This window comes from Bifidobacterium sp. M0404 (assembly GCF_016101415.1).
GTDB classification, from domain to species: Bacteria; Actinomycetota; Actinomycetes; order Actinomycetales; family Bifidobacteriaceae; genus Bombiscardovia; species Bombiscardovia polysaccharolytica.
This window is the reverse complement of record NZ_JACFQP010000002.1, coordinates 115,343-576,715: the sequence shown is the minus strand read 5'-3', so window position 1 is coordinate 576,715 and position 461,373 is coordinate 115,343. Positions and strand designations below refer to the sequence as shown.

Here is a 461,373-nt window from a genome sequence, read left to right as displayed (position 1 = left end):
AAGCGCCACCGAAACGGCTGCCGCCACCTTGGTGGGTCTGCTGGCCTGGACGGCTATGGCCCCACTGCCCTGGACGGGCACCCTGTCCGGTACGACCGCCACGACCGTTGCGGAATCCGCCCCGGCCTCTGCGTGAGTCGTTGACGGTAGGCCTGGCCATGGGGTGCGGCCTGGGAATGTCTGAAGGCATGGGGGCCTTCATCCCCTGCTTGCGGCTGAAAGGATTGTTGCCTGGACGAGGCGTGGATGCTCCCGGACGTGCGCCATGACGTGCTGGCGAAGCCCCGGAACCGCCGGAACGACCGTTGCTGTGCGAGCCCTGAGGGCCGGGCTTGCCCATGGCTGAGGGCTTGGGCCCACGGGACTGGTTGCGCTGCTCATGCTCGTTGCGGTTACCGTGGGGGGCACCAGGCTTGGGGAAGTGGCCACTGGGACGCTGCTGACTCCGTGGCGTGTCGACACCAGCCGAGGGCCGACGGTTCTGTCCGGGCTTGGGCCCAGGTGTGGATTGCTGCTTGGTGCCGCCGGACTGCGAGCGGCCATGCTGACCCTGGCCGCTTCCATGATTAGGGCTGCCGGGGCGGGCATTTCGTGCAGCGGCCTGGCCAGCGTCGCCCTGACCCTTCTGAGGGAAAGCATTCTTGAGTCGACGAACCACAGGGGCCTCGACAGTGGAAGATGCGGACTTGACGAACTCGCCCATGTCCTTCAATTTCGCCAGAACAGTCTTGCTGTCTACGCCAAATTCCTTGGCCAGCTCATACACGCGTGCTTTGGGCACTTACTTTCTCCTTACCGGACCGCGCATATGACCGGCGCGATCACTCTTTCATGACGGCGAACATATCCTGTCTCATCGTGCGACCATGATCGTGTTACCTCGTCTCTGTGCCGGGGCCGACGGCATGAACCACCGGACTCGGGATACCGGGTCCAGCATACTCGCGTCCTCGGATGTTTGCTCTCATGCGTCTTCACCAGCAGCCGAAGGGGATTGCGCCTGCAGCTCACGCAATTTTTGCTGGTGGGTCTCCTCGGACTCGATGCCGATCTTCCAGCCCGTCAGCTTGGCAGCCAGACGGGCGTTCTGCCCTTCTTTGCCAATGGCCAGAGAGAGCTGGGCATCCTTGATGAAGGCAATGGCCGTACGGTTGGACTCGCTGACGATCTGCACTTGGCGGACCACAGCTGGAGACAGGGCCGCAGCCACGAATTCAGCAGGATCCTTGGACCAGTCCACAATGTCGATCTTCTCGGGGCCCAGATTCTCCATGACGGCACGAACGCGAGCGCCGCCAGGGCCGATCAGCGCACCCTTGGGATTGACTCCCTTGCTGTTGGCCCGGACTGCAATCTTGGTCCTGGCCCCGGCCTCACGGGCGATGGCCATGATGGAGACTGCACCGGAAACCAGCTCAGGCACCTCCCGCTCAAAGAGACGGCGAACCAGCTCCGGATGGGAACGCGACACGATGATTTCCGGCCCCTTGAGCCCACGGGAGACATTGACCACGTAGACGCGGATCCGCTGGCCATGCCGGTAATGCTCTCCAGGCACCTGCTCGCGGCGGGGCAGAATGGCCTCGACATTATCCACGGCCACATGCACATTGCCGGGGTCACTGGCATCCTGCTGCACGATTCCAGTGATCAGGTGACCCTTCTGACCCGAGAAAGCTCCGAAGACTCGTTCGTCATCGGCCTCACGGAAGAGCTGGCGGATGACCTGGCGGGCGGTGGAGGCCGCCAGCCGATCGAAGTCCTTTGGTGTGTCGTCGTATTCCTCACCCAGATCGTATCCCGGTTCGGGCTCTTCGGGCGTGGGTTCTCGAGCGATCTCGTCCTGTGCCCAGATAGTGAAAGTCCCCGCACGTTCGTCAAGCTCCACCCGTGCATGTTTTGCTGCGTGAGGTGACTTCTGATAAGCCAGAAGAAGAGCCTCGCTCAGTGCTTGATCCAAGGTCTCGGCATCAATCCCTTGTTCGTGTGCCAGCTGATGAATTTCAGCCAGGTCCAGTTCCATGTCAAGACCTCCTATGAAGTTATTCAGACTGCGCTTCTTTTAGTCTGCAATGCCTACTATTCTAGCCTTTCATGCAGACACTGCCGGTTCTTGAATACCACGGGTGGGCGAGTCATCGGCCGTCGATTCTAGCACGACGGATGAGGACCGGCATCGCAGTACTTCTGCTGGCTGTCACCCTATCAGGATGCGCACCTTCAGCGGTGCATGTCAGTCAGCACGATCCCGATAATCTCCGCCCCACTGCCTGCGAACAGGCATGGACGCGAGCCCGGCAGTCGGAACAGCTTCACAAGCATCAGGCAGACAACCGAGCCCAGGCCTGGACCCAAGCGGCCCGCGAATGCCCTGCCAGGCTGGATGAAGCCACAGTGCGCGCAGCCCAGGCTTTGACGGCCTCCCAGGGCGGGCAGACCAATCGTCAAACGGCTACACTCAGACTGGTCCAGGCTGCACAGCGGTTGGATCCGCTGGCCAAGGCGCTGCCCGTCGAATTGGCCGATCAGGCCATCACAGGCGAAGACCGTTCCGGATTCGAACTCTCGGTCCTCGCGGCCCGCAAGACCGATGCCGCATGGATGCTGACCCTAGCCGATGCGCACACTGCAGCCGCCCAGATTCTGGTCGGTCACTCCAAGCACGATCCCAGGCAGGGAGTCTATCCCATCACTGATCTGCTGGCGCACCCCGACGAGTCCACCGACCCTGCCAACGGAATACAGACTCCTACTCCTGCCCTGATTGAAATGGATACGGCCCGGTCCCTTCTGGCCGTGGGGAGAAAGCTGAACGGCTCCGCAGGCACCATACGAACTGATGTCGGCCAGAACGCAAAAAGCCAGCAAGAGGCCACATCTGCCCTGATCGACATGGTTGTAGCCCACTTGTCCATGGCCATGAACCTCGGCTACCCTGCCACATCGTCAGCCCTGTTGCAAACACCAAAGCATTGACGGCAAAGGCGGACCATCGACCTGCCGGTTCCGCCAATCGCTCACTCATAAGTTTCCACATTCGTATATGCAAGCAATCCCTGCCCATGCATGACCAAAACCTGACCAATCGTGAGCAAAGATCATCAAGCAAACAAATCAATTAGTACTTATCCACAGATTTCACGAAACTTTGCGGTGGCGACATCGGTTCAGACAGTGATATTATAGAACGTGTTCCATAGGAGCATTCCATAGGAACGCGGGGGGTATGAACCCGTGCAATGTAGGAGGCGACCCGGTGTTGACCATCGCATCGCCTTCTGCATTGGACGGTCTTTTATTTGCCTAAGATCAAGGATCAGGGCCATGTCAGCCCGGATAACCAAAGCGGGCACAAGGAAGACCAATTCCGGCTGAAACTCAGCCAATCCACCTGTTGCCATGCTCAGTTATCATGCAAAACCAATCTTCCATGGACTGCATATCAGCAACAATAACGAAACTCGACTCCACGGGTTAACCACTGCAACTTGGCAATGCGGCGACAGTATTTACATACAAAAAGGCCCCGACCGTCGGGTCAGGGCCAATGGGGGCGGTTGAGGCGAGATTCGAACTCGCGGAGGGAGTTGCCCTCACACGCTTTCGAGGCGTGCTCCTTAGACCGCTCGGACACTCAACCATGGTCGTTGCCCGACACTGCCGAACAACAACTTTTCTATTATGCCACAGAGTCCCTACCTAGCAAACGGCGTGGCGCAGTCAACGGTCGCTACAAAACAGCCCGGTGCGTCACAGTGTACGGCGGGCACGGATGGCCTGCGCTCGTTCAGCAAGCTGGTCATCAGGCGGGTAGGCTACTTGCTCCAGGGTCAGGCCCCGAGCAGCTATGGGACCAGTGGAACCTTCACGCAAGGGGTGGGCAATCTTGTCGGCAAACCATTGCACGGACCGGCGCCCCAGGCCCACCTGAATGCAGGCCGCGACCAACGAGCGGACCATGTTATGGGCAAATGCATCGGCTACGATCCGGAAGACGGTCAGCCCGGACTCCATGAAGGGCGGAAGGTATCCGACGGCACTCTGCTCCGGTTCAACACCGAACAGATTCACGGTCGGAACCAGGTCCCAGTGTGCTGCCTTGACCTTGCGGATGGTCGTGCCCCCAGGGTTTGGCCTGGCGAAGGATCCGAAGTCATGCAAGCCGATGCACTCCCCTGCAGCCTCGTTCATAGCTTCCAGATCCAGGCTCCCCTCCAGGTCCAGCACATAGCCACGCATGCGTGGATCCCCCGGCCGACCCCCCTGGCTGACCCGATACAGGTAAGTGCGTTCCAAGGCAGAGAAGCGGGCATCGAAACCCATGGGAGCAGCTCGGAGCCCTAGCAGCACGATGTCAGCAGGCAACAGGTGGCGGAGACGGCGTTCCAGGGCCAAAACACCATCAACCCCCATATGTCCCCTGCAGGCCTCGAGCACAACTTCAGGAATATCCAGGTGCGCCACCTGATGAGATGCGTGGACCCCAGTGTCGGTTCTGCCAGCCACGACCAGCCTTGGTTCCCAGACGACTTGACTATGGGAAACCTCGCCATCTGATTTGCGGGCTCCAGTTATCAGAGACAGGGCATGCTCGATGCAGCCTTGGACCGTGCGAAGCCCAGGCTGCCGGGCCCAACCGTGGAAGCCGCCGCCGTCGTAAGCCAGATCCATGCGCAGCCTGACAAGGGACATGTTCTTTTCCTGATGCTCCATCGAGACCTCCCTGGCACCAATGACAAACGGGGCCGGAGAGCCATGCTCCCCGACCCCGTCATCAGAACAAAGACCGATTACTCAGCGGCCTTCTCCGCATCCTCAGCCACGTCGGCGTCTTCCTCAGCCTGGGCTGCTGCCTGATCCGCCTTGTCAGCGTTCTGCTCCAGATCCTCTGCAGCCTGGTCGGCCTGTGCCACGTCCTGATCGGACTCATTGGCCTCGACGGCCTGGTCGACAGCATCCTTGGCTGCGCCTTCGGCGACTGCAGCATCGGTGGCGGCAGCCACCTCCGCGTTGTCGTCCTTGGCGGCCACCTTGGCTGCGGACTCAGCCTCCTTGACCACGGCCTTCTTGGCGGACAGAGGCTCGGTGACCAGCTCGATCACGGCCTGCGGGGAGTTGTCTCCACGGCGGGGCGCTATCTTGGTGATTCGTGTGTAGCCACCCTCACGCTGCTGCATTTGCTCAGCGATCTGCGTGAACAAGATATGGACCACAGACTTGTCGCGGATGACGCGCATGACGCGGCGGCGGGCAGGCAGATCCCCGCGCTTGGCGAAGGTGATCAGCCGCTCAGCCAGCGGACGCAGGCGCTTGGCCTTGGGTAGGGTGGTCGTGATGCGGCCGTTGGCGAAGAGGCTGGTGGCCATGTTGGCCAGCATCAACCGCTCATGCGCCGGGCTGGAGGCCAGACGTGGGCCCTTGCTAGGTTTTGGCATTGGATTATCTCCTTACGGCCCGGGAGGACAGGTGGGCATACGCCCGAACATCCGACTTCCCGGAATTTCTGTCAGCAGGCGACGGAACCCTTCCCCCTCGCCCGCTCATACGAAGGCTGCAATCCCTCACTCGTCGTCAGGCGAGAAGAAGGTGCCTCCCTCGAGATTATTAGTGTCGAAGCCCAGCGGTGAGGCCTTCAGCGACAGCCCCATGCCCTCAAGCTTCTCCTTGACCTCGTCGATGGACTTCATGCCGAAGTTGCGGATGTCCAGCAGATCCTGCTCGGTATGCGAGACCAGCTCGCCGATGGTGTGGATTCCTTCGCGCTTGAGGCAGTTGTAGGAACGCTGCGTCAGGTTCAGGTCCTCAATCGGCACGGACATTTGCGGATCAGCTTCTTCCACCTCAGGCTCGGGCCCAACCTCTACGCCCTCGGCCTGGGTGTTGAGCTCGCGGCAGAGGCCGAAGAGCTCGACCAGGGTCGACCCAGCGGACGCCACTGCATCACGCGGCGAAATAGCCGGCTTGGTCTCCACATCCAGGATCAGCTTGTCGAAATCCGTGCGCTGCTCGACACGGGTGGCCTCGACCTTGTAGCTGACCTTGAGCACAGGAGAATAAATGGAATCAACCGGGATGCGGCCGATCTCATCGTTGTCCTGCTTGTTGAGCTGGGCCTGGACGTATCCACGCCCACGCTCCACCGTAAACTCGATCTCCAACTCGCCATCCTCGGCCAAGGTCGCGATATGCAGATCAGGATTGGCCACGGTGACGCCTGCCGGCGGGGTGATATCCCCGGCTGTGGCCTCGCCCTTGCCGCTCTTGCGCAAATACATGACCACAGGCTCGTCGTATTCGCTGGTCAGCACGATGCCTTTGATGTTGAGCAGGATCTCAGTGACGTCCTCCTCCACACCGGGCAGCGTGGTGAACTCGTGCAGGGCACCCGAGATGCGGACCGAGGTCACAGCCGCACCGGGTATGGAACTCAGCAGGGTACGACGCAGGGAATTGCCCAGAGTGTACCCGAATCCCGGCTCCAAGGGCTCGATGGTGAAACGGGAGCGCTGGGCATTGACGACTTCTTCAGTAAGAGTCGGACGCTGTGCAATAAGCACTGTTGCTATCCTTTCAGCTCCGACCGGCGGTGCACTCACCGGTCTTCGCGGGTGGATTCATGGGTTTTCTAGTGCTCAGACGCGACGGCGCTTGGGAGGACGAACGCCATTGTGTGCCTGTGGGGTCACATCCGAGATGGAACCGACCTCCAGGCCTGCGGACTGCAGGGAGCGGATGGCGGTCTCACGGCCCGAACCCGGGCCCTTGACGAAGACATCCACCTTCTTGACCCCATGCTCCATGGCCTTGCGGGCTGCGGATTCAGCGGCCATGCCCGCTGCGTAAGGAGTGGACTTGCGGGAGCCCTTGAAGCCTACGTCGCCGCCCGAAGCCCAGGCCACTACAGCACCGGAAGGATCGGTGATGGAGATGATGGTGTTGTTGAATGTTGACTTGATATGCGCCTGCCCGACCGGAACCGACTTGCGATCCCGACGACGAGGCTTGCGCGCGGCCTGCTTTGCTGCTGCCATTGATCCTCGTTTCCTTGTCACGAATAACGAATAACTAATTGCTAGTGCGAACCATCGGGGACCCTCATCCCCGCTTCGCATTCAGCCTTACTTGGTCGCCTTCTTCTTTCCGGCGACAGTGCGCTTGGGTCCCTTGCGGGTGCGGGCGTTGGTCTTGGTCCGCTGGCCGCGCACGGGCAGACCCCGGCGGTGGCGCTGGCCCTGATAGCAATTGATTTGGATCTTACGGCGAATATCAGCGTCGATCTCACGACGCAGATCACCCTCGATCTTGTAGTTTCCCTCGAGGTAATCACGCAGCGTAATGAGCTGCTCGTCCGTGAGATCCTTGACGCGGGTGTCCGGATTCACTCCGGTCGCGGCAAGTGTTTCCTTGGCGCGAGTACGCCCCACACCGAAGATGTAGGTGAGGGCTATCTCTATGCGCTTCTCGTTGGGGATGTCGACTCCGGCAAGACGTGCCATTGCGATTCCTTTTTGCTCTACGCAGGTCGTGCACCGAGTCTTCCGGTCTCCCGGCCCGGGCCTGCGCACCCGGGGTTCAGCCTATCGGCTGTGACTCAGCGCCTTTGGTGTTCGTTGCCGCTGGGAATCCGCTCAGCCCTGGCGCTGCTTGTGGCGTGGGTTTTTGCAGATCACCATGACGCGGCCGTGACGACGAATCACGCGGCAGTTCTCGCAGATTCTCTTCACACTAGGGCTGACCTTCATGGTTTTCCTTTGCTTGTGTACCTTGTTACTTGTACCGGTACGTAATCCGTCCGCGGTTCAGATCATAGGGACTCATTTCGAGCACCACCCGATCCTGAGGCAGAATGCGGATGTAATTCTTGCGCATCTTGCCGGAAATGGTGGCCAGCACCAGGTGCTTGTTCTCGAGCTCGACGCGGAACATCGCATTCGGGAGGGCCTCGACCACACGCCCTTCCACCTCGATCACACCATCTTTTGCCATAAGCCTTCTATCCGATCCTCGGCCGGTTACACGGCGCGCCGAAAGACACGCCAAATGGTAAGTATAGCATTGATGGACCCAAAATTGGGCAATAGCGTGTTGACACGACAAAAGGGCCGTCCGAACGGCTGTCGCTCAATCAGTATAGCAGTCGTTCAGACGGTCCGATAAGGGCCCGAATCCCTCAGTCCTCAATGGCGATGTTCTGCGTGTTGTCAGCCGGCTCGATGCTGGTCTTGGGCAGGGTCACCTCGAGGGTGCCATTGGCGTAGTGAGCATGGATGTCCTCCTGGCGTACCTTGTCGCCCACATAGAAGCTACGGGAGCAGGACCCTGTGTAACGCTCGCGCCGAATCCAACGGCCCTGCTCGTCCTTGTCGCCCTGGTCGCTGTTCTTCTGCGCGGATACAATCAGGTAGCCGTCCTCAAGACGCAGGCCGATGTCCTTCTTGTCAAAGCCAGGCATGTCGATGGAGAGCTGGTACTGCCCGTCTTTCTCACGCACATCCGTGTTCATCAAGGGGCTGTTCAGCGCGTTCTTGGCGCTCTGACCCTGCCGACGCCCGTCACGCCAGTTGTTGAAGAAGGGATCGTCGAAGAAGTCGCCGAAGATCGAATTGTTCATCAATGCGGGAAACATAGCCATAATCACATCTCCTGATTCTCTAAGTCATCGTTTCTGCGGACCGGAACCCCAGACGGACATCCTGACCTGTCCTCCCGGGCTCCCCGCCCTTCACTTTGTCCAAACCACGGGCCCCGGGTTCCATGCCCGATGTTCACCCAAGGAATAAAAGTTGAGTCGCGGAGACTCAACTTTTGCTAGCGGACTTGATTACTCTTCTTTGTTCTCTCATTCTTCGGGCCTTGAATGACCACATGTTAGACATTACGGGCCAAAATTCTTGTGGCGTAACTTTGAGGCATTTACCATGGGATAAGATTCCGCCAGCCCCCGTAGGCTCTTGAGGGCGGACCCAATCGTATGTGGACCGGACGGACCGGCCATTCCTAGTCAAAGGAGCTCAGATGCTCACCAACGAATACATCAAGCGCGTCTACCAGCAGGTTGAGAAGCGCGACGGCGACCAGCCGGAATTCCTGCAGGCTGTGCGTGAAGTCTTCTCCAGCCTGGAGCCCGTGGTGGAGCGGCATCCCGAGTATGAGGCCAACGGCGTGCTGGAGCGCCTGGTCGAGCCTGAGCGTGCAGTCAAGTTCCGTGTGGCCTGGACCGACGATCAGGGCCATGTTCAGGTCAACCGCGGTTACCGGATCCAATTCAATTCGGCAATCGGCCCCTACAAGGGCGGCCTGCGCTTCCACCCGACCGTGACCGAGTCGGTCATCAAGTTCCTGGGCTTCGAGCAGATCCTGAAGAATTCGCTGACCGGACTGCCCATGGGCGGTGCCAAGGGCGGATCCGACTTCGACCCCAAGGGCCGCTCGGATGCCGAAGTCATGCGCTTCTGCCAGGCCTTCATGACTGAGTTGCAGCGCCACATCGGGCAGTTCACCGACGTGCCCGCCGGCGACATCAACGTGGGATCCCGCGAGATCGGCTACCTGTTCGGTCAGTACAAGAGAATGCGCGACGAGTACTCGGGCGTGCTGACCGGCAAGGACCTGACCTTCGGTGGCTCCCTAGCCAGGACCGAGGCTACGGGCTATGGCCTGTGCTACTACACCCAGGAGGCCCTGCAGACGCTGCGCAAGGATTCCTTCCAGGGTAAGACCGTCGTCATCTCCGGCTCGGGCAATGTGGCCATCTTCGCCACCGAAAAAGCCCAACAACTGGGCGCCAAGGTGGTGACGGCATCCGACTCCAACGGATACGTCTACGATCCCAACGGAATTGACCTCGACGTCGTCAAGGACATCAAACTGGGTCACCGCGGCCGAATTCGCGAGTATGCAGACCGCGTAAACTCCGCTGAGTACCACGAGGGCTGCAAGGGTGTTTGGACCGTGCCCTGCGACATCGCCCTGCCCTGCGCCACACAGAACGAAATCGACGAGGAATCCGCGAAGACCCTGGTCGCCAACGGATGCACCGTAGTCTGCGAGGGCTCCAACATGCCATCCACCCCCGAAGCCATCCAGGTCTATCAGGACAACAAGGTGCTCTACGGACCTGCCAAGGCCGCCAATGCCGGCGGCGTCGCAGTCTCCGGTCTGGAGATGAGCCAGAACTCGCTGCGCCTGCAGTGGACCTTCGACGAGGTGGACCAGCGGCTCAAGGACATCATGACTGGAATCTTCCAAAAGTCCTACCAGGCCTCCAAGGAATATGGTCATGAGGGCGACCTGATGCTGGGCGCCAATGTGGCCGGCTTCACCAAGGTGGCCGATGCCATGGTGGCCCAAGGCATCCTCTGAGGATAGGACTTAGACCATTTGAACATAAGGGGTCCGACCCGCTGAAATTGCAGGTCGGACCCCTTATTGTGCTTTAGCGGACAGCAGGACTCAGGCAACCAGCTGGTCGATGACCTCGGGATCAATCCTCTGACGCGGGTTGAAGTCCTTGGAGCCCAGATACCGATAGATGCTGGTCTGAAGGGCCTGAGCCTCCGGATATTCGGTCAGATTCTGCAGGCCCATGGAGGAGAGCAGAAGCCGGCCCTTACCGCAACGGCATTCCAGCAGCTGTGTCATGGGTCGCAGGTAGGCGTAGCTGTCCATCTCAGTGATGATGGATTGGTAGCGCTCAGGCAGGATGATGGCCCGCTGGGTGGCCATGGGCCACCACTGCCAGTCAGTATGCGAGTCGGTCGGGAAATCGGCAAAAATAGGGTGGTCGGCTTGAATGAACTGCCCCATGGTGCCGCTCTGGTCCTTGAATGTCCCCACTGACCAGAAGTCCGTGGAGAAATGGGCCTGAACGGATCTGGGCAGGGACTGGGCCGTAGAGTCAGGACTCAGATAGACCGTGCCCCCCTGGTCCAGGACCCGACGCGCCTGTTGGTCAAACCTCCTGGCCTCGTACAGACCGCCTGGCCGTTCAGGCTTGCTGTCCCGGTAGACCCAGACCGGATAGACATTGGTCACGCCGTCGATCTCCAAACTCAGACGGCAGCGTTGGTTGCCTTCAACGCCATCCAGAGGCAGTTCGAAGGCTCCAAGATCGGTCAGCTTGCCCACCGGACAGGTAATCTGAGGGAAGACACGCTCCAGATCAACCCCCTGGCCCTGCAACCGCAGCCGAAGATCACCCTGCAACATGCGTCGGCCGTAGTTGGCCACTTTGACCGTCCCTGAGAGCTTCTCCTGGCTGGTATAGGCATAGCGATCCATGACTGCCAGCGTCAACTGGTCGGTGAAGAAGGACCGGAAGCGTTCAGGACGAGCGAAGGGAAATCGCTTGGGATGCAGATGGGCATCCATCATGCCCACCAGAGCCGTGCCCTGTCCGGGAAAGTCCTGCAGACCCAGCAGCGAAAGTCCCGACATGGAAGGGGTTCGCAGGACGGACTCCACCTCCTCCCGGTAGCAAATCCGCGACAGTTCGCCTGTAGCGGCCACCCATTCCAGCCAGGTGCGCTGGTCCAGGCCAGATTCACGGACCCTGTCACGGATCATTGCGTAATTGTCAGGACGGGTGACCCCGGTGAACTCCTCGATTTCTCGGAAGTCCGGCAACACTTCATACTGGCCGACCTCGAATCCATAGACCGGCACCTTGCACTCTTTGCGGACTGCCTGCATGGAGTCCTGGAAATTGTGGGCAGTGCCCGGATGGGCAGCGTTGGTGGACCCGCGCATATTGGCGAAGCAGCAGCGCAGGTCGTGGCCCTTGTAGGACTCTGATGTGTAGACCTCGTTGCAGTCATCACTGCCCAGCTGTCCATAGTGCGGGTTGGAGGAATTGGCATAGAGCCGGGTGTCGTCAATGCTCCGGGCATCCTCGACCAGCTGAGCCATGCGCTGGTGGCCGGTCGCATCCGCAGACAGCTCGTTGCCCAAGGTGAGCATGACAAAGGAGGGATGGTTGGCCAGGAAGAGCAGCGTCTGCTCCAGTTCGGTGCGATAGTAGCGGTAACTCACATCCTCCTGGAAGGCATGATGGTAGTCCCAGTGGGAGAGCTCGGGCTGCATCATCATCCCCATCCGGTCCGCGGCGATGAAGGCTGCCTCGGGCGGGCAGTGCGAGTGGAAGCGGACTACATTCACTCCGTATGATCGGTAGGCCTTCAAAATACGAATCCAGGAGCCCACGTCCATGGGCGGGAAGCCGGTCTGCGGAAACTCAGCGCAATTGGCCTCGCCTCGCAAGAAGAAGGCCCTGCCGTTCAGAGCCAGTCTCCCCTGCTCATCGGCTGCGAAATCACGGATACCGAAGTCCGTACTTACCCGCGAGAGCACCCTGGATCCGTCTGGCGGCAGGAGCTCGATTGCCATGCCATGCAGACAGCCCTGGTATTCGTCCCAGCGATCCGCATGGGCATCAAGCGGAAGATCGGGCCAGGTCAGTGTTCGCCGCCCAGGTTCCAGGTTTGCAGCGACCTCCAGAGGCTGGGCCAGTGCATCGGAAGAGATCCTCAAGCGACCATGGAATCCTTGGCGCGAATCCACATCAGCCTCTACGGTCAGCGCATCGCCATGGGGGTAGGCACGAACGCTATCTACAAAAGTGTCCTCCTCCACACGCAGGCCAATGTTTCCCAGAAGCCCGTTCCAGTTGGTCTGGGTGTGGTCAGTTGCGGTCGAAGAATCCACGATGGCATCGTGAGGCATGCCCTGGTAGGCGTTGTCCGAATCCACCTGCAGCAGGTCATCGCCCGTCAGCAGTCCGGTCAGCTCGAAGACATGCGGCGTATTCAAGGTCTGAGGACGATAGGGCTCGACCAGATGTTCTCCCACCCTGACCTCCAGGCGGCGAGCGCGCTCCACCTCGAAGAAGACCCTTCGCCCCGGCTGTGGAGACCATCTAATCTGTCGGGACAGCCTGACCGTCCCCTCAAAGGTGTGCCGCCTGGTCAGCCGAGAGCCGATGGGGCCGGGCTTGCCGCTGCCATAGTCATCAGACAGCTCCTGATCATCGTGTCCGAGTCCGTTGGTGTCCAGCGTACCCGGCAACAGGACGGTTCCCTGCAGCTCAGATGGGGACTGAACCCGCCAGGCTCCAGTCAATGCAACCTTGATCATGCTTTCCTCCCGGTAAGAATTGCCCTGTGGTCCAATTCATCAGTGAACAACCCGGCCTGAATATGGCCGGCATCCAGTTCCAGCACCTGCTTCAGGCACTCCCGAGCCTGGTCGATCTGCCCTATGCCGATGCGTGCCAGTGCCATCAGGTAGAGGCAATGAACCCGGTTCATACGGGTATAGTCCGCATCAAAGGTCAGGAAGTCGGGAAGGGAGACTGCGAAGTAGTCCTTCTCCACATGATCGTCCAAATGCTGCTCGCCAAAGTCCAGCAGCCGGTAGTAGCAGGCGTTGGCCGGACCCTGCTCGCCAAGAGCCTGGTGGGCCAGCCCCTGGAAAAGGACCATCTCAGCAGGCTGGTCGTTGTAGTAGAGCGACTCCCCCACCTGCCCGGAGCCCAGGCAGGCCAGACGGAACTCCTGATCCGCAGCATCCTTGTCTCCTGCTGCTCGTCTGGCCAGCCCCAGATAGTAGTGAAGATCGTTGTCCTTCTGACCTTCCAGTTTGCCTTCGCCCAGGTTCTCCGGATAGGTCATGGCTCGTTCCAGCAGGTCCGCAGCACGGTCCCAGTCCTGGGCCGCCATGGCATCCTTGGCCATTAGCTTCAGCGAGATTCGGTATTGGGCGGTGATTTTGCCCTCACCGCCCTCCCAGGGATGGAAGCGCCGGCTGCTCATGAGCTGATAGGCCCGTTCGTAGCCGCCGGTCTGGTTGAGCAGGCTCAGGTATTCAATATAGAGATCGTCCCTGTGGGCCACAACCTCTGGATGCTTTGCAAATTCCGTCAGCCGACGGGCAAAGCTCCAGCCCATCAGCCTATGAAGCTGATCCCGCTCCAGAAAGACCCGGGCGTCTTCGGGATCCAACCGGTAGGCGGTTTCGATTTCCCGGTCGGCGGCCTGCCAATCGTGTCGCTTGTTGCCGTAGGCGATGGCCAGGTTGCGGTGGACCGTGGCGAAGTCGGGATCCAGTTGCCGCGAATGCTCCCAAAGCTCGATGGCCCGGTCCGTCAGAGACTTGTCGTAGTAGAGACAGCCCAGATAATAGGCTGCTTTGGGACCATCGACCATGTCCATGGCCATCCGTAGCGGCGCGATATCATCCAGGGAATTGGGGAAGCAGTAGTCCGAAGGCGCCGCCTCGGCAGCCTGGAAGGCCTCAAGGGCCTGATCCTTCCGGCCCAGCAAGTGCAGATACCAGCCTTGATAATAACGGACCATGGGCTGATGCTGATCGGCCTGGCCCAGCAGCTGCAGCGCCTCCTCATAGGCGCCGAATGCCGCGTAGCCACGGGCCGCTCGCAGGAGGTTGAGGTAATCCCCGCGCATCAGTTTGAACAGCTCGTCCGGATCGCTGCCTGCCAAGACCCGCTCGTATCCGGATACGAAGTCGAACCGATCCAGGGCCAGGTTCTCGCGCACCACTTGGTCCGCCTGATCCTGCCTGCCCAGCCGACGCAGCAGATAGGCCTTGAGCCCGCGAGCCCGAATATTGTCGGTGTTGCGGGTCAAAGAGCGCTGGACGAAGTCCAATGCCTGCTCCAACTGGCCGCGACATGCAGCGATGCAGGACAGGCAGAAGAAGGCCCCTTCCTTTTGGGCATCGTCCCAGGTGGCCTTGTAAAAGGCATCATAGGCCTCATCCGTTCGTCCTTGATAGCTCAAGGCGAGACCCAGATTGTAGTGGGCCTCGGAGTCATAAGGCTGATTATTGCGCCAAGTCAGCCGCTTGATGGCTGTGCGGAAGTGCTGCTCGGCTCCGGCGAAGTCGCCGCGTCGAAGCAGAAGTCGACCGTAGGCGTTGTTGATGCGCGCATCGCCGGGGTCACGCTTGAGCCCCTCCAGGTAGTAAGGATCAGGCCTGTAGGTGGCATGGCGGTACTGTTCCAGGTGCAGTCCGGTCAGCAGCAGCTCCTCGTTGGTGGCGATACGTTCCGGCTGATCGGCGGCCTGCGCCGGCTCGGGAATCTTGCCTCCGGCGGGTGGCTGCGGACGATAGCTGACCAGGAGCCGTCCTTGAGCGTCCTCCACTCGCGCTGTCAATGAAGTAGCCGGACGATTGCCTGTCTCGAATTCGGCCCTGACTTGATTGTCGGGTCCAAGGGTGCCCTGCCACTGGTAAAGGATGGATCCGTCATCGGAAGCGACCTGGACGCACGCATTCTTTTGAACCCGTGTGGTGTAGACGGCGACACGCCCTTGCCCGGCCCTCAGCCCCTGGGCCTCGATACCCTCATGCTCGCCGGCAGCTCCGAAGGTCTGCTCGGGGCCGACTTCCAGGTTCAGGGCCGCATCCACGCTGGCGTTCTTGACCAGCCCAACCTGTTTGTAGGGCATGAAGTACTGGGTGAAGGTCTTGCCCTCGTATGGCTTGAGCCAGGTGAAGTCGGGCTGGTTGTCGGTGAAGACCCCGGTCATCAGCTCCACGTAGGGGCCGTCGGCATCGGTCAGATTCCGATCCCAGGCGTGGCCGAAGTCCCCACAGCCCCAGGTCCACTGCTTTTTGCCTGGGGAGATGTGATGGTCAGCCACATGCAGAATGCCCGCCTGCCGGGAGAAATCGTAGCCGCCAACGAAGTCATAGTCCGAATGTGCCGCCATATATGAGGTCGGTACCGGCACATTCTTGTAACGGCTGATGTCCACTCCTTGGGAGTAGTCGTGCTTGTAGTAGGTTCCCGTGGCGATCGGATAGCGGGAGACGTCGCGTTTGCCGTGGTCCATGACTGCAGTCACATCGGGTGGCATGACGGTCCTGGTGTGCTCGTTGACCGCCACGGCCGGGTTGGCCCACCAGAGGAAGGATTGGGGCAGGGGCGTGCCGTTGTAGAGCCGGGCCGAGATTTCAATGACGCTGACCCCGGGGTGCAGGGCGATGGTGGTGGTGACCTGGGTGCTGTAGATGCGGTCGGTATCGTGGCAGACCACCGCCTTGCCCCCGTCCGGCAGATCCTTCAGCGCACAGTCCACCGGAAGGAAGGTACTGGGCCGGTGGTGCTGCGGCCAGTTGAACTCGATGCCCCCGGAGATCCAAGGGCCGGTCAGGCCTACCAGAGCAGGCTTGATGACCCGATTGCGGTAGACGAAGTCATAGTCGTTGGTCTTGTCCCGAGCATACTGAATGCGTCCGCCTAGCTCAGGCAGGACGGTCACCTCCAGGTATTCATTCTCCAGGATGACCGCCTTGTAGTCCTGATCCTTGCATTCATCCGAGATGGTCTCGATCACCGGGTAAGGATAGACCCGTCCCGAAGAGCCCTGATAGACTCGATTTTCGATAAATTGCGGATTCTTGTCCGGTTTTCCAATCCCGTAAGTGGGAATCGTAAGCTTTTCGACCTTTACTGTGACGCCCATGGTCATCAGCCCCTTGTCTGATCAGCAAAACTGTATATATTTGCTCTCAGTCTATAGTCGGAATTGGCCCTCAGAACTGTGAAAAATGGTTTAAAAATATTAAAAAATTGCTACTAGGCCAGCACTTGTCGAACTCGGGACGACTGCAGAAAATGGTCGAATGCATATACAGGAAAGGGGTCGGCCCATCGCGGACCGACCCCCTACACTAACGTCGCTTAATGCTGGATCATGCCTTTGGCAATCCTGGAGAGCCCTACTCCAGTTCCAAGGCTCCGGTGTAGAGCTGGTAGTACTCGCCATGCTTGGCTATCAGCTCATCGTGATTGCCGCGCTCGATGATTCGCCCATGGTCCAGGACCATGATCACATCAGAGTTGCGAACCGTGGAGAGCCTATGGGCAATGACGAAGACCGTCCGGCCGCGCATCAACGCGTCCATACCCTGCTGGACCACCTCCTCGGTCCTGGTGTCGATCGAGGAAGTGGCTTCGTCCAGGATCATGGCCGGAGGATCCGCCACGGCCGCCCTGGCAATGGAGATCAGCTGGCGTTGACCCTGGGACAGTCCGCTTCCATCCCCCTCAAGAACGGTCTGGTAGCCCTGTGGAAGCATGCGGATGAAGCCGTCAGCGTTGGTCATCCTGGCGGCTTCGATGCACTCCTGGTCAGTGGCATCCAAACGTCCATAGCGGATGTTGTCCAGGACTGTCCCGGTGAAGAGGTTGACATCCTGAAGGACGATGCCCAGGGAACGGCGGAGGTCAGGCTTGCGGATGTTCCTCACATCGATCCCGTCATAGAGGATCTGCCCCTGCTGGATGTCGTAGAAGCGGTTGATCAGGTTGGTGATTGTGGTCTTGCCAGCACCAGTTGCGCCGACCAGCGCCACCTTCTGCCCGGGCTTGGCGAACCAGGTGATGTCGTGCAGGACAGGCTGGCTCGGGTCATATCCGAAGCTGACGTCGGTGAATCGCACATCCCCTTGGAGGAGGGTGTATCGTCCGTCAGGCGAGGTGATTGCCTGATCCTTGGCCTTCAGGGCCACATCTCGGGCATCGCCGGGAAGCTTCATGGCGGCCTCCAGCGAGCGCCTGCCATCGTCGTCGGCCTCGCGCTTCCAGGCCCAGTGCCCTGTTTCGTGGTCGACTGGGGTCATGGTCCGGCCGTCCGAGGCCAGTTCGACGCTGACCAATCTGACCGTACCCTGGTCGGACTCGACGGGCTGGTCCATCAGGTCGAAAATCCGGGAGGCGCCTGCCAGGGCCATCATGACCATGTTGAATTGCATGGAGACCTGGCCGATGGGGTTGATGAAAGAGCGGGAAAGGGTCAGGAGGGAGACGATGGTTCCCAGGGTCAGCGGCCCTGCCCCGGTCAGTCCTACGTTGCCTATGCCCGCGATGCCGGCCAGCCCGCCCACGATGGCCAGGATGACATAGAGCAGGTAGCCCATGTTGCCCACAACCGGCATAGTGACGTTGCCGTAGGTATTGGCCTGGGCCGAGGCCTGGAAGAGCTCTTCATTCCGTGCCTCGAAGACCTTGGCGGTGGCATCTTCGTGGTTGAAGACCTTGATGACCTTCTGGCCGTTGACGGCCTCTTCCACGAAGGCGTTCACCTGGCCCAGATAGCGCTGCTGGTGAACGAAGTACCGGCCGCTTCGGGTAACCAGAACCCGGACCACCACAATCAGGACCGCTGCGAAGACCAGGGTCAGGACGGTGAAGGGAATGGAGAGCCAGAGCATGGAGATCAGGGCTGCCATGGCGGACAGGGCTGAAGAGACCATCTGCGGGAAGGACTGGGAGATGGCCTGGCGGAGGGTATCCGTGTCGTTGGTGTAGCGGCTCATGGTGTCGCCGTGCTCATGGGTGTCGAAGAAGCCGATTGGCAGCTCCTGCTGGTGGGCGAACATCTGGTCGCGGATGGTCTTCAGGGTGCCCTGCTCCACCTTGACAATCAGCCAGTTCCAGAACCAGGAGCAGAAGGTCCCCACTGCATAGAGGCAGCCCATCAGGATCAGGGTCCTCATCAGCGGTCCCCAGTCAGGGTTGGCGGCCCCGACCAGCGGCAGGATGTAGTGGTCGATCAGTGGCTGAAGGAAGAAGGCCGATGCGGCTTGGGCCCCGGCGCTGATGATGATGCAGACCACAATCACCGCCAGCTGCCAGCGATAGGCCAGCAAGTAGCTGAAGATACGACGGGTCGTCCCCGGCGCGGCCTTGTCCAAGCGGGGCTTGCGGTCCTTGAATGATCCGTCACTCATGGTCCTTTTCCTCCTCGCTCTGGTTCCTGGTCTGTGATTCATAGATGGATCGGTACTCCTGACATGTTCGCAGGAGCTCCTGGTGGGTGCCCTTGTCGAGGATTTTGCCCTCCTCCAGGACCACGATCATGTCGGCGTCCTCCACAGAGGCCAGACGCTGGGAGATGATGATCTTGGTGGTGTCGGGAATCTCCTGGCTGAAGGCCCGGCGGATCAGCTGGTCGGTCTTGGTGTCCACGGCGCTGGTTGAGTCATCCAGAATCAGGATGTCAGGTTTCTTCAGAAGGGCACGTGCTATGCACAGACGCTGTCGCTGGCCGCCAGAGAGGTTGGTGCCGCCCTCATCCAGGTAGGTCTGATACCCATCGGGAAACTCCCGCACGAAACCGTCAGCTTGGGCCAGAGTGCAGGCACGCACCAGATCTTCGTCCGAAGCATCAGGATTGCCCCAGCGCAGGTTCTCGGCGATGGTCCCGGTGAAGAGGACATTCTTCTGAAGCACCATGGCCACCTGGTCGCGCAGGACGGTCAGGTCGTACTGGCGCACATCCACCCCGCCCACCTGGAGGGACCCCTCGGTCACGTCGTAGAGACGGGGTATGAGCTGGACCAGGCTGGATTTGGAGGAGCCGGTCCCGCCCACGATGCCCAGGGTCGATCCCGAGGGAACGTCCAGATTGATATGGCTCAGAACGGGACGTTCGGACCGATCCGAGTAGCGGAAGGTCACATCCTGGAAGCTTATGGAGCCGTCGGCCACCTTCATAACCGGTTTGGCGGGATCATGCACGGTGCTGACCTCGTCCAACACCTGGCAAATGCGCTCCGCCGAGGCCTGGGAGATGACGACCATGACCACGATCATGGAGACCATGTTCATGGCCATCATGATCTGGATGGCATAGGTGACCAAGGCAGTCAGATCGCCCGTGGTCAGTCCCAGGGCCGCATTGTTCCCGGATGCCACGATCTGGGAGGCACCCATCCAGGATATGACCAGCAGAGAGGCGTAGATGCAGAAGTTCAACAGCGCCGGGTTCAGGCTCATGATTCTCTCGGCCTTGCAGAAGGCCCGGTAGATGGCCAGAGAAATACCGTTGAATTTGCGCTCCTCGTAGTCCTCCCGGTTGTAGGACTTGACCACTCTGATGCCCTGAAGATTCTCGTCCACCACATTGTTGAGGTGGTCGTAGGTGTGGAAGACCCGTTCGAAGATGGGGTGCACCAGCAGGGACAGACCGATCAGCCCGAAGCCCAGGATGGGGATGGCGATCAGGAAAACCAGGGATATGGGCCTGGAGATCTTATAAGAAAAGAGCCAGGCGATGATGACCATGATCGGCGCCCTGACCCCGACCCTGATGACCATCTGATAGGCGTTCTGCAAATTGGTCACATCGGTGGTCAATCTGGTGATGATGGAACCGGTGGAGAAGCGGTCGATGTTGGTGAAGCTGAAGGACTGCACCTTGGCGAAGAGGTCGCTGCGGACATTCTTGGCCAGGCCGGAAGAGGCGATGGCCGCATACCGCCCGGACATGAACCCGGAGAACAGGGAGACGGCCGAGCAGGCCAGCAATATCAACCCGAATTTGAAGATGGCCGGCATGGACCTCCCCGAGACTCCTTGGTCGATCAGGGAGGCCATGATGGTCGGAATCACAATCTCAAGGACGCTCTCCAGAAAGACGAAGGCTGGAGCTAGAAAACTGGCCTTTCGGTATTCGCGCAGTGAGCGCAGAATGGTTCGGATGGTGTGCTTCGGACGCGCTGGTTCCTGTTTATCCGATCTGACCACGGATGCCGTAGACCCCTTCAAGTGGACCTCTTCTGTTTCTATTGATTTCTCTATCTTTTACGGCCAATCACCGACATGCAATACCCCCGGAAGAGGGTCTGAATGCAACTAGGCTATCATCCTCTCCGCCACAGTTGGGCGGACGCGCGGGGATTTCCGCCCTCCACAAAAAGAAGCTGTCAAGCCCCCTGGGGTCATGCAGCTTCTATGTTTGGGTTAGTCTTAGCAGCGAGCTGTGCCAGTGTGTTCTGAACAAGGCCTTCTTACGGTTGATTCAGCTGGCGACAACCCTTTCGCCTGACGGCTATGAATTAGCGCTTGTCCAGCTGCGCGATAATCTCCTTGGATATCTGCTCGACCGCTCCCTGACCGTCCACTGCGACCAGAAGGCCACGAGACTTATAAGTGTTCAGCAGGGGTGCGGTCTCCTTGGCATAGATATCCAGACGCTTGGCGATGGCCTCGGGGGTATCGTCTGCTCGCCCCTCTTCCTTGGCCCGCTTGGCGATGCGCTGCATGAGCACGTCATGGTCGGCGTCCAAGGCCACCACAGCCGTCAGCGGAGTATCAAGCTCTTTGAGCATCTTGTCCAGTGCCTCGACCTGGGAAGCTGAACGGGGGTAGCCGTCCAGAATCCAGCCCTGGGCGGCGTCGTCCATGCCAAGACGGTCCTTGACGATTGTATTGGTCAGCTCGTCTGGAACCAGCTCACCCTTGTCGGTGTAGACCTTGGCCTGCTTGCCCAGCTCAGTTCCGTTCTTTAGGTTGTATCGGAAAATGTCGCCGGTGGAGATGGCCGGAATCCCGTAATGCTTGCTGAGCAAGGCCGCTTGCGTGCCCTTGCCAACACCTTGAGGTCCCATGATCAACAGTCGCTGTGCCATTCCCTATCCTTTGCTCGATGTTCTATGTTCTTGACTCTTTGGTCCCGGACGGTCTTAGCCGTCTTTGCCGGGTAGAACCCTCATTTACGTATGCTAGCGGCTACCCGACCCAATACAGGTTCCACTCACTGAACCCATGCAAACTGTCTTCCCGCGACATAAAAAGAATCCGGCCCCTTGCCACCAAGGGCCAGGGCCGGACCTTCATTTGTTTTAATCTGACACCACTTGCTGGTGCTTAAGTTAGAGTCAGCCTTCCTTGTGCTCGCCCTCCAGCAGGAAACCAGTGTACTGGAACTGCTCGGTCTGAGCCCTGGCCTGACGCAGGGTGTCCAGGCCGACGCCGGCGATAATCAGGATGGTAGTGCCGCCGAAGGGCAACTTGGAGTTGATCTTCAGCAACATGATTAGCACCGTGGGTATCAGCGCCACGAACAGCAGATAGATGGCGCCGACTGTATTCAGCCGATTCATCACGTATGACAGGTACCGGCTGGTGGCCCGTCCGGCCCTGATGCCGGGGATGAAACCGCCGTACTCCTTCATGTTGTCGGCCGTCTCATCGGGGTTGAAGGTGATGGAAGTGTAGAAGAAGCAGAAGAAGACGATCATGACCGAGTAGAGCACGATGTACCACACCGAGGTGGTGTTGGCCATGTTGGCATCGATCCACTTGACCCAGCTCTGTTCAGGCTTGCCAAACTGGGCGATGAGGGTGGGAATAGCCAGAATGGATGAGGCGAAGATGGGAGGAATCACGCCTGACATATTGATCTTGAGTGGCAGATAGGTTGAGGATCCGCCATACATCTTGCGGCCGATCATCCGGCGGGTGTACTGGACGGGTATGCGGCGCTGAGCCAGCTCAACATAGTCCACCAGTATCAGAATGACCACCAAGACAGTCACAACGATGCCGAACTTGACCCAGTCGCCGTTCTTTCCGTTGGTGCCCCAGCCGATGTTCCAGAGCTGAGGCAGGAAGCCAGAGCAGATGGAGATGAAGATCAGGACGGACATGCCGTTGCCAATGCCCTTGTCAGTAATCAGCTCGGCCATCCACATGATCAGGCCTGTGCCGCCGGTCATGATCAGGACCATAACCACCAGGTTCCAGACTGAACTGTCAGGGATAACCTGCTGCTGGCATGCCCCGTTGAAGAGCGCGCCGTTGCGGGCAGTGACCAGAATAGTGGTGGACTGCAGCACCGCCAGGCCGATGGTCAGATACCTGGTGTACTCAGTCAGCTTGGCCTCGCCGGACTGACCTTCCTTGTGCAGAGCTTCAAAGCGTGGAATGACCACACGCAGCAACTGCACCACGATGGATGCGGTGATGTAGGGCATGATGCCTAGTGCGAAGATGGACAGCTGCAGCAGAGCCCCGCCCGAGAACAGGTTGACCAGGCCGATGAAGTCCTCATTGCCGGCTGTGGTGATGCACTTTTGCACGGCAGGATAATCCACACCTGGGGTAGGTATGAACGACCCGATGCGATAGATGATGATGATGCCAAGAACAAAGAGGATTTTCTTCCTCAACTCCTTGGTCTTGAAGGCCTGGATTAACGTCCTCACCTAAGTTCCCTCCCTACGCGCCCACGCGTTGGTCCCGGTGCATCGCACCTTATTGCTCCGACCAGCTTAACCGATGGCTCCGTCAAATCCCGACGGCAACCTGGCCGGAAACGAATTCCGGCCCTCGCCCGCTTGGAGCGGGGAGGGCCGGAATCATCTGCCTTGCGGTCTGTCCCCTATGAGTGTCAGTCCTCAGAGACGGTCCCGCCTGCGGCTTCTATCTTGCTTTTGGCCGAGGTCGAGGCCTTTACACCCTTGAGGGTGAAAGCAGCCTTGACATCGCCATCACCCAAGACCTTGACGGGGTGGCCCTTGCGGACCGCTCCCTTGTTGACCAGATCCTCGACAGTGACCTCGCCGCCATTGGGGAAGAGTCCTTCCAGAGCACCCAGGTTGACCACCTGGTACTCCTTCTTGAAGGGACTCCTGAACCCACGCAGCTTGGGCAACCGCATGTACAGGGGCAGCTGGCCGCCTTCAAAGCCCGGACGGACTTGGTAGCGTGCCTTGGTGCCCTTGGTGCCACGACCGGAGGTCTTGCCCTTGGACCCCTCGCCACGACCCACACGGATGCGGTCACGCTTGGCACCCGGAGCAGGACGCAGGTCATGCATCTGCAGGATGGTGGGCTCTTGCTTCTCGCTGGCCATAATCAGTCTGCCTCCTCTACGTTCACCAGGTGGCGGACCTTGTCGGCCATCCCCCGGTAGACGGGGGTGTCCTCACGCAGGACTGTCTGGCCGATCTTGTGAAGGCCCAGAGACCTGACGTTCTCCTTCTGGCGGTCGGTGGCATGAGCCACGCCCTTGACCAGGGTGATCTTGATCTGCTTGGTCATCACTCACCTGCCTTCGACTGTTCGTCAGCCTTGGCCTTGGCCTCTTCGCGCTCCTTGCGCTCGTCGGCGATGCCGGCGGCACGTGCGCGCAGGAGGGAGTCAGGGGCGACCTCCTCCAGGGGCAGACCGCGGCGTGCCGCGATCTCCTCAGGCTCCTCCAGCTGCTTCAGGGCAGCTACAGTGGCCCGCACCATGTTGACGGCCGTGGCCGAGCCCATGGACTTGCTCAGAATGTCGGTGATGCCTGCGCACTCCAGAACGGCGCGGACCGGACCACCGGCGATGACGCCGGTTCCTGGGGCTGCAGGCCGCAGGAGAACGGTTCCGGCTGCATCGTGGCCAATCACCGGATGGGTTACGGTGCCGCGGATGCGGGGAACGGTAAACATGTGCTTCTTGGCGTCCAGCTGACCCTTGGAGATAGCTGCGGGGACCTCACGGGACTTGCCGTAGCCAACACCCACAGTGCCCTTGCCGTCGCCCACGACCACCAGAGCCGCGAAGCTGAAGGTTCGGCCGCCCTTGTGGACCTTGGAGACACGGTTGATGGTCACGACCCTGTCGAGCATGTCGTCACGCTCGTCGCGGTCGCGGCGGCCACGACGGCCATCCCTACGGCCGTCACGGGAGCCGCCCCGACGACCGCCGCGGCGATCATCGTTCCGGTCGTTCCGGTCCCTTCTGCCACCCTGGCTGGACTGAGTGTTTGTGGAATCTTCAGTCACCTGGGTTGTTTCCTTTGTCGTTTCGTTGTCGCTCACAGTGCCAAACCTCCCTCACGGGCGCCTTCCGCAACCGCTGCGACCCTTCCGTGGTACTTGTTGCCACCACGGTCGAAGACCACGGTGGTGATGCCAGCCTTCTTGGCCTTGGCCGCGATCTGCTCGCCTACCTTGCGGGCGGCCTCGGTCTTGGTACCCTTGAAGGAGCCGTAGTCCGAAGCCATGGTCGACTCGCTGACCAGGGTGACGCCCCTGGTGTCGTCGACGATCTGGGCGATCATGTTGCGGTTGGTCCGTGTGACCACCAGACGGGGACGCTCTGCCGTGCCGGATACATGCTTGCGCAGACGGGCATGGCGGCGCAGACGGGCGATCTTCTTGCCTTTGCCTAGTATCGAGACCGTCATATCACTTACCAGCCTTTCCAGCCTTGCGCAGGATGTGCTCATCGGCGTACTTGATGCCCTTGCCCTTGTAAGGCTCGGGAGCACGCAGGGCGCGGATATTGGCCGCAGCCTGGCCGACAGCCTGCTTATCGATGCCGGAGACGACCACTTCGTTGGCGTTCGGTGTCTCGAAGGTGATGCCCTCCGGGGGGTCGACAGTGATGGTATGCGAGTAGCCCAGCGAGAACTCCAGGGACTTGCCCTTGGCAACCACGCGGTAGCCGGTGCCGACGATCTGCAGGTGCTTGCTGTAGCCCTTGGAGACGCCCTCGACCATGGATGCCACAATGGAGCGGCTCAGGCCATGCTTGGCCTTGGTGGTGCGGTCCTCGTCGGCGGGGGTCATGATGATCTCATTGCCCTCGACTTTGCCGGTGATGCCCTCGGGCAACGTGCACCCGTCGGAGCCCTTGGGACCCTTCGCGGTGAATTCCTGGCCCTTGAAGGCCACCTCCACACCTGCCGGAACGGCGATGGGGAGCTTACCAATATGCGATGCCATGTTCAGCTCTCCTTTCTCACCATACGTAGGCGACGATTTCGCCGCCGATGCCCCTGTCGAGGCATTCCTTCTGGGTCATCAGTCCCGAGCTGGTCGAGATGATGGCGATTCCCAGCCCGCCCAGCGGCATGGGCAGGGAATCCGATTTGGCATAACGGCGCAGACCGGGCTTGGAGACACGCTTGATTCCCTGAATGGACTGGCGTCCATCGGGACCGTACTTGAGCGTGATCTCCAGATCCTGCCCGACGCGCGCCTCCTTGGCGCGGTAATCGGCGATAAAGCCTTCGCGCTTGAGAATCTGCGCGATGTTCGCCTTGAACTTGGAGTACGGCATGTCGACTGTTTCATGCTTGGCCGCACTCGCATTACGCAGACGTGTCAGCATGTCTGCGATGGGATCTGTCATTGTCATGTGGGCTTATGCCCTTCCTCGCCGTGGTTTCCGCCGCCGGGCAGCAATCTGCCTCGACCGCGGACCTTCAGCGTCGATCTTTACCAACTGGACTTCGTCACACCCGGCAGCTCGCCGCGATGAGCCTTCTCACGAAGGCAGATGCGGCACAGGCCGAACTTGCGATAGACGGAATGAGGACGACCGCAGACCTGGCAGCGCGTGTAGCCACGCACCTTGAACTTCGGCTTGCGTGCCGCCTTGTTTCTCAGAGCGGTTTTTGCCATATCAGTTCTCCTTGAAGGGGAAGCCCAGCTGCTTGAGCAGCGCCCGGGCCTCCTGATCGTTCTTGGTGGAGGTCACCACTGTGATATCCATACCACGCTGGTGATCGATCTGATCAGGATCGATCTCGTGGAACATGGACTGCTCCGTGAGACCGAAGTTGTAATTGCCCTGGCCGTCAAACTGACGGTCGCTGATGCCGCGGAAATCGCGGATGCGAGGCAGAGCCAGGGTCAGCAGTCGATCCAGGAACTCCCACATGCGCACGCCACGCAGGGTGGCGAAAGCGCCGATGGCCTGTCCCTCACGCAGGTGGAACTGCGCCACGGACTTCTTGGCCTTGGTGATCTTGGGCTTCTGGCCGGTGATGGCCGTCAGGTCCTTCACCGCACCCTCGATCAGTTTGGAGTCGCGTGCCGCGGCACCCACGCCCATGGAGACCACGACCTTCTCGATCCTGGGCACCTGCATGGGGTTGGAGAACTTGAACTCCTTCTCCATCTCGGGCACGATGTTCTCACGGTACTGCTGCAGCAAACGAGGGACTGCCGGTGCTTCAACGGTGTTATCGCTCATGACAGCTCCTTGCCTGACTTCTTGGCGAAGCGGGTGCGCACGACCTTGACCTTGCCGTCACGCGCCTCCTCCTTGATGTTCACGCCGATGCGAGTCGGCTTTTTGGTCTCCGGGTCGATGACCATCACGTTGGAGCGATGGATGGGCGCCTCGGTCGGGACAATGCCCGACTCCTGACCCTGCTGGGTGGCCCGCACATGCTTCTTGACGATCTGAATACCCTCGACGATCAGGCGGTCATTGGGCAGAATCCGCAGAACTTTGCCCTCCTTGCCGCGATCCTTGCCGCGGATGACCTTGACCTGGTCGCCTGTCTTGATTTTGGCTACCACCTCAGATCACCTCCGGTGCCAGGGACACGATCTTCATGAAGCGCTTGTCGCGCAGCTCACGGCCGACCGGTCCGAAAATACGAGTGCCGCGGGGCTCACGACCGGTGCCGAGGATGACCGCCGCGTTCTCGTCGAACTTGATGTAGGAGCCGTCATGGCGACGGTGCTCCTTTACTGTACGGACGACAACCGCCTTGACGACCTCGCCCTTCTTGACCGACCCGCCGGGAATGGCATCCTTGACGGTGGCGACGATCACATCGCCAATGCCGGCATAGCGTCGCTTCGACCCGCCGAGCACGCGGATGGCCAGGATCTCCTTGGCACCCGTGTTGTCGGCGACCTGAAGCCGCGATTCCTGCTGAATCATTGATTCTCCTTAGCCGCGCTGGTTCTCCGCAGACACCCCGCGCCAGGGCGGGATGAAATGCGGAGCCTGGCCGAACTTGTTACTTGGCGCGCTCGACGATGGAGTCGAGACGCCAGCGCTTGGTCTTGCTCAGAGGACGGGTCTCCATGATACTCACGAAGTCACCCACATGGGCCTCGTTCTTCTCATCATGGGCCTTGACCTTGCGGTTGCTGCGGACGACCTTGCCGTACAGCGGGTGGGTCGAACGCTGCTCCAGCTCTACGGTGATGGTCTTGTCCATCTTGTCGGACACGACGTAGCCGCTGCGAACCTTGCGGAAGTTGCGCTCCTGCTTGTCAGCCATGCTTACTTCTCCTCAGCTTTGCTCTCGGCCTTTGCTTCGGCGGGCTCCTGGCTGATGCCCAGCTCGCGCTCACGCAGGACGGTGTACATCCTGGCGATGTCGTGCTTGACGGCCTTGAGGCGGGAGGTGTTCTCCAGCTGACCGGTGGCCGACTGGAAGCGCAGGTTGAACAGCTCTTCCTTGGACTTCTTCAGGAAATCCTCGATCTCCGCATTGGTCTTTTCATTCAGATTCTTGATGGAATACTCGGCTGTTCCGACTGACATCAGATGTCACCGCCTTCACGTGCAATAATCCGGCACTTCATGGGAAGCTTGTCAGTAGCGCGGCGAAGGGCCTCGCGGGCCACATCCTCGCTCACGCCGCCAATCTCGAAGAGCACCCGGCCGGGACGGACGTTGGCCACCCAGAACTCAGGCGCACCCTTGCCGGAACCCATTCGGGATCCCAGGGCGTGCTTGGTCAGGGGACGATCCGGGAAGACCGTGATCCAGACGCGGCCGCCACGCTTGATGTACCGGGTCATGGCGATACGGGCCGCCTCGATCTGCCGGTTGGTCAGGTAGGCCGGAGCCAGAGCCTGGATGCCGTAATCGCCGAAAGCGATCTCGTTGCCGCCCTTGGACATGCCGGAACGACCCGGACGATGTTGCTTGCGGTATTTAGTCCTCTTTGGGATAAGCACGGCTCACTCCTTTGCTTCGGTTGCGACGGGGGCCGAGGCGGTCTGCTCCTGAGCCGCCGCCGGCGGCGCGGCCACACCGCTGTTCTGCTTGGCTGCATCCTGCTCACGGCGGGTGCGTCCCTCGGAGGGACGGACGCCACGGCGAGGACGGCGATCGCCACGCCGACCGGGGCGGTTGTTCTGCTGAGCCTGCTGCTCCTCGAACTGACGCTCCGTCATGTCGCCCTTGTAGATCCAGACCTTGACGCCGATACGGCCGTAGGTGGTCCTGGCCTCGAAGAAGCCGTAGTCGATCAGGGCGCGCAGAGTCTGCAGGGGCACACGGCCCTCACGGTAGAACTCCGAACGGCTCATCTCGGCTCCGCCCAGGCGGCCGGAAAGCTTGATCCTGATACCCTTGGCGCCGGCCCGCATGGCATCCTGCTGAGCCTTTCGCATGGCCCGGCGGAAGGTGACGCGGTTGGTCAGCTGCTCGGCGATGCCCTGAGCCACCAGCTGGGCATCAATGGAGGCATTCTTGACCTCAAAAATGTTCAGCTGGACCTGCTTGCCGGTGATCTTCTCCAGCTTGGCACGCACGCGCTCGGCCTCGGCTCCGCGACGACCGATGACGATGCCTGGCCTGGCGGTGTGGATGTCGACGCGCACACGGTCCCGGGTCCGCTCAATGACGATCTTGGAGACGCCTGCGCGCTCCAGGTCCTTGTTCATCTCCTTGCGGATCTTGTCGTCCTCAAGGACGAAGTCGCTGTAACGCTCCCCCGCCTTGTTGGAGTCGGAGTACCACTTGCTGCGGTGCTCCTCGGTGATGCCGAGTCGGTACCCAAACGGGTTGATCTTCTGCCCCATTATCGGGCTCCTTCCTTGTCGGCCACCACGACGGTGATGTGGCTGGTCCGCTTGTTGATGCGGGCCGCACGACCCTGGGCTCGGGCGCGGAACCGCTTCAAGGTGGTGCCCTCGTCCACGTAGGTCTCCCGAACCACCAGCTCGTTCTCGCGGAAGGGCTGGTTGGCCTTGTCCGCCTTGACACGCGCGTTGGCGATGGCGCTCTCCAGGCACTTGCGGACCGGAACGGCCGCGTCCTGTGGGGCGAACTTCAGAATGGTCACGGCCTCGGTCGCCTGCTTGCCTCGGATGAGGTCGACGACGCGGCGAGCCTTGCGAGGCGTCACGCGAACGTGACGTGCAATTGCCTTAGCTTCCATGTGTCTCTACTCTCCCTCGCCTCAGCGGCGTGCTTTCTTGTCGTCCTTCACGTGACCCCTGAAGGTCCGGGTGGGGGCGAACTCGCCGAGCTTATGGCCGACCATGGCCTCGGTGACGAAGACCGGGACATGCTTGCGGCCATCGTGCACAGCGAAAGTGTGCCCGATGAAGTCCGGGGTGATCATGGAACGACGGGACCAGGTCTTGATGACGTTCTTGGTGCCCTTCTCGTTCTGCTCGTCGACTTTCTTCTGCAAGTGGGCGTCGACGAATGGGCCCTTCTTGATGCTACGAGTCATCTTTCCGACACTCCCTTACTTGCGGTTCTTACCATTTGGACGACGACGCACGATCAACTTGTTGGAGGCCTTCTTGGGCCTGCGGGTGCGAACCTCGCCCTTGCCCCAGGGAGACACTGGCGGCTTGCCGCCACGAGTGCGTCCGCCATGCGGGTGGTCGACCGGGTTCATGGATTCACCACGGGTGATGGGTCTGCGGCCCATCCAGCGGGCACGTCCAGCCTTGCCGAGCTGGACATTGGCGTGGTCGTTGTTGCCGACCTCGCCCACTGTTGCACGGCAACGGGAATCGACGTTGCGAATCTCGCCGGAGGGCATACGCAGCTGGGCGTAAGCCCCGTCCTTGGCCACCAGCTGGACGGCAGCACCGGCCGAGCGGGCGATCTTGGCGCCGCCCAGAGGCCGCAGCTCGATGGCGTGGACGATGGTGCCGGTGGGGATGTTGCGCAGAGGCAGGTTGTTGCCGGGCTTGATGTCGGCCTGGGGACCGGTCTCGATGACGTCACCCTGCTTGATGCCCTGCGGGGCGATGATGTAGCGCTTCTCGCCGTCTGCGAAGTGCAGAAGAGCGATGCGGGCCGAGCGGTTGGGATCGTACTCAATCTCAGCAACCTTGGCGGGCACGCCATCCTTGTCCCAACGACGGAAGTCGATGAGGCGGTACTGGCGCTTGTGTCCACCGCCGCGGTGACGGCTGGTGACGCGGCCGTAGGAGTTGCGTCCGCCGGTCTTGCTCAGCTTGCGAACCAGCGACTTCTCGGGCTTGGAGCGCGTGATTTCGGCGAAGTCCGAAACCGAGGCGTTGCGACGGCCCGCGGTCGTCGGCTTGTATGTACGGATAGCCATAATCTAGTTCTTCCTTAACTTTTCTCGGCTAGCCTTCAGTTGTTGGTACCGAAGACATCGATCGACTGGCCCTCGGCCACCTTGACGATGGCACGCTTCTCGGCGGTGCGACGACCCCAGCCCGTACGGGTCCGGGTCCGCTTGCCCTGCCGATTGAGGGTGTTGACCGATGTGACCTTCACGTTGAAGATCTGCTCGATGGCCTGCTTGATGGCGACCTTGTTGGCGTCAGGGTCCACCACGAATGTGTACTGGCCGCGGTCCGAGTTGGCGTAGCTCTTCTCGGAGACGACCGGGCGCAGAATGATGTCGTGCGCTGGCTTGTGAATAGCTGCCATGAAAATCAGGCCTCCTTGACGGTCTCGGACTTGGCGCCGTCCTTGACGGCCAGGAAGGCGTCGAAGCCATCCTTGCTGAAGACGACATCCTCGGCCGTGACCACATCGTAGGTGTTGAGCTGATCGGCGAAGAGGACATGAACGGTGGGCAGGTTCCTGACGGAAAGCCACTCGTTGATGTTCTCGCGGGACAGCACGACGGTGGTGAATCTGTTGTCGACCAGGGGCAGCAGGGCTGCCTTGGCTGCCTTGGTGGACGGGGTCTCGCCGATGCCGAAGTCGACCACGTGCACACGTTCGGCGTTGACCCGATCGGACAGGACGTAGCGCAGGGCTGCGGCCTTCATCTTCTTGGGGGTGCGCTGGGAATAGTCACGCGGCTGCGGGCCGTGGACAATGGCGCCACCGGCCCACTGGGGAGCGCGGATGGAGCCCTGACGAGCACGACCGGTGCCCTTCTGCTTCCAAGGCTTGCGACCGCCGCCGGAGATTGTGGACCGGGTCTTGACCGAATGTGTGCCCTGGCGGGCTGCAGCCAGCTGGGCGACGACCACCTGGTGGATCAGCGGCACGTGTGAGCGGACATCCTCCTCGGCAATGCCGAAGATCTGCTCGGGTGCATCCACGGTCCCGGTGTTCTTGCCCTGGGCGTCGGTGATGTTCAGAGTCAACTTAGCCATGGTTTCAGGCTCCCTTCACTGCCGAACGAACCAGGACGATGGCGCCGCGGGGCCCGGGCAGGGCACCCTTGATGGCGATGACGCCCTTCTCGGCATCTGCGGAGACGATGGTCAGATTCTGGACGGTCGAGGTGTCGTGACCCATGCGGCCGGCCATCCGCTTGCCCTTGAGGATGCGGCTGGGCGTGGCGCAGGCTCCCACTGAACCGGGACGGCGCTCGTTCTTGTGCGAGCCGTGGGTGCGGCGGTAGGACTTGAAGCCCCAGCGCTTGATGGTGCCGGCGAAGCCCTTGCCCTTGGTGGTGCCGGTCACGTCGACCTCACTGCCCTCGGGCAGCAGGTCCAGGCCCAACTCCTGGCCGGGCTGATAGCTGTCAGCATCGGCGGTGCGAACCTCGACCAGATGACGACGCGGGGTCACTCCAGCCTTGGCGAAGTGGCCTGCCAGCGGCTTGGTCACCTTGGTGGGGTCAATCTGCCCGTAGCCGATTTGGATGGCCTGGTAGCCGTCCTTCTCCTGATTCTTGACCGCGGTCACCACGTTGGTGGACACATCCACCAAGGTCACCGGGACGAAGAAGCCGTTCTCGTCCCAGACCTGGGACATGCCCAGCTTGCGGCCCAGGAGAGCCTTGCGGTTCCTCTGCTCTTCAGCCATGCGGTTTCCTCCTCCCCTACAGCTTGATCTCGATGTTGACGTCCGCCGGCAGATCGATGTGCATCAGCGAATCCACAGCCTTGGGCGTGGGATCCACGATGTCGATCAGGCGCTTATGGGTGCGCATCTCGAAGTGCTCGCGGGAGTCCTTGTACTTATGAGGAGAACGGATGACGACATACACGTTCTTCTCAGTCGGCAGCGGAACGGGGCCAACCACAGTTGCGCCCGCGTTCGTCACCGTCTCGACGATCTTCTTCGCCGATTGGTCGATGACCTCATGGTCATAGGACTTTAGCCTGATGCGGATTTTCTGTCCCGCCATTGCCGTCCGCCCTTTCTAGCGATCTATGAACTGATTACCCAGTCTGTTTCGAGGGCACGGAACGACGGCCACAAGGAGACATTCCTCCCGACAGGCCTCAGCCGGATCCATGCGCAGCCATGGAGAATCCCGTGGGGATGGGACTCCTCGCTGCACCCGCTATTGTGATTGACAAAATGCGAGCCCAAAACAGGCAACTTTCTTATTAAAGCACGAGGGTTCCCCTAGAAGAATCCGGGCGTGTCGCGCTTCTTCCAGGGGAACCCACGACTCAATTACGACCCTGTCAGACCCGCTGGGAAGCCTCCTGGGCCGCTCCATCACCTTGACGGGCGACCCTCATCCGGTGGCCCTCCTCCTGGCTGACCCCATAGTATGCGGCCACGGCGATGTCCTTCATGTCCTCAATCAACGGAACGCGGGGGTTGGCGGGCGTGCACTGGTCCTCATAGGCGCGCATGCCGATCTGATCCAGGGACTGCCAGTAGAGGTCCTCATCCACTCCGGCTGCCTGGAAGGAGGCATCCATGCCCAGGCGCTCGTCCCTGTAGGATTCAATGGCACGGGCCAAGAGCTCCACACCCTCCTCGGGGGTGGATGATTCGATACCTAGCACATGGGCCATCTGCCTGTAGCGCTCCGGGGCCACATACTCGCTGTATTTGGGCCAGCTGGTCGGCTCGTCCGGGACCCGTCCGTTGTAGCGGATCACATAGGGCAGGAGGATGGAGTTGGCGCGTCCATGGGCCACATGGCAGAGGGCTCCGATGGTATGCGCCAAGCCGTGGCACATGCCCAGGAAGGCCGAACCGAAGGCCATGCCTGCCATGGTCGCCGCATTGTGCATCTTCTCCTGGGCGCGCATCTTGGCCTCACCGCCGGCAGCGCCCACGGCAGGCTCCAGGTTGTCCCAGATCAGCTTGGCGGCATGCAGGGCCATGGCGTCGGTGTAGTCATTGGCATAGACCGAGACGAAAGCCTCCATGCAGTGGGTCAGAGCATCGAAGCCCGAGTCACAGGCCAGCCTCTTGGGCTGGGTACGGGCCAGAACCGGATCCACGATGGCCACGCTGGGGGTCAGGGCATAGTCGGTGATGGGGTACTTATAGCCGGTCTTATGGTCGGTGATGACCGCAAATGGGGTGACCTCCGAACCTGTCCCCGAAGAGGTGGGGATGCAGACCAGCCTGGCCTTGGTGCCCAAGGGCGGAATCTTGAAGGCCCGTTTGCGGATGTCGAAGAACTTCTCCCGAACATCGGCAAAGGAGATCTCCGGGTGCTCATAGAGCAGCCACATGATCTTGGCGGCGTCCATGGGGCTGCCGCCGCCCACGGCGATGATGGTGTCGGGGCCGAACTCGTCACGCATCATGGTTGCGCCGCGCTCCACCGTCTCAACGCTGGGCTCCGGCTCTACATAGTCAATGATGCGGAAGGTGACCGGCTCGGACCGGGCGCGCAGCTGATCGATGATCTTGTCGACGATCCCCAGCTGCTCCATAACCTTGTCGCATACGATGACGGCCCGGCGGATGCCGAACATGTCGCGCAGGTAGCGGACTGAGTTGGGCTCGAAGTAGGTCTTGGCCGGCACCTTGAACCACTGCATGTTGTTGTTCCTCCGCGCGATCCGCTTGACGTTGATCAGATTGACCGCCTGAACGTTGCCCGACACCGAGTTGCCGCCGTAGGAGCCGCAGCCCAGTGTCAGGGAGGGGGCGATGGCATTGTAAATGTCGCCGATGCCGCCAAGGGAACTGGGCTGGTTCCAGACGATCCGGCAGGCGTGCATGCGCTGGCCATACTCGCGCACCAGCCTCTCATCGTCAGTGTGGATGGCTGCCGTGTGCCCGGCACCGTAACGCAGCATCTGCTCGCAGAGGGTGAAACCCTCTTCCTTGTTGCTCGCCTTGAGCACGGCCTGAACCGGAGCCAGCTTCTCCAGGGTCAGAGGTTCCATGGGCCCTACCTGGTCGCATTGGGCAGCCAGGATGGTCGCATCCTCGGGTATTTCGAAGCCGGCCTGATGGGCGATGAACTGAGGAGACTTGCCCGGAACCTCGGAGTTGAGCCTGGGAGCAGGGGCATCGGCACCGGCATGAGCCCGCACACCGAACATGTATTCCTCCAGCTTGGCCTTCTGCTCAGGATTGACGAAGTAAGCCTTGCGCCGCTTCATTTCCTCGATCACACGGTCATGCACATCCTGATGGGCGATGATGGCCTGCTCTGTGGCGCAGATCATGCCGTAGTCGAAATGCTTGGACAGGATAAGGTCGTTGACGGCCCTGGGGACGTTGACCCTGCGGTCCACATAGGCCGGGGCATTGCCGGCTCCTACACCCAATGCTGGCTTGCCCGAGGAGTAGGCGGCCTTGACCATGCCAGTGCCGCCGGTGGCCAGAATGGTAGCCACACCGGGGTGCTGCATCAAGGCGCCGGTGGCCTCGACTGAGGGATGATCGATCCACTGGATGCAATCCTGCGGAGCGCCTGCCTCGATGGCGGCATCTCGAACGATCCGGGCCGCCTCCACCGAGCAGCGCTGGGCGTAGGGGTGGAAACCGAAAACGATGGGACAACGTGTCTTCAAGGCCAGCAGCGACTTGAAGATGGCAGTCGAGGTGGGGTTGGTCACCGGAGTCACCCCGGCCACGACTCCCACCGGCTCGGCCACCTCGATGATGCCGTCCACGTCGTCTTCGCTGATGATACCCACGGTGCGCTGTCTGGCCAGGTAGTTGGTCACATGCTCGCAGGCGAAGATGTTCTTGGTGGCCTTGTCCTCCACCAGGCCGCGTCCGGTCTCGTCCACGGCCATCTGCGCCAAATGCAGGTGCTTGTTCAGGGCCGCAATGGATGCCTTGGCCACGATCCGATCCACCTGTTCCTGGTCGAGCTTCTCAAAGGCGCGTAGAGCCGCCTGTGCGCGGACAACTAACGCATCTACCTCCAAGCGGGCCAGCTTACTGCTGTCGGCCGGGCTGCCTTCCCTGCCGACTGGCGGCTCCTTCACTTGATGCTCATGCTTCTGCTTCTGCGTTTCAGCCAAGATATTGGCCCTCCTCATGTTCCACGGATTCCGATCAGGACCAGCAGACAGTCTCCAGACCGTGTAGATCCATAAAAGGCTTCCGTCATAACGTGACGAAAGTCACAATATAGACCCGAGGGGGCACCATTGAGCCCCAGGATGAGCGAACGTTCGCTTGAAGCGTGTCGTGTGGGAATTCGTGGTTTTTCTGGTCATTTTCCGCACCCGAACGTGCGCTTTGCCGTTCGCTTCAGACTGGACCTGCCAGGCATGAATCCAGACATGAAAAAATCCCCAAGGTCCATGAGAACCTCGGGGATAAAAGAAACTGCGAACGTCAGCGCTTGGAGAACTGCGGGGCGCGACGGGCCTTATGCAGACCAGCCTTCTTGCGCTCCACCACGCGGGCGTCACGGGTCAGGAACCCGGCCTTCTTCAAGGCAGGACGGTTGGCGTCCCTATCGATGGCGTTCAAGGCGCGTGCAACGCCCAGCCGGACTGCGCCGGCCTGGCCGGTCACGCCGCCGCCATCGACGCGAACAACCACGTCGAACTTGTTCTCGAGCTTGAGCAGCACGATAGGCGAGTTGACCTCGCGCTGGTGCAGCTTGCTGGGGAAGTACTCCTCCAGGGTGTGCCCGTTGATGCTCCACTTGCCGGAGCCCGGGATCAGACGAACGCGGGCGACTGCCTCCTTGCGACGGCCAGTGCCGTAGCCCGGCTCGATGGCGGAGGTGCCGGTGCCTGCACCAGCGTTGGTCTCGGAAGTGTAGGAAGCACTGGTCTCCTCGGCCTCAAGAACCGCGGAGCTGTTGTTGTTTTCAGCCATGGTGATTATCTCCTCTGGTCCTACTTGGCCTGCTGGGCAACCTGATGGATCTTGTACTCAATGGGCTGCTGTGAAGTGTGAGGATGCTCCTCGCCTGCGAAGACCCGCAGCCTGGTCAGCTGGACCTTGGCCAGCTTATTCTTGGGCAGCATGCCTTTGACCGCCGTCATGATGATGCGCTCAGGGTTGTGCTCCATCAGCTGCCCGTAAGAGTCGCGACGCAGGCCGCCGGGACGACCGGAGTGGGTATAGAGCACCTTGTCGTTCTTGTTACCCGTCAGCACCATCTTGGATGCGTTGATGACGATGACGTTGTTGCCGGAGTCGGCGTAGGGCGCATAGGTGGGCTTGTTCTTGCCGCGCAGCAGATCGGCCACCTGAGCTGCCAGACGCCCCAGCACCACACCGGAGGCGTCGACGATATACCAGTCATGTGTCAGATCGGCTGGTTTCGGGGTGAAAGTCTTCACGATTCAACCTTTTCCTTGCATTGTGTTTCAGGCTCTCCGCGCCACATGCTGCCATGCCGGCCGAAAGCCATGTATTCCGTGGGCTCCCTTAAAGTCCTAGACGGCGAGTGGGAAAAGCGCTTTGAGGACCCCTTAGGGAAACACAACAATCCATTATTGTAACGCCTGTATGCCGTTCGTCAAAATTCGCGTCCGCTCCTGTTTCAACGGGAGGCAGCCGCCCGTGCCACCTGACCGTCCGGGTCCTTGCTCAGGGCCTCAAGGGTCGCCTGTCCCGTGTTGGGATTCAGGGCCACGGCCCGGCGCACCATGGCGGCCAGCACATGGGGGGCATCCTGCTCCGCGCGGGTGCCCAAAGCTCCCAGGAAGTCTAGTGTCTCGGCATCGGTTCGTTCATCCTGGGCGCCTTCCAGACGCATCTTCCAAGAGGTCATAGGGTTGGTCAGCGCGGCAGCCCTGACTCCGGCGTCGTCATCCTTGGTGAGCAGACCTGCCAGCCAGTTCTTGTCGTCCTTGTTGGCGGCCACCGCCCGGCGGACCTCGGAGCTGGAATCCTGGGAGAGCTTGACCAGAATGTTGGGAAAGGGCATGGTCTGCGCCAGGTAGACCCTGTCCTCCACCGGCGTGTGTTCATTGCCAGCCACCGCCTCCAGCAATGCCGTGAAGCGGGAGAAAGCAGCCTGATCTGACCTGTCGGGCAGTGGACTGCGGGCGAATTCGTGCAGCTCGGCCGTATCCGTGGAGTGCCTGAGCCTTTCATAGAAAACGGTCAGGGCCTCATGGGGCTTGCCGGCTGATGGAGGTTCGGTTTCCGGTTGGTCCTGAGGATTGGTCATGCGGCCAGCTTAGGTCGCCTCCTTGATATCAGACTCGGCCCGGAATCCCCTCTAACATGGAGATAGCGCAGGAACCGAGAGACGGTAGGCATAGGAGGCAAGCCGATTTGCTCACCATATTGGATACGCCGCAGAAACCGGCCACAGGCTCTCTGACCGAGCGGAAGTCCGAGTTCATCGGCCAGGCCTGCCATGTGGAGGACCAAGATGCGGCCATGGCCTTCGTCCAAAAGGTCCGCTTACAGCACCCCAAAGCCCGGCACGTCTGCCACTGCGCGATCTGGGGACCCGAGGGCCGCACCAGCGAGCGCATGAGCGATGACGGAGAACCCTCAGGAACGGCCGGCAAGCCCATACTTGAGGTCATGCGTCGACAGGGACTGACCGATTGCGTCCTGACCGTGACCCGATACTTCGGGGGAATCCTTTTGGGATCAGGGGGGTTGATCCGAGCCTATTCCTCAGCAGCCTCCCTGGCACTCAAGGCAGCAAGATCGGCACGCGTGCTCCCGACGGAGCGCTTCACGATCACCGTGGACTACCCGGAGTATGACTCCATTCGCCGTCTGATCCGCACCTCTGGGGGACACATGGAAAACGAGGACTTCACTGACCGGGTGCGACTGACCTACGACCTGGAGCCCGCGGCAGTGCCAGCCTTCAATGGTCGGCTGGACGACCTTCTGCAGGGCCGTGTCCAGCCCACTGCACTGGGCGAAGGCCACATGCTGATTCCCCTGTCTGGAAGCCAAGCTCCATCCACCACATGATCGGAGGGAGGTGGCATGCGGCCATTGCCCAGCGGTGATCTGCACTGCCAGACAGACTTATGCCATGCACCATCGGTCCGCCACCTCACAGACTTGAATCCTCCCAGACTGCAGCCCTGCAAGAGACAGGGAAACAGATACCAATGGCAATAAATAAGACCGGTGATCGTGCAAAATCAACAATCACCGGCCATCAGGCGGAGACGAGGAGATTCGAACTCCTGGACCGCTTGCGCAGTCAACACCTTAGCAGGGTGCCCCTTTCGGCCACTCAGGCACGTCTCCATGCTGGCTCCCGATCCGGGACCTTAGTCCCTCAATTTTCGAGAACAAAACAATAGAATACCATGATTGACTGACCTGACTCGCCGGAGCAGCAGAATCGGATGAGGCAGGTACATGTCCATCCATTTTTCATGGATAAAAACCAGAATATTGAATCTTTTCTAAGAATTTACATTCGAGAATAATTTATCGCATGTTCCTCTGGGGGCCCCTTATATCATGGAGTCATGAGTACCGCACCAAGGCTTGCAGCCGCCAAGAAGGACTGGGGACATGACGAAACCGGCTGCACGGTGTTGCACATTGACATGGATGCTTTCTACGCCTCTTGTGAGGTTGCACGACACCCGCAATTGCAGGGAAGGCCGGTCATTATCGGCACCGGGCAGCGTTCGGTGGTGTCGGCGGCCAGCTATGAGGCCAGAGCCTTTGGCATCAACTCGGCCATGCCCCTGGCACGCGCCAAGCGACTGTGCCCTCAAGGGGTCTTCCTCCCGGTCGACATGACCTATTACCGGGGCATTTCACGACGGATATTTGATACGATTTTCTCACAAATCACCGATCAGATCGAGCAGGTCTCCGTAGACGAATGCTATATGGACGTGTCCGGGGCGCTCATGCGCTGGGGCATGCCCACAGCCATAGCCCGGTGGATTCGAGCCAGCGTGGCGCGCCAATTCCACGTGACCTGCTCGGTGGGCATCGCCACCAACAAGCTGGTAGCCAAGATGGCCTCCACCAATGCCAAGCCTGACGGCATGCTGCTGATTCCCAAGGCCCGGCAGGCCGAGTTCGTCCAGCTGATGCCCCTGCGCGGGATCCCCGGCATCGGACCGGCCCTGGAAAAGCGGCTCAACGCCTGGGCCATCAAAGATGTGGCCGACTTGGCCACCATGAGCGAGCGGGATCTGGCTCGGGCCACAGGTTCGACCGTCACAGCACGGATGCTGGCACAGGCCTCCCACGGCCTGGACGACGATCCGGTCAAGCCACGAGCACCTGAGAAATCCCTGGGCGCGGAACGCACCTTCCTGCACGACACCACCAGCATGAAGCAGGTCTGCGACCTCCTGCGCACCTGCAGCGACGAGGTGGCCACCGGACTGCGAGCGCATGACCTAATCGCTCGGACCATCACCGTCAAACTGCGCTTTGATGACCTGCGCTATATGACCAAGGCCCATACCCTGGAGACACCGGTCAACTCAGCCAATCGCATCTATCCGCAGGCGGTCGGACTGCTTAAGGCCATGCTGGGGCTGCCTGAGGGTGTTCCCATGGACACCTCCCTGCCCAGGTTGATCCGCCTAGCCGGTGTCAGCGCATCCGGTCTGAGCCGGGTGGAAGATACCCCTATCCAGCCATCCTTGGACGACATCATGCGCGAGAGCAAACGTCACACCGGCAGCGAGTCCCAGCGCCTGGATCAGGCAGAGGCCACCATGGACTCCATCAGGAACCGCTACGGCAAGGGTTCAGTCAGCATGGGTCTCTAAGCGCCTGTATGCAAACGCTCCAGGGCCAGCTCCAACTGGTCGTCGGATATGGTGGATGAGAATCGCAAACGGTGACTATCCCCGTAGAACTCCCCAGGACTGGCCAGAATCCCCATACGGGCCAGGTCGGCCATATCTGCCCAGCAATCGCCCGAACGGGCTTGCGCCCAGATATAAAGTCCACCCTGTGGCATGACGGCATCGTATCCGTAAGCCGTCAGAGCTTGAGCCAAGGCCCGAAGACGACGGGCGTAGATCTCTCGCTGGGCCATCACAGCTTCTCCGTCCTCCAGAGCGGCTCGCATGGCCCGCTGTACCGGACCTGGCACAATCAGTCCCACCTGCTTGCGGTAGGCGGTCATGGCCTTCACCAAACGAGCATCGCCGGCCACGAGGGCCGCCCTGTACCCGGCCATGTTGGACTGCTTGCTCATCGAATACAGACAGAGTATGCCGCTGGCATCGCCGCCACAGACTTCAGGTTCCAGGATGCAGGGTGAGGCCGGGATCGGCGCATTCTGCCCGACTTGGGTAGTTCCTGACCAATCCAGCATGGCATAGCACTCGTCGCTCAGGACCGTGGCACCAATCGAGCGAGCCGCCCTTACAATCTTGGACAACCCGGCTCGGTCTATGACCTGCCCACTGGGGTTGCCTGGCGAATTGATCCATACTGCTCGCACGCCAGGCAAATCCACCCATGAATCCGTATTAGCCGGATCATCCACGGTTGTCACCTGGGCTCCAGCCAGCTGGGTTCCGATGGCATAGGTGGGATAGGATACCTTCGGCTGCACCACCCGGTCCCCCGGTCCCAGATGCAAGAGTGAGGCCATGAGTGCCACCGCTTCCTTGGACCCGACCGTGGGCACCAGGTCCGCGCCCACGGCATCAAGATCGACCCCACGGCGACGACGGAACCAGTCGGCCACGGCCTGCCGCAGGGAATCATCACCGGCGGTTTTGGGATATCCTCGCGCCTGGCCATCATCTGCAGCCTCAGCCAAGGCCTCCTTGACCGACCTGGGCACTGGATCCACCGGCGAACCCACCGAGAGGTCGACCAGACCGCCAGGGCATTGCTCAGCACGCCGCCGGTAAGTGTCAATCCTTGACCAGTCGTAGGGGGATTCGAACGAGTGAAAACCCATGGTCTGCCTTTCTCCTATAAATAAGCCGCGGTGGGATGGCTCCCTTCCGCGGCTCGTCAGCCTTAATCGACTATTTGTTGGGTGGCAGGGCTGCAACACCCTCCGGATCGTGATCATAGGGGCCGACCGCGGCAGCACCACCGGCATCTCCCACCTGGGCGAAGAAATCAGTCGCTGCGTCCTTATACCAAGTCCACTCATCGGGCAGGTCGTCCTCGTAGAAAATGGCCTCCACCGGGCAGACCGGCTCGCAGGCGCCGCAGTCCACGCACTCGTTGGGGTTGATGTAGAGCGAACGAACGCCCTCGTAGATGCAGTCCACCGGGCACTCGTCCACGCAGGCCTTGTCCTTGACGTCCACGCAGGGCTGAGCGATGACGTAGGTCATGGGTTACCTCCTGAGTATGCGAGTACTCACTCTACACTCCAGCGCCGACGCTCCAGGTCAGTCCAGACCGGCCTGGGTGGCCTCGGATATCTTCCCGCTGAGCTGATGACGGCCAAGCAGGGAGTGCCGGTAGGAATAGCCGAAGTAGATAGCCAGACCCGCAGCCAACCAGACCACGAACCGGATCCAGGTCAGTACGGTCAGGTTGAGCATGAGCCAGAGACAGGCCAGAGCAATCAGAATGGGGACCCAGGGGTTGCCGGGCATCTTGAAGGATCGGGGCAGGTCGGGCCGGCGCTTGCGCATGATGGGCAGGGAAATGGCCACCAGCAGGAAGGCCGAGAGTGTGCCGATGTTGACCATGTCGGACAAGACATCTATGGGGAAACAGGAGGCCACGACGGCCACCACGATACCGCCCAGGATCTGGATGCGGGCAGGTGTGCCATGACGACCGGTGCGCGACAGAGCACGGGGAAGAAGCCCGTCACGGCTCATGGCGAAGACGATTCGGGTCAGCCCTAGCAGGAGCACCATAACCACAGTGGTCAGCCCCACCACGATGCCGAAGGAGATGATCTTGGCGGCCCAAGGAGCGCCTACCATCTCAAAGCCGGTTGCCAGGGAGGGGTTCTTGGCCTTGGCCAGATCCTTGTAGGAGACCATGCCGGTGGTGACGATGGCTACCAGGATGTACAGGGTGATGACGATCAACATGCCCAGACCGATTCCGCGGGGAATGGTCTTGTGGGGCTCCTTGGCCTCCTCGGAGGTTGTGGCGACGATATCGAAGCCCACGAAGGCGAAGAAGACCAGGGCTGCGCCTGAGAGGATGCCGGGGACACCGTAGATGGTGGGCTGCATGCCGGAAACCCACTGCCAGAGCGGCTGGCCCATGATTCCTGGCACGCTGGCCCCCGGAACGGCCGAAGCGGGCTCGGAAGGCGGGATGAAAGGTCGATAGTTGTCCAACTTGACGTAGAAGAAGCCCACCACAATGACGAAGACCACGATACCAATCTTGAGGACAGTCAAGGCGCCGTCGAACCGGGCCGAGAGCTTGGTACCCAGAACCAGAAGAACCGTGAAGAGGGTGACGACCGCCAGCGGGGCCAGGTCCACATCCAGGCCGCCCAGATGGAAGCTGGAGCTGAATGAGGTGCCGCCCATCAGATGGATGAAGTCATTCAGGTAGACGCCCCAGTACTTGGAGATGACTGAGGCGGCCATGAGCATCTCCAGAATCAGGTCCCAGCCGATGATCCAAGCCACCAGTTCGCCTATGGTGTTGTAGGTGAAGGTGTAGGCCGAGCCTGAAACCGGGATCATGGAGGCGAACTCCGCGTAGCACATGACGGCTGCTGCGCAGACTATGCCTGCGATGACGAAGGAGATGATGACGGCCGGCCCCGCATGGAAGGCCGCCGCCTGGGCCCCCACCGAGAAGATGCCAGCGCCCACGGCCACTGCGACTGCCATAATGGCCAGGTCCCAGGTGGTCAGCGTTCGCTTGAGCGACCTGCCCTCCTCCCCGGTCTCCGCCAGGGTCTGTTCAACGGATTTCTTTCTGAATAATTCCATCCTGCTCCCAATCGTGACTTATTGTGACGCAAACTCCTCAGGTCCATCACTATAGGAGATAGGGGCACACAACTCCGGACTTTGCTCATTTCGGGATATTACCCGCTGGCAAGCCTTCCGGAATCGGCAACTCGATCAAGGCGCAGCAATCCGCCAATAGACAACTAGACAACAAAGCGCCCCAGCCGTTCCGACCAGGATGCCCACTGGGTGCAGCCCGTACTTTATTCAGTCGGGCCATCCTTGAATATGGCAATGTCCTGCATGCCGTTGCGCTCATTGCAGGTCTGCTCACCGTTGACCACTGCAAGGACTTTCCTACGAAAATCGTTGAAAACCTGATCTCCGGGCTCATCCAGAAGACGACCGGCGTCGAAATCAATCCAACGATGCTTCTTGGTGGCCAGAGGCGTGTTGGTAGCTACTTTCACAGTAGGCACGAAAGTTCCGAAGGGAGTGCCCCGGCCAGTAGTGAAGAGGACCACTTGCGCTCCGGCTGCGGCCATTCCCGTGCTGGAGACAAGGTCGTTGCCTGGCGTCTGCAGCAGAGAGAGCCCGGGCCTGGAAATATGGTCACCATAGTTGAGCACGTCCTCGACCTCGCAACGACCGCCTTTGCGGATGCAACCCAAGGATTTGTCCTCCAAAGTCGTGATTCCGCCCTTCTTGTTGCCTGGAGAGGGGTTGTCGGATATGACTTCGCCGTACTTGCGGAAGAACCCCTTGAAATTGTTGATAAGATCGACGACATCTTGGAAGACCTGCTCGTCGCGTGCCTGGCTCATCAGGACCTGCTCGGCCCCGAACATTTCAGGGACCTCGGCCAGGACCACGGAACCACCCTGAGTAACCACCCATTCAGCGAACCGACCGACCAGCGGGTTGGCCGTGATGCCTGACATTCCATCGGACCCGCCGCACTTGACGCTGACCTTGAGTTCGGACAGGGGCACCTCTTCGCGGTGATCGCCTTTGGCCGCCTCGTTAATCTGGTCCAGGAGGGCATCGGCCTCGTCCAGCTCGTCCTCCACCTCCTGGCATATGATCCAACGAACCCGGTTCGTGTCGTACTCGTCCAGGGTGCTCAGCATGTCCTCCATCTGATTGTTTTCACACCCAAGACCAACGAGGAGCACACCCCCAGCGTTGGGATGGGTGGCAATGTCCTGAAGACAACGCCTGGTGTAGACCAGATCGCCGCCGAGTTGGGAGCATCCATAAGGATGACGCGCCACGATCACCGAGTCAAAAGATCCGTTACCGGGATGGCGGGCTGAAAAAGACCGTGCCATGGCGTTACACAGACTGTTGATGCAGCCTACGGTTGGGACGATATAAAGGTCGTTGCGGATGCCTACCTTGCCTGTCGCGCGCCTATATCCTTGGAAAGTCCCGGTCGGACTGCCCGGCTTGACCGTGTCGGTAACCGGCTGATAACGGTAGCTCAGGTCGGCGCCCAGGTTGGTGGCCAGATTGTGCGTGTGGACCCATTGTCCTGTAGTGATAGCCTCCCTGGCATGGCCGATGGCATAGCCATACTTGATGACGTCCTCACCCTTGGAAATGTCCTGAAGCGCAAGTTTGTGTCCACGGGGAATTTGGTCAAGCACCGTCACCTCGCCACGACCCTCTACCACGACACTTTCGCCGGGCTCCAGATTCCTGGCAGCGACAGCCACCATATCTGTAGGATTAAGCAGAATCGTATCCTGGCCGGTCCGCGCCGGTATATCGTTGATATAGTCATGCTTCAAACCAGCGGCTTTACCGTTGCCACAGGTGGAGACGAATCCTGTGGAGCCGCCTTCTGGAATCATGCAATGCCGCTTTGCGTCACTCATACTTTTAAGCTAACGAGCCCTCTAGGATACCAATCACTTTGTTGCCAACCTTTGCGCAGAAAAAGACCCCGGGTCCCCTCCTTTGAGGCGAGGCCGGGGCCATATTTGACTAGCGTTCCGATTTGGGATGCTGGTTTATCCCAATGAAGAACGCCAGCCCCATGAGGATTCCTGCAACAGAAGCCAGAAGGCGCCGTCCTCACGAATGGTAAGCAGACCATGCTGAGGCTGATCCTTGACCTTGAAGGAGAACTTGGCCCCATCCGCGCTCTACACATAAAGCACCAGAGTCTCGTCCAGCGTAACGCCTTGCTCAGTGGAACCCTGAACATCCACAGTGATCGGCGTGGCCGGTGATGGCGTAGGCAAGACAGAGTCAGGCCAAACCGTGGATCCGAGAGCCATCTTGCCCGACACCCTTGTTGTCTGCGGATCGACCTGTCCGCTGCACAATCGTATAGCGCAAGTCAACCCTGCCGACTACTTGGGCCTTAGCTCTCAAAAAGGGCCAGGGCGTTCTCATAGGAGACCGCACGGACCAGAGGAGCCAGATACTCCTTGTCATCAGGTATGACGCCCTGGGCGGCCCAGTCGCCCAAGAGCCCGCAAAGCACTCTGCGGAAGAGCTCATGCCTGGGGAAGGACAGGAAGCTGCGGGAGTCCGTGGTCATTCCTACCGCATTGCCCAGGAGCGAGGTTTCAGCCAAAACTTCGAGTTGCCGACGCATCCCGGTAACGGTGTCGTTGAACCACCAGGCATTGCCCAACTGAAGCTGGCCCCGATCATCGCCTCCGAAGCAGCCTAAATCAGTGGCTATGGCCATATAGTCGTTGGGATTGAGGGAATAGACGATGGTTCTGGGCAAAATGTTCGAACTCTGCGCCTGGTCAAGGAGTGCGGCAAGGGGGGCGGCAACCGAATTGTCGGCCATCGAATCGTAACCCGTGTCGGCTCCAAGCTTCTGGAAAGCCGTCGAGTTGTTGTTGCGGCTGGCCTGAAGGTGCAGCTGCATGGTCCAGCCCTTATCCTTGTAGATTCGCATCAACTCAAGAAGGAGAGCCGCACGATATTGGGCCTGTTCCTGCCTGTCCAGGTCTAGCCCGGCCCTGGCCTTGCTGAAAATGGCATCCAGATTCTCAGCAGTCGCCGGAGCGAACTCCACCACATCGACAGCGTGGTCGGAGAGTCTGGAACCATGCTGGTGGAAGTACTCCACCCGATCACGCAGAGCGTCGACCAGTCCGCTGAAGTCATTGATCGGCTTGCCACAGACCGACTCCATTGTGCCGATCCAATCGCCATACCCTTCGGCGGTCGGATTCAGGGCCGCATCCGGACGGAAGGCGGGAACCATCCTAAAGGACTCCCCCTCCTTGGCGAATTGATCGTGATACTCCAGATTGTCCTCAGGGGAATCCGTGGTGCAGACGATCTTGACGTTCATGCGACGCAGAAGTGCTCTTCGCGAGAAGTCCGGGGTGGCCAGCTGTTCATTCGTCTGATCAAAGATGGACTTGGCGGTCTTGGTGGTCAGGGGTTCGCGGATGCCGAAGTACCTCTGCAGCTCCATGTGCGTCCACAGATAGACTGGGCTACCCACAGCCTGTTCCATGGTCCGGGCATAAGCCATAAATTTGTCCCAAGGGTCCCCGTCTCCGGTGATCAACCGTTCCGGAATGCCATTGGCCCTCTCCAGCCGCCACTTATAATGGTCTCCATAATTGTGACCATCCGTCAGCCAAGCATCGACAATATTATCGAAGTTGGGATCCTCATAGATCTCCTTGGCGTGCAAATGGCAGTGATAATCCACCAGAGGAAGATTCTCGGCCACCTCATGGAACAACTCCCGAGACAATTGCGTCCCGAGAAGAAAATCATCATCCAGGAAAGCCACTACAAACTCCTTAGTCGAAAACAGCAAGTCCGGCATTCGAATTTCCGCCATGCCCAAAATTCCCCTGTACAGACCAACGGACAGGCGAAACAGTCACACGATCGGAACTCACATATACCATGAGTCAGCCTATGCGCGCCTGAAAAGAGACGGTCTCGATGTTGCCATGATTTGTCGAAACCTTCCCTGATCAGGAACCTGACGTAGCATCACCCGTGCTTTCCCGGACGATCAGGCGAGAGGGAATCATGATGCTCTGCGCCAGATTGGTTCGGCCATTCAGCCGATCCAGAAGAATGCCGGCCGCTGTCTTACCCAGTTTCGGCGGGGTGTTACCCACGCTGGACAATGGCGGATCACTGACCTGCGCCATAGTGTCATTGTCGAATCCGATGATCACATAGTCTTCCGGACAGCGAATCCCCTGACGACGCATAGCTGCCATGAAAACCAAGGCCATCAGGTCATTGTGGGCAATGACGGCGCCTGTAGGATCATTCAGGTACTGCTTGGCCAGGGCATACCCGCCGACGAAGGTGGGAAGACCCGGCCAAATTCGTCGAACAGTCACCCCACGCTTGCGAAACTCTTCGCAGGTGTGATTCCACCTGACTCCCACCGACCATGACGAAGAAGGACCATCCAGATAGGTCACTCGAGAAAAGCCCATGGAAACCAGTAGCTCTGCGGCCTGACGGATACCAGTGCCAATATCGATGGCCACACTGGGCACCCCACGCACGGTCCGGTTAACCACGACGATGGGCCTGGTCTGGGCGCACTTGCGGATCATGGCATCAGGCATTCTCGAGGAAGTCAGAATCACCCCGTCCACATAGGCGGCGACCTTGTTGAAGGCCTCACGCTCTCTGCTGGCGCTTTCCTCGGATTCAGCGACGATAAGGGCAAATCCTGCCAGGTTGAACTCGTGCTGTACAGAACGGATGATGTCAGAGAAGAACTGGTTGGCGATGTCCGGAACGATGATGGCGATCATGCCCCGGAGCGTTCTGGACGGAACCGTATCGACCGGCTCCGTATAGTACCCCAGTGCGTCGGCTGCAGCGACTATCCGCTTGGTTGTGGCCGCACTGACCCTATCAGGCCGAGCGAATGCCCTTGATACCGTGGAGGGCGAGACGCCGGCCTTGTCAGCCACCTCTCTGATCGTCACACGCCTGGAACGGTTATGACCGCTCATGACCGAGATTCCTTCGCTGCCCTGTTTCGATCCACAGGCTTGCTCGACCTTGCACCCGTGCTCTGCCTGATGACCAGACGGGCCGGAACCGTCGGGGCTACAGACAGGTTGGCTCCGGAAAGACGCTGCATAAGAAGGTCGGCAGCCCCCCGCCCGAGGACTGAAAGGGACATATGAATGGTGGTCAGAGGCGGACTGCTCACCATGGACATGGTGTCGTTGTCGAACCCGATGACAGAGATATCACGAGGGCACTCGCAACCAAGCCGTCTGAGGGCCGCGATCAGGCCGATTGCCATCAGATCATTATGGGCGATGACCGCTCCTGTAGGGTCGTCCATATACTTCTCTGCGAAGGAATAGCCTCCGTAAAAGGTAGGAGCGCAAGGCAGCGAACGCTTGACGCTCATCCCCTTGGCGTCGCATTCATTGAAGATATGCCGCCACCGGATGCCTCCTGACCATGAGGCCGCCGGACCATCCAAATAAGTGAGACTCCGATAACCCAATGAGTATAGGTAATCGACCGCTTGACAGGCCCCCTTGGCCACGTCGATGCTGATGCTGGATACACCACGAACGTCACGGTTGACGCTGACCAAAGGACGCAGCTGGGCGCACTTGCGGATCATGGCATCGGGCATCCTCGGGGAGACCAGGATGATTCCCGAGACCACGGGAGCGACCGTATCGACGATCCTGCGCTCCCTGGTGATAGACTCCCGGGTATCAAGAATCAGGGTTTCAAAGCGCAAGCGTTCGCACTCGTCCTGGATGTTGCGAATAACACCGGTGAAAAACTGATTGCCCAGGTCGGGCACAATGACCGCAACCAGCCCCCTGCCCTGCGAGCCTGACCGGCTGTCGACGATATCGCTGTGATAGCCCAGTTCATCAGCGACCTTCTGAACCATTCGAGCCGTAGAAATACTGACCCGATCCGGGCGCGAGAAGGTACGCGAGACCGTTGAGGGGGACACCCCGGCCTGACGAGCCACATCATATATGGTGATATGGCGGTTGTCCGTGGAGGCATCGCCACCCGAATCTGCTCCGGTCTTCATCTATTCGTATCAGCCTTCCTTCGTCTGCCCCATATCGCATGAAATACACGTCGACGGCGCCGAGCACTTCTGGCTTCCAAGTATAAGTGACTTCCCAGTCCTGTAGCAGCCGACAGCAGTCTGATGAGAAACAAACTGCAACTACGAAAGCAGACAGGCACCAACTTGATAGGTTCGGAAGCAGGATGGGCAAGCGTTTACGCCTGGTCTCCGCGATATGTTTTTTTGATAAAGGAAGGCACTGATGCTTCACCTTAGTGACGATATACATAATGAGTCCACAGCCTGGCAGAAGGCCGGCGTGACCCTGCCAACCTACGACATCGAAGCCATGCGCCAGGCCACCAAGCGCTCGCCTGCCTGGATCCACTTTGGGGCCGGCAATCTCTTCAGGGCAGTCCACGCCCCCATTGCCCAACAACTTCTGGAGTCAGGCGCCACCGACCGAGGCATATTGGTGGCCGAATCCTTCGACCCCGCCATCGTCGATCAGGCCTACACCCCCTTCGACGACCGCTATCTTCAGGTCATCCTGAGAGCGGACGGATCCATGAAAACATCGTTGATCGCCTCCGTTGCGGGCGCCTACCCGCTGGGCGAGCATCCGAAGCCCTTGCATGATCTGAGGCTGGTCTTCCGCAATCCCAGCCTGCAGATGGTCACCACGACCATCACCGAAAAAGGCTATGCCCTGGTCGACTCCCAAGGCCAGCCGCTGCCATGGATCGCTCCGGAATTCGAGGGTGGACCTGATAAAGCCAAGAGCGCCATCGCAGTCATCACGGCCCTCCTGCTGGAGCGCTTCCAGGCCGGTGCTCTTCCCCTGGCCCTGGTCAGCACCGACAACTTCTCACGAAACGGGGAGCGGTTCGGCCAAGCCGTCAGGCAGATGGCTGACGAGTGGATAGGGAGGGGTCTGATCGAAAAAGGCTTCGGCGACTACCTCAGAGACAGGAACAAGATCACCTTCCCGCTGACCATGATCGACAGAATCACTCCCAACCCTGACAAGGAGGTGGGGCGCCGCCTCAAGGCCCTGGGCATCGCCGATGCGGAACCTTTCCGGACCAGGGGCGGAACCGCTATGGCCCCATATGCCAACACTGAGGAAACCTGGTATTGGGTGGTTGAGGACGACTTCCCTGCAGGCCGCCCGCCTCTGGAGAAAGCAGGGGTCTACATGGCTGACAAGGACACGGTCAACGCCGCCGACCAGATGAAGGTCACCACCTGCCTGAACCCCTTGCACACGGCCCTGGCCGTCTTCGGGATGCTCCTGGGATATCCGACCATGTCAAAGACCATCGCAGACCCGGACCTCAAGGCCTTGGTCACCCGTCTGGGGTATGTGGAAGGACTGCCTGTGGTCGAGGACCCGGGTATCTTCTCCCCCAAGGAGTTCCTCCGCCAAGTCATTGAGATCAGGGTTCCCAATCCTGGCCTGCCCGATACGCCGGCGCGCATCTGCGCCGACACCTCCCAGAAGATTCCGGTCAGATACGGAATCACCATCAGCAAGTACATCCGAGCCAAGGACCTTGACACAGCCGATCTGGAAGCCATCCCGCTGATCATCGCCGCCTGGCTGCGGCTGCTGATCGGTTCGGATGGCAATGGAATCGACGATGCCGGACGGCCGGTCAAGCTGAGCCCAGACCCGCGCCTGGAGGAGCTTCAAAGAATTCTGGTCGACATCCCACTCAACGGGTCAGCCAAGAAGGAGACTCTGGCGACCACGATCAAGTCCATCCTGGCCGACACATCCATCTTCGGAACCGATCTGAACGCCACCCCGCTGGCCGACAAAATCGAGACCTTCCTGACCGCCATGTGCCGGGGCAACGGTGCTGTAGCGAGCACCCTTCACAAGGCTGCAAGCGCCTGGTGACATCGGCAGCCTACTGACTGAACAAGGCACACAATACCGGGTCCGCCCGATCCGGATGTAAGGAGAAAACATCATGCACATGGGATTCCGCTGGTATGGCCAGGGCAACGACACCATCAGCCTGGACGATATTCGTCAGATTCCGGGGGTGGAGACCATTGTCTGGTCCCTGCACCATAAACAGGCCGGCGAGGTCTGGCAGCCGGACGAAATCGAAGAGGCCATGGCCACAATCACCGAGTTGTCTGCCAGGGATCGGGCGGCAGGCATAACCAAGACCTTCAACGCTGACGTGGTTGAGTCCGTCAACGTTCACGAGTCCATCAAGACCGGTTCGACGGTCCTCGGAATCAGCCGGGACCAGGCCATTGACGCCTACATCGAGACCGTAGCCAACCTGGGCAAGGCCGGGGTCAAAGTCGTCACGTACAACTTCATGCCGGTCTTCGACTGGCTGCGCACGGAGATGTTCCACCCTTGCCCAGACGGGTCCACCGCCCTCTACTACAACCAGCACCAGGTGGACCAGCTCAGCCCACAGGGCATCATCGACGAAACCCTGAAGGGGGCCGGATCACTGACTGTGCCCGGCTGGGAACCAGAAAGGCTTGCCCACCTGCCTGAACTGATGGAGGCCTATCAGGGAATGGACCACGAGCAGATGTACGCCAACTACAAGTACTTCCTGGATGCCGTGATCCCCACCTGCGAGCGCTACGGGGTCAAGCTGGCCGTCCACCCCGACGACCCTGCATTCGACCTGTTCGGCTGGCCGCGCGTGGTCTCCAGCAAGGAGGGGATCCAACGAGTGCTGGACCTGAACCCCAGCCCCTGCAACGGACTGTGCCTGTGTCTGGGATCCTTCTCATCCAGAAGAGGCAACGACGCCGTGGATGCAGTCAAGACCTTCATGGACAGGATCTACTTCAGCCACGTGCGCAACATCCGATTCACCGACGAGCAGGGCTCGTTCTATGAGGTGGGTCACCGTGCAAGCGAGGGGAACGTGGACACCGTCGGCATCATGAAGGCCTACGCCGAGGCCGACTACCAGGGCTACATCCGCCCCGACCACGGACGGCATCTATGGAGCGAGAACACGGAAGCCGGCAGACCGCGGCCAGGCTACGGCCTTTATGACCGCGCCATGGGCATCCAGTATCTGCTTGGAGTCTGGGACGCTTACCGCTACAACCGTTGATAAAGCAGAAAAAACCCTGAACAATAAGAAAGCGTCTGATGCCGGTCTGGGTCAATCGCAAACCCGATCTGACATCAGACACTTATTCAGTGTTCCCGTCAGGACCACGCCCTGTGGGAAGTCTCCTTCAACCTGGGAAAGCCGACATACTTGCAAATGCGAGAGTCAAATTGCCCCGAAGCAACTGACCCCTCGTTTGCACTGTTGGCTCACGCCAATCGGTCAATCAGGGGCTGGACACCCTGGTCGGCCAAATCGTCCAAGTCCTTCTGGACAGCTTCCACTAGTCCAGCAATCCTGGTCAGGTCATGGCCCCAAATGGAAGCATCGGAAAGAATCCGATTGACAAAGTCATCCTGACCAGCAGCCTTGTGGAAGGCATCGATGACCTTTTGATCATCCTGAATCTTCACTGCATCACCGGCCTTGCCGCCGTAAATCCACAAGAGGCAGGACAGCGCCAGGATGATGCGTTCCGGAAGCCCGCGTCCCTGCTCTACGTTTGCCGTGACCAGCGGGAGAAGGCGTGAGACGAATTTGGAGACCGAGTTCAACCCTATGGAGTCCAAAGAATGCTGGACAAAGGGGTTGTCGAACCGCTCGCGAACCGCAGCAGCAAAGTTCTCCAGCTCCTCCTTGGGCAGGGTCTGGACGGGAATGATCTCCTCCTCCATCTCGCGGGTGATGAAAGAGCGCATGGTCTTATCGCCCATGACCTGTCCTACGGTCTTGAATCCGGCCAGCCGAGCCACCTGGGCCATGGTGGTATGAGGACCGTTGAGCAGATAAACCTTGCGCTCACGGTAGGGCTGTACAGCATCGCAGGTCACCAGGTCGATTCCGGCCTTCCGCGCGGGAAGCAGCTCATCAACCCTGCTTTGGGCGGTCTGGTCACCGGCTACGACCCAAAGCAGGAAGGGTTCGGCCTTGACCATGTTCTGATCCTCGTAGCCCAGCATCTCCCAAAGCTCCTGGGCATCTTCACGCGGGTAGCCGGGGACTATCCGATCCACGAGAGTGGATACGAAAGTGTTCTCTCGATCAAGCCAGTCGGTGAAATCCTTGCCCCATCCAAACCGTTCGGCGACATTTATCAGAGCACGATGCAGGGCCGGACCGTTGTCGGCGATAAGCTCGCAGGGCATAATCAGGAAGCCTGGCAGGGACCTGTCGAACCTACGCTTGAGCAGATGAGCCAACTTTGCCGGATATCCCGCTGGCGGCTGGTCTGTAACCTTATCCCCATCGTTGACGGCAATGCCTGCCTCGGTGGTATTGGAGATGATGATCTGCGTATCAGGATCATCGGCCAGAGCCAGAAACCCATCCCAGTCCCGGTAGGGGTCGACTGTCTTGCCGATGGAATCAATCAGCTCATGGCTACGGACGGGCTTTCCATCCTTGAGGCCTTCCAGAATGACTGTATAGAGCCGCTCCTGGTCCTCCAAGACATGGACTCTGCCGTTTTCAAGGGGCTGGACAACTGCAACGTTCCCCCCGAACAAGCCCTTGTTGTTGAGCTGCTGGACTATCCAATCGACGAATGCTCTGAGGAAATTTCCCTCACCGAACTGGATGATCCTGATGGGTCGTTGAGCTGCCTGTGCACTGGTCAGCCCCAGATGCACAGCCACTGATTCCTGTAGTCTTTCCACGATGCTTCCTTTCCGTCCGCTTGCATCATCCCGCCCATACGGGAGGTCCGGCCAGATCACCGAACTTGGCGACCGATGACCAGCCCGGGACTCACACTCAGCCTTGCACCACCTGCCTGGCTTGCGCACAGGCATCAGCAACGGCTTTCCAATCGCCTTGGCGCTGGGCCTTGGACGGTACAGGGAAGCTCCCGCCCACAGCAAAGACGTTGGGCAGGTCGATGTATTCACGGGCGTTCCCGAACCCGACTCCTCCGGTGGGCAGGAAGCTCATCTCGGCAAAGGGGCCGGAGAGTGCCTTCAAGGTCTTGACGCCACCGTAAGCCTCGGCTGGGAAGAACTTGGTAAAACGCAGACCAAGATCATAGGCTTTCTCAATGTCGCTGGGAGTCGCCGTTCCAGGCAAGACCGGTATCCGGGAGCCCATGCACCAGTCGACCACAGCATCGCTGAATGCTGGGGAGACGACACCCTTGCAACCTGCCTCCACTGCCTGGCGTGCCTGGTCGACCGTGTGCACAGTTCCTGCCACCAGGGTCACCTCAGGCACCTGGTCGTGAATAGCCCGCATCCCGTCCAGGGCGGCAGCCGATCGGAAGGTGACCTCTGCGATGGGCACTCCACCGGAAGCCAGGGCCCTGGCCAGAGGAACCGCTTCCTCGGGTGAATGCAGGGTCACCAGCGGGACCACTTTGATTGTTCTGATCAAATCGATCAATCCGATCCGGTCCTCCGGTACGTCCGTCTTGTCAAACTCGCTCATGCCTGCTTCCTTCTCTTGTGGAATTGAACTTGTTGAATCGAATCCATCGCCTGTCCATGGAGGGCTTCTGATCGCCGCCCAGATAAATCGGCTCAGCCAACCTGTCTGACCACCGCCCGCTGGTGTCCGGCAATAAAGTCATTTAACTGGGCCTTGTCGGGCAAGCCTTCGTTGTCGGATACCACCTGGGTCTGCATGGCGCCAACGGCACACCCGCGCTCCAAGGCTTCGGACATGCGTCGGCCTTCAAGCAGGGCCGACAAGACACCGGCTGCGAAACCGTCGCCGGCACCGACTGTGTCCACCACCGCATCAACCTTGAAACCCGGAACGTAGACACCATCGTGACCGTCCGTCGCGTAGGCTCCATCAGGCCCGTCCTTGACCACCGCATAACGGGCGCCATTGTCAATGAAGGCCTGACCGATATCGCGGACATTGTCCAGCCCGAATAGATGCCTGCCCTCGGAAATGCCTGGAAGGACCAGATCAGCCTTGGCGCTCAAGGACAGGAGCGTCTGCTTCATTTGCCTGTCGCTCTTCCAAAGAGCCGGACGTTCGTTGGGATCAAAGGAAACGAAAATCTGATTGGCCCGAGACAGCTCAACCAGCGCTTTGCTGGCTTCCAGTGTGCTTTCCGAAAGCGCTGGGAGGATTCCGGTCATATGCATCAGCGAGATTCCGCTGCAGTCGATGGCCTTGACATCGGCCGGGCCCAAGGCCGAAGCCGCCGATCCCTTGCGAAAGTAGTAAGTCTTGGGGTCTCCCTGCTCTACCTTGGACTTCATCATAAAGCCAGTGGAACGAGTGGCATCCTTGCCGACCAAGGAAGTGTCCAGGTTGTTCTGCCGCATGAAGTACAGAATCCGTTCGCCTATCGGATCCTGGCCTATGCGAGTCATATAGACCGGATGCTGACCCAACCGCTCCAGACCGATTGCCACATTGAGCTCAGCACCGGCCACCGAGGCGCTGAAAGATCCGACTTCGCTGCAGGGTCCCTCCTCGCCTGCCGCGAAGAGCCCCATACCCTCGCCGACCAGGAGGACCTTGCCGGGACGGACGCCGCTGACCGCTATGTCGTGGGAAACCGCCATACCATTCCTTCCATGACCTGGACAGATGAACCCGACGGGCCTGTCTCAACCCGCATCAACGCGGGTGACTGTCCGATTCGTCCATTGCTGTTTTCAAGCTATGTGATAGACGGATGGCGGAGGAATATGTTGCCAGCTGTTGCTGGTCCCGGCATTATTAAAAAACGGACCCTCAGATCTTTGCATTGATCTGAGGGTCTGAAAAACGAAGCTTGAAGCAGGGGCTACCAGGCCAAATTGATACCCGGGGTGACCGGTTCGGGAATCAGTCGGATGCCGAAGGTGGAATCCACGCCTTTCTGGATGGCACGGGCCAGGGCCACCATGTCGTCTGATCCGGCACCCCCGCGGTTGGTCAAGGCCAGTGTGTGCACGTCAGACAGGGCAGCAGCCGACCCCTGCTCCAAAGCGAATCCCTTGTGGAAACCTGAATGATCAATCAGCCAAGCTGCTGAGGTCTTGACCAAGGCTGAGTCTTCGACAGGGTAGCGAGGGGCATCCGCCGGCAGGGCATCCGCGGCCTCACGACTGATGATCGGATTGGTGAAGAAACTCCCGCAGCTATGACGGTCAAGCAGCGCCCGCTCGCCCCTAGGGCCGTGAAGGTCACCCTGGACTGCCTCCAGTGCCTCTTCCAGGTCGGAGGTTCGGCGGCAGGACCCCATCCAATCAGTCAGGTACCGGTAGGGATCCTCCAGCATCCCCTTGCCTGCTCTGACGGTCAGGACCGCCTGTCGAATCCGCTCCAGAGGCAGGGTTGCTCCGGGCTCCACGCCCAGAGCCTTGGCCAGCTGGGCCGAACCCACCCGAGCTTCTGATCCGTGCCGCAGGACCAGGGTGACCGAAAGAACAACGTAACGCGGCGTAGGGAAGAACCGCGTGTCGGGCACAGCCGGCGCCTGGTACATGGTCTGCTTGAGCAGGGAGGTCCTGTATCCGAAAACCAGATCCGAGGCCCGCAGATAGGCAGTTATTTTGTCCTGGCGGTCCCAGACCTCGACCGAGTCGACAAGACGCCCGACCTCCTGGCCGTAGGCGCCGATGTTCTGGACCACCGAGGCCCCGACAGTACCGGGGATGCCGGATAGGCCCTCCACCCCGATCAGGTGCATGCGCACGCAGTATGAGACCAAATCATCCCAGTTGGTTCCGGCCGTGGCGTTGATGTGAACGACGGGAACGCCGCCCTCAGGCGGAGCCACCTCGTCGGGAACGCTGATGTCCTGACGGGTGTCACGCACAACCACGCCGGGAAAGTCCTGGTCAGAGGCAAGCAGATTGGATCCTCCGCCAATCAGGCAGAGGGGCAGCCCCTTGGAATCCGCGCCCTCCACAGCCTCGATCAAGCCCACACGGCTTCGGGGCTGAACAAAGGCGGCCATGCTCCCGCCTATGCCCACAGTGGTGATATCAGCAAAGGTCGGAATGGTGTCTCTGGAGGATACGTCAGACATGCAATTCACTGTATCATCGTCCCCTTATGAGGGCTTCTCCCGGGCAGACGCAATGCCGGGACTGCCTACCGCCCTTGGCAACAACCAATCAGCCATGATCAGAGAGTGAAGCAAGACCGCATCCAGACGGCTGCAAAGTCCAGTCTGACCCACCGCTATCAGATTTTCCTATAGCTTTCGCAAGACCCGTGCAGGGCCAAGGGACGATTAGCGGCGATAGATATTACCTATATGCCGGGTCGTTGACCGGCCTGCTACCTGGGGGTTTTATGTGACAAGAGCTTTGGAAAGGGGAATCTCCAAAGCCCGGTTTCCGGACGAAGAGCACCGGGAATACGTGGACACCTGATCGGGCGTCCACAGGACACGCACCAGGAAATGAGAATGCAATGACAGAAGACAGCCGAACCCAGTTCCACCAGATAGCCCATGGCCAGGGGAACCAAGCCTGGCTGACCTCGGCCTGGCAGCACCACATCGGACACGAATACGGTGCCGAGAATTTTGCCGCAGCCACCTTGGACTTCGTCCGCAAGTGGGATTGGGACTGGGTCAAGATCAATCCGAGGGCCATATATTATGCCGAGGTCTGGGACGCAGTCTACGACAAGGACCACTATGATTGGCTGGTCCCGCACACCGTCCGTGCAGCCATCCAGGATGCAGGGGACATCGCCCGCATCGACTACCGCGACCCCGAAACCAATAAGATCCTCCAAGAGCAGATCCAGGCCGCCAGGACCATCCGAGACGGCCTGGAGGACCGAGCAGTTATCGACACTGTCTTCTCCCCGCTCTCGGTCCTCCTTCTGCTGGCTGATCTTCCCCTCTATCCCGATGAGCAGGGCTCTGTGCAAGAGAACGACAGGGATCTGAACAGACAGACGCTGATCTTCGACCAGCCCGAGGCGGCCAAGTCAGCGCTGGACGACATCGCCCGAACCCTTGCCGATTACGCAACACTGCTGGTCAACCCTAAAGAGCAGGGCGGGGCCGGCCTGGACGGCATCTTCTTCGCCGAGACCGGTCTGGCCAGCCATGGCTACTTCGACCAGCCGCAACTGGAGGAATGGGCCAAGCCCTACGATCGGATCGTGATCCAGGCGGTCAGACAAGCCAATCCGGATGCCCTGGTCCTGGTGCATACCTGCCGGGAGGATGCACACCCTGAAGAATTCACCGACCTGAATCCTGATTTTCTCCACTGGGATCAGTTCCGCCCTGGCAATCCTGAAATCAGCACCGACTTTCCTGCCGTCCCCGTAGGCGGAGCCGACTTCGAACTCTTCAACCCAGGCGGCGACGTGAACCAGATCCGCGAGGAACTGGACCAGACCATCCGTGCCCGCCAAGGCCGTCCCTTCCTCCTGGCACCTTCATGCACCATCCCGACGCCCGCCGACGAGGAGGCCCTGCGCGTTCTGAGCGGAACCCGGGCCTCCAAGGAACTCTGAAACCACAAACAATCCCACCGACATCCACCGCCAAACCCCAAGGGAGACATCATGGCCATTACCTCAAAGCAGCACCATCAGCATCACGGCACCATCAGGGCAATGGTTGCCCTCATGATCACCATGGCCATGGCCGGGGCGCTGTCGGCCTGCGGATTGGGGGGCGACAAGGGCTCCTCCGCAGGATCGTCGGACCATGTGACCATCGCTGCCATTTACCCTAAGACCGGTCTCTACGCCGAGTACGGAAAGATGTTCCAGCAGGGCTTCGACCTGGCCAAGGACCAGATCAACAAGAAGGGCGGAATACAGGGCAAACGCCTGGACATCGATTACTACGACACTCAATCAGATGCCAAGCAGGATGCCGCTGTCGCCCCCAAGATCGCTGCCGACAAGTCGGTCATCGCCGTTGTGGGCGACTACTCTTCGCCAGCATCATCGGCTGCATCGCCCATCTTCCAGCAGGCCGGACTGGTCCATTACGGCTTCAATAACTCCTCCCCGGTGTTCACGAAATCCGGCGATCATGTCTGGACGCCCCAGATATCAGATAAGACCTACCAGGAAGTCAACGCCGAGGCGATATCCAAACGAGCGAAGAAGGTCTCCGTCGTCTATCTGGAAAACGACTGGGGGAAGGAATCATTCCAACACTTCAAAGACGCCGCTGACAAACAAGGGGTGCAGATCATTTACCAGTCCTCCTACCTGCCTGATTCCACTGATCTGACACCAATACTGATTCCGGCCAAGAACGCTGGCCCTGATGCTGTGGTGGACATCGGCTATGGACCAGACGGGGCATTGGTTCTCAATACCCTCCGCGACAAGCTGGACTACAAGGGACCCTTCTTCGGAGGCCAGGAGACCAAGGAGTTCCTCTCCTTGACGGGGGCAAACTCCCAAGGAACCATCATCACCGGGACTTTCTCGGCAACCGGCACCAAGGATCCCAAGGCCAAGGCCTTCGTCAAGAGCTTCGAGGACCGGTACCACATCGTCCCCGGCAACTTCGAAGTCACGGCCTACCAGGCCATCATGGACCTGGCCCACGCGGGTGAAAAGACCAGCCCCACCAGGCAGGGCATTCAGGAGGCCCTGACCAAGGTCAAAGACTTCCCGCTCTATCAAGGCCAGGGCGGCACCTTCAAGTTCAATGCCAAAAACCGGCGGGCGGATGTGATCCAGCCCATCCTCCTTCAGGTGGATCAGGGCAAATTCAAACAGATCGAGAAGTAAGCAACGATCATGGTCGAGACGCTTTTTTCCGGATTCATCCACGGCGGCGTATACGCCCTGGCCGCCGTGGGCATGTCCCTGGTCTTCGGAGTGACCAATGTGGCCAACTTCGCACAAGGGTCACTGGTGGCGGTTGGCATGATGACGGCCTGGTGGGTGGGCTCCTCCCTGGGTTGGGGACTCATCCCCACCATTCTGGCCGTCGTTCTGGTCACAGGCCTTGTCGGCCTGGTTACCAACCTCCTGGTCATCACTCCGCTGGAAGGTCGACAACCGATCGCCGCGCTCTTGGGAACTGTGGGCGTAGGGCAGGTGCTGGACAACGGGATGCAGCTGATCTTCGGCTCCCAGACCAGGGCCTTCCCCCAGTTGCTGCCCACCCATAACCTTCATGCGCTGGGCATCAGCTTCGGCACCTCCGACTTGGTCATGGGTCTTGTCGCCCTGGCCAGCATGGTTGCGCTCTGGGCCTTCTTGACCTATGGCAGGACCGGCCAGGCCATCAGGGCCACATCCCAGGATTCCCAGGCTGCATTGCAAATGGGAGTGCCGGTCACCTCCATTCGCACCATAGCTTTCGTCATCGGGTCGATTCTGGCGGGCATCGCAGGAATTTTCATCGGCCTGTTCAAGACGAACATCAACCCCATGGATGGCAGCGCCATCGGCATGACAGCATTCGTGGCCGCTGCCATCGGCGGACTGGGCTCTATCCCCGGAGCCATCATCGGGGGCCTGGTGCTGGGTTTGGCTGAAGCCATCGGAGTAGGACTCTTGGGCGATGGTGTGCACGACCTGATAACCTTCGGCACCCTTCTGCTGGTTCTGATCCTCAAGCCCTCAGGATTCCTGGGGCGCAAGGCGGACATGGGCAAGGAGCCCATGACCGGAACCCTCCCGGAAGCCGCCAGACCCATCCGACTGCCGTTTTGGGCCAACCTCGGCCTTGCAGCAGCCGCTCTGGCCACTCCCTTCATTTTCTCCGACCACCTGGCCGGCATCGGGACCCAGGTGACCATTTATGCCATTGCTGCAGTGGGTCTGACGCTGATCTCGGGCTCGGCCGGTCAGACCATCCTAGGACTGGCAGGACCTGTGGCCGTGGGAGCTTATGCCTCGGCCCTGCTGACCATGCGCATGCACTGGCCCTTCACCCTTTCCCTGCTGGGAGCTGCCATCATTGCCGCCCTGGCTGCATCCCTGCTGACATTCCCAGTATGGAAGCTCAGTGGCCACTATGTGGCTATCGCCACCATAGGAGTGGGAGCAGTCATGGTCGCCATCATCCGCATCTGGGAGCCTCTGACAAGAGGTTCCCTGGGTCTGCAGGGCATTCCTTTGCCGACCTTCCTGGGCAAGCCGCTCTATACCCAGCAGATGCAGTATTTGCTGGATCTGGTCATCCTTCTTCTGGTTCTTGCAGTGACCTCCCGGATCAGGTCCTCACATCTGGGCCACGTCTTCGAAGCCATCGGCGAGGACGGACAAGCGGCCTGGTCCCTGGGGATCAGGACAGGGGCCTACAAGGCGCTGGCCTACGCCCTGGCATGCGGGTCGGCAGGTATCGCAGGAGCCCTGCTGGCACACCAGTACACCTATATCGACCCGACCCTCTTCAATCCGACCATGTCGACCCTGATTCTGACCATCATCGTCCTGGGTGGGATGAAGTCCCCGACCGGAGCCGTGATCGGCTCCCTGATCCTGGTAGGCGCCCCTGAACTGCTGCGCATCCTGCCCGAGGTGAGAATCATGGCCTACGGACTCGTCCTGATCATCTTCATCATCTGCAGACCACAAGGCCTGTTCTCAACCAAAAGGAGGGCATGGTGACAGGCAGTCAGCATAGTCCCGAACCCGCACGCGACAATCCCGATCAACCCCTGCTCAGCGTGCGGAATCTAGGCAAGAGCTTCCAGGGACTGCAGGCGGTGGCCGATGTGAACATGGATCTGGCATCCGGCCAGGTAATAGGCATTATCGGCCCCAACGGATCAGGAAAGTCCACGACCATCAACCTGATCTGCGGCTTTCTCAAGCCCGACTCGGGCCAGATCAGCCTGAGGGGACGCACCGTGACCGGCCTGTCCGCTACGGACATGGCCGAGCAGGGGGTGTCCCGCACCTTCCAGAACGGCAGGGTCTTCCCGACCATGAGCGTTGAGGAGAACGTGGCCGTAGGATTCCATAGGCGCCTGGAAGCACGCAGGCCCTTTCGCCGTCTGGAGAGGTGGCCCATCCTGCGATGGATCCCCCTGCTGACGCAGACCTGGCTGACGCTGGTGCCCGGTCCTGCCTGTCGCAGAGAAGCGGTCGTCGAACGCAAGGCCGTCCAGTCCGAGATCGACAGATTCAGCGAGCGCCTGGAGGAGCATCGCACCCAGGCCGCCTACACCCTGTCCTACGCCAACAGGCGCCGCACCGAAATCGCCAGAGCCCACGTCAGTTCCCCCGACATCCTGGTCTTGGACGAACCCACCGCAGGGATGAACCAGTCGGAAACGGCCGAGGTGCTGCAACAGCTCCTGGAGCTCAAGGCCCAAGGTCAGACCATGCTTCTGGTCGAGCACAAGATCGACCTGATCGAAGCGCTTTGCGACCAGGTCATCGCCATGGACGGCGGCCGGATCATCGCCTCCGGACTTCCCAGGCAGGTCAGTGCCGACCCCCGGGTCATCACCGCATACCTGGGCGACCGCAGACCCCGCAACGATGCCCCCATGAGTGGACAAGCGAATGTCCTGGCTCGGCAGAACGCCCTGGCTCCGGCCACCGTTGCAGAACAGATCAATAGCCAGGATCACGGCGGCGCAGAAACCGGCCTGAGAGCCAAAGCTGAGGCGCACGATGATATCGAGGGGAAGCCAGCCGTCGAAGGGGACCGAACCCTGCTCTCTCTGGATACCATCGATGTGAGCTATGGCCCGGTCAAGGCCTTGGACCATGTCAGTCTTCGCATTCCCCAAGGCGGCATCGTCTCGCTTCTGGGTGGAAACGCTTCTGGCAAGTCCACAACCATGAAGACCATCCTGGGCCTGCTGGCTCCAAAGGAGGGGACCATCCGTTTGGATGGACGGGAAATCACCCACACCCGCACCAAGGATCGGGTCCGTTCCGGAATCGCCTCAGTTCCGGAGGCAAGAAGGGTCTTCGCGGCCATGAGCGTGGAGGAGAACCTGCGCATGGGCGCCTACACTCAAGGGAAACGCAATCAGATCGAGCAGGATCTGGATGCTATATATGAACGGTTCCCGCGCCTGGCCGAACGCCGTGGGCAACAGGCCGGCACCCTTTCAGGAGGCGAGCAGCAGATGCTGGCCTTCGGCAGGGCCCTGATGAGCCATCCTCGGCTGATATGCATGGACGAACCGACTATGGGCCTCTCACCAAAGCTGGTTGATCAAGTACTGGAGCAGATTGCCTCTCTTCGGGACCAACTGGGCATCTCCATCCTTTTGGTCGAACAGCAGGCCGAGCTGGCCCTGTCCATAGCCGACTATGGATACGTGCTGCAGAACGGCCTGATCCGACTGGAGGGACCAGCTCAGCAGCTCTTGACTGACGAACGTGTCCGCCAGGCATACCTAGGCAAGGCAACCTCACGATAGCGGGCAATAAGGAACACCTATGGGCGGAGCCTTGCCCGAGACCCTAAAAGACGGTTCGATAGTGGGCCAGGGAAGGATTTCCAACCGGATACAAGCAGAGGAACACACCCGCATGAGCAAAGGATTCGCAACAAAAGCCGTCCATGACGGCTATGACTGTCAAAGCCAAGGCGGAGGCGCGGCCAGCGTCCCCATCTACCAGTCGGCCGCTTTTGACATGGTCACCGCCGACCGGGGAGATGCTCTGGCCGCCGGTGAAATTCAAGGGTTCTCCTACTCACGCCTGGCCAACCCCACAGTCAAGGTCCTGGAGGATCGCCTGGCCAGCCTGGAGGGGGGCAAGGGGGCTGTGGCCATGGCCTCAGGGATGGCCGCCGTGTCGTCAGCCCTTATGTGCGCAGCCGAAGGCGGCGGGAGACTAATTTCCCCGGTCGATCTTTATGGAACCTCGGTGGATGCCATGAAGACCTTCTTTCCCAACTTCGGCATTGAAACGGATTTTGTGGATGACATCAACGACCTTGACACAGTGGAATCCCTGATCCAGGACAACACCAGGGCCATCTTCGCCGAGTCCGTGGCCAATCCGTCCACAGCCATAGCCGACATCCCCGGCCTGGCCGACCTGGCCCATCGGCATGGGCTGGCCCTGATCATCGACAATACGGTGCCCACCCCCTACCTGCTCAACCCAATCGACTTCGGCGCCGACATCGTCGTCCACTCGACCACCAAGGGGATCAGCGGCCACGGCAACGCACTGGGCGGGGTCATCGTGGATGCGGGACGGTTCGACTGGGGCAATGGCCGCTTCCCGCAGATGAGCCAGCCCGAGCTGATCATCAGCGATGAGCGGCACGGGTCCATGGTCAGCTTTCTGGATGCCTTCGGCAAGATGGCCTTCCTCCACAGGGTCCATACCAAATACCTGCACACCTTCGGGGCGGTCATGAGTCCCTTCACCGCCTACCTGCAACTGACCGGCCTTGAGACCCTGGCCCAGCGGGTCGCCACCGAGGTAAAGACGGCAGCAATCCTGGCCCGCCATCTGCTGACCATTCCCCAGGTGGAACAGGTCAACTACTCGGGCATTCCCGAGGGTCGGCACCAGGGCGATGCAGACCAGCAGGACCGCCTGGCATCGACCCTGCTGCCCAAGGGCGTCGGCACGATCCTCTCCTTCAAGGTCCAGGGAGGCTACGAGCAGGTCAAGCGCATCGTGGACTCGGTGCGTCTCATGAGCTACATGCCCAACATCGGCGATTGTCGCACCCTGATTGTGGACCCGGCCAGGATCACCCACAGGGAGGTTCCGGGCCCCTACCGTCTCAGTGCTGGTGTGGGCGACGACCTGATTCGGATCTCCGTAGGTCTGGAGAACCCGGATGACCTGATCGCCGACCTGGATCAGGCCTTTGCAGCCGCCTATCCGAACACGCTCTAAAAGCTGCGTCCTCTACATCACAAAACCCATTCTGCCCCCAACACATCCCGGATGGTACGGAGCAGGCATATGTGCAGAGTTGCATAAAGAAGAACCCTTTGTATAAAAAAGGACCCGACCAAATGGTCGGGTCCTGATGAAGCCAAAAGATGGGAAGAACTCAGCGAGTCTCCCGGTGCAGGGTATGCTTGCCGCAACGGGGGCAGAACTTCTTGAGCTCCAGACGGTCAGGAGTGTTACGACGGTTCTTGGTCGTAATGTAATTACGCTCCTTGCACACGGTGCACGCCAGCGTAATGCCAGGACGGATATCTGCGGCTTTTGCCATGGTTCACCTCTATAGTCGTTGCACGACCGACGTATGTCGGCCACAGTAGCGAGGAAGAGACTCGAACTCTTGACCTTACGATTATGAGTCGTACGCTCTAGCCAGCTGAGCTACCCCGCCAGAGAGCCTCGGGTGAGAATCGGACTCACGACCTCTTCCTTACCAAGGAAGTGCTCTGCCACTGAGCTACCGAGGCGTGGCGGATAGAGGATTCGAACCTCTGAAGCATTACGCGGCTGATTTACAGTCAGCTCCCTTTGACCGCTTGGGAAATCCGCCATGTCGCACTAGAACCGGAGCTCCGTACGGCAACTTGCCTATAATGACATGTTTTTCCATTTTCCGCAAGTCCCGCTCCGACGTCGTGTCTTCCGCGTCAGAGCGGGACAGACTGGTCAGAAATCCCAGTCGTCGTCGTCGGTCTCCACAGCCTTGCCCATGACATAGGAGGAGCCCGAGCCGGAGAAGAAGTCGTGGTTCTCGTCGGCGTTGGGACTCAGCGAGGCGATGATGGCCGGATTCACGTCGGTGCTGTCAGAGGGGAAGAGTGCCGGATAGCCCAGGTTCATCAGCGCCTTGTTGCCGTTGTAGCGCAGGAACTTGGTGACGTCCTCCACCAGACCCACTCCGGAATACAGGCTCTCGGTGTATTCCACCTCGTTGTCGTACAGGTCGCCCAGGAGCTCATAGGTGTAGTCGCTCATGGCCTGACGCTCGGAGTCGGAGACCTTGGCCAGCCCCTTCTGGTACTTGTAGCCGATGTAGTAGCCGTGCACGGCCTCATCACGGATGATCAGGCGAATCAGATCAGCCGTGTTGGTCAGCTTGGCATGGCTGGAGAAGTACATGGGCAGGTAGAAGCCCGAGTAGAAGAGGAAGGACTCAAGCAGGGTAGAGGCCACCTTGCGCTTCAGGGGATTGTCGCCCTCGTAGTAGTCCAGGACGATCTGGGCCTTGCGCTGGAGGAACTCGTTGTGCTCGCTCCACTCGAAGGCCGCGTCGATCTGTGGCGTGGAGGCCAGGGTAGAGAAGATGGAGGAGTAGGACTTGGCATGGACCGACTCCATGAAGGCGATGTTGGTGTAGACCGCCTCCTCATGGGGGGTCAGCGCGTCCGGGATCAGGCTGACGGCGCCCACGGTCCCCTGGATGGTGTCCAGAAGGGTTAGACCGGTGAAGACCCGCATGGTCAGGGTGTGCTCCTCCTCGCTCATGGCCTGCCAGGAGGGCAGATCATTGCTGACGGGAACCTTCTCGGGCAGCCAGAAGTTGCCGGTCAGACGGTCCCAGACCTCCAGGTCCTTCTCGTCCTCCAGACGGTTCCAGTTGATGGCGGAGACCCGATCGATCAGCTTCAGCGGCTGCCGGGGAATGGAAATGGGTGGAACCATGGTTGATTGCTCCTTATTGGATAGGTGTTCGACAGTGCGAAGCGGATCATGACTGGACCGTCAGTCTACCGCATGCACGGACCCGACCTGTGGACGTGGATGCCAAAGGGTCGGCGCCGCCCTCACAGACGGCACCGACCTTGGATTGCATATGCCTTAGGACACGTGCCTTAAAGCATGCAGCTGACGCAGCCTTCGACCTCGGTGCCTTCCAGCGCCTGCTGGCGAATCCTGATGTAGTAGAGGGTCTTGATCCCCTTGCGCCAGGCGTAGATCTGAGCCTTGTTCAGATCGCGGGTGGTGGCTGTGTCGGGGAAGAAGAGGGTCAGCGAGAGCCCCTGGTCCACATGCTGAGTGGCCTCGGCATAGGTGTCCACGATCTTCTTCCAGCCAATCTCGTAGGCGTCCTCGAAGTAGTCCAGGTTCTCGTTGGTCATGTAGGGGGCCGGGTAGTAGACGCGCCCGATCTTGCCCTCCTTGCGGATCTCGATTTTGGAGGCAATCGGGTGGATGGAGCTGGTGGAGTGGTTGATGTAGGAGATGGACCCGGTCGGCGGGACGGCCTGGAGGTTCTGGTTGTAGATGCCGTCCTTGAGGATGGCCGCCTGGAGTTCCTTCCAGTCCTCCACCGTGGGAATGTGGACCTTGTACTGGTCGAAGAGGTCCTTGATCCGCTGGGTCCTGGGCTCCAGGGAGCGGCTGCCCTCAGTGTACTTGTCGAAGTAGTTCCCCTGGCCGGCAGGCTTGGCATAGTCGGACTTGGCGAAGGAGGCGAAGGCCTTCCCCCGCTCCACGGCCAGGGCATGGGAGGCTCTGTAGGCATGGTAGGCCACGGTCATGAAGTACATGTCGGTGAAGTCCAGCCCCTCCTCGGACCCGTAGTGGATGCCCTCACGGGCCAGGAAACCATGGAGGTTCATCTGACCCAGACCGATGGCATGACCCTCGTCGTTGCCCCGCTTGATGGAGGGAACAGCCTCGATGTTGGTGTGGTCAGAGACGGATGTCAGGGCCCGCACCGAGGTTTCTACCGTGTCGGCCAGACCGCCGTCCATGGCCTTGGCGATGTTGAGGGATCCCAGGTTGCATGAGATGTCGCGGCCGATATGCTCATAGTTCAGATTCTCGGAGTAGGTGCTGGGCTCCTGGACCTGCAGAATCTCCGAGCAGAGGTTGGACATGGTGATCCGGCCGTCGATGGGGTTGGCCTTGTTGACCGTGTCCTCGAAGAGGATGTAGGGGTAGCCGGACTCGAACTGGATCTCGGCCAGGGTCATGAAGAAGTCACGGGCATCGATGTACTTCTTGTGGATCCGCTTGTCCTTGACCATCTCCTCGTAGTGCTCGGTGATGGGGATGTCAGCGAAGGGCTTGCCATAGACCCGCTCCACGTCGTACGGCGAGAAGAGAGCCATGGGCTCCTTGCGCTTGGCCAGCTCGAAGGTGATGTCGGGGATGACCACGCCCAGGGCCAGGGATTTGATGCGGATCTTCTCGTCCGCGTTCTCCCGCTTGGTGTCTAGGAAACGCATGATGTCAGGATGGTGGGCCGACAGGTAGACCGCGCCGGCACCCTGGCGGGCACCCAGCTGATTGGCATAGGAGAAGGAGTCCTCCAGGAGCTTCATGACCGGGACCACGCCGCTGGACTGGTTCTCGATGTGTTTGATGGGCGCACCCATCTCGCGCAGATTGCTGAGCAGCAGAGCCACGCCGCCGCCCCTCTTGGACAGCTGCAGGGCGGCGTTGACTCCACGGGAGATGGACTCCATGTTGTCCTCGATGCGCACCAGGAAGCAGGAGACCGGCTCGCCGCGCTGGGCCTTGCCCAGGTTCAGGAAGGTTGGGGTGGCGGGCTGGAAGCGTCCGGAGATGATCTCATCCGTGTACTTCATGGCGGCCTGCTCATCCCCATCGGCCAGCTCCAGGGCCACGGCCACACAGCGCTGGGGGAAGTCCTCCAGGTAGCGCTTGCCATCGAAGGTCTTCAACGCATAGGAGGTATAGAACTTGAAGGCGCCCAGGAAGGTCTCGAACTCAAAGCCGCTCTCGGCCGCATGCTGGTAGATCCTGTCCAGGAACTCAGGGGTATAGCTCTCGAAGACCTTCCGATCGTAGTACTCGTGATCCAGGAGGTAGGCAATCCTCTCGGCCGTGGAGGGGAAAGTCATGGTGTTGGGCCGTACGTGCCGGTCCATGTACTGGCGTTCGGCCTCGCGGTCCTTGTCGAACTGAATCCTGCCGTCCTTATCGTACAGGTTCAGCATGGCGTTCAGGGCATGGTAGTCGTGAGCCGGATCGAAGGTCTCCTCATCCTCGGATGCGGTCCTATCCAGGGCCAGGGACGTGTCCTCGTTTGCTCCCATCGGGTGTCCTTTCATGAGTATTGCAGTGATAGTGCGTGTAATGAAATAGGCTCAGGACTCGGGGTGGTTGCGGAAGAAATCCACAACCCCGCGGCGGACCTTCTCCTGGTCCTCCTTGGTGCCCATGAGCTCGAAATAATAGAGGAAAGGCACATTGCACTTGCGGGAGATGATGTCCCCCGCCATGCAGAAGGCCTCCCCGAAGTTGGTGTTGCCCGAGGCGATGACCCCGCGGATGCCGGCCCGGTTGGCCGGGTCGTTCAGGAAGCGCTTTATCTGCGGCATGACCGCCTTCTTGGCTGATCCGCCCCCATAGGTGGGGACAATCAGGATGTAGGGCTGCCGAATGTTGAGCGGTGGATCCTTGGGCCTCAGAGGGATGCGGAAGACGTCAATCCCCTCGTCATCCAAATGGCAGTTGGCGATGAACCGGGCGGTGTTGCGCGAGGCCGACGAGAAGTAGACCACGGCCCCCAGGCGCTGACCCTGGGCGGCGAACTCGGGAGCGCTGAGCTCCGAATCAGTTCCGGCGGTCTGCTGTTGCTCCATGCTTCCTCCTGATCAGGCCATCCAGAGCCTGTCTTGACGGTGATGCCCGCCCTGAAGACGGACCGATCAGAACCCGCCCAGCGCGAGCCTGAACTACTATATGTGCTATTGATATCAAAAACGGTGAGCATATATAGGGTTTTCTGTGCCCAATATCACAGCAGATCCAACTCGCCTAGAAGTCCCAGTCGTCGTCGTCAGTGGACTCGGAGTGCCCCATGACGTAGGAGGAGCCCGAACCTGAGAAGAAATCATGGTTCTCGTTGGCCGATGGCGACAGGGCCGCCAGGATCTCCGAACTGACATCAGTCTGGTCGGCCGCGAACCGGGCCGGGTAGCCCAGGTTCATCAGCGCCTTGTTGGCATTGTAGCGAACGAAGGCGAAGACGTCCTCGACGAAGGGGAAGCCCTCATAGATCTGCCCCGAGTAGACCATCTCCAGGTCGTAGAGCTTGTCCAGCAAATCGTTGGTGAACTTCTCCAGCATGGCCTGGTCGGCCTGGGTCCTCTCCTCAAGACCCCGCTGATACTTGTAGCCCGAGTAATAGCCATGGATGGCCTTGTCACGCAGGATCAGACGGATCATGTCGGCCGTATTCATCAGCTTGGCATGGCTGGAGAAGTAAAGGGGCAGGTAGAAGCCCGCATAGAGCATGAGCGAGGAGAGCATGGTGGAGGCCACCTTGCGCTTCAGGGGATCCTCGCTGACATACTCGTGCAGGACCGTGTGGACGCGCTCCTGGAGGACGTCGTTGGCCACAGCCCAGCGGTAGGCCTTGTCGATCTCCTCGCTGGAGCAGAGCGTGGAGAAGACCGAGGAGTAGGAGCGGGCATGGACCGACTGCATGAAAGCGATGTTGGTATAGATGGCCTGCTCCTGCTCGGTGCGGGCGTGATCGATCTGCACCAGCTCACCGATGGTGGCCTGCGTGGTGTCCAGCATGGTCAGTCCGGTGAAGACACGAACCGTGGTCTGGCGCTCATGATCGGTCAGGGTGTTCCAGGATGGGATGTCGTTGGACAGCGGCACCTTCTCGGGCAACCAGAAGTTGGAGACCAGACGGTTCCAGACCTCCAGATCCTTCTCATCGGTGATGTTGTTCCAGTTGACCGGGCGAATCCTGGCCTCGGGGGTGACCCGGTACTGGGGCGGAGTGATGGATTGGCGCATCATCTCGTCGTCGGCATAGACGCCGGCCTCTGACTTTGCGCTCTCTTTGGTGCTTTCCTGCTGGCTCATGACAAAACCGCCTTTCGTGAATCAGTCGACTGCTGCTGGAGCTGCACTCCCATTCCGACCAGAATGGCCCTGACCGCCTGTACATCCTCCGCGGTGCCCAGCAGCTCGAATCGATAGAGCTCAGGGACGCCGCACCGGCGGGCTATCAGCGGGCCGGCCGCGCAATAGGCGCTGCCGAAGTTCCGGTTGCCCGAGGTGACGACTCCGCGGATCAGTCCGCGGTTGACCGGATTGTTCAGGAAGTGGATGACCTGCTTGGGCACGGCCCCCTTGGCTGACCCGCCGCCATAGGTGGGCACCAGCAGAAGGTAAGGCGCATCCATAATGGGCATGGGCTGGCGCCGCTCATACAGGGGGATGCGGATGGGCCCCTCCACGCCCAGCCGCTGCACAAAGCGGTGGGTGTTGTTGGAGACGCTGGAGAAGTACACCAGCTTGGAGGCACCATCGGGAGGATCGTGCCGATCCACATCTGCTGAGGACATAGTGACTGTTGCTCCTTGGTAAACACTATATATTGGATAGGCTTGGCCAGCCAACCACAATATATAGGTTTATCCAAGACGACACAAGCTCACAGGAGCAAAACAGCCTTTGCTGTGACATTCCAGACAAGGACGGAGACGGCAATTATTTGCATTTACACTCGCGGCAGTATGCGGCCTTCAGTCAGCAATCGGATCCTGCGGTAAACCCTGCCGACGCAGATCAGCGCAAACTTCCAGGACCCGGTCGTTGGCTTCCCGCTCCCCCACAGTGATGCGGATGCCCTCGCCGGGGAAGGTCCTGACCGACAAGCCTGCGTCGCGGAAGAGCTGATCAGCCTGTGCGGCGGCCTGGCCCAGAGGCAGCCAGTAGTAGTTGGCCCGAGGCTCAGGAATTTTCCACCCCTGCTCCTGCAAACCAGCCAGGATCCTGGCCCGTTCCTGCTTGAGTGCCTGGACCCGTTCGGCAAGGCGATCCTGTGCGTCCAGGCTGGCCATTGCCGCTGTTTGGGCCACATCGGTGACACCGAAGGGCAGGGCCACCTTGTTCATGCCGGCAATGATCGGCTCCGCTGCCACGGCGTATCCGATCCGCAGACCAGCCAGTCCATAGGCCTTGGAGAAGGTCCGGGCCACTATCACATTGGGATGCTCGCGCATAAGTGTCAATCCATCGGCTCGATCAGGGTCGTCGTTGAACTGTATATACGCCTCGTCGAAGAGCACCGGCAGGTCTGCTGGCAGGGCTTGCAGGAGCCGTTCGGCCTGATTGCGATCGACGTTGGTCGCAGTCGGATTGTTGGGATTGTTGACAATGACCAGTCTGGTGTGGTCATTGACCGCGGCGATCATGGCCTCGATGTCATGGCGCCCCTGCTTATCCAGAGGCACAGGCACCCCGGTGGCACCGGCCATGGTGATGATGATGGGATAGGCCTCGAAACTGCGCCAGGGATAGACCACCTGATCGCCGTGACCGGCCACCAGGTCAACCAGCTGGGTGATGACCTCAGTGGATCCGCATCCCAGCTGAATGCATGCTGGATCGACCCCGTGCAACTTGGCCAGCCGCTCTACCAGACGGGTGCCATGCATGTCCGGATAGCGGTTCAAATGACCCAGGGCTTGCTCGGAGACGGTCTGAAGCACGCCGGGCAGGGGCGGATAGGGGTTCTCATTGCTTGAGATCTTGTAACTGGTCAACCCGGGAACGGCTGGTGCCGGGCTGCCCTGCCGGTATCCGGGAAGGGAATCAATGCTGGCGCGATGACGATAGTACATGGGCACCATGTTAGTGGCCGCCACATGTCTCTGCGGCATCTGGTCCGCTGCACGGTCCTGACAAGACGCAAGTGGCCCCTGGTCCTTTCACAGGACCAGGGGCCACTAATCACCGCCTCTTTACTTGAGGATGGCCAGAACGTCGCGCGCGGACACGATCAGGTAGTCCTCGCCGCCGTAGTTGACCTCGGTGCCGCCGTACTTGGAGTACAGAACCTTGTCGCCAACCTTGACATCCATGGGGATGCGCTCGCCCTTGTCGTCACGACGGCCGGGGCCTGCCGCCAGCACCTCGCCCTGCTGGGGCTTCTCCTTGGCGGTATCAGGAATGACCAGCCCGGAAGCGGTCTTGGTCTCCGCCTCAGCCTGCTTGATGACGATCTTGTCTTCCAACGGTGTGAGTGAAATCGACACTGTGGACCTCCTACATCTTGTGAGAACAGCCAATGAACCCACGCCGGAACGTCGATGAGAGGCTGACGAACACTCACCACGCATTCCTTTGCGCTACAAGTCATATTAGCGCGAAATTAGCACTCTGCCAACTTGAGTGCTAACGCTGGTGGTGAAAGGTGGATTGTCGATTGGCCCCTCAGGACTTGGCTGACGGACGACGCCGGGCCAATATGGCCTCCACGCCGATGGATAGGGAGTTCTCGCTACGGTCAGGCGCTTCGACCTGGGCCTGCATCTCCCTCTCATGGAAGTCGTCGGGCCGCCCATCGGCCTTCTTCTTTTCGGGGGGGCGGGCCACGGAGACCTGTCGGGTTGACTTGATCTCCAGGCTGTGGGGACCCTCATCTTCGTTGTTCTTGCCGTCCTTGTCCGCTTCCTCGCCGCGGGCCGATCCCAGGGAGAAGGAAATCAGATCTTGGCCTGCCGCCATGTCGAAAGCATCCAAGGCCGGAGAGGGATTGATGCGTTCGAGTTCGTTGGTGGCATCCTCCTGGGCCTTTGCCGAGGACGACGATGCCGCGGATTTGGAGGCCTGATCCGACGAGGCCTGGTGCTCTTTGCCGATAGACGCAGAAACCGATCCGGACTTGCCTGAATGGGCAGCGGCGGATTGGGCAGGCATCGAGTGTGAAGAAGTCGGCCGGACTGCAGACTTCGAGGCAGCGGATTTGTCCATTGGCGACTTGGGCGCAGCAGATTTGGAGGCAGCCTTTTGGGCCTTTGAAGATTTGGCAGCTGCTGGTTTGGAAGCCGCCGGTTGAGAAGCCGCTTGTTTGGCTGGGGTCTGTTCAGAGGTCTTCTTGGTGACGGGCTGCCTGTTCGAGGTATGTCCGGTCTGAGCAACAGTCTTCTCGTTCGGCTTTACGGACCCGGCCGAACCCTTAGCCTTGCTGGTGCCGGCTGACGGCTTTGCTGGCTTGGTGGAATTGTGCTGCCTGGCCTTGAGTGCTGCCTGCTGATCAGCCTTGGCCTGAGCCAGCGTTTGACGAATCTCACCCTGGTCAAGCACATCCGTGGCAGTTTCCGTGCGGCCCTCATTCTTGGCCTGCACAGGCCTGCCGGAGGTCTTGCTCTTAGTCAGACTGGTCGCCTGCTGACGACGCTGCCTAGCACGCCGCTGGGCCAAATTGCGCTCCCAAGTCCTAGCCTGGGCCGAAGCATGTGCGCCGGCGGCCAACACCACTATCACCAAGGCCAGAGGAATCAAAGTGAACCATGGGCTGTAGTCTATAAGGAAAGAGAGCCCAGCCACCAGCAGAGTGATGACCAACAGGGTAAGGACCAAGATGCGACGACGGCGTATGGCCGCGCGGCGCAACTGTCTGATCTGCTTGATGCGCTGGGCCTGACTCAGCCGGTTGCCATCCTGCTGCCCTTGCTGCATGACCAACCCTTTCACCGTCCTCGACTGCCTGTCGCAGAACCTCATACCGTCTTCCCGACCCACCATGTGCAGGGAGGTGGAAAGCCTGTCCTGGCGATGCTCCGAGGCCCGCTTCATGCCCTTGACGGTGCGAAACGGCAGCCAACCCAGCACCAGAATCACTGCAATCACCAAAACCATGATGCTGCTGAGTGATTCATAAACCATAGGTACTACGTTAGTTGACGGTATGCCCCAAGCGGCAAGTCAAACCCAGCGTGTCGACCATGTCTGCCCCGGGGATTCATAAACGGGCCAGCAGATCTGGATCGAATTGGTCGCTGATCCAGGCAAAGGTCAGGTGGTCCCGCCACTGTCCGTTTACATACATGTAGCTGCGACGCAGCCCCTCCGGCTCCATGCCCAGCTTTTGTACCACACGCAGGGACCGCTGGTTTTCAGGCAGAATCGCCACCTCCAGACGGTGCAGATGAGGCCCGCTCCTATCCTTGAAGACCCAATTCGCCACCATGGCCAAGGCCAGGGGCGCGAATCCGTGACCGATCCAATCCTGGTCAACCCAGTAGCCCGCTACCGCCGTGCACATGGACCCATAGCGGATGGCGCCTAGGGAAATCTGCCCTACGATGCTCTGATGAAACTCCATCAGGAAGACCGCCGAAGTACCCTCCTGCCTGGCACGCTCCAGCTCCTGCATCCACTGGGCATAGGTCATGCCAGGTCCGTGGCGGGGATCCCCCGATTCCCATGGAGCCAGCCAATCACGATTCCTCCATCGAACCGCATTCCATGCTGATTGATCACCATCGCGGATGGGTCTCAGCAGGAAGTCCCCATGGCCCGGAGGCGGGGTCAGACGATCGGGCAGATTCAGGGCATGGCCCGAGCGGGCCCGGGAACCCTGCCAGACCTGACGGAAGGTATGCAGAACCGACATGATTCCATGTTCTCACCGAACGGCAGCTGAAGCAGACAGGCGTCCATCCGAGAGAGCCCCTACTGGTAGAACTGAGGACATGAACGAGCAGGAACGCATCGATATGGACAAGCAAGATCGGCGTGGCCGGCTGCTTGAAGACCGAAGGCACATCGATCAAGCCCAATGCCTGGATGCGGGCCGCAAGCTGGCCTATCTGCTGGCCGACCATGTGCTCCCGAGAGTCGAACGCTCCCGAAGCGACCAGAGCCTGACCGTGGCCGCCTTTGCCTCCATTCGGGGGGAGATAGCCATGGACCCCAGTCTTGACCTTCTGCTGGGCCGGGGATACCAGGTGCTCATTCCCATGCTGGGCACGGGCACCCAAGTAGGCTGGGGATGCCTGCAATCAGAGCATGATCTGGATGGCATGAAGCGGATTCCCGGCTGGCGGCCGGACGAACCCGATATGCCGGCACTGCCAGCTCAGGCTTTGAATCAGGCTGATCTGATCCTGGTGCCGGCACTGGCCATCGACCATACCGGCATTCGTCTGGGTCGGGGCGGCGGCTGGTATGACCGGGCTTTGGCCTTGTGCGCTGAACAGACACCAGTGGTGGGCATCTGCTGGCCCGGCGAATTCGTCGAAGCTCCTCTGCCCCATCTGGACCATGATCTTCCTGTGGATGCCGTCCTGACGCCCGAAGGTTTCACGCCCACAGCCGCAGGTCTGTCACGGAGGCCCGGAGCGGACCATAATGGTGATGAACAAGACTGACGAGAGGCCCGGTGCCGATTCTTCTGGTCGAAGCCACCACTAGGATATTGGGTGTTGAACCAATCGTCGCGCGAACCGACCATCAGCGGAGGGAAAGAACGGTGCCCACCTATCATTATCGTTGCAAGAACTGCGGATACGACTTTACCAAGGAGCAGTCTTTCAACGACGAACCCATCACCATCTGCCCCAAGTGCGGGCAGCAGCAGGTCCGCAAGGTCTTCTCCGCAGTGCCTATCGAGTTCAAGGGCCATGGCTTCTACCGGACCGACGGAGCCTCATCTTCCTCCTCTTCGAGCTCCACAAGCAGCAAGTAGACCAAGAGGCACATTCGACCACATCGACCATGCGGACCCATACGCCAGACAACATTCTGGCAGGCTGGGGGCATGGTCGATTTTCCCATCTTCACCAAGAAGAACAAGCCTTCAACGGTCACCAGCACCCTGACTCGCCGACGGCGGCTTTTTCGGCTACGGCGCGTAGGGGCCGCCCTGGCATTGGGGCTGGCAGTCTTCTGTGCCCTGCAGATCCTGGTCCAGGCGCAGGGCCGCCTGTCTGTATTGGTCGCCGCTCGGCCTATTGCACGCGGCTCAGCCATCGAGCCTGCCATGGTTCGGACGCGGATCCTGCATGGCAGGGAACAGCTGCCCGGCCTGATTGCTTCATTTGGGCAAGTACGCGGACGGAGGCTGATGGTCAGCGTCCGCACAGGGCAACCGCTGACCACGGCCATGATCAGCAACAGACCGGCACAGCCGGCCGGGACCACCGCAGTGACCGTCCACCTGGCCGACGATCCGGGAGACCTGCAGGCCGGCGATCAGGTGAGTTTGCTAGCCGCGGGGAACTGCCCGGCCGACAACGGTCCGCATCCCACCCAATCCAGTTCCCTGCCGCCATCCTCCAAGCGAGACCAACCCGGTTCCGATAGGGTGCCGGGGCTTGCCCACAGTCGACAAGTCAACGACGTACAGACACCGGCTCCCAGGCAGGCCTCAGGTGGCGGACGCTGCATGATAGCCGAGCAGGCACTGGTTTTACAACCAGCACAGACCGTTCCCAGGAATCAATCCAATCCAGACGGGCGGGAAGGCGACCAAGTCCGGCAAGGATCCCAGTCCGTCTTCGCTCTGGATGCCAATCAGGCCCTGCTCTTGTTGTCGCTGGATCCATCCACCCCTGTCATTGCCATCCGCCCCGAAAGAACCTCTGCACCGACACCCTCCAATCATGTCGGAAAACCGAAACCATCCTGCGCCCGCGATAATGGAGGAAGAAGGAGGCATGGGCGCTCCATGCCTTACATCAGCTACGGAAGGATGCAGGATGGCCTCGATCAATCAGGTGGCGGCCAAGGATACCGCCGAAGCAGTGCACAAGATCTCGCAGATCAGCAACAAGGGTGTGCTGGGCGAATTCAAGCAGTTCATCTCGCGCGGATCCATGGTGGATATGGCCGTGGGCGTAGTCATGGGTTCAGCGGTGACCAGCGTGGTAAACGCCATCGTCAACAATCTGATCAGCCCCCTGATCGCCATGATCTTCGGCAAACCGGACCTGTCGGGGCTCCTTACCATCAGCTACCGGAACGCCACCATCTCTTTCGGTGCCATTCTGACGGCCCTACTCAACTTCCTCTTGATCGCCATCGCTGTTTACTTCTGCATCATTATGCCCATCAACAAGCTGCGGCAACTGAGCAGGGCCGCCTCGGGCATCAAGGACCAGCCCAACGCACCCAGCCCCCAGGACCAGAGCCTGCAGCTGTTGCGCCAGATCGCCGCCGACATCCACCAGTCAACAGGTGCAGACAGTCAAGATGCCGGAACCGGTCTGCCGACGGAACAGAATTAGGACCAGCAGTCAGTCGCCACGCTCATTGGGGAAGAGTCCCCAATGTGGCGGCAGCTCACCCAGGATCCGTCGGTCATCCCCGTCAAGACGATCCTGGGTACAGACCTGGTCCTGAGGATCCTCCTCGATGCCGTCAACATCGAACCGTTCCGTGCCTGGGCGAACCACCCGGCGATGCCGACGTCGGCGTGAAGCTGCAGGATTACCGGCCTGATTTCCTCGGTCTAGCTGATCATCCGCCATCAACGCGCCTGATGGTAGATATCGGCAAGGCGAGCGACGATCCTATCGGCTTCCTTATCGGGGTTGACAAAGGCCGAAACGCTCCAGACCGTCATGACCGACCAGCCAAGATACTGCAGGTCCTCGGTGGTGAACCGGTGACGCTCCCTGGTGGACTGGGTGTGCATGAACTCGGCGTCGTCGGTCAGCACAGCCAAAGCATAGGGCTTGTTCTTGAGCCCCACCACCAATGGAATTCGGGGCGCCTGGTCATACCCATAATCCAGGGCTACATCCAGCCCCCGGGTCCGGAGCCTCTGGGCCAGATCCCTGAAGAGCACATTGGTGGATTGCTCGGCTTGCTCGGGCCGCGCGGGTTCAGCGTCGGGATGCTCAACCCAGGTCAACAGGTCCTTGAGCAGACGCGGCCCTGGCTGGTGAATGCGGTCGTCCTCCAGATCGTCAGCCGAGAATGCCGCGACGATGTCCAGATTCCGATCCGGCAGGACCAGTGCATCCAGCAGCATGCCCTTGCCTCCTTCGCCTTCCAGATCGCCAAACTGCTGCAGGAGACGACCGTGGGTGGTCTTGGCAAAGCCCAAAGTGAGGATCACATCCGTGGCCCGGGCACCGCAGACCTCGTCGATGCCGACAATGCGTACATGCCGCAGGAACTTGGCGAAAACCCTGTCCTTGGCGGCTGCCGACTTGAGTTCAGCGCCCAGCCGGGAGCGATGAGTAGCTGACAGGGTGACCACAGTCAGCAGGTAACTGTTCGGTACCAGGGAAAAAGATCCGGCCTTGCGCTTGAGCATGTCGACGACAGCAGCGACCTCCTGCTGGCTGGACTCGACCAGACCGGTGGCCATGACCGGGACGCCAACACCCTCCACCCTGGTCAGGGTCACCCTGCCAGGCTCCCGGCAATCAGGCACAGGCGCCGACAAATCCCCATAACCATGATCCTTCAGGAAGGCGTCCAGACGAATCGAGCGGCGCGAGGGCCGGGCTTTGACAGTGACCGGAACCAGACGGTCGATCAGCTGCAACAGGCCATCCGAGGTTACGGTCGGCCGGTGGGCGATGACTGCCACCTGCCGGGCCCGAGCCAGCACGGTCAGGACCTGGATGGAAGGCATATGGGCCCCGGCGTCGATGATGACCGTATCGGCCAGCTGTGTCGGATTGGTTCTGGTCGCCAGCGTGGCAGGAGTCGCGATGATGATGGGCTTGGCCGCCGACAGTATGCTGGGATGGGCCTGTTGGAAGACCGGAAGGGAGGCGCCAGGGTTGCCTGCCAGCATGGTGTGCAGCTGATTGGCCTCCTGTGTGCGCGAGAAGAGCAGCTCGGACAGACGCTTTTCGCTCTCCTGGGCAACCATGGGCCCTATGCTGGCCACGTGCTGTGCATCCACCTGACTAAAGCGGTCGGCTGCGCTGGATAAGGCGGAACCGTCCTGGTTGGAGATGATCTGCGAGGAACGCATGATGTCGTCAAAGACCGTGGTCCACCACGCCAGCTGCAGTTCGGCCCGTACCGCCTTACCTTCAACCTGCCGGTTGCGCAGATCCTGGACCAGGCCATCCAGACCCGCCTTGTTGAATTCACCCTCCAAAGCGCAGCGTTCAGGCAAGGTATCCAGGGCTGTATGGTCGTCAAAGAGGGCCTTGAGCCGCTCCTCCACCTTGTTGAAGTCCATGGTCTCCAGATCGCCGCCAGCCGGAGTCGAGTCCAGGACGGTGTCCAGAGCCGTCATGTCACGAATCAGAGATTCCTGAGTGTCAATGATGACGTCCAGCTTGGGCGGCAGGACCGGCCAGCCGCCGTGGGGGACGAATGTCCGCCACTGCTCGGCCTGCTTGGAGACCACCACCAGTGACTCGTGCAGATCCTCGACCTGCGCACCAGGTCTGAGCAGGCTCTTAGCCTCCTTGACAAGACGTCGACGCTCCCAGAACCCCAGATTGGTGCCATCAGCCTTGCGATCGGCCTTGGACTTGGTGGCCTCGATCATGGCGGGAATGTCGCGCTCGAAGATGGAGGGCTGGAAGACATCCAGAACACGGCGCAGGTTCTTGAGGACCACCACCTGCCGTCCCCAATCCTTGACGGTGGCCGGCACGGGGAATCCACAGGTCTCTACAGTAGATTTGACCTGCTCACGGGTGTCCGGCAGAAGCCGCTGCAGAAGACGAACCACACGGGAGTAAGCATCCACGGCCTCGTTATCGTTGATCAGTGTGGCACCGAACCAGGGAGTGTCTTGGGGGCCGATGACGAATTCGCCCAGCTCGGCAGCCCTCTCCAGCTTGTCCGCCCAGGCATCCAACTCGGGCTGCAGGTTGTGGGCCGTGGCCGCACCCAAACGGACACGGGTGGCAGGATGCGTAGGCATGTTGGCAATGTTGGCCAGATTCTGAATCGTCTGGTAGGCCGAAACTCCCCAGCCCGAATCCACTCCATGAAGATCGCCCAGGTAACGGGTCAGCCGGGAACGGACACCCACAAGCTCGTCAGCCACCTGATCAAAATGCTCACTGGCCTTGCCGGGTTTGAAGCCTACCGCATCGATCAAACGCTGATCCAGGACGCGGCCCAGTTGGTCGTCGGTCAGGTCAAGGGCCATGCCAGCCATCCCGGCAGCTTCCAGACGGTGTTGGAAGCGCCGCTTCTCCTCCACCACACAGGGCACATAGAGCACTGTCCTGCCTGCGGTGACGCAACGCGAGGCAATGGCCAAAGCATCGTCAGCGCTGTGGCGGCCGGTCTGTTCATCCACAAGCACGCTATGCCCGGTCGCCACCAGCTGGGCTGCATAACGGACCCGGTTGGCCACATCTCCGGACTCGAATTCGCTGTGAGGATCCGCATCGAAGGGACTGTAGTCGGGCACGGATCCGCCCTTGAGCCGCTCGGAGGCCGCCTGGTCGCCTGCCAAAGCATCCAACAGATCGTTACCGGTGGACCCGACAGTCATCCGGTCCAGAATCCGGAGGCTTTCACCAAGCAGCTGGGCCGATGGCTCGATGAAACACCCTAGGACAATTTTCCGTTCGATGGTGAAGTCGCTGATATGCGGCGTGATCAGGGCCGTCATGTCCTTGAACAGCGATGAAGTTTCCGGCGTGCCGCCCTGATAATGGGAGGCGGAAAACAGGCGGTCAGGATCCAGGGTGATGCCTCGCTCGCGCATGGCCGAGATCAAGGCAGGATTAAGATCCACCTTGCCTGTGAATCTGATGGAGGCTCTGGAGGTTCCCTGTGTGCTCTCATCAATACGCACGGGGTAGAGCAGAACAGGCATGTCGCGCCCCTGCCAGGCAGCCACTCCTACCACCATGGAGAGCTGGGCAAAGCCGCTGGCACGCTCCTTGGCGGCCTGATCGTCCAGAACCCGCTCCATGCGCCGGTGGGCCGCGCGCAGCATGCCCCGGTCTCGGAAGAGCGCATCCAGATGGACCTGGCCGCTGGCGAAAAGCTGTGCAATGCCTGAAGGATGCGCATGTGACAGGTCCATCTGCGCAGCCAGCTGCGATACACTCTCCAGAGGAGTCAATCCCACCTGGTTCTGGTATTCCTGGCGCCATCCTCGAATTCGATCCAGAGGAGTCAGCGGAGCTTTGACCTCTTCTGCCGCACGGTCAGGGGAGGATTCGGCCGCTGATGCCTGTGCATCCTCGGTACGTTTGCCCTGTTCCGATCCCCCGGTGCTCATTACCGTCTCGCTCATCCGTCTACTCACTTCCGCACGGCGTTCAGATATTCGTGATACCCCTCATTGTTTTGCAGGGCCGCATCGATGTCCCGGTCGCCCTGGGCCTCCAACCAGGCGTAAAGATCGTCGTAAAGGGCCGGGTTCATGGCCAGGAAAGGCAGCAGTTGCCGATGCTTGGCCATGGCGAACTGCAGGGCGAAGTCCCCGGTTCGCTTGGCATCATCAGAACTCATCCCGTCCACCTCTATGGCTTCCTGGCCACGGTCATAGTCACCCTTCGAAACCCGTTCGAAGACGGATCCGGGCTCAAAGGCCGGCTGGTATTGATGGTCATCATCCTGCTTTTCCGCTGGATCAGGAAGCCGGGACTGATCCGGTTCCTCCTTGGACAGGCGTGCCAGCTCTACAGCTCCCAGCGGGGTGAACCCCTGGGCTGAGCCTGATTCGCCCGCCGAGCCTTGTCTGGACTGGCCGTCCACATGGCCTTTGTAGCCGGAAGAGACGCTCTCATCCTGTTGACCACGGTCATCACGAGCATTCTGGTCATAGCGTTCCTGATCAGGATCGGATTCAGCGGAACGCGAGCGACGAGCATCAGCGAAAAGGTCACGGCCGACCGGCTGCCTGTCCTCCTCCTGGGTGCCGACCAGCGGCAGACCCTGCTCGGATTCGTCCTCCTGCCACGGCAGGGGTCGGCGGTCTTCGTCACGAGAGTCCTGAGCCTGGAAGTCCCCTTCACGCCGGCCACCCTCGCGGTCTTCGATTTCTTTGTCATCCGGCTGGTCGGCATAGGCCCTGCGACGGTCCGCTACCTGACCATCTGCCGAGCCAGTACCTGCCGATCCCTTGTCAGTCTGGCCACGCTCTGCTGAATCAGGATCGTCATAATACCGCGCTTGCGAGTCACGCGTATTCGCAGACGCTGATCTTCCGGAGAAAGGCGGCGACGCGCTATCCTCCGAGTCGTGAGCAACTGAGGCAGACCTGGGACGATCTTGTGAAATTCCGTCCGCCTCTTGGGAAGAATCGGCTGTCTTGGCGGCACCCAGGGCCATATCATGAAGGGCAGTGACCCGGTTGCGAACCCCGTCGGCCTTGAAGATGCCGGTGGGCTCGCCGGCACGCATATCCAGAATGTCGTCAACGGACATGTCGGCTGCATCAGGCTCCACCGTGCCGCGGGGCTGTGTGGAGTATGAAAAGAGGTCAGGTACCCGGAGCGAGGGATCGGTTTGGTCTTCTTCGGGATTGCTGATGCGCACGAAATCGACAGGAACATCACCGAACTGGAAACGAGCCGAGGTGCTGGACAGGGGGTAAGCGGCATCCACAGGCAGCCTGACCAGTGATCCGTCAGACTGAATCAGATAGGACCCGTTGGTGGAACCCATGTCGCGCAGGGTGGCCAAACCGTCCTGATCGACGGTGAAAATGGCATGTCGTTTTGACATGGATTTAGTCTGATCGGTCACCTCCAGACGACGCCGGCCGTCATCGGGCAGCGGACGCAGAGGCTTGCGGCCGATCTCGACGGTCTCGCCAGGCTTGAGCCGGGTCTCTTCCACCCCATTGAACTTGATTATCCACACCTGCCCCGGTCGCCGATCGTCACTCACGTTTTCGACCTCCCAAATCTGCAGCCGCCTTCACTCGGTACTATCGCCTATTCTGTCATGAAACCCAGAGATAGGATTGATTGCGTGCCGAATTAACTGATAAAGGACACATGAAGGACTGGCAGACATGCCAGAGCAGTGAGCCTTCCCTGCAGGCAAGGCTTGGGCATCGAAGTGAACCGCATAAAATGGCGGCCGCCCTGGCTCCGGATAAAACCATCAGAGTCAATCAGCGGCCGCCATCATCGAATCAGCCCTGGTCGTCCTCTCCCTCATCGTGGTCATCAGCTGGGTGCGGAGTCATATGGACAACGAATTGGTCATCCTCCGGCACCCTACTGCGGTTTACGTGGTCGGAGTCTGACACATGACAGGAGACCGTCCCGAAAGCCGGTACACTCACCGGTCGCCAGCTGGCGCCCCAGCCATTGACGGTCAGGGCCGCCCGGATAGGCTCTCCGGTCGGGTTGTAGAGGATGACGCTGAGCTCGCCGTCGTCGCGAACGAAGGCAACCGAGCCCAGACCGCCTGTCCTGCCGTCGCGGGTATAGCTGGTGGAGGCCACCCTGCGAGCGCCGATCGGCACATCCTGCCCGAAATTACGGAGCATGAAGTATTCCAGATTGCGCTTGACACCGCCAGTTTGGGAATCGATGGTGATGACCCCGCGCCGGCCCATAGTCCGCGCCCAACTGGGCAGACCCTGCTCATCCAGAGCCAGATTCCACAGGTCAATCATGCCCACGCCCTGGCGGACCAGTCCGATGCCGATCTCTCCGAACATGACATGGCTGGCCTCGTCCACCTGCTCGTCCAGCATGCAGCGCCGCTCACTCATGACCGAGCGCCATCCGGGGAACTGCCTGGTGGCATTCACGACCCACTTGGGCAGGCCGGAATATGTATGCATAGCCGTACCGGCAAAGCTCTGAGCTTCGACAGGGGTCATATAGTCGCTGACCGGACGGCTGAAGAACCTCAGACCGTCATCACCGAAGAAGATCTCCACCTCGGGGAAGCTGCGATCCAGAGCCGGACGCAGGTAGTCCACACCCCAGCGCACCAGCTCCTCAGGGGTCCAAATCGTCATAGGCCAGGGTGGATTGTTTGAGGGCTCGTTCTGCATGGTCACTGCTGCAATGGGAATCCCGAGCTTCTGGTAAGCCTCGATAAAGCGGACAAAATAGCGGGCATAGGCCGCATCGACCGTGTCCTGTCGACGATAGCCGTTGCCGCAGTATTGCCCCAGCCGCAGACGACCAGCCCCGTCCAGCCGACCGCTGTCCTTCATCCAGGCGGGTGCGCTCCAGGGAGAGGCCAGAATCCGCACGCCCGGGTTGATGGCCATGATCTCCTGAAGGACGGGGACCACGTACTTCATGTCCCTGGTGGCTTCGGGCGAGCCTGGCTTCCCCTGCCCAATGGAGAAGTAGGACATACCCGCATCCGACAGTACTCCCTCGGGCAGGTCATCATAGGAGTAGTAGCGCTGGCTGGAGAAGTCGCAGGACCCCATGGAGATCCTCAAGGTGGACAGGCCCGCCTGAGCCGGGTCGAAGAGCTCGGTCAGAATCCGATGCCGTTGGTCGGCATCCATGGCCGTCATGAACAGGTAGGCGCTGGAGTCCGTCAGAGCAGCACCGGCCCCCTCCCAGTACTGGTAGCGTCTGGTTGGATCAATGACGATGGGTACGGCTGCGCCTGGTCCATTCGTCGTCTCAGGGATCGTTATCGGTTCTCGTCGTTGGGACAGATCCCCTGCCGTCGCGGTCCAGATCTCCTTCATAATCGTATTTCTCCTTCCGCCGGGATCTTTCCCGGTTTGCAGAATCCGAGCCTTAGTCCTGTCCGGGAGCCTTGTCATCCACGGTGTACTCAGGCAATTGCAGAGCGAAATCCTCATCTTCGGGCACTGCCGAATCGTTGATCCGCTCGCTTGTCGTCGCGTGCATGGTAACGGTCCCCCAGGCTGGCACGGTCACGCCCTGCCAGCGGTTCCCCCAGCCGTTAATGGTGACAGCCGCCTTGATAGGCTTGCCCGTGGGGTTGTAGATATGGGCGGCGATGGACCCGTCCGGTGCCAGGAAGGCCACGGAGCCCAGAGAGCCGCTCCAGCCGTCCGGTGTGTAGTTGCTGGAGTCGATCACCACCGAGCCCGGCTCTACGTCCTGGCCGAAGCTGCGGAGCATGAAATACTCCAGGTTCCTGCGGACCTTGCCGCTGCCATGATCGATGGTGACTACCCCGCGTCTGCCGTCGGCACCGATCTGGTTGGGCAGCCCCCGCTCGTCCAGGGCCATGTTCCACAGGGTGATGAAGGAAGAGCCATGGCGGACCAGCCAGTTGCCGATGACCCCGGACATGATGTGTGCGGCATCCTCCGGGGTCTGGTCCAGCATGCAGCGACGCTCGGTCATGCCGTAGAGCCACTGCGGATAGACCCGGTTGGCATAATCCAGATGCGGATAGTCGTTGTCATAGGTATGCAAGGTAAGACCGTCGATGGACCGGGCCTGCTCTGCGGTGACATCCTTGTCGACCGGTCCGGTCAGGCAGTGTCCAGAGTCATCGTTGATGAAAATGCGCACCTGGGCGTGCCGTCGATCCAGCGCAGGCCGCAGGAAGCGGTGGGCAAAGTCGGCCTGCTGGGCCAGCGTCCAGAGCATGGCCGGCCATGGAGCTGCATTGGAGGGCTCGTTCTGTACAGTGACCGCCCAGATGGGGATGCCTATGGCCTCCATCTCGTCGATGTAGCGGGCGAAGTAACGAGCATAGGCCCCTTCGACAGAGTCCTCCAACGGATTATAGCCGTTGCCTGTCCACTCATTGAAACGAAGATGGCCACCCATGCACAGGTGGCCGGTATTCTTCATCCAGGCTGGTGCAGTCCAAGGGGATGCGATGATCTTCACGGCAGGATTGATGGACAGTATCTCTTGCACGACGGGGATGATGTACTTGTAGTCCTTGGTGGCGTCCGGGGCACCGGGCTCACCCTCGCCCAGAGAGAACCTGACCAGATCCCTGTCCTGCTCGCCGAAGGGGATGTCGTCATAGGTGTAGTAGGGCTGGGAGGACGGCTCGCAGGAGCCCAGCGGAATGCGGATGACCGAAAAGCCGCCCTTGTCAGGGTTGAACATATCGTCCAGAAGAGCATGTCTCTGCTGCGCGGATTGACTGCCCCAAATCAGCGATGCCGCGGCATCAGTGATGGCGGCTCCGGCCCCGATCCAGGGCTGATGCCGCTGGCAGGGATCGATGACGATGGGCCTGGCGTCCTTGGGCTTCTCTCCCATTGGAGGGGCTTGCAGAGGCCGGCGGCGATCGGTCAGGTCACCAGAGGTCACGGTCCAGAACTGGTTGGTGAAGGTGATAGTCATGATTGCTCTCTCGTTGTCATATCTGGGCATCGGCGTCGTGGTCGATAGGACAGGGCTTAGCTTAGCAGCGAATCCAATCATGAACAAACTGTTTCGATCAACTTCGATCATTGCGATTGGATGATCATCCCTATGCCCCGAAGTGGCCGAAGCCGCGATCACAGCGGGGGGCGCAACCCGTCCATATACACCTATGCAGATCGGCTCAGGCAAGCATAGTCACCCCTGCGCGCACGGTCGGACAGGGTATAGGAAAAGCCCCGCACCGTCATTAACGGTTTGGGGCTTTTTAACATGCAAGGGCTCAGAAGAGCCGATGACTACTTGAGCTCGACGGTGGCGCCGGCCTCTTCCAGCTGAGCCTTGGCCTTGTCGGCGTCTTCCTTCTTGGCGCCTTCCAGGACGGCCTTGGGAGCACCGTCAACCAGAGCCTTGGCGTCGGCCAGACCCAGGTTGGTGATGGCCTTGACGGCCTTGATGACCTGAATCTTCTTGTCGCCGATGGCGGAGAGGACGACATCGAACTCGGTCTTCTCCTCCTCAGCAGGAGCAGCGGCACCGGGGGCGGCAGCGGCCACGGCCACAGGGGCAGAGGCCTCGACGTCGAACTCGTCCTCGAACTTCTTGACGAAGTCGGACAGCTCGACCAGAGTCATTTCCTTGAACGCGTCGATGAGCTCGTCAGCGGAGAGCTTGGCCATAATGGCTTCCTTTCATTTGTGGCGACCGGCATTGACTGGTAGGCCGATCACCGAACATCTTTTTTTGCGTTTACCGTATGAATCCGGGCCAATGGCCGTGAACTCAGGCGGCCTTTTCCTGCTTCTCGCGCAGGGCGTCGAACGTGCGCACGGCCTTGGTAGGCACAGCGACGAACAGGTTGGCGGCCTTGGACATGGTGCCCTTGAGCGCGCCGGCCATCCGGGAGAGCAGAACATCGCGGGATTCCAGATCCGCGATTTTCTCCATGGCATCCGCGTCAGCAACAGCTCCATCAATGAAGCCGCCCTTGACGATCAGTGCCGGGTTGTCCTTGGCGAAATCACGCAGCGTCTTGGCGGCATTGACGTAATCACCCTTGACGAAGGTGATGGCGCAGGGGCCGGCAAGCATCTCATCGAGACCCTCGATTCCAGCCTCTTTGGCCGCAATCCGGGCTAGCGTGTTCTTCGCCACGTTGTAGGAAGTATCGCGGCCTAGCTTGTTTCGCAGATCGGCGACCTGCGGAACACTGAGCCCGCGGTACTCGGTGAGGATGATGGCATCGGCGTCACGGAACTTGTCCGTCAGCCTGGCGACAGCCTCTTCCTTTTCGGGCCTTTTCATGGCGTTCCTTCCTAGACAGACCTCTGGAGGGAGCCGGACGACTGAGCATGGCGGGCAAAAAGAAAGCCCTGCCGACAGGCAGAGCGGAAAACAGGTCGCAAGGACCGATTTGAAACTCAACCTGTGCTGGCTCGATCAACCGAACTTAGGAGACCCAAGGGTCCCGACCAACGGTCTTTGGTATGCAAGGGCTAACAATACACAGATCAGAAAAGACTGTCAAGCCTGCGCGTGCGGCAGCACCAGATGGTGATGGCCGCAGGGCAGCGCATCCGCAAGCAACGATCCCGCTCTGCAACGAATGCCGGCCACCCGATTGTCGGCATCCAAGGCCTTCAGCATGATTGGCGACCCGTCCAGCAAGGCCTCGACCTGACCCCCTGGCCTGACACCACATATAGGCGGGAGGACCAAATGACCCCGACAGCCCTGCGGCACCACCAGGTCCAGATCGATATCCGGCAGGGGGACAAACCCTGGCCTGCTATCCGCTTTTCCTGTAATCCTATAGGAGATATGGATGTCCCCAGTGGGCACGGGCATGGTCAGCTCGGCCCTGCCCAGACCTCCAGGTTGGAGCGCGACAACGAATTCTCGGTACCCGGGTTTCAAAGGCCGCAGCCCCATCAGCCCGCTGGAAATCAGCCAGACAGGTGAGGCCCCCCATGGGTGCGAATAGGTGGTGTTGGATTTGATCGATGGGTCCCAGGCCTCCATGGTGCCTCCAGCACCCTGGTCCAGCATATGCTTCCAGGTGCGGATACCGTCACCTGCCGAAAGCAGAGCCAAGGCATCAGCCCCTAGACCCGATCGATAAAGTCCATCCAAAAGCACGGCGGCCGCATAGGCGCTGCAGGCCATCCCTCTACGACGCAGATAGGCACCGACCGCCTCCAGACGAGCGGGATCAGAGGGAGGCGCAAAAGCCAGAACAAAGGCCGAAGCATGCATTGCGCAGTGATCGATGGCCGGACCCTCGGGACCGTCTAGCAGACCATCCCGGTAGGCGCCGACCGCTGGATCGTAGAGCCGCTCATCCAGGGCCTCCTGCATTTTTCGGGACACCTCTGCCAGACGGCCGGCTCTGCTGCGACGGCCCAAGGCCCGCGACAGACGAGCCATGGCTTTATAGGCAGCACTGGCCAGTGCGTTGATGACCGTATTGACACGGCCGAAGACATATCCATCGCGTTCAACGGGCGGCCAGTCGACCAGGTCGCCATCCATCTGGCTGGAAGTGCCGGGGTCCTTGACGATCAATCCGCTGTCTTGGTCCAGATATTTGTCTGGCAGCAGTCCCATCAGCCGTTCGTACTGGGCTGCCGCCTGGGTCAGATCTCCGGTGTGCATCCAGGCATCGTGCACAGCCAAAATGCTGTAGAGGGGCCACTCGGTGGGCCAGGTCCTGTTGGCGATGAGATAGTCCAGGCTGTAACGGCCCAGGGCGGGCGCATCATCCAGCACCATATGAGCCCGCTGCTGGATCCAGGCATCAGCCTCATAGGGAGCCCGTTCCCGAGTCCAGGAATCTACGTAGATGTCAGCGTTGAGTCCCCTGATGGTGTTCCGCCCCAGCTGCCAGACCCCATCCAACAGAGGCCTGTCGCAATGAAAACTGGCGTGGTCGTCATATACGGGAGCCTCAAGGCACTCCGCCCACAGACCCCCGTCAGGCAGGCTCGCCAGCAGCCCTTCAGGGTCAGATTCCGCAGGCCAGATCAGCTCCAGATATCGAAAGACCCGGATTCCCCAAGTCTGTGCCCGGTTGCTGCCAGGTTGCAGCCGCCAGCGATCCTGATAGACGTTGGAGGTGGCCAGACGGTAACGAACGCCTCCCTGGCCGTCCAGAACCTCCCCGTAGCGGACGGTCAGATCCAAATGTTGCGACAGATCCACCCGAAGCCCGATGCCGCCCAGCCGCACGGAGCCGAAGTCCAGCAGAAGATGGCCAGGAGCAGCCGCTAAAACTCGATGAGCTTTCACCCGAGTCAGTCTGGTGCCATCTGCAGGAGCGGCAAGGCACTTGGAGAATGAGGGCCGAATCCGAACCTTCCGCCAGGCAGAGTCGTCAAAGCCCGGCCGAGAAAAACCCCAAGGATATCGGGACAGGTCGATGTCCTCAGCCGGAGCCTGATAGTAGGTTGTGCCGATGGACGCGCTGTCAGGAAAGGCCTTGGCACCGCTAATAGCCTTCCATTCGGCGTCTGTGCCATAGTGCTCCACACTGCCGTCAGGCCGGCCCACATCCAACTGGGCCTGAAAGCGTCGGCCTTCCATGGCATAGGCCACAACACCCAGAACATTCTCCGCTCCCGGACGCAAGAGGCCGGTGACCTCGTAGCCCCTGTAACGATCCTCTCCATCCAAGGGGAATACCGGTCCACAGCCCAGAAAGCGCCCATTGAGCCATAGTCGGTAGACAAACTGACGCGCAGGTACGGTGCTGTCAGCGGTCGCGTACAGACTGGCCCAGAGGATTGGCCCCGGGGGCAGCCGGACCACACCACGCATCAGGGCCCAACCTTCGGCATTGCCCTGAGGACCCGAGGAGTTCTTTTCGTCATCTTCGGACCAAATGGCTCGAGCGTGCCAGACCAGGCCAGGCCCCGTGCCAAAGGTGATGGGTTCAGACCCTATCAGCCGACGGCCCTGTGCATCCAGTAGAAGAACGGTCAGCCAATACCGTCGCGAAGGATCCATATCAGGTCCAGGCAGACGGCTTCCATTGAGCTCGTCCGCAGGTTGGATGCCGGTGTCTGCAAGCATCCTTCCCTTAGGGTGTTCGAAGACTCGTACCCTAGCGAAACGGACCTTATCCGCCCAGGACGGCAAAGGATCCAGCCTCCACCTGACCGTGGGCTTGGTACCAGGTTCGATATCTACGGGACAGTCCCGATCCTCGATCAACACCTGCAAAGGCCCGCAGTCCATTCCAGCGAATCCTCCTCGAACCTGCTCACAAATACAATTTTTCTTCGCGAACCACTATTGCCGGTAGTCCTGCAGCGCGGTGAAGGAGGAGCCCTTGGCTCCAGCTTCAGGCAGTCCATACATGGCCTGGATATCTGGGTCCTTGCTCTCGCGGGCCATCTGCCGGAAGAAGGGATCGGCCTGCCAACGCACAGCAGCCCAGACCAGATACCAGATTAGACCTGTGGCCAGAAGAGCCACCAGGATAGGCGAGCGCATCAGCCCCCAGGCATACCCTGCCAGGACCGCCAGTGACAGAACCAGCATGTACCAACGACGCACCGACAGGAGGAGGCCATTGATCAACACCTTGCGGATGCGCGCCCGAGGATATTCCACCAGCAGTACCAGAGAGACCAGGCCGGCCTGCAACAGGAGCAGCAGGCATACCAGGATGGGGAGGAACAGGAGCTGTCCCCATGAGAGCTGTAATGCAATCTGCAGATCATAAATCAGCGCGAAAGCGATAAGTCCCAGAGGCAGCCAAGTCGCCCATGACTTCAGGGCCAGAACCTTGTAGGCCCGCCAGTAGGCGCAGAAGAATCCATAGACCGTCCCCGAATCCACATAGGGCTTTGCTATCCAATCCGGCAGAGCATGCCCTCGCTCTGTCATGGAATCCAGAGCCTGCCGCCTGGCCCTGGCAGAGGACGAGGACAGGCCTGGATGATCACGGTAGATGGCAAAGAGGGCAGCCAGACCAGGCGCGGACAGCACGGCAGCCACCAGGTAGGTCGGGAAATACTGCGGGTCCCGCAGAAAGATCAATACAGCAGCCAAAGGCAGCATCCCCAGCAGGGAGCAGCATCCAGCGCCCAACACCACAGCAACGGAGTTGGTTATCCCGAGGAGCGCCCGCATGGCATAGCCCTTGGCGGGACGCCCCTGGTCGCCATCGTTCCCAGCCAAGGACTCAGCCTTTCATGCCGGATGTCGCAATGCCGGCAATGAACTGCTTCTGACCGATGAGGAAGACGATCAGAATGGGCAGGACCGAAAGAACCGAGCCGGTCATGATCATGGCATAGTCGGCATTGTACTGGGAGATGAACAGTTTGAGGCCCAGCTGGATGGTGTACAGATTCTGCGAGCGCAGGTAGATCAACGGCCCCATGTAGTCATTCCAAGTATTTGTGAAGGTGATAATAGCCAAGGCCGCCAAAGATGGTCCAGACAGAGGCAGTACGATACGCCAGTAGATGCCGAATTCGCTCAAACCGTCCAGCCTGGCCGCCTCGGACAGATCCTCGGGAATGGTGTCGTAGAACTGCTTCATCATGAAGACGCCAAAGGCGCCGAAGGCCTGCAGAAGGATGATGGACCAACGCGTGTCAGACAACCCTACTGCAGAGATCATCTTGAACTGGGGAATCATGTAAGCCTGCCAGGGCACGGCCATAGTGGCGATGTAAATCAAGAAGAGAGTGGTTCTTCCCCGAAAAGGAATTTTGGAGAAGCCATAAGCAGCGAAAGAGCCGGTGAAAACCTGAAGAAAAGTCACCACGATGGCAAAGAAAACGGTGTTGACCAGCCAGGTCATCATGTCGGACTTGGTCCAGATGTCCAGGTAATTGCCCCACTGCCAGACAGAGGGGAACCACTTGATGGGGATGGCGTAGACCTCGTTGTTCGGCTTGAGCGAGGAAAGGACCATCCAGACGAAGGGCAGCAGCACGAAAGCGCTGACCGCCAGCATTGCGGCATATCCGATGACGGAGCCGATCACTTTAGTCGGAGAAGCCTTGTGGACGTTCCAGGGTATGTCCTCTCCGGAATTGCGCTGGTCGATAGTAGTTGCGATGGGACTTGTCATGCGTCAGTCCTCCTTGGAGTTGTTGTACCAGAACTGTGCCAGGGTGACCACCATGCAGATGGCCAGGAGAACCAGGGACACGGTTGATGCATACCCGAAGTCTCCGCGTTCGAAGGCCACCCGGTAGATGTACTGGGCCAGGACCAGGGTGCTCGTGCCAGGTCCGCCGTTGGTCATGACCAGGGTCAGATCCAGGATCTTGAAGGAACCAATGGTTAGGGTGACCATCACGAAGAAGAGGGTGGGGCGCATCATTGGCACGGTCACATGCCAGAACCTTTGCCAGCCGTTGGCTCCATCCAGTTCCGCCGCCTCGAACATCTCCGAGGGGATGGTCTGCAGGCCGGCCAGAAGCAGGATCATGTAATAGCCGACCTCTCTCCAGGTGCCGACGATGATGACCGCCGGCATGGCCCAGGCCGTGGAGCCCAGCCACCCTGGAGGATTGGAGACAAACAGTTTGAGCAGCATGTTGATGGGTCCGGATTTGGGGTCGAAAAGCATGCCCCAGACTTGAGCGGCAGCAACTATGGAAGTTATATAAGGGAAGAAAGCTACTGTGCGGAAGAAGGCTCGACCGCGCAGTTTGGAATTGAGCAGCACAGCCAGCCCGAAGGCCAGGATCAACGTCAGCGGAATGTGCACCAGGGAGTAGTAGATGGTGTTCCAGACCGATTGCATGAAAATCCGGTCACGGGTCAGCCGCGACCAGTTCTTCAATCCGTTGAAAATAGGGCTGCCAAAGGCCGACCAGCGGGTGAAGGCTATGTAGAAGAGGGTTAGCGTTGGGAACAGGGTCAGCGCTATGAACCCGATAAAATTGGGCGAGACGAAAAGCAAGCCATTGCGCAAATTCCGATGGGAGATGGCTTTAGCGTCGACACTGTTGCGTCCGCCGGATCTCTTGTTTCGCCCACCGCCAGAACCCCCTATTGTCGATGGGATGGTTGCCTCCGCTGTGCCATTCACAATCGGTTCCTGTATTTCTGACATACTCATCTCCTTCACACCCGTGCCTTACGGTCCCCCTGGAAATCAGGCACGGTGCAGGGGATCCGAATCAAAATCCGATAGTGGGATTGACTCGGATCCCCAAAATTAATGCCTACTCGTCCAGAATGCCTTGATCCTGAACGTTTTGCGTTGTCTCCTTAAGAGCGGCATCGACCGACTTGGTCTCGGTCATAATGGCTGAATGGGTGTCGGACAGAATGGAGTTAATGGTGTCTGTTGCCTGGTCGACTGGGGCCTCAAGCTTCATATCGTGAGTGCTCCAAGCCTTCTTTGAAGCCTCGTCATTGGCCATCCCTTCCGGAGAAAAGAAGGTCTGAGTGATTTTGTCGTTGATGTATGCAGGGGTAGTGGAGAGCTTGGCCAATTCGTTGGCCCCTCCCTCGCCCACGGCCCACTTGACGAACTCCTTGGCGGCCGCAAGCTTCTGACCGCTGGTCTTGGAGGAGATGGCCAGGCTGGTCGGACTGCCAAAAGTGATGGGAGTCTTAGGCACTTTGCGATCGGGGTTCTGTGGCACTGGCGCCATACCCCAACTGAACTTCTGGGCTTCCCCGGAATTCTGCTGAGTAAGCAGGGTGGCGGCGTACCACGTTCCCATGGGCATCATCGCTGCTTTCTGCGTGCCGAACTGCGGCTGGTACTGAACCTTGTTGGTAAACGCAGTGTTCCAATCGATGGTCAGCTTGTCATCCTGCCATGCCAAGGCTCGCTTGTAATAGGGCTTCATGTAGGAGAAATCAGCCTTGAGGAAGGTTTGGCTCGCAGGTTTGCCACACTGGGCTATGGCAAAGGACTGAACTACGGCCTGCCAACTGTGCATGTACATGGGGTAGACGCTGTTGGCGTCATAGCCGGCCTCGGGCAGCTTCTGTTTGAGCTGTTTGGCTGCCTTGGTGTAGTCATCCCAAGTCCACTTGGCATTGGGCTCCTCCAGGCCAGTCTTCTTGAACATGTCCTTGTTGTAAAAAAGCACCCAGGTGTCTGTACGATAGGGCAAGGCATAGTACTTGCCATCACGTTCATAGCCGCTGAGACTGATGTGCTTGTCATTCTTGAAGTTGGATGCAATATCAGAAATATCAGCCAATCCTTGCGACTCTGAATAGGTCACATACTTGATCAGGTTCTTCAGCGGGAAAACATCAGGCTGGGCACCAGAAGAGATATCCGCCGTCAGCTGCTTATCGTAATCGTCAGCCGAGTACTGCTTGATGTTGACCGTCACATTGGGGTGGGCCTTATGGAAACCATCGGCCAGAGCCTTGAACTCAGGAGTCATGTCCAAAGACCATCCCGCAAAGGTGATTGCCGTTTGGGCCTTGCTGTCGAATCCATCCCCAACTGCCGAGGCCTGTTTACTGCTTGCTCCTCCACTACTTCCGCAGCCAGACAGCAGCATAATAGCCGCGGAAGCCACCGCTAAAGTCTTGGTTACAGTTTTCACGTTCATGGTCATCCCTTTCCTTCGGCGACAATGCCGCGGAACAGGCCGGGTTAGCCGACCCTTATCTCGCCTCTGATGAATCACAGCCATCAGAAAAGCCGTTGCTGGCTTACCTGCCTCGTGAATGTTCTCGGGCGATCACAACTAGACTAAGTGGTAAGAAAATGACTTCAAGAGTTTGTTGCAGTCTGTTTCCATCTAGTTTTGCCCCAAACAGTAGGTATACACTGATAAGGCAGGCTGGGGGCATCGGCCGTCATTACTGCTTTCATCATTGATAAGGCAAAGCATCGAGGCCAAACATGAATCAGGCAGAATCAGCGACTGAGAACGGCGGGCAGGACCAGGCAGGAGGGTTCCCCGAACCGCCGGTTTCAGGATGGCTACCTGCACAGCGACGAGAGCTGATTCTGAACATGCTGCTCAGAGAAAACGTGGTTAGGGTGTCCGACCTGGCTCGAATGATGAGGACAACCGATATTACTATCCGAAGGGACTTGAATATACTGTCCAAAGCCGGTCTGGTCAGAAGGGTGCGGGGTGGCGCTTTGGCCGTCAAATCGTTGGATTCCCAGGACCAATCTGCCTGCTCTTTCGCAACATCTTCTTCTTACAACGCTGATGTAGCCTTGACCGGATTATCCGGCTCCTCGAATAAAGCCGAAGCAGCCTCGATCAACGTGGTCACCGGAAGAGACGCTTCGAATCGAACTGGCCAACGTAACGGTGATGGAAGATTGAGCCGCAAGAAAATCAGCAAAGACGAAGCCAGCGGCAGCACATCGAACCCCACTATGGGCGAGGCTGCAGGTCAGGATAGAGCAACTGTCGTTCAAGCAGGCCGAATCGGAGTGGCTCTGCCCGAGCCCAGCTTCATTTGGCCCTCGGTTACGGAAACCATCAGGCGCATGGCGGCGGAACCTTATGGATTGCAAGTCATATCCGGGGAAACTTCCTACGAGACCTACCCAGAAGTAGACATCCTGGATGATCTGGCCGCCGATCCGCAGATACGTGGAATGATCGTGGCTCCTAGCGTCGATCCGGCCATCGGACCGGCAACCTGGCAGTGGCTGACCAAATGTCGACTGCCTATCACTCTTTTGGAGCGGCATCCCCCGCGTTGGTTGCCCGTTTTCTTTGACTCCGTCCATACCGACCATCCGGCCGGAGTCCGCCGAGGACTGCTGCACTTCCGTCAGCACGGCCATCATCGGGTGGGGTTAGCCCTGGGCCACACCCCGACTGCAGCCGATATCGAGCTAGGCTGGCGGCTGATGATGGCAGAGGGGGACGGCCTGGAACAGACCTTCCTGCTGAAAGACAAACAGCCTTATGCGGCCGAGGATGTGGAGCAAATCGTCACGACTATTCTGGAAACGCACACCACAGCCGTCCTGGTCCATCCCGACTACCTGTCTATCGCCCTGGTACAAGCCCTGGAACGGCGGGGCCTTCACATTCCCTGTGACCTGTCCATGATCACCATTGACGGTTACACCAAGCGCCTAACGGTTCTGCGATCCTCGGCCCAGGACCTGGCAGCCGCTGCACTGCGCTTGCAGGTGCGACGGATGCGGAACCCGGACCAGCGCATCGAGCACGTCCGCATAGAACCGACGCTCATCGACCGAGGATCAGTGGCTGATTTAGACGAAGAACACGAAAGGTCCTTTTAAGAACTGTGCAAAGCTGTTCATCCTACTTGCTTCATATGATTGGCTTCAGCGCAGCGGTCAGCACTCAGAGCTCACGCACGATGCCCAGCACCAGCCTGGCGGCCGTGTCCGCATATTCGGAGATGTCAAACTCCCGGAAAACCTCGTAGTCGGTGTCGGCGTTGTCGCTCAGAGCGCGGATGACCAGTGCCGGCACCTTGTTACGGGCCGCCACATGGCAGACAGCCGCCCCTTCCATCTCGACCGCATCGGCCCCGGTCTGCTCCTTGACCTGGGCAATCTTCTCCTGGCTGTCCACAAAGTAGTTGCCGGTCGCAATGGTGCCGACGATATGCTTGATCCCCATGGCATCCAAGGTCCGATCAGCCAGATTCAGCAGGTGAGGGTCTGAGTGGAACTCCTCCGTGCCGGGGGCCGACTGGGCCACCAATCGCATGTCGGTATCCAGATAGCGCAGGGTGCCTCCAAGAACCACGTCATTGATGTGCAGGTCCTTGTTCAGGTTGCCGGCGATGCCGGAGAAGATGACGGCCTTGGGATGGAAAGCATCAATCAGATACTGTGTGGTGGCGGCAATGTTGACGGTGCCCATGCCGCCCACGGTGGCAGCCAGCCGAACCAGGCCGTGTGATCCATCAAGGGTACCACTTATGACCTTTAACCCAGCATCGCCAGCACGGGAATCCTGATCCGCCTGTTTCAGGCCTTGGCCGATCAGGGCCACCTCCTCATCCATGGCTCCTATGACGGCAACCGGCCGCTGATCTTCACCCTCCAGGGAATCGCCTGCTTCACTCATGTCTGACTCCTTACCCATGATTTCACCCGCAACTGCGTCCCGATCAGCCTACTGCAGACCGCAAGTCAACGAGCCGTGCCACGACGACGTTCCACTGCCTCCGCCAGCTCCTCCAGCAGATCCTGAGTATCAGGCCATGAGATACAGCGGTCGGTGATCGAACACCCGTAAACCAGTTGGTCCAGCGGAGCCGGCTTCTGATTGCCACCACGTATGAAACTCTCCATCATCAGCCCGGTAAAGCCCTCCTCGCCATCGCCTATTCGCTGGGCCAACTCATGGACAACCTGGATCTGGCGCCGCTCATCCTTGCCAGAATTGCCGTGGGAAGCATCGATGAGCAGTCCGTGGGCAGCTGCGCTGTCCTTGGGCATGCGCTGGCGCAGCACGGCAAGCGCCGCCCGCACCGAGTCCTGATCGTAATTGGGGCCGGACTTGGAGCCGCGAAGAACCAGATGGCAGTCGGGGTTGCCCATGGTCGCGACGGCTGCGGCCTGGCCCTCGTGGTCTATTCCGAAGAAGGTGTGACGTTGAGAGGCCGCATAGCAGGAGTCGATGGCCACATCCACGCTGCCGTCCGTAGCGTTCTTGAAGCCGATGGGCATGGACATGCCGCTGGCCAGTTGGCGATGGACCTGGCTCTCCGTGTTCCGAGCACCGATGGCTCCCCAGCTGACCGCATCAGAGATGTACTGGGGCGATGTTGGTTCCAGGAATTCCGTGGCCGCTGGGAGCCCGGTCTCCAGCACACCCAGAAGAATCCGCCGTGCCAGGACCAGGCCCTTTTGGATATTGTGGCTGCCATCCAGGTCGGGGTCATTGATCAAGCCCTTCCAACCGACCGTGGTACGCGGCTTCTCGAAGTAGACCCGCATGACGATCAGCAGCCGATCCTTTAACCGTTCATTGACGGCCGACAGACGACGAGCATAGTCCAGAGCGGCATCAGGGTCGTGGATGGAGCAGGGACCCACAATGACCAGCAACCGGTCGTCCCGTCCATGCAAACAGTCCACGATCTCCTGCCGGGAGCGGATGACCAGGTCCTTGGCCGGTCCATCCAAAGGGTACCGGGTCAGCATCTGCGCGGGTGAAGGCAGGCGGTCAAGCTCAAAGACCCGCCTGTTGACGATTCGGCCTATGCCTACCTCGTCCTCCCACCTGGGCAAGTTCCCGGACTGCAATGGATTGACGCCGGCCGCCAGCGCCTTGTGCACCAGTTCAACCTCGTAAGCCTTGCTGGGTCGGGGCAGGGGCTCCTGTGGCTCATCCTTCATCCGACTCATGCCTTCTTCCTTTCCCGACGGGCTTGCACGGCATCAGCCAGGATCTGCAACAGTTCCTCGGTCCTGTCCCAGGAGATGCAGGAATCGGTGACGGACCTGCCGAAGACCAGCTGATCCAGTGGGGCCGGTTTCTGGTGACCGCCCTCTAGGAAACTCTCCATCATGATGCCCGACAGGCCTTGCTCGCCCTTGGCGAGACGGTCTGCCAGCTCCTCGACCACCTGGGCCTCACGTACGGGGTCCTTGCCGCAGTTACCGTGGGCTGCATCCACGATCAGGCCTCGGCAGGCGCCGGGGCCCAATGGTGCCTGATGTATGGCCTCCAGGGCGGATCGGACGGATTCCGGATCGTAATTGGGACCATGACCAGAACCGCGCAGAATGATGTGGCAGTCAGGGTTGCCCCTGGTCTCGGCAGCGATGACATGGCCGTCCAGGTTGATGGACAGGAAGTGATGCTCGGATGCCGCAGCCAGGCAGGAATCGACCGCAGCCTCTATGCTGCCATTGGTCGAGTTCTTGAAGCCCATGGGCATGGACATGCCGCTGGCCAACTCCCTGTGGACCTGGCTCTCCGTGTTCCGAGCCCCGATGGCCCCCCAGCTGACCGCGTCGGAAAGATATTGTGGGGTGATGGGGTCCAGCCACTCCGTGGCCGCCGGAATCCCCTGGCCCAAGACCTGCCAAAGCACCTGGCGGGCCAGACGAATCCCCTTGCGGATGTTGAATGTTCCATCCAGGTCAGGGTCGTTGATCAGCCCCTTCCAGCCGACCGTAGTCCGGGGCTTCTCGAAGTAGACCCTCATGACGATCAGCAGCCGATCCTTCAACCGCTCATTGACGGCCGACAGACGACGGGCGTACTCCAGAGCAGCCTCCGGGTCGTGGATGGAACAAGGGCCGGTGATGACCAGCAGCCTGTCATCCCGTCCATGCAGAACTTCGCGAATGGCCTGGCGGGAGTCCCTTACCAGACTCATCCGCTCCGGATCCAAGGGTCGCGAGCGCAGAAAAACCCTAGGGGCCGGGATTGGGTCCAGCTGACGAATGTTGACATCCACTGTTTCGGGAAAGACGGCCGTATCGGCAAAATACTGCCGCTCCTCTTCCGGGATGATATCCGGTTCCTTGACGAATGCCACGGTCGCTCTCCTCTCTGTCGTACTGCGACGATTACGCCCGAATTCCTTATGACCGCCCACATCCGGGCCAATGTGGACAGTCCGTTCCCGCGATCCTTATAGACCACGGGGACGAACAGTTTGATGGATAAAAGTGGATGAATTAGTGCAGTAGCTCAGGCCAAGGCACCCATGGGGTCCCAGGCGGGCAGCATGATGGCATCCTGGTCGAAGGCCTGGCGATACTCCTCAGACAGCATGGACTTGGGTACGGCCACCTCGTAGACATACTGGCTGAACCAGTCGTCGCTCATGGTGAAGTAGCCCTTGTTGGCGATCTCTTCGCCCCAGGAGTTCTCCACCCGCCAGCGGTTGGTGGTCCGGCCGTCATCGGCCACGTCCACACCCACGAATGCCATGGCGTGGTTCTGGGCCGAGTCGCCGAAGCGCACCCGCTGCTCCTTATCCATGTCGAAGTCCACTCCGTAGACCCGACCATACTCGAACAGGTCTGTGGCCCACTGACCGGCCTTGCGGTCCATCATGGGGTGGCAGTCGGCGCCGAACCATACCGGCAGGCCCTGCTCGCTCATCAGACGACGTGCGCAGTCCTTCATGACCTCCACCGGAACGTTCAGATACTCGGTGGGATCGCCGCCAGCCACGTTGCCCAGGTGCTCGATGCCGATCTTGCGGCCCTTGGGGTGCTCGGGGCGCGGATCGTCGACCAGGCAGACATAGTCCTCAAGTCCGGCATTCACGTAGCGCTTCCAGAACTCCTGCGGGGTAATCCGCCCATCCCGGTGGAAGATGCCATCCTTGTCGGTCCACTCCCAGTCGAAGCTGGTGGGCGGAGTGCCCAGATGAATGGTCAGCATACGATGACCGGCCTCCAGGGTCCTATCGATGATCTCGTCGATGCCGTCTGGGTTGGCCACCATGTGAGCCGTGGCCTGGTGGAGCAGACGACGCAGCTGATCGTTCATCTGGCCGGTGTCCTGGGAGGAGGCGGTCTCGGGGTAGAACTGCTTGGGCACTGCGCCGTACTTCTTATAGATGTTCATGGCCATGATCCACTGGCCGCCATCGCCCATGACATCGCCCATCAGGAAGCGCATGAGCTGGGAGTCGACGGGCTCGCCGGCACGCACCAGAGCCGCTACGTCGCGCAGGAAGTAGTTGACGCGCTCAAGCTTGTCATAGTACATGGCGTAGTTCTGGGACAGCTCGAAGTCGCCCATGGGGTTGGCGGTGCTTTCGTCATCAATGTTCAGAGCCTTGCGGGCCACGAATCGGGCCACGTTCAAGGAGCTGAAGAGCCAGCAGCGGCCGGAATGCGCCTGCGAGGTGACCGTGCCATTGTCGATGCTGACCGAGAATCGGTGCTGCAGCAGGCGGGAGCGATTATAGTTGTGGGCCACTTCGTCAATGCCTACCTGGGTGACGGCGTTCATGGCGACGTGATTGGCCTCGCGCTCATCGAAGGCGGTGCGCAGGCCCTCCAAACGGGTCTGATCCAGTGGTGTCAGTGCTGATGTCATACGGTCTGTCCTTGCTTCCTTTCATGCGGATGTATCTGCATCCCTGCATCCAGCATAGCGGGAATCGGTCATCGTGGGTTCGTCTGGAGGAGGATGTGGACAGCTACATCTATCAAGCCAGGGAGAAGCGCTGAGCCGCATTGACCACGGCCAGGACCACCAGGACAGCCAGCCCAAGGGAGATCCAGCCCTTATAGGTGCCAGGGCGTGAGCGGTTGGCGCGCAGGCGGTCTGCCAGCTGTCCCCGAATCAGCCAGAGGACGACCAGTCCCCCAACCAGGCCCAGAAGGGTCATCCCCTGGTTGATCAGCGTGCCGGTGCGGGCCGGCACCGTCTGGGTCAGCCACATCATGGCGTCGGCCAGGACCAGGTTGTTGAAGATATGCAAAGCCATGGACCAGAGGATGGAGTATTCCATGGCGATGAAACCCAGAACCAGACCCAAAAGGAAGGTGAACAGACTCTGGGTGATGTCCCCGTGCAGGCAGGCGAAGACAAACGAGGAGGTAACGATGGCGAAGGTCCGTCCGTAGGGTCTGAGCCTGCCCATGACCACGCCGCGCAGCAGGAACTCCTCGACGACGGGGACCAGAATAGCCGTGTCCAGTGGCGACAGGAACCCATGCTGACCCGCAGCGATCTGCGAAGTGGTGGAATGGTAAACCAGCCCCAGCGCCTGGGAGCCCTGGTTGACCACCCAGGTGAAGCCTGTCTCGATGCTGCTGGCCAGCATGATCAGCAGGATGGCCCCGACCAGTACGGCTGGACCAGGGTTGGCCTGAGCCTTGTAGCGCACCGGGTTGGAGCCGCGGCCAAGCAGGTCCTGGCCGCGGGTGCCAAAGAGGAAGACCAGCATGACCAGATCGCCCAGCAGATCACCTAGCCCCGGCTGACGGGCAATGCCCAAGGCTGCAGCCACCGAAGGCAGATTCAGAACCCCTGCGATCAGGTTGGCCACCACCAGATACACCAGGGCGTAGAGGGATTGCAGGTCCACTCCCCGGCGCACCTGGGCGCTCCATGAGCGTAAGGGCCCTGGAGATCCGCTCGATCCTCTCCGTCTGTCCGCAGCATCCGCCTCGGTCGAATCTGTGGCGGGTGACTCAGATAATGAGTGATTTGATTGCTGCATGATGCTCTCCCAACCCTGTGACCCCATGGCCTGCGCCCTTCACCACTGACTCTAGACCAGAGCAAGGGTCCGGATCGAGATTGACGCCCATGCCGGTTTCGGCATGGGATCAGGCAACTTCAAGACAAGAAAAAGCCGGGTTGCAGATCATGCCTGCAATCCGGCCCTGGCGAATAGTGACGCTCGCTGATCAGTCCCGATCGGTCGGAGCCATGCCATCATTGACCGGCGGAATTACCGTAGTCTCCTGGTCAGTGACCGCCTTCTCCACCTGGCCAACCTTGGCCTGGGCCGGCGCATCACCGGTCTGATCGGATGCATCGGGCAGGACGCTCGGTGCCGGGGAGGGCAGGACCTGAGTCGGCATATTGGCCGAGGATCGGACAGTCACAGCCGCGCTGGTCTCATCTTCGGAACTGCCGGCTGAAGCAGCTGCCACGTCATCAGTTGCCAGATCATCGGCTGGCTGACTCGCTGCGACCGAATCGTCCGATGCCTGAGGAGTTTCTTCCTGGGGGTCGGCAAGGGGCTGGCCTACACCATTATCCTCGCTTTCAGCCTTCGTCGCTGGGGTCGGCAATGGATCAGCGGCAGGCACCGCGTTGACCACGGGCACGCTTGGTGCCTGCCCCTCGTCCTGATCATTGACCACAGTCTCGTCATGGAAGCCGTCGAAGTTGCCGAAGGACTTGGAGAAGATGTTCCGCAACTCATCGACCCGAGAGGTAATGGTGGCTTCCCGGTGCTGCAGCTTGGTGATGTGGTCCTTGAGCCCGTCCAGCTCAGCCTGTGCGGCCTTGCGTTGAGCCTCGACCTCGGCCTGGGCGCGCTGCTTGGCCTCCTCCAGCAGCTGGCTGGCCTTGCGCTCGGACTCCTCGCGCTTGAAGGAGGCGAACGAATCGGCATCCTTGCGGGTGGCCTTGGCCTGCTCAATCAGCTCCTGGGTCTCCTTCTCGGTCTTGACCCGCCGCTCCTCCAGGCTCTTGAGCAGCTCGCCCACCTTCTTGGTGGCATCCTCCTGCTGGGCGGCGATGTCGGAGCGCACCTGCTCGGCCTCGGCGTTGACCTTGGCCATGGTCTCGGCGCTGGTGACCTTGGAATCGTCCACAATCTGCTGGGCTTCCGACTTGGCCTTGTCAGTGATCTCAGAAGCTTGCCTGCGGGCGTCATTCAGGCTCTTGGAGACCTGCTCGCGCACGTCGGCCAGCTTCTTGTTGGCATCGGCCAGGGCTTTCTGAATCTGATCGTTGGCATCCTTCTTGAGCTTGGCGATCTCCTCGTCGCTCTTGCGTCGCTTGTCGGCGATCTCCTTGGCGGCCTTGGCCTTCTGCTCGGACAGCTCCTTGTCCTGGGTGGCCTTGTTGGTGGCCAGCCGCTTCTCATGCTCTTCGCGGGAGTTCTGCAGCTCCAGATCCAGGGCCTGGCGACGTTCGGCCACCACCTTGTCAGCCGCGGACTTGCTCTGTTCGCTCTGCTGCTTGGCGGTGGTGGTGACGGTCCTGGCTTCGTCGTTGGCGGCCTCGACGATGGACTTGGCCTTGGCGTTGGCCTCGTCCACGATGTGCTTGGCTTCAAGCTGGGCCTCGTTGACCAGGGTCGTCGCCTTCTCCTGGGCGGAGGTCTTGGTGGATGCCGCATCCTGCTTGGCGCGGTTGAGCAGCTCGGTGCTGGTCTGTTCGGCCGAAGCCAGCAGCTGCTGGGCGTTGGCTCCAAGGGAGGCGAAGGAGTTGCGAGGCTGCTCGACCTTGCGGGACTTGGCCTCCTGGAGTTCCGCCTCCAGCTTCAGAATGCGATCGTCATCGGCCTTGATCTGCTGACGCAGCCGGGCCAAATTGCTCCGCGAGGCCGCCAGGGCCTGGTCGACCCGCTCCTTGTCATAGCCTCGCAGGACAACGGGAAACTGATCTTCGGCCATGGAAACACTCCTCTTCGCCACCAAGACATACCGGCCCGTGACAAAGATGTCTTCGGTCCGGTGGATTTACCTCGACTCTACCCCATGCCAGGCCGAAATTTGCTGTCTGACAAGCTGCCGACACACTGACCTTACATACGGGGCTCAGGCAATCAGAATAGGGCTGGAGGAGGGCCTCCGGTAATAGCGAATGGTCTCATTGACCACCTCGCGCACAGCCTGTATCTGCTGATCCAGGGGCAGGCCGCGCTCCTGTCCGCCGCTTTCGTTGACCAGGGGAAGGCTGACGAACCCGGCCAGGACATCCTTGTGCCCTGCAGCCCATGCCAGCAGGTTGTAGAAAAGCGCGTTGCAGACATAGGTGCCCGCGTCCGAGCTGAGTGTGGCCGGGATGCCGCAGGTGCCAAAGTCGTGCAGGATGGCCCTCAGCGGCAGACGGGTCCAGTAAGCGGCAGGACCCTTGGGATCGATGGGCAGACGGCTGGTCCGACGGACGGCATCCTGGGACTCCTTCTCACCTAGGTTGTCACGGTCGCTCGCGTCGTCCTCCTTAAGATTGACGGCGCAACGCTCCATGGCGATGCCACGAGCCCGACGCTTGAGCCCTGTGGCGATGATGATATCGGGGTGCACCCGCTCTATGGCCTCATGCAGTATGGGCCAGGCTTTGGCGAAGCTGACGGGCATGATGACGGAGGAAATAGTCAAGTCCACGCCCTCCAGAGGATCTTCCTCGGTTGGACCGACCTTTCGCATGCCCTCCATTCCATGCTCGGCCAGAGCTTGTGAGACCTGGCTGGAGGGGTTGACGTCAACACCCTCGTAATGGTCGTATCCGGCGACGATGACCTTGATCTGCTCCATGTGCCCCATGGTACACAGGGCTTCACCCGGCCAGGGAGCCCGCTATCCATTCAGCCATGGGCACGTCCGAGGGCAGGGTGATCTTCATGTTGGTCACACTGCCGGCCACGATGGCCACCGGCTCCTCAGGCAAGTGGTCCACCACAACCCTGGTGTCATCAGTGGGATGGAAGTCGGGGTCCGCAGCGGCCAGGTCGTAGGCCTTGCGGAGGGTACCGAAACGGAAAGCCTGCGGGGTCTGAGCCCGGAACATGTTGTCGCGGTCGGGCACCTGACGCACCACCTTGCGCTCACCCAAGTCGCCGGCCATCAGCATGGTGTCACTCGAGGCCACGGCCACGGTTGCGGCGTTGAATGTATCCAAGGCATCGATGCAGCCATTGATGGACTCCTGGCTGACGAAGGGGCGTACCGCATCGTGGATGAGCAGCTTGGCATCCTGGGGAATCTCCGCATCAGCCAGGGTCTGCAGGGCCGCCTCGGTGCTGTCCATGCGCTCGACGCCGCCCTGGATGACCATGCGGACCTTGTCGTAGGTGTCAGCGCCCACGATGGCCTCGACAGACTCCCGAACCCGATCGTTGACCACGACCAGAATGTCGGTGACGCGGGCATTGGACTGGAAGGCGTCAATTGACCAGGTGATGATGGGTTTGCCGCCCACCTGCACCAGCTGCTTGGGGTTGCTCTCGTCAAACCGAACGCCCAGCCCAGCCGCAAGAATCACCGCTACAACTGGCTGAATCTGCTCCTCCGGCTCTGCGTTATCCTGACTGGCCTCGGACGGGGCTGCTGATGCTCTGCTCTCACTCATACACCCAACGGTACTCACGCGGGGACAAGGAAGGGCGCAGACCCGGCGCTATCTGCACCGAACATCTGCACCCGAGGCCTGCTCCGGCCGCCAGAAACCGGATCGATCAATCTCACGGCTTCAGTCATCGGCCAGAATAAGGGCCAGCATGCGCCCTTCCCCAGCCTTGTTGGCCAGCGAGGCCCGGCGGTGGGAATACCAGAGTGGGTTCTCCAGGGTGCACAGCGGTCGGTGCAGATCCTCAAGACGCTTTGGTAGGGAGGGACCCTCACTGTCCTGGCTGCACAGCTCTTCCAGGTCCGGGTCCTGACGCAGATAACTGGTCGCAGCGCCAATCCGGGGGGCGGAGTCTACGATATTGGTCACTCCTGCCGCTTTCAGTTCCATGATGGCAGCAGTGGCGATGCCGATGGCGATTCCGCCGAACCTGCATGGTCCAGATGCGCCAGGGAAACGCTTCTCGAAGTCATCGGCCAGGTCCGAACCCACCTGATAGCAGTCCGCGCAGATGCGAGGCCCAAGGGTTGCCACGATCCTGGACGGGTCAGCACCCTTGTCGGCCATGGCCTGGATTGTTGACGGAATGACTCCAGCCACCAGACCCCGACGGCCGCAGTGGGCTGCCCCCATCACGCCGGCCTGAGGGTCGGCCAGAAGCACGGGAAGACAATCAGCGGCGAAGATCCCCAAGGCCAGGTCGCGACGGGTGGTCACCTGAGCATCGGCCTCGCAACGCCCCTGGGGCTGACCTTGGTCGGCATCCCAGACCTGGGCTGAGTGAACCTGATCCACCAGGACCATGGGACGGTTCAGCTGGCGACCCAGAGCCTGACGGTTGGCGGCAACCGCCTGCGGGTCATCGCCTCCCTTGCCGCCCAGATTCAGCTGGGCATAATCGCCCGAGGAAACCCCGCCCAATCTGGTGGTGTAGACCACCTTGATCCCTGGCGCCAGCGCTATGGGAATGGTGACCGGGATTGGCCGACCCTGATCGTCCAGCGACGACAGGGGGCTGCTGTCCAGCAGGGTCCGTTCCCGATCCCAGGCTTCTCCCTGAACGCTCTGAAAGTTCTGCTCGTTTGGTTTGGGCTTGAGGCTCATGCAGTCGCCGCCTGATTCAGGCGGTCCATCTCCTCTTCGCTCAGCTCCATGTCAGCTGCCTGCAGGGAGTCCAGAATGGTGGCCACCCTGTGGGCCCCGGGAACCACGAAGACGTTGCGGTTCTGGGACAGCTCCCAGGCCAGGACCACACGCTGGTGGGAGACACCGCGCTCCTGGGCCACCTGACGGAAGGTGTCATAACGGGTTTCGTCCTTGGGCGCTCGGAAGCCTCCCAAGGGGCTCCAGCAGACGAAGGCCAGACCCAGCTCGGCCGCATGGTCCAACTCCTGGCGGGAGCTGATGAAGGTGGGCGAGAACTGGTTCTGCACGGCCACGAGGTCATCGCCCAGAATCTGACGAGCCAGGTCCATCCGCTCAATGTCTACGTTGGAGACGCCCAGTGTACGGGCCACGCCCTGTTTGACCAACTCGGCCATGGCCTCCAAGGACTCCTGGTAGGGCACCCGCGGATCAGGCCGGTGCATGTAGAGCAGATCGATGGTGTCCACACCCAGGGCCTGAGCGGACTCCTTGGCGTGCCGGATCAGGCTCTCCGGTCGACCGTCCACAGCCCAGGTTGGCCGACCATCGGTGAAGTTGCGGTAGTGCCCAACCTTGGTGGCCACCAGCACATCCTGACGGGGTCCCTTCCAGGAGTCCAAAGCCTGGCGAATCAGTCGTTCATTGGTCTGCTCAGGACCACCTGACTCGTAGTAGGACCAGGCAGTATCCAGATGTCGGCAACCGGCATCCAAAGCCTGATGGATGACGTCGATGGCCGTTGCCTGGTCAGGCTTGCCCTCGATGGACAATCCCATGCAACCCAGTCCGACCGCTGTCGTAGTAAAGGGCCCCAAGGCCCGCATCGACGATGTCATACATGTACTCCCGTCTTGTAGATTGATGCCAGCTTCAATGCCGCCGGCTTCCTATCGAGCTTAGCTTGTGGCCCAGTATCAACGACCGCCGAAGGAACCACCACCGGAGCCGCCACCGGAGCCACCGAAGGAACCACCACCGGAGCCAAACCCACCAATACCACTGCCGGAACTGTTGCCGCTGGCCTGGCCGATCAGGCCGCCGATCTGTTCGAGTCCCTGGGTCAACTGAGTACCCAGATCAACCACCCCGCCTTGGCCAAACATTGAATTTGCAGCCAGTGCTTCAGGGCCACTCACGGAGGAAGCCACCGGAACATTCTGGCTGTAAGGCAGGAAGGTACAGTAGAGCAGGCTCCCGCGCGCATTATTATTCAGCCAGTCGAAGTCGGTCAGTTCAGGGCTGGCCTGTGCCAGCTGAGCGACAACCCGATCACTTATACCGAAGGCCGCGGCGTAAACCAGGTATCGGTCCCAGAGCACCAGATCCTCCACGCCCCGGTGGCTAAAATCGCTGAAGTCCAGCAGATAGCGCCGAAGCCCTGACACCTGACCAGCCATGAGCTGTCCATTCCTGCTGAGCACTTGCCAACTACCATAACGAATGGAGAATGCTGCAACAGCCACCAGAAACACGGCCAATGGCGCACGTACCAGCACGGTGCCCGGCAGGAATCCAGCCAGCAGGATGAAAGCGGCCAAGAGCACGGCCAGGAAGGGCAAGATCTCTATACCATGACGATAGGCACGCAGGTCAGCATTGTTGGTCTCATACTTGACGGCCTTGTCGAAAGCCTCCAGATAGACCTTGCCATGATTAGCTTCGGTGCTGGAGAAGAGAGCAATCATCTCGTACAGGTCGAAACGTTCATCCTTGGAGCCCATCAGAGCGGAAGCACCTTCCAGCATGGTCAGGCAGGCTTCCTCGCTTAAGGACAGGGCCAGGGAGGCTCGATCCTGACTGCAGACCGGATTAATGACCACCTCCATGGACTGTCGTTTGCCTTTGTGGAGCAGCGAACGCATCACCTTAGTCAGGGAACCTCCGCCGGAATTCGCCCGGTCCTCATACTTGACCGGAATCAGAGCGATGGCCCGCTTGGAGGTCAGGGAGAGAATGGTGGCTGACAATTGCCTGCCAATAGGGGATTCTCGGGTCAGCATCAAATCGTTGATAACAGCGGCCACGGCCGGTGACAGATCAGGAGGCTGACGATAGTAGATAATATCGCCTCGGTACTGGGAGTCTCCATAGGTGCGGAAGGCCTGCCAGAGCATCACTACAATCAGCGCGATAGCAGCTAAGACGGTCAGTACACCAGCCAACAGTCCGATCCGCGCCCGTCTGGTCTGCTCGGCGTGCCAGTGCTCATACTGCTGGCGCTCCTGCTTGATGATGCGATCACGCGCCGGTTGAGAGTCGGTCCTGACCACCGAGGAAACCCTCTTCGCATCGAAGAGAGCCACCAAATCCAGATGCTGACCTGGCCCGATCCGGTCAGCTGAAAAGTGGATACGGCTGTCATCGCCCACCTGGTAGGAACCCTTGCCAGCGAAATGGAGCCAGGCCTTGGCATCCTTGTCCTTCTCTGTTCCTATAAGCTTGGGAAGCCTGACATCAGCGCTCATATGCTCGACGGAAATCTGGTTGGTGTCGCCCACGGGCTCCCATTGGAATTCAGCCACATCGGGATGGGCAGTAGTGACACCGTGGAAGGTCATGTCGATGCGGAAGCGCCGACCTGAATCCTCGGCAACCTGCGGAATGTTCCAACCCAGCTCCACCTGACACCGGTCCCCCTGGGCGCCGCAGGCGGATCCTTGGTCCGAGTCGCCCGGCTTGTAGGATTCCAATCCTGAGTCCGAAACTGTGCCCATATACCAGGTGCCAGCCATGGTCTTATCCCAGTCGGGAACCTGATCGAGGTTATCAGGATCCGTCGGCGGATCGGCTTGCCTATATGTAGAGCCATTGGTCAGGTCGCGCACGCTTATGTCACTGATGCCCGTCAGCCGGTCAGGCTTGATCTGATAACGCTGGTAGAGCTCCCTCCAGGGACGTTTGTCGCCGTTGCCGTCCTCACGGGAGTTCATGGTTACGGTCAGGTCCTGACTGATGCGCAAATCGCCGTTATCCAGGACCTGGACATCATAGTCCACTGAATCGTATACCAGGTCCGGCCAATTCTTGTTGAAGATAAGCAGAGCAGCGACTATGCACGTCACCAAGGCTGCCACCAAAGCCAGTGCCAAGGCTCGGAAAAAGCGGGAAGTGCTCCAAGAGGGATGGCCTGAGACCGGTTTCCCAGAGGAGGCCGCTGGTGCGTTCACTGTCCGAAGTCCACAACGGGCGCCTGGCGGCTGCCCTCGTCGGCCTGGAAGTACTGGGCCTGACGGAAGTGGAAGAGGGATGCGATGATGTTTGAGGGGACCGTCTCGATGCGGGTGTTGAACTTCTGGACCACATCATTGTAGAACTGCCTGGCGTAGGCGATCTTGTCCTCCAGGTCCTTGAGCTGACGCTGCAAGTCCAGGAAGTTCTGGTTGGCCTTGAGCTCAGGGTAGGCCTCCGCCCGAGCCATCAGAGTGACCAGGGATTGACCCAGTCTCTGCTCGGCATCGGCACGGGCCTGCATCTGGTCTCCGCCAGTTGTCTGGGCCTGAGCCACGTCGGCGCGGGCCTTGGTCACCTCCTCCAGGACGGAGGACTCGTGTGAAGCGTAGCCCTTGACCGTCTGGACCAGATTGGGCACCAGGTCGGCACGCTGCTTGAGCTGGACGTCAATCTGGGCCCAGCCATTGGCTACTCGGTTGCGCAGATTGACCAAACCGTTGTAAGCCCCGATGCACCAGATGACCAGCAACACGACCAGCAGGACAATGACGATAAGCACGATCAGTGATACGGACATGTTCCAATTCTCTCACGGAAGGGTCTGCAGACAAAACAGGACCCCGCCCGTTAGAACGGGGTCCTGTCGGAAGACACCGAATCAATCAACATCCGGCATCAGCGGGAATCAGTCTTCACTGTCGAAGGGGTCGAAGTCCCTGCGCACCCGGCGACGGGGACGCTCGGAACGCTCCTCCCGGTCGGCCCGGTACTCGTCGTAGTGCTCGTCGGCCGCATAGCGCGGGTTCTCCCTGCGACCACGATAGCCGCCACGTCCGGAAGAGCGACGCTCATGACGGCCGCCACGGTCACCGCGGTCATCACGCTCAGCACGGCTACCACGGCCGCGACGCTCGCCACGACCCCGGCCGCCACGATCCTCGTCATCGTCGCGGGAGACCCGACGACGATCGCGACGGGAGCCACGGTCCTCGTCCTCGAACCAGTCTCCGCCGTCCTCATAGTCGCGGTCGCGGCTCTGACGACGGTGCCGGGGGCGGTCCTCCTGGTCCTCGTCGTCGTAGTAGCGATCATCATGCTCTGAACGAGAGCGACGCGGAGCCTCATACCGGTCATCACGCTCGGAGGAACGGCTGCGGCGATCACGATGATCACGGTCACCACGACCACTACGCTCACGACGATCACCGCCACGGTCACGACGGTCTGTGCGGCCTCCGCGATCACGGCCTCCTGCGGACTCCTGGTCCTCGAAGCCGGGAATAGCTAGGGAGATCTTGCCGCGGTCATCCACGCCCTGGACGATGACCTCGACGGTGTCGCCCTCCTTGAGGACGTCCTCCACGGAGTCGATGCGCTCGCCGTTGGCCAGGTTGCGGATCTGCGAGATGTGCAGAAGTCCGTCGGTGCCCGGTGTCAGGTTGACGAAAGCGCCGAAGCTGGTGATCTTGACCACCTTGCCGTTGAAGGTCTCCCCCGCCTCGGGCACGTGCGGGTTGGCGATCTGGTCGATGACCTCCTTGGCCTTGGCTGCAGCCTCGCCGCCCTCGGAGGCGATGTAGACCGTGCCGTCGTCCTCGATGGAGACGTCGGCGCCGGTGTCCTCCTGGATCTGGTTGATCATCTTGCCCTTGGGGCCGATGACCTCACCGATCTTGTCGACCGGAACCTGAGTGGTGATGATGCGCGGCGCATAGGGGCTCATCTCGGCGGGCCCGTCGATGCACTCGTTGATGACGTCCAGGATGGTGGCCCGGGCTTCCTTGGCCTGCTGCAGGGCGGCGGCCAGGATGTCGGCGGGGATGCCGTCCAGCTTGGTGTCCAGCTGCAGGGAAGTGATGAACTCGGAGGTGCCGGCCACCTTGAAGTCCATGTCGCCGAAGGCATCCTCAGCACCCAGAATGTCGGTCAGGGTCTTGTAGGTGGGCCGACCGTCGACCTCGCCCGTGACCAGGCCCATGGCGATGCCCGCCACGGGGGCCTTCAGGGGCACGCCGGCAGCCAGCAGGGACAGGGTGGAGGCGCAGACGGAACCCATGGAAGTGGACCCGTTGGAGCCGATGGCCTCGGAGACCTGACGGATGGCGTAGGGGAACTCCTCGCGGCTGGGCAGAACCGGAATCAGAGCGCGCTCGGCCAGGTTGCCATGGCCCACTTCGCGGCGCTTGGGCGAACCCACGCGGCCGGTCTCGCCGGTCGAATAGGGCGGCATCTCGTAGTTGTGCATGTAGCGCTTGGTAGTGGGGCCGGACAGGGCGTCGATGGTCTGCTCCATCTTCAACATGTTCAGGGTCGTTACACCCAGCACCTGGGTCTCGCCACGCTGGAAGAGTGCGGAACCGTGCACTCGGGGCACCACGTCCACCTCGGCGGACAGGGTGCGGATGTCGCGCAGGCCACGGCCATCGATGCGGTAGTCCTGGGTCAGGATGCGGCGGCGGACAATCTGGCGCTGAAGCTCCTTGAAGGCGTTGCCCAGCTCCTTGTCCTTCTCGGCCTCGTCCATGTCGGTGAACTCGTCGGCCAAAGCCTCGCGGACCTTCTCCTTGATCTCATGGATTCGATCCTGGCGGGGCAGCTTCTCTGCGATGGACAGGGCCTGGTCCAGGTCGGCATGAGCCACCTGGTCGATGCGAGCATAAAGCTCGTCAGTGTACTCAGGGAAGAGCTGGAAGTCCTTGGTGGGCTTGGCGGCCTTGGCCTTGAGCTCACTCTGGGCCTCGCACAGAACCTTGATGAAGGGCTTGGCAGCCTCAAGACCCTGGGCGACAACCTCTTCGTCTGGCTTGATCTGGCCCTCGTCATAGATCAGGCTCCAGGCGTTCTTGCCGGCACCGGCCTCGATCATGGCGATGGCGACGTCCCCGCCCTCGACCACACGACCGGCCACGACCAGCTCGAAGACGGCGCGCTCGCGCTCGCTCCAGCGCGGGAAGGCCACCCACTGGCCATCGATCAGGGCCAGGCGCAGACCCGAGACCGGACCCTCGAAGGGCAGACCTGAGATCAGGGTGGAGGCAGAGGCGGCGTTCAGGGCCAGCACGTCGTAGGCATCCTCGGGGTTGACAGCCAGGATGGTCTCCACGACCTGGACCTCGTTGCGCAGGGTGTGCGGGAAGAGGGGGCGCAGGGGGCGATCAATCAGCCGGCAGGCCAGGATAGCCTCGTTTGAGGGCCGACCCTCGCGACGGAAGAAGGAGCCGGGAATCTTGCCCGCGGCATACATCTTCTCTTCCACATCGACGGTCAGCGGGAAGAAATCGTAGTTCTCCTTGGGGCTGGACCCCGCGGTGGTGGTGGACAGCACCATGGAATCGTCATCAAGATAGGCGGCTACTGCCCCATCCGCCTGCTGGGCGAGACGACCCGTCTCGAAGCGCAACGTGCGCTTGCCATATGATCCGTTATCGATCGTGGCTTCTACAGCCGTGATTTCGGGACCCTCCATAGGGTTCCTCCTTTTGTTTACTGCTTGTTTACTACCTGATGTCAGGATGCTCGGCGTCGCTTAACTGCCGGAGATCCTTGTACTTCGGTCTGGTCCTGCCGAACCCCATGTCCGGCTATTTTCATTCCTTGCGGACCAGCCTTATATTTCAATTCGGCACCATCTTCTGCAACCCCATCCCGGGATCGACGGTGCCTGGTTCAGTCATGCAAAAGCGCCCGAGCGCTAGGCCCGGGCGAAAGCATGCATGTCAGTGGCGCAGTCCAAGACGCTCCACCAGGGAACGGTAGCGGTTGATATCCACCTTCTTGAGGTAATCCAGCAACCGACGACGATGACCGACCATGAGCAGCAGACCGCGACGTGAATGATGATCGTGCTGATGCTGCTTGAGGTGCTCTGTCAGGTCGGAGATTCGCTTGCTCAGCAGAGCCACCTGGACCTCGGGGGAACCGGTATCGCCCTCGTGGGTCGCGTATTCCTTGACGATTGCCTGCTTCTGCTCACTCGTAAGAGCCACGGCTCCTCCTCTTGCATTCTTCCGTTACGCGGTGCACCAGCCCTATGCTGAAGCGCTCTCGATCCGCGGGCGAAACACGCCAAAAATCCATTATACACAGCGATGGGACCGGAGGCGGAAATGGAAGGAGGAATGGATTCATCCCCGACGGACTCGGTGATGAGGTCAGGCCGCGGTGATCAAGCCTCCGAAGAGGACGATGGCGATGGCCGCCAGCTCGATGATGAAGAATAAGGAGAGAGCGGACCAGCTGTGGGTCAGCGTGTTCCAGGGGGAATCCTTGCGCACACAGACCAGTATGGCTACGAAGACGACCGCAAAGACCGCCACGCCCAGGCCAGCGGCGATGATGCCCAGATTGGCCGCGTTGGCCAGGATGGCCTGATGCTGGTAGACCACGAAGGTGCTGTACCAGAAGTTCATCTTGAGCAGGCAGAGGCCGGCGATCAGCTGCTCGGCGGCCAGGCTCAGCACGAAGACCACCCGCCAGAACCAGGAGGACGATTCGATGATGGACATGCCGATGCCCATAAAGGTCAGCACGGTCACCGTCCAGGCAATCAGGGCTATGCCGCGCGGATCCAGGACCGAGGCATAGTGGAGCACACCCTGGGTGTGGTTGATGGCCAGCGAGCGCCCGTATCCGTATGGAATGACGATGGCCAAGAGGACCGCCAGCGCGAAGACGACCCAACGGACCGGTCGGGCACGGCGCTGCTCAATCTCAGCCAGAGAATATTCCGAATCCGGAATAGTCGCTTCAGGGTGGGCCGAAACCTTGTTCACAGCAGTCGCGTCATCCAGGTGCGATGGCACAGATGCAGAACCGGCTGAAGCGCTTCTGCCAGATTCCGCGCCACCTGCATCGTCGAATTGCTCCATCGGCGACCACACCTCCAAGTCCGCTACTCGTGGACACACCGCATACAAGCTTATACCGGGCGGCACACCCGCGCCTAGGAATGAGAGAATGGCATGAAAATGATCGGTACTATACCAAAGCAGCAACTCATACTTATGTTTTTGAGGAGCAGAATTTATAAAAGAGTTCTGAGGGAAGAACTGATTTAATACATATTCCAGCTAAGAGGCAGTGCTGTCTGGTTAATTCAAAGTAGAGCGATTAGTTTTCCGTTTTTAGGCTTCCACATAGGAGGTAATCCACGTAGGAGGCAATGCATTTGCCGCAAGCAGAGAGCCGTTCGTAGCGGTATTCCCAATCCACACTCCCACGAAGAGAACGTCCGTTCTCATTGCCTTGGCGGGCGCAAGACTGGGCATTTCAATCCACACTCCTCGTGAAGGACGCGACCCATAGATGGTGAAATCTTTGCCTTTGCATTGATATTTCAATCCACGCTCCCGTGAAGGGAGCGACGTGCCATATCGTCGTCTTGTGATTGAGCATAATCATTTCAATCCACGCTCCCATGAAGGGAGCGACCAGGTGCGGCAATGATCGTAGACAGCAAGCTGGCATTTCAATCCACGCTCCCGTGAAGGGAGCGACTACGCATATGGTGGTGATCCAAATGGAATCTGATATTTTAATCCACGCTCCCGTGAAGGGAGCGACAAGATGTATCGGGCCTACCAGGCGCAACACCAGGTATTTCAATCCACGCTCCCGTGAAGGGAGCGACGCTCCAGGGGAGCTACACGCTGGACCCGAACGAATTTCAATTCACGCTCACGTGAAGGGAGCGACCCCTGTGGCTGGATCGTGCATGAACTCCTTGCCGATTTCAATCCACGCTCCCGTGAAGGGAGCGACGTTATGACATCTTCCGGGGTTAAAGGGTTTCGCGTATTTCAATCCACGCTCCCGTGAAGGGAGCGACGACCATCTTTTCGAGCAGATTTACGGTCTTCCCCATTTCAATCCACGCTCCCGTGAAGGGAGCGACATCAGCGTCGCGAAGGTCATAGTTCTGCCAAGTATTTCAATCCACGCTCCCGTGAAGGGAGCGACCTCCGACGCGTAGAGGCGACCCTGACACGTCCTATATTTCAATCCACGCTCCCGTGAAGGGAGCGACTCCACATGACGAATCGTCTTGTGCCGTCGTTCTGATTTCAATCCACGCTCCCGTAAAGGGAGCGACGTTTCAGCAGTCCAGATGTGTTTACCGGATTGTATATTTCAATCCACGCTCCCTTGAAGGGAGCGACACAAAAACCAATACTTACGACCAAAACGCCTATTAATTTCAATCCACGCTCCCGTGAAGGGAGCGACCCGTCCATATGTGCTTGCCTGACTGGATAAACGGATTTCAATCCACGCTCCCGTGAAGGGAGCGACTAAAAGCAAGGGCTCTCGGAGCAAAACTACGCGAAGATTTCAATCCACGCTCCCGTGAAGGGAGCGACGCATGACCACTTCGCCCAGGCTGTCGACGTTGCCATTTCAATCCACGCTCCCGTGAAGGGAGCGACAGACCTTGTCCAGGATCCCGTGGATGACATTCCAATTTCAATCCACGCTCCCGTGAAGGGAGCGACTTACGCCATAGTATGAGAAGTACGGATTGTGGATATTTCAATCCACGCTCCCGTGAAGGGAGCGACCTGTATAAAAGGGAATTTACCCGGCTTGATGTGATTTCAATCCACGCTCCCGTGAAGGGAGCGACGATTTTCATGGCGACATCGGCCACACAGGCACAGATTTCAATCCACGCTCCCGTGAAGGGAGCGACAAGCTTGGGCCGCCCCCAAAACTGGGCCCTGCGCCATTTCAATCCACGCTCCCGTGAAGGGAGCGACACCCGACCACTTTGGACGTCAATTTCACCCCCATATTTCAATCCACGCTCCCGTGAAGGGAGCGACGCGTACACTATCGGTGACGGCTGCCTTGTATAATGATTTCAATCCACGCTCCCGTGAAGGGAGCGACTGGTCCAGCTCGAGGGGATGTACTCGCTGGACCCATTTCAATCCACGCTCCCGTGAAGGGAGCGACCGGCAGGATCCCCGCTGATGGGAATATACGAGGTGATATTTCAATCCACGCTCCCGTGAAGGGAGCGACCATTTGCCGCCATTTGCCGTTCCTGTGGTTGTAGATTTCAATCCACGCTCCCGTGAAGGGAGCGACTAATAGGTGCCGCTCTCCTGCCTGCCTTTTCTGAATTTCAATCCACGCTCCCGTGAAGGGAGCGACGACCCTGACCATCAAATACAACCGTGACGGTTCGATTTCAATCCACGCTCCCGTGAAGGGAGCGACGTGTCGGCTATGACGATCCATGGAAAGCCTATGCATTTCAATCCACGCTCCCGTGAAGGGAGCGACCACAGCAAAGGGCCAGTGTTTCATGACCGGCTGTATTTCAATCCACGCTCCCGTGAAGGGAGCGACTCCGCTCTTTCATTTGCTATAGCTTCCCGCGTCGATTTCAATCCACGCTCCCGTGAAGGGAGCGACATAATGTCCATGCCTCAAAGCATCTACCAGCTTATATTTCAATCCACGCTCCCGTGAAGGGAGCGACCAGTATATAAATCGCCGGATATTGACTCAGGCAACATTTCAATCCGCGCTCCCGTGAAGGGAGCGACACGCGCTCCGTGCCCGTCCTGCGGAGGACGCGTTTATTTCAATCCGCGCTCCCGTGAAGGGAGCGACACGTTGGACGCCACGGTCGGCTACAATTCAAACCAATTTCAATCCGCGCTCCCGTGAAGGGAGCGACATGTATTCGGACACTGATTCCATCCATCTGAACATTTCAATCCGCGCTCCCGTGAAGGGAGCGACGCCAGTGTTCAGAGTCGCATTGAAGATCAAACAATATTTCAATCCGCGCTCCCGTGAAGGGAGCGACGCCTGGTCAGGCATGCCGGGTGGCTCCTGCACTGATTTCAATCCGCGCTCCCGTGAAGGGAGCGACTCGAAGGCGGGTTTTTTGCCAATGTTGGTCAAAACATTTCAATCCGCGCTCCCGTGAAGGGAGCGACCGGCGACGACCTCGAATCCGCCACAATCATGCTGATTTCAATCCGCGCTCCCGTGAAGGGAGCGACATGCCAACGATGATCCGGACGGCGAGTTGACAGCAATTTCAATCCGCGCTCCCGTGAAGGGAGCGACACCACGGACCGAGACCACTAAGGCCACGGCCAAATTTCAATCCGCGCTCCCGTGAAGGGAGCGACCATCCACGCTTGGCGTGGTGTTCACCATGGTATCGATTTCAATCCGCGCTCCCGTGAAGGGAGCGACACCCTCCGCATGAGCGTGTATGCGGAGGGACGGGAGATTTCAATCCGCGCTCCCGTGAAGGGAGCGACCTAATGGCGTTTGACAATTCCCAGATTAGTGATAATTTCAATCCGCGCTCCCGTGAAGGGAGCGACCGGGCAGCTGGATAACGTGGAGCAGATTCAACGGATTTCAATCCGCGCTCCCGTGAAGGGAGCGACGTGCCTAAAGATCCAGTTGATACCATGGGATCCATCGATTTCAATCCGCGCTCCCGTGAAGGGAGCGACGATTGATTTCGGTATCGAGATTTACGACATGCTATTTCAATCCGCGCTCCCGTGAAGGGAGCGACAAGCCGGACGGCATGGAGGGCTTATGGCCCTTGATTTCAATCCGCGCTCCCGTGAAGGGAGCGACACGCTTCACACGCCGACGACCATGTATACAACCGATTTCAATCCGCGCTCCCGTGAAGGGAGCGACTGAAGATCAGCACGCCGCCAGGGGCCAGCACGCGATTTCAATCCGCGCTCCCGTGAAGGGAGCGACTCGCCCCACAAGTAAGGAGTTGGATGATGGCGGTATTTCAATCCGCGCTCCCGTGAAGGGAGCGACTGTTCAACACCCCGCCGGACTTCAACCCGCTCAAATTTCAATCCGCGCTCCCGTGAAGGGAGCGACCCACTTGAATACCGGGGTCACGTGCTATGGAACTATTTCAATCCGCGCTCCCGTGAAGGGAGCGACACGTACGAACGCCGTGGAATCGGCCACGTTGGCAAATTTCAATCCGCGCTCCCGTGAAGGGAGCGACCGCGATGATCCTTTAAGTATTTGAGTGCTTGATCATTTCAATCCGCGCTCCCGTGAAGGGAGCGACATGACCCCCAGGCTGCGGATCGTCAAGTTCGACACATTTCAATCCGCGCTCCCGTGAAGGGAGCGACTGCCGCCACATGCCCTTCCAGCATTCCAACCCATTATTTCAATCCGCGCTCCCGTGAAGGGAGCGACCGTCATGAGTCAGCCAGCACAGCAGATACAGCAAATTTCAATCCGCGCTCCCGTGAAGGGAGCGACATTCGATGGACGAACTTGTCAGGCTGTTCAAGGATATTTCAATCCGCGCTCCCGTGAAGGGAGCGACGGTGATTTCTTCTCAGGGGTCTGGGGCAGTATCAAATTTCAATCCGCGCTCCCGTGAAGGGAGCGACGACAAAGCCAACCAGATGGATTTGTATAACGCGATATTTCAATCCGCGCTCCCGTGAAGGGAGCGACTCATCACAGTCATCACCAGCGTATGGCAGACAATCATTTCAATCCGCGCTCCCGTGAAGGGAGCGACGTGCAGTGCATGGTTGTCGGTGTGGTGGGCAATGTATTTCAATCCGCGCTCCCGTGAAGGGAGCGACTATTGCGCGCTCGCCCACTATCTGCAAGGCATCCAATTTCAATCCGCGCTCCCGTGAAGGGAGCGACCACTTTGCATGTGTTATACGGCTGAATCGCAAAATTTCAATCCGCGCTCCCGTGAAGGGAGCGACCTTATGTTTCTATGGTCAATTTGGATGGATCATAGGATTTCAATCCGCGCTCCCGTGAAGGGAGCGACAAGAATCATAGACCTGCCAATCAGTCCAATCTGTATTTCAATCCGCGCTCCCGTGAAGGGAGCGACCCGATTGATGCACCTAAAATGTAATGAGTCAAGGGATTTCAATCCGCGCTCCCGTGAAGGGAGCGACCCCATTCGGGGGCCATCTCGACCTCCGGGCAGTCATTTCAATCCGCGCTCCCGTGAAGGGAGCGACTATCCGACGCTCATACTATGCGCCAGAGAGTATCAATTTCAATCCGCGCTCCCGTGAAGGGAGCGACTCTGGTAGAGTTTGACCGCCTTGGCGGCCATTTGATTTCAATCCGCGCTCCCGTGAAGGGAGCGACGTTCCAACCCACCGTCGCATGATCTTTGATCTTGCTATTTCAATCCGCGCTCCCGTGAAGGGAGCGACCGATGGCAAGGACTATGTTAATACCTTTGCCGATATTTCAATCCGCGCTCCCGTGAAGGGAGCGACAAGTGCATTTTGGCGCGTCCTCTTGCCAGACCACCATTTCAATCCGCGCTCCCGTGAAGGGAGCGACGATCAAGATGCCCCGCTCCTGCTTGCCCACGTATATTTCAATCCGCGCTCCCGTGAAGGGAGCGACAAAACAGCGTGTTGTAGCCGTCGCACACGTTGCGATTTCAATCCGCGCTCCCGTGAAGGGAGCGACCCAAGCCCATGATCTACATGCAGATCTCCACGGAATTTCAATCCGCGCTCCCGTGAAGGGAGCGACAAGATGCTGCACGGCGTACTCCGCTTCCTCCGGCGTATTTCAATCCGCGCTCCCGTGAAGGGAGCGACGATCTCGCGTACGCGCAGCGTGAGCTGCGAGCGATATTTCAATCCGCGCTCCCGTGAAGGGAGCGACTTATCCAAATTGACAACGGCGTCGTTAAACTGCTATTTCAATCCGCGCTCCCGTGAAGGGAGCGACTTGGGTCTCGGCAGAATCATCGACTACTGAGCGATTTCAATCCGCGCTCCCGTGAAGGGAGCGACCTTGCACCACTGTACCCGACCCGCGAGAGATGACAATTTCAATCCGCGCTCCCGTGAAGGGAGCGACCTTCATAGGGATGCGGGCGGCGTTCCTGGCGATATTTCAATCCGCGCTCCCGTGAAGGGAGCGACCTAATCGGCAGTGGTTTTATGCCGAGCCCGGGCAATTTCAATCCGCGCTCCCGTGAAGGGAGCGACTCGGGTGCGCCCAGAGATAGTTTGCAAAATCGTCATTTCAATCCGCGCTCCCGTGAAGGGAGCGACAAGAGACCCTCAATGAGCACGCCCGATCCGAGCTAATTTCAATCCGCGCTCCCGTGAAGGGAGCGACGGGCAAAAGTCACCGACCGCGACGACATCACGATATTTCAATCCGCGCTCCCGTGAAGGGAGCGACTATATGGGATGGCATAAGTGGTGCCGTATCCAACGATTTCAATCCGCGCTCCCGTGAAGGGAGCGACAGCGCCACAGACTCAGATAGCAGCCGGACTAGTGATTTCAATCCGCGCTCCCGTGAAGGGAGCGACGCGCTTTTGCTCGGCCACTTCGATACCGGAGCAGATTTCAATCCGCGCTCCCGTGAAGGGAGCGACGACAAGGCCGACCCCCAGTGGTGAGAACCTATCGATTTCAATCCGCGCTCCCGTGAAGGGAGCGACCGTACCCCTGTGCGCTTTGAAACGCCATGGTTCGATTTCAATCCGCGCTCCCGTGAAGGGAGCGACCTCATGAATGCGGCCATGGCTGAATCGGAATCGAAATTTCAATCCGCGCTCCCGTGAAGGGAGCGACAACCGCTCAACATGTGTTTTTGACAATCCCGCGAGATTTCAATCCGCGCTCCCGTGAAGGGAGCGACATTAACCATCCTCGATAAAGAGGATTATTACAGTATTTCAATCCGCGCTCCCGTGAAGGGAGCGACAAGGATTTGGTACCTACGGTGAGGATATTTTCTGATTTCAATCCGCGCTCCCGTGAAGGGAGCGACAAAACACCGCCGGATACTGGCAGTTTGTGGCCGAATTTCAATCCGCGCTCCCGTGAAGGGAGCGACAAAGAGTTCTGTGGAAACCCCACAGGTCATAATTATTTCAATCCGCGCTCCCGTGAAGGGAGCGACGACCAGGGAGTCCGGATGGAGGATCTATGCGGAATTTCAATCCGCGCTCCCGTGAAGGGAGCGACCCCAACCCGCCAGTTATCCGGTCAAGTTCAAATTATTTCAATCCGCGCTCCCGTGAAGGGAGCGACAGCACAATGATACATCCGATGACCAATATATGATCAGCTTTTAATGGCTGACGACTCCCAACAGCCCAAACTAGGTACCCAGCTCCTGTTCATAGTCGAGCAATTGAGATGATACTTCAAGTTGATAACATCACTATTCAGTTATCAAACAACTGTTCATTCGATTCACTAAAATTCTAGCTTCCTTCGTATAAATAGCCTCTGATTTGAAATGTGAAAAGAACTCAGCTCAAAAAAAAATGCGAGATTAAGACCGTATATCGTCCTGAAGTAAAGATTTGCGGCGCGAAGGATCAGGTGAATACATGATTGCTAGCGTTTCGCGCCAACGATGATCCACAACAGTAGTCAACATACTGCACCGTTTACAGAATTACACCAGCCACTTAGCTATCGTCTAATTTCCGTGGCTAAAACAAAACAGTACAACAAAGACACATAACTCTATAGCATCATCACTTGGTCAACAGGGATATGACGCCTCACCCCGTAGTAATGGATTCTGCGCGAGTATCTGGCACCCAGGTCATACAAGATCAAGCTGTCTTCCTGAGGATTGATCAACGTCATCAGCCGCTGTTTTAACAACTCACGGTCGGCGGGAGTTACCACACATTCGAACACGCTATTTTGCACACGCTGCCCAAACTTCATGCACTCATGGCCGACCTGCCGCAACCGTCTCCGGCCGGCCGCCTCACAGGTGTCGACATCATAGGCAACAACCACCATCATTATTTCTTCACCCTACTTCCAAAACATTGGCGGATAGGCATCCATATCCCCACGTATATATCTAGCCAGCAATAATGCCTGCACATAGGGCACCAACCCCCATGGCACTTTCTCCTTAAGAAAAGGGTGCATGATTTGCTCATTCTTGCGCTTCTGCCAGGCTGAAAGCACCTGCTTCCTCCCCTTGTCGTTAAGATAGGTTCCTCCGTTCTCTCGAACCTCAAAATCTTCAGCCTTAACCGCATGGGTGTTGACCAGAGACAAAGCTAGCCGATCCGCAAAGATTGGACGCAATTCCTCAACAAGATCCAAGGCCAGAGAAGATCTACCTGGCCTGTCTGTATGCAAGAACCCGACATAAGGATCAAGGCCGACACCTTGCAGTGCGGAACGACAATCTCCGGAAAGTAGCACATAGATAAATGAGAGCAGGGCATTCATTCTATCCATCGGTGGCCTCCGGCTGCGCTGCTCGAAGTAGAAATCATCCTTATTCGTAAGGATAAGATCATCAAAGGCATAAAAGTAGCACTTCGCGGCCTCCCCCTCCACACCACGAACCGAATCTGGCGTTAGGCAGCTGTCCAATTCCTGCAAGGCTGCCAACAGGCGGGCACTCTGTTTTTTCACACGAGGCACATTGATCCGTAAGGCGTGGTCTCGGGTAGCACGCTCCAGCACCTGTCGCGCATTGAATATCTTGCCCATGACGAATGAGGCTGCAATCGAACAGACCTCATTATCGTCATCGGCCATGTGATACTGACGGCGTCGCAAAAGCACATTTCTGTTAGCTTCTCCAAGCACTGACCCGTAGTACTTGCCCTGAGGGGAGTAGAAGGCGAACGAGACTCCAAATTCATTACACTTACCCAGCAAGGCTGGCGAAGCACCCTTGTAGCTGAAGCAAAGAATAGACTCTAAGGCACGAAGGGGTATCCGTCCCATGACTTGGTCTCCCTCATTCACCACGACGTTCTCTTGCTCCAGGGAAAGGTAGGCATCCTCTGTAGTGACAAACAGGGTATTCAACATCTGTCTCAATAGATCATCGCTTCCCTCTGGTTCTATTCCTCAATAAAGTCTCATTGTCCAAGTTACCCCTACAACTCTTTCAAGGTCTTTCGAATGTAGTCAGCAGCAGAAGACTTATGCACAAGTTCAGGCAGGCAGATATCCTTCAATGAGCATGACCGGCAACCCGTTTTCGGCTTCACCTTTGGAGTATGGCCTCGTCGATAAAGGTCCCGCATCTCCGCCAGATCATCGGCCACCTGAGCGCGAAGTTCATTGTTGAGTTCAACCACTTCACGGCGCTTGGTCCGCTGATAGAACAATGCTCCCTGTCCTATGCTGCAGGAGAGCATTTCTTCCAAGCACATGGCTTCGCCGCACAATTGCAAACGATCAGCATTATTGACCTTGCTGGAACCATGCTTGTACTCAATAGGATAGGGTTTCCACCGCCCTCTTCTGCCTGTCAACGAAACCCCATCCTGAGCCGCGTGAAATTCGACAATGTCACAATCGCCGACAACTCCTAACCTTCTGGAGAATACGCGCAGATCGCGCAGTATCAAGGTGTCGCCGCGTTTTTCAGAAGCGTGGTAGTCGTGAGCACGTCGGTGTTCGAAGTCTCCTGCATATGTTCTGGTGTTGTCACGCCATTGCTCCTCTATGTGAATCAATGCCCATTGGCGCTTGCAGAACTCAAAATGCTGAATGCCAGACAGGGCCAGCCATTCATCCTCAGGATATTCGGCCGGCCCTGTGGCCATGGACAAGTCCATGGAATTATCAATCATTGCAGTATTCTCAGCCATCCACCATTTCAGTCAGTTCGACCGACTGCGGAATAGCTGAAGTATCGACGGTCACATCGTAATCCGAGAAGCTGCGCGGTGTCTCAACCTCAGGCTTATGTGCCACATGAATGCTATCGAACAGCTTATAGGAGGGAGCATCGCCAAGATCGTTGCTGTGCTTGAAGACGTAGAGCTTGCGAACGGCCATCTTGCCCCTAGCTGCAGAATGATCAAACTCGAACATATTGAGAATGGCCTGCCAAAGCATAGCCAGGTCTTCCTCGCTAAATCCGGTGGTCTTTTGTGCAAGCTTGGCATTCACATAGCCATCAGCACGGTATAAACCATAGGGGACGATGGACTTGTTACCCATCGTGTTGTTTTTGTCTTCCTGATCCTCCTCCGTGGTTATTGCCATTCTGGTTATGGTAACCGACTGAGGGAAAATCGGATCGATGGACTGCGAAAACCCCAGTTGAACCGGACCTCGCACTTGGCCGCAAGATAACCCACCCCTCATGAAGGTAGTCATCACTGCGCCAAAGGTCCTGATATCAAAGAAATTGGAGCACATGTAGTCGAGAATCAGTCGGTCGAGCTCCCCATTTTCTTTTTTTGCTTTCTTTACCTTCTCCCTGAACTTCTTCGTATCAGAATCCACGCTGATCCCGTATTTGTCTAAAGCCTCAGCATCCAGGCGGTTAAGTGGAACCTGCTGCTTAATGTAAATGCGCCAAGGTGACTTATCGCCATTGATCAGCTGCACATAGTTACGGATCTTCCTCTTCAGGCACACGTCAGTAACGATTCCCAGACCGGTCTCACTATCGGTTCGTGGCATATTGCCTGATTCCGGATCTCCATTGGGATTGCCGTTCTCAACATCGTAAAGAATAGAGAAATCATACCTGTTGCGAATAGCCTTGTCGGTCTGCTCACTCATATGCTGGTCCTTCTTCCTGGTCAATCTTCTTATCTTGTATTTTCTTATCACCGCTATAACGTTCTTGGGTCTGGAAATAATATCCGAGTTGGAAAGCACCTTGTTCAGGGAGCGATAGTCTTGTCGGGAAGCTCTTGCCGATTCTCACCATGAGGTTTTTGATCTGAGTGATATAATAGTTTCTTAAAGCAACTGGCAACTTATGCAAATGCTTGTTAGCCAAATCTCCCAGACGAGGAAAGACAACCGCAGGCATGATAGATGCATTTGTAAAATATTGATCAACAATAGTTGTGTTGATTTTATGCTTTAGGTTTGCTTGATTTATGTTTGCTTTATACTGTATTTCCTCATATAGAGCAAACAATCGTCCTAGAACATAAGGCACATCGTTGCTTTTTTCATTGAGAGACACTTGTAGAACCTCCTTTGGGCATGCGCTGTTGGCGTGGCGAAGATAATAAGCCTTAATTATTGCTGCCTTATCTCGATTCACCCTGTGCTCAGCAGCGATGCGAATTTGTATCATATTTAGTAAAGAAGTCGGATAAGAAGTACCGAGGAGTATAGAGCGAAACAGTTCATCAATGAGGCTTGAAGAGACCTCAGCACTTGCCTGCCTATTTGTCGTTCTAGGCTGTGTTTGAGCCAGCAACGACCATACAGGCAATGTGGTTCTATCATCGTACTGCGGTCGTACAATGTCCAAATCCGCATAATGCTTATGTACGTTTTGCATAAAGCGTCCGAAGGTATCTTTCAAAAAGAATGATACTGATAATCTTGCGGCATTGGGCACCAAACCAAGAATATAAAAGTGCTCACCAGGATTTAGATTTATTCCGTCATAGACAACAGGTCTCCCTTCAGCTAACTCGCTAATTGTTCTTAGCAACGTTTTCTGATCGACACTGGAATCAGCATAAAGACTAGTAAACAGTTGGGTCGAATACTGCACCTCACCGGACTCAGCCCAACATAGAATAGTCAATGAATTTTTATTGACGGTTTTGCAATATTGCCTATCATGTAGCATGATATTCAGCGCAGTTGAATATGCGAAGGCCTCATATCCGCTCATAGGAGCATTCGTATCCTGTTTTTTGTTGTAAGAACAGAAAGCTTTTTTATTGAACGAAACTAGTGCAGCTCCACTGGGCTTCGTTCCAGGCACACCTTTGATTAATGGATGCGTCAATGCAGGAATCACCGTTTTCCCCGTTACCATGCTCTGCATTGGCTTTATGGATGACTCATCGCCCTCCTCATCATTTTTTCTTTGCTCGTACCAAGTTTCCCAAAAATGCCGTAAAACTGAATTCCGCGTTAATGGCCTATCGCCGAGACAAATTACTAATCGCGAGTTGACGACCTTATTCCATGCTTCTTTTCCGACCAGTTCTTTGACAATTCCAGCTTGTGGTGGAAGAGCGAAGAAGGCAAGCACTGCCTTCGAAGCCTGATCAATAGGATGGATAATGATATTTTTATGGTATTCTTTAGCAGCTTCGAATTCCTTAAGAGCTCTTTCCGACTCTCCCTTAGCATCCTCTCCAAGCAGATATGGAGCTTTAGCGCAAAGAAAACTTGCTTTTATACCACTCGTATTTGAAGCATGCATAGGCACTTCCATCCTCATGCGAAAGTTGTTACTAACTAACTTTCCGAATGGAATAAGGTTTATGACATGCCCAGCTTCATCGATATCAAGCCCGTAAGAAACATTTTCTACGCTATATCCATACTTTGGCGCTTTGCCATCTCTCTGAAATCGTTCATAGATATTTATTAATTCGCCAATCATGCGGTCACCTGCACATTCGCTGTATTGAGCACACCATCGAGTAACTCTGCTCTAAAAAATACTGGCTGTGGATTGGCACAATCCGAGTAATCCAAGTCATACAACATGTAGCCCAGATCCCTACGACCCTGCTCAAACCCTTGCGGCTTGCCGCTGTTGCTATGCCAAAGACGAAACTCTGCAGGAAATTCCCTGGTGCCGAAGTACGGATGGTGATAGTACTGACCCTTATTAGCACGTCTGTTGAATTCGCTAATAAATTTCGCAGGCGTGTCTCCATCTTTGGCCTTTGGGGTCATATCAAAATGAGCTTCTATCACATATTTCACGTCTTTCAAGATAATGGAAGAACGCTGTGCAATCGATTCCGAAGTATATATCGCCAACTTCTCACGATTTTTTCTCGACGGTCTCAGAATCATTGACTCGACGTTCCTGGCAGAAATAGTATCCATTACCTCATTTCGGCGAATATTGGTAAATTTTATGGGCCTCATTACCACGATTCTGTCTACTCGCCAAACCATTCCAGGATGCCAGAAAACTGCATCAAGAATACCACGTGCGGCAGAGGGAGTCATTACGTCATATGACACCCTCTCGACTTTCATTTCTGGTCTGGTGAAGAGAGCGTACGGGCCCCAAACCTCAAGTTGTATCGTCATTGAACTCCCATCTACTTCATTGAGCTAACCAAACAAGCCGTTTTGTGGCACCGGGTCCTCGCTGACAACCAATCCGGTAAAACTATCGTAAATGCTCATATCAGTAAGCACAAAGGCTGCGACATCGGAGTCTGTAGAACTGGCCAAAGGAAGCAACTTGCCGGCTTCTTTTAATTTCACTATTGATCCAGGCCAGAGATTTACTGCGTACTGGCCAAGTACCCTGAATAGTTTTCTTGTATAATTTTGCGGATCAGCAAGGAGAGCACAAAGCTTTTCGGCTTCTTGGTTTAGCGGTACATAAACCGGTTTGGTTTGAGTATCTATCAGTTTAAAGGAATTTGCAATAGCAGCAAAAGGCATAAGGCATCCATCTATTCCCTCCTCATGAGCCTCTAAAATATGATTGCTATCTAATGCTTCCTCACCATACATGGTCAATAAATTCGTGAAATATAAATGGATCGCTTCTTGAGAGGCGAGGTCTTTGGTTTGGCGATAAACAGCATTGAAAGCCGCTACATTCTGAGCCAGGAAAGAAACCCGACCCTCATCGGTAGCAAATACATGCACCAAGCATGAATTGGAATCGTTGCGTCCTTCCCTATTACAACGACCTGCAGTTTGCAGAATCGAATCTAGGCCAGCCTGTTCACGATAAGCCACGGGAAAATCTACATCTACCCCCGCTTCGATCAGAGATGTAGATATAACTCTACATGGCACCCTATGATGAAGTCGTTTACGAATCTTTTTGAGCAGCCGCTGACGATCATAAGCACACTGCAATGTGGTTAAGCAAAAGGTTCCATCATCACTATGTGTTTTCCGAACAGCCTGTGCCACGTATTGGGCCTCTTTGCGGGTATTAACAACACAGAGAACCTGATCATGATGGTTAACTTCTGCAACCAAGTGAGCCAAAGTCATCTGACCATCAACTACGATTCGGTTGCGTCTGAACTGAGAGCGCTCTTGTTCATTAAGCGGCGCAATTTCAGGAATTATCAAATCCGATCGTCCCAGTGCCTGTGCAAAGAGCTCATACAGAGCCGGCTGGGTAGCCGTACACAACACTGCACTCATACGGTAATGATCGACTAACTCAGCAATAGCTTGAACGCAAGGTCTTAAATATGAGACAGGTAGCGTTTGTGCTTCATCAAAGATGACGACCGAATTGGCAATATTATGGATTTTCCTCAACTTAGATGCTTTGTTAGCAAACAGACTTTCGAAGAATTGGACAGCCGTAGTAACGATAATCGGCATGTTCCAGTTTTCAGCAGCAAAACTTCGATGCAAATCAACAGTATTGAGTTCTTTCTCCTCCTTCAACTGAAAATCAGCATCTGCATAATGCGGCAAAACTACTTCAGCGCCGAGCAACTTTTCAAATTCCTTGACCGTCTGATCAATAATCGAAGTATAAGGAACTACGTAAATGACTCTTGCCAAATGATGAGTTTTGGCGTGCTCAAGTGCAAACGTTAATGAGGAATCTGTCTTCCCGCTACCGGTTGGCGCCGTCAGTGTATATAGCCCTGGTTCCCACTTCTGATCGGCACCATGAGCAAGACAGTTCTTCAGAATGGCGTTACGTTTTGCATTCAACGAGGTCGTGACTGGGCCGGACAACAACTTTCGAGCACGGTTTTCCATGATCTTAGACAAATCTGCAATCTGTTGCTCCTGGCTGATCCTTATTTTCCTAGCTAATGACCTACTGCGAGTAATAAGCTCTTCAGTTGACGGCATGATTGAAGAAGCTAGCCTACCAGGCCCAAGAACCTGCAAGAGTTGCTCGAGAAACGGTGATTCATTGCGTTCAACTTTGCCGTTGACAAAAAACTCGGCATCCAATCGATCGGCATCCACTAAGGTCGACTCATGCATTCTTATTCGCATCATTGCGGAAAAGAAGGATTCTTTTCGTAATATAGGACTGACTGTTGGAGGAGTAATCTCGTCCTTCCAATGAGAAGCATCAGGGCTGATTCGCTTAATTCTCCCCATTAGTGTTGGAGATTGATCAGTATCCGTTTGTGGATTTCCGCCATCGGGCAAACCAGTATGATGCCCTGCTATAGCAAACTCAGCTTCCTGCAGACCTAAACGATAGGCCTCTTTCATGCCACAGGAAGAATGGTTAACTCTACTCGTCATCGTTGGCTGCTCTTATCATATGTTGGAATTCGTTTGAATACTTACCAATGTCATGGAGCAAGCCTGTGCACAATCCCATCATTGCTTCATCTTGGTTGTACATTTCAGGACCCAACTGACTAGAAAAAGCGGCATCAAGACAGCCTGTCATTACTAAATGTTGGACGCATACTTCAAATCCATGATCCTCAGAGGATCGAGCCAAATACTGGTCAAATGTTTCTTCTTCTTTTGCCATCAAGCCACATCCATATCAAAACAGTATTTATAATTGACTTTATCGATAGAATTCAATCTGATTCGGAAGTATGTACAACAACTGCTCGCCAACAAAATAACCAAGTCTCAACCATAAACCTATTCTCCCTCGTACAGGTCCCTAAAGTATATTTTATAAAGAAGCAGGACAATACCAGATGACTTGATCATCATTGTTCCTAATACCTCTATAAATCACTATCCTTATAACTTAAATGTTGCTAATACAGAGACTTATGAATAGTGATCTGAACAGACCCATCGACAGATTTTGCCTTACTCTTTTTATGAGAGAGACAGCAACAAACTTTTTAGTTCGCGTATAGATACTTGCGTTTATATTGGTAAATTGCGCGGTTTTGAATCTACTGCATAAGCCAACCGTAATCCAAACAAGCCCTTAAATTGTTTGGTCCCAATAGTACACGTTACACTCCACGTATTTTCATAATATTCCTTGCTACTGCTATATCTACTTGGCGCGGTCATAGATTCATCCATCATCTACAAAGTACGGCGACGGTACTCCATAGGAGACATACCCACTTTGGACTTAAAAGCGCTGCAAAAGACTGATAACTTGGAATACCCGCAATTCAGAGCTATCTGCTCGACAGGCTTGGAGGAATTGCTGAGCATGCTCCGAGCCGAATTGATGCGCGCGTCCATAACATAGGCATGAGGCGTATAACCGGTTGCCTTTTTGAATACCCTAATGAAGCTGCGCTCCCCCAGGCCAGTCATAGCGGCAAGCTGATGAAGATCGAGGGGCTCATCCAGATGATTGGCAATATAGGTCATCACCATTTGAATGTCATGGCTACTCCTGTCAACGTCACCCTGCCCCACAGGCGCATCAACGAACCAGGTCAGAATGTCGGTCACATATTTCGCAAGCATTGTTTCGGATAAATAGGTGCCGGACCGAAATATGTTGTAAATGGTCTTTAGCGGGTGCAATGCCTTTTCATCCTGCTCCAGAGCGAAGATCGACCCTCGCTTGGCAATTATCTGCTGATAATAAAACCGGGCCGCCTGACCATCGAAATGCATCCAAAGCATCTCTGTCGGCCCCACAGACTGGTAGCGATGGTATTGGTAACAATCCAAAAGTACAAACTGACCACCATGGGCAACGCCCTGCATAGCATTGGTACGCAGTGTGAGCTCGCCCGATTTCAAATACATGATTTGAAAACTGGGATAAGTGTCACGCTCGGTGCAATGACCGTCGAGCATATGGAAAAACCCGGTTTCCAGAGGATAAAGCAAAACTTTCTTAGCATTGAGGCTAGGAGTATAGGTGTAATAGTCGAAACTACCGCCCCAGATGTGCTTTTCCGCAGAATCCAAAAACCCGCCTCCCTCGCCCGTCACACTGAGATGTCCCTATACCCGTTCATCCTAACCCTGCGACAGCAGACGAGCGCAATACCAATAGACACCGCTAACTGACACAACCTTTACCACGCAAGAATCACCTTATCTGAAGCTCATAGGCATAAATAGGAGTCAGCTCAACTGAGATAAGCCTGCCAACTGTAAGCTCCACCTGTTCAGTACGGGCAGCCATTGCCGAATCCACGTTGACAAAAGATCCCTTTTTCAGTGGAGTCAGACCAAGCACCAAGGTATTGTCATTGTCCCGCAACTCTCGTCGATAGTCCCTGAGCCCCACCTCCCAGGTGGAACCATTGGCAAAGTTATCATCCAATAGAGTCGACCCAGCCCAAAGCCAGGCGATATCACCGGAATACCGGATACGCAACAGCATATCCGTAACCCCATGGTGTCCTAATGCATCCATTGCCAGAGATGGCAAATGCAGGATGTACTTCATAGTACCGGCCTCATCGACTCGAACATCCTGATGTGGCAAAGCCACAGGTTCCGAATTGAGCACTGCTGAAAAAGGTGGCCACGACTCGATAACAGGGTGAGCACTCGACGACTCCAGCACCGCGCTTCCTGGACTTGACATGAACAGATTTGAGTCGTCATCCACAAAGACAAGACTGTCATGATCGACCACATACATGGCGTTCGACTGATTCCTATTAACCACTACAACATCGATGGCCTTGTCCCCACAGGTAACGGTGATCAATTGCCGCTGCGCATCGGCATCAACTTCTTCTGACATGACTGCGCCCTCTTGGAAGCGCATGTAATAACGAGACATGCCATCCGGTTTCATGAACACAAAGGTCGGTCGATTCCCGCTACGAGGCAGCAGCCGCGCTACCGGCTGCACAGTTGCACACACAAGTGTGATCCCGTCCAGGTCCATATTAAAGGGCAGGATACAGTTCTCCTGATCCTCCAGACCGATGCCATCAATGGTCAACCGCCGCCCATCCGCCAAAGTCAATGCAATGCTTTGATTCTTCTGAGGATTCATCTCGGCATGGTCCTGAAAATTGTTAAGAAAGACAAATCCACGAAGTCCATCCGTACGAAGACTCCAACGTAAAGAGTCAGAATCAGCCGGATCTATACAGTCCTGGCCCGATGGCAGATAAACCTCAAGAGGGGTAATCTGCTCAGAAAAATCCTGAACCAGACTATGAATAGTCTTCAGTCTTTTACAGGATTCACGGACCTGGCCATATTGACCGATCGCCGCCTGGAAGTCATAGGATCGCTTCGGGGTCTGGCTCTCATTGAGATAGATCCCGTCCCCCTGGGGATTGGTTCCACCATGAAACATGTAATACCCAAGCATGTTGCATCCAGACCCCAATTTGATGTTGGCCATGGCATCTACTGATTTCATCGGCAGCTGGAACCGGTAGCGATAGGACGAAAACATCCCGCCTCCCATCTCGCAACAGGCATAGGGAAGCGAGGAAGGCGGATACGCAGGATCGAATTCCTCTGTTCGCTTGCAGTCATCGGCATGGTAATTCCGGTAGAGATACTCATCTGTCTTAGGATGCTCACCACCATGAGCATAGAAAAGCCAAGGACGATAAGCATATCCTCCCCAAAGGGGCAGTACATCTGAAGGCACAGGTGAACCTCCCCACCCCGTGGAAGTAAAGAACGGCACACGGATACCCGCCTGTGTCGCCATAGTACGCAGCGCCTGCAGATAGGCCTCGCCATCATGACCTCCGGGTATCCACTCATTGGAAACCCCCGTGGTCAATTCCCAGGGTGCTGCCGAATGCATATATTCATTGTCGAGCTGAGCGGCAATAATCGGTCCACCATCAGCATAGTAAAGGCCTCGTAACTGCTCGGCTTCATGATTATAGAGATCGCGTACCGCTGCCAGGAATCCAGGATCCAGTGATCTGACATCATACGGCTTTCCATAGAGCCAATCCGGCAGTCCGCCATTGCGTGCCTCACCATGGGCAAAGGGGCCAAGACGAACAATGACGTACAAGTGATTGCGAGCGCAGAGACGAACAAATTCACGCAGATTCCTATTACCCGTAAAATTCCAATGCCCCTCACGCTCCTCATGGTGATTCCAGAAAACGTATGTCGACACAATGTTGATGCCGTTCATGGCCATCTTGGCCAGTTCCTCGTCCCACCGGTCTGCATCTACCCGTGAGTAGTGGAACTCCCCGCATACCCCGTACCAAGGTTTGCCATCCATGCTTATAAAGTAATCATTGATGGCTATGTGTTTGCCTTGAGAATCTACATCGTCTCCTTGGACGGTGATGGGCAGATCATGATGTTTCTTTGAGCTTGTGGCTCTCAGATTGATGTTAATGGTCATTCAGGTCCCCGTTCCTAATTTTGTGTCCTTTTGTATTCCTTAATCCCCGAACCCACCTGCTCATTGTCAAATGAAGCCAGGGAATCATTCCTGCCTATTCCTTAACTGAACCGGCGACCAAGCCCGCCACTATCCACTTCTGACAGAGGATGAAGAAGATGAAGACCGGTATCAAGGCGATAGTGGTAATGGTCATGAAGAGAGGCCAGTTAGTGGTGAACTGACCCATAGCAGTGAACACCTGCAGCACGATGGTCTGCTTTTCCGGTGATGAAATGTAGATGTTGGGTGTCATGAAATCATTCCATGTCCCCATGGTCTGAAAAACAATCACCGTAATCAGTATTGGCCGGATCAGTGGCAGTACAATCTGCCAGAATATCCGCAAGGGTCCCGCACCGTCGATGCGTGCGGCTTCAAATAACTCCTGAGGCAGTTTCATCATGTACTGCACCACAAGGAAGTAGCAGAAAGTGGAGCCGGCCAAGTACAGCACAACCAGGCCAGTCAAGGTATCCACCAAGCCTAAGCCGGCTTCCATCTTATACTGCGGGATGAGCAGAGTCTGCCCCGGCAGCACAAAGGAGAGAAGTAGGAATGCACCGATGCCGGCCGTGAATCTACTGCGCTTTTGAACCATGCCATAGGCGGCCAAAGCACCGATGATGACTTGCAATGCCACGCCGGCCACCGTCACGATGACCGTGTTCGCCAACGCCCTGAAAATAGGCAGACTCTCGAAGGCATGTCGGTAATTTTCAAGAGAAAACTTCGAGGGTAGGCCAAAGGGATTCGACATCATCTCGCCGGAAGACTTGAAAGTGTTGACGATGACGACATAGAGCGGTGAAGCACAAATAAGCGCCAGGGCTATGACCACAACCGACAGTATTGTTGTGCGAATTCGTCTGCGCCTCGTGATTGTCATGACAGCCTCTTTTCAAACAAGCGGGACAATAGCTGCTGCAAGGCGACTAGCAACAGACAGCAGATGAAGAACAGAACTCCCAAGGCCGAACCCACACCATACCTGCCTGATCCAATGCCGGTGACAATAATGGATTGTGTCACCGTATAAGTCGCGTTTCCAGGCCCTCCTCCTGTTAGGGCGAATGGCAGGTCGTACACTTTCAGGCCACCAGTGAGCAGCATAAAAACAGATACGCTGATGGCCGGCACCATCTGCGGCAGTGTGACATGTACGAACTGCTGAAATCCAGAGGCACCATCAACCGATGCCTGCTCGTAAAGATCTGCCGGAACGGCCTGTAGGTAAGCCAGATAGAGGGTGGCATGCCAACCAGTCTGAGCCCAGACAGCAATGAAAATGATGCAGAAGCATGCCAGCTTCGAATCACTGAGCCATGGAACCGGATCGATACCCATCTTTCCAAGCACCATATTAACAGCGCCATTGCCCAGTGGAGAAAAGATATACTGCCAAACCAGACCGAGCACAACCATAGATGGCACGGAGAGGAAGAAGAACAGCGAGCGAGCAAAGTTTCTACCAAAGAACTGCCGGTTGAGGATAACTGCCAGTGGAAGAGCCAGTACCGTGGTAAAAGCTGTGGTCAGAACGGTATAAACAAGGGTGAATCCCAGACCAGCAAGCAGCGTTTGATCCTGGAAAATCATTCGATAGTTGGCCAGACCCACGAACTTAGCCAGGGCGAAATCATATCCTCCATAATCAGTGAAGCTGAAAACCAGACTCTGGAAAAAGGGAATGAGAATGATGACAATATATACAGCCAAGAGGGGAAGCAGAAATCGCAGGGATACAAGATTATCCGCCAGATTGCGCTTTTTTCGTTCCCTTCTATGCCTCTCCTCATCAGCCTGATAAGCCGGAGAAACCGACCTGGCAACTGCAGTCATGACGACGCTTCCTTCATTTTTTCAATTGCATTAGTAAGAGGTTGATCAGCCAGGTCTGCCCAATTGTGGGCAGACCGGCCAGTGATTTCATCATGGAATTTCAAGAGAGAGTTTTGAGCTTGGCATCCAGATTCTTGGCAGCTGCGGCCGGGGTAATCTGCCCAAGAGCAACCTTCTGCAGCTGTGAGTATGTTTCGCCTCGCAGAGTGGAACGTCCAGTGACTGGCCATCCAAGACTATTCAGATAGACATGGCCGGTCTTAAAATACAAATCGTAGGGTTCTTTGAAAGTCGGATCGATGGCAGCCGTGAAGGTCTTAGTCGAAGGGATTAATCCTGCACCATCCTGTATGGCCTTGAGGCCCTGATCAGAAGCAAGATAGGTCAGGAACTTTTCAGCAGAGGTGAGCTTGTCGCCGCTGATCTTGGCATTGATGGCATATCCGGAATCAGCAGATCCTGGGGCCCAAGATTCGTCACCTTTATGCAGCATGGGAATGCGCCCGAAGGCAAAATTGATTCCAGCCTGCTTAAATGGCTTGACATCCCAGTAGCCCGAAGGCATGACGGCCAAACGTCCGGAGGCGAATTCTGAACGCACCTGATCATCACCCAGACCAGTCACATCCGAACTCATGACATCCTGAGCAAAGAGCTTTTGCCATTGCTCGTAGTACTTGGTATAGGAATCCGCAAAGCTGCTTTCATGATCGCCGATTTGTTGATCTATGGTCTTAGATTGCCCAGAGGAATCATTGCCGATCCAAGCCTCCACCGGAGCACCTAGACCTGACTTAGGCTCAAGGTAGGGCTTTTGGACTCCTGCATCTTTTAGCTTCTTGAGCATAACCAAAAACTCATCCCATGTCTCAGGAATATTGTCATACCCAGCCTTGCGCAGGAGATCCTTGTTATAGGCAAAGGCATTCGACCATGCTGTGGTCGACATAGACCATATCTTTCCGTCGACCGTCGATTGCTGCTTGTTGGTGTCACCGATATTCTTCATAAAGGACTCATTGGTCAAATCCTTAACAACTTTGTTTTTGACGAGCACAGACAGTTGTTCTGGAGGCGCCACGAACACATCTGCCAACTGCCCTCCTGAGATACGGGTCTGCAAGGTTTGTTGATAACCAGCTTGTGCTCCGTTGGTGGTGGTGAATTTGATTTTGATATCTGGGTTAGCCTTGGCAAAGCCATCCAACACAGGCTTATAGGCTTCCTTAGTATTGTTGGCGAAGAAAGTGATCTCCTTCCCGCTGCTCGTTGACCCGGCTCCGCATGCCGCCAGTGGGAACAGCAACGCCGCCGCCCCTATTACTGCCAGAGCTTTCATACTGCGTTTCATCATCACTTACCCTCCTTGGTAAGAGGCAATGCCCGAGGCACGGCCAGGCCATGAAGTCATCATGTCTTGGTCGTTTCTACTATTGTCGGTTTTCATTATGCACTAATGACATTAAGCATGCAAATCGGCATAGTTGCGGCATATATTCAGTTGTCATTTTTTCTATATCATGTCAATTTTTCTAAAGCAGAATAAAATTTCATCTCGATTGTCCATGAATTATATAGGTAGACTCTTCGTAGCTATGCCAATCAAAGCCACTCATAAATATCTAGGTTGTTGATTCTTCATCAAACTGGCCAATATGCCTTATAAATGACTGTGGTCAGACAGTACAACCTTCACCATGATCAGAACCCTATGTGCTGATTAGTCGATTCCGAATGGTTCAGATTCAGACACACCTGCACAAAAGTACGACCGCCGAAGCCACCGGTCCATCATGGCTTAGAGCGATACGCCAGCATAACTGTACTCGATTGACCTGACCACCGGTCAGAGGCAAGGAATCGTAAAGCCTGGCTTCCACAGAGGATTCTAGATTGATACTCGGCCGACCCCGGCCGTCGTCCAGGATCTCCACCCCGCTCCAGGGGAAATCATCCAATCCATAGGGCGATGGCTCAGGTCCCAGCGCCTGCGACCATGCCTTGAGCACCGACTCCTTGCCGGCCCAGCGCACGGCCAAGTGCGCCGCCGTGTCGTCATGCTTGAGCAGGGCCCGCTGCTGGGCCTGCCGCCGCTCCCGAGGCGAGAACAAGCTTGTCATACGTGTGCCAGGCATAGCCAGCTGCCGGCCGAACTCCTTCAGGTCGACCAGGTCATGTCCCAACCCCAGCACTTGTCCAAACCCGGCATCATCCATAGGCCCGAGTATGCCCCTCATCGGTCACTGCAGCAAATCATCCGGTCGGAAATTGAGGATTCCGCACCCCCCCCCGCTGTGTCATTGATAGCTAAGTTCCTGAGCGAACGACTGCAGGGGGATAAAGAAGATTTCGCCATATTAGCAGCAGGAGTCACAACGCTGGCATGACGCTGTTGGGCAGCTCTGTAGCCACTACCATCCAGCAGTCTCCGCTGTGTAGCCTATCGTGTACCCACTTAGCCCGTAAAGTACCGAATACTAGGGAGAATCTCACTCAGTCAGGCCCAATCCTGACCACTCCAAGTGGTTGAGAAACCCGTCGAAAATCCCGGAATATCAACGATTATCGTGGAGCGGGCGGCGGGAATCGAACCCGCGTAATCAGTTTGGAAGACTGAGGCTCTACCATTGAGCTACGCCCGCAAAGCCGTTGGCTCGGTAAACAGCATAGCACATGGGCCAGCCGGAACATGCAGTAAATTAATCATTGCTCGGTTTTGCTCAGCAATAAACTCACGTAGACATCACTGGGCAGAACCCTTGTGTGACAGGAAACCTGCACTGATTACCCCTCCCCCACGGATAACCATGAAGATCCGCGCAAAAATTCTGATCCCTTGGCGACCGGTCTAGATTCCGGCAGTTCATCCACCTTGAATAAGCAATCGCGCAGTCACCTATATAGCTTCATAGGCATCGGCGGAATTGTTACCCTTCAGGCACACACCGGTTCTGGCAGAGGGCACTGTCCGCTGGATGCGCGATTCAATCGCCCGATACGGCGAAATCAGCAACCAGCACCTCTCCCTTCCTGCAGGAGTCCTGCCCACAGCTGAAGGGAAAAATATCGGCGTGGCTATGATGATCGGGCTTCTCGCCATGAGTATTATGACAACAAACCGCAACCGCAGGAATTCCATAACAGCGGCCACTAACACCAACACTTCGTACGAGTAAGCGGTCGGACGACTCCCCAAAGACAAGTCCGGCCATTCGGGTGGCCCAGCAATAACCCCAAGTAAAACCTGGGCCACCCATCTACTTTTTATACCTTTTCATGAACAGGAGCCAAACACGGTCAGGTTGTAAAGGCCGCCTGCCCCTCAAACAGCATTGAAGCAAGACAAGGGATGGTCACAGCCAAGCCTGACGTACCCAGGGACATTTCATCCACTCTCCCGCGAAGAAAGCGATCACCCGAGTGCGAGCAGCTGATGAGCATCCACCCCATAACAAAGGGGGAGGTGAGCCGTTTGGCCCACCTCCCTGATCAGCGCAGTGATTGAGCTCTCACTGATTACCTATCTCCCGCTGCAGAGAATAGGTAACCGACCAATTCACGCTGCTCTCAACCTCGGTCGTAGTAGCCGTCGGCACCCAGACGGGCCTGGGGATCCAGCAGCATGGCCTTCTCGACCTCATGGCCCACATACCCGTGGCCGTCCTCATGGAAGCGACGGTTGTCGATGGGCTCGTAGAGCGGCGCCCGACCCATGCGGCCCTCCTCCAGGCGACGCTGGCCAGCGGCCAGACGGTCGTTGGCCCGGCGACGCCACTCGTCCAGGGCCTCCTGACCGGAGGTCTGGAACACAGCAGCTTCGAAGGCCCCCGGGCTGACGATGACCCCGATGCCGGAGACATGGCCGAAGCCCAGGGAGGTGACCAGTCCGGCCTTGACCCTGCCCACCTTCAGAGGCTGCTCCAGCCAGACCAGATGGTCGTCACGCCTCAGGACCGGATCCACGCAATCCAGGGAGGCATTGGCCGGGATGACCCCGGACCGGAAGAGCTGGGTGAGCCCGTTGATCTGGAAGATGCAGGCGCCGCCCTTGGCATGGCCGGTCAGGCTCTTCTGGGAGATGACGTAGAGCGGGTTGCCATCCGTCCGCCCGATGGCGTGGGCCAGGGTGTTGTGCAGCTCGGACTCGTTGGGGTCGTTGGCGTTGGTGGAGGTGTCGTGCTTGGAGACCACGGCGATATCGTCGGGATCCACGCCCAGCTTGGCCAGCGAGCGCACCAGGTCCGAGTCCCTGCCGCCCATGCCGGCGGCCAGAGCCCCCAGCCCGGGTGCGGGGATGGAGGTGTGGGCGCCGTCCGCGAAGGAGTGGATGTACCCGACCACGCCAGCCACAGGCAGACCCATGCGCAGGGCGATGTCGCCGCGGGTCAGCAGGATGGTCCCGCCGCCCTGGGACTCCAGGAAGCCACCACGACGACGGTCGTTGGCCCGGGAGAAGAACCGGGGCTGGATGCCCTTGGCATACATCTCGGCGGAATCGGCGGTGGCGTTCATGTTGCCGAAGCCGATGACCGACTCCACGCCGATGTCGTCGATGGCACCCGTGACCACGAAGTCCGCCTTGCCAAGGGCGATCTTGTCGGCGCCCTCCTCAAGGGAGACCGCAGCCGTGGCGCAGGCCGAAACCGGCTGGACCATGTTGCCATATCCGCCGATGTAGGACTGCATGACGTGCGCGGCCACCACGTTGGGCAGGGCCTCCTGGAGGATGTCTGTGGGGATTTCCTTGCCCAGGAATCGGTCCAGGTAGAGCTTGCGCATGGAAGCCATGCCGCCGAAGCCGGTTCCCTGGGTGGATGCCACTTTAGAGGGGTGCACAGCCTGAAGGATCTCCACCGGGGTGAATCCAGCCGACAGGTAAGCGTCCACGGTGGTCACGATGTTCCAGAGGGCGATCTCGTCCACGTCCCCGACCATGGAGGCGGGAATGCCCCACTTGACCGGGTCGAAGCCCTGGGGGAACTGGCCGCCCACTGTCCTGGACATGGTGGCCCGACGCGGCACACGGATGCGGGAGCCAGGCAGACGAGTGACCGTCCACTCGCCGGACTGCTCGTCGCGGGCGATGCTGGTGTGGTCCGGATCCTGGGCCACGTACTCCTGAGCCATATCCTTGGTGGGCACCGAGAAGGCCACGTCGTGATCGAGGAAGACGTCGACCTCCTCTTCGTTGGTGCCCTGTCGGTAGTCGGAACCCATGCCGTCATCGAAGGGACGGATGCCGGAGCGGGCCACCACCTGGTCGTGGTAGCGCTCGGCAATGTCCTGCTCGGGCACCAGCTCGCCGTCGGTGTCGTACCAGCCCGGCTTGGGGCTGTCCTGCCATTCGACCAGACCCATGTTCCAGGCCAGTTCGAGCACGGCGGCGGCACTCAGGTCTACCTGACCATCCGAGTGGATGCCCATCTCGGCCTCGAAGCGGGTGCGGCCGGAACCCCAGGGACCCATCTCGCCGATGGAGACGATGACGATCTGATCCTCGGGACGAGCGGTCACGCCTTGCCAGTCCTGCAGATTCACCGGTGCCTGGGCGGGTACCCGCGGTGTGGGCAGGGCCTTGATGACCCGGTCCGGATCCTTGTCGGCATCTGCGGGCGTATCTCCGGGCTTTCCGGCTGGAGCCGGTGTCGACGAATCGCCGTCCTGGGCAGCCTCAGCCTTCAAGGCTTTGAGATCCAACGGGCTGGAACCCAGGCCACCGGTCAGGTCGGCCTTAAGCGGGGCTTGGAGAGCCTGCTGACGAGCATCTACGGTGCAGAGCTCCAGCAGGGAATCAGCCATCTGCTCGGTGGAATAGGTGCAGATGCCGTGACGCTCCACCACCTGGACCAGCGGATCATTGCCGCCCATGAGCCCGGTGCCCCGGACCCAGCCGATCAGCGGGTGGGCGAAGGTTACACGGCCGGACCAGTCCTGTTCGGGGCGGGACCGGTTGACGATGGCATCCAGTGCGGCCTTGACCTCCCCGTAGGCTCCGTCGCCGCCGAACATGCCACGGTTGGGCGAGCCTGGCAGGACCACATGCAGACGGTGGTCGACGTCGGTGTCCGCCCCGATGCCGGCGAACCCGGCAATCTGGCGTTCCAGGCTCCAGAGCATGAGCCGGGCCTGGGACTCGAAGAGCCGGCCCGAGTCGGCCATGGTCCCGTGCATGGCGGGGGCTGCGAAGGGCAGCAGCAGGGTGGGCTCGTAGGCGGGCTTGAGCACGGTGGTCGTGGCCCCCGTGGTCTTGCGCTGCTCATTGCCCACCCAGTCGACCAGGGCATCCACATCCCGGTAGCTGGACAGGTTGGCAGGAACGATCCAGAGACGGGCACCGCCCACGGCATGGCGACGGTAGAGGTCACGGGCCCAGATGACGGTCTGCGGCTTCAAGGAGTGGAAGACAGCGATGACCGTCGCCCCACCCTCCAAGAGGCCCGCAGTCAGAGATCCTGCGATGGACTTGGGGGCCACGCCGGTGACCACAGCCACGTCCTTGGCGAACCGTACTGCGGTCTGGTCCGAGTCGGCAGGGGTCATGGCCTGATCGGCGATGCCGCTGAAGACCCGGGCCAAATCCTGCTCGCCGCGTTTGCCTGCCTGGTCGGCGTACCAGACGGCCTGATCGTGCACCTCACGTCCGGCTCCTACGAAGCTCAGGCGACTGCGGTCATCATCATGCTCGTGGTAGATGTGAGCCAGATCCTCTCGGGCACTGGCCCAGCGGTCGTCGAAGAGGACGGCGCGCGAGGCCTCGAACCGTGGTTCCACCTGCTCGGGCCAGTCGCTGCCCAGCTCGGCATTGACGGCGGCCACAACGGCAGCATCCTCATTCTCGCCAGGCTGGACGGCCGGGGGTTCAAGCCCCAGCTTGTCCAGGAGGAAGCGGGCGGTAGAGGCCAGCACGCCCTCAGAGCCGGTCACCTGAGCCGCGAAGGCATCAAGGGCAGCGGAGTCGACCACGGCACCGCCAGCGGCACCACCTGCAGAGGGCATGGAGACCGTGACACCGTGACGCTGGGCCACCTGCTGAACGGCCTGGTCAATCAGCGCGTTGGCCGCAGGCACTGTGGAGACGGCTTCAGTGGGCAGGAGCGCCAGATCACCGCCACGCGAGGAGGCACCCTCACGGGTGTCCAGGACCAGACTGGCCACGGTGGCCGAAACCCAGCCCGCACCCAGCTGCCAGACATCGGAGACCCGCTGTTCAACCTGCTGCAGCTTGAGGCCGGAGGGGCCGAAGAGGTCGCGGATGCGCTCACGCACGATGTCGGAGAGCACCGGGCCGAAGGGCCGATAGTTAGGAGCCACCTTGTTCACCAAGGCGCTCAGATCGGTCATGCTGGCCTCGGCTGCACCATCCACGCTGGCCACACCCAGCTCCGAGCTGATGTCCATCAGCAGCTGGTTGCGCCTGGAGGAAACGCCATTGGTCAGGGTGTCGGTGGTGTCGGTCTGCCCGATCTGCTCGGGGCGGATCTTGGTGGAGTAGGCCAGCAGGACGGCGATGGCGTCCGATGCCTTGAAGGGCAGGTCGGCCACCTCGGCACCCGACGGACCGCCGGTCGCCGGGGCAGGAGCAGGAGCCGAATCCTCGGTTGCTGCAGGAGCAGGAGCCGAAGCTGGAGCCGGATTCGATACCGGGGCGGGCGCAGCAGCCTGAGCAGGTTCAGTGCTGGAGTCCTGGGCCGGAGCTGCGGGCTCCTCCTCCACTGTGGCCATGGGATCGGTGTCGGTCAGATAGACCCGGCTCTCGTCCCTGCCCAGGTTGTAGACGCTCACGTGACGCTCGCGGAAGTCAGGCAGCTTCAGGGTCTTGGTGCCCAGGTTGGCCAGGGTGGGTGAATGGCCCAGTCCCACCTCAATCAGCTGCTCCACGCCCAAGCCGCCCTGTTCAGGGGCGTCGAACATGATCGCCTGGGTCTCGATCCACCGCACAGGAGAGGCGAACTGCCAGGAGAGCAGCTCAGTCAGCAGCAGACGACCCAGCTTCTGGTCGTCAGCCGCATACTGGTCCCAAACCTGGGGATCGCCCAGAGCCTGCTTGATGCGCTCGGAGGGAACCACCTCCAGGATGGAGGCCGCGAACTCCTTGGTCATCTGGAAGGGCCGTGCAACCAGGTTGGGTATGTAGCGACCCTCCAGGCGGGAGTAGTCAATGTGCTCGGGCAGCAGGGCGTCCAGGGTATCGCGGAACTCGGGCACCCCCTTGCGCAGCAGGGTGGAGTGGAAGGGCACGTCGATGCCGGGCACGTACATGAAGGCCGGCTTGCCGCCCGCCTCCTTGGCCCGACGGTTGGCATCGGCACGCAGATACTCCAGACCGGCGATGGTCCCGGCCACGGCGTACTGCTGGCCGGCCAGGTTGTAGTTGACGATCTCCAGGAATTCGCCGCACTCCTTAGATACGGACGCCACATACTGCTTGACGCCGGAGTCGCCCACGCCGAACTGGTTTGGACGCAGGGCGCCCATCCGGTAGTTGCTGCGCCCCTGGTCGTCGCGTTCGATCAGGGAGTGCATGGTGGACCCACGGTGAAAGACCAGCTCCAGAACCGTCTCCAGGGACATGACCCCGGCGAAGGAGCTCAGGGCGTTGTACTCGCCCAGGGAGTGGCCGGCGAAGTAGGCGGGCCAGATGTCCATGCCGGACTCGCGCAGGCGGGCGGTCTGGGCGAAGGCCACGGTGGCCAGGGCCACCTGGGTGAACTGGGTCAGGTTGAGCAGACCCTCAGGATGGTGGTAGGTGACCCCCTTGGCTGTAAGGGTATGCGGGTTGTCACGCACCACGGCCAGGATGGAGAACCCCAGCTTGCTACGGGTCAGGGCATCGGCCCGCTCCCAGGTCTCACGGGCGGCCGGGGACTTGGCACGCTCATCCAGGACCATGCCCTGCTGCTGGATCCCCTGGCCTGGGTAGACGTAGGCGGTCCTCGGGGCCCGAGCTATTGCCGTGCCGCGGGAGACCAGCTGGCCGTCGATCCTGCAGGTGACCTCCAGGACCAGGCCGCCATGGCGAACCTTGCCCACACGCTCCAGGCTGATCTCCACCTTGTCGCCCAGCTGGACCATGCCGTACATGTTGTAGGTCCATCCGGCGATCTCGTAGTGGACGCCCTGCTCGTCAGTGGCCTGGGCCGCGTACTGGGCGGTGGCCGACAGCCACATGCCGTGCACCAGCGGCGCAGACAGACCGGAGACCGCCGCTCCTCGCTTGGACGTGTGGATGGGATTGAAGTCACCGGAAGTGCGTGCGAAAGCGGTCATGTCCTTGGGGGCGGTGACGGTGACGCGACGCAACAGCCTACGGGGTGTGTCCACCGTGTCGGCGCGGATGCCGCCATATTCGGGAGCCTCCTGGGGCAGCTGGTCGCTGTAGGCGCGGCCACGGATGGCGAAACGCTCGACCTCGCGGGCCAGCACGGTTCCGTCCTGGGCGGCGTGGACCACATGGATGGTCACCACCCGACCGGAGGCTGACTCCTGGTAGGGCTCGGCCCAGCTGGTCAGTTCAATCCGCTGGCCGGTGTGCTCCAGCAGGCGCTTCTCGCTGACCTCCAACTCGATCAGATGGTCCAGATGGACCGCGTTGAGCAGTCCCTCGATGATGGGGAAGCCATCCACATAGACGGATCCCAGGGCTGCGTAGATGGCCGGCCAGGCCGGACCCACCAGAGCGTCGGGAGCGAAGCCGGAGGGGATCAGTGCATCGGGCAGGGCACCTCCGGTGGCCGCCTCATGGTCGAAGCCCAGGTTGGCCGCCAGTGTGTAGCCGCTGTGGGCCAAACCGAAGGGGTGGTCCTGGTCGTCATCATCCTTCTCGATGACAGGCATGGCCTCCAGCTTGTCGCCGGTGATGGAGGTATTGCCGATGCCGGCTGTGTCGGCCAGCATGGCGTAGACGTCCTTGGGCAGGCGGCTGCGGTCAACCACCGGGAAGAGGCCGACCTGGTCGCTCTTGAGGGTCAGAGGCACGACGATGTCACGCACCGCATGCCGGTCCAGACCGCCGTCGGGATCGTCGTCCCAGTAGGTGTCCAGATGGATGTCCAGATCGTAGTGCTCGCCCTGGTCGTCCTGGCCGGTGGCGGTGATGGTGTAATTGGGGTCGTCCATGGCCGTGCCGTAGGCCGGATTGGCCATCAGGTGTCCCACCCAGGAGATGTTGGGGCTGCGGCGGATGAACTCCTGTGCGTCAGCGGCGCCTGCCAGCTGGCTGTAAGCCTTGGCGGGACCGCTGTCCAGGCCACGCACCCGATCTATGGCCGCCTGCTCGAATCGTCCCAGAATGGAGGCCACCGGCTCGTCCACCGTGGTGATGCCCGCCACGGAGATGGGTCCGGGGATGGCCCTGACCGAGTCGGCACCGTAGCGGGGATCCTCGGACTGCCAGAGCTGGTCCTGACCCCACCAGCGCAGCAGATCGTTGTCGATGACCGGCACGAAGGGCATGGGCTTGGGGTACTCGCGCACCAGGACGGGGAACCAGGCCACGTCGGTGGGCACCACCTTGAGCTCGGCTGCCTGGGGATAGGCCTCGTGCAGCCGTCGAAGCGCCTGCTCGGGCTCGGCAACATCCTGCCTGGAGGCGAAGATGGAGTCGAACTCGCCGCTCTGACGCTCGCAGACACGGGCCTCGATGCGCCGCAGCAGGTGCAGGAAGCGGTCGATGTAGGTGTCATCGGCCCAGGGGTAGGCCAGGTCGGCGAAACGTTGGGCCCAGTCCTGGTAGGTCATGGTCTCCAGATCGCCGAAGTAGGGCTTGGCGGTCTTGTTCAGGGCCTCGATGATCTCTGCGCGACGGGTCTCCAGCTCCTCGGGGTGCTTCATAACCCGGACCAGCAGGCGGCCGCACTCGGCTGAGGAGTTCTCCATCTCGTAGATGTCGGCGTGCAGATGGCTCAGGCCGGAGCCCACACCTCCCACAGACTTGCCGCTGGGCACCCACTTCTCACCCATGGGGGCGAAGGGGTCCGGATCGGGGGTGGAGCTGTCGATGCCAGGGGTGGCCACCAGAGCCCGCTTGATCTCAGGATTGGTGTGGGCCTCCTTGGCGGTCATGGCCGCTGTGCCGATCATGACGCCGTCCACGGGCATGTCCGGCAGGTGGTAGGCACGGGACCACTGACCACTGATGTAGTCGGCCGCCCGCTCAGGGGTGCCGATGCCGCCGCCAGCCACGAGCACGATGTTGGGGCAGGCACGAACCTCGGCATAGGTGGTCGAGAGCAGGTCGTCCAGGGACTCCCAGGAGTGGTGGCCTCCTGCGGCCCCGCCCTCGACCTCCATCAAAATGTGGGTGGGTGCGACCTTGCGGGCGATGGCCACGACCTGACGGATCTGGTCCACCGTACCGGGCTTGAAGGCCACGTAGGGGAAGCCTTCCTCGTTGAGCTGACGGATCAGGGTCACGGCCTCGTCCAGCTCGGGGATGCCGGCAGAGATGACCACACCGTCGATGGGGGTGCCGGAGGCGCGCTTCTTGGGCACGATGTGCTGGCTGCCGAACTGGAGGTTCCACAGGTAGCGGTCCATGAACATGGCGTTGAACTCGACCGTGCGGCCCTCCTGCAGCTGGTCCTCCAGCTGGGACACATGGCGGTCGAAGACCTCGGCGGTCACCTGACCGCCGCCGGCAAGTTCGGCCCAGTAGCCTGCGTTGGCGGCTGCAGCCACGATTTCAGGCTCCACAGTGGTCGGGGTCATGCCGGCCAGCATGACCGGGGGCTTGCCGGTCAACCGGCTGAAAGCAGTCTCCACCCTGGGGCCAGCCGGGGTCTCAAGCAGACGGGGAGCCAGCTTGGACCAGTCCTGGGTTCGGGCCGGGTCCTCCTCCATGGTGGACAGCTCCGCGCGCCGGGCCTGATTGGATGCTTCGACCACGCCGACACCGGTGCCCTGGACCAGGTTGTCCACCAGCTTGCCCAGGGTCTCGCCCGGGCCCAGATCCACCAGCCAGAGGGATGCGGCATCCTGCTGGTCCATGACCTCGGCGATCCGGCCGGCCCAGTCGGCGTGGTTGAGCAGAACCTCCTCAGCCAGAACCCGGGCACGCTCGGTGTCCAGACCGCAGCGGGAGGCCCATTCCACGCTCAGATCCACGGCTTCCTTCATGAGCGGGGAGTGGAAGGGCAGGGTCACATCCAGGTACTCCAGAACCGGCGAGAAGGCGGTTCCGCCACGGACCTTGTCTTCGCGCAGTTGGCGCTGATGCTCGCTCTCCTTGCCAGCCTCGATGGCAAAAGCGGCCAGATCCTCCGGATAGCCGGACAGGACCAGGTTGCGATCCGAGTTGGTCACGGCCACGCTGATGGGGCCGCGAGCGCCAGGCACCCGGTCGACCAGAACCTCCACCTGATGGCGGGTGGCCCCGCGCACCGAAAGCATAGGGGTGGCCTCACCCTGGCGGTGGATGCCCAGACGACGGGCCTGACGAGTGCCAGCCGTGCCGATCAGCATGGCGGTGGCCAGAATCTGGTCAATGGCACCCTGGGCAGCCTTGAGGGATCCGGCAGCCTGAATCTCCTGAACCATGTGAACGCCGATGATGCCCTGGGAGTGCCCCAGCAGGGCCACCGGACGGGCCTGGGCCGCGTCGTAGCCCAGCTGGTCCATATCCATGAGGGCGCCCAGCTGCACCAGGGCGATGCCGGGCACGCTGACCGCAGCGTCGGCGGCCGGCCCCAACCTGACCGGGTCGGGCCTGTAGCCGAACATATCCAGCTGACGACCGTTGGTGGCCAGCAGGTCGGGCTTGACTGCCCTGAGTAGGTCGGTTGCCGCCGCCATGCGCTCCTTCAGGGCCTTGTCGATGTCAGGATCGCCCTGCAGATCGGCCAGGGCCACGGTCCAGGGGTTGGACTGGCCGGCGAACATAAGCGCGTGCGGCTGCTCAGCGAGACGGTTGATGAAGAATGTACTGGTCATGATGTCCTATTCATAGAGAGTTGGGGATTACTGATAATGACGAGGAAAAGTTCATAGAGGCTGGTTGCCGTGGTGCTTGTCGTTGACCCTGACGCGTTGCTTGTCTGCCAGGAGGTCCATGGCCTGAACCAGGACCGGTCTGGTCTGCTCGGGGTCGATCATGCCGTCCAGCTCGCCCATCTCCAGGGAGAGATTGGCGTTGACGGTGCTGGTTTCGTACTCCTGGGCCAGTTTGTTTCGCAGCTCATCCACGTCCCGGCCGGCTTCCTTGGCCTCCTGCAGGTCGCGCCGATGGATAATGTTGACCGCGCCCTGGGCTCCCAGCACGGCGATCTGCGAGGAGGGCCAGGCATAGTTGAGGTCCGCGCCGATGGCCTTGGAGCCCATGACGATGTAGGAGCCGCCAAAGGCCTTGCGCAGCACAATGGTGACCATGGGCACCTGGGCGTTGGCATAGGCGTAGATGACCTTGGCACCCCGGCGGATGATGCCGGCGTGCTCCTGGTCCGAACCCGGCTTGTAGCCAGGGGTGTCCACCAGGGTGATGACCGGCAGGTTGAAGGCATCGCAGAGGCGGACGAAGCGGGCCAGTTTCTCGGAGGACTCCACATCCAGGCTGCCCGCGTCCACCATGGGCTGGTTGGCCACGATCCCCACCGGCCGGCCCTCCAGGCAGGCGAAGCCCACCACGATGGACCGTGCGTAGAGCTCCTGGACCTGAACCAGCTCGCCGTAGTCGACGATGGCATGGATGACATCCAGCACGTCGTAGGGCTGCCGGTCGTTCTCGGGGATGACCGTGGCCAGGCGTTTGGCGGCCTGGCGCTCGGCATGGCCGGAGATGAAAGCGTACCGGGGAGGCTCCTGTCCGCTGTTGGCAGGCAGGTAGGCCAGGACGGTCCTGGCGTAGTCGATGGCGTCGGCCTCGTCCTCACCCAGGTAGTGGGCCACGCCGGAACGGGTGTTGTGCACGTAGCCGCCGCCCAGCTGGTCCATGCTGATGGTCTCGCCGGTGGCCGCCTTGACAACATCAGGACCAGTGACGAACATGTCGGAGTTCTCCTTGGTCATGATGATCAGGTCGGTCAGAGCCGGGCAGTAGACGGCACCGCCTGCGCAGGGCCCCAGGATCAGGGAAATCTGCGGAACGAAGCCGCTGGCCTGGCAGGTCTTGCGAAAGATGCGTCCGTACTGGGTCAGGGCAGCCACACCCTCCTGGATGCGGGCGCCTCCCGAGTCGATCATGGCCACGATGGGAACCTTGATCCGCAAGGCCATGTCCATAAGCCGGCAGATCTTCTCACCCTCGGCCCGGCCCAGGGTACCGCCCCTAACGGAGAAGTCCTGGGCGTAGACGCCGACCTTGCGCCCGTAGATCAGGCCGAAGCCGGTGATAACCGCAGAGCCCGCCCGGTCCCCGGCGATGTCGCCACCGGCGAAGCGGCCCACCTCCTCGAAGGTGTCCTTGTCGAAAAGCAGATCCAGGCGCTCCCGTGCGGTCTGCTTGCCCTTGGCATGCTGACGGTCGCGGGCGTGCTCCTCAGCCTGCTTGGCCAGGGCGGCGGCCCGGTGGATGCCCTGGCGCACCGGCTGGGAACCCAAGGTGGATTCGGTGACGCTCATGCCTGCTCCTCCCCGCCCAGATCCAGGGTGACCAGGGTCTGGCCCGGATCCACCCCTTGTGCCACGGACACATCGATGGTCTTCACACGACCTTTGGCCGGGGCATAGACGTAGTTCTCCATCTTCATGGACTCCAGAACCACCAGCAGGTCGCCCTTGTCCACCTCCTGGTCGGGGGCCACGTTGATGCGGGTGACCACCGCCTGCATGGTGGCCACGATGACGCCGGACCTGGCCGCATCCTGCCGGGGGGTGCCAGGCTCCTGATCCCGTAGCCCGCGTCCGCGCAGGGGCTGCCGGGGCCGCGAAATGCCGCCGTGCCCGCCGACGCCGCCCATGCCTCCCAGCAGTGACTGGGGCAGGGCCAACCTGACCCGCTTATCGTCGATCTCCACGTTGTAGGTCTCCATGGGATCGCTGTCCCGGTCCTGTTCCTGGGCGGAGGCGCCGGAGACCGAGGCGGGCTGGCCGCTGCCGTTGGAGGCAGGCTCCACATTCAGGTAAACCCGTTCCAGCCACTTGGTCGACACATCGAAAGAGTGCCCGTCCTCGGCGGTGAACTCGGGGTTGGTGAAAATCTTCTGGAAGAGGCCGGCCGGGGTGGGGACCCCGCTGATGCTCATCTCGCGCAGGGCCCGGCGAACCCTGGCCACGGCGGCTGGTCGGTCCTGGGCGGTCACGATCAGCTTGCCCATCATGGAGTCGTCCCTGGGCGAGACCGTATCGCCCACCTCGACACCCGAGTCCACGCGGATGCCGGGGCCGGAGGGCCACTGAATCGACTCGATGGTCCCTGAGCTGGGGGTCAGGTTGGTGGCCGGGTCCTCGCTGGTGATGCGCAACTCGAAGCTGTGGCCTCGGGGCGGAGGCGCCACATTCAGGGAGCCGCCGTCGGCGATCCGTAGCTGCTCGCGGACCAGGTCCAGTCCGCAGACCTGCTCGCTGACCGTATGCTCCACCTGCAGCCGGGGGTTGACCTCCATGAAGTAGACGTCGTCCCTGGGGGTGACCAGAAACTCGCAGGTGCCCAGGCCCACATAGCCCACCGTGTCGAACAGACGGCGGGAGAACCCCTCAAGCTGGGCGATCACATCGTCGGACAGGAAGGGAGCCGGGGCCTCCTCCACCAGCTTCTGGTTGCGGCGCTGAACCGAGCAGTCCCTAGTGGAATAGACGGTGAACTGGCCGTGGCTGTCCCTGCCGGACTGGGTCTCCACGTGTCGGGCGCGGTCCACGAACTTCTCGATGAAGTAGTCGCCCAGGTCGCCGCCCTGAAGAGCGTCATGGTTCATGTAGAAGGTGCGCAGCTCGTCGCTGTCATTAATCAGGGTGATCCCTCGGCCGCCGCCGCCGTCAGCCTTCTTCATCATGACCGGATAGCCGTGCTCGTCGGCGAAGTCCAGCAGGGGACGCATGTCGGTGACGGGCTCGCTCAGGCCTGGCACCACAGGCACCCTGGCCCGCTCGGCCACCTTGCAGGCGGTGATCTTGTCGCCCAGCTCGTCCAGGACCTCTGGATCCGGCCCCACCCAGGTGATGCCCGCATCAAGCACCTTGCGGGCGAAAGAGGAGAACTCGGACAGGAAGCCGTATCCCGGGTGAAGGGCATCAGCGCCGGCCCGGCGGGCGATGGAGACGATCAGATCCTCGTTCAGGTAGGTCTCCATGTTGGTGTCCCCGGGCAGGAGGTAGGCCTCGTCCGCCATCTGGGCATAGGGGGCATCACGATCCTGGTCGGCATAGACCGCCACGGTAGCGATCCCCATCTCCTGGGCTGTGCGCACAACCCGCAGGGCTATCTCGCCGCGGTTGGCGATCAGCAGTTTTTTCATTCCCCTCTCCTCACTGGTTGATCAAGGGTGATTGGATTGACGGAAAGCATGAACAGGGTGGGGATTAGGCCCCCACAGCGGCCACTTCAGGCAGGACACCCACGTCTGCCGTAGATACGTCAACCTGGTCGCCATCCGTCAGCTGCACCCGCAGGGAGGCATCCGGGTTGATCTCCAAAGCACGGCCCTCCACGGGCTCACCGGCCACGGGGACAACCCTGACCCGCTTGCCCAGCGTCCAGCTAAGCGCGGCAATCCGCGAGCGCAGACCCTGGGGCCCGTTCAAGGTCCTGTCCAGCGACCCGTAAAGGCCAAGAGGGGCCATCTCCCCGCTCAGGTGCCAGCTGATGGCATCGACCAGATCGTCGCGAAGGGTCTGATAGTCGGGCAGGTCCTGGTAATGCAGCTGCAAGGATGTGGACTCCGCAATGGGCAGCGCCTGCCGTGGCAGGAACAGGTTGATGCCGATGCCGACAACCAAGGCAGACCAGTCCTGATCCACCCGGACCAGCTCGCAGAGGATGCCCCCCAGCTTGGCCCCGCGGCAAAACAGATCATTGGGCCATTTGAGGGTCAGGACCCTTTCAGGGTCGCCGCCGTCAGCCAGCGGACAGCCGTGGTACTCAAGCACATCCTGCAGGCCTTCCAGAGCAGCCAGCCCCGCCACCATGGGCATCCATCCGCCAAAGGGTCCAGTCAGCAGTCTGGTGGGCAGCGGCAGGGCCCAAGTGGCCAGCAGGGAGCATCGGGCCTGATTGACCCAGGTTCGGGCAAGACGACCGCGGCACCGGGACTGTGCATCCGCAACCGCTACGCTCAGCGGCATGGTGCTCTGCCCGGCGCCCGGCCATCGCCGAATACCTTTACTTGCGACTCTTCCCTCGTACCGTGTAGTCGTAGAAACACCCTGACGGGCATTTTTTCGAGGCGTATCTTCGGCTTTTCCCCTTGTGCCAGAGGCCAGTCCCTTCACGGTCTCCGTGCTCGTTGTCGATTCACCGCCCCCAAACAGCCGCTCGACCCGGTCGCGCGCATCCGAATACGTCGAGGCTTCCAGAGCATGAGCCACGAGCGTATTGGTCGAATCGACGGTGTCGAGCACCACGATCGAGGAGAGTACGCCACTGTCCAGCGATGCCGAAGGCTGCCACTTGATATTCTGATGAGGCACGCGTTCCACTATACGGCACAAGGGGTCAGCCCCGGTAGCGAACCACCCACAAAAGCGACGGCCGGTTTTTGTATCTTTTCACAGGCGACCATTGGATAGCTCAGAGCGCATCCTCGGACAGGCACTGGATAAAATGGGGAAGCCGTACACCAGGCATGACCCGCGAAAGGGGTTCTTTTGAGCGCAGACAGCGGACGGGCGCAAGCGAGAGAGGCGGGCGAACAACCTGTGCAGACATCGGTCTTGCAGACCAGGAGGCCTGGCTCTCGTGCATCCCGGACCGTGGGCCTGGCCCTGGCTTTGCTGGCCTGCCTCTGGATTGCCTTCTGCACTGGACTGGGCCCCATCTACCGGCAGCAGGGTTCGCTGACACAGGTGGGTCTGCCCCAGGTGCTGATCATGCTGGGAACCCTGTCCATCTGCCTGGCACTGGTTTTGGTCTGCCGCCGGATTCTGCTGGGTTGCAGACCCCTCAGGATGCCGCAACGGCTGACCGCCCTGGCGCAGCGCCCACGGATGCGTGCCTACGCGGCCTTCATCACCAGACAAACCAGTGGCTGGCGACCCATCATGCGTCTGCTCCTGCTGGGCTGGGCCTGGGCCTTTTTTACCCTGCTGGCCGCGTACGGGGCCGACCTGTATGCACAGGCCCAGGAATGCGCCAACTTCCTGGCTCAGCTGCAGGGCGATCAGCCCCCCTACGGCGGCAATGCCTTCACCCAGATGGACGTCTACCCCATCGGCCACTACCTGTGGCCTGTTCACCCGGCCTTCCTGACCGATCAGCACAACATAGTGCTGACCCTGTTTTACGGGATGACCATCATGGCCTCCAACCATCTGACCGGATCCTACGACGCGGGCATTGTGCTCCTAGCGGGGCTGCAGGTGATCTTTGCGGCCTTCTGCTGCGCCGTCACTGCCGACCGCTTCCTGCGCGGCAGCGAAACTGAACATGTCGGGGCGCTGGCCCGCACCCTGGTCATGCTCTTCTTCCTCTTCTCCCCCTTTGTAGTCTTCAGCACCTTCAGCCTGACCAAATCCCCACTCTTCGCCTTCGCCTTCGTCTGGTGGTTCGGCATCTGGCACCAGCTGGAGTCAGCGGACAAGAACTCGCCACTGTACGCCAACCAGGCGGCCCGACTGCGGCCTGCCCTCGCCTTGAGCACCCTGACCATGCTGATCAGCGCCAAGTATGGCCTTTACATCGTCCTGGCCCAGCTGGTCCTGGCCCTGATCATCCACCGTCGCCAGTGGGCCACCATCCTGATAGGTCTCCTGCTGCCCCTGGTCCTGTTCACAGGGGTGACCGGCGCCCTGACGGCCACAGGGACGGTCATCAAGGGTGATCCAGTGGAGAGCCGCAGCATCCAGCTACAGCAGATCGCTCGGGTGGCCCAGCGCAATCCCCAGGGGATTCCGGCCCAGGCAAGGGCCGACCTTGAACCCATCATGGACCTGGACAATGCCGCCATCCAGTACACCCCCTGGGAGGCAGACCGGGTCAAGTCCTCGGGCAACCAGCCCAAACTGATCGTCTATCGATGGAGGACCGTCACACCCGAGCAGCTGTCCCGGCTGAATCAGGCCTGGCTCCAGGTGGGACTGCGCAACCCGATGATCTACCTGGATGCATTCATGGCCGAATCCTACGGGTACTTCGACCCCGGCGACCCTGCCTACGTGGCCATGTCCTACTACCTCAACAACGGCTACGTGCAGAACTCGGGCTCCTGGCTGGCGGCCTGGTGCCATGACTGGCGCAATGGGGTCACCGGATTCGTCAGAACCTGGGCAGATACCCCCCTGCTGGGCCTGGTGGCACGGGCCAACTTCTGGGTGGTGGCCGCCCTGCTGCTGATCGTCGCCCGCCTGGCAGCCGGCCACTGGCGCGGGGCCCTGTACTGGTTCCCCCTCCTGCTGATCATGGGGGTCATGATCACCGCCCCGGCCAACAACTTCGAACGGCACATGTTGCCGGTGGACATGGCAGTGCCCTTCCTGATCCTGGACATGGTCCGGCAGAGCCGCCGTGCCCGCGCCGAAAACCTGATGGACCGGCCGACATGATCGGCAAGTCGAAGCGGTCCAGACCGAAGGACGATGAACCTGCCGAGGCGCAGCAAGCTCACCGGGCACCTACTGCCTCCGATGCCGCCATGGAGCAGATTCTCCTGAAGACGCTGGATCATCTGCAGGAGGCGTTGCCCTGGGCCAGGTCCGTGCCCGCTGATGGGCGCAGAACCTTGGAGGGGGCCATTCAAACGGCTCTGGACGACCTGCTGTCCCGACTTGATTCCCAAGGCACAGAAGACAGCGAAGTCCCCTCACCCGTACCAGCCGAGCTCTCCCGGAGCCTGGGTCCGCACAGAGCCATGGAGCTGACCCAGGTCATTCTGGACATGCTTGAGGAGGCTGGCCGGACCATGGGATCCGAAGAGGAACGAACCACGCTGGTCTACACCCGCCAAGCCGCCACTGCAGCAGCCGAGCTCTACGCCGACCTGGCCGAAACACGGAGCGGCCGCAAGGCAGTAACGGAGTCGAGGATCATTCGGCATCTGATCGAGAAAACGGCAGACACACGGACGGTGGATGATCTGGCCCGTTTAGGCTGGCCGACCGAATTCGACTGCTTCGCTGTCGTCGGCGAGGCCCAGGGCAACGATGACGGGCAGGGCATGGAGAACGCCCGCCAGCCCATACACACCACGGTGGTCCGTCAAGGTGGCAGGGCTCTGGTGGGCGAGAGCGAGGGGCTCATGGTGGTCCTGATCAATCCCGACCGGTCAGGCACCCCAGCCGACTTCTGCGCATCCATCCTGCGGTTCTTCACCGACGAATCAGCTGTCTGCCTGGGACCTCTCCGCCATGGAATCTCCGGTGCGGAAGACTCCATCCGAGCTGCCCTGAGCACGCATGCGGCGGCTCCAGCAGTGGCTGACCCCATCACTGCCGCCCTACCCAGACCACTGCACGCCGACGATCTTCTGCCCGAACGAGCTCTGAACGGGGACACGGACGCTGCCGACCAGCTCTATCAAGAGGTCTATGTGAGCCTGGCCGGACAGGACCCGGACGGGCCTCTGCCGACCACGCTGCTCACCTTTCTGCGCTCGGGCAACTCGCTGGAGGTCACCGCCAAAAAGCTAGGCATCCATCCCAACACCGTGCGCTACCGGCTGAGGCGCTGTGTGGAGGTGACTGGCTGGGATGCTATGGACCCGCGAGAATCCTTCGTCCTCCAGGCGGCCCTGATCATCGGCAGAATCCGCAGATCGCATCCGGGCGCCGACTGACTGGTGCCGGACCAACTGCCGTAAGGCCAAGATATAAAAAGGGCGGGAACCCGAAGGTCTCCCGCCCTGGAAGTATACAGCCGAACTGGCTCAGAGCACCGCGGTGTCCAGAGGAACGCCCGGGCCCATGGTGGTGGTGACAGTGGCCTTGGTGATGTAGCGGCCCTTGACCGTGGCCGGCTTCAGACGCTTGATCTCCTCGTCGACCGCGTGGAAGTTCTCCTCCAGAGCCTGCTGCTCGAAGGAAACCTTGCCCACCGGGAAGCTCAGGTTGCCGTTCTTGTCCACACGGAACTCGATACGTCCGGCCTTGATCTCGGTGACCGCCTTGGCCACATCCATGGTCACGGTGCCCGTCTTGGGGTTGGGCATGAGGCCACGGGGACCCAACACGCGGCCCAGGCGACCGACCTTGCCCATCATGTCGGGGGTGGCCACCACGGCATCAAAGTCCAGATAGCCGCCGGCGACCTTGGTTACCAGCTCGTCGTCGCCAACCTCGTCGGCTCCGGCCTCGGCGGCTGCAGTCGCCTGAGGACCACGGGCGAAGACCAGGACGCGCACGGTCTTGCCGGTGCCGTTGGGCAGGCTGACGGTGCCGCGAACCAGCTGGTCGGCCTTGCGGGGATCGACGTTCAGGCGGTAGACGGCCTCCACGGTCTCGTCAAACCCGCGCTTGGGCATGCTCTTGAGCAGGGCGATGCCCTCCTCGGGGGTGTACAGGTTAGTGCGATCGACCTTCTCGGCCGCTTCGCGGTACTTCTTGGAACGCTTGGTCATCTGCTTCTCCTATCAGCAGTCGCGGTGCGGGCAAGCGTATGCCCTACCGCTCACAACAAAAATTTCAGTCGGTGACGGTGATGCCCATGGATCGGGCGGTGCCTTCAATGATCTTCATTCCGGCCTCGACGTCACGGGCCGACAGATCCTCCATCTTGGTCTGGGCGATCTCGCGGACCTGGGCCTTGGTGACGGATCCCACCTTGGTGGTCAGCGGGTTGCCGGCACCCTTGGAGACGCCGGCCGCCTTGCGCAGGAGGTCTGCTGCCGGCGGGGTCTTGGTGATGAAGGTGAAGGAACGATCCTCGTAGACAGTGATGATGCAGGGAATGACCTGGCCCATCTTGTCCTTGGTGGCATCGTTGTACTGCTTGCAGAAGTCCATGATGTTCACGCCATGGGAACCCAGTGCGGGGCCCAGCGGGGGCGCGGGGTTGGCCTTGCCGGCCTCTATCTGCACCTTGATCAGCGCGGTGACTTTCTTCTTTGCAGCCATATGCTGGTTCTTCTTTCTACGAAGCGGTGATGTCGGAGACCATAGGTCCCCTCCCGCAACCTGTTCTTTCCAAATGCGCTCCACAAGGGAGCACAAGCTTGACGATTATCTCATCGACCGGGGACCGGCCGACGGCGCTCAGACGATCTTTTCGACCTGGTCGAAGCCCAGCTCCACAGGGGTGTCCCTGCCGAAGATGGAGACCAGAACGGTCAACTTCTGCGTGGTGGGCTCCACGTCGGAAACCACGGCGGCCATGGTGGCGAAGGGTCCTTCAGTGACGGTGACCTGATCACCGACGGCGTAGGAGACCTCCATGGTGCGCTTCTTGGCAGCCTCGGGTTTGTCTCCAGCGGCCTTTAAGGCCTCGGAAGCAATCATGGGGGCCATCATCTGGACGACCTCCTTGCGGGTCAGCGGAGCCGGCTCCTTGCTGGGACCGACGAACCCGGTGACGCCCTCAGTGTCGCGGATGATGCGGCGGGCGTTCTCATCTGGCCACATGCGAATCAGCACATAGCCGGGCACACGCACGCGGGTGACGACCTTCTTGCCCTTGTCGGTGTGCTTTTCGACCTCCTCCATGGGAATCTCCACCTGGAAGACCTTGTCCTCCAAGCCGAAGGAGGCCACGCGGGACTCCACGTTGGCCTTGACGCGCTTCTCGTAGCCGGAGTAAGTGTGCAGAACGTACCACTTACCCTCGAGTGTGCGCAGCTTCTTGGAGAACTCGTCCACGGCACGCTGACCCGGATCCTCCTGGTCGGTCTGGTCGTCGGAATCGGAAGAATCTACCTGGGTGTCCTTGGCCTGGGCAGATTCGGCGGATGCCTTGTCCTGCTCAGCCTGCTCCGAAGAGGTTCCGAGCTGCTGATCCTGGACCTGGGCATCCTCCTGCGCGGGGGCGTCGACGGATGCCGACGGGACCGACTCAGTTGCCTGATCGGGGTCCAGTCCCTCTCTGGTCAGATCATCACTCATGAATCACTCTACCTTCTACCTTGTCACGGCTCAGCCGAATATCAGGAGGGCTAGTTTGCCCAGTCCGAAGTCCATCGCAGTTACGAAAATCATCAGCAACAGCACAAAGATGAAGACGGCCACGGACCAGCCCACCAGTTCCTTGCCCGTGGGGGTCACGACCTTGCGGATCTCATCGATGACCTGCTTGATGAAGAGCCCGATACGCATGAAGAAGTTCGGCTTGGCTTCCTCAGCCCCATCCTTCTGTGCCATGGTCATCCATCCTTCGTTTGTTCTGCATCATCTGCTGCAAGCCTTGGCAGGGAAGGCGGGACTCGAACCCACAACCTACGGTTTTGGAGACCGTTGCGCTACCAATTGCGCCACTTCCCTATCGGAACTTCCAACCAGCCTACTCGACAGGGAGGAAAAACCGCCAAATGGCAAGTCTAGCCTAAAGGATGGATTGCGTCCAACCGTGTTGCCACCATAGCATTTCGCTCAGGAGCCGGATCAGGCGCTGATCCAGTCCCCAAGACGCCGCATGCCCTCGGCCAGGTCGTCATCGGCCAGCGCATAGGAGAAGCGCAGGCAGCCAGGCGCGCCGAAGGCCTCGCCTGGCACGGCCGCCACCTGGATCTGCTCCAGGATGACCTCGGCCAGCTCACCCGAGGTGGCACAGACCGTACCTTGTGGACCCGCTGGCTGATTCAGCAGGCCAGTCACGTCGGCAAAGGCGTAGAAGGCACCCAGGGGTTCAGGGCAGGTCACACCCTGCATGGCGTTCAAGGCATCCACGATGGCCCGCCGACGCAGGGCGAAGGCCGACCGCATGGCCTCCACGTCCTCCAAACCGCCGGTCAGGGCCGCCAGGGCCGCCTGCTGGGAGACGTTGGCCACGTTGGAGGTCATATGTCCCTGAAGCTTGGCGGCCGCCTTGGCCACCGGCAGGGGGGCAATCAGCCAGCCCACCCGCCAGCCGGTCATGGCATAGGTCTTGGCCACACCGTTGACCACAATCAGCTGATTGCGCACCTGGGGCACCAGAGCGCCCGGATAGGGGGTGTGCGCTTCCTGGTAGGTCAAATGCTCGTAGATCTCGTCGCTGATCACCCAGATCTGGTGCTCCACAGCCCAACGGCCCACAGCTGCCACCAGGTCGTCGTCCCAGACCGTCCCGGTTGGGTTGGCAGGCACGTTGAGAATGATGGCGCGCGTGCGCTCGGTCCGGGCCGCCTCCAGCTGCTCCAGGCTGGGGATATAGCCCTGGTCGGCTCCGCTGAGCACGGGGACCGGCCGGCCGCCGGCCAGCAGAACCATCTGTGGATAACTGGTCCAGTAGGGTGCGGGGATGATGACCTCATCGCCAGGATTCAACAGGATCTGGAAAGTCTCATAGACGGCCTGCTTGCCACCGTTGGTAACCACCACCTGATCCGGGTCGATCTGGTAACCCGAGTCGCGCAGGGTCTTGTCGGCGATGGCCTGTTTAAGTTGGGGCAGGCCCGCCGTGGGCGTATAGCGATGGTTGCTCGGATCCAGGCAGGCTCGGGCCGCTGCCTGCACGATGTGGTCAGGCGTGGGAAAGTTGGGTTCGCCGGCACCGAAGCTGATCACATTCATGCCCTGGGCCTTCATGGCCTTGGCTTTCGAATCCACGGCCAGAGTGGCACTGGGGGCCACCGCATCTATGCGTCTGCTCAGGGTCTGCCATTGCGCCATAGTCATGCTGTCATGCTACCGCCCGCCACCCCCAGGGCTGCGCTCAGACCAGGACCAGAGAGTCCCGATGCACCAGCGGGTGGGCATAGTGAGCGCCCAGTCGGCGGCGGAGCTCCTTGGTGTTTAGGCCCAGCATGTCCTGAGCCTCCTCAGAATCGTAGCCGGACAGACCCTTGGCCACCTGGTGACCGGACTCATCATGAATCCAGACCGGATCCCCGGCCGAGAACTCACCCTGGACCGATCTGGCACCAGCTGCCAGCAGGCTGGCCCGACCACCGCGCAGAGCTTTGACGGCCCCCTGATCCACCAGATAGCCGCCCCGGGGACGGGATGCGAACTTGATCCAGAGCCGGTGCGAGGAGCCCCGCGGACGGATGGGGGCGAAGAGGGTGCCCACCCGGTCGCCGGCCAGGGCAGGACCTGCAAGATCGGCGCGAGTCAAGACCACGGGCATGCCGGAGGCCGCAGCAATCCGCGCCGCCTCCAGCTTGGTGGACATGCCCCCGGTTCCCAGCCCAGAGACGGACCCCTGGGCATCCACTTGGTCCATAATGGCCGCCACGTCCGGCACAAAGCCGATCCTGTGGGCCCCTGGCTGGGACGGGGGTTCAGTGTAGAGGGCATCCACATCAGTCAGCAGGACCAGGGCATCGGCGCTGACGATGTTGGCGATCAGGGCCGAAAGATGGTCGTTGTCGCCGAAACGGATCTCGTTGCTGGCCAGGGCATCGTTCTCGTTGACGATGGGGATGACCCCCAGATCCAGCAGACGGCAGAGGGTGCGCCGGGCGTTGCGGTACTGGACGGCATGGGTGGTGTCACGAGCGGTGATCAGGATCTGGCCAACCCGTAGGTCATAGCGGGCGAAGGCGGTCTCGTACTGAGCCATGAGCAGACCTTGGCCCACTGAGGCCGTAGCCTGCTGGGTGGCCACATCACCGGGGCGTTCATCGAATCCCAGGGTGCCAAAACCAGCTGCAATGGCCCCAGAAGTGACCAGGACCAGGCGAGCGCCATTCACGGCAGCCGAGGCCAGGGCGCCCACCAGCGAACGCAGGCGGCCAAGGTCCAAGTGCCCATGGAGATCGGTCAGAGAGCTGGATCCTACCTTGACCACCATGGTACGGGCCTGAGCCACTCGGGAGCGGATCTCAGCCTCATCAGATCCTTCCCGTTCGGTCATTGCCCAGCCTCCTCCGAACTGGCAGCATCCGCGTCCCCGCGCCCCAGCAGGCCCTGCCTGTCGTGGGGATCGTCGTCCACGGAGGGGTCGGCCCAGTGCCCCTGGCGCCGTTCCTGCTCCATGACCTGTCGCACCGCCTGCCGGGCATCCATCATCTGGTGGTACTGGCGGCGGCGTTCGCTGTTGGTGCGGCGACGGTTGAGCCCCTGGCTCTCCTCCAGGCGCAGGTCACGACCCCGGGCCACCTGGGGGGTGCCATCCAGCATTTCGGCGCCGGCCGCCACACTCGGATCCCAGTCGAAGGCCACCGCATCGTCGCCAGGACCGATGCGGACCTCGTCACCTGGCCTGGCTCCGGCCTTGCGCAGAGCATCCTCCACACCCATCCGGGCCAGGCAGTCAGCCAGATAGCCCACGGCCTCCTCGTTGTCGAAGTTGGTCTGACGGACCCAACGCTCGGGCTTGGCTCCGCAGACCCTGAACCAGGTCTGTCCGGAACGGGTCTGATGCCGCTCAAGGGTGAAGTCCCCGGACTGGTCGCCGCTCCTGCGCCGCCGCTCCAAGGGGCGGATGACCACGCGCTCCTCCTGCCTGGCCTCTTCCCGCTGACGCAGCTGCCCGCGCAGGCGGTCCACCAGACCGGCCAAGTAGTAACCCAGTTCCTTAAGCCCCTGATGCGAGGCTGTGGAGACCACAAAGACCTTGAGACCCAGGGCCTCGAAGTCAGGCCTAACGAATTCGGCCAGTTCGCGAGCTTCCGGCAGGTCAGCCTTGTTGAGGATGATCACCCTGGGCCGCTCGGCCATGGGGATGACTCCCAGAGGAAGCTCCAGGCGGTCGGCATAATGGGAAAGCTCCTCTTCCAGGGCCCGGTAGTCGCTCATGGGGTCCCGATCAGGCTCCAAGGTGGCACAATCGATGACGTGGGCGATAATCTCGGTACGCTCGATGTGCCGCAGAAACTCCAGCCCAAGACCCTTGCCTTGGGAGGCTCCTGGAATCAGCCCTGGCACATCGGCCATAGTAAAGCGGCTTTCCCCTGCCTGGACCACGCCCAGGTTGGGCACCAGGGTAGTGAATGGATAGTCGGCGATCTTGGGCCGGGCCGCGCTCATGGCCGCCACCAGGCTGGATTTGCCCGCGCTGGGGAAACCCACCAGGGCCACGTCGGCGATGGATTTGAGCTCCAGCACCAGGTCGCGCTCCTGCCCGGGATCCCCTAGCAACGCGAAGCCAGGAGCCCGCCTGGCCTTGGTGGCCAGGGAGCGGTTGCCCAGACCGCCCACGCCGCCTTGGGCTGCAACGAACCGGTCTCCCACGTGGGCCAGGTCGGCCAGTCGCTCACCAGGCTGCTTGCGCTCGCCTTGGCCTCCTTTGGCGGTGAAGACCACGGTGCCCACCGGCACCGGCAGAATCAGATCCTGGCCACGGCTGCCGTCCTTGTCGCCGCCCAGACCCATGGTGCCTGATTCGGCCTGGCGGTGCGGCAGGAAGCGGTAGTCCAGCAGGCTGGTGGCGTTGGCATCGGCCTGAAGAATGACCGAGCCACCCTGGCCGCCGTCGCCTCCATCAGGCCCGGCCAGGGGCTTGTACTTCTCGCGGCGGATGGAGGACGCTCCATTGCCGCCGTCGCCACCCTTGACATGGACGGTGACCTGATCCACAAATGCGCTCATAGGGGCCCATGGTACTCAATCCGGCCTGACATGCGGCCCCTGAGAGCTGAATGCTCTGCATCTTCATACATATATGCAAAAAGGCCACCCCCACGACAGGGATGGCCTTGGCTGATGCCGATAAAGGGCAATCAGGCGGTAAGCACGTCAACGACCTTGCGGTCACGCCGGTTGGCGAACCGAACGGTTCCGTCCGTCAGGGCGAAGAGGGTGTGGTCCTTGCCCAGGCCGACGTTCTGGCCAGGATGGAACTTGGTGCCACGCTGGCGAACGATGATGTTGCCGGCCACTACGGCCTCGCCGCCGAACTTCTTGACGCCCAGGTACTGTGCATTCGAATCGCGCCCGTTGCGTGAGCTGGACGCACCCTTCTTATGTGCCATGTCTGGTTCCTTTCCTACCTCGACCTAGGCCCTCAGGCGATGGCCGTGATCTTGACCACGGTCTGCTTCTGGCGGTGGCCCTTGCGGCGCGCCACGCCGGTCTTGTTCTTGAACTTCTGGATGTTGATCTTGGGGCCCTTGGCCTCATCGTCCACGACCTCGCCCTTGACGGAGATCTTTGCCAGATCCTTGGCGGCCATGGTCACCTTGGATCCATCGACGACCAGCGCGACCGGAAACTCGACCGACTCGCCCTTCCTGGCAGCCAGACGGTTGACCGTGATCTGGTCACCGACCTCGACCTTCTCCTGATGGCCTCCGGCCTTCACAATCGCGTACATAGCCCTACCTTGCCTGTTGTCCAAAGCTGTATGCGCCCGGCATCCGGGTCTCGCCATGCGATTGACGGACCCGTCCAGACACCAGCTAACCAGTATAGAAGCAAACACACCGCGTCGTCAAATGTGCCTGCTCCGCCGACAAAACGAATTCAGTTTATGACTCCTTGGCGACATCCGCCGTCTCAGCCTGGGCATCATCCTCGTCCGACGCCGCCTGGGCCGCCGCAGCGATCCTGGCCAGCTTGGCCTTGACTGCAGGGGTCGAACCTGTGGACAAGGTCTCCTTGGAAGAGGAGCCGTGCCCATGCTTGTTGGTCTTGACGAAGGGGTCGCCGCCCTTGACCGCGTATGGGTCGGCATAGGAGGCGGAGATGGTCGGTTTGTCGTGAAGGATGAAGCCTCGGCCATGGCAGGTGGGGCACTCCTCGGAGAAGGCCTCGACCAGACCCTGGCCCACCCGCTTGCGGGTCATCTGCACCAGACCCAGGGAGGTGACCTCGGCCACCTGGTGCTTGGTGCGGTCCCGGGCCAGGCACTCGACCAAGCGGCGCAGGACCAGGTCGCGATTGGCCGGCATGACCATATCCACGTAGTCGATCATGATCATGCCGCCGATGTCGCGCAGGCGCAGCTGGCGGGCGATCTCCTCGGAAGCCTCCAGGTTGCAACGGGTCACCGTCTCCTCCAGCGACTTGCCCTTGCCGATGAAGCGGCCCGTGTTCACGTCGATGGTGGTCATAGCCTCGGTGCGGTCGATGACCAGGGAGCCGCCGGAGGGCAGGTAGACCTGGCGCTCCATGCCCTTGCGCAGTTGGCTGTCGATGCTCCAGCGATCGAAAACATCCTTGCCCTGGTGCTCGGCCGGGTCCCAGTGCTCAAGTTTCTCCTCCAGGTCGGGGGCCATGGTCTCCAGGTAGTTGCGGACCCTCTCGTAGACCCCCTCGCCCTGGACCACCAGCTTGGCGAAGTCGTCGTTGAAGATGTCTCGAACCACACGGATAGCCACGTCCGGCTCGCCCTGCAGAAGCTTGGGACGCTTGCCGTGCAGGAACTCCTTGCGCTTGTCCTCGATCTTGCCCCACTGACGCTGCAGGTTCTCCAGGTCCTTGGTCAGAGCCTCCTCGCTGGCCCCCTCTGCCGCGGTGCGAATGATGACGCCCATGTCCTTGGGGGCCACCTTGGAGACGATGCTCTTGAGACGGGAACGCTCGCGGTCGGGCAGCTTGCGGCTGACGCCGGTCATGCCGCCCGAGGGCACCAGGACCAGGAAGCGGCCGGCCAGCGTGACCTGCGAGGTCAGCCGTGCACCCTTGTGGCCAATGGGGTCCTTGGTGACCTGGACCAGCACAGGGTCGCCGGATTTGAAGGCCAGTTCGATCCGGCGGGGCTGGCCCTCCAGACGGGTGGAGTCCCAGTTGACCTCGCCGGCATAGAGCACGCCGTTGCGGGCCTGGCCGACGTCCACGAAGGCGGCCTCCATGCTGGGCAGGACGTTCTGAACCCGGCCCAGGTAGATGTTGCCTACAGTGGAGACCTCCTGGATGTCGGAGACGTAGTGCTCGACCAGGATATCGTCCTCGATGACCGAGATCTGGGTGTGGTGCTCCTTCTCGCGCACCACCATCAGGCGGTTGACGTTTTCACGGCGGGCCAGGAAGTCCTGCTCGACCAGTTGGGACTGACGCGAGCGTTCGCGGCGGTTGTCCCGCCGGCGCTGCTTTTTGGCCTCCAAGCGGGTGGAGCCCTCCACGTCGGTGATCTCGTCAATATATTGCTGTTTGCGCGAGCGGCGGGTATTGGGCTCCTCTGACTCGCCCTCAGCGGACTTGGAGCCTCTGCGACGGCGGCGGCGACGGGTCAGCGGGGCCTCGTCCTCGTCATCCTTGTCCTTCTCCTGCTCGTGCCCGCGACGGTGGCGAGTGGAAACGGACTTGTCAGAGCCCTCATCATCGCTCTTGGCACGGCGGCGGCGACGAGTGCGAGTGCCGGACTCATTCTGGTCCTCGTCCTGTTCCTGGTCCTCGTCAACCACGAAGGTTATGCCCTCGTGATCCAGATCCTCCTCGATGCGCTCCACCTCGTCGGCGGCCCTGCGCTCCTCGGCATTGAGCCTGCGAGAACGGCGTGAACCGCCCTCCGAGGTGCTCCTGGATTTGCTTCGGCGGGAGGGCTTGGATGACTGTTCGGCATCCTCGTCCTCCTCATCCCGTTCGTCGCGCTCATTCTGCTCAGGCCTGGAGACGGGTATAACGGGCTCCTGGAAGAGCAACGACGTCATAGGACGGGGACGGGCGGTGCGGGCGGCACGCGGACGCTCATCCTGCTCCTCAGCCTTCCGGTCTGTCCTCTGGCTGAGCCCCGACGTCAGAGCCTCCACAGCCTCAAGGGCACGTTCCTGACGGTCTTGATCAGGTTCGCCCTCCTGGGCATGCTCCTCGGTGCGTCGGCGGGCAGTAGTACGGCTGCGACGACGAGTAGTCGTCCTGGCCGGCTTGGACTCGCTCTCGTCTTCCTGGGCATCCTGGCTGGAGTGGTCCTGCACGCTCTGATCGGCAGCCTGATCCTCCTTGGGCTTGCGGGTGCGGCGGCGACGGGTGGCGGAGGGCTTGGACTCGTCGCCCTCCTCCTTGGCCTTGCGGGAGGTCTTGCGCTTCTCGGCCTCGACCTTCACAGGCACGTCGGCACCGGCAGCGCCGGCCACCCTGACCACACGCCGTCCGGAGCGGCGACGAGTGCCGGAACTTGCAGTCTCTTCAACCTGCCGTCCCTGCCCATCACTGATGGCGGACCGATTATCCTTGGTATCCTCATTCGTATTTTCGGGCACAATGCTCCTTGCGGCACGCCGCCTCGCGCCGCTCTCACGGTCCCGATCCGTCCTCACGCTGCACTCTCACTGCAACCGCGCACCTGCGTACGCCCGATCGAAACGCCTTGGCAAAAAGTCTTCCTGACGCAGGCGGACACCGACGCCCACACGGGTCACTGGGTCTCCGTCCGGGGGGATCAACGCCTACGCTGCAAGTGGTCAGGCAGAACCACCGTCATCTAGTATGTCACAGATCAGCGGTCTTCAGGTCCATTGAGCCACTCGACCAGTATTGCTTCCAGCCGGACCAGGTCATCCAGGGGCACCTGTTCGTCGGCCTTGTGGGCCAGTAGGGGGTCCCCTGCGCCCAGGTTGACGGCTGGTAGGCCAAGGGCTGAAAATCGGGCCACATCGGTCCACCCCAGCTTGGCACGAGGCTGCTGGCCCGTGGTCCGGGCAACCAGGTCCGCCAGTGAACTCGCCCATGGCGAATCCAGTCCAGGACGGGCCGCTGGCGATTCGTCGCACATGCGCACCGAGAACCCCTGGAAGACCCCGCCGCGGGCCATATGCTCGCCATTGCCCAGCTCAGCGCCTGTCCCTTGGCCCATCATCAACTCCTTGGCCTGGGCCAGACTCTTGTCGGGGGCGAACCGGTAGTTGACATGCACCCGGCAGCGGTCGGGAATGACGTTGGTGCCCAGGCCGCCCTCGATCGTGGTGGCGTTGAGCCCCTCCCGATAGTCCAGGCCGTCCACCCGCACCGTGGCCGGACGGTACTGCTCCAGCCGATCCAGAATGGGCGCGGCCGCGTGGATGGCATTGCTACCCATCCAGGCCCGGGCGGAGTGGGCCGCCGTGCCGTGGGTGATCAGATCGAAGCGCATGGTTCCATTGCAGCCGGCCTCGATGGTGCAGTCGGTTGGCTCGCCGATGATGGCGAAATCACCTTGCACCCAGTCGGGGTGGGCGGCCACCACCCGGCCCAGCCCGTTCAGGTCGGCCTGGACCTCCTCATGGTCGTAGAAGACGAAGGTCAGGTCATAGACCGGCTCCTGCAGGGTGAGCGCCAGGTGAAGAAAGACGGCATCCGAGGCCTTCATGTCGGCGGAGCCCCTGCCGTACAGCACCCGGGATCCAGGGTGGGCGGCAGCCAGGTCGGCGCGGATGTCCGGGTCGCCGGGCTCCAGCCAGCGCGGGGGGAGGTTCCCATCCACGGGCACGGTGTCTAGATGCCCGGCAAGGACGATGCGGTGGGGACGGCCCAGCTGGGTGGATGCCACGACCGTATCACCCAACCGTTGGACCAAGAGATCAGCTCGTGAGGACAGGGCCCTCTGGACGGCATCAGCCAGGGCGCCCTCCTGGCCGCTGACCGAAAGCAGGGCGGTCATGGACTCCAGTATCCTTGCCAGGGCCTGGGCAGGTTCAACCCCCCGGGCACCTGCGAGAAGATCAATATCCGTCTGTGTGTTCTTGGCCATAGTGCCATGCTAGCGGGCCGGGAATCGCAGATGGACCTGCAGCCGCAAGCATGAGGTCCTGGTGGCACAATGGGGGCGACGGAAGCGGTGGCACTCCGCCTGGGAGGCCGCCGTCCACCATGCGAGACGAGGAGGATGCCGGAGTGCCTGGACTGCTCAGCGCCATGGAGGGGTTCTTCATCATCGGCGTGGTCATCGCCGTGGGCTATGTGGCCGCCCGCTTCCATGTAGGCGGTCCCACAGCCCAGCTGGTACTGAACAAGTACTCATTCTTTGTGTCAACGCCCTGCCTGATGTTCGCCATCCTCTCCAAGCAGAAGCTGTCGGTAATCTTCCACCCCAGCATCATCGTGGCCTTCCTGTCGGCGGCGGCCGTGGGTCTGCTTTTCGTGGCCCTGAATGCGACCAGCTTCCACCTGCCTGCCGCCGAAGCCACCATCGGCGCTCTCGACTCCCTGTATTTGAACTCCAATAACATCGGGTTGCCTGTAGCCACCTATATTCTGGGCAATCCCACACTGGTGGCCCCTATCCTGGTCATGCAACAAGCCCTCTTCACCCCAATCGGGCTGACCGTTCTGGACGCGACCACCTCTGGCAAGCTTTCGGTCAAGACCATCCTCAAACAGCCTCTGAAGCAGCCGATCCTCATCGGCTCCATAGGCGGCATAGTGATATCGGCCATCAGCGCTCAGGCCGGCCATTTCGTCATCCCTGACTTCGTCTACAAGCCCATCGACATGATTGGGCAGTCGGCCGTGCCCATGATCCTCATGGCCTTCGGCATGTCCCTGCGGGGTTCGCGACCCATGGGCCGGGGCACTGACCGTCGTGCCACCCTGTGTGCGGTGATCCTGAAGAATCTGGTCATGCCCATGATCGCCTACCTGCTGGCCCGGTTCATGATGGGCTTCGGCGGGGCGGAGCTGTACGGGTGCGTGGTTCTGGCGGCCCTGCCCACCGGCCAGAACGTCTACAACTACGCCGCCCGGTACGAGGTGGGAACCACCTTCGCCAGGGACGGCATCCTGTTGAGCACGATCACCTCGCCCGTGATCATCGCTCTGGTTGCTCTGCTCCTGAGCTGATGCGCCCAGGCAGGCTGCCTACTCAGCCTTCGGCTGCCAGAACCTCCAAGCGTTGTCTGAAGTGCGGCCAGTCCTGTCCGAAGGCCTTCAGAAGGGGCAGGTCCGCGACCTTGTCCCGGTCCACCCATTCCAGGGCAATGCTCTCATCGTCATTCATGCGGGGATCGACCTGGTGGCCGGGACGCTCAAAGGCCAGTATGGTCGTGTAACCCCAGGGACCGTGGTCCTCCAGGTAGGAACCCACCACCTGAATGTCCTCCGGACGGATGTTGGCCTCCTCATAGCTCTCGCGCAGGCCGCCCTCCAAGGGATTTTCCCCGTCGGAGATGGCGCCGCCCGGCACACCCCAGGTGCCGCCCTCAGCGCTCCAGCGGGCCCGATGCTGCAGAAGCACACTGACCGGCACACCTGTGCAGGCATCACGCCGGGCCAACAAAACGCCGGCAGCCCCGTTGAGCCCCCAGTGCCGCTTGCCGCAGGCGCAGTCCACCCACCCGTCGCCAGGCTGATGGACGTTCTCCACGGGAGCGACCATTCCCTCAGGGCCGCGCATCGATCTGGCGGTCTGCTGCCGCTTGGGCATGACTCGTTCGGCCCACAGGTCAGGCCAGGAGACGCCCAGCTCCTGGGCCAGGGCGCGCAGGGTGGGCATACTCAATCCCATCACTCCACTGGGATCACCCTCGATGCCCTGGATGAAGGCGCTGCCCAATCCCTCCAAGGTGAAGGATCCAGCCACCTCAAGGGGTTCGCCTGTGGCTACATAGGCCTGCATGGATGCCCGGTCATAGTCTCCGAAGGTCACTTGAGCGCTGCTGACCGCCCGGACCTTTCGTCCGGTGGCCAGATCGATCAGACAGTGACCGGTGACCAGGGTACCTGTTTGGCCACGCATAGCCATCAACCGCTCCATAGCACGTTCTGGCTTGTGAGGCTTGCCCATGACAACCCCGTCCATGCTGAACAGCGAGTCACACCCCAACAGGAGGGGCCCGCGCCCGGCGCCGATCATCCCGCCCCAGGCCCCAATGACCCGGCTCATGGGATCCCGGGAGGATGCACCTGAATCACCCTGGCTCAGAGGCCTGAACGTGACCAGATCGCCCCGGGATCGTCTTTCGGCATCCTTGACGGCATTCAAGGTCGCTTGGACAGCCGAAGCCTTGGCCTCAGCCAAGACACTGACCCGTTCGCGCACATCCAGGTCATCCAGGCGACAACCCAGTTTACGGGCCCGTTCCGCAAGCACAGCCGGCTCATCGACCTTTGAGGGTCGAATGATGGGGTCAATGCCGGCCTGGACCAGAAGCCGCCGCCTGGATGGAGAGGATGATGCCAGGATCAGCGGGATATGCCTGTCTTCAGTGTTCACGATTGCCTTCCTGGTCCCGTTCCACCTGGACCCCCTGGCAGTCCACGTCCAAGGACAGGATCCGCCAGCGACCGGAATCCAGATAGTCCCTGGCAAGGGTCCGCAGCTCATTTTCGGCATCCCCGTAGTGCAGGACGATAATGCATGGTCCAGCCCCAGAGACGGCCGCCGCATAGCCCTGACGACGAAGGAGCTGCAGGAGCTTGGTGGAGGACGGCATGAGCCCGGCCCGGTATGGCTGATGGAGTCGATCCTGGGTAGCTACAAAGAGCAAGGAGTTAGCTTCGGCAGCCTGCCCGATCTTCTCGGCCCCCAGGTCATCTAGTGACCCTGGGTTCAGAGCGCCGGGAATCAGGGCCGCCCGAGAAAGGTTGTGGACGGCATCCGCATAAGGCACCCTGTTGGGCAGGGCCTGTCGGGCCTTCTGTGTGGACAGATGGGCGCCGGGAATGAAAACCGTGGCCTTGATAGCCGGGTCCACCTTGTAGCGCAGGGTGTGGTAGCCGCCTTCCAAGGGCGCGCCCCCGGCTATGGGCAGGGAACCCACCCCCTCGCCAGTGGCCAAATCATAGGAGACGGTCAGTCCCCCGTAAACGGCAGGCGCCACGTTGTCGGGATGCCCCTCGATCTGGGCAGCCAGTGCAAATACGGCATCACGGCGCAGGGGACCGGCGTGGGCGAAGGCAGCAGCAGCCGCAATCCCGGCCACGATGGCCTCAGCGCTGGATCCCAACCCCCTGGCCTGGGGGATACGATTGACGGCTCTCATGATGAAGCCGAACCGTGGCAGTCCAAAGACCTGGCAGGCCCGCCGGAATGCGGAAACAACCAGGTGGGTCTCGTCTCGGGGCAGGGTCCGCTCTCCCTCGCCTTTGATGACGACATAGGCGGTGGTGTCACCCGGGTCCACGGAACGGGTGAAGACGATCTCGTCATGGTAGTTCAGCGCCAGACCGACTGCATCGAAACCCGAACCCAGGTTGGCGCTGGTGGCTGGCACACGCACCCGGACAGTAGATGGGCCCTCTGTGGCAACGGTCATCATTGGGCCTGCCGATCGAATACGCGCAGAATAGAGGCCTGCCCGGTGACCGAGTCGAAGGTGGAGATTCGCTGAACCACCTGCCGCAGGGTCACCTCGTCGCACAGATGGGTGACCACGCGCAACTGCTGGATCTCGCCGCTGTAGCCCGGGTCATGCAGGGTGGGCTTGATGTCCTGATTGACTCCGTTGATGGAAATGCCCGCCTCGGAGAAGACCTGGGCGATGGCCGCCAGCACGCCAGGCTTGTCGTGAATCAGGAAGCGGACAGCAAAGGCGGCCCGGGATGCATCCAGCGGAGCCATGGGGATGTTGGCGTACATGGGGATTCCCGGACCCATGCCATGCTGGACGATGTGGCGTGCCTCGGTGACCACATCCCCCACAACGGCTGATGCTGTGGGCGCTCCGCCGGCACCCCGGCCGTAGAACATGAGATCGTCGGCGGCTTTGGCGGTGACGAAGACCGCATTGAAGCTGCCATGGACCGAGGCCAGAGGGTGGCTGTCGGGGATCAGCGCCGGGTAAACCCGGGCGGAGATGCCCTGCTCCCCGCGTTCAGCCACAGCCAGAAGCTTGATGACCCGGTGCTCGGTCTGTGCGGCCGCAATATCGTCGGCAGTGATGGCGCGGATGCCCTCCACGGGGACGTCGTCCAGGCGCACATCGGTATGGAAGGCCAGCGTGGCCATGATGGCGGCCTTAGCGGCCGCATCCAGCCCGTCCACATCGGCAGTGGGATCCGCCTCAGCGAAGCCCTTGGCCTGGGCATCGCGCAGGGCCTGATCGAATTGAAGACCCTTGGTGGTCATCTCATCCAGAATGTAGTTGGTGGTCCCGTTGACGATGCCCACCAGACTGGTGATGCCGTCGCCCACCAGGGACTCGCGCAGGGGCCGCACGATGGGGATGGCTCCGCCCACAGCCGCTTCGAAGTAGATGTCGACGCCCCGTTCTTCGGCGGCCCGGTAGAGCTCAGGGCCGTGCTGGGCCAGCAAGGCCTTGTTGGCGGTGACCACGCTGGCGCCGGACTCGATGGCCTTGAGCAGCAGGGTGCGGGCCGGCTCGATCCCACCGATCAGTTCGATGACGATATCCGCTTTAGTGACTAAGTCGGCTGAGTCTGTGGTCAGCAGGGACGGATCAATCCAATCAGCCTTGACCTTGTCAGGATGGAGGACGGCGATACCTACCAGCTGCAGGGGGCGGCCCACTCGACTGGCCAGATCCTGGCTCTGCTCCACCAAGAGGCGGGCAGTCTGGGAGCCCACGGTCCCGGCCCCCAGAAGTGCTACGCGGATGGGCCTGACGGCCTCCTGCTGCTGCATGCGTTCAGGCATATGGTCCTCCATCCGCCCCAACGGGGCCTGTCTCCGGGTGTTGCTCCATCTTAGAAAGCCAATCCGACACCCCTTGGTTCCATCCGAGGGCGAGGCTCATCCCTGGTCCAAGGCCAGCAGATCATCCATGGTCTGCCGCCGTAGCATCAGCTGGGCACCAGACTGGTCCAGGCCCACCACGGGAGGGATCAGAGCCTGGTTGTAGTTGCTGGCCATGGTCCGTCCGTAGGCGCCGGTCACCGGTACCAAAAGCAAATCACCCCGGCGAATGTCCGCAGGCAGAGGCACATCCTGCACCAGGATATCCCCAGATTCACAGTGCTTGCCCACCACACGGGCCTGAATCCGGTCCACGCTGCCATGTCGGTTGGCAAGGACGGCAGTGTACTCGGCCCCATACAGAGCCGGACGAATGTTGTCACTCATGCCGCCGTCAACCGAAACGTAGGTGCGCACACTTCCGTCAGACAGGGGAACGGGCTTGACGGTGCCCACCCGGTACAGGCTCATGCCGCATGGGGCCACGATCCAGCGGCCGGGCTCGAAGGCGATGACCGGCATGGGCATGCCCAGGCGGCGGTTGATGGCGACCATGTCAGCCCCCAGGCTGGTCAAGGTCTCGTCCAGGTCCATCCGATCCTCATCTGGAGTGTAGGGCACGGAGAAGCCGCCCCCCAGATCAACCTCAGGCATCAGGTATCCGTCGGTGGCCCAGAAGGTATGCCGCAGCAGCATCATGCGCCGGGCGGCCTCGATGAAGGCCGAAGAGTCATGGATCTGAGAGCCGATATGGGTATGGATGCCCACCAACTCCAGTTCCCGCTCGTGGGAACGAATCTCCTTGAGCAGGGCGATAGCCGGTCCGTCGGCCAGAGCGGACATGGCTTTGATCCGGGCAAGATCGGCAGGTTCAGCAGGCTCGTTGGTAACCGAATACAGTGCCGAAGACGACGGGGAGACCACAGAATCACCAGGAGCCGAAGAGCTGTCATTCTTCGTGGCCGCCGGAGTCGCTGCCCCAGCCTGCCCTGAGGACCCAGGCTCAGCGCCCAGGTCCAGCAGACTCACGTCGGTGCCCTGGGGCAGCAGGGGGATGCCAAACTTCTGATCCTCGTGTGCGGTGGAAATGTACTCGTGACCGCCGGCGTGCACCCCCACGGTCACCCGGAGCATGACCTTGGCGCGACGGCCCTGTGCCCTTGCAGCAGCGGCGATTCGGGCAGGCTCGTCGGGCGCATCGATAACGATGGCCCTATAGCCCTCCCTCACAGCCAGGTCGATCTCCTGGTCGGACTTGTTGTTGCCGTGCAGGACCAGACGGCGGCCAGGGGCACCGGCAGCCTGAGCGATCAGCATCTCGCCCAGGGAGCAGGTATCAATATCCAACCCCTGGCGCAGCATGATCCGCACGGTCTCCTTGCTAAGGAAGGCCTTGCCCGCGTAACTGACCCTGGTGGTCGCACCGCCCAGGTCTCGCAGAGCCGCCTGGCGGAAGGCCGAGGCCCGTTCCGCCATCATCGCGGTGTCCATCAGATACATGGGGGTGCCGTAACGCTTGGCCAGATCTTCCATAGAGCACCCGTGCATGCTCAGCATGCCCTCATGGTCCTGCTGCAGAGCCTCGGGCCAGAACCCATCGGACCCCAACCCGCACATCCCTGTCTCCATTAACGACCTCCCGGTAACCTTCAGGCTTACATACGGTCAGGGGCCTGGACACCCAGCAGATCCAGACCATTGGCGATGACCTGCTGCACAGCGTCATTGAGCCGTAGACGTGCCGACGCACGGGCTGGCTGTGGATTCCTGTCTTCGTCCTGGTCCAGATCTTTACGGCCAGTGGGTTCCAGGGGCACCACGCGCTCCAGGTTGTACCAGCGGTGATAGACCCCAGCCAGCTGCTCCAAGTAGTGGGCCACCCGATGGGGAGCCTTCTGGTCGCCTGCAGTCTGAACCACATTGGGATAGAGGGCCAGGACGCCCAGAACATCGTTGTCGGCAGCGGTGTCCAACAGGGACAGGTCGGCACCGGACCGGTCGATGCCCGCCTGGGCTGCGTTTCGATCCACATTCCTGGAGCGGGCGTGCGCGTACTGCACGTAGTAGACGGGGTTGTCGTTGGTGTGCGAAGCCAGCAGGTCCAGGTCGATGTCCACGCTCTGGTTGTAGTCAGTGCGGGCCAGGGAATACCGGGCGGCATCCACGCCCACGGCATCCACCAGATCGTCAATGGTGACCACGTTGCCTGCCCGCTTGCTCATGCGCACAGCCTGACCGTCCTTGATGACATTGACCATCTGGCCGATCAGGATCTGCATGTTCACGCCTGGGGTGTCCCCGAAGGCTGCGCAGATGGCCATCATCCGGCCGATGTAGCCGTGATGGTCGGCGCCCAGCATGTAGATGGCCTCGTCGCAGGGATCCTTGGGCCTGCGTCGCTTGTTCAGGTAGTAGGCGATGTCGGCCGCCACATAGGCTGCATGGCCGTCGGACTTGATGATCACCCGGTCCTTGTCGTCGCCGTAGGTGGTGGAGCGGAACCAGGTAGCCCCGTCCTTCTCGAAAATATCGCCCTTGGCCCGCAGCTCATCAATGGCCCGGTCCACCTGGCCGGACTCATACAGGCTGTTCTCATGGAACCAGACATCGAAGTTGACCCGGAAGTCACGCATGGACTGCTGAATCTCGGCGAACATCATGGGCACGGCCCGGGTGCGGAAGGCCTCGCGCTGGGGGCTGTCACCTTCGGCGCCGTCCTCGTCCTGCACCCTGGGCATAGCCAGGATGTCCTGCCCCTGGTCGGCGGCTTCTTTGACTACCCGCGAGGCAATCTCGTCAATATACGAACCCTTGTAGCCGTCAGCAGGCACGGGCTCACCATGGGCCGCCGCCACCAGCGAGCGGGAGAAGCGGTCGATCTGCGTGCCGTGATCGTTGAAGTAGTACTCCCTGACCACCTTGGCACCGTTGGCCTCCAGGACCCGGGCCATGGAGTCGCCCACAGCCGCCCAGCGTGTGCCGCCGATATGGATGGGGCCCGTAGGGTTTGCCGAGACGAATTCCAAATTGAGCGTGCGTCCGCTCAGGTGATCGTTGCTTCCGAAGGCGGATCCCGCATCCAGGACCGCATCAACCACAGCAGCCGCCGAGGCCGAATCCAAGGTTATGTTGATGAAGCCGGGCCCGGCCACATCCACCTGGGCGATCCCATCGGCCTCTCGCAGGGCCTCAGCCAAGGCCTGCCCCAATTCGGCAGGCCTCATGCCAGCCTTCTTGGCCAGCTGCATGGCGATGTTGGTGGACCAGTCCCCGTGGGAGCGGTCCTTGGGGCGCATAACCGCCAGATGGTCGGCATCAGGAACCATGTCGGGCTCCAGGTTTCCCAGATGGCCCGACTGGGCCATCTGGACGGCGGTCGAAGAGATGATACGGGCAAGTGCTTCAGGACTCATGCCCTCAAGTCTAGCGACGGCGGGGACCAGCAACCGACCTGTCTCAGGCCAGGGCCACGACCTCGATCTCGACCAGGGCCCCCTTGGGGATGTCCGCGCCACCGAACGCCACGCGGGCCGGCCGCACCGAGCCGATGAAAACCTGAGAGTAGGCCTGATCCACCTCGGTGAAATCCTCCACACGCCGCATAAGGATGGTGGCCTTAACCACCTTTTCCATGCCGGTGCCGGCTGCATCCAGGATGTTCTTGACGTTCTTCAGAGCCTGGGTAGCCTGGTCAGCCGCAGTGCCCTCCACCAGCTCGCCGGTGTCCGGGTCGATGCCCAGCTGTCCGGAGACAAAGACAAAGCCCCCGGCCTTAACAGCCTGACTGTAAGCCCCCAAAGCCTGAGGCGCATATGGCGTGCCGATCTCTTCCGGTCCATCTTCCATGAGTCCGTCCTTTCTTCAGGTCCGCCGCACCCATGTCGGGCCGAAGCCCCGGGCGGACACCGTCCACTATAGGAGTGCCCGCCCGGCAGAAGTGGTACCAGTCTCAGCCCTTGCGAGCCTCCTGACCCATCCAGTAGGCCAGGGAGCGCAGGTCGCCGGCCTCGTAGGTCTTGACGAATTTCTCGACCTGGTCCGGATCCGAGCAGGTCTCCGGGAACCGCATGTAGCGGGTGTCCAGAGGGCTGGCTCCTGTCAGCTTGATGTCGATGACCGAAGACCTGTCAGCCTTGCGAGCCTCGGAGAAAGCGTGGCGCGCGTCGGCCACCGTGCGCACAGTGAAGCCCAAGGCACCCATGCCCTCGCCGACCTTGGCCCAGTCGGTATCGGGCAGGTCCACCCCGCTCAGAGGCTGATGGCTGTCATCGCGCTGCTCGGCCTCGATGTAGCCCAAGGATTGGTTGGAGAAGACCACGTTGATGACCGGGGCATGGTACTTGAGCTGGGCCAGCACCTCCTCGCCGAGCATGGCGAATCCGCCGTCGCCGCTCAGGGAGTAGACGGTCGATTCCGGATGCTCCAGCTTGGCGGCCAAGGCGGCCGGCACGGCGTAGCCCATGGTGGCGTGCTTGCCGGAGACTGTCCAGCGGTTGGTGGGCTTCAGATGCAGCAGACGCAGGAAGTCGATGTCCACATTGCCCACGTCGGGGATGACAATGTCATTGTCCTCAAGCTGCTGATCGATGATGTGGTAGACGGGCTCGGGTCTCAGGGGCGTGCGGGTGTCTTCGTTGAAGGAGGCCAGCCACTGGTCCCAGTTCTCCTTGCTACGCAGGCAGGCCCTGTAGAAGACGGATTCCTCCTGGTCCTGGCCGGCGGCGGTTATCGCCTTGAGGGCCTCGCGGGCATCGGCCTGGATGGCCAGGACCACATTGGCCTGGAAGCGCTTGCCCAGCTTGACCGGATTCAGGTCGATCTGGATGACCTTGGTGTTGGGAGTGACGAACATGGACCCGAAGGGGTTGTCCGAACCCACCCAGACCGTTAGATCCGAAGTGTAGATGGCCTCCGTGGCGGTCTTGGTGGCCACACGGCCGGCCGACTGCAGGTAGGCAGGATAGGTGTCCTCCACAATCCCCTTGGCCGGGAATGTGGACACCATGGGCATCTTGAAACGCTCGGACATGGCGACCAGTTCATCGCGGGCCCCGGCAGCACCCTGGCCGAAGTAGAGCAGCGGCGCCTTGGCGGACTGAATGATCTCAACCGCCTTGCTGACCTGGTCGGCCGCAGGCTTCAGCGGCTCCGGCTTGCGGAAGTTAGGCGCAGATGCCACCGGGCGGTCGTCGATCTCGGCCCAGGCCAGATCCTTGGGGATGATCACCACGGAGACCCCATGGCTGGCATAGGCGCGGCGGATGGCCTCGTCCACCAGGGCCGGCAGACCTTGGGCGTTGGTGGCAGCCCGGGCGAATACGGCCACATCGGTAAAGATAGGCACCTCATCCATGGCCTGGAAGAAGTCCATGTTCATAAAGGCCTGGGGCACCTCGCCCACCAGGGCCAGCACCGGTACGCCGTCCTCACGGGCATCATAGAGGCCGTTGAGCAGATGGACCGCACCAGGGCCAGACGAGCCGAAGCAGACACCAATCCGGCCAGTCAGCTTGGCCTCTCCGGCAGCAGCCAGGGCTCCGGCCTCCTCATGACGGACCTGGATGAAGTCGATGCGCTCGCGTTCGTTGTGGATGGCGTTCATCATAGAGTCGAAGGAACCGCCGGGCAGGCCATAGATGCGCGGCACCCCCCACTGCTCCAGGACGTGAAGGACAGCATCCCCTGCATTGATTCGATTGGCCATGTGAACTCCTTTGCTTCACCGGGGAAAGGATGCTCCGCCACAACGCGGAAGCGTCAGTCCTCCCCGACGTTCGGTCTTACTCTTTCACTATGGCACCTGAGAACGAGGACACAAGCGGGCCAAGGGCCATGTTCCTCAAAAGCTTAGTGATTCACCACACATATCGTGACACATGGGTGCGCTTATCCCATCAAGTGGATGCCGTAATCTCAGATATCATGGCAGAAGACATCGTCTGAAGAAAAACCCTAGCAATCTTCCTGACTACAGGGATTGTATCTTGGTGGGCTCGAAGGGATTCGAACCCTCGACCTTCTGTTCCGGAGACAGACGCTCTATCCGCTGAGCTACGAACCCGACAGCCACCTTCCAGTGGACAACAGAGACCATACTAGGACACTTTGCGCATTTTCGCACCCATGCGCGTCCTGACGTGTCGGTCCGGCTCCAGCCACTCTCGGCGTGTTGCCGCAAGATTCCAGGCGTTTCGTAGGTATCGTGATGGCAAGGCCTCGTGCCACCGCCCCGGTTGCGCCATTGCATCCTCATGCGGTGGCGCGAAGCCGCCAACATTCCCGGATGATCTTCTCTCGGGATAATTTATACTGTAGTTCCTTCACCCGGCCATCACAAGCCGCCTTCACATACCTGGACTTTGAAACGGCCATGGACAGCAAATGGTGGCCGCAACCCGCCTACCGTACCATGGGAAGCATGGCCATGAATGAGGACGAGGACGATTTCGAGTTCGAGCGTAGATTCTTTTGCCGGGACCTTCCTCGGGAGCTGCTCGGGGAGAGCCGACCGACCCTGATTGTGCAGAGCTACTACGTGCATGAGGACAACTTCGCCCTTCGTGTGCGTCTGCAGGGCCAGGTGGATCCGGTGGTGCCCATGACGGCCCGGACCGATGCCCTCCACACTCTGCTTGAGGAAGGCGACCACTTCGACGCTGCCTCAATGACGGCCAAGGGGCCCTCCGTCGGCGGCACCCGCTACGAGGCCGAACGGGCCATCGATCCGGGAATCGCCCTGGAACTGATTCTGCGCGGCGGCATTCCCATCGTCAAGAACCGGTATGGGGTCTGGCTGGACGAGGACTGGTGGAACCTGGATGTCTTCGGAGACGGCAACACTCCCCTGGTGGTGGCCGAGGTGGAGCGGACCGGCCCGGTGACCGACCTGACCATCCCCGACTTCTGTGCCACGGAGATCACCGACGACCCGCGGTTCTCCAACGACGGGCTGGCTGACCACCCATTTGGCGACTGGGCAACCGACTTCGACCGGGAGTTGAAGGCCAACGGACCGCGCTTCCTGACCAACTTCGACGGGAACCGCGAGTCCTGACCCAGGACCGGTTCAGGCCGGTACGCGGCAACCTAAATCAGTACATCAGCGTGGACAAACGGCGACGGGCCTTGGCCAGCCGAGGATCGGTCGGTTCAGGAATAACGAAGTACTCCAGCAGACGGCGACGGATGGGATCGGTCTGATCCCGGTGCCCGGCCAGAAAGTCCAGCAGGCGATCAAAGGCATCCTGGATCTGGCCGCCGATCATGTCCACATCGGCCACATCCAACTGGGCCTGCAGGTCGTCAGGGGCATCTGCAGCCGCCTGACGGACCTTACGGACATCGGCCTGGGCCGACCGGGCCATAAGTAGGCACTTGGCCTGTTCACGCTTGGCCAGGTCGTCGGTCGAGTCGGCCTGAACCAGCTTGTCATAAGCCTCGGCTGCAGCTGCATAGTCGCCCTCTTGGGCCAGTCGGTGGGCCTCCTGATGGGCAGGCGGGATGGCATCAGCCGCTGCTTGTCCAGCCTGCTCGTCCTGCCCCTGGTCGTTGGTCTCCTGGTAGGGGGCGCTGCCAGTGATACCGGTCTTCTGCGCCATCTGGACCACCTGTGGGATGAGCTGATCGGTGATCTGGTTCATTTCCTCATCGGTGGGCAGTCCTTGCAGGATGGGCATGGGCCTGCCGGCCAACAGGGCAAAGAGGGCCGGGGCATCCTGCACCTGGAAGGTCTGGGCGATCTGCGGATTGGTCGCGATGTCGATACGGGAGAGCTGAATGCGCCCCTCCAGGGCGTTGACGGCCTGGGCCAGGCGTGTGGCCAGGGGGAAGAGGCGGTCATCGGTGGGCACCCAGAGCAGAATCAGAATGGGGAAGGTGGCAGAGGTCTGAACCATGGCCTGGAAACTGGCCTCGGTTGTATCGATAACATAGCCGCCGGCAGCAGGCGCCCCTCCCTGCTGGCCTGGCTCGGCGTCAACCTGGTGCTTGAGCGCGCCCAGGTCGACTGCTCCTGCCAGCGAGACGCCCGGCTGCCCCTGCCCGTTTTTGTTCGCCATGTCAGTCCTCCTTAACCTGGCGGCCGCCGACTGCAGCTTCGGTCCGCCTTCGAATGCAAACTCCTGGAAGCCAATCTAGTCTAAAGTCCGGGCTTTCACCTAGCGCAATCCCGCCGTTCAGACCGCTTCCACCTTGATGGGCTCGCGCTCGGCGCCCACGGCCCTGATGGGCTCGTGCGAATCCGCCGAGGGCACGTAGAGGGCGATCACGTTGACATAGGTGACCTTCATAGTGCTGGTGGGCTTGCCCTGTCCAAAGAGGGCCTTCTCGGCATCCGAGGCGGGCGAGGACTCGCGGCCCTCACCCGCCTGCCTGGTCCAGACCGAATCAATCCGGGCCACGACCAGGTCGCCCCCATCGGAAGAGTGCATGACCCGCAGCTGCCCCTGTGCCGGGGTGAAGATCTGCGACTGGCTGCCCTTGTTGGCTTCGATTCCCTGCTGAACCACCTGAGTCAGCGTACCCAGAGAGTTGCGGAAGTCATCCTGGGCGAACTCCTTGGCATATTTGCTGCCCTGGGGATTCTGCAGGAGGTCGGCATAGCGGCGCACGGCCTCCACCGGCGTGGCCTTGAGACCCTGATCGTCGCCCTGCCCCATCCTGGCACCGATGGTGGCCACCGGGAACTTGGGCAGCTGGGCTCCTTGGAAGAGCCGTGCCACACCCCAGAGCTTATAGTTCTCATGGGCGGACTCCTGATCCAGAACCAAGAGGCGCTTGGACTGCTGATCCTGCGTGGTGGTGGTAATCGAGAAGACCGAACGTGGCCACCCCGGATCGCCGGGAATGACTGTCTGGGCGATGGTGGTGGGAATGGTCGTCTTGGGATCCAGCTGCCCGGTGGCCCGGGCTATGGTCAGCTCGCTGGTGCGGATCTCCAGCTGGGGTCCGCTGACTCGCCGGTCCAACCCGGCCGGGTCCCTGGCCTCGTTGGCCTGGTCCAGAACAGCCCCGATGCTCTTGCGGATGCGGGCCTCCTGGGCCGGGGTCAGGTTGGGCGCAGGAGCAGTGGTTGCAGTGCTCTGAGGCTCGGTCCGGCGAGCCTGGGGAACCTGCCCCTCACAGGCAGACAGCCCCGGCAGAAGGCCCAGGGACAAGGCCAGCGCCGCTGCAACCCCTACCCTGTTCATCGGTTTGTTCATACTCATTGGCGCTCCTCCTCCCCCTCGTGGGCAAGCCTGGCCAGGTAGGAGGCCATCTCCTGGCTGCTGATGACCCTAGTGGCCGACATATCATCGGCTCCCCGATCGCCGCTGACGGTACGGCCGTCGCCATCCTCCTGTTGGTCAGCGACCAGGTTCCGATTGCGCGGATCAATCACCACGGGTGGCCTGGGCGGGGGTCCTGGATCCCCCTGCCGCGCCTGTCCGCGAGCGTGACGCAGGCGTCGGCCTGAAACCGAGCTATGCCGATTTCCGAGACCAGGCAGAATGGCGCTGCCCAGGGCCTGAGCCACACTGACCTCGGGAGTCTCTTCAGCCTCTTGTTCAGGTTCGGTCTGCTTGCGGCGCTTGACCGGATCCATAGCGAAGACTGTTGCTGAAAGAACGGCCAGCAGGGCCAGCAGCCCGCCGGCAAAATAGAAGGGCATGGCGAAGTTGGGCAGCCTGTCCCGCTGCCAGAGCATTTCCAGACCCAGGGAATGGGAACCCTGAGGAACCGCCACCAGCAGGACGGCCTGCGGGTCGTCGGTCTTCAGGGACATGGACACGTCGTTGTCGGAGCAGGTGACCTGTTTCCACATGTCCGAATCCTGAAAAGCCACGCCCTGATTACTTTTGACGGCCTTGCCGGGGCTGGTGTCCCTGCCGACGGACAGGGTGTGCCAATCATCCAAACCTCTCACACGTGCCACATCTTGCCCGGCCGTCCAACCAGCTGCATCCTTGGCCGTGGTCAGGGCCATACAGACGGTAGGCTTCTGTGAATTCGAATCTGCGGACGCGGCAGTTCCATTCGATGTTACATCCACTCGCATGGTCACTTTGCTGTCCACCAGGGGAAGCACGCCTGGATCGGTCACCACATAGGCTGCCTTCGTACGCGCATGCGCATCCACATGAGCCGAAGGCTTCCAGACCGTGGCGTTGAAAATACCCAGCACAATGGCCGTTACAGCCAGCAGTCCGAAGATGGGGGTGACGATGCCGCGCATGATCGTGCTATGACGCGAAGGCTTTTCAGGCCGCGTCATCTCATCTTTTTCCTCGGGTACTCGCTCCATATTATCGACATTCTACCGTCGGCTCCCTATGATCTGGTTCCAAGCACAGGGAAATCACCCATAAGCCCTAAACTGTTCTTCTATGACCATCATCGCAAGGAAATCAGGCAGCAAGCGTCTGCTGGGCGCCATGACGGCTCTGGCCCTATGTCTTGGGCTGTCAGCCTGCAGCGGGAAATCTGACGGGGACGCGCACGCGGGCGACACCATGCAGGGCGTATCAGCCAGTGGCAAACTTGGCAGCAAGCCCGACATCAGCTTCAAGACCCCCTTCAAGGTCGAGAACCAGGCTCATCAGGTCATCCAGGAGGGCAACGGCGAGGTCATCCGCGACGGGGATCGTGTATGCACAAGGAGCCTGGCCCTGGATGCCAAGACCGGCAAGGTGCTCAACTCCACCTGGGACAAGAGCAGTCCGGAGTGCTCGATCGTCATCAGCAAGAAATCCATCCCGGCATACTACGACACCTTCAAGGGCCTCAAGGTCAACTCCACCGTGGCCGTGGGCATCGATGAGTCAGGCTCCGGCAGCAGCCAGGCGACCGACTCCTATATCATGGCCCTGACCTTCGTCTCCCGGTCCAAGAACTTGACCCGCGCCCAGGGCCAGAAGGTGACCGATCTGCCCAGCGACCTGCCCAAGATCAGCCTGGATGACAAGGGCAAGCCCTCCCTGGATCTCAACGGATACAAGCCCGAGGCAGGATTGGTCGTCCAGCCCCTGATCAAGGGCAAGGGGGCCAAGGTCGGCCAGCATCAGAGCGTCAGCGCCAACTACACCGGCTGGCTGGCCTCCAACGGCAAGCAGTTCGACTCCTCCTGGGACCGGGGACAGCCCAGCGATTTCAGCCTGGACCAAGTGGTCAAGGGCTGGCAGCAGGGTCTGGCAGGCCAGACCGTGGGCTCTCAGGTTCTTCTGGTCATTCCGCCCGACCTGGGCTACGGCAGCCAGAAACAGCAAAGCATCCCGGCCAATTCAACCCTGATCTTTGTGGTTGACATCCTGGCCGCCTACTGATTCGGCAATCTATCGAGTCAGATGACAGGGCCCGCACCCATCCAGTCGCATTCGGATGGGTGCGGGCCCTGTCATAAGCCAGACGGCCAGGTCAGTCCTTGCCGCCCTCGACCACAATCTCGTCGGGGTTGGCCTCACTTCCATAGACCGGCTCCAGAGTCTTGCGGTAGTCCTCATGGAAGAACCGCTCCTGGCCCAGTTTGACCAGCTCTTTGTTGATGTAGTCCAGCAAAGGCTTGTTTCCCTTGCGCACGGCCGGGGCGATGACAGCCTCATCCCCAAGCTTGGTGATGCCCACCGAGAATCCCTTGTTGGCCTTGGCCCAGGCCAGCACCTCGGTGTTGTCCGTGCTCATGGCGTCGCCACGGTGGTCCAGCAGAGCGTTGTAGGCATCGGCGTACTGGTCGTACTTCTGCAGCTTGACTTCCGGGTAGTGCTGCTCGAAGTAGGGCTCAGCCGTGGTCCCCTTGGCGATGATCAGAGTCTTGCCGTTCAACTCTTTGACATCTTTGATCGGCGCCGAATCCGGGGAGACCACGCCCAGGAAGACCTTCATATAAGGCTTGGCGAAGTCCACCTTGCGAGCGCGATCATCGGTGACGGTGAAGTTGGCCAGAACCACGTCCACCTTGTTGCTGGACAGCACATCCACACGGGCGGCCGGGTCCACCGAGGTGTATTCGGGCTTGACGCCCAGATCCTTGGCCAGGCGCTCGGCCAGGACCACATCGTAGCCCTGGTTCTTGCCGTCCTTGTCCACGTAGCCGAAGGGGGCCTTGTCAGTGAAGACCGCCACCTTGAGTTTTCCGGACTTGGTGATCTGCTCCGGGGTGCGTGCAGACCCGGATGCTGCTGAGGAGCCGGAGCTGCTTGCTGAGCCGCTTCCAGCGTCACTGGGGGCGGCCGCCGAAGGGCCGCAGGCCGCCATGGAAGCCATCATCGCGATCGTCGCCCCCGTGGCCAGCGTCGCCCGTATCAATCGGTTCACTACCCTTGCGGTCATGATCCCTCTTTTCCTCTTATCTTTCCTATGGCCGCCCCTGGAGGCGGTTCCGGCGAATACCACCGGACGAATATGCGAAGTCCTCATCAGAACTCCTGATCCTGGTCCTGATCCCGCCTGCGCTCATAGGTGAAGGTGGACAGGAAGCGTTGCGCCCGGTCACTGGCCGGGTGAGTGAAGAAGGCCTCCGGATCGTCGGACTGTTCAACCAGTGAGCCTCCATCCAGGAGGACGATGTGGTCGGCGATGCCCCTGGCGAAAGCCATCTCGTGGGTGACGATCATCATGGTCAGCCCCTGGTCGGCCAGTTCCAGAATGACCTGGAGGACCTCGCGTACCATCTCCGGATCCAGAGCAGCCGTCACCTCATCGAAGAGCATGATCTCGGGATGGAGAATCAGCGCCCGGCAGATGGCCACCCTCTGCCGCTGGCCGCCCGAAAGCTGGCTGGGCCAGGCATCCCGGCGGTCGGCCAGACCTACCCGGTCCAGCAATTCCAGAGCCTCCTGACGTGCCTGGTCCCGCTTGCGCTTCTGGACCAAGACGGGCGCCAAGGTCACGTTATCCAGAACGGTCCTATTGGGAAAAAGATCGTAGCTCTGAAAGACCATGCCGATCCTGGTACGCAAGTCGGAGCTGCGACTGCCCGACATAAGGCCGCCAGGACCTCCGCCGTGCTTGCCCAGGGGATGACCGGTCTCCACCACCTGATTGTCCAGAAGTATACGGCCGCCCTGTATGGGCTCCAGTCCGGCTATGGTCCGCAACAGGGTGGACTTGCCCGAGCCCGAGGGGCCCAGGACAACAAAGACCTTCCCCTTGGGCACCTGGAATGAGATGTCATTGAGCACAGGGCTCTGCGCCTGCGGATACTGCTTGACCAGATGCTCCACGGTCAGCACCGCCCGTTCCTCCTGGCCATCCTGTGGCTGGTTCGCCGTCGTTTGCCCCTCAGTCATGGGCCCACCTCTTTTCCAGATGCCGGGCTGCCAGAGACAGGGGCCAGCAGATGAAGAAATACATGAAGAAGATCACCCCGTAAATCCACAAGGTCGCTTGAGGATAAGCGAATCGGTTGGCATCGATGATCTGCTGGCCGACCTTGATGACCTCAATGACGCCCAGCAGGGCAGCCAGAGAGGTGGTCTTGACGATCCTGGTGGCCAGGTTGACACTTGCCGGCAACAGTCGGCGCAGGGCCTGCGGAAGGATGATCCTAGAGAAGGTCTGCCAGGACCCCAGTCCCAGCACGTAGGCCGACTCCACCTGGGTACGGGGAATGGACTCCAGGGCCCCGCGGACCAGATCGCCCAGCTCGGCCCCGCCCCAAAGCACAAAGACCAGCAGGCAGGCACCGGTGGCGTCAAGATTCAGGTTCCATGCCCTGGACAGCCCATAGAAGGCGATGAAGAGCAGGGCCAGCTGGGGCATGATGCGGATGAAGTCCAGATAGACCCTCATCAGGAAGCGAATCAGGGGGTTGCGCAGGGTCATCAGCCATCCGACCACCAACCCCAAGGGCAGGGAGAGTAGAACCGAGACGCCGGCTATCCAAACGGTCACCCAGAGCCCCTGGAAGAGCCTGGGCATGACCCCTGGCTGGAAGAGCACCTCAACGCCGTGCATAGTCGAACCTCCGCTCAAGAATTGTTCCGATGACGGAGATAGGCAGCAGTATGACCAGATAGGTGACGATAAGCAGGGTCAACGACTCGTAGGTGTCGTATGAGGTACCCATCAGATCCTTGGTGACATACATGACATCGGCCAAAGCGATGGCCGAGACCACCGATGATTCCTTGATTAGGAAGATGATGTTGGCCACCACGCCCGGTATGGCGCTGCTCAAGGCCTGAGGCAGCACGATCCTGGACAGGGTCTGGCCTCGGGTGAATCCCAGAACGCGGGCTGACTCGATCTGCACTCGAGGCACCGCCTCCAGTCCCCCACGCATGGCTTCGGCCATATAGGAGCCGCCCAGGAAGGCCAGCCCGACGATGGCGCAGGTCTGGGCGCTCCAATTGACCCCGAGCTTGGGCAACCCGAAGTAGAGGAAGTAGAGCTGAACCAGGAGCGGGGTGTTTCTCGACAGTTCGATGTATATCCTGGCCACCTGCGAGAGCAGAGGGACCCTGAAGACCTCCAGCCCGGCGCAGACCAGCCCGATCAGCATGGAAAACACCACGCCAAAGAAGGAGATGAAGACCGTTACATAGGCTGCATTGACGAAAAAGTGCAGATTCTGCGCCATGAAAGTCCAATTCATGCCCTCACCCCCCTACTTGCTTGAGTCCTGTTCATGGTCTCCTCTTCACTGCTTTCCGCTCGCTTCCCGCCGACTGCGGCATATAGTCGCCAATCCTAGAGAAGACGAACCGTTTTCCTTTGCTTTTCGATATACGAATACCGGATACCGCGTTATCATCCGCTCTCACAGCAACCTGAACGGTGATTCGTATCCATGCCGCAGCCGAACGGCAGGAATGAGATGGCCTTAGCCCGCAAAGGCTGATCGACCGGTACACTCCACAGACGACAGATGATCGCTCTGTCATTGCAATACCTATCAACCGAACAGTGCCAAATCAAACAAGGCCAACTCATTAAGCACTTGCAGAACAATAATCAGCCAATTACTCGCCTACCCAACACCTACTAACCAAGTAGGCATACAAGGTGATTTTCATTGCCCCGACTGCTCGCCAAACTATCAAAAAAGCCCGGTCCACATATTCGTGAACCGGGCTCCGAGTGCTTTGATCAGGCAAAGACCTTGGCGCTCTGTGCTATCTTCCTGATCAGATCGGGGCGATACCCGCTCCACGTCTCCTGGTCAGTGACTACGATAGGGGTCTGCTTGAATCCCTGGGCGATGAACTGGTCAATCAAGGTCTGATCCTCGGTCAAATCCACCTGCTCGAACTCCAGCCCCTGCTTGGTCAACTGACGCTTGGTGGCATCACACTGGGGACAGTGCGCCTTGGTGTAGACCGTGATGGACATGATCGCCTCTCCCTTAAATGTAGCCGTGGTGTTCCAAGCTCTATAGCCCTCTGCTCGGAACCTAATGATTGCACTCTACACACTCCCAGGCGCTGGCACAATACCACCTGTAGTGGCGTGTCAGGCCATAAACCCCAATATCTAGTAGCCTTTCAAGTCCTGCAGATCTAAGCGAGAATATATGTGAGCTATCTTACATACATGTTGTTTAAGACCGAAAACTGCCTCAGAAGAGGGTCAGTTCGTCGCTATCGGCGCCCTTCATGGCCTCGTAGTCCAGAATCAGGCATTCGAATCCCCTGTCCTCAGCAAGGACCCTGGCCTGGGGGGTGATGGTCTGGGCCGCGAAGATCCCGCGGACAGGGGCCAGCAGAGGGTCGCGGTTGAGCAGACGACAGTAGCGGGTCAGCTGCTCTACCCCGTCAATGCCGCCGTGCCGCTTGATCTCAATGGCCACATGCCGCCCCTGGCCGTCGACGGCCATGATGTCCACCGGGCCGATGGGCGTGGGATACTCCCGGCGCACCAGAGTGGCTCCTGGGCCGATGCGGTCGATCTGTTCGGCCAGATAACGCTGCAGATGCGCTTCCACGCCATCCTTGACCAATCCCGGATCCGTCCCTAGGTCATAGCTGTCGTCGGCATACACCTGGTAGAGCCTGATGGTGAGCACATCACTGGACTTCACGGCTGAAACGCGCAGAACCTTGCGTACGGGCCGAGTCTGGTCCTGATCCTGCTCCTGGGCAATCAGCGCATCGGGCGCGGCTGCTTCAGCCACCTCCTCCGACCCGCTTCCAGTCACGGAATCAGCCTTGACGCCCGCGCCGTCCTGGCTCGCCTCCTCGGGTTCGATCTCCCTGATGGTGCAGGGGGCGCACATCCAGTTCAGGGGCTTGTAGGAGCCCAGCTCCGAGAAAATCAGGCAGCTCATGTCGGCCTTGATCAACAGGACGCGTCTGGCCGGCGGCAGGCTGGCATTGAGACGCCCGGAGTATTCGGCGGAGCAGTCGGCAACAATGATTCGCACAGGTGCCAATATATCAGTCGCTGCTCCGGGCGGAAAAGAAAAGCCCGGCCGATGCAAGTGCACCAGCCGGGTATAAAAGGAAGGAAGTCAGGACTTTTGGCCCTGATCAGCGTCCTCCAGGTAGTGGTCCACGGCCACAGTCAGCTTGTTGCTGTCGAAGGAGGCGAATCCGCTGTCCACATGGAAGGACTGACGACCGCCATCGGTGGCCTGAACCCGGATGTTGCCCTCCTGCAGCAGGGCCAGCACCGGCTCGTGGTCAGGCATGATGCCCATGGACCCCTGGGTGCCGGGCACGGTGACCGACCGCGCCTGGCCCGACCAGATGGGCCTGTCTGCCGAGACGATGTTGACCTGCATGGAGGCCTTGCCCGTGTCCGCCATGACTACCGGTATTCCTTCTGCATATCGTGCCACTTGTGTTCAAGGTCGTCGATGCCGCCGATGCCGGAGAATGCCTGCTCGGGCACGTCGTCGTAGGCGCCGTCACAGATCCGGGTGAAGGCCTCGATGGTCTCGTCCGCAGGCACGTAGGAACCCTTGCGGCCGGTGAACTTTTCGGCCACATAGAAGTTCTGGCCCAGGAACTGCTCGATCTTGCGGGCGCGATTGACGGTGGTCTTGTCTTCCTCGCCCAGCTCGTCGATGCCGATCAGAGCGATGATGTCCTGAAGCTCCTTGTTCCTCTGCAGGATGGCCTTGACCCGGTTGGCGCAGTCGTAGTGGGCCTGTCCCACATAGCGCGGGTCCAGAATCCTGGAGGTGGATGCCAGCGGGTCCACAGCCGGGTAGATGCCCTGGGAGGCGATGTCACGGCTGAGCTCGGTGGTGGCGTCCAAGTGGGCGAAAGTGGTGGCCGGGGCCGGGTCAGTGTAATCATCGGCCGGCACGTAGATGGCCTGCAGGGAGGTGATGGAATGGCCACGTGTGGAGGTGATCCTCTCCTGCAGGGCGCCCATCTCATCGGCCAGATTGGGCTGGTAGCCCACGGCCGAGGGCATGCGGCCCAGCAGGGTGGAGACCTCGGAGCCGGCCTGGGTGAAGCGGAAAATGTTGTCGATGAAGAGCAGCACATCCTGATTCTCCACGTCGCGGAAGTACTCCGACATGGTCAGGGCGGTCAGAGGCACGCGCAGACGGGTCCCTGGGGGCTCATCCATCTGTCCGAAGACCAGTGCGGTCTTCTCCAGCACGCCGGCCTCGTCCATCTCGCCGATCAGATCGTTGCCCTCACGGGTACGCTCGCCAACACCTGCGAAGACGGAGACACCGCCGTGGTTCTGCGCCACGCGCTGGATCATCTCCTGGATGAGCACGGTCTTGCCCACGCCTGCACCGCCGAACAGGCCGATCTTGCCACCCTCCACGTAGGGGGTCAGCAGGTCGATGACTTTGATGCCGGTTTCGAACATCTGGGTCTTGGATTCCAGCTGATCGAATGCAGGCGGGTTGCGATGAATGGGCCACCGCTCGGTGACCTTGATCTGCTCACCCTCCTTCTTGTTAAGGATGTTGCCGGCCACATCAAAGACGTGCCCCTTGGTCACGTCGCCCACGGGCACCGTGATGGGTCCGCCCGTGTCGGTTACGGTGGCGCCGCGGACCAGGCCGTCGGTGGGCTTCAGGGCCACGGTGCGAACCGTGGAATCGCCCAGGTGCTGCTCCACCTCCAGCATGATGGTGGTCAGTGACTCGCCCTCGGTGTTCGAGGACTTGCTCAGATTCACAGTCAGGGCATTGTAGATGTCCGGCAGGTGACCTGCCGGGAACTCCACATCGATGACCGAACCCTGGACTCGGGTGACACGCCCCTTGGAGGCCGAATCCGGCTTGCGGCTCGCTGTGGTCGGCTGTTCTTGCTGTGCAACCATTGGCGTTCCTACTCTTCCTCTTTGTTGAGCGCATCGGCGCTGCCGACGATCTCGGTAAGTTCCTGCGTGATGGCCGCCTGACGGGTGGCATTGAGCTTGCGGGTCAGGTCGTCGATCAGCCCCTTGGCGTTATCAGTGGCGGTGTGCATGGCGTTCTGCCTGCTGGCGGTCTCCGAGGCGGCCGAAGTGAGCAGACATTCATGGATGCGCGACTGAATGTACTTGGGTAAAACGGCATCCAGCACCTCCTGGGCGCTGGGCTCGAAGTCATAAAGGGCCGCATAGCGGTCGCCCTGGCGTCCATGCTCGTCGTCCGGCACGGGGGCATCGATAGCCTCCTCAGGCTGCTCCTGGTCAGGCCTGATCAGCTCAAGGGGCAACATGCGCAGCACCCGAACCTCCTGCACCACCATGTTGATGAATTCAGTGAAGACGATGTAGAGCTCGGAGACGCCGCCCTTGGCCGCTGGAGTCATGTAGGTTTCCAGCAGCGCCTGGGAGATCTCCCTGGCCACATCCACACCGGGCCGATCGCTGTTGCCCTCCCAGGTCTTGGCGATGCTGCGGTTGCGGTAGCGGTAGTAAGAGACGCCGCGACGACCGTAGACGAAGAGCTGAGGCTGTCGGCCCTGCTGGTCCAGTCGGGCCAGCAGAGACTCCGTCTCGCGGATGACCGAGGAGGTATAGGCCCCGGCCATGCCACGGTCGGCCGTCAAAGCCAGCACAGCTACGCGCGGGTTCTTCTCGTCCTTCCTGACAATGGGGTGACGGATATCGTCCGTGTGGGCCACCAGGGCTTGGACTGCATCGAAGATCGCATCGGAGTAAGGCTTCGCTTCCATGGCCACGGTCCTGGCCTTGGCGATATGCGAGGAGGCTATCATCTCCTGGGCATTGAAGATCTTCTCCAATGCTGAAGTGGAGGCGATCCTTGACTTGAATGCGAGTTGTGAGGCCATGGTCTACCGCTTCCCAGCCTTGCTGCCGCTCTTGCCGTCGGCCACCAGCTTCTCCTGCTGGACGGCCACGGGCTGCTCCTGATCCTGATCGGCCTTGTGGCCGTCCAGAGTCTGACCCTTGTGGGTCACGAAGGTCTTGGCGAACTCATCCACAGCCTTGTCCAGGGCCTTTTCGGTATCGTCGGTGAAGTCCTCCGTGTCGCGGATGGTCTTGAGAATGTCGGTGTTGTGGTCCAGGTAGTCCAGGAGCCCGGACTCGAAGGGCAGCACGTCCTCCAGGTCCAAATCATCCAGCTTGCCATGGGTCCCCACCCAGACCGAGACGACCTGCTTCTCCATGGAGTAAGGCGTGAACTGGGGCTGCTTGAGCAGCTCGGTCAGCCTGGCGCCTCGGGTCAGCTGGGCCTTGGAGGCTGCATCCAGATCCGAGGCAAACATGGCGAAGGACTGCAGAGAGCGGTACTGGGCCAGGGAAATCTTCAGAGTCGAGGAGACCTTCTTCAGAGCCTTGGTCTGTGCGGCGCCGCCCACGCGGGAGACGGAGATGCCCACGTCCACGGCGGGACGCTGGTTGGCGTTGAACAGATCGGACTGCAGGAAGATCTGGCCGTCGGTGATGGAGATCACGTTGGTCGGAATGTAGGCCGAGACGTCGTTGGCCTTGGTCTCAATGATGGGCAGACCGGTCATGGATCCGCCGCCCAGGTCATCGGAGAGCTTGGCGCAACGCTCCAGCAGACGCGAATGCAGGTAGAAGACATCACCAGGATAAGCCTCACGCCCCGGCGGACGACGCAGCAACAGGGAGATGGACCGGTAGGCCTCGGCCTGCTTGCTCAGGTCGTCAAAGACAATCAGGACGTGCTTGCCGCCGTACATCCAGTGCTGGCCGATGGCCGAACCGGTGTAGGGGGCTATGTACTTGAAACCTGCAGAGTCGGAAGCCGGGGAGGCCACGATGGTGGTGTACTCCATAGCGCCGGCCTCTTCCAGAGAGGAACGGACCGAAGCGATGGTGGTGCCCTTCTGACCGATGGCCACATAGATGCACCGCACCTGTTTCTTGGGGTCTCCGGACTCCCAGTTGCGCTTCTGGTTGATGATGGTGTCGATGGCGATGGCCGTCTTGCCGGTCTGCCGGTCGCCGATAATCAGCTGACGCTGGCCGCGTCCGATGGGTGTCATGGCGTCGATGGCCTTGATGCCGGTTGCCAAGGGCTCGTCGACGGGATGCCGGTGCATGACGTCGGGGGCCTGAGCCTCCAAAATTCTGCGGCCCTCGCTTTTGATTTCGCCCAGGCCGTCAATGGGCTCGCCCAGGGGATTGACGGTACGTCCCAGATAGCCGTCGCCGACGGGCACTGAAAGCACCTCGCCGGTCCTGTGGACTTCCTGGCCCTCTTCGACGCCTGCGAAGTCGCCCAGGATGACCACGCCGATCTCTCGGGCATCCAGGTTGAAGGCCAAACCCAGCGTGCCGTCCTCGAAGGTCAGCAACTCGTTGGCCATGCAACCAGGCAGTCCCTCCACATGCGCAATGCCATCACCGGCCGTACGGACGTAGCCCACCTCCTGGGTGGGGGTGTCCGTCGGCTTGTAGGACTCGACGAACTGGTCGAGCGCCTTGCGCACCACGGCGGGATCAATGGTCATTTCTGCCATGATCACTCCTTATTTCTGTTCTTGTTCAAGTCTGTCTGTTCCCCGCTCAACCTGCCACGGCCATCCGCCGCCGCAGGTGCTTCAGCTGGGTGGCCACCGTGCCGTCGGTGGAGACCGAGCCGTACTGGACCTTCATGCCGCCCAGGACCGAGGGATCGACCACCGAGTTGATGTGGACCGGCTTGCCCAGCTTGCGCCCGTAGGCATCCTGCAGACGACTGACCTGCTCGTCTTTCATGGAGACCGCCGTAGTGACGGTGACCATGACCTGATCCATGTGCTCGGAGAAGCGGTCCACCAACCAAACAATAGTGTCAGGGAAGCGCCGTCCGCGCAGATCGATGGTGGCGTTCAGGGCCATCTGTTCGGTGACCGGATGCATATGCTGCCCGGCCAGGAGCGCCTTGAGCAGGTCGGCTCGAGATCTGGAATCGCTGTATTCATCCGAGAGCCGGAAGAGCACAAGAGGCATACCCAGCAGGGCCGAATGAATCTCAGCCAGCTCGCCGGCCACCTGGTTGGTGATGCCCAAGGCGTCGGCGTAATAGGCGGTGGCATCCACCGACATGTCCTCGGCCGCGTTGGCGATGTGCACCACACGGCTCCACTGATGATCAGTCAGATCATGGAGGATATCCACGGTCAGCGGATCGGCCTTGTCAGCCAGGATGGTGTCGATCACCTGCCACTTGTCCTCAGCTGGACGGGAGGGGTCGGTCAGCGCACGCTCCAAGGGTCTGTTGGCATCGAGCAGGGCCACGAAGGTATAGAGCTCCATGGCCACGCGGAGTGCGTCCTTTCCCTTGCTCTTCAGCAAAGGGGCGTACTTGGCCCTGGTCTCCTTGTCGGAGCTCAGCGAAGTCTCTCCTCGCATGTCACCTCCCCTTTCGCGAGACGGGCGCGCCCGTCGTCCGCCAATCAGTCATCATGCCTGCCGCTTGTCCGAGGACTGTCCGCCCTGGTCCGCGATAATCGAGTCGATCATGGAGGACTGCACGGCATCATCCTGAAGCTGCGATCCCAGGATTTTGCCGGCAAGAGCCGTAGCCAGCGTGCCCACCTCGCCCTTGAGCGAGACCAAGGCCTGCTGCTGCTGGGACTTGAGGGATCTTTGGGCGTTCTCGGTGATCTGGTTGGCCTCGGTCTCTGCCCGGGTCCTGGCATCCGCCACGATCCTGGAGGCCTCAGCTCGGGCGTCATCCCGGATCTGGGAAGCTTCCACACGAGCCTTGCTCAGCTGATCCTGATACTGCTTGCGGGCCTGATCCGCCTCTTCACGAGCCTTGGCGGCCTTCTGGATGTTGCCCTCGATCTTGGACGAGCGCTCATCGAAGATGGCCTGGAACTTGGGCATGAAGAACTTGTAGAAGAAGACGGCCAGAATGACCAGGATGACCAGCGACCAGAAGATGTCGTAAATCGGAGGAATAAACAGCTTGATTCCTTTGCCTGCCGCTAGAGCGTACATTGGCTCCTCCTTTCCCTTATCGAAGCCGGATCATACAAGAATCGCACGGCTCAGGCGATGAAGAGCGCCACGAAGCCCAGCAGGGCCAGCACCTCAATCAGAGCCAGGCCGATGAACATGGTGGTGCGCAGCTGCCCGCTGATCTCAGGCTGGCGAGCCATGCTCTCGACGGTCTTGCCGACAGCGATGCCCAGACCCAGTGCGGGACCGAGAGCTGCGATGCCGTATCCCAGGATGCTCAGATTGCCGGAGACTTCAGCAAGTGTGATGATGTCCATTTATTTTCCTTTCCTCCACCGTTGCCGGTTCTTGGATTGTGGTTCAGCCCCGACCCCCGTCTACTGGTCGGAACCGACAAATATGTGGGCTGCGACCGCCTGAAGCGCCGACCGCGGCTTTCCTTTTTCGCTCAACCTTCCTCAGGGTAACTCATGGAGATGTAGACCGTGGTCAGGATGGCGAAGATATAGGCCTGAAGGGCCGCCACAAAGATTTCAAAGGCCGTCAGGGCGAAGCCCAGAACGAACCAGCCCACACCAGCCAGGGCCAGGAGCTTGTTGCTGGCCTCAATGATGTAGAACTGGGTGAAGGCCAGGCTGACAGCCACCAGCAGATGGCCAGCGATCATGTTGGCAAAGAGTCGAATGGTCAGGGAGGCCGGCTTGACAATGACCATCTCCAGCAGCTGGATAGGTGTCAGAATGATATAGAGAGGCCAGGGCACTCCAGCCGGGAAGAGCTCCGATTTGAAATAGCCCCAGACACCCTGCTCCCGGAATCCCGTCACCATGTACTGGCAGAAAGTCCAGATGGCGAATACCAAAGGCATGGTGATGGTCGCTGTTGCCGCGATGTTCATGCCCGGCACGATGCCGCAGAGGTTGAAGACCAGGATAGTCAGGAAGATGGTCGTAATCATGGGCACGTAACGCTTGCCCCGAATCTCGCCCAGGGTGTCGTAGACGACTGAGTCGCGGATGAACTCAATGACCCATTCAATAGCCCCCTGCCAGCGGGAGGGAATCAGCTTAGCCCTGGCGGCAGTGATTCCCAGCACCAGAAGGATAATGACCATGGCCACGAACCTGATCAGGATGATCCTGTTCATGGCGAAGGGCGTTCCCTGGAAGAGAATCTCAGGAGGCAGGAAATCTTCGATGGTGGGTAGCTCGCTCGGCTTGGCCATGGCCAGACTGAAAGCTTCACTTCCCATTGCCTCTAGCATCTATCGCCTCCTGAACGACACAGTGAACACTATAGCGCGTATGCGACTCATGGCAGCACCGTATCGGTAGTGTAGCCCACACCAAGAGCCACGGTAACCATGGATTCATCCAGTGTGTCACAGATAGTGGCCACAGGTCTAATTCGCCCCGCGGTGTGGACGGGTTGATAACGAATTTAATCCAAACGTCATCAACTATTAACAACGCCAGGAATAAGCCCATATCCGTCACCCGCCAAGGGACGATACCCATCAGTGCGTGGACATCCAGGAGCGTGTCTGATGGTTCGGTCGGTGCCTAGTTGGCCCGCCGCCCGCAGAGTCGGCACCTGGTCCAGATCATAAGGAGTAGTCTCGTATACCCAGTTCAGCCAGTTGCGCCAGAGCAGGTTGGCGTGGGCCCGCCAGGAGAAGACCGGCTCCAGTGTGGGATCGTCATGTGGGTAGTAGTTGACCGGGAAAGGCACCTGGTCCAGGCCCTTGGCCATGTCACGCTGGTACTCGTGAGCGAGAGTGTCACGGTCATACTCCCAGTGGCCCAGCACGAAGATCTCTGAGAAATCCTGGGTGCTGATAAGCCCTGGCCCTGACTGAGGACCCCAGGTCAGCACCTGCAGATCAGGACAGGCCCGCACTTGGCCCTCGTCCACCCCGGCCCAGCGGGAGTGGGGCTGCAGGGCAATCTCGTCGAAGCCATTGGTGATGAAGCAGTACTCGTCTTGCAGGTACTGGGGGAAGACCCCGAAGACCTTGCGGTCCAAGTTGCGCTTGGCGATGCCATGACGGTAGTAGAGCCCGGCCATGGCCCCCCAGCACAGATACATAGTGGAGAAAACGTGGGTGGACGACCAGTCCAGAATGCGGGTCAGCTCCTCCCAGTAGTCGACCTGCTCGAAGTCCATCTGCTCCACTGGGGCGCCCGTCACGACAAGACCGTCATAGCAGTTATCCTTGAAGGAATCCAGATTCTCGTAGAACTTGACCAGGTGATCCATACTGGTGTGCACGGCCTGATGGGTGGAGGTCTTCATGAAGTCAATCTCCACCTGAAGCGGTGACTTGGAGATCAGCCGCAGCAGCTGGGTTTCGGTCTCCACCTTGGTAGGCATCAGATTGAGGATGACCAGCCTGAGCGGACGCATCTCCTGGCGCTCCGCCTCGTGGCTCTCCAGGGCGAAGATACGCTCCGAATCGAGGATGGATCTGGCCGGCAATCCGGTGGGGATGGTGATAGGCATGACTCCATTATGGCCCAGCGTAGGCCTTCCCACACACGGACTTGACAAGCGCGCTGGAATCCGTAACATAGATAACTGCTGTATTGAACAGCCGACGCGGGGTGGAGCAGTTCGGTAGCTCGCTGGGCTCATAACCCAGAGGTCTCAGGTTCAAATCCTGACCCCGCTACCAATAAGGCTCGGAATCGTTTGGATTCCGAGCCTTTATTTCTCTATATCGTTTTTCTGTCTCAGCGTATTTGCGGCCGTTCGGAACACTGGCCAGTATGGTGCAGTCAAATATGGACGGATATGGACGGACGATGGACGACCCAACCACAAAATCAAAGATAGCCGTTTGGTCCATCACCTCACATGACTGCACCGTTCATAGTCTCAGGCTCCTATCGCCTTCGACTTATTTACTTCGTCGAATTTGGCTTTCATCGTCTCATTGTTTCTGGTCAGTCTTCGTATGGTCACATCCTGTGCCTTGTTGTTGGCCAGACGAAGCTGGTTCTCAGAGCCCAGTAGGGCATCCTTTATCTTGTTCAGGTGGTTGATGGATTTGTCGATCTCCTCTACTGCATTCTTAAACTTTTTTGAGGCGATATCGTAGTTGCGTCCAAAAGCACTCTTAAAGGAGTCCAGCTCTTCCTCGAAATGCGTTATATCGATGTTCTGTGCCTTCACCTCTTCAAGTTCATTCTTGTATTGCAGAGAGTTCTTGGCGGCATCACGAAGCAGGGTGATTATCGGAATGAAGAACTGTGGACGGACAACGTACATTTTCGGGTAGCGATAGGAGACATCCACGATACCCGTGTTGTACAGGTCGCTGTCAGGCTCCAGCAGGGAGACCATGATGGCGTATTCGCAATGCTTCTCATGCCTGTCCTTGTCGAGCTCCTTGAAAAAGTCCTCGTTCTTGTGCTTGGTGGATGTGGTGTCCGTCTCATTCTTCATTTCGAACATGATGGACACAATCTCAGTGCCTGAATCATCCTTGTCGCGGAAGATGAAGTCGCCCTTGCTGCCCGTCCTGGCATCGTTGTCCTTCTCGAAGTAGGCATTGGGAAAAGCCGTGGATCGCAGCTTGTTGAACTCGATCTGACAATGCTGCTCAAGCGTCTCCCCCACCATCTTGGTGGACAGCTTCGCCTTCAGGTCACGCAGCCGCTCAATCTGATCGTCACGATCCTGGATCTGGACCTCATACCGCTCCTTGAGGGATTTGGCCTCGATCTTGCTCTGCAGCTCCGCCTTGTCAAGGCTGCTCTTCAGCTCCGCTATCTCGGAATCCTTGTCTGCGACAACCGCCTGCAGCTGCGACTTCAGCTGCTCCTTGGAGAGCTTCTCCTCCGATTCCTTCTGAAGCTGCAGCCTCTCAAGCCTGCCCTTGAAATCATCGCGCTCCTTCTCCACCGGACTCAGAGCCTGGGCAAGCTCCTGCTTCTTCTGCAACTCAAAAGCATCCAGTTGATTCTGCAATTTGACGATCTCGGCATCTTTGTCTGCAGCCGCCTTCTGCAGCTCGCTCTTGGAATTGGCCGCTGCCAAACCGAGCGCCTGCTGCTTCTCCGACTCGGCCTTGTCCAGCTTGGCGCTCAGATCGTCTTTCTCCTTCTCGACCTTCCTCAAGGCTTCTGAAACGGCCAGTTCCTTTGCAGCCTGCTCGGATTCCAGCTTTGCCTGCAGCTCCTGTATCTGGGCGTCCTTAGCACTTTTGGTCTTCTGCAGCGTCTGCTCGGCCTGCGCCTGGTTCAGTTCACGAATCTTGCTATTCTCCCTTTTGGCCTGCTCAAGCCGTTCATGAAGCTGCTTGTCAAAATCCTTGTCACGAACCTGCTTCAGAATGTCGGCATATCCGGCCTCGTCAATGGTGAATGCGGTTCCGCATTTGGGACAAACAATCTCAGGCATATGCAACTTTCTCTTTCCAAACCTGTATTAAAAGCTACCCTTGCTCTAAGCAGTCTGCATTGAAAACCGAGTACCTATGGCACTTAATAAAAAGTATATTTGATCTGCGTCGATATCATTACAAGGATTCGATAATCATGGACCAGGTAATAATCTTGCGGATCGCGCCACAAGCCCGGCGATAGTCTCCCGCCTGCCTTGCAGCCTCGAAAGCTGCTGCTACAACCGGCTCTTCAATGCCAACCGCCTCGGCAATCCACAACAACGACGCAGCGTTCTCCAATTTGTTGAAACATCTTTTGGCGCTGTTATTCGGCTTCTGCCGGGAATAGGCGCCTGATCCATGGGTCGCGTTGTCTGCAAACCAGTGCACCATATGCTGTTTTTCTGTTCTTGCATGCGTGTCCGGCGAATTGTTTACCTCGCTAAGGTACCTATCGGAATAAGGATAATGCGAGCGTTTGAAACGCAACAAATGCGAAAAAGCAACGCAGCTCATATCAGTTCTTCTTGCCACGTGAGCCCTCTTCGTTAAAGGTTAGCTTCAACTGTTACATCAATTATATCAACGGAGAATAATGACATATCCAGTTGGCGACTAGCCTGCCCGCATTGCTCGGATCGCACCTATTCCTTCCAAAGAACAAAGTACGTATATGACCCACGTGCATAAATGAACATCAGTCACGACCTGTCGCGGCAGTTATATTCGGTATTCAATTTCACCGTTAACAAGACTCGAGACTGCAAGGTTGAGGACTGGCTGACCCCGAAACCACCCTCAGAAAATAAAGCAACCTGTATCGACGCATCCTGGGGCACTTGACAAAGTAAAAGGACGGAAGCGCAGAGGATCCCAAGGCCAGTGTCCACTTGTCTTCGCTCGTCCAAAAGATCATTACACACATTCAGCTGAGCAAGCAACAAGCCCAAAGCCCGACCCTTGCCATCAATAAATGACTGCATTCACTCATATTCAAGCTCTTTATCTTCTTATACTGCTTGTTACGGTTCATGACCGGTCATCGATAAAAAGCTCAGACGAGCTTTTCCATGTCTTTGCTCACTGCACAAACCAAAGAAGTAGACTTCCACCGACTCGAACTTGCTAGCATGATTGCGTCTGCACCAAGGAAGGCCAAGGGGGCTTAAATGCAGTACGCACAACTGGGCGAAACGGGCATCAACATATCGAAGATCTGTGTGGGGTGCATGAGCTTCGGCAAACCAGGCACCATGCATGACTGGACACTGGACGAGGAGGGGACTGACGCGGTCGTTGCGCACGCACTCGATCTGGGCATCACCTTCTTCGATACGGCCAACTGCTACTCTGCTGGAACCAGTGAGGAGTATTTGGGAAAGGCGCTTAGAAAGCATACAAGCCGCGACCGGGTGGTCATTGCATCTAAGGTCTATTTCAATGAGGGGCGCCTTTCGTCCAAGGCCATCCATCGGGAGATCGAGGGGACGCTCAAGCGGCTGGGCACCGACTACCTGGACCTCTATATCATCCACAGGTTCGACTATGAAACGCCCATCGAGGAGACCATGGAAGCACTGAACGATCTGGTTCAGGCCGGCAAGGTGCGGGCGCTGGGCGCCTCAGCCATGTATGCCAGCCAATTTCAGGACATGCAGAAAGTCGCCCAAGACAACGGTTGGACCCCCTTCAGCGCCATGGAGAACCATTACAACCTGCTCTACCGGGAGGATGAGAAGGACCTGATCCCCTTCTGCAAAAAGACGGGTGTCTCGCTCATGCCCTACAGCCCTCTGGCCGCCGGCCATCTGACACGTCCCACCTGGACCGCCGACACTCTGCGCAGCGCCACCGACAAGGTCTCGCGTGGCAAGTACGACCGGGCCGAAGACAACGACCTTACCATTATTCACCGTGTGCAAAGGGTGGCAGAGCGACACAAGGTTCCTATGGCCCGGGTAGCCATTGCCTGGCAGTGGGCCAAAGGCGTCGCTTCACCAATCATCGGCGCCACGAAGGCCCGGCATCTTGACGACGCAGCGGCTGCGTTGGATTTGGAGCTCACGCCTGAGGAGATCGCCTCCATGGAGGAGCCCTACCTGCCGCACGAGACCGTGGGAGCCATCGACAGCAATCCGCCCCAGGGAGTGGTGCTGCTGGACGCTGAGGAGAATTGACACTGTCACCCTTCGCGTCAGAACTTCTGCGGCATATGCTTCGAAGCCGATATCCCCAGCTATACGAAGATTCAGACGTAACGCAGAACTGGCGGCAGTGGGGCCAAACATAAGGCGGGCGGTCCACTAAAGGATCGCTCGCCTCGACCGTTGGATGCTTTTCAAACAAATACGAACAGCCCAATCATTCGCTTGCCCAGACGTTTACTTTGCGTAGTACTCGTCATAGGCTTTCTGCTCCAGCTTGATGTTCTGGTCCAGATTGGCCTTCTTGAGGGTGTCCAGGTACTGATCCCATTCGGCATCCACTCCCCCCTTGGTGGTCCATTGCGCAAACTTGGTCATGGCCGTATTGAGTATGGTCGTGTTGTTGTTCTGCAAGGTGCTGTTGTCAGCCGAAGAGAATTTGAGCCCACCAGGCAGTATGTCACGCTTGGGATCGACATGGCTGAGGATGGGCTCCAGGGTCTTGACCTGGCTGTGTGCCTCCTGCACATCCGCCGGCAGCTCGATCTTCAGGTCCGGGCGAATCCAGTATGGCGAACCATCGGCCAGGGTCTGCGACCACTTCCATGTCGAGGGATCCTTGGTGGAGTCTGCAGGCGGCAGAATCTTATAGGACTTCTCACCGGTCTTCTGGATATCCTCGCCCATGTCGCCCCAGAACTGCTCAAGAGACACTTCCTGGCCGTAGAGGGCATTGACCACCTTGAGCACAGCATCCTTGTTCGAAGGCTTGGCTGACATGGCCAAGGCTGATTCATTGTAATCGTACTTGTCGCCCACATGGTCGTAGACCAGCTCGTCAGGATTCTGATCAGGCTTGGCCTTGAGCGTCGACATGGTCACGTACTGCTTGGCCAGCTGAGCGCCGAACCGATCAGTGGCCGTCCAGCCCCAGGTGAACCCTACCTTGGCGTTGTCACCCTGGCCGCGGGCGGTGGATTGCGCAGTGGAGTAATCGTGGGTGAAGGCATCCTTGGCGATGACCCCGTCCTGCCAAAGCCTGTTCATAAACTGCACGACCTGCTTATATCTGGGATCAGTGAAGAAGGACTTGACCTGACCCTTGTCCACGTAATACCCTTGGGCGCTTCCCAATGAGGTTACGATTCCCAGGCTATTAAGAAAGAGTACGGGCTCGTTCTTGCCGAATCCGGCCGGGGAAGGCGAGTAGAAGTCGAAAGGCACCTCGTCAGCCTCGCCATTCCCGTTGGGATCCTGGGTCTTGAAGGCCTTGAGCACATTCTCCAGCTCGTCCCAGGTGGTCGGTACCTGCAATCCCAGCTTGTCCAGCCACTGCTTGTTGATGAATGTGTGGCTGGCATCGGCCGGCATGATCCCCTTGGCCACTGAGGGCAGGATGTATATGGCTCTGTCCTTCATGGTGACCGATCGCTTGGCGGCAGGATCAGTAGTGAACATCTTCTTGACGTTGGGCATCTTGTCCAAGTCCTTGCTCAGGTCCTCGAACAGGGTGCTGTAGGTGGCCAGATCGGCCAGAGTAACGCCCTTGAGGATCAGATCCGGCACGTCCCCGGCTGCGAACATGGCCTGTTTCTTCTGATCCCAGTCGGAGCTCGCCTCCTGCCAGTGGATCTCGCAGCCGCATTCCTTCTCAACCTGCTTGGGCCAGGCCATCTTGGACATCTTCTGCGTCAAGGGATGCTTAGCCACAGCTATGGTGACGACGGGCTTGCCCTCGGCATTGGTTTTGGGTTTGCTGGATGAGCCGCCACACCCTGCCAGCAGCATGGACAGGGCGACTATGCCCGCGCCCACGGCAGCCAAATGGGTGCGAATGCCCCTTGGTTCATGGTTTTTCATCATGTTTCCTTTCTCTCGACTGATGATTTGTTTGATCACGGCTATGCATTGCTGCAACGATGAAGCAGGGACCGGTCAGCCCTTGATGGCCCCGATCATGACACCTTTGTTGAAGTACTTCTGGATAAAGGGATAAATGACCAGCAGGGGCAGGGTAGAGACGATGATGACCCCATACTTGATCTGGTCGGCGTATTCCTGGCCGTATCCAGCCCCGGATGTGGCCCCCGATCCGCCCTGGAAAGCCTGATTCGACAGGAGGATGTCCCTGAGCACTATCTGCAGGGGCTGCTTGTCATAGGTGCGGATATAGACCAAGCCGGTGAAGAAGTCGTTCCAGTGGCCCACCATGTAATAGAGTCCGATGACCGCAACGATGGCACTGGATAGGGGCAGCACCACGCGAGTGAGATAACGGAACCAGCCTGCGCCGTCGATCTGGGCCGCGTCATGCAGATCCTCGGGAATGCTGGTCTCGAAGAAGGACCGGGCGATGATCAGATTGTAAACGCTGACCGCTCCGGGAATGACGAAGACGGCCCAGGAATCCAGCAGGCCCATCTGCTTGTAGAGCAGGTAGGTGGGAATCAGCCCGCCGTTGATGAACATGGTCACAGTGAAGAAGAGCATGATCAGACGGCGACCTCGCAGCTCGCGGCGCGAAAGGGCAAAGGCCGCAGGCATGGTGACCACCAGATTCAGGGCAGTGCCGACAACCGTGTACAACAGGGTGTTCCTGTAGCCATTCCAAATGCGTCCGTCGCCGAGGATCTGCCGGAATCCATACAGGGAGAAACCCTTGGGCAACCAGCTGACCTGCCCGGTATTGACCATGGTCTGGTCGGAGACCGAGGCGATGATGATGAACCATATGGGGTAGATGATGCTGGCGACCACCGCCAGCAGGAGAATGACGATGACCAGATCGGCAAATCGGTCCTTCCAGCTCTGCGGATGGGTCAGCCGCCGGATACCGCTGCTCTTGATGCCATGGTTGATGCTCATGTCGGCTTCCTTCCGGATTCAGAAGATGCTGGTGTCGGAGATACGCTTCGAGATTTGATTGGCGGTGACCAGGAAGATCAGATTGATCACCGTATTGAACAGGCCTATAGCCGTCGAGTAGGAGAATTGATTCTGCAAAATGCCGATCTTGTAGGTGTAGGTACTGATGACCTCGGAGGCCGGCAGATTCAGGGTGTTCTGCATGAGGAAGACCTTCTCGAAGCCCACGTTGAGCACACCCCCCATGTTGAGGATGAGCAGGATGCCGGCAGTAGGCAGGATGGCGGGAATGTCGATGTAGCGGATCAGCTGGAAGCGGCCGGCGCCATCCATTCTGGCCGCCTCATAGAGGGCCGTATCCACAGAGCTCAGAGCCGCCAGATAGATGATTGAATTCCACCCCATATGCTGCCAGACTTCGCTGATCCAGTAGATAGGGGTGAAGGCTGCGGGATCACCCATGAAATTCGGATTGACCACATGCAGGAAAGCCAAAAAACGGGTCAGCAGGCCTGAGGAGGGAGTAAGGAAGAGATTGATCATTGCCACAATGACGACGGTGGAGATGAAGTGGGGCATATAGGTGATGGTCTGCACAAATCCCTTGACCTTGCCGGAATGGATCTGGTTGATGAGCAGGGCCAGAATGATGGGTGCGATGAAACCCATGACCAGGGTCCACAGACTGATGCGGACCGTGTTGATCATCAGTGGCTTGAACATGGGTGAGGCGAAGAACTGGCGGAAGTAGTGGAAGCCCACCCATTTGCCACCGGTCAGGCCCTTGGTGAAGTCGAAATCGCGGAAGGCCAGCTGGATGCCGTACATGGGGCCGTAATGGAATATGGCCACAAAGACGATGGCAGGAAGCACCATTACCCACAGGGGCCAGCAACGATGCGCATATTCAGCGAAGCTCTCCCGACGGCGCCCACGCCTGTTCGAGGTCTGTTTCCGCCGGAAGCGGGATGATCCGCGCTCTGAGTTCAATGCATCCTTGTGCGAGGTCATGACATGTCCCTTCTTCATCGAGTGGGATGCGCAGGAGCCGAAAGGATCAACCTCGATCGCACTTGAAACCGGACCAGACGACCTGCGGCTCTAATGCCTATCGGCAACTCCGACACTGGTCATGATAAGAAGGAAAGAAAAGTTTGTCAAATGAAAAAGTTTCTTAAGATTAAAGGACGAACGACTCGCTTATGGCGGTGAAATTGCGATTGCAGTGATATCCGAAATGGAGCGACGGACTGCTTTAGAGCGGCATTCTGGTAGAGGCGCGCTGGACCAGCGTGCCCTTGACGCATTCGATACCTTGGTGACTTCGGCCGTCCAGCATATCAGCAAGGCAGCTGGCTGCCCTGGTGCCGATGGCCTTCAGATTCAGGTCGACGCTGGTCAGCGGAGGACGCGAGTTGCCGACAATGACCATACGATTGTCAACCCCAACCACCGACACTTTATCCGGCACGGAAACATGCCGGTCATGCAGGATATCCAGGCACCCTCGGGCTATCTCGTCGTTGCCGCAAGCCACGCCGTCGAAGTCGATGCCCTCATCCAGCAAGCCAATCATGGTGCGACGTCCGGTCTCTTCGTTCCAACCTCCATACCGAACCGTACGCACGGCAGTCAAACCACGGCTATCCAGTTCGGCCATCTCGCCCTTGAGTCGCCTGACCGAGGACTGGAAGGCTGGGTCGCCAGCAATCAGCACGACTTTTTTGGATCCACCCTCGACCAGATGCCGTACCATCAGCCGTCCGACATCCTCGTTGTCAGTGATGACCGAGCAGTCATGGGGATCCAGGGACGCCTGGTTGGCATAGACAACCGGCACCGGACAGCTGGTCAGCGCAGGCCGCGGATCGGTACGCCATCCGACCATCAGCAGACCTTTGACGCCATAGGCCAGCAGATTATCTATATGGTGCTGTTCAAGAGCCGGGTCCCTGCCGGCGTTGCAGAGAAAAACAGGAATGGATTCAACTCCGAAGTAGCTTTCCGCGCCAATCAGGATGGGCATGGAAAACTGACCGTCCAGGTCCGAAGTGACCAGCCCCACCGACTTTGGCAGGCTGGGAGGTTGGGACTGTTTCTGACGCTCATTGAGCGAAAAGGAGAGCTCTGCCGCGGCCTTGAACACCTTGGCCCTTGTCGGACCGCTGACCTGTGCGCTGTTGCGTAGCGCCTTGGAGGCTGTGGACACCGCAACCCCTGCCTTGGCAGCCACGTCGGCCAGCGTCACTTTCTTGCTCATCGGATCGCCTCCCGGCTCTGCTGGACTGTGAGCGTCTCCAACTATGGTAATGGAGGGAGACGGCCATCGAACTCTGTCAGTCGTATTCATTTTTTTGCTCATTGAAAATTTTCCTAATTAGGTGTTAGCCTATGGGTGTCCGAACACAGGCGGCAGAGCATCCGCCAGATCAGCAGACAGTGGGAGCGCCACCATGGTCACCTCGTTTCATCCCCAGCCCGGAACCATCCCAGTGACCGCCGGGTCGGGCGCAGTTCTGGCCGATTCAGGGGTCAGGCCCAATTGGCTGCTGGATCATGGTGAGGATTCGGCCGTGCAAATTGCGGCAAGCAATCTGATGAGGGATTTTGCGACCGTCACCGGCCAGACCCAGAGACCGACCAATCTGATTGACGAGAGCAGCCCGACCATCTGCCTGGGCACCCTGGGCCATTCAAGTTGGATCGATTCGGCTGTCTGCTCCGACCAGCTCGATCTGACCCCGCTCAAGGACCCCCAAGGAGAGTATCGCTGGGAAGGCTTCACCTTGCAGGTCATCGACGGCACCCTCTATATCGCCGGGACTGATCGGCGCGGAACCGTCTACGGGATCTACGCTCTCAGCCGGGCCATCGGCATCTCACCCTTGCACTGGTGGGGGAACGTGCCGGCACGTCACCATGAACGGATATGCCTGCCCGACGATCTGCGCGTCTTCGACTGGCCCTCGGTCAAATACCGGGGCTTCTTCATCAACGACGAGGAGGAGCTGGACGACTGGGCTCGCCTGCACACTCCCGACGGAACCATCGGGCCGACGACCTACGAAAAAGTCTTTGACCTGATTCTGCGGCTGGGCGGCAACTATCTGTGGCCGGCCATGCACGTCAACGCCTTCAATGCCGATCCGCGTAACGGCAGGCTTGCCCAGAGCATGGGGATTGTCATCGGAAGCAGCCACTGCGACATGCTCCTGCGGAGCAACCAGCATGAGTGGGACCCCTGGGTGGCCTCGCAGGGCACGCATGTGGACTATGACTATTCGTTGCCCGGACCCAACCGGGATATGATTCGGCGCTACTGGTCGCAGAGCGTGGACATGAACCGGAACTACGAGGTCACCTGGACCCTGGGCATGCGCGGCATACACGACACAGGCCTGACCACGCGCGCCATCGACGAGGATCCGAACCTGGACCAGGAGGGTCGCCTGCGAGCGCGGGTCGATCTGCTCGGTCGGATCATTCGCGACCAGAGGGACATCCTGCGTCAGCACCTGGGTCGACCTCCACAGGAGGTACCCCAGCTCTTCATTCCCTACAAGGAGGTGCTGCCCCTCTACGACGCGGGCCTGGACCTGCCCGAAGACGTGACCATCATGTGGGTCAACGACAACTACGGGTATATGCGTCGCTTCCCCAATCAGGCCGAACGGGCACGCAGCGGAGGCAATGGGGTCTACTACCACAGCTCCTACTGGGCGCCACCGAGGACCAGCTACCGCTGCACCTCATCCACTCCCCTGGCTCTGATGAACGACCAGCTGGGCAAGTGCTGGGATCGGGGCATCCGCCGGGTATGGGTAGATAATCTGGGAGCCATCAAGCGCCTGGAGCTGGAGGGATCCTACTTCCTCCACCTGGCCTGGAATGCAGACGAGGATCACCACAGTCTGTCGGCCCGGGACTTCGTGGCCGCCTGGTTCGACCAGACCTTCGCCGACGATCGCGGCTCTGAGGTAGCCGACCTGTGCATGAGCTACTACCGGATCAACAATCAGACCAAAATCGAACACCTGCACGAGGACTCCTTCACCCAGACAGGTTACGACGACGAGGCGGGCGGCCGGCTGGCAGCCTTACGGGAACTCGCTGAGCGCTCGCACAATCTTGGCAGGAGCATGAAGCCAGAGTTTCGCGAAGCCTATCGATCGCTGGTGGACCTGAAGATCGCCATGGCCTACTACGTGAACGCCCAGTTCTACCATGCGGACCGCAGCCGCCTTGAGGCCGCCAGAAGCGCCTTGCCAGCCGCCGACAGGCAGATGAAGATCTCCCATCTTTTCCAGGGGATGATCCGGGCTCTGCTCCATTGGTACAACAAGGAGCTGGCACAAGGCGGTTGGGACGGCATCCTCACTCCCAACAGGTTCCCTCCTCCTACGCTGCCTCAGTACCCGGCTTGCAGGCCGGTGAAGGTTCAACCAAACCAGGGACTGATCCTGACGCCACAGGGAGCACAGGAGGGCGTCATAGTCCCGGGCAATAGCCATCACGTCAAGCTGGTCTTCGATCCCTATGGCATCACCGACCGTTGGATTGACCTGGACCTTATGGGAAGCCCTGCACAGGAAGTGTGCATCAGCGCCGATCAGGACTGGATCCGTCTGCCAGTGGAACGACGAATTGTCAGGGATGAATGGCGAATCCATGTACAGGTCGAGAACGCCTCAACACATGCGGGTCGCCAGGGTACGCTGACCATCATCACCCGTCCCAGCAAGCCGGAGACAACCGAAAAAGCCTGGTCTACCCCGATCAGGGTCGATGTTCTAGTAGGCGAGAATCCTGGCCTCAGACAAGGATTCACCGGCTACGTCGAGGCGGATGGCCACATCAGCATGGATCCCTCACGCGGACGCGTCAACCCCGACCTCACTCAGGCCACTGCTTGGCTGGCGACGCAAGACCTGGGACGTTTTGGCCCAAGCCTGATGCAGACCAAGGGCTGGAGCGACCCGGAATCAGGAAGCGGGGCCTATCTGAGTCTGGACTTCTGGCTGAAGACTCCCGGCCGCCATCGTCTGGAGGTTCACCGGCTGCCCACTCTAAACTCACGTGGGCGAATTCGCCTGCGTGTCAGCCTGGATGGCGACCAGGGCGAAATCCTGGAATCATCTACCACTGACGAGTTCCGTGGCAACTGGCAGGAGACCATCGTATACAACGCCGAGCAGCTGGCCATGATCCTGCCCTATTTGAAGGCCGGACCCCACCGGCTGCAGCTGATCGCTGTGGACGACTCCTTCGGCATCGACAAAGTGGTGATCAACACCGGCCAGGAACGGCCCAGCCGACTGGGACCGGCCTTCAGTACCTGGGTGACAGGTGGACAGCCCTCCAAACAGACCGACAACAGGAGCTCTCACACATTTCATAAAGACAGGGCTCAGACCGGCAATCAGATTACGGACCATCAGCCAACGCCCACGGCCGAGGTCTTGGACCGCCCCCTACGGAACCTGGCCATCGGAGACTACGGAATCGATCCGGACCATACCCCGGAAGAACCTGTACCCTACTTCGATCAGGACTACTGGCTTCATGGCGGTTTGTATACACGGCCGAAGCTGGTCTGGCCTGCCGGGCATCAGCATGAGCAGAAGCTCAGCCAGGACAATGACGCCAACAAGACCCCAGAGCATATCTACCTTGAGCCCGCCGACTGCCTAAGACAGGACGAAAACGCCTGGCTGTCACAGGATGGCCCACAGAATGGCAGGCGTCGGAAGGGCTGCTGGGTCCCTACCGACGCCCCCATTCACCGGGGCTGGGGCCTGGCCATGCGGACCGAGCCAAGGCAACAGCTCTGGCCCAAACCCGGCCGAGCTCCCGGCATAAACCTGGCCTTCCAGGTTGACAGGCCAGGCAACTACCGGATCTGGCTCCTAGCCCAGTTCGCCTCCGACCTGGAGGACTCCTGCCATGTGATCTTGGACGGCGACCCGCTGGCCCCGGACGACATCTTCCCCCGAGGGGGAAGACTGATGACCTTCGCCACCGAGCATGTCTGGGGATGGTCGGAGATGGCCGCCGTCCAGCTGACCGGCGGTCGGCACGTGCTGACCTTGGAGCCGGAACGGGCCGGCATGCGCATCGCACGTGTCTACCTGGCCTGCGATGGATCACGGCCTCCTTTGGATGAGCAATGGCCCAGCCAGAAAGACGGCAGACCAGGGGACACGCATGGGCTGGACGTGTGAAATCAGCGGTCACTGCCGCCCCTACGGCCCTTGGACGCCCCCCTGACCAGGCCGAAGAGGAGCGAGCCGGTCATGGCTGCCGCTGCAACGATGGCCAGAGGAAGAGCTACAGCCGCCCCTGTTCCGGGCAGTGCTTCCCCAAGGGCGTTCCAATCGTCGCTATTGGAACGGACAGCCCGATCCGAACACAGCAGACGGCCGTCGACCATCACGCCCCGGGAATCAGGCCGTACAGAAGCCTTACCGGCATCTTCCCGCTCAGGAAGGGCCGCATCATCTTCTACCGGACAGGGCACCAGGGGACTGCCGATCACTCTGGCCCTGTCGGTGTGCCGACCTGATATGCCCGTCACCTTGGCATGCACGTCTACAGACTGGCCAGGTCGTAGCATCAGGGTCGACCAGTTGTCGGGATAGCGAATCCCAGTCACCCGCCCCTGACCGACGACTGTCTGATCCTCCAAACGCAGTTGCCGGGCGGGGAAGATGGCCCCGGTCCCATCGCCGGGATCGCGGGGAGAATCATTGGTGATCCGGAAAACAATAGGGACATCATCATGAGTCCGAAGGGCCTGTTCCGGCTGATCCCGATCACCCTTGGGCAAACCGCCGGCCTGATCAAACTTCTCGATATGCAGTGCCGGGGTCATATCGGGCGTTCTGGTCCAGACCGTGTTGGAGACCATGGTCTTGTCCTGATAGAACTCAGTAAATCGGTTCTCATGACGTTCAACTTTCTTCAGCCGTCTGCATTGCAGGTAGGCCCTCCAGCCGACCGGGCGGTTGCCTGAAGCGCTGACCAAGGCCAGATATCGGGGTGTGGCCTCCACTTTGACCAGACCTGCCGGGTCTGCGGTCATCGTGAACAGGGGGCCGCCATGAATATCTGCAGATATATCCGAACCAGCCATGATTTGTCCATGATGAATCAGGATGCGCCCATTCTCGTAGAGATCCTGGTTGGCGTAGACGGCCCAATGGCCGGTGAACCGGTCCACAGAGGGGTCCAGCCGATCCTCGATCCGCCAGGTTTTCACCTGCGGATAGGCCCGTCCGGCCGGCAGCAGACTTGAGTCCAGACGATAGAGGAAGAGCCGGCCACGGTAGAGACTGCTGCTGTGAGCGCTGTCCCCGCCCACGTCCACTACCACATCCTTGGCGGGATTGAGCGGTTTGACCGGATTAGCGACCACATTGGTGGCTTTGCGCATGTCGTTGACTATCTGAGTCGCCTGGTTGCGCACCACGTGACCAGGCTCTGCACGGATGACCGTGTAAGGCAGGACCAGATCGTAGGTGCGCCCCAGCAAGCCTTGGTCAATGGCCGGCTCCCTGAGGGGACTATGGCCTCGGGCAGCGGCATAGGCAGCCAGATCGGGAGGCTGAGGATCTCCTTTGAGGGTCGCACCTGTGGCCGGAACATAGGTGTCCACAGTTTTGGCGAAGACCAGAACCATACCGTTTCTTACCTGGATATTGAAAGCCTTGGTGTAATCGCGGCCGTCGGAGCCCAGGACCTCGATGCTCTTGGGATCGATATCCAGATGCCGAGCGTCGTAGGCATCCGTCATGCCCAGCCGCCAGACCGGGTAGGCGGTGTCTTTACGGCGGGCGTCCAGACTAATTCGATAAACTCCCCGGTCACCCACAAAGAGCACCTTGCCGTCGATGCTGATGCCCGGATCATGCGCGCTGACATCGCTCTTTGAGGGATGGAAGTCAGCTGGTGGATTGCTCACTTGGTTGGAGGGGGTCAGTGAATTGTTCAGCGTCAGCAACCACTGATTGCCCACCCGATGATCCCTTGGAGCCTTGGGATCAACCCTGCCCTCAAAGCGCAGGCGGATTCTGGGTTTGCCCCCGGCCCGCCACTTGCTGATACGGGCGGGGTTGGTAATGGCCACCCGCAAACTGTGGTCCTTGTCCTTCCACTTTGTGGCGTATCCGGTCTTGGCGATGATATCGCCGCTCTGCAGGTCAGTAACCTCAAGGGTCTGCTTGTCGGGCACAAACCAGCGGTCATACACATCCGTCAGGATGATTGATTTGACAGGATAGGCCAGATTGTCGGGCAGGCTGGGCTGGGTATCCAACTGATATTCCAGTCGCTGACCGGGGAAGACCCCCTTGCCGTCAACGCTGGCCTGCTCCCCGCCCTGACCAGCCTCGGAGATTACATCCTTGCGTACCGGAGGCAGGTATCCGCAAATGCCTGGCTTGTTGGTCTCCACACTCTGCGTGTTGACTGTCTGGGAACCCGAGTTGGTCAGAGGCTCGCCTTGGCTGCCATGGCCATCAGGAGCCCGGCAAAAGGTCAGCTCCTGGTCAGGTGCTCCACCCATATCCTTGCGGACCTTGGCTGCGCCGCCGCCGTTGGCAAAGCGGACCGTGAAGGGAACCAGCATGGTGACCTGCATAGGGTCCTCCATCCCCTTTAAGCCGTTCAGCCATCCGCTTTTGGCTTGTGCCCGCGCTCGTGTGCCGGTCACGCTGATCTCGAAACGGTCGGTCACATCCCTGCCCTTGGCAGCAATGTCCTCGATGCTGCTGCGGCGGTAGTGCCCGTCTGCATCCGCCTTGGCCTTGGCAACGAAAATGCGAATGGCCCGAGCCCCGTCCTGATCGACCAGATAGTCAGCAGCGCTCCAGTCGTCAGTCAGGGCGAAAACCTTGGGTGCCTCAATCAGATGGGCTTCGACAGTGGCGTTGACCACCGACCCCACTCGATCCCCATCCAGAAAGGCATGCCCGTCGGCCCCAGTTCCGTTACTCCACTGCGGGTCTATGACGCTCTTCCACACCCCCGTAGTCGTATCTCGCAGGATCCAGGATTTGTCGGGCCTGGGCTTCCATGTGGGTGTACGACGTTCCGGAGTCGACTGGTCAATCTGCCGGGCGGCGCCCTTCCAGTGGACTCCTCCCTGGTCCAGAATCACCCCGGTCTCTGGCCGCTCGACAGTCACATCCAGCTGCCACACCCAGCGGTGTTTCTGCGGCAGAGCACCGCCCTTCCAGGTTGCTGTGGCCCGGCCACCAGGCGGCCTAGCTCCTTCGGCGGTGTTGAAAATGAATTTGTCAGTCAAATCTTCACCGCTGGTCTGGTCCCTGACATGCTGGCCGCTTATACGGTACTGCTTGCCCTGAGGATTAAAGACATCGCTAAAAGTCAGTTCTCGCCCGCCGTGACCGGTTTCAGTGACGATACGGGTGCGATTGGTCATCCCATCCGCGCTTGTTCCACGATCTACTTCCTTGTCAGGGGGATCCGGCGGCAGATCTGCCGGCTTGGGCTCGTAGTCGTTGAGCATGATCACCACCAGGGAAATGTCATTCTCGTTGCCTGCATACTCGTCAGCAAATTTGTCCAGACTGTCCTCGGGCTGATCCCAGAATGGGTCGCCGGTTCGGTAGGTCACCCCGCGGTTGCTAAAGGTGCTGTTGGCCACCTGGCTTCGCCAGTTATCCATCCAAAGCTTGTGAATAGCCACACAGATCCCGTCAAAGATACGTTGGGATCCCCGATAGCCAGCAACCACTCCCACGCCGGTTACCCGGCAGTGGCCCTGTCCGGATTGGTCTGCATGGGCCTGGTTAAAGCGCGCCTGACAGTTGCCGTTAGCCTCATCCAGAGCCTGACGCTTGACCCGGGCCGTAGTGGCATTGCCCCCATCCACCACACCCATCTGGGACAACGCCCTGTCTATGCTGCCTATCTCATAACCGCCAAAAGCGCCCTGGTCGTCATCCTTGTAGGCCCAACCCTGCCAAATCCGGACATTTTCGCCGCCGGGGGGCACAGGTCCGCCACCGGCATGACCCGATCCTCCGCCAGCCACGGCAGGAGCCGCCGGACCGGCAAGGGTCGCCAAGGCAACCAGAGCCGCCAAGAGGCTGACCCGTCTATGCTTGTTCATACTCGTCCTCACTCTTCGCCCGCTCCATGCCTTGAGTATGAGCGACTGCCGGGCGTACAGGTGCGTGAGCGGGAGATTGTGGTCGAATGTGCCGCGGGACGGTTATGCTGTGTATAACACATACCTATGCTGTCCAGACCGAGAAGGAGACAGGACAATGGCAGAGACATTCGACGTGTTGGTCGAGATCCCCCGGGGCTCCCGCAACAAGTATGAGATGGACCACGATAGCGGCCATATCAGGCTGGACCGCACCCTCTTCACCTCTATGGGCTACCCCGACGACTACGGCTACATCGACGGCACCCTGGGCGAGGACGGCGATCCCTTGGATGCTCTGGTCATGATCCCCGATTCGGTCTTCCCGGGCTGCATCGTCGAATGCCGCGCCGTGGGTCTCTACCACATGGTCGACGAGGCCGGCGGGGATGACAAGGTCCTCTGCGTGCCTGCTGATGCCCGCTACGATGCCATCAAGGACATCGACGACGTCTCCGACTTCCACAAGCAGGAAATCAAGCACTTCTTCGAGCAGTACAAGGCTCTGGAACCAGGCAAGGAGGTCATGCCTGGCGACTACTGGACCAACGCCGAGGCTGCTGAGACCCAGATCAAGGCTGCACGCGAGCGCCTGGCCGCCCAGCACTGACCTCTCAAGGCCGACCAGTCGACACAATCACCCCGGCAAGGGCCCAATCGAGCGCCCGAACCGGGGTTTTGCATGCCCAAATCCTCCCAAAACGCGTCTGGCCGTCTACGATTGCCAATTGCGGGTGCGCGCGCAAGGGCAGGAGCGGCTATGACTTTCTATACGTACCAATACCTCAAGGGCGGTCAGACCAACTGGACCATGATCAGGATCATCGTGGTCGTCGTTCTGGCCCTGGCCTTTCTCTTCTTCCTGTTCATGTACTCCCGCCACCGTTGGAACCACAAGTACAAGGATCTGTCCATCATCCTGGCAACCCTGCTCCTGTTGGCGGCGGCCATCCAGTACAGCGACTACACCAATCTGCGCACAGCCAGCCTGCAGAGCGGACAGCTGACCACGGTCATCGACAAATCCGCCGCCAAGCTCAAGGTCGATCCTGAGCAGATCAGCATCAACGACACCTCGCGCAACAACGACATGATCATCAAGACCCCCAAGGGCTACTACACCCTGGTATTCAACAGTTCAGGCTCCGAATTCCTGTTGCAGCGCGCCGACCTGTACCACCCAGACATCACCGTGATCGGAGAGTGACCCATGGATATCAATTTCTACGTCAACGTGGCCCTGAAGCTGATTGTCGGGCTGCTCTTCATCACCCTGCTCATCAATGTGACCGGCAAGGGGAACCTGGCGCCCACCTCGCCCATGGACCAATTGCAGAACTACGTCCTGGGCGGCATCATCGGCGGGGTCATCTACAGCGACAGCATCTCCATGGCCCAGTACATTGTCATCCTGCTGATATGGGCGGCACTGATCCTCATCACTAGGTATGCCAAGACCCACATCCACGCGGTAGGCAAGTACATCGACGGCGAACCGGTCACCATCATCAAGAACGGCAAACTGCTGGTCCAAAACTGTCTCAAGGTCAACCTGACGGCCAAGGAGGTGGACTTCAAGCTACGCACCAAGGGCATCAACGACATACGCGACGTCAAGCGGGGCATCGTCGAACAGAACGGCGGCCTGACCATCATCTCCGAGGGCGACAAGGACGTGCGCTATCCGGTGGTCATGGACGGACGGGTCAATCCCGACGTTCTTGACACCATGGGACGGGACGAGGACTGGCTCGACGAGCAGCTGGCCAAGCAGGGCATACACAAGGTCAGCGATGTGTACATGGCACGCTTCCAGAACGGCGAGTTCTACGCCGTCACCTACCAGGACCAGTAAGACCAGCAATACTCGAAAACCGGCAACGGAATCCGTTAGTCACCCGACATCTAGATGTCATGAGCAATTGCTCTAATGTCTACTGTAGTGTACACTTTTCTTGTGGGGAATGGGACGCATCTTCTCGAAAATAAGGGAGGGGAAGCGGCACCATGCCCCTGTCCATCATTGAAGTACTGGAGACTGAGGAATTCAGCCGGTGGATTGATGAAATGAAAGACACCCAGTCGGCAGTACGTATCCTGCACCGATGGGAACAAGTAAAGCTATCCGGGCACCTGTCAGGGGATTGGAAGACTTTGGGAGAAGGCGTATTCGAAATACGTTTTCACTATGGTCCTGGTTACCGCACCTACTTTGGCCTAAAGAACAGACAGGTCGTGTTACTGCTTTGCGGCGGCAGCAAGGCTCATCAGAAGAGGGACATAGACCATGCAAAACATCTGTGGAAGTCATATCTGGAAAGCTGATGTCAGCCAACGGGCAAGGAAACGGACCACATTAAGGACAGGGTTGTGATGATGTTGAAGATCAGGAAATTTCATGCAGGCGACCATATACATAGTGAGCAGGCGGCCGTCACCTACCTGCAGGTTGCCATGGAAGAGGCCGACAAGGCCGAAAACCCTCGGCAAGGAGCTGCCATCATCGCAAATGCACTCGGCGAGGTAGCGCGAGCACAGAGGCATATGAGCGCCATCGCCTCGGATGCCGACCGATCCCGTTCGGGCATCTACAAGGCCCTGAGCAATCAGGGGGATCCGGCGCTGAGTACGGTCATCAGCGCCATCCACGCAGCGGGAGGCAGCCTGACAGTGACTATGGCTCGCTAATGGGCCTATCCGATAGCCTGTCATGCTTGATTCTCCAGCGCTGACAGGTAAAATCTATGTCCATATTGTTATGGCGTAGCATGTGAACGGCATTCAACGAATTCAAAGCCGACCCCAGTCGGCAGTTCCGCGCTCGACGCTCCCGAGGCGTAGGCGGGTTTGAGGAGACCTGGTCGAGGCCCATCCCACCGGGGATGAACCCTTTCAAGGAATGCCGTGTTCTTAAGACTGTTGTTTATCGCTTTAGGTGTATCTTCTGACGCTTTTGCCGTCTCCATCAGCAAGGGACTGTCCGTGGACCGACTGCGGGCCCGCCATCATTGGCTGGTCGGACTTTGGTTCGGCGGATTCCAGACTCTGCTGCCCCTGCTTGGCTACTTCGCAGCCTCCATGCTGCAGGACTCCCTGGCCGCTGTGGATCACTGGATTATTTTCGGCATTCTGTCGGCCATCGGGGTCAACATGATCCGCGAGGGCGTCTACGGCAAGGAAGAAGGAACTAACGGAGAAGAGAGCTTCTCCTGGCGGCAAATGCTTCCTGCAGCCATAGCCACCAGCATCGACTCATTCGGCGTGGGCGCGGGCCTGGCCCTGCTGGGCATCAACATCTGGCTGTCCGCACTGGTCATCGGATTGGTGACGGCTGCGGTCTCCATAGCGGGATTGCGCATTGGATATGTTGTCGGTTCCCGCTGGCGCAAGCCTGCCAGAATCGCCGGCGGCATCATTCTAATAGTCATGGGCATCCAGATCCTTCTGGACCACCTGATGAATGCCTAGCTCAGATCGTCGTCTGAAGGACGAGGGCCGCCAGTACCACGATGGCTCCGGACAGAAGCACCGACATCAGCGCCAGACCAATGGCTCCGGACTGATCAGCTGCTTCTTCGGCCCAGCGATAGCCTGCGATGATGAGCCCGATCAGCAGCAGCAAGGCCACAAGCACTACCAGGATTGGCATTAGGTCAGGTCCGAAGCCCCTGACCAGCTCTGGCAGGAAGACCCATCCCGAGGCGGCGACAGCAGTGACCCCGCCCATGGCGGTTGCAGAAATGCCCCGGATGACCATCCGCCTGTCCCTACGCAGCATCTGCCGAACAAACATGAACACGGCCAGGAGGGCAAGCAGGAATGCCGCAGTTGACAGCCAGACCCTGAAGGCGTCAGACCCCTGCACGACCAAGGCCGGAACCAGGCAGACCAAGGTCAGCAAACCGAACATGGCTCGGTCTGGGCCGGAGCGAATACCCCGACCCACCAAGGGCCAAGAGGCCAACAGGGCCAATGCCAGCACCAGAACCAGGAAGGCCTGCACCCATCGGGCGACCCGAGGCTCGGCCAACAAGCCCGCCGCCACGCCTGGCAGGATCAGCGCCGCCAGGGCCAGCAGCTGCGTCAGGGCGGGCGCGCGCCCATCCTGGGTTTCTTTTACGGTCTGCGCCATGGGTCCTCCTGCCTGTCCCCATCGGGGAGCCATACGTCACATCCTAGGGCAAGGCCATCCTGTGAACTCGAAGCCCTGTGACGGGCCGATTGTACAATGATGACGACTGTTCAACGAATCCACCCCTCTATGGACGAACGGACAGGGAAGAAGGTACCCCCGTGACGGATCTGACCTTGATGACCTGCGCCGAGGACCCGGCATCGGTTCTGCCAGCCTTGGCCCTGCTTTCCCATCGGGTGCGCGTTCTGCCCTTGGACGCCGCCTCCCTGGTAAGAATGCCCGAGGACACAGTGCTGCTGATCGATGCCAGCGACGACCTGGCCGAGGCCAAGACCCTCTGCAACCTGACCCGGGCCTCGGGCCTGTCCACGCCCATCATCCTGGTTCTGAGCGAGGGCGGCTTCACCGTGGTCAATGCCAGCTGGGGCGTGGCCGACGTCATCATTCAGTCCGCATCCCCCGCCGAGGTCGAAGCTCGGCTGCGTCTGGTCTGCCAACGCGAGACCCCGACACGCAAGCCAGATGCTCAGCCCGAAGAGGCTGAGGACCAGGTGCCCACTGGTCAGGTCCGCTCAGGCGATCTGGTTGTGGACACCGAAAGCTACACAGCCCGAATCCACGGTCGTCCCATCAACCTGGCCTACAAGGAGTTCGAGCTGCTCAAATACCTGGTTCAGCATCCCGGCAGGGTCTTCACCAGGGCGCAGCTCCTCCAGGAGGTCTGGGGCTATGACTACTACGGCGGCACCAGGACGGTTGATGTGCATGTGCGGCGGCTCAGGGCCAAGCTGGGCAGCGAGTACGAGCACCTGATCGGCACGGTCCGCAATGTGGGCTACCGGTTCGACCCGCCCTCGTCAGCACGGACGGCCTCAGCCCCCAAGCCCGAGCCGGATGCCGGGACCAACCCAGACCCAGCCGAGCAAGAGGACAGCCAGTCAGAACAATCCCAGGACTCCAAGAAGAAGAAAACCGATCATAGTGACTGATGCATCATCAAATCGAAAGCGTCCCCAAGGCAGGGAAAGCAAGGCCCACCGCCTGGCCCGCATGCACGAGGAGTACCGCATCCTCTGCCAGGTCTTTCCCGAGGCGGTCTGCGCCCTGCACTTTCACAACCCCTTCGAACTGCTGGTGGCCACTGTCCTGAGCGCCCAAACCACCGATAAGCGGGTCAACTCGGTGACCCCGGAACTCTTCGAGCGCTACCCCGATCCCGCAGCCATGGCCCAGGCCCAGCCGAACGAACTGGAGGCCATAATCCACCCGGTGGGCTTCTACCACGCCAAGGCCCGCCACCTGCTGGGGCTCTCTCAGATGCTGACCGAAGACTACAACGGCAAGGTCCCCCAGACCATGGAGGAACTGACCAGTCTGCCCGGCGTGGGACGCAAGACCGCCAATGTAGTCCTCGGCAATGCCTTCAACATCCCCGGATTCCCGGTGGACACCCACGTCACCCGGGTCACCGGCCGTCTGCGCTGGCGGACCGACTGGCGCAGCACCCACCCCGATCCAGTGAAGATCGAGCATGAGATCTGCGACTGTTTCCCGCCCGAGGACTGGACCAATCTGTCGCACAGGCTGATCCTCCACGGCCGAGCCACCTGCCACGCCCGCAAGCCCGACTGCCTCCACTGCCCCCTGGCCGAAACATGCCCCAGCGCCGAACTCCTGGCCGGACCAGCCTCTCGATAGAATCAAAACCATGGCACGGGGCAGACACACACAAATCAGATCCGGAATCATCTTTCTGCTGGTACTGGCGATCCTGACAGCGGGCACCTACATAGCCTGGCCGCTGGTGACAGGTCAGGGAAGCTGGCAGCTGCCCTGGGCCCAGGGGAGCACGGGCCAGATCGTGCGCATTCGAGCCCGCCAGGCCCCCGTCTCCCTTGACATCCGCACCGAACCCGGATTTGCCACCGACCAGGCCCTGATGGGCAATGTCTACCAGACTCTGACCAGGCCCGACGCCAAAGGCCGGCCGACGCCCGGCCTGGCTCAAAACTGGGAGGTCTCCTCAAACGGGCTGCTCTACACCTTTCATCTGCGCAATGACGCCCACTTCGTCGACGGACGCCGCCTGACCTCGGAGGATGCCCTCTGGTCCCTGCAGCAGATCATCGACCACCAGTACCAGGGCCATCGGGACCTGGATGGACTGGCCAGGGTCACCAACCCCGATGATGCCACACTGGTAATCGGCCTGAAGAGCCCGAACGCCAGGCTGCTGACCGCACTGAGCGGTCGAGCGGGCATAGTCTACGACCGCCGGGCCCGGGTCAACTATTCCACTCGATCAGCTGGCTCAGGCCCCTACCAGGTGGATGACTGGCAGCCGGGTACCAGCCTGACCCTGACCGCCAGCAAGTCCTACCAAGGCCCGGACAAGGCCGCCATCCACAAGGTGATCATCAGCTACACCGGCAGCCCGCAAGAGACCATCAAGAATCTGGACCAGGGACGCCTGGACGCTGTAGTGGACATGGATCCCGCCACCGCCAAACAGGCCGGCAAGGCGCCGACTGCCACGCCCAGCACAAACAATGTGGTCCTGGCCTTCAACAACGAGGCATCCAGCCTGCTATCCGACCAGCATGTGCGCGAGGCCGTCCGCTATGCCGTGGACCGCCAGGCGCTGGCCGATCTGGAAGGCGGCGGAGCCAAAGTGTTGGGCGGGCCGCTCAACCCGTTGAGCCCCGGCTATGATCCCGGTCTGCAGGCTTTCCCCTTCGACCGCATCCAGGCGGCCCGTCGAAACTCCTACTACGCCCCGTCCTACTATCACGGCGGTCTGCGCCTGATCTACCCGCAGGAATTCGGCAACCAGGTGGGCGATCTAATCAGCACGCAGCTGAAGGCGGTGGGCATCCCCAGCCAGGTCTCCATGGTGGACCAGGCTGCATTCCGCGACCAGGTGCTCAATCGCCACGACTATGACATGACCCTGCTGGTCATGGACAATGATGAAATCGACCGCTTCGCTGACCCCGAATCCACGATGCACTTCGACAACATCGATATTCAGAATTCCTGGAAGCAGGTGACGGACTGCACTGACCAGAACACCTATGCCGAGCGACTGAAGGCCTTTGCCCGACAGGTCAGCGACCTCTCCCCCAGCGACTGGCTGTATCAGCGTACGCCCCTGGTCCTCACCGCCCCCCGCCTGCAGGGCATGCCTAGCTCTTTGGTGGACCGCTACCTGCCCCTGTGGAACCTGCGCATCCAGGGGTGAAAAGGCCGGTGCCCCTTGTCACTGTTCGTCCATAAAATGCTGGTATGTCTGCTGAAAACCAAGGAATCGTCAATGCCCATCTGACCCCCCTGCCCGACAGGGTGGGCGTGGATGGCCTGGAGGAAAAGTGGTGCCGCGACTGGGATGAGTCCGGCGTCTACCGCTTCCGCAACACCCGCGAGCGCTCCGGTGTCTACTCCATCGACACCCCGCCGCCCACGGTTTCTGGGCATTTGCATGTGGGGCACGTCTTCTCGTACACCCATACCGACGTGATCGCCCGGTTCAAGCGGATGCAGGGCTACGACGTCTTCTACCCCATGGGATGGGACGACAACGGTCTGCCCACCGAGCGGCGGGTCCAGAACTATTACGGGGTCCGCGTGGACACCTCGCTCAAGTACGATCCGGACTTCAAGCCCCCCTTCCACGGGACCAAGGGTAAGAAGATCAGCGCCAAGGACCAGGTGCCCGTCTCCCGTCAGAACTTCATCGAACTATGCGAGGAACTGACCGCCGAGGACGAGAAGCTCTTCGAGCAACTCTGGCGATCGCTGGGCCTGTCGGTGGACTGGTCGCAGACCTACCACACCATCGGCGAGCATCCCCGCCGGGTGGCACAGAAGGCTTTCCTGCGGAACCTGGCCCGAGGCGAGGCCTATCAGAAGGAGGCCCCCGGGCTCTGGGACGTGACCTTCCAGACCGCTGTGGCACAGGCCGAGCTGGAGTCGCGCGAATATGACGGCTTCTATCACCGTGTGGCCTTCCGGTTTGCGGACGGCACGCCAATTTACATCGAGACCACCAGGCCTGAGCTGCTGGCGGCCTGCGGCGCCCTGATCGCCCATCCGGACGACAAGCGCTACCAGAAGTACTTCGGGCAGAAGGTCTACTCTCCCCTGTTCAAAGTGGAGGTGCCCATCCTGGCCCACCCCGCCGCAGAGATGGACAAGGGCGCCGGCATTGCTATGTGCTGCACCTTCGGCGACGTGACCGACGTGCAGTGGTGGCGGGATCTGAACCTGCCCACCAGGTCCATCATCCAGCGCAACGGACGAATCGTCATGGATGTGCCGGACTGGATCACCGATGAAGGCGGACGTCGAATCTTCGAGCAGACCGAGGGAAAGACCACTTTCTCAGCACGCAAGATCATCGTGGATGCCCTGCGTGAATCCGGCGATCTGGATGGCGAACCCAAGCCCACCAAGCGCATGACCAACTTCTACGAGAAGGGCGACAAGCCCCTGGAGATCGTCACCTCCCGCCAGTGGTACCTGCGCAATGGCGGCACCAATCAAAAACTCAACAAGGAGCTGCTGGAACGTGGCAAGGAGCTCAACTTCCATCCGGACTTCATGCGGGTGCGCTACAACAACTGGGTCGAGGGACTTAACGGCGACTGGCTGATCTCCCGCCAGCGCTTCTTCGGAGTCCCCTTCCCTCTTTGGTACCCGGTCAAGGAAAACGGCGAGACCGATTACGCCCATCCCATCACCCCGGCCGAGGACAGGCTCCCCATCGACCCCAGCAGCGATGTGCCTGAGGGCTTCGAGGAGTCCCAGCGCGACCAGCCTGGCGGCTTCACGGCCGAGAAAGACATCATGGACACCTGGGCCACCAGCTCCCTGACGCCTCAGATCGTGACCCACTGGGCCGAGCCGGGCGAACAGGACCAGGCCCTCTTCAAGGCGACCTTCCCCATGGACCTGCGCCCGCAGGGCCAGGACATCATCCGCACCTGGCTCTTCAGCTCCATGGACCGCGCCCATCTGGAGAACGGCTGCCTGCCCTGGAGCGACACCACCCTGTCGGGGTGGATTCTGGACCCGGACCACAAGAAGATGAGCAAGTCCAAGGGCAATGTGGTGGTACCCGACGAACCCATCAAGAAGTATGGCGCTGACGCTGTGCGCTACTGGGCATCCTGCGCCCGGCTGGGCCTGGATGCCACCTACGATGAAGGACAGATGAAGATCGGCCGCCGCCTGGCCGTCAAACTCCTCAACGCCGTCAAGTTCGCCCTGGCCATCGGACGTGAGGATGAGAACCATAAGGTCACTCAGGCAGCGGAGGCCACTTGGGACCCGGCTGATGTGACGGTCCCGCTGGATCGCGCGGTCCTGGCCGGCCTTGCCCAGGTGATCGACCAGGCCACCAAGGCCCTGGAATCCTACGAGCACTCCAAGGCATTGGAGGTGACCGAATCCTTCTTCTGGGACTTCTGCGACAACTACATCGAGCTGGCCAAGAACCGGGCCTACGGGACCGCGGATGCCACCGGCAGGACCCCTGACGAAGCACAGGTGCTGAGCGCCCGCACAACCCTGGGACTGGTCCTGGACGCTCTAGATCGCCTCCTGGCTCCTTTCTTGCCCTTCGCCACCGAGGAGGCTTGGCAGTGGATGCATCAAGGGGACGGATCGGTTCACAGGGCCTCCTGGCCACGTTCAGAATCCTACCGTGCAGCTGCCCAGGGCCAGGATCCGGATCTTTTGGCCTGGGCAGGCACGGCCTTGGCCGCACTGCGGCGAATCAAGTCCGAGGCCAAGGTCTCCATGAAGACCCCCATCCTCTCCGCCTCCTTGAGCGTGGCGCCGGAGGGCCTGGAAGCCGTGAAGGCCGCCTTGGACGACATAGCCGAAGCGGGCAGGGTCACCGGAGATCTGGATCTGGTCGAGGAGACCGACCAGCCCGAGGCCAAGGGTGCCGGCGAGGATGAAGCGGGCATCCGGGTAACCACCAGCCAGCTGGGCGAGCCTCCGGCCAAGAAGCCTCGTAAGTAGGTTTCATTCCCGATGGTAACCAAGGCGGTTCGGCCATAGGCACCACCCCGGTTGCCATCGGTTTGCACTCGTAACAAGGCCGTTACAGTGCAACTAGCGTTACAGCCTGAAGGCCGGACGAACAATCGTCACCCATGCAAAAGCAGTACCAATCAGCATTCACGCAGTTTTGCAATCGAAAGCATGCCTGTTACGAGCTGCTCAGACCGAATTTGCCTGTGGAACAGCTTGATCACAACACTCTGCACCTTGCGAAGATTGTAATGCTAAAGTGGAGTTAGTAGAGGGATTTTACATGGTGTGCGTCGACGCAGTTATGGGGACTATGACCTGGGAAGTCAGCACGCTTGGGGAGGAAGATTAAATGGGGAATGCTCATAGCACCCGTAGACTGTTGACCTTAACGGCTATGATTGGACTGGCGCTGGTCGTAGCTTCAACCGGAGCATACGCAAACACCGACGACATGGCGCCTACACCTACAGCAGGCAGCAGCAGCGCGAACTCATTGCTCAAAACAGGTGAGCAGGCACGGGCTATGATGCCGACCGCATCACCATCGCCGCTGGCCAACAATAATCCCTCGCCGTTCAAGTCCATCCAACCATTCAATAAGCAAAAGACTGACAAGTCGCCCCAGCCCAGGGATTCATCCTCATATACCCTCACCTTTGATTCGGATGGGGGCTCGCTGACGTCCGGCTCGCCGGCCTTGAGCCAGACAGTAGCCTCAGGTCATCTGGCATCTCCTCCTGCCGTCACCAAGACAGGCTACCTGTTTGACGGATGGTTCGTCAAAGCAGCCGACGACAGCTCCAATGTGGCCTACGATTTCGGCAAGCCGGTCACCAGCACCAGCGCGAAGTCGCTGATAGCCCATTGGTCATCAGTCAAAGACTCCCAGTGGACGACAGCCAACGCCAGCGGCAACGACACAGGGGGCTCTTCAATCACTCTGACTCCCCCCAAGCCCAGAGGGGTCAGATTCGCACAGGTCAGCGCCGGCCACGACCACACCCTCGCCGTAGGCTCGGATGGCCACGTTTATGCCTGGGGCGACAACAGCAAGGGCGAGCTTGGCGATGGAACCACAATCAACAAAAACACGCCAGTGCGGATTACCGAAAACGAGGCCATCAAGGGAAAGACCTTCATATCCGTCAGCGCGGGAACCACATTCTCCATGGCCCTAGCCTCGGACGGCACCGTCTACACCTGGGGCGACAACAGTCGCGGCGAACTCGGCAACGGTTCCACCACGGATCCCGATTCCTCAGTACCGGTAAAGGCGAATCTCAACGTCACCATCACCGCCATCAGCGCCGGATACTGGCATGCCATGGCCCTGTCCTCGGACGGGACGATCTACACATGGGGAGACAACGAATACGGCCAGCTCGGCAACGGGCACACGGGTGTCAAAGTCAACGCTTCACCAGCAGCGGTCTCTTCATCCGGCGTCACCTTCACCACCATCAGCGCCGGATACGATTTTCAAACGGCGCTGGACAGCCAAGGACATGCCTACGCCTGGGGACGCAACCAGGGCGGCCAGCTCAGCATCGGCACCATGGACGGCACCAGCAGTGGTTCCAATGTCTACACTCCATCGCGCATTTACGGCGACTCAACCGGCAACCCAGACAGCACTGTCTACACCGACATCGATGCAGGGTACCTGCACGTCCTGGCACTGAGCAATTCAGGCAAGGTATATTACTGGGGTTATCCCCTGATCAAAGGAAATGACCCCAATGCCGACAGCGTTCACTCCTTCTATCCCAGTCTGGTAAGCTTGGACACGGGAGCGGCGACGCCTGTTTCAGTCAGCGCCGGGGACTCCTCCTCTGCGATGGTCGACTCTGCGGGCAGCCTGTACATGTTCGGCAGCAATTCCAGCGGTCAGCTGGGCGACGGAACCACAACTGCTAATTCAAAGATGACCGAGGTGAGCCTGACAGGCGTCACAGTCGCCGCATTCGATGTCTGCCGGCACAGTCTGGCCATCGGCTCGGACGGGCTCCCCTACAGCTGGGGGGAAGCGAAAAGCGGCAAGCTGGGACAGGGCAGCAGCGGACCTCAAAGCGGCTCACAGACCAAGCCTGCAGCGGTCAGCCCACCCCAGATAGATTTGGCCAAGGTGACCTTTGGCAAGACTGATGTTGCCAAGACCGACAGCGGCAGCCCAATCAACCGAACTTCAGCAGGTGACGACACTTGGAGTACGAATACCCCATGGACGGTCACTACCCCGCACCACACCTACGGAACCACCAAGATCAAGATCAATGAATGGACCATTGGCGGCGCAGCGCAACAAGGCCAGGCCATCGCCGACTATACATTCACACCCACTGCTCAAAAGGTCACCTTTGATTCGGACGGGGGTTCATCGGTCTCGGACCAGTCCGTCACATCAGGCAAGCAGGCTTCACCTCCCAGCGTTACCAAGGCAGGTTTCCTGTTCGACGGCTGGTTCGTCAAAGCGGCCGACGGCAGCTCCAATGTGGCCTACGACTTCAGCAGCCCGGTCACCGGACCGCTGAATCTGAAAGCCCATTGGTCGTCGCCAGACACCAAATGGAAAACGTCGAACGCCCTCCATGGCGATGACACCGGTGGCTCCACGATTACTCTGACTCCTCCCAAACCCAGGGCAGTGAGGTTCGCGCAGGCCAGCGCCGGGCGCTACCACACTCTGGCTGTAGGTTCGGACGGACACGTCTACGCTTGGGGAAATCAGGCCAGCGGGAGTCTGGGGAACGACAAAACCTCAGGCACGGCGACTACACCAGTACGGATCACTGAAAATGACGCCATAAAAGGAAAGATCTTCATAGCCGTCAGCGCCGGCGACGCTTACTCCATGGCCCTGGCCTCGGACGGTACCGTCTACACCTGGGGCAGCAACGGCAAGGGACAGCTCGGCAACGGCACCACAACAGATTCTGCCGTGCCTGTGAAGGCGAATCTCGACGCCAACATCACCGCCATTAGCGCAGGACGGTCATACGCCATGGCCCTGGCCTCGGACGGCACGGTCTACACCTGGGGCAACAACCAGTACGGCCAGCTCGGCAACGGCAGCTCAGACAACAGCGACCATTCCTCCCCCACCAAGGTCTCGACGCTGTCCGGCATCACCGCCATCAGCGCAGGATTCACCACAGGCACCGCCCTGGACAGTCAAGGCCACGCCTGGGCCTGGGGCCGCAACGAAAAAGGCCAGCTCGGCAACGGCACCCTTAATGACAACCCGACACCGGCACGCGTCCAAGACCTGGGCACCGGACAGCCTGATACCCGGTCCTATATCGCCATCAGCGCCGGCTACCAACACGTGCTGGCGATTGATACGGATCATGACGTCTATGGATGGGGTTCCGGCACCGCCATCGGCTCCTCGACTGATTCCAATGTCAGCACGAAAGGATCCACTAAGATCAGCTTCGGAGACGACGTTGTCAATATCACCGCCATCAGCGCGGGCGACGATGGATCCGAAGCCATAGATGACAGCGGAAGAATCTACACCTGGGGTAAAGAGGGCTACGGCCAGCTAGGCAACAACATAAACAATAACGATGCATGGCAGACCAATCCGAAAGCCATCACTCTGGCCCAATCGGTGAAGGCCTGCGCGGTAGCCACCTCCAGTCATCACCAGACGGCCATCGGGTCTGACGGATTGCTCTACACCTGGGGATACAACTACTACAACCAGATCGGACGAAACGGGGCATCCTCGCTGCCCGGCACCACACAGCCACCACAAATCACCCTGACCAAGGTGACCTTCGGCACCATGGCCAGCAGCACCAAGCCAGCCACGAACCTGACCCAGACAAGCAAAGACACCTGGGATGAAAACCGGGATTGGACCTTCGTGACGCCCGCGTACCCGTACGGCCCGTCCAGTTTCACCATCACATGGAACATTGCCGGCGATGCCGGGGACTCAACGCAAACACAGCAGTTCGACTACACCTTCGATCCGACCAACAAGCGCATAGATCTCGACCCCGATGGAGGCATCGGGGCTGCATGGACAAGCAAGGACATCAAGGAAGGCGAATTGGTGCCCCGACAGACTGTGACCAAAGCAGGCTTCCTATTCGACGGCTGGTTTGTCAAAGCATCCGACGGCAGCTCTGATGTGGCCTATGACTTCGGCAAGCCGGTCACTGACCCGCTGACCCTGGTCGCACACTGGACGCGTTCGTCTTCAATGACTGTCAACCCAACCATCAGTCCATCCACCGGCGGATACCAGGTCACCATCACTCCGCCCTCGCAGCGCGGCATCCGTTTCGCCCAGGTCAGCACAGGCAAAAACCATTCTCTGGCCGTCGGCAGTGACGGCAACGCCTACGCCTGGGGAAACAACGGCAGTGGACAGCTCGGCAACGGCAGCAACGATAGCAGCAAGACACCCATCCGAGTGAAGAAGCCCGACAGTGTTGCCGACAAGGACAACTTCTCCTACATCCAGGTAAGCGCAGGAGGCTATCATTCCCTGGCCATCGGCACGGATCATCAGGTCTACGCCTGGGGAGACAGGAGCAGAGGCGGACAGGTGGGCGACGGTAGCACGACTGGGAACGTCCCTACTCCAGTAGCTGTCAACGCAAGCGCCACTAGCCCTGGATTCCAAGTCAGACAGGTCAGTGCAGGATATCAGCACTCGCTGATCATCGGCATAAGCGGGCAAACCTACGCTTGGGGATTTGGCTACAACGGCAGACTGGGCAACAATTCCACAGCCTCACAAGCCAGCCCCGTATCGGTGTCGTCACCCAAGAAATACGAAGACGGATCGACAGGATTCTTCGCCACTCAGGTCAGTGCGGGAGGCTCACACTCCCTGGCCATCGGCAGAGACGGCAAGGCTTACGCCTGGGGTACGAATACCGACGGACGCCTGGGCACAGGAGACACCAATGATGCCGCAATACCTACCCCGGTGGCCGATCCTGATGGAGGCAGCGATGGATTCAAACCCACCGAGGTCAGCGCTGGAGGATACTTATGCATGGGAATCGACAGCAAAGGACGGGTCTATACCTGGGGAAGCAACGATAAAAACGCCCTGGGCAATGTCTCCATCACCGGATCAATCAGCGTATCCCCCGTTCTGGTGAGCAAAGACGGCAGCACCATACAGATCACTGCAGGCGAGCGCCAAGTCCTGGTCATCGACTCCGACGGCAAGGCCTATGGCTGGGGCGACAACAGCGGCAGGCAGCTAGGCACCAATTCCGACAACCCATCCGTCAAGGCGGCCACCTTGGTCTGCCCGCCGCAATTGACCATCAGCTCGGTCACGGTCGGCACGGACCCGGATACCGTTGCAGTTCTCCAACTGACACGGAACGGCACGGCAGAGACTTGGGGATCCTGGAATACCTGGACTTTCTATACCCCAGCGTTCAAGGCAGGCTCAACTACGGTCAACATCACCTGGAACATTGGCCAAGGCAGCTCTCAGACCGAGAACCTGGACTTTTCCTACAGGGATGTTCTGCCCCTGACCGGCAGCCAAGGCCTTCTCGCCATGCTGCTTGTCGGGCTGTTCGTTACGGTGACGGTCCTGGCATCAAGGCAGCACTACCAGGAAACGGCTCATCAGACTAAAGCCAGCACTCGCTGACCAGGCAATCCCATCATCGCTAATATCTAATGGTCGATGGCCTAGTAGTTCATCTACACCATCGACCATTAGCGTGCTATGGATTCCCTCAGCGCGAACCCAGCTGCCTGGCCAACTGTTCGTGACCCTGTTTAGCAGCGTCAGCCACCAGATGCAGATAAGCCTCAGCCAGATTCGGATCGAGGCCATAATTTTCAGCCTCGTCTCGCAAGGCCGCTATCTGTGAAGCCTCTCGGCGCAGGTCAGCTGAGGCGAATCCTGCCTGGGCCTTGAGCAGACCGATGCGGTGGGTCACCCTGAACCGTTCGGCCAGCATGGCGACAATAGCGGCATCGATGGTGTCCACATCGGCACGCAGTTCCTCCACCTGGCGGGCGGCCTCGGCCTGGGGTCCCCCGCTCTGCGCCTGGTCATCGATCACTGTTTCCATCTTCTCAGAGCTCATGGCAACAGTGTAATCCTGCCACCAAAGTTCCGACGGCCTGGTCTAAGGGCAGAGCGCTGTTAATGCAAATTTTGGACATTCCCGAAATCCGCAGGTTATAGATAGTTCCGCTGCAAATCGCGGATTCTCTCGTATTCCTGATGGGCTTTTATCGAGGATTCGATATGCGCCACCTCAGGAGTGGCCACCTCCCAGTAAGCGTCGGCTGCATCGTCACGTTCCACCGGTGCCACCTTTGCATAGATGGCGGTGATTTGATCACTGGCGAGCGCTTTTCGCAAAGCCTGATGCAGTTGGTCCGCATCCTCGACGGTATAGGTCTTGACCCCATACCCTTCAAGAATCTTGGGAAAATCAACCTGCAGCGGTTCCTTAAGATTCTGACGGCCGTTATCTCCCCGGTAGTAATACTTGGTCTCAAATCCTTGAGAGCCGACCTGCATGGACAGTGAATGAATCGATCCATAACCGCCGTTATCCAAGAGCAGCAATATGATTTTCTCCCGCTCCTGAATCGCCGTCAGTACATCCTGGTGGTACATGATGAAGGAGGCATCGCCGATGAAGGAGAAGATCTCCCTGCTCGGATCAGCCATTCGCATACCCAGGGCTGCAGGAATCTCATAGCCCATGCAGGAATAGCCGTACTCGACCGAGTAGCCAAGCGGACTACCCGCCTTCCAGAGCTTCTGAAGATCGCTGGGCATGGACCCGGCGGCGTTTACGACCACATCCTGGGGACGGGCGAATTCGTTGACGATGCCGATGACCTCCTTCTGCCCCAGCCCCTCAGTGCCCGGGATATGCTGGACCATGCGGTCTACAGCCTGCCGTTGCTCATCAGCCTTGGCCACGGCCTCACTGCGATAATCCTCGTCCACCTGCCAATCGCCCAAAACCTCCTGCAGCTCGCTCAGCGTCTCACGGGCATCGCCAATGACCGGAATGGCTGCCTCCTTGTGCGCATCGAATGACAGGACGTTGATATTGACGAAGTGCACCTGGGGATTCTGGAACATCGTGTTGGATGCCGAGGTGAAATCCGTATAGCGTGTGCCGACACCGATGATCAGGTCTGCAGTGTGGGCCAGGCGGTTGGCAAAGCGCAGTCCCAGAGCACCCATGGGGCCCGAGTTCATCGGATGGTCATAGGGCAGGGCGCCCTTGCCTGCCTGGGTGCTTCCGACCGGAATCCCGGTCTTCTCGGCGAATTCCGCCAAAACCTTGCTGGCCGACGAATACACGACGCCTCCGCCAGCAATGATCAGCGGGCGCTTCGAACTCTTGATGGCCTCAGCAGCCTGAGCCAGGGAATCCTTGTCTGGTCTGGTCCTGGGGATTCGCCAAATCCGCTCACGGAAGAGGTCGAGGTCGAAATCATAGGCTTCGGCCTGCACATCCTGAGGCAGACAAAGCGTCACAGCGCCGGTGGTGGCTGGGTTGGTCAAAGTCTCCATGGCTCTCATCAGGGAGGCCGACAGCTGCTCGGGCCGGTCGATTCGGTCCCAGTACCGGCTGACGGCCTTAAAGGAGTCATTGGCGGAAATATCGTTGGACTGTTCATTCTCAATCTGCTGCAGAACCGAGCCTGTCCGTCGGGTCGAGAAATAGTCGCTGGGAAGCAAAAGGACCGGCAGACGGTTGACCGTCGCAGTGCCAGCCGCAGTGATCATATTCGCAGCACCGGGTCCTATCGAGGTAGTGACGGCCATGGCTCCCATTCTGTTCATCTGGCGGGCGTAGCCGACGGCTATATGTGCCATGCCCTGCTCGTTCTTCCCCTGGATGAAACGGAATCGGTCGATCTCCTCCAAGAGCGCCTGCCCGACCCCGGCTACATTGCCATGGCCCAGAATGCCCAGAGCCCCGCCGAAGAAGGTGGATACCTGCCCATCCCTTTCCACTTTCTGGACCTCCAGAAAGCGAACGACGGCCTGTCCAACAGTCAGCCTGACTGTATTATCAGTCTTGCTCGTCCCTATCATTTCCTCGCACCTTTCCTATTAGCCGCCGTGACCCTCTCAAACTGGGGTAATGCAAACCCCGCGCTGTCCGCCATGGACTAGGCCTGCGGGGAACCGTCACCGCTTGCCCTAGTTCGCTAGGGTTAACGGTCCATAGGTCAATCATGGCCGTCGTCGGCCGCGCTCTTGGCAACCAAGGTATAAGAGCAAGTGATTTCATAACTATCCTGCATTTTTTGTATATCGCCCCGGTACCCCGCAATGCCATGCCTTTCTTCCTGCCCTCCGACAGCCCAAGGCAGAGGTTGAACCGGAATGAAGCCGTCTTAGAAAATGGCTAGGAATCTTATAAATACTTGCAGACCTGTCAGGATCACCCCTGGAGGATGCAAGGTTGTGGCCTAGAACTGGAGAACAACCAATGTCTGGAGACAGAGTCGTGCCAGACAGTATCAGCTGAAAGGAATGGCCATGTCGTCATTTGAAACGCTGGCTAAAGCCGAGAGCCCCGCTGAGCTATCCAAACGCCGCACCCGTTACACTCGGCTGATGATATGCCTGGGACTGTGCGCAGGGGGGCTGTATGGATACACGCTGACAGCCCTATCCGGCGCACTGATAACCATGAACATAGGATCAGGCCAGCTGGGCCGTCCCACCGACTTCGAACAGGGGCTCATCACCTCGGCAATGCTGCTGAGCGCAGCGGTAGGCGCCTTTGCGGGCGGCAACCTGAACAACCGCCTTGGGCCGAAAAAGATGATCCTGACCGGAGCAGTACTGGCAATCCCCGGGGCAGTAATCTGCGCTGTAACGCCCAGCATTCTTATCCTTTGCCTGGGCAGGGTCATTCTCGGCCTGGCAATCGGCTTCACATCGACCATCGTCCCTATTTATCTGGGGGAGATGACCGGAGCCGCCAATAGGGGACGCATCGTCTCGGTCAATTCAGTCATGATCGTGGTCGGACAGCTCCTGGCTGTGTCAGTCAACGCCATCCTGACACAGATGGGCATCGGCTGGAGGGCCATGCTGTGGGCGGCCGTCGTCCCAGGTATCCTGCTCCTGCTGATAGCCTTTGTCATCAAGGACAGCCCCGATTACCTGATTCGGCACGGTCTGCAGGATCAGGCCATCCAGCTTCTGACTGAAACCCGGGACCTGCCCGAGGCCGAACAGACCTTCAAATCGCTTTCCCAGGCCCGTGAGAACAGCAGTCAAACCGCCGCCCAGAACAACTCCGACAGCAGTTTTGCGACACCATGGCTGCGCAGGGTGCTGATAATTGGGATCGGGCTGGCTTTGATTAATCAGCTCAGCGGGCAGAATATGGTCAATTACTACGCCCCCACTATTTTCACCAAGACCTTGGGCTTTGCACCATCCATGTCCATACTGGCCACCGTACCTGTCATCTTGGTCTCCGCCATCGCCGCCACAATAGGCGGCCTGGGTTTCATCGACAAAATCAATCGACGGACCATTCTGACTGTCGGCCTGGTCGGCACGATTATTTTCCTGGTCGCTATCGGCATCAGCTACCGCTTTATTGATCCCTCCAGCAGTTCCCGTACTGCCTCCTGGGTCATGATTGCCATGATGATGATCTATCTGGTGTTTGTGCAGGGCATGGTAGCGCCGGTCACATGGCTCTTGATGGCCGAAGTCTTCCCCACCAGCGTCCGTGGCAAGGGCATGGGATACGCCAACATAGCGCTCAATTTGGCCAACTTCCTCTTGTCGCTGATCTTCCCGCTCCTGCTCAACGGCCTGGGAGGCTCGGGAACCTATCTGCTGTTCGCCCTTATCAACATCGGATGCCTGGTGTTTGCAATCACCATGATTCCCGAGACCAGAGGGAAAAGCCTGGAGGAGATTGAGGCCGAAGAGCGCGCCTTGGGACAGCGGAAGTCAAAGGATTGAATAAAGGAGACAGGATGACTCATCGGGGGGGGGGGGGGGGGGCGGGTCGCCGTCGCATCAGCGCCCGCCAGCACCCACTACCCAGATCAGCTGGTCAAGGCGGAAGACAATGAAACCGTCCTCAGGGGCAACGGGCCCACCTCCAGGCAGGCCCGAAACTTCGGCATGATGAACAACATCGAAGCTGAACGGCTGTTGGTATGCGAGGTCATCACCCCCAGCGGCAGCTGGTCCTCCTACCCCGTCCACAAACATGACCGGAACAATGACCATGAGACCGCTCTCGAGGAAATTTACTACTTCCAGATGAGGGCGCTGCCGGGTGCCCCTGACCAGGCCCGGCCCCTGGCCTACCAAGGTGCCAGCACAGCCGACGAACGGCCTCTGAATATTATGACCGAAGTGCATCCCGGCGATACGGTGCTCATCCCCTACGGCTGGCATGGTCCCTCCATCGCCGCCCCCGGATACGACCTTTACTATCTGAATGTGATGGGCGGCGGCGGACAGCGCGACTGGAAGGTGACCATCCGCGACGATCAGACCTGGATCAATCAAGCCCTGCAGAGCCAGCCCCGCAATGACCGGCTGCCCATGATCGACTAAAAGGGGCTCGGATCGCAGATTTCTATTGCAACAGAACAACTCCAACCACCAACAAGGAGAGCACTATATGGACATCACCGGCGCTGTGCTGAGGACGATGGGTACGCCCGGCCCGTATGCACGGACCAGACCGCTGTCTATCGAACACCTTGAACTGGATCCGCCCCAGCAGGACGAGATATTGGTCAAGGTCACCGCTTCCGGCATCTGCCATTCAGACCTGTCGGTCGTCAACGGCAGCAGACCGAGGCCCATGCCGATGCTGCTGGGCCATGAGACCACGGGCATCGTGCAGGCCTTAGGGCCTGGGGTCGAGGACTTGAAGGTCGGGCAGCATGTCACCCTGGCCTTTCTGCCTCGCTGCGGCAAGTGCGCCAACTGCCTGACAGGCGGCCGGCTGCCCTGCACTCCTGGCTCCAAGGCCAATCAGGCCGGCACCCTGATGAACGGTGGCATTCGCATCCACAAGGGACCGGAGCGGATATATCACCACGTAGGTGTCTCCGGCTTCGCCACCTACGCCGTCGTCGATCGACGCTCAGCTGTGCCTGTCCCTGAGGAACTTCCCTCTGCCATAGCAGCCGTCCTGGGTTGCGCCGTCCTCACCGGCGGAGGCGCCGTGCTCAACGCCGCCGATCCCCAGGACGGGCAGGATGTCATGGTGGTCGGACTGGGCGGAGTCGGCATGAGCGCCCTGTTGACGGCTGCAGCACTGGGCAGAGGCCGGGTCATAGGGGTGGACCGCAACAAGGATAAGTTCAACGATGCCTTGGGCATGGGCGCCACCGATGTCTACACGGTTGACGAAGCCCTAAGCAAGGGCATCAAAGCGCCTATCGTCATCGAGGCAGCCGGCGCTCCAGGAGTCCTGGACCAGGCCTTCGAACTGACGGACATCGGTGGCAAAACCATCACGGTAGGGTTCCCGGATCCCTCGGTCAGAGCGTCACTGCCATCCAGCGTCATCACCGGTGAGGCACGAACCGTCATCGGCAGCTACCTGGGATCGGCGGTCCCCGCTCAAGACATACCCAGATATGCCCGACTATGGCTGGACGGCAAGCTGCCGGTGGAAAAGCTCATCAGCAATCACATCAGGCTTGACGACATCAACGAAGCCATGGACGACCTCGACAGGGGCCAGGCCTTGCGGCAAATCATCGAATTCGACTCATGAGCCAAGACCCGGGCCGGACTAGCACCGCTTACGCCTTGATGAGAAAGGACACACAGTGAAGTGGACAAAGAAAATCGACACAGTGCTGCCAGAGGCATCGAACACCCTGTTTATCAACGGGCAATGGAGGAAATCCCGGACGGGACGAACATTCGCCGTCGACAACCCATCAACTGGCGAGCGCCTGTTCGAACTGGCCGATGCCGGAGCTGAGGATGCCATTGATGCCCTGGATGCCGCAAGTTCCAGCGCCGAAGGCTGGGCAGCCTCTACGCCCGTCGAGCGCCGAAATCTGCTGGATAACAGCTACGAGGCGGTCATGGACAACAAGAAGCTCTTTGCCGAGCTCATGACCAAGGAAATGGGCAAGACATACCAGGAAGCCCTGGGCGAGGTCGATTATGGAGCCGGCTTCCTCAAGTGGTTTGCCGAAGAGGCCATGCGCTCATATGGACGGACCTTCCACCTGCCCGACGGCCGCAAGGGCCTGGTGACCCACGATCCCGTGGGCCCCTGCTATCTGGTGACGCCCTGGAACTTCCCCTTGGCTATGGCCACCCGGAAAATCGGACCTGCGCTGGCAGCCGGTGACACCATGATTGTCAAGCCCGCCGGTTTGACGCCGCTGACAACTCTGGCCATGGTTGAGGTCCTCCGCCAGGCCGGCGTTCCCGACGGAGTAGTCAACGTCATTACTTCAGAGCACTCCCCCGAAATATCCGATGCGCTCTTCGCCGACGGTCGACTGCGGAAGATCAGTTTCACAGGCTCCACCACGGTTGGCAAGACCCTGATGAAGCAGGCCGCCGACCAGGTTCTGCGCACATCCATGGAGCTGGGTGGCAACGCCCCCTTCCTGGTCTTCGACGATGCGGACATCGACCAGGCAGTCCAGGGAGTCATGATGGCCAAGTTCCGCAACAACGGCCAGGCCTGCACCTCCGCCAACAGAATTTTCGTCCAGGACGGCATAGCCGATGAATTCGTCAACAAGCTTCAGCGGGCGGTCAGCGCTCTGAAAGTCGGGGACGGCATGGACCCCTCCACGGATATCGGGCCGCTTATCAACAAGAAGGCAGTGGACCGCATGGAGCGCATCGTCAAAGATGCCGTGGATGCCGGGGCCGACCTGCTGGCAGGCGGCCATCGCTCCGATCTCGGCAAATGCTTCTTCCAGCCCACACTCCTGGACCATGTGCCGCGGGAGTGCGAAGTCTTCCGTGAGGAGATTTTCGGCCCCGTGCTGCCTATCTCCCGATTCAGTAGCGACGAAGAAGGAATGAAGGCAGCCAATAACACCATCTATGGTCTGGCCGCCTATGCCTACACCAGATCGATCAAGCGCAGCGAGTGGGTCCAAGGCCATGCTCAAGCCGGCGTGCTCGCCATCAACTCCAGTGTCCTCTCCGATGCTTCAGTGCCTTTCGGAGGTGTCAAGCAGTCCGGCATGGGCCGTGAGGGCGGCAGCGAAGGCATCTACGAGTACCTGACCACCAAGTACACGCTCCTTATTCCCTGATCGCCTGCAAGACCGACCATCCTCCTTCCACAAGAAGCGAGCGCCGACCATCAATATCTTGGTTGGTGTTCGCTTCTTGTTGTTTCGGAAACGCGCACATCTGATATCAGTATTTATAGAAAACGCCTCTCCCCCTCATTGGGACGCTCAATTTTCCTTAGGCTTATAGCAGTCAGATCCACCGCCGATAACGATGTCAGAGCATTGGATACGGCATCATGCCAACTTGGAGGAACACCCATGTCCACCACCTATAGGGAGATCAGCCGCAACCTCGACATAGAGAAGCTAGCCGCCAACCGACGGCGATACTCCAGACTCATGATCGCTCTGGGCATTTTCGGAGGCGGTCTGTATGGCTACACAACCGTGGTCCTATCGGGGGCCCTGGTCACCATGAACTTCCACGGACAGGGACTCAACGCCTTCCAACAGGGAGTCCTGACAGCAGGGCTCCTCCTGGGCGCTGCCGTGGGATCCTTCCTGGGAGGCTCGTTGGCCGACCGATACGGCCGGAAGAAAATGATCATCACCGGTTCCTGCATCTCACTGCTGGCTTGCGCGGCCTGTGCACTGGCGACCGACTTCTCCCTCTTCCTCATTGCCAGAATCTCAGTCGGACTGGGTGTTGGATTCACCTCCTGCGTGGTGCCTATGGCCATCGGCGAGCTGGCTTCGGCGGACAAACGCGGCCGCTTGGTGTCTGTCAACTCGGTAATGATCAATATTGCGCAGCTCCTGGCTACCTGCGTCAACGCCATATTGGCCAAGGTCGCCGACTGGCATGCCATGCTCTGGGCCAGCGTAGTGCCCGCGCTTTGCCTGGTCATCATCGCATTTCTTATTCATGACACACCCAACTACTTCATTCGCCATGGCATGGACGATCAGGCCGTGCGCGTCCTGCTCTCCACACGCGATGAACAGGAAGCCAAGCAGACCTATGAGTCCATGCAGGCCAGTCTGGCCTCCTCCAGCCGAGACTCACAGCACGCCAAGAAGGAGAGCTTCTCCACGCCCTGGCTCCGGCGGGTGCTCATCGTTGGCATAGGCCTGGCCGTCATGCAGCAGTTCTCCGGAGTCAACGCCATCAACTTCTTTGCCCCCACCATCTTCTCGACCACGCTGGGATTCGGATCAACTGATTCAGTCATCGCCATGGTGCCGGTCATGCTGGTCTCGGCCATAGCCGCCGTGGTATTTGGCCTGATTCTGATCGACAAGATCGATCGCAGAACCGACCTGCTGATAGGCACGGCCGGCGTGACCGTATTCCTGACCGCCATCGGCATCTGCTACCTCTTCATTCAGGGAGGCAACACCAGCAAGGCTATGTCCTGGACCTTGATCGCCATCATGATGATTTACCTGCTCTTCGCCCAAGGAAGCATGGCACCCGTCACCTGGCTGATGATCGCCGAAATCTTCCCCACCGCAGTCAGGGGTCAGGGGATGGCATACGCCAATATCGCCGTCAACACCTCCAGCTTCATACTGACATTGATTTTTCCGGTCATGCTCGAAAAACTGGGCGGTGCAGGCTCCTTCTTCGTTTTCGCACTGATCAACGCGGGCGCCTTCCTTTTCACCAAGGCCCTGGTTCCGGAGACACGCGGCAAAACCTTGGCCCAGATAGAAGCGGAGGCCCGGCAACGCGTTAAGTGATGCCACACAAAACAACAACGCATACAAGCATCAGGAGGAGTGACATGGCTCTCATCAGCATGAATCAGACCGTGACCATGTACGGCAACGTACGAACCGATATACGTCTGGCCAAGGAGGCCGGCTACGACGGCATTGACCTGCAGACACCCAAACTCTACCGTTACCTGGACAAGGGATTCACTGCAAAGAGCCTGCTGCCTCTGCTTGACGGGCTCGCGGTCAGCGACATCGGGTCCATTCAGGACATCGAGCGGGAGGGATCCGCTGCCAGGGATCTGATGGACGAGGTGCGACGCATGTGCCAGGTGGCCTCTGAACTGGGGGCCCAGTACATCCAACTGTGCACAGGACCGGGACGGTGGGAGGTGGTCGAGGACTATGCTGCGGGCAGGCTCGCCGATGATGACCCCCGATACCGAGGCTTCCTGGGACGCGATGAGGCAGAGATGATCCGCGTTACCGCCCAAAACGTCCAAGAGGCTGCAGACATCGCAGCCGACTTCAACCTAGGCATCTATCTGGAGCCCCTGGCCTGGGCTCCGCTCAACCGCTGCAGGCAGATACTGGAGGTCATCGATCAGGCTTCCAGACCCAACATCGGTTTGGCCGTGGACACCTGGCAGTTCTATTCGGCCGGGGATACTCCTGACGACGTGCGGGCGCTGCCGGGAGATCTGATCAAGGCCGTTCACGTATCTGACGGGCTGGCTCTGACCCCCGGCAAGGATGTTGCCAACATGGACATCTACCGCAACACCATGATCGGAGGCGGCGTCATCCCCCTGCAGGAATGGCTGGATGCCGTGAAATCCACTGGCTTCGACGGCTGGTATTGCCCCGAGATCTTCTCCGACAGAGCCAGCGAAGAGGATATGGCGACCATGGCCGCCCTCACCCGGCAGACCATAGCCAGCCTGCTCTACTGAAACTTGCAGCCAAGCAGCCCGGCCCCTGGTACCGGACCGGGCTGTCCTCTATGAGATCATCCGTTGATACGCCAATGTCAGCAGGCGAGAATCAGACCAGCTGACTGCTGATGATGTCCTGAACGCCCTCCTCAGTCAGGTCGCACATCTTAGGGAAAAGCGTCTTGAAATGTTGGCTCTGGCAGTGGGCTTCGTGGCTGTCTGGCGTGGGCCAGAACTCGATGAAAGCAAATTCGTTGTGATTATCCGCTCGCTGAACAAAATGGTAGCCGCCGCATTGTGGCTCAGCGGCTGACTTGCGAGCAAGCTCAGTCATCACTTTCAAAAATTCGTCCATGTTCTCGTCCTTGACGTGGACCGTGGCGTAAATGACTTCCATGACCTGTAATCCCTTTCAGACAAACACATACGCACGCCAGCTATTGGCGGTTTACGACATGCGACGACCGTCAAAAAATGGGCCGGGGTGAGGGCTATCGGCTCAACCAGAACATCTGACTGCGAGAGCCATACTTGTTGCTGCCCCGCTCCACCCCTGGGCCTGTTGAAAAAAGAAAACCGGCATCCGACAGTATTCGCATACACATCGCCAGACACCGGTTCCGTTGACATATTGAGGATCAGAGAGTACCCAGACCGCAGGAAGCGAGATACTCGCGGGTCTTGATCGCATTAGGCAGAGGGAAGGAGGGATCAGCAGGATAGAGATCCTGCTCGCAGATCACATACATCTCCTTGTCCAAGGCCGCCAAGGCGTCGACCAACTCCTGCATATCAGGTTCGCCGGCCGGGGGTGTCACCGATGCGCCGCGGGCCACCGCTTCGCCGAAAGGCCAGTCCTTCTCATGGGCTTCCTTGACCAAAGCCGGGTCGAAAGCCTTGATATGAACGTAGGTAATCCTTTCAGGATACTTCTTGACCATCTCGATAGGATCACCGCCGCCGTACACGATATGGCCGGTATCCAGGCACAGATTCACATATTCAGGATCCGTGTTCTCGAAGATCCTGGCGATCTCCTCAGGGGTTTCGATATGGGAATCGCCATGAGGATGCAGGACCATCTTCAGCCCATAGTCCTCTTTCATGATCTTGCCCAGCTTGTTGGCATTGGTAATGTAGGTGTTCCAAGCCTCGGGGGACAGGACGCGGTCATCGGTCCACTCCCAGGTCTTGTCATCACGGTAGAGCGGCGGCAGATGCACAATGTACTCTGCGCCGACAGCGGCATGGGTCTCGGCGATCTCGCGGAAGTGCCGCTCGGTCTCCGGCCATTGTTCCGGCTTGTGCAGGACTCCCCAGCTGGTTCCGGCCACCACCTTCATGCCGTATTCATCGGTCCAAGCCTTGAGCTCCTTGGGATCCTTGGGGAAGTAACCCCAGGGGCCTGTTTCAAGAATCTCGAATCCGGCCTCAGCCATCTCCTTCATTGTCTGACGGGGAGGAATCTGCTTGTCGTCATTGTCGAACCAGACACCCCACTGGTCCGGGCATACACCGATGGACAGCTTGGAGTATTTGGGATCCTTCAGATTGCGCGCCTTGCCCTTGTTGTTCGTCATGATCGCGCCTTACTGCTCTTGGAAGAAGGACGGGGTCTCGGGCAGCTCGATCTTCTTGCGGACGCCGCCCTCGTCGCGCGAAGCGAAGAGCGCATCGCAGGTCACGCAGGCAATGAGGCCATCCCAGGAGGTGGGGCCGGTCAGCTGGTCGGCGTTGATGCCGTCCACGAAGGCCTGCATCTCGCGGTCATAAGCCTCCTTGAAACGCACGGTGAAGTCATTGGGAATGGACTCGCGCTCGGACTCGGCCACCTTGACGATGGTGTTCTGCGGAGTGTGCAGGGCGATCTCGCCCTCCTCGCAGACCACACGGCAGTTGATGTCGTAGCCCATGTGGTTGCAGACGAAGACCTCCAGGTCGATGTGGACGCCGGACTTGGTGTCCATCTCGATGATCTGCGGATCATGCAGCCCCTTGTGGGTGTGGCGGGTCTGCTTCTTGGGCAGGAAGCAGAAGACCGAGTCATAGTCCTCGCCCAGCAGCCAGTGCAGCACGTCCACCTCATGGATGGCAGTCTCCACAATGGCCATATCGGAGTTGTAGTTGAGCGGGGTGTCCTCATTGCGGTGGGCGCAATGAATCAGCAGGGGCTCACCGTAGGTCTTGTTCTGAATGGCCTGCTTGATCTCCTGGTAGCCCTGATCGAAGCGGCGCATGAAGCCCACCTGGACCAGACGCTTACCTCCGGCGATCTCGGCATCGACCACGCGACGGCAGCCGGCAGCGGAAGTGGTCAAAGGCTTCTCGCTGAGCACATACTTCTTCTGCTTGATGGCTTCAAGAACAAACTGCTCATGGGTCTCATGAGGCAGGGTCGCCACCACGACAGCGTCGATGTCCGGGGAGTCAATCAGGTCCTTGCCTGTTGCATAGACCTTGGCCCCGTACAGATCAGCCATCTTCTGAGCCCGTTCCGGTATCAGATCGCAGACGCCGGCGAGAGTGGCACCGTTGATTCTGGTCGAAAGACGCTTGGCATGGTCGGAACCCATGGTTCCAACACCGATGATTCCTATACGTAGTGTCATCTTCGTTCACTTTCCCTTGGCGATGTAATTGCTATCGCTGTAATTACTTTGTTATTGAGGGAGCTGCACTGCGTCCCTCTCATTGCATCGTAGGGTGCCACGCACTCCCCGACTGCTGCCAATCGACCGGGAAAACACCTTTTCTTATCTTCCCTGCAGAAATCTGAATATTGAGCATCGCCATTCCAGAAAATCTGCAGATTATGAAAACTCCCGCCGAAACTCGGAAGGCGAGACTCCCACAAGCTTCTTGAAGGAGGACGAGAAGTGCGAGCTCACCGTGAATCCGCACTCCTTGGTGATCTGAGCGATGGGGATCTTGCTGGTCGTCAGCAGATACTTGGCATGCGAGATCCGGCATTCCAGGACGAATTGATGCACACCCATGTCCAAATGCCGCTTAAAAGCATGGGAGAGCTGCGACTCGCTCGTATTCAGAATCTTGCTGAGCGCATGGATGGATACATCCGAGTCGAAGTGCCTATTGATGTATCGTATGGCCGCTGACAGATCCGGGGGTACATTGTCGTCATAGTGCACCTCCAGGCTCTCATCGACTCGGCGAGTGAGCAGCACCAACACATGCTCCAAACGGCGGTGGAGCAATTCGTCCAATTGTCTTCGCGACAGTGACACATCCCCGGAGCGCATCTGGTCCAGTATGGAGGTAAGTTCATCCCCGGCATCTTGAGAATCCGTGAACAAAGGACCGTTGACATCCTGCAGATAGTCAGCGTATGCCTGTACGCCGTTGCCCTGAAAATGCAGGTAGGAGAATCGCGTCAGCCCGCTTGACCGGTAATCATTATGGTTTTTGCAGTCCAGCAAAACAACGTCTCCTGCATGAGCAGTAAATGAAGCACCCTCATAGACATAATCAAGACTGCCTGACTCAATGAAGAACAGGAGGAAGGAGTTCATATACTCACGTTTGCAGGAATAGTCCGAATTGACCCGGTATGTCCCGCCCCACAGCGGATGGAGGAAGACTGCGCGCGCCAGCCTTCCTGCGTCATTTATCTGTATGGCTTTCTTCCCGAGAATTCCGGATTCATCCGCCGGTATCCATTTTTTATAATCCTTAGGTGTCATATCCCACGATCCCCTTTACTCGCGTCCTTGCCAGTTCAGGTCCATGAATTGTGCTTTTATTGCTTTATTCTATTCGATTGCGTTGTTGAAATGTTGTCTGCTCTGTGCCCCCTCCCCCGGGCAACACCCAAGGACCGATACACACGGAGCAGCAGAAGGCACGGATATTCAGCATACTGCCTGTCGAATGATCCGCTGTATTTTCATGTTATGCAGCTATTGGACAGTCCTCTACCTACTTTGATAAGTAAATCAAGGGAATGGCGAATTTTCGACACGATTATGCGAATATTGATATGAAAATCCCGTATATCGGTCTTTTTAGTGGTTTTCTGATTGCTATGCCGCCGGGCAATCATTAACATGAAAGGCATGAACACCCAAACATCAAAGAAGACATTGGACATCGCGGTCATCCCCGGTGACGGAATCGGCCGTGAAATCGTGCCAGTCGCGCAAGCTGTACTCAAGGAAGCCGTTAGCGACAGCGTTTCCTTTAACTACACCAACTATGATCTTGGCGCTGATCGCTACCTGCGCGATGGCACCCTCATCACAGACGAGCAAATCGAGGACATGGACAAAAAGGACGCCATTCTACTAGGTGCTGTCGGCGATCCTCGAGTCAAGTCAGGGATTCTGGAGCGCGGTCTGTTGCTCAAGCTCCGCTTCGCGTTCGACCAAGCCATCAACATGCGGCCCTCGAAACTCTATCCAGGCGTCAAATCCCCCCTGGCCGACCCCGGCGACATCGACTTCGTCGTCATCAGAGAGGGCACGGAAGGCCTGTATTCCGGCATGGGCGGTCTGCTTCGCATGGGCACTGAACACGCCATAGCAACCGAGACCTCGATGAACACCGAATTCGGCATCGAGAGGGCAGTGAGGTTTGCCTTCGAACTGGCTCGCAAGCGCGGAGGCAAGAAGCACGTAACCATGGTCAATAAGACCAACGTACTCTACTATGCCGGTCAACTCTGGCTGTGGGTCATGGACAAGGTCGGCAAGGAGTACCCCGACGTGACCTATGACTACCTGCATGCCGATGCCTGCACCATCTTCCTGGTCACCGATCCCTCCCGGTTCGACGTGATTGTGACCGACAACCTCTTCGGAGACATCATCACTGACGAGGCCGGCGCAGTTGTGGGCGGAATCGGCTATTCGGCATCAGCCAACATCAACGTGACCGATGAGCATCCCTCCATGTTCGAGCCCATCCACGGCTCCGCCCCCGACATTGCGGGCAAGGGTATAGCCAACCCTTCGGCCACGGTCCTGTCTGCCGCCATGCTCCTGCAGCACTTCGGGTACGACGAAGCAGCCGCCCGCATCGATCGCGCCGTGGAAGCGGATGCTGAGGAGAATTCCTCACGCAAACGCAGCACAGATCAAATCGGCCAGGACATCATCGCAAGACTGTAAACAAGCAGCAACATACCTGTAAGCGCTCCGGAGGATTGAAACTCTGAACTCCGGGCGCCTACCTACCCTGTCCGCAGCAAGGATGCCGACGAACAGGACGAACCAGGGGCATCCATAAGTTCCAACAACGAGGTTAGACAATATGAAAATCGCATTGGATCCCACACCATTCCATCCCGACCTGCCATTCCTGGAACTGCCTAAGGCAGTAGCGGATGCCGGTTATAAGTACATGCAGCTGGCTCCGCACGATGCCTTCCTACCGTTTTATGTGCATCCCAAGGCGGACGACGAACTGGTCAAGGACTTCGCGGCCGCTCTGAAGAAGGCGAACGTTGAGCTGTGCTCGCTGCTGCCGGTCTACAGGACCTCCTGGCCCGACGAGCGAGAGCGGCAGACAGCAGTGCGCAATTGGAAGCGGGCCATCGAAATCGCGGCTCTGCTGGACGTGCACGTCATCAACAGCGAATTCAGCGGCATACCTGAGCGTTATGAGGAGTCCGAGGCTGCCTTCTACGCAACCATGGAGGAAATACTGCCCCTGCTTGAGCGGGAAGGCATCCGCATCAACTTCGACCCGCATCCCTACGATTTCGTCGAGAACGGCATTGATGCGCTAAGGATCACACGAGGCCTCAACAGCCCGCTGGTCGGTGCGGTGTACGTGGCTCCTCACACCTTCCACTACGGCAACAATGTGGACGGGATCACCACTCTGGCCGGCAAACGACTCAGGTCGGTCTATATCTCAGACAGCTATGACCATCATCGTTCGCATGATCTGCGGTATATAGCCAATCCTCCTGGGACCAACGCCCGCGTTCACCAGCACCTGAAAGTGGGCGACGGCGATGTGGACTTCAAGGCCCTGTTCGCCGCCCTGAAGAAGAACGGGTTCCTGGATCGGGAGGATTCCATCATCGTCTCCAACGTATTTGCCGAGGACGAGACCGCCCACGAAACGTCCGTCTACCAGCGCGAAACCATAGAACGCCTGGTAGCGGAAGCCTGAACGCAACTGCCTGTTTCCTCAGGAGTTGCCATGTCGGCCGGCACTGATGTGACGCAGTGTCGGCCGACGCATCTTCTTATAAAGAGCGTGCGCCAACAAAGGAAGTGACCTAACATGAACCTCTGGCTGATCATCGGTTTGGCGGCGGCTGCTGTCCTGATCGGCCTGGACAAGTCGTTGATACCAGGCTCAGCCATCCTGGCGGTGGCCGCTCTGGCGTCACTGATGCCCGCCAAAGAAGCCACCGAGCTGACGCTGATCATGGCTGTCGTCGCTGACTGGACCGCCATCTGGGCCTACCGACACGACATCGTGCTGGCCTCCCTGCTCAGACTGCTGCCGACTGTGACCATAGGCATCCTTGCCGGCGTCTGGTTCTTGCATCACGCTGACAATGACGCGACCAAAAAGATTATAGGGGTCATACTTGCCTGCTTCATTGCGCCTTACTTCCTCTCGCGCATAAGGTCCGCGCTGAAAACGCGGCAGAGGGGCAAGAGTCAAGCCCCCCAAGTCGAAACCAGAAGCAAGAACAGGCAGAAGCAGTGGATAAGCGTGGCATTCCACATGCTCTGCGGCGTTCTGGCGGGTTTTACCACCATGGTGGCCAATGCCGGAGGACCGGTCACAGCCGTCTATTTCAGCAGCGAGCGGTTGCCGGTCAAGCAATTCCTAGGCACCACGGCAGCTTTCTACTTAGTGGTGAATATGGTGAAGCTGCCTTTCGCAGTCGGACTGAACACAACCAACAGAGAAACCGCGCTTGCCCTCCTATGCGTTCTCCCACTCACATTGCTCGCCGTCTTCTGCGGCAGGCTGATCGCCGGTCACGTCAACCAGAAAGCCTTTACTGCGGCAATCTATATCTTCGCAGTCATCGCCGTCATCAACCTTCTGGTCTGAAAGGCGCCATTATGGCAACAGTACCGATTCCTGCACAAAAATTGGCAGAACGCTCCCAATCTCAGCAAAAGACCAAGACAGACTTGAATCTGGCTGAAGGCTTACTACCCGAGCGACAGGTCAGCAGCGACAACGATCTGGATGCCGAGGACATGGAATGGCTGGCCCGTCGTTTTCTGGACGACTACAAGCAGCAGGAAGGCCGCGAGTTCCCGACCGATCCCACCATCCAACTCTTCGAATCCATCAAGGAGGTCAGGGCTAATGCGGACACGCCGGAAGATGCTCGGCGTTCACAGGAGCTGGGCGCTGAGGGAATCGGCCTGTGCCGCACCGAGCATATGTTCTTCCAGCCCGATCGCATCGAGGCCATCAGACGGATGATAGTGGCAGGAGACGAAGAAGAACGCCAGGAAGCCCTCGATGCCCTCCTGCCTATGCAACGCGAGGACTTCACCGCCATGTATGAGGCCTTGGGCGGAAGGCCGATGACTGTCAGACTGATTGATCCGCCACTGCACGAGTTCCTTCCCAAAACCGCTCAAGCAGTTGAAGCCCTGGCAAAGGCGACCGGACATACAGCCGAAGAGATCAAAGACACTGCTGACGAACTGACCGAGGTCGATTCCATGCTGGGACACCGGGGATCCCGCCTGGCAGTCACCTACCCCGCCATCGCCCGCATGCAGACCCGGGCCGTGGTGGAAGACGCCATCCAGGTCAAGCGCCGACACCCCGACTGGTCCCTTGCTCCAGAGATCATGGTGCCTCTGGTCAGCGAGCCGGCGGAATTCGAATATGTCAAGCAGATCGTGGAGGAGACGGCAAACCGTGTCATCAAGGAGTCCGGGCTTCCCATATACTGCTCGGTCGGAACCATGATCGAAACCCCCAGGGCGGCACTGCTGGCCGGTGATATAGCAGCCGGCGCTGAATTCTTCTCTTTCGGCACCAATGACTTTACCCAGATGACCTTCGGGCTCAGCCGGGACGATGCCGGCTCCTTCCTCCAGGACTATTACGACAAGGGGCTTCTGCAGGAGGATCCCTTCTCTATCGAATTCTGCGAGCGCGTTGGCCTGGACTATGTATCCTGCTCAACCTACCGGGTGCCGGTGGCGAGACTGGCCGCAGCCCAGCCAGTCAGGGCAGGCATGCGCCCGAACGCAGGTAGGACAGCAATCAGGAAAACCAAACACCGCCGCAATAAGAACCAATCTACAAGAATAGTAAGGAAATCAACATGAACGAAAGCACCGATGCGGACAAGGTCAGAGAACTCAAACAGTTCGCTGGTCGAATCAGACAGGAGACGATCAAGGAGATCTCAGCCTTTGGGACCGGCCACGTAGGCGGATCCCTGTCGATAGCCGACCTTTTGGCCGTCCTGTACGGACAGGAGATGAACATCAAACCCGGGGATCCACAGTGGGCCGACCGGGACTGGTTCGTCCTGTCCAAGGGCCACTGCGCCCCGGCCCTATACGCCACACTCGCCTTGCGCGGATACTTCCCCATGGATTGGTTGAATACCCTCAACCGCAACGGGACCAACCTTCCCAGCCATGCCGACAGACTCAAGGTTCCCGGAGTGGACGTAACCGCCGGGTCCCTGGGTCAGGGGGCCTCAGTAGCCGCCGGCGTTGCCCTGGGACTGAAAATGGACGGTCGGGACAACAAGGTCTATCTGGTCATAGGAGACGGCGAGAGCCAGGAGGGGCAGATTTGGGAGATGGCCCTTTTCGCCGCCCAACATCGCCTGGGCAATCTGATTGCTTTCATGGATTATAACGGCCTGCAACTGGACGGATACTGCAAGGACATCTGCTCCTTGGGAGATGCCGCAGCCAAGTTCGAGGCTTTTGGGTGGCAGGTCGTTGACGTTCCCGATGGCAATGACGTCCCCTCCATTCTTCAAGCTTTGGAGACAGTCCGCAGCAAGACACAAAAGGCCGACGACCGACCTTCAATGATCGTGCTTCATACGGTCAAGGGCCTGGGATGGTCTGAGATTGCCGGAACTCCGAAGAGTCATTCAACATCAATCAACGAGCAGCAGCGCGACCAGGCTTTGGCTGAAATCCAAACAATGATGAATGCAGCCTGAGCGTGAGAGCCATGTGCGCGAGCCCAATTACACACGGACAGATGAAAAGGGAAGAGGAATGATAGAGCATACTTTGGAAAACGAGAAACAGGAAATGCGACAGGCCTTCTGCCAGTGCCTCCTCGATCTGGCGGCCGACGAGGAGCGCCTGGTTCTGCTGGATGCTGATTTGATGAGTGCCATGGGCACCAAGCCCTTCCAGGAAGCCCACCCCGAACGGACAGTGGACTGCGGCATCCAGGAAGCCAATATGATCGGCACTGCAGTAGGGCTTTCCCTTACCGGCAAAATACCGTTCGCACACACCTTCGCTTCCTTCATGAGCCGAAGGGCCATGGACCAGATCTTCATTTCCGGCGCCTACAGCAAGGCCAATGTCAAACTCATTGGCTCCGACCCGGGAATCACCGCCAAGACCAATGGCGGCACCCACATGTCCTTTGAGGATATGGGGATCATGAGGGGCATCCCCTCAATGACCGTTCTGGAAGCCACCGACATCACCATGTTGAAGTGGATGATGGGTTGGATGGCCCGAACCTACGGCATGCAATACATGCGGCTGGTGCGCAAGCAGTGCGTCAAAATCTACCGGGATGGAACCGATTTTCAAATAGGAAAAGCCGTGCAGCTCATCAATCAGTTCGATGCACAGGCGACCATCATCGCCAGCGGCGTCTGCGTGGCTGAATCCATCAAAGCCGCCCGCACCCTGAGCGATGAAGGCATAGGGGTCCGCATCCTCGACATGTTCACCTGGAAGCCATTGGACAATCAGGCCGTAATCGATGCGGCCAAACAGACCGGGGCTATCGTGACCGCCGAGAACCACAATGTCAACACAGGCCTGGGTGCTGCCGTCAGCGAAGCAGTGGCAAGCAGCTGTCCTGTTCCTATCGAATTCATTGGAGTGCACGACCGATTCGGCCAGGTCGGCGACCAGGACTATCTGGCTCAGCAGTACGGAATGACCGCAAAAGACATTGTAGAAGCCGTCAGAAAAGTCGTCGATAGAAAACGCCTGTATCTTCACCGCTGACGTCTAAGACGTCACCGGAGCACAGAAGAGGGGCAGGGTGTCGGATTGCCGGCACCCTGCCCCTTATTGACCTGTGGCTTAACGCGCGAACTTTAGCCTGCAGCCCTGGACCGGGTTGCACGCACGTTTACCGGATCAGTCCTACTTCTGAGCCAGCATAGACTGGTTGATCGCCGCCAGGAAGTCCCGGTTGGTGGCGGTCTTCTTCAGCCTGGGCACCAAGGTCTGGTAGGCCTGCTCGGTCTCCATGCCGCCCAGGAGACGACGCAGACGATAGACCACAGCCAGCTCCTCGGGAGCAGTGATGAGCTCCTCGCGCCGGGTGCCGGAGGCATTGATGTCGATGGCGGGGAACATACGCTTATCGGCCAGGTCCCTGGTCAGTCTCAGCTCCATGTTGCCGGTGCCCTTGAACTCCTCGAAGATGACCTCATCCATCTTGGACCCGGTCTCCACCAGGGCCGATGAGATGATGGTCAAAGAGCCGCCGTTCTCGATATTGCGTGCGGCACCGAAGAAGCGCTTGGGTGGATAGAGGGCCTGAGCATCCACGCCGCCGGAGAGGATGCGTCCGGAGGCGGGAGCCGAGATGTTGTAGGCGCGGGCCAGACGGGTCATGGAATCCAGAAGGACCACCACATCCTGCCCCAGCTCCACCAGGCGCTTAGCCCGTTCGATGGCCAGCTCGGCCACGGTGGTGTGATCGCTGGCGGGACGGTCGAAGGTGGAGGAGATGACCTCGCCCTGAACCGTGCGCTCCATGTCAGTGACCTCCTCGGGCCGCTCATCCACCAGGACCACCATCAGGTGCACCTCGGGGTTGTTGGCGGTGATGGAGTTGGCTATGGACTGCAGGGTCAGGGTCTTGCCGGCCTTGGGCGGCGAAACGATCAAACCGCGCTGACCCTTGCCGATGGGAGCGACGATGTCGATCAGACGACCGGTGATGTTCTTGGGCTGGGTCTCCATCCGCATACGCTCCTGCGGGTAGAGGGGAGTCAGCTTGTTGAAGTGGGGCCGACCTGCGGCATCCTCCACGCTCATGCCGTTGATGGTGTCGATGGCCTGCAGAGGAACGAATTTCTGGCGCTGATTGCGATGCTCGCCCTCGCGGGGGGGACGGATGGATCCGTGCACGGCATCGCCCTTGCGCAAGCCGTACTTCTTGACCTGACCCATGGAGATGTAGACATCGTTAGGGCCGGGCAGGTAGCCGGAGGTGCGCACGAAAGCATAGGAGTCCAGCACATCCACAATGCCTGCCACGGGGACCAGATCCTCGGGCTTGAAGTTCTCCCTGGGCTCATAGTCACGATCCCGGCCGCTGCTGCGATGGTTGTTGCGGTTGCGTCGGTCGTTGCGATCGTTGCGGTCATTGCGGTCGCTTCGGTTTCGGCGATCATAGCCGTTGTGACGGTAGTCGCGCCCCTCCTCGCCGCGATCCTCATAGCTGCGCCGACGGGGCCGGTCATTCCGTGAAGGCAGTGCTGCCAGAATGTCGTCCAAATTGCGCACTGAACCTGAGCCGGAACCTTCGCGCTCCTCACCATGCTCACGCTCGCTCCGGCCGCGGTTGGTGTGGGAGCCTCGGGATGAATCCGTGCTGCGGTGACGGCGACGGGATATGACCACATTCTCCTCGTCGGCCACGGTATGGGGGAAGCGGTTCCGGTGCTCGGTATGACCGCTCTTATGATCGTCAATGCCTAAAACATCGAAGAGGTCTCCGACAGGACTATCACCCTTGGATTCCTGGGTTTCCGTGGACTCCTGTCCGCTTTCCGCGGAGGACTTCGCCTCCTGCTTTGTCGGCTGCTGCTGATCGGCAGCCTGGCCTCCCTTGGCCACGGCGGCCGCAGCCTTGGGCTTGCCAACGGTTACTCCCTCAGGGGCCTTGCCGCCCGAGCGTGCCGCCTCGATCGTCTCGATCAGGACCGGCTTGCGCATGCCGGAAATACCGCGCAACCCCAGCTGCCTGGCCAATTCCTTGAGTTCGGGCAGCTTCATGGAATGAATATCTTGGCTTGTTGCCACTGTTGTAATGCCTTTCCTTCGCTATGCCTAATTCGGCTAGGCAAATAGCTTGAGAATAGTGCGGGGGTACCGCTCATGAAAATTCGATGCCGACTCGGCTTATCGAACTTCCATAAGCCTACAACGACTGCCCGACCGGTGCAAGGAACAGCCTGCGTGTCCAAATATTCATGGGTAAACCTCTAGACTGGGCATATGAATGATCGATCATCTCTGCGTGAGCAACGGCGGAGCGAATTCGTAACCACCGCCATGCGGGTCTTCGACCGGAAAGGTGCCGCAAACACCTCCCTGCGCGACGTCATCCACGCCATGAACCACGGCAAGGGCGTGGGCATGAGCGTTTTCTATTACTACTTCAAATCCAAGGACGATCTGATAGATGCCTGTGTGCGCACTTACCTGGCCTCCTACGTGGATCATGTGGTCGACATTCTGCATGATTCTGACCTGAACGTTCAAGAGGCGCTGGACGACATTTGCCCACATCTGATAAGGGCCATCTGGAAGATGGACGTGATCTTCGCGGACAAGGCCAACTGGTACAGCTACCTGAGCACCAACAGCAATGTGATGGAAGGCTTCGTCAGACAGATTATCGACCCTTTGACCAAGGCACTGGACCGCTGGCTGGATCGGGGCGACCTGCCGCAGACCCAGCTGATGCAAACAGCCGGCACCCGCACTGTGGCCTGGCTGATGGCCGACGGGCTCTCGTCCATCGTCAGCAACGGCAGAGGAGCCGCCGGAAACCCGCAGATCAGAGAGGTGGTCCGCCAACGGGTCCGCGAGAGTGTAGCCTTCTTCTCACAGCTGCTGGGCCTGCCCCTGAAGGCGCCGGCCATCGCCCTGTCGTGATGGCAAAACCCCCGAACTTTCGATCGGAGGCTTAAAACGAAACGAAAGACGAGGTTTGTCTACTTCTCCTCGTGATAAGACTTCTCGGTATTGACGTTCCAGACGTTGGTCTTGTCGGCACGCCCAGATTTGATGTTGGCCACGGCTTCCATGGATGTAGCCATGGAGTGGTCCTGGTTGTTGTAGTGGTGCTGCCCGTTGCGACCCACGCAGTAGAGGTTGCCGAAGGAGTCCAGCCATTTGACCAGCTCTGGCATCTGGGCGTAGGTATCGAAGTAGGCCGGGTAGGCCTTGACCACCCGCTCCCGGTGGGAATCCAGCACGTCGGCAGGGCCGTTGATGATGCCCATCCGGGTCAGCTCCTTGATGGCGAAGTCAGTGGTCTGCTGATCGCTCATGCTCCAGAATTCATCACCCTCTTTGCAGAAGTACTCCAGGCCGATCCAGACAGTTCCGTCCACGTTCTTGACCATGTAGGGGCTCCAGTTGTTGAAGATCTGGATGCGGCCCATCTTGTAGCCGGGATCCTGCACATAAATCCAGCAGTCGGGAACAATGGGCGGATCACCCAAGGTCTTGATGGAGGTGGTGTTGCGGATGCGCAGGTGGCGGACCAGCAGACCAACGGTCACGAAGTCACGGTAAGGCAGACCCTGAGCCACCCTGACCATTTCCTTGTCGGTGGACGGCTCCTCGTGGGCGATGGCCTCCACCAGGTCCTTGATGGGCATGGAGGAGATGATCTGGTCGGCTTGCAGAGTCACTTCTTTACCATCAGCGTTGCGATAGATGACACCGGTCATGTGGCCGTCATGCTGGGTCAGTCCGATTACGCGGGCATCGGTGATCACGTGGACCCCGTGCTCCACATTGCGACGCTCCACGGTCTCCCAGAGCTGGCCTGGACCCAGCTTGGGGTACCAGAACTCCTCGATCAGGCTGGTTTCGACCTGATGAGCATCGCGCTTCTTGGGCAGCAGCTTCTGGAAGGCGTTCTTGAGCACGCCCATGATGCTGAGCCCCTTGACTCTCTGGGCACCCCAGTCGGCGCTGATCTCGCGGGGATGACGGCCCCAGAGCTTTTCGGTGTAGCCCTCGAAGAACATGGAGTAGAGCTTGCGGCCGAAGCGGTTGATATAGAAGTTCTCCAGGTTGTCCTCAGGCAGCTTGTGGACGACGGACTTCAGGTAGCTGAACCCGGCCTGCATGGTCAGCTTGAAGCCCATGGCCCTGAGGGTGTTGAGCGTCAAGGAGATGGGGTAGTCGAAGAAGTGGTGGTTCCAGTAAATCCTGGAGACGCGGTGACGCTTGAGCATGACCCGGTCGGTCTTCTCCGGATCAGGGCCGCCGGGTTCCAGGTCGTGGTGGCGGCCAAGTTTTTTATCGTCATAGGAGGGCGCGCCCTGCAGAGGCAGGACCTCCTTCCACCAGTCCATGATCCGATCATCCTTGGAGAAGAACCGATGGCCGCCAATGTCCATCCGATTGCCGTTATGCCGGACCGTGCGGGAGATGCCGCCAAAGGCATCAGTGGCCTCAAGAACAGTGACGTCATAGCGCTCGTCGCCGCCGTCCTTGACCAGTTCCCATGCCGCTGTCAAGCCGGCGGGCCCTCCGCCGATGACAATCACGGACTGCTTGCGCTCCATGCCAACCTCCTGAAAACCGTATGAAATCACCACTACTGTACCTGGCTCGTCCCAGGCCAGAGGCTGCCGAGGGACTTCCCACACGAATTCCCGCCATTGCGTGGAACAAACGTGATGATGCTCGCCCCTGAGCGATATTTAGCCCAACGCATCGGGGATGTCGATATCCGTCTTTTGCACTTCCTCCACATTGACATCTTTAAAGGTGACGATGCGGACATTCTTGACGAACCGGCTGGACCGGTAGACATCCCAGACCCAGGCATCGGTCAGCCGGACGTCGAAGTAGACATCCTGCCCAGCGGACCGGACGTTGAAGTCCACCTTGTTGGCCAGGTAAAATCGCCGCTCGGTCTCGACCACATAGGTGAACAGCTTGATCACGTCCCGGTACTCGCGGTACAGGGCCAGTTCAGCGTTGGTCTCGTAGTTGTCGAGATCCTCAGCACTCATCGACTACCTCCATTCGCGCGATCACGGCCATGACCAAGCGTACGCCACCAGGCACGCTTGGAACGTTTGGCCTCAGCCGACCCATAGGCCCAATCAGATGCCGTATGCTCCTCGCCGGACTGCTCGGCAACAGATTCGTCAGAATCAGGCTTATCCGCGGCATCTGTGACGTCCGTCTGACCAGAGTCTGCCCTCTCATCATTCCTGCTGTCAGATCCTGCATGGTCTTCAACAGGTTTGTCTGAATGCGGGCCACCTGATGCAGACGAATCCTGAGATGCCGAGGTGGACTCCCCAGGCTCGGACCCGCTTATGCCGCCATTCTCATCCGCCGCGTATCCGTGTGCAACAAGAGCTTCGGCCACACCGGGGTTTTCGCGGATGACGTGCATGCCGAAAGCATTCAAAGAACGGATGGGATCATACTCGTCGACCAAAGCGTCCATGACGATCTGATCCTGATACTTGCCGTTCTCGGCGTCCCAGAGCGCATCACGGGAGGTGCCCGAAATCATGAATCCCAGAGACTGGTAGACAGAGATCGAGCGAGTGTTTTTCTCTGGCACAGCCACCCAGATCCGGTGCAGGCCCAGACCCGTAGGAGCAGCCGCGTACCCGTAGGTCATGATTCTGGGCATGGCATCCCGGGAGTAGCCACGCCCGCGGAAGTGCCTGCCCAGGACCACCTGGATTCTGGCCGAGCGTGACCAGCCGTCCACGTCGATCAGGAAGATCATACCAATGACCCCCTTGGTGGCATCAGCATCGGGCGAGCCGTCCTGGTCGGTGTCCGCATCAGTGACCATGGCCCAAGCCAGGGTGCGGCGGGACTCGGGATCGCCCACGCCCGAATCACGGGCAGCCAGACCCTTGGACCAGGCCACCGATCGACGTACCCAGGCATTGACCACGGCTCGTTCAGCGCTAGGCCCCTTACCGGTGATGCCGGTGGAATTGTAAAAGGCCTCCAGCTGGTCCATTGCTGTCAGATCGGCGATGACCGCCGGACGCAGGTGCAACATCTCGCCCCGGATGTAGGGAATCTCAATCCGGTCGGGCAGCTGTCTGTTCGCCACGTCGTCAGATCCCTCGGATTGCATTTGCGGTCGGTCATTGCCCCTGCCGCTCATAGACATCACGTCACCTCCATGATCGCCACCTTGCGATGGCAATCAATTGTAATCCCTCGCCCCTGGGAAAACCATGAGAGGCTGGGCAGGTCCGCCGGTCCGAATCCGATGGAACCAGGTCGGCGGACCGGGCGTGGTCAGGACTTAGCGATGCGCTCCATGACGATCTTGCTGACAGCTTTGGCATCGGCCTGGCCCTTGGTGGCCCTCATGACCGCTCCGATAATAGCGCCCATGGGCTTCATATTGCCGCCTTTGAGCTTGGCCACGATGTCCGGGTTGTCCTTAAGGGCCTGGTCGACGGCAGCATCCAGAGCCCCGTCGTCCGAAACCACCTGGTAGCCGTGCTTCTTGACGACCTCGCTGGGCTTGCCCTCGCCTGCCAACACGCCGGAGACGGTCTGCTTGGCCAGCTTGTCATTGAGTTTGCCGTCAGCGATCAGCTGCTCCACATCGGCAACATCCTGAGCAGAGATGGGCAGCTCCTGCAGGCTGACCCCACGGGCGTTGGCCTCGCGGGAAATCTCGCCCAGCCACCACTTGCGGGCTCCGGCAGCCGTAGCGCCGGCCTTGACCGTATTCTCGATCAGGTCCACAGCATCGGCGTTGACCGCATCCTGCATTTGTCTGTCGGTGAAATCCCACTCCTTCTTGAGACGGGCGCGGCGTTCGCGCGGCATCTCCGGCATCTGAGCCTTGAGCTCCTCGATATGATCCTTGGTCACATGGACCATGACCAGATCAGGGTCGGGGAAGTACCGGTAATCGTTGGCATCGGTCTTGACACGGCCGCCCGCCGTGGTCTGTGTGGACTCATCCCAGTGGCGGGTCTCCTGCAGCACCTCCCCGCCGGACTCCAGCAGGGCTGCCTGACGGCGGATCTCGTAGGTCAGCGTCTTCTCGATGCCCTTGAAGGTGTTGACGTTCTTGGTTTCCGATCGGGTTCCCAGAGGGGCGTCCGGCCCGGCGTGCAGGGAGACGTTGACGTCGGCGCGCATGTTGCCCTGCTCCATCCGGGCGTGGGAGATGCCCAGGGCCCGGACGATGTCTCGGATGGCCCGGACGTAGGCCCCTGCCACCTCGGGGGTACGCGCCCCGGCGCCCTCGATAGGCTTGGTCACGATCTCGACCAGAGGGACACCAGCACGGTTGTAGTCCACCAGGGAGTGATCGGCACCCTCAATGCGGCCGTCAGCCCCGCCTACGTGGGTGTTCTTGCCGGCATCGTCCTCCACATGGGCCCGCTCGATGGGCACGCGGAAGATGCTGCCGTCGTCCAGCTCCACATCCAGATAGCCCTCGCCATTCAGGGGCTTGTCATATTGGGAGATCTGATAGTCACGGGGCATGTCCGGATAGAAATAGTTCTTTCTGGCGAACTGGCTCCATTCATTGACCTTGCAGTGCAGGGCCAGGCCCAGCTTGACCGCATAGTCGATGGCGGTCTTGTTGACCACAGGCAGGCTGCCGGGCAGGCCCAGGGAGACCGGAGTCAGCTGGGTGTTGGGCTCGCCGCCGAACTCGATATGGGCCGGGCAGAAGAGCTTGGTGTTGGTGCAGAGCTCGACATGGACCTCCAGGCCGAACACCGGGTCGTACTTGGCCACGGCATCGGCGTACTTCATCAGTTTTTCAGCCATTGTGATTCCGTTTCCTTCCGATGCCTACTTGTTCGATCCCTGGGCCAGGCCATCCAGCCAGGGGGTGGACAACTTCTGGGAGATGGGTCCGCCCCACTGCTCCTCCAGGGCCGCCTCAAGAGCTGCAGCAGGCCGGTACATGACCTCGTCGCGCATCTGGGGGGCAAAGAACTGGAAGCCGACAGGCAGCCCGTCGTCGCTGAGCCCGGCGGGAATCGACATGGCCGGAGTACCAGCCAGGTTGGCCGGAATGGTGGCCACATCGTTCAGGTACATGGCCAGCGGATCGTCCATCTTCTCGCCGAAACGGAAGGCCGTGGTCGGCGAAGTGGGCGATACCAGGACATCGGCCTGCTCGAAGGCCTTCTCAAAGTCGCGGATGACCAGGGTGCGGACCTTCTGAGCGGAACCGTACCAGGCATCATAATAGCCGGCGGACAGGGCGTAGATACCCAGGATGATCCTGCGCTTGACCTCGTCGCCAAACCCGGCCTCGCGTGTGGCGGCCATCATGTTGGCTGCCGTCTGGGGAACGCCATCGGGAGGCATGACCCGCAGGCCGTAGCGCATGCCGTCGTAACGGGCCAGGTTGGAGGAGACCTCAGAGGGCATGATGATGTAGTAAGCAGCCAGCGCGTAGGGGAAGTGCGGGCAGGAGACCTGAACCACCTCGGCGCCCATGGATTCCAGCAACGAGACAGCCTCGTTGAAACGGGCTTCGACGCCGGGCTGATAGCCCTCGCCGCCCAGCTCCTTGACCAGGCCCACCTTGAGGCCCTTCAGATCGCGCTTCTGGCCCTGACGAGCAGCCTGGGCCAGAGGGGGAACCGGCTTGGGAATCGAGGTGGAGTCTCGGCGGTCATACCCACCAATGATCTCCTGCAGCAGGGCGGCGTCCAACACTGACCTGGAGACCGGACCAATCTGATCCAGGGAGGATGCCATGGCGATGGCCCCGAACCTGGAAACACCGCCATAGGTGGGTTTGACACCCACGGTGCCGGTCAGGGATCCGGGTTGGCGAATGGACCCACCAGTGTCGGTGCCCAGGGCCAGCGGAGCCTCAAAGGCGCCGACAGCCGAAGCCGAACCGCCGCCTGAACCGCCCGGGACCCGCTCGGTATCCCAGGGGTTGTGTGTGGGCTTGAAGGCCGAGTGCTCAGTGGAAGACCCCTGGGCGAACTCATCCAGGTTGGTCTTGCCCAGAATGGGCATGCCTGCGGCCTTGAGCTTCTTGATGACGGTGGCATCGTAAGGTGGCACCCAGCCCTCGAGAATCTTGGAAGCAGCCGTAGTGGGAATGCCCTTGGTGACGATCATGTCCTTGATGGCAATGGGAACGCCGGCCAGTTCCGGCAGTCCTTCGGCGCCTTCATGGGCCATGCGCTTATCGAAAGCGTCAGCCTGCTCCAGGGCCTGATCGGCGCTGACCTGCAGAAATGCATCAATGCTGGGCTCGGCGGCTTCGATCACATCCAGATGAGCCTGAACCAGCTCGCGGCTGGAGACCTGTCCCGACCGCAGCTGTGCGGCCATGTCGGAGGCGGATTGTTTGACCAATTCTTCCTGTGCACTCATCGTCTCACTCCTCACCCAGAATGCGCGGGGCCACAAACATACCGGACTCAGTTACCGGCGCCCCCGAAAGGGCAGCCTCCTGGGTCAGCGGCTCTTCAGCCTCATCGGGCCGCAGATAGGCCTCCAGGGGAATGGGGTTGGCAGTGGGGGGCACATCATCGCCGGCCACCTCCTGGACCTTGGTGATGGAATCGGCGATCACGTTGAGTTCGCCCTTGAGGCGGTCGGCCTCCTGATCGGTCAAGGCAATACGGGCCAGATCGCCCAAGTGCTTGATCTCTTCACGTGTAAAAGTTGGCATACCACTTATCATATGGGTGCTCTATGACACGCAGAAGACAGGGTCAACCGATGTCTGCGCGCCGGAAGACCAGGGTTCCCAGAGCACAGCATAGGGCTGTCCAGACCATCATGATCAGACCGGCCTGCCACCAGGTGGGCCACCATCCGCGACCTGCTTCTGCAGTCCGGCCCAGGCCCGAGAGGAAGGTGACCAGCAGGCTGGTTGGGGTCAGCCTGAAGGGAATCTGCAACCAGTCGACATGATGGGTCAAACCTCGCAGGATGCCCAGAATCAATGGCAGGATCAAGGTCAGTCCAAGAAACAGGCCGATCCCGCCGGCCTTGGATCGGCTCAAGGCTCCCAGACCTAGACCCATCAAAGCGAAGAGGACCAGCATGAGCGGGCCGCCCAGCAAATCAATCAGGGCCAGCCCAGGCCTGGATGCAGACGAGGTGCCGGATCCGACTGATAGAAGCAGGGTCGCCAGTATCCAGTTGAGCAGCAGGCCCACCTGTGCCGCCAGCCAAGTCAGCAAGGCCAGAACAAAGCCCTTGGCCATAAGGACCATGCCTCGACGAGGATTGGCCGTCAGTGTGCTCTCAATGGTGGCGCCGGAAAATTCACGCGTGAGGGCCAGAACCCCCAGAATGCCCGCCACGATCATTGCAGGAAACATGCCAACTGCGATGGCCGACCAGAAAACGTCACCGGAGGCAGGCATGAGGCGCCCCGGGTATTGGCTGGTCTGTCGCCCCAGGCCAGCCAATACCCGGGGCGCACAAGCCATCAGGCCAGTGGTCAACGGCTGCAAGAGCATGACAATCAACAATAGAACCCAGGTCGATCGCAGGGAGAACATCTTGCGCAGCTCCCCTCGGACCGCCCCGGAAAGGGTCAAGTGACCGGATGGCCGATGCAAATCCATGAAGGACAGCCCCGAGGTCCGACGCAACCTGGTAAAAGCGGAGCCATGCCGTGGAGTTGCGTAATCAAGTCCTGCTGGTGCCTCACGCCGACTCCGACGGGCCCGACGACCGTTGTCAGCACTCACAGTCTTGCCTCTGAATCACTCTGCCGCGCGCCCCTTCTCCCGTGGATGATGTCCTTGTAGACCTGTTCCAGGGAAACTTCCTCCTGCTGGAAATCGTAGAGAACCACACCCTCCTGGGCCAGAATCGAGGCTGTGGATGCCAAGGGCGCACCCTGGATGCGGAAGCGGGCGGCATCTGGCGGACAGTCCTTGTCTGGCGGCAGACGAGTGATGCTGATCCCGGCAGCCGTGGCCAGGGCGGCCTTTAATTGGTCGGGCTGCGGCGTCACCGCATAGATGGAGTCACGGGAGTGCTCGCCAATGAAGCGGGCCACGGTCGTTCTCTCCAGTATCTGCCCCTTGGCGATGATGACCAGATCGTCAGCGATTTCAGCCAACTCGTCTATTTTGCGGGAGCTTAGGAGGACTGTCTTCCCCTGTGAGGCAAGGCTGCGCCAGATGCCCCTCACCCTCTTGGCTCCCTCCGGATCCAGTCCATCAAAGGAATCATCAAGAACCATGTTGCGTGGGTCGCCCAGAAGGGCTCCGGCCAGGGCCAGCCGCTGACTCATCCCCAAAGAAAAAGAACCCGTCGATCTATCGGCGACCGATTGCAGGCCAACCATCTCCAGTACCTGGTTCACCCGACGCTGATCGATGCCATTGACTGCAGCCAGGGCCAGCAGGTGGTTCCTGGCATTGCATGCAGGATGGGCATTACGTGGATTCAGTACTGCTCCTACTGTCCGCATGGGCGATGAGAGCCGGACGAACGGCTGGCCGTCGAACAGGGCTCTGCCTGAGTCAGGACGAACCAGTCCTAGAGCGATGCGCAGTGTGGTCGACTTGCCAGCGCCTTTAGGCCCCACAAACCCGGTCACCCGACCGTCTCTTGCCGTGAAGGAAACACGGTCCAGTGCTTTGCGAGAGCCGAAACGCTTGGTCAGTGAGTCGATGACAATCATGGACCCGCCACCTCCGCATGCTGGCAGATCCAGGAGTGCATGGCCACGGCAGCCGCAGCCCCCGCGTTGATGGAGCGCACCGATCCAAACTGGGAGATGTAGACCACATCGTCGGCCAACTCCAAGGCCTTCTCGGAGAGCCCCGGCCCCTCGGCGCCGAACATGAGCAGGCAGCGACGAGGGAAGCTATAGGTCTCCATGGGAACGGCCCCAGGGACGTTGTCGATGGCAATCATACGGGGCATGGACTCCCCCTGCCCGGCTGCCTCTTCTTGCAGGGCGGTCGCCATGGTTGCTATGTCGGGGTCGTGGACCACGTGCTGGTAGAGCTCGGTCATCAGAGAGCCTTTGCGGTTCCATTTGTGAGGACCGACTATATGGACGCGGCGGGCAGCAAAGGCGTTGGCGGTTCTAACCATGGAGCCGATATTGAAGTCGTGTGTCCAGTTCTCCACAGCCACCTCGAAATCATGACGGCCCCGGCGATCCAAGTCGTCCCGAATAGCCTCGACCTTCCAGTAGCGGTACTGGTCCAGAACGTTGCGGCGGTCCCCCTGATCCAGCAGTTCGCTGTCATAGCGCGGGTCTATCGGAAGGGGCTGCCCAGGATGCTCTTCCTGCCAGGGGCCAACTCCTACTTGCCGGAAGACCGGCTCATCTGAAGCCATGGCCGCCCGGGTCACTGGATCAGGCTCCCTCATGATCGCTCCGGCGAACCGTCGGCAGTGCCGGCGAACTGATCCTCCTGGTAGGCGCAGATGAAGGGCAGCTGCTGCCGGGATCCGTCCACCGGATCGACCACCTGAATGCTGCCGTCTGTCCGGCCACCCACCAGCGAGGCGATAGCCAGCGTCTTCGCGCCCTGGCGCTGGATGATCCCGCAGTCGAGATTGAGCTCGTTATTCTTGCCCAAGGTAACCAGGGATGAGGTCTGCACATAGGATTTCCGGCCCAGCCAGGCATCCAGCAGGATGACCCGCCTACCTTTGATGGATGGGCCCTTGATGGAGGGGTAGACGAAGTCCATGACGAAGGCGTCCAGATCCTGCCCGCGCGAGGCTGCGGCATGAAGCATGGCATCAGCCAGTGGCACGGCAGCGGCGGTCAGGGCCCCGACCGCATCGAAATCGTCGACTGAATAGCCCGCATCCTCCAGGGTATCCAGAAGAACGTGCCCGGCAAGTTCGGCCCCGCGGTGGTGGAAGGTGACCCCGCTCAGCTCGGTGAAGGGACGCCCGCCGATCTCCTGGGCCAGGAGTTCGCGCAACTGATCGACCGGCTCAGGCAGGTCCGTGTCGGATTTGCGCCCGACCAGATCAGGCGACCCAGTGGGCCTGAAGGATGAACCCTCTTGTCTCTTCGATGCCTCGTTCATGCTTATCAGACTAGCGCCGGAGCCCCCTAAGCGGCACTCACTGCCCTTGGTCGGGCAAAACTTCCGGCGCGGTCAGCTCCCTGATATTGCCCTTGTCTGAATCGATCATGTCGACCGAATCGATGACCTTGGAAGGGTCCATCTGCTGCAATTTGCGGGCGGTAACCAGAACCCGCGATTCCAAAGAGGATGCGAACTTGTTGTAAGCGATCACTGTGGCAGTGATGGAACGGCCCAGTTTGTTAGCCCGATCGCCCAGGACCACAAAGCGTTCATAGAGCTCGTGGGTCAACGTGAATAGGGTGCGAGCGTCCTCGGACAGGTTCTGCTGCTGCCAGGCATAGGCCACCGACTTGAGCACAGCCCACAGGGTCACCGGCGAGGTCAGAGCCACCTTTTGGGCAAAGGCATCATCCATCAGGGTGGGATCGACCTCCAGAGCGGCCTGCAGAAGGGAATCGTTGGGGATGAAGGCCACCACGAAGTCCGGGGCCGTCTCGAAGGCGTTCCAGTACTCCTTATCGGCCAGGGCCTTGACGTGCTCGCGCAGGGCACGGGCATGTGCCTTGAGCAGCTCGTCCCGGCGGCGCAACTCGTCATCCGAAGCAGTGTCGGGAATCTCGCAGGCCCGCTGATAGTCGGAATAGGGAGCCTTGGCATCAATAGGAATAGTCTTGCCGCCGGGCAGGTGGACCACCATATCGGGGCGCAGAACGCGACCATCCGAGGCCGTGACCACAACCTGAGTGTCGAAGTCCACATGCTCCAAGAGCCCTGCCGACTCGACGATATTCCTGAGCTGAGCCTCTCCCCAGGCGCCGCGCACCTTGTTGTTGCGCAGAGCCGAAGCCAGAGAGCTGGTCTCCTTGTCCAGCCGCCCCTGCTGCTCACCCAAACTCTTCAGCTGCTGCCCTAAGGACCCCATCTCCTGCTTGCGACCCTCCTCGATTTGGGCCACCTTATGCTGGAGGGCATCCAGATTCTTCTGCACGGGAGCCAGGGCCGAGAGCACCTTGCTCTCCTCCTCCATGCTCTGAGCCTGCCTGCGCCGCTTCTCCTCCTCCTGAGCCTGTGTACGGCGGCGCTCCTGCTCGATTCTGATTTGCTCGGCCTGCTGGGCCTGGGCCAGCTGGGACTTGACAAAGGAGAGCTCGCGGTTCAGGCCGTCCACCTTGGTCCGCGCCTCCACCAGAGCCGCCTCGGATCCGTGAAGCCTGTCCTGAGTCTGGTCCAGCTGCGAACGCAGCTCATCCACCTGGCCGTCAGACCCCGTGCCGACGGCCCTTCGACCCTGGGCCCGACCCAGCGCATATCCGGCCAATCCTCCCAGGACCATACCGATCAGCAGGAGAAGCACAACCATGACTACCGATGACGTAGAATCGAACATATGTTCTAGTAAACCTCCACGACTGGACCCGAAAGTCAGATCGGCACAGCAGGCTGTCGGCGATAATTCGAGAATTCGTTTTTTCCGCAAGGAATCGGCCTTAAGACCAGTGCCGAACCGCAATGACGGGCAGAATAGGAAATATTGAGGGGTTGGAGCAAGACCGAAGGAGATCCGTGGGTATCGATATCTTCCTGGCGATAGCCGATCTGGTCGTGGCCTGTGCGGTCACCTGGCTGATCATCTGGTACTTCCTTATGCCTTCGGCTCATGTCAGCGACCAAGATGCAGGCGCAGACTCCCCGGCCAACCGCCCCTGGCGCGATCCCGAGGATTGGAGCAAATGGGGGGCCGATCTGGACTCTCGCAGCCACCGTCTGCTCAGGCCTACCATCATTAGCGCCCTGCTGACCGCACCAGTTTTGGTTCTAGATCTGTTTGATCGCTTCGGCCCCGAACTGATTCCCTCCTGGCTGACCAGCCCCTGGGTCCAGGCCATTCTGATAACCCCAGTCATCTTCTATTGCGGCCGTGGAATACTCATGGACGGGTGGAAGTCCATGACCGAGCACCGCTGCAGCCCCGATCTTTTGGCCATGCTGGCCACAAGCCTGGCCTACCTGTACAGCCTGGCCACCTGCCTGGCCGGGTCCCTGCTGCCGGAGGGCTCCCGATCCCCATACTTCGATCTGATCGGCGTAGTCATCACCCTCCTATTGCTGGCCCGGGTCATCGGCACCAGAATGGAAGCCTCCCTGGTGGCCTCTTTGAACCATCTAACAGAAATTCGACCAGCCTCAGGCCTGGTGGCCGATTCCAAGCATCCGCAGACAGTCCCCGCCCAGATTCTTGCACGTGACCGGATTCGCCCAGGCGACTTGCTTCTGGTGCGCACAGGAGAGCGCCCAGCCGCCGACGGGGTTGTGGAGTCAGGGTCGGCCCTGGTGGACGACAGCGAACTGACCGGCGGCGACCGGCCCCGGCCATGCGGACCCGGCGACCGGATCCTGGCCTCCAGCAAGATTCTGGAAGGTCGACTGTCCATCCGCGTGGATGCCGCCGGCGACAACACCTATGCAGCCAGACTCGTGAAGATCATCCCTCAGGCCCTGGTCGAACGCTCCCCCGCCATGCGCAGAATGGATCGGATTGTCAACACAGCCATCGCCCTGATCATGATCCTGGCTGTCTGGACCTTCATGCTCTGGCTCATGCTGGGACCGCAACCCCACCTGGCCCACGCTGTAGGCAATGCGGTCTGCGTACTGACCATCGCCTGTCCCGCTGTCGCAGCCATGACCATCCCCATGGCCTTCCGAACCAGCTTGGAGACTGGCCTGGCCCACGGTCTGCTCTTCACTTCACCAAGAGCCATGAACCACCTGGGCCGGGTGCGCACGCTGATTCTGGACGATTCCTCTCTGCTGGATCCCGACGACTCGGAGAGCCAGGGTGTCCACGCGGAATCCCTGACCCGTACCGCCACCCATCTACGCTCCTTGCGAGTGAGCAGCCTGATCCTGGATGGAAGCCGCCAGCCGGATGACAGGATTGAGCGGGCGGCCCGTCAGGCGGGCGTGGATATGCTGATCACGCGACTGACCCCCGAACGCAAGCGCGAGTGCATGGATCGTCTCATCCACGACCTGACCCGGACCAGCAGAGGCGTTCCAGCGGATCGGACTGGTCAAGACACCGCATCCGCCGGGGAGCAGGGCCGAACCAGCCTGGTGGCTCTGGCAACTGGTACTACAGCGGATCCCAAGCTGACGGCCAGGGCTCAGGTGAGCATCACTTTGGGACCAAAACTTCAGGCTGACACAGACGATGCCACGGACGACATTGACCTGCCGCACCCGGATCTGATCCTGCACCAAGGCGACCTTGACGGGACAGGCAGGGCCATTGAACTGAGTCGGGCCACCACCCAGGTCATCAGGCAGAACCTGACCTGGTCCACTGTCTACAACGTCATCGCCCTGGCCATTGCCACCGGAATCTGCCAACCCTTCTTGGGCTGGATGCTCAACCCCATGATTGCAGCAGTAACAGGGGCCCTGTCCACCATCCTGGCCATGCTCAATGTTCGTCGCCTGCATCGGCTCCGGCACCTGCGCCGTCGCTGGCTGCACCTCGCCCTGATCGACACAGACCAGCTACCGACTGTAGCGGCACGGCGTCCCCAGGTCATCGTCGACAGCCAGTGGGAGTCCATGCAAGAGGGCAAGGATCCGGCGGCCGCTATGGACTGAATCCACAGAGCACAACTTGTGGCACAAAAAGGGTCGGCACCCGGGATTACCCCGGGTACAAACCCTTAATTGATCTCAGTGAGACTGGACCTGACCCTGATCGTCGCCACGAGCGGCATGACGGCCACGACCACCGTCGCGTCCGTCATCGCCGGCATCAGCATCGGCATCGGCATCGCCATCAGCCGTCACATCGTTGACCGTGACCGAATCATCGACCAGATTCTCAGTGGGCCAAGCGGTCAGCTCCAGGTGGTCGCCGCCGGTCTGATCCACCAGGACCGTGTCGCCGTCGTGAACCTTGCCAGCCAGCAGCATCCTGGCCAGCTGATCGCCCACCTCGGTCTGGACCAGCCGACGCAAGGGCCGAGCGCCGAAGGCCGGGTCATAGCCCATGTTGGCCAGCCACTCCCTAGCGGAGTCGGTGACATCAAGGGTGATGCGCCGGTCGGTCAGCCGCTGGGCCACCTGCTTGACCTGGATGTCCACAATGGAACCCAGCTCGTCGCGGGTCAGCGGGTGGAAGATGACCAGATCGTCCAGCCGGTTGATGAACTCGGGCTTGAAGTTGGCATGCACCGCGTCCATAACGGCCTTGCGCTTGCCCTCCTCATCCAGGTCGTCCCGGACCAGGAACTGCGAGCCCAGGTTGGAGGTCATGATCAGAATGGTGTTCTTGAAGTCCACCGTCCTGCCCTGGCCATCGGTCAGCCGACCGTCATCCAGAACCTGCAGCAGCAGGTCGAAGACCTCAGGGTTGGCCTTCTCCACTTCGTCGAAGAGGACCACCGAGTAGGGCCGCCTACGGACGGCTTCGGTCAGCTGGCCACCCTCCTCATAGCCCACGTAGCCGGGAGCAGCGCCGATCAGCCGGGAGACCGAGGCCTTCTCCATGTACTCTGACATGTCGATGCGGACCATGGCCTTCTCGTCGTCGAAGAGGAAGTCAGCCAAAGCCTTGGCCAGCTCCGTCTTGCCCACGCCGGTGGGGCCCAGGAACATGAAGGATCCTGTAGGCCGATCGGGATCGGCGATGCCGGCACGCGAGCGCCGGACCGCGTCGGATACCGCATGGATGGCCTCCTGCTGGCCGACCACCCGCTTGCCCAGGTAGTCCTCCATATGCAGGAGCTTCTCGTTCTCGCCCTCCATGAGCCGTCCCACAGGGATGCCGGTCCAGTCCGAGACGATCTCCGCCACAGAGTCCGCATCAACATGGTCGGGAACCATGGGCTCCTGGGCCGGGCCTCCGGCGATGTCAGCCCCATCGGGACCAGCGTCATTGGCGGCGTTCTTGGCCTGCTCGGCCGCGTTCTCCGCCTGGGCCAGCTGCTTACGAATGCCGGGGATCTCCCCGTAGAGGATGCGGGAAGCCTTCTCCAGGTCGCCCTCGCGGGTGGCCTTGTCAGCCTCGACCCGCTTGGCATCCAGCTGGGCACGCAGATCGCCGACCTTGTTGTGGCCGGCCTTCTCGTTCTCCCAACGAGCCTTGAGGCCGCCCAGCTTCTCGCGAGAGTCCGCCAGCTCGGCCTGCAGCTTGCTCAGACGGTCCTTGGAGGCTGGGTCATCGGCCTTCTTCAGCTGCATCTCCTCCATCTCCAGACGGGTGACGCGACGTTGAAGCTCGTCGATTTCCTCAGGCTGGGAATCCAGCTCCATCCTCAGGTGGGCAGCGGCCTCGTCAACCAGGTCGATGGCCTTGTCTGGCAGCTGACGACCCGAGATATACCGGTTGGACAACGTAGCTGCCGCCACCAGGGCATCATCCCCGATGGTCACCTTGTGGTGAGCCTCGTAACGCTGCTTGAGACCACGCAGGATGGCCACGGTATCCTCCACGGAGGGCTCGCCCACGAAGACCTGCTGGAAGCGGCGCTCCAGAGCCGGGTCCTTCTCGATGTTCTCACGGTACTCGTCCAGGGTGGTGGCGCCGATCAGGCGCAGTTCTCCCCTGGCCAGCATGGGCTTGAGCATGTTGCCTGCATCCATGGATCCCTCTGCGGCACCAGCACCGACAATGGTATGGATCTCATCAATGAAGGTGATGACCTGACCGTTGGCGCTCTTGATCTCGTTGAGAACAGCCTTGAGTCGTTCCTCGAATTCGCCACGGTACTTGCTGCCAGCCACCATGGAGCTCAGATCCAGGGAGATCAGCCTCTTGCCCTGCAGGGTGGTGGGCACGTCGCCGGCTACGATGCGTTCGGCCAGACCTTCGACCACGGCTGTCTTACCCACTCCAGGCTCGCCGATAAGGACGGGGTTGTTCTTGGTCCGCCGAGACAGGATCTGCATGACACGACGAATCTCCTGATCCCTGCCGATGACCGGGTCCAGCTTGCCCTCCTTGGCCTGGGCGGTCAGATCGGTGGAGTACTTCTCCAGAGCCTTGTAAGTGCCCTCGGCATCCGGGCTGGTCACCTTGGCACCGCCGCGCACCTGGGGCACGGCCTTACGCAGGGTATCCGCCTGCAGACCGTTCCGGTTCAGAATATCGGCAGCCTGCGAAGGACCCTGGGCAATGGCGATAAGCAAATGCTCGGTGGACACGTATTCGTCCCCCATGGCTTGCATTTCCTTCTCAGCCTGGGCCAGGGCCATGCTGAGCTGACGGCTGGCATCGGGCTGCGAGGCTGTGGATCCGCTGGCCGACGGCAGAGCCACCAGGGCCTGACGGACCTCGGCTCCGACCCGTTGGCTGTCACCACCAGCGGCTTGAATCAGTCCAGGCACCACTCCGGACTGCTGACGCAGCAGGGAGTCCAACAGATGGAGCACATCCACCTGGGGGTTGCCGGCCGCCGAGGCCGACTGGATAGCATCGCCTATGGCCTGCTGAGCCATGGTGGTGAAGTTTTCGTTCATAGAGCATCCTCCAACATTCTTCGGCGGGGCCAGCCGAATCATTCGACCAGACCCCGTCACGGGTTCATCTGCCTTCTACAACAGCGAAAGGAGGATGCCTATTCCCAAACTTGAGCCTAAACGACTCAAGTTTTTATATCGCTTGTTTTCCCACTATTCGCTACTCGTTGATGACCACATTGCGCAGGTATCCGATTCCCTCAACCTGAACCGTGGCCTCGTCTCGGTTTTTCAGGGAACCTGTGGCGTGCGGCGTGCCGGTCATGATGACATCGCCGGGCAGCAGGGTGGCGAAGCTGGAGATAAAGGCGATCTGCTCAGGAATGGAGTGGATCAGGTTAGCGGTGGTGCCGCTGGCCTCAGGCACCTCTTCCCCGTTGAGTTTGAAGGAAATCTTCGCGTCACGATAGTCCAGGTCGGTCTCGATCCAGGGCCCGAGGGGGCAGGCGGTGTCAAAACCCTTGCAACGGGTCCACATAGGATCGTTCTTCTGCAGGTCACGCAGGGTTACGTCATTGACACAGGTATAGCCCAGCACATAGTCCATGGCCTCGTTGACGCTCACCTTCCGCGCCATCCTACCCATGACGACGGCAACCTCGGGCTCATAGTTCATGTCCTTGCTGTAAGAGGGCTTGACAATGGGGTCGTCAGGGCCGATGACTGAGGTGGAGGGCTTCATGAAGAGCATGAGCTTCTCCGGAGGCTCCGGATTCGAGGACTGGCCATGCTCGGCCATGTAGGCGGCATGGGCGCGGTAGTTCTTGGCCGCTCCGTAGATCTTGGAGGGGATGACCGGGGCCAGCAGCCGCACATCCTCGTCGTCCAGAGGGTAGCGCTGACCGGTGGGCTCGACCTGCTGGCCGGTCAGAGGGTAGCCGCTCAGCTCAACCAGATAGTCCTTGCCGTCCTGCTTGTCAGTTTGGACAAAAGCGTATCGTGGGGTGTCCTTGTAGGAAAAACGCGCGATTCTCATAGGGCACAGTCTAGCCCCAGGCCGGGCCTCTTAACAGAATCGGGTTCCGAAACAGGCAGTGGCTGGTCAGATAAAAGCCCGCGGGCCGAAGATGGCTGTGCCTACACGGACCTCGGTCGACCCCTCAGCCACGGCATACTCCATGTCTCCGGTCATTCCCATGGACAGCATGGTGCAGGTGTCAGTGCCCGGCTCCCCCGAATCCCTGATGCGGTCGCGCAGACCGCGCAGGTGAGCGAATCCGCTCCTGATAATGGCCTCATCATCCACATGTGCACCGACGGTCATCAGACCCTTAAGCTGAATCCCCTCCATGGCAGCCAGTTCATAAGCCAGATCCAGGGCCTGGTCGGGGGCACATCCCGACTTGGCCTGCTCGCCGGACTCGTTGACCTCCAGGAGTATGCCCACAGTTCTGCCTGCAGCCAGTGCCCGCGTGGCCAGCTTCCGAGCCAGCGAGGGCCCGTCGACCGACTCGACCGTGTCGACATATGGCAGGATCTTATTGATCTTGTTGGATTGGAGCTGCCCAATAAGATGGAAGCCAACGCTGGCGCTTGATGAATCACTGTCTGCAGTGTCAGTGCCGAGGGACAACCCCCTGTCCCGACAAAGTTCCAACAACCCCTGGGCCTTGGCGGTGACTTCCTGAGGACGGTTCTCGCCAATCCGACGCACCCCGGTATCGATGGCTGCCATGATTTCGCCCACATCGCGGGTCTTGGTGGCCGCCAGCAGAGTCACCGAGCCTTCTTTTCGACCGGCGGAGTCCTCCGCTTTGGCGATTCTTTCAGCTGCACGCTTGACCCCATCCGCGATCTGCCCAGCTCGTTCCCTGCTGATCTGCCGATTGCCCAGATCCTTGTGGTCCATATAGGCGACCATGACCCGCTACCTCCTTAAAAATCCGGAAGCCTTGACTGAGGCCATGGTAGCCAGTGGCTCATACCGGAATTCGCTCCGATCTCGGGCAGCAAACGGCAGGACTGATGAACCAGGATCGATGAGCCACGTTGCACGGTCACGAATATTGCTATTCAGCAGTCACTGAACAATAATTTCCGCAAGCCTGAAAGTCGGCAGGTAACATATCTCGGGTAAACATATGCCTTAAATGATCGGTGCAGCTCAGGACCGGAGAACTCAAAGATTCGGCTTTGCTCCGGAAACGTTCAGCTTGCTCAGATCCAGCTTCCTGTCCTTGCGGTCAGCAGCCAACATGTTCCACGTGAAACCATCCAGCAGCTCCTGCACACTCACGGGTCTGGGTCGATCCATGAGTCCCAGGAGCCATCCACAGACCCCAAGCACCTGCCTTGCCGTCCAGCCGTCTCTTCTGAGCGATCCCAGATCCGGCGATCCGAAGCGCTTGGACATCCTCCTGCCATCCACGCCGTCGATCAGCGGCAAATGCGCGTACTGAACACTAGGAGCCTGCGGCTGAAGATGATTCCCGATCCACATCTGAATGGCCGTGGACCTCAGCAGGTCCCTTCCTCGCACAATCTGATTGACACCCATGGCCAGATCGTCCACCGTCACTGCCAGCTGGTAGGAAACCAAGCCATCCGAGCGTTGAACAACCACATCACCGACCTGCCTGGGCAAATTGAAGGACTGCGGGCCAAAAATCAGATCGTCGAAGCGACAGATGGCATCCGACTCGTCGGGCTGATCAGGGACTGCGATCCGAAGGCTGTGCCTCTGCCCCCGGGCCAGCCTTTCACTGACTATATGATGGGAAAGTCCTCGGCAGGTGCCCGGGTAGACAATGAACCCGTCGCCTTCATTCGGCGCCGATGCCGCGCGGATGTCGGCACGGGAGCAGAAGCAGGGGTAAACCAGAGGCTGCCCGCCGATCAATCGCTGCGATTCCAGCAATTTCAATGCCTGACTGTAAGTATCAGCGCGCTGGGACTGGTAGACCACCTCGCCATCCCAATCCAATCCCAACCATGCCAGGTCGTCCATGATCCAGCGATCGGCATCCTTGACCACACGCGGCGTATCTATGTCTTCAATGCGAAGCCGCAGAACCCCGCAAGACCCTTGCGACCTGACACCCAGCCAGGCCGCAAGACATGCATAGATATTGCCCAGATGCATTCGCCCAGTCGGCGAAGGTGCCAACCTTCCTACAACCTTGGCCGGGCCGACCTGATCCACTCTCGGTTCTCCCATTTGCATACCGACATGCTTGCATACCACCCGGTCATCGGGAAGCCATCAGCCGGCCAAACTATTGCACGCTTCTGAATGGCCCTAAAGCAAATGATCAGAAGCTGTCGAGCAGGCGATCGATCTCCCCGAAGTGCTTGACCTCAGGCCGCCATACCGGCTTGCCGCGAGCGATGACCAGCTTGGGATTGGCCAGGGTCCGCACATTCCTGGCAGGGTCCTCGTCAAGGACGATCAGATCTGCATCCTTGCCCGTGTCGACCGAACCGGTGACATTATCGAAGCCCAGGTTTCGTGCATTGACCTGAGTGGCGGCGTGGAAGGCCTGCGCCGGGGTGAAGTCCGCGTACCGCACCAGATAATCGAGTTCTCGCCAAGTACCGTACTGGGGCACGAAGGTCATGCCTGTGTCGGTGCCGACTCCGACGGCAATGCCGTTCTCATGAGCCTGCTTGGCGCTCTTGACCATGCCGTCAACGACCAGCTCAGAATTGCCGCGAACTATATCGTTGATTCCCAGCTCCTGCTGACTGATCTTGACCAGAGGCAGTCCGGCGGACAGGGTGGGATCCAGGGCCGAGAAGCCACGAAGCGAGCGCGGATTGTCAAGGAAGAGCCCAATCATCTCGTCATCCAGCGCGCTGCCATGCTCAATGGTATCCACCCCTGCCTTGAGAGCGGCCTTGACACCCTCAGGGCTCTGGGCATGCGCTGCGACCAGCACACCAAACTCATGGGCCTCATCGCAGACGGCGGCCATCTCCTCCTCGGTCATCTGCGGGCTGCCGGCCTCGCCAAGCTTGGTGGCATCGGTGACGCCGCCGGTCGCAGCCACCTTGATGGCATTGACCCCATGGTCCAGGTTCTCCCTGGTCCGACGCCTGGCCTCTTCTGGAGAGGAGCAGGACAGGGCAATGAAGGGATCGCCATGCCCTCCGGGAATCGCCAGGAGGGGACCGGCAGCCAGCATGCGCGGGCCGGTCAGCTCGTCGGCATCAATCTTGTCACGCAGGCGAACCGCCTCATAGCCCACATCACCCAAGGTACGAATGGTCGTTACTCCCGAGTTCAACAGCGTGGAAACGTTGCCCTTGATCCTGGCATCCATAAGGACTTTGCCTGCAGGACTGTGCACTATCTTCAAACCGGCATCGACCACACGCGGCGACAGGTCAGTACCGCCAGACAAGGGCTTGCCGTCGGCAAAGAGATGGGTATGGGCATTGATGAGTCCAGGTGCCACAAACTTACCCGTAGCGTTGATTCGGTGATATCCGGAGGGCACGTAGGCCAGCGGGGTCGGGCAGACCTGCTCTATCCGGCCGTCCGCGGACACCAGAACAGACATATCCTTCTGAACCGTGCCTTTTTCATCACCGGTCGCGATACTGGCATGCTCGAGCACAAACGGCTCGCGCTCTTTCCTGCCTTGAAGACGCCCCATGGTCGTACCTGCCTTCCCATCTCCGATGCACTCATTGCGAGGAATCGGGCATATATGTTCAATACTATCCACTGCAGGACGAACCATTCAAGCCTGACGCACAAGCAAATGAGGCCATTCAAAAGCAGCCCGGCAGCAGAAGCAGGGGCGAAATGGCCGAAACGCAGCAGACACATTCGAAGTAATGGCCACTAGCCGTTGACGACCTCTCTGAGCGCGGAGCATCATCTGGAGTCTGGCATGCTGTTGATGACGAACTCTATTTCGGAATATGCAGGCGGTTGAAGAGCTATGCCGAATGCCACCACCGAACCGAATCCGTCGAAGACGGTGGAGTCCATGGCCAGCACGGGCCGACCCCTGTCCACATGAAAGTATCCGGCGATCCGTGGATCGACATTCTCGATGCGGACCACAACCTCGTTTCTGGCGAGCCTGACGTCGTATTGTTCCTCGATGAAGCTATAGAGGGAGCCATCGGAGAAATCATGCTCAAGTATTTCCGGAAACTGGACAGCCGACAGGTAGGTGCAGACATATTGATGCAGATTGCCATCGACATAACGCAGTCGTTCCAGTTCGATCAGGTCTGCATCAGCATCGATACCCAACTTGGACGCAAAATCGGCATTCTTGACAATCCTGTTGCCAAGCACCCGGGTCTTGACTGTTCTGCCTAGGTCACGCTGCTGGCGCCAGAATCCCTTTATGTGGCCGTTGATCACCTCACGAGAGGATGAAGGCGACTTCAACTTGAAGGTACCCTTGCCCTGACTGCGAACAATCAACCCTTCACGAATCAAATCTTCTATGGCATGACGAACCGTAATCCGACTGACGTTGTAGCGTGTGCAAAGCTCGGACTCCGTGGGCAGCTGCGCCCCATCCTTCATCCGTTTGATGCTTCCGCGCAAATGGTCTCGCACGGACACATACTTGGGAATTCCATCTACCATTGCAAAACCGACCCACCTGATTTCATTGCCCTCATGAATCGAAATCCCGCGACCTGCGTTAACCGGAGGCCTGCTGCCTTCAATGATTGTAAAAGCCCCTACCTGTTTCTGCCCAATACAGGAGCCAAGCAGCAATATTCTCCGGCTACGGATGGGTCATGGAACTGATATTGAAAAGTCCGTTAGTCCCATGACCCCTCTCTACCGCTGTCCCTGCCGGCCTCAGATTGGACAGGGGATTCAATTCAGGCGACGGCCTTGGCCTTGTCAGCCGAGTCAGCTGCAGCGGCAATGGTCTTCTTGCGCTTGTTCATGAAGTAGGAGACCACATAGACCAGGATCAGCACAACAATGATTCCCACGATGATCGCAATCTGGCCGCCAGCCTTGTTGAGGTAGCCCAGGAAGATGCCGGCCACACCAAAATCGGCATCCGAGTATGTGGCGGCGCCCTTGCCTACAGATCCCAGCACCGGCAGAAGCAGGAGCGGCAGGAAGGTTATGGCCAGGCCGTTGACGAAGGAGCCGAGAATGGCTCCACGCCGACCACCCGCGCCGTTGCCGATTACGCCCGTAGCACCGCCGGTCATGAAGTGGGCCACGACACCGGGAATGATGACGGTGGTTCCGGCCAGGGCCATGATGGCCATGCCTACTATGCCGCCGACGAAGCTGGACAGGAACCCAATCAGAACGGCGTTAGGAGCGAAGGTGAAGGTGACAGGGACGTCCAGTGCAGGCTTGGCGTTCTTGACCAGGTGCTCACTGATGCCCTTGAAGGCAGGAACAATCTCTCCCAGGACCACACGAACACCTGCCAGGATGATGTAGACGCCGGCAGAGAAAGTGGCGGCCTGCAAGACCACATAGACGATGAAGTTCTGTCCGTCGCTGAGCTTGCTCTCGATATAGCCGGGGCCGGCGAAGAGCGCCACGATGACATAGATCACAGCCATGGACAGGGCCACGATGACTGTTGTATCGCGCAGGAAGCCCAGGTTCTTGGGGAAGTTGATATCCTCAGTTGATTTGGAGGGATGCTTCTTGCTGCGGGTGAGCGTAGCCACCAGACCACCTAGGGCAATGCCCGAGCCGCCGGTGTGGCCCAGGGCCACATCATCGGTGCCAGTCACCTTTTTCATGAAAGGCTGCACGACTGCGGGCGAAAGGGTCACAACCAGGCCCTGAGCGATTGAACCCCAAAGCAGTGTCTGCCAGGTGGAGAAACCGGCCGCCACGAAGATGACCGTTATCATCGTGGCCATATAGAAGGCCACGTGTCCTGATAGGTAAACATATTTGAAATATGACGTTGCAGAAAGAATGATATTGACAATCATTCCGAAGAAGAAGATGAGTGCAGCTACGGATCCGTACTTGACCAGTACCGTGCCGACTATGGCCTCGTTATTGGGAACAACGCCCTGGACATGGAAGGCATGCTGGAACATATCCCCAAAGGGGGTCAATGCGTTGGTCACCACGCCAGCGCCAGCGGCCAGGACCAGAAAGCCCACGAACGTCCGTATGGTCCCCTTCATGACATCCGTGGCAGACTTGCGTTGCAGAGTCAGGCCGAGCAGGGAGATCAGCGCGACGATGACGGAAGGTTGTCGGAAAATGTCCAAAAGGACTTTTAATACCCCGTTCATGCCGCCTGCCCCCCTTCAGGAACATCCATGCCATGGCGCTTCAGGGCCTCGGCAAGCTTTTCTTTGATCTCATTCATGTCGATCAGACTGTTCAAAACGACTACGTCTCCCAGATCCTTGGCAGCATCAGCGATGTCACGCCCGACAAAAATAATATCGGCATCGCCCTTGTTGACCGAACCCAGATCGCTATGGTTGGTCTCGACCCCAGTCACGCCAAGCTCTTTCAGCGCCTTGTCAATATTGAGCTGGGTAATGAAGCTCGACCCCAGTCCAGTGCTGCAAACCGTCAGAATCTTCATGTTGATTACCTTTCTTCCTCGAGGATCGTCCTCAATTCCTCAACGTTCGCGGCCTTGCCCAGCCGTTCCTGATTCTTCGCGTCACTCAGGAAGGTCGCCAGCGATTGCATCAGGCTTAGATGGCTGTTCGAGTCCTGCGCCGCCAGGCAGAAGAGCGTGCTGATCGGGTGGTCCTGAGAATCGGCCAACAGGAAGGGACTGCCAACCTTCAGCACCGATAGAGAGGTGGTGACAACGCCTGCCTCGGGCCTGGCATGGGCCATGGCAATGCCTTGACCCAGATCAATATAGGTGCCGCCTGGTTTGCGTATCGAAGCCTTGATGGCATCGACATAAGAGGGTTTGATCCTTCCAAGATCAACCAGCGGACCAGTGACCACGTCCACCGCTTCTTCCCAATCGGCTACGCCGTCCCTATACATGACGGTGCCTTCCGGGAAATACTCGTTCAGCAATTTGCCTCCTCGCATACGATGAAGCCCATCCGCTTCGGAGCGAATGATCGTGGGAGAGTGCCTCCCCGGGAACTTCAACCTCGAATTCCGCAAACATTATAACAACATGACAATATGATGTCTAAACGTGCGTGTTCAAATACCGTATTGCTCAGGCACCATATTCCGAGTCTTTGACTAAGACCCGGGCCCTTGGCACAGGCAAAATCCGGCGAGGTGAGCGCGGCAACAGGTCACATACGGATTCAGACCGGGGTCGCTGGATCGCTCGAATAAGCGATCAGCCTCCACACAATCAAGCCAGCAACTATGGAGGCGGCAGCTTAACCCCCCCCCCTACCTGCAGACAGCAGAGGATTCCTATTACCAGCGCAAGGCTCACATACCCTTCTACTAGTCAGAAATGAACGGCTTCTGTTCTTGCGGGTTTTATGCTCAGCATGCACGGAACGGTGTGCCGGGGTTAAGATCATTAGCCAAGGAAAACAACAGGCAGGCCGGCGACGCGGAAACGTACTCATCGATTAAGGGACGATCTTCGAGCCCCGCTTCGGCGGGGCTTTTTCGTGCTCCGGGAGTGTCGGAATAATCCGATGCAATTTAGTATACATTGGGTATACATTTTGGAACTTGTAGGCCTTGGCGTAGATAAAGGAAAAGCCCCGCAGCCTTTGCGGCTGTAGGGCTTTGACTCTGTGCCCCCACGGGGGCTCGAACCCCGGACACGCTGATTAAGAGTCAGCGCTAGAATAAGAGGAGCACGAGGGTCAGCTATTCAAGAATGGCGAAATATCAACAGTTTTAAGTCAACTAACCTATAACTGATACACTACTGATAGTCAGTTCCATATCCTAAAAATGTCCACGAACACAGGAGGCCGGATGGCAAGGCGGCGAGCGAACGGCGAGGCAAGGCCGTACAAGTTCAGGTCCACCTGGAAGAGCCGAGACAAGGACGGCAATCCGGTCATCAAAAGCAGGCAGCGATGGCAGCAGCAGATATACGTCGGATACCTGCCTAACGGCAAACCACGAAAGAAGACCTTCACGGCGGATACCGCAGGCGGAGTGACTGCGAAAGTCCGCGCCTGGCGCAAAGAGATCAAGGCTAACAACGGGATCGACGTAGACAAGAAAACGACCCTGGGATCATACAGCGAGCTCTTCCTTGCTAAGAAAAAGCAGATCGTTGATCCCAAAAGTTACCGCATGTACACCAACATTATCCACAACCATCTGAGGGAATACGTAGACCAGCCCATAGCATCCTTCACGCCGTCATCCATCAGCCACATCCTGAGCACGGCGAAGACCTACGACCGCAGGGGCAAGATCACAGGCAGCGCAGGCATCAGCCTCAAACGGCAGATAAGGTCCACTCTCCATTCAATTTTCGAGGACGCCAGGCGAGACAGGGTTATAGCGTCCAACCCCGCTCAAGGCGTGCCCATTCCACAGAGCAAGGATGCTGAATACCTCGCACTGGCCCAATCCAGGACAGCGTTCAGCGTGCCGGAGATGGAGGCCATGCTCAGGGCAGCGGCCGCCATGCCCGACAAGGCCACCGGCGTGCGCATGTGGTTCCGCCTGCTCACCGGTATGCGCCAAGGGGAGATCATCGGCGCTCGCATCCCAGATCTGAGACTGTACACGTCACAGACCACCACATATGAGGACAGGGAGGTGGAGAAAGTATGCGAGTATTTCGATGCTGACGGGAACCCGCAAAAAGGGAAGATCAAAACCATGGAGAAGGTGCCCGTCACCACCAAGGCCCATGTAGGCGAATACACAGTCAATTGGAAGATGGAAGACCTGCAAAAAGACCATGGCTGCGGGAAACCGTCACACGGCGTATGGCCATGCGGGAAAAAGAAGGCGGCCTACTGCCCGGATGCCGTATGGCGCATCCCTGAAGGCTTTGACATGATCCCGCTGAAAGGCCGTTGGTGCCTCACTCACCCCAAGAGCCTCACCGGTCGCCGCGTGCCCATCATCCCAATCCTCGCTCAGGCGCTGGCCGAGCATTTGAAACAGACAGCCAAACAGCCGAACCCGTACAATCTGCTCTTTCATCACCCGGACGGGAGCATGATCCAACCGCGCGAGGATATGGCAGACTTTCGAACCCTGATGGAGCTGGCGCACATACCACACTCTGAGACTCACTCAGGCCATGAGACCAGACACAGCGTGGTCACCCTGCTGGCTTCGATGGGCGTGGACGCGCAGCTTATCAAGGAAATCGTCGGCCACTCCTCCGATGCCATGGTGGAGCACTACCGTCACGCCGATGACAGCGAGCGCCTGAGAGCCATGGAGACGCTGGATGAGAGCCTGGGCCTAGGGCAGATCGGCTGGGCCGGCAAGTAGCACTCCTTATATATGCCTGTATCTGCGCTCGATTTCCCTGATGGTCTTCTCTGTGGCCCCGTCCCGGATGGCGGCCAGGTCTGCCCTGACCTGCTTGTGCATGGCGGCGAGGCGCTCGCGGTCCTGCCGGCTGAGCCCGGCCTGCTGCTCCTGGTCGATGACCTGGTCGAGCCGCTTGTGCAGGAGGGTGGTCAGCCGCTCCCGCACATCATCCGAAGCGGGTGTGTAGCCGGGGTGGTTGTCGGGGATCTGGGAGATGTCGTCAGGGATATAGGGCATATCTTGATGATAGGGCGGGCATCGAGGCGATTTGCGCGTCGCGTCAGCTTAGTACTTTCATGATTGTTCGCTTTTGTCATGTATTATGGACGACAGCCAGATGAAACCAAGCAAGGAGGCTGTCGTGGCATACATAGCGCCAAAAGATATCAGGGATATCACTGAAGCTGATAGGGCAATAAAATTGCCCAAGGATATGTACCTGCTGGACTTGTACATGACCAGAGGAATTAAAGGTAAGACCCGAGAGAAAATCGTGCCGTTCGCACCGACTCCCGTCGTCAATGATTACTGCGATGTGGTCCATTTGGTTGTCGAAGCACCAGCCGGTGTGAAGCGAATTCCGCAAACACCGAATTACTCAGCACCTGACTATTACAAGTGGACTGGAGAACCAAATCAACCCGATGTCCTAAAATACATAGATATTAATAGCAAAGAATATGATGTAAGTTTAAGCGCGAATTTCAACACAAAAAACAGAATTCCGGAATCCGTGCGCGCAGAAGCAAAAACCTCTGGCTTCCCTTATGACATGCCTGTAGTGGTATATGATGAGGATCCATATTGGTGGCTCCCTGTAGCCTCTGCTATTGATGCTAATCAAAATGGGGATGCTGTGTTTAGCATCGAACCTAACGGCACGCTATCCATTGATCTTTATGAAGCAAACGGTGGACCCTGGCAATGCAATATCAAAATCTGTCGGAATGGCCATAAGTTTGAGGGAAATATAAATGTGTTGAAAAACCCTCCATCTGGAAAACCTTCAACAACTTCTACAATTAAAAAGAGTATTAGTGTGCTTATCCGAGATCTTACCTTGTTTATTCAACCTATACCATAACCCTAAAAGGAATGGCTGGATACTCCGAAATGCTCTTGAGCCGAATTCAAATCATGGGAATAGTGCAGCAATGGTTAATATTCATTGGTTTTGTAAAGTGGACATGCTCATGAGGACATAACCATTAGCAGATGTCCAGATGGTACTACACGCACCACCACGCACTCCAAGGCAACGCCATCTGCATCCTAAACCAATACTTCGAATAAAAAAAAAAATCGTGCCGTCCGCATTATTAGGGGGGAGCCGGACGACACGACCAAGCCAGAATACAGGGACTCGGCAGGGCTGAATGGACTAATTCGTAGAATGTGGATAAGTCCAGTGTCGAATTGCAAAATTCAATCGGCCTCTATCCCCCCCCCCACGGTTTTGTCCCTGCGAAGGCGTTCATTAAATTGACCTAGGCCTTTGGCGGTTCGTATAGTACGAACACGTCATTTGGGTCGCCTAGGAGCACCATTGTTTGCAGTATATAACATCTGGGTTTAAAATTTTCCACAGGAAGTAAAAAGCTGCAAATTTAAAGGAGGAGACAGCAATGAAAAATTGCTCTCAGCTTCTAAAAATGAGTGAACTCGGCATACTCCAAGATAGGACTGCCGATCTTTCTCCCTTGGTGTCTATTATGGAATACTGCTACGCTCATGAAGTGGATAAAGCGAATCGCGACAAGGACTACACTCCGGAGCAGCATAAAATGCGTCGGGCTGTAAACGTTAATATGCTGGTTCACAATCTTTGGGACCGGGCACAAAGCAGGAACCACTGGAAACTTGTAGACTCGCGGTTTACGCATTTGCGAGATGAGGTAACTGGTGCGTACCTACAATTGCACCCCACCAATCCTCTGACCGGCAAAGTTGCAAAGCCGGCAAATACCAGACGTTCCATAGGAAGATACACCCAAGAGGGGTGCAGACGCGCAGGAGAGATACTGCCATGGTTCTATCAAGATGAGCTTGCGCCTAACTTGTCAGACGTTTCATTACAAGCTCTCTGGCATTGGGAGAACAAACAAATGGTAATCACCATTTATAAGCCATTAGATGCTCAAAAGGGTTCGTTCTGTATCGAATTACCTCTTATAGGGGATAGAATCCAGCAACAAGCGATGAAATTCGAGACAATAAGCAAAGACGAAAATGTATTAGAAGATCTTGTGCAGCAAGATGACGAATATACTGATAATAAAAATCTGAGATAGTCGAAAGGAGCGAACAGCATGATTGATTACAATCCGAACCGGATTGTCCTCATGCGCCGCTTGGAGAAAATGCCCCAAGCCAAGTTGTCCGAAAAAACAGGATATTCTTCGGCGTTGCTTAGCAAACTGCAAAACAGCATTATCCCCTTTGACGAAAAAAAAGCTCAGAGAATTGCGTCCGCAGTCGACTACCCAATCTCCTTTTTTGCTAGATCTGACGAACCCATGCCTCCCACCCGACTCACATACCGGAGAACTTCAAAAACCTCAATTAGAGAAATTAATGCTGTATCAGCAGAGTATGAGATCTTATCGAGTACGGTCCAGCAGGTAACTAGAAAAACGAATGTAAAACCACATCTATCTTGGCTTGATGAAATCGCTCCCCACAGGAGCACAGTGCTTACAGTCAAGGAAATCAACAGGATTGCCGTTCAGGCTCGAGAGCACTTACACATCCCATATGATGAACCGATAGTAAATGTTACAAGAGCGCTTGAGCGTTCGGGAATAGTTATTGCACCCATGCACAGCAGCGGGGAAAAGGCTGACTCCACCACGAGCGAAGGGGTGACCTGTCCAGATTATACAGGGAGCACCCCAGTTCTCGGATACCTGAACAGAGAAAACACGGGAGACCGACTGAGGTTCACAAAAGCCCATGAATTTGGACATCTTGTTCTGCATCGTTTTCGTAAGGGACTCGACAAAAAACAAAAGGAAAAGGAAGCGCATCAATTTGCCGGGGCATTTCTCATGCCGGAGAAAGCGATGCGTACCGCCATTAACAAGGATTCGACACTCTCATCTTTTGTAAACTTAAAAGCCGGATGGGGAGTTTCAATAGCTGCATTAATTATGAGAGCCGGTGCGCTCAATATAATTGATGCTCAGCGCGAGAGATCTTTGCAAATACAACTCAGCATGCGAGGGTGGAAAAAATGTGAACCGGTTGAGGTCGAGGTGGAGCACCCTCTTCTATTTAAGCAGATGATGGGGAAAGCTTTTGGGAAAATAATATCTCCAACAGAGATAGAGATTAACAGTCTCACCGCCTCTTACGAGTTAGGTGTACCTTTTAGGTTCTTGGATTTATGGGCTGACGGATTAAGCGAAGGTATGAGGGAAATAGGAATTAGAGAAAATCGTTTTTCCAACCCAGAATCGATTTCCACCTAAATATAGCAAGCTACTAACGGTATTCGCGAATAGATTAGCTTACATATGTAGCTTACATATGCACTACTTACTTATTTGAGTAAAAACATTATGCCCCCGCTCCGATCTCCCGAAGCGAGGGCATAATGTTATGAACGGTCCGGCTACTTGCCGCCGCCTGCCTTTGCTTGGCTGATGCCGATGCAGGCGGCGATCAGCAGGCCCAAAGCGTTGAGCGTGGTCACGATCACGTCCACATGTGGCAGCCCCATGGATGGACCGGCTGAGTTAAAGAAGATAACGAGCGAGGGCAGAACTACGAGAGCTACCCATTTGAGGATCTGGTAGAGCCAGTCAGGCAGCCAGTAGGGCCTGCCCTCATCCTCGGGGATCGTATCGGTCATATATGTCACCTCCTCAGTAGTGGAGCACTTCGCCGGCGTAGATCAGGCCTGGGTTGCCGGACCGATAGCCGCGTATCTGGCTTTGGGGGATGCCGAGCCTCGCGGCGATCCAGGAGAGCGTGTCCCCCCGCTGCACGGTCACGGTCCGTCCGCCTCCTTCACCATTGCCGGTAGCGAGACGCTGGCCGGGATGGATCACGTAAGGCGCTTGGATGCCGTTAAGCCGGGCGACCATGGGCCAGGGGCCGCCGAAGACGGCGCTCAGTGAGTCTCCGGGGCGGACCACGTAGGTGCCGGAGCCGTTGTCTACGCCGGAGTTGCCGCGAAGCCGATTGTTGACCACGGCCATGACCTCGTCGTAGCGGTTGCCCAGTAGGGCGTGGCGCTGCGGGTCGTTGCCGTACTCGCCTCGGATGACGGCTGTGGCGATGCTGACAGCGTCGCCGACGGGCGCGCCCTCGGAGGGCGTGGGAGTCGGGGTGACCGGGTTAGGCTGCGTGCCTACGGGGGCGTTGGCATACTTGGCCCATGTCCCCGCATCCCCATACCACCAGTTGACGTCCACCGCAGTCCCCACGCCGGGCACATGCCCCGAGGAGGAGTACTGCCAGGCGGCTGCGAACGGCCAGGGAGCTACAGAGTATGGCGGGGCTCCCGGGTCCCGCAGACGCTCGCCCTTGTACCCGCGCGGGTAGCCGGCCACCCAGAGCCCGTAGTCGGCCCCTGCCACCGCACGCCAGTCGCCCGCGCTGATCGTGGACGCCGACATGTAGATGATGGGCTTGGCCCCCCAGTAGGATGCCACCCGATCAAGCCAGCGCTTGGCCCACTGGGTGTCGCCCCTGTGACTTGCCGGCGGCTCCCAGTCCAGGAAGGGGATTACGCCGGCATGCACCAGGCCCTTGGCGTTGGATTGGGCGTTGAAGTAGTCCGCCTCCGCCTCCGGGCTGTTGCCATACTCGGGGCGCGCATACCCGTAGGCCCCGATCCGCAGACCCGCAGCCTTGTTGGCGGCCAGCTGGCAGTTCGCGGCCGGGTTGACGTAGCCGGTCCCCTCAGTGATCTTGGTGATTGAAAAGTTGGCTCCCGAGTCCTTGGCTGTTTGAGCGTTATAACACCCTTGGTAGGAAGCGTTATCAAACCCTGCGTCAGCATAGGCGACCCCCGGGCTGATCATGGCCAGGGCGGCCATCGCCCCCACCATAATTTGTCCGTACCTGGGCTTGGCTCGCGCATGCCGCGCATGAAACCAATGCATGCATATCCTCCTCAAAATAGACATGAAAAAAGCCGCCCGGAAGGGCGGCAGGAAAAATTACTGAGGTCAGTCCACGGTGGGTAGGGCCTTGAGCTCCTCGTAGACCTTGGTGCCCGCCCCGTTGCCTCCCAGACTGTGATAGGCCTGGTAGACGCGGTCAGCCTCCTCCATCACACCCAGAGGGATATAGTCCATGGGCACGTACTTGGCGTGGATCTCCAGCAGCTCGGCTCGCAGGAGCGTGCGCAGGCCCGTCTCCATGGCCAGGTCCCGGGCCGCCTCCCTCTTGTGGCTTTTGAGCAGCCACCCGCACATGCCGCCCACCCCTGTCAGGAGCATGGGCACCACGGATTCGAGCAGGGTCATCAACAGGTCAGGCATGCGGCATCCTCCTGTCAGCCAGCCAAGTAACAGACCGTAACCGTCCAACCGCCCGTGTTCTGACCGGCTCCTCCCATGTTCTGGTAGCTGGCGGTGCCGTTGGATTTGATGGAGATCTGCCTTTGAGAGGCCCCGTCCCTGCCCTGGTAGGGGGCGGTCACATCCATGAGAGGCCGCCATCCAACCGGCAGAATCCCGAACGAGCCCGACCCCCAGGATCCGCCTGACGCAGACCTCCAGGCGATGGTCAGCTGGACCGTGTCTCCTGCTCTTATGCCGGTGACCGTGCCCTGCCGGGAGCTGATCAGGGCGGTCGGCTGGGTAACGACAGGAGCCCAAGCGCCGCCGCGCCTGACGTACCGGCTGCCGTCAGCCAGCATGCCCTGCATCCCCTCGGCGGCGCTGACTGCCTGCAGCCGGTCCAGGGAGCTTACGCTGACGGTCGCGGTCTGGCTGATGACGGGAGCCGTGTCGGAGGCTATGCCCGCAGATACCGTGGCGATGACCAGCCCGTCGATCATCCGGTCGTCCACGGAGCCCGAGTACGACTGGACGCTGACCCGCTCACCTGACCCGTGGCCGGCGGCCTGGTCGGCCAGGACGACTGCAATCTTGTAGGAGCTGGTGGAGGTCTCTACGGACACCTGCACGGGTCTGATGATTGCGTACTCGTATGCGCCCGACCCGCTCCACGGGCACAGCCAGCCCATGTGTGGGCTGACCGTGGCCGTGGTCCCGTCCATGCTCACCAGCGGAGACGGGCTGCCCGCGCGCACTCCTTGCACGCCGCCGAACGGGCTTCCGTCCGGAATGGCGTGCGCTGCCCCAGCCGTCATCTGGTAGGACTGAGCCGTGTAGGCCGGCCCGCCTGCATCCGCGTCATAAGTGAGGGGGAAGCCCACCATCGAAGTCGTGTCATCAGTCATTGCCTGCCTCCTTGCTGTCCTGCGATCCGGCCTGCTGCCGGTAGTGGATGGCCGTCAAAGAAAACGTCACATCCTTGGATGATCCGGTCATCCCCAGGTCTCCGTTGCCCAGACCGCAGCGGAGGGTGTACCGGTCGCCCGGTTTGGCCGGCCCTGCCCACATGCCGTACTGGTGCGGGTTCGCGCTGCCGAGATTGTCCCAGGGGTCCTGCGCATGGCAGTCCGCCAACGTTATGCCGTTGCGCAGTATCTGCCAGGTCAACATAAGGCTGTTGCCCACCGATGTGCCATCCATGGAAACGAATGCGATGGTCCGGCCCTCGTCTCCGTACTTGGGCACTACCAGTTCCGGGGAAGTCCAGAAATTCGGAATGGCGGACGACACCTGGTCAAAATGAAGCGTCAGCGAGCTGATGCGCGGTATCAGGGGCGTGAGGCTGGCCAGCACGGAGGCTGGGATCTCCTTGGTTTCCCGTCGCGCCTGCACGCCCATCCCGTGCAGGGCTTGCGCACCAGAGTTGATCGGGAAGTAAAACGGGCTACTCATATTCGACTGCTCCTTCCTGCAGGATCGGGGTCAGGGTCCATGAACCGGTGAAGCTGATCCTGTAACCGATCACGCGGGCCATGCCGCTTGCGCCCCCGGGCAGGAGTGACTGAGCGCCGCCCGCATCCCAGCGGACCGTGTCCCCGGGCCGCCACTCCACGCCCAGCCTGGGCGCGGACAGCAGGTCAAGGTCGATGCTGTGCGTGACCGTACCTGTCCTGCGGGAGGCGAGCCTACGGCGCGCATGCGCCTCCAAGGTCGCCACGTCCTTGATGCTGGTGCTGGGCGTGTAGCTCAGGGGCCACACTGGACGCGACGGATCCTCATACGATACCCAGGATGAGGAGGGCCGCGTATCACCGTCAGCCGTGCTCACCGCCCGAACCCGGTTCGCCAACGCAGTGCCCGAAGCGTCCAGATCAAGCGAGAAGCCCGTCATCTGGGAAACGTCGAACTCAGTGACAGGCTCCATGCTCCCGTAATGGTCCGCAGCGGCGATCACGCAACGGTAGGATCCGTCCGGCTCCATCCGCCACCAATGCCCCCATTCGGGGCCGCCATCCACGCCCGCCAGCTCCTGGATCGCACTGAGGACGCTCTTGTCGTCCGTATCCTGGTACTCCCGGTTTCTCAACACGGGAGAAGGCTCGTACTCCGTGGCCAGGCAGTTACGCATGCCGTCCACCGCGCCCCGTCTGACGATGTCTGCCACGATCAGGGTCTGCCCCTGGCCCCGGTAGGACAGTTCCCCGGTCGGGCACTGCTCCAGGTAGGTCTCCACTGTGTCCACCTTGAGCTCCAGGCCCGTGCCCGCGAGGTCCTCATGCACGCCCATCAGCAGACCGCCCCAGACCGGCTGCTCGTCCTGCGTGAGAATATAGGCCACGCCGCCAGGCAGGGTCGCGTCCTGCCAGTTGGCCGGCAGGCAGTCGTAGGGCAGGCGCAGCTGCTGGGTCGTGCCCTCCATCAGCCGGTACTCCAGACTGTCCGCCTGCAGGTACGGCAGATCGCAGATAGGCCGGCCGTCCACCAGACTCACCGCCAGCCAGGAAAGTCTCGCACGCCTGGCCTCCTGTGCCTGCGCCTCGTCTCGGTCCGCCACGGACATCCCGAGTCTCCTCGTCATAGATAAGCCCCCCGGAAGTTCACCGACAGTCGCGCATCCGCCGAATACTCGCTGGCCGTGAACAGCCATGTGTTAGGACCCGGCAACGCGTCCGACCAGCCGCGCCGCACCACCGCTCCCCGTGCCGGGTCCCGCCCGTCCACCAGCACCTGGCGCATCCGGCTGTCAAAAGTCACGTAATGGCCGGCACCCAATCGCATGCGCAGCTCCAGCACCCCGCCGGACGGATGATGCTCGATTCTCGGATCCACGACAGGCCCGTCCACACGCAGACTGACCGGGCTGGGCGCGCCCCCAGGATTGGACAGGGCCACCGCCCCAGACACGACCTGCTCCCCGAAACACCAGGAGCTTGTCGCGGCCGGCAGGCTGGACCCATCGAACCAGCCGATGCCCCGTGCCTGCATAAGTTCCCAGTCGGCCTGGGTCCAGATGCCGAACCGCCGCCAGTCGCCCGAAGCGCCCGAGCTGAAAGCCTCGTCAAACACCTGGTCGGACACTGCCAGCCACGCCTGGGAGCCCAGCGTCACCTTGATCACGAAATCCGTCCACATGCCCACCCCGGCAGGCGCATGGTCCACTGACCAGGAGCCCCCGTCCGAGGACTCCACATGTGCCGTCGCCTTGGACGTTGTCGCCTCGTTCAGCCGCCACTGCCAGGACATCACATAGGGGCCCGCAGGCAGTAGCACCGCCCCATCAGGAGGCGACGGAACCAATGCATGATCCGGGTTCGTCGTCCAATTCCAGCCGATCCCGCGCGAACCCTGCGTCACATGCAGGCCGTCCGCATCCAGTGACAGGCCCCCGCTACACCGGGCCTGAAACCGCGACCCGTATTTGGGCCTAGGATCCTGCATGAGATTGCGCACCGTGACCCCGCCCGCGTCCAGCAGCGACGACGACCACACTGCATCTCCCTCCCAGGAGGAGCGGGCAGACGACGGCAATCCCGTAAACGCCGCAGGCAGCCACAAACCCCCAGACGAGGACGGCAAACCCGTCGACCCCGACAGCGGATCACCTGCATCAAACGCGTACGGACTTAAACTCACGAGCGGAATGCTGAACTTGGCGACTTTCAGGCCTGCCTGCGGCTGGATCATCGGCTTGGCTTCGGCCCGCTGCACCAGGTAGAGGAGCGTGCCGCCGTCCACGCTGACCGTCAGCTTTCCGCCGGCCGTCGGCACGGCCTCCAGCAGAGCCTGCCGTGCCTGCAAATATGCAGCATCATCCGGGCAGGTGACCATGCCGGTGATTGTGATGTCGCGCCCGCTTAGGTGCGCCCGGTTGGACACCCAGCCGTCCCCCCAGACCAGGGATGAGTGCGCATGCGTGGACTCGACCCCGTCCCAGATGCCGTCCAGGCTGCTCACCGTCCAGTAGCAGCCTCTTTCGTCCAGCCCGTACAGGCGCATTCCCCCCAGCTGCACTCGGGCACCTACATACGTCATGGATGCTCCTCTCAGCCGACCAGCCAGGCGACCTGCCTGGCGGATTCGCGCGCCAAGGCCTGCGTATCAAGCGAATACAGTCGTTGATTGATGGTCACCGGATGGCCTGCCGACGCAGGCCCGGTCCAAGCGGACTGCGCCTGCGGCATCTTGGCCGCCTCATACCGTTGCACCTGCCCGCCCCCTGCATACCGCTGCCAGTTGATGGCGTTGAGCATCTCCGTGCCGTACTGGCGCACTGCAGCAGCCCTGATCACATACTCCCCGTTGGACAGGCGCGCCGGGATGTCGTCGCTGGTGCCCGTACCGGGCCCGGTGATCAGACCGCCGATCGCATGGTTCGGGACGGCTCCGATGTTGATGTGAAAAGGCTTGCTGAGAATGCTCTTGATGGTGTCCCAGAAACTGTGCGTATCCGCATCCACGGAGACTTGCTTCCCGTCTATATTCGCATCCTCTACCGCTTTCTTGGCAACCATGAAAGGACCATCATTGCCAGAGATGAGCCCGGTCTTCGGCGTTATCTGCCACCCGTTAGCCTCGGCAATCTTGCGCCAGTAATGGTTGTCTTCGCCTTTGAGCTGGCCTGTTTTGGTGTCGATGGTCGCCCCGTTGGCCAGGGCGAGCGCCATGTCGTACTGGTGCTTGTCCAGAGTCAGCTTGGAGTGCTTGTCATCGATCTTTGCGCCAGTTACTTCTCTTATGGCCATCATGGCGTCCTTGTTCTTGCCGGTGATCCGGATGGTCTTGCCGTCTGGCAGACCTTTGGCTGCTAGCCCTACCTGCTTCAGGGCCTTCGATGCCTCATCCCTTATCTTGAGAGGCTTGGCGTTGGCTTTTTCGATCTGGGCGACCAGATCCTTGACCCGCTCAGAGGAAAGTCCCACGGAGTCGGCGAAGGCTGTTGCATCGCCGTCGCTCATGCCCATGGCTTTCGCGTAGTCGATGACCTTCTGCCGACCCTGCTCCATGACCTGGCTGACCTTGTCGATCCCTTCGCCGTTCCGGGCGTGGGCCTCGGCGCAATCCTGTGCAGCTGTCGCCAGGTCCTTCAGGGCCTTGCGATTGGCCTGGCCTTTGAGATTGAACGCGTCCAAAGACTTGCCGTTCTTTTTCAAGGCCTCGTCGGCTCCGGACAGTGCTTGACCCCATTTGGTGTCAGCGTCAAAAGCCCCTAGTTTGAAGCCGTAGTACTGTTTCAGCGCATCCACAGCCTCGCCAAGCGCAGAGGACTCCTCGTTCACGCCTTTGTTGGAAGCGTTCAACTGGTTGGAGAGGATGGAGGACGCGTCGGCGGCCTTCTGGGTCTGCTCGGCTGACTGGCCTTGCGCCTGGGCGTGTTGGCCTGCCGCATCGGCGGCCTTCCTGTCGCTGGCTGCCAGCTCATCCTTGCCTTCCTTGTTGCGTTTCGTGGCTTCTGTGGAGTTCTTATACACCTTGGTCAATTGGGAGAGCTTGGTTTGGCCCTCGGTGATGACCCCATAGTATTGGCTGCCCGACTGCTTGTTGGCCTCCAAAGCCTTGTTGACCTGGTTGATGGCGGTCTCGCTGCCCTGCGCGGCGCGGGCGAAGGTGCCTGCGCTGATGCCGCAGGCCTGGAGCATATCGTCAAGAGTGTGGAACCCTGTGTTGACGTATTGCACCCAGCCCCAGTCGATGTTGTTGCCACTGGTGATCATGTCGACGAGTTTCTCGCTGACGTCCCCGCCTTCGGCCATGGCCTGGGCCAGCTCATCCTGTGCGGCCTTGGCCTGGGCGGCGTGGTTGGAAAAGGCCGTGAGCGCTGCTCCTGCCACGCCCAGGGCTATCCCCCAAGGGCCGCCGAGCAAGTCGACAATGCCCGCTCCGGCGCTTTTGAGCGCGCCCATGCGCAGGGCGGAGCCGCTGCTGGCGGTGCCCACACGCCGCATCTGCTCCTCATAGGTAGCGACTGACAGCTTGACCTGCTCCACCGCCGCACCGAAATGCCCCATGGCGGCCTGCACCCTCTGCACCGGGTCCACGACCATGCCGAAGCTACGGCTCAGCACGCTGGTGCTCCGCGCCGTCTGCCCGAAGATCTTATGCAGGCCCACGCCGGCCCCGGCGGCCATGCCGAGCAGCACCGCGGTCTGCTGTATGGGGGCTGGCAGGTCGCCGAAGGCCGTCACCAGGCTGGTGACCGACTGGATGACACTGCGGATGGGGCCGTTGGCTCCCGATCCGATCTTGATCAGGGAGGTCTCCACGGCCCCGCCGAATTGTTCGACGTCACCTTTAAGGTTGTCGGTCAAAGCTGCGGCCTGCTTGGCTGCGAAGCCCTGCTGATTGACCTGCTTGGTAAATTTATTCACGCCTTCGGCACCCTGCTCGTAGAGGGTGTTGCCCACGCTCATGGCAGCGTTGCTGAAGAGCACGCCCATGGCGTTGGCCCGCTGCTCGGGGGTGAGGGCGGACAGCTTCTCCTTGAGCTGAGCGGCGAAGTTGGCCAGGCCGACAAAGTTGCCCTGACTGTCGTACATGCTGATACCCAGCTGCTGCATCTCTGCCTTGGCGGGGCCGGAGGCGCTGGTCAGGCCGATCAGCGCGGACCTGAGCTGCGTGCCCGCGTCGGATCCGACGATGCCCTGGGAGGCCATCATGGTCAGAGCCCCGGTGGTGTCCTCGATGCTCATGCCCAGCTGGCTGGCGGTCGTGCCCACCATCTTCAAAGCCTCGCCCATGTCGGAGACCCCACCCTGGGCGGTGTTCGCGCCGGCAGCCAGCAGGTCGGCCACATGGGATGCCAGGCTGCCTTGCAAACCAAATTCATTCATCGCAGATGCGGTGAGCTCGGCGGCGTCGGCGACACCCATCTGCCCGGAGGCGGCCAGGTCGAGCGCCCCGTCCAGGCCACCCGAAAGGATGTCCGTCGTGCTCACGCCGGCCTTGGCCAGCTCGTTGATCGCGTCGGCGGACTCGCTGGCGCTGTACACGGTGCGCGCCCCGGCCTCCAGGGCCGCATCCCTGAGCCGGCCCATGACGGCGACAGAGGATCCGGTGCTGGCCTGCACTGCGCTCATGGACTGGTCGAAGTCCGCAAATGCCTTGACGGCGGCCACACCCACGGCGGCGCTCATAGCCCCTACGCCCAGGGCCACCTTCTGCCCGACCGCGGAGAACCGTTCGCTCTTGCTCATGGGGCGCTCCAGGGCAGCGGACAGCTCCGTGGCGGAGGCTGAGGCGGCCTGCATCTTGGCGGTGTAATCCGTGGAATCGGCCATGAGCCTGATGACGATGTTCTCATTGAGCGCCAAGATGCCACCTCTTTATAGTCTGGGCTTGAGTTTCGTGGTCTGCGAGTTCGGGGCCTCGACGATGCCGGACTCCGAGAAACGGGTCATGGCCTTCTCGCGCATCTCCCCTACGAAGCAGGTCTCCACATCCGCGTCGCTGAAAGCGGTTTTGACGGCCTGCTCGTCGTGGCAGAAGCTGATATCCATGCCGCATACGGGGCACTTGTGGGACGATTCGTAGATGTCCAGGGCCATCATCCAGTCGCGCTCCACTTGGTCCCATTCCACCGGGTCATCCGGTGTAGGAACCCAGCCGAGGAAGCGCTTGTAGGAGATTCCCAGCCCGTGGGCGACCCGGAGCTGGGCGAGGATATCGGGATGCTGTGCGAGCCTGTCCGCTAGCCGATCAGCTCGCGCACCGCTTTTGGGAGCTGGTTCACGGGGGTGTTGAGCGTCTGGACGGTCTGTATGATGTCGGCCACCTGGATGTCGGTGAGCGAGTCAATCAGCTCCTCCAACTCACCGGCCTCTAAGGTGACCTCTGCGCCGTCCTTCCACGCGGCATTGACGAGCATGCGCGGCACAGCATCCCTGATCATGCCCAGGAAATCCTTAACCGCACGATCCTTGACCACGTCCGTATGGTCGATGACGATGGCGTTCCACGGACTTGACGGCAGCCCCCTCAGGGTGAGCACCAGGGTCTTGGAGTCCAGCTCACTGACCATGCCGGCCAGCTTCTCCTTATCTGCCTTTTTCCTCTTGTCCTGGCCGACGACTTGGTTGCCCAGATCCACGATGTCGCTCATGAGCTGGAGGTCGGTGATTATCTCCACAGTCTTGGTTATCGGCTTGACGATGACTTCCATATGTCTGCTCCTAATAAGATCGACTGCTCCTGGAGGTGAAAGGCCCCCGTGCGGCAGGAGCAGGAGCCACACGGGGGAAGATCGGGATAGGTCAGGCGGTGACGGTCGCCGTCTCGTCATAGGAGCCGGGGGCCACGCTGAAGCTGGTCTGGCTCTTGGTCAGAGCGTTGGCGGCGTGAGCCACCGGCGTGGTGATGCCGATCGTGACCTTGAAGACCGAGACGGTCTGACCCGCCTCGAAAGCGATCTGGGTCTTGTTGCGGCGGCGGACGAAGTAGCCCTGCACCCCCTTGCGCAGCGTCTCGAAGGCCTTGTTCGGCTCGTCCGTGTTCACGTTGTTGATGATCTGGAGGGAGCCGCCGTCGAACTTCTCCGCGCCGGGGATCTCGCCCGCCTGAGCGGATGCCTCGCGGTCGTCCTTGATCATCTCCTGCGTGTGGTTCAGTTTCCACCCGGTTCCGTCCAGGTATTGGGAAAGGTTCAGGTTCCCTTCTTTGTTCAGTTCGGCCACGGTCGGCTTGGACATGTCCTTGATGCCGTCGAAGCCGGGCACGAAGATTGTCAGGATGTTGCCATCCTCGATGGTCGCCGTGGGCAGTCCCGTCGGGGCGGCGGGAGTGGTGGGGTTGGTCGTATCAGCCATTGGTTTCCTCCAATTGATTGGTACCGGATATGCAAAGACCCCACACGATGGCGGGGTCCCTTGGTTCGGGTTTGGTTTGGTCAGGCGCTCCAGGCGAAGCGCCAGGTGAGCACGCGCATGAGATAAGGGGCGGATGTGGCGGTATCGATCAGTTCGGCCGCATACAGGCCGGAGTCCTGGTCGGGGACCAGCCGGCTGATCCTCCGGTCGACCGGCATGGCCCCGTCTAGGCTGTCCTTGAGCCGGTCCATGGCGATGCTGATGCCGTCGCCATCACGGCCGACGACGCGGATGTCGAGCACCCCGTCATGGGAGACGGCATGCAGATCCTCCGCCCCGCTGCGACCGGTCTCGGAGACGCGCACCACCACCCAGGGCGGGCTCTGCCCGGTGGCCACATCCTCATACACCCGCCAGCCGGGCATGGCCGGCACCAGGGCCATGACGGCTTTCCTGACCTCCACGGTCCGGCTCATAGCTTGGACGCCGCCTCTCTGACATACCGGGCGGTCGGCTCCAGCTCGTCAGCGCCGTGCTCATAAAACTTGTGGCTGCCGCCTCCACGGCTGGTGCCGAAGAAGGCGATGTTGGCCAGGCTGGATGCGCCGCCCTGTTCGGGGCCGATGTTCGCCTCCACGACCGGACCACGTTCCTGCATGTCGTAGTGGATGTGGATACGGCGGATGGCATGATTGCTGGAGGATTGCAGGTCCTCGCTCACGCTTTCCTTGATGTTCTGCGCCCCGTGCTTGACCGCGGCTGCGACCAGCGTCTGGTTGCGCAGGGGGATGACGGCGAGCGCCTTGGCCAGGTCCTTGACCTGTCCCGTGTCGATGGTCGGCATGTCAGTCCTCCTTGGGTATCTCCTGCACGTTCCAGCGTCTGGCTGTCGCTAGGGTTTTCTCGGATTGCATGTTGACCAGGCGCATCCGGCGGCCCTTCAGGTCGGGGTCCTTGGAGTCGATCACTTGGGCGACGTCCTTCTCGTGTAGGCCTGTGGCGCTGATGGGCAGGTGCAGGTACAGGCTCCATTCGGGCACGATGCCGCCGATGTTGGAGGAGTCGCCGGACGCGGTGCTCGTCTGGGAGGCCATGCCTCCGGAGGTCTGCACCTTGCACGGCCCCTCGTACAGGGTCTCCCCGCTTGGGGTTTCCGCGCCGGTGACGGGGTCGACGGCTGTCTTTCCGGGCCGGGTGATGCGGATGGTGTCGGTCATGAGGCTTTCGGCATAGGCGCGCAGCTTGCCCATGTCGGGCTGCCGGAACCGTTGTCTCATGTTGACTCCGTGATTCTGGCCATGAGGAATCGGCTGTCGTCGTCCCATTCGTGGTGCATGTCGCTGCTGGCGGCTTCGCCTCGGGTGGTGCCGATGACGCCGATGCCGGCGATGACCGGGGACTGTCTGGCGGTGAGCCTGGATAGGGTGGCTTTCTCGGTGGCGGTCAGGTACAGGCCTGGCTCCTCCACTTTGCGGCTGCCCCCGTCCATGCCGTCGTCCGCTTGCAGGTTCCATTGGGTTTCCGCGTTGGGGTTGGTGTACATGCGTCCGGCGCAGGCCAGGCACACGTCCTGCAGCTCCTCGGGCAGGTCGTCTGGCAGTTTCCCGTCCTCGCCGGTCCAGTCGCGGCCGGTTTGGTTGCGGATCAGGTTGGATGCGGCCCGCAGGCATCGCTGGGCGCGTTTGTGGTCGGCGTCCTCCTTGTCGGCGGGGATGTCCTCGCCCAGCCATTCGGCCAAGTCTTCGGGCTCGGCGAAGGCCGGCCGTGCGGTCACTTTGTGGCCTGCTTGGCGGATGCGGGGGTGATGAAGCCGGCGGGGTACTGCTTGCCCTTGTCCTTGAGCCGGGTCAGTGGGTTGGCGACGGCGAAGCCGACGCGCATGACCACGCGCAGCGCCTGGGAGTCCTGCTGCATCAGGTTGTACACAACCTTGCCGTCCTCGTCGGAGATGACGCCCTGGTCGAAGACCTGGTAGCGGATGTCCTGGCGGATGCCGTAGACGAATTTTGTCCAGTCGGCTCCCAGCAGAACGGCCTTGTCGACGGCCCATGCGCCGTTTACGACCTCATTGAGCGGGTACCCGTACAGGGTGGAAGGGGTGCCTTGAGCCAGGGAGGGCACGTAGATGGGTGTGCCGTTCGCGTTGCGAAGTCCGGTCAGTTGCCATCCGAATCCGGGCATGGTGGCGAAGCCGCTGAGCCCGAACCCGGCCTCGCTGAGCTTGCGGCCCAGCTTGGCCACGTCGTCGGCGAGGTCCTTGCCGGTGCCTTCGGCGAGGTTGTTGCCTGCAGCCGTGGCTCCTGCGAGAATGTCGGTGCCCCAGGATGCGGGCTTGTCTATGCCGAAAATGGCGGCCTGGTCGATCTTCTTGCCCATGGCTTCCGCGATGAGCGGCTTGATGGTGTCCCATAGGTTGATCTGGCTGTCTTCCACGACGCTGTCGGGGATGGGCACGATGACGGCCATCTCCTCGGCGGTCATGGTAACGTCCTCCCACCCGGTCTTGGTGGTCTGCTTGAGGCCTCCCTCGTTCACCCAGTAGGCGTCGGGCAGGGATGCCAGGACGGGCTGCTTCTCCTTCTTGGCGCTCATCGGCACTTTCTTCGCCCGCGTCATGATGACGGAGCTTTGCGGCATGGTCTGGATGATCTCCTTGCTCACCTGATCGGGGATCAGGGAGTCGGACAGGTCGTCGCGGGTGATTATGTTTGGTTCGCTCATAGGTTGTCTCCTAGCGGTTGTTTTCCAGTGCGTCGCGCACCCAGTCCTTGGACTTGGAGGCTGTCGGATCGTTGCCTCCGGTCGGGTTGGCGCGCAGCACCGGGTTGGTTGGTTTCCTTCCCGCATCAGAGGCGGCCTGCGCTTCGATGCGTGCCGCGAGCTTCGCGGCCTTGTCGGCGATCTGCTCGGGGGTTCCTGCCCCGATCAGGTCATAGTCTTCCTCGCTCAGGCAAGGGTGCTTGGCGCGGGCTTCGGCCCATGCGGCCTTGGCCTGCACTTGGGCGAGCCTGTCCTGCGCCTCTTTCAGGTCCCGGTCGGCTTTCTGCCTAGCGGTGAGCTTCTCGTCCTCGTAGGCGCGGTTCTTCTGTGCGAGGTCCTCCTTCTCGTGGCGGAGGTTCTCGATCAGATGCCAGGCCTTCTCCGGGTCGAAGGGTTCGCCGTTTCGTTCCCACGGGGCCTGCTGCTTGGCGTCCTCGAGCTCGCCCTGCTGGCTTTTCTGCTGGGTCTGCTGCGTTTGATTCTGCTCTGCGTCCTGTCGGGCGCTGCCCTCGACGGGGTCGGCTTCGTCGGTCATGGCTGCTCCTGTTCCGCCCGTCCTGCGGGCATGAAAAAAGCCACCGGGAACTTCCCGATGGCTGATAGGTGTGGTTGGGCTAGTGGACGGTTACGTGTTCAGATACTCCCTGTATGGCTCCAGTTCGAAGTTGTCGGGGTCTTCGGCCATCAGCCTGACCTGGGGTGGGAAACGCCGGCTTAGTTCGGGATGGTCGTATGCGGCGTCGAGGGCGCTTTCGATGGCTGCGAGCGGCTCGCCGGCTGTGATGGCATCCTCCATGTCATCTTCGCTGTCTTGGTTGATGCCGCGAATCACGTCCTGGCATTGCCTGGCGACTGCCATCATGCCTTCAAAGCTGATGTTGGTCATTTCCGCGCCTCCTTCCAGTGTCCAGACCTTTTTGGCCCCACGACGATTCTACCGTTCCTGGTCACTCTGGTGACGCCTTCGCCTCCGGCCGGGTAGGCATGGTCGACGAAGAAACGGCCGCTACGCCGGTAGGCTCTGACTTCGATCTGGACCCCGTCGACGGTTTTCCCGAACCGCCATAGGGACCGGTCGTTTGCGCCCTCCAGCGTCCAGTCGGGGTCGGCCAGCACCCTGCCGATTTCGGTGATGATGCGCTGCCCGTCCCAGTCCTTGGGGAATTCGGTTTTGCCGCCGATCCCGCTCCCGTACTGATGCCCGCCCCTCTTGTGGGCGGGGTCGCCATGCAGGATGTGATCCTGGGATTGCCTGCTCAGCGGTGCCGTGTTGCCCGGCCAGGTGCTGGGCATGGGCCGTGAGCCGCCGTCCAGTCTCTCGATCTTGCGCACCCACCCGTTTTCGGCCCGGCGTTGCAGCGCTTGGCTGGTGCCGGGGCTGTCCCGGTATGCGCCCTGCCGGCGCATGATGGGCAGGATCCTGTCGTAGGTCCTGGGCTCGCCCTTGGGCAGGCTTTCGGCGGCCCGGTAGTAGTCGTCGACCCACTGCTGCTCCCGCCTGTCCGGCTTCCAGTCGCCGTAGACGACTTCGACGGTGCATCCGCAGTGCGGATGGTAGGCTCCGCCCCCCCGCTGCGAGAGGGCCTTGTGTTCGCTGGTGTACACGGGGCCTCTGCCGACGAGCATGGCGCAGAAGGTGCAGGGGTTGCCGTCAGCGACCCTCCGGTAGCCGATGGCCCTGGGGTCCTTCCTGGCCCACTCCTGGACCGTGCCCCGCCCTCCGGCGAGGACGGCCTCGTGGAAAGCGCCGAGGAAGAGCCGTCTGGCGGCCTCGTAGGCGTCCTGCTGGGTCTGGCCCATGCTCAGGTGCCATTTGACGTTCGTGGAGCCCATCCATGCAAGCTGGTCTCCGACCGCGTCCCTATCGAATCGGGGCACGGCCACGCGGATGCCGGTCCTGCCGCCATGCTCGGCCTGCCTGAATTGCGGCAGGTAGAGAAGCGCCTCCTGCTGGCTGATGTGGTACCAGGTCTCCAAAAGGTTGAGCATGGTCTGCTTCCAGACGGGCTGGCTGGCGTCCAGGTCGGCCAGGTTCAGGCTGGAGTCCCAGAGCCTCCTGGCCTGGCTGTCGGCGGTAATGGCGAGCCTGACCTGGCTGCGCCGGTGCCGGTCAGTGAGCACGGCCCCTTCCTGGGTGAGCGCCATGGCCTACTCCCCCGAGTTCGGAGCAAGCTGCCCCATGTAGGCTTTCACGGCTATGTCGTCCGGGTTGGGGTGGGCCTGCTGGTAGTCGCGCCAGGAGTCGGCCATGGTCTTGGTCACGCCGGGGATCATGTCCCACAGCTCCTGCTGGGGCACGCCCAGCATCTGCGCGGCCTTGCCGAGCGCATCCACGGCCTGGCTCATGGTCCTGGTGTCCGTGTCCTTCCACATGGGGGTCATCGTGAAGCAGGAGGCATCCTGTTCCCGGCCTTCCACGGCGGCGCACAGGCGCAGCGTGTCCAGGTGGCTGATGCCGAAGGAGGCCCGGCGTTCGTTGCGTTTGGCGTAGAAGCCTGCACGGCTTTCCTCGATGCCCGCATCGCCCACGTTGACCATCTTGCCGAAGGCGGTGGTTGGGGTCTGGCTGACTGCGGCCAGCTCCTCCACGTCGGACTGCTTGGATTCCACCAGGTTACCCAGATCCGTCTCCGCCAGGGTGCCGAAGCTGACGCCCTCGCCGCCGGCGAGCATGTCGTCCTGGCCCATCTGGACCTTCTTCTCGGCCCGCTGCTGGTCGGTCAGCTCCCCCATCTCCAGCCCGGTGGCTGTGCGCACCTTCCAGGAGTTGTAATGCTGGGCCAACAGTTTGTCGTAATTGTCCTTGTTCAGCCTGGATGCGAGGGGTATATACGGCTCCACTTCGCCCGGGGTGCGCCCTTCCAGGTCCTGCTGGTTGGCGTAGCGGACCACCGGGCATACGGGCCTCCCGTGCGGGTCGGTCGCCAGGTGGGGCGTGCAGGAGACGAACGCGTAGGAGCCTTGCTCCCGGGTCCACAGCCACACGTTCCAGCTGTCCCACAGTTCGAAGCTCTCCTGCCTGGGACTGATCCTCCGCACCCGCAGGAACACCTGCGGGAAGGAGTCGCCGGCAGGGTCGTCATACAGGGCGATGGACTCCCTGGGCGAATAGCAGTCGATACGCGACTCCACACCCCCCTCCGGCGCGTCCACGGCCCTGACCGCCGTGTAGGCGGTCCCATAGGCGAGTGCGGACTGGTGCAGGGCGATCTGCCGGCGTCCCATGCGGCTGCGCTCCCACGGCTGCCAGAAGTCGGCCTCCCGCTGCCGGTTGTCGGCACCCTGGATGTCCACGCCCTCCAGGTAGAGGGTCTGGGCGAGGGTGGTGACCACCAGGCGCAGCCATGGGGTCTGGCCCATGTCCCTGAGCATCCGGTGCTCCTGGGTGGCTTTCTTGAGCCTGATGGGCTTGGGGTTCCACCGCCACCACCGGTCGATCCTGTTCATGGCGGGCAGCTCCGAGGCCCAGGCGGGCAGGAGCAGGCTCCGGAGCGCGTTCCGCGCCTCCTGCTCGGTGGAGTATTCGGTGGTCACCATACCTGTCCGCCTCCCTGCTTGCGGGTGTTGAGGTACTCGCGTCTGATCATGCGTGCGCCGATGGCGCATATGGCCAGGTCGATCTTGCGCCTGGACTCGCGGCCTTCCTTGGCGATGCTCATGCCCGCCCTGGTGGGCTGCCTGCGGGCGTTGAGCATGTGCTGGCGCAGCCGGGCGTCCCCGTCGTGGGGGAAGTCCCCTGCCGTGATGTCCGAGTAGGCCTGGTCGACGGCTGTGACGAAGCGTTTCTGCACGTCCATGCGAACCATGTCGAACATGACCGCATGCCGGTCCCGGCCTTGGGGCTGGGCCCAGACTTTCAGCCTCCTGCCGTAGTCGCGGTGCCAGGCGTCGAAGAGCGAATCCCAGTAGCGTAGGCCGGTCTCGTCGTCCAGCACATGGCTGGGGTCGCCCCAGAGGCCGACCACCCGGTAGTCGTGCATGGCCTTGCGGATCGCGTCGTCAACGCTCTCCCTGGGCACGCGCCACCCGTCTCCCCGCTTGCCTGCGGGCCGCTGCCACATGCCCAGCGGCTTGACGAACCCGTCGCCGACACGGCAGGCGACCAGGCCGGTGGCGTCATCGTTCAGCGAGCAGTCCAGGAAGAGGGTGATCCGCTCGCCGTGCTCCAGCATGAGGTCGGGCCGTTCGTTCGCATCCCATTCCTGGGCGGTCACGTAGGCATCCTCGGGGGCCATGCACTGGTTGTACCATTTGCGCCTCGATTCGCTGACCGGGTTCTTCGGGTTGATGATCTCCTTGACGATGCGTTTGGTGGACAGCCAGACGGAGTCGCCACGGATGTCCTCGATGACCCTGGGGATCATTTCCTCGCTCATGGGCGTGTCAGGAGCGGCCTCGATGCTGTCGTACAGGAGGCCGAAATCCATGTATTTGGGCCGTTTGCCCAGGTCGTCGCTGTCCGGGTCGCCCTGCGTGCCCTCCCAGGCCTCCCTGACCCGCTGGGCGACGGAATCCTCGCCGTCCCGGTAGGCGTTGCAGATGTCGAGCATCTTCACGTTCACGCTGTCCTCGCGCTTGGCCGTGTTGCCGGAGAGCACGCCGTCCATGTCCAGGCCGCCGTTCGACCCGTTCCAGTTCTGCGTCTCGTTGCGCACGAGGAAAGTGGGCCTGCCACCCTCCAGGGCCAGGGGGCTGCTGGTGACGGCCTCGATCTGCCGGCTGTCGCCCATCGCGTACATGTTCAGCTTGCCCAGCTGGATGCCGTAGTAGCGTCTGGTCTCGGCGGGGATCAGGCCAGGCAGGAGCTTCATGGTGTTCTTGGTCTGCTCCTGGGAGACCGCGCACACCTGCACCCAGGCGTTCGGCTCGTCCCTGCCCACCGGGTCGCCGCTCGTCCGGTCCCAATGGTCGAAAGTCAGGGGGGCGAAGCAGCTGGTGACCGCGCCGCCTGCCGCCATGGGGTCCTTGCCCCAGCCTTTTAGCCGCTGGAGCACCGCATTGTCGTGCAACGGGTGCCCGGTCTCGTCCAGCGCGTAGTACCACAGCCAGAAGCGCGCCTGCTCCAGCGTCCACTTCCATGGCGCTCCGGCCTTGGAATCGCGCAGCCAGTAGCCGCTCCAGGCCAGGAAATCCCAGCCCAGGGTGATCTTCGGCAGCAGCCAGCCGTCCTTGCCGCGCTTCCAGGTGGGGCCGATGCACACCGGCGCAGTATGCCATTGAGGCGCAGGCTCCGAGGCGAGCGCCTCATGGTACCAGGACTTGATCTCCTCAAGCTCCCCGGAGCGGTCCGGGACGACCGACACCCGTTTGAGGAGTCTTGCCATCAGTCCGCCCCGTACGCCTTCCCCCACCTGCTCTGCGCCACCGAACGCATCATGGAGGACCGGGATTCGCCGGAATCCATGCCCTCCTGCTCGTCAGGGATGTCGATCTGCTTCATCAGCGTCGCGAAATGCGCCTCGTCCTGCCGCAGGTTCACCAGCAGCGGATGGGCTACGATCTGCCCCTGGCTGCCCTTCACCGTCAGATGGTCGCCGATGGCCCGACGCTCCTTGGCTATCCGGTCCTCCGTGTAGCAGGCGTTTTCCAGGATCCGCAGCTCCACATCCGTGAACTCGATGTAGCTGGTCAGGTCCTTCCACAGGCGCTGCCCCTTGCCGCCCTTGACCAGCCCCTGGGGCATGCGCTGAGTCTTCCTCGCCACAACGCACCCCCTAAGATGCTCAAATCGCCAGTTTCTCGATGATGTCGAAAAGATAAGTGAGGTCGGCCAGCTTGGCCGGGTTGTTCCGCCAGGCGTGGCCTGTGTAGGTCATGTATCGGCCTTGCGAGTATGCTTCCGCGTCCATCAGGCCGCGCACCTTGATGCCCTTGCGTTCGGCGCACCGGCCCCAGATGTGCAGGCCCTGGCCGGATGGGCTGATCTCGATCCAGGTCCTGCCGGCCACGGGCGCGAGCAGCATCTTGGCCCAGTCGGCCAGGTGTCCCCGGGAGTCGTAGCAGTGGTCCAGGTCGATGCAGGCGAACCCGCCGCCCAGGGCGAAGCCCAGACCATCCCCGACCGTGGACTGCTCCGCCGTGGGCAGGCTGGTCCAGGTGGCCGGGTCGGTGCTGGATGCCGGGGCCCCGTCGAAACGGACCGGGCGCTTGCTGGTGCCCTCGCCCCGGTGGACCAGCCGCCAGCGCAGCCACCGGTCGGCCATGGCCATGTCCGTGGGCACCGGCATCCTCCTGTCCGCCCGATGGGCCCGCTGACGGCAGGCGTCCGAGCAGAACCTGCGCCGGCGACCCCTCCCCGCATGCTCAGGCAGCAGCTTGCCGCAGAACTCGCATCGTGTCATGCTTTAATTATACCGTGACAAAACTAATAAAACACATATAACTTAATAATATCAATCATTAAATCAATTACGTGACAACGGTAAAAACACGATTCCTGTGACGGAAAGCAGGTCTGGGCTCTTCCCCCATGTGCCCCTGCCAGTCACATAGACGGCACACAGAAAGGCGAACGCCAGGAAACTCAGGAAAGCCGGAATCCGGGCGAAAAACGAACGGGAGGACGCACGCATAATCGGGGGTGCTATCCGGCGGTTATCCCGCGGCCCCCGGGGAGGTGCCCCCCACCCCGGGAGGAATCGATCCCGGATTTTTTTCGACGGGATGAAGCCTGGTTTCACGATACCATGCATTGCGTGCTGCGGTTTCCCTTGCGGTCTTGGCTTTATGGCAAGCCGATGAAAGCCATTGCAGGTTGTCCAGGCTGTTGTCGTCGCCTGGGATGATGTGGTCGCAGTCGGTTCCGATGCCGTTGCAGCCGTTCGCATGCTGTTTGGCTTGGCATCTGCCGTTCGCTCTGGCTCTGACCGCGGCTCTGATCTGCTGCCAGTCGTGGGGCAGCCGGTCGCGCCTGTGCGAGGTCTGCCATCTGCTGCGCCTGGTTGGCATGGCCGCTCCTGGGTGGGTAGGTTGGGTCGTACGAAGGGAGGTGATCATGTGAATAGAGTCAAGGTGACGCTGGACCAGCACAGCAGGAATCAGATCGGCCAGGTCGCCACGCAGGCTTACCTGAAGCAGTTTGGCGATCATTGTGTATTCTGCGGCAAGCCCGTCAAACACAACCCTGATGCCCCTGCCGGGTCGGCACCGGTATGCGCGGAATGCGCCAAGGAGCACGGGCTTACACCCGCCAAGTAGGCGCAGGAAGGGTCTTGCCTGGTTCGCGTCCAAAGTTGGGATTGTGGCGTGGCCAGGCAGGGTCGAAGTCCGCAGGAAGAAGATAAAAACAAAGAACCTGCGGGCAAACGTTTCAGTCGGCTGGCTTCCCTGCGGCAACGCGCAGCTGTCGGACGGGAGCTCGGCCAGGTCGGGGGTACAAGAGACCGCTGGAGCGGAGGGCCGCCTGGGCTGTGGGTTCCATATGTCAGCAAGGCGGCCTGGGTGTCTGAGGGCAATCCCTGCAAGGGCGGCGTGGGACAGTGCTTCTCGGGCTGAAAATGCACGGCGTTTCCCCCTTGAATACTTTAACGAGTTTGTTATTATAGTAATTGTAATCAGAAAGGAGGAAACCAATGGATAACATCTGGACGGCAATCAGCTCCATCGCTTCCGCGGTGTCGGCGATAGCCGCAGTCATCGCCATCATCCAGAACAGGAAGCGATGACATGACAGAGGGGTTCCGGTTGCCCATAGAAACCGGAACCCCCGTCTTCCAGACTAACCCAAAGGAAACCAATCATGGACAGGTTCAACACTTTCGGATGGATCGCGCTGGCGCTCGGCGTCTGCAGCCTCGCCCTCGCCTTCTGGCAGCCGATTCCGGCAGGGATCTTCGGGCTGGCCGCCGGCGGGTTCGGGCTTGCGGCGGGACACGGACGATGACCCGCAGGTACCTCAGCATGACGCAGGTGGCCGAACGCCTGGGCGTGACCCTGGGCGCGCTCTCCCACTACAGGCTGCCTGCGCCCGACGTGTACGTGGGCCGCACTCGCGGCTGGAGCGAAAAAACCATCGACGAGTGGAACGCCGCAAGGCCAGGCCGCGGAGTCGGCGGAGGCAGACCACGCAAGAAGAAGTAGGGCCTTGCCTGGCTCGCGTCCAAGGTTGAGATTATGGCGTGGCCAGGCAAGCATGGTGCCCGCAGGGAGAAAGTAAGGAAAAGACCTGCAGGCAAGTGCTAGTAAAATGTTGTGCGTTGATTCTTCAGCAGTCTTCGAGGAGGAAGATATGGCGGTTTTCTATAGTTTCCACTATCAGGAAGATAGTTGGCGTGTCCAGCAGATTATGAACATGGGAGTCGTCGATGGGCAGCATATCAACTCTCAGAACTGGGAAAAAGTTAAAAGGCAAGGTAATAGAGCCATCGAAAACTGGATCGAAGAAGAAATGAGGTATAAATCTGCCGTAATCGTCCTAAATGGGCGATATACCGCAGGCCGCCCTTGGGTCCAGTACGAGATTCGAAGGGCTTGGCAGATCAGAAAGCCCTTGTTGGCCATAGACATCAATGGCCTGGAGGACTCAACGGGCAATACCGACGCTCAGGGCGACAATCCATTTTACTGCATCGATGATTACATGAGCGCTTTTATCCCGCGTTTTACCCCACCCGGCTCTAGCCAACAGGTTTACGAACAAATCCATACATCGCTGCCGAAGTGGGCCAAACAAGGGTTCACAAGACCCTAATTCAGCACGCTAGGATCGCCAATGCAATCCCGCCAAGGGCCATTACCCCGTAGAAGGGGAGCACGGACCACGAATGCAAGGAACGCAGGTAGGGCTTGACTGTGACGTCGGATGCGTCGTAGCTCATGTCCCACAATGCCGTCTGATCCTTAGCAGCCCTGGCATAAAGGTGTCGGTAAGCCCGCCCCATGGACAGATACATGGTATCCATGGCGCAGAAGACGAGGCAGAATGCTATGCCTATCCATGCCAGCTCCCCCTTGTGCTGTTGCACGGCGAACCCGTAGAGTAGGGCCAATACGGGAGTCAGCCAGGTTTTTAGGCTCGTGCAGTTGGAAGCCATGCGATTGATGACTCCCTGGATGAAGCTCAGGTATTGCCGTTTGTCGGCCGGGTCTATCGTTTCTCGGTCTTGCATGGCTCCTCCTTCGGAGGCAAATGCGAAAGGGCCGGACATCCCTGCCCGACCCTTACAATAAACCAACTATATCTAAGTATCGCACTCAAGCCACTGTTCGTCAAGTGGCAAGACGCATGTGTTCCGCGCATGCCAACAGCTCAGGCTTGGCCCATTGCCATACGCCGCTGACATCCGTCTCCACTGGATGAAGCAGACCTCGGCTGCGCCAGTTGCTCACATCGCCTCGCTTGATCTCAATGCCGATCTCCTGGCTGATCCACTGTGCTGCAAGCTTTGGCTTGCCGGTGATGTAATGGCCTGCCATGCGCTCGCGCCTGGCTCGTCTGACCTCGGCCACCGCCCATGTACTCCCGCACTCCTGACATGTGACCATCGTGTCATCAGGCAGACCGACGAGCTGAGCCCCGCACTCCGGATTAAGGCAGTGCCCGTGGATGATCCGATCCTGTGGCGGCGTGGTACGCATCTTGACCCGGTGGAACGCGTTGGTCAGCTGCTTATAGTCGCGGCCAGAGTTTGGCGCGTCGGCGAGCTTGCCCATCCTGGCAGCCAGCTTGTCGAGTAGCTGTGGCGCTTTGCCTCCCCAGAGGCCGATGTCGCCGGCCACATCCTGGATGGTGTCCTCCACCTGGTCGTACAGGACGGCGGCACTGATGTCGATGGGCGCGGATGCAAAGGCCGGGCGTGTAGCTCCCCTACCGTGAGCCGTGTAGCGTATCTCTCGCCGCTCCATGCGCTTGAGATCATGCATGCCGCCCCTGAGCTCGTGGAGCGTCTTGGCGAGCTCCTGCCGGTGAGTCTTGCACAGTGGTCCTCTTGGCACGCCCTCGCAGATAGGGCATCGTGGTGTTATCAAAACTCGGGTCCCTCCATGTCTGGGTCGAAAGTATCGCTCTGGTTTTTGGACTCGCGCCAGATCGTGTCCTGCATGGCCTGGATGACAGGCAGCGAGTACTTGTACTTGCGCCGGATCTCTGCTACGGGGATTTTGTTCCGCAGATCGTCCATGGCCTTGCGCTCCTGGTCTACTCGGCTCATGCTGCTCCTCCTATGGTGTCTTTGAGGCTCATGGCCCCGATCTGTGCCTGGCCGCGGCCCGCGAAGTGATAGCTCTTCGGGCGGGGCTTGGCGGGCTTGGGCGCTTCAATGGCCTGGCGACTTGCGGCCTCCACGGCCAAGGCCTGCGCCTGCACCACTGGTTTGCCAAGGCTGATCGCTTTAATCAGCTGCCTGCGGTAGGCGAAGGCATGATCCGAGTCGATGCCCGCCTGGTCCATGAGTCGGCCGATCTCCGCCTGCTCAGGGAGACGTGCGGCGCGTGACCGCTTGGCAAGGATGTTGACATCCCCTGCCCGCATCCAGTCGGTGCCGGGGTGCGAGCCATAGAACTGTTCCACGGCAGCATTCGCGTCGTGCAGGGTCACTAGGTCGTCCAGCTCCCTCCAGAACTGCTGGGCATCCGCATCTTCGAACGGTGCGTTGCCGTGGTGGGTCATGATCTTCGCGTACACCAGGGTCGCCTCCGAGTACTTGATTTGCTTGCTCATGCCGTCAGCTCCTTACTCGTCTGCTGTCGTTGCTTCTGCTCCTGTTCCAGTGCCAGCGCCCGTTCCACGACCTGCCGGTTGTGGTCCAGGTTCTGCTGGCTCCGGCTTGCTACCGGTGCCCGCTGCTGGGCCCTAGGCTTGGGCTTATTCTTCCAGCCCCCGTCATGCAGCCACTTGCTGGCGGTTGGTATGTACCTGGGGTCCCGGTGCTCATCGCGGAGCACCTGTGCACCCTGCAGGAGGGCCACCAGGGTCACCCTCTCCGTACCCGTCCGTCTGAGCACACGCTTGAATTCCCTGACGGCAGCATCCGGATAGTCATGATTCGGGTAAAGCGCCCAGAACTGCTCGAAATGTCTCGTCGGCTCAGAGGTCGGCTCATGAGATTCAGATTCACTCCGCGCCCCTTGGGGGGCTATAGGGGGTATCTGTTCCTCTGTTCCCCTGTTCCTCTGTTCCCCTGTTCCAGTGCGTAGACTCTTGTGGGGTCTAATTAGACTCTCATTAAACAGGTAGAGCGGGGTCTCGGAATCGGCGGATGGACGCGGATATCTCGGCTTGTTCGGGTTCGGCACCCTCTGGTGCTTTCCCCAGTTTGTGATCGCAAGATAGGTGTTCCCATCTTGGGAATAAATCTCAATGAGACTACGTTCGAAAAGCGCCTTTAAACCCTCCTTGACTCTAATTAGAGTCTCATTAGAGTCTCGTAACATGTCGCCGGCGAACAGATCACCGACAATGTTCTTGATGCTGAACAAGCCCACGCCATTGTCGTCCACATAGGACCAGAGACCGATGAACAGCAGCCGGTCGGGGATAGACAATGCGTCGATATCGTCACTGCGCCAGAACTCAGGCTTGATGCTCCTGATCCGCACGCTCTCCTCCTTTCTTGTGTTGTTGGCAACCGCAGGACTTCGTCCGTCCGCTGATCAGGTTTTGTCCGGCGAAGATCCCGGCCTGTCCGCAGTCGCACCGGCAGGCCCACATGGTTTTTCGCCCTCTCCGGCCCGCATACCCGAGCACGGTCAGCATCCCGTACCGGCTGCCGCGCAGATCCTCGATCGGGCGCGAGCAGCCGGGGAAGCGGACCATGGGGTTGGGCATCCTGTGCAGGCGGAGCATGTCCTCCTTGGATGCGCGCCCCTCATGCTTGGGGTCGACCCGGTGCAGCCGACGCGTATACCCGCGCCTGCCGGCGGTCGGCTCACGCAGCACGTGGGCTATCAACAGGGTTCGTTCGTCAAGCCAAGTCATGATGCCCACCTTCCGATCCAGGCGAGCAGCACTGATGCTGTCAACAGAGCCAGCGCCCATAGGTCATCCATGCTCATGTTGCGGCCTCGATGCGATGCCCGGTGATGACCACCTGCCATATCCTTGGCCGCCCGGTCGGTTCCCCGACTGCGAAAATATGCTGTTTGACGTACTGGTAGGAGTCATCCACGAGCACGCCTGCCAGGACCAGCCCATCTTCCAGATGTTTGACGGTCGGGTACAGGTTGGGCGCATCAGCCTTTCCCGTGCGCTTGGGGTATCTGACTACAGTCAGCATGTCGATGGGCTCGCTGACTGTCCTGGGCAGGCGTAGGTTTCGTCCTTTGATGTAGCCGAGCCTTTTCAGATCTCTGGCCCGTGCTGCGTTGGCATGCACCATTCCCTGGCTGCCATTGCTCTTCAGCAGCAGTCCCTTCGGCACGTCAATGGCCACTCGGAACAGCTCCACGCCAAGCCGGCTCATGCCAGACCCTCCGCATATCCATGGCTGCATTCCAGTCTGGCTATGTATACGGGTTCCTTCTGGCGCTCGGCTTCAGCAGCTTCCCGGTGGGCTATTGCCACCTCAAGCCAGGTGTGCAGGTCAAAAGACCGGATCGTCATTGCCGGCACCTCCCCACGGGTCGTGTGACTGCCCGGCAGAAACTTGCGACTGCCGGCCGCTCCACTGCTTGGGCGAGCTCCCCCATTGCTGAGCCTGTCGGCGAGGCTCCGTGTGGACGATCCCAACATGACGCGCCATCACCTCAAGGGACTGGCGGTCCACGCCCTGCTTGTCCTGATAGGCGCGCACTTTCAGCGTGCCCGAGATTATCAGTTTGACGCCCTTAGTAATGAACTTGGCCTGTTGCCGAGCCTGGTCGCTTCTGAGCGTGACCCGATACCAGGCCGTCCCCTGATCGACCCAGTTATTGTCGCGGTCGAAGTATCCCTGGTTGACGGCGACGCTGACCGTTGTGGACTCGCCGCCGTCCTGAAAGGCGGTAGTGGACGGGTCGCCGCCAGCATTGCCTACGATCTCGATTGATGCGCTCATGATTTCTTTGCTCCTCGCTTGACTCTGGCCCTGATAGGGTCGGTTTTGGTCTGATGACTTTTGGTCGTCTTATGCCTGTCGGCGGCGTCAACGTTGCACATGAAGCCATGCCACTGTGCGCGAGCACACCTAGACGACTTGCACTTGTCGCATATGCTCGTCGCGGCATGCGTGCAGTAGATGCACCGGCAGCTTGGGCTCGTCTGCAAGGCCATCAGCGGTCACCTCTATCCAGGCACCAGGAGAAGCCCGCCAAGGCTGCCAGGTCAATAAGACCCAGCTGCGGATGCACCAAGGTCCAGCAGACGCTGAAGAAGCCAACTGTGCCGCAGGCGGCTGCCGCACACAGCCACAACAGGTCAGCGAGCGTCATCGCCACCCTCCTTCTTGGTTGCAGACTCGGATTCAGGGGAGGCTGGTTGCGTATCCTGTGCGAGCGTCTGGCGGGCACGCTGCACGAACAAGTCGCGGGAGCTGAGGAAGGTTTCAGCCTCGTAGTAGAGCAGGTCGGCGGTGCCTTTCACATTCCGCTGCGTCATACGGCTGAGCACGCTGGCGGCCAGGTCCGAGCTCTTCACGCCCGCCTGTGTCAGCAGGGCGGAGATGGCCTGCCTTTGCGCTTTGGTAGCCGCGCCTTCCCGCGAATCGTCGACCACTTCGGCATCCACAACATCGTCATCCTGGGGGCTGTCAGCCTGATCCATCTCATCGTCGCTGTGCAGACCCGACAGGTCCTGGGGGAAAGCCATGCGGATGGCCAGGGCCTCCGCGCACTTCATCAGCTGGCCGGCGGGACGCTGCTTCCACATGCCTGTCAGCTGCCCGTTCGCCTTGCATGCCGCATACTCCTTGTAGAGGGCGATTGCCGGGAACATGCCCCTTCCTCGCTGCAGCACGACCTTGGCAGCCAGTGGAGGCTCGTCTTCGGCCCAGAATTCTTTCCACTTACCGTCTTTGCCGCACCAGGCCTCTTCCTTGATGCTCAGCGTTTCGCCGGTGCGGTCCACGGCACGCCTGGCTACCAGGCGTAGCCCGTCGATCCCCACCTGGATATTCTGTTTCCCCTTCCTGTTGATCATGTAGATTTGATGCAGGAACGGGTCCAAGCCTGTCCTCTGGCATTCATGCAGGAAGACGGCCAGGTCGGCGTTGCTTGCGCCGGAAACGCCCATCTGTTGCAAAGCCGCCAGCTGTTTTTCGTTCCAGAATTCCTGATCCTTGAAGACCGTCAGCTCATTGCCCATCACGGACCCCCTCGATCATCATCTGCGCGTACCGATGAGCGTCCGGCGACTGCCACAGGCCGGCGACCGCCTTGCGGTCCTGGGATACTCGCAGCGTGGCCGGGGCTGAACGCCTGGCCTCCACGCCGGGCGGCAGCTCGCCGCCCGTCTCACCAAGCAGGTCCTCGATATACTGGGCTGTCATGGCTGCATCCGAAGGCATGGGCACGCTCACCGTCGCTGCCTTCCGCCTGTGCGTGGACAGCCACAGCGCGTAAGCCTGCGGATCCTTGACCGCATATCCTGTCGAGCTGCCGCCCTTGGTCTTGGTGATGGTGGCGAACACCGTACCATCGCCGGCGACCGCGTTCAGCTCCTCGCCCGGTTCCACGTCATTGTCAAGAGCCTCGCGCACAGCCTTCTCCAGCTGCTTGGCCCTGTCCTGGAAAGCCTTCGCATAGGCGAGGATGGAGACCAGCTGGTCCCGTCTCAGCTGCGTATCTTCAAAATCAAAAACTTTCCTGCTCATTGCTTCCTTCACGGTTGAATCCTTTTGATTGATTGCCTTCTTCGTCTCTTCTGGTGCCGGCGGTGTCGATGACGGCTGCTTATTGCGTGCTGCCTGCTGCCGACGATCAGCGCCCACATGCTCACCTGCTCCAGGCTTTCCGCCGCATCATCCAAAAGGTCGTCCACTTCGTCAGCGTCATAACCCTGATGCAGCCAGCCGCGCATCGTGAACATCCGATTCCTGATCTCATAAGGGGTGATAAGAGCCATCGGAGCCACCCCCCAGCCCATACGAGGCGCGAGTCGCAGGATCAAGACGCTCCAGCTCCAGCAGAGCCAGCTCAGATGGAGTCATCAGGCACCACCTTCACGGGATCTCGCAGCTCCTCACGGATATCCCATACTTCATCTGGCGTGTAGTACTTCGAGTTGCCGATCTTCCGTCCATGGCCGCGGGCGACACGGTCGAACTGGCCGGATGGGATACCACCCAGCATCCGTTTGATATCGTCGGGATTGTAGAACAGGTGACCCTGACGGACAGATGACGAAACAAACTCTTCCTTAAGAGGATCCTGAATCCCGCTCATGCAGCCACCCCCATGTCTGCTAGAGCGTAGCGGTGGCATGCGTTTCCGCTCGGACTGGTGCCTTTGCGGTCCACGCAGACGATCAGACCTTTGCGCGCAAGCTCGGGCAGGCGGCTGCGGATCGTGCTGTCCGAGAGTGTGTGGTCGAGTATCTGCACTGCTTCATGTTCCACGTCCCACGCGGTGAATGGCCCCTTCTGCTTGGAGGTCAGGCTCTGCAGGGCCTGTAGGGTCAGTACCTGCATACGCGCGGTTTTGACGGTCTTCGCGGCTTCGAACGACGTGTCGGGGTCGCCTTTGCGTGTGGGAGCCGCTGGTATGCTTTTATCTGACATCGGATGTCTACTCGCTTTCTTCATCACCGCCGCAGTAGCAGCTGCGGCGTTCTTCTCATGCGTGCAAAATAACTAGGGGGGGGGGTCGCGCATTAGCGCCACCGTCATTGGAACCATGACTGGGGTTCTCAGCACCGTGACGGCTATCATCGCCGCCATAGAGATTTGCCAAGCGCGCCAGATCAGCTAAGAGATCGACGCGGCAATCGGAAATAGCTTTCCGACATAACGGGTTACACCTTCTACGACTGCGATTTAAATTGGATAAGTTGAGTTCGGTCATTGCGATGATCAACAACAGTTCCAATCGGGGTTGAACATTATTGCTGGCTTCAACGTCATTTGTTCCGGCGATCTAGGACTGGCAAGTGGCACGAGGCCTGGAAAGGTTTCCGGATACATACAACTGATGCACGTCAGGCCGCCAGGCTTTGCCTCTGAGGCTGGTCGGAAAGCAGGAGGATCGGGTCGCAGTTGATGACTTCTGCGATACGGAAGACTTCCTCGACCGTGAACGGCGTATAAGCACGTAGTTTTGAATTAAGAGTGCTGCTTGGCATCCCGGTCTTTTCAGATAAGGCGACCTTCTTGATTCCTGATGCCTTGATAGCTGCATTGATCTTGTACGCTATTCTTTGATTGATATTAATGTACCTCATATGACTAACAATAATGGCCGAAAAAGAATGCGTCAAGTGCAATCATGATGGATTTGACTAACAATATTCTCTAGAACTGCTGTATAGTACTTATATGACCAATGATATTCAAAACAGAGCGATGCTGTTCAGCAAATATGTTGGTGCCGAGCTCAAGGGAGCCATCGCCTCCCACGGATACAGTCAAGGCAAGGTGGCGGATGCCCTGGGCCATGCTAGATCGGCAATGTCGAACTGGCTGAATGCGAAACCTCCGATAGACGTCGCGGTCGCCAATAAGATCTGCGACTACATCGGAATGGACATCACCGTAGTCATCAGCAGGGCCAAGCAACGTGTGATTGAAGACCTCGGCCCCTACCCTCCGTTGACTGTGGATCCCTCCCAGCTTCCCGATGATGAGAAGGTGGCCTACGTGCTGAACAAGATCAAGGCCGGCGACCAGGCGCTGGCAGCCATGAACGACCCCAACAAGGAGAAGGAAGCAGAAGGCGGCGATGGCAGATAAAGGCCCAAGGCTCCTGGACGGCCTGACCTCGACAATGACATACGGGCAGATGCGCCACTACGCCGACACCCTGAACGTGACTATCAGCAGCGCGCTCCTGCCGGCAGGCATGCCAGGCTTCTACGATGAAGCCACGAGAACCATCCTCATCGACAGGCAGCTCATCTACTGCCAGAAACGCTGCACTCTCGTCCATGAGCTCATCCACTGGCAGCACGCCGACGCCACCAGAAAAGGCGTCTACGGCGCACGCCTGGAACGTAGGACACGGCGCGAAACCGCCCTAAAACTCATCAACCCACTCGAATACCAGACAGCCGAAGCCATGTACGAAGGCGACCCCTACCAGATTGCCTGCGAACTCGACGTCACCCTCCAAATCATCAGCGACTACCAGCACATACTCGATTCGAGCAACCTGCGCTGCAAAGTACGGAGCCAATCCCAACAAGCATGATCACCATACAGAACGACTGATAGCCTGCTGATAGTCACAGACGATGAAAGGAATCACATGGTCAAGAAATTGGCCTCACTGCTCCTGGCGATATGCGCATCAACCTCACTCGTTGCGTGTGGAGAACAGAGCTCCGATGCAGTGCGGCGCTCAACGACAAATGCAGCAAAGCATCCGATGCTATTCAGTACAACAAAAAAGAAAACAGCATACTGTACATATCCGAATTGGACACGGACACAAGCTCGGAAGCTTTGCCTGGCCTATCGTGCATCACAAAACAGTTGGCGTTACCGCTGATGAGCTGAACGATCAAGTGCAAGACGACGGCAGCGGATATCTGGAAAAGAGTGGATACAGCACAGGCATATCGACTACAGGGCAAAATGTCATGCTTACCATAGAAGACGAAGAGAAGTGACAGTAATAAAGTTCGGTATGCGCACGCCAAGCCCCAGACGCTCGTTCAAGGCAAGGACCACGGGCGAATGGAAGCGGCAGGCAAAGAAGGCCCTCATCCCCGGCTACAGGAAGAAAGGCATGGGACGGATACGGAACCCCAGGAAAGCCGCCTACAACAAGATCTACCGGAAGACCACGTTCAGCCTTTGGGACCTGTTCAAGCAGGGTGAGTGAGAGGCCCCGCTTCGGAAGGCTTTTTTATATGCGCGCCGGAAGCATATTCACGAAGTCTGAGATGAGTCTTTCATTAAACAATTCTAATAAAGCCACAAATAGCCTGAGAAGTTTAGTCGCATCATAAGCCCGAGCGAAGATCGTAGATCATCTTTTTAGAATCTGACGGGAAGGATCTGAAGCCCTTGTCTCTATACCAACCGACGAGGGCATCATCCTTTGCCTGCACATATAGAAACCTTGCTGCACTGACTTTGGACACAGCTAATGCTAATTGCTTCGCCTGTTCGACAAGCCAGGTCCCCAGTCCGCAACCCTGATTACCGGTGCTCACGCCCAGTCTGCCCAACAGAGTGACAGGAATATTGCTGCCTGACAAATTAGGGGACTTTGGCAAGTTGTTCTTCCTGAGATAATGAGACGTCAAGGTAAAGAACCCCAACACGTTCCCATCCGTATCGAGACAGACATGCACCACCGCTGACCCTGCTTTGTGAAATCGCAATGCCTGGTTATGGAACCAGTCATCAATCTCGATCCGCCCACAGCAAAACGAATCCACTTGCACATCTTCAGTCAGTGTGGTCAAACTCAATCCAGGTCCCAGCGGTGCCATGAGAGATGATCCTCCTAAGCGAATGTCTTTTCAATCCACTCCATGTCTTCTTCTGTTATGAATGTGTGAGTGGAGAGATCAGCCATATATGGAATGAACCTCTTTTGGCTCTCAGGCGGGTCTACTTCGAGCGTTTCGAAATACTTACTAATGCTTTCATCGGTGATGATCTCATTAGATGAGAGTCTGGCGTCTTTCCAAGGGTCTTGTTCATGACTCATTTTTTCAAGCATGTCACCAAGCGCATCATCATTAACATTGTCGACGCGGTCCAGGACCCTATCAATTCGGCACTTTTGAATTACACTGAGCTCATTGTCCTCAGTCGTCTTTTCTTTGGGTGTCGGAATGTGCCGGGACTTGATGTATCGTTTACCGCGACAATACGGCCATATACTGTCAACAACCGGGCCATGAGACCACGCGCTGACAGCATCATCGAAAAGTGGATCATCTGCCGCAGCAAGCGACCAACCCTTGCAAAGGTACATCAACTTTTGCAAAGCGTAAGTAGTGGTAGAATGCCCTTTTTCCTCGCGCTTCGCTAAAATATAGTGTGCAACGTTACGAGCATCAACCATGGCAGAACACCTCCTCTTGACGATCACAAATATACGAACAAATGCTACTCGTTTGCACCGTGTAATCACCCTCAGTAGTCAAATGGATACATCTGAGTTGATCACTAGCGCAACCGCTAGTATCAACTTACCATACATTGCTGTGGATAACTAGATTTTGCTGTGGACAACCTTGTGCATAAATGAAACTTTCACAAATCCGTTAAGCTGCAGTTCAAATCCCACAATCAGATCATGCAACCTTATTTATATAGTGTCATATTTTTTACCTGAACTCCTCAACTGTCGGCCTCGCTTCGGCAGGGCTTTTCTTTTGCGGATACTTTTATCCAACGAATATCCAACAAAATCGTGTTTTGGGAAACAGCCACGAACAATAGATAAGCCCCGCAGCCTTTGCGGCTGTAGGGCTTTGACTCTGTGCCCCCACGGGGGCTCGAACCCCGGACACGCTGATTAAGAGTCAGCTGCTCTAGCCAACTGAGCTATAGGGGCAGGGCACTTTTAAGAGCCAAGTAGATACTATACACGGTTTCGGCAGGCCCGCAACACGGCGCGTCACAGGCCTGCCGAATCCATATGCATGGCCTGCTCAGACGATCTTGGGCATGGGCGTGGTCAGGGAAGTGGTCAGATTCACCTGCAGGAGGCCAGCACCCGTATGGGCCTCGACCTTCTTCAGGGTGACTGTACGCTTGTCCTGGTCGGCCCGGTCATCGTCAGTCATGGTAGCCGGCGATTTGACCGCCACTACAACCAGATCCTCGAGGGAAATGCCAGCCTTATTGCACAGGTCGGAGGCTGCCTGCAGGCTGTCTTGGAAGCCCTCACGCTCAACGACCCGATCAGCCGGTACCCCGTAAGCGCTCTTGGCGATCCAGCGAATCCGATCCGGCACGGACATATCATGCAGGCTGACTGTATCCGTCTGGGCTTTCGCGGGTTCCTGCAGGGCCTTGATCAAATCATCCAGCTGAGACTCCAGGGCCTTGCCCCCGTCCCGGAAGAGGTTGCCCGCGATAGGCCTGCGGAAGCCCAGGCCGTCGGCGGTCTCCCGCAAGGAATCCACCTGGTCGTCCTCGCCCTCCCAGAGGTTGATCAGAGGGAAGGTGGGGATACCCAGTCCTTCAAGACGGTGCACGTGGAAGGGATAACGCCAGCTCAGCTTGGGATCGTCCCGCCAGGTGGTGGCACGGGTGACGACCACGGCGGCGGCCGGCCACTGGGCCCCATACTCGCGGGCGGCGATGTCCAGCCACTTCTGGGCGCCGGCATCGGCTCCGTAGCCCGCCTCGACGACGACCACATCATGCCGGGCGCAGGCCATCTCCACGGACACCAGGCTGGGAATGCCGATGGAGACGTTGGCGAATGGCCCCCCATGCACGTAGACCGGAGAACCCTCCAGGGTCTGGGTGAAAGCGGGCTTGACCGCATCAGTCAGGATGCCAGTGATCCGCCACAGGTCCACAAACTCTCCGAAGGTGACGGGACGGCCATCCAAGGTCCCCGCGACCATGGCGGCCACGCGCCGTTTGATCTCCTCCATGCTCCGGGAGAGCACAACGATCTGCATGAGCTCACAGGTGGGCGTCAACACGGTCCGTTCGGGCAGATCGCCCTTGCCGCGGTCCACGGTGATCTGGCGCAGGGACCGCGAAGGCACCTCGCTGACCCTAGGCACCAGGACGGTGTCCAACCGACCCTCGTCCACAGCCTTCTCTGCAAAGGAGACCAGCAGGTTCTGGGCGGATTCAATGGCCGCCATCTCCCCGCACAGGCCCCAGTCCACCAGCTCAGGATGAGTCAGGGATGACTTGCCACCACCAGAGGCGCCACCCTTGGATCCGGCAGCGGTAATGCCCATGCTGGGCTGACGCAGGACGGCGGCAGCATCCACTCCCCGGGCGCGCAGGGCGTCAATCAGCGCGATGGTGGTGGTGGTCTTGCCCTCCCCTCGCGAGGCCTTGAGCGGGGTGTCTGCGGTGACAAGCAGCACCCGGCCATGCTTGCGCGGCATATCCGGATGATCCTGCAGATCCTTCAGGTAGCCGAAGGCATCGATCTTGTCAAACAGACCGTATGGCCTGACGTAATCGTCGAAGCCCGTCATGAGGCTCTCCTCCTTTATGATCCTTGTCAATCGGATGGCTCAGTTGTCGGACAGATGGTAGCCGTTGCGCATGCCCATGCTGGCCGTGTAGAGCACCTGACTCAGCAGGTCGTCGGTTTCCTTGCGCAGAAGGTCGGCCATGTCTTTGTTGGCAGCCTCCAGCACCTGGCGAACCTCGGGGTTGTCAGTGCCTTTATCGGCACCTTCCAAGCGGGCCACCTGTTCATCTGTGGCGGCAATCATGCGATGACCCTCAGCGCCAACGCCCTGTTGGTAACGTTCGACTGCCGCCAGAGTGCCGGCAAAGGCCGAGTCGCACAAGGCGGCGATCAGTCGGTCGGACCAGTAGAGGCTGTCGGTGGAAACCCGGCCCGTGGTGTTGGCCAGATAGTCGGGCGTACGATCCACATTTGCATAGAAGGGAACCAGGACATTGAAGGCGTTGGACCCGTATGAAATCCACTGGATGGCCCGGCAGGATTCAGGCTGGTAGGGGCGCAGCTGGATCAGGGACAGCTGGTCGTTGCGATTGATGCCGATGGGGCGGTAAAGCCCCTTGGTGTGCTCGTCGCCGGTCCGCCCATAGGGATCGTAGGGTGTGCCCTGGTAGTGAGAGCTGAGCAAGTATTTGACATCCTCCACGGTAATCAGCCGCTCAGGCTGACGGCACCAAGGGATGTTGTCGCTGGTGGGAGTGTGATCGGCATCCGGCCCGTCCCAGATCTCGTCATAAGGGTTGAGGAAGCGCTGCATGTACCAGGCCCGAGGCGTGTTGTACACATGGTCCGAGTCGCTGTGGGATCCAAAGGCATCGCGCGGGTTGAAGGGCGAAGTTGACTCCACGGACAGGTCCAGGTAGTTGTCGGCGATGAACTCCCGCAGGTCGGCCGAGCAAAGATGGTCGGTCTGATCTCCGAAGGCGTCGTCCAAATCGAACTCGTCGATGCCCAGCTGGTTGGGCATGGTTACATAGGAATCATCAGGCACGCGCTTGGCAATCCAGTGGTGGCCACCCACAGTTTCCATCCACCAAATCTCGTCCACGTCGCTGAAAGCGATGCCATTCATCTCATAGGTGCCGTAGCGCTCCAGCAGGGAACCCAGCCGTTGGACGCCCTCCCGAGCCGAGTGGATATAGGGCAGGACGATGGTGACCAGGTCCTCCTCGCCGATACCTCCGGGCACTGCGGCCAGATAGTCTCCATCCCCGGGACGGCCCTGGGCAGGAGTGGGCTCAACCAGCGGATCTGCACCCAGAACACGTTCGTTGGTGGTGATGGTCTCGGTGGCTGACATGGCCACATTGGCGCTGTTGACGCCTGCGGCAGCCCAGAGCCCCTGATTGTGCAAAGCATCGGGCACCGAGGTATAGCGCATGGGATCGTCGGGCAGATCTATCTCCAGGTGGCTGATCACACTGTGGTAGTGCCGCGGCTGCTGGTCAGGAGCGACTAATACGAAGCGCTTGGGACGAAACTCTCCGTTGGACGAATCCTCATCCCGTGCGATGATGGTGGATCCGTCGTAACTGGCATTCTTGCCTATCAGAAGCGTGGTGCAGGGCATATAAGCGTCTTCCTTTGTCTGGTCGCGGTCAACTGTCATCACCAGTCCGGAAGTCGGGGAATGCCTTTACACCCGACTGCGTGGGCAGGCAGGGATGACGGCCGTCTGCGCACTTGGGGCATGGTCTCACTCTAGTGCTAGACCGCCCCAACCAGATCAGGCATCAGCTGGCAGCCAGGCCTGAGCTGCTGCAGCCACCGGCTGGGCGGAATGGATGGCATGGGCCAGGGCATTGAGCCAGAATCCCTCCTCCAGGCCGGGCAAGGCCTGTTGTGTGGCCCAGACCGACAGCACATAGTCATGAACCCGGTCCGGAGGCGTGGGGCCGTTGTAACGCATAAGCACGGCGGGATCGTCAGCGATCTCCTCCTCCATAACCAGGGGCGAGGCTGCCGAGGTGCGCCCTTGGGGCACACCGGGAATCAGATTAGACAAATTTCTGGAGAAGTCCTCAGGAATCGCCAGCACGGAGCTTCCGGTCCCCTCAGGTTGCAAGGAACGCAAAGCCTCGATGGGCAGGTTGGCCAGAGACCAGTGAATCCAGGGGAAGCCACACACGGGCACGGAATCAGGATCCACCAGCATCCAGTGCAGGTAGCGGGCCTCCTGGGGCACATCCTCGAGCCGGAAGGGGAAGGAGACTACAGGACGTCCCTTGCGGGTAAGGGACTGAGGGGCGCGCTTGGCGTACCGATCGGGAATAGTGCCGAAATCAGTGATAATCCTCATGATTCGATTCTCGCCCGCCCAGCCGACGAGGTCAAGTTCTTCCGTGAAACCGGCCGCAAACAGCACCCCGCACGATAAATTCCACTACCCTACGCAAAAAGTGCAAAAGCCGCCCGGATCCTTCCACATGGAAACGATCCGGGCGGCTCTAAATCGGACTAGGAGAAAGGAATCAGCAATACCTCTCTCCCGGCGCTTATACGGCGCTTATACACGCCTATTCGGCCTTTGCGGCCTTGGCCTGTGCACGAGCGGCCTTGGCGGCTGCACGAGCCTGAGCCTTGGCCTCCTTCTCTTCAGCCTCGACACTGGCGATGAACTCAGCATGCTTGGAGGCAGGCAACCATCCGGTGTTGACCACCTTGACCTGCCAGACCCAGGCCAGGGCGAAGATCACCACTGCCAGAACCACCAGGACCACGGCCCCAACGGGGATGCCCAGCTGGGACAGCTTGCCGACCACAGTGCCGTACCAGGCGAAGTCGGCATCGCCGAAGGTGGCGTTGGACAGGCCGAAGCTGCCTAGAACCGTCATCAGGATGGCCGGCAGGAAGGTGATCAGCAGACCATTGATGAAGCCGCCGACCACAGCCCCGATGCGGCCGCCGGTCGCGTTGCCGAAGACACCGGCACCGCCGCCATCGAAGAAGTGGGGCACCATACCCGGCAGGATCAGGGCCAGACCCCAGACAGGCCCGAGCCAGACGGCGATGATGACCAGAGCCACCAGACCGCCGGCAAAGGAGGCCAGGAAGCCAATCAGGGATGCGTTGGCACCGTAGGGGAAGACGATGGGGATGTCCAGAGCGGGACGGGCGCCGGGGACCACCTTGTTGGCGATGCCCTGGAAGGCGGGCACCAGCTCACCCAGGATGATACGGACACCGTAGAGGATGATGCTCACGCCGATGCCGAACTGCAGGGCCTGGGCGAAGGCGGCCATGAAGAAGGATCCCCAGTTGGCCGGATGGGAGGGGAAGACGACGAAGGCGGCCTTGGCCGGCACCACAAAGGCGGTCCAGACGGCGAAGACCAGGTAGAGGACGACCATGAGCAGGGTGGTGGAGACCATGGAATCACGCAGGAAGCTCAGCCCCTTGGGGAAGTCGATATCCTCGGTGGAACGCGACTTCTTGCCCACGGCGCTGCCGACCGCGCCCGAAACCACGTAGCCCAAGGTGTTGAAGTGGCCGATGGACAGCTTGTCGCTGCCCGTCACCCGGTTCATGTACGGCTGGGCGAAGGCGGGCATGGCCACCATGATCACGCCCATGAGCAGGGAGCCGATCAGCACGATGAGCAGGTTGTTGCCCTTGCCGAATCCGATCGAAAGAACCAGGGCCAGCAGGGTTGACATGAAGACCATATGGTGGCCGGTCAGGAAGACGTACTTGAGCGGGGTAAACCGTGCCAGCAGGATCATGACGATGAAGCTGAGCACAATGATGTAGGCGGAGGCTGCGCCGAACTGGCTGGAGGCCTGAGCCACGATCACCTCGTTGGTGGGGACGACCCCATGGGCGCCAGTGGCCTTGAAGACCAGCTTGCCGAAGGGATCCAAGGCGTTGGTCACCACGGTGGCGCCGGCGCCCAGAATCAGATAGCCCATGGCCGCCTTGAGGGCGCCCGAAATGACCTGGCCTGCGCTCCGTTTCAGGGCGATCAGACCGATGGCCGCCACAATGCCAATCAGATAGGCGGGCACATTCAGAATCTCCTGGCTGATGAAGTTCAGCACCGCAAGGAAGACATTCATTGTTTGTCCTTACTATTTCTCTCTTGTTGTCAAGTTAAAGAGCGGGTATTCCATCGGCCTGGCGATGATGAATGTCCGCCGGACTCATCAGTCGGCGTACTGCTCCAGGATGCCCTTGATCTCGTCCTTGTCCATGAAGTTCTGGACGGTCTCGACCGGAGTGGTGGTCCCCTCCAGCTCGGGCGCCAGCTGAGGCGAAGTCAGCACCAGGTCGTTCATGTTGGCCGTGCCCTTGGCGCTGCCCGCGTCGGAGGTGGTCACAGTCACATCCATGCCCAGCTCCGATGCCACCTGCTCGACGTTGACCTTGAGCAGAACCGAAGTGCCGATGCCGTTGCCACATACGCAGAGAATATCCATGAGTTGCTCCTTTGTTCCTTGTTTGTTCCTACTACTTCTTGCGTTTGCCATACTGGGATCCGCAAAAGCGGGTCCTCCTCACGATTCGAGAATGGCGCGAACCTCGTCAGGTGTGCCAGCCTTGGCCAGCTGCTCGGTCTTCTTCGCGTCGGTCAGAGCACCGGCGATGGCGGACATGACCTGCAGGTGCTCCTGCTCATCCCGTCCGGCCAGACCAATCACCAGGGAGACCGGATCGTTGGCCTTGTTGCCGAACTCAACAGGTGTGGACAGCCTTACCCAACTCAGGCCGGTTCCCAGGACCGCTTCGCTGGGCCGGGAATGAGCCAGAGCCAAACCGGGGGCGATGACGATGTAGGGACCCATCTTCTCGACGGTCTCGATCATCTGGTCCGTGTAGGCATCTGTGGTGAACCCGGATGCCACCAGCCTGTCGCCCGCCTTGCGGATGGCATCCCGCCAGTCAGATGCCGGTACATCCAGGGCGAAGGATGTGTCGGGAAGGAAGGCTTGGAAATCCGTCATGTCTGCTCCTTGCTCGTGCTGTTTGACTTGATCGACTGCACCGGATCCGATGGATTTGCACAAATCCGGCCGGCTGCTCACCACCCCTGGGGATGGTAGAACTCTCCGTCCAGAGCCTTGGCGGCGAGCGCCTTGGCTTCCTCCATGGTGTGCTTGGCCAGTTCGGCGCGAACATCATCTAGGGCGACCGGAGTCATGGACAGGCTGGTCACACCGATGCCGGCCAAAACCACGGCCAGGTCAGGATCGGCAGCAGCCTCGCCACAGACTCCGACAGGCATGTTATTGGCCTGACCGGCATCAGCTATGAGCTTGATGGCCCTGAGGACGGCAGGATGCCAGGCGGTCTGATAGGAGGCGACCGACCCCAGCGTGCGGTCGGCGGCCAGCGTGTACTGGGTCAGATCGTTGGTGCCGATGCTGACGAAATCGGCCACCTTGGCCACCTTGTCGGCCATCAGTGCAATCGAAGGAACCTCGGCCATGACACCCACGCGCTTGAGCCCCTTGCTCTTGCCCAAACGGACGAAATAGTCAGCCTCATGTTCGTCGGCGACCATTGGCGCCATGACCCATAGGTCGGCATTGGTCTCGGCATCGGCCCGGGCAAGGGCCTCCAGCTGATCCTCCAGAACCTGGCTGTGGACCTTGAGCGTGCGCAGACCACGCAACCCCAAGGCAGGATTAGGCTCGTCGGCCTGCGTCAGGAAGGGCAGCGGCTTGTCAGCACCGGCATCCAACAGGCGGATGACCACCTTGCGGCCAGGGAAGCGTTCAAGAAGAGCGCGATAGGCTTCGGCCTGCTCCTCGACGCCGGGCGCCTGCTCGTTGCCCAGGAAGAGAAACTCCGAACGGAAGAGTCCAACCCCTTCGGCTCCATATTCCAGGGCCGGATCGGCATCCGCAGGCTTGCCGACATTGGCCAGGAGGGGAATCCTTGTTCCATCCTTGAGCTGGCCTGGGCGGCCCCGCAAAGCCTTGGCCTGATCCGCTTCGCGACGGGCCTGCTCAGCTTTTTCGATCTGTTCCTGGGTGGGATCGGCCGTCACCTTGCCGGCAGCGGCATCGACGATGACTGTCTGTCCGTCGGACAGCCCGGCTGCGTCCTGAGCGCCCACGACGGCGACGATCCCCCTGGACCGGGCCAGAATGGCGGTATGACTGGTCGGACCGCCCTCAATGGTGACAATGGCCAGAACCTTGGTCATATCCAAGCTGGAGGTGTCGGCCGGAGACAGGTCAGGGGCGACCAGGACGAATGGCTTGTCGCTTTCTGGCACGCCCGGTGCCGGGACACCGAGCAGATGGGCGATGACACGCTGGCCAACATCATGCAGATCGTTGGCCCGCTCCCCCATGTAGCCGCCGATTGCCTGGAGTTTTTCCTCGAAGTCGGCAAAGGCCTCATAGACGGAACGCTCGGCGGTCTTGCCACCGTCCAGCAGGGATCGGATCGAGGTCTTCAGAGCCGGGTCCTGGGCCATCTGGGCCAGGGCTGTCAGAATCGGAGCAGCGTCCTTGGCCCCCTGCCCATCTTGGGCGGCCTTGGCGCGCGCGAGCAGGTCCTTGTTGACCGCTGTCAGAGCGGATTCGACCCTGCCGAATTCAGCATCCGCCGTCAGGTTCTCAGGCCTCGCCTCATCGCCGGGCACGTCCAGCCCGGCCGCCATATGGATAACCGGGCCAACGGCGACGCCGCGGCCAATGCCTACGCCTTGGATCTCCATGTCGCACTCCTTAGTGCCTGGCCACTGCACGCGAGCCGCCCCTGAGGCGAGCCGAACAACGGCAGTGGAAACGTTCTTCATGCAACGATGTTCAGTATACACATATTCATTCGTTTTTCAACGGTAATCGTTTTCTGTAATTTCCCTTCTGCAGTGGTAGGATATCCAGCGTATCCACCACTAGACATGCCGGTTCGACAAGATCGGCCATATATTCAGGAGAGATAATCACCATGGCAACAGCGCAACGTTCCACTGTCATCACCGACCCGGTCGGCATCCATGCCAGGCCTGCTTCGGAATTCTCGCAGGCCGCCGCATCCAGCGGTTGCAAGGTCACCATAGCCAAGGGCGAGGGCAATCCCGTAGACGCCGGTAGCATTCTGATGGTCATGAGCCTGGGCATCGCTAAGGGCGACAAGGTCACTGTGACTGTCGAGGGCGACGAAGCCGAGTCCGTAGCCGACTCCCTGGTCACTAAGCTGACCCAGGCCGAGTGACCCGCCGCTAGCTGTAGCCGACATCGACGGAAAGAGCCTTCGAGGGAAACGATGGGACACACGGCGGACAATAAGCCTTCCATTGCCAACGTCGCAGCCCTGGCCGGAGTTTCGACAGCGACCGTGTCCCGCGTCCTTTCCGGTCATAGACGCAAGAACGACGACATCAGCCGCAGGGTCAGAGCTGCTGCCGAAAAGCTCAACTACTCGGCCAACTTCGCTGCCAGCACCCTCCGATCAGACCGCAGCAGAACCATAGGGCTGATCCTGTGCGGCACTTCCACGGGCATAGACGGGTCCATCCTGGATCTGCTCAGCAGGAGGCTGACAGAACAGGGCCGCTATTTGCTGGTCATATCCGTCAGGAGCGATCAGGAACGAGAGGCGGCCATCAGGTCCATGGCAGCCCGACAAGTCGAAGGAATCATCATCGTTCCTTCGCTGGACGACGATCCGGTCGGTATGCCCGTCGACCTGCCGTCCGGACTGCCCATCGTCCAGGTCGGCGGCAGACCGCTCTCCTACCACACCAGCTGGGTCGGCATGGACCAGGCGGCCTCCATGCGGCTGATCATCGCCCACCTGGCCGAGCAGAACGCGCATTCGGTGGCCTATCTAAGCCGTGAACTGAACACCAGTGCGGCCACTGAGCTCTTTACGACCTTCTCCACTCTGACCAACACCCTAGGGATGACGCCTCAGCCGGACTGGATCCAGTTCGGCCCCTGCAGCATGCGCCGCGGCCATGATGCCGTCATGACCATACTCGCTGAGGGAAACGACCGTCCCGATGCCATCATCTGCGGGGACGACTCGCTGGCCCTGGGCGCTCTGATGGCCTGTGACCAACTGGGGTTCCAGGTTCCCGACCAAGTCAAGGTGGCCGCCTTCGTGGACAGCCCAGCCTGTCTGATCAGCAGTCCGACCTTGACCGCAGTCAAGGCTCCCCTGAATGACATTGTCCAGGAGGCACTGCGGCTGGTCGACGCCAAGGGACAGTCCATTCTGCCCTCTCACGTGGCTCTGCCGCCAGCGCTGGAATGTAGGGAATCGACCTGGTCGCCAAGAATTGGCAGCAGCGACATGACCTCGCCGGGCACTTTCGCCTGATAAACAGTTAGGTTCGTACTCAGACCAGCAGGGTACAGAAGAGCGCCTCGAAGACCAGGAGCGGCGAACCGTTGGCAGCCAGCCTCCTGCGAGCTCGGGCGATCAGCTGAATACGGTCAATGGCCCCCTGTCTGGAGAGTCTGACGGACAGATCAGCAATAGCCGCCCGATTCTCCAAATTGACCAGGCCAGCCTTCTCTTCGGCGCCGTTCTGCAGGACGCCCACATCCCGGTAAACGCTGGCCAGGGTACTCAGGTTGCGGTCCAGCACGTCCCGGGTCAGTCTGGTAACCCGTCGGCGGACCTGATCCTTGCCCCCCAATGCATGGTAGGCTCCACGCAACTGCCGGGGAATGCGTTCCTTGTCCCTGAGACCGTTGATCTGCCGAAACTCCCGCTCGTCCCTGGCCACCTCATCGTCCACGGTGGCGGTGGCTTGATCCCGGGCCGCATCAACCACCCGGCCAGCCAGAATCACAGCATCCGAAGCACGCCGCAGCCCCAGCAGACCCACCACCAGCTCGTCACGGTCAGCCAGGACCTGATCCCTGGTGGCGTAGAGACGGGCGATGCCGATGTGTCCCTGAGCCAGACGAGCGGCCTTGGCGGCCAGAGGCCGGTCCACCCCCACCTGATCAGTCAGGAAATTCGCCACTGCGGTGTTGGATGGCACCGCTAGGTTGAGCACCCTCGTCCGTGAGCGGATGGTGGGCAGCACATCCTGGGCGCTGGGTGCGCACAGAAGCCAGATGGTATGCTCGGCCGGCTCCTCGATCTCCTTGAGCAACACATTGGTAGTTCGCTCCAGCATCCGGTCCACATCTTCAATGATGATGACCCGCCAGCGTGAGGTTGAGGGCATCTGCTCCGAGGTCATGATCAGATCCCTGACCTCGTTGATACCGATGGTGACTTTATTGGTTGATAGTACGGTCACATCCGGATGGGTTCCGGCCAAGACCTGCTGAGTGACGCGGGTGGGCTGATCGCTCAATCCCTGGTCAGGACTGATCAGAGCCGCCGCGAAAGCTCGAGCCAGATTGGATCGCCCTGATCCTGGAGGACCACAAATCAGCCAGGATTGCGCAACCTCGTCATGCCCCTGCGCCTGAGCGGCCACCGTCCGCTTGAGCAAATCGACCGTGGGCTGCTGACCCACAATGGCATCCCAGACGCTCATCGGGTCTTCCGCAAGAGCCGGGGCCGGAGCAGCCAGCGAGCGCGGGAACCCACAGGAACCGAATCGTCGTCAGCATCCCCGCCGGCTGTTCCTGCCTCCATGGACCGGTCATCCTGATCAGACGTATCCGCAGACTCAGTCCAATCCGTCTCGGTAGCCTGCTCATCGTCCTCATATCCTGCAGCCGATTCATCCTTGTCGGCATCGTCCTGAGCACCAGTGTCATCATTCTCATCATCGACATCTGGAAGATCATCGCCGACCTGCGGCAGATCTGGCTCGCGCCCTTCGACTAACTTGTCCAAATCGTCTTGGATGATCTGCCAGACCTGCTCGATGGACTGGGTGGCGTCGATAACCAGGAACCGGTCGGGTTCCCTCTGCGCCAATTGCAGGAATGCCTGACGCACATGCTGTTGAAAGTCGTCGCCAGCCGATTCCAACCGATCGGGCTCATGATCCAGACGCGACTTGGACTGTGACGGATCCGCGTCCAGCAGGTAGGTGCGCTTGGGCAGAAGGTCCTGACTGGCCCACAGACTCAACCGACGAATCACATCCACTGACAGATCACGGCCTCCGGCCTGATAAGCCAATGAGGAATCCAAGTAACGGTCGCAGAGCACAATGTCTCCGCGTTCCAGAGCCGGACGCACCACCTGGGCTACATGCTCAGCCCGGTCCGCCGCATAGAGCAGGGCCTCGGTCCTGGGGGCAAGATCGTCGGAGGCGTCAACCACATCGGTACCTCCGGTCACGGCAACCGAGGGGAAAGCGGCCAATCCATGCAGAACGAGTTCCCGTATGGTCAATCCGACGGGGGTACCACCTGGCTCGCGGGTGACCAGAGATCGCAAGCCACGCTCCTGCAGATAGTTGTGTGCTTGTTGGACCTGGGTGGTTTTGCCTACACCATCCACGCCCTCGAAGGAAATGAACAAACCATCGCTCATGCCTGACGCTCCGTATTTTTGGAAGTCTTGGAAGTCTTTGTCTTCTTTGTGGTTTTGCGAGCGCGGGTAGCCGACTTGCCAGCCGTAGTTTTGCTGGACGCCGACCTTCGTGCAGTCGACTTGCGGGTGGTCCTGCCACGCCTCTTGGTGGGTCCGGCCGCGCGCTTCTCTGCCAGCAGGCGGAAGGCCACCTCCGGCTCGATGGACTGGGCCGTGTACTGCTTGGGCAGGGTTCTGTTGGTCTGCCCGTCGGTAATGTAGACACCGTAGAACCCATCCTTGATGGTGACGGGTTTGCCGCTGTCAGGGTCCGTACCCAGCTCACGGAGAGGAGGCTTGGCAGCGCTCCGGGAACGTCGTCCGTACTTAGGCTGGTCGAAGAGGACCTTGGCCCCGGCCTGGTCGATAGTAAAAATCTGCCCCTCGTCGGTCAGCGAACGCGTCTCGGTGCCACCGTCGGCCTTAGTGGCCGTCAGATAGGGGCCGTAACGGCCGTTGCTGGCCGTGACGGTGGCTTGGCTGGTTTCTCCCGTCTTGGCATCGGTCAGTTCGATGCTGCCCACCGTCCTAGGCAGGCTGAGCAGCTTCAGAGCATCCTCCAGGGTGACCGTGTCTGGATCCATGGTCTTGAATAGCGAAGCCATCTTGGGCTTAGGACCAGTCTGCTTGGCCGTCCGTGCAGTCTTGCCAGTCGGCTTTTTCTGCTCTGCTGCTTCCTCTTCAGGGCTGATCAGGGCCACATAGGGACCGAATCTACCTTTGCGCACCTCGACCCGACCGCCTGTCTGCGGATCCTTTCCCAGCTGACGGGGACCGCCGGCATTTGCGGCAATCAGCTCATGACCCGCCGCCACTGTCAGCTCATCCGGAGCCATGGTGGGCGGCAACGAGGCTCGCTTGGGGTTTCCGTCGGCATCCAGGTCGGCCGTATCCTCAAGATAGGGACCGTAGCGACCGACCCTCACCTGCAGGCCATCACCGATCTCGATGGTATTGATTTTGCGGGCGTCGATGTCTCCCAGCTGAGCCACCTGCTCCTGTAGGCCCTGATGGGCCTGGTCAGCGTTTTGGGCAGCGCCCGGGCCCGAACCGAAGTAGAACCGGGTCAGCCAGTCCTTGCCTCGTTCCTTGCCATGGGCGATCATATCCAGGCCGTTCTCCATCTGCGCCGTGAACTGGTAATCCACGTACTTGGGGAAATTGGTCTCCAACAATCTGACTACCGAAAAGGCCAACCAGGAGGGAATCAGTGCACGGCCGCGCTCGTAGACGTATCCGCGGTCGATGATGGTCGAAATGATGCTGGCATAGGTGGAAGGCCTGCCAATCTCCTTGGCCTCCAGGGTCTTGACCAGAGAGGCCTCAGTATAACGTGCAGGCGGCTGGGTCTCATGGCCCTCGGAATCGACAGAGGCAGCACGAAGCACGTCACCCTGCTGGACCGGAGGCAGGGAAGAATCCTCATCGTTCTGCTCAGAGCCTGCACCGCCACCCATGGCCTTGAGGAACCCGGGGAACTTGATGACAGTACCTGAAGCCTGGAAGAGGGCCATACCCTCCTTGCCAGCCTGCGCCGACAGGTGGATAGTGGCTGTGGACCCGGTGGCGTCGGCCATCTGCGAAGCCAGGGTGCGCCGCCAGATCAGGGTGTAGAGCTTGAGCTGGTCAGGGGCCAGACGGTCGGCAAGATCCTGAGGCCTGTGGAAGGTGGAACCGGCGGGCCGAATGCACTCGTGGGCCTCCTGGGCGCCAGCAGTCTTGGTCACATACTGTTTGGACTCGGCCGAAAGGTATTCGGCCCCATACTCACGCTCAACCCCCTTGCGGGCAGCAGCGATGGCCTCCTGGGAGAGAGTGACCGAATCGGTACGCATGTAGGTGATGAACCCGTTCTCATAGAGCCCCTGGGCAGCCCGCATGGTGGCGCGTGAACTCATACCTAACCGATTGCCGGCCGTCTGCTGCAGGGTAGACGTGGTGAAGGGGGGCTGAGGACGCCGACGGTGAGGCTTGGTCTCCATGCCCGTCACTGTGAAGTCCTGATCCTTCAGCGTCTCAGCTAGGTTTCGGGCATGCTGCTCATCCAGCTGCAGGACCTGCTCCTTGGCAGCCGCTTCCGTCAGCTGACCCTTGGAGGTGAAGTCCTTGGAAACCGCCAGCCTCTGCTCTCCTAGGCTAATCATCCGCGCCTGAAAACCACTCGACGACGCCGATTGCCCGGCATCCTCCTGCACCAGACGCGCCAGCAGATCCCAGTAGGAGGCCTTGACGAAGGCCATGCGCTCACGCTCGCGCTCCACAATCAGCCGAGTCGCCACAGACTGGACACGCCCTGCGCTCAGTCCCGGACCCACCTTGCGCCAGAGCACCGGTGAAAGCTCGTAGCCATAGAGGCGATCCAGCACCCTGCGGGTCTCCTGGGCATCGACCATGTGGGCATCCACGTCCCTGGTGTGCTTGAGCGAATTCTTGATGGCCTCTGGGGTGATCTCGTGAAAGACCATGCGCTTTACCGGAACCTTGGGTTTAAGGGTCTGGACCAGATGCCAGGCGATGGCCTCCCCCTCCCGATCCTCATCAGTGGCCAGATAAAGCTCGTCGGCGTTCTTCAGCGCCTTCTTGAGCTCGGAGACCGTGTGTTTCTTTTTATCGTCCACGATGTAGTAGGGCTTGAAGCCATCATTCACGTCTACGCCGAACTTGCCGTAGGCCTTCTTCTGGGAGGCCGGGATCTGCGATGGCTGGGCCAGGTCACGGATATGGCCCACCGAGGCCATGACCGTGTAGCCCTTGCCCAGGTACCCGCCGATCTTCTTTGCCTTGGTTGGCGACTCAACAATGACGAGCTTATTGCCGGATGCCATGGCCTCTCCTTATATTGTTGTCTTTCGCACGCCATCTTACTCACGGGGTTCCGTAACCATGCAAATCAAGGGGTCATGTGCACGGGCGTGAAACCCTAGGACTGATGGTGGATGAATCAGAGACGTTCAGTACGCCCAGAGTTCGACCTCAGTCATTTTTAGGCGGAGCCGGGGGCCGACCGACAAGGCCCATCCTGGTCAGAGGCGAGGCCGTAATCTGCCTCATCGCCAGAACCAGACCCAGGGTCAGAGACAGAACCGAGGCCATCAGTATGACCGCTGAGCAGTGAACCCCATAGGCCGTCCACCGGGCACCGATCTCCAGACCAGGGCTGACCTGCCAGATGACATAGCAGGCGTAAATAATCCCTAGGAACCCAGCTACCAGCATCAGGGTGGAGACAATCTGAATCGAAGCCGAGGACATCCTGGTCCCAGGAACATCCATCCCGGTCCCCCGAGTGGCGGCCAGTGCAATAAGACAGAGACCGGTAGGAATGAGAATGCCCATGACCACGTCTGAAGGGCGATGCCACCCACCCTGCACCAGCGAGCAGCCCACGGACAGGTCAAAGGCGAATCCCACCAAGGCAACAAAGGCCCTCCAAACCCGGGGCACCACACAGAGCAGGGCCAGGACCACCGCGAGAGCGAGGATGGTGTGTCCCGAGGGGGCTGAATTGGCAGCGGAAGCCTGAACGTGGATCAGCACAGGGCGAGGCAGGTAACGTTTGAGAATGCGCGCCGCCCCGTAGACCACCAATGCATAAACAGCAACCTGGCCAAGCAGCCACCACCGGCGTCGCACTAGAACCACCACCAGGGCGACAAGGCCCAGCACTACGCAGATCGCCACAGTCACAAAAGGAATGGTGAACAGTCCCAGATAAGCCTTGACAAGTGGTGCCTGGTCAAGGAAGCCACGGAAGTTGGTCAGGGCCATGTCGTCATAGGTCTGCCCGGGAACAGTCCAGACAGCCGCCCACCAGACCAAAGCCGCCAGACCCAGGCAGGCCAGGCCGGCAACCAGGCACAAAACCAAGGCTGAAATCCGGGGGCGAGACATCAAGGGATCCCGGTCAACATGACTGCTGACCGCTTCGGTCTGCTCATTCGGGTCCCGGTACCAGGCTTGCTGTACTTCGCCCTGCTTGCGCTTGTTGGTCATACCTCTAGACTCTATCCAACCCCTGGGTCGACATCCGACACCCCGTCCGACGAATGCGCTCCCTTCACGACTCCAACCGGTTCAGTCAGGGCGAAATATGGAAAACTCCCACGCACCCGCCAGAGGCCACTTACCCTTGCTGCATTCCTGCCCTGGGGGGATTGGGTGACATAACGCCACGTGAGAGCAAGTCACCATGATAGCAGACAGGCTCCACTTGTCCACTGACAAGCGCCGACCCATCGACACCAGGTGCGTATTCAGTCGATATTGCTGCCCGCCGCTTCCCTGACCAGACCTGTCCGCTAGCATGTAGGCAACAGGATCGCCGTACTCCAGCGGTTGATCACGGATCGTGCCGGACCCTGGCGGTAGACAGTAGAGAGCCCGGCATCACAGCGACAAGGGATGGATGGCTGAAGACGAATGGCTGACATGGATGCTGATTTGGTGATTGTGGGCGCTGGCCTGTTCGGTCTGACCGTGGCCCAGCAGGCGGTCGAGCACAGCGGGGCCCGGGTACGGATCATCGACGTGCGCGACCACATCGGGGGCAACGCCTACTCCTATATGGACGAGGAGACCGGGGCCGAGATCCACAAGTATGGGGCCCACCTCTTCCACACCTCCAATCGCAAGGTCTGGGAGTACGTCAATCGCTTCACCGAATTCACCGACTACACCCACCGGGTCTACACCACCCACAAGGGCGAGGTCTACCCCCTGCCCATCAACCTGGGCACCATCAACCAGTTCTTCCACGCCCACTACACCCCCCAGCAGGCCCGTGAACTGATCCGCGAACAGGCTGGTGAACTGGCCGGGACCGACCCGGGCAACCTGAACGACCAGGGCATCTCCCTGATTGGCCGGCCTCTGTATGAGGCCTTCATCAAGAACTACACGGCCAAGCAGTGGCAGACCGACCCCTCTCAGTTGCCGGCTTCAATCATCAAACGGCTCCCGGTGCGATTCAATTACGACAACCACTACTTCAAGGACACCTGGGAGGGCCTGCCCAAGGACGGTTACACGGCCTGGTTCGAGAGGATGATAGACGACCCGCGCATCCAGGTGAGCCTGAAGACCGACTTCTTCGACAACTCCCAGCCCTGGAACCGGGATGCTTTGGTGGGCCAGGTCCCCGTGGTCTACACCGGACCGGTCGACCGCTACTTCGACTACCGTCTGGGCGAGCTCAAGTGGCGGACCGTGGACTTCAAGGAGCGCCGCTACGACGAAGACGACCACTTCGGCTGCCCGGTCATGAACTTCTCCGATCCTGACGTGCCCTACACCCGCGCCATCGAGTTCAAGAATTTCAACCCTGAGCGTTACGACCGGCAGAACCATGAGCGCACCGTGGTCTGGGAAGAGTACAGCAGATTCGCCGGCAAAGGCGACGAGCCCTACTACCCCATCAACACCAGCGACGACCGGGCCCTCTATACCCAGTACAAACAACTGGCCGCCCAGCAGCCGAAGGTGGTCTTCGGCGGCCGCCTGGGCACCTACGCTTACTACGACATGCACCAGGTCATCAATTCAGCCCTGGACGCCTGGGACAAGCGGATCGCTCCCCTGGTAGGCCACGCCAAGGACTGAAACCTGAGTTGAACCCCCGTTCGCCTTCTAACGGTAATCATCCCACTGGGGTGATGGGAAGAGGATGGGCTCCGCCTTTGCCCACAGGGCGATCATGTCGTCGTCGGGATTGGTCAGCGCCTGAATCTGCACACCGTCCATGGTGCAATAGACGGTTCTGATCAGCCGATGGAAGGACGACCGATCCCGATAGGGCTCAGGCAGCTTCCAGCGGATCCCGTCCATGAAGTCGATCATCCGGGCATGGCGATCGCTGTAGTATTCATGCGCAGGATGAGCTGGATCGTGAGCCTCCACAGCCAAATGCATGAAGAGCATGACCAGGACCATGCGCTCGGCATTCTCCTCGACCAGGCGACGCAGATAACCCGGCAGCGAATAGAGGGAATGCCCCTCCTGGTCTAGACCAATGGCCAGCTCATCACGCTCGCCGGGCTTGGATCCAAAAGTGAAGGAACCCTGGTCGTAGTAGACCTGGATGACCAAGGAGAGGAGCTCCTCACGCGTGCGGGCATAATGACGTAACCCTGGCAGGGTCAGGCCAACGGCATCCGCGATGGCCTGCATGGAGACGCCGTATGTACCGTAATAGGCGATCATCTGGGCGGCGACCTGGGCTATCTGCTTGCGACGCTCGTCGGGGGTCATCCGCCGGCGTGCACCGATTGGCCGCCGTGAAAAGCGTCCAATAATCTGCTCTCCGCCAGCCTTGTTCCTGGTTTTCCTGTTCGCATCGCTCATCAGGATCATCATACCGTTGGCCGTCAGACCACCAACGGCTCTATATTGCCCCTCTCTACAGCCCGTTGCCAAGATGGGAACCGCCAGCAAGGACTTGCTCTCTTGCTTATTTTATATTTTTAAGATATAAAACAATACGGGAAGCACGGCGCTTCCCCACTGTGCACAGACGCACCGAAAGAGAGGGAGTCGGATAATGACACAAGCCGATTCAGCAGGCGGGCAGGAGCTCGGCACCGCTGCTAAAAGCCGATACTGCATTGCCTTCTTCGTTTTCAATCTGTTCTGGATGATGGCCCTGTCCATCGTCGCCTCGGTCTTGTTGCCCCAACGCCTGACCGACATCGCTCCCGGGTCCAAGGTGGCCATATCCGGGATCTTCAACGCCACCACGGCTCTGACCTCACTGGTATCCAACCTGATTGTGGGCAACCTGTCCGACAGGACCCGGTCCATCTTCGGCCGCAGAACCCCCTGGGTCGTTTCCGGCGGCCTTATAGCCGGCGTCTCGCTCTTCCTCATGGGCGTCATTGCCAACGTCTGGGCCATCGGCATCTTCTACTGCCTGGCCATGGTCGGCCTGAACATGATGATCTCCCCAGTGGTCGCCTCCCTGTCCGACCGTGTTCCCGAATCACAGCGAGCCACCATGTCGGCATTCATCTCGGCGGGCAATCTGGTCGGCAACTCCTTAGGCACCCTAGTCGGCGCCCGCTTCATCACCATGCAGATTCCAGGCTGGATCATGTCCGGCATAGTCATGGGCGTGGCCGGCCTGGTCACAGTAATCATCTGGCCCAAGGAGCCCTCTTCAAAGGACATGCCCGCTTTGAGCAGCAGCCTGCGCTCCATCCTGGAATCCTTCCGCCCGCCTCGTCACGCGCCCGACTTCTGGATGGCCTTCGTAGGACGTTCCCTGCTCCTGTTCAGCTACTACATGATCCTCAACTACCAACTCTTCATCCTTCAGGACTACATGGGCCAGTCCGTCAAGGACTCGGCAGCCACCATGTCAACTATGTCCCTGGTACTGATCGTGGTCTCCATGGTCGCGGCCCTGGGTGCTGGCCCGATCTCCGACAAGATCGGCCGCAGGAAGATGCCCGTGGTCATCGCCAGCCTGCTTCTGGCCCTGGGCTACGCCATGCCCTGGATCATCCACAGCCCCCTGGGCATGATACTGTTCACCGCCATCGGCGGCTTCGGCTACGGAATGTACGGGTCAGTCGACCAAGCGCTCAATGTGGACGTTCTGCCCAATGCCGAGGAGGCGGGCAAGGATCTGGGCATTCTCAACATCGCTACCACCCTGGGCCAGATGGTGGGACCCATGGTGACCTCACTGATCGTCTCAGTGACCAAGTCCTACCAGCTGGTCTTCCCCACCGCCATCATTCTGGTGCTGCTGGCCTGCATCTTCATCAGCCGCATCCGCACCATTAAGTAAGGAGTCCAAACAGTGAGCATCCACATCGACCCACGCCTGACTATCGGCACCATCAGCCCTTACCTGCACGGCCAGTTCATCGAATTCCTGGGAGAGTGCATCGATCAGGGACTATGGGTGGGCACGGATTCCCCCATCCCCAACACCGACGGCATCCGCACTGATGCCCTCAAGGCCCTCAAGGCCCTCAAACCTCCACTGCTGCGTTGGCCCGGAGGCTGCTACGCCGACACCTACCACTGGCGTCAGGGTGTCGGGCCACGCAATCAGCGTCCAGTGGGATATAACGAGAACTTCGGCACCTACCAGCCTGACGGACATGGCTTCGGCACCGACGAATTCCTCCGTCTGTGCCAGGCCGTTGGCGCCGAACCCTGGATCAACGTGAACATGCTGAGCGGATCCGTAGCCGAGATGCGCGACTGGATGGAGTACTGCAACCGCCCATCGGGCACGGCCATGTCAGCCATGCGTGCCGCCAACGGCCACCCCTCCCCCTACAGCGTGAAGTTCTGGGGGCTGGGGAACGAGCCCTGGGCCGGCGGGGGGACGATGACCCCGTCCATGTACGCGGACCGCTATCGGATGTTCGCCTCAGCCATGCCCACTTTCGCAGAAAACGGGGATCAGCCCCCGATGATCCAGCCCATCGCCTGCGGCCCCGACGGCAACAAGCCCATGGAACGGGTGCGTTGGACCAGGGACTTCTTCCAGGCCCTGGCCCAGTACCGCCAACCGCCCATCGCCGCCTACGACCTTCACTTCTACAACTGGAACATCGACCACCCCGGCGACACCTCCACCCACTTTGATCAGGACGGCTGGAATCGGGTGATCCAGGGCGCCCTTGAGCTCGGGGAAGTCATCGATCAGCAGTGGAACCTGATGCAGGCCTGCCTGGCCACTATGCCTTACCCTGAGAGCACCATGGATTCCAGACTGACAAAGGTCGATCTGGTCATGGGCGAATGGGGCAACTGGCATGGCGATGCCTTCACGGCTCGTCCGGCGCTCCGGCAGCAGGTGACCATGCGCGACGCGGTCACCTCGGCCCTGACGCTGGATATCCTTCAGTCCAGGTGCGACAAGGTCTCCATGGCCTGCAATGCCCAGACCCTGAATGTCCTCAACTCGCTGATCCTGACCGAGGACGAAGCCACCATCCTGACCCCCAACTACGACGTCTTCATGATGTATCGGTGCCACCAGGGGGCCCGGGCGATCCAGAGCCTGCCGGAGGCCGACAACCCTGCCCTGCACGTCTTTGCCTCGATCAAGGACGGACACATCATGGTGGACCTGGTCAACGCCGACATGGCCTCCTCGGCCGAAGCGACACTGACCCTGCCTGAGCCGGTGCTCCCAGCAGGCATGCAGAGCCTTTCAGCACAGGATCCGCATGCCTGCAACACCCGATCCGACCCGGACCAGGTCAGGGCTCGCCAGGTCGATGTCTCGGACATCCCTGAAGGACGTGAAATTACGGTCCGCCTGGATCCGGCCTCAGTGAACGTGCTCGATCTGGCCATGGCCTGACAGCAGAAAGCATCAATTGACGGATTGGGCACTGTGCCCGCTAGCCGCCAACTAAATACAACTAAATATAGGATGCAAAGATACATATAAAACAGCATGTGGCCGATCCCCCGAAGGAGGGACCGGCCACATGCTCATATCAGGCGCCTGACGACAGCTGACGGAGTTCTACTCAGGCGTGCCAGACATCCTTGCCGTTGTCCTTGGCGGCCTTGACATCGGCATCCAGGGCGCTCTCGTCACCCTCCACCTTGCCGGCGATGTAGTCCTCGACCAACTGGCGGGCCTCGTTGTCCTCATGCTGGACAGCAGGGGACTTCATGAAGTAGGAGCTGGGTGCCAGCACCGGGCCGGCCAGGTGGCGGTCCAGGGCAATCTTGGCGGCACGCAGGGCGTCGATGACGATGCCGGCCGAGTTGGGCGAATCCCAGACCTCCAGCTTGTACTCCAGGTTCAGCGGGACATCACCGAAGGTGGTGCCTTCCAGACGCACGAAGGCGAACTTGCGGTCATCCAGCCAGGCCACATAGTCGGAGGGACCGATGTGGACGTTGTGGGGATCCATGTCGTGAGGAACGATGGAGGTGACTGCACGGGTCTTGGAAACCTTCTTGGACTCCAGACGAGTGCGCTGCAGCATGTTCATGAAGTCCATGTTGCCGCCCACGTTCAGCTGGTAGGTGCGGTCCAGACGCACGCCGCGATCCTCGAAGAGGCGGGCCATGACCCTGTGGGTAATGGTGGCGCCCACCTGGCTCTTGATGTCGTCGCCCACGATGGGCAGGCCGGCATCGCGGAACTTCTGAGCCCACTCGGGGTCGGAAGCGATGAAGACGGGCAGGCAGTTGACAAAGGCGCAACCGGCCTCGATGGCGGCGGTGGCGTAGGCCTTGTCGGCCTGCTCAGAGCCAACGGGCAGGTAGGAGACCAGCACATCGACCTTCTTGTCGCGCAGGACCTGGGCCACATCCACAGGCTCGGCATCCGACTCGGTGATCATCTTCTTGTAGTACTCGCCCAGCCCGTCACCAGTCGGCCCGCGCAGGACTTCCACGCCCTTGTTGGGGACATCGCAGAACTTGTAGGTGTTGTTTTGCGAGGCAAAGATGGCCTCGCTCAGGTCCTTGCCGACCTTGAGTGAATCCACATCGAAGGCGGTCACGAACTCCACGTCACGAATGCGGTAGCCGCCGAAATTGGCGTGCATGATGCCCGGGATCTTGTCATCATCCTTGGCGTCCTTGTAATACTCGACTCCCTGTACCAGCGAGGAAGCGCAGTTGCCCACGCCCGCTATAGCTACACGGATGCTCATACAAACTCCTCTGATTTACTGAGTTATTCCAACCTAAGCATACCTTCTCCCGGTAGATAGCATGATGGAATGGGCCTCATATGCGCGCCCGCCGACAGTACAGACCTCCAAGGATGGCGCAAACGTACGAAAATGATGAACGTTCAGCCTTAGGTCGAACAGTTTTCAGCCCTGCCGGATAGCGTGGTTGGCATGGCCAATCAGACTCGTTCAGTCAGTTCGACCTCGCCCACCCGCAGGGTCCGGTCCGGGTCACGCGGTGGCAGCAATCGCGCCGACAGACTCACCTCGCGACATGCCGACCGCAATCCCCGGGGCGGCGGACCTCGTCGCAGGCGGCGCCGCAAGTCGCATCGTCTGCTCAAGTGGACCCTGGGTCTGCTGGGACTGGTGCTGGTCGTCGGGGCAGCAGCTTTCGCCTACCTATACCTGACTACTGAGATCATCCCGCCGGAGAAGCAGGCCCTGGCACAAAAGACCACGGTCTACTATGCTGACGGCTCCACCCCTATCGGCACTTACGCCGACCAGAACCGGGAGATCATCGACTGCGCAGTCCTGCCCAAGTATGTAGGAAACGCGGTCGTCTCCTCAGAGAACCGCTCCTTCTATAAGGATAACGGCATCGACCTCAAGGGCATCGGCCGGGCCCTGCTCAACAACGTGACCAAGGGCACCCGGCAGGGCGGATCAACCATCACCCAGCAGTACGCCGAGCGCTACTATCTGGGTGAGACCACCACCTACAAAGGCAAGCTGCGCGAGGCCATCCTCTCTTTGAAGATCTCCAGGACCGAGAGCAAGGAAACAGTCCTGTGCAACTATATGAACACCATCTACTTCGGCCGCGGAGCCTACGGGATCCAGGCCGCCGCGCAGAACTACTTTGGCAAGGACGCCAAGGATCTGACCATGCCCGAGTCGGCCATGCTGGCCGGCATCATCCCCGCCCCGGCCTCCTGGGATCCGGCTATTAACCCCAAGCAGGCCGAGTCGCGCTTCCACCGGGTGCTGGGCATCATGGAGGAGGACCACTACATCAGCCACAAGGACCGGGTCGGCGCCCAGATGCCCCAGACCATCAAGTACTCGCCGCAGAACGTCTATCAGGGGCCCAACGGCTACCTGCTGCGCATGGTCCGCAATGAGCTGTCCACCGGCAAAAAGGCCCCCTTTACCGCGGACGACCTGGATACTGGCGGCTACCGAATCATCACCACCATCCAAAAGGACAAGCAGGATCTGATGTTCCAGGTGGCGAGCCCTTCTACAGGCAACAAGCGTCAGCCACCCACCCTGCAGACCGGTGGGCTCTCGGTCGATCCCAAGACCGGGGCCATCATCTCCCTGTATGCCGGTGACGACTACCTGACCCACCCGCTCAACAACGTGGATCAGGCGACCTACCAGGTGGGTTCGACCATGAAGGCCTACACGCTTCTGGCCGCCATCCAGGATGGAGTCAACCTGAACACAGTCTTCAACGGCAATTCGCCGCGCACCTTCTCCAGCGTGGGCAAGTCCGTCGCCAACGACGGAAACGTCAGCTACGGGTACATCAATCTCTATTCGGCCTTCGCCAGATCGGTCAACACGGTCTTCATGGACCTGGGCGAACACGTGACCTCACAAAAAATCGCCCAGGTGGCCCACACTGCTGGCATCACCGGCAAAATCGACGACACGACCACCTTCGACACCCTGGGCCTGGATGCCCTCTCGGTCTATGACGTGACACAGGGGTATGCCACGCTGGCCAATGGCGGCAAGCGGCCCAAGCTGCATCTGGTGGCACAGGTCAAGGATGCCAAGGATCAGGAGCTCTACACGGCTGCGATCCAGTCGGATCAGGTCTTCAACGCCGACCAGGTGGCCCTGCTGCAGAAAGCCATGAGCACCACAGTTCAGTACGGCACTGCCACCTATGCGCGTTCCCTGGGCAGGCCCATCGCCGGCAAGACAGGCACGGCCAACGACCAGACAGCCATCTCCTTCATCGGATTCACCCCCTCGGTTCTGACCACCTTCGCTGTCTGGAACCAAGGACAGGACGGCAGTGCACTCAAGGTGCCCGAAGTCTATCAGAATGAGTTTTTACCGGTCCCGCTGTTCACCCAGTACATGAAGTCGGCCTTGGGCGACAGCCCAGTGGAGCGTTTCCCTGCGGCCGAAGACCATGGCAAGATCGGCGGGCCGGATGGCAGCTGGGGCACCGGATATAGGCGGAGCTACTCCTATACGCCCAGGCGTAGCTACAACTATGAATATGTGCCTCAGCGACGCACCCAACAGCAGACAACTCCTCAGGAGGAGTCAGGAGCCAGCAGTGGTTCGGGTTCAGGCAACGGAGGCGAGGCCGAGAGCAGCAACAGCGGAACCACTGAGGGCAACTCCGAGTCAGAGCAATCCCAGTAGTAAACCAGCGTGGACAACCTGGCCCGATCCAAACCAATCAGCTGCGTTCGGATCGGGCCGTGAGGCTGACGAGAGTTGTTGCCTCTCTATGACTTCTAGCCGCGTTGGAAGCGGTTGAGCGCCGAAATAATGGCCTTGAGGGAGCTGGTGGAGATGGACGAATCGATGCCCACACCCCAAATCACGCGGGACCTGGCCGGTTCGCCCACCTGGCATTCCACGTAGGAAGCCGCCAGAGCATCCGTGCCGGCGGTCATGGCATGCTCGGCGTAATCCAGAACGGAGACGGTCTGATCCAGGGACTTGAGCGCATCCAAGAAGGCTGCGATTGGGCCATTCCCATGTCCCTGAACACGCCGCCTCACCTCAGGATTGCCCGGGGCAAGCCCCCGGTCCAGCAGGGTGGCATCCAGGACGGTGTCGGATCCGTCCTCGCCGGAGGTGACTGCGACATTCAGCAGCTTGAAGCGTCCCCACTGGCGCAGGGTCTCATCGCGCTGATCGGCCATGGACTCTCCGCCGACCACGCTCCCGCCAGCCTCCACGGGCAGGTACTCGTCCTTGAAGAGCCGCCAGATGTCGGCATCCTTGACCTCGCGCTTGGTCCTGTCGGCATAGCTCTGGACCAGCCGTTCGAACTCCACCTGGAGACGCTTGGGCAGGTCCAGATGATGGTTGGCCTTGAGCAGGTAAGCCATGCCACCCTTGCCCGACTGGGAGTTGACCCGGATGATGGCCTCGTAGTTGCCACCCACATCCTTGGGATCGATGGGCAGATAGGGCACCAGCCAAAGGAAGTCGTCAGGGTTGGCGTTGGCGCGCAGTGCGGCCTGCTGCCGAGCGTCCAGACCCTTCTTGATGGCATCCTGGTGGGAGCCGGAGAAGGCCGTAAAGACGAAGTTGCCGACGTAGGGGTGCCGCTCGGAGACGGCGATCTGGTTGCAGTACTCCACCGTCCGACGGATGCCGGGCATGTCGGAGAAGTCCAGCTGGGGATCGATCCCCTGGACCAGCAGGTTCAGCCCCACCGTGCAAATATCGACGTTGCCGGTGCGCTCACCATTGCCCAGCAGGCAACCCTCCACCCGGTCAGCCCCGGCCAGCAGACTGAGCTCGGTGGCAGCCACGGCCATACCCTCGTCGTTGTGGGGGTGCAGGGAGAGCACCACCGCATCCCGGTCCTTGAGGTTGGTGGATATGTACTCCACCTCGTCGGCGAAGACGTTGGGGGTGGTCATCTCCACGGTGTTGGGCAGGTTGATGACCATGGGATGCTCAGGCGTAGGCCGGATCACGTCGATGACCGCGTTGCAGACCTCCAGCGAATACTCAGGCTCGGCACCGGAGAAGGACTCAGGCGAGTACTCATAGGAGAGATCAGTACCCCCGGCATCGGCCTCCAGAGAGCGACAGAGTTCGGCTGCGTCGGTGGCCAGCTTCTTGATCCCGGCCTTGTCTTTGTGGAAGACGACTTCCCGCTGCAGAACCGAGACCGAGTTATAGAAGTGGACCACGGCCCTCTTGGCTCCACGCAGGGCCTCGTAGGTGCGACGGATCAGATGTTCGCGAGCCTGGGTCAGGACCACGATAGTCACATCGTCGGGAATCAGCTCGCGCTCTATCAGGAGGCGGATGAAGTCGTAATCAGTCTCGGAGGCCGAGGGGAAGCCCACCTCAATCTCCTTGAATCCCATGGATATCAGCAGATTCCAGAATCTCAGCTTGCGCTCGGAATCCATAGGGTCGACCAAGGCCTGGTTGCCGTCGCGAAGATCCACCGAACACCAACGAGGCGCCCGCTTCAGGGTCTTGCCCGGCCAGGTGCGCTGCGGATAGTCGAAAGGCACCTGCTTGTTATAGGCCACATACTTGTTGTAGGGCATGGCACTGGGCTTCTGCGGCGAACCCACAAACCTGGGGGGAGGCAGCAGCAGGTCGTTGTTCCCTCCATTGGACGCCGCGGCCTGGGCCGCAAGATCAAACACGGATGCACGATCCTGATCCATCTCTCCTCCTTCTTTCGTTCGTCGGAAACCGCAATATCACCCGGCCATGGGTGTTCGGACAGGCCGAAACCGTGTCGGGGGTGCCATTATTTTACCGGAGGAGAGCCAGGACATGCGGTCCGGGTCCGCATTACGACGCAGAGGAAGGCGAGGGCACAAAGTCTTGCGTAATTCGCAAGGTTACCCAAGCTGCAAACTCCAGACTAGGCAGGCGCTTACAGAGTGCTTGCTGCATAAGATTCAGTTGAAGAGATTCACTGGAAGAGTGAGACACCGCGACGGCCCTCGCAGTAGGCGTTGCCCAGCCAGGTGTGGCGCGAGTTGGGCCAGACGGAGCCCAGACGGGGGGCGTTCTGGCTCATCCAGATGCTGGGCACGCGTCCATCTGCGCTGTGGGAACCCAGCAGGTTGAAACCGTTCTTGACCGCCAACCAGTCGGGATGCTGGGTGGCGATGGCCAGCCCCTCTTCCAAGGTCAGAGGGAGACGGTCATCGGAGTCGATCAGCTTGCGGGCCACGTCCGGCTCACGGTTGGTGTAGCAGGTGCCCGTATGCGGGTCCAGGACGATATAAAAGGGCCCCTCGGGCGGCTCGAACCCGTTCTGTGGCAGGAAGCTGGCAATGTCGCGCGGAGGCATAGTGGTAAAGCCAGCCATGCGATTGATGCTGGTACGGGCGATCAGCGACTCAGGCGAAACCAGCTCCCTGGTGGGGATGAGCAGGATCTGCTCGCCCAGCTCAGTGGACTCCAGTGCAGAGATCAGGGGCTGGGCCAAGGCTCTGAAAGCGGCGGCGCTGATGTCCGCCACATCCGGATAACCCAAGGCCACGATCCGATCCAGTTGCCGCTTCACTTCTTGGGAAGATCTGGTCATGGCCTCCAGTCTAATTCGAATCTGCTGCGGCGAGCACCTGCACTGTCGACACTCGCATGCCGGGGCGAGGCACCGTATTCAGATTCAGTGCTGGCCGTACACGTGCTGGTATCGGTCGTTCAGACTGGCCACATCCTCGTCGGACAGGGGCACAGGCGTACCGATCTGCTCAGCAGCCCATACCGTACGCGCCACTTCCTCCGTCATCGCCGCCGCCTTTACCGCAGCTTCAGCATCCACACCAACCGTGAAGGGGCCATGATTGCGCATGAGCACTGCGGGGCAGCCCGGCTGCTTCGCCAAAGTCTCGACCACCCCACGACCTATCTGATCTGACCCGATCAAGGCGAAGGGACCCACCGGCACTGGGCCGCCGAACTCGTCACCCATCATCGTCAATACGCATGGAATTGGCCGGCCCACTGCGGCAAAGGCCGTCGCAAAAGTGGAATGCGTATGCACCACGCCAAACACTTCAGGCATGTGCCGATAGATGTAGGCATGTGAAAACACATCCGAGGAAGGGGCGGCAGATCCGTCCACCACATGCCCCTCAAGATCCGTGACCACCATTGATTCCGGCGTCAACTGTTCATAGCGCACCCCGGATGGTTTGATCACCAGTAAGTCGGCCGAATGCAGACGCTGTGAGACATTCCCTGCCGTCCACACCACCAGCCCCCACTTGATCAGCTGCTCATGCAAGGCAGCAACATGCTCGCGGACCAGATCTACCTCGACACGTACCTCGTCAGGAAAATCAGCCAAGGACGTCATAAGAACCACCACCATTCCCAATATGGGGTCGACCTTTCCTGCAAAAAGCCGGCCCGGTTTGCTTACCTGCGTGTGCAGACCACGCTGCGCGTCCTCACAGGCTTTCCAGATCCTTGCCCTTGGTCTCCTGGGCAAAGAGGTATATGACAGCACCGATGACCAGGCAGACACCGAAGAAGGTGAATGCCGTGGTGACAACGCCGATGTTGATGTGCTGGGAGACATAGTCGCCGCCCACCAGCAGCCCCATAAATATAGGGCCTACGATTTTGGCCGTGGCGCCGATGCCGTATCCCAGCCCCAGTCCGGTAGAGCGAACATCGTTGGGGAACTGCTCGCCGCCGAAGGCATTGAGAATGCCGAAGACACCGTCAGCGAAGGTCATGATGACCAGGACGGCGATGTAGAACTGCCAGCCGGAATTGTGGAAGAAGGCCGCATAGAAGCATCCCAAGGCCCCGATAATCCCGAAGGAGAACATGGTCCAACGCCTGCCGATGATGTCAGCCAGCCAGGCAGAGCCGAATCTGCCTATGCAGTCGGCCACGGAGACGCCCATGAACAGGTAGGCCACCATCTGCGTTGAAAAGCCGAAGGCATCCTTCATCAGCGTCTGACCCCAGGATTGAATGGCGAAGGAACCCAGAATGAAGCAGAAGGACCCCACCGAAATGATGACCAGCGGCTTGAGATGCTTGGACAAAAGCAGACGGTAGCTGGCCTTCTGCTCCTGCTCGACCTTGGGCAGGGCGCCGACCTGGTCCACGGGGAGCTCGAGAGCCCACGCCAAGGCCTTGCGGGCATCATCGTCACGTCCCACGCTCTGGTAGAAACGGGGGGACTCAGGCACCGTCGCCAACCAGAAGAGAAGAAGGACGGGGATAACGCCCAGGGCCACCAGCACGCGCCAATTGTCGCCGATCAGGCTCTGTGAGACGGATCCCAGGAGCAGTCCCATAGGAATGAAGACCGAAGCCAGGCCGGAGAGCATGCCGCGCTGCCTGGCCGGGACAAATTCCTGGACGTAGGGGATGGAGATGATGTTAAGACCGCCTACGCCGACACCCACGCCGATGCGCAGGATGGCCAGCAGGATCCAGGCACCGTCAGGCAGGAATACCGACAGGGCCGTAAAGACCACGAAGCAGAGAACACACCACTGGAAGGCATGCTTGCGGCCGAAGCGATCGGCCAAACGTCCCCAGAGAATGGAACCGATGACTGTGCCCAGCCCGGAGCAGGCCAGGATGATTCCAGCGGAAACCCCGGTCAGGTGCCAGGCCGAAGTCAGGAGGGAGACCACAAAACCAATCAGGAACATATCGAAGAATTCGGATATGTTGCCGGCTATGGCCAGGCCGATGATGCTTTTCTGATGTCCGGTCAGGGGACGAGCGTCTATCTGCTCGTAAGCGGTCAGTGCGTCCCCGGCCTGTGTGACATGTGTATCACTCATAATGGGTTGCTTTTCTTTCTCGGATGATCATGATGATGGTGGCCCGACCCCGGTATGGGTCTGACCGGATGGTCCGGGCCGCCTTCTCCGTCCTTGGAGAATACTGTGGCGGGCCTGGATCATGAAGGAGATGTCAGCGATTGATGTCCCCGCCCAAGGGAATATCCAGTTCCTGGGCGCGGATACGGGTCAGATCGCCCATATGTGTCAGGGCGTATTCGGCGGCCCGCTGTCCCCACCTGACACCGCACTCCACATCATCGGAGAGGAAGCCATGGAGGGTGGCGGCCACGAAGGAATCCCCGGCACCGGGGCGGTCCACCACCGGAACCGTGGTGGTGACGTACTTCTTGATTCCTTTGGAGGTTCTCAGGTAAGGACCATCCAGGTGATTGGTGGAAACGATGTACTCATTGCCGAAGCGCTGATAGAGCTGTTCGCATACCTCCTCGCCAGTCCCCTCGATTCCGAAGACGCTTTTGGCATCCTTGATGGAGCAGAAGAGAATGCGGGCCTTATGAGCAATGGGCTCCAGAACCTTTCTGGCCTGGTCACCGGTCCAGAGCTTGCTGCGGAAGTTCACGTCAAGGGCAATGTCGATGCCGCGCTTCTCCGCCTGCTCGGCTGCGTAGGTCACCACCCCGGCTGTGGTATCGGTCAGGGCCGCAGTGATGCCGGTCAGGAAGAGCAGGCGGGTGTCCATCATCCGATCCCAGTCGTAATCCTCAATCCCCGTCGACCTGAAGGGGGTGTACTCACGGTCGTAGATGACGTTGGCCGGCATCGGCGGCTCGCCCGGCTCCATGAAGTAGAGGGCGATTCGGCTGGCCGGCTTGCGGACCATGGTGCTCAGATCAACGCCCACGGACCTGTACTCGCTCAGGACGTATTCGCCCAAGTCCCCCTCCGGCAGCGAAGAGGTCCACAGGGTCCTGCGCTGAAGCTGGGCCAAAACTCCAGCCACATTCGCCTCTGAACAGGCGGGATTCATCAGGATCGACCGGGCGTTCATCAGCCGCTCCCCCCTCCTGACCGTGAGCCTGATCTGCCCCTCTCCTATGGTCGAAAGGTCATATGCATGTTCTGCCATCACTTGCTCCTTGTCTACACGGTCGTTTTTTTTCAGCATGGACCACGACGTCCGCTTCAGTCCGTATTACGACCTGTCACATCTAAACTCGCACCGATCGGGTCGACCCTCCAGGGACGACCGCTGGCATCATAGCCTCCCTGCCGATGCCAAGGGGAGTGGAGGACCGGCGCAACCACCCCCGAATCGGCAGCCGTGACGGCTGCCGACCTTTGCCTCAGCCTCTAGGGTCAAGCACCTCCATGCCGGTTCCACGCAGCCAGGTTTCCACTTTCTTCCTTGCATTCACGACTATCTGATCGGCCTGGTCCGAATCATCATTCCACATCTCCAGCATGATCCGCCCCGACCAGGACTGCCGGGCCAGCTCGGCGAAAGCCGCGGGAAAGTCGGCGCAGCCCTCGCCCATGGTGATGCGACGCGGTTGCCCCGGGAGCACATCCTTGACGTGGATGGCCAGCATTCTGCCAGCTCCAGCCCTGAGCTCAGACACGGCATCCAGCTCCTGCTCGTAAAGGTTGCCGATATCCGGGTACATGCTCAACCAGGAGGACCCGACCTCATCGCAGATGGACAGACCCTTGGTGATGGAGGTGATGTCATTGCCGTCCACATTCTCTATGCCCAGCATGACGCCGGCTTGGGCCGCATACTCCGCCGCCCTGGCCAGAACCTCCGCATACCTGGCGCGCTGGCCAGGATCAGGGTCCTCGTAGTAGGCGTAGTAACCGGCTACCTGGATCAGGGGAATGCCTGTCTCGTGTGCAAGATCGATCGCCTTGAGGAAGATCTCGTAGGCCCGACGGCGGATAGCAGGATCGGCCGAACCGGGGCCGACCTTGCGGTGGCAGCTCAGGCAGATTCCTCCGACCTGGACGCCCTGGCGGTCAGCAGCCTGGCGGAATGCGGAAGCCTGGGCAGCCGTCCAGTCCAGGCGGGCCATCCGCTTGTCGCTTTCGTCAATGGACAAATCCATGAAGGTGAATCCATCAGCCGCCACCTGGGTCATGAATGCATCCCAGTCATCCGGCTCGGCGGGGTACTTCAGGGCCTTCTCATAGATGCCCAGGGTGACGCTGCCACTCATTGCGGCCACACCCTGCCTATGGTCTCCCGCAATTCGGTAGCGGCGGCCAGGGGGTCATCAGCCTTGACGATGCCACGACCCGAAATCACCACTCCGACGGGAACTCCTTGGAAGAAGGGCAAGTCCTTGGCCGTGACCCCGCCGGTCACGGTGACCTTGAAGCCCATCTGATGCAACTGACGGATACGGTCCTTGTCGTCCTCCCCCCAGGTCAGCCTTCCAGCCGCTTCGGCATCGCGAGAACGGTGGACGATGACCTGGGTGGCTCCAAGCCGCCGCCATTCGCTCGCCTGTTCGGGATCGTAGGTCTCGCCAAGCTCAATCTGGACCTCGCCGCCAAACTCCTGGGCCACCTTCACCACCTGCTCGACCGTGGTCATGCTGGCACCGGCTACCACCGAGACCCAGCTGGCACCCGCCTCGAAGCAGGCGCGGGAGATGACCGCTCCGGCCTCGGCGATCCTGACATCCGCCAGGATGGTCTTATCGGGATAGAGGGCACGAATCTCGCGCACGGCCCTTAGTCCTTCGGCGATGATCAGGACGGTTCCGCACTCGATGACATCGACCTGGCTGATGGCCGCGTTTAGAGGCCTCAAAGCCGAAGGCATGTCAAAGGTGTCCAGAGCGATCTGGAGCTGGGGGCGCTCCAGGGTCTTGTCTGCTACCATTGCGTTCAGGCCTCCTTACGGAAGGTGAAGAAGGTGTGGGCGTTGCGGATGAGCAGCTTGTCCACGTAGTCGGGATCGAAGCCTTCGGCGATCATGCGGGGACCGTCCACTGCCGGGTTGTAATCCACGCCGCTCACAGAGCCGTAGACCTTCTGGTAGGAGCGCTTGCCGGAGTCCGTGCCCAGGAGGATACGGTCCTCATAGCCGTCTTTCTTGAAAGCCTTGAGCTCCATCATCCTGTTGGAATCGGGCTGATACTTGATCCTGTTGGTGCCGTCGATCTCCAGATAGACGCCCAGATCCAGGATCTCCTCCAGGTAGTAGACGTCAGCGTTGCGCTGGATGTGGCCGATGGCGATCTGGTCGGCGGGAACCCCCAGTCCGATCAGGGTCTGGGCCTGTTCCAGACCACATGTTCCATACGTGGTGTGCGTGTTGATGGGAGCGCCGGTCTCGATGGCCGCCTTGGCAGCAGCCTCCATGCACTTGTGCTCGAAGGGCGTGATCTCTCCGTAAGCAGTGCCGATCTTGATGACGCCTGCCTTATAAGGGCTGCGATCTACCAGAGGACCGGTGTAATCGTTGCGGTCGATGCCCTCGCGGATATCAGCAATGACCAGATCGGCGATCTGATCCACGCTGTAGCGGTTGATCCAGTGGGACTGGGTCTCCAGGTAGACATGTTCACGATGGAAGCCGGTGGCCCCTATGATCTGCAGATTCTCCACCGAGCGGGCCACCTCGGCCAGCTTCTCGATGTCACGGCCGCAGTTGATGGGGCACATATCCACTACGGTGCCGCCCTGCTTGCTCCACTTCAGCGAGGCCTTGGCGAAATAGCCGGCCTCGGTCTCTGCCTTTTCGACTGAATCCAGCTGATGGTCCTTGTCCAGATAGACCTCACCGGCTCCCACCCGGATCAGATGGTCGTGACTGTTGACTACGCCAAGCGTGCTCGGATCGACATCTCCCAGAATGGTTCGTGCGAATGCCATGTGAACTCCTTTGTTGTTTGTGCTCTGCGACTTCGCGGCACCGGTCTTCAGACTCTTCCTCCCGGTGCCTTTGACAGGAGACAGACTATGTGAGCAACTACAGAACAACAAGGACTTTGATGAACATATGTACTTTATCGATGGTTATAGATCTATGTAAATTTCCTTTTTTACCTTAGAAAACCTGTATTTCCAGACCTTGAAGAGTAGATAAACGGTTTTTTACTGAGTCTGATAATATGTACATATGTTCAGCGACCTACAGATGATGACCACTTCGGATGCCCGCAAGCGGGTTCAGCTGCTTCTTCGCATAGCCCGCATGTACTACCAGGATCACATGCTGCAGTCCCAGATTGCCACAGTGACAGGCTATTCCCGCCCCTCCGTCTCCCGGATGCTGAAAGAGGCCCAGGAGCGAGGACTGGTGAAGATCTCCATTGAGAATCCATTAGAGCGGCTGGAGGAACTGGAGTCCAGGCTGATCCGACAATTCAACCTTCGTTGCGCTCGGGTCTCGGAACCGCCACAGGGATGCACCGGGTATGACGTCGTACCCCGAAGCGCAGCATCCCTCCTGGTGGAACAGACCAGACCCGACTCTTTGATAACCGTCTCCAATGGCAACGCGGTCGCCTACACGGTTCGCGAAGTTCCCCTGCAAAACTGGGCAAAGTCCAAGGTCGTACAGATGATTGGTTCCCTGTCGCCAACCAATCCCATGACGGATTCACCAGAGATATGCCGCATGCTGGCCCAACGTCTGGGCGGCAGCTATTCGACGTTGCCAGTGCCCATGATCCTTTCTTCAACCCCCGTGGCTGAAGCCATGCGCAAAGAACGCCAGATCGCCGACACTCTGACCCTGGGCGGACATGCCGATGTTGCGGTGGTAGGAGTCGGGTCTGTCAAGGAGGGAAGATCAGGGCACATTTTCAAAGACTACGAGAATGCGGCTTTCATCAAAGAGGTGACCGAGCTCAAAGCTGTGGGACACATCTGCGGGCACCACATCGACGCCCAGGGTCGCCACATCCAAACCAGCCTGTGCGAACGCACTATTTCGATTGAATTCGAACGCCTGAAGCGGATCCCCCTGGTCATAGGCGTGGCCTGGGGGCCGCAAAAAGTTGCCAGCATCCTTGCCTGTCTGCGGGCCGGACTTATCTCTGCACTAGCCACCGACCGCGACACGGCCGAGGGGATACTTGAGCTGGATCAACAGCAGAGAAAAGCAGGCAGACAAGTCTCACGAGCCTCGAGCCGAGCAGAGGCCAAGCAGGGCTGACCCTGCATGAAGGCCATCAGGCAGACGGGGCCTGGTAGAGCCGATCAGCCCAGATGCACCATCAAATCCTGTCGGCAAAGTGCTTCCGGGCGATCAGCTCGGCGATCTGCACAGCGTTGAGGGCGGCCCCCTTGCGCAGGTTGTCATTGGCCACGAACATGGACAGTCCCCTCTTGCCTTCCACGGCCTGGTCCTGGCGGATGCGGCCCACGAAGCTGGGGTCCTTGCCGGCTGCGTCCAGAGGAGTGGGTATTTCCGCCAGACTTACCCCGGGGGCCTTGGACAGCAGGTCGCGGGCCTGATCAGGAGTGACATCGTGATCAAACTCAGCATTGATGCTCATGCCGTGGGCAGTGAAGACTCCTACCCGCACGCATGTGCAGGAGGCGGCCAGATTAGGCAGGTGGAGAATCTTGCGACTCTCATTGCGCAGCTTCTGCTCCTCGTCGGTCTCCCCGCTGCCGTCATCGACCAAGTCGCCTATAAAAGGAACGGCGTTGAAGGCTATAGTGCGCACCACCTTGGTGGGCGGGGGGAACTCAATGGCCGATCCGTCGAAGACCAAACGATCAGCACCCTGCTCCACGGCTGTTTTGGCCTCGTCGCGCAGCTGGAGGACACCGGCACGCCCAGCCCCCGACACAGCCTGGTAGGAGGAGACGATCAGGCGGCGCAGACCGTATGCCTTGGCCAAGGGACTCAGCACGGGCATGCAGGCCATGGTGGTGCAATTGGGATTGGCCACGATCCTCCGGGGGATAAGATCCAGGTCTTCGGGGTTGACCTCAGACACCACCAGGGGAACCTCGGGATCCATCCGCCAATGGGAGGAGTTGTCGACCACGTAGGCTCCGGCCTCGGCAAAGCGTGGGGCCCAAGTTCCTGAGGTCGAACCGCCGGCGGAGAAGATGGCCAGATCGATTCCGCTCAGGTCGGCCTGCTCCACATCCTCGACCGTGATAGTCCTGTCACGCCAGCGCAACTGTTCGCCGGCAGACCGGGATGAGGCCATGAAGCGCAGGTCAGCTACAGGGAAGTCCCGTTCGTCCAGCATGCGGCGCATGACCATGCCTACCTGGCCGGTGGCGCCCAGAACGGCTACATTGATGCCACGGCGACCATTGTTCGCCAAATCAGCCTTATCAGTCATTGCTCTTTCCTCTCCGCTCAGCGACCTGTGCCGCCATAAACGACCGCCTCGACCTGATCGGCATCCAAATGGAAGGCCGTATGGATGGCCCGTACCGCCTCGTCCAAGTTCTGAATGGGCACCAGGGCGGAGATACGAATCTCGGAGGTCGAGATCATGAGCACGTTGATATGCCGGTCGCTCAAGGCCCGGAAGAAGGTGGCGGTAATGCCCGAGTGGGTCTTCATGCCGACCCCTACCAGGGTCACCTTGCCCACCTCAGGGTTGATGTCGACCGAGTGGAACCCCAGTTGCTCACGGGAGTCATCCAGCATGGGAACCACCTGATCAGCCTGAGCAGACGGCAACGTGAAAGAGATGTCCACGGTTCCGGTGGCCGCCCCAGCCTGGACGATCATATCTATGTTGATGCCGCCCTCGGCAAGGATAGTGAAGAGCTGTGCGGCTACGCCGGGTCGATCCGGCACGGCCCGCAGGCTGACCTGGGTCTCGCTGCGGTCGTGGGCAACCCCTGAGATGATCGGTGACTCGGGGCCGTTCAGGTCCGGGAACAAGTCGCCCATGGATTCGCCGTTGGTCATGACCTTCCTTCCGTCATATCCCGTTGCCTGTCGGTGTGTGCAGCGGGGCGGTCCGGCAACTGGCCGGTCTCCAGATTGGGAATCTTGTCGACATCGACATCGTCGGGCATGATCAGCGTGCCAGGACGACGGGAAAAGGAACTGCGCACATGAATGGGCATGCGGAAGCGCTGGGCATACTCCACGCAGCGCAGTGCCAGCACCTTGGATCCGCCGGCCGCCATCTCCAGCATCTCCTCGTATGAGATGCGGGCAATTCTTCGGGCGGTGGGCACAATGCGCGGGTCGGCAGTAAAAACGCCATCCACGTCAGTATAAATCTCGCAGACATCCGCATTGAGCGCCACAGCCAGGGCCACAGCCGAGGTGTCCGAGCCGCCGCGGCCCAAGGTGGTGGCATCGCCGTCGGAGTTGACCCCCTGGAAGCCTGCCACAATTCCCACTTCGCCCCGGTCCAGGGCCTTCATGACTCGCTGAGGCCGAACATGGCGGATGTGGGCTGCCCCGTAGCGTGCATCAGTCATAAATCCCGCCTGCGAACCGGTGAAGGAATGGGCATGCTCGCCTTGTGCATGGATACTCATGGCCAGCAGGCTCATGGAGATGCGCTCCCCCGCAGTCATGAGCATGTCCATCTCGCGGGCCGGAGGATTGGAGTCCACATCCATGGCCTGATCGATCAGATCGTCAGTGGTGTCACCCATGGCGGAAACCACCACTGCGAGGTCATTGCCAGCGCGCTTGGTATCAATGATGCGCTTGGCCACACGCTTGATGGAGTCCGAGTCTGCCACCGAGGACCCGCCATATTTCTGAACGATAAGTGCCACTGCTGTTCCATCCCGCGACGGTTAAGCCACTAGACCATCATCTGCAACATGTTGATTACATGGATTATACGAACGACACCGTTTTATCAGACCCCCTCCACCAATATGCGAAACAATGACAGCAGCCGGGAAGCCGTGAATCAGTGACTACGTGCCTTACAGATCCCGACGGCCGGAAATCGCCCGGCCGAGGGTGATCTCGTCAGCATATTCCAGATCACTACCGACAGGCAGACCGCTGGCCAGCCTGGTGACCCGAAGATCCAGAGGACCCAGCAGCCGTCCCAGGTAGGTGGTGGTTGCCTCGCCTTCAATGTTGGGATCAAGGGCCAGCATGACCTCCTTGACCTGATCCGTGCCCAACCGCTTCAAGAGCTCGGGAATGCGCAGATCACCAGGCCCGACGTTGGACATGGGGTCGATGGCCCCACCCAGCACATGATATAGACCCCGGTATTCTCCGGTACGCTCGATGCTCATGACATCCTTGGGCTCTTCGACTACGCAGATGATGCTACGGTCACGACGCGGATCCTGGCAGATGGGACATGGACTGGTCTCGCAAACATTGCCACAGATCTCGCAAAACCGAACCTTCTCCTTGGCGGTAACAATGGCATCAGCCAGGTCCTGAGCACTGCGCCGATCGGCTCCCAGAATATAGAAGGCGATGCGCTGCGCCCCCTTGGGGCCAATGCCCGGCAGCTGGGCAAAAGCATCAATCAGCTCTTGAATGGCTCCATCATAGGTAGCAGCCATCATTCACCTCCCTGTCGCTGCGCCTGTTCCTGCCGGCGCTTTTGGACGTTGATCGGATTCTGGGGGTCGTCAGCAGCAAAATCCTCCACCTTAGTCACGTCAAACATTTTGGTCAGTTCATCCTGGTTCATGGCATTATTCGCCCCGAGCCGGGCATCGTCCATGGAATAGACATCGTCCTCGGGATCCACGGAAGGCCCCGAATCCTGGGAGGCAGCTACAGCGGATGAAGCATCCTGACCGAGACCACTGGATGCCGAGCTAGCGAAGCCTGCTGGCATCCTCCTGTCCTCAGATCCGGATGCCTTTGCCATTGCTCGGGAACCATCCGAGCCGCCTGCGGTACCCGAACCGCGATTGTCGCTCTGTATATCCGGCGAGGTTGGGATGCCAGTTGCCATGGTCCCTTCGTCAGCAACCGATCCGGTCCCCAATGTCGGAGCCGAGGTTGCACCCGAGGCGCTTCCCTGACCCGACGAATCAACCGATTTCGAAACTCCAGGCCCCTGGTCTGAAGCTTCATGGCTTTGACTGTTGGAGGACTCCGTAGAAACTGCAGCGGTGATTCCGGAATCGGGCAGGGCCCAAGGATCCGTGTCATCGCTCATGTCCGGCAGAGCAACTTTTTTGGACTCGTGGTCTTTCTGAATAGTGGTCCCGTCGCTGCCATCACCAGGCTGCCGGGTCTTTTGCGGCGCATGAGTCGCTGGAATGGGGTGAGCCCAGGGATCGTCGTCCGGCAACACCGTTGAAGCGGTTGAGCCGAAGCCTGCAGCCGGCAACGGTTCCGGAGACGACTGGACCGGGCCGCCGACCGGGTGGTGAGCGTCGTCGGAGTTTCCGTCGCCTGCAGCTTCTCCAGAGGTGGACCTTCCGTCCGACGTCGATGCTCCTGTCTCACCCTGGTGACCCGCCGAGGCCGTCATCTCTCTAGGGGCATGCCCTTGCTCCGTGGCCGCATGAGGCATGACCGCCGCTCCAAGGTTCATGGTGGCCAAGCCAGCCCGAGCCAGAGCCACCTCCTTCTTGACCTCTGCCCGACGCTGGGGGGACATCTTGTTGACGGACTCTACCGTCTCGCCGTTAGCAGCCGTCCCTGATGGGGCGATCATAGTGTCCTGCCCGAACTCCTGGCGAGCGCGAACCATGACAATACGTGGAACTTTGGTCTCCCCATCAACCGACTGCGCAGCCACTGCCATGGCGAAAGCATGCTGGCTGAGTGGACGGTCGAAGGTCATAGACAGTCGTTTGCGGCCGGAGGGGTCTGCTTTCATGTCCACGGCAGGCACCCGGTCCCGCACCACATATTGGCGGACCTCCTCCGGCAGGGCAGCCACCAGGGCATCCCAGCGCTTATTTAGTTCTGTGCCGGTCGGGATCTCTGTTCCCTGTCCTCGCGTAGCCTCCGGTTGTGCAGACCGCGGTGGTTCCGTAGACCGGGCATGTCCGGAAGGATTGGTTGATTCGGCCTGCACAGCTGGCGAGGAAGGGGCTTGCTTGCGCTCGGGTTGGGCAGGGCCTGAGCCGGAATGGGTGGGCAGTCCTTTGCCCTCTTGCCGTCCGCCAGCAGAGGAATCGGAATGAGAACCTGCCATGCTCTGCGGCCCGGCAAAGGAGACGGGCGCTGCTGCAGACGATGATCCTGCTCTGCCAGGTTGTTCAGAGCGATCAGCCTCGTCAGCGCGCCCAGGCTGGGATGCTCTGGACGGCCGACCGTTCTGCTGTGATCTGTCAGCGCCGATGAACCCGCTACGGGCGGGTGCCGGGGTCACGGCACTGGCGGAAGTCGTCCCTGGGGCTGGTGCCTGCTCCATAGGCTCGCAACCAATTGCCAGTAGCCTGGCAGCCAGGAGCTCCAAGCGCATCCTGGGCGAGGTGGCTCCGTTCATTCCCGCCAGCGCATCATTGATGATGTCAGCCATTCTGGTCAGGACCTGCAGATCCAGAGCATTAGCCTGCCGATGCAGATCGGCCACCTGGTCGTCGTCGGCGTCCTCGCTCAGCACGCTCTCAGCACGCTCTCCCGCCAGTTTGAGAACCAGCAGGTCGCGGACATGGGCTAGCAAATCCTCAACGAAGCGCTGAGGCTCGAACCCACCGACGACCACCTTTTGAATGACCCCGTAGAGGCCAGCCCCATCGTGGGCGATCAACGCATCCACAGCTTCGCTGATGAGTGCGGCAGGAGTGAACCCCAGCAGCGCTACAGCCGCATCATAGGTAATGGTGTGCTCGTCAGCGCCTACCATGAGCTGGTCCAGCACGGAAAGAGTGTCACGCACCGATCCGCCTCCAGCCCGCATGGCCAGCTTGAGCACACCAGGCTCGGCCTTGATGTTCTCCTTTTCGCAAATGCCCTCCAAGTAAGGCCCCATGACTTCCTGGGGCACCAGACGGAAGGGGTAATGGTGGGTGCGGGAACGGATGGTGCCGATCACCTTCTCCGGCTCTGTGGTGGCGAAGATGAACATAACATGTTCCGGCGGCTCCTCGACGATCTTCAGCAGGGCATTGAATCCTTGCTGGGTGACCATATGAGCCTCGTCCAAAATGAAGATCTTGTAGCGGTCACGCACAGGGGCGAAACCTGCCCGCTCCCTAAGCTCCCTAGCATCGTCGACCCCATTGTGGCTGGCGGCGTCAATCTCCACCACATCGATGGAACCGGGGCCTCCTGTGGCCAGATCCCTGCAGCTGTCGCATTCGCCACAGGGATGGCTGGTCGGCCCCTTGGCGCAGTTGACGCAGCGGGCGAAAATCCTGGCACTGCTGGTTTTTCCGCATCCCCTGGGACCGGAGAAGAGGTAGGCGTGGGTCAGCCGGTTCTCATCCAGAGCTCGGGTGAGAGGGACCGTGACCTGCTTCTGACCGATTATGCCGTCAAAAGTGTCAGGCCGATACCGCCGATAGAGTGCTAGTGCCATGGTTCAAGGCTATCCATTTCTTTAGACACGCTCGCTTACCTTCCTAAGGCTTTCGCCCCGCTTCCTTCCCTCATCCACAGGGCTCGGGGCCTGCTCGGGCAGACTGGACCAAACGGGGCATCATCGGGACTCCGGTGTCTACGCCTACCGAGACCCTCACATCACCTCCATCCACCTGACAATCCGTCAGGACGCCACGGTTGAGACGGGCGACCCGGGAGGCCAGATTACATGGCTGAGCCTGTCCTTCGTCCAGGGCAGAAGCTGCAGCAAGAGCCGAAACATCGGCACCGGTACGTGCACGCGTCCGGCAGATCATGAGATTGCCCAGAAGCGCCGCCAGAACCAGACCCAGGCCGACCAGAGTCATCAGCATGATGCCCAGAACCGTGCCGGAACCCGGATCCGAACCCCTTATCCAAGAACCGGAACGCTTCAGGCGCGTCTTTCTGGCATGTCCGGGCATGACTCATTCCTCCAAGATGGCCACGGCAGTGCCATGGACCTGTGCAGGCAGCACGCCCATTGGACCGGCAACCACTGGGCATGACACCCTGACTGCCGTCTGTCCGGCTGATGGGCTCAGCCTAACCTGGGCATGCGGCCCAGCCATCCGGTGCACCAGCTCTTGGGAATCGCTCTTGCCGCGAGTGACGATCAGGTCTCTGGCAACCGCGTTCGCCGCATCCTGACAGACCATGCCAATCCTGATCGTCTGGGTCAGCGTTAGCAGTATGAGAGCCAGGACCATGACAGCAGGAAGAACGATGGCGAACTCGGCCGTTACCGTGCCATTATCGGATCGCCACCCTCGTCTCCGTCCATACCGTCTTTCAGCCGACGGCACTGAGCGCCTTCTTCACCAGCCCCATCAGCAAAGTGCGTGTGGAAGGGGATTTGACAATTGCCAGCAATACACCGGCCAGCGTGGCGGCCGCCACCATGATCACGGCGTATTCAGCAGTGATGGCCCCGGATTCAGGCCTAGCCAGAACCACGCTCAGCCGCGCATGCAGGGCACGCACACCAGAATCCATAGCCTGGCTGATGCGGACGTACAAAGCCGTCATGAACCGGCTGGAACGTTGCCTTATTCTTTGCAACCATTGTGATCCGGCACTTGCAGCAGACCATGTCGTAGCCGACACCAATTGGCCTCCTGCCTGCCTTGTCTGTAGATGGAAGACCGTTGCAACCTCTTGTGGATATGTCATCGTTCTCACCTTTGTCTTTCCTTGTCTTCCCCACCCCGGCGAATAGCCATTCCTCAAAGAATCGGCATCCGATACCTTTCACTGTGCCCGTTCCAGCACGTCTCTGCCGCCTTGTCAGATACATGTGGACGAGAGTGGACCTGCATCGGCAACCTGTGGACAACTGTGCCCACAAGAACTCCACACCCTCAGGACATCCCACCCGCAAAGGCCGCAATGCAAGGGATGACTCCGATCAGCACGAAGGCCGGCAGGATACACAGCCCGGTCGGCACCAGCAGCCTGACCGTGATCGTCGCCGTGGTCTGGGCCAGCGCGCTGCGGGCATGGTGATCCAGTTGACGGATGGTTGTCTCGATACGCGTCAGAGGCGATGATCCCAAACGCCAGGACGGCTCCAAACAGTCAGCCAGGACCTGCATGGACTGCCCGTAATCAGAATCGCCGATCGCCCCCGACCAGGACAGATTCCATCCGTTACCGCGTTCGAGCAGGTGAGCCACTTGAACCATCCGAAGCCCGTAAGGGCCTGGCAACAGCCCGCCAATAACCCCCAGAGCTCTGGGCAGAGAAGCCCCCTGACGAACAGCGACCCCCAGCAAGGCTAATACCAGGCTCAGAGGCGGAGTTGATACCTGCTCATCGGCTAATCGCTCACCAAAGCCGTCGAATTCCATGAGGAGAAGGGCCAGTATGGTCGACACAGCGGCAATCAGCGGTTTCAAATCCATAGATCCTCCCTGCCCAGCTCGTTCATCAGCTGATGTATCCAAACCAGACCAACAACATAGAAGGCCGCTCCAAGAATCAGACATATGGTTCCCGGGCCCGGGCGACATAGGAAGGTCAACGGTCGCGCACCCATGAACTCTCCCATGATGATTGTCAACACCGGCAAGATCGACAGGAGCCGGATCGTGGCCCTGGGCACAGCAAAGGCTTTTTCCCGGGCCTCATCCAGCGCCGCCCGCCGCCTCTGCATAACCGCCACGGTCCGCAGTCCATCAGAAGCCCGGCAACCCATGATGGCGCTGAGCCCATAACAGGCCATCAGAGCCTGGGCCATAATTGTCAGAGTCGGCCCCCGTTCCTGAGGCAGGCATCGGTTCTCCAACATGGCCATGACACGTTCCCGCGTGACCTCTTGGGTGGCGAACCGCCGCCCGGATGCCTCCTCGAAAGCCTCTATCAGACCGCCTCCATTGTCGACAAAGGCAAGCAGGGAAGTGATCAGCACCGCCAGGCCGGGCCGATCCGACTGTGCAGAGGGCTTGACTGACATGGCCTTGAGCCTTGCGGCCACGTCGCCTCTATGCGGAAGCAGGGCCAAACAGGCAACAGACGTTATCATCGCAGCCAACCAAGCTGCAGTCTCGCCATTCATAATCCACCTCAACTACGCAGCGTTCGCCGAGGCGCTGGTCACAATGCCCCACCGCCTGGCAAATTTCGACCAGGCTGTTCCATATGTAGCTGCACCTCGGCCCGGCCAGGTACAGACAGCCTCCCCCAAAAGCCGACCGTCAACGGTCGTCGTCAGTCGGCCAATCTGAGCGATATGTCTATGACCACCGGTTCGTTCCAGGTGGATAACAACGTCAAATGCCCCTTGAGCTAGAGCCGCCAAGGCCCTCGGCTCCAGCCCCGCCAGCAACCCCAAGGCCGCCAACCTGGCAGGAACGCGTTCTACATTGTCGGCATGCAGAGTGGCCATGCCACCCCGATGACCAGAATTGAAAGCTCGCAGCAGATCCGCTATCTCCTCTCCCCGGCATTCACCCAGAATGATCCGATCGGGCCGCATGCGCAGTGTGGCCTTAACCAAATCGACTAGCCCCACACCCCCTGCCCCTTCAATGTTGGATTCTCTGGCAGCCAGGGAAACCAAGTTCCTATGACCGGCAATACGGCCCAGCTCACGGACTTCCTCTACGACAACCAGCCGCTGCTCCTGTGGACACATGCCCAGCAGGGCCCGTAGAAGTGTGGTCTTGCCGGCACCCGTGCCACCAGTCACCAGAATGGTCGCCCGATTGACCACTAGCGCCCGAAGGATAAAGAGCCAACTGACGGGACACAGCCCGCCAGCAACCAGCTTTTCCAGACCGGGCGGGTTTCTGTTGGGCAGTCTGATGGAAATGGCAGCGCCTTCGGGAACGAGCGGGGCCAGCACGGCGTGAACCCTGATCCCCTCCCTGCTGGAGGCATCGGCCATGGGCCGAGCATCATCCAGGCGACGTCCCAGCTGAGCGCATAACTGCACAGCAAAGTCCCTTACTGCCCGAGGGCCTGCAAACCCAGGCCGAAGCAGAACCTCCTCCATGCCCGCACCTCGGTCGATCCAGACATCGCCCTGTCCGGTCACTGCGATGTCAGTCACAGCAGGATCGCTCACCAACTCATCCAAGTACCCGAAAGTGGGCGGCTGGGCGAAATCATCATCAGGGAATGAACCTTCGATGCTTTCCCCACTTCTCTCGATCATTGGACAGCCTTAGACCGAGTCAGTTCGCGAGAAGAGACCCGCTCTTCCCTTCTTTCGCCGACGATCATTCCTGCAATCCGCTCCACCAGGGGATGAAGAGCCCGAGCGTAAGCACGCGGCACCCGTTCCAGACCACGTCCATCCAAGACGGATGCAGACAGTTTCGGTTGCGGATTGAGAACCACGTCCACCGATCGGCCCAGAAACTCTTCCGCCTGCCCCGGGTCGACGCCATGACTGACCCGGTGCTGAGTGGGCATCATACCAATCAGAGCCATGGGGGGCCTACACGAAATCAATGGACCGTCTTGAGCTTGGTCGCCCGCACCTCTGCGGCTGTTCAGAGCATGGAGCAGTGCCTTCGCCCGTGCAAGGCCCAGCACGGTCATATCCACCATCAACAACGAAGGCAGACCCTTCAGCGAGCGCAGATTACCCAGACCACGGCCCCGACCGGCATCGATCACCAGGAGATCAGCAAATCCAGCCATTGCGTAGACAGCTGCATCCACGTCCCACCAACCCTGTGACGGAGCACTCCAAGGATCGTTGCTGAGCAGCGGGATGCCATCCCAGACCGGCAGCTCTTCACGGAGGGCCTGAGGATCCACCCGGCCCAGGGGAGCTCGGATTCGTCCCAGCCGCATGCCAGGCGCCCCCTCGATGCCGACCAGGACATCCATCCCTCCGCCGTCCAGGTCCAGATCCACCAGAGCGCATGACAGGACCGTGTCCCGAAGCTGCTTGGCCATCAAAGCTGTCATGGTTGTCAGCCCAATGCCTCCTGAGGCGGAAAGAAAGACCAATCCGGCCACAGTGGACCCATATTTGACTTCCGGGTCGCTCCGCCCGATGCCGGTATCCTCGCCCGCCCCCCTGCCTGGTTGGTGCTCCGAGGACAACTCGACCGATTTAAAGGAGTGCAGAGTCCTTTCAGCCTCCCACCCTTTCATGCAGTCTTTTATAACTTTCGGCCGTCTGCCTATGCTCATTCCAGTCATGGCTACCAGTACATCCCCCCTCTGGCATCAGCACCAGTCCCCGGAGCTGATGTGGTCGAATGACCCCATGTCTCCACACCGCTTCGCCCTCTTTGTGTATAAATGCATCAAGACCGCGACACGCCTGAAATTGCAGTGTTTTTGAGCCCAAGCCCATGAAATGCCACAGATGATCACACGGAAGCAACAGATTCCTCCAAACCTGGTGTATTTGGCCTGCCTCAATGCACGCAATCGCACAAAAGACCAAGTCGGCAGCTTTCCCCCGCCCCAGCCGATGGACAGGCTTGCCATCGGCCTCAAAACTGGCATAATAGCTTATACAAGGACGGTTCAAGAGCACGGAAGCCCACAAAGTGTATGGCCACTAGGACCGATACGTTGGACGGGTGTATAAGACTTGACCGTTGCAACGATGATGTTGTGCAGAGATTCCATCTGGACCGACCTTGTGGGAACGGCCTCCTGCGGGGGGCCGTTCCTATTTATCCACAAGCTTTATCAATGATTGCAGAGGACGGCACCTGCGAATAGAGTGCTATGGTATGGTTCAGAAATTTGACGCACCCTCCAAGGCCTTGCTACGGAGCCAGATTGCGGAGCATATTGCCGAGACCGATGGCCAGGCACGGCATGTATCCAAGCACTCGGATCACCCGGTCTCGCCCTTGCCTGAGGACCGCTATTTCGACCGGGAACTGAGCTGGCTCAAGTTCAACAAACGCGTACTTGAGCTGGCCGAGGATGAGAGCGTGCCCCTGCTGGAGCGCGCCAACTTCGCCGCCATCTTCGCCAGCAATCTCGATGAGTTCTTCATGGTCCGCGTGGCGGGTCTGAAGCGTCGCGTAGACACCGGCATCGCTGTAACGGCTGCCAGCGGAATGAGCCCCCGTCAGCAGCTGAGAGCCATCTCCGAGCAGGCCCACAAGCTTCAGGATGAACATGCCCACTATGTAATCGACCACATCCTGCCGGATCTGGCCGCCGAAAGCATCATCCTGCTGAGCTGGACACAACTGAGCAGCCAGGAACAGGAACGGCTCACCAACTTCTTCCGGAACCAGGTCTTCCCGGTCCTGACCCCGCTGGCCGTCGACCCAGCCCATCCCTTCCCCTATATCTCAGGCAACTCACTGAACCTGGCGGTCCTGGTGGAGAACCCCACCTCGGGCAAGACCCACTTCGCCCGCGTTAAGATTCCCGACAATCTCTCACGTCTGATTCCTGTGGACGATCTGACTGACGAAGAGGGCAAGGAGGAGCGCTACGGGTTCATCACCATGGAGAATCTGATCATCGCCCACCTGGAATACCTCTTCCCCGGCATGATCATCAAGGAGGCCCGCTCCTTCCGCGTCACCCGCAATGAGGATATTGACGTCGAGGAGGATGACGCAGAGAACCTGCTCAACGCCATGGAGAAGGAGCTTCTGCAGCGAAGGTTCGGACCGCCCATCCGCCTGGAGATTTCCGACTCCGCCTCTCCCTTCCTCTCCCAGCTGCTGGCCAGCAAGCTGCGAGTCAACCAGGAAGAAGTCTATCGGCTGCCTGCTCCCCTGGACTGGACGGTCCTGTTCGAGCTGCAGTCCATCGACCGGGCCGACCTCAAGTTCCGCCCCTTCATTCCCACCACCAACCGGCAGATCGCCGAAGTGGAATCCAGCCAGGCCCAGGACATCTTCGCCGCCATCCGCGAGCATGACATCCTCCTCCACCACCCCTATGACTCCTTCTCCACCTCGGTTCAGGCCTTTCTGGAGCAAGCGGCGGCCGATCCGCGAGTGCTGGCCATCAAGCAGACCCTCTACCGGACCTCAGGCAACTCGCCCATCATCAATGCCCTGGTGGATGCCGCGCACGCTGGCAAGCAGGTCCTGGCCCTGGTCGAGATCAAGGCCCGGTTTGATGAGGAGGCCAACATCGCCTGGGCTCGCCAGCTGGAACGGGCCGGCGTCCATGTGGTCTACGGAATCGTGGGCCTGAAAACCCACTGCAAACTCTCTCTGGTGGTTCGTCAGGAGCAGGACGGCCTACGTCGTTACTGCCACGTGGGCACCGGCAACTACAACCCCAAGACCGCCCGCCAGTATACCGACCTGGGTCTGCTCACCTGCGATCCAGTAGTGGGACAAGACCTGACCAGGCTCTTCAATCAGCTGTCAGGCTATGCGCCCAAGTCCTCCTTCCACCGCCTGCTGGTAGCCCCACGCACGGTCCGCTCCGGGCTTCTGCAACGGATCGCCCGCGAGGAAGAGACCGCCTTGAACGGTAAGCCCGCGTGGATACGAATCAAGGTCAACTCCTTGGTGGATGAAAAGATCATCGACGCTCTCTACCGGGCCAGCCAGGCCGGAGTTCGCATAGACATCGTGGAGCGTGGCATCTGTGCCCTGAAGCCAGGCGTGCCCGGGCTGAGCGAGAATATCCGAGTCCACTCCATCCTGGGACGGTTCCTGGAGCACAGCCGCATCTTCGCCTTCGCCAACTCTCAGGGCCCCCAGATCGGCGAGGGTCCCTTGGCCGGACCAGAAGTCTGGATAGGCTCTGCTGACCTGATGCACCGCAATTTGGACCGCCGTGTGGAAGCGTTGGTTCGCATCACCGCACCCGAGCAGGTACAGGGTCTGATCGACTACGTGGATCTGCAGATGGCCGACACCACCAGCTCCTGGCACATGCAGCCTGACGGCACTTACGTGCGCCATAGCCGGGATGATCAGGGCCGGCCTCTGGTCGACTCGCAGGAGTACCTGATCGACCGTCACTCCCGAACCCCCAGGGCCAGGCGATGATGATACGCCTCCAAGCCGGCAGGCCCGCCGCAGAGGCGGACGATCGGGATGGCATCCGGCCATGAGCAGGACGGTCGAGGCAGCCGGAGCCATCCTCTACCGGTGGCGCACAACCTTCCAGGGATGGATGAAATTTAGCGACGACGGCCGAGCAGCCCCAGGAAGCAGCCCCCGATCCGACCTTGATGAGCTGGAGCTTTGCCTGGTCCATCGTCCCAAGTACGACGACTGGAGCTGGCCAAAGGGCAAGCTGGAGAATCGTGAGACCCACATGCGGGCGGCTGTGCGCGAGGTCGGCGAGGAGACAGGCTGTCTTGTCCGGCTGGGGCCATACCTGGGGGATGCCGAATATCCGTTGAACAACGAGGGCCGCCGCCGGGGCGGCAAGGGCGGCAGACTCAAACATATCTGCTACTGGATGGCCACGCCGACCGACTCGGAACACGCCGCCGGTCAGAGCGCGCTGCTGGGTCCCATCCACCTGCCTGATTCCAGGGAAGTCGACCAGATACGATGGGTCGGAGCCTCTGAAGCCCGCAAACTATTGACCCACCCCAGCGACAGAACCATATTGGACGCCTTCGTGGATCGGGTGGAGCAGGGTGGCATCCGGGCTCGTCAGTTGATCATCGTCCGCCACGGCAAGGCAGTGGCACGAAAGGAATGGACGGGCAAGGATGCGAATCGTCCTCTGACCCCCAGGGGCGCCGGCACCTGCTACGCCCTGGCTCGGGAGCTGGCCTGCTTTGCTCCCGACCGTCTCCTGTCCTCCCCCTGGATCCGCTGTGTGCAGACACTGCGTCCCTACGCCGACGAAGTAGGCCTGCCCATAGAGATGGTGGCCTGCCTGACGGAGTCCTCCTATCACCGACACCCAGACCAGGCCCACAACTGGCTGGACGGGCAGATGGCCGACCTGCTGAAAGGTAACAGAACCATCATGATCTGCATGCATCGACCTGTCCTGGGAGGAGTCTTCGAGAAGCTGCGCGGGCTATGCTCCAGCGGATCGCTGTCCAAACGGCTGCCAGACGACTCCCCCTTCATGCCCACCGGCAACGCTGTCGTCCTCAGTCTGACCGGCGACCCCAATCATCCGACCATCATCGACATACAGAAGGTGACTCCCATTGTCTACTGACAGCAACTCCAGAATCGGCTCATCCTCAATCCGCTCCTCCCGCACGGGATTCGTGGCCTCCGGCACCGGAGCATCCAGGCCCTCACGCCCTGGCCAGCTGGATCCAGCCATCGCTGACCAGCTCTCCGGAGGCATGGATCCGCAGCAGATCAGCGAGATGAGCCATGTATCAGCAGCCTCCCTGCTGGACCGGGTCCACCACAGTGCCGACCCGGCCATCGTAAAACGGGTTCTGACCCTGGTAGACCGTGAGGGTGTGGATGTCGTGGCCGAGCTCTGGAGTGACAGCGACCCCGACTCTCTGCCCGGCATTCTTTGGCGCCTCTACATGCTTCGCAGCTGGATGCGTCGGGACGCTGATGGAATCAGTCGTCTCTGGAGGCTGGGCGAACCTACCGACACCGCTGCATCAGCAATCGCCGGCGTGGACCAGGCCCCGGAGGCCGACGACATCATCCGAACCGCCGACTCCATCCTCTCCGGAGCTTTCACGGGCGACTTCGCCATAGCCCTGGAACGCGCCGGAGCCTTCTGCGACGTGATCGCCCGCGGAATCAAGACCACCATCCGGGATGCCCAGAGCCGGCAGCTGGACGGTCAGGAAGCCAAGGAGGTCGACGCAGCACAGCGCACCGTCAACTCCCTCAATCAGACGGCACGTGACTTCATGAGGGGCGCATCACTCTGGCGGCGGGGACGGCTGGAGTAGAATCCGCCATCCTTTCAAGCCGGAAGCGTAAGCGCGTCGTGAGCACAGATCAGACCCCGGCATGCCCTACAATGGGGACTGCGTCGGACCATGTCTAAGCCCCGGGCTCCGTTTGTTGCCGCTGCGAGCGGCGTTTGCGCCGACAGGCGCTTGCATGGTTCGGCGTTTTCATTTCCACTCCCAAATCGAAGGCAGCATGGCTTGCCGGTCGCTACCAGAAGCCGACCCGCTGAGCTACGCTGAGAGGTATGGAACTTCACGTACTGGAACACCCGCTGATCGAACATAAGCTGACCGTACTGCGGGACAAAAACACCCCTTCCAACACCTTCCGCGAGCTGATCAGCGAACTGGTCATGCTTGAGGCCTACGAGGCCACCCGCAATCTGGACATCGAGGACCACCCCATCGAGACCCCGGTCGCACCCATGGTGGGCAAGAAGCTCTGCTCCCCCCGCCCCATGGTGGTTCCCATCCTGCGCGCCGGACTGGGCATGCTTGACGGCATGACCCGGCTGCTGCCCACCGCCGAGGTCGGATTCCTCGGTCTCAAGCGCGACGAGAACACTCTGGACATCATCACCTACGCCAACCGTCTGCCAGAGGACCTCTCCGGACGTCAGTGCTTCCTGCTGGATCCCATGCTGGCCACCGGCGGCACCCTGATCGCCGCCACCAAATACCTTGCCGAGCGCGGCGCCAAGGACGTGACTTCCATCAACATTCTGGCCGCTCCCGAGGGCCTGAACCGCCTCAAGGAGGAGATGGATCCCTCCATCAACCTCAAGGTGGTGGTCTGCGCAGTCGATCAGAAGCTGAACGAGCACGCCTACATCGTGCCTGGCCTGGGCGATGCCGGCGACCGCCTTTACGGCGTCATCGACTGATCCAAAGAACTGACAGGGCACGAACCCCATACCTGACAAGGACCCGAATCCTGCACGATTCGGGTCCTTTTTCAACGGTGTTCGATGGCCGCCCCGGCAGATGCTGTGCAAAATGGACTAGGCTTCCCTCCCCTACCCCGTCAGCGAGGATAGGTTCGCTATGAAGTCGTCGCTATAGAAACTGCCGGCTCTGCAACGCCATGGAGCTTAGCGAACCAGTCATCATGTCTGTAATCCTTCCAACCTCTATTCTCCCAACCGTCTATCCCTCGACTTCCACCCTCTCGCCCTCTGTCCTCTTGCCCACCTCTCGCACGAGAGTGCCTAATCGCTGATCGCCACCCTGGTTCTCCCCCCTGGTCTGACCCTGAAAACACCCTGAGTGGGCCTTCACCCGGTGTTGCAATAAGAACAGCAGCATTCAAAGGCGAGAAAGGAGCACACCATGGAGGGCAAGTCCCTTTCCCTGGGTGGATCAATCACAGGAACCGGGGCCTCAGGACCGATGGGCGGGGGCGGCTCGCAAACCGCAGTTCGAACCAAGGCACGCACTCCTGGCCTGGCCTCCCTGGTACGATCCTTTCTGCATGAGCATCGGTCCTCCTACACGGTCATGGTCTTGGCGGTCATGGCCGCTTCGGTCCTTACCAGCGCCTGGGCCCAGGTAGCCGTTGCCGCTCGGAAGGGCGACGGGATGCCAGATACTCGCGCAATGAATTCCTACGACCGCGCTATGACCCTGTTATTACAAGACGGCGCTTCACTGATATCCATAATGTACGCCTGCATATGCGGGTTCGTCTCCATCTTCCTCGTCATCACTTCTGTTGGGTTCCTGATCGAGCGCCGTCGTCGCGAGTATGCCATGATGCGGCTTTCAGGCGCCTCTCCCAGGACCGTGAGATTCATCTCCCTACTGGAATTCATGATTCCGGTAGGTTTGGCCGCCCTCCTGGGCAGTTTGGCGGGATGCCTGCTGGTGCCCGCATTCGCCAAGTCCCTAATCAACTCAGGCTTTGAAGCGCTGGAAATGACCGCGCATCCCCACCCCACGGGAATTTTCTTCACTTTCGTAGGGATACTCCTGGCAGGCCTCTTGGGAACCTGGTTCGCTGCCAGGAGGATTACCGCGATCTCTCCCATCGAGGCCCTGCAGGACTCGGGAAATCGGTCAGAGACCAAGTCAATCGGTCCTCTTCGCCTGATAATCGCCCTGGCCGGCCTGGCTGGAGGACTGGCCATGGTCTATCATCGCTTCAAGGGCATGGACATTGAAATCCAGATCATGGCCTCGACCGGCTGTCTGCTCGTCATCATCGGCGCCCTGGCCCCTGTCCTGGTTCCGGCCTGTGCCAACCTGATCGGCATCCCCTTCCAACTGGCCTTCCGAGGCGCCGGTCTCCTGGCGCGGCAAAGGGCGCGGAAGGAAAACCGGAGCTCCACCGCCGTAGCAGTGCCGATCATACTGATGCTGGTCATCGTAACCGGATTTATAGCCCTGGGACGATCCGGCTGGGCACAAGAAGCCATAAGCCGGTATAAGCCGATCGCTGCCGAAACCATGATCAACGCAGAGACCAATGATCCAAGAGACCTGGATCGCCGACTTCGGTCCATTGCAGACATCGAATCCGCAGTCACCTATAGCGAGGGATCCTGGACAACTGCGGACAAGGAAGATAATGGCGGCAATGACGAACCTTCCGTCATGGCTATGCACGTCAACAAAGCAGGCAAGAGCGTCAATACAATTAGCCCAATCTTCATCAAGGGCTCCGCTGCTGACCTGGGGCCGGGCAAGATCGCCGTTATTGCAAGTGGCCGCACCCAGGAGAAAAACCCTATTGGTCGCAAGCTGACTCTGATCGACAGGTACGACAAAGGCCATACGCTGACCATCACCGCCGTAGTCGATATGACCCCGACGGGGCAGACGGGCGAATACCTGATGACGGATGCAGACCTGTCGCAACTGGCGCCCGACAACAGTGGATCGACCACCCTGGCCAGGACCGCCCCAGGAGTTCGGACAGGCAATCTGATCAGTCAACTCAATGCTTCATGGGACAGGAAGGGCATCAAGGCCTGCACCAAGAAGGAGTACATTCGTTCCAACATCCAAAGGTCACAGGAGGTGCAGCGGGCCATACCCCAGATAGCGAACGGGTCCATCGTTCTGACGGCCATATTTCTGATCCAGGCATGCGCCATCGCGGTCAATGAGCGTCGCCAGGAGAATCGTAGAATGCAGGCCGCCGGTGTTTCACGTGGAACCTTGGTCTGCTCCTCGATTTGGGAGTCAGTAATCGATGCCCTTTCGGCCATCCTTCTTTCAGCCCTGGCCATGGCGGGGGTGCTTGCCGTCATCTTCCACCAGTTGTCCGGCCAGATAGACATGAGCGTTGTGCCTCTCCCCTACGGCTACTTCCTGACCATGGCACTCTGGGCGATAGGCCTGGCCGCTGCAGCCTCCGGGCTGTATAGCTGGTTCAGCTCTCGGGCAGATACGACTCGAAGATGATCCCGTCGAAGTCCGCACTGGCCTCCTCTTGTGCACGCTCGGAGCGGACGGTCCAGGCGATGGGCGTTCCACCCAGGAACCGGTACAGGCGCATGGGCAGTGAGTGCCCGCTGTGCCACTCGCAGGCCACGAAGTCCGGCCGCCCCAGCCAGTTGAAGAGGAGGGATCCGGCCATCCAGCGCAGAGCCGATGAGCAGGAGTCCACCCGGCCGTGGTAGGGGGCGACCAGTTGCCCTCTGGTGACGCCTGGGTGGTGAGCCCGATACCAGGCAAGGGCCAGGACGTTGAAGGACTCTATCACATAGGGGCCTTGGTACCTGGACAGGAGGGCATCGGTCCGACGCATAAGCTCCCGATCCAAGCCCCGATCCATCTTGATTTCGACAACCAAGGGTACCCGGCCATCCACCAGAGCGAGCACCTCGGACAGAAGAGGCACATGCTGCGCCTCGGGATCGTTGAGGCCCCCGTCCCCGCCCTCCGTTTCGGGACCGCCATCGTGGTCGGCAGAGCCAGGAATTCCTTCCCCGGACTCAAGAGCCTGGGCAGGGCTTGGGCACAGGGGAATCCTCTGCAGCTGCTCATAGGTCAGGTCCGCCACTACCCGGTTGACGCCAGCCATCCGCTGCAGGTCTCCATCGTGGATGACCACCACCTGGCCGTCCCGGCTGAGATGAACATCCAGCTCAATCCCGTAGCCGGCCCTGCAGGCCGCCTCGAAGGCAGCCAGAGAATTTTCAGGCGCCACTACCCGAGGGAACTTGGCTTGGGCCGAGGCGTGCCTGCCTGAGGGACGATCGGATTCAACCTTCAGACAGTCATGGATACGATGCAGGTAAGCTGTCTGTCCAGTGTTGGGATTGGTCGTCTCCATACCCGAGCCAGCATCGTGCAGACCCCTATGAGCATATGGATGCAGCGACAGGCCCGCAGGCTTTCTCCGGCCCGCAACCACCGAAAGACCGGGGGCCAGAGCCCAGCACCAACCTCCCAAAATCCCGAATCCCAGACCCAGCGCGACCTTGCCGGCCAATCGTGCTTTGGACCCCATCATCGCCTCCAGCCATCAGTACTTCATTATCCACGCTAGCATCGCAGGAGGCTGGACGCGCTTTGCCGGCTTGACTTCAAGCTGCTTCAAAGCCTTATCCTTGAACATGCAGATCAGAGAGGCATGCCCCGCCTTTAACCAACTCCGTCGAGCAATCTGCCAAGAAAGAAGCACGATACCATGCAGAATGATTCATCTACCTCCATCCCGTCCGTCAAACTCAACAACGGCGTCCTCATGCCCATGGAGGGCTTCGGCGTCTACCAAATCGCCGACCTGGACGAATGCCGCCGCTCAGTCCTGGATGCCCTGGAGACCGGGTACCGGGCCATCGACACGGCCCAGGCCTATGGAAACGAGCAAGCCGTCGGAGATGCCCTGGCCCAGAGTGGCCTCGACCGCGACCAGGTCTTCCTGACCACCAAGGTCTGGATTACCAACTACGGGTACGACAAGACCAAGGCTTCGGTCGAGGAGTCCTTGAAGAAGCTGGGTACTGACCACCTGGACCTCGTCCTCCTCCACCAGCCCTTCAACGACTACTACGCAGCCTGGCACGCCCTTGAGGACCTCTATGACCAGGGGGTCCTGCGGGCCATCGGCGTCTCGAACTTCTATGCCGACCGCTATGTGGACCTGGTCAAGTTCAACAGAATCGTCCCGGCTGTCAACCAGCTGGAGACCCACGTCTTCCACCAGCGCCCCCAGGAACGCACCTACATGGATAAGTACGGCACCCGGATCGAATCCTGGGGACCCTTCGCCGAGGGACGCCAAGGGATGTTCACCAACCAGACCCTGACCGAGATCGGACAAGCGCACGGCCGTACCGCAGCCCAGGTAGCCCTGCGCTTCCTGGTTCAGGACGGGGTCATCGTCATCCCCAAGACCACCCACCGCGAGCGCATGCGCGAGAACCTCGACATCTGGGACTTCCAGCTCACTGACCAGGAGATGGACCGACTGCGGGCCATGGACACCGGCAAATCCGCCTTCATGGACCATGAGGACCCTGAAACCGTGGAGGACTTCGCCGGCTGATTCAGCATCAGACAGTATCTATACCCAAATAGGATGAAGGGGCTCTCAGCCTAGGCTTCGCCGTTGCGTCGCCGGCGCTTGAGGGCCCGGTGCTTGATCAGGATGTCCAGGACTATCCAGACCGAAAGAATGAAGGCCACCACGTATCCCAGCATGCTGACCACCGGGATACCGAAGACCACCGGCTTGATGCGGGCGAAGTAGACGATTGAAGAGCCTACATAGAGGCCGACGACAATCAGGGCCATGGTCAGCCTGTTGACCATGTCAGACAGCTGCTGCAGGGGTTCCTCGGAACCCACCAGCTGCACATTGGCGCGTAGCTGGCCCCGGGTCAGCATCTTGGCTGCGGTCTGGGACTCAGCCAGGGCGCCCAAAAGCCCATGCAGAGCCAGATCGCCCTGGATGCCCAGTTTCCGGGTCTCCTCCTTGAGGATGGATCCCGTGCCTTGGCTATAGGCGACATGATCGGTGATGATCTGTACGATGTTGGCCTCAGGCAGGAACTCGTCCAAGAGTCCTTCAAGGGTGACCAGGCACCGCGCCACCATGGTGACCGACCCCGGGACCTTGATGCCATGCCGGGCGGCCAGCTTCATAACGGCATTGACGTATTCGGCGATGTCCAGATCGGCCAGATCCAGCTTGCCGAACCGCTGGACGACCGCATCCAGGTCGGCCAGAAGATAAGGGTAGTCCTCGGCCCTGGCCTCTTCCGTACCGGCGAAGCGGAGCAGCCCCTGGGCCAGCGCTGGTGAATCCTCGCGGCCTACTGCAAAAATCATGTCCTTCAAAGCCGATTTGGTCACCTTATCCAGGCGGCCGACCATCCCAAGGTCTATCAGCACTATGCAGCCATCGCGAATGATGATGTTGCCGGGGTGCGGATCGGCGTGGAAGAAACCCCGGTCCATGATCTGGGTGGCATAGTTGTCGACCAGCTTGATGCCGATCTCCTTCAGGTCATAGCCCTGGGCCACCAGCTGGGCGGGCCGTGAGAGGGATATCCCGTCGATGTACTCCATCACCACCACATGTCTGGTGCACAGTTCGGGATAGGGCTTCGGGCAGTCGATGTAGGCGTAAGCGTCGCAGAAATCTTTGAACTCCGCCAGATTGGCGGCCTCCTGCTGGAAGTCGACCTCGGACTGGAAGGTCTCCCAGAGCTCCTCGACCACCCCGCGGATGTCGATCACCTGGGTGCTGCGGACGAACCGGGAGGCCCACTTGACCATGCTGCGCAGTATGTCGATGTCCTGGGCCATGGTCTCTTGAATCCCTGGGCGCTGAACCTTGACGGCCACGTCCTCACCGCTGACCAGGCGGGCCCGATGCACCTGCGCCAGGGAAGCTGACCCCAAGGGAACAGGGTCTATGGAGGAGAAGATCTGGTCGAGCGGACGGCCGTACTCGGCGGCCAGGGTGCTGGTCACCACGGAATACGGAATGGGATCCGCATCGGCGCGCAGCTTGGAGAGCTCACGGCAGAAGGCCTCCGGCAGGATTTCCGAACGCATGGAGAGAATCTGGCCCACCTTGACGAAAGTGGGCCCGAGCGCCTCGAACAATCGGCGCATGGTGACCGGGGTCAGACCGTGAATGATGTCGAATTGGTTGGCAATGCGGATCATCTCAGCCAGCCGACGGGCCCTGCCACGCCTATGACGAATCCTTCCTGCTGCCCCCTGCCGCTCTCCGGTGCCGACCCCGAAGAGGCCAATGGTCTGCACTGGAGCATCATGTCCGTTCATGGCATCCATACTCACCACTCACCTGCGTCCTTTATCCGCATGGCCGACCAGCGGCAGGCATTCCGGCGCAGACGACCGACGCTAACAGTAATTAACCGCCTTCAGCCCTGCTGACCCGCAATGGGATCATTGGAGGTGATGGGGATGGACCCAGACCGACGATTCGGCATTGGCGCCAGGGGCTCATGGTCAGGACGACGGGGATCAGGAGCAACATGAGTCGCAGGCCTGGGCGCGCCAGCAGCCGGGGCCGACGCAGCCGGTGCAGGTGCAGGAGCGGGAGGGTTCTTCCTGTTCCGCTTTAACTCAGTATTAAGAATCTTCCCCTGCTCGACTGTCAGCTCACCCTTCTTGACCAGGTTGTCAATGACCTCCTGGCCCTTCTCCACGCCTGTGGCCAAGGCTCCGATGCCAGCCAGAAGCACCTTGTGCAATCCGTCACCGATATGCAAATCCGACATGATATGCCTCCCAGCATTCATACGCCCTTGAAGTACCGGGCTCTTTTGACCGCCAAGAGACGAGCGGCCGTCTCTCTTTATAGTCTAGCTGGATATCCCCGACTGATCCCACTCGACACCGTAGCAGGAGGGACCGCAACGTCTTTCCCCTGTTATTGCCCTCCGACCACTCATCAAAATCTGTGCCGGACCCGCAGACGCAACCGCAGGCCCCTCCTCATCTGGGCCTGGAGGCAGCGATGCGGCTGGCCTGATCTGCCAGGGAGTCCAGACGCTCCAGTTCGCTCCGGCTCCTCTGGTCCATGGCCTTCTTCATCTGGGCGAAGGTGCCCTGGCCGTACCGCCTTTCGGCTGCACCCTTGATAAGAAAGTCTGTGATGGCCGGATTCTTCGGCAGCAGCGACCCGTGCATGTAGGTGCCGATGACCTTCTTCCATCGGGCCCCCTCGGTGTGGTCCTTGCCATTGTTGCCGCGGCCATCCTCGGTCACCATGCCCAGGGGCTGGGCCCCCTCCCCCAGGTAGGTCAGGCCCGAGTGGTTCTCGTAGCCGACCACCCTGCCGAAGTCCTCTGCCTGCGCCACCAGGTTGCCGATCATCCGCTCGGGCTTGGCAATGGTATGCACGTCAAGGATGCCGACCCCCTCCAGGCGCTCATGGTCGGAGGTCTCAAAATAATGGCCGAAGAGCTGATAGAGCCCACAGATCATCAGCATGGGCACATCCTGGTCGGCCAGATCGTGCAGAAGTCCACCCCGCTTCCGCAGGTCGTCGATGATCCGTTCCTGGCCATGGTCCTGACCGCCGCCGCCCAAAATCATATCGATCCGCTCCGGCCAGGCATCGCCGGGATCGTAATAGCGGACCATGGGGCGGAACCCATACAGCTCAGCCCTGCGGGTCACGCTGAGTATGTTGCCCGAATCCCCATAGATGTTCATGTCACGGTGGTAGAGGGAGAGGATTTGCAGCGGCGGATGGTCTCCCACGGCCTCGACCTTGGCCTTATCCTGAGTCTGCGGCATTCCTGCGCTCCTTCTGGTTCGCTCGCTCATGCGCCCACCCCGGCATCGTCCACGCTCGTGATCCTGCCGAGGGCGGACCGGAGCCGGAGCATAGACGTGTAAGTGCAGTAGATTCGCTTGGGTCGGCCTGGATGCACCTCCAGGAAGGCTGCCAGCGCCCGATCCAGGTCGGTCTCGATCGCCTCGGTGGGCACCTGGTCATAAGCCAGGCGCAGGGCCATGTCATAGGCCCGGGTGCCGGAAACCATAGCCACGCCGGTATCCCTGAGCGAGGTGAAGTCCACATCCCAGAGCCAGCTCATGTCACGTCCGTCCGCATACTCGTCGCGGATGGCGATCATGGTGTCCTGTCCGGCAGGGTCGAAGGAGGACAGGGCCAGGCGGAAGCCCATGGGGTTCTTGACCAGGACCAGCTCAACCGGCGCGCCCTGGTAGGTGATGACCTCTCCGCGGCCGAAGGCGGGCGTCACCTTGGACAGGGCATCCATGAGCGCTGCATCATCAGGCTCCCTGTCTTCCAGAACGACTCTCACCAGCGCCAGGGCAGCGGCCGCATTGTAGAGGTTGTAGACGCCCTCCAAACGCAGATTGGTCTCCAGGATCCGACCGTCTAGGCGGAAGGCAGCCCTGTGGTCCATGACCCGTTCCAGGGTCACCTCGGCTGGCAGCCGGTGACCATGGCGGATCGGAGGGGGAGCGCTGCCTGCACCATCACCGTCAGCACCATCACCGTCAGCACCCCGGTCCGAGGCATGCATGTCGTCATCCGTGGGGAAATAGTTCAGCAGATCGTCTGACAAGCCGAAGTAGGCCACACCGGTCTGCGCCGGTGTCTGGGCGGCCAGGCTGGCAATGCGCGGATCCTCACGGTTGAGGACCACCGTGCCCGTGGTGGCCTGGGCCACCTGACCCAGCAGCCGGGCTGTAGTGTCGATTTCCCCAAACCGGTCCAGCTGGTCGCGCATGACATTGAGCAGAAGGGCGTAACGGGGCTTGACCTGCCGTACAAAGTGGACCGCATAGGCCTCATCCAGCTCCAAGACGGCGATGTCGGCATGCAGATGGCCGGAGAGCCCCAATGTAGAGACCAAGGCCGAAACAACGCCGCGGGTGAAGTTGGATCCGGTCGGATTGGTGAAGACCTTGAGGCCCAGGGATTCCAGCATGGAGGCCACCATCCGGGTGGTGGTGGTCTTGCCATTGGTCCCCGAGACCAGAACCACACCACGAGGCAACCCCGACAGGGTTCTGGCCAGGAAGCCGGGGTCGATCCGCTCCACCACCTTGCCAGGCAAAGCCGAACCGCCATGATGGGACAGCCGCGAAACGAGGCGTACCGCCTTGCCGACCAGAAGGGCCAAGAGGGAGCGCCAAGGCCGACGGGGACGACCAGGCTGATCGGCAGGCTGCGCCTTGGAAGTCGTGGACCGCATATCAGACCCCTCCCTGCTGATAGTCCTGGGGCATGTCCTTGAACTTGGACTTCTCGCCCAGGAAGGCCAGCTTGAAGGTATCGGTGGGGCCGTTGCGGTGCTTGGCCAGAATGATGTCGGCTTCGCCCGGACGGTCCTCCTTGTCGTAGAAGTCCGGCCGGTGGACCAGGAAGACCACGTCGGCATCCTGCTCGATGGAGCCGGACTCGCGCAGGTCGGAGAGCATGGGTTTCTTGTCGTTGCGCATCTCGGGACCGCGGTTGAGCTGGCTCAGCGCCACCACCGGAACCTCCAGCTCCTTGGCCAGCAGCTTCAGGGCGCGTGAGAAGTCGGAGACCTCCTGCTGGCGGGATTCGACCCGCTTGCCCGAGGTCATCAGCTGCAGGTAGTCGATGACCACCAGCTTCAGGTCGTTGGTCTGCTTGAGCCGGCGGCACTTGGCGCGGATCTCCATCAGGCTCATGTTGGGCGAATCGTCCAGGAAGAGCGGGGCGTCCTGGAGTCTGCTCCAGAAGGTGTTCAGCGTGTTCCAGCGCTCAGGGGTGATGTCGTCCGCCCGGCGCAGGGCCACCAAGGGGATATCGGTTTCGGCCGAAATGATGCGCTGGGCCAGCTCAGTCTTGCTCATCTCCAGAGAGAAAACCACTGTGGTCATGTTGTTGTGGAGGGCTGCGGCGCGGGCAAAGTCAATGCCCAGGGTGGACTTGCCCATGGCCGGGCGGCCGGCCACCACGATCATCTGCCCAGGCTGCAGGCCCTGGGTCACATCGTCGATGCTCTTGAAGCCGGTGGGCACGCCCCGCTCCATTTCGCCGTTCTGCAGCTTGTCCAGCTGGTCCAGGGTGTCATGGACGACCGGCCCGATGGCCTCGTAATCCTGGCGGACCCTGCCCACGCTCATCTCGTAGACCTCAGCCTGGGCCAGATTGACGATGTCCTCGGCCTGGGAGCCCTCGGCCGAGTAGCCCAGCTGGGCGATCTTGGTGCCAGCCGCGATCACATTGCGCAGGATGGCCCGCTGGTGGACGATTTCGGCATAGTAGGTGGCGTTGGCGGCTGTCGGGACCGAGGCCACCAGGGAGTGCAGATAATCGGTGCCGCCCACCTTCTCCAGGTCGCCGGATTTGAGCAGCTCATTGGCCACCAGGACCGCATCCACCGGCTGGGAGGCCGAGAAGAGTGTGACGATGGCCTCGTAGATGGTCTGGTGCTTGGGCTGGTAGAAGTCGGATATTTCGATCATCTGGCTGACCTCGCCGATGGCATCCTTGCTCATGAGCATGCCGCCCAGCACGGCCATCTCCGCATCGTCGTCATGCGGGGGCACCCGGTCGAAAAGCATGTCACGGCCGGTCTGGGCATGATCGGCGGGACGCTGTTCGGGATGGGTGTAGTCGGTGTAGTCGTCGGAAGCCATAGCCACGATTCTACGAAGAGGACCGTCCTTGACAGCCCTAAGAAACGGATTTCACCCAAGGCATTCACTAGGACGCGCCGACCGTGCTGGACGGGGTACAAGGCTGCTCATGCATGTGTACAGAAAAATAAGTTATCCACATTCAAGGCGTGTCCTAGAGGACATGTGTGCAACTTATCCACCTCATGGGTATAACTCTGTGCAAAACTTGGGGACAGCCTGCCACATCATCAATCCGGCTTGCACTCAAGGCTGTTTGGTGATACGGCATCCACGACAGGGCGTCCACGGACTGGCTTTCCTGGATTGTGTCTTCAGTCCAGAGCATTAGCATGGCGTCCATGCGCAGCCACAGGAACATCTCCGAAACCAAGACCACATCAATCACGCCGGAAGAGCGGCGGACGACCTACCGGACCATTGCCGGACTGGCCATACCCACCTTCGGCCAGCTGATCGCCTCCCCGCTCTTCGTCATGATCGACACCGCCATCGTGGGCCACATCAGCGACTCGGCCCTGGCCGGGCTCTCCGTCGGATCCACTGTGGTGCTGACCACCGTGGGGCTCTGCATCTTCCTGGCCTACGGGACCACCTCCCAGGTAGCCCGACTCATGGGTGCAGGCCGGCGTAGGGAGGGCATGCAGGCCGGCGTGGACGGCATGTGGCTGGCCTTCGTCATCGGCCTGGTCGTCTGCGCCCTGCTCCTGGCTCTGAGCCGGCCCATCTGCAGCCTGATGGGAGCCCGCGGGCCGGTCCTGCAGGCAGCGCAGACCTACCTGAGTGCCCTGGTCTTCGGTCTTCCGGCCATGCTTATGGTCTATGCGGCCAACGGCATCTTCCGGGGACTGCAAAAGGTAAAGATCACCCTGGTGGCCGCTGTATCAGGCGCCATCCTCAACACCGCCTTGGAGGTCCTTCTGGTCTTCGGCCTGCACATGGACATTCTGGGCTCAGGCCTGGCCACGCTGATTGCCGAGTGGGCCATGGGGCTCTTTTTGACCATCCCCGCCCTGGTCTGGGCCCGTCAGGAAGGCGCCCAGCTGCGGCCCCGACTCTCAGGCATGGCGGCCAGCATGGGTGACGGTTTCCCGCTCTTCCTGCGAACCCTGGCCCTGCGGATCTGCCTGTTCATGACCGTGGTGGCTGCAGCCCACCTGGGCGAGCAGGTATTGGCAGCCTACCAAGGGGTCAACTCGGCCTGGAACTTCGGACTGAACATGCTGGATGCCGTGGGCATCGCCGGTCAGTCACTGGTGGCCACCGAGCTGGGCGCCAGACAGCGGGCGCGAGCGCGGGTCATGACCGACATGTCAGCCAAGGCCGGCATGGCCATGGGAGTGCTGGTCGGGCTGATCATGATCGCTTTGGGCCTCTTCGCTGCTCCGTTGTTCAGCCCAACGCCGGCCATCAGGTCTTTGATCACCGTGGGCATGATCGTCCAAGGGGTCTTCATGCCCGTCGCTGGATGGATGTGGGCCTTGGACGGAATCCTGATCGGAGCCGGGGATTATCGCTATCTGGCAGCCACCTGCTCCCTGACAGCCGTGATCTATGTAATCGGACTGCTGGGCATGACGGCTCTGGCCATAAACTGGACACCCACCTGGCGGATAGCCATGCTCTGGGCCGTTCTCAATGTCCTCTTCATCGGCGTCAGGGCCATCTGCAATGGCTTGAGAACGCGCACCGATGTCTGGATGGGGACGATCGACCAGACCAGCCAAGCGTGAAGAGCCATTCTCAACGACTCAGACAAGGAAATCCCAGACATAGAAAAAGCAGGATCCCGATAGCCAGACCATGAAATTGGCCACAGCGACGAGATCCTGCAAAACTGGTCAGCACAGGAAAACGACCATACAGACGGCAGCAGGTAGCTGCCTCAGATGGCGTCGACGCCGGTCTCCCCGGTACGGACCCTGACCACCGAGTCCAGGGTCTGCACCCAGACCTTGCCGTCGCCCACAGTGTTGGTGGCGGCGGCCTGGACGATAGCGTTGACCAGCTCGTCGACCCGGCGATCCTCAGTCAGCACCTCCAGACGCACCTTGGGAACCAGGTCCACCTTGACAGTGCTGCCCCGGTAGACCTCCTTATGGCCGCCCTGCCGACCATAGCCTTGGGCTGACGAGACGGTCATGCCGTGCACGCCGACCTCGGTCAGGGCCTGTTTAACCTGATCCAGCCGTCCGGGCTGAATGATGGCGGTAATGAGTTTCATGCTGCCTTCCTTTCTGATCAGTTCAGAATAGACCCGAAGTCGTAGGCGCTCTCACCCTGATCGCTCTGATCGACGCCGATGACCTCCTGATCCTTGCTGACCCGCCAACCAATGGTCTTCTCCAGCGCAAAGGCAATCACGCCAGTTACTGCAGCCGCGTAGATGATCGCAATCAGCGCCACCAGGAACTGAACCAGCAGCTGCCGGAAATTGCCGCCGGCCAGGAAGCCCGTGCCGGTACCAAAGAAGCCTATCAGCAGAGTGCCCAAGAGACCACCCACACCGTGGATGCCTACCACATCCAAGGAGTCGTCATAGGCGAAACGGAACTTGAGCCCACAGGCCAGGCAGCAGACGAAACCAGCCAGGAGGCCGATGACCATGGCCCAGAGCGGGGAAACCACGTCGGCCGCTGGAGTGATGGCCACCAGGCCGGCGACCATGCCGGATGCTGCACCCATGGCGGTGTAATGCCCGGTGCGGACCCGTTCAGTAAAGAGCCAGCCCAGGGTGGCGCCGCTGGCGGCTATGGTCGTGGAAACCCAGGCATATCCGGCTGTGCCATTGGCAGCGAAGGCAGACCCCGCATTGAAGCCGAACCAGCCGAACCAGAGCAGGAAGGCGCCCAGCATGACCATGGGCACGTTGTGGGGACGCATGGATTCCTTGGGGAAGCCGATTCGCCTGCCGATGATGAGCACAATGATCAGGGCTGCTACTGCCGCGTTGATGTGGATGACCGTACCGCCTGCGAAGTCGTGCGCCTGAGCTCCGATGGCGTTGGAGATGGGTCCATCGGCAGCCAGCAGTCCGTGATTCCAGACCATGTGGGCCATGGGCGCGTAATCCAAGGTGATCCAGAGGGCCACGAAGATCATCCAGGTGCTGATTCTGACTCGCTCTGCAAGGGCTCCCGAGATCAGGGCCACGCAGATCATGGCGAAGGCGGCCTGGAAGGCGATGTCCACCGTGTGCGGGTAGGCAGCGTTTGCGGAATCAAGCGAGGTGAAGACCCCATTCTTGGCTGTGACCGTGTCCTTGAGCAGGAAGCCGGTGATGGGGTCGCCGAAGACGCCGCCGATATCCTTGCCTGCAAAGGAAATCGACCATCCCCAGAGGGCCCAAATGATCCCAGTCACGGCAATGGCCAGCGTGGACATCATCATCATGTTGAGCACAGCCTTGGCGCGGACCATACCCCCATAGAAGAAAGCCACCGCCGGAGTCATCAGGAAAACCATGGATGCCGCTACCAGCATCCAGGCAGCATTTCCAGAATCCATGCCTACACCTCTCTTTTCCCCATCCGAGCGAGCAGTCCCAATAAAGAGGACTTCCCTCCGGACAGCCTACGTCAGAATCTCTTCCACTTCCCGATTCATCAAACAGGAAGCGGATGACGGTCAGGTCACCGCCGCATTACCTGCGGGTGACTATTGGATGACCACCTTATGACCGACTAGCCGACCGACTGGCCGGACTACTCGTCTCCCAGAATGCCGTCGACAAAGGATTCGGGATCGAAGACAGCCAGATCGTCGGGACCCTCGCCCAGCCCGACCAGCTTGACAGGCACGCCCAGCTCCCGCTGGACAGAAACGACGATGCCGCCCTTGGCCGAGCCGTCCAGCTTGGTCAGGACAATGCCTGTGACCCCAATGGCCTGGGCGAAGACCTGGGCCTGGATCATCCCGTTCTGCCCGGTGGTGGCATCCAGGACCAGCAGAACCTCGTCTACGGGCAGGTTCTTCTCGATCACCCGCCGGATCTTGCCCAGCTGATCCATCAGGTTGGCCTTGTTCTGCAGGCGTCCGGCTGTGTCCACGATGAGAACATCTGCATGTTCGTTTTTGGCCCGTTCCGCGGCTTCGAAGGCCACCGAGGCTGGGTCGGCACCGTCGCGGTCGCTACGGACCACGGGCACGCCCACCTTGCCGCCCCAGGTCTCCAACTGGTCAGCGGCGGCGGCACGGAAAGTGTCGGCAGCACCCATAACCACCGACTTGCCATCGGCCACGAAGAGTCTGGCCAGCTTGCCCGCGGTGGTGGTCTTGCCCGTACCATTGACGCCCACCATGATGATGACCGATGGCCTGTTGGCCTGGGGTCGGGCAGCCGCCAGAGTTCGGTCCATGTTGGGGTCGACCAGATCGATCAGGCGTTGACGAAGGCCACGCCGCACTGCTGCTGGGTCCTTCTGCCCGGTGATCCGGGCATCGTCGCGCAACTGCTTCACCAGCTGTTCGCTGGCCTCAGCGCCCACATCCGCCATGAGTAGGGTGTCTTCCACATCCTCCCAGTCGGACTCGCTCAGATGATCCTTGGTCAGAATGGCAAAGAGGGCCTTGCCGAAGGGGTTGGGGCTCTTGGCCAGCCTGGCCTTGAGCCTGGTCATACGGGATGCGGATGCCTCCGGGTGAGCCAGCTCCTCCTGTGCCGACGGTGCTGCTTGATCGGCTGAGGACGATTGACTGGATGCCTCTGAAGCGACTGAGCCTGCAGAACCTTTAGGTGCGTCCAAATTGGGGGACACATCCGATACAGGCGAGGCAGAGTGGACTGCCCGGTCACCCGACGAAGCTGCTGGGGAGGCATCAGGTCGGCCTTCAGCTTGGCTATTTTCTGCAGAGGTCGCCGACTCCGGAGGCAAAGAAGAGCGGCCATCACCAGGCTCTTCCGTCCTGCCGGGACGGGTGGAATCCCCCTGGGACCGGCGTTTGCGGACCGCCACCAGAATACCGACCACCGCCAGCACCAGGACGATCAACACCGCGATAAGAATAAGGAGCTGCTGTGTTGTCATAGGTACCAGCCTAAGGGCGAAAAGGGACACGGACGGTTATCGCCAGCGGTCACTTTCCGCCTGGGTGGCTCTTTTCCGTCTGCGAACCGCTCTTGACTGCAGGCATGACGTCGGAGGTGGTGGTCTGAGGCTCCCTCCGCTGTGGACGCGAAGGCTCGGGGCTGGATGATCGTGGGGCGGAGTTCCTGGGAGCTGGAGGCCCAGAGGTCGCAGAAACTGACGGCACGGCATTCTTCTTTTGTCTCGGGCTGACCGACGATGTGGAATCGCTGCTCGGTGGCGGGGGCAGATTTATCTCGTCCGTGGAATCGGAGGCCAGCAGACCCCGAACCTCTACCACAGAGGAGGAATTGACATAGACCGGATAGGGATGTTCGCCGTCTTCAGCGGTTGATGCGTCCTCGCCCGAGCCAGGGGAGAACGACAGGTGCCCTCCTGCTATCCGCGGCAGCTTGTTCTCTCGCTCCTGCTGACGGCGTGCAGCCCGGCGCACACGCTCATCGAGAGACTGGGAGAAGGCACGGTCCTGGGACTCGCCAAGCGCCAAGCGCATGACAAATACAACGAATGCCACCACCACCAGCACCCATACCAGGACAATCAGCCAGACCATACATGCCATTCTCTCAGAAGAACCCCGCAGACGCGCTACGACACGAGGAATCTATTGGTCTCTTTCACACTGGTTCACGCGGACGCGTTCTTTGGTCGGCTCGCTTCGGCATGCAAATCAATCCAATATCGTTCTACTGGCTGACCAAAGCTGCTGAGGAGCACATTCTCCAGTTGCCCACCACGCGAGAGGATGGTACGGCGGCTGGCCAGATTCGACGGGGAGCAGGTGATCAGGACCCGGCTCATGCCAAGAGCGGCCGCCCGTCGCAGGCAATCATCCAGCATCAGCCCGGCATAACCCCGCCGACGACAATCAGGGCGAACTGAATAGCCGATGTTGCCGCCCGAGCGTAGAAGCGCCTCTGTAAGCTGCAGCCTCAACTGAATCATCCCCACCAGTTTGCCGCTGGGGTCCATAGCGGCGAACTGCAGGGCAGGCACAAACCCCGACGGCAGATCATCGCCGCGCGCCTGACGAGCCACCTCCGGCAGGCCTGACTGACGAACCTCATCCAGGCTGCGGCAGTCCTCCAGGGGGCCGAGCCCGGCCGCTTCATCCTCAGGCCGAGCACGACAGGACTGCAGATATTCCCAGATCGCTTCGGCATTTACCGCCCCCGGGTGATCCATCCTCACCAGACGGATTCCCATAGTTCCCCTCCTCTGTCGAATGCTTGGCCACCCCTTTGTGCTTTGTGCTTTGTGCTTCAGCTTACTTAAACAGCATCCAACGGAACTGAAGATCCATCGTTCTTTCTGCTTTTTTCCTTCCAGTGCCTGGAACGGCTGGTCATGAATCGTCAGTCAGACATTCCGGTCTTAAACCATGTGATGACGATTTGTGTACGGTCTCGCAGGCCGGTCTTGTCGAGTATGCGACTTACGTAACGCCGGACAGAGGTAATTTCGAGAGTGAGGCGCTGGGCTATTTCCTGATTGGATAGCCCTTGAGCGATGAGCCCGGCTATCTCGTACTCCCTGGGGGTCAACTTATCCAGCTGCTGCCTGGCCTGCGGATCACTGACCTTATGCCGAGCATAGGCTCTGTCGCGTTTGATGAGCTCTGCTGTGATACGGGGGGTAAGCACTGCGTCCCCATCAGCCACTGCGTGAATGGCTCGGTGCAGGTCTCTGGTGGATACATCCTTGAGCAGAAAGCCATAGGCGCCTGCATGCAGACCGGTGAAGGCGTAATCGTCTTCGTCATAGGTGGTCAGGATCAGCGTGCGAATGTCGGGGAACTCCTTGGCAATGACCGCAGTGGCGCTGATGCCGTCCATCACCGGCATCCGAACGTCCATAAGGATCACCCGAGGAAGTGGCTGCGCGGCTGCTTTCATCTCCCGAAGCATGGTCACTGCCTCCTGACCGTTGGAGGCTTGTCTGACGACCTGTAAATCGTGGTCGGCCTCGATCATGCGCACCAACCCCTTGCGGAGGAGCGCAAGGTCGTCGACCAGCATCAGGTCAATCATCGGCATTGCCCTCTTTCTCGCTGGTGCCAGGCAGGACGGCTTCTACAGTCCATCCCCCGTTCTCGCTCGGTCCGCAACTCAGGCTCCCTCCCATCAGTCGGCATTGCTCGCCAATCTGTTTGAGGCCCACTCCTTGATGATCATGAATGTCCGGTTGCTGATCGCCCAAGACTTGCCCATGCTCATTCCCGTGCCCATCATCGTGAATGCTGATACGGATGGTGCCTTCCTGCTCATAGTCGCGGGAGATGACGATGGTGCTCGGGTCTGAAGCGTGCCGGAGCGTGTTGGTGATTGCCTCCCTGCTGATGATGAAGCAAAGGTTGTCCTGTCTGGGATCGTGCCGCTGATGCCCTGTTTCGGTAGACACGACAGCCAGACCAGCCGCGCGGGCATGGGCGATTACGGTGTCGAGTTCGTCGAGCGTGTGCAGCCTGGAACCATAGCTGTGCCCATCATCATCGGACTCTTCAGGTAGCGCCTCATGCTCTTGGACAAGGGTACGGACGGCTTGTCGGGTGTCGGCCAACCCATCCCTGGCCACCTGATTGATGTCCTTAAGCACCTCTTGCAGCTCCTCTACCTCAACCGAGTCAGCGAATCCCTGGGTCAGGGCAATGATTGTGGTAAGGTCATGGCCCACGCTATCGTGCAGCTCCCCTGCCACCTGGGCACGTGATATGGCCTGATTCCTTTGCCTGGCAAGCATCTCAGAGCGGATGCGCTCCTGCTCCTCACGCTGCTGCGTCTCGCGTCGAATCCGGTAGGACCTGACAGCTATGGCAGCGGCTACGACAGCCATGATGACAGCCATCCTGGCCGACCATTCCAGAAAGAGCATGTGCCCGGCATGCATGCTGACGGTGACCAGACTGACGGCCGCGACTGCCTCACCCACGCCTGCCGCAATCTTGGGTACCGGTGATAAACAGACGCAGAAATAGAGGGCGCCTACCAGTGGTATCAGGAAGCTATCGTCCGAAGTGGCAAATGACAGACCGATGTATATCAGGGTCTCCATGATCGTGATGAGCAGGGGAAGCTGCCTGCTCCAATACAGCAGGCAGGAACACAGGAATCCGATCAGGCCGATGACCGTCTTCCAAACGGGCAAGGGAATGTTCTCGGCCCAGACTGGAGGAAACATGGGGGCGCTGACATAGAGGAGCGTGTAGACCAGGCTCAGCAGAGGCGCGACAAATCTGGTCAAGCGTTGATTGCTCAACAGCTCGAATAGGTAGGTTGCCATGCCCTTCATCGCGCCCCCTCACGCCGTATGCCGAGGATGCCCAGGTTCATTCGCCAGTGTACTGTGCTATCACACAGGCAGGGGAACGACCTGCTGATTTGCGCACCGTGATCCACGAAGCCAGTGATGCCGCCAAAGTCAGAAGCAGGAAGACCAGCGCCCAGTGGATCCAAGGCATGCCGATGCTGGCAGCCCCGAAGACCTTGCGAAATCCGGCAGCGTAAGCAATGACCGGCAGGATGCTGGAGGTGAAGGATATCAGCACGGCGGTGGTTGCCATGATGAACCCTTCAAGGGCGGACATGATTTCAAGTTGATTCGGGTCTGCGCCAGCAATCGAGATGAGGGACAGATCCAGGCTTCGACCGTGTGCTGAGATCAGGTATCCGGCGCATACTCCAGCCAGCGTGACGACCAGCGCGGGACCCAGAAGCGTAATGAGCATGGAGAAGTCGGAGCTGCTGACATCCAGGTTGGGAGGCAGCAGATGACTGGAATCGGCGCTGGTCTGGTAGAAGGAATCGGTCATCATCAGCAATGAAACCCCCACGACCAGCGGTATGACCGTGGAGCTGAGGCTACGCATGCGGGCGCTGGCTTGCCGGCAAGCGATCAGCCATGAGGGGTTGTGAAGAGCGACGAGCCTGGTCCAGCCGCTGGTGACCGTGCCCAGCAGGGAAGGACCTGCCAGGCAAATTGCGGCCAGCATGAGCACGAAGCCGAAAGTGCTGCCCATGGCGATGGGCAGGATGGGTGCAGCGGTGTGCAAACGGACCAGTTGCTCATCAGGGATGGTCCGCGCTTGCATAATCGGCATCAGCATGACTGTCGATGCTGCCAACAAACACAAAATAGCGGCGATACGACGAACCAGACCCGCTGCTTTTGGAGGGCTGATTGCGGCCCGCAGTGATTCCACGGGACTGATCCTACTGATGGTTCGGATGGTCAGCAGCGTGCCGATCAAGGCCACCAATACTCCGCATGTGGTTCCTACTGCCCAGGAAGCCAGCTGGTAGCCAGCGATGAAAGGCTGCCTGCCAATCAGGAACTGCGAAGTCTCCCAGGCATAGAGGGGGCGGACCAGCGGAAAAGAAGCCACCAGCGAGACCACGCTGGCCGCGAGCGCCAAGATGAACACGCGCAAACAGGTCAGCGAGGTCAGCTGCCAGGGTGTAGCGCCTTGCAAAGCCAGAAGCGCGAGGTTGCGTCGCCGCTGGTTGATCACCGACGAAACGACTTGCAGAACGATCAGCACTGCGGCAATGAGAAGAGCCGCAAAGGGGATCATCAAATTTTGGTAGGCGGTGCGGCCTTGCTCAGCCATGCCGGGGAGGTCGCCCAAGCCCCTAGCCGAAGAGAGCATCATGGCAAGCAGGCCGACCATGGTCTGCGTGGCAATCAGCACGAGCATGACGCCAGACCAAGCCAAGGGGGCATCTTTGAAATCTCGTAGTAGAAGTCGCATCAGATGCTCGCTTTCAGCATGGGAACCTTGTCGTCTGTTGATATGCGACCGTCACGGAGATGCACCAGTGTGTTGCAGCGGGAGGCGACTTCCGGACTGTGGGTGACCATGATTACTGCGTGGCCCAGCCGATTGGCGAAGGCAACGAGCTCATTGACGACCGCATCTCCGGTCCCCTGGTCAAGGGCGCCCGTAGGCTCATCAGCGAAGATGATTTCGGGATCCGAAATCAGCGCACGGGCCAGGGCCACACGCTGTTGCTCGCCCCCTGACAGGAGAGTCACGTTGGCTTTGAGCAGCTCCCTGATACCGAGTCTGTCTAGCAGCTTGAGCGCCTGGTCCTCCGGCCAGCGGGTCTTACGCAGGATGAAGGGCAGTTTGAGGTTGTCCTCCACACTCATCGAAGGCACCAAATTATAAGACTGGAAAACAAAGCCCAGGTGCGCACGCCGGAACCGTGCCGACGCTGCAGGCCCCATGGCAGAAATGCAATGACCCAGGACCTCAACCTTGCCGGAATTGACTGGTTCGAGACCAGCCAGACAGTAGAGCAAGGTTGATTTGCCGCTACCCGATGGCCCTACGATTCCGGTCATGACTCTCCAAGAGGCGGTGAACTCCACATTATCCAGGAGGGTGATGTTCTCCCCCTTCCTGGGCGAAACCTGCCTGCACAGACCGGATGCATGGATGGGGAAGTGCTCGCCCTGGCCGGAAGGATCGACAGTATGTTTCATGGCAGCATCCAATGCTTGCGAACGGATGAATGCCAACGTGGGCCTGTGACGCTCTGTACATCCTGTGGTGCGTATTGAGCCGGTTGTTTCATCGGAGCTCCCTCCCTCAGCACACTTGCGAGGGCAATCGGACCGCCCCGCAGTGATGATTCTTCCAAGCCGCGTAGGGGGAATCAACGTCGGCCGCCACTTCGCCATCTACAGACGACAAGACAGAGACCGGCCACTGCGTAAAACGGGGAGGACTTCATCAGTCGAATCAGCCGGGCCGGGGCCATCAGCCCCTACCCTCCCAACACGGTCCTGGCCCGGTACGCCCGCCCTGCTTACCCATCCACGTCGCTTCATGCCAATAAAATCAATGACATACAAGAAACCCTCCCCGATGCCGAAAGGGCCATCCATCCGCACTTGCTCGGACCAGGGATGCGGAAACCATCGATCAATGAGGCAAGAATGTCCCTTTCCAAACAGTCAGAATCCCCCTTCCTGCAAGGGACCAACCTTACCGCCGTCGGCGATTACAACCGCAGTGTGGTTCTCGATACCATCCGAAAAGCCGGACAGATCAGTCGGGTGGAGGTGTCCCACCTGACCGGCCTGACCAGCCAGACGGTGACCAACATGGTCCGCAAGTTGATTGACAGTGGACTGGTCCAAGAGGAGGGAACGGTGACGGTGGGCAGGGGGAAGCCCCGCACGGCAATCAGATTGAATCCCGATGGCCGCTATGCCGTGGGAATCCATCTGGAACCGGCCAAGACCACCGTCATTCTGATCAATCTGGCCGGCCATATCATCGACAGAGACCTGCCCAACCTGCCTGACGACTCTGCACAGGCCATAGCAGCACTGGCCTCGACGGTCTCTCTTCTGCTTGGACGCAACGGAATCCCCGGAAAGAGGATGGGAGGAATCGGCATAGCCATCCCCGGCCCAGTCGATGCAAGGCGGGGGACCGTGCTCGACCCACCCAACCTCTCCGGCTGGCGCAACGTCCGACTGGCCCACGACCTGGAATTAAGCACGGGTCTACCCGTCTTCATGGAGAAAGACGTGACCGCTGCCTGCCATGGCCAGACCTGGGCGGGCAGGGGAGAGGAAACCGGCCAGGACTTCCTATTCATGTACATGGGTCTGGGCATCGCTTTCGGGACGGTCAGGCATGGCCATGTCTACCAAGGTAGGACAGGCAACGTGGGAGAGATGGGACACATCGTCGTCGACACCTCGGGCCCTGCCTGCTGGTGTGGGCAAAGGGGGTGCGTAGCCGTCACCTGCGATCCACGCTCCCTGGTCAAACAGGCTGAGAAGGAGGGCCTCTTCCCCGCTCCTACCCACGTGCAGGACCCGCGGGCCTTCAACGATTCCGCTGACCTCCCCTTCTTGGATGAGGCCTTCAAGTCGCTCTGCCAACGGGCCCACGGAGGCGATGAGGTCTGCCGAGACCTCCTCCTGGAATCGGCAGGGCGAATCGGCAGGGCTGTGACAATCCTGACCGACCTGTGGGATATGGACACAGTGGTCTTCGGGGGTCCCTACTGGCACCTCCTGAAAGACATCTACCTGAACAGAGTGGCCCAGGTACTCAGGCGGCGGTCCGTCCTCAGGCAGGTCCATAACTTCAAGGTCCTGTCGACCACCTTGGGGGGCGACATCGCCGCCATTGGAGCTGCCAGCGCCATATTGGACCACGATCTAACACCCGGCCCGGCCCCGGGGATGTCCGGGAGGGACCGTTCGGCGATTTGACAGGCGGATTGCGAAAGGTGCCGTCCGGCAGGTTGCTGGACGGCACCTTTCACTCGATTCAGGACCTGTGGAACCGCAGGGTCACAATCTGGAAGGGATGGAGCTCAAGGTCGATCCCGTCCTCACCCTTGGACCGTATGGCCGGCTGGACAGCATCGCAGGGAACCTCCATGAGGCCCACTTCGTCGACGCTGGACCAATCAAAGCCAGCGGTCAGCCGAGCACGGGAACGTGCACCGGCGGATTCATAAAGACGGACGACCAAATCGCCCGACCTGTCCTCGGCCAGCTTGACGCTCTCGATCAGCACATCCTGCCCGTCCACTTCGACCAGGGGGTCTACCGGGTGGGCACCTGTCAACCGCCGGACCGGGACGTTGAGCCTGTAGCCCATCCGGATGGCCCGCCTGATGTCGGTACCCACACCCAGGGCCACTGTGAAGTCGTGCTCTCCAAGGTCGGCACGGGGGTCCGGGAAGTGGGGGGCGCGCAGGAGGGAGATCTGGATGCGTGTGCCCGGCCTGCCATCCGGCAGGACAAACTGGTGGATGTCATGGCCATAGTTGGTGCAGTTGGCCAGGCTGACGCCGAAATCGCCCTCCTGAATGTGAACCCACCGCTGGGCCGCGGCTTCGAACCTGGCCTGCTCCCAGGAGGTGTTCTCGGTGACCGGCCTGGTCAGATGACCGAACTGGATCTCGTTGACAGACTCCTTGGTGTAGAGGTTGGTCGGGAAGGAGAGCTTGAGCAACCTATCGCTTTCCTTCCAATCCACATGTGTGCGAATCACCAGAGCATCGGTGTCATCATCCAAGCTGAGCTCCTGGCTGAAGGTTGACTGGCCGATGGTCCCAGAGACGGTCACGGTCCCCTGGTCGGTCAGAGCAGTCCCCTCGACTTGGGCACCAGGCAGTTCCATGTCCTGGTAGGTCTTGTCGATATCCCAAGCATCCCAGTGGGCGGGAGCGTCGACGAAGAGGCGGAGGACGTTGGCCGGGACAGCCGGGTCAATCACCTCACGACCGGAAGCCCTGTCGACCGCCGAGACCACATGACCGCTGGCATCGATACGGAAGGAGACACGGTCGTTTTCGAGAACCGTATCGTCGCCCTCCCTGCGTGCCTGACCACTGGCGGTACTGTCGGGTGCGGCCACGGCACCGGCGCGGACACCCTCCTGGCTCAGGGGCCCTGCGTTGGCCTCCAGCTGGACCGGGCCGCTGCCGGCAAGCGCCTTGAGGGACCTGTCGATGATCTCCTCCAGCTGGGCCCAAATCTTCCTGTCGGAGCGCTGCACCTCGGCATAGACCCAGGCGATGGCCGATCCGGGAAGGATGTCGTGGAACTGGTAGAGGAGGACCTTACGCCAGATCTCCTGCAGCTCCTCGTAGGGGTAAGGAGTTCCGCAGAGGATGGCAGCCTGGCTGGCCCACCATTCGGCCTGCCGCAGAAGGGACTCGCTACGCTTGTTCCCGCTCTTGGTCGCCGCCTGTGAGGTGGCCGTACCACGGTGGAGCTCCAGGTAGAGTTCACCCACCCAACGAGGCGGGTCCTTCATCTCCTCCTTGGCCTGGCGGAAGAAGGTCTCCGGCGAGGTCATCAGAACCCGGGGGCCACCCTCCAGATTCTCCTGGAGCTCGGTCGCCGCCACCATCTCACGGGTGGGCCCGCCACCGCCGTCACCCCAGCCGTAGAGGAGCAGGCTGGAAGCCCCCTTCCCCTTCTCGGTGAAGTTCTTCTCGGAGCGGGCTACGTCGGCCGGGGAGGCATCGGAGTTGTACTTGTCTGCCGGCGGGAAATGAGTGAATATCTCCGTCCCGTCGATCCCCTGCCACATGAAGGAGTGGAAGGGGAAAGTGTCTGTGTCGTTCCAGGAAATCTTCTGGGTCAGGAAGTAGTCCATGCCAGCCAGGCGGGCAATCTGCGGGAATGCACCCGAATAGCCGAAACTGTCCGGCAGCCATGCGACGTGCGAGGTGACGCCGAACTCCTCCTGGAAGAAGCGGCCGCCCTGGAGGAATTGGCGAACCAGTGACTCGCCACCTGGCAGGTTGGCATCGCTCTCAACCCACATCCCCCCGACGGGGACGAACTGGCCGGAGCGAATCTTGCGCCTGACACCCTCGTAGACATCGGGCTCGCTGTCCTTGAGCCACTGGTACTGCTGGGCCGAGGAGGCAGCAAAGATGAAGTCTGGGTACTCATCGGCCAGCTCGACCGCATTGCTGAAGGTCCTGGCCACCTTGCGCGGGGTCTCTCTGAGGGGCCAGAGCCAGGCGGAGTCGATATGCGCGTGGCCTACGGCATAGACGGTGTGACCCTTGGTGGCGGGTGCGCTGAGCACATCCACCAGGCACTGGCGGGCACGGCGCGCGGTGCCTGCCACATCATTGGGATCGATGCTGTTGAGTGCGGCCTCGATGGCATCCAGGATGTTGGCATAGCGGGTACGCGTGGGGTCAACCTCGTGCAGGAGACCCTCGAGGACCTTGAGTTCTTGGATCAGGTTCCAGACCTGGAGGTCAAGCAGGCCCAGCTCCAGCCGCTGCAGACGGTAGATGCCCTGCTCCTTGCCCACCCCCTCGTTGCCCAGCTCGGTCGGGTGGAAGGACCCACCGTTGGAGATCTGGGGGTTAGATGCAGCCTCAATGTAGAACTCGCAGGGCTGGCCTGGTTCGGGCACCGGCACCCACCCGTTGAAGGGCTCCACGGCCTTGATCACGGTCCCGTCCGGGCGACGGACCAGGCCTTCGGCCTGGAAGCCGGGACCTAGTCCGACCCTGCCCAGATCGACGACCAGCTCGGGGCGGGTATCCGCCTCGTTGGCCCACTCAGCCGGCACCTGGCCGGTCACGTGAAGCCACCAGGTGTCCCAGGCCGTTCCCCACGGGTCCCCGACCGACATAGGCCGGTATTCGGCCTGCTTGGCCGTCTGGAAGTCGACGGGTTCGCCGGCGACGTCCCAGGACTCGATTGAAACAGGACAGGTGTGACGGTACAGGGCGTTCTGCAGGTGCTGGCCCAGAAGCCTGTCCAGCCTCCACAAGACCTTTTCCTCACGCGTGAATCCCAATGTTCAACCTCCTCGTTGGCGGGTCCCAGAAGACCCCGCACGTACATTGTCTTTTGCAACCTGTGCAAAAGTTAGTTTAGTTTACTTCTTTGTCGGTTGCCACCGCCTGCACCGCATTCCGCACACCTTTTTCTGCCATCATCACAAATCTTTCCCTGGTGGTTGTGAATTTGTCTACTTCCTTGCGGTTAGACGGCTGGGAGGATGACTTCCCATCATGCCCCCCTACGAGGTTACCCGGCCGACCGATGACGACACCCTGCCCTCACGGATTCCGCCGTGAAGGGCACGCTCCCGGCGCCGGTCCTCGCCGCGCAACCGTCTTTTCATCCCTTCACACCGCCGGCCAGGGAGTACGTCCCCAGGAAGCGGTTGGCGATGACATACATGATCACCACTGGGAGGGAGTAGATCAGGGAAAAGGCAGCCAACTGACCATAGATGATCATCCCATGCTGGCCGAAGAAGGAGTATATGGTCACTGAGGCCGGCTGTTTGTTGGGCGACAGAAGGAGCATGTAGGGGACGAAGAAGTTCCCCCAGGTCCCCATCAGTATGAAAATACTGACGGCCGCCAGCCCCGGCTTCATCAGCGGAACCACCACCAGTCGCAGGGACTTAAGCATGCTGGCCCCATCCACCCAGGCGGCCTCCTCCAACTCGACCGGGACCGAGTCCATGAAGTTTTTGGTCATCCAGATGGCCATGGGGAGGGAGGATGCCGCAAGGAAGAATATGGTCCCCGTCATTGAATCCAGGAGGTGGAGCATGACGAAGAGGGAGTAGACCGGGACCATCAGACAGGTGATCGGCAGGCAGGTGCCGAAGAGGATGGTGTAGAGGAAAGGCTTGTTGAACTTGGACCGGTACCGGGAGAGGGGGTAAGCGCACAGAACGGCGCAGGCCAGGACGATCACCGTCACCACGGCCGAGATCAGGAAGCTGTTCCACAGGGGAAGGAAGGTCTGGTCCTTGGTCATGATGGCCGCAAAGTTCTTCAGAGTCCAATGCCGGGGAATCTTGGTCTGGAAGGTGGCTTCCCCGTCGAAGGCGGCGAAGAAGAGCCAGAGGAGGGGGAGGATGAAGGCCACGAAGACGACTCCCATGGCTATGTAGGACAGACAGGCGGACAGGCCATGCCTGGTGGGCGAGGTGGGGGTGTTCAGCCTCCCCCTGTGCCCGACCGTCCGGGCCGGGCGTCGGCCTGTAACCGGTTGTCTGATTGCCTCACTCATTGGTTACCCCTTTCTCGTCCTTGAGAGCGTTGACATAGACGATGCCGAAAATCGCACCGATGAAGAGCATGACCACGGCGATGGCGCACCCGTAGCCGATGTCTCCGAATTTGAAGGCCACCTTGTAGGCGAAGACTGGCAGTGTGGTGCTCTTGTCCCCGGGCCCGCCGGAGGTCATGACGAAGATCAGAGTGAAGGCAGACATAGTCTGCAGGGTGATCAGCATGAGGTTGGTCACTATGGTCTGCTTGATAACGGGAACGGTGATATGGATGAAGACCTGCCAGGCGTTGGCCCCGTCAACCACGGCGGCCTCGGTCAGGGATCGGTCCACCTCACCGATGGCGGCCTGGTAGTTCATCATGGAAAAGGCCGTACCCCTCCAGATGTTGGCCAATATGACCGCGAACATAGGAAAGAGGTAGAGCCATTCCGACCCATGAACCCCAAAAAGGGAGAGGATCTGATTGAGGGTACCCTCTTTGGAGAAGAAGGCGTAGCAGGCGAACCCGGCAACCATCTCGGGCATGACCCATGCGGCCACGACGGCTGTGGAGACGAACTTGCCGGCGATTTTGTTGGCCCTCTGTAGGAGAACCGCCAAGGCTAGACCCAGAAAGTTTTGAGCGATTATGGCGCTGACCACGACGAAAATCACAGTCAGCCATACGGATCTGGGGAAACTTGGATCGGTGAAGAGGTGTGAATAATTCTTCATGCCGACGAAGGCGGGCGCTGTGGCGGTGGGCCCACTCAGGGAGACATTGGTCAGTGACCCGTAGAAGGCCCAGATAATGGGACCGAGCATGAAGACGGCCATGAGGACTATGGCGGGCAGGACCGTCCAGTACCGTTTTGCAGTATGCATTATGGCATTTCCTTTCCAGGACGGGAGGTCGGGCGCAGGGCCAGGAAGCAGGCCGCGCCCGACCGATCACCAGGTCCTATTCCCTGGTGGCAACCTTGTCCTGGCCGACGATGCCTGTTACCGCTTGGTCGTAGGCTTTGGCGGCCTCGTCTACCGACATTCCGCCGGTCACCACCTGCTCCGTGGCCTTCTGGATTTCAGCCGAAACCTTGGGGTACTCGCTCACGCTGGGGCGGACATGGGTGTAATCCAGGGCCTTGGTAGTGATCTCCGTGAAGGCGTTGGTGGCCAGATACTTGGGATCCTTGGCCACGTCGGACCTGACCGCGATCTTGGCCTCCTTGATGTCCTTCTCCAGCGAGAAATCCTTGTTGCCTAGGAGCTTGATGAACTCGAAAGCCAGCTCCGGTTTCTTGGATTTGCCGCCAACAGCCAGGGTCCACCCGCCTGAAGAGGTGACGTACTCCGGTTTCGCACCGGTCTTGCTCGGGAAGAGGGCAGCCCCCAAAGTCTTCTCGTAATCCGGCCACTCCTTAGGCCCGCCCTTAATCCACGTGGAGGGCAGCCAGCTGCCGTCCAAGGTAAAGCCGATCTTGTCATTGGGAAGCCAATCCATGCTGATTGTCCCGCCGATATTCACATCCTGCGCCTGGGCCGGAGTGGGGGCATAGCCCTTGTCATATATGGTCTTGAGGAAGTTCAACGAATCCTTGAACCCCTGTGAGCCGATGGTCCACTTCCCCGTCTTGACGTCCATCAAGGCCTTGTCCCTCTGCTTGGTCCCGTAGAGCAATTGGTAGAAACTCTGCATGGAAGTCCCCTCGCCAACGGAGGTTCCAACAAACATGTTCATGGGGACCACGCCCGGCACCTTGGCCTTGATCGTAGCCGCCGTGTCCAGCAGGTCCTGCCAGGTGTGCGGCTGCCAGGGGACAGGAATACCCGCCTTGTCGAAGACGTGCTTGTTGTACCAGATAACCCTGGTGTCCGTATCGACAGGGACCCCGTAGACACCGTCACGGCCTGTGCCGATCTTCTTGGCTGTCGCGATGTAGTTCTTGTTCCAGTCCTCCCACTTGTCCACGAAAGGCTTGATGTTGTAGAGGTAGCCAGCATCGGCATCGGCCTGCAGACTGTCGGAATCCTGGACGAGGACATCGGGCGCGGTTTCCGGTGACCGCTGTGCTAGTGAGAGCTTGGTCTTGTAATCAGATTCCTGTGCGGAAATAGGCTGCAGGTCGACCTTCTTGCCGGGGTGCTCCTTTTCGAATATCTTCTTCGCCTTTTTTACCTGTGAGTCAAACTGTGAGAACTGATCAGTCTTCTGATAGAGGACTTTTATGGAGTCACCCCCCCCCGCGGAAGAGGACGACCCCCCACAGGCGGACAGACAGAGCGACACAACCACTGCCAGGGCCGTCAGACCCAACGACTTCTTCATTTTCTTTCCCATCTTGCTCCTTCGCACTTGTACGGCCCTACCTTGGAATATGGCATCTTCGACTTCTTATCCTTCGGTAGGACCGATTTAATCAATTTAAATGATTTATTTGGAGATTGCAAGTCTCCCTCACCCTGTCAGGGGTGAGTCTCAACCTGGCCCTCTCCCACCAGCACCATTACCGCCCAATCCCATGAATGAGCGGCTTTCCTGACGGTTGAGAGCCCTGTGATCACCTTCTCCGTGACCTTCTGGCTTTCGACGAAGGAGGCCTTAAGATAGACCGTCATGCTGGAGCCGAAACGGGCGAACCCGAGCGAGTCAGTTATCTGTCGGATGAAGGAGTAGCCGTCCGACAGGCGGGATCCTCAGCTATACCCGACCTATTTTATCAATTCAATTGATTTATTGGTCGAGCACTAGGGTTTTCATATGCACCCGTACTCTGGGGCCCGGTTACCGTGACGGTCCTCAGTGGGGCAAACAGCCGGAAGCCCGCGGTCCCGGCCCCTGCTCCACTTGCCTAGCGGATAATCCAGTAGCGTTCGGTTGGCTTGCCCTGGCTGTTCCCCCGAATATCCTCGGCGGTCCTGCCTCCGACAGTCGGCGATCCAGTAACGCTCCGCCTGGTCCAGGGAGACGTAAATCCTCCAACCGCCGACACCAGCTAGCTCATCGCCCGCTTCCCTCGCGGATCAGGCAGGTGTCCAGAGCCACGGGACCACGTGACCTGGTCACGCTGACCTCCAGGTGGCTGGTGGTCAGCGGGCCGACCTGTGCGAAGTGCTGATACCCAACGGCCCCTACTTCTGCCACCTGGCGGAGTTCACCGTCAAGTTCGGCACTGATGACGACCTGCTCCACCCGCTGGCCGACCTCGATGTGCTCGCGAAGGACGAGCCCATCCACCTGTCGGGGGCGGTCGAAATCAATGGTAACGGTGGGATGCTCATCATCCGCATCTGCCGACCACCAGCCGGAGCCCACATCGGTGGACAGGAGGGCCTGTGGGTCAATCCCGCAGACATTGGAGGAGACGGACACCTTGGCACCATCGGTGACGGCACCCTGCCAGAATTCGCGGATCCTGCGGCCCAGCCCGGTCAGGGAATCCACGTCGGGCTGGCTGATCTTCCCCTGGGCGTTCGGCGGCACGTTGAGCAGGAGATTGGCGTTCCCGCCGACAGTGTTGGACCAGATGTCGAAAAGTTCGTCAGCTGTGCGCACCTTGCCGTCCTCACTGGCATGGTGGAACCAGCCAGGCCGGATGGAGGTGTCAACCTCAGCCGGGTACCAGACCAGAGGGCCGCCGTACTGCTCAAGGACCTTGCGGCTGCCCAAGTCCTCATCTTCAGAGCGCATGGACCAATCGGGGTTGGCGAGTTGGTCCACTTCCCCCTTGCCCATCTTCCACTCTGCATGGCGGAGCGGGGCTGGAACCACGCTCCATTCGTTCTCGCGTGCCTTGCCGGCCTCGTTGCCACACCAGCGGACATCAGGTCCGCAGATACTGATGACCGCTTCCGGCTGAAGGGCCCTGATTACATTGAAGTAGCGTTGCCAGTCATAGGCCTGGGTCTTGCCGTTGGGCCCCTCACCATTGGCCCCATCCATCCAGACACTGAAGATGGGTCCGTAGTGGGTAAGGAGTTCTATCAGCTGGTTGACATAGTAGTCGTCATAGGCCTTGCCCTGCCCGTAAGCGGCCTCGGTCCTGTCCCAGGGGGACAGGTAGACACCGAATTTGAGTCCGTGACGGCGGGCAGCCTGGGAGACCTCGCGGACCACATCGCCCTTCCCCTCCTTCCAGGGAGAGCTGGCCACACTGTGCTTGGTGTAGGCACTGGGCCAGAGGCAGAAGCCGTCGTGGTGCTTGCAAGTGAGGATCACCCCCGTCATGCCAGCGGCTTTAAAGGTCTCCATCCACTGGTCGCAGTCCAGGTCCGCCGGGTTGAAGAGGGCGGGATCCTCGTGGCCCAGGCCCCATTCGCGGTCGGTCATCGTGTTCATGCCAAAGTGCATGAAGGCATACATCTCCATGCGCTGCCAATCGAGCTGACGGCGGGATGGCTTGATATTGGCGAGATAATCCAGATTCATCGGAATCCTTCCTTGGAATTCGTCTTGTCGGTGGGTTGCCTGGGTCTGCGGTCTCCTGGCGGGTCTTTGCACTTCTTTGTTCGAGTCTGCTCATACCCCATCGGGCAGCCGCGACCCAATTAATTAACTTACCTCACAATTACTACGAAAGGAATTGACACGCATGAAGCATGAATCGGAGGGGACACCATCGGCTTCCCCTCGGAAGGATGCTCACAACTGCTGACGATGCAAATCGTTGGCTGTCCGCAGGACCTTGGGAGACAAGAAGGTCTCAGGATCGTCCACAGGAGCCGAGGTGATGTGCCAGACGACCGACTCCCCGGGAAGGAGGGTGGCCATGCCGCCGTCGATTGAGGCAGCGGGGTCCACCTTGTCCACCATGCAGAAGACGTCACGGGCATATGTCCGAGCGGTCAGGGTCAGTCGGTAGCCGCAATCCTCAGCCTCAATGGAGGCTTCGAGGGGGTCGGGCCGAAGGGTCTGGTCGACGACCTCAGCCGGATTGTAAATGACCCTAGCAAAACCTGGTTGGTCGGAATTGGCCACGAGGATCTCCTGGGCAGGGTCGCCAAAGGTAGCCACGGCGGCCTCCAGAACCACCTGGGCCTGTCCCCCTGCCGGTATAGAGACCCGGGCGATCTGATCGGCCAGAACGGTTCCATCCAGGCGGCGGCGCTCCACCCGCCACTGGCCCTCCCAGGCCTGACGGGTGTCGTTGACCATGACCAGGGCCAGCTGGTCGGGGTCGACAGGCATGCCAGCCCAACTGTGCTCAGCCCGGTATTTCTCTGAGACCTCGGGCTGAATGGAGGCTAGGCGAGGAGTGAAGAAATCGCGCGAGGCGAACCAGAGGGGCTTGCGATGCCCGTCATAGTCCACCGCCGCCCAGGAGATCACCGGCCAGTCGTCATTGAGCTGCCAGACCAGGGTGCCGGCATTCACCGGCTCCAGCGAGCGCATGTACTCCACCCCAAATCGGATGGCCTGTGCCTGCTGCAGCTGACAGGCCCAGTGCCAGTCCTCAATGTCCTCCCAGCGGTCACTGGGAATCAGCCAGGAATGTGGCCCATCCGAACGATGACCGTTGACCACGCCGCCGTAACTGATGTCATAGAAGTCACCCGGAGTCAGGTGGGAACGCATACCCCGGGAGAGCTTGATGTTGCCATCGATGGCCTTCTGATGGACCAACATTTGGGTACCGAAGGGGTCCAAGGGGCTGTCATGCACCACCCGGGTCAGGGTGCTCCAGGCAGGAGGCGCCTGGTATCCGAACTCGTCGGCGAAGCGGGGCTTGTAATCCCTGTAGGCCCTGTAGTCCTTGTTGTTCCACACATCCCAGATGTGCACGGTCCCGTCGTTGTCCTTGTTGGGCGAGGTGTACTTGGTAAAACTCATCGGGGAACTCGGCAGGTAGATCCTGGTCGGATCCAGCTGTGCGAACAGACGGGGGAAAAGATCGGAATAGTATCCATCACCCCAAGGGCGTTCCCCGTAGCCGTACGCGTTGGGGGCGGCCGAGGGGTCTGCCAGAGCGTTCTTGAACCCGCCCCAGTCGGCATAGGCCGTGTAGTTCTCGTTGGATCCGTTCCATACGACCAGGCTGGGGTGCGGGGAGAGCCGACCGATCTGCTCCCGGGCCTCTGCCTCAACCTCTGACCAGTTATCCGGGTCCTCCGGGTAGGCGGCGCAGGCGAACATGAAGTCCTGCCAGACCATCACCCCGTTCTCGTCCGCCATGTCATAAAAGTCATCGGACTCGTAGTATCCACCTCCCCAGATCCTGACCATGTTGGAATTGGACTCGACCAGGTCCTCCATCCGGCGTTGGTAGCGATCCCTGTTCATCCGGGTCATGAAAGCATCGTCGGGAATCCAGTTGTAACCGTGGGCATGCACCGGTACCCCGTTGACGGATATGCGGAAGGGACGGCCGTTCTCGTCGGCCGCTGTGTCCACACTGACCGTGCGGAAACCCACCCGGCCTGTCCACATGGCCTGGGGACGGGATTCATTGGACCCGGCGGCCGCCTCCTCCTGACCTGCCGTGACATCAACCGTGTAGAGGGGGTGGTCACCATAGCCCAGGGGCCACCAGAGCTGCACATCCGGCACCCTGAGGACCAGGCGGACCGTGTCCGCGCCGGCACGGAGGTAGGAGCACGCCTGGACGTCGGCTCCGTTACCACCGAGATGGACTCGCACGGGTATCCCTCCAGACTGGGTGCCAGGCCGGGCCGTCTCATCGATGCCGGGTCTGCCGCGACCACCGGCGCGTTCCAAATCCACATCCACGGTGAGCAGGCCCTCGCCCTGGTCGTCGACATCTACCAGCGGGCGAACCTGGGCAATTCTGACACCGGACCAGGAATCAATGCCTATGGGTTGCCAGATTCCAGCATTGGCCACGTCGATTCCCCAGTCCCATCCGAAGGACGAGGCTGCTTTCCGGAGCTGGTTGAAGGGGTGGTTGTCATGAGGGTAGTAACCCAGAATCGCCTGCCGTCTCTCCCCCTCGCGGACGGGAGAGGTGAAGGAGACGACCAGCGTGTTTCCCCCCTCCTTGAGGAGGTCGCGCACATCCCACCGGTAGGAACGGTACGCGTTCTGGGTGCTGCCAACCGGTCGGCCGTTGAGTTCCAGTGCGGCTACCGTGTCCAGTCCGTAGGCCACCAGGTCGTGACGCTGCGAACCGTCGTCGTGCCAGTCGAACCGGCAGGTGAACTGCCAATCCACATCCCCGATCCACTGTTGGGCCTGTTCATTGTCCCCGTCATAGGGGTCACCGATCAGGCCGGCACGGAGGAGGTCCATGGTTGCCTCCCCCGGTACTCGGGCCTCGACCCCATTGGCCAGGCGATCGCGGAGATCCTCCGGCGCCGCCTGAGGATTGAGGGCTGTCATGGTCCAAGCCCCGTCAAGAGGGGTGAATGTGGATGGGTGATGTGTGAGCATGGTGCTTGTCTTCCTTGTCTTGCGCTACGTCGGCAGAGGCTTCAACCTTTCCCCGAAGTCCCGTGATGGTCATTCAACGCGGTGTACTCCTGCACCACACTAGCAAAGGGACGGGCCGAACTTCAGGCAGCGACGAGTCTGGCAATCGGGAGGGTCAGCCGTCAGGAACCCGCCCCGATGTGACCATCAAGTGGACAGGCCGTCACGATGTGCCGTCGGCCAAGTATGAGGTATACTGTGCCATGTTGCCCCTCTGGCTCAATGGTTAGAGCAGCGTCCTTTTAAGTCGTGGGTTGTGGGTTCGAATCCCACGGGGGGCACTTTGGATTGCCGATTATTTAATACCAGTTACTAGGTTCCGTAAAAGATCGGTCCCACAAGAACACGAGATCTGATTCAATGCCCAGGTATCACAACCCTGACACAGCAACCATTAGGGCCATCCGCCTGCGCAATAGTAGGCAAGGCTTCGTATGCATAGCCTTGATCCATTTGCTGAAGCTCAGTATCTGCCGCGCCTGCCCAGCACCTGATCGTGGGATCCCAGTCGCAGTATATAGGCGGCATCGCCCTCCCTATGCCACACCAGCAGCAAATCTCCAGCATTGCCTATATGGCATTCATATACTGCTGCATAACCCTGCAGTATATGCATTCGATGACGCGCCTCCAAAGTACGAAGCGATGCTTCGGAATTCTCTGCTATCAGATCTAGCACCTCCTCGACCGGCTCTAATGGGACGTGCTTGCGAGCCATGCGCTTCAAATCCCTCGCGAAAGCACCAGTGGGAACCAGCGCAAGCCTCATCGGTCCACGCCAGCAGTTGCCAGCACGCCATCCACCAGGTCCTTTCCTGTGGCATACCCCTTAGTCTTCCCCCTCATGGCTAGAAGGCGCGATTCCTCCAAGGCTTCTTCGGTTTCGACCGGTAGGCCCAAGCTGAAGTCCAAGGGCACCCGCTGCTCCCGAATAATCTGCTTGTAAAAGGCTCTGGTGACCGTAGTCATATCCAGACCAAGCTCCTTCACGATATGATCCACCTGTTGCTTGTCTGCATCGGATATACGCACCGTGACCTGAGACATCTTCTCCATCTGAGCCCACCTTCCTTGTTATCTACAATTTTGTATTAAAGTGCAAAATTACAGCAGATTTCCTACTTTAATGCAAAATTACAGTGCATGGTAAGGCATCAATGTGCATTGGCTCATACTTGGCGATGTTCTTGCCAAGCTCGGCCCATACAATTAGTGATTACAGCTTTGAATCAGATTCAAACATGCACAAAACCCTTTTTCCTATGCAGATATGACTAGGCCCGATTCAACTGCTGCAAACACAAGTGAAGAAAGCCGGGCGCCATTCATATCCCATATGACCATATTCTTCAGGGTTATTGGCACAGACTGACATACACAAAAGTGAATCGGATTGGGAAAATGTAGCAGGCTATCATCACCAGAGATTACGTGCTCTGCTATGCCTCTACTCATTGGTCTTTAGTCAAAGTCCTCTTTTAGCTCCTTACGCTAACGAGCGTATAGCTTTTTCAGATCCTTGGAAATCAGTTTGAGCAGAGGCTGGGCCAGGTGCATGAAACCCCTTACTTGCGCCATTCATCATCAATGACACCTCACTAGGTCTCAGGCATATTGAAATCTGTGACAGTCCGCTTTTGGAAGCATTCTCCAGAAAGCCGTTGTGCTCATGCAGATAATCTTGATTAATCAAGTCCCATGTTGTTCTGATTGTTCCCGAGATTATTATGCTCATGTAGATGTCTTGGCAGATATGTCGCCAAAGGAGTGAGGTCATGTCGGTTCCCGATCAATTGGTTATCCTTGGAAATGGTTTCGATCTTCAGTGCGGGTTAGCTTCATCCTTTGGGGACTTTGAGAAACCTCGAAAAAGTCTGATCGAAGATCTCATAGAGAAACATTCCACGAATCAGAGTAGGGCAGACACATCAGGGGAGCTTGTCACATACCCCGATGACCGTAAAGAGCGGCAAGAAGCATCATTAGCTGCAGATATCTGGGCTGCTGGAATAACCGTCTGGGATCTGATTCTCATTGCAGATGAACAAATACGAACCTGGTATGACGTAGAAGCCTGTATCAGAGACTGGCTTCTGAAGGATCCAGAATGGGGAGATCAATTCCCAGAGCAGAATAATTTTCATGCTCTCAAGTATCAATATGCACGGTACCAGAAAGCACTAGTGTCTGACTCATATCATAACTCTGACGAAATTGTAATCCTCCATCACTATAGCGATGATGACTGCTTCAGCCAAATGCCTATGAACGAACAAGTCTCCAAATTGCTATTCAAGTGGTATGCATGCAGTTCCGATGCTAATTCAATCATGAGAGTCTTGATGCAGGAACTTCATCGCCTGGAGACAGCCTTCTCACGTTATATGAAAAATGTAGCAGAAAGCAATGAAAATTACCGTAGCCGTGCCTGCCTTCTGCTAGAGCAACTCATGAACGATCAGCTAAACGATTATAATTCTTTGCTGACCAATAACACGTACAAAATAGGCGGAGACATCTCATTCGGAGACATCTCATTCGGAGACTCTTTCAATAATGTGAGAATACTCGATTTCAATTACACCAATCCCATCACTGACATCAAACCTGCACCCACCCTCAGCAACATCCACGGGAATATACATGGTGGGGATATCATTTTCGGCATCGACAGCAACAGCGTCGACATCGATGACTCAAATTACCCAGGTCTTGTCAAGTTCACCAAGACCTATAGGCTCATGGCACTTGGCAAAGACAGTAAGACCAAACTAGTCCATCCCCATGTAAGCGGGCAACCAGGCAGTGAAACCAGCATCATCAAGTTCTTCGGCCATTCCCTTGGTGACCCCGATTACTCATACTTCCAAGCTATTTTCGACGAGGTGGATCTCTACGGAAGTGATACCCGACTAGTCTTCTATTACAACCAGAATCGCCTGAACGAAAATAAGGATGATAAGAAAAGCAAGAACACGACAAGTGAAAACGCTCAGGAAGAGATGTTTGAGAAAGTCAACCGCCTCATCACCACATATGGTCAGACGCTAGACAACAAGGACCACGGTCGTAACCTCATGCACAAGCTTCTCTTGGAAAACAGGCTACAGGTCGTCCAGGCCCCAGTCTGACAATGGTGCCACTTTCTAAAGTAATTCCCCTTGACAACCAGTATGCGGCCCCAGCCTGACTATGCACTCTTCATGGCCTAGCACCAAGCATATTATGACCCAGTCGACACTGAACTTAGCTACACTCACCTCTTAGCGATAGCAGCCTTGGAATCATACGGCTGTTTGATCATAGCCACACTGCTTCAAAGGATTTGACCGATTGCCATCCCATCAGCACTTTCCTGGCGCCTTCTAACAAGAGTAAATAATCAGCCAGAGCGTAAGGCAAAGTGACTAACAATTAAACTCCGGCCTATCTTTAAATCTGCAGCATAACTAATTGGTCTTACAGACCAGGGATGACGTGCTGTATCTAAAGGAATTCTGGCCGCACCTTTTCCGCTCCACTCAGTTTTCTGCGCTCGCCTCCACCGGTAGGTCCTTAGCGATCCTGGACGTATAGGTTCCATTCTTCCAATCAGCGAGATTGCCGACCACGTATACACGGCGCTTGGCTCGCGACACAGCGACGTTGAGCAGATTGGGCGACCCGTTAACCCATGAACGAGAGCCTTCTCCACGCTTGCCGGCCCTGCTGCCAAGAACTATGAAGACCACATCGGCTTCGCGCCCCTGAGAGGTGTGGACGGTTCCGGCCTGGCTTGATGCCAGCCGGTTCGCTTCGCTGCCATTGCAACCAGTGCATTGCCGCAAGGCATCCGCGAAGGTGTCACGCACCTGGTTGGCCACAGCTCTGAACGGAGCGATGACCAAAATATTGGTGGGGTCAATCCCACCCTTGAAGAGCCCGCACAGACGCTTGTGTAGTTCGTAGCCTTCCTGCGGCCTCCATTGCGTTCTTCCGGTTTCGCCGGAATTAGGCGGCACATCATACCAGCAGGAGTCCGGCAGCTCATCTCCCGCATGAGGCCCGGAAGGATAGGAACAGGGCTGATGCTCCGGCCCTACGCGAACCATCCTGCCGGAGTAGGCCATATCGTTGCATATGGAGAACATAGGCTCATCACAGCGCCGGTGTACCACCAGAGGCATCCCCAGCCAGTGGTCATCGGTCTCGTCCAACAGGCCGCAAGGGGTCTGGTAATCAACCAAGGCCTGCATGTTTTCAGATTCCAGTCCCAGGCGCTGGAGGTGATGGGTGCTCGCCAGGAGTTCTCGCATCGGCTTGGGCATGGTATCCACGGGCTGGAGCTGCATAGGATCTCCAACTGCAACCGCATGTTTCACACGCTGCAACAGACCAGCAGCAGCCTGGGGCAGGGCCTGTCCGGCCTCATCCACAATCGCCCAGCCGAGCGCCTCCTTGCCTATCCCCGAAAACATTCTGGATATTGAAGCAAAGGAGGAGGAGACGACTGGGATCACCAGGAAGAAAGTCTGCCAAGCCACCAACCTCTCGTCATCCGTAAAGCCATTCGACTGCATCACGGCGCAAGCCAGGGACAGATTGCACATGAACTGGTGGGCAGCACCCATGACGGCCTGCTGATGAAGAGCCAACGCCTTGATGTAGACCTCCGTCCGCGCCTTGCTCCATTCTTGGTCCATCCACGCAACATGGTCATCGCCAATGTCAGGCCTGGGCCACTGAATCTGCTCGGCCTTAGCAATTTGCTGTTCAACGGTGGCAAGCTGCCTGGTCAAAGTCGCAATCTGTGTTTGGCATTCCCCTAACTTCTGATCACCGACTTCCAACCCTCCATAGAAGGACTGCAACCGCTGATGGACCGTGCTGGCCTGCTCATCGAAATGCTGCTTTGCACGACGTGCCTGCTCCAGATCAGTACGTACCTTAAGCTCGTCCTGCTGCCTTTCGCGGCTGTGGAAAAACGACCTTAGTGGATGCGCCTTCCAGTAAGACAAGTGAACATGACAAATGCTATCAGCCTGTTCCCAAGCAGCTTGCGCATTATTGGCAGCCTGGCCAGCATCCGACATCTGCCGTTCCATTGATTGAATCTGTCCGACATACCTTGAGCGGCTTGCCTTCATGCCACGAAGTTGTTCATTGAGGGTTTTCAGCTCGGCTGACAGATTGGATCGCTGATTGCACAAGTCTGAGTAAGAACGCATAAGGTTGTACTGGGCAATTTTCCTGGCGCGAATGCTCTCTTCCTTCTTCAGAGCAGCATTAAAGTCGTTCCTGGCCTTTGCCCAATTGGTCCTACTGCTTCTTTCGCCTGGCATGTATTTCAATGATTTATAGATAAATTCGTTTTTGAAGGGCCACAGGAATCGGTTTTTGTTGCTCATGTTCCCCAAGACCGCCGATATAAGAGCCCAAGCGGAGGAGGTATTTGAAGGGCTGCTCTCCTTATCCTGACTCTTGCGATCGGCAATTTGCCCGGCAAAGTCTCGAAAAGCGAATCCACAGGGAACCTGTTTGAATTCACTGTCAATATAGGTTTCCCACTCGGTGTCTATAGCATCGGCACTGGGCAGATCCTGGCTGACGTTTTCAACAGCCTTGTTGTTACTGGAAGCAACGACAATCTCAAAGCCGGTCACCGACGGATCAAGCGTCCAGTAGACATAGTCCTTGTCCTCGTCTGAGGCGGCTCTGGCCAGCCTCCGGGATGTGAAAATATCCTGTGGGCGGGAGAATCCTGCCAACCGCCGAGCCCTGGCCACAATAATTTCGGCCACCACATCCTTGAGCAGTGTGGTCTTGCCGGTCCCAGGAGGGCCATTGACACCTAGCAGCGAAGAGCTGCCATATCCTTCCAAGGCCGCCCGTATTTGATTGATCGCCAGTTGCTGACCAGTTGACTGGAATTGATTGGAAGCACTTGGCCATCGCGCGAACGGCAGGCTGGCAGGTTGCGTAAAATCGCCCACCAGATGCCCCTCAGGGTCCTTCTGCAGATTGAACCGTCGAGGATGACCAATCGATAGATATTGTCTGACTGGCTCAGAAAATATTTCAGTCCCATTTTGATAAAGGTCTTCAAGATCTTCTAGGAAGAAGGAATCCATCATTTCACCGTTCAACGATTCTGAACTGGCTTCCAGATGGCAATTGACATAATCCCTGATCAGTGGTGAGCCGTCAGCGCGAGCGAAAAGAGGAGATCTACTCACCGCGCGGTCATCCAGTCCCATCCGATCCGCTACATGCTCAATGAGGCTTTCGATCTCATATCTGCCGACCGGACCTGCCTTGTACATCGGTCGGCCTGCTTCGTCTCCAGAGTCTTCCCCAGCCAGACGATTGAATTCGGACTTGAGTTTGCTTTCCGTATCGTCAAATACTTCGATATGCGGCCACCCAGCCGGGCAATCAGGCCAGCCTTCATGATTGAACAGACAGGAAACCGCCTTGGCATATTGAGAGAGCGTCAATGATCTTGGGACCAGACAGCCATCATCCCCTACGCAGAACTCCATAAGGGAAGCCACGGTAGAAGGACCGCCGGCGCGCCTACTCTGCCGATGGGCTAGCTCCTGCAACACCTCGTCCTGAGCAGTCTCCTCGGCTGGCGAGAGCTCTCGAACAAGCTTGGCGGCCTTCAACAGCGCATTCGTGACTACACGCTGGGAGAGCCCGACTGCTATTCGAAAACGTTCATGCTTAAGCCACCGATTTTGTCGTCCCACCGCTTCTTGCTGCTCCGAGCTATCGTCGGGTTTCACTACCTGGTGGACGGGGCGACGCGCAAATCGGCGGTCATAGTCCTTACGGTAAACAGCACAGGCTGAGCCAGGCCGATTGGCCGTTGCTGACAGCTTTCCCGCCACCTGCAGCAGGCGCGAAACCATGGAATCCGTCAGTTCAGTACCTGCCGGCAAAGAGCCGGGCTGCTTAGCCACCTCTAGCCATAGCTGGTTCGTCTCCCCAAGCAGACCGGTTATAGTCTGTTCGTCAAGTCCTGATCTGACCGCCTGCACGCGCAGCCAGTTCTCAGTATCTTCTGCAAACGAGAAAGGTTTGGTCAGCCGGGCGTTCATGTCTGTCTGCAACCGGTATATTTTCCTGCTCTGCAGGTCGTTATAGAGGTTTGTATAGGAACGATGCTCATTGTCAACCGGCCCGATGAGAAGATCAGCATGAATGTCATTCCATGGAAGTCGCTCCTGCTCAGAAACGCTTACCCTTTGGTCGTCGTTGCGGGAGGAGGATAAAGCAATGAGCTGGTTATCCCTCCAATTTTGTGGCGAGAACAGTTCAACCGCGCACCAATATGACAAAACATCCATTGCATGCTGTTGCTCATCGTTCCCCATATTTGCCAGTATGCGGATAAGCGGGGACAGGTGCAGGAACAGGTTCGAGCCACGGATGAGGCCATAGGAGACAATCCCGATGCGGCATTGTCCAGTCCAATCACCGCATCGGAATAAGCATTCATGCCCGTATCCGTCTGACCGCCCAGTTGAGTAGTTTTCGCAGCTCCGAAGCGATCAGGACCAGGGAAGCCAGCGCGATGCACTCCAGCCAGGCCTGGGGCTGGAGGGGGACGGTGCCGAAGGCCTCGCCCAGGAAGGGCACGTAGATCACCAGGAGCTGCAGCAGGATGGAGATGCCGATGGCGCCCCAGAGCCATGGGTTGCTGAAGAGCCCCTGGAAGGCCGACTTGCGGGAGGAGCGGGAGGCCAGCGCGTTGAAGAGCTGGGCGAAGACCAGGATGGTGAAGCCCATGGTCCGCGCCTCCCTGATCTGCGCCTCGTGGCCGATCGCCTGGACGGACCTGTCGGTGAAGAGGCCGCCGCTCAGGTGCATGTCCATGCCGATCAGGGTGACCGCAGCCATGACCAGGCCTATATAAACGATGTCAACCCACATGTCCCGGTCGATCACCCGGTCGTTGATGGATCGGGGCGGACGGTCCATCAGATCGTCGGTCTGCGGATCCACGCCCATGGCCAGCGCGGGCGCCGCGTCGGTCAGGAGGTTGATCCAGAGCAGCTGGGTGGCCAGCAGCGGCACGGTCACGCCCGCCATGCCGGGCTGCGATATGCCCAGAAGACCAGCGAAGACCACGCCGCCGAAGACCGTGAAGACCTCGCCCATGTTGGAGCTGAGCAGGTAGCGCAGGAACTTGCGAATGTTGTCGAAGATGCCCCGGCCCTCTCGCACGGCCTGGACGATGGTGGCGAAATTGTCGTCCGCCAGGATCATCTTGGCCGATTCCTTGGTGACCTCGGTCCCGGTGATGCCCATGGCCACGCCGATGTCTGCGGTCTTGACAGCAGGGGCATCATTGACGCCGTCGCCGGTCATGGCCACGACCTTGCCCTGGTCCTGGAGCGATTCGACGATCTTCAGCTTGTGCTCGGGGGCCACGCGGGCGTAGACGGAGACCTTGGAGGTGGTCTCCCGAAGCTGGTCCGAGTCCATGGCATCCAGCTGCTCGCCAGTGCAGGCCGGCTGTCCGGGCTTGATGATGCCCAGGTCCCCTGCGATTCTGGCTGCAGTAAGCGGATGGTCGCCGGTGATCATGATCGTTCTGATGCCGGCCTTGTGAGCCTGATCCACCGCATGGCGGACCTCAGTGCGGGGCGGGTCAATGATGCCGACCATGCCCGTCCAGATCAGATTGCTCTCCAGTCGGGTGCTTTCCTGGATCACCTTGTCGGCAGACAAGCGAATTGCAGGAGCATGCTGAGACTTTTCAGGCAACCGGTCCGTCTGATCCGTCCCGACCGTGCTTGACGGCCACTCCCCCGCGTCAGCTTCGGCCAGCGCCGACAGCTCCTGGTCGGATACAGGCCGGAAAGCCTGTCCCAAGGTCCTGTAGGCATCCGCCGAGAGACTGCTGACCTGAGCAAGTATCCTTTCCCGATCGGCACTGGTCATAGGTCTGACCTGGCCGCCATCGAGAATCCGGTCGCATCGGCCAAGCAGCACGTCGGGAGCGCCCTTGCAGAAGAGACGTGATTCCCTTTCGTTGTCATCATTCGGGGCAGCCAGAACCGACATGAGCTTGCGCTCGGACGTGAAAGGAATCTCGGCCAGACGACGGTAGCTATCAGCCTTGGCATCAGCGCCGACTTTACGGGCGGCAACAATCAGCGAAACCTCCGTGGGATCGCCGACGCTCTGCCAGTGACCCTGCCCGGATCCAGACTGGGCCTGGGAATCAGGTTCGGCCTCGACCGGCTGCCAATGCAGGTCTCCGTCGTTGGCGATGGCCCCGACCATCAGGGTCTCTTCCACTGCCTCAGCCAGAGATGAACCAATGGTATCTGTCAGTTGTTGATCATCTGACCCACTGGCCTCGAACGGCTGCATGGTTCCCTCCGGAGCGTACCCGGTGCCAGTGAGCCTGACCTGCCCCGAGGGGACGACCACCCGTTCAACGGTCATTTCATTGCGTGTAAGAGTTCCTGTCTTGTCGGAGCAGATGACTGATGCCGATCCCAGGGTCTCCACCGAGCTGAGCTTCTTGACGATGGCATGATGCTTGGCCATGCGCTGCACGCCCAGGGCGAGAACCACAGTCAGGATGGCCGTCAGCCCCTCCGGCACAGCAGCTACGGCCAGAGATACGGCCATGAGCAGGGAATCAATCAGATCCTGGGTTGTCTGAAAGCCTTCCATCAGGGCCAAAGCAGCCAAAACCAGGGCGGCAATCAAGCAGACGGCCAGTCCGAGGAGCTTGGAGACGCGGGCCATCTCCTTCTGTAGGGGCGTGGGTTCCTCCTGGGTATCAGCCAGCATGTCGGCGATCTTCCCGACCTGGGTGTCCATACCAGTAGAGGTGACGATCATGCGCCCGTTCCCCTGGGTCACTGCGGTGCCGTTGAAGACCATGTTGGTTCTGTCACCCAGAGCCTTGGGCTGGTCAAGCCGACCGGGCCGCTTGCCCACCGGCAGCGACTCGCCGGTCAGCGATGCCTCGGCCACGCGCAGACCCGCGGCCTGGAACAGTCTTCCGTCGGCGCCGACCGAATCGCCTTCAGCCAGGACTACTACATCACCAGGCACGATCCTGCTGGTCTCCAGGCTGACCACCCGGCCGCCTCGCAGCACCGAGGCGTGCGGGGCCGTCATGCTCGCCAGAGCATCCACAGCCCGCTCGGCCTTAGCCTCCTGAGCGTACCCCAGGGCGGCATTAAGGATGAGGATGATCATGATGACGATGGCATCAAAGGGCAGGGGCTCCCCGCCTCCTGATGCCGGATGTGAGCGTTCCACCACCCAGGCCACCAACGAAATGGCCGTGGCTGCCAGAAGCAGATAGACCAAGGGGTCCTTGAACTGTTGAAGGAATTCCCTCCATGCAGGAACGGGAGGCGCTCCAGCCAGCTCATTAGGACCGAACCTGTCCAGCCGACGCGCCGCCTCGGCCTCATCCAGGCCCCGGTCGGGGTCCACATTCAGAGCAAGGGCAACCTGATCGACACCTACTATAGAAGGGTCCTTGAGGACGGGGCCATTCACTCTGCGCCTCTGCTCATGGCCCTGCCCTGCAGTCGGGATCACGCCGGTATCTGTCGATTTCTCATGCTTGGGATCGCTGGTCAACCCAGTCATGCCACTCTCCTGCTTATGCCACGGAGTAGTCAACGCTTCAGAGGCCCGTTGGAAGAAATCAGAGGCGGCCAGACCAAAACGCTGCGTGGATGCTTGCCAAGTTGAACCAATAATATACATAAACACGGCCGAAGTCGTCAAGGCCTTTGCTTCAGTATGCATTCTCAGGCCTGTCTCATGACAGAGACGGTATCTTTGCTGCACTTAACTTGGCAGCGCCCTAGTTGCCGAATCCCCCCCCCCAAAAAAAATACTAGATCTTCATTAGAAAAGCTTTAATCAATTTGGGCTCATCTGGCATAAAAACCCTTATCTGCCCTGAGAATCCTATTTAAGACCCTCTTGTGATTATTCGACAGGCTCAGCTGGCGTTATCTGAGCAGTAAATAGTCTTATAGGCCAACCATGGTAGTTCTTGCCAGCCGTCTGCCCTAACGATCCTTTCAGTGGAGACACCATTGGAAATAGCACTAAACACGAGAAAGAGAGGAGAGAGACGGACAAAATGCACAACATTATCGATCTGCAGAATAGTAATATCGCCATGAATGATGAAGCCGCTCATCATAGCGGCGTCAGCATATTTGCATGCCACGGCGGTGGGCATGATAATATCTGGAGTTGATGGACCTGCAGCTAATCCACAAAAATATGCCACTGCGATGACGCATTCACCAAAATGGCATGGGCTGTCATTTTTGCCCTGATGACGGCAGGGACAACAGTCATGTAAGTCTATGGGCGCCATCCTTGTATGGCATCCATAGCAATATTCTGATGAAGATTTATAAGTCGCGAGAACGGCGATGATGGGAGAACGGTGATGAGTGGTGCTTCAGTGAGTTCAAATGGATTGACAATGACGGTGACTCCGAGGAAGGATGATTCGATCACCATCCTCGACCATGTCGACTTCCATGCTGAGCCCGGAAGAATCACGGGGATTGTCGGCCCCTCAGGCAGCGGAAAGTCCACCTTGCTGTACTGCCTTTCGGGGTTGGAACGTGCGACATCCGGAAGCATCTCCCTTCTAGGGCATGACATCACACATATGCGAGCGTCCGCGCTCACTCGGTTTCGGCGTCGACATCTGGGATTCGTGTTTCAATCCTACAACCTGATCACGAGCATGACGGTGGAGGAGAACCTCGCGCTGCCATTCACCCTGCGCGGCCGTCGACTCCCCAAGCAAAAAGCGGATGAGATGTTGCGGTACTTCGGATTGGCAAACGAGAAAAAAAGGAGCGTGACGATGCTCTCAGGCGGAGAGCAGCAACGTGTCGCGCTTGCACGAGTGCTGCTCTCCGATGCAGATATCATTTTCGCCGACGAGCCGACTGGAGCCTTGGATCAGGAATCTGGCGCCAAGGTCATGCAGGTGTTCAAAAGCCTGGCTATGGATGCGGGCAGGACCGTAGTAATAGTGACCCACAGTGGAGAGGTAGCCGGACAGTGCGACCAGATCGTTGAGGTCCGTGATGGCCACGTGCTGAACGCTGATACGGAGAGCGGGGCCCGCATATGAGGGGCGCACTCTCTGATCTGAAAGCAGCCCCGGCCGTATGGGCCGGCGTATGGCTGTCACTAATCGTTTCCCAGACCGCTGTGTGCACTATCGTCGCCGCGCGCAGGGCTATTGATGCCGCTTACCACGGACCGGATGCCGGGTTAGGCGCCAACCTTTCCGGCCCAGCAATGCTGTTCAGCGTGGTCATAGCCGTGTTCGTGATGCTGTGGGTCGTGACCGCCGCTCTGAACCAGCGCAGGCACCAACTAGCATTGCTGGTCCTTCAAGGCGCCACGCCCTGGCAGCTGCTCTTCGGGAATCTGGCTATCATCATCGTCCTATTCATCTTGGCAGCAATAGCGTCATCCCTCCTGACGCCGCTGGCAGCACCATATCTGTTCGACCTCCTGGCCAGAGCATTCGAGCTGAAACTGACGTATCAAGCAACCCAGCTGCTGGCATCCATCGGCACTGGGTTGGCCATTGCCGGAGTCGCCGTCCTTGCAGGCACAGTGCTGACCGTGCGCACACTATCCAAGATCAGGCCGATAGAGGCGCTTCGGCAGTCACAAAACCCGCCGAGACAAGTGAACGCATTCCGTGTTCTGCTAGGCGCATCGTTGCTCGTGGGAGCGATATGCGCGCTCATCATCCCGGGGACAGCTACACGCAAGATAGACTCTGGCGAGCTCGCCACGCACATTTCCGGCAGGAATCCCATAGAGTCCAGAGTGACAGGATTCATTGGGTTCTCCATGGGAGGCATGTTCCTCCTGATCTTCGCATTGGCTGTTCTGGCTCCCTATGTCATGCACTGGTTCACCAAAGGATGGACGCATCTTCTCCCCCTGCCATTCAGCACCTGGAAACTCGCTAGGCAGCAGGCCGTTGGGAGGATCCAACGACAGAACGCGACCATCATTCCCATGACGGCCGGCTTGTCGTTGCTCATGACTTTCTCTGGTGTGTTGCATACGCTGACCGACAGCCTCAAGAATTTCGCCAGTAACGGCCATTCCATGAACGTGAACCCACACATGCTGACGAACCTGATGGCCATGCTCGGCCCTGCGCTCATCATCGCTTTGGTGGGCGCAATCTCCGGACTGATGATCACCGCACGAGGGCGACGCCTGGATCTGGCGCTGACATACGTATCCGGTGCCAGTACCGGACAGTTGCGCATTTTGGGAGCCCTCGATGGTCTCATTTCGATGGTCACCTCGGTGCTGCTCGCCTTCGTCATCACACTGCTCAGCACCTGCGGCACCGCCTTCATGCTGCAACGATATCTGGGAAGCGCAAAGATAAGCGTTCAATGGGGATATTGGGCGGTCATCGCACTCCTCGCTATTGTCGTAGGCGCCCTCGTCACAGGCGTGCAGGCGCTGTGCGCGCGTTCCGAGGATTCTGTGAGGGTCATATCACGTGCAGTCGGTGAGTAACCACCCCCAACAAAGGACGAAAATGTCGCCACACAAGCGGAATAGTAATGAGAAAACCGCATCTTTGATAGACGTGCCCCGCCTTTTGAAATCCATAAGGGTGTTTTATTCACGGTTAGTCTGCTAAGTATAGCGAGCGCCCTCTTAAATCTGGCTCAGCCACAGCTTGTCAATGTCATTCTTGGACGCGTGCAGCATAACATGCGATCCGCAGTGCCCCTCTAATAGCGTTGGCAGGAGTGTTTCTGTCCGGCGCAGCAATCACTTCTTTTGACGCTTACCTGCTGTTGAACGATATGAGACGGTCTCTAGTAATGCATATTCTGCATTTGCCGTTCAAAGATCTGGACCAGTCGCATACAGGCAACGTAATTTCTATTATTTCATCTGATACAAATGAACTGAAGCGATTGCTGACCGATAATTGCCAGAAGTGTTTGGCACTTTACTGGTGTTCATAGGCGCGTGTGTGGGAATGGTCATAATCAGTCCCGTCATGTTCGTTATCTCTCTTTCGACCTGTCTTGTTACTGTCGGTTTACTGGTAGTCTTATCCGGAAAATTACGAGACTGCTCCAGAGGGGCTCAAACGGCCATAGGAGATATGACGTCTGCAGCCACTGATGCTTTGATGAGTTTGAAAAGGATCAGGGTTTTCGACGCCACGGAGCGTGAGACCAATAAAATCGGCGAGAAGCCAGGCAAGCGTGCACATCCGGTCGTCTAATTTCAAAGAAGCAGTCACTGATATGGCCATCAGGAATGGCCTTAATGCAGTTGTGCCTGATGGTTGTATCGGGAATCGGCGCTTTCCAAGTGGCCAAAGGAGTGATGACTGTTCAGCAACTGGTAACTTTTCTATGTACCTAGAAATGATGCCCACGCCTATGGCGACACTTTCTTCGACATATAGCAGACTGTTCAGAGCGTTGGGCGCGAACTCCAGCATTCAAGCGATAATGAGAATGCCGACCGAAGATGCGACATCAGCATGAGCAGTATCCAGTAGGGTCCAAAGGAAGGTCACCAACTCCGATCAGATTGACATCGATCTTGACCATGCTGATATTCCGTATGATGACGCACGGAACAATCGTGGCGGGCTCCAATTGAATGAAGCGGGCGTGCATATGAAAGGCGGTGTCGTCTACGCGATAGTCGGACCATCCGAAGCGGGCAAATCAACCATGCTGGCCCTTATAAGGGTATTCTATAAGCCAAATCATGGCCATGTTCTCTTTAATGGTATTGATCTTTCAACTCTCAGCTCCTCTTATGTACGTTCTCTGATCGGCTATATAGAACACGATGCCCCCATATATTCCGGTTCTTCCAGAACGAATCTGGCGATGAACAAGAACGGCGTATCCGATGAAGGCTGCTGGAATGCCTTAAATAAGGTGAACCTCACGCCAAAGTGAGAGACACCTTCGATGGATTGGATACCCCAGCAGGCAACGCGGTGTATTGCTGAGTAGCGGTGAACGCTATCGCTTGGCCCTGGCAAGGCTGTTGTCCATAAGGCGGCCGATCATGCTGCTTGACGAAACAACATACCATTTAGACGCTAAAAACGAGGAGCTCGTCGCACAAGTCATTCATGCCAATTCCCCGGAGCAGACAATAGTCATGGCGGCACAGAGAATACAATCAATCGCTTCGTCAAATAGAATCATGGTTTTGGCCAATAGAACTATCAATGGTTTCCTTTGGAAAATATTGTCTGCCAATTCTACTCTCCTATATGTATTGCTGTTAATAAACTTGATACCAATGTGAATAATTTGGCTATATATAAATATGCGCGGAAAATACGATCCACCGGCAGCAAGGTTCTCACCTCAACAAAGGAACAGACGATTCAAACTATCGTCTTGCCCTCTAAAGATATCTTTAATGACATTTATTGGCTGCTTGGTTTCCAGCATGATATGCAGTCATTACTAGACTGACCACGGGATATCTAGCAGTAAAGTTTAGCTGGGAGTACAGCACGTGAACCTTACACAGGGCACGCAGGAATAAATCTTGGAATTGCTCATTGTCAAGACATGACCCTCGCTGTTCCGCACAGTCAATCAGCTATCTGTTTTTTGATGACTATATGATCACGACGATGTTGATCGCCTACGGGCTTAAGGAGCCGGACCGGGCATCAGACCGCTGGTTAATAGCCTAAACGAGTGGGCGTGGGCTGATACATGACGTACGCTCCGGGCTTCTCATACCAGATAGGATGATGCGAAAAAGAAGAAGAGGATACGGCACCTATATTCCATGCCGGCCGTGCGTTTTGAACCGTATTACGGTATTTTTCATGTCGGGCCCTGACGACGATCTTGAGACTTCTCCGGTCATCTCAAATAGTTTCAATTTCATACAGCTGCGTAGGCGTCATACGGGCATCGGCATCTCCGATCGGGTATGACTGCCTGCGCTGATGCCTGCTGTCTTGCAGCAGACAGGCCTCTTCGCCTATGTGTCTGCCGTTGATGCAAGCCGAAACCACCGTTTTGCCGTCGATCAGGCTTTCGCTATAGAATAGGTTTGACCTCGGGATTCATTTCTTTTCCCCTGCGCTCTTATCGCCTCCTCCAACGACAGATCGCTCTGTTCAGCGTCATCTGATTTTTATATGCAGATCCCTACAGATTGATAATTTCTATTATCTGTAACGTACAGATCTGCCAAAGAATGGTAAACTTTAGTAATCAATTACTAAAGCGATTGCTAAATAATTGATGTTTTCATAATTATTGGCCCACGACTAACACTATTTCCTAATCTTTGTTTGCTGTGACCGGTATCAGCTCCACTGAATTCACTGCACTGGCAAAGATACAGTGACTGCTGCGCCATCGCCACTGGCTGCATTGGCCAGGATTAGGCGGCCTCCTGCACTTTCCACAGTCGACCGCGCTGCAGCCAGGCCGATGCCATGGTGACCGCTGGAGCCGTGCCGACTGCTGTCAGCCTGATAGAGCCATTCCGTGGCATGGGCCAGAGCCCGGCTGCTGAAACCTGGACCCCGGTCACGCACGGTCACCACTAGGGCTCGCCCGCCCTCCTGACCACCCTCCAGCCTCCAGGTCAACGTCACTAGGCCATGGTCCGGCGAGTAGTCAGCCGCGTTGGCGATGATGTTCATGATCGCTCGGGTAAGGTCAGCCGCGTCACCGGAAACCTGACCGGTGTCGGAACCTAGACGGTCATCCCGCTCAAGCCGCAGACTCCGGGCATTCAGGTAGCCTTGGGCCTGGTTGTTGACCACATCTTTCAAAGCAACCGCCATAACCCCGGATCGCCCTGAAGCCGTGCCCACGGAACCCTGGCTGATGGCTTGCGCATAGTCGGCCATCTCACGGATGGCATCCTCGATGGAGTCCAGGTAGGACTGCTGCTCCCGGCTGAGCCCGGTCTCCCCCAGCAGGTCTGCATTGCCTCGCATGATGGTCAGCGGCGTCTTCAGGTCGTGTGCCAGGGCCGCCACCTGCCGACGCTGGGACTCCTGGGCCATCCAGGTCTTCTCCAGGGATTCCTTCAACGTGGCGCGCATCCTATCGAAGGACCCCAGCACCCGGTTGATCTCCAGCACGTTGCTGCAGGGCAGTGAGACATCCAGATCCTGCCGCCCTATGTCGTCAGCCACCTGGTTGAAGACCTTGAGCTTGGACGATATGACATGGGCCGCCCGCAGCCCGACCAACAGGAGGGTGAGCAGCAAAGCGATCCCGTAAGACGCGAGCAGCAGGTTCTGGGGATTGGGATAGCGGTCCCGGGTCTGCCTTGACGCCCACTGCGGCTGAATCCGATAGGCCAGGACGCATGGCCGCCCATCGGCTGTGGCATAGACGACGTAGGTCGCATCCGGCTTTGCACGAGTGGCAAGGGGCCGTCCCGTCTTCTTTTCCCGCTCTTCCGATGGCTTAGACGCCCTATGCTCCCGATGGTCGGCTGCCAGCTGGTCGGCCTCGCTGGCCATGCCGCCCTTCATATCGCCCCCCACGGGATGCCCTTGACTGTCATAGGTTCGGTACCAGTAGGCAGCGGGAATCAGGGATTCGTCAACAGTGGTCGTACGGCCAATGGGGCGCCCAACCTTCTCCAGATGCTGCTCGCCGTAGTTGGCCCAGAAGAAGTCGCCCCTGGCCCCCAGGTTTATCCAGACCATATATATGCCGGCGAACAGCAGAGCCAGAATCAGCAGCACATAGAGAAAGTATCTGATGATCAGCAGAACGATGGGCATTCCCTTGCGGCTTGGCCGGCCCTTGCTGTTGACGCTCTGTTCCATCGGCGACTCGGGTACGCCGTCGGTCAGGCCACCCATTGGTAACCCACCGACCAGATGGTCCTGATGGGGTCCACCCCCAAGGCCTTGAGTTTGCGCCGGGCATTGCTCAGATGCACTCTGACCGCAGCCGTGGCATCGCTGTCCGTATCATCGGCGGCCGGATCATCCTCTGCAGCCAGGCAGGCCTCCCATATCTGCATGGGCGCGTAGGCCCGACCTGGATGCTCTGCCAGCAGGGCGCATATGCGGTATTCTGCATCCGTCAGATTGGCGTTGTGCCCGTCCACCCTGATCTGCCGCGCCTGAAGGTCCATGTCCAAGGGGCCGAAATGCAGGAGGGGACGCCCGCGCCGACTGCCCTGGGACAGCCGCGCTCTGACCTTGGCTCGAAGCTCGGCAATGCCGAAAGGCTTGCGTATGTAGTCGTCGGCACCCAGACCATAGGCCAGGACCGCGCTGTCTTCATCGGTTTTGGCCGTCAGGAAGATGATCGGGCAGGACACCCGTTCCCTGATGGCAGCCAGGAGGGCGAAACCGTCTATGTGGGGCATCATGACATCGCAGAGGATCAGGTCGACCGAGGACAGATCCATGCTTACGACCTTCCGCGACTCATTGACCACGGTCACGGCATAGCCGTCCTTGGACAGGGCAGCCATCAGCAGGGTGGTGATCCTTGGATCGTCGTCCACCACCAGGATGGAGGCCCGATGCCGATTGTCCCCACGGGAATCTTCGGCGTGCACGTCAGCCACGATTGGCTCCTTTTCTGCGCTTGCCGACTCGGCCCAGCCGCGTTTGAGAATGAACACCTTGTGGGCCAGGATTCTTGCAAGCTTGATTTCTTGCAGGACGGATTTCTCACGGACCGGATGCCCTGTAATCCAGTCTAATCGCTGACCTTGCGCCGATCCTCGAACCTGCCGATCCAGAGCAGGAGGGCCAGGCCCAGGGTCAGGGTGAGGACCAGACAGGGGACCAGATTATCCACAGCCGTCACGCCGATTGAAGCACGCAGACCTTTCCCTTCCGGCATGGTCAAGGCCAGCGCCTGCTCAATCCCCAGGGAGCCGAACCTGGTAGGCCAGGTAAAGGGTATCCACTGGCTGATCCCGGGAGTGCTGGCGGCACCGGACAGGGTACGGCTGTACAGGCCGTTGAAGAGGCCACCAAGGGAACTGATGGATACTCCGGTGCCGAGGACACCGATGGCGATGGTCGCGTTCCGGCCGAAGCTCAGGGCCAGGGCAATGGAGAAAAGGTAGAGGCATAGGGAGCCACCGGCCATGCCCAGGGTGGCGAGCGCGACGGCCGGGATTGGTGCGCCCAGTCCGCCAGCCAGAACCATGGGCAGGCAGAATGCCAGAGCCGCCAGGGCCAGTGCCAGCAGACCCAGAAGCCAGAGCACCAGGACCTTGGCTGCCAGACCCAGACGGCGGCTGGGAATCCCCAGAAGGTTGGCCATGTCGCCGGCCTCCCGCTCGGTTTCGATGTTTATGGCAACGACGATGGCGGCCATCAGGGGCATGAAGGCGCCCAGGACCTGGAAGAAGGCATCGGTCTCCAGCCCGGGGTCATAGGGGGCTGCGGCGAAGTAGGCGCCGCAGACGAGTCCGGCCGCCAGTCCACAGACGACATGGATGGCGATAAGCACAGATCCGTGCAATCGCACGATTTCCGAGGCTACGACACGGCCAACTGTCATCCCAGTCATGTCAGTTGGTCTCCTTTCGTGAGAACCAGATTCCCGTCAGGACGGACAGGAGCAGGAACCAGACCAGGCAGACCACCAAGGCCGTCAGACTCTGCCCGCCGAAGACAGACAGTGCAGCCTTGATCGGACTGTTGTCTTCGGTCTCCAGCGGCACGCCATCAGGCATGACCTTCATGAAAGGCACCGGCAGGTTGATCATGGCAGCGGGCGGCAGGAAGGGCCAGAGCCGTCGGTTCCCCCAGAAGGTGATCGAGGCCAGCAGGTCCGCCATGTAAGGCAGGCCGAATCCGACCAGAACGCCGAACCGGGCGGTCAGCGCCAGTCCCGTCGGTATCATCCAGGAGCATGCCAGGACCAACATCAGGGCGCTGACTACGAAATCAACTATGGAGGGGCCCTGGACCCCGGAGACGGCGACCATGACTGCCGAAAGACCCAGAGCCAGCAAGGTAGCGAGGCCGACTAGAAGCAGACAGTAGACGATCTTGGCCCACCAAACCAGAACGGGCGCTGCGGGCAGGGACAGGGTGGTCCTCCATTGTTGCTTTCCGTCGATGTTAACCACTGCGACGCTTATCAGGGCAGTCATGGCTGGGAGGAGCAGAACATACCAGTAGTTGATCCAGGAGGGCATCCAGACGTGCAGTCCGAACGCGAAGCAAGCCACGATGACAATGAGCACCAGAGGGAAGGCCAAAGCCATCCGCCTAGGTGCGGCCGACCTGCCCTTCATGATCTCCGCCGCCAGAACCCTGCCAAAGGAGATGCCTCCTCCCCGCGTTCTAGCCTTTGTCACAACTCGGTCGTCTGAAGTAGCCGTATCCTGCTGGACGAGTTCGTTGGCATTCCGCTCGTTCATCGCGACCTCCTGAGCACGTCCATGAAGAGCCCCTCCAGGTCCTCCCCGGCGTGCAGTTCATTCTCGTAGGCCAGGCGACCGTCGGCGATGATGCCGATGTGATCCGCCAGGATTGATACCTCGGAGAGGATATGGCTGGAGACGATCACGCTCATCCCCTGCTGCGGGAAGCTGCGGATCATCCCCCTCAACTCCTCGATCCCCAGCGGATCCAGCCCATTGGTAGGCTCGTCCAGTATCAGCAGACGTGGTCTGGTCAGGATGGCGTTGGCTATTCCCAGGCGCTGCTTCATACCCAGGGAGAACTGTCCAGCCTTCTTGGAGCCCGTATCGCCCAGTCCGGCAATGGAGAGCGCCTGGTCGATCCGCTCATCGGGCAGGCCAAAGAGGGTTGTGCGCACCTTGAGGTTCTGGCGCGCCGTCAGGTTGGGGTAGACGGGCGGCTGCTCGATCAAGGCGCCGATGTCGTAGAGGTCCCGGCGCGACCAGGGGTGCCCGTCCAGAATCATCGATCCGCCAGTAGGGTGCAGCATGCCTGTAACCATCTTCAGTGTGGTGGACTTGCCGGCCCCGTTTGGGCCCAGGAGCCCGTAGACTCCGCCCTCAGGAACATGCAGGGACACTTGGTCGACGGCCCGCTGTCCGTGGCCGAAGACCTTGGTCAGCCCCTCGGTCCTCAATATGTAACGCATGGTCAGCTCCTATTCGTTTCCTTGTGGCAGGAGCCAGACTAAAGACCGAAAATAAAGAAAGATAAAGGAGCCGGAACGGATTCTCACGCCGACATAATGTCTTGCTAGACGAACACCTGAGACAGGAGGAGGGGTGCATGCACGCGCACAGCCCCTCCTACCTTCCACATCCTTGAATCACAACCTCAGATAGGCCCCTGACCGTATTCTGCGCAGGGCCACTACAGAGGCCGCTAGACCGATGACCACCTCCACCAGCCCCCTGATGACCTCGGCAAGGAGGACCGCCGTCGAAGATAGACCATAATCTCCCACGGCCTGGACCGTGACCCCCAAGGGGAGGTTGGTTGCGAACCGACGAAGTGGGGCCGGGTAGGCTTCAGCAGGCACGACCACACCCACAGCCACCGGCAGAAGGACAGTGACCGCATTCAGCGGGGCGAGGGAATCCGCAGTCAGCAGGCCGAGGCCACCCACAAGGAGTCCCAAGGCCAAACCTGCAAATAGGGCGGTGGGCAGGAGGCTCAGAGCCCGGAGAAAATCGGACGGGCTGTGTCCGACATTCAGGACCAGGGTTCCGGCCAGGGCGACCAGCCCTGTGAACGAAGCAGCCACCACACCCGGAAGACCCAGGCCAATCCAGTAGGCCAGGTCCATCGGACGGCGTATCAGGATCTGTGGGATGATTCCCTCCTCCCTGTCCATGGTCATACCGCTTGCCATGACAGTCGCCACCTGGCAGGCTGCAGTCACCAGACCACCGGCGTATCCGATGCGAGCCAGGGCCGGGGAATTCAGGCTCCCTCCGAGCATGAGCTGGCAGGCCACGTCCAGAATGGGGACAACGACCAGGGATACCAGAAGGGCCAGGGGCCGGCCAGCAGGCATGGAAGAGCGCCAGCTGACATTGGCGACGGCGAGCATCCTATGAACCCAACTCATGGTCAGATCACCTCGATTGTGCCGTCACGCCGGGCTCTGGCCTCGGAAATGCTGGCAAGGCGGGCGGCCAGGCTGATCCATAGGAGTAGGGCCACCAGCCAGCAGGCCAGGTCCCACCAAAGGATGGAAACCCCTGGATCGGATGCAATGCCACCTGCCTTCATGATGGACAGGGCAGGCCGGGTGGGGATCAGATTCTCCAACCCCTCCCCCAGGTCAATCGTTCTCGTCGGACCCTCGAAAACTCCTGACAGGGCCATACAGGGGACAAGGACCAGGCCTTCATAGGCTGTGGCATAAGGGGTCATGACGAAGAGACAGGCCACAGCCAGGGCCATGACCAGGGCCCCCAGCCAAATCAGGGGCACCCCCAGGACCAGAACCGGCCAATGCTCCCCCAGCTCGGTCGGCAGGAGGGCACCCGGCCCTGGAATCAACCAGGCCACACCGGCTAGAGGAAAAGCCAGCAGGCCAAAGGTGGCGGTTGAAGAGATCAGGGCAAGGATGGCAGGCCGGGGGCCAGACCTGCTGACCATGAGATGAGCCAAGGTCCCTTTGCGCCGTTCGAAACCAATCAGACCTGCGGCGGAGGTGCAGGAGGTCCACAGGCCCATGACGGCCGAACGGAGAAACCCCTCGTAGGGATCGGATCCCCAGGCCCTGACTCCCAACCGTTGGACCAGGCAGGCTGAGAGGGTGGCTACCAGGAGGATCTCAATGAAGTAGGTGGTTCTGGTGTATTCGCGCAGTTGGAAGGCGGCCTCCCTGAGCATCCTCATCAAAGATCCGCCTCCGCGCCTGGGCGGGCGGCCAGGGCCAGGAAAGCGTCCTCCAGACCTGCGGGCCTGACCAGGAGGTCCGCCGGGCAGTCGAGAGATCGGTCCGCGAAGAACCGGGCCATTTCTCGTCCGAGACGGGTCGGCTCTGCACCGGCAGGCCCCGATCCCTCCTCCGAGGCTCGCTTCCAGAGGATGGATACCATCCAGTTGGGGCCTGATGGCCGTGTGAGGACCACGCCGCGCCGGCCGACCCAGCCAATCAGGATACCGGGGTCGGCCAACTGGTCCGGCCTTAAGGTGAAGGAAGCCACCCAGCCCACGTCGGCGAACCGCCGGACGACCTCCAGGGATCCATTGACCAGGATTCTGCCCGAGTCGATGACCGCTATGCGGTCGGCCAGTTCCTCCACCTCCTCCATGCCGTGGCTGGTCAGGAGGATGCCCACCCCTGAATCCGCCACCGAACGGATCAGGCTGCGGATGTGCAGGGCCGCGCCCGGGTCCAGGCCATCAGTTGGTTCGTCCAGGAGGAGGAGTCTTGGGGAGCCTAAGAGACTCCTTGCTATGTGGAGGCGCTGGGTCTGACCCCGCGAGAGCTCATATACTGCATGGCGCTCCTTACCGTTCAGACCCACCTCCTCCAGGACACGGCCGATTTCGCTGTCCCTCCGCCGGTAGGGCACATCTGCCAAGTCGGCGAAGAAGCGCATATTGGCCATTACCGTGGCCCTAGGGTAGAAACCCCTGTCCCCACCGAGCACCAGCCCCAATCTCTTCCGGGCCTGGCTCGGATCGGCAAGGGCATCCACCCCGTCCACGCTCACCTTGCCACGAGTAGGGGTTAGAAGTGTGGAAGCGATTTTGACCAGGGTGGTCTTGCCGGCCCCGTTCAGACCGACCACGGCCTGTATCTTTCCCCGGTCCACCTTCAGGCTGATGTCCGATAGGACTGTTTGGGGTCCCTCCTTCCTCCTACCTCGCCTTCCGGCGAAGGACCGCCAGACGTGGGAGAGGGCCAGGGCCGGACTGTCATCGCCTCCGGCCTGCGGATACCTGCAGCTTTCACGTCTCCTTATGTTGGAATGCTTGATGAAATCAATCAAAATTAGATGCCGTTTCCGTGCTCTGTGTCTACAAATCCATGCGCACCCAGACCGTGATCGAAATCAGGATCGAACCAATGCGGTCCGGAGTACCACGAGAGACGCCTCATAGGGGCGCCAGACCGGACATAACAGAATCGCCGCCCCTACGGGCGGCTTGAACCAGCGGGCCTACAGAGCCTAAAGGGCTTCAGAAGACCCTGCCCGGGATCAGCTTCTCACAAAGGAAGCCGGCAGTCATATGACTTCACCATCCACTGATAACAAAAATCGCAGGGGCCAGGACTACAAAGGCCCATCCCCATGCATGTATGCGGGCCCCCGCAGGGACCCGTTTGTCACTATACACCGGGCCGGGGTACCAGTTCCCCGGCCGATGATGACGATTGCGGATGACCGCCTTTATGCATCACGTCCAGTTGGGACCCGTTTGACCCCCTGTATCCGGATGGCCATCAGCAGGGCGAAGACGGTCACGGCCAGAGAGAAGCATCCGTAGGCAATCAGGACATTCTGATCGGAGCCGACAAGGGCCGAGACCCACTGAAGGACGTAAGGGGCCATGAAGCCGCCCAGATTACAGCCCACCAGGACGAAGGATGTGGCCAGCGTGACGGAGTTTGCATCGGCCAGTTCGCTGGCCCTGTTGTTGCAGTAGGTACCGATGTAGACCATGGAGACGGCCACCACCAGGACGGTTGCCAGACCGGTCATGATGATGTTATGGGAAAAGGCCGCCAGAATCTGACCCAAACCCATCAGCAGTGTGCCCAAGGCCAGAATGTAGTGTCCTAGGTACTTGTAGACAGCCCCGAAGAGGAATCCTGCAATCATCCCGACTATGGTGGCGATACTCTGGCAGTTGCTCACCTCGGTGGCAGAAGCATACCCGGCATCGGTCACGATGGTGGGGATGCGGACAGTGAAACCGGCCTGGATGCAGACGTAAACCATGGACAACAGGGCCAGACCTATGACACCGGGACTCACCTTCTGCCCGGCCATGACCCCCTTGACTGGCTGGTCCTGCTTGACCTCAGGCACAAAGATCCAGAATACGATCAGGATGGGGAAGGCGGCCAGGTAGACCAGGAATGACCAATGCCAATTGATGTTCAACAGGAGGCCCGCCAGGAAGGTCATGACTGCACTGCCTATGGATTGAAAGGCGTTCTGGAAGCCCAAGGCGGTGGCCTTCTCGTTGCCCGAGAAGAAATGGGACAGGAGGCTGACGGCCAGGGAGTTGAACAGCCCGAAACCTGCACCCAGGACCAGACGGGAGACCAGAATGACCGGGTAGCTGGTCACAAAAGCCGGCAGGGTGCCCCCGACACCGACCAGGAGCAGACCGATGCCAACGGTCCGCTTGGCCCCTATATGCTGGGCTATCCACCCGCTGAGGAGGACCATGACGACCACCGAGATGGTGGGAACGGTGGCCAAGGTCTCAATCTGGGCCAGGGAACGGTCCGGCATGGACTTCTGCATGGCGGGCAGGGCGGCCGAGATGGCATATGCCGAGGTCAGCACAAGGGATATGGACAGGAGGGAGTATTTGAGCGCCGGTCCCGCTTTTACGGCACCGCCCTTGTCAGTCTTATCCTCACTTGTTTTTTCATCACTCATTGCGGATCATCCCCTCAGTCGATTCTCCGGTAGGCAGGCAGGGTGGCCAGCGTCACTGGAACATCGCGGGTGACCGGTCCATCCACCACAGTCGATTCATCCTGGAGAGACTGCCAACGCCCTTCGGGGAAATAGACCCTCTTACTGGTTGCACCCTTCTCGATCACCGGGGCCGACAGAATCCTGTCGCCGAGCATGAACTGGGTCTTCAGGCAGTCCACAGGGGCCTGCGGAAAGTCATAAGCCATGCTCCTGGTGATGGGCTCACCGGTCTGGCTGGCCTTCCTGGCCAGGTCGACGATCGTCTGCGAAAGTTCCACATGGAGGTGGGCCGCCTCCTGGCAGAGAGCCAGGTGTTCCTTGTCCAGCACCCTCCAAGGTGCCACGGAGAACTGCATCATGGCCATGAGGGCGGCGCACTGGGCCGAGCGGACAATCAGTTCCTGGTCCAGTGTCTTGGTTACCAGGAAGCTGCGATACTCACCTCCACCGATCATGTCAGGGCAGTTGTAGTAGTACCCCAAGAGGCCCTGGGTTATAGTATCGGGAATCAGCTCAGACAAGCCGTCCTTACCCCACTCGAAAATCTTGTCCTGGAGACGATTCACCAAGGGCAGGCCACCATTCTTGTAATTGACCCGGTACTCGTTGTAATCGAACTCAGTGCCGAAGCGTCCCCAGAGCTGGGCCTCCTCCTGCCTGGTGAGCCGCATGAGCGAGGCATCGTCGTCATGGTAGTACCTGAAGTCCCCGGCGTCGAACTTGAATCCATCCACACCAGTCTGGCTACGCAGGTCCTGCAATCCTTCCTTCAGCCAGGCATATGTTTCGGGATTGGACATGTCCAGAATCGCCCCGTAGCCGTTCCACCACTGACGTATGACAGGCTCGCCATCCCGATCAAAGATGAGCATGTGCCGGTCACGCAACTCGTGGTACTCCACGGTGTCAGGGGTCACGAATGGACAGACCCATACCATGACCTTGAAGCCCATATCATGGAGTTTCTCGACCATGCCCTTTGGGTCAGGGAACTTTCTGGGCGAGAACTGCCAACGGCCGTAGTAGTCTCCCCAGAAATCATCGATCATGATGATTCCCGGAGGGAAGCCGTTATCTACTATCCCATTGGCGTACTTCATCACGTCGCGCTGATTCTGCTTGTATATCAGCTCGATCCAAGTGTTCCACTGGGGCATACGGAAGAACTCCTCAGGGGGCATCTGCCCAAGGGTGAAGGTCTGCCTGGCCAGATTCTGCTGAGCGTCACGCAGGTTGGCACCCGAAGCGTCCACATGTACCGTCCCCCGTGTGATCATCACCATGGCGTCCCCCTGGACCTTGAGGTCGAAGGGCTCCTCGCTCCACAAGGCCCGTCCGTGGGTGGAGACGAAGGCCGGAGAGACCTGGTTTGGGCTGTCCAGATCGATCAGGTCCAGCCTGTAATCGTCACCTGCGGTGAAGGGATAACGCGACCCGTCCATGACGCAGCCTCCGTACCAGTACTCCCCGTCTTCAATCTTGAGGGAGCATGGGGCCGTGAGCCCGCTCTTCAGGTCTTGGACCAGCGAACCGTCATGGTCGGCACTACCTTCCCCATTTTCTGCTTTCTTTTGTTCTGTCAGCTCCATCGCCGACACCACCTTTCTTGAACAGCCCCTCATAAGCCCGGCCGACCGGACATTGTCGGCGAAAACGCCACTGAGGAACCCACCTACAATGTATGGCATGATGCCGGTGCCGACGACCTGCAGGTTGGCGACGGATGCTTGGCTGTCTTGGCCTTTTGTGCACAGTTGCAAGGTCGATAACGGAACCGGTTCGGAAGGGGTTCGCCGTGGAAAAAGAGACACTGGTCCGCCTGCCCGATCTTGGCTGGCGGGACCTCAGACCCCTCTTCACGGGACGGTCAGCCTGCTACGGGGGTCATTCCTACGGACCGGGGGCCAGACCCTACCACCTGGTCCACTTCATCGTATCGGGGTCCGGCATCCTGCGGATGAAGGAAACCACTTTCCACCTGCACGCCCACCAGGCATTCATCATCGCACCGAACGAGCTTGTTTACTACCAGGCCGATTTCGACGACCCCTGGACCTATGAGTGGATCGCCTTCGATGGCACCAGGGCCGCCGATCTGATGTCCCAGCTGGGGTTCACCTTCCCCATGATCGTCTCCACCCTGACCCAGTCAGACTTCACAGATGTCGACGGGCAGCTAACCCTGATGAGACAACGAAATCACAAAAGCGCCTTCGACAACCTCCAAGACCAGTCCGCCCTTTTCGTCATCCTTTCCACCCTGGCGCAGTCGTTACGGCAGACCAGAGAACCCCTGGCTTCCAAGGACGGGGGAAGGGCGGGGTCTTATGTGGACCAGGCAATCTCATTGATAGGACAAAAGTACAATTCCGACCTGTCAGTAGAGGGGCTGGCGGCAGATATCGGCATTGACCGCTCCTACCTGTCGACTATTTTCAAACGACAGACGGGTCTGACCGTCAAGGACTACCTGACCAGCTTTCGCATTTCCCGTAGCCAGGAAATCCTCTTCACCACGGACTGTCCGGTGACCCAGGTGGCCAGAATGAGCGGGTACAACAGCGTCTCTTATTTTTCCAAGGCCTTCAAGCGGCAGATGGGCATGTCCCCCAACCAATACCGTAGGTGGAGGCGGTCACGCTTGGCCAGAGGTGGAACCTGAACGTCAGGAATCCGCCCGAGGCTCTATAGACGGTTGTGGTCATGCCGAAGTAGCAGAAAACAGAACAATTGAACCGCTTTTCACGGGCTGACTCGCACGGCGTCAAACACCGGCAGACACCCCATCGGCATGATCGGCCCGCCACACCACCTGTATCCATCGTCTCGATTTTAGACCGTAAGAGGCTGGCCCGAAACCAAGTGCAGAAAACTGGCGTTGCGTCCGACAGGGGCGGGAGGATCCGCGATGGGGAATTCTTGCTCAGCCTTTGACAGCCCCTGAGGTCACGCCCTCAACCACATACCGCTGGAGGAAGACGTACAGGACCAGAATGGGGAGCATGGCCAGGAGGAGGGCCGCCATGACCAGACCGATATCTGTGGAATAAGTTCCGTAGAAGACCTGTGTGGCGATAGGGATGGTGTAAAGCTCCTTGCGGCCCAGCACCAGGGAGGGCAGGAGGTAATCGTTCCAGAAAGCCATAGCCTCGATGATCGTCACCGTGGCCACCGTGGGCTTCAGGAGGGGAAAGACGATCCGCCAGAAGGTCCTCCACTTGCCACAGCCGTCGATCTCGGCTGCTTCCTCCAGCTCCATAGGGATGTTGGTCTTGATGGCCCCGTGGAACATGAAGGTGGCCAGGGAGACCGAGAAGCCGACATGCATGAGGATCAGAGTAATCCGACTGTTGAGCACATGGAGCATCCCGCCGTAGACCGAAACCAGGGGGACCATGATCACCTGGAAGGGGATGACCATGGAAGCCACCATCAGGGTGAAGAGGATGGCCCCTGCCTTCCAGGTGGGGTTGCGGACGATTACATAGGCCGCCATGGCCGACAGAAGGACAGTCAGGATCGTAGCGCAGATGGTCACAAAGAGGGAGTTGCCCAGGACCGTCCAGAAGTCCATCTTTTCCATGGCCTCAGGGAAGTTCTGAAGGGTGAACCCGTGACGACCGATCAGAGCCAGAGGCTTGGAGGTGATGTCCGCCTTGGTCTTAAAGACGTTGATGACCACCAGGAGGAAGGGGGCCAGGAAAGCGAAGAGGAGAACGATCAGAACCAGCCAGACCAGGCCATGCCCGATCCTGGTGCCCATGCCCGTCTTGGGCATGTGAGGTTCCTCCCCCTGAATGGCCCCTGCCTGCATCTGTTTTGTCGCTGCACTCATCAAGCGTCCACCTCACCCTTCTTACCGAAATAGACCTGGAGGAGGCCGATGACCGCACACACTACGAACAGGAGGAGGGCTTCGGACTGGCCCACCCCGTAGTTCTTGTACACGAAGGCCTTGTTGTATACGTGCATGGCCGCCATGACTGAGGAGTTGAATGGTTCGCCCTTGGTCAGCGAGAGGTTGAGGTCGTAGACCATGAAACACCGGGTCGTGCTCAGGAAGATGCATTGGACAAATGATGACCTCATTAGGGGTATGGTCACCTTCACCATGGCCTGAGCCTTGGAGCAGCCATCAATCTCCGCTGCCTCCTTTAGACTCTGATCCACACTCATGAACCCGGCCACATAAATCAGCATCATGTAGCCCGCATATTGCCAGACCGAGACCAGGATCAGGCAGAACATGGCCCCGTTGGGCGTGGACAGGAGGGAGGATGTCGTATGGGATGTGACGGCTTCCCCGATGGCCACGAAGGCCCGATTGAAGACGAACTTCCAGACATATCCCAGCACGATTCCACCGATCAGGTTGGGTATGAAGAAGGCAGCCCTGAAGAAGTTCTGCCCCTTGATCCCACTGGTCACCAGGTAGGCCAGGAGGAAGGCGACAACATTGACCAAGATGACTGAGATTACCGAATAGATGACGGTTCTGCCCATGGCCTGCCAGTAGGCAGTGTCAGCAAAGGCCTGACGGTAGTTGGACAAGCCCACGAAGGGCTTGTGGTTGGATATCCCGTCCCAGTTGGTCAGAGTCAGGTAGAGGCCGTAAATGAAGGGGACGATCACCACGGCACAGAAGAGGATGGCGGCAGGGCCCGCAAACATGAGGAACTGCCCCACCTTGTATGAGAGTTTGCTTCTTTTCATGATTATCAGGCTTGCCCCGGCCGGGCGGGGGCGGCAGAGGGTCGGTCCCCGCCCGGCTGTGTAGTGGACAGTTACTTTCCGGCCTCGTAGATCTTGGCCGACTTCCAGTAGTTCTGAATGTCCTTGGCCAGGGAAGCCCTGTCCTCCTGACCAGCCAGGTATTTCTGGAAGTTGGCTCCCAGGACGGAGAAGTGGTCATCGGGCAGATGGTTATAGTTGGGGATCAGCTTGTCGGCATCGGCGTACTTCTTCACCGACTTGCCCAAGGGATCCTTGACCTCCAGCTTATTGTTGGCGAAGGGAGAGATCAGGGAGCAGTCATTGACGATGAAGGACTGACCGTCCTTGTCGTAGACCAGCCAGTTGAGGAAGTCCTCGGCCGCCTTGCGCTGCTTGTCGGAGGTTTTATCAGAGGAGTCGATGAAGAGGAACTTGGAGCCGCCGCCGACCAGCTTCTCGTTACTGCCGTCCTTGGTGTCCTGGGGGACGGGCATCTCCCCCATGTTCTCGGTGTAGTCATAGTCCTTGATGACGGACCAGTCCCAGTTGCCGCCGAACATGAAGGCGATCTTCCCTTCGGCCAGGTTCTGCTCGGTCACCTCGCGCTCGGCCGAGATGGCGTTGTCCTTGGCGTAGTTATTATCTTTGAGCACGTCGAAGGTGTCCATGAGGGAGGTGAATTTGGCGTCCTTGTCGAGGTCGACCCCGCCCTCGTGCAGGCTCTTGATGAAAGCATCAGGATCCTCATGCTCCTCATAGACCTGGGTCAGATAATGGGCCACCAGGGACCAGTCCTCTTTGATGACACCGGTGGGGTGCTCCATCCCTCCGGCCTGAAGTTCCTTGATCAAGCCCTTGAAGGCCGAGAGGGTCTTGTAGTCCTCAGGCTTGAACTCCTTGCCCGTGGCCTTCTTGATGGCATCGGCGTTGTAGAGCAGGCCCCTGGCCTCGATGCTGACCGGGAAACCGTAAACCTTGTTGTCAATCTTCAGTGCGTACTTGGTGTCCTTGACCCACTTCTGGTCGCTCAGGTCGATCGCGTGTTCCTTGGCCAGCGAGTATACATCCTTGGGATCCACCATGGAGATGGTGTAAGGATCGTTGGAGGCGTACTTGGTGGACAGATGGGCCACCACGGCATCGGTGGAGGAGTAGACCTCGACATCTACGCCCTTCTTCTGTGAGTACTCCTTGGCCATCTTCTCCATCTGGGACTGAATCTCCGACTTGGAGTTGAATATGGTGATTTTGGTGCCCGATGACCCCGAACTGGAGTTGGAACCCGATCCGCAGGCCCCCAGCATGCCGACTGACAGGAGTGTTGCCAATACAATCGCACCCGCCCGCTTCACTGCGGGGCTCTTCTTGAAGATTCTCATCGTTGCCGCCTTTCTGCCTTCTACGGCTGAGCCGCATTGCCCGGGACCGGTGCTGGCTTTGGGCTGACACCGGCATGGATTCAGGTACATCTAACCGGTTCGATACGAACCTGTTTTATGTATCTAACCGGTTCGATACTACATGCAGCCCACATTGGTTGTCAAAGCGACCGATTCACGAGTCCACCAACACGGGAGCAGCACAACCTCCTGGGAATACTCGCAAACACCAGCGGCAAACCTTGCGACACGCCTGCCGCTAACGGGCCTGCCCCGCGCCTGACTCAGGTCCACCCTTCCTGCCCTCTTCCATTCTTTTAAAAATCGGGTTGTAAAGCCAGGCGCAACAGTATTGGGGGAGAGTGAACCCCAGCAGGAGCACGAGAGGGAGCAGGTAGACCAGGTATGCAGCGTAGAGAACAGCGGCCCCTATGGTGATAACGGTCATGGCCAAGGTCCGTGGGAGGAATCCCAGGGCCAGCCTGCCAGCATTGGTCAGGGCTTGGATGGCGGTGTTCTCGTACCGGGAGAGCAGAAAGAAAGCATATTCGGCCACGGATACGGTGAGCAGGGCAACTACGATCAAGATGACCTCCAGAAGGCTCCGCCCCGACCGTGACAGTTCTCCCATGGCATGCACATCAACCCACATAATCAGGCCGACGATCATGACCAGGAACCAGATGACTGTGGCATTCTTCCAATTATCTTTGAAGGAGTGCCAGAACTGCATGGCGATGTAGGAATCCTCTCCACGGACCATGTGCCAGAGAACGTAGTGCATAGCGACGAAGGCGGCTCCAGCCGTGAAAACGGGTATGCAGAAGATCAGAGTAATCAGATTGAGCTCGATCAGGTCGAAAAGAATGCCCATGAACCTGAAGAAGACGTTGTTCTGGTTGAAGAACCGCTTCACATCAGCCTCCGTCCCCCGCACAGCCCCGGGCAGTTCGCAGGATCGCCTGCACGGGGCCATGGGTGCGATCACATGCCTGGCACCGAGTCTAGTTCAGACCTGTGGAACCAGCCCTTCCAGTTCAAGAAGGTTCCTGCAACGATGACTCCCCTGACCATCCTCCCACTCGAGGCCGGCGACAGGCACCATGGCATCCCCGCCCAGACCCCGGGCAGGGGTGAAGGCCAGCCGGGCCCGGCTGGCCTGCCCGACCCAGTCCAGGAGGAGACCCGTATCCGTCATCCGGCTGGAGAAGGACCCGTCGAAGGCATCCAGTCCATTGCGGAGGCGGCAGAGTGCATTGAGCGCCCTGACCACCGGCCGGCGAAGATTCTCATCCACCTCCATGGTGGAATAACGATGGCGGTTGATGTCACGCCCATTGCCCGTCTGGTGCAGGAGGTCCATATCATTGGGCCCAGCCATAGCCCCCACATAATAAACCTGGGGCACTCCGGGCAGGAAGAACTGGACTGACCTGGCGGCCAGGTAGGCCTGATCGTTGCAGCCCAGGGCCGAGTAGTATGTGCTGTTCACTTGATAGAGGTCAAGATTACTGGCGGCCCCACCGGTGGCCTCGGCCGACTGGCCCCTGGTGCGCTCGTGGATGGTCCTGACCAGGTTGTCCACCGCCTGGTCGCTGACCAGCCCCTTCAGGTTCCTGTCGAGCTGATCGGAGCCGATGTCGATCACCCCGATTCCATCGTGGGTGTCAAGCACGGTCACCGCGTTCTGGGGACGCACCTGAATCCAGTGTTCGAGCGCTGCCACGTCTCCTGTGTAAAGGGCGTGAAGGAGAAGAGGAGGCAGGGCGAAATCATAGACCCTGTCAACCTTGGAAGCGATTTCAATCTGTTTTCTGTAGTAGGAGTGGACCTCAATCAGGGTCTCCAGGCCACGTCTGGCCCCCTCCTCCTTAATCCGCCCGATCAGCTCGAAGGTCTTGGGAATCATGAAACAGCTGGTGCCCGCCTCTTTGGCTCCGTAGCCCACGGCATCCAACCGTATGTAGCGCACATGGCTGGCGGCCAGCCGGTCCAGGATGGAGAGGATGTACTCCCATCCACCCTGGGAGTCGGTGTCGATGTCGACCTGTTGGGGAGTGAAGGTGGTCCAGACCAGGCGCGTCTCGCCCGCCCAGGTGTATTGGGTAAAGGGCAGGCCCGGACGCGGGCGGTAAATGCCGGCCAGGTCGGACTCGGTGGCCCCGTCAGGGAAGACCGTCGACATGGTCAGGAACATGCCGTAGTAAGGGCTGCCTTGCCCGCGGGCCATCACATCCTGGAACTGGCTGGATTTCCATGACATGTGGTTGACGATGGTGTCCACCATCACGTCGTGGGTACGGCTGAGTTCGGTCACATCATCCCACGTCCCCAAACGGGGGTCCACCTGGGTGTGGTCTATGGGGTCGAAACCGGCATCAGCCCCGTCATAGGGGGCGAAAAAGGGGAGGATATGCACACCTTCGTAGACCCCCTGAAAGCGGGTGCGCAGGAGATGGGTGAGAGAGGCCAGCGTACCGTCCCCGAACCGGTCCGCGTATGCAATCAGTTGGACCTTGTTATCCATGAAGCCTCCTTAGGTCATCTGCCCTGCTAGCCCTGCACGTCACAGCTCTCCCCAAAGAGACGCCAAACGCAATATCGAACCCGTCGTCGCCACGTCTGACGAACGGGTTCGATAGTATCATAAAACCGGTTCGATACATTTGAAAAGCACACACGGTGCAACGGATTCCTGACCTCACGCTGGAACATAACCGCCAGCCTTTGGATCCGGTCAGGCTCATCTCTGGGAGGGGCCCAGCCAAATGCCGATTCAGTTGGTTTTGGTGGTCTCGCCGATCCTTACGTGCAGAGGAATCACATCCGCCACAGTATGCACGAATCTGTTCCCATCCATGGCAGATTCCGCTACCGAATCCGGACCTGCATGTGGATCCTCCCCTTCGGACACGCCGATCTGGCCACCACGACGGGCCGCGGAATACGCGCCCCTGTCCCGGCACTCGCGACCGCCGCCACCGGTTTGGGTCCTGCCTCCTTCGGAGGACCTGCCCGACCTTCGAGTATTGTCCCTCTTCTCGTCGACCTCGATGGACTCAATGATCCGCCGGCCCAGAAGTTCGGCTATCCTGTCGAAGTTCTGTTGGAGGGCGGTCAGCCTCATGCCGGCCGCATCAGCCAGGTAGGTGCCGTCGTAGGCGATCACCTGAAGGTCGTCCGGAATCCTGATACCCCGCCGTATGGCCTCCTGGACGCAATACGCCGCCCCAATATCCGAACTAACCACGGCATCGACGTCGTCATAGGAGTCGAGCACATGGTTGACCGCCCTGGCATAGCCCTCCAGACTCTCGACAGCCCCCGCCTCTACGTACTCGTATCGGACGTCGGCCTGGTCCAGCGCGTGTTCCAAAGTCAGGTAGTAACGAACCGTGGGGAAGGTAGTGTCCAGGCCTCCGCCCCCCCGTTGAACAGGGTCTGCAAGTCTTTTCGCCGACCTTCCCCGGTTGGAACCAGCCCGAGGCATGTCATGGAACTGCTCGCGCGGGCCGCCGATCATAACCACGTGACGGGCTTTGGAACTGAGTAGGATATCAGCCACGGAGCGCCCCCCACCCTCGTGGTCGGAGGCGACGACAGGGATGCCGGGTCCCAGGTAGCGGTCAAAGGCCACCAATGGGCGCCCGATGGAGGTCCAGTAGGAGGCAGGATAAGTGGTGTGGGCCCCCATGATGATTCCGTCCATCATATGTCTGCGGAGCATGTCGACGTACTGATCCACATCCTGGTTCACATCGACTGTGGAACAGAGGATGGTGCGAAAACCGTGCTGGTAAAGGACCCGTTGCAGGCTGGCCGTGAGTGTAGCGAAGAAGGGGTGACGGATCGTGGGCACGATGACCCCGATGATGTCAGTCCGGTTGCGGTAGAGGTTCCTGGCCAGCTCGTTGGGTATGTAGTCGAGGTCCTCCATGGCCGAATGGACCCTGGCTTTCATTTCGTCCGAAACGTAGCCGGTACCGTTGACCACCAGGGAGACTGTGCTGATCGAAACCCCCGCAGCCCGGGCGACATCGCGCATACCAACCATAGTGGCCTACCATCCTTCCAGGTCTCTCCCCCGGGCTTCCTCACCCCGAGGCTAGCGGATACTCCATTATTACCAGTATGGTCATGACGAAGAGGCGACGTAGGGGGTAAGTCCCGTGATCCACGTCGAACATGGTAGGCCTAACCTCATTCAAGGCCTTAGTGGTTGAGGATGGTTTACGCAGTGGCAAGAAGGCCCGAGTTCATCAAGTTATTCATGCCCTTGATCGCAAGGACACTGTGGTCGGCATATGCTCCATTTAACACATGCAGCCAAGGAAATCAACTCTTTTCTTCCCGTCGGGCCGATGCTACATCTGGTACCTGGCTCTGGTGCACCATGCCAATTCGACAGCACGATCAAAGGAACCACATGCACATTCGACCGCTCCTTTCCCTCACTCGATTCAAGCGCACTATCGCAACCATCCTGGTGCTGGCAAGCGCCCTGTTCTTCCTGGGCGCCTGCGGATCGGGCTCGCAGGCAGGCCCGTCCAGCGGGTCAAAGGCCTCGGAAGGGCAAAGCTCCTTCCCCGTCAAGATCGATCACGTCTACGGCACCACCTCCATACCCTCCAAGCCCAAGCGCATCGCCACCGTCGGATGGGCCACCCCCGATAACCTCATTGCCTTGGGGGTAGTGCCGGTCAGCATCCAGAAGAATGCCTTCGGCAAGACCGTCGATGGCGGATACCTGACCTGGACCAAGGATGCCCTGGATGACATGCATGTGGACAAGGCGGACATGCCCAAGCTGCATGACGAATCAGACGGCATCGATGTCGAGTCCATCGCCGCATCCAAACCCGATCTGATCATCGGTCTGCTCTCCGGCATGACCAAGAAGCAGTACGACACCTTGAGCAAGATCGCGCCCACCATCGCCTATCAGAAGGTTGCCTGGGGCGACCCCTGGCGCAAGGTCATCACCGCCACGGCCCAGGCCATCGGAGAACCCGAAAAGGGCAAGAAGCTGATAACCGATCTGGAGGAGCGCATCGCAAAGGCCGGAGAAACCCACTCAGCAATCAAGGGGAAGACCGGGGCGGTCATGTACTTCGATGCCTCCAAACTCTCCAAGTTCAGCGTCTACACCACCTCAGACGCCCGGCCGCAATTCCTGAACGACCTGGGACTGGAGACTCCGGAGTCCATCAAGGAGGACTCCAAGAGCACCAAGGACTTCTACAAGGAGATCTCCTCCGAGCATGCCGACAGTTACAAGGATGTCGACATCATCGTCACCTACGGCACCCCGGACCTGCTTGAAGCGATGCGCAAGGACCCCCTCCTCTCCAAGATTCCCGCAGTCGAGCGCGGATCCGTCGTGGTCATCGACAACGACAGCGAGATGGCCAACGCCCTTGACCCCTCAGCCCTGTCCATCCGGAAGACGACCGACACCTACGCAGGGCTTCTGGGCGAGGCTGCCGCCAAGATCTGATTCGGCCCCGCAGGGAAGGGATGGAAAAGGAAGAGGGAGCGCCGATATGCGGTCAGAAATGACACCGCGCCCTGATACTCGACAGGCCGTCATGCATCGCAAGAGAACCGGACCCATGGTTTTGTCCGGGCTGATTCTGGCGGCTTGTCTGGTCATGGTCTGCGGCCTGTCCCTGGTTTTCGGATCCCGTTCCGTCAGCCTTTCCGACATCCTCAATGCCCTGTCCGCCTCCTCGGATGACATCGCGGTCTCGGCCATCCGCCTGAGAATTCCCCGCACCGTCCTCGGCCTCCTGGTCGGTGCCGGGCTCGGGGTGGCCGGGACCCTGATGCAGGGCATATCCCGCAACCCGCTGGCGGACCCGTCGATTCTGGGCTTCAACACGGGGGCAGCTCTTGCAATCGTCTGCTCCATGGCCTTCTTCTCCCTTTCAACGCCAGCCCAGTATGTCTGGGTGGGATTGCTGGGCAGCGCGATGACCGCACTGGTCGTCTGGGCTATAGGATCCCTGGGTCCATCCGGCCCATCGCCCCTGCGGCTGACCCTGGCCGGTGTCGTGATCAGTTCTGTACTGGGGTCCCTTACCTCCGCCATCCTTCTGCCGCGCGTCAACGTCATCAGCTCATATCGCTTCTGGCAAGTGGGCGGAATCTCGGGCGCCCGGTTCGACCTCATGATGCCGGTCCTACCTCTTCTCGCTCTTGGACTGATACTCGCCTTCTGCCTGACGCCCGGAATCAACGCTTTGACCCTGGGTGATCAGATGGCCGAGGGGCTGGGCATGCACGTCGGGCGTGTCCGCAGCATGGCCTGGCTTGCGGCGATACTCCTCTGCGCCTCATGCACGGCACTAGCAGGTCCAATCGGCTTCGTCGGGCTGGTAGTTCCCCATGTGGCACGACTGCTCATAGGACCCGACTACAGGCGAATCATGACCCTGAGCATCCTTATCGGTCCCATCTTGGTAGTTGGAGCTGACGTGGTAGGCAGGATAATCACCCGTCCATCCGATGTGGAAGTCGGCATCGTCACAGCGCTGATCGGAGCTCCCGTATTCGTGGTTCTGGCCGGGCGCAGAAAAACCACGGAGGTATAGGCATGGATGCTTGTCTCCTTCATGATTCGGGTAAACCCGATGCGATGACCGACCTGCAGCGGATACGACGGGCCCATGCCATTCGTTCGCTGACAGTTACCGTCCTACTTGTGATACTCCTGGTCGCTCTCGCACTGGCCGATCTGGCCCTAGGACATCGCGTCTACTCCATGAGCGACCTGCTTGGAGTGGTTTGGGGGCAGTCAGACGAAGGCACCAGGTTCGTGATTCTCCAACTGCGCATGCCCCGGACACTAATTGGCTGTGTCGCCGGCATCGCATTCGGCATGGCCGGAATTGGTTTCCAGCACCTCCTACGCAACATGATGGCCAGCCCGGACATCATCGGCATTACTGCCGGAGCCAACACTGCTGCCATCTTCGGCATTGTCGTATTGGGTCTGTCGGGCATGCCTCTGGCCTGCCTGGCGGTCATGGGTGGTCTCCTGACAGCCCTCCTGGTCATGGCCCTGGCCTGGCGCGGTTCGTTTGACCCGACCCGGCTGATACTGATCGGAATAGGAGTAGCCGCAGGGTTCAACGCACTGGGCTCCTGGCTGATGATTCGTAGCGACCAATGGAACATCCAGGCTGCGACCAGATGGCTGACGGGCAGCCTGGCCGATGCCCAGTGGACCGATCTGCCGATACTGGCAACAACAACACTGCTCGGCGCCACGCTCTTGTTGGCACTCGACAGGAATATCAGCACCCTACAGCTGGGACCGGAGATGGCCGCAGGACTGGGCGTCAGGGTAAGCCGTGTTCAGTTTCAGGTGATTATCGTAGGCGTGCTCCTCCTGTCTGTCGCGACAGCGACCACCGGTCCCATCTCCTTCGTTTCGTTCCTCTCCGGCCCCATCGCCACGGTCCTGGTCGGCCGGGGAGCATCAGCCCTTATCCAGTCAGGCCTGGTAGGAGGTTGCCTGGTTCTGGGTTCGGACATCGTCGCCCAACATCTGCCCTCGGCCCAGGTGCCGGTCGGCATCATCACCAGCATTGTGGGCGGACCCGTCCTCATCGCGATCATGGTCCTCATGACCCGCAGACAGGAGCTCTGAACATCATGACGTCACCCCCGGCAGGCGACTCCTGCAGTAGCGAGCATCGGCTGGCCGCCTCGCACCTTCGCCTCACCTATGGCGGACGTACGGTCATCGAGGATCTGAGTCTTGATATACCTCCACACACGATGGGATCCATCATCGGACCCAACGGGTGCGGGAAGTCGACCTTTCTCAAGGCCATGGCCAGGATTCTGAAACCGGCGTCGGGGGCCGTCATGCTGGACGGAGAACCCATCACCAGCATGCCCACCCGCAAGGTAGCGACGATTCTGGGGCTGCTGCCGCAGAACCCGTCAGCCCCCGCCGGCATCACCATCGCCGACCTGGTCGCTCGCGGTCGATATCCCCACCACCACTTCGTCGAACGGTGGACCACCAAGGATGAAAAGGCAGTGGAACGAGCCCTCGCCCTGACCGGACTGACTGACATGGCGGGATGCCCGATCGACCGTCTGTCCGGAGGCCAGCGCCAGCGGGCCTGGATTGCTCTGACCCTGGCCCAGCAGACCGACATACTCCTTCTTGACGAGCCGACCACCTACCTGGACATCGCCTACCAGCTTGAGGTGCTTGACCTGCTGAGCACCCTGAACAGGCAGGAGGGCGTCACGGTGGTCATGGTTCTCCATGACCTGAACATGGCCGCCAGATACTCGGATTGGATCCTGGCCATCAAAGATGGCCGGATGGCCGCCCTGGGCGCTCCCGATGAGGTCATGACCAAGAACCTGGTCAGAGAGGTATTCGACATCGCATCCACCGTGGTGACCGATGATTCCACCGGCGCCCCCTTGATGACCCCAGCGCCCCTCCATAGTCTCGAAGCCCACTCTGGCGGGGCTTGCAATGTACACGTACACTGAGATGACTCGGCAGAACGACACCAAACAGCCCAATGATGTAAAAGTCTTGATGCCAACCCCTTCGTCCGCTCTCTACATGTCTCCAACGTCCCAAACCGCAAAGCCTCAAAACCACCGATTCACGAACCGTGACAACCTGAACGAAACCTCATCCTCAGACAACTTAACGTCCAAGTCAACCCATAAACCCCCAACCGAAAAAGAGCTAGCCATGGAACACCAAGCCAACAATCATCCCGTGCCCTTGATCCCCTTCCGTGTCTCCGTAGCCAGAGCAGAAACGCTCTCGCCCCACTTCAAGCGAATCGTCTTCCAGGGACCGGATCTGAAGATATTTGCAGACGCCGGGTACGATGAGCGAATCAAAATCCTTTTGCCCCTTCCCGACGGATCCGTGCCGCCCCCTTCCTTCTTTGAGGCGACCCCTGAGGATCCGCTCGCCTGGTACCAAAAGTGGAGGACCCTGCCCGCAGAGAGTCGCAATCCCCTGCGCACCTATACGGTTCGCAAGGTCAGGCCTGAAAGCGAGCAAATCGATGTGGACTTCGTCATCCACGATCATGCCGGACCGGCTGGAGCCTTTGCAGAGGCTGCAAAACCTGGCGACCCGGCCATCATCATCGGCCCCAATGCACTGGCCGGAGGACCGGTCGCGGGGATGGACTTTCACCCAGGCCAATCCAGACATCTTCTCCTGGTAGGCGATGAGACTGCGGTACCAGCCATCGCCGCCATAATGGACAGCCTGATCCGCGACCACTGGCAGGGCGACGGGGTGGCATTGATTGAAGTCCCGACCGAAGAGGATCGTCTTCCACTGCCCGAGCTCGAAGGAATCCGCGTCATCTGGACGACCTGCGACGAATCCGGGCATGGGCACGCCCTCACCGAAGCCATGCGCAACCTGTTGGAGGACCTGCCGATCCATTCGCCTACGGCCACAGCCGCTGAATCTTCCAAGGAATTCACAGAGATCGATATCGACAAAGAACTGCTCTGGGAGACCGCCGATGCCGCCCAAGCCGATGCTTCCATTCATGCCGACGACCTGTACGCCTGGATCGCCGGAGAGGCGGCCACCGTCCGCGAACTGAGGCGCATGCTGGTCAGAGACCGAGGAATGGACCGGAGCAACGTCTCTTTCATGGGATATTGGCGCCAGGGCCGCAGCGAGATGTCCTGACCGTCCGACCCAGTGAGCGGGCGACCTGCCATGTGCGAACAACCCACTCCAGGCTTTCTTGACTCACGAATCAGAGAGTGATCACACGGACCCTTCTGACTATGTGAGTATCAGGCCATGGGTTTCCGAGCTGAACCTCGCCACAGCATCTTGCAAGACCGATAGAGATGAAACACAGCCTTGCTCACTACATGGCGGATTATACGGAAAGGAACCCGGCCTGGCCTGATGAGTCAGTCCCCGTCTGATGAACCGCAGTACTCCCGGAAGAAATTGGCAATCACCTGGTGACCATACTGGCTGCCGATGCTCTCGGGGTGGAACTGGACGCCCTCCATGAGCGACTGGTTCCGCCTCAGACCCATCACATAGCCATCCAGAAGCGAGCGCGCGCTGATCTCCAGATCGGCAACATGACTGACCGAGTCCTCGTCAGCAACCAGAGAATGGTATCTGGTCACGTCGAAAGTATCGGGCAGGCCCTTGAAGCAGCCCTTCCCGTCGTTTCTTATCCCGCTCACCTTGCCATGCTGACGACTGGAGGCCCTGACCACCTGAGCTCCGGCATGTACCGCGATGGCCTGCATTCCCAGGCAGATGCCGAAGACCGGCTTCCTTCCTGCCACCTGGTCAAGAAACTCCAGGTAGCCGCAGTCCTCCGGGCGGCCCGGTCCGGGGCCCAGAATGACCGCGTCGAAGGCGAGCGGATCCACCTGCGCAAGGCGGTTCACCCGGACAATGGTCGTATCGGCGCCCAGCAGGTCCACGTAGTTCTTGACCACATAGACGAAACTGTCAAAAGCATCAACCAGCAAGACTTTCATGGGCCAGCTCCTTTCCGGTGATGGCCAGGTAGGCCGAACTCATCTTCTTCATGGTCTCCTGCCACTCGCTCTCAGGCTGGGAGTCCTCAACGATCCCGGCCGATGCACGCAGGTGATAGCTGCCGGAATGGTAGGAGGCCGTCCGTATGCACAGTGCAGTCAGGACCATACCGTCGAATCCAAGGAAACCCACTGCCCCGGCGTACACCCCGCGCGAACTGACCTCGGTCTCCTCAATGATTTCCACGGCACGTACCTTGGGGGTTCCTGTCATGGTACCGGCGGGGAAGGCGGCCGAGAAGACGTCGTACTTGTCCAGGCCAGGCCGGATCCGGCCGATCACATCCGAGACCATATGAATGACGTGGGAGTAGACCTCGGTGGTCATCAGCCGGTCCACCTCCAAGGATTCGGGTGTGCAGCACCTGGCTACATCGTTGCGGCCCAGGTCCACCAGCATCAGGTGCTCGGCCCGCTCCTTGGGGTCGCCGGTCAGCTGCCTGATGGCCGACTGGCGGGCCTCCTCATCTCCGGGATTGCCGACCGTCCCGGCGATGGGCCGCAGGGTTATATCGCCATCAGGGGTCAGCCCAATGAAAAGCTCAGGACTGGCACCGATGACATGCACCCCTTGGGGAGTCACGAAATAGTACATATAGGGGGACGGGTCCTGCAGACGCAGTCGCTGGTAGACCTGGAAGGGCGGAATGCGGGAATCCACCTCGATCTCATGCCCGAGCTGGAGCTGATAGACATCACCCTGGGCTATGTGCTCCTTGCCCTTAGCAAACCATTGATAAAAACGATCCCGATCGACTGTGTCATGGGCCTCGTATGGATAGTCCGGCCCAATGCCACCCTGAATGCCGGTACGGATAGCATCCGACTCGGAAGTTTGCCCCGGCGTTGCGTCAGATTGCAGCAACTCCAGCAAATCTTCTAACAGCGCGGATCCATGCCTGGTCTCCCCGCTTTCGGTTGCCATATTTTGAATCTGTGGACCAGACTGTGCAGAAGATCCGCGCTCTCGCAAATTTTCCCCGCCCCCTGGAATGCCACACTCAGCAGTGTCCTCTTCGACATGAATTAAAGTAGCGCAGTGGCCGCCGGCCTTCAGATCCAAGGTGATGATTCCCCGATAAAGTGTCAACGAGATGACCGGCAAGGCCGCGTCCCTTGGTATATGCTCCTCCAGATCCTCGATCATGAAGATGGTGTCATACCCGAAGTAGCCGAACCAGCCCATCCCGAAAGGGCCTTCGTGGTCACCGCTGATGACGAAGGAGGATTCCAGCCGCCTCAGCACTGCAAAGACCTCCTTGATGTCGGGGACCGGATGGTGGACCACCCCCTGCTCGATCCGACCAAATGTCTCCAGGATTCCTGTCAGCTGAGCATTGCCTAGAGAATCAATGTTCATGACATGGTCCGTCACACTCAGAGTCAGCATCGGCTCGAACCCGATGGCTGAGCGATTCCGGTCCTTATCTGGGTCACTCAGAGATTCCAGAAGAAAGAGCTGATCCTCCCGATACCTGGCGCACAGCCGCCTGTAGATGGCCAGGGCATCGAGGTCACTGGAGAACCGGCTAGATTCCATGGTTACGTTGATAGTCATTAGGGCACTTCCTAGGTCAAGTACTGCGGTTTGGAGCGGCAGCGATACCTCACCTGATGCCGTTTCAGCGCGCCATGGATATGAGTTTCCTATGGCAGCATGTCAGCAGATAATAAAAGAGCAACCTCAAACACAGAGGTAAATATAGGAATTAGAAGAAGAACCGGCTAAAACATCAACGCCATCGGGCATCGACATAGAAGAAGACACCCTTGGGCAACCAAGGCTGCAGTGATGTCGTTTTCTCCATGGCCACGATGCTAGAGCACCAGGATGCAACCGCCCAACCAGCATCCATAATTCGGACATTTCTAGACCGAAGGCTGTCCACCCGCCAACGGTGTTGCGGAAGATATGCCCATCATGCCCAAGAGAAGAACCGGGCCCAGGAATAAATCCCAGACCCGGTTCTCTCAATCAGCAACTCGGAAGATCAGTCCTCGTCCTCAGCCACGCGGGAGTGGCTGTAGATCATCTTCATGGAGCAGATGAAGAGCACCAAGCCCAGCAGGATGATCACGCCGCCGATCATGAAGACATTGGCGTAGGTCGAGGCCAGGCCCTGCGCAGTGCCGGCCAGGCTGCCCGAACCCATGGATCCGTTGGCCATGAGCTGGCCGAAGAGGGCGACGCCGACAGAGCCGGTGATGGCCTGCAGGAGGTCATTGAAACCGAGCACACGGCCGGACTCCTCAGGGGCCACGGTCAGGGTCGCGGTGTCAACGATGGGCTGGTAGAAGAAGGAGGTGCCGAAGTAGTAGATGCAGGGCGCCACAGCCAGGGCCCAGATCTTGCCGGCAGGAATCAGGAAAGCGATGGCGATCAGACCGCCGCCCATGCAGGCCAGAGCCAGGATGACCGAAGCCTTGCGCCCGATCTTCTGGATGATAGGCCCGGCCGCGAATCCCATGATGCCAGCCAGGATGATGGACCAGACCAGCAGGTTGGAGACCTTGGAGGAGTCGATGCCGTACACGTTCAGACCGATGGCGTTGACGCCCGCGTTCAGGGTGTAGCTGAAGAAGTAGCCGACGAAGATGACGGTCATAGTCATGGCGAAGGCCGGGTTGGTCAGCATCTTCGGAGTGATGAAGGGGTTGCTGGCCTTGTTGATGTACACCACGAATGCAACGAGGGTCACAATGCAGGCGATGCCCCAGCCCCAGTTGATGTCGGTGAAGAACATGGTCACCGAAGCGGCGAACAGTCCGATCAGTGTGAAGCCGATTCCGTCGATCTTGACGCCAGCGGCATGCTGGTCGGGCAGGTTCTTGGCCAGGACGGGAATGAAGAAGACGGCCAGAATGCCCACGCCGAAGAGCCAGCGCCAGTCAAGCAGGGTCATGTAGCCGGCCAGGAAAACTCCCAGGGCAGCGGCGAAGCGGAAGACCGCAACGAAGACGCCGTACCAGAGCACGCGCTTCTTTTTCTCCACATACTTGGAGACCAGAACCAGGAAGATGGAGCCGGAAACCTGCCAACCGGCAGACTGCACCACACGGGCGGCGATGACGATCCAGATGCTGAAAGTGCCGAAGCAGCCCAGAATCGACCCCAGCACGAAGACGATCGTGCCCAGAATCATCATCTTCTTCAGGGAGACGAAATCGCCCAGGGATCCGTAGATGACGCAGACGATTCCCAGGATGATGCCGGGCAGGGAGGTGATCAGCGGCGCCAGATTGGCCTGGTTGAGCTGCTTGCCAATGTTCACGTAGATCATGCCGAAGGCCTGCTGCTGGAGCACGCCCAGGGTGAAGATGATCAGGACCACCGGGATGGCCACGCGGGCCATCTTGTTCATTTTCGTGAACTCGGGAGTCCCCTCCTCGGGAACGGGTATGCCGTTCTTCTGCTCCTCGGAGACAGTTGACTCACTCATTTTTTCCTTAGTTTCCTTTCGGTTCTTCTCAATGCGGAAGCTACTGGCGACGGACCCGGCCGACCCTGTCGACAAAGGCGGAGCGGAACCCGTCCACATCCACGTCCACGCAGACGCTGGCGTTGGCTTTGCCGCCCAGGATGCCGTCGTAATCGACCACCGTGGCGCCCAGGGTGAGCGGACTGGAGATCTCGACATCCACAAAGGCCTGGCACATGGTGAACAGGTCAGGCTGGAGCAGGACCATGGCGGCCGAGGGGTCATACATCTTGATCCCCTCCTCGATGTGGCCGCCGTCATAGGACCGGAAGAGGGAAGCGACCATGCCGCCCACTTCGCCGGCTGCATCCAGATCGTCCAGGTCTCCGGCAACCAGATGGGCCTTGCGACCGATGTCCAGGCCGACCATGGTCACAGGCAGCCCGCTGCGGAAGACCATCTTGGCAGCCTCAGGATCGACGGAGATGTTGAACTCGCCATAGACCCCGATGTTGCCGCGTCCGGTGGAGCCTCCCATCATGACGATCCGGTCGATGTGGTCCTTGACCTCCGGGAAGGTAGCCAGCAGCAGGGCGATGTTGGTCAGAGGGCCCAGGGTCAGGATGGTGACCGGCTCATCACTCTCCAGCAGCATCCGCCGCTCCTCCAGGACCGCATTGTTCTCGGTCAGCAGGCTGGTGTCCGGCTCGGGAAAGACGAATGACCCCATCCCCGACTTGCCGTGGGCTTCGGTGGCGAACCTGTTGTCACGCATGAGCGGGGCCGCAGCGCCACGGGCCACGGGGATGCGCCTACCCAGGAAGGTCAGCAGCTTCAGGGCATTGTTGGTGGTGTGGCCGATGCCCACATTGCCGGACACCGAAGCTATCAGCCTGATGTCGAAGCTGGGCTCGTCGACCAGCATCGTAATGGCCGCAGCATCATCGATGCCGGGGTCCGTGTCGATGATCAATGGTCTGGTCATTGCTTCACTCCTTTTGCTCTTGTCGTGTCCAAACTCAAATTCCTGCCCCCGCTTTGGCCCGCCGGGCTGCATCGACAAAGCCTGAAACGGTGAAGACCGGGCCATCCAACCCGACCTGCCTTGCCACTCGGGTGATGGGCGGAGGCGTCACATAGGCCTGCTTGAGCACATCCTCCCGGGCGAAGACCTCCTCGCGGCTGCCATCCAGCAGGACCCGGCCATGCTGCATGAGCACAACCCTGGGGAAGTTGCGGGTGACGAACTTCATGTCGTGGGAAATCGTGATGCAGAGCTTGCCTTGGTCCCGCAGACGGGCGATGATGGCAGCCAGCCGATCATTGCCAGCCTTGTCCTGCCCGCATGTGGGCTCATCAAAGACCACGGCACCCGTATCCATCATGAGGACGGATCCGATGGCGCAGAACTTCTTCTCGGTAGGGCTCAGGTCAAAAGGATGATCATCCAACCGGTCCGCCAGACCCACTAACCCAGCCACCTGCTCCATACGTCGCCCTATCAGATCCTGATCGAACCCAAGCTGCCGGGGACCAAACTCAAATTCCTTGCGCACACTGTCCAGAAAGAGCTGATCGTCGGGATTCTGAAAGACGTACCCCACCTTCCGGGCCCACTGGGCCGTGTTCGCCGTTGCCAGATCGACGCCGTCAATCAAGATCCGGCCACTGGTCGGCCTAAGGATGCCGTTCAGATGCTTGGCCAGGGTGGTCTTGCCGGCGCCGTTCTGACCGATCAGCGCCACGGGTCGGTCACCTTCGAGGGTCAGATTCACTCCGTCCAAGGCACGATGGCCATGCGGGTAGACGTACTCCAGATGCTCCAGGTCGATCTTCATCGCAGCGCCTCCCGAATCATGCGTACCGTCTGGTCCTCGCGTACGGGCAGATCCGATAGATCGAATCCTGCTCCCTGCAAACCTCTGCCGAGCTTGACGTAATCCGGTATGTCAATCCCCCACTTCACGGTCTCGGGATCGGTGAAGACCTCCTCGGGAGTGCCCATAGCACGGACCCGGCCTGCTCCCAGGACCATGACCTGGTCAGCGCATCGGGCGACCCGCTCCATATCGTGATCGACCATGACTACGGTGATCCCCTCTTGATTGAGCCGCTTGACAATGTCGAAGATCTCTTCGCTGCCAAGCGGATCCAGCTGGGCCGTGCATTCGTCCAGAACCAGGATGTCCGGTTCCATGATCAAGGTCGAGCCGAGGGCCACCCGCTGCACCTGGCCGCCGGAAAGCTCCAGAGGGTTCTTGTCGAGCAGATCCTCGATATGCATAAGAGCAGCCACCCGGGCCACCTTGGCATGCATGGTTTCACGTGAAACCCCATGATTGCCCAATCCGAAAGCCAGTTCCTCGGCCACGGTCCCGGCCGTATAAGAGAGCTGATTGAAGGGGTTTTGAAAGACCAGGCCCACGTGTCTGGACAGATCGGCAATGGTCGAGGTGGCTACATCCCTGTCCTTGATTCTGACGCTTCCCTTGGATTTGCCGACGAAATAGTGTGGAATCAGACCGACCAAGGCGTTGCACAGGGTAGATTTGCCTGATCCATTGGCTCCGACAATGCAGAAGAAGCTGCCCCGTTCGACGCTGAAGCTCACCCGCTTCAAGGTGGTCCGATCGGCATCACGGTATCTGAATGAGAAGTCATCCACTCGTATGACCTTGCTCATGCCCGACCTCCCCATTGGATAGCCAGGGTGATCATGCCTGCGTGCGAGAGGCAGGCGAGCACCAAGACCAGCACCAGAAAAACGGTGAACAGGATGGTCATGACGGTGTCACTGCGCCGCCAGACCACCTCAAGGTAGCTGGTCTGCTGCACCCCTCGAATGCCGAAGCCGCGGGTCTCCAGGGTCATCCCGCGCTCCTGCGAATCCGTCAGGGAGGAAAGAACAACCGGTCCGAGCAGGGGCAGGAAAGCCCGCGCCCGGGAAATCAAACCGCCGCCGGTCTCCAGACCACGCGCATGCTGAGACTGCTCGATGACCGCAATCCTGCGCTGCATCTGCGGGACCACATTCAGGCTGGCCAGGATCAGGTACCCAATCTTCGATGGCACGCCGATCTGTGTCAGAGCAGCAACCAGGCGACCCATGTAGGTAGTTTTATTGGTCAGGTAAAAGGACCCCAGGAAGACCAGAAGTGTCACTACGATTTTGGCCGCATAGAGGCTGCCTTCAAGACCCAGCTCGGCAAATCCCATGTCAAGAATGACCTTGGTATTCCTCGGGCTGTAGCACCCCTGGATGAACAGCAGCATGAGCGTAACGGGAATGCCGAACCCCAGCATCACACCCGAGAAGGGCCGGAGCACCCGGGCCAGAGCCGCTGCGATAAAGAGCATGACGATGATTCCCAGACCCAAGGTAAAGTCCGGCCAAACCAAGGTCGCCAAGCCCAATGAGCACACGCCGACGATCTTGGCCATGGGATGCATGCGAGCCAACGGAGAATCGGGAATCCTGTTTGATTCAGGGCCAGGCATCAGCGTTCAGACCCTTGGGTATGATCACAATCCAAGTCCGCGGGGGTACCTGGCGATGAGCCCCGATCAGCTTCTGCCTCGATGTTGACCTTCACCGGCTGCGATGAACTCTCTTGACTGGACGCCCCACCCGCTTCGTGCCCATCCTCGTCTTCGTCCTCATCCAGGTCGTCCAAATCGTCCAGATCGGCCTGGTCCTCGCTACCGTCCAGGGCGTACTGGCTCAGGAAACGCTTGGGGATTCGACGCACAATCACGTAAGCAATCAGGACGGTGATGCCCTTGTCGATCAGATTCTCCAACATGGAGGAGGAGAGCACAGAGATAACAATGTTCTTCACAGCCACCACCAGTGCAGCTGTGAGGACCGAGGTGCCATTGACCCCGGTGGCGCCTCCGTAGACGAGCACGGTGATCAAAGAGGCGGTGACCGTGTTGACCAGGGCGCAGGCCAGCCAGACAAGGACGACTCCCCATACCCGTTTGAAGAGTCCGGCCTTGACCATGTATCCAATCACCAGACCGCACAGAACGCTGGAGAGTGCGTAGGGCAGATAGACCGGATTCGCCACCAAGGCGAGGAAGACGTTGGTCAGCAGTCCACACAGGGCAGCCACCCAGGGACCGGACAGACAGGCGATGACCGTGGTGCCGATCATGTCCAGGAAAAGCGGCAGTTTGAGGGTAGAGCTCAGAGTCCCGCCGATAAGGTTGATGCCCACTGCGATGGGTATCAGCACCAAGGATTTTGTCGAGAACTGCGCAGTGATCCCTCTCCATAACGATCGCGCGCTCATAATCCGTACCGCCTTTGGTCCTTGAATGTCGATTTCTGCAGATGGCCGTCGCTCACAGCCAGATCCGCATCACCGCTTTGAGAAACCACTTTAGTAAACAACTTTCATTGACAGAGACTATCAACTGCCGCAGGGGGTGTCAAATGCGAAACCTCCGACGGCCATCTCTCAGGTAAGCTTGATTCGCTAGATCCAACAGGTCGACAGAGCCGTTCGCCGGAGCGTCAGAGATGAGGAGCACAGGAAACCACATGAACATCAAGGACATTGCTCAGCTTGCCGGCGTATCCACATCGACGGTCTCCAAGATCGTGAATCACAAGGACGCGAGCATCACAGCCGCCACGCGCGACCGGGTCCTTGAACTGGTCAGGAAGTACCACTACACGCCCTACGGATCCTCCAAACCCAACACCACCACCTGGAGAATCGGAGTCCTGCTGAGCTCATCCATCTCCATGGACTCCACCTTGGACGGGATCATCCAGCAGGCACAGAAGTCGGGGTACGGCACCTTGGTTTTCAACAGCTACGGCAATCGCGACCAGGAGGAGCGTAACATCCTGGCCGCTCTGGAGCATCGAGTGGATGGCATGGTCTGGGAGCCGATCGACCGCACAAGCCTGGCCCTGAAAAGCAAGATCGAAGCACAAGGGATTCCCGAACTGACCATTGGACCCCTGGGAGACGACCGGGCCGCGCTCATGCCCTACGAGGAGGCTGCCTACAGTCTTACTGAAGAGCTGATCAAGCGCCACCACACCAGCATCGCTTGCCTTATTTCACCAGGCAGACGGACACAGAGCTTCCTGCACGGTTATCGTCGCTGCTTGTTCGACCACAACCTCCAATACCACACCGACATGGTCCTGGAAACCATCGGCGAGGACCTGACCCAGGTGCTGGAGAACCGCCACGTCACCGGTATCGTGGCATCCCACTACCACCATGCCCTGGAATTCCTTCAGTTCGCCGAATCCATGCATTACCGCCTGCCCCAGGACCTCTCCCTGGTCTCCCTGATGAACGACACCAACGTGCACCTGCGCTACCCTGGCAGCCCGGAGATATCGTCCTACGTCATGCGCAATGCCGACTTCGGCGCCTACCTGTGCCGACGGATCATCCACACCATCGAACATGAATCCCATCCAAGCGAGGCCTTCGAGCACGTCTTCGCCTTGGACGGCGAGCAGACTGTCGGCCGGCCCCCGGACCAGCAATGCAAGAAGATCGTGGTAGTCGGCAGCATCAACGTGGACACCTACCTGACCGCCCCCAACCTGCCCAAGGCGGGCATGACCACCACGACCAGAAACTTCGCCTCCACACCGGGCGGCAAGGCCACCAACCAGGCGGTAGGCGTAGCCAGGCTGCAGCATCAGGTTTCCCTGATCGGCAATGTCGGCAGCGATCCGGCCGCAGACTATATCTACAAAACCATGAGGCAAGCCCACGTGGATGCCACCGGTGTGCACAGAGTCACCGGTGCGGACACGGGCAAAGCCTACATCTTCGTCGACAGCAAGGGCGAGTCGATGATCTCCCTGGTGGCAGGCGCCAACGAGTCCCTGACCCCGGACGACATCACCGAGCGCGACCAGATCTTCCGGAACGCCGGCTATTGCCTGATCCAGACAGAAATCCCTATGGACACTGTCGCCGAGGCATGCAGAACAGCCAAGCGCCACCAGGCCGCCACCATCGTCAAACCGTCATCCTGCGACCACCTGCCTGGAGATCTGCTGACTTCAATCGACATCCTGATCCCGAATCTGAACGAGTTGAACACCCTAGTACCCGGACCAGAATCCGTGGTGGACAAGGCGAAACTGTTCATCAACGGCGGGGTGGGCAAGGTCATCATCACCCTGGGCGAGCACGGCTGCACCCTGGTCACCGCCAGCGGACACAAGGACTTCCCGGCCCATGAGACCCGAGCAATCGACGACACCGGCGCCAGCGATGCCTTCATCAGTGCCCTGGCCTCCTATCTGTGCAGCGGATGCTCCCTGGACAAAGCCGCCCACATTGCTAATCTGGCCGCCGGCTTCAGCGTCGCCCACGAAGGCGTCATCCCCTCCCTGATCAACCGCCGCCAACTGGAGGGCCTGATCGACTGAGCGGTCCAGGCGCAAGTACGGTCGGAAGGCTGTTACCGTCCATGGCCATGCTCTGGCTCAAGCTGAACGTCCCTAGGTTCTCCGGCTGCAGTACCTATCATCAAGGTCTGCCGTCTTGGCCCATCTCAGCCTCTTGGAGCGCGTCCCTCACGATGGGCCTTTATAATTTTATAGGGTACAGAATCCGGAATGGAGACCATTGATGGCTGCAGCTGTTCTGGCTTCGGCGCCAACCGCAATACTGCTGATGGTCGCACGGGAATATGTCATTGCGGGAGTTGCAGCAGGTGCGATAAAGGACTGATCTCAAAGGTGAATCAACCAGTTGGAAGGGTACCGAATCAATGCAACATTCAACATTTACTATCGAAGGCCAAGCTCTGCAGTGGACAGGCGACGGTGAATACCTTCGCATCGAGCCCTGGGGAACAGATTCGATACGCGTCCGATCCTCGCAGATGCACGAACCTGAAGACCCGGACTGGGCGCTTTTACGCGACCACCACGAGCCTACCGATGCGGTGCACATAAGCATCGATGACCAACAGGGCCAGGCCACCATAATCAACGGATCTTTAATGGTCAAGGCGCAGGCTTCGGGCGGCATTGACACAGGCAACGGCTATACCGACAAGTGCCTGCTCAGCTTTTGGCGCACCGACGGCAAGCTGCTCTTCAGCGAGATGAGCGATGGCGGCTCCCTGAATTTAAGAGCGCGTTCTTTCACTCCCATCGTGGGAGGCGACCACCAGGTCAAGGTAACATTCGTCCCTCCGGAAAACGAACGCCTGTATGGTATGGGCGAATATCAACAGAACATCATGAATCTGAAAGGCTGCACTCTCGAACTGGCCCATAGGAACTCACAAATCTCCATACCTTTCGTCGTCTCTAGTAGTGGATACGGATTCCTATGGAACAACCCAGCCGTTGGTTCCGTCAGTTTTGGAAAAAATAAGACTCAATGGTCGGCGGAAAGCACTCGACAGATTGATTATTGGGTTACAGCCGGTGCCGATTATCGCTCAATTATGGCCCATTACGCAGACGCTACCGGCCATGCTCCTCAGATGCCTGAATGGGGTCTCGGATTTTGGCAGAGCAAGCTTCGCTATTGGAACCAGGATCAATTGCTGGAGGTTGCCAGAGAGTTCAAAAAGCGCGATATCCCTCTGGACCTCATTGTCATCGACTTCTTCCATTGGCCTCACATGGGTGATTTCAGATTCGAGGACGAATTCTGGCCAGATCCCGTCAGCATGAGCAACGAATTGCACAAGATGGGGATTCGACTCATGGTGTCAGTCTGGCCGCAAATAGCACTGACTTCTGAAAACTATCCAGAGATGAAAGCCAAGAATCTGCTGGTACGAGCAGACCACGGCGAAGACATCGGCATGATGTTCGAGGGGCCCAGCCAGTTCTTTGATGCCACCAACCCTCGAGCCCGCCAATATGTATGGGAGAAATGCCGTGAGCACTACGCTGATGTCGGTGTCGATGCCTTCTGGCTTGATGAAGCCGAACCGGAGTATGGCACTTACGATTTCAGCAATTACCGCTACTGGGCTGGGCCTGCTCAGCAAACAGCAAATTTGTATCCGCGGGAATACAACAAGGGATTCTACGAGGGGCAATTGGCCTACGGGCGCCAGGGACAGATCGTTAACCTCACCAGATGCGCATGGGCCGGATCCCAGCAATATGGGGCTCTTGTATGGTCGGGCGATGTTGCATCCACCTTCGAAGCGTTCAGAGCACAAATCACTTGTGCTATCCATATGGGCATGGCCGGCATTCCTTGGTTCACCACTGACCTTGGCGGTTTCCACGATGGCGATATCGACGATCCTACGTTCCGTGAACTGCTGTTGCGGTGGGCGCAATTCTCCTGCTTCTCGCCCGTCATGCGCAATCATGGTGACCGTAGCCAGCATCACCCCGATGGAACCACCAAGACCGCTATCACTACAGCGCGAGGCGAACGACGATTACCGTCCGGAGCGAGCAACGAACCGTGGAGCTACGGAAAGTCTGTCGAAGACATCTATGTCAAGTTCATCAAGATCCGAGAACGTCTTCGCCCTTATTTGCGTGAGCTGTTTACTCAGGCGCACGAGGATGGGCAGCCGCTTATCAGGGGATTGTTCTACGAATTCCCCCATGACGATGCCGCCTCCGATATCGCCGACGAGTATATGCTCGGACCTGATCTGCTGGTAGCCCCTGTGGTAGAGGAGGGGGCCAGATCTCGACAGATCTATCTGCCAGGGGACGCGACTACGCAGTGGCAGGATCTTCGTGATGGAGCAATGTACGACGGGGGTCAGACGATCACCGCAGAAGCCCCGCTGGATACTCTGCCGGTATTCGCAAGGGACAGCAGAAACCACGAGCTGCTGGGCATACTCTGATCTATACATCTGTACACCACGTGCAGATTACAGATTATCCGATCACTAATAATGGGTCAGGACCATCTCGTCCTGACCCACTTCATTCTTCAAAATAAGTTGATGAGACACCGTGGTTTGTTGGGACCATGTGCCGATATGCTGATCAGCTCATCATTCGCCTCATTATTTGACCTTGCGAATAAAGAAAATCAGGCAGACACCGACGGCCGCCAGAACAGCCGCCAGTGGGAAGACCCCGCTATAACCGACAATCTTGATGATCGCGGCAGAGAAAATGGGTCCCAGCACCTGACCTCCGTTATTGGCAATGTTGAGAATACCAAGATCCTTGGCTGCTGTCCGCTGATCAGGCAGCACTTCTATATTCAGCGCCTGGTCCACGGAATTGAACATTCCCATGCCAATGCCCACAACCACGGCGTATGCCAGCATAATGAAGGGACGATTGGTCAAAGCAGGCAGAAACGACCCAACCGCTATCAGCAGACCTGCGATGATGACCGGTACTTTCCGTATATGCAATTTGTCA

Annotated in this window: 388 protein-coding genes, 11 tRNA genes, 1 other RNA gene, 4 pseudogenes and 1 CRISPR repeat array (2 of these 405 only partly in view); of the genes and pseudogenes, 90 read left to right on the top strand and 314 right to left on the bottom strand. The window is 59.6% G+C overall.

Going from position 1 to position 461,373, the window contains the following annotated elements:
* On the bottom strand, positions 1–781 hold the beginning of the coding sequence (gene infB / locus H3T93_RS06605; protein WP_144178476.1) for a translation initiation factor IF-2. It extends 1,994 nt beyond the left edge of the window; only the first 781 of its 2,775 coding nucleotides appear in the window; its start codon is at positions 779–781; the stop codon falls past the left edge of the window.
* 183 nt (positions 782–964) lie between these two features.
* On the bottom strand, positions 965–2,023 hold the full coding sequence (gene nusA / locus H3T93_RS06600) for a transcription termination factor NusA (RefSeq protein ID WP_046323291.1): 1,059 nt from the start codon (positions 2,021–2,023) through the stop codon (positions 965–967).
* A gap of 140 nt (positions 2,024–2,163) precedes the next feature.
* Here nusA and H3T93_RS06595 point away from each other — a divergent pair, with 140 nt between their 5' ends.
* Positions 2,164–2,976 carry a hypothetical protein gene (locus H3T93_RS06595; protein ID WP_144178474.1) on the top strand — a complete coding sequence of 271 codons (813 nt, stop codon included), beginning with the start codon at positions 2,164–2,166 and terminating at the stop codon, positions 2,974–2,976.
* A 578-nt stretch (positions 2,977–3,554) separates the two neighbouring features.
* Here the strand turns inward: H3T93_RS06595 and H3T93_RS06590 are convergent.
* The 9 genes from H3T93_RS06590 to H3T93_RS06550 all read right to left on the bottom strand — a co-directional run bounded on the left by H3T93_RS06590 (position 3,555) and on the right by H3T93_RS06550 (position 8,632).
* Positions 3,555–3,640, bottom strand: a tRNA-Ser gene (locus H3T93_RS06590).
* 110 nt (positions 3,641–3,750) lie between these two features.
* Positions 3,751–4,713, bottom strand: a complete 963-nt coding sequence (locus tag H3T93_RS06585) for a tRNA pseudouridine synthase A (RefSeq protein WP_144178472.1) — start codon at positions 4,711–4,713, stop codon at positions 3,751–3,753.
* Between the two features lie 77 nt (positions 4,714–4,790).
* Positions 4,791–5,435 carry a 50S ribosomal protein L17 gene (rplQ, locus tag H3T93_RS06580; RefSeq protein WP_144178470.1) on the bottom strand — a complete coding sequence of 215 codons (645 nt, stop codon included), beginning with the start codon at positions 5,433–5,435 and terminating at the stop codon, positions 4,791–4,793.
* Between the two features lie 126 nt (positions 5,436–5,561).
* Positions 5,562–6,557, bottom strand: coding sequence for a DNA-directed RNA polymerase subunit alpha (locus tag H3T93_RS06575; protein WP_110425723.1), 996 nt, complete (start codon positions 6,555–6,557; stop codon positions 5,562–5,564).
* Between the two features lie 75 nt (positions 6,558–6,632).
* Positions 6,633–7,031 carry a 30S ribosomal protein S11 gene (rpsK, locus tag H3T93_RS06570; protein WP_015022328.1) on the bottom strand — a complete coding sequence of 133 codons (399 nt, stop codon included), beginning with the start codon at positions 7,029–7,031 and terminating at the stop codon, positions 6,633–6,635.
* Positions 7,032–7,118: 87 nt separating this feature from the next.
* On the bottom strand, positions 7,119–7,496 hold the full coding sequence (gene rpsM / locus H3T93_RS06565) for a 30S ribosomal protein S13 (protein ID WP_015022329.1): 378 nt from the start codon (positions 7,494–7,496) through the stop codon (positions 7,119–7,121).
* Between the two features lie 132 nt (positions 7,497–7,628).
* On the bottom strand, positions 7,629–7,742 hold the full coding sequence (gene rpmJ, locus H3T93_RS06560; protein ID WP_015022330.1) for a 50S ribosomal protein L36: 114 nt from the start codon (positions 7,740–7,742) through the stop codon (positions 7,629–7,631).
* Positions 7,743–7,767: 25 nt separating this feature from the next.
* Positions 7,768–7,986, bottom strand: a complete 219-nt coding sequence (gene infA, locus H3T93_RS06555) for a translation initiation factor IF-1 (protein ID WP_015022331.1) — start codon at positions 7,984–7,986, stop codon at positions 7,768–7,770.
* A gap of 184 nt (positions 7,987–8,170) precedes the next feature.
* The gene (locus tag H3T93_RS06550; protein ID WP_144178468.1) at positions 8,171–8,632 is read right to left on the bottom strand and encodes an Hsp20/alpha crystallin family protein; all 462 of its coding nucleotides are present in this window, start codon (positions 8,630–8,632) and stop codon (positions 8,171–8,173) included.
* 383 nt (positions 8,633–9,015) lie between these two features.
* Here H3T93_RS06550 and gdhA point away from each other — a divergent pair, with 383 nt between their 5' ends.
* On the top strand, positions 9,016–10,362 hold the full coding sequence (gene gdhA, locus H3T93_RS06545) for an NADP-specific glutamate dehydrogenase (protein WP_144178466.1): 1,347 nt from the start codon (positions 9,016–9,018) through the stop codon (positions 10,360–10,362).
* Between the two features lie 90 nt (positions 10,363–10,452).
* Here the strand turns inward: gdhA and H3T93_RS06540 are convergent, their stop codons facing one another.
* From H3T93_RS06540 to H3T93_RS06390, 31 genes are all read right to left on the bottom strand, one after another.
* The gene (locus tag H3T93_RS06540) at positions 10,453–13,131 is read right to left on the bottom strand and encodes a glycoside hydrolase family 2 TIM barrel-domain containing protein (RefSeq protein WP_144178464.1); all 2,679 of its coding nucleotides are present in this window, start codon (positions 13,129–13,131) and stop codon (positions 10,453–10,455) included.
* Complete coding sequence (locus H3T93_RS06535) at positions 13,128–16,487, bottom strand: tetratricopeptide repeat protein (RefSeq protein WP_232348705.1); 3,360 nt, start codon at positions 16,485–16,487, stop codon at positions 13,128–13,130. The genes H3T93_RS06540 and H3T93_RS06535 overlap by 4 nt, the downstream gene beginning before the upstream one ends.
* 256 nt (positions 16,488–16,743) lie before the next feature.
* Positions 16,744–18,756 carry an ABC transporter ATP-binding protein gene (locus H3T93_RS06530; protein WP_144178460.1) on the bottom strand — a complete coding sequence of 671 codons (2,013 nt, stop codon included), beginning with the start codon at positions 18,754–18,756 and terminating at the stop codon, positions 16,744–16,746.
* Positions 18,749–20,554 carry an ABC transporter ATP-binding protein gene (locus H3T93_RS06525; RefSeq protein WP_325053550.1) on the bottom strand — a complete coding sequence of 602 codons (1,806 nt, stop codon included), beginning with the start codon at positions 20,552–20,554 and terminating at the stop codon, positions 18,749–18,751. The genes H3T93_RS06530 and H3T93_RS06525 overlap by 8 nt, the downstream gene beginning before the upstream one ends.
* A 311-nt stretch (positions 20,555–20,865) precedes the next feature.
* The gene (locus H3T93_RS06520) at positions 20,866–21,438 is read right to left on the bottom strand and encodes an adenylate kinase (protein ID WP_144178458.1); all 573 of its coding nucleotides are present in this window, start codon (positions 21,436–21,438) and stop codon (positions 20,866–20,868) included.
* 249 nt (positions 21,439–21,687) lie between these two features.
* A complete protein-coding gene (gene secY, locus H3T93_RS06515) occupies positions 21,688–23,016 on the bottom strand; it encodes a preprotein translocase subunit SecY (RefSeq protein WP_046323301.1) in 1,329 nt (442 codons plus the stop codon).
* A gap of 185 nt (positions 23,017–23,201) precedes the next feature.
* Entirely contained in the window at positions 23,202–23,666 is a 465-nt protein-coding gene (rplO, locus tag H3T93_RS06510; protein WP_110413370.1) for a 50S ribosomal protein L15, read from the bottom strand.
* Between the two features lie 2 nt (positions 23,667–23,668).
* Complete coding sequence (rpmD, locus tag H3T93_RS06505; RefSeq protein WP_045924814.1) at positions 23,669–23,854, bottom strand: 50S ribosomal protein L30; 186 nt, start codon at positions 23,852–23,854, stop codon at positions 23,669–23,671.
* Complete coding sequence (gene rpsE, locus H3T93_RS06500) at positions 23,854–24,615, bottom strand: 30S ribosomal protein S5 (protein ID WP_029678063.1); 762 nt, start codon at positions 24,613–24,615, stop codon at positions 23,854–23,856. The genes rpmD and rpsE overlap by 1 nt, the downstream gene beginning before the upstream one ends.
* Positions 24,612–24,983: a 50S ribosomal protein L18 gene (gene rplR / locus H3T93_RS06495; protein ID WP_015022343.1), complete on the bottom strand. Its 372-nt coding sequence runs from the start codon at positions 24,981–24,983 to the stop codon at positions 24,612–24,614. Before rplR ends, rpsE begins: the two co-directional genes overlap by 4 nt.
* A 1-nt stretch (position 24,984) precedes the next feature.
* Complete coding sequence (gene rplF / locus H3T93_RS06490; RefSeq protein WP_046323303.1) at positions 24,985–25,524, bottom strand: 50S ribosomal protein L6; 540 nt, start codon at positions 25,522–25,524, stop codon at positions 24,985–24,987.
* Positions 25,525–25,540: 16 nt separating this feature from the next.
* Positions 25,541–25,939 carry a 30S ribosomal protein S8 gene (rpsH, locus tag H3T93_RS06485; protein ID WP_024626787.1) on the bottom strand — a complete coding sequence of 133 codons (399 nt, stop codon included), beginning with the start codon at positions 25,937–25,939 and terminating at the stop codon, positions 25,541–25,543.
* A gap of 80 nt (positions 25,940–26,019) precedes the next feature.
* Entirely contained in the window at positions 26,020–26,205 is a 186-nt protein-coding gene (locus H3T93_RS06480; protein WP_015022346.1) for a type Z 30S ribosomal protein S14, read from the bottom strand.
* Between the two features lies 1 nt (position 26,206).
* Positions 26,207–26,779, bottom strand: coding sequence for a 50S ribosomal protein L5 (rplE, locus tag H3T93_RS06475; protein ID WP_144178457.1), 573 nt, complete (start codon positions 26,777–26,779; stop codon positions 26,207–26,209).
* Positions 26,776–27,111, bottom strand: coding sequence for a 50S ribosomal protein L24 (rplX, locus tag H3T93_RS06470; RefSeq protein WP_015022348.1), 336 nt, complete (start codon positions 27,109–27,111; stop codon positions 26,776–26,778). The genes rplE and rplX overlap by 4 nt, the downstream gene beginning before the upstream one ends.
* A 1-nt stretch (position 27,112) precedes the next feature.
* The gene (rplN, locus tag H3T93_RS06465) at positions 27,113–27,481 is read right to left on the bottom strand and encodes a 50S ribosomal protein L14 (RefSeq protein ID WP_015022349.1); all 369 of its coding nucleotides are present in this window, start codon (positions 27,479–27,481) and stop codon (positions 27,113–27,115) included.
* Positions 27,482–27,560: 79 nt separating this feature from the next.
* Positions 27,561–27,827: a 30S ribosomal protein S17 gene (rpsQ, locus tag H3T93_RS06460; RefSeq protein ID WP_015022350.1), complete on the bottom strand. Its 267-nt coding sequence runs from the start codon at positions 27,825–27,827 to the stop codon at positions 27,561–27,563.
* 2 nt (positions 27,828–27,829) lie between these two features.
* Positions 27,830–28,093, bottom strand: a complete 264-nt coding sequence (gene rpmC, locus H3T93_RS06455) for a 50S ribosomal protein L29 (RefSeq protein ID WP_015022351.1) — start codon at positions 28,091–28,093, stop codon at positions 27,830–27,832.
* A complete protein-coding gene (gene rplP, locus H3T93_RS06450) occupies positions 28,093–28,512 on the bottom strand; it encodes a 50S ribosomal protein L16 (RefSeq protein ID WP_015022352.1) in 420 nt (139 codons plus the stop codon). Before rplP ends, rpmC begins: the two co-directional genes overlap by 1 nt.
* A gap of 3 nt (positions 28,513–28,515) precedes the next feature.
* A complete protein-coding gene (gene rpsC / locus H3T93_RS06445) occupies positions 28,516–29,361 on the bottom strand; it encodes a 30S ribosomal protein S3 (protein WP_029678066.1) in 846 nt (281 codons plus the stop codon).
* The gene (rplV, locus tag H3T93_RS06440; protein WP_015022354.1) at positions 29,361–29,720 is read right to left on the bottom strand and encodes a 50S ribosomal protein L22; all 360 of its coding nucleotides are present in this window, start codon (positions 29,718–29,720) and stop codon (positions 29,361–29,363) included. The genes rpsC and rplV overlap by 1 nt, the downstream gene beginning before the upstream one ends.
* Before the next feature lie 21 nt (positions 29,721–29,741).
* Positions 29,742–30,020 (bottom strand): 30S ribosomal protein S19, encoded by a 279-nt coding sequence (gene rpsS, locus H3T93_RS06435; RefSeq protein WP_015022355.1) that lies wholly within the window; start codon positions 30,018–30,020, stop codon positions 29,742–29,744.
* A 15-nt stretch (positions 30,021–30,035) separates the two neighbouring features.
* The gene (gene rplB, locus H3T93_RS06430) at positions 30,036–30,866 is read right to left on the bottom strand and encodes a 50S ribosomal protein L2 (protein WP_144178455.1); all 831 of its coding nucleotides are present in this window, start codon (positions 30,864–30,866) and stop codon (positions 30,036–30,038) included.
* Between the two features lie 35 nt (positions 30,867–30,901).
* Positions 30,902–31,204 carry a 50S ribosomal protein L23 gene (gene rplW, locus H3T93_RS06425; RefSeq protein WP_144178453.1) on the bottom strand — a complete coding sequence of 101 codons (303 nt, stop codon included), beginning with the start codon at positions 31,202–31,204 and terminating at the stop codon, positions 30,902–30,904.
* A gap of 5 nt (positions 31,205–31,209) precedes the next feature.
* Entirely contained in the window at positions 31,210–31,884 is a 675-nt protein-coding gene (gene rplD, locus H3T93_RS06420) for a 50S ribosomal protein L4 (RefSeq protein WP_144178451.1), read from the bottom strand.
* A 4-nt stretch (positions 31,885–31,888) separates the two neighbouring features.
* The gene (rplC, locus tag H3T93_RS06415) at positions 31,889–32,542 is read right to left on the bottom strand and encodes a 50S ribosomal protein L3 (protein ID WP_015022359.1); all 654 of its coding nucleotides are present in this window, start codon (positions 32,540–32,542) and stop codon (positions 31,889–31,891) included.
* Positions 32,543–32,558: 16 nt separating this feature from the next.
* Positions 32,559–32,867 carry a 30S ribosomal protein S10 gene (gene rpsJ / locus H3T93_RS06410; protein WP_006295278.1) on the bottom strand — a complete coding sequence of 103 codons (309 nt, stop codon included), beginning with the start codon at positions 32,865–32,867 and terminating at the stop codon, positions 32,559–32,561.
* Between the two features lie 286 nt (positions 32,868–33,153).
* Positions 33,154–35,883, bottom strand: a complete 2,730-nt coding sequence (adhE, locus tag H3T93_RS06405) for a bifunctional acetaldehyde-CoA/alcohol dehydrogenase (protein ID WP_442859372.1) — start codon at positions 35,881–35,883, stop codon at positions 33,154–33,156.
* A gap of 355 nt (positions 35,884–36,238) precedes the next feature.
* Positions 36,239–36,730 carry a 30S ribosomal protein S9 gene (gene rpsI, locus H3T93_RS06400; RefSeq protein WP_046323306.1) on the bottom strand — a complete coding sequence of 164 codons (492 nt, stop codon included), beginning with the start codon at positions 36,728–36,730 and terminating at the stop codon, positions 36,239–36,241.
* 20 nt (positions 36,731–36,750) lie between these two features.
* Entirely contained in the window at positions 36,751–37,200 is a 450-nt protein-coding gene (gene rplM / locus H3T93_RS06395; RefSeq protein ID WP_046323307.1) for a 50S ribosomal protein L13, read from the bottom strand.
* Between the two features lie 203 nt (positions 37,201–37,403).
* Entirely contained in the window at positions 37,404–38,036 is a 633-nt protein-coding gene (locus H3T93_RS06390) for an AbrB family transcriptional regulator (protein ID WP_046323308.1), read from the bottom strand.
* 107 nt (positions 38,037–38,143) lie between these two features.
* Here H3T93_RS06390 and H3T93_RS06385 point away from each other — a divergent pair, with 107 nt between their 5' ends.
* Positions 38,144–38,806 (top strand): YigZ family protein, encoded by a 663-nt coding sequence (locus H3T93_RS06385; RefSeq protein ID WP_144178449.1) that lies wholly within the window; start codon positions 38,144–38,146, stop codon positions 38,804–38,806.
* Positions 38,807–39,004: 198 nt separating this feature from the next.
* Here H3T93_RS06385 and H3T93_RS06380 read toward each other — a convergent pair.
* A tRNA-Ser gene (locus H3T93_RS06380) sits at positions 39,005–39,091 on the bottom strand.
* A gap of 227 nt (positions 39,092–39,318) precedes the next feature.
* On the opposite strand from H3T93_RS06380, the gene dinB reads away from it, so the two are divergent.
* Entirely contained in the window at positions 39,319–40,590 is a 1,272-nt protein-coding gene (dinB, locus tag H3T93_RS06375; protein WP_144178447.1) for a DNA polymerase IV, read from the top strand.
* On the opposite strand, the gene dapC is transcribed toward dinB, so the two are convergent.
* The 7 genes from dapC to H3T93_RS06340 all read right to left on the bottom strand — a co-directional run bounded on the left by dapC (position 40,587) and on the right by H3T93_RS06340 (position 49,714).
* Positions 40,587–41,741 carry a succinyldiaminopimelate transaminase gene (gene dapC, locus H3T93_RS06370; protein ID WP_144178445.1) on the bottom strand — a complete coding sequence of 385 codons (1,155 nt, stop codon included), beginning with the start codon at positions 41,739–41,741 and terminating at the stop codon, positions 40,587–40,589. The two genes, dinB and dapC, sit on opposite strands and share 4 nt — an antisense overlap.
* Positions 41,742–41,811: 70 nt before the next feature.
* On the bottom strand, positions 41,812–42,129 hold the full coding sequence (gene fdxA / locus H3T93_RS06365) for a ferredoxin (protein WP_110425738.1): 318 nt from the start codon (positions 42,127–42,129) through the stop codon (positions 41,812–41,814).
* A 57-nt stretch (positions 42,130–42,186) separates the two neighbouring features.
* Entirely contained in the window at positions 42,187–43,710 is a 1,524-nt protein-coding gene (locus H3T93_RS06360) for an amino acid permease (protein WP_046323312.1), read from the bottom strand.
* A 224-nt stretch (positions 43,711–43,934) separates the two neighbouring features.
* Positions 43,935–45,551 carry a UxaA family hydrolase gene (locus H3T93_RS06355; protein ID WP_232348704.1) on the bottom strand — a complete coding sequence of 539 codons (1,617 nt, stop codon included), beginning with the start codon at positions 45,549–45,551 and terminating at the stop codon, positions 43,935–43,937.
* A 491-nt stretch (positions 45,552–46,042) separates the two neighbouring features.
* Positions 46,043–47,500 (bottom strand): glucuronate isomerase, encoded by a 1,458-nt coding sequence (uxaC, locus tag H3T93_RS06350; RefSeq protein WP_232348703.1) that lies wholly within the window; start codon positions 47,498–47,500, stop codon positions 46,043–46,045.
* Positions 47,501–47,639: 139 nt separating this feature from the next.
* Positions 47,640–48,650: a LacI family DNA-binding transcriptional regulator gene (locus H3T93_RS06345; protein WP_144178443.1), complete on the bottom strand. Its 1,011-nt coding sequence runs from the start codon at positions 48,648–48,650 to the stop codon at positions 47,640–47,642.
* Complete coding sequence (locus H3T93_RS06340) at positions 48,647–49,714, bottom strand: LacI family DNA-binding transcriptional regulator (protein ID WP_144178441.1); 1,068 nt, start codon at positions 49,712–49,714, stop codon at positions 48,647–48,649. The genes H3T93_RS06345 and H3T93_RS06340 overlap by 4 nt, the downstream gene beginning before the upstream one ends.
* Before the next feature lie 244 nt (positions 49,715–49,958).
* Here H3T93_RS06340 and H3T93_RS06335 point away from each other — a divergent pair, with 244 nt between their 5' ends.
* Positions 49,959–51,602 (top strand): mannitol dehydrogenase family protein, encoded by a 1,644-nt coding sequence (locus tag H3T93_RS06335; protein WP_144178439.1) that lies wholly within the window; start codon positions 49,959–49,961, stop codon positions 51,600–51,602.
* A 73-nt stretch (positions 51,603–51,675) separates the two neighbouring features.
* Complete coding sequence (locus tag H3T93_RS06330; protein ID WP_144178437.1) at positions 51,676–52,803, top strand: mannonate dehydratase; 1,128 nt, start codon at positions 51,676–51,678, stop codon at positions 52,801–52,803.
* Between the two features lie 209 nt (positions 52,804–53,012).
* Here the strand turns inward: H3T93_RS06330 and H3T93_RS06325 are convergent, their stop codons facing one another.
* The 4 genes from H3T93_RS06325 to H3T93_RS06310 all read right to left on the bottom strand — a co-directional run bounded on the left by H3T93_RS06325 (position 53,013) and on the right by H3T93_RS06310 (position 57,772).
* Entirely contained in the window at positions 53,013–54,458 is a 1,446-nt protein-coding gene (locus H3T93_RS06325) for a tagaturonate reductase (protein WP_144178435.1), read from the bottom strand.
* 97 nt (positions 54,459–54,555) lie between these two features.
* Positions 54,556–55,221 carry a bifunctional 4-hydroxy-2-oxoglutarate aldolase/2-dehydro-3-deoxy-phosphogluconate aldolase gene (eda, locus tag H3T93_RS06320; RefSeq protein ID WP_144178434.1) on the bottom strand — a complete coding sequence of 222 codons (666 nt, stop codon included), beginning with the start codon at positions 55,219–55,221 and terminating at the stop codon, positions 54,556–54,558.
* A gap of 92 nt (positions 55,222–55,313) precedes the next feature.
* Positions 55,314–56,318, bottom strand: coding sequence for a sugar kinase (locus H3T93_RS06315; protein WP_144178432.1), 1,005 nt, complete (start codon positions 56,316–56,318; stop codon positions 55,314–55,316).
* 224 nt (positions 56,319–56,542) lie between these two features.
* Positions 56,543–57,772 (bottom strand): FAD-binding protein, encoded by a 1,230-nt coding sequence (locus tag H3T93_RS06310; protein ID WP_144178430.1) that lies wholly within the window; start codon positions 57,770–57,772, stop codon positions 56,543–56,545.
* 389 nt (positions 57,773–58,161) lie between these two features.
* Here H3T93_RS06310 and H3T93_RS06305 point away from each other — a divergent pair, with 389 nt between their 5' ends.
* The 5 genes from H3T93_RS06305 (at position 58,162) to H3T93_RS06285 (ending at position 65,520) form a co-directional block, all read left to right on the top strand.
* The gene (locus H3T93_RS06305; RefSeq protein WP_144178428.1) at positions 58,162–59,226 is read left to right on the top strand and encodes a uroporphyrinogen decarboxylase family protein; all 1,065 of its coding nucleotides are present in this window, start codon (positions 58,162–58,164) and stop codon (positions 59,224–59,226) included.
* Positions 59,227–59,277: 51 nt separating this feature from the next.
* Entirely contained in the window at positions 59,278–60,468 is a 1,191-nt protein-coding gene (locus H3T93_RS06300) for an ABC transporter substrate-binding protein (RefSeq protein ID WP_046323320.1), read from the top strand.
* Positions 60,469–60,477: 9 nt separating this feature from the next.
* The gene (locus H3T93_RS06295) at positions 60,478–62,301 is read left to right on the top strand and encodes an ABC transporter permease (protein ID WP_144178426.1); all 1,824 of its coding nucleotides are present in this window, start codon (positions 60,478–60,480) and stop codon (positions 62,299–62,301) included.
* Positions 62,295–64,076, top strand: coding sequence for an ATP-binding cassette domain-containing protein (locus tag H3T93_RS06290; protein WP_144178424.1), 1,782 nt, complete (start codon positions 62,295–62,297; stop codon positions 64,074–64,076). Before H3T93_RS06295 ends, H3T93_RS06290 begins: the two co-directional genes overlap by 7 nt.
* A 112-nt stretch (positions 64,077–64,188) precedes the next feature.
* Positions 64,189–65,520: an O-acetylhomoserine aminocarboxypropyltransferase/cysteine synthase family protein gene (locus tag H3T93_RS06285; RefSeq protein ID WP_144178533.1), complete on the top strand. Its 1,332-nt coding sequence runs from the start codon at positions 64,189–64,191 to the stop codon at positions 65,518–65,520.
* A 160-nt stretch (positions 65,521–65,680) separates the two neighbouring features.
* Here H3T93_RS06285 and rpmG read toward each other — a convergent pair whose 3' ends face one another.
* From rpmG to H3T93_RS06220, 13 genes are all read right to left on the bottom strand, one after another.
* On the bottom strand, positions 65,681–65,848 hold the full coding sequence (rpmG, locus tag H3T93_RS06280) for a 50S ribosomal protein L33 (protein WP_015022386.1): 168 nt from the start codon (positions 65,846–65,848) through the stop codon (positions 65,681–65,683).
* A gap of 46 nt (positions 65,849–65,894) precedes the next feature.
* A tRNA-Met gene (locus H3T93_RS06275) sits at positions 65,895–65,968 on the bottom strand.
* A 4-nt stretch (positions 65,969–65,972) separates the two neighbouring features.
* Positions 65,973–66,044, bottom strand: a tRNA-Thr gene (locus H3T93_RS06270).
* Position 66,045: 1 nt separating this feature from the next.
* Positions 66,046–66,127, bottom strand: a tRNA-Tyr gene (locus tag H3T93_RS06265).
* A 116-nt stretch (positions 66,128–66,243) separates the two neighbouring features.
* Entirely contained in the window at positions 66,244–67,239 is a 996-nt protein-coding gene (gene nrdF, locus H3T93_RS06260; RefSeq protein ID WP_015022387.1) for a class 1b ribonucleoside-diphosphate reductase subunit beta, read from the bottom strand.
* 170 nt (positions 67,240–67,409) lie between these two features.
* Positions 67,410–69,605: a class 1b ribonucleoside-diphosphate reductase subunit alpha gene (gene nrdE / locus H3T93_RS06255; protein WP_144178422.1), complete on the bottom strand. Its 2,196-nt coding sequence runs from the start codon at positions 69,603–69,605 to the stop codon at positions 67,410–67,412.
* A gap of 51 nt (positions 69,606–69,656) precedes the next feature.
* On the bottom strand, positions 69,657–70,154 hold the full coding sequence (gene nrdI, locus H3T93_RS06250) for a class Ib ribonucleoside-diphosphate reductase assembly flavoprotein NrdI (protein WP_015022389.1): 498 nt from the start codon (positions 70,152–70,154) through the stop codon (positions 69,657–69,659).
* Between the two features lie 175 nt (positions 70,155–70,329).
* Positions 70,330–71,325, bottom strand: a complete 996-nt coding sequence (gene nrdF, locus H3T93_RS06245) for a class 1b ribonucleoside-diphosphate reductase subunit beta (protein ID WP_046323878.1) — start codon at positions 71,323–71,325, stop codon at positions 70,330–70,332.
* 65 nt (positions 71,326–71,390) lie between these two features.
* Positions 71,391–71,879: a class Ib ribonucleoside-diphosphate reductase assembly flavoprotein NrdI gene (gene nrdI, locus H3T93_RS06240; protein ID WP_110413395.1), complete on the bottom strand. Its 489-nt coding sequence runs from the start codon at positions 71,877–71,879 to the stop codon at positions 71,391–71,393.
* Positions 71,880–72,059: 180 nt separating this feature from the next.
* A complete protein-coding gene (locus tag H3T93_RS06235; protein WP_186363994.1) occupies positions 72,060–73,160 on the bottom strand; it encodes a histidinol-phosphate transaminase in 1,101 nt (366 codons plus the stop codon).
* Between the two features lie 120 nt (positions 73,161–73,280).
* Positions 73,281–73,574 (bottom strand): co-chaperone GroES, encoded by a 294-nt coding sequence (groES, locus tag H3T93_RS06230; protein WP_015022393.1) that lies wholly within the window; start codon positions 73,572–73,574, stop codon positions 73,281–73,283.
* Between the two features lie 178 nt (positions 73,575–73,752).
* Positions 73,753–75,171 carry a hypothetical protein gene (locus tag H3T93_RS06225; RefSeq protein WP_144178421.1) on the bottom strand — a complete coding sequence of 473 codons (1,419 nt, stop codon included), beginning with the start codon at positions 75,169–75,171 and terminating at the stop codon, positions 73,753–73,755.
* A gap of 112 nt (positions 75,172–75,283) precedes the next feature.
* Positions 75,284–75,937, bottom strand: coding sequence for a GNAT family N-acetyltransferase (locus H3T93_RS06220; protein ID WP_144178420.1), 654 nt, complete (start codon positions 75,935–75,937; stop codon positions 75,284–75,286).
* Positions 75,938–76,016: 79 nt separating this feature from the next.
* Here H3T93_RS06220 and H3T93_RS06215 point away from each other — a divergent pair, with 79 nt between their 5' ends.
* From H3T93_RS06215 to H3T93_RS06200, 4 genes and pseudogenes are all read left to right on the top strand, one after another.
* Positions 76,017–76,694, top strand: coding sequence for a 5-formyltetrahydrofolate cyclo-ligase (locus H3T93_RS06215; RefSeq protein WP_186363988.1), 678 nt, complete (start codon positions 76,017–76,019; stop codon positions 76,692–76,694).
* 101 nt (positions 76,695–76,795) lie between these two features.
* Positions 76,796–77,011 carry an FmdB family zinc ribbon protein gene (locus tag H3T93_RS06210; protein ID WP_044097723.1) on the top strand — a complete coding sequence of 72 codons (216 nt, stop codon included), beginning with the start codon at positions 76,796–76,798 and terminating at the stop codon, positions 77,009–77,011.
* A 72-nt stretch (positions 77,012–77,083) separates the two neighbouring features.
* Positions 77,084–77,422: pseudogene (locus H3T93_RS09325) on the top strand (SAF domain-containing protein); the annotation flags it as partial.
* Positions 77,423–78,140: 718 nt separating this feature from the next.
* On the top strand, positions 78,141–78,551 hold the full coding sequence (locus tag H3T93_RS06200) for an MscL family protein (RefSeq protein ID WP_411675010.1): 411 nt from the start codon (positions 78,141–78,143) through the stop codon (positions 78,549–78,551).
* A gap of 9 nt (positions 78,552–78,560) precedes the next feature.
* Here H3T93_RS06200 and H3T93_RS06195 read toward each other — a convergent pair whose 3' ends face one another.
* The 12 genes from H3T93_RS06195 to H3T93_RS06140 form a co-directional block, all read right to left on the bottom strand.
* A complete protein-coding gene (locus H3T93_RS06195) occupies positions 78,561–78,794 on the bottom strand; it encodes a hypothetical protein (RefSeq protein ID WP_144178416.1) in 234 nt (77 codons plus the stop codon).
* Complete coding sequence (locus H3T93_RS06190; RefSeq protein WP_144178414.1) at positions 78,794–82,504, bottom strand: helicase; 3,711 nt, start codon at positions 82,502–82,504, stop codon at positions 78,794–78,796. Before H3T93_RS06190 ends, H3T93_RS06195 begins: the two co-directional genes overlap by 1 nt.
* Before the next feature lie 8 nt (positions 82,505–82,512).
* Positions 82,513–84,105: a variant leucine-rich repeat-containing protein gene (locus tag H3T93_RS06185; RefSeq protein WP_233439355.1), complete on the bottom strand. Its 1,593-nt coding sequence runs from the start codon at positions 84,103–84,105 to the stop codon at positions 82,513–82,515.
* A gap of 250 nt (positions 84,106–84,355) precedes the next feature.
* Complete coding sequence (locus H3T93_RS06180; RefSeq protein ID WP_144178410.1) at positions 84,356–85,891, bottom strand: glycoside hydrolase family 30 protein; 1,536 nt, start codon at positions 85,889–85,891, stop codon at positions 84,356–84,358.
* A 52-nt stretch (positions 85,892–85,943) separates the two neighbouring features.
* On the bottom strand, positions 85,944–87,485 hold the full coding sequence (locus tag H3T93_RS06175; protein ID WP_144178409.1) for a glycoside hydrolase family 30 protein: 1,542 nt from the start codon (positions 87,483–87,485) through the stop codon (positions 85,944–85,946).
* Positions 87,486–87,805: 320 nt separating this feature from the next.
* Complete coding sequence (gene rplL, locus H3T93_RS06170; RefSeq protein ID WP_045924837.1) at positions 87,806–88,186, bottom strand: 50S ribosomal protein L7/L12; 381 nt, start codon at positions 88,184–88,186, stop codon at positions 87,806–87,808.
* A gap of 103 nt (positions 88,187–88,289) precedes the next feature.
* Positions 88,290–88,811, bottom strand: coding sequence for a 50S ribosomal protein L10 (gene rplJ / locus H3T93_RS06165; RefSeq protein ID WP_015022404.1), 522 nt, complete (start codon positions 88,809–88,811; stop codon positions 88,290–88,292).
* Positions 88,812–89,030: 219 nt separating this feature from the next.
* A complete protein-coding gene (locus H3T93_RS06160) occupies positions 89,031–91,577 on the bottom strand; it encodes an alpha-L-rhamnosidase-related protein (protein WP_186363987.1) in 2,547 nt (848 codons plus the stop codon).
* Between the two features lie 219 nt (positions 91,578–91,796).
* Positions 91,797–92,690: a hypothetical protein gene (locus tag H3T93_RS06155; RefSeq protein ID WP_144178406.1), complete on the bottom strand. Its 894-nt coding sequence runs from the start codon at positions 92,688–92,690 to the stop codon at positions 91,797–91,799.
* A gap of 4 nt (positions 92,691–92,694) precedes the next feature.
* Complete coding sequence (locus H3T93_RS06150) at positions 92,695–93,594, bottom strand: carbohydrate ABC transporter permease (RefSeq protein WP_144178404.1); 900 nt, start codon at positions 93,592–93,594, stop codon at positions 92,695–92,697.
* 3 nt (positions 93,595–93,597) lie between these two features.
* Complete coding sequence (locus H3T93_RS06145; RefSeq protein ID WP_232348701.1) at positions 93,598–94,587, bottom strand: carbohydrate ABC transporter permease; 990 nt, start codon at positions 94,585–94,587, stop codon at positions 93,598–93,600.
* Between the two features lie 112 nt (positions 94,588–94,699).
* A complete protein-coding gene (locus H3T93_RS06140; protein ID WP_186363986.1) occupies positions 94,700–96,058 on the bottom strand; it encodes an extracellular solute-binding protein in 1,359 nt (452 codons plus the stop codon).
* A gap of 296 nt (positions 96,059–96,354) precedes the next feature.
* Here H3T93_RS06140 and H3T93_RS06135 point away from each other — a divergent pair, with 296 nt between their 5' ends.
* Complete coding sequence (locus H3T93_RS06135) at positions 96,355–97,731, top strand: substrate-binding domain-containing protein (protein WP_144178400.1); 1,377 nt, start codon at positions 96,355–96,357, stop codon at positions 97,729–97,731.
* 64 nt (positions 97,732–97,795) lie between these two features.
* Here H3T93_RS06135 and mtnN read toward each other — a convergent pair whose 3' ends face one another.
* From mtnN to H3T93_RS05965, 34 genes are all read right to left on the bottom strand, one after another.
* Positions 97,796–98,530 (bottom strand): 5'-methylthioadenosine/S-adenosylhomocysteine nucleosidase, encoded by a 735-nt coding sequence (gene mtnN / locus H3T93_RS06130; protein ID WP_144178398.1) that lies wholly within the window; start codon positions 98,528–98,530, stop codon positions 97,796–97,798.
* A gap of 65 nt (positions 98,531–98,595) precedes the next feature.
* Entirely contained in the window at positions 98,596–99,816 is a 1,221-nt protein-coding gene (locus H3T93_RS06125; RefSeq protein WP_121913631.1) for a 3-deoxy-7-phosphoheptulonate synthase, read from the bottom strand.
* On the bottom strand, positions 99,813–100,958 hold the full coding sequence (locus H3T93_RS06120; protein WP_144178396.1) for a 3-deoxy-7-phosphoheptulonate synthase: 1,146 nt from the start codon (positions 100,956–100,958) through the stop codon (positions 99,813–99,815). The genes H3T93_RS06125 and H3T93_RS06120 overlap by 4 nt, the downstream gene beginning before the upstream one ends.
* A 155-nt stretch (positions 100,959–101,113) precedes the next feature.
* A complete protein-coding gene (locus tag H3T93_RS06115; RefSeq protein WP_144178394.1) occupies positions 101,114–102,478 on the bottom strand; it encodes a C1 family peptidase in 1,365 nt (454 codons plus the stop codon).
* A gap of 112 nt (positions 102,479–102,590) precedes the next feature.
* Entirely contained in the window at positions 102,591–103,487 is an 897-nt protein-coding gene (locus tag H3T93_RS09140; protein WP_052733376.1) for a CPBP family intramembrane glutamic endopeptidase, read from the bottom strand.
* 313 nt (positions 103,488–103,800) lie between these two features.
* Positions 103,801–105,525 carry a cell division protein gene (locus tag H3T93_RS06105; RefSeq protein WP_046323341.1) on the bottom strand — a complete coding sequence of 575 codons (1,725 nt, stop codon included), beginning with the start codon at positions 105,523–105,525 and terminating at the stop codon, positions 103,801–103,803.
* Positions 105,526–105,669: 144 nt separating this feature from the next.
* Complete coding sequence (locus tag H3T93_RS06100) at positions 105,670–106,389, bottom strand: pyroglutamyl-peptidase I (protein WP_144178393.1); 720 nt, start codon at positions 106,387–106,389, stop codon at positions 105,670–105,672.
* Positions 106,390–106,411: 22 nt separating this feature from the next.
* Complete coding sequence (locus H3T93_RS06095) at positions 106,412–107,203, bottom strand: IspD/TarI family cytidylyltransferase (protein WP_046323343.1); 792 nt, start codon at positions 107,201–107,203, stop codon at positions 106,412–106,414.
* A gap of 120 nt (positions 107,204–107,323) precedes the next feature.
* Positions 107,324–108,304, bottom strand: a complete 981-nt coding sequence (locus H3T93_RS06090) for a polyphenol oxidase family protein (RefSeq protein WP_144178392.1) — start codon at positions 108,302–108,304, stop codon at positions 107,324–107,326.
* Positions 108,301–109,182, bottom strand: coding sequence for an aldo/keto reductase (locus tag H3T93_RS06085; RefSeq protein WP_144178391.1), 882 nt, complete (start codon positions 109,180–109,182; stop codon positions 108,301–108,303). The genes H3T93_RS06090 and H3T93_RS06085 overlap by 4 nt, the downstream gene beginning before the upstream one ends.
* A 78-nt stretch (positions 109,183–109,260) precedes the next feature.
* Positions 109,261–111,513 carry a DUF2207 domain-containing protein gene (locus H3T93_RS06080; RefSeq protein WP_186363985.1) on the bottom strand — a complete coding sequence of 751 codons (2,253 nt, stop codon included), beginning with the start codon at positions 111,511–111,513 and terminating at the stop codon, positions 109,261–109,263.
* A complete protein-coding gene (locus tag H3T93_RS06075) occupies positions 111,510–112,094 on the bottom strand; it encodes a LemA family protein (RefSeq protein ID WP_144178388.1) in 585 nt (194 codons plus the stop codon). The genes H3T93_RS06080 and H3T93_RS06075 overlap by 4 nt, the downstream gene beginning before the upstream one ends.
* A 108-nt stretch (positions 112,095–112,202) precedes the next feature.
* A complete protein-coding gene (locus tag H3T93_RS06070) occupies positions 112,203–114,983 on the bottom strand; it encodes a polyribonucleotide nucleotidyltransferase (protein WP_144178387.1) in 2,781 nt (926 codons plus the stop codon).
* Positions 114,984–115,233: 250 nt separating this feature from the next.
* The gene (rpsO, locus tag H3T93_RS06065; protein WP_024626835.1) at positions 115,234–115,503 is read right to left on the bottom strand and encodes a 30S ribosomal protein S15; all 270 of its coding nucleotides are present in this window, start codon (positions 115,501–115,503) and stop codon (positions 115,234–115,236) included.
* Between the two features lie 165 nt (positions 115,504–115,668).
* Positions 115,669–116,385 carry a hypothetical protein gene (locus H3T93_RS06060; protein ID WP_144178386.1) on the bottom strand — a complete coding sequence of 239 codons (717 nt, stop codon included), beginning with the start codon at positions 116,383–116,385 and terminating at the stop codon, positions 115,669–115,671.
* Between the two features lie 464 nt (positions 116,386–116,849).
* Positions 116,850–123,585: direct repeats of the CRISPR family, unit length 32 nt; unit sequence ATTTCAATCCGCGCTCCCGTGAAGGGAGCGAC.
* Between the two features lie 444 nt (positions 123,586–124,029).
* Positions 124,030–124,320 carry a CRISPR-associated endonuclease Cas2 gene (gene cas2, locus H3T93_RS06055; RefSeq protein WP_046323348.1) on the bottom strand — a complete coding sequence of 97 codons (291 nt, stop codon included), beginning with the start codon at positions 124,318–124,320 and terminating at the stop codon, positions 124,030–124,032.
* 12 nt (positions 124,321–124,332) lie between these two features.
* Positions 124,333–125,364: a type I-C CRISPR-associated endonuclease Cas1c gene (gene cas1c, locus H3T93_RS06050; RefSeq protein WP_144178385.1), complete on the bottom strand. Its 1,032-nt coding sequence runs from the start codon at positions 125,362–125,364 to the stop codon at positions 124,333–124,335.
* A gap of 59 nt (positions 125,365–125,423) precedes the next feature.
* Complete coding sequence (gene cas4 / locus H3T93_RS06045) at positions 125,424–126,125, bottom strand: CRISPR-associated protein Cas4 (RefSeq protein WP_232348699.1); 702 nt, start codon at positions 126,123–126,125, stop codon at positions 125,424–125,426.
* Positions 126,126–126,135: 10 nt separating this feature from the next.
* Positions 126,136–127,068, bottom strand: coding sequence for a type I-C CRISPR-associated protein Cas7/Csd2 (gene cas7c, locus H3T93_RS06040; RefSeq protein WP_144178383.1), 933 nt, complete (start codon positions 127,066–127,068; stop codon positions 126,136–126,138).
* Positions 127,061–128,872, bottom strand: a complete 1,812-nt coding sequence (gene cas8c, locus H3T93_RS06035; protein ID WP_144178381.1) for a type I-C CRISPR-associated protein Cas8c/Csd1 — start codon at positions 128,870–128,872, stop codon at positions 127,061–127,063. The genes cas7c and cas8c overlap by 8 nt, the downstream gene beginning before the upstream one ends.
* The gene (gene cas5c / locus H3T93_RS06030; RefSeq protein WP_144178379.1) at positions 128,869–129,537 is read right to left on the bottom strand and encodes a type I-C CRISPR-associated protein Cas5c; all 669 of its coding nucleotides are present in this window, start codon (positions 129,535–129,537) and stop codon (positions 128,869–128,871) included. The genes cas8c and cas5c overlap by 4 nt, the downstream gene beginning before the upstream one ends.
* 24 nt (positions 129,538–129,561) lie before the next feature.
* On the bottom strand, positions 129,562–131,670 hold the full coding sequence (gene cas3 / locus H3T93_RS06025) for a CRISPR-associated helicase Cas3' (RefSeq protein WP_186363984.1): 2,109 nt from the start codon (positions 131,668–131,670) through the stop codon (positions 129,562–129,564).
* A 22-nt stretch (positions 131,671–131,692) separates the two neighbouring features.
* Entirely contained in the window at positions 131,693–131,941 is a 249-nt protein-coding gene (locus tag H3T93_RS06020; protein ID WP_144178375.1) for a hypothetical protein, read from the bottom strand.
* A 524-nt stretch (positions 131,942–132,465) separates the two neighbouring features.
* Positions 132,466–133,338 (bottom strand): AraC family transcriptional regulator, encoded by an 873-nt coding sequence (locus H3T93_RS06015; protein WP_144178373.1) that lies wholly within the window; start codon positions 133,336–133,338, stop codon positions 132,466–132,468.
* Positions 133,339–133,438: 100 nt separating this feature from the next.
* Positions 133,439–135,700 (bottom strand): beta-galactosidase, encoded by a 2,262-nt coding sequence (locus H3T93_RS06010; RefSeq protein ID WP_144178371.1) that lies wholly within the window; start codon positions 135,698–135,700, stop codon positions 133,439–133,441.
* Positions 135,701–135,794: 94 nt separating this feature from the next.
* Positions 135,795–136,628 (bottom strand): carbohydrate ABC transporter permease, encoded by an 834-nt coding sequence (locus H3T93_RS06005; protein ID WP_144178370.1) that lies wholly within the window; start codon positions 136,626–136,628, stop codon positions 135,795–135,797.
* Positions 136,625–137,581 (bottom strand): carbohydrate ABC transporter permease, encoded by a 957-nt coding sequence (locus H3T93_RS06000; RefSeq protein WP_144178369.1) that lies wholly within the window; start codon positions 137,579–137,581, stop codon positions 136,625–136,627. Before H3T93_RS06000 ends, H3T93_RS06005 begins: the two co-directional genes overlap by 4 nt.
* A 100-nt stretch (positions 137,582–137,681) precedes the next feature.
* On the bottom strand, positions 137,682–138,935 hold the full coding sequence (locus H3T93_RS05995; RefSeq protein WP_144178368.1) for an ABC transporter substrate-binding protein: 1,254 nt from the start codon (positions 138,933–138,935) through the stop codon (positions 137,682–137,684).
* A 391-nt stretch (positions 138,936–139,326) separates the two neighbouring features.
* Positions 139,327–139,818, bottom strand: a complete 492-nt coding sequence (locus H3T93_RS05990; protein WP_232348698.1) for a holo-ACP synthase — start codon at positions 139,816–139,818, stop codon at positions 139,327–139,329.
* Between the two features lie 331 nt (positions 139,819–140,149).
* Positions 140,150–140,223 (bottom strand) — tRNA-Gly (locus H3T93_RS05985).
* A gap of 925 nt (positions 140,224–141,148) precedes the next feature.
* A complete protein-coding gene (locus tag H3T93_RS05980) occupies positions 141,149–150,508 on the bottom strand; it encodes a type I polyketide synthase (RefSeq protein ID WP_144178367.1) in 9,360 nt (3,119 codons plus the stop codon).
* 51 nt (positions 150,509–150,559) lie between these two features.
* Entirely contained in the window at positions 150,560–152,131 is a 1,572-nt protein-coding gene (locus tag H3T93_RS05975; protein ID WP_144178365.1) for an acyl-CoA carboxylase subunit beta, read from the bottom strand.
* Positions 152,128–153,963, bottom strand: coding sequence for an acetyl/propionyl/methylcrotonyl-CoA carboxylase subunit alpha (locus H3T93_RS05970; RefSeq protein WP_144178363.1), 1,836 nt, complete (start codon positions 153,961–153,963; stop codon positions 152,128–152,130). Before H3T93_RS05970 ends, H3T93_RS05975 begins: the two co-directional genes overlap by 4 nt.
* Positions 153,964–154,027: 64 nt before the next feature.
* Positions 154,028–155,134, bottom strand: coding sequence for a biotin--[acetyl-CoA-carboxylase] ligase (locus H3T93_RS05965; protein WP_144178362.1), 1,107 nt, complete (start codon positions 155,132–155,134; stop codon positions 154,028–154,030).
* A gap of 177 nt (positions 155,135–155,311) precedes the next feature.
* Between H3T93_RS05965 and H3T93_RS05960 the strand changes: the two genes are divergently transcribed.
* The gene (locus H3T93_RS05960; protein WP_144178361.1) at positions 155,312–157,204 is read left to right on the top strand and encodes a DUF6020 family protein; all 1,893 of its coding nucleotides are present in this window, start codon (positions 155,312–155,314) and stop codon (positions 157,202–157,204) included.
* Complete coding sequence (locus tag H3T93_RS05955; protein ID WP_144178360.1) at positions 157,201–158,433, top strand: PucR family transcriptional regulator; 1,233 nt, start codon at positions 157,201–157,203, stop codon at positions 158,431–158,433. Before H3T93_RS05960 ends, H3T93_RS05955 begins: the two co-directional genes overlap by 4 nt.
* A gap of 90 nt (positions 158,434–158,523) precedes the next feature.
* On the opposite strand, the gene rplA is transcribed toward H3T93_RS05955, so the two are convergent.
* From rplA to dapE, 12 genes are all read right to left on the bottom strand, one after another.
* Positions 158,524–159,213, bottom strand: a complete 690-nt coding sequence (gene rplA / locus H3T93_RS05950) for a 50S ribosomal protein L1 (RefSeq protein WP_046323363.1) — start codon at positions 159,211–159,213, stop codon at positions 158,524–158,526.
* Between the two features lie 64 nt (positions 159,214–159,277).
* Positions 159,278–159,709: a 50S ribosomal protein L11 gene (rplK, locus tag H3T93_RS05945; RefSeq protein WP_015022451.1), complete on the bottom strand. Its 432-nt coding sequence runs from the start codon at positions 159,707–159,709 to the stop codon at positions 159,278–159,280.
* Between the two features lie 138 nt (positions 159,710–159,847).
* Entirely contained in the window at positions 159,848–160,690 is an 843-nt protein-coding gene (gene nusG / locus H3T93_RS05940) for a transcription termination/antitermination protein NusG (RefSeq protein ID WP_144178359.1), read from the bottom strand.
* A gap of 30 nt (positions 160,691–160,720) precedes the next feature.
* On the bottom strand, positions 160,721–160,945 hold the full coding sequence (secE, locus tag H3T93_RS05935) for a preprotein translocase subunit SecE (protein ID WP_046323894.1): 225 nt from the start codon (positions 160,943–160,945) through the stop codon (positions 160,721–160,723).
* A gap of 44 nt (positions 160,946–160,989) precedes the next feature.
* Positions 160,990–161,065 (bottom strand) — tRNA-Trp (locus H3T93_RS05930).
* A gap of 120 nt (positions 161,066–161,185) precedes the next feature.
* Positions 161,186–162,394 (bottom strand): pyridoxal phosphate-dependent aminotransferase, encoded by a 1,209-nt coding sequence (locus H3T93_RS05925; protein WP_186363990.1) that lies wholly within the window; start codon positions 162,392–162,394, stop codon positions 161,186–161,188.
* Positions 162,395–162,437: 43 nt separating this feature from the next.
* Positions 162,438–163,580 carry a glutamate 5-kinase gene (proB, locus tag H3T93_RS05920; RefSeq protein ID WP_144178356.1) on the bottom strand — a complete coding sequence of 381 codons (1,143 nt, stop codon included), beginning with the start codon at positions 163,578–163,580 and terminating at the stop codon, positions 162,438–162,440.
* On the bottom strand, positions 163,577–165,256 hold the full coding sequence (obgE, locus tag H3T93_RS05915) for a GTPase ObgE (protein ID WP_121912971.1): 1,680 nt from the start codon (positions 165,254–165,256) through the stop codon (positions 163,577–163,579). Before obgE ends, proB begins: the two co-directional genes overlap by 4 nt.
* A gap of 131 nt (positions 165,257–165,387) precedes the next feature.
* The gene (rpmA, locus tag H3T93_RS05910; protein ID WP_015022457.1) at positions 165,388–165,639 is read right to left on the bottom strand and encodes a 50S ribosomal protein L27; all 252 of its coding nucleotides are present in this window, start codon (positions 165,637–165,639) and stop codon (positions 165,388–165,390) included.
* A 32-nt stretch (positions 165,640–165,671) separates the two neighbouring features.
* Positions 165,672–165,980, bottom strand: coding sequence for a 50S ribosomal protein L21 (rplU, locus tag H3T93_RS05905; protein ID WP_024626855.1), 309 nt, complete (start codon positions 165,978–165,980; stop codon positions 165,672–165,674).
* Between the two features lie 154 nt (positions 165,981–166,134).
* Positions 166,135–168,807, bottom strand: a complete 2,673-nt coding sequence (locus H3T93_RS05900; RefSeq protein ID WP_144178355.1) for an Rne/Rng family ribonuclease — start codon at positions 168,805–168,807, stop codon at positions 166,135–166,137.
* Between the two features lie 236 nt (positions 168,808–169,043).
* Positions 169,044–170,273, bottom strand: a complete 1,230-nt coding sequence (gene dapE, locus H3T93_RS05895) for a succinyl-diaminopimelate desuccinylase (RefSeq protein ID WP_144178354.1) — start codon at positions 170,271–170,273, stop codon at positions 169,044–169,046.
* Between the two features lie 143 nt (positions 170,274–170,416).
* On the opposite strand from dapE, the gene H3T93_RS05890 reads away from it, so the two are divergent.
* A complete protein-coding gene (locus H3T93_RS05890) occupies positions 170,417–171,361 on the top strand; it encodes an AEC family transporter (protein WP_144178524.1) in 945 nt (314 codons plus the stop codon).
* Positions 171,362–171,383: 22 nt separating this feature from the next.
* Here H3T93_RS05890 and H3T93_RS05885 read toward each other — a convergent pair whose 3' ends face one another.
* From H3T93_RS05885 to H3T93_RS05850, 8 genes are all read right to left on the bottom strand, one after another.
* Complete coding sequence (locus tag H3T93_RS05885; protein WP_144178352.1) at positions 171,384–172,733, bottom strand: Maf family nucleotide pyrophosphatase; 1,350 nt, start codon at positions 172,731–172,733, stop codon at positions 171,384–171,386.
* Positions 172,723–173,775, bottom strand: coding sequence for a homoserine kinase (thrB, locus tag H3T93_RS05880; protein WP_144178522.1), 1,053 nt, complete (start codon positions 173,773–173,775; stop codon positions 172,723–172,725). The genes H3T93_RS05885 and thrB overlap by 11 nt, the downstream gene beginning before the upstream one ends.
* Positions 173,775–175,115 carry a homoserine dehydrogenase gene (locus tag H3T93_RS05875; protein WP_082097863.1) on the bottom strand — a complete coding sequence of 447 codons (1,341 nt, stop codon included), beginning with the start codon at positions 175,113–175,115 and terminating at the stop codon, positions 173,775–173,777. The genes thrB and H3T93_RS05875 overlap by 1 nt, the downstream gene beginning before the upstream one ends.
* 96 nt (positions 175,116–175,211) lie before the next feature.
* On the bottom strand, positions 175,212–176,783 hold the full coding sequence (locus H3T93_RS05870) for a diaminopimelate decarboxylase family protein (RefSeq protein WP_144178350.1): 1,572 nt from the start codon (positions 176,781–176,783) through the stop codon (positions 175,212–175,214).
* A gap of 26 nt (positions 176,784–176,809) precedes the next feature.
* Positions 176,810–178,567, bottom strand: coding sequence for an arginine--tRNA ligase (argS, locus tag H3T93_RS05865; protein ID WP_144178348.1), 1,758 nt, complete (start codon positions 178,565–178,567; stop codon positions 176,810–176,812).
* 43 nt (positions 178,568–178,610) lie between these two features.
* Positions 178,611–179,000 (bottom strand): Rid family detoxifying hydrolase, encoded by a 390-nt coding sequence (locus H3T93_RS05860; RefSeq protein ID WP_046323372.1) that lies wholly within the window; start codon positions 178,998–179,000, stop codon positions 178,611–178,613.
* A 103-nt stretch (positions 179,001–179,103) separates the two neighbouring features.
* Entirely contained in the window at positions 179,104–180,858 is a 1,755-nt protein-coding gene (spxB, locus tag H3T93_RS05855) for a pyruvate oxidase (protein ID WP_110425807.1), read from the bottom strand.
* Between the two features lie 281 nt (positions 180,859–181,139).
* Positions 181,140–181,215 (bottom strand) — tRNA-Arg (locus H3T93_RS05850).
* 363 nt (positions 181,216–181,578) lie between these two features.
* Here H3T93_RS05850 and H3T93_RS05845 point away from each other — a divergent pair.
* Positions 181,579–182,208, top strand: a complete 630-nt coding sequence (locus H3T93_RS05845) for a hypothetical protein (protein ID WP_186363989.1) — start codon at positions 181,579–181,581, stop codon at positions 182,206–182,208.
* 37 nt (positions 182,209–182,245) lie between these two features.
* Here H3T93_RS05845 and H3T93_RS05840 read toward each other — a convergent pair whose 3' ends face one another.
* The 3 genes from H3T93_RS05840 to H3T93_RS05830 all read right to left on the bottom strand — a co-directional run bounded on the left by H3T93_RS05840 (position 182,246) and on the right by H3T93_RS05830 (position 185,406).
* Positions 182,246–183,211 carry a co-chaperone YbbN gene (locus tag H3T93_RS05840; RefSeq protein ID WP_144178344.1) on the bottom strand — a complete coding sequence of 322 codons (966 nt, stop codon included), beginning with the start codon at positions 183,209–183,211 and terminating at the stop codon, positions 182,246–182,248.
* 117 nt (positions 183,212–183,328) lie between these two features.
* Positions 183,329–184,354: a hypothetical protein gene (locus tag H3T93_RS05835; RefSeq protein ID WP_144178520.1), complete on the bottom strand. Its 1,026-nt coding sequence runs from the start codon at positions 184,352–184,354 to the stop codon at positions 183,329–183,331.
* 2 nt (positions 184,355–184,356) lie between these two features.
* A complete protein-coding gene (locus H3T93_RS05830; protein ID WP_198208091.1) occupies positions 184,357–185,406 on the bottom strand; it encodes a hypothetical protein in 1,050 nt (349 codons plus the stop codon).
* 112 nt (positions 185,407–185,518) lie between these two features.
* On the opposite strand from H3T93_RS05830, the gene H3T93_RS05825 reads away from it, so the two are divergent.
* Positions 185,519–186,454, top strand: coding sequence for an FKBP-type peptidyl-prolyl cis-trans isomerase (locus tag H3T93_RS05825; RefSeq protein ID WP_186363983.1), 936 nt, complete (start codon positions 185,519–185,521; stop codon positions 186,452–186,454).
* A 91-nt stretch (positions 186,455–186,545) separates the two neighbouring features.
* Here the strand turns inward: H3T93_RS05825 and H3T93_RS05820 are convergent, their stop codons facing one another.
* From H3T93_RS05820 to H3T93_RS05750, 15 genes are all read right to left on the bottom strand, one after another.
* Positions 186,546–187,457: a cysteine ABC transporter substrate-binding protein gene (locus tag H3T93_RS05820; RefSeq protein ID WP_046323377.1), complete on the bottom strand. Its 912-nt coding sequence runs from the start codon at positions 187,455–187,457 to the stop codon at positions 186,546–186,548.
* Between the two features lie 86 nt (positions 187,458–187,543).
* A complete protein-coding gene (locus H3T93_RS05815) occupies positions 187,544–188,416 on the bottom strand; it encodes an amino acid ABC transporter ATP-binding protein (protein ID WP_232348697.1) in 873 nt (290 codons plus the stop codon).
* Positions 188,409–189,083, bottom strand: coding sequence for an amino acid ABC transporter permease (locus H3T93_RS05810; RefSeq protein WP_121912962.1), 675 nt, complete (start codon positions 189,081–189,083; stop codon positions 188,409–188,411). Before H3T93_RS05810 ends, H3T93_RS05815 begins: the two co-directional genes overlap by 8 nt.
* Entirely contained in the window at positions 189,070–189,723 is a 654-nt protein-coding gene (locus H3T93_RS05805; RefSeq protein ID WP_046323380.1) for an amino acid ABC transporter permease, read from the bottom strand. The genes H3T93_RS05810 and H3T93_RS05805 overlap by 14 nt, the downstream gene beginning before the upstream one ends.
* A 494-nt stretch (positions 189,724–190,217) precedes the next feature.
* Positions 190,218–190,460 (bottom strand): glutaredoxin-like protein NrdH, encoded by a 243-nt coding sequence (gene nrdH / locus H3T93_RS05800; RefSeq protein ID WP_046323381.1) that lies wholly within the window; start codon positions 190,458–190,460, stop codon positions 190,218–190,220.
* 226 nt (positions 190,461–190,686) lie between these two features.
* A complete protein-coding gene (gene nucS / locus H3T93_RS05795) occupies positions 190,687–191,490 on the bottom strand; it encodes an endonuclease NucS (protein ID WP_110425814.1) in 804 nt (267 codons plus the stop codon).
* An 87-nt stretch (positions 191,491–191,577) separates the two neighbouring features.
* A complete protein-coding gene (locus tag H3T93_RS05790) occupies positions 191,578–191,874 on the bottom strand; it encodes a F0F1 ATP synthase subunit epsilon (RefSeq protein WP_046323383.1) in 297 nt (98 codons plus the stop codon).
* A 2-nt stretch (positions 191,875–191,876) separates the two neighbouring features.
* Positions 191,877–193,361 (bottom strand): F0F1 ATP synthase subunit beta, encoded by a 1,485-nt coding sequence (atpD, locus tag H3T93_RS05785; protein WP_144178340.1) that lies wholly within the window; start codon positions 193,359–193,361, stop codon positions 191,877–191,879.
* Positions 193,362–193,369: 8 nt separating this feature from the next.
* Positions 193,370–194,320: a F0F1 ATP synthase subunit gamma gene (locus H3T93_RS05780; protein WP_144178338.1), complete on the bottom strand. Its 951-nt coding sequence runs from the start codon at positions 194,318–194,320 to the stop codon at positions 193,370–193,372.
* A 3-nt stretch (positions 194,321–194,323) separates the two neighbouring features.
* A complete protein-coding gene (gene atpA, locus H3T93_RS05775) occupies positions 194,324–195,982 on the bottom strand; it encodes a F0F1 ATP synthase subunit alpha (RefSeq protein WP_046323386.1) in 1,659 nt (552 codons plus the stop codon).
* Positions 195,983–196,028: 46 nt separating this feature from the next.
* Positions 196,029–196,856, bottom strand: coding sequence for a F0F1 ATP synthase subunit delta (locus tag H3T93_RS05770; RefSeq protein ID WP_144178336.1), 828 nt, complete (start codon positions 196,854–196,856; stop codon positions 196,029–196,031).
* Positions 196,857–196,907: 51 nt separating this feature from the next.
* Positions 196,908–197,450 (bottom strand): F0F1 ATP synthase subunit B, encoded by a 543-nt coding sequence (locus H3T93_RS05765; protein ID WP_144178334.1) that lies wholly within the window; start codon positions 197,448–197,450, stop codon positions 196,908–196,910.
* Positions 197,451–197,500: 50 nt separating this feature from the next.
* Positions 197,501–197,728, bottom strand: a complete 228-nt coding sequence (gene atpE, locus H3T93_RS05760) for an ATP synthase F0 subunit C (protein ID WP_015022486.1) — start codon at positions 197,726–197,728, stop codon at positions 197,501–197,503.
* 131 nt (positions 197,729–197,859) lie between these two features.
* Positions 197,860–198,675 carry a F0F1 ATP synthase subunit A gene (atpB, locus tag H3T93_RS05755; protein ID WP_015022487.1) on the bottom strand — a complete coding sequence of 272 codons (816 nt, stop codon included), beginning with the start codon at positions 198,673–198,675 and terminating at the stop codon, positions 197,860–197,862.
* A 191-nt stretch (positions 198,676–198,866) separates the two neighbouring features.
* Entirely contained in the window at positions 198,867–199,913 is a 1,047-nt protein-coding gene (locus H3T93_RS05750; RefSeq protein ID WP_144178332.1) for a homoserine O-succinyltransferase, read from the bottom strand.
* 95 nt (positions 199,914–200,008) lie between these two features.
* Between H3T93_RS05750 and H3T93_RS05745 the strand changes: the two genes are divergently transcribed.
* Positions 200,009–200,085, top strand: a tRNA-Met gene (locus H3T93_RS05745).
* A gap of 203 nt (positions 200,086–200,288) precedes the next feature.
* Here the strand turns inward: H3T93_RS05745 and H3T93_RS05740 are convergent.
* Positions 200,289–201,815 (bottom strand): DUF2130 domain-containing protein, encoded by a 1,527-nt coding sequence (locus tag H3T93_RS05740; protein WP_144178330.1) that lies wholly within the window; start codon positions 201,813–201,815, stop codon positions 200,289–200,291.
* Between the two features lie 118 nt (positions 201,816–201,933).
* Positions 201,934–202,314, bottom strand: coding sequence for a hypothetical protein (locus H3T93_RS05735; RefSeq protein ID WP_144178328.1), 381 nt, complete (start codon positions 202,312–202,314; stop codon positions 201,934–201,936).
* Between the two features lie 653 nt (positions 202,315–202,967).
* Here H3T93_RS05735 and H3T93_RS05730 point away from each other — a divergent pair.
* Positions 202,968–203,975 carry an aldo/keto reductase gene (locus tag H3T93_RS05730; protein WP_144178326.1) on the top strand — a complete coding sequence of 336 codons (1,008 nt, stop codon included), beginning with the start codon at positions 202,968–202,970 and terminating at the stop codon, positions 203,973–203,975.
* Between the two features lie 204 nt (positions 203,976–204,179).
* On the opposite strand, the gene H3T93_RS05725 is transcribed toward H3T93_RS05730, so the two are convergent.
* The 4 genes from H3T93_RS05725 to H3T93_RS05710 form a co-directional block, all read right to left on the bottom strand.
* Positions 204,180–205,805, bottom strand: a complete 1,626-nt coding sequence (locus H3T93_RS05725) for an extracellular solute-binding protein (protein WP_144178324.1) — start codon at positions 205,803–205,805, stop codon at positions 204,180–204,182.
* Positions 205,806–205,877: 72 nt separating this feature from the next.
* Positions 205,878–206,807 (bottom strand): carbohydrate ABC transporter permease, encoded by a 930-nt coding sequence (locus tag H3T93_RS05720; RefSeq protein WP_052733382.1) that lies wholly within the window; start codon positions 206,805–206,807, stop codon positions 205,878–205,880.
* Between the two features lie 18 nt (positions 206,808–206,825).
* Positions 206,826–207,818 (bottom strand): ABC transporter permease, encoded by a 993-nt coding sequence (locus H3T93_RS05715; protein ID WP_144178322.1) that lies wholly within the window; start codon positions 207,816–207,818, stop codon positions 206,826–206,828.
* 244 nt (positions 207,819–208,062) lie between these two features.
* Positions 208,063–209,067 (bottom strand): LacI family DNA-binding transcriptional regulator, encoded by a 1,005-nt coding sequence (locus H3T93_RS05710; RefSeq protein WP_186363982.1) that lies wholly within the window; start codon positions 209,065–209,067, stop codon positions 208,063–208,065.
* A 193-nt stretch (positions 209,068–209,260) separates the two neighbouring features.
* On the opposite strand from H3T93_RS05710, the gene H3T93_RS05705 reads away from it, so the two are divergent.
* Positions 209,261–213,028, top strand: a complete 3,768-nt coding sequence (locus tag H3T93_RS05705) for a glycosyl hydrolase 115 family protein (RefSeq protein ID WP_144178318.1) — start codon at positions 209,261–209,263, stop codon at positions 213,026–213,028.
* 2 nt (positions 213,029–213,030) lie between these two features.
* Here H3T93_RS05705 and H3T93_RS05700 read toward each other — a convergent pair whose 3' ends face one another.
* On the bottom strand, positions 213,031–216,942 hold the full coding sequence (locus H3T93_RS05700) for an LPXTG cell wall anchor domain-containing protein (RefSeq protein ID WP_144178317.1): 3,912 nt from the start codon (positions 216,940–216,942) through the stop codon (positions 213,031–213,033).
* Between the two features lie 157 nt (positions 216,943–217,099).
* Between H3T93_RS05700 and H3T93_RS05695 the strand changes: the two genes are divergently transcribed.
* From H3T93_RS05695 to H3T93_RS05670, 6 genes are all read left to right on the top strand, one after another.
* Complete coding sequence (locus H3T93_RS05695) at positions 217,100–217,591, top strand: inorganic diphosphatase (RefSeq protein ID WP_144178316.1); 492 nt, start codon at positions 217,100–217,102, stop codon at positions 217,589–217,591.
* A 150-nt stretch (positions 217,592–217,741) separates the two neighbouring features.
* Complete coding sequence (locus tag H3T93_RS05690) at positions 217,742–218,188, top strand: DUF3290 family protein (protein ID WP_045924896.1); 447 nt, start codon at positions 217,742–217,744, stop codon at positions 218,186–218,188.
* A gap of 3 nt (positions 218,189–218,191) precedes the next feature.
* Positions 218,192–218,836, top strand: coding sequence for a DUF421 domain-containing protein (locus H3T93_RS05685; RefSeq protein WP_198177229.1), 645 nt, complete (start codon positions 218,192–218,194; stop codon positions 218,834–218,836).
* Positions 218,837–218,988: 152 nt separating this feature from the next.
* Positions 218,989–219,306: a type II toxin-antitoxin system RelE/ParE family toxin gene (locus tag H3T93_RS05680; protein WP_144178315.1), complete on the top strand. Its 318-nt coding sequence runs from the start codon at positions 218,989–218,991 to the stop codon at positions 219,304–219,306.
* Positions 219,307–219,354: 48 nt separating this feature from the next.
* Positions 219,355–219,669 carry an addiction module antidote protein gene (locus tag H3T93_RS05675; protein ID WP_121912951.1) on the top strand — a complete coding sequence of 105 codons (315 nt, stop codon included), beginning with the start codon at positions 219,355–219,357 and terminating at the stop codon, positions 219,667–219,669.
* Between the two features lie 216 nt (positions 219,670–219,885).
* Positions 219,886–220,449 carry a manganese efflux pump MntP gene (locus tag H3T93_RS05670; protein ID WP_144178312.1) on the top strand — a complete coding sequence of 188 codons (564 nt, stop codon included), beginning with the start codon at positions 219,886–219,888 and terminating at the stop codon, positions 220,447–220,449.
* 1 nt (position 220,450) lies between these two features.
* Here H3T93_RS05670 and H3T93_RS05665 read toward each other — a convergent pair whose 3' ends face one another.
* Entirely contained in the window at positions 220,451–221,113 is a 663-nt protein-coding gene (locus H3T93_RS05665) for a hypothetical protein (protein WP_144178311.1), read from the bottom strand.
* Between the two features lie 161 nt (positions 221,114–221,274).
* Here H3T93_RS05665 and H3T93_RS05660 point away from each other — a divergent pair, with 161 nt between their 5' ends.
* The 5 genes from H3T93_RS05660 (at position 221,275) to H3T93_RS05640 (ending at position 232,793) form a co-directional block, all read left to right on the top strand.
* Positions 221,275–222,105 carry a winged helix-turn-helix transcriptional regulator gene (locus H3T93_RS05660; RefSeq protein WP_121912948.1) on the top strand — a complete coding sequence of 277 codons (831 nt, stop codon included), beginning with the start codon at positions 221,275–221,277 and terminating at the stop codon, positions 222,103–222,105.
* Positions 222,106–222,166: 61 nt separating this feature from the next.
* A complete protein-coding gene (gene nth / locus H3T93_RS05655) occupies positions 222,167–222,814 on the top strand; it encodes an endonuclease III (protein WP_144178516.1) in 648 nt (215 codons plus the stop codon).
* A gap of 10 nt (positions 222,815–222,824) precedes the next feature.
* Positions 222,825–224,357 (top strand): ABC transporter substrate-binding protein, encoded by a 1,533-nt coding sequence (locus tag H3T93_RS05650; RefSeq protein ID WP_144178310.1) that lies wholly within the window; start codon positions 222,825–222,827, stop codon positions 224,355–224,357.
* Positions 224,358–224,401: 44 nt separating this feature from the next.
* The gene (valS, locus tag H3T93_RS05645) at positions 224,402–227,143 is read left to right on the top strand and encodes a valine--tRNA ligase (protein ID WP_144178308.1); all 2,742 of its coding nucleotides are present in this window, start codon (positions 224,402–224,404) and stop codon (positions 227,141–227,143) included.
* A 409-nt stretch (positions 227,144–227,552) separates the two neighbouring features.
* Positions 227,553–232,793 carry an RCC1 domain-containing protein gene (locus tag H3T93_RS05640; protein ID WP_232348695.1) on the top strand — a complete coding sequence of 1,747 codons (5,241 nt, stop codon included), beginning with the start codon at positions 227,553–227,555 and terminating at the stop codon, positions 232,791–232,793.
* An 88-nt stretch (positions 232,794–232,881) separates the two neighbouring features.
* On the opposite strand, the gene H3T93_RS05635 is transcribed toward H3T93_RS05640, so the two are convergent.
* Both H3T93_RS05635 and iolD read right to left on the bottom strand, forming a co-directional pair.
* Positions 232,882–233,238: a chorismate mutase gene (locus tag H3T93_RS05635; RefSeq protein ID WP_144178304.1), complete on the bottom strand. Its 357-nt coding sequence runs from the start codon at positions 233,236–233,238 to the stop codon at positions 232,882–232,884.
* Between the two features lie 95 nt (positions 233,239–233,333).
* Positions 233,334–235,223 (bottom strand): 3D-(3,5/4)-trihydroxycyclohexane-1,2-dione acylhydrolase (decyclizing), encoded by a 1,890-nt coding sequence (gene iolD, locus H3T93_RS05630; RefSeq protein WP_144178302.1) that lies wholly within the window; start codon positions 235,221–235,223, stop codon positions 233,334–233,336.
* A 450-nt stretch (positions 235,224–235,673) separates the two neighbouring features.
* Between iolD and H3T93_RS05625 the strand changes: the two genes are divergently transcribed.
* From H3T93_RS05625 to H3T93_RS05600, 6 genes are all read left to right on the top strand, one after another.
* Positions 235,674–237,125 carry a sugar porter family MFS transporter gene (locus H3T93_RS05625; RefSeq protein WP_186363981.1) on the top strand — a complete coding sequence of 484 codons (1,452 nt, stop codon included), beginning with the start codon at positions 235,674–235,676 and terminating at the stop codon, positions 237,123–237,125.
* A gap of 21 nt (positions 237,126–237,146) precedes the next feature.
* Positions 237,147–237,731, top strand: coding sequence for a 5-deoxy-glucuronate isomerase (locus H3T93_RS05620; protein ID WP_198214748.1), 585 nt, complete (start codon positions 237,147–237,149; stop codon positions 237,729–237,731).
* Positions 237,732–237,798: 67 nt separating this feature from the next.
* Positions 237,799–238,908: an alcohol dehydrogenase catalytic domain-containing protein gene (locus H3T93_RS05615; protein ID WP_110425843.1), complete on the top strand. Its 1,110-nt coding sequence runs from the start codon at positions 237,799–237,801 to the stop codon at positions 238,906–238,908.
* 55 nt (positions 238,909–238,963) lie between these two features.
* Positions 238,964–240,427 carry an NAD-dependent succinate-semialdehyde dehydrogenase gene (locus H3T93_RS05610; RefSeq protein ID WP_144177631.1) on the top strand — a complete coding sequence of 488 codons (1,464 nt, stop codon included), beginning with the start codon at positions 238,964–238,966 and terminating at the stop codon, positions 240,425–240,427.
* A 240-nt stretch (positions 240,428–240,667) separates the two neighbouring features.
* On the top strand, positions 240,668–242,092 hold the full coding sequence (locus tag H3T93_RS05605; protein WP_144177632.1) for a sugar porter family MFS transporter: 1,425 nt from the start codon (positions 240,668–240,670) through the stop codon (positions 242,090–242,092).
* Between the two features lie 44 nt (positions 242,093–242,136).
* Positions 242,137–243,021 carry a sugar phosphate isomerase/epimerase family protein gene (locus H3T93_RS05600; protein WP_046323413.1) on the top strand — a complete coding sequence of 295 codons (885 nt, stop codon included), beginning with the start codon at positions 242,137–242,139 and terminating at the stop codon, positions 243,019–243,021.
* A gap of 91 nt (positions 243,022–243,112) precedes the next feature.
* On the opposite strand, the gene H3T93_RS05595 is transcribed toward H3T93_RS05600, so the two are convergent.
* The 4 genes from H3T93_RS05595 to H3T93_RS05580 form a co-directional block, all read right to left on the bottom strand.
* The gene (locus H3T93_RS05595; RefSeq protein ID WP_144177633.1) at positions 243,113–243,400 is read right to left on the bottom strand and encodes a putative quinol monooxygenase; all 288 of its coding nucleotides are present in this window, start codon (positions 243,398–243,400) and stop codon (positions 243,113–243,115) included.
* 241 nt (positions 243,401–243,641) lie between these two features.
* A complete protein-coding gene (locus H3T93_RS05590) occupies positions 243,642–244,583 on the bottom strand; it encodes a TIM barrel protein (RefSeq protein WP_046323415.1) in 942 nt (313 codons plus the stop codon).
* A gap of 9 nt (positions 244,584–244,592) precedes the next feature.
* The gene (locus tag H3T93_RS05585; protein WP_144177634.1) at positions 244,593–245,612 is read right to left on the bottom strand and encodes a Gfo/Idh/MocA family protein; all 1,020 of its coding nucleotides are present in this window, start codon (positions 245,610–245,612) and stop codon (positions 244,593–244,595) included.
* Between the two features lie 201 nt (positions 245,613–245,813).
* A complete protein-coding gene (locus H3T93_RS05580) occupies positions 245,814–246,704 on the bottom strand; it encodes an AraC family transcriptional regulator (RefSeq protein ID WP_144177635.1) in 891 nt (296 codons plus the stop codon).
* 372 nt (positions 246,705–247,076) lie between these two features.
* Here H3T93_RS05580 and H3T93_RS05575 point away from each other — a divergent pair, with 372 nt between their 5' ends.
* The 6 genes from H3T93_RS05575 to H3T93_RS05550 all read left to right on the top strand — a co-directional run bounded on the left by H3T93_RS05575 (position 247,077) and on the right by H3T93_RS05550 (position 253,190).
* Positions 247,077–248,129, top strand: coding sequence for a 3-isopropylmalate dehydrogenase (locus H3T93_RS05575; protein WP_144177637.1), 1,053 nt, complete (start codon positions 247,077–247,079; stop codon positions 248,127–248,129).
* A 142-nt stretch (positions 248,130–248,271) separates the two neighbouring features.
* A complete protein-coding gene (locus tag H3T93_RS05570) occupies positions 248,272–249,141 on the top strand; it encodes a sugar phosphate isomerase/epimerase family protein (RefSeq protein ID WP_144177639.1) in 870 nt (289 codons plus the stop codon).
* A 114-nt stretch (positions 249,142–249,255) separates the two neighbouring features.
* Positions 249,256–250,044: a sulfite exporter TauE/SafE family protein gene (locus tag H3T93_RS05565; protein ID WP_144177641.1), complete on the top strand. Its 789-nt coding sequence runs from the start codon at positions 249,256–249,258 to the stop codon at positions 250,042–250,044.
* Positions 250,045–250,055: 11 nt separating this feature from the next.
* A complete protein-coding gene (locus tag H3T93_RS05560; protein ID WP_198214743.1) occupies positions 250,056–251,291 on the top strand; it encodes a putative PEP-binding protein in 1,236 nt (411 codons plus the stop codon).
* The gene (locus H3T93_RS05555) at positions 251,288–252,151 is read left to right on the top strand and encodes a transketolase (RefSeq protein ID WP_144177645.1); all 864 of its coding nucleotides are present in this window, start codon (positions 251,288–251,290) and stop codon (positions 252,149–252,151) included. The genes H3T93_RS05560 and H3T93_RS05555 overlap by 4 nt, the downstream gene beginning before the upstream one ends.
* Before the next feature lie 58 nt (positions 252,152–252,209).
* Positions 252,210–253,190, top strand: coding sequence for a transketolase family protein (locus H3T93_RS05550; RefSeq protein WP_144177647.1), 981 nt, complete (start codon positions 252,210–252,212; stop codon positions 253,188–253,190).
* 141 nt (positions 253,191–253,331) lie between these two features.
* Here H3T93_RS05550 and rho read toward each other — a convergent pair whose 3' ends face one another.
* Positions 253,332–255,197: a transcription termination factor Rho gene (gene rho, locus H3T93_RS05545; protein ID WP_232348694.1), complete on the bottom strand. Its 1,866-nt coding sequence runs from the start codon at positions 255,195–255,197 to the stop codon at positions 253,332–253,334.
* 222 nt (positions 255,198–255,419) lie between these two features.
* Here rho and H3T93_RS05540 point away from each other — a divergent pair, with 222 nt between their 5' ends.
* A complete protein-coding gene (locus H3T93_RS05540; RefSeq protein WP_144177651.1) occupies positions 255,420–256,082 on the top strand; it encodes a TetR/AcrR family transcriptional regulator in 663 nt (220 codons plus the stop codon).
* Positions 256,083–256,141: 59 nt separating this feature from the next.
* Here the strand turns inward: H3T93_RS05540 and H3T93_RS05535 are convergent, their stop codons facing one another.
* The 11 genes from H3T93_RS05535 to rmuC form a co-directional block, all read right to left on the bottom strand.
* Positions 256,142–257,731, bottom strand: a complete 1,590-nt coding sequence (locus H3T93_RS05535; protein ID WP_144177653.1) for an NAD(P)/FAD-dependent oxidoreductase — start codon at positions 257,729–257,731, stop codon at positions 256,142–256,144.
* Between the two features lie 138 nt (positions 257,732–257,869).
* Entirely contained in the window at positions 257,870–258,184 is a 315-nt protein-coding gene (locus tag H3T93_RS05530) for a DUF2469 domain-containing protein (RefSeq protein ID WP_029678206.1), read from the bottom strand.
* The gene (locus H3T93_RS05525; RefSeq protein WP_186363950.1) at positions 258,181–259,284 is read right to left on the bottom strand and encodes a GNAT family N-acetyltransferase; all 1,104 of its coding nucleotides are present in this window, start codon (positions 259,282–259,284) and stop codon (positions 258,181–258,183) included. The genes H3T93_RS05530 and H3T93_RS05525 overlap by 4 nt, the downstream gene beginning before the upstream one ends.
* Positions 259,285–259,451: 167 nt before the next feature.
* Positions 259,452–260,954: an Asp-tRNA(Asn)/Glu-tRNA(Gln) amidotransferase subunit GatB gene (gatB, locus tag H3T93_RS05520; protein ID WP_144177655.1), complete on the bottom strand. Its 1,503-nt coding sequence runs from the start codon at positions 260,952–260,954 to the stop codon at positions 259,452–259,454.
* Positions 260,955–260,978: 24 nt separating this feature from the next.
* On the bottom strand, positions 260,979–262,532 hold the full coding sequence (gene gatA, locus H3T93_RS05515; protein ID WP_144177657.1) for an Asp-tRNA(Asn)/Glu-tRNA(Gln) amidotransferase subunit GatA: 1,554 nt from the start codon (positions 262,530–262,532) through the stop codon (positions 260,979–260,981).
* Positions 262,533–262,536: 4 nt separating this feature from the next.
* Positions 262,537–262,833 carry an Asp-tRNA(Asn)/Glu-tRNA(Gln) amidotransferase subunit GatC gene (gene gatC / locus H3T93_RS05510; RefSeq protein ID WP_015022515.1) on the bottom strand — a complete coding sequence of 99 codons (297 nt, stop codon included), beginning with the start codon at positions 262,831–262,833 and terminating at the stop codon, positions 262,537–262,539.
* Between the two features lie 43 nt (positions 262,834–262,876).
* On the bottom strand, positions 262,877–263,866 hold the full coding sequence (locus H3T93_RS05505; RefSeq protein ID WP_144177659.1) for an ABC transporter permease subunit: 990 nt from the start codon (positions 263,864–263,866) through the stop codon (positions 262,877–262,879).
* Complete coding sequence (locus tag H3T93_RS05500) at positions 263,863–264,810, bottom strand: ATP-binding cassette domain-containing protein (protein WP_144177661.1); 948 nt, start codon at positions 264,808–264,810, stop codon at positions 263,863–263,865. The genes H3T93_RS05505 and H3T93_RS05500 overlap by 4 nt, the downstream gene beginning before the upstream one ends.
* Complete coding sequence (locus H3T93_RS05495) at positions 264,807–265,511, bottom strand: TrmH family RNA methyltransferase (RefSeq protein ID WP_144177663.1); 705 nt, start codon at positions 265,509–265,511, stop codon at positions 264,807–264,809. The genes H3T93_RS05500 and H3T93_RS05495 overlap by 4 nt, the downstream gene beginning before the upstream one ends.
* Positions 265,508–266,185: an orotate phosphoribosyltransferase gene (locus H3T93_RS05490; RefSeq protein ID WP_186363927.1), complete on the bottom strand. Its 678-nt coding sequence runs from the start codon at positions 266,183–266,185 to the stop codon at positions 265,508–265,510. The genes H3T93_RS05495 and H3T93_RS05490 overlap by 4 nt, the downstream gene beginning before the upstream one ends.
* A 37-nt stretch (positions 266,186–266,222) precedes the next feature.
* A complete protein-coding gene (rmuC, locus tag H3T93_RS05485; protein ID WP_144177664.1) occupies positions 266,223–267,575 on the bottom strand; it encodes a DNA recombination protein RmuC in 1,353 nt (450 codons plus the stop codon).
* Positions 267,576–267,751: 176 nt separating this feature from the next.
* Between rmuC and H3T93_RS05480 the strand changes: the two genes are divergently transcribed.
* Positions 267,752–269,827 (top strand): P-type ATPase, encoded by a 2,076-nt coding sequence (locus tag H3T93_RS05480; protein WP_186363928.1) that lies wholly within the window; start codon positions 267,752–267,754, stop codon positions 269,825–269,827.
* Between the two features lie 75 nt (positions 269,828–269,902).
* On the opposite strand, the gene clpB is transcribed toward H3T93_RS05480, so the two are convergent.
* From clpB to H3T93_RS05435, 9 genes are all read right to left on the bottom strand, one after another.
* On the bottom strand, positions 269,903–272,692 hold the full coding sequence (gene clpB / locus H3T93_RS05475) for an ATP-dependent chaperone ClpB (RefSeq protein ID WP_144177668.1): 2,790 nt from the start codon (positions 272,690–272,692) through the stop codon (positions 269,903–269,905).
* Positions 272,693–272,852: 160 nt separating this feature from the next.
* Positions 272,853–273,668, bottom strand: a complete 816-nt coding sequence (locus H3T93_RS05470) for a fumarylacetoacetate hydrolase family protein (RefSeq protein ID WP_144177670.1) — start codon at positions 273,666–273,668, stop codon at positions 272,853–272,855.
* A gap of 66 nt (positions 273,669–273,734) precedes the next feature.
* Positions 273,735–274,553 carry a YggS family pyridoxal phosphate-dependent enzyme gene (locus tag H3T93_RS05465; RefSeq protein WP_144177672.1) on the bottom strand — a complete coding sequence of 273 codons (819 nt, stop codon included), beginning with the start codon at positions 274,551–274,553 and terminating at the stop codon, positions 273,735–273,737.
* A gap of 258 nt (positions 274,554–274,811) precedes the next feature.
* A complete protein-coding gene (gluQRS, locus tag H3T93_RS05460; RefSeq protein ID WP_232348693.1) occupies positions 274,812–275,855 on the bottom strand; it encodes a tRNA glutamyl-Q(34) synthetase GluQRS in 1,044 nt (347 codons plus the stop codon).
* Between the two features lie 88 nt (positions 275,856–275,943).
* Entirely contained in the window at positions 275,944–277,290 is a 1,347-nt protein-coding gene (locus H3T93_RS05455) for a metal-dependent hydrolase family protein (RefSeq protein WP_144177674.1), read from the bottom strand.
* A 224-nt stretch (positions 277,291–277,514) separates the two neighbouring features.
* The gene (locus H3T93_RS05450; RefSeq protein WP_144177676.1) at positions 277,515–278,246 is read right to left on the bottom strand and encodes a GntR family transcriptional regulator; all 732 of its coding nucleotides are present in this window, start codon (positions 278,244–278,246) and stop codon (positions 277,515–277,517) included.
* 245 nt (positions 278,247–278,491) lie between these two features.
* Complete coding sequence (locus H3T93_RS05445) at positions 278,492–279,898, bottom strand: PTS ascorbate transporter subunit IIC (RefSeq protein WP_144177678.1); 1,407 nt, start codon at positions 279,896–279,898, stop codon at positions 278,492–278,494.
* A complete protein-coding gene (locus H3T93_RS05440; RefSeq protein ID WP_046323441.1) occupies positions 279,895–280,200 on the bottom strand; it encodes a PTS sugar transporter subunit IIB in 306 nt (101 codons plus the stop codon). Before H3T93_RS05440 ends, H3T93_RS05445 begins: the two co-directional genes overlap by 4 nt.
* A 5-nt stretch (positions 280,201–280,205) precedes the next feature.
* A complete protein-coding gene (locus tag H3T93_RS05435) occupies positions 280,206–280,655 on the bottom strand; it encodes a PTS sugar transporter subunit IIA (RefSeq protein WP_232348691.1) in 450 nt (149 codons plus the stop codon).
* Between the two features lie 882 nt (positions 280,656–281,537).
* On the opposite strand from H3T93_RS05435, the gene H3T93_RS05430 reads away from it, so the two are divergent.
* Positions 281,538–283,028, top strand: a complete 1,491-nt coding sequence (locus H3T93_RS05430; protein ID WP_186363930.1) for a site-specific integrase — start codon at positions 281,538–281,540, stop codon at positions 283,026–283,028.
* Positions 283,029–283,034: 6 nt separating this feature from the next.
* Here the strand turns inward: H3T93_RS05430 and H3T93_RS05425 are convergent, their stop codons facing one another.
* Complete coding sequence (locus H3T93_RS05425) at positions 283,035–283,307, bottom strand: hypothetical protein (RefSeq protein ID WP_144177682.1); 273 nt, start codon at positions 283,305–283,307, stop codon at positions 283,035–283,037.
* An 85-nt stretch (positions 283,308–283,392) separates the two neighbouring features.
* Here H3T93_RS05425 and H3T93_RS05420 point away from each other — a divergent pair, with 85 nt between their 5' ends.
* The 3 genes from H3T93_RS05420 to H3T93_RS05410 all read left to right on the top strand — a co-directional run bounded on the left by H3T93_RS05420 (position 283,393) and on the right by H3T93_RS05410 (position 286,540).
* Positions 283,393–284,154: a hypothetical protein gene (locus H3T93_RS05420; protein ID WP_232348690.1), complete on the top strand. Its 762-nt coding sequence runs from the start codon at positions 283,393–283,395 to the stop codon at positions 284,152–284,154.
* Positions 284,155–284,722: 568 nt separating this feature from the next.
* Positions 284,723–285,361 carry a hypothetical protein gene (locus H3T93_RS05415; RefSeq protein WP_144177685.1) on the top strand — a complete coding sequence of 213 codons (639 nt, stop codon included), beginning with the start codon at positions 284,723–284,725 and terminating at the stop codon, positions 285,359–285,361.
* Positions 285,362–285,379: 18 nt separating this feature from the next.
* Positions 285,380–286,540 (top strand): XRE family transcriptional regulator, encoded by a 1,161-nt coding sequence (locus H3T93_RS05410; RefSeq protein WP_144177687.1) that lies wholly within the window; start codon positions 285,380–285,382, stop codon positions 286,538–286,540.
* Positions 286,541–286,683: 143 nt separating this feature from the next.
* On the opposite strand, the gene H3T93_RS05405 is transcribed toward H3T93_RS05410, so the two are convergent.
* The 24 genes from H3T93_RS05405 to H3T93_RS05290 form a co-directional block, all read right to left on the bottom strand.
* On the bottom strand, positions 286,684–286,923 hold the full coding sequence (locus H3T93_RS05405) for a phage holin (RefSeq protein WP_144177689.1): 240 nt from the start codon (positions 286,921–286,923) through the stop codon (positions 286,684–286,686).
* A 13-nt stretch (positions 286,924–286,936) separates the two neighbouring features.
* On the bottom strand, positions 286,937–288,181 hold the full coding sequence (locus tag H3T93_RS05400) for a GH25 family lysozyme (protein WP_186363931.1): 1,245 nt from the start codon (positions 288,179–288,181) through the stop codon (positions 286,937–286,939).
* Positions 288,182–288,247: 66 nt separating this feature from the next.
* Positions 288,248–288,562, bottom strand: a complete 315-nt coding sequence (locus tag H3T93_RS05395) for a hypothetical protein (RefSeq protein WP_110425404.1) — start codon at positions 288,560–288,562, stop codon at positions 288,248–288,250.
* A gap of 14 nt (positions 288,563–288,576) precedes the next feature.
* Entirely contained in the window at positions 288,577–289,488 is a 912-nt protein-coding gene (locus H3T93_RS09135; protein WP_232348689.1) for a hypothetical protein, read from the bottom strand.
* Positions 289,481–290,035 (bottom strand): hypothetical protein, encoded by a 555-nt coding sequence (locus H3T93_RS05385; protein WP_144177693.1) that lies wholly within the window; start codon positions 290,033–290,035, stop codon positions 289,481–289,483. Before H3T93_RS05385 ends, H3T93_RS09135 begins: the two co-directional genes overlap by 8 nt.
* Positions 290,028–291,143, bottom strand: coding sequence for a hypothetical protein (locus H3T93_RS05380; RefSeq protein ID WP_144177695.1), 1,116 nt, complete (start codon positions 291,141–291,143; stop codon positions 290,028–290,030). The genes H3T93_RS05385 and H3T93_RS05380 overlap by 8 nt, the downstream gene beginning before the upstream one ends.
* Before the next feature lie 14 nt (positions 291,144–291,157).
* Complete coding sequence (locus H3T93_RS05375; protein ID WP_144177697.1) at positions 291,158–292,615, bottom strand: hypothetical protein; 1,458 nt, start codon at positions 292,613–292,615, stop codon at positions 291,158–291,160.
* 11 nt (positions 292,616–292,626) lie between these two features.
* A complete protein-coding gene (locus tag H3T93_RS05370) occupies positions 292,627–295,890 on the bottom strand; it encodes a phage tail tape measure protein (RefSeq protein WP_144177699.1) in 3,264 nt (1,087 codons plus the stop codon).
* A 12-nt stretch (positions 295,891–295,902) separates the two neighbouring features.
* Positions 295,903–296,157, bottom strand: coding sequence for a hypothetical protein (locus H3T93_RS05365; RefSeq protein ID WP_144177701.1), 255 nt, complete (start codon positions 296,155–296,157; stop codon positions 295,903–295,905).
* Between the two features lie 110 nt (positions 296,158–296,267).
* Positions 296,268–296,738 carry a hypothetical protein gene (locus H3T93_RS05360; protein ID WP_144177703.1) on the bottom strand — a complete coding sequence of 157 codons (471 nt, stop codon included), beginning with the start codon at positions 296,736–296,738 and terminating at the stop codon, positions 296,268–296,270.
* 91 nt (positions 296,739–296,829) lie between these two features.
* Complete coding sequence (locus H3T93_RS05355; protein WP_144177705.1) at positions 296,830–297,381, bottom strand: phage tail tube protein; 552 nt, start codon at positions 297,379–297,381, stop codon at positions 296,830–296,832.
* 80 nt (positions 297,382–297,461) lie between these two features.
* Positions 297,462–297,857 carry a tail completion protein gp17 gene (gene gp17, locus H3T93_RS05350; RefSeq protein ID WP_144177707.1) on the bottom strand — a complete coding sequence of 132 codons (396 nt, stop codon included), beginning with the start codon at positions 297,855–297,857 and terminating at the stop codon, positions 297,462–297,464.
* On the bottom strand, positions 297,854–298,225 hold the full coding sequence (locus H3T93_RS05345) for a hypothetical protein (RefSeq protein ID WP_144177709.1): 372 nt from the start codon (positions 298,223–298,225) through the stop codon (positions 297,854–297,856). The genes gp17 and H3T93_RS05345 overlap by 4 nt, the downstream gene beginning before the upstream one ends.
* Before the next feature lies 1 nt (position 298,226).
* The gene (locus H3T93_RS05340) at positions 298,227–298,658 is read right to left on the bottom strand and encodes a DUF6093 family protein (RefSeq protein WP_144177710.1); all 432 of its coding nucleotides are present in this window, start codon (positions 298,656–298,658) and stop codon (positions 298,227–298,229) included.
* Positions 298,655–299,155 carry a hypothetical protein gene (locus tag H3T93_RS05335; protein WP_144177711.1) on the bottom strand — a complete coding sequence of 167 codons (501 nt, stop codon included), beginning with the start codon at positions 299,153–299,155 and terminating at the stop codon, positions 298,655–298,657. The genes H3T93_RS05340 and H3T93_RS05335 overlap by 4 nt, the downstream gene beginning before the upstream one ends.
* Positions 299,152–300,102: a phage major capsid protein gene (locus H3T93_RS05330; protein ID WP_144177712.1), complete on the bottom strand. Its 951-nt coding sequence runs from the start codon at positions 300,100–300,102 to the stop codon at positions 299,152–299,154. The genes H3T93_RS05335 and H3T93_RS05330 overlap by 4 nt, the downstream gene beginning before the upstream one ends.
* 10 nt (positions 300,103–300,112) lie before the next feature.
* The gene (locus H3T93_RS05325; protein ID WP_144177714.1) at positions 300,113–300,676 is read right to left on the bottom strand and encodes a hypothetical protein; all 564 of its coding nucleotides are present in this window, start codon (positions 300,674–300,676) and stop codon (positions 300,113–300,115) included.
* Between the two features lie 90 nt (positions 300,677–300,766).
* Entirely contained in the window at positions 300,767–301,027 is a 261-nt protein-coding gene (locus H3T93_RS05320) for a hypothetical protein (protein ID WP_110425418.1), read from the bottom strand.
* Positions 301,024–302,286 carry a VG15 protein gene (locus H3T93_RS05315; protein ID WP_110425419.1) on the bottom strand — a complete coding sequence of 421 codons (1,263 nt, stop codon included), beginning with the start codon at positions 302,284–302,286 and terminating at the stop codon, positions 301,024–301,026. The genes H3T93_RS05320 and H3T93_RS05315 overlap by 4 nt, the downstream gene beginning before the upstream one ends.
* A 3-nt stretch (positions 302,287–302,289) precedes the next feature.
* Complete coding sequence (locus H3T93_RS05310; RefSeq protein WP_144177715.1) at positions 302,290–303,678, bottom strand: phage portal protein; 1,389 nt, start codon at positions 303,676–303,678, stop codon at positions 302,290–302,292.
* Positions 303,672–305,465 (bottom strand): terminase, encoded by a 1,794-nt coding sequence (locus tag H3T93_RS05305; RefSeq protein ID WP_198214742.1) that lies wholly within the window; start codon positions 305,463–305,465, stop codon positions 303,672–303,674. The genes H3T93_RS05310 and H3T93_RS05305 overlap by 7 nt, the downstream gene beginning before the upstream one ends.
* Entirely contained in the window at positions 305,465–305,845 is a 381-nt protein-coding gene (locus tag H3T93_RS05300) for a hypothetical protein (protein WP_233439338.1), read from the bottom strand. Before H3T93_RS05300 ends, H3T93_RS05305 begins: the two co-directional genes overlap by 1 nt.
* Positions 305,846–305,864: 19 nt before the next feature.
* Positions 305,865–306,482, bottom strand: coding sequence for a hypothetical protein (locus H3T93_RS05295; RefSeq protein WP_144177717.1), 618 nt, complete (start codon positions 306,480–306,482; stop codon positions 305,865–305,867).
* A 253-nt stretch (positions 306,483–306,735) separates the two neighbouring features.
* Positions 306,736–307,089 (bottom strand): HNH endonuclease, encoded by a 354-nt coding sequence (locus H3T93_RS05290; protein ID WP_144177718.1) that lies wholly within the window; start codon positions 307,087–307,089, stop codon positions 306,736–306,738.
* A 48-nt stretch (positions 307,090–307,137) separates the two neighbouring features.
* Between H3T93_RS05290 and H3T93_RS05285 the strand changes: the two genes are divergently transcribed.
* The 4 genes from H3T93_RS05285 to H3T93_RS05270 all read left to right on the top strand — a co-directional run bounded on the left by H3T93_RS05285 (position 307,138) and on the right by H3T93_RS05270 (position 308,830).
* On the top strand, positions 307,138–307,338 hold the full coding sequence (locus tag H3T93_RS05285) for a hypothetical protein (protein WP_144177719.1): 201 nt from the start codon (positions 307,138–307,140) through the stop codon (positions 307,336–307,338).
* A 541-nt stretch (positions 307,339–307,879) separates the two neighbouring features.
* Positions 307,880–308,023 (top strand): hypothetical protein, encoded by a 144-nt coding sequence (locus H3T93_RS05280; protein WP_186363932.1) that lies wholly within the window; start codon positions 307,880–307,882, stop codon positions 308,021–308,023.
* The gene (locus H3T93_RS05275) at positions 308,020–308,220 is read left to right on the top strand and encodes a hypothetical protein (protein WP_110425425.1); all 201 of its coding nucleotides are present in this window, start codon (positions 308,020–308,022) and stop codon (positions 308,218–308,220) included. The genes H3T93_RS05280 and H3T93_RS05275 overlap by 4 nt, the downstream gene beginning before the upstream one ends.
* 148 nt (positions 308,221–308,368) lie before the next feature.
* Positions 308,369–308,830, top strand: a complete 462-nt coding sequence (locus tag H3T93_RS05270; RefSeq protein ID WP_144177720.1) for a TIR domain-containing protein — start codon at positions 308,369–308,371, stop codon at positions 308,828–308,830.
* A 1-nt stretch (position 308,831) separates the two neighbouring features.
* On the opposite strand, the gene H3T93_RS05265 is transcribed toward H3T93_RS05270, so the two are convergent.
* The 15 genes from H3T93_RS05265 to H3T93_RS05195 form a co-directional block, all read right to left on the bottom strand.
* A complete protein-coding gene (locus tag H3T93_RS05265; protein WP_144177722.1) occupies positions 308,832–309,248 on the bottom strand; it encodes a hypothetical protein in 417 nt (138 codons plus the stop codon).
* Between the two features lie 100 nt (positions 309,249–309,348).
* Positions 309,349–310,074: a hypothetical protein gene (locus H3T93_RS05260; RefSeq protein ID WP_232348688.1), complete on the bottom strand. Its 726-nt coding sequence runs from the start codon at positions 310,072–310,074 to the stop codon at positions 309,349–309,351.
* Positions 310,075–310,103: 29 nt separating this feature from the next.
* Positions 310,104–310,289 (bottom strand): hypothetical protein, encoded by a 186-nt coding sequence (locus H3T93_RS05255; protein ID WP_144177724.1) that lies wholly within the window; start codon positions 310,287–310,289, stop codon positions 310,104–310,106.
* The gene (locus H3T93_RS05250; protein ID WP_144177725.1) at positions 310,286–310,798 is read right to left on the bottom strand and encodes a hypothetical protein; all 513 of its coding nucleotides are present in this window, start codon (positions 310,796–310,798) and stop codon (positions 310,286–310,288) included. The genes H3T93_RS05255 and H3T93_RS05250 overlap by 4 nt, the downstream gene beginning before the upstream one ends.
* On the bottom strand, positions 310,795–311,676 hold the full coding sequence (locus H3T93_RS05245) for a hypothetical protein (protein WP_144177726.1): 882 nt from the start codon (positions 311,674–311,676) through the stop codon (positions 310,795–310,797). Before H3T93_RS05245 ends, H3T93_RS05250 begins: the two co-directional genes overlap by 4 nt.
* Positions 311,651–312,055, bottom strand: coding sequence for a hypothetical protein (locus H3T93_RS05240; RefSeq protein WP_144177727.1), 405 nt, complete (start codon positions 312,053–312,055; stop codon positions 311,651–311,653). The genes H3T93_RS05245 and H3T93_RS05240 overlap by 26 nt, the downstream gene beginning before the upstream one ends.
* Before the next feature lie 73 nt (positions 312,056–312,128).
* Positions 312,129–312,539, bottom strand: coding sequence for a hypothetical protein (locus H3T93_RS05235; RefSeq protein WP_144177729.1), 411 nt, complete (start codon positions 312,537–312,539; stop codon positions 312,129–312,131).
* 120 nt (positions 312,540–312,659) lie between these two features.
* On the bottom strand, positions 312,660–313,112 hold the full coding sequence (locus tag H3T93_RS05230; protein ID WP_144177731.1) for a single-stranded DNA-binding protein: 453 nt from the start codon (positions 313,110–313,112) through the stop codon (positions 312,660–312,662).
* Between the two features lie 214 nt (positions 313,113–313,326).
* On the bottom strand, positions 313,327–313,485 hold the full coding sequence (locus H3T93_RS05225) for a hypothetical protein (RefSeq protein WP_186363933.1): 159 nt from the start codon (positions 313,483–313,485) through the stop codon (positions 313,327–313,329).
* Positions 313,472–314,356: a phage recombination protein Bet gene (gene bet / locus H3T93_RS05220; RefSeq protein WP_232348723.1), complete on the bottom strand. Its 885-nt coding sequence runs from the start codon at positions 314,354–314,356 to the stop codon at positions 313,472–313,474. Before bet ends, H3T93_RS05225 begins: the two co-directional genes overlap by 14 nt.
* Positions 314,346–314,864 carry a hypothetical protein gene (locus tag H3T93_RS05215; RefSeq protein WP_144177735.1) on the bottom strand — a complete coding sequence of 173 codons (519 nt, stop codon included), beginning with the start codon at positions 314,862–314,864 and terminating at the stop codon, positions 314,346–314,348. Before H3T93_RS05215 ends, bet begins: the two co-directional genes overlap by 11 nt.
* An 8-nt stretch (positions 314,865–314,872) precedes the next feature.
* The gene (locus tag H3T93_RS05210) at positions 314,873–315,079 is read right to left on the bottom strand and encodes a DivIVA domain-containing protein (protein ID WP_186363934.1); all 207 of its coding nucleotides are present in this window, start codon (positions 315,077–315,079) and stop codon (positions 314,873–314,875) included.
* A gap of 107 nt (positions 315,080–315,186) precedes the next feature.
* The gene (locus H3T93_RS05205; protein ID WP_144177738.1) at positions 315,187–315,435 is read right to left on the bottom strand and encodes a hypothetical protein; all 249 of its coding nucleotides are present in this window, start codon (positions 315,433–315,435) and stop codon (positions 315,187–315,189) included.
* Positions 315,432–315,770, bottom strand: coding sequence for a hypothetical protein (locus H3T93_RS05200; RefSeq protein ID WP_144177740.1), 339 nt, complete (start codon positions 315,768–315,770; stop codon positions 315,432–315,434). The genes H3T93_RS05205 and H3T93_RS05200 overlap by 4 nt, the downstream gene beginning before the upstream one ends.
* 416 nt (positions 315,771–316,186) lie before the next feature.
* The gene (locus H3T93_RS05195; RefSeq protein ID WP_186363935.1) at positions 316,187–316,429 is read right to left on the bottom strand and encodes a helix-turn-helix domain-containing protein; all 243 of its coding nucleotides are present in this window, start codon (positions 316,427–316,429) and stop codon (positions 316,187–316,189) included.
* Positions 316,430–316,550: 121 nt separating this feature from the next.
* Here H3T93_RS05195 and H3T93_RS05190 point away from each other — a divergent pair, with 121 nt between their 5' ends.
* The 3 genes from H3T93_RS05190 (at position 316,551) to H3T93_RS05180 (ending at position 317,815) form a co-directional block, all read left to right on the top strand.
* Positions 316,551–316,937, top strand: a complete 387-nt coding sequence (locus tag H3T93_RS05190; protein ID WP_186363936.1) for a helix-turn-helix domain-containing protein — start codon at positions 316,551–316,553, stop codon at positions 316,935–316,937.
* A complete protein-coding gene (locus H3T93_RS05185) occupies positions 316,927–317,394 on the top strand; it encodes a hypothetical protein (protein WP_232348687.1) in 468 nt (155 codons plus the stop codon). The genes H3T93_RS05190 and H3T93_RS05185 overlap by 11 nt, the downstream gene beginning before the upstream one ends.
* Positions 317,395–317,530: 136 nt before the next feature.
* Positions 317,531–317,815 carry a hypothetical protein gene (locus H3T93_RS05180; protein ID WP_232348686.1) on the top strand — a complete coding sequence of 95 codons (285 nt, stop codon included), beginning with the start codon at positions 317,531–317,533 and terminating at the stop codon, positions 317,813–317,815.
* A gap of 336 nt (positions 317,816–318,151) precedes the next feature.
* Here the strand turns inward: H3T93_RS05180 and H3T93_RS05170 are convergent, their stop codons facing one another.
* From H3T93_RS05170 to ptsP, 10 genes are all read right to left on the bottom strand, one after another.
* Positions 318,152–318,646, bottom strand: a complete 495-nt coding sequence (locus tag H3T93_RS05170) for a GNAT family N-acetyltransferase (RefSeq protein WP_144177748.1) — start codon at positions 318,644–318,646, stop codon at positions 318,152–318,154.
* A gap of 14 nt (positions 318,647–318,660) precedes the next feature.
* Positions 318,661–319,227, bottom strand: coding sequence for a Panacea domain-containing protein (locus tag H3T93_RS05165; RefSeq protein ID WP_144177750.1), 567 nt, complete (start codon positions 319,225–319,227; stop codon positions 318,661–318,663).
* Between the two features lie 421 nt (positions 319,228–319,648).
* Positions 319,649–319,722, bottom strand: a tRNA-Lys gene (locus H3T93_RS05160).
* A gap of 97 nt (positions 319,723–319,819) precedes the next feature.
* Complete coding sequence (locus H3T93_RS05155) at positions 319,820–321,340, bottom strand: formate--tetrahydrofolate ligase (RefSeq protein WP_144177752.1); 1,521 nt, start codon at positions 321,338–321,340, stop codon at positions 319,820–319,822.
* Positions 321,341–321,379: 39 nt separating this feature from the next.
* On the bottom strand, positions 321,380–322,906 hold the full coding sequence (locus H3T93_RS05150; protein ID WP_144177754.1) for a C69 family dipeptidase: 1,527 nt from the start codon (positions 322,904–322,906) through the stop codon (positions 321,380–321,382).
* A gap of 156 nt (positions 322,907–323,062) precedes the next feature.
* Positions 323,063–323,635 carry a YbhB/YbcL family Raf kinase inhibitor-like protein gene (locus tag H3T93_RS05145; protein ID WP_144177756.1) on the bottom strand — a complete coding sequence of 191 codons (573 nt, stop codon included), beginning with the start codon at positions 323,633–323,635 and terminating at the stop codon, positions 323,063–323,065.
* Positions 323,636–323,852: 217 nt separating this feature from the next.
* A complete protein-coding gene (locus tag H3T93_RS05140) occupies positions 323,853–325,391 on the bottom strand; it encodes a PTS ascorbate transporter subunit IIC (protein ID WP_144177757.1) in 1,539 nt (512 codons plus the stop codon).
* A gap of 87 nt (positions 325,392–325,478) precedes the next feature.
* Positions 325,479–325,751 (bottom strand): PTS sugar transporter subunit IIB, encoded by a 273-nt coding sequence (locus tag H3T93_RS05135; protein ID WP_024626949.1) that lies wholly within the window; start codon positions 325,749–325,751, stop codon positions 325,479–325,481.
* 78 nt (positions 325,752–325,829) lie between these two features.
* Positions 325,830–326,276, bottom strand: a complete 447-nt coding sequence (locus tag H3T93_RS05130) for a PTS sugar transporter subunit IIA (RefSeq protein WP_046323446.1) — start codon at positions 326,274–326,276, stop codon at positions 325,830–325,832.
* A 77-nt stretch (positions 326,277–326,353) separates the two neighbouring features.
* On the bottom strand, positions 326,354–328,003 hold the full coding sequence (gene ptsP / locus H3T93_RS05125) for a phosphoenolpyruvate--protein phosphotransferase (RefSeq protein WP_144177987.1): 1,650 nt from the start codon (positions 328,001–328,003) through the stop codon (positions 326,354–326,356).
* Positions 328,004–328,236: 233 nt separating this feature from the next.
* On the opposite strand from ptsP, the gene H3T93_RS05120 reads away from it, so the two are divergent.
* Positions 328,237–328,503, top strand: coding sequence for an HPr family phosphocarrier protein (locus H3T93_RS05120; RefSeq protein WP_121912993.1), 267 nt, complete (start codon positions 328,237–328,239; stop codon positions 328,501–328,503).
* A 51-nt stretch (positions 328,504–328,554) separates the two neighbouring features.
* Positions 328,555–329,613, top strand: coding sequence for a LacI family DNA-binding transcriptional regulator (locus tag H3T93_RS05115; RefSeq protein WP_144177758.1), 1,059 nt, complete (start codon positions 328,555–328,557; stop codon positions 329,611–329,613).
* Between the two features lie 19 nt (positions 329,614–329,632).
* Here H3T93_RS05115 and H3T93_RS05110 read toward each other — a convergent pair whose 3' ends face one another.
* From H3T93_RS05110 to ffs, 5 genes and pseudogenes are all read right to left on the bottom strand, one after another.
* Positions 329,633–330,793 carry a DNA polymerase III subunit delta' gene (locus tag H3T93_RS05110; RefSeq protein WP_144177759.1) on the bottom strand — a complete coding sequence of 387 codons (1,161 nt, stop codon included), beginning with the start codon at positions 330,791–330,793 and terminating at the stop codon, positions 329,633–329,635.
* Between the two features lie 299 nt (positions 330,794–331,092).
* A pseudogene (gene tmk, locus H3T93_RS05105) lies at positions 331,093–331,746 on the bottom strand (dTMP kinase); the annotation flags it as partial.
* The gene (gene topA, locus H3T93_RS05100; protein WP_144177761.1) at positions 331,743–334,610 is read right to left on the bottom strand and encodes a type I DNA topoisomerase; all 2,868 of its coding nucleotides are present in this window, start codon (positions 334,608–334,610) and stop codon (positions 331,743–331,745) included. The gene topA and the pseudogene tmk, both read right to left, overlap by 4 nt.
* 148 nt (positions 334,611–334,758) lie before the next feature.
* The gene (locus H3T93_RS05095) at positions 334,759–335,778 is read right to left on the bottom strand and encodes a phosphatase PAP2 family protein (RefSeq protein ID WP_144177762.1); all 1,020 of its coding nucleotides are present in this window, start codon (positions 335,776–335,778) and stop codon (positions 334,759–334,761) included.
* Positions 335,779–335,877: 99 nt separating this feature from the next.
* Positions 335,878–335,968, bottom strand: an RNA gene (gene ffs / locus H3T93_RS05090) — signal recognition particle sRNA small type.
* Between the two features lie 236 nt (positions 335,969–336,204).
* On the opposite strand from ffs, the gene glf reads away from it, so the two are divergent.
* Positions 336,205–337,383 carry a UDP-galactopyranose mutase gene (gene glf, locus H3T93_RS05085; RefSeq protein ID WP_121912902.1) on the top strand — a complete coding sequence of 393 codons (1,179 nt, stop codon included), beginning with the start codon at positions 336,205–336,207 and terminating at the stop codon, positions 337,381–337,383.
* Positions 337,384–337,410: 27 nt separating this feature from the next.
* Here the strand turns inward: glf and H3T93_RS05080 are convergent, their stop codons facing one another.
* Complete coding sequence (locus H3T93_RS05080; protein WP_186363937.1) at positions 337,411–338,124, bottom strand: TetR/AcrR family transcriptional regulator; 714 nt, start codon at positions 338,122–338,124, stop codon at positions 337,411–337,413.
* 196 nt (positions 338,125–338,320) lie between these two features.
* Here H3T93_RS05080 and H3T93_RS05075 point away from each other — a divergent pair, with 196 nt between their 5' ends.
* Positions 338,321–339,571 (top strand): MFS transporter, encoded by a 1,251-nt coding sequence (locus H3T93_RS05075; protein ID WP_144177765.1) that lies wholly within the window; start codon positions 338,321–338,323, stop codon positions 339,569–339,571.
* 12 nt (positions 339,572–339,583) lie between these two features.
* Positions 339,584–341,107, top strand: coding sequence for an alpha-N-arabinofuranosidase (locus tag H3T93_RS05070; RefSeq protein ID WP_144177766.1), 1,524 nt, complete (start codon positions 339,584–339,586; stop codon positions 341,105–341,107).
* A 172-nt stretch (positions 341,108–341,279) separates the two neighbouring features.
* On the opposite strand, the gene H3T93_RS05065 is transcribed toward H3T93_RS05070, so the two are convergent.
* Positions 341,280–342,422, bottom strand: a complete 1,143-nt coding sequence (locus H3T93_RS05065) for an inositol-3-phosphate synthase (RefSeq protein ID WP_121912898.1) — start codon at positions 342,420–342,422, stop codon at positions 341,280–341,282.
* A 192-nt stretch (positions 342,423–342,614) separates the two neighbouring features.
* On the opposite strand from H3T93_RS05065, the gene H3T93_RS05060 reads away from it, so the two are divergent.
* Positions 342,615–344,837, top strand: coding sequence for a transglycosylase domain-containing protein (locus tag H3T93_RS05060; RefSeq protein WP_144177767.1), 2,223 nt, complete (start codon positions 342,615–342,617; stop codon positions 344,835–344,837).
* 95 nt (positions 344,838–344,932) lie between these two features.
* Here the strand turns inward: H3T93_RS05060 and leuA are convergent, their stop codons facing one another.
* The 8 genes from leuA to H3T93_RS05020 form a co-directional block, all read right to left on the bottom strand.
* Entirely contained in the window at positions 344,933–346,843 is a 1,911-nt protein-coding gene (gene leuA, locus H3T93_RS05055; RefSeq protein WP_144177768.1) for a 2-isopropylmalate synthase, read from the bottom strand.
* Between the two features lie 254 nt (positions 346,844–347,097).
* A complete protein-coding gene (locus tag H3T93_RS05050) occupies positions 347,098–347,718 on the bottom strand; it encodes a DUF5701 family protein (RefSeq protein ID WP_121912897.1) in 621 nt (206 codons plus the stop codon).
* An 84-nt stretch (positions 347,719–347,802) separates the two neighbouring features.
* Positions 347,803–348,495, bottom strand: coding sequence for an L-ribulose-5-phosphate 4-epimerase (locus tag H3T93_RS05045; RefSeq protein WP_046323911.1), 693 nt, complete (start codon positions 348,493–348,495; stop codon positions 347,803–347,805).
* 94 nt (positions 348,496–348,589) lie between these two features.
* Entirely contained in the window at positions 348,590–349,951 is a 1,362-nt protein-coding gene (locus H3T93_RS05040) for an MFS transporter (protein WP_046323455.1), read from the bottom strand.
* 133 nt (positions 349,952–350,084) lie between these two features.
* Positions 350,085–351,041: a sugar kinase gene (locus tag H3T93_RS05035; RefSeq protein ID WP_144177769.1), complete on the bottom strand. Its 957-nt coding sequence runs from the start codon at positions 351,039–351,041 to the stop codon at positions 350,085–350,087.
* Positions 351,042–351,258: 217 nt separating this feature from the next.
* The gene (locus tag H3T93_RS05030; protein ID WP_144177770.1) at positions 351,259–352,128 is read right to left on the bottom strand and encodes an L-ribulose-5-phosphate 3-epimerase; all 870 of its coding nucleotides are present in this window, start codon (positions 352,126–352,128) and stop codon (positions 351,259–351,261) included.
* Complete coding sequence (locus tag H3T93_RS05025) at positions 352,125–352,799, bottom strand: 3-dehydro-L-gulonate-6-phosphate decarboxylase (RefSeq protein WP_144177772.1); 675 nt, start codon at positions 352,797–352,799, stop codon at positions 352,125–352,127. The genes H3T93_RS05030 and H3T93_RS05025 overlap by 4 nt, the downstream gene beginning before the upstream one ends.
* A 5-nt stretch (positions 352,800–352,804) precedes the next feature.
* Complete coding sequence (locus H3T93_RS05020; RefSeq protein ID WP_046323459.1) at positions 352,805–353,794, bottom strand: phosphotriesterase family protein; 990 nt, start codon at positions 353,792–353,794, stop codon at positions 352,805–352,807.
* Between the two features lie 247 nt (positions 353,795–354,041).
* Between H3T93_RS05020 and H3T93_RS05015 the strand changes: the two genes are divergently transcribed.
* Positions 354,042–355,082: a sugar-binding transcriptional regulator gene (locus H3T93_RS05015; protein ID WP_232348685.1), complete on the top strand. Its 1,041-nt coding sequence runs from the start codon at positions 354,042–354,044 to the stop codon at positions 355,080–355,082.
* 61 nt (positions 355,083–355,143) lie between these two features.
* Here the strand turns inward: H3T93_RS05015 and H3T93_RS05010 are convergent, their stop codons facing one another.
* From H3T93_RS05010 to H3T93_RS04955, 12 genes are all read right to left on the bottom strand, one after another.
* Positions 355,144–356,232 (bottom strand): aspartate-semialdehyde dehydrogenase, encoded by a 1,089-nt coding sequence (locus H3T93_RS05010; RefSeq protein ID WP_144177773.1) that lies wholly within the window; start codon positions 356,230–356,232, stop codon positions 355,144–355,146.
* A gap of 17 nt (positions 356,233–356,249) precedes the next feature.
* Positions 356,250–356,813 carry an ACT domain-containing protein gene (locus H3T93_RS05005; RefSeq protein ID WP_046323462.1) on the bottom strand — a complete coding sequence of 188 codons (564 nt, stop codon included), beginning with the start codon at positions 356,811–356,813 and terminating at the stop codon, positions 356,250–356,252.
* Positions 356,810–357,643, bottom strand: a complete 834-nt coding sequence (locus H3T93_RS05000; protein WP_144177774.1) for an aspartate kinase — start codon at positions 357,641–357,643, stop codon at positions 356,810–356,812. The genes H3T93_RS05005 and H3T93_RS05000 overlap by 4 nt, the downstream gene beginning before the upstream one ends.
* 156 nt (positions 357,644–357,799) lie before the next feature.
* Positions 357,800–358,402, bottom strand: a complete 603-nt coding sequence (gene recR / locus H3T93_RS04995) for a recombination mediator RecR (protein ID WP_046323913.1) — start codon at positions 358,400–358,402, stop codon at positions 357,800–357,802.
* A complete protein-coding gene (dnaX, locus tag H3T93_RS04990; protein ID WP_144177775.1) occupies positions 358,402–361,329 on the bottom strand; it encodes a DNA polymerase III subunit gamma/tau in 2,928 nt (975 codons plus the stop codon). Before dnaX ends, recR begins: the two co-directional genes overlap by 1 nt.
* 70 nt (positions 361,330–361,399) lie before the next feature.
* The gene (locus H3T93_RS04985; RefSeq protein ID WP_110425887.1) at positions 361,400–361,795 is read right to left on the bottom strand and encodes an Rv3654c family TadE-like protein; all 396 of its coding nucleotides are present in this window, start codon (positions 361,793–361,795) and stop codon (positions 361,400–361,402) included.
* Between the two features lie 3 nt (positions 361,796–361,798).
* Entirely contained in the window at positions 361,799–362,176 is a 378-nt protein-coding gene (locus tag H3T93_RS04980; protein WP_222102063.1) for a TadE family type IV pilus minor pilin, read from the bottom strand.
* Positions 362,163–362,399: a DUF4244 domain-containing protein gene (locus H3T93_RS04975; RefSeq protein ID WP_046323466.1), complete on the bottom strand. Its 237-nt coding sequence runs from the start codon at positions 362,397–362,399 to the stop codon at positions 362,163–362,165. Before H3T93_RS04975 ends, H3T93_RS04980 begins: the two co-directional genes overlap by 14 nt.
* A 332-nt stretch (positions 362,400–362,731) precedes the next feature.
* The gene (locus H3T93_RS04970) at positions 362,732–363,274 is read right to left on the bottom strand and encodes a pilus assembly protein (RefSeq protein WP_144177777.1); all 543 of its coding nucleotides are present in this window, start codon (positions 363,272–363,274) and stop codon (positions 362,732–362,734) included.
* Positions 363,265–363,894 carry a pilus assembly protein gene (locus H3T93_RS04965; RefSeq protein ID WP_144177778.1) on the bottom strand — a complete coding sequence of 210 codons (630 nt, stop codon included), beginning with the start codon at positions 363,892–363,894 and terminating at the stop codon, positions 363,265–363,267. The genes H3T93_RS04970 and H3T93_RS04965 overlap by 10 nt, the downstream gene beginning before the upstream one ends.
* Positions 363,895–363,939: 45 nt before the next feature.
* Positions 363,940–365,028, bottom strand: a complete 1,089-nt coding sequence (locus H3T93_RS04960) for a CpaF family protein (RefSeq protein WP_144177780.1) — start codon at positions 365,026–365,028, stop codon at positions 363,940–363,942.
* Positions 365,025–365,981 carry a hypothetical protein gene (locus H3T93_RS04955; protein WP_144177782.1) on the bottom strand — a complete coding sequence of 319 codons (957 nt, stop codon included), beginning with the start codon at positions 365,979–365,981 and terminating at the stop codon, positions 365,025–365,027. Before H3T93_RS04955 ends, H3T93_RS04960 begins: the two co-directional genes overlap by 4 nt.
* 593 nt (positions 365,982–366,574) lie before the next feature.
* Between H3T93_RS04955 and H3T93_RS04950 the strand changes: the two genes are divergently transcribed.
* The 5 genes from H3T93_RS04950 (at position 366,575) to H3T93_RS04930 (ending at position 374,079) form a co-directional block, all read left to right on the top strand.
* A complete protein-coding gene (locus H3T93_RS04950) occupies positions 366,575–368,821 on the top strand; it encodes an RNA degradosome polyphosphate kinase (RefSeq protein ID WP_110425893.1) in 2,247 nt (748 codons plus the stop codon).
* A gap of 61 nt (positions 368,822–368,882) precedes the next feature.
* A complete protein-coding gene (locus tag H3T93_RS04945) occupies positions 368,883–369,962 on the top strand; it encodes an NUDIX hydrolase (protein WP_144177785.1) in 1,080 nt (359 codons plus the stop codon).
* A gap of 13 nt (positions 369,963–369,975) precedes the next feature.
* Entirely contained in the window at positions 369,976–370,671 is a 696-nt protein-coding gene (locus H3T93_RS04940) for a thymidine phosphorylase (protein WP_181415198.1), read from the top strand.
* Positions 370,672–370,919: 248 nt separating this feature from the next.
* The gene (gene upp / locus H3T93_RS04935; protein WP_015022561.1) at positions 370,920–371,558 is read left to right on the top strand and encodes a uracil phosphoribosyltransferase; all 639 of its coding nucleotides are present in this window, start codon (positions 370,920–370,922) and stop codon (positions 371,556–371,558) included.
* A 445-nt stretch (positions 371,559–372,003) separates the two neighbouring features.
* A complete protein-coding gene (locus H3T93_RS04930; protein ID WP_144177789.1) occupies positions 372,004–374,079 on the top strand; it encodes an ABC transporter permease in 2,076 nt (691 codons plus the stop codon).
* On the opposite strand, the gene H3T93_RS04925 is transcribed toward H3T93_RS04930, so the two are convergent.
* Positions 374,048–375,133 (bottom strand): glycerophosphodiester phosphodiesterase family protein, encoded by a 1,086-nt coding sequence (locus tag H3T93_RS04925; protein ID WP_144177791.1) that lies wholly within the window; start codon positions 375,131–375,133, stop codon positions 374,048–374,050. The two genes, H3T93_RS04930 and H3T93_RS04925, sit on opposite strands and share 32 nt — an antisense overlap.
* Positions 375,134–375,310: 177 nt before the next feature.
* On the opposite strand from H3T93_RS04925, the gene H3T93_RS04920 reads away from it, so the two are divergent.
* Positions 375,311–376,171 (top strand): aldo/keto reductase, encoded by an 861-nt coding sequence (locus tag H3T93_RS04920; RefSeq protein ID WP_144177792.1) that lies wholly within the window; start codon positions 375,311–375,313, stop codon positions 376,169–376,171.
* 50 nt (positions 376,172–376,221) lie between these two features.
* Here H3T93_RS04920 and H3T93_RS04915 read toward each other — a convergent pair whose 3' ends face one another.
* The 5 genes and pseudogenes from H3T93_RS04915 to dnaB all read right to left on the bottom strand — a co-directional run bounded on the left by H3T93_RS04915 (position 376,222) and on the right by dnaB (position 382,182).
* On the bottom strand, positions 376,222–377,931 hold the full coding sequence (locus tag H3T93_RS04915) for an ABC1 kinase family protein (protein ID WP_144177990.1): 1,710 nt from the start codon (positions 377,929–377,931) through the stop codon (positions 376,222–376,224).
* Positions 377,932–378,218: 287 nt separating this feature from the next.
* A pseudogene (locus tag H3T93_RS09320) lies at positions 378,219–378,383 on the bottom strand (phasin family protein); the annotation flags it as partial.
* Positions 378,384–378,600: 217 nt separating this feature from the next.
* On the bottom strand, positions 378,601–379,407 hold the full coding sequence (locus H3T93_RS04905; RefSeq protein ID WP_144177793.1) for a type 1 glutamine amidotransferase: 807 nt from the start codon (positions 379,405–379,407) through the stop codon (positions 378,601–378,603).
* A gap of 26 nt (positions 379,408–379,433) precedes the next feature.
* Positions 379,434–380,840, bottom strand: a complete 1,407-nt coding sequence (locus H3T93_RS04900) for a Mur ligase family protein (protein ID WP_144177794.1) — start codon at positions 380,838–380,840, stop codon at positions 379,434–379,436.
* A 1-nt stretch (position 380,841) separates the two neighbouring features.
* Positions 380,842–382,182 carry a replicative DNA helicase gene (gene dnaB / locus H3T93_RS04895; protein WP_046323917.1) on the bottom strand — a complete coding sequence of 447 codons (1,341 nt, stop codon included), beginning with the start codon at positions 382,180–382,182 and terminating at the stop codon, positions 380,842–380,844.
* 416 nt (positions 382,183–382,598) lie between these two features.
* Between dnaB and H3T93_RS04890 the strand changes: the two genes are divergently transcribed.
* Positions 382,599–383,990 carry an MATE family efflux transporter gene (locus H3T93_RS04890; RefSeq protein ID WP_233439339.1) on the top strand — a complete coding sequence of 464 codons (1,392 nt, stop codon included), beginning with the start codon at positions 382,599–382,601 and terminating at the stop codon, positions 383,988–383,990.
* 152 nt (positions 383,991–384,142) lie between these two features.
* Here H3T93_RS04890 and H3T93_RS04885 read toward each other — a convergent pair whose 3' ends face one another.
* The 9 genes from H3T93_RS04885 to H3T93_RS04845 form a co-directional block, all read right to left on the bottom strand.
* A complete protein-coding gene (locus H3T93_RS04885; protein WP_144177796.1) occupies positions 384,143–384,481 on the bottom strand; it encodes a P-II family nitrogen regulator in 339 nt (112 codons plus the stop codon).
* Positions 384,482–384,498: 17 nt separating this feature from the next.
* Positions 384,499–385,764, bottom strand: coding sequence for an ammonium transporter (locus H3T93_RS04880; protein ID WP_144177798.1), 1,266 nt, complete (start codon positions 385,762–385,764; stop codon positions 384,499–384,501).
* Between the two features lie 197 nt (positions 385,765–385,961).
* Entirely contained in the window at positions 385,962–387,284 is a 1,323-nt protein-coding gene (ftsY, locus tag H3T93_RS04875) for a signal recognition particle-docking protein FtsY (protein WP_186363938.1), read from the bottom strand.
* Positions 387,285–387,333: 49 nt separating this feature from the next.
* A complete protein-coding gene (locus H3T93_RS04870; RefSeq protein ID WP_144177799.1) occupies positions 387,334–387,897 on the bottom strand; it encodes a hypothetical protein in 564 nt (187 codons plus the stop codon).
* 74 nt (positions 387,898–387,971) lie between these two features.
* On the bottom strand, positions 387,972–388,550 hold the full coding sequence (locus H3T93_RS04865; protein ID WP_144177800.1) for a GNAT family N-acetyltransferase: 579 nt from the start codon (positions 388,548–388,550) through the stop codon (positions 387,972–387,974).
* Positions 388,551–388,699: 149 nt separating this feature from the next.
* Entirely contained in the window at positions 388,700–389,374 is a 675-nt protein-coding gene (locus tag H3T93_RS04860; RefSeq protein ID WP_144177993.1) for a response regulator, read from the bottom strand.
* Positions 389,367–390,632, bottom strand: coding sequence for a sensor histidine kinase (locus H3T93_RS04855; protein WP_144177801.1), 1,266 nt, complete (start codon positions 390,630–390,632; stop codon positions 389,367–389,369). Before H3T93_RS04855 ends, H3T93_RS04860 begins: the two co-directional genes overlap by 8 nt.
* 37 nt (positions 390,633–390,669) lie before the next feature.
* Positions 390,670–392,037, bottom strand: coding sequence for an FtsX-like permease family protein (locus H3T93_RS04850; RefSeq protein WP_198214741.1), 1,368 nt, complete (start codon positions 392,035–392,037; stop codon positions 390,670–390,672).
* Between the two features lie 53 nt (positions 392,038–392,090).
* A complete protein-coding gene (locus H3T93_RS04845) occupies positions 392,091–392,828 on the bottom strand; it encodes an ABC transporter ATP-binding protein (RefSeq protein WP_144177803.1) in 738 nt (245 codons plus the stop codon).
* A gap of 456 nt (positions 392,829–393,284) precedes the next feature.
* Between H3T93_RS04845 and H3T93_RS04840 the strand changes: the two genes are divergently transcribed.
* A complete protein-coding gene (locus H3T93_RS04840) occupies positions 393,285–394,580 on the top strand; it encodes an ROK family transcriptional regulator (RefSeq protein WP_186363940.1) in 1,296 nt (431 codons plus the stop codon).
* 58 nt (positions 394,581–394,638) lie between these two features.
* Here the strand turns inward: H3T93_RS04840 and H3T93_RS04835 are convergent, their stop codons facing one another.
* The 6 genes from H3T93_RS04835 to H3T93_RS04810 all read right to left on the bottom strand — a co-directional run bounded on the left by H3T93_RS04835 (position 394,639) and on the right by H3T93_RS04810 (position 406,255).
* Entirely contained in the window at positions 394,639–397,653 is a 3,015-nt protein-coding gene (locus H3T93_RS04835) for an alpha-mannosidase (protein WP_144177807.1), read from the bottom strand.
* A 326-nt stretch (positions 397,654–397,979) separates the two neighbouring features.
* Complete coding sequence (locus H3T93_RS04830; protein ID WP_144177809.1) at positions 397,980–398,888, bottom strand: carbohydrate ABC transporter permease; 909 nt, start codon at positions 398,886–398,888, stop codon at positions 397,980–397,982.
* The gene (locus tag H3T93_RS04825; RefSeq protein ID WP_110425917.1) at positions 398,881–399,756 is read right to left on the bottom strand and encodes a carbohydrate ABC transporter permease; all 876 of its coding nucleotides are present in this window, start codon (positions 399,754–399,756) and stop codon (positions 398,881–398,883) included. The genes H3T93_RS04830 and H3T93_RS04825 overlap by 8 nt, the downstream gene beginning before the upstream one ends.
* A gap of 76 nt (positions 399,757–399,832) precedes the next feature.
* Positions 399,833–401,209 (bottom strand): extracellular solute-binding protein, encoded by a 1,377-nt coding sequence (locus H3T93_RS04820; RefSeq protein WP_232348683.1) that lies wholly within the window; start codon positions 401,207–401,209, stop codon positions 399,833–399,835.
* Between the two features lie 660 nt (positions 401,210–401,869).
* Complete coding sequence (locus H3T93_RS04815; RefSeq protein ID WP_144177813.1) at positions 401,870–403,297, bottom strand: alpha-L-fucosidase; 1,428 nt, start codon at positions 403,295–403,297, stop codon at positions 401,870–401,872.
* 213 nt (positions 403,298–403,510) lie between these two features.
* Positions 403,511–406,255 carry a glycoside hydrolase family 2 protein gene (locus H3T93_RS04810; protein WP_144177815.1) on the bottom strand — a complete coding sequence of 915 codons (2,745 nt, stop codon included), beginning with the start codon at positions 406,253–406,255 and terminating at the stop codon, positions 403,511–403,513.
* 62 nt (positions 406,256–406,317) lie between these two features.
* Here H3T93_RS04810 and H3T93_RS09130 point away from each other — a divergent pair, with 62 nt between their 5' ends.
* Both H3T93_RS09130 and H3T93_RS04805 read left to right on the top strand, forming a co-directional pair.
* Complete coding sequence (locus H3T93_RS09130) at positions 406,318–406,524, top strand: hypothetical protein (RefSeq protein ID WP_232348682.1); 207 nt, start codon at positions 406,318–406,320, stop codon at positions 406,522–406,524.
* A tRNA-Lys gene (locus tag H3T93_RS04805) sits at positions 406,503–406,575 on the top strand. The genes H3T93_RS09130 and H3T93_RS04805 overlap by 22 nt, the downstream gene beginning before the upstream one ends.
* Before the next feature lie 182 nt (positions 406,576–406,757).
* Here the strand turns inward: H3T93_RS04805 and H3T93_RS04800 are convergent.
* Positions 406,758–407,063, bottom strand: coding sequence for a type II toxin-antitoxin system RelE/ParE family toxin (locus H3T93_RS04800; protein WP_052733387.1), 306 nt, complete (start codon positions 407,061–407,063; stop codon positions 406,758–406,760).
* Positions 407,060–407,350, bottom strand: a complete 291-nt coding sequence (locus H3T93_RS04795) for a type II toxin-antitoxin system RelB/DinJ family antitoxin (RefSeq protein ID WP_052733388.1) — start codon at positions 407,348–407,350, stop codon at positions 407,060–407,062. Before H3T93_RS04795 ends, H3T93_RS04800 begins: the two co-directional genes overlap by 4 nt.
* 719 nt (positions 407,351–408,069) lie before the next feature.
* On the opposite strand from H3T93_RS04795, the gene H3T93_RS04790 reads away from it, so the two are divergent.
* Positions 408,070–409,425: an AbiH family protein gene (locus H3T93_RS04790; protein WP_186363941.1), complete on the top strand. Its 1,356-nt coding sequence runs from the start codon at positions 408,070–408,072 to the stop codon at positions 409,423–409,425.
* A gap of 390 nt (positions 409,426–409,815) precedes the next feature.
* Here H3T93_RS04790 and H3T93_RS04785 read toward each other — a convergent pair whose 3' ends face one another.
* The 3 genes from H3T93_RS04785 to H3T93_RS04775 all read right to left on the bottom strand — a co-directional run bounded on the left by H3T93_RS04785 (position 409,816) and on the right by H3T93_RS04775 (position 417,653).
* Complete coding sequence (locus H3T93_RS04785; protein WP_144177817.1) at positions 409,816–413,652, bottom strand: AAA domain-containing protein; 3,837 nt, start codon at positions 413,650–413,652, stop codon at positions 409,816–409,818.
* Between the two features lie 121 nt (positions 413,653–413,773).
* Positions 413,774–416,812, bottom strand: coding sequence for a cation-translocating P-type ATPase (locus tag H3T93_RS04780; protein WP_411675000.1), 3,039 nt, complete (start codon positions 416,810–416,812; stop codon positions 413,774–413,776).
* Between the two features lie 454 nt (positions 416,813–417,266).
* Positions 417,267–417,653 carry a hypothetical protein gene (locus H3T93_RS04775; RefSeq protein ID WP_144177819.1) on the bottom strand — a complete coding sequence of 129 codons (387 nt, stop codon included), beginning with the start codon at positions 417,651–417,653 and terminating at the stop codon, positions 417,267–417,269.
* Between the two features lie 111 nt (positions 417,654–417,764).
* Here H3T93_RS04775 and H3T93_RS04770 point away from each other — a divergent pair, with 111 nt between their 5' ends.
* The 4 genes from H3T93_RS04770 (at position 417,765) to H3T93_RS04755 (ending at position 421,278) form a co-directional block, all read left to right on the top strand.
* On the top strand, positions 417,765–418,430 hold the full coding sequence (locus H3T93_RS04770; protein WP_229281577.1) for an ABC transporter ATP-binding protein: 666 nt from the start codon (positions 417,765–417,767) through the stop codon (positions 418,428–418,430).
* Entirely contained in the window at positions 418,427–419,857 is a 1,431-nt protein-coding gene (locus tag H3T93_RS04765) for an ABC transporter permease (protein WP_144177820.1), read from the top strand. The genes H3T93_RS04770 and H3T93_RS04765 overlap by 4 nt, the downstream gene beginning before the upstream one ends.
* 433 nt (positions 419,858–420,290) lie before the next feature.
* Positions 420,291–420,584 (top strand): ABC transporter transmembrane domain-containing protein, encoded by a 294-nt coding sequence (locus H3T93_RS04760; RefSeq protein ID WP_024627011.1) that lies wholly within the window; start codon positions 420,291–420,293, stop codon positions 420,582–420,584.
* 382 nt (positions 420,585–420,966) lie between these two features.
* Entirely contained in the window at positions 420,967–421,278 is a 312-nt protein-coding gene (locus tag H3T93_RS04755; protein ID WP_144177823.1) for an ATP-binding cassette domain-containing protein, read from the top strand.
* Positions 421,279–422,678: 1,400 nt separating this feature from the next.
* Here the strand turns inward: H3T93_RS04755 and H3T93_RS04750 are convergent.
* From H3T93_RS04750 to H3T93_RS04705, 10 genes are all read right to left on the bottom strand, one after another.
* Positions 422,679–424,187 carry a HAMP domain-containing sensor histidine kinase gene (locus tag H3T93_RS04750; protein WP_144177824.1) on the bottom strand — a complete coding sequence of 503 codons (1,509 nt, stop codon included), beginning with the start codon at positions 424,185–424,187 and terminating at the stop codon, positions 422,679–422,681.
* On the bottom strand, positions 424,175–424,906 hold the full coding sequence (locus H3T93_RS04745) for a response regulator transcription factor (RefSeq protein WP_144177825.1): 732 nt from the start codon (positions 424,904–424,906) through the stop codon (positions 424,175–424,177). Before H3T93_RS04745 ends, H3T93_RS04750 begins: the two co-directional genes overlap by 13 nt.
* A gap of 134 nt (positions 424,907–425,040) precedes the next feature.
* Complete coding sequence (locus H3T93_RS04740; protein ID WP_121912855.1) at positions 425,041–425,865, bottom strand: ABC transporter permease; 825 nt, start codon at positions 425,863–425,865, stop codon at positions 425,041–425,043.
* 1 nt (position 425,866) lies between these two features.
* Positions 425,867–426,724: a hypothetical protein gene (locus H3T93_RS04735; protein ID WP_144177826.1), complete on the bottom strand. Its 858-nt coding sequence runs from the start codon at positions 426,722–426,724 to the stop codon at positions 425,867–425,869.
* Positions 426,721–427,416, bottom strand: coding sequence for a lantibiotic protection ABC transporter ATP-binding protein (locus H3T93_RS04730; protein WP_144177827.1), 696 nt, complete (start codon positions 427,414–427,416; stop codon positions 426,721–426,723). Before H3T93_RS04730 ends, H3T93_RS04735 begins: the two co-directional genes overlap by 4 nt.
* A 177-nt stretch (positions 427,417–427,593) precedes the next feature.
* Positions 427,594–428,358 (bottom strand): hypothetical protein, encoded by a 765-nt coding sequence (locus H3T93_RS04725; protein WP_144177828.1) that lies wholly within the window; start codon positions 428,356–428,358, stop codon positions 427,594–427,596.
* Between the two features lie 2 nt (positions 428,359–428,360).
* A complete protein-coding gene (locus H3T93_RS04720) occupies positions 428,361–429,137 on the bottom strand; it encodes a multidrug ABC transporter permease (RefSeq protein ID WP_144177829.1) in 777 nt (258 codons plus the stop codon).
* Entirely contained in the window at positions 429,137–430,240 is a 1,104-nt protein-coding gene (locus H3T93_RS04715) for an ABC transporter ATP-binding protein (RefSeq protein WP_186363942.1), read from the bottom strand. The genes H3T93_RS04720 and H3T93_RS04715 overlap by 1 nt, the downstream gene beginning before the upstream one ends.
* A gap of 402 nt (positions 430,241–430,642) precedes the next feature.
* A complete protein-coding gene (locus tag H3T93_RS04710) occupies positions 430,643–431,866 on the bottom strand; it encodes an MFS transporter (protein WP_144177832.1) in 1,224 nt (407 codons plus the stop codon).
* Positions 431,867–431,880: 14 nt separating this feature from the next.
* A complete protein-coding gene (locus tag H3T93_RS04705; protein ID WP_144177833.1) occupies positions 431,881–433,497 on the bottom strand; it encodes a glycoside hydrolase family 31 protein in 1,617 nt (538 codons plus the stop codon).
* Between the two features lie 206 nt (positions 433,498–433,703).
* On the opposite strand from H3T93_RS04705, the gene H3T93_RS04700 reads away from it, so the two are divergent.
* A complete protein-coding gene (locus tag H3T93_RS04700; RefSeq protein WP_186363943.1) occupies positions 433,704–434,570 on the top strand; it encodes an AraC family transcriptional regulator in 867 nt (288 codons plus the stop codon).
* 261 nt (positions 434,571–434,831) lie between these two features.
* Here H3T93_RS04700 and H3T93_RS04695 read toward each other — a convergent pair whose 3' ends face one another.
* From H3T93_RS04695 to H3T93_RS04670, 6 genes are all read right to left on the bottom strand, one after another.
* Positions 434,832–435,743, bottom strand: a complete 912-nt coding sequence (locus H3T93_RS04695) for a carbohydrate ABC transporter permease (protein WP_232348681.1) — start codon at positions 435,741–435,743, stop codon at positions 434,832–434,834.
* On the bottom strand, positions 435,743–436,621 hold the full coding sequence (locus H3T93_RS04690) for a carbohydrate ABC transporter permease (RefSeq protein ID WP_110425937.1): 879 nt from the start codon (positions 436,619–436,621) through the stop codon (positions 435,743–435,745). Before H3T93_RS04690 ends, H3T93_RS04695 begins: the two co-directional genes overlap by 1 nt.
* A gap of 71 nt (positions 436,622–436,692) precedes the next feature.
* Complete coding sequence (locus H3T93_RS04685) at positions 436,693–438,000, bottom strand: ABC transporter substrate-binding protein (RefSeq protein ID WP_144177837.1); 1,308 nt, start codon at positions 437,998–438,000, stop codon at positions 436,693–436,695.
* Positions 438,001–438,259: 259 nt separating this feature from the next.
* Complete coding sequence (locus H3T93_RS04680; RefSeq protein ID WP_233439340.1) at positions 438,260–438,916, bottom strand: YesL family protein; 657 nt, start codon at positions 438,914–438,916, stop codon at positions 438,260–438,262.
* Positions 438,917–439,009: 93 nt separating this feature from the next.
* The gene (gene gtfA / locus H3T93_RS04675; protein WP_144177841.1) at positions 439,010–440,527 is read right to left on the bottom strand and encodes a sucrose phosphorylase; all 1,518 of its coding nucleotides are present in this window, start codon (positions 440,525–440,527) and stop codon (positions 439,010–439,012) included.
* Between the two features lie 249 nt (positions 440,528–440,776).
* Positions 440,777–442,054, bottom strand: a complete 1,278-nt coding sequence (locus H3T93_RS04670; RefSeq protein WP_144177843.1) for a LacI family DNA-binding transcriptional regulator — start codon at positions 442,052–442,054, stop codon at positions 440,777–440,779.
* Positions 442,055–442,426: 372 nt separating this feature from the next.
* Here H3T93_RS04670 and H3T93_RS04665 point away from each other — a divergent pair, with 372 nt between their 5' ends.
* The 5 genes from H3T93_RS04665 to H3T93_RS04645 all read left to right on the top strand — a co-directional run bounded on the left by H3T93_RS04665 (position 442,427) and on the right by H3T93_RS04645 (position 447,706).
* Positions 442,427–443,497, top strand: coding sequence for an iron-siderophore ABC transporter substrate-binding protein (locus H3T93_RS04665; protein WP_186363944.1), 1,071 nt, complete (start codon positions 442,427–442,429; stop codon positions 443,495–443,497).
* A gap of 46 nt (positions 443,498–443,543) precedes the next feature.
* On the top strand, positions 443,544–444,593 hold the full coding sequence (locus tag H3T93_RS04660; RefSeq protein ID WP_144177847.1) for a FecCD family ABC transporter permease: 1,050 nt from the start codon (positions 443,544–443,546) through the stop codon (positions 444,591–444,593).
* A 2-nt stretch (positions 444,594–444,595) separates the two neighbouring features.
* The gene (locus tag H3T93_RS04655) at positions 444,596–445,654 is read left to right on the top strand and encodes a FecCD family ABC transporter permease (protein WP_144177849.1); all 1,059 of its coding nucleotides are present in this window, start codon (positions 444,596–444,598) and stop codon (positions 445,652–445,654) included.
* A 5-nt stretch (positions 445,655–445,659) separates the two neighbouring features.
* Positions 445,660–446,523 carry an ABC transporter ATP-binding protein gene (locus H3T93_RS04650; RefSeq protein WP_144177851.1) on the top strand — a complete coding sequence of 288 codons (864 nt, stop codon included), beginning with the start codon at positions 445,660–445,662 and terminating at the stop codon, positions 446,521–446,523.
* 211 nt (positions 446,524–446,734) lie between these two features.
* On the top strand, positions 446,735–447,706 hold the full coding sequence (locus H3T93_RS04645) for a siderophore-interacting protein (protein ID WP_144177853.1): 972 nt from the start codon (positions 446,735–446,737) through the stop codon (positions 447,704–447,706).
* 233 nt (positions 447,707–447,939) lie between these two features.
* On the opposite strand, the gene H3T93_RS04640 is transcribed toward H3T93_RS04645, so the two are convergent.
* The 8 genes and pseudogenes from H3T93_RS04640 to H3T93_RS04605 form a co-directional block, all read right to left on the bottom strand.
* Positions 447,940–448,530: an anthranilate synthase component II gene (locus H3T93_RS04640; protein ID WP_144177855.1), complete on the bottom strand. Its 591-nt coding sequence runs from the start codon at positions 448,528–448,530 to the stop codon at positions 447,940–447,942.
* Positions 448,511–450,148, bottom strand: coding sequence for an anthranilate synthase component I family protein (locus tag H3T93_RS04635; protein ID WP_198214740.1), 1,638 nt, complete (start codon positions 450,146–450,148; stop codon positions 448,511–448,513). The genes H3T93_RS04640 and H3T93_RS04635 overlap by 20 nt, the downstream gene beginning before the upstream one ends.
* A 433-nt stretch (positions 450,149–450,581) precedes the next feature.
* Entirely contained in the window at positions 450,582–452,030 is a 1,449-nt protein-coding gene (locus H3T93_RS04630; RefSeq protein WP_110425947.1) for an MFS transporter, read from the bottom strand.
* Positions 452,031–452,070: 40 nt separating this feature from the next.
* Positions 452,071–452,994 (bottom strand): nucleoside hydrolase, encoded by a 924-nt coding sequence (locus tag H3T93_RS04625; protein WP_144177857.1) that lies wholly within the window; start codon positions 452,992–452,994, stop codon positions 452,071–452,073.
* 34 nt (positions 452,995–453,028) lie between these two features.
* Positions 453,029–453,847: an energy-coupling factor ABC transporter ATP-binding protein gene (locus H3T93_RS04620; RefSeq protein WP_144177858.1), complete on the bottom strand. Its 819-nt coding sequence runs from the start codon at positions 453,845–453,847 to the stop codon at positions 453,029–453,031.
* Positions 453,844–454,692: an energy-coupling factor ABC transporter ATP-binding protein gene (locus H3T93_RS04615; protein WP_144177860.1), complete on the bottom strand. Its 849-nt coding sequence runs from the start codon at positions 454,690–454,692 to the stop codon at positions 453,844–453,846. Before H3T93_RS04615 ends, H3T93_RS04620 begins: the two co-directional genes overlap by 4 nt.
* Positions 454,689–455,507: an energy-coupling factor transporter transmembrane component T gene (locus H3T93_RS04610; RefSeq protein WP_144177862.1), complete on the bottom strand. Its 819-nt coding sequence runs from the start codon at positions 455,505–455,507 to the stop codon at positions 454,689–454,691. The genes H3T93_RS04615 and H3T93_RS04610 overlap by 4 nt, the downstream gene beginning before the upstream one ends.
* 146 nt (positions 455,508–455,653) lie before the next feature.
* Positions 455,654–456,304: pseudogene (locus H3T93_RS04605) on the bottom strand (ECF transporter S component); the annotation flags it as partial.
* Between the two features lie 251 nt (positions 456,305–456,555).
* On the opposite strand from H3T93_RS04605, the gene H3T93_RS04600 reads away from it, so the two are divergent.
* Together H3T93_RS04600 and H3T93_RS04595 are read left to right on the top strand one after the other, a co-directional pair.
* Positions 456,556–458,427: a PfkB family carbohydrate kinase gene (locus H3T93_RS04600; protein ID WP_144177866.1), complete on the top strand. Its 1,872-nt coding sequence runs from the start codon at positions 456,556–456,558 to the stop codon at positions 458,425–458,427.
* A gap of 344 nt (positions 458,428–458,771) precedes the next feature.
* A complete protein-coding gene (locus H3T93_RS04595) occupies positions 458,772–460,841 on the top strand; it encodes a glycoside hydrolase family 31 protein (protein WP_144177868.1) in 2,070 nt (689 codons plus the stop codon).
* A 165-nt stretch (positions 460,842–461,006) separates the two neighbouring features.
* Here H3T93_RS04595 and H3T93_RS04590 read toward each other — a convergent pair whose 3' ends face one another.
* Positions 461,007–461,373 carry the end of an MFS transporter gene (locus tag H3T93_RS04590; protein ID WP_232348678.1) on the bottom strand. The gene runs 941 nt beyond the window's last position, so the window shows 367 of its 1,308 coding nt (coding positions 942–1,308); its start codon lies beyond the right edge, outside the window; it ends in the stop codon at positions 461,007–461,009.

What these genes read in the sequence shown, in the direction of transcription:
- H3T93_RS05445 (WP_144177678.1), bottom strand. Translation starts at nt 279,898, where the DNA reads ATGAACGGGGTATTAAAAGTCCTTTTGGACATTTTCCGACAACCTTCC.
- H3T93_RS05205 (WP_144177738.1), bottom strand. Translation starts at nt 315,435, where the DNA reads ATGAGCGGGATTCAGGATCCTCTTAAGGAAGAGTTTGTTTCGTCATCT.
- cas4 (WP_232348699.1), bottom strand. Translation starts at nt 126,125, where the DNA reads ATGATTGATAATTCCATGGACTTGTCCATGGCCACAGGGCCGGCCGAA.
- H3T93_RS05340 (WP_144177710.1), bottom strand. Translation starts at nt 298,658, where the DNA reads ATGAGACAACGGTTCCGGCAGCCCGACATGGGCAAGCTGCGCGCCTAT.
- H3T93_RS04855 (WP_144177801.1), bottom strand. Translation starts at nt 390,632, where the DNA reads ATGAAGGGCATGGCAACCTACCTATTCGAGCTGTTGAGCAATCAACGC.
- gatC (WP_015022515.1), bottom strand. Translation starts at nt 262,833, where the DNA reads ATGCCAACTTTTACACGTGAAGAGATCAAGCACTTGGGCGATCTGGCC.
- H3T93_RS05275 (WP_110425425.1), top strand. Translation starts at nt 308,020, where the DNA reads ATGACCCGCAGGTACCTCAGCATGACGCAGGTGGCCGAACGCCTGGGC.
- H3T93_RS05605 (WP_144177632.1), top strand. Translation starts at nt 240,668, where the DNA reads ATGTCCACCACCTATAGGGAGATCAGCCGCAACCTCGACATAGAGAAG.
- H3T93_RS05805 (WP_046323380.1), bottom strand. Translation starts at nt 189,723, where the DNA reads ATGAATTGGACTTTCATGGCGCAGAATCTGCACTTTTTCGTCAATGCA.
- H3T93_RS05590 (WP_046323415.1), bottom strand. Translation starts at nt 244,583, where the DNA reads ATGACGAACAACAAGGGCAAGGCGCGCAATCTGAAGGATCCCAAATAC.
- nusA (WP_046323291.1), bottom strand. Translation starts at nt 2,023, where the DNA reads ATGGAACTGGACCTGGCTGAAATTCATCAGCTGGCACACGAACAAGGG.
- H3T93_RS05330 (WP_144177712.1), bottom strand. Translation starts at nt 300,102, where the DNA reads ATGAGCGAACCAAACATAATCACCCGCGACGACCTGTCCGACTCCCTG.
- H3T93_RS04830 (WP_144177809.1), bottom strand. Translation starts at nt 398,888, where the DNA reads ATGAGTGAGGCAATCAGACAACCGGTTACAGGCCGACGCCCGGCCCGG.
- H3T93_RS05005 (WP_046323462.1), bottom strand. Translation starts at nt 356,813, where the DNA reads ATGACCAACGGCGAATCCATGGGCGACTTGTTCCCGGACCTGAACGGC.
- H3T93_RS05130 (WP_046323446.1), bottom strand. Translation starts at nt 326,276, where the DNA reads ATGACGGATTTCCAAGCCTTCCTTCCCGACACATCCTTCGCCCTGGAT.
- H3T93_RS05740 (WP_144178330.1), bottom strand. Translation starts at nt 201,815, where the DNA reads ATGCCTGAGATTGTTTGTCCCAAATGCGGAACCGCATTCACCATTGAC.
- H3T93_RS05115 (WP_144177758.1), top strand. Translation starts at nt 328,555, where the DNA reads ATGGGACACACGGCGGACAATAAGCCTTCCATTGCCAACGTCGCAGCC.
- H3T93_RS05265 (WP_144177722.1), bottom strand. Translation starts at nt 309,248, where the DNA reads ATGCAAGACCGAGAAACGATAGACCCGGCCGACAAACGGCAATACCTG.
- H3T93_RS05500 (WP_144177661.1), bottom strand. Translation starts at nt 264,810, where the DNA reads ATGATTGTCATCGACTCACTGACCAAGCGTTTCGGCTCTCGCAAAGCA.
- H3T93_RS05710 (WP_186363982.1), bottom strand. Translation starts at nt 209,067, where the DNA reads ATGAGCAAGAAAGTGACGCTGGCCGACGTGGCTGCCAAGGCAGGGGTT.
- H3T93_RS05540 (WP_144177651.1), top strand. Translation starts at nt 255,420, where the DNA reads ATGAATGATCGATCATCTCTGCGTGAGCAACGGCGGAGCGAATTCGTA.
- H3T93_RS06550 (WP_144178468.1), bottom strand. Translation starts at nt 8,632, where the DNA reads ATGGCTATGTTTCCCGCATTGATGAACAATTCGATCTTCGGCGACTTC.
- rplB (WP_144178455.1), bottom strand. Translation starts at nt 30,866, where the DNA reads ATGGCTATCCGTACATACAAGCCGACGACCGCGGGCCGTCGCAACGCC.
- gatB (WP_144177655.1), bottom strand. Translation starts at nt 260,954, where the DNA reads ATGGCTGAAAAACTGATGAAGTACGCCGATGCCGTGGCCAAGTACGAC.
- H3T93_RS05225 (WP_186363933.1), bottom strand. Translation starts at nt 313,485, where the DNA reads ATGACGCTCGCTGACCTGTTGTGGCTGTGTGCGGCAGCCGCCTGCGGC.
- H3T93_RS04665 (WP_186363944.1), top strand. Translation starts at nt 442,427, where the DNA reads ATGCACATTCGACCGCTCCTTTCCCTCACTCGATTCAAGCGCACTATC.
- H3T93_RS04905 (WP_144177793.1), bottom strand. Translation starts at nt 379,407, where the DNA reads ATGCCGCAGACTCAGGATAAGGCCAAGGTCGAGGCCGTGGGAGACCAT.
- H3T93_RS06355 (WP_232348704.1), bottom strand. Translation starts at nt 45,551, where the DNA reads ATGAGTGACGCAAAGCGGCATTGCATGATTCCAGAAGGCGGCTCCACA.
- H3T93_RS05735 (WP_144178328.1), bottom strand. Translation starts at nt 202,314, where the DNA reads ATGAGCTGCGTTGCTTTTTCGCATTTGTTGCGTTTCAAACGCTCGCAT.
- H3T93_RS04625 (WP_144177857.1), bottom strand. Translation starts at nt 452,994, where the DNA reads ATGACCAGACCATTGATCATCGACACGGACCCCGGCATCGATGATGCT.
- H3T93_RS05455 (WP_144177674.1), bottom strand. Translation starts at nt 277,290, where the DNA reads ATGGGGCGTCTTCAAGGCAGGAAAGAGCGCGAGCCGTTTGTGCTCGAG.
- H3T93_RS05170 (WP_144177748.1), bottom strand. Translation starts at nt 318,646, where the DNA reads ATGGCACCGCTGGGACCTGGATTGAGTTTGACCACACTGACTGAAGAT.
- H3T93_RS05635 (WP_144178304.1), bottom strand. Translation starts at nt 233,238, where the DNA reads ATGAGCTCTGAGAAGATGGAAACAGTGATCGATGACCAGGCGCAGAGC.
- H3T93_RS05470 (WP_144177670.1), bottom strand. Translation starts at nt 273,668, where the DNA reads ATGAGAATCGCGCGTTTTTCCTACAAGGACACCCCACGATACGCTTTT.
- nrdI (WP_015022389.1), bottom strand. Translation starts at nt 70,154, where the DNA reads ATGGAGCAACAGCAGACCGCCGGAACTGATTCGGAGCTCAGCGCTCCC.
- rpmA (WP_015022457.1), bottom strand. Translation starts at nt 165,639, where the DNA reads ATGGCACATAAGAAGGGTGCGTCCAGCTCACGCAACGGGCGCGATTCG.
- H3T93_RS04775 (WP_144177819.1), bottom strand. Translation starts at nt 417,653, where the DNA reads ATGGCGCCCATAGACTTACATGACTGTTGTCCCTGCCGTCATCAGGGC.
- H3T93_RS06305 (WP_144178428.1), top strand. Translation starts at nt 58,162, where the DNA reads ATGACAGAAGACAGCCGAACCCAGTTCCACCAGATAGCCCATGGCCAG.
- H3T93_RS05715 (WP_144178322.1), bottom strand. Translation starts at nt 207,818, where the DNA reads ATGACCTCGCACAAGGATGCATTGAACTCAGAGCGCGGATCATCCCGC.
- H3T93_RS05040 (WP_046323455.1), bottom strand. Translation starts at nt 349,951, where the DNA reads ATGAGTGATACACATGTCACACAGGCCGGGGACGCACTGACCGCTTAC.
- rplR (WP_015022343.1), bottom strand. Translation starts at nt 24,983, where the DNA reads ATGACGGTCTCGATACTAGGCAAAGGCAAGAAGATCGCCCGTCTGCGC.
- H3T93_RS04815 (WP_144177813.1), bottom strand. Translation starts at nt 403,297, where the DNA reads ATGAATCTGGATTATCTCGCCAATATCAAGCCATCCCGCCGTCAGCTC.
- H3T93_RS05375 (WP_144177697.1), bottom strand. Translation starts at nt 292,615, where the DNA reads ATGACGTATGTAGGTGCCCGAGTGCAGCTGGGGGGAATGCGCCTGTAC.
- H3T93_RS04660 (WP_144177847.1), top strand. Translation starts at nt 443,544, where the DNA reads ATGCGGTCAGAAATGACACCGCGCCCTGATACTCGACAGGCCGTCATG.
- H3T93_RS04730 (WP_144177827.1), bottom strand. Translation starts at nt 427,416, where the DNA reads ATGCGTTACATATTGAGGACCGAGGGGCTGACCAAGGTCTTCGGCCAC.
- H3T93_RS04930 (WP_144177789.1), top strand. Translation starts at nt 372,004, where the DNA reads ATGGAGGGCAAGTCCCTTTCCCTGGGTGGATCAATCACAGGAACCGGG.
- H3T93_RS06105 (WP_046323341.1), bottom strand. Translation starts at nt 105,525, where the DNA reads ATGGCCGAAGATCAGTTTCCCGTTGTCCTGCGAGGCTATGACAAGGAG.
- H3T93_RS06075 (WP_144178388.1), bottom strand. Translation starts at nt 112,094, where the DNA reads ATGTCCGTATCACTGATCGTGCTTATCGTCATTGTCCTGCTGGTCGTG.
- H3T93_RS04960 (WP_144177780.1), bottom strand. Translation starts at nt 365,028, where the DNA reads ATGATCGAGAGAAGTGGGGAAAGCATCGAAGGTTCATTCCCTGATGAT.
- H3T93_RS05815 (WP_232348697.1), bottom strand. Translation starts at nt 188,416, where the DNA reads ATGACTGAGGGGCAAACGACGGCGAACCAGCCACAGGATGGCCAGGAG.
- H3T93_RS04865 (WP_144177800.1), bottom strand. Translation starts at nt 388,550, where the DNA reads ATGGGAATCCGTCTGGTGAGGATGGATCACCCGGGGGCGGTAAATGCC.
- rplF (WP_046323303.1), bottom strand. Translation starts at nt 25,524, where the DNA reads ATGGCATCGCATATTGGTAAGCTCCCCATCGCCGTTCCGGCAGGTGTG.
- H3T93_RS04970 (WP_144177777.1), bottom strand. Translation starts at nt 363,274, where the DNA reads ATGGATTTGAAACCGCTGATTGCCGCTGTGTCGACCATACTGGCCCTT.
- H3T93_RS05585 (WP_144177634.1), bottom strand. Translation starts at nt 245,612, where the DNA reads ATGACACTACGTATAGGAATCATCGGTGTTGGAACCATGGGTTCCGAC.
- H3T93_RS04810 (WP_144177815.1), bottom strand. Translation starts at nt 406,255, where the DNA reads ATGCTCACACATCACCCATCCACATTCACCCCTCTTGACGGGGCTTGG.
- H3T93_RS05395 (WP_110425404.1), bottom strand. Translation starts at nt 288,562, where the DNA reads ATGCCTGACCTGTTGATGACCCTGCTCGAATCCGTGGTGCCCATGCTC.
- glf (WP_121912902.1), top strand. Translation starts at nt 336,205, where the DNA reads ATGGCTGACATGGATGCTGATTTGGTGATTGTGGGCGCTGGCCTGTTC.
- H3T93_RS04945 (WP_144177785.1), top strand. Translation starts at nt 368,883, where the DNA reads ATGAGCAGGACGGTCGAGGCAGCCGGAGCCATCCTCTACCGGTGGCGC.
- H3T93_RS05155 (WP_144177752.1), bottom strand. Translation starts at nt 321,340, where the DNA reads ATGACGGGCTTCGACGATTACGTCAGGCCATACGGTCTGTTTGACAAG.
- H3T93_RS05970 (WP_144178363.1), bottom strand. Translation starts at nt 153,963, where the DNA reads ATGAAAAAACTGCTGATCGCCAACCGCGGCGAGATAGCCCTGCGGGTT.
- H3T93_RS09135 (WP_232348689.1), bottom strand. Translation starts at nt 289,488, where the DNA reads ATGACTGATGACACGACTTCGATGGTGGGCTTCCCCCTCACTTATGAC.
- H3T93_RS05120 (WP_121912993.1), top strand. Translation starts at nt 328,237, where the DNA reads ATGGCAACAGCGCAACGTTCCACTGTCATCACCGACCCGGTCGGCATC.
- H3T93_RS04785 (WP_144177817.1), bottom strand. Translation starts at nt 413,652, where the DNA reads ATGGGGAACGATGAGCAACAGCATGCAATGGATGTTTTGTCATATTGG.
- gatA (WP_144177657.1), bottom strand. Translation starts at nt 262,532, where the DNA reads ATGAGTGCACAGGAAGAATTGGTCAAACAATCCGCCTCCGACATGGCC.
- infA (WP_015022331.1), bottom strand. Translation starts at nt 7,986, where the DNA reads ATGGCAAAAGATGGTGTGATCGAGGTGGAAGGGCGTGTGGTCGAGGCC.
- H3T93_RS05465 (WP_144177672.1), bottom strand. Translation starts at nt 274,553, where the DNA reads ATGGTCGCCTATATGGACCACAAGGATCTGGGCAATCGGCAGATCAGC.
- H3T93_RS05380 (WP_144177695.1), bottom strand. Translation starts at nt 291,143, where the DNA reads ATGTCCGTGGCGGACCGAGACGAGGCGCAGGCACAGGAGGCCAGGCGT.
- H3T93_RS06095 (WP_046323343.1), bottom strand. Translation starts at nt 107,203, where the DNA reads ATGAGTGAGAGCAGAGCATCAGCAGCCCCGTCCGAGGCCAGTCAGGAT.
- H3T93_RS05315 (WP_110425419.1), bottom strand. Translation starts at nt 302,286, where the DNA reads ATGGCGCTCACCCAGGAAGGGGCCGTGCTCACTGACCGGCACCGGCGC.
- H3T93_RS05860 (WP_046323372.1), bottom strand. Translation starts at nt 179,000, where the DNA reads ATGGAAGATGGACCGGAAGAGATCGGCACGCCATATGCGCCTCAGGCT.
- H3T93_RS06220 (WP_144178420.1), bottom strand. Translation starts at nt 75,937, where the DNA reads ATGTCGGTTCTGCATACCTTCCGTCAGGTCTGGCAGGGTTCCCGGGCC.
- H3T93_RS05820 (WP_046323377.1), bottom strand. Translation starts at nt 187,457, where the DNA reads ATGACCGCAAGGGTAGTGAACCGATTGATACGGGCGACGCTGGCCACG.
- H3T93_RS05570 (WP_144177639.1), top strand. Translation starts at nt 248,272, where the DNA reads ATGAAAATCGCATTGGATCCCACACCATTCCATCCCGACCTGCCATTC.
- H3T93_RS06100 (WP_144178393.1), bottom strand. Translation starts at nt 106,389, where the DNA reads ATGGAGCAGATCAAGGTCATCGTCGCCGGATACGACCATTACGAGGGT.
- rpsH (WP_024626787.1), bottom strand. Translation starts at nt 25,939, where the DNA reads ATGACAATGACAGATCCCATCGCAGACATGCTGACACGTCTGCGTAAT.
- H3T93_RS05810 (WP_121912962.1), bottom strand. Translation starts at nt 189,083, where the DNA reads ATGCACGGCGTTGAGGTGCTCTTCCAGCCAGGGGTCATGCCCAGGCTC.
- cas7c (WP_144178383.1), bottom strand. Translation starts at nt 127,068, where the DNA reads ATGAGTGAGCAGACCGACAAGGCTATTCGCAACAGGTATGATTTCTCT.
- H3T93_RS05295 (WP_144177717.1), bottom strand. Translation starts at nt 306,482, where the DNA reads ATGACACGATGCGAGTTCTGCGGCAAGCTGCTGCCTGAGCATGCGGGG.
- leuA (WP_144177768.1), bottom strand. Translation starts at nt 346,843, where the DNA reads ATGGATCAGGATCGTGCATCCGTGTTTGATCTTGCGGCCCAGGCCGCG.
- spxB (WP_110425807.1), bottom strand. Translation starts at nt 180,858, where the DNA reads ATGGCCAATCGAATCAATGCAGGGGATGCTGTCCTTCACGTCCTGGAG.
- H3T93_RS05320 (WP_110425418.1), bottom strand. Translation starts at nt 301,027, where the DNA reads ATGACCAACATCAGCTTTGAAGGCATGATGGCAGTCGCCAGGCAATGC.
- H3T93_RS05495 (WP_144177663.1), bottom strand. Translation starts at nt 265,511, where the DNA reads ATGAGGGAGCCTGATCCAGTGACCCGGGCGGCCATGGCTTCAGATGAG.
- H3T93_RS05875 (WP_082097863.1), bottom strand. Translation starts at nt 175,115, where the DNA reads ATGCCTGAACGCATGCAGCAGCAGGAGGCCGTCAGGCCCATCCGCGTA.
- H3T93_RS04620 (WP_144177858.1), bottom strand. Translation starts at nt 453,847, where the DNA reads ATGAAGATCGACCTGGAGCATCTGGAGTACGTCTACCCGCATGGCCAT.
- H3T93_RS04900 (WP_144177794.1), bottom strand. Translation starts at nt 380,840, where the DNA reads ATGCGGTCCACGACTTCCAAGGCGCAGCCTGCCGATCAGCCTGGTCGT.
- H3T93_RS04630 (WP_110425947.1), bottom strand. Translation starts at nt 452,030, where the DNA reads ATGAGTGAGTCAACTGTCTCCGAGGAGCAGAAGAACGGCATACCCGTT.
- rplC (WP_015022359.1), bottom strand. Translation starts at nt 32,542, where the DNA reads ATGGCTGAAGAGCAGAGGAACCGCAAGGCTCTCCTGGGCCGCAAGCTG.
- eda (WP_144178434.1), bottom strand. Translation starts at nt 55,221, where the DNA reads ATGAGCGAGTTTGACAAGACGGACGTACCGGAGGACCGGATCGGATTG.
- H3T93_RS05730 (WP_144178326.1), top strand. Translation starts at nt 202,968, where the DNA reads ATGCAGTACGCACAACTGGGCGAAACGGGCATCAACATATCGAAGATC.
- H3T93_RS05565 (WP_144177641.1), top strand. Translation starts at nt 249,256, where the DNA reads ATGAACCTCTGGCTGATCATCGGTTTGGCGGCGGCTGCTGTCCTGATC.
- H3T93_RS06175 (WP_144178409.1), bottom strand. Translation starts at nt 87,485, where the DNA reads ATGACTATCACCTTCACCAACCAGTTCTGGACCGTGACCTCTGGTGAC.
- H3T93_RS05535 (WP_144177653.1), bottom strand. Translation starts at nt 257,731, where the DNA reads ATGGAGCGCAAGCAGTCCGTGATTGTCATCGGCGGAGGGCCCGCCGGC.
- H3T93_RS04765 (WP_144177820.1), top strand. Translation starts at nt 418,427, where the DNA reads ATGAGGGGCGCACTCTCTGATCTGAAAGCAGCCCCGGCCGTATGGGCC.
- H3T93_RS05190 (WP_186363936.1), top strand. Translation starts at nt 316,551, where the DNA reads ATGCTGTTCAGCAAATATGTTGGTGCCGAGCTCAAGGGAGCCATCGCC.
- rpmJ (WP_015022330.1), bottom strand. Translation starts at nt 7,742, where the DNA reads ATGAAGGTCAGCCCTAGTGTGAAGAGAATCTGCGAGAACTGCCGCGTG.
- H3T93_RS05135 (WP_024626949.1), bottom strand. Translation starts at nt 325,751, where the DNA reads ATGGATATTCTCTGCGTATGTGGCAACGGCATCGGCACTTCGGTTCTG.
- cas8c (WP_144178381.1), bottom strand. Translation starts at nt 128,872, where the DNA reads ATGATTGGCGAATTAATAAATATCTATGAACGATTTCAGAGAGATGGC.
- rpsQ (WP_015022350.1), bottom strand. Translation starts at nt 27,827, where the DNA reads ATGGCTGACAAGCAGGAGCGCAACTTCCGCAAGGTTCGCAGCGGCTAC.
- H3T93_RS05140 (WP_144177757.1), bottom strand. Translation starts at nt 325,391, where the DNA reads ATGAATGTCTTCCTTGCGGTGCTGAACTTCATCAGCCAGGAGATTCTG.
- gp17 (WP_144177707.1), bottom strand. Translation starts at nt 297,857, where the DNA reads ATGAGCCGGACCGTGGAGGTCAGGAAAGCCGTCATGGCCCTGGTGCCG.
- iolD (WP_144178302.1), bottom strand. Translation starts at nt 235,223, where the DNA reads ATGATAGGGACGAGCAAGACTGATAATACAGTCAGGCTGACTGTTGGA.
- H3T93_RS04710 (WP_144177832.1), bottom strand. Translation starts at nt 431,866, where the DNA reads ATGAGTGATGAAAAAACAAGTGAGGATAAGACTGACAAGGGCGGTGCC.
- H3T93_RS04985 (WP_110425887.1), bottom strand. Translation starts at nt 361,795, where the DNA reads ATGCCCGGACATGCCAGAAAGACGCGCCTGAAGCGTTCCGGTTCTTGG.
- H3T93_RS06530 (WP_144178460.1), bottom strand. Translation starts at nt 18,756, where the DNA reads ATGAGTGACGGATCATTCAAGGACCGCAAGCCCCGCTTGGACAAGGCC.
- H3T93_RS04670 (WP_144177843.1), bottom strand. Translation starts at nt 442,054, where the DNA reads ATGGTTGGTATGCGCGATGTCGCCCGGGCTGCGGGGGTTTCGATCAGC.
- H3T93_RS05150 (WP_144177754.1), bottom strand. Translation starts at nt 322,906, where the DNA reads ATGCCCTGCACCACGCTTCTGATAGGCAAGAATGCCAGTTACGACGGA.
- dapE (WP_144178354.1), bottom strand. Translation starts at nt 170,273, where the DNA reads ATGGCCAAGAACACACAGACGGATATTGATCTTCTCGCAGGTGCCCGG.
- H3T93_RS06340 (WP_144178441.1), bottom strand. Translation starts at nt 49,714, where the DNA reads ATGAAGACCGGAGCAGATTCGGGTGGCGATGCCTCCACGGACAACCGC.
- rplV (WP_015022354.1), bottom strand. Translation starts at nt 29,720, where the DNA reads ATGGAAGCTAAGGCAATTGCACGTCACGTTCGCGTGACGCCTCGCAAG.
- H3T93_RS04595 (WP_144177868.1), top strand. Translation starts at nt 458,772, where the DNA reads ATGCAACATTCAACATTTACTATCGAAGGCCAAGCTCTGCAGTGGACA.
- bet (WP_232348723.1), bottom strand. Translation starts at nt 314,356, where the DNA reads ATGGGCAATGAGCTGACGGTCTTCAAGGATCAGGAATTCTGGAACGAA.
- H3T93_RS05355 (WP_144177705.1), bottom strand. Translation starts at nt 297,381, where the DNA reads ATGGCTGATACGACCAACCCCACCACTCCCGCCGCCCCGACGGGACTG.
- nth (WP_144178516.1), top strand. Translation starts at nt 222,167, where the DNA reads ATGCACGAGGAGTACCGCATCCTCTGCCAGGTCTTTCCCGAGGCGGTC.
- H3T93_RS05410 (WP_144177687.1), top strand. Translation starts at nt 285,380, where the DNA reads ATGATTGATTACAATCCGAACCGGATTGTCCTCATGCGCCGCTTGGAG.
- H3T93_RS06145 (WP_232348701.1), bottom strand. Translation starts at nt 94,587, where the DNA reads ATGTCAGAAATACAGGAACCGATTGTGAATGGCACAGCGGAGGCAACC.
- cas3 (WP_186363984.1), bottom strand. Translation starts at nt 131,670, where the DNA reads ATGAAAGAGGCCTATCGTTTAGGTCTGCAGGAAGCTGAGTTTGCTATA.
- H3T93_RS05255 (WP_144177724.1), bottom strand. Translation starts at nt 310,289, where the DNA reads ATGAGCCGAGTAGACCAGGAGCGCAAGGCCATGGACGATCTGCGGAAC.
- rplE (WP_144178457.1), bottom strand. Translation starts at nt 26,779, where the DNA reads ATGAGCGATAACACCGTTGAAGCACCGGCAGTCCCTCGTTTGCTGCAG.
- rpsS (WP_015022355.1), bottom strand. Translation starts at nt 30,020, where the DNA reads ATGACTCGTAGCATCAAGAAGGGCCCATTCGTCGACGCCCACTTGCAG.
- H3T93_RS04640 (WP_144177855.1), bottom strand. Translation starts at nt 448,530, where the DNA reads ATGAAAGTCTTGCTGGTTGATGCTTTTGACAGTTTCGTCTATGTGGTC.
- H3T93_RS04950 (WP_110425893.1), top strand. Translation starts at nt 366,575, where the DNA reads ATGGTTCAGAAATTTGACGCACCCTCCAAGGCCTTGCTACGGAGCCAG.
- nrdH (WP_046323381.1), bottom strand. Translation starts at nt 190,460, where the DNA reads ATGTCCATCACGGTCTACACCAAGGCGCACTGTCCCCAGTGTGATGCC.
- H3T93_RS05240 (WP_144177727.1), bottom strand. Translation starts at nt 312,055, where the DNA reads ATGACTTGGCTTGACGAACGAACCCTGTTGATAGCCCACGTGCTGCGT.
- H3T93_RS05600 (WP_046323413.1), top strand. Translation starts at nt 242,137, where the DNA reads ATGGCTCTCATCAGCATGAATCAGACCGTGACCATGTACGGCAACGTA.
- H3T93_RS04655 (WP_144177849.1), top strand. Translation starts at nt 444,596, where the DNA reads ATGGATGCTTGTCTCCTTCATGATTCGGGTAAACCCGATGCGATGACC.
- nrdF (WP_015022387.1), bottom strand. Translation starts at nt 67,239, where the DNA reads ATGGTTCCACCCATTTCCATTCCCCGGCAGCCGCTGAAGCTGATCGAT.
- H3T93_RS04645 (WP_144177853.1), top strand. Translation starts at nt 446,735, where the DNA reads ATGGAACACCAAGCCAACAATCATCCCGTGCCCTTGATCCCCTTCCGT.
- rpsM (WP_015022329.1), bottom strand. Translation starts at nt 7,496, where the DNA reads ATGGCACGTCTTGCCGGAGTCGACATCCCCAACGAGAAGCGCATAGAG.
- H3T93_RS04600 (WP_144177866.1), top strand. Translation starts at nt 456,556, where the DNA reads ATGAACATCAAGGACATTGCTCAGCTTGCCGGCGTATCCACATCGACG.
- H3T93_RS06290 (WP_144178424.1), top strand. Translation starts at nt 62,295, where the DNA reads ATGGTGACAGGCAGTCAGCATAGTCCCGAACCCGCACGCGACAATCCC.
- H3T93_RS05555 (WP_144177645.1), top strand. Translation starts at nt 251,288, where the DNA reads ATGAACGAAAGCACCGATGCGGACAAGGTCAGAGAACTCAAACAGTTC.
- H3T93_RS06140 (WP_186363986.1), bottom strand. Translation starts at nt 96,058, where the DNA reads ATGAACGTGAAAACTGTAACCAAGACTTTAGCGGTGGCTTCCGCGGCT.
- H3T93_RS05015 (WP_232348685.1), top strand. Translation starts at nt 354,042, where the DNA reads ATGTTCAGCGACCTACAGATGATGACCACTTCGGATGCCCGCAAGCGG.
- atpB (WP_015022487.1), bottom strand. Translation starts at nt 198,675, where the DNA reads ATGCTAGAGGCAATGGGAAGTGAAGCTTTCAGTCTGGCCATGGCCAAG.
- H3T93_RS05400 (WP_186363931.1), bottom strand. Translation starts at nt 288,181, where the DNA reads ATGCATTGGTTTCATGCGCGGCATGCGCGAGCCAAGCCCAGGTACGGA.
- atpA (WP_046323386.1), bottom strand. Translation starts at nt 195,982, where the DNA reads ATGGCAGAAATGACCATTGATCCCGCCGTGGTGCGCAAGGCGCTCGAC.
- H3T93_RS06125 (WP_121913631.1), bottom strand. Translation starts at nt 99,816, where the DNA reads ATGAGTCGGATGAAGGATGAGCCACAGGAGCCCCTGCCCCGACCCAGC.
- H3T93_RS05215 (WP_144177735.1), bottom strand. Translation starts at nt 314,864, where the DNA reads ATGAGCAGGAAAGTTTTTGATTTTGAAGATACGCAGCTGAGACGGGAC.
- H3T93_RS05675 (WP_121912951.1), top strand. Translation starts at nt 219,355, where the DNA reads ATGATGTTGAAGATCAGGAAATTTCATGCAGGCGACCATATACATAGT.
- H3T93_RS05035 (WP_144177769.1), bottom strand. Translation starts at nt 351,041, where the DNA reads ATGGCAGAACATGCATATGACCTTTCGACCATAGGAGAGGGGCAGATC.
- dnaB (WP_046323917.1), bottom strand. Translation starts at nt 382,182, where the DNA reads ATGCTTTTCGACCGGGTGCCCCCGCATGACGACGATGCGGAGATGGCC.
- H3T93_RS04880 (WP_144177798.1), bottom strand. Translation starts at nt 385,764, where the DNA reads ATGGATTCTGGAAATGCTGCCTGGATGCTGGTAGCGGCATCCATGGTT.
- H3T93_RS06360 (WP_046323312.1), bottom strand. Translation starts at nt 43,710, where the DNA reads ATGGAATTATTCAGAAAGAAATCCGTTGAACAGACCCTGGCGGAGACC.
- H3T93_RS05020 (WP_046323459.1), bottom strand. Translation starts at nt 353,794, where the DNA reads ATGGCATTCGCACGAACCATTCTGGGAGATGTCGATCCGAGCACGCTT.
- H3T93_RS05680 (WP_144178315.1), top strand. Translation starts at nt 218,989, where the DNA reads ATGCCCCTGTCCATCATTGAAGTACTGGAGACTGAGGAATTCAGCCGG.
- H3T93_RS05065 (WP_121912898.1), bottom strand. Translation starts at nt 342,422, where the DNA reads ATGAGCATCCGTGTAGCTATAGCGGGCGTGGGCAACTGCGCTTCCTCG.
- H3T93_RS05750 (WP_144178332.1), bottom strand. Translation starts at nt 199,913, where the DNA reads ATGCCTATCACCATCCCCACCGGATTGCCGGCCAGATCCATCCTCGAT.
- H3T93_RS06085 (WP_144178391.1), bottom strand. Translation starts at nt 109,182, where the DNA reads ATGACATCGTCGATGCGGGCCTTGGGGCCCTTTACTACGACAGCGGTC.
- H3T93_RS05845 (WP_186363989.1), top strand. Translation starts at nt 181,579, where the DNA reads ATGAATGAGGACGAGGACGATTTCGAGTTCGAGCGTAGATTCTTTTGC.
- topA (WP_144177761.1), bottom strand. Translation starts at nt 334,610, where the DNA reads ATGGCATCCGGCAATAAGCTCGTCATTGTTGAGTCGCCAACCAAGGCA.
- upp (WP_015022561.1), top strand. Translation starts at nt 370,920, where the DNA reads ATGGAACTTCACGTACTGGAACACCCGCTGATCGAACATAAGCTGACC.
- ptsP (WP_144177987.1), bottom strand. Translation starts at nt 328,003, where the DNA reads ATGGAGATCCAAGGCGTAGGCATTGGCCGCGGCGTCGCCGTTGGCCCG.
- H3T93_RS05450 (WP_144177676.1), bottom strand. Translation starts at nt 278,246, where the DNA reads ATGGTAGATGGAATTCCCAAGTATGTGTCCGTGCGAGACCATTTGCGC.
- argS (WP_144178348.1), bottom strand. Translation starts at nt 178,567, where the DNA reads ATGAGTCCTGAAGCACTTGCCCGTATCATCTCTTCGACCGCCGTCCAG.
- H3T93_RS04650 (WP_144177851.1), top strand. Translation starts at nt 445,660, where the DNA reads ATGACGTCACCCCCGGCAGGCGACTCCTGCAGTAGCGAGCATCGGCTG.
- H3T93_RS05980 (WP_144178367.1), bottom strand. Translation starts at nt 150,508, where the DNA reads ATGACCAGTACATTCTTCATCAACCGTCTCGCTGAGCAGCCGCACGCG.
- rpmC (WP_015022351.1), bottom strand. Translation starts at nt 28,093, where the DNA reads ATGTCAGTCGGAACAGCCGAGTATTCCATCAAGAATCTGAATGAAAAG.
- H3T93_RS04840 (WP_186363940.1), top strand. Translation starts at nt 393,285, where the DNA reads ATGTCCCTTTCCAAACAGTCAGAATCCCCCTTCCTGCAAGGGACCAAC.
- H3T93_RS05080 (WP_186363937.1), bottom strand. Translation starts at nt 338,124, where the DNA reads ATGAGCGATGCGAACAGGAAAACCAGGAACAAGGCTGGCGGAGAGCAG.
- H3T93_RS05050 (WP_121912897.1), bottom strand. Translation starts at nt 347,718, where the DNA reads ATGACCAGATCTTCCCAAGAAGTGAAGCGGCAACTGGATCGGATCGTG.
- H3T93_RS05110 (WP_144177759.1), bottom strand. Translation starts at nt 330,793, where the DNA reads ATGAGCGTCTGGGATGCCATTGTGGGTCAGCAGCCCACGGTCGATTTG.
- H3T93_RS06235 (WP_186363994.1), bottom strand. Translation starts at nt 73,160, where the DNA reads ATGTACTATCGTCATCGCGCCAGCATTGATTCCCTTCCCGGATACCGG.
- H3T93_RS06070 (WP_144178387.1), bottom strand. Translation starts at nt 114,983, where the DNA reads ATGGAGGGTCCCGAAATCACGGCTGTAGAAGCCACGATCGATAACGGA.
- H3T93_RS05955 (WP_144178360.1), top strand. Translation starts at nt 157,201, where the DNA reads ATGATCGGCAAGTCGAAGCGGTCCAGACCGAAGGACGATGAACCTGCC.
- H3T93_RS05870 (WP_144178350.1), bottom strand. Translation starts at nt 176,783, where the DNA reads ATGGAGACAGGGATGTGCGGGTTGGGGTCCGATGGGTTCTGGCCCGAG.
- thrB (WP_144178522.1), bottom strand. Translation starts at nt 173,775, where the DNA reads ATGACCGTTGCCACAGAGGGCCCATCTACTGTCCGGGTGCGTGTGCCA.
- H3T93_RS06300 (WP_046323320.1), top strand. Translation starts at nt 59,278, where the DNA reads ATGGCCATTACCTCAAAGCAGCACCATCAGCATCACGGCACCATCAGG.
- H3T93_RS06200 (WP_411675010.1), top strand. Translation starts at nt 78,141, where the DNA reads ATGGTGGATATGGCCGTGGGCGTAGTCATGGGTTCAGCGGTGACCAGC.
- H3T93_RS04965 (WP_144177778.1), bottom strand. Translation starts at nt 363,894, where the DNA reads ATGATAACGTCTGTTGCCTGTTTGGCCCTGCTTCCGCATAGAGGCGAC.
- H3T93_RS05200 (WP_144177740.1), bottom strand. Translation starts at nt 315,770, where the DNA reads ATGTCAGATAAAAGCATACCAGCGGCTCCCACACGCAAAGGCGACCCC.
- H3T93_RS05290 (WP_144177718.1), bottom strand. Translation starts at nt 307,089, where the DNA reads ATGCCAACCAGGCGCAGCAGATGGCAGACCTCGCACAGGCGCGACCGG.
- H3T93_RS04920 (WP_144177792.1), top strand. Translation starts at nt 375,311, where the DNA reads ATGCAGAATGATTCATCTACCTCCATCCCGTCCGTCAAACTCAACAAC.
- H3T93_RS05725 (WP_144178324.1), bottom strand. Translation starts at nt 205,805, where the DNA reads ATGATGAAAAACCATGAACCAAGGGGCATTCGCACCCATTTGGCTGCC.
- fdxA (WP_110425738.1), bottom strand. Translation starts at nt 42,129, where the DNA reads ATGACCTACGTCATCGCTCAGCCCTGCGTGGACGTCAAGGACAAGGCC.
- H3T93_RS04705 (WP_144177833.1), bottom strand. Translation starts at nt 433,497, where the DNA reads ATGGAGCTGACAGAACAAAAGAAAGCAGAAAATGGGGAAGGTAGTGCC.
- obgE (WP_121912971.1), bottom strand. Translation starts at nt 165,256, where the DNA reads ATGAGCGCATTTGTGGATCAGGTCACCGTCCATGTCAAGGGTGGCGAC.
- cas2 (WP_046323348.1), bottom strand. Translation starts at nt 124,320, where the DNA reads ATGATGGTGGTTGTTGCCTATGATGTCGACACCTGTGAGGCGGCCGGC.
- H3T93_RS04820 (WP_232348683.1), bottom strand. Translation starts at nt 401,209, where the DNA reads ATGGGAAAGAAAATGAAGAAGTCGTTGGGTCTGACGGCCCTGGCAGTG.
- rplU (WP_024626855.1), bottom strand. Translation starts at nt 165,980, where the DNA reads ATGTACGCGATTGTGAAGGCCGGAGGCCATCAGGAGAAGGTCGAGGTC.
- H3T93_RS06150 (WP_144178404.1), bottom strand. Translation starts at nt 93,594, where the DNA reads ATGACAAGTCCCATCGCAACTACTATCGACCAGCGCAATTCCGGAGAG.
- clpB (WP_144177668.1), bottom strand. Translation starts at nt 272,692, where the DNA reads ATGAACGAAAACTTCACCACCATGGCTCAGCAGGCCATAGGCGATGCT.
- rplL (WP_045924837.1), bottom strand. Translation starts at nt 88,186, where the DNA reads ATGGCCAAGCTCTCCGCTGACGAGCTCATCGACGCGTTCAAGGAAATG.
- uxaC (WP_232348703.1), bottom strand. Translation starts at nt 47,500, where the DNA reads ATGGCGGAAATTCGAATGCCGGACTTGCTGTTTTCGACTAAGGAGTTT.
- H3T93_RS04750 (WP_144177824.1), bottom strand. Translation starts at nt 424,187, where the DNA reads ATGGGTGGCCTGACCGACGGCGTACCCGAGTCGCCGATGGAACAGAGC.
- H3T93_RS05180 (WP_232348686.1), top strand. Translation starts at nt 317,531, where the DNA reads ATGCAGTGCGGCGCTCAACGACAAATGCAGCAAAGCATCCGATGCTAT.
- H3T93_RS04770 (WP_229281577.1), top strand. Translation starts at nt 417,765, where the DNA reads ATGACGGTGACTCCGAGGAAGGATGATTCGATCACCATCCTCGACCAT.
- H3T93_RS05685 (WP_198177229.1), top strand. Translation starts at nt 218,192, where the DNA reads ATGGATATCAATTTCTACGTCAACGTGGCCCTGAAGCTGATTGTCGGG.
- H3T93_RS04795 (WP_052733388.1), bottom strand. Translation starts at nt 407,350, where the DNA reads ATGGAGAAGATGTCTCAGGTCACGGTGCGTATATCCGATGCAGACAAG.
- nrdI (WP_110413395.1), bottom strand. Translation starts at nt 71,879, where the DNA reads ATGTCCTCAGCAGATGTGGATCGGCACGATCCTCCCGATGGTGCCTCC.
- H3T93_RS04925 (WP_144177791.1), bottom strand. Translation starts at nt 375,133, where the DNA reads ATGATGGGGTCCAAAGCACGATTGGCCGGCAAGGTCGCGCTGGGTCTG.
- H3T93_RS05210 (WP_186363934.1), bottom strand. Translation starts at nt 315,079, where the DNA reads ATGTTCACGATGCGCGGCTGGCTGCATCAGGGTTATGACGCTGACGAA.
- H3T93_RS05230 (WP_144177731.1), bottom strand. Translation starts at nt 313,112, where the DNA reads ATGAGCGCATCAATCGAGATCGTAGGCAATGCTGGCGGCGACCCGTCC.
- H3T93_RS05990 (WP_232348698.1), bottom strand. Translation starts at nt 139,818, where the DNA reads ATGAGGGGCATACTCGGGCCTATGGATGATGCCGGGTTTGGACAAGTG.
- H3T93_RS05095 (WP_144177762.1), bottom strand. Translation starts at nt 335,778, where the DNA reads ATGACCAACAAGCGCAAGCAGGGCGAAGTACAGCAAGCCTGGTACCGG.
- H3T93_RS06295 (WP_144178426.1), top strand. Translation starts at nt 60,478, where the DNA reads ATGGTCGAGACGCTTTTTTCCGGATTCATCCACGGCGGCGTATACGCC.
- atpD (WP_144178340.1), bottom strand. Translation starts at nt 193,361, where the DNA reads ATGGTTGCACAGCAAGAACAGCCGACCACAGCGAGCCGCAAGCCGGAT.
- H3T93_RS06285 (WP_144178533.1), top strand. Translation starts at nt 64,189, where the DNA reads ATGAGCAAAGGATTCGCAACAAAAGCCGTCCATGACGGCTATGACTGT.
- proB (WP_144178356.1), bottom strand. Translation starts at nt 163,580, where the DNA reads ATGACCGAACGGGAAGGATCTGATGAGGCTGAGATCCGCTCCCGAGTG.
- atpE (WP_015022486.1), bottom strand. Translation starts at nt 197,728, where the DNA reads ATGGACATCATCACACTTGCTGAAGTCTCCGGCAATCTGAGCATCCTG.
- H3T93_RS05640 (WP_232348695.1), top strand. Translation starts at nt 227,553, where the DNA reads ATGATTGGACTGGCGCTGGTCGTAGCTTCAACCGGAGCATACGCAAAC.
- H3T93_RS06315 (WP_144178432.1), bottom strand. Translation starts at nt 56,318, where the DNA reads ATGGCGGTTTCCCACGACATAGCGGTCAGCGGCGTCCGTCCCGGCAAG.
- H3T93_RS05530 (WP_029678206.1), bottom strand. Translation starts at nt 258,184, where the DNA reads ATGAGTGCTGAGGATCTCGACAACTACGAGACCAACGCTGAACTGGCC.
- H3T93_RS05270 (WP_144177720.1), top strand. Translation starts at nt 308,369, where the DNA reads ATGGCGGTTTTCTATAGTTTCCACTATCAGGAAGATAGTTGGCGTGTC.
- H3T93_RS04885 (WP_144177796.1), bottom strand. Translation starts at nt 384,481, where the DNA reads ATGAAACTCATTACCGCCATCATTCAGCCCGGACGGCTGGATCAGGTT.
- H3T93_RS05995 (WP_144178368.1), bottom strand. Translation starts at nt 138,935, where the DNA reads ATGATGAAACGCAGTATGAAAGCTCTGGCAGTAATAGGGGCGGCGGCG.
- rplN (WP_015022349.1), bottom strand. Translation starts at nt 27,481, where the DNA reads ATGATTCAGCAGGAATCGCGGCTTCAGGTCGCCGACAACACGGGTGCC.
- H3T93_RS05650 (WP_144178310.1), top strand. Translation starts at nt 222,825, where the DNA reads ATGGCACGGGGCAGACACACACAAATCAGATCCGGAATCATCTTTCTG.
- nrdF (WP_046323878.1), bottom strand. Translation starts at nt 71,325, where the DNA reads ATGCGCCAATCCATCACTCCGCCCCAGTACCGGGTCACCCCCGAGGCC.
- gluQRS (WP_232348693.1), bottom strand. Translation starts at nt 275,855, where the DNA reads ATGCAAATGGGAGAACCGAGAGTGGATCAGGTCGGCCCGGCCAAGGTT.
- H3T93_RS06345 (WP_144178443.1), bottom strand. Translation starts at nt 48,650, where the DNA reads ATGAGCGGTCATAACCGTTCCAGGCGTGTGACGATCAGAGAGGTGGCT.
- dnaX (WP_144177775.1), bottom strand. Translation starts at nt 361,329, where the DNA reads ATGGCACTAGCACTCTATCGGCGGTATCGGCCTGACACTTTTGACGGC.
- H3T93_RS06535 (WP_232348705.1), bottom strand. Translation starts at nt 16,487, where the DNA reads ATGGGCGTCACAGTAAAGGTCGAAAAGCTTACGATTCCCACTTACGGG.
- H3T93_RS06000 (WP_144178369.1), bottom strand. Translation starts at nt 137,581, where the DNA reads ATGACTGCAGTTGCCAGGTCGGTTTCTCCGGCTTATCAGGCTGATGAG.
- H3T93_RS04870 (WP_144177799.1), bottom strand. Translation starts at nt 387,897, where the DNA reads ATGGTCTGGCTGATTGTCCTGGTATGGGTGCTGGTGGTGGTGGCATTC.
- H3T93_RS04740 (WP_121912855.1), bottom strand. Translation starts at nt 425,865, where the DNA reads ATGACTGGGATGACAGTTGGCCGTGTCGTAGCCTCGGAAATCGTGCGA.
- rplD (WP_144178451.1), bottom strand. Translation starts at nt 31,884, where the DNA reads ATGGCTAAGTTGACTCTGAACATCACCGACGCCCAGGGCAAGAACACC.
- H3T93_RS05560 (WP_198214743.1), top strand. Translation starts at nt 250,056, where the DNA reads ATGGCAACAGTACCGATTCCTGCACAAAAATTGGCAGAACGCTCCCAA.
- H3T93_RS06215 (WP_186363988.1), top strand. Translation starts at nt 76,017, where the DNA reads ATGAACGAGCAGGAACGCATCGATATGGACAAGCAAGATCGGCGTGGC.
- H3T93_RS04955 (WP_144177782.1), bottom strand. Translation starts at nt 365,981, where the DNA reads ATGAAAGGGTGGGAGGCTGAAAGGACTCTGCACTCCTTTAAATCGGTC.
- H3T93_RS06060 (WP_144178386.1), bottom strand. Translation starts at nt 116,385, where the DNA reads ATGGAGCAATTCGACGATGCAGGTGGCGCGGAATCTGGCAGAAGCGCT.
- rplO (WP_110413370.1), bottom strand. Translation starts at nt 23,666, where the DNA reads ATGGCCAGCGAGAAGCAAGAGCCCACCATCCTGCAGATGCATGACCTG.
- H3T93_RS05010 (WP_144177773.1), bottom strand. Translation starts at nt 356,232, where the DNA reads ATGACTGATAAGGCTGATTTGGCGAACAATGGTCGCCGTGGCATCAAT.
- H3T93_RS05305 (WP_198214742.1), bottom strand. Translation starts at nt 305,465, where the DNA reads ATGGCAAGACTCCTCAAACGGGTGTCGGTCGTCCCGGACCGCTCCGGG.
- rmuC (WP_144177664.1), bottom strand. Translation starts at nt 267,575, where the DNA reads ATGTTCGATTCTACGTCATCGGTAGTCATGGTTGTGCTTCTCCTGCTG.
- H3T93_RS05420 (WP_232348690.1), top strand. Translation starts at nt 283,393, where the DNA reads ATGGACGACAGCCAGATGAAACCAAGCAAGGAGGCTGTCGTGGCATAC.
- H3T93_RS05310 (WP_144177715.1), bottom strand. Translation starts at nt 303,678, where the DNA reads ATGGTGACCACCGAATACTCCACCGAGCAGGAGGCGCGGAACGCGCTC.
- H3T93_RS05790 (WP_046323383.1), bottom strand. Translation starts at nt 191,874, where the DNA reads ATGGCGGACACGGGCAAGGCCTCCATGCAGGTCAACATCGTCTCGGCA.
- H3T93_RS05345 (WP_144177709.1), bottom strand. Translation starts at nt 298,225, where the DNA reads ATGCCGACCATCGACACGGGACAGGTCAAGGACCTGGCCAAGGCGCTC.
- H3T93_RS05195 (WP_186363935.1), bottom strand. Translation starts at nt 316,429, where the DNA reads ATGAGGTACATTAATATCAATCAAAGAATAGCGTACAAGATCAATGCA.
- H3T93_RS05025 (WP_144177772.1), bottom strand. Translation starts at nt 352,799, where the DNA reads ATGGTAGCAGACAAGACCCTGGAGCGCCCCCAGCTCCAGATCGCTCTG.
- H3T93_RS04890 (WP_233439339.1), top strand. Translation starts at nt 382,599, where the DNA reads ATGCGCAGCCACAGGAACATCTCCGAAACCAAGACCACATCAATCACG.
- H3T93_RS06585 (WP_144178472.1), bottom strand. Translation starts at nt 4,713, where the DNA reads ATGGAGCATCAGGAAAAGAACATGTCCCTTGTCAGGCTGCGCATGGAT.
- H3T93_RS05550 (WP_144177647.1), top strand. Translation starts at nt 252,210, where the DNA reads ATGATAGAGCATACTTTGGAAAACGAGAAACAGGAAATGCGACAGGCC.
- H3T93_RS05165 (WP_144177750.1), bottom strand. Translation starts at nt 319,227, where the DNA reads ATGGTTGATGCTCGTAACGTTGCACACTATATTTTAGCGAAGCGCGAG.
- secE (WP_046323894.1), bottom strand. Translation starts at nt 160,945, where the DNA reads ATGGCACAGAAGGATGGGGCTGAGGAAGCCAAGCCGAACTTCTTCATG.
- H3T93_RS05235 (WP_144177729.1), bottom strand. Translation starts at nt 312,539, where the DNA reads ATGAGCCGGCTTGGCGTGGAGCTGTTCCGAGTGGCCATTGACGTGCCG.
- H3T93_RS05385 (WP_144177693.1), bottom strand. Translation starts at nt 290,035, where the DNA reads ATGAGTAGCCCGTTTTACTTCCCGATCAACTCTGGTGCGCAAGCCCTG.
- H3T93_RS05250 (WP_144177725.1), bottom strand. Translation starts at nt 310,798, where the DNA reads ATGAGCAAGCAAATCAAGTACTCGGAGGCGACCCTGGTGTACGCGAAG.
- H3T93_RS04845 (WP_144177803.1), bottom strand. Translation starts at nt 392,828, where the DNA reads ATGAAACATACTGTCGATCCTTCCGGCCAGGGCGAGCACTTCCCCATC.
- nusG (WP_144178359.1), bottom strand. Translation starts at nt 160,690, where the DNA reads ATGAGTGATGATCTGACCAGAGAGGGACTGGACCCCGATCAGGCAACT.
- H3T93_RS05835 (WP_144178520.1), bottom strand. Translation starts at nt 184,354, where the DNA reads ATGAACAAACCGATGAACAGGGTAGGGGTTGCAGCGGCGCTGGCCTTG.
- H3T93_RS05765 (WP_144178334.1), bottom strand. Translation starts at nt 197,450, where the DNA reads ATGTACGCTCTAGCGGCAGGCAAAGGAATCAAGCTGTTTATTCCTCCG.
- H3T93_RS04850 (WP_198214741.1), bottom strand. Translation starts at nt 392,037, where the DNA reads ATGCTCGTGCTGATTGCCACGCAGACCATGGTCGGCCTGCTTGCCATG.
- H3T93_RS05830 (WP_198208091.1), bottom strand. Translation starts at nt 185,406, where the DNA reads ATGACGCGGCCTGAAAAGCCTTCGCGTCATAGCACGATCATGCGCGGC.
- H3T93_RS05695 (WP_144178316.1), top strand. Translation starts at nt 217,100, where the DNA reads ATGGCAGAGACATTCGACGTGTTGGTCGAGATCCCCCGGGGCTCCCGC.
- H3T93_RS05490 (WP_186363927.1), bottom strand. Translation starts at nt 266,185, where the DNA reads ATGAACGAGGCATCGAAGAGACAAGAGGGTTCATCCTTCAGGCCCACT.
- H3T93_RS05705 (WP_144178318.1), top strand. Translation starts at nt 209,261, where the DNA reads ATGGTCACCTCGTTTCATCCCCAGCCCGGAACCATCCCAGTGACCGCC.
- H3T93_RS06520 (WP_144178458.1), bottom strand. Translation starts at nt 21,438, where the DNA reads ATGGCACAGCGACTGTTGATCATGGGACCTCAAGGTGTTGGCAAGGGC.
- H3T93_RS05580 (WP_144177635.1), bottom strand. Translation starts at nt 246,704, where the DNA reads ATGACACCTAAGGATTATAAAAAATGGATACCGGCGGATGAATCCGGA.
- H3T93_RS06190 (WP_144178414.1), bottom strand. Translation starts at nt 82,504, where the DNA reads ATGAGCGAGACGGTAATGAGCACCGGGGGATCGGAACAGGGCAAACGT.
- H3T93_RS05825 (WP_186363983.1), top strand. Translation starts at nt 185,519, where the DNA reads ATGACCATCATCGCAAGGAAATCAGGCAGCAAGCGTCTGCTGGGCGCC.
- H3T93_RS05405 (WP_144177689.1), bottom strand. Translation starts at nt 286,923, where the DNA reads ATGACCGATACGATCCCCGAGGATGAGGGCAGGCCCTACTGGCTGCCT.
- H3T93_RS04975 (WP_046323466.1), bottom strand. Translation starts at nt 362,399, where the DNA reads ATGACGGCTTTGTACGTCCGCATCAGCCAGGCTATGGATTCTGGTGTG.
- H3T93_RS05665 (WP_144178311.1), bottom strand. Translation starts at nt 221,113, where the DNA reads ATGGCGCAGACCGTAAAAGAAACCCAGGATGGGCGCGCGCCCGCCCTG.
- valS (WP_144178308.1), top strand. Translation starts at nt 224,402, where the DNA reads ATGTCTGCTGAAAACCAAGGAATCGTCAATGCCCATCTGACCCCCCTG.
- gtfA (WP_144177841.1), bottom strand. Translation starts at nt 440,527, where the DNA reads ATGGATAACAAGGTCCAACTGATTGCATACGCGGACCGGTTCGGGGAC.
- nrdE (WP_144178422.1), bottom strand. Translation starts at nt 69,605, where the DNA reads ATGGGAGCAAACGAGGACACGTCCCTGGCCCTGGATAGGACCGCATCC.
- H3T93_RS05145 (WP_144177756.1), bottom strand. Translation starts at nt 323,635, where the DNA reads ATGAGGATTATCACTGATTTCGGCACTATTCCCGATCGGTACGCCAAG.
- H3T93_RS06310 (WP_144178430.1), bottom strand. Translation starts at nt 57,772, where the DNA reads ATGTCTGACGTATCCTCCAGAGACACCATTCCGACCTTTGCTGATATC.
- H3T93_RS06595 (WP_144178474.1), top strand. Translation starts at nt 2,164, where the DNA reads ATGAGGACCGGCATCGCAGTACTTCTGCTGGCTGTCACCCTATCAGGA.
- H3T93_RS04695 (WP_232348681.1), bottom strand. Translation starts at nt 435,743, where the DNA reads ATGAGTGCAGCGACAAAACAGATGCAGGCAGGGGCCATTCAGGGGGAG.
- H3T93_RS05525 (WP_186363950.1), bottom strand. Translation starts at nt 259,284, where the DNA reads ATGCAATCCGAGGGATCTGACGACGTGGCGAACAGACAGCTGCCCGAC.
- rpsI (WP_046323306.1), bottom strand. Translation starts at nt 36,730, where the DNA reads ATGGCTGAAAACAACAACAGCTCCGCGGTTCTTGAGGCCGAGGAGACC.
- H3T93_RS05280 (WP_186363932.1), top strand. Translation starts at nt 307,880, where the DNA reads ATGGACAGGTTCAACACTTTCGGATGGATCGCGCTGGCGCTCGGCGTC.
- rpmG (WP_015022386.1), bottom strand. Translation starts at nt 65,848, where the DNA reads ATGGCAAAAGCCGCAGATATCCGTCCTGGCATTACGCTGGCGTGCACC.
- rplK (WP_015022451.1), bottom strand. Translation starts at nt 159,709, where the DNA reads ATGGCTGCAAAGAAGAAAGTCACCGCGCTGATCAAGGTGCAGATAGAG.
- H3T93_RS06010 (WP_144178371.1), bottom strand. Translation starts at nt 135,700, where the DNA reads ATGACCATTAACATCAATCTGAGAGCCACAAGCTCAAAGAAACATCAT.
- H3T93_RS05975 (WP_144178365.1), bottom strand. Translation starts at nt 152,131, where the DNA reads ATGAGCGTCACCGAATCCACCTTGGGTTCCCAGCCGGTGCGCCAGGGC.
- cas5c (WP_144178379.1), bottom strand. Translation starts at nt 129,537, where the DNA reads ATGACGATACAACTTGAGGTTTGGGGCCCGTACGCTCTCTTCACCAGA.
- H3T93_RS04720 (WP_144177829.1), bottom strand. Translation starts at nt 429,137, where the DNA reads ATGAGGATGCTCAGGGAGGCCGCCTTCCAACTGCGCGAATACACCAGA.
- H3T93_RS05030 (WP_144177770.1), bottom strand. Translation starts at nt 352,128, where the DNA reads ATGAGTGGCAGCGTCACCCTGGGCATCTATGAGAAGGCCCTGAAGTAC.
- H3T93_RS05595 (WP_144177633.1), bottom strand. Translation starts at nt 243,400, where the DNA reads ATGGAAGTCATTTACGCCACGGTCCACGTCAAGGACGAGAACATGGAC.
- H3T93_RS04790 (WP_186363941.1), top strand. Translation starts at nt 408,070, where the DNA reads ATGTCGGTTCCCGATCAATTGGTTATCCTTGGAAATGGTTTCGATCTT.
- H3T93_RS06135 (WP_144178400.1), top strand. Translation starts at nt 96,355, where the DNA reads ATGAATCAGGCAGAATCAGCGACTGAGAACGGCGGGCAGGACCAGGCA.
- H3T93_RS06195 (WP_144178416.1), bottom strand. Translation starts at nt 78,794, where the DNA reads ATGGCGGATGATCAGCTAGACCGAGGAAATCAGGCCGGTAATCCTGCA.
- H3T93_RS06115 (WP_144178394.1), bottom strand. Translation starts at nt 102,478, where the DNA reads ATGACATCAGCACTGACACCACTGGATCAGACCCGTTTGGAGGGCCTG.
- H3T93_RS05440 (WP_046323441.1), bottom strand. Translation starts at nt 280,200, where the DNA reads ATGAAGATTCTGACGGTTTGCAGCACTGGACTGGGGTCGAGCTTCATT.
- H3T93_RS04685 (WP_144177837.1), bottom strand. Translation starts at nt 438,000, where the DNA reads ATGAGAATCTTCAAGAAGAGCCCCGCAGTGAAGCGGGCGGGTGCGATT.
- H3T93_RS05045 (WP_046323911.1), bottom strand. Translation starts at nt 348,495, where the DNA reads ATGACGTCCTTGGCTGATTTTCCTGACGAGGTACGTGTCGAGGTAGAT.
- H3T93_RS06330 (WP_144178437.1), top strand. Translation starts at nt 51,676, where the DNA reads ATGCACATGGGATTCCGCTGGTATGGCCAGGGCAACGACACCATCAGC.
- rpmD (WP_045924814.1), bottom strand. Translation starts at nt 23,854, where the DNA reads ATGACCAAGCAGATCAAGATCACCCTGGTCAAGGGCGTGGCTCATGCC.
- H3T93_RS05615 (WP_110425843.1), top strand. Translation starts at nt 237,799, where the DNA reads ATGGACATCACCGGCGCTGTGCTGAGGACGATGGGTACGCCCGGCCCG.
- H3T93_RS06005 (WP_144178370.1), bottom strand. Translation starts at nt 136,628, where the DNA reads ATGACAATCACGAGGCGCAGACGAATTCGCACAACAATACTGTCGGTT.
- dapC (WP_144178445.1), bottom strand. Translation starts at nt 41,741, where the DNA reads ATGGGTTTTCACTCGTTCGAATCCCCCTACGACTGGTCAAGGATTGAC.
- H3T93_RS05415 (WP_144177685.1), top strand. Translation starts at nt 284,723, where the DNA reads ATGAGTGAACTCGGCATACTCCAAGATAGGACTGCCGATCTTTCTCCC.
- rplJ (WP_015022404.1), bottom strand. Translation starts at nt 88,811, where the DNA reads ATGAAAAGGCCCGAAAAGGAAGAGGCTGTCGCCAGGCTGACGGACAAG.
- H3T93_RS06480 (WP_015022346.1), bottom strand. Translation starts at nt 26,205, where the DNA reads ATGGCAAAAACCGCTCTGAGAAACAAGGCGGCACGCAAGCCGAAGTTC.
- H3T93_RS04860 (WP_144177993.1), bottom strand. Translation starts at nt 389,374, where the DNA reads ATGATTGACCTGATGCTGGTCGACGACCTTGCGCTCCTCCGCAAGGGG.
- H3T93_RS06335 (WP_144178439.1), top strand. Translation starts at nt 49,959, where the DNA reads ATGCTTCACCTTAGTGACGATATACATAATGAGTCCACAGCCTGGCAG.
- H3T93_RS05780 (WP_144178338.1), bottom strand. Translation starts at nt 194,320, where the DNA reads ATGGCCTCACAACTCGCATTCAAGTCAAGGATCGCCTCCACTTCAGCA.
- H3T93_RS05925 (WP_186363990.1), bottom strand. Translation starts at nt 162,394, where the DNA reads ATGGCGCAATGGCAGACCCTGAGCAGACGCATAGATGCGGTGGCCCCC.
- H3T93_RS06540 (WP_144178464.1), bottom strand. Translation starts at nt 13,131, where the DNA reads ATGATCAAGGTTGCATTGACTGGAGCCTGGCGGGTTCAGTCCCCATCT.
- H3T93_RS06160 (WP_186363987.1), bottom strand. Translation starts at nt 91,577, where the DNA reads ATGCTTGCAGACACCGGCATCCAACCTGCGGACGAGCTCAATGGAAGC.
- H3T93_RS04635 (WP_198214740.1), bottom strand. Translation starts at nt 450,148, where the DNA reads ATGACTATCAACGTAACCATGGAATCTAGCCGGTTCTCCAGTGACCTC.
- H3T93_RS05060 (WP_144177767.1), top strand. Translation starts at nt 342,615, where the DNA reads ATGGCCAATCAGACTCGTTCAGTCAGTTCGACCTCGCCCACCCGCAGG.
- H3T93_RS04610 (WP_144177862.1), bottom strand. Translation starts at nt 455,507, where the DNA reads ATGCCTGGCCCTGAATCAAACAGGATTCCCGATTCTCCGTTGGCTCGC.
- H3T93_RS04800 (WP_052733387.1), bottom strand. Translation starts at nt 407,063, where the DNA reads ATGAGGCTTGCGCTGGTTCCCACTGGTGCTTTCGCGAGGGATTTGAAG.
- H3T93_RS06020 (WP_144178375.1), bottom strand. Translation starts at nt 131,941, where the DNA reads ATGGCAAAAGAAGAAGAAACATTTGACCAGTATTTGGCTCGATCCTCT.
- H3T93_RS05690 (WP_045924896.1), top strand. Translation starts at nt 217,742, where the DNA reads ATGACTTTCTATACGTACCAATACCTCAAGGGCGGTCAGACCAACTGG.
- H3T93_RS05720 (WP_052733382.1), bottom strand. Translation starts at nt 206,807, where the DNA reads ATGAGCATCAACCATGGCATCAAGAGCAGCGGTATCCGGCGGCTGACC.
- H3T93_RS04615 (WP_144177860.1), bottom strand. Translation starts at nt 454,692, where the DNA reads ATGAGCAAGGTCATACGAGTGGATGACTTCTCATTCAGATACCGTGAT.
- dinB (WP_144178447.1), top strand. Translation starts at nt 39,319, where the DNA reads ATGAGTACCGCACCAAGGCTTGCAGCCGCCAAGAAGGACTGGGGACAT.
- H3T93_RS06180 (WP_144178410.1), bottom strand. Translation starts at nt 85,891, where the DNA reads ATGAAGGAGATCTGGACCGCGACGGCAGGGGATCTGTCCCAACGACGA.
- recR (WP_046323913.1), bottom strand. Translation starts at nt 358,402, where the DNA reads ATGGCTGCTACCTATGATGGAGCCATTCAAGAGCTGATTGATGCTTTT.
- rho (WP_232348694.1), bottom strand. Translation starts at nt 255,197, where the DNA reads ATGAAGCTGCCCGAACTCAAGGAATTGGCCAGGCAGCTGGGGTTGCGC.
- H3T93_RS05185 (WP_232348687.1), top strand. Translation starts at nt 316,927, where the DNA reads ATGGCAGATAAAGGCCCAAGGCTCCTGGACGGCCTGACCTCGACAATG.
- H3T93_RS04915 (WP_144177990.1), bottom strand. Translation starts at nt 377,931, where the DNA reads ATGGATGCCATGAACGGACATGATGCTCCAGTGCAGACCATTGGCCTC.
- H3T93_RS05075 (WP_144177765.1), top strand. Translation starts at nt 338,321, where the DNA reads ATGACACAAGCCGATTCAGCAGGCGGGCAGGAGCTCGGCACCGCTGCT.
- H3T93_RS05840 (WP_144178344.1), bottom strand. Translation starts at nt 183,211, where the DNA reads ATGGCGAACAAAAACGGGCAGGGGCAGCCGGGCGTCTCGCTGGCAGGA.
- H3T93_RS05625 (WP_186363981.1), top strand. Translation starts at nt 235,674, where the DNA reads ATGTCGTCATTTGAAACGCTGGCTAAAGCCGAGAGCCCCGCTGAGCTA.
- H3T93_RS04735 (WP_144177826.1), bottom strand. Translation starts at nt 426,724, where the DNA reads ATGAACGAGCGGAATGCCAACGAACTCGTCCAGCAGGATACGGCTACT.
- H3T93_RS04825 (WP_110425917.1), bottom strand. Translation starts at nt 399,756, where the DNA reads ATGCATACTGCAAAACGGTACTGGACGGTCCTGCCCGCCATAGTCCTC.
- H3T93_RS05430 (WP_186363930.1), top strand. Translation starts at nt 281,538, where the DNA reads ATGGCAAGGCGGCGAGCGAACGGCGAGGCAAGGCCGTACAAGTTCAGG.
- H3T93_RS06390 (WP_046323308.1), bottom strand. Translation starts at nt 38,036, where the DNA reads ATGACCAATCCTCAGGACCAACCGGAAACCGAACCTCCATCAGCCGGC.
- ftsY (WP_186363938.1), bottom strand. Translation starts at nt 387,284, where the DNA reads ATGACAACACAGCAGCTCCTTATTCTTATCGCGGTGTTGATCGTCCTG.
- H3T93_RS05360 (WP_144177703.1), bottom strand. Translation starts at nt 296,738, where the DNA reads ATGGAAGTCATCGTCAAGCCGATAACCAAGACTGTGGAGATAATCACC.
- H3T93_RS05425 (WP_144177682.1), bottom strand. Translation starts at nt 283,307, where the DNA reads ATGCCCTATATCCCTGACGACATCTCCCAGATCCCCGACAACCACCCC.
- gdhA (WP_144178466.1), top strand. Translation starts at nt 9,016, where the DNA reads ATGCTCACCAACGAATACATCAAGCGCGTCTACCAGCAGGTTGAGAAG.
- rpsJ (WP_006295278.1), bottom strand. Translation starts at nt 32,867, where the DNA reads ATGGCGGGACAGAAAATCCGCATCAGGCTAAAGTCCTATGACCATGAG.
- mtnN (WP_144178398.1), bottom strand. Translation starts at nt 98,530, where the DNA reads ATGAGTGAAGCAGGCGATTCCCTGGAGGGTGAAGATCAGCGGCCGGTT.
- rpsC (WP_029678066.1), bottom strand. Translation starts at nt 29,361, where the DNA reads ATGGGGCAGAAGATCAACCCGTTTGGGTACCGACTCGGCATCACCGAG.
- rplQ (WP_144178470.1), bottom strand. Translation starts at nt 5,435, where the DNA reads ATGCCAAAACCTAGCAAGGGCCCACGTCTGGCCTCCAGCCCGGCGCAT.
- H3T93_RS04725 (WP_144177828.1), bottom strand. Translation starts at nt 428,358, where the DNA reads ATGAGTTGGGTTCATAGGATGCTCGCCGTCGCCAATGTCAGCTGGCGC.
- H3T93_RS05700 (WP_144178317.1), bottom strand. Translation starts at nt 216,942, where the DNA reads ATGAACAAGCATAGACGGGTCAGCCTCTTGGCGGCTCTGGTTGCCTTG.
- H3T93_RS05575 (WP_144177637.1), top strand. Translation starts at nt 247,077, where the DNA reads ATGAACACCCAAACATCAAAGAAGACATTGGACATCGCGGTCATCCCC.
- H3T93_RS04690 (WP_110425937.1), bottom strand. Translation starts at nt 436,621, where the DNA reads ATGAAAAGAAGCAAACTCTCATACAAGGTGGGGCAGTTCCTCATGTTT.
- rpsK (WP_015022328.1), bottom strand. Translation starts at nt 7,031, where the DNA reads ATGGCAGCAGCAAAGCAGGCCGCGCGCAAGCCTCGTCGTCGGGATCGC.
- H3T93_RS06090 (WP_144178392.1), bottom strand. Translation starts at nt 108,304, where the DNA reads ATGAGCCTCAAGCCCAAACCAAACGAGCAGAACTTTCAGAGCGTTCAG.
- rplW (WP_144178453.1), bottom strand. Translation starts at nt 31,204, where the DNA reads ATGGCAGCTATTCACAAGCCAGCGCACGACATCATTCTGCGCCCGGTC.
- H3T93_RS05770 (WP_144178336.1), bottom strand. Translation starts at nt 196,856, where the DNA reads ATGCGAGGAGAGACTTCGCTGAGCTCCGACAAGGAGACCAGGGCCAAG.
- rplA (WP_046323363.1), bottom strand. Translation starts at nt 159,213, where the DNA reads ATGACCAAGCGTTCCAAGAAGTACCGCGAAGCGGCCGAGAAGGTCGAT.
- H3T93_RS05325 (WP_144177714.1), bottom strand. Translation starts at nt 300,676, where the DNA reads ATGACCGACGAAGCCGACCCCGTCGAGGGCAGCGCCCGACAGGACGCA.